The sequence below is a fragment of the Pseudomonas sp. 9AZ genome, assembly GCF_902506525.1.
GTDB classification, from domain to species: domain Bacteria; phylum Pseudomonadota; class Gammaproteobacteria; order Pseudomonadales; family Pseudomonadaceae; genus Aquipseudomonas; species Aquipseudomonas peli.
This window is the reverse complement of sequence record NZ_LR733840.1, coordinates 3,904,146-4,355,807: the sequence shown is the minus strand read 5'-3', so window position 1 is coordinate 4,355,807 and position 451,662 is coordinate 3,904,146. Positions and strand designations below refer to the sequence as shown.

Here is a 451,662-nt window from a genome sequence, read left to right as displayed (position 1 = left end):
TGCCGGAGCGTGAGGCGCTGTTCAAGTGGGTTGGCCCGATTGGTCCGGATGACTGGGTGCTGCTCGGCAAAGCCGATAGCAGCATTACCCTGAACAGCCTGGACGACGCCAAGCAGTACAAAGTTGGCGCTTACAAGGGCGACGCGATTGCCGAGCACTTGGTGGAAAAAGGTCTGGAGCCGATTACCGCTCTGCGCGACACGGAAAACGCCAAGAAGCTGATGGCCGGTCAGATTGATCTGTGGGCTACCGGCGACCCCGCCGGCCGTTATCTCGCCAAGCAGGAGGGCATCTCCGGGCTGAAAACCATTCTGCGTTTCGATAGTGCAGAGTTGTATCTGGCGCTGAATAAAGAAGTGCCGGATGAAGTTGTACAGAAGCTGCAAGCCGAGCTGGACAAGATGCGCAGCGAAGGTTTTGTCGACGATATTCTGAACAACTACCTGTAATACGCAAAACCAGTGGGCCGGTCACAAACCGGCCCGCGGCCATGGATGGTTGACGCCACGTACCATACGTCGCCGGGCACCCGCCCGAGCAAGGATGCCGCTAGCCATAATCACAATTCATGCGAGCGGAATGACCTATGTTGAAAACCCTGAAAGCCAGCCTGTTGTTCGGGCTTGTCCTGAGTGCCTGTGCTGCCCGTGCAGAGCTTCCAGCCGATTACAAAGTGGTGTTGCTGACCGAGAACTTCCCGCCGTTCAACATGGCGGTAGATGACAAGAACTTTGCCCGTGATGACGGTATCGACGGCATCAGTGCCGAGATTGTCCGTGCGATGTTCAAGCGTGCCGGCATCAACTACACGCTGACCCTGCGCTTCCCTTGGGACCGCTTATACCGCCTGACCCTGGACAAACCCAACTACGGCTTGTTCTCCACCACGTTCACTGCTGAACGTCAGCCTCTGTTCAAGTGGGTGGGACCATTGGCTAAAACCGGTTGGGTGCTGCTGGCAGCGCCAGGTAATAACGTCAGTGTCGCTAGCCTCAAAGATGCAGCGCAGTATCAAATTGGTGCCTACAAAAATGACGCGGTTAGCCAGCATCTGGAAAGCCAGGGGCTGAGTCCGGTCAATGCGCTGCGTGATCAGGAGAACATCAAGAAGCTGCTCAGCGGCAAGATCGACCTGTGGGCTACCACTGATCCCGTGGGACGCTATCTGGCTAAGCAGGAAGGCGTCAGTGGTCTGAATACCGCGCTGCGCTTCAACGAGGCTGAGCTGTATCTGGCGCTGAACAAGGACACCCCTGATGAGGTGGTGCAGCGTCTGCAGAAGGCGTTGGACGAACTACGCGCCGAAGGCTTTATTGACGAGATGACCAATAACTACCTGTAGTCTCAGGCGTTATTAAAAAGCCCGACCTTGATTACTCAAGGTCGGGCTTTTTTAGCGTTGTACCTCTACAGCTGAAGGCTAGTCGCCGCGGGTGACGCTCAGCCCCTTGAGCAGATTGAGTGCCTGGCTCAACTGATAGTCGTCATCCTGTGGGCGTGCTGGTGCGCTGGTCTTGCCTTTGCTCGGCTTATCGGCGCCGCCGTTGCCATTGCCCAGGTGACCTTGCAGGTCGGCTTCCTTGATGGTTTCGTCGCCCTGCTCGCGGGTCAGTTTGGCGCGCGCCACTTCGATGTCCGGGACGATGCCTTGAGCCTGAATCGAGCGACCGTTGGGGGTGAAGTACAGCGCGGTGGTGAGCTTCAGGGCGCGGTCATTGTTCAGTGGCAGCACGGTCTGTACCGAGCCTTTGCCAAAGCTGTCGGTACCCATCAGCACGCCACGCTTGTGATCCTGCAGGGCGCCAGCGACGATCTCGGAGGCCGATGCGCTGCCACCATTGATCAGCACCACCAGCGGCACGCCTTCGCTGGCATCAGCCGGATCGGCATTGAAGCGCAGCTCGGAGTTGGCGATACGGCCCTCGGTGTAGACGATCAGGCCTTTCTTGAGGAAGTGGTCGGTGACCTCAACGGCCGCCTGCAGCACGCCGCCGGGGTTGTTGCGTAGATCGAGTACCAGGCCGCGCAGCTTCTTGCCATTTTCCTTGCGCAGTTTGGCCAGGGCCTTGCCGACTTCTTCGCCGCTGTTGACCTGGAACTGGGTGATGCGCACGTAGCCGTAGCCATCGTCGAGCAGCTGGCTCTTCACGCTCTTGACCTTGATCACTGCGCGGGTCAGCTCGACATCGAAGGGTTTTCCGCCTTCACGGACCAGGGTCAGCTCGATGTCACTGCCAGCTTTGCCGCGCATCTTCTCCACGGCTTCCATCAACGACAGGCCCTTGGTTGGCTGGCCGTCGATCTTCACGATCAGGTCGCCCGGCTGGATGCCTGCGGCGGATGCCGGGGTGTCGTCGATCGGCGAGACCACCTTGAGAAAGCCGTCTTCGGTGCCGAGCTCAATGCCCAGGCCGCCGAATTCGCCGCTGGTGCTTTCCTGCAGGTCGCGGAAGGCTTCCGGTTCCAGGTAGGCCGAGTGCGGATCCAGGTTGCTGAGCATGCCCTTGATCGCGTTTTCCAGCAGGGTTTTGTCCGTGACCGGCTCGACATAGGCGGACTTGATGCGATCCATCACCTCGGCAAAGGTGCGCAGGTCGTCCAGCGGCAGTGGCGCGCTGTCGTTGGCGGTGGCCGGTGCTTCGGCTGGCGCGGCAAAGGCGGCAGTGTTACCTAGCAGGGTAACTGCCAGCGCGAGGGCGGTGAGGCGGAACAGATGCGGCATGTCGAACTTACTCCTGTCCTGAATCGGTAATCGCAGCACTTATCCTTGTGCGCGGCACCATTGAGCGGGGTCGATCGGGCGGCCCTGCTGGCGAATTGCGAAATACAGTGCTGAGGTTTCCTGGCCACCGCTGTTGCCAACGGTGGCGATGGCTTCGCCGGCTTTGACCACATCCCCGGCGTCTTTGAGCAGGCTCTGGTTATGCCCGTAGAGGCTCAGGTAGCCGTTGCCATGGTCGAGAATGACCAGAAGCCCGGCGCCACGCAACCAGTCGGCAAACACCACGCGCCCGCCATGTACGGCATGCACCTGGCTGCCAGCGGAAGCGCCGATCAGCACACCGTCCCATTTTGTACGGGCATCGCCGCCACGCGGTGTGCCGTAGCGAGCCACCAGACGACCATCAACTGGCCAGGGCAGTTTGCCGCGGGCTTTGGCAAATGGGCCGCCGAAGCTGGCGCCAGAACTTACCAGTGGACCTGTCGGCGCGGAATTAGTGCTGTTGCGCGATTGTTCACGTTCGGCGAGCAGGGCTTGTTGACGCGCGGCTTCAGCTTCACGGGCCTGGCGGGCAAGGGTTTCTTCAATGGTTTTCAGCACGCGGGCAAGGTTGGCTTGTTCCTGCTGGCGGGCCTTGAGCTTCTGGTCGCGGGCGGAAAACTCCTTGTTTAGCTTGGCTAGGGCCAGCTGACGCTCCTTTCGTACGCTGGCGAGCTGTTCGCGGCGGCCATCCAGAGCACTTTTCTGCTCCAGTAACTGGTTCTGCTGGTTGGCGATATCCTGCTCGACGTTAGCCAGCTGGCGCAGGGTTTCATTGAAGGTCGCAAGTTGTTCCATGCGCGCTTCGCTGAGGTAGTCGTAGTAGGTCAGGGTGCGTGAGAACTTTTCTGGGTTCTGCTGGTTGAGGAGCAGCTTGACGTACTCCTGGCGCCCGCTCTGGTAAGCGGCGCGGGCTTGGATGCCGATCAGGCGTTGCTGTTCAAGGCGCGCGCCCTCAAGTTTTTTTTTCTCGGTACCGAGCCGCTGGATTTCCTCTTCGCTTTTTTTCAGGTCCTGCTGCAGGCCTTTGACCTGCTTCTCCAGTTGGCCCATCTCGCTTTCGGTTTTCTTCAGGTCTTTCTGCACGCCGGATTTTTCCTGCTGCAGCTTTTCCAGCAGTTGCTTCAGCTCGGCGACATCGGCGCGCGCGGCATCCAGTTGCTTCTGCGCATCGCTCTTCTCGTCGGCGATCGCAGGCGTCAGCAGGAGGGTCAGGAAAATAAGGGCAAGGGCACGAAACATGGGGCGGGCGGCACCTGAATTAAGAACGCGCCTAGTATGCCTAAAAAATGGCCGGGAGCCATGGTTAACGTCACGTTGCGACGGCCCGCAGGCCAGGCATTGCACCTGGCTGCGGGCAGTTGCTTAGTTCAGCTCGACGATGCTGGTGCCGGTCATTTCCGCTGGTACTGGCAAACCCATCAGCGTCAGCAGGGTCGGGGCTACGTCGGCCAGTACACCGCCTGAACGGATTGTCGCCGGGCGTTTGCCAACGTAGATGAAGGGCACGGGCTCGCAGGTGTGTGCGGTGTGCGCCTGGCCGGTGCTTTCATCCGCCATCTGCTCGACGTTGCCGTGGTCGGCGGTGATCAGCGCTTCGCCGCCGACTTTATCCAGCGCGGCGACGATACGGCCGACGCAGCTGTCCAGGCATTCCACGGCAGCCACGGCAGCGGAAAACACGCCGGTGTGGCCGACCATGTCGCCGTTGGCGTAGTTGACGACGATCACGTCATAACGCTGGTTTTCGATGGCATCGACGATCTTGTCGGTAACTTCCGGCGCGCTCATCTGCGGCTGCATGTCATAGGTGGCGACGTTCGGTGACGGGATCAGAATGCGCTCTTCACCGGCAAAGGGCTCTTCACGGCCGCCGGAGAAGAAGAAGGTGACGTGGGCATATTTTTCGGTTTCGGCGATGCGCAGTTGGGTCTTGCCGTTATTCGCCAGGTATTCGCCGAGCACGTTGGTCAGGGCTTCCGGCTTGTAGGCGCTGGGCGTCGGGATGCTCGCGGCGTACTGGGTGAGCATGACGAAGCCGGCCAGTTGCGGCACGCGCGTGCGCTCGAATTCCTTGAAGCCCGGCTCGACAAAGGCGCGGGTCAGTTCGCGTGCGCGGTCGGCGCGGAAGTTCATAAAGACTACGGCGTCGCCGTCTTCCATGCGCACGGGCTCGCCAATGGTGGTGGCTTTGACGAATTCATCGCTTTCGCCACGCTCGTAGGCAGCATTCAGGCCTTCCACGGCAGTGGCAGCGTTGAACTGGCCGTGACCGTCGACCAGCAACCCGTAGGCCTGCTCGACGCGGTCCCAGCGGTTGTCGCGGTCCATGGCGAAGTAGCGGCCGCTGAGGCTGGCGATGCGGCCCTTGCCGAGTTTTGCGAAGGTGGCGTCAAGCAGTTCAATGGACGGCTGTGCGCTTTTCGGTGGGGTGTCACGGCCGTCGAGGAAGGCGTGCAGGTAGATTTTTTCGGCACCGCGCTGAGCAGCGAGTTCGGCCATGGCCACCAGATGATCCTGGTGGCTGTGCACGCCACCATCGGAGAGCAGCCCGAGGATATGCACGGCTTTGCCAGCGCTGACGGCTTTATCGACGGCAGTGGTGATGGTTGGGTTGGTGAAGAACTCGCCATCACGAATGGCTTTGGTCACTCGGGTGAAGTCTTGATACACCACGCGGCCGGCGCCGAGGTTCATATGGCCGACCTCGGAATTGCCCATTTGCCCGTCTGGCAGGCCGACGTCCATGCCTGAACCTGAGATCAGGCCGTGGGGCTGGGTGGCGCGCAGGTGGTCATAGACCGGCGTGTTGGCGGCCATGATGGCGTTGGATTCGGGGCTGTCACTGTGGCCGAAGCCATCGAGGATGATCAGTACCAGGGGTTTGGGCGTGGCGCTCATAAAGCTGGTTCGCTCTGGGTCGATGGGCGGGAAACAAGGCTGGGCATTTTACGGCCAAGTGTGGAAAACGTCACCGCCGGGCGGGGTTTGGCCGACCTGTGCGGCTGTGTATACTGGCCGACATTTTACCGCCCCGGAACTGCACAATGCTTGCCAACTTGATTGAATTTGCCACCACCCACTATGTCCTGAGCGGTTTGTTCGCAACTCTGCTCGCGCTGCTGATCTTTACCGAAGCGCGCAAGGGCGGACAGAGCCTGAGCAGCCGCGAGCTGACTGCCCTGGTTAACAGCGAGCAGGGCGTGGTGTTGGATATCCGCGGGCAGAAGGACTTTTCCGCTGGGCATATCGTCGGTGCACTGAATATTCCGTTCGAGAAATTCGCCGCTCGTATGGTTGAGCTGGACAAACACAAGGCCAAAACCATCATCGTGGTTGATGCCATGGGCCAGCACAGCGGCGGTGTTTGCCGTGACCTGAAAAAGGCCGGCTTCACCGCGGCCAAGCTGTCCGGTGGGATTGCCAGCTGGCGTGGCGACAACCTGCCATTGGTGAAGTGAGATGCAGCCTGTCGTCATCTATTCCAGCGATTGGTGCCCGTACTGCATCCGCGCCAAACAACTGCTGACGCACAAAGGCGTGGCCTTTAACGAGATCAAGGTTGATGGCAAGCCAGATGTGCGTGCTGAAATGACCCGCAAGGCGCGCCAGACCTCTGTGCCGCAGATCTGGATCGGCGACACCCATGTGGGTGGTTGCGATGATCTTTACGCCTTGGAGCGCGCGGGCAAGCTCGACGCGCTGCTCAAGGCTTAATTCCCTGTTTACCCGTACCTAACGACAAGAAGGCTTTGCCATGACAGAACAAGCTAGCAACGGCGCCGCTCAGGGCGAACAAAACCCACAGTTTTCCCTGCAGCGTATCTATGTACGTGACCTGTCCTTCGAAGCGCCGAAGAGCCCGGAAATCTTCCGTCAGGAGTGGGCGCCTAGCGTTGCCATGGACCTCAACACCCGTCAGAAGGCGCTGGATGGCGACTTCCATGAAGTGGTGCTGACCCTCTCGGTAACCGTGAAAACTGGCGAAGAAACCGCCTTTATCGCTGAAGTTCAGCAGGCCGGCATCTTCCTGATCAAGGGGCTGGATGCGGCGTCCATGAGCCATACCCTGGGTGCGTTCTGCCCGAACATCCTCTTCCCCTATGCTCGCGAAACTCTGGACAGCCTGGTTGTGCGTGGCTCGTTCCCGGCGCTGATGCTGGCGCCGGTGAATTTCGACGCCCTCTACGCTCAGGAACTGCAGCGTATGCAGCAGGCTGGCGAAGCGGCCACCGCGCACTAAGGTTTGCGGTTGCAACAAAAAACGCCCTACGGGGCGTTTTTTATGGGCGCTGTACAGCACGATCTGCGCTACTGGGCGTCGGCAAACCCCTGTTGGCGCCAGGCCTCATAGACCGCCACAGCGACGGTATTGGACAGGTTCAGGCTGCGGCAGCCTTCGCGCATCGGCAGGCGCAGACGCTGTTCGGGCGGCAGGCTGTCGCGAATTTCCTGAGGCAGGCCGCGGCTTTCCGGGCCAAACAGGAAGGCATCGCCAGGCTGATAGCTAACGTCGTGGAACGCCTGCGAGCCCTTGGTGGTAAAGGCAAACACGCGCGGTCGGCCGATGCTCGCCAGACAGCTGGCCAGGTCGACGTGGCGCTGCAGGGTGGCGTATTCGTGATAATCCAGCCCGGCGCGGCGCAGGCGTTTGTCATCCAATTCGAAGCCCAGCGGCTCGATCAGGTGCAGGTGGCAGCCGCTGTTAGCGCAGAGCCTGATAATGTTGCCGGTATTGGGCGGTATTTCCGGTTGAAAAAGGATGACGTGAAACATGCGCGGCTCCGAGCTTGAAGACGAGCAGCATTCTACAGACCCGCGCCCCCGTCCGTGGGTGCGGGTGATTGCTTCATTGGGTGTGTTTGGATTTTTGATTGGTTTGATGATTGGCCGGATGTTCCAGCCTGACCCATTGTGGCTTGAGCGTGTTGACGTGCTTGAGCAGCGGTTGGAGTTCTGGTTCAACGTTGAGCCGATGCCGCATGAAGAGCATGTAGGCGGTGTGGTGATCCTGCGCTTGCAGAGTTTTGGGCGCGAGCAGCAAGGCCAGTTAGAAGTACAGGGGCGCTTGGCCAACTGGCGTTTGCAGCGTGAGCGAAGGGATTTGGTCTTGAAGGTGGTGGCGGCCCGTCCTTTGCGCAGTGAATGGCGCGCTGAAGAGGTGGACGGGCGCTGGCGGCTGGTGGTCAGCCTGATGGAGCAATAAAAGAGGGGAATCCCCGGCCTGCCTGTACCAAGGTCCCCAAAACTGGGATTGCTTGAGTCTATGCAGGCTGTGTGCCAGTTTTATTACGTTGGCTGCAGGGCTAGTAAATAGGGGCTTAGAGCCTGGCGGCCGTTGTTGCCGATGACAGCTAGGGTTGGCGGGGATGAATCATAGCTGTGCATCGGGGTTGTGGATGTGCATTGCTTTGGCGCATTTCCCGCCTCGTTCGTGGCGAAGGCCTTGGCGGGGATGGGCGCTGCAAGGGGTCGAGGCCTATGCTTTGTGTTATACAGTCTTCAACCAATGTATGGCCTTTTGATGTCGCGTGGCTGTGCAGTGCTGTTTAGCAACTGGCGTTGCTATATGGCTGGCGAAGGTGTTGAGGTCAGGCGGTTGGGTGAGGGGCAGTCGAGGCACGGTTCCAGGCGTTGCAGCAGGGGGCATTGATCAGCATCAGGGGCGCGCCTGACAGCTATTCTAAACTGTGCGGCCGGCAGGATTGCCTGGGTCGCTATGGGTGGTGGGGTTTACAGTTGGCGTGGTTTGCTAAAAGAAAGATAAAAGTCGCCAATGGTTTGCTGGGCATCGAAACCAGTCCTGAAGGTATTGCGCTGGCACGCGTGCTACGTGAGCCCGGCCAGCCGCCGCGCCTGCTGGAATGCCAATTCCATGAGGCCACAAGTGTTGAACAGCCTGCCTTGCTCAAACGCCTGGTCAATGAGCTGGGCTTTGCCGGCATGCCGGTCAACCTGCTGTTGCACCCTGCGACTTACCAGATGTTGCTGCTCGACAGCCCTGATGTACCGGCCACTGAATTGCGTGATGCGATGCGCTGGCGAGTCAAGGAGCTGATCAGCGAGCCGCTCGAGAACGTCGTCGTCGATGCGTTCAATCTGCCAGAAGATGCCTACCGTGGGCGCTCACGTATGGCCTATTGCGCTGTCCTGAATAAGGCGCGGATGCACGCCTTGGGGGCCATGTGCAACGAGGCGGATTTGCGCCTGGGCAGCATTGATGTCACCGAAATGGCGTTCCGCAATCTGGGCGTGCTGGCTGGCAGCGAGGGCATGAGCCTGGCGCTGCTACGTTTACGTTCCAGTGAAGGGCTGATCGCTGTTCAGCATGGCGCCGATTTGTATATGGCGCGGCGAATCGAGCAGGGCCTCGACCAGGCGGACCCGGAGTTCTCGGCGATGACCCTGGAGATTCAGCGTTCGCTCGATTACTACGAAAGTCAGCTCGGTAAGGGGTACATCAACCGGCTGCTGCTGTTGCCCATGAAGCGCAATGGCGCCGCAGCCCTGCAAGCCTTGTCCAACGGCTTGGCGGTTAAGCTGCAGGCACTGGACTTGCGTGAGCTGTTTCCGGGCCAAGCCAGCGCCGAATTATCCGAGCAGGAGCAAGCCTATTGCATGGGCGCCGTAGGTGCGGCGCTGCGGCAGGAGGCTGGCTGATGCAAAACCTCAATCTGTATCAGCTTGAACGTACACAACAGAGTGGACCGCGTCCTGCGCAGATGTTGTTGGGATTAGGCGTCGTGTTGTTGCTGTGCCTGGGCCATGCCAGTTGGCAGGCCTGGCAGCTACATCACGGCGCACAGCGTCTGGCCGAGAAGCAGCTGCAAGCACAGCAGGAAGAGGCCCAATTGGCATCGGCCCTTGGCAGTTTTATCGAGCCCACGCTGGATGAGCGATTACCCGAGGAGCTGGCCGCACGCGAGCAGGGCAACCGTGAGTTGCAGCGACTGGTCGCTTACTTGCAGCTGCTTGGCAGCCAACGCAGTGCCGGATTTGTTGCACCGTTGGCGGCGCTGACCGAGCAACATCCCCAGAGTGGTTTGTGGCTGAACGGCATCAGCCTGCGCGAGGGGGGGCGGCATATTCGTCTGCAGGGGCGCAGCCAGGACCAGGAGTTGCTGCCGGCGTACTTGCAGCGTCTGGGGCAGAGTGCCGTATTCAGCGGGCGTGAGTTCGCGCGTTTCGATGTGCAGCGTGGTGACGATCAACTGCTGCATTTTGACCTCTCGTCCCAGCTGAAGGATAAGGAGGCCGGCGATGAATAAGTGGCTACAGCGCTGGCAGGGTATGGCCACGCGTGAGCGCTGGTTGACGTATGGCGTGGCGCTGGGCCTGCTCGGGGTGCTCTATGTTCTGCTGGTTGGCGACCCCTTGAGCATGCGCCTGGCCAAGCAGCAGAGTGACTGGCAAGTGGCCGAAGGTCGTCGTGCTGAGGCCGAGAGTGCTCGGTTGGAATTGCAGCGTCGCACAGAGGCTGATCCCAATCAGCAATACCTCCGTGCCCTGAGCGCTGCAGCGGCGAATCGTGATGGGCTCATCCAGCAGATTGATCAGCACACCGCAGAGCTGATCACCCCGCAGAAAATGCAAACGGTGCTGCAAGAGCTGCTGCGCAAACAACCGCAGCTGCGTGTGCTGGGCATGAGTAGTTTCAGTGAGCCGGTACAGTTGGCTCCTGCCGAGCCGGCTGCGGCGCCGGTAAGCGCTGACAAAGCGCCGCCGACCCCAGCGGTGACACTCTATAAACATGGCTTGGAGCTGCAGCTGGAAGGTGGTTATTTCGACCTGTTGAACTACCTGCAAGCAGTGCACGCCAGCGGTTGGCAACTCAACTGGGACAGCCTGGATTATCAGGTTGGCGAGGCGGGCCCGAGCAAGGCCAGCATCCGTCTGAAACTCTACACATTGAGTCGGCATGCGGGGTGGGTCGGTGTCTAAAGTCCTGTTACTGAGTCTGCTATTGAGCAGTGCGGCGCTGGCCGACAATGTGGGTATCGACCCAACCCAGCCACCACGCGAGCTGTTGCCTGCCGCCACGGCCAGTGGCGACAGCCCGCTGATATTGCAAGCCATCGTGCGTGGCGCCCAGGGCAGCCGCGCAGTGATTGGTGGACAGAACCTGAGGGTTGGCGAGCGCTATGCCGATGCCCGGGTGCTGGCCATCCATGCGCAGTCCGTATTGATTGAGCGCCAGGGCCAGCAACAGCTGCTGCGCCTGGCTGAACCCGTTATGCAACCGAGCCGATGATGCCCATGATCAGATTTTTGCCCAGTGTCTGTCTGTTGAGCCTGAGCTGTCTGCTTGTGGCCTGCCAGACCTTCAAGGATGGTGACGCGCAACTCTATGAGCAGAGCGGCAAGTTGCTGGATGACAGCCTCAAGCAGGCTCAGGCCGCACCCAAGGTGATGCCGCCGCTGGCCGTGCAGGCCGCATTGATCCCGCCGCTGGGCAGCGGTTTCAGCAGTGGCCCGCGCTTTGATGTGGCGGCCAAGGACATGCCGGCGCGTGAGTTCTTTCTCAGCCTGATGGAGGGTGCTGGGCAGAACCTGGTGGTGCATCCGGACGTGAGCGGCACCATTACCTTCAGCTTGCGTCGTGTCACCCTCGATGAAGTGCTCGCAGCGGTGCGCGACAGTTACGGTTATGACTTCCGCCGTACCAGCTATGGCTACCAGATCCTGCCCAATCAGGTGATTACCCGCAGTTACGACATCAACTACCTCAACCTGCAGCGTATCGGCCAGACCGATACACGGGTCAGCTCCGGGCAGGTGGAAAGCACCAGTAACAACAACGCGGGTAGCGGCCTCAGCAACAGCACCAACACCAGCGGCAACAGCAATACTGTGACCACCCTCAACGCTAGCCAGGTCAGCACTTCCAGCAATGTCGACTTCTGGAATGAAGTGCGCCAGGTGGTGGAAATGATCGTGGCGGGTGACAGCAACAGCAGTGTGATGGTCAATCCGCAGGCCAGTCTGCTGGTGGTGCGGGCGCACAGTGCTGCTCAGGAAAACGTCGTGCGCTTTCTTGAGCAGGCGCAGATCAACCTGCAGCGTCAGGTGATTCTGGAGACCAAAATCCTCGAGGTGCAGCTCTCCGACGGCTTCCAGGCAGGCATCAGCTGGGACCAGATCGGTGGTGATGTCAGCAGTAACCTGGGGGCTGCGGCGCTGAGTGGCCCAACCGGGGTCAATGGCGTATTTGGCATTGCCCTGACCCTGGGGGATTTCACCGGGCTGATCGAGTTGCTGGAGACGCAAGGTGAGGTACGTGTGCTCTCTAGCCCGCGTATCTCCACGTTGAATAACCAGAAAGCGGTGATCAAGGTGGGGACTGACGAATTCTTTGTCACCAATGTCTCCTCCACCGGCTCCACGGCCACGGTGGGCGGCGTTACTGAGCCGACCCAGGACATCACCCTGACACCATTTTTCTCCGGCATCTCCCTCGACGTCACGCCGCAGATCGATCAGAACGACACCGTTACCCTGCATGTGCGGCCGACCGTCAGCCGTGTGCGTGATCAGAACAAGACCATCACCCTGGGCGAAGACAATGTATTCAACCTGCCGCTGGCGTTGTCCACCACGCGCCAATCGGACTCCATCGTGCGTGCCCGCAGTGGCCAGGTGGTGGTGATTGGCGGCCTGCTGCAGAACAACAACGAAAATACCGACGCCAGCATTCCCTGGGCCAGCACCCTGCCGATCGTCGGCAACCTGTTCAAGCAGCAGCGCAAAGCACTGCAGCAGAGTGAGCTGGTGATTCTCATGCGGCCGCAGGTGGTCAGTGATGAGGTCTGGCTGAATGAGCTGCGCAAGAGTGCGCAAACCTTCAAAGAGCTGAGATAGGCCGATGTATGAAGCCTTCTTTGGTCTGCACGAAAAGCCTTTCGCGCTGACCCCGAACACCGGTTTTCTGGTGCAGTTGGCGCCCTATCAGGCGTGCCTCAACCTGCTGCGCGTGGCACTCGGTGAAGGTGAAGGCTTTATCAAAGTCACAGGGGAAGTGGGCACCGGCAAGACGTTACTCTGCCGCACGTTGCTCAATGAGCTCGACGCTGAGCGCTTTCAGCTGGCCTATTTGCCCAATCCGGGCATGAGCCCGACGGGCTTGCGCCAGGCATTGGCGCGTGAGCTGGGCATTGAAGGTGTTGAAGAGCTGGATACCCAGGCGGTACTGGAGGCCTTGCACCGACGGCTGATTGAGCTGGCTGCCGCAGGCAAAAGCACGGTGCTACTGATTGACGAGGCCCAGGCACTGCCTACCGCGACTCTGGAAGCACTGCGTCTGCTGACCAACCTGGAAACCGAGCGGGCCAAACTGCTGCAGGTGGTGTTGTTCGGCCAGCCCGAGCTGGATGCGACCCTGGCGCGTCCGGAGTTTCGTCAGCTGCGCCAGCGCATCACCTTTTCCTATCAACTGCGTGCGTTGGATGTCAAAGACACCAGCCGTTACTTGAACGAACGTCTGGCGGTGGCCGGCTATCGTGGCGAGTCGCTGTTTGAAATGCCCGCAGTGCGGTGCTTGGTACAGGGCAGCGGCGGTATTCCACGATTGCTCAATATCCTGGCGCACAAAGCCTTGATGGTGGCCTTCGGTGAGGGGGTGCGGCAGGTGCGTGTCAGCCATGTCAAACGCGCCCAGCGCGATACTGAAGGTGCGCAACCTTTCCTGCATCGGCGCTCCCCCTGGTTGGGGTGGGGCATGTTGGCCGGTGTGTTGTCGATTGTGTTGGTTGTGGGCGCGTGGCCCTGGCTGGCGCACTGGCGGGAGTGGCTGCCATGAGCCTGGTGAACGACATGCTGCGTGACCTGGAAACCCGGCGCGCCGCACCCAGTGAGCGGCTGCAGTTGGATGGGCTGTACGCGGTGGATGAAACCGCTGTGACCCGCCGCGACCGATATGAGCGTCTGCGCCGTAGCATTGTGGTGCTGGCGGTGGTGGCCGTGCTCGCTGTGCTACTTGGCCTGCTGGTTGATCGGTTGCTCAGCGCAGCGCCTGAGGTGGCCACCGTTACGCCGCCCGTGGCGACCCCTTCGGCGGTACCGTCGCCGGTGCAGATACTCGACGTGCTGCCGCAACATGATGGACGTGGCTTGGTGCTGCAGCTGCTGCTGGATCGCAGCGTGGCCTATCAGCGTAACGAAGAAAGTGGCGCTGTCAGCCTGCGCCTGAAAGATACCCAGCTGGCCGGTGAACTGCAGCAGGGGCGGTTGCAGCGCGATGGCCGGAGCATTTCCTGGCGGGTGGAGAACTCGGGTACGGATGTGCAAGTCCTGCTGGTCGGCCTGGGCAATAGCTTGGCAGTGTCTGACCGCCTAGACGCCGCAGGTGACCGCTGGATGCTCTGGATAGACGTGCCGCTGAATACGCCTGTTGAGGCGATTGATGCCCCTTTGGCACTGGATAACCTGCCCCCGGCCGAAGCCGAAACCGCGCACAGTGAAGCGCCACTGCCGGCGTGGGTCAGTGCGCCATTACCGACGCCTGTTTCCGCCTCGCCACCTCCACCCGCAGTACAACCCATAGCACCCGTTGCTGCGCCGCAGGTGAAGATTGCCGCGTACCAGCCCGACAACCTGACCTTGGCGCGGCAGGCCTTGCAGGCAGGTGACCACGCGCGCGCAATCAGCCTGCTGGAAACCCTGCAAAACACCCGTGGCCATGACCCACAGGTGCTGCGCTGGTTGGCCCGCGCCTATCTGGCGGCCGACGATCAGCAGCGTCTCCTCGACTGGCTGCCCGCGCAACTGGCGCAACTGCCCGATGACAGTGAGCTACGCCTGATACTGGCACGCGCGCAATTGCAGGCCGGTGATACCCGTCGTGCCGTGGCGACGCTGGAGCAGAACCCGCCGCGCCTCGAACAGGAACCGACTTACTTTGCGTTGCTGGCCGCCAGCTATCAACAGACCGACCAATGGCAAAACAGTGCCGACTTGTACCGGCGTCTGCTCGCCCTACGGCCCAGCCAGTCAACCTGGCAACTCGGGCTGGCGATTGCCCTTGAGCAGCTCGATCAACCGGCCGAAGCAGGCCGCCATTATCGTCTGGCCCTCCTGGGCACAGACCTGGACGACAGCACTCGACGCTTCGTCAGTGAACGCGCCAAGGCGCTTGGAGGCCTTTGATGAGTCAGGATGATGTTCGCCAGCGCAAGGTGCGCCTCGGTGACCTGCTGATCCAGGCCGGTTTGCTCAGCGATGCGCAGCTGCAACTGGCCCTGCAGGATCAGAAGCGTACGGGCTCCAAACTGGGCCGTACAGTAGTGGATATGGGCTTTGTCGATGAGGTGCGCCTGCTCACCGCCTTGTCCGAGCAGATGAAGATCCCCTTTATCGATCTCAAACACTTCAAGTTCGATCAGGAGTTGGTGCAAAAACTGCCAGAGGCCATGGCCCGACGGTTCCGCGCGCTGGTGCTGTCGCGCGAAGGCGATGGCCTGCTGGTGGGCATGTCCGACCCGCTCGACCTGTTTGCCCTGGATGAAATGGACCGCATCCTCAAGGTTCGCGTGCGCCCGGCGGTGGTCCGTGAGGCCGAGCTGCTGGCGACGCTGGATACGGTGTACCGGCGCACCAGTGAAATTGCCTCGATTGCCGGTGAGCTGGAAGGTGAACTTAAGGACAGCGACTTCGACCTGTCCAAACTCGGTGCTGACAGCAACACCGAAGCGCCGGTGGTGCGCCTGCTGCAAACGCTGTTTGAAGACGCCGTGCAGATGAAAGCGTCGGACATCCACATCGAGCCCGACGAAGGCGTTGTGCGTATTCGTCAGCGCATCGACGGCGTGCTCAATGAGCAGGTGATGAAGGAGGCGCGGGTCGCTTCGGCCCTGGTGATGCGCCTGAAGATCATGTCCGGGCTGGATATTTCCGAAAAGCGCCTGCCCCAAGACGGCCGTTTCAATATCCGCGTTAAAGGCCACAACATCGATGTGCGGGTCTCGACCATGCCCGTGCAGTACGGCGAGTCAGTGGTCATGCGTTTGCTCGATCAAACCGGCGGGGTGTCCACCCTGGAAGCCAGCGGCATGCCGCCCGATATGCTGGTGCGCTTCCGTCGCCTGCTGCAACGCCCGTTTGGCCTGGTGCTGGTGACCGGGCCGACGGGCTCGGGTAAGACCACCACGCTGTATGCCGGGCTGTCGGAGCTGAACAGTCCGGAGAAAAAGATCATCACCGTGGAAGACCCGGTGGAATACCGCCTGCCACGCATCAACCAGGTGCAGGTCAACGCCAAGATCGACCTGAGCTTTGCCCGCGTGCTGCGCGCCGCGCTGCGTCAGGACCCCGACATCGTGCTGATCGGTGAGATGCGTGACCAGGAAACTGCCGAAATCGGTCTGCGAGCGGCACTCACCGGTCACTTGGTGCTCTCGACCCTGCACACCAACGACGCCCTGACCTCGGCCATGCGCCTGATCGACATGGGCGCTGAGCCGTTTCTCGTCGCCACCTCGCTGAATGCCGTATTGGCCCAGCGCCTGGTACGCCGGGTGTGCGAGAACTGCATGCAGGATCACACCCCGGATGCCCGTCAGCTGGTCTGGCTGGAAAACCTCTACAAAGCGCCGCTGCTCGGGCGCAGCTTCAAGCGTGGCGCAGGGTGTCACCAGTGCCACAACACCGGTTATGCCGGTCGCGTGGGGGTGTATGAATTGTTGGAAATGGATGACGGCATGATCGCCGCCCTGCGCCGCAATGACCCGCAAGGCTTTGCCGAAGCGGCCCAGACCAGTGTCCACTACCGGCCGCTCGCCGCCTGTGCGCTGGACTACGCCCTGGCCGGGGTCACCAGCGTGGACGAAGTGCTAAAAGTCTGTGCCACCTTGACCGATGAAGGGGTGGCCTGATGGCGAGCGCATGGCGCCAGGAGGCCGGGCGGTGAGCCTCTATCGCTTTACCGGCCGTGATGCCCAAGGCGGCAAGATCATCGGCAGCCGTGAGGCCGGTTCGGCGGACAGCCTGGCCAGTGAACTACTGGCCGAACGCATCACCCCGCTGACCATCGAGGAGCAGGCACAGGCGAGTGACAGCGACGTGTTCGCCCAGCTCAAGGAAAGCCTGCGGCGCAAACATGTCGACCTGGAAGAGCTGATTATCTTCTGTCGGCAGATGTACAGCCTGAGCAAGGCTGGCGTGCCGATCATTCGCGCGATTGGTGGTCTGGCCGAATCCAGTCGCAACCTCTACCTGCGTGAAGTGCTGCAGGCGGTGCGCAGTGATCTGGAAGGCGGGCAGGGCATGGCCGTGGCGCTTAACGCCCATCCCAAGGTGTTTAACACCCTGTTTGTCAGCATGATCAGCGTTGGGGAAAACACCGGTCAGCTTGATCAGGCTTTCCGCCAGCTGTCGGTGTATCTGGAGCTGGAGCGCGAAACCCGCAAGCGCATCAAGCAGGCCACGCGCTACCCGCTGTTCGTGCTGTCCGCCATGGCGGTGGCGCTGGTAGTGATCAACCTGTTTGTGATTCCGGCCTTCTCCAAGGTGTTTGCTCAGTTTAAGGCGGACCTGCCCTGGGCCACGCAGATCCTTATCGGCACCTCGCAGTTCTTCCAGGATTTCTGGTGGCTGCTGGCGCTGCTGTTCGGTGGCAGCCTGTTTGGCTTTTTCAAATGGATCGAGACCGATGCCGGCGCCCTGAAGTGGGACCAGATCAAACTGCGTCTGCCGATTGTCGGTGGGATTTTCGAGCGGATCGCCCTGGCGCGCTTCACCCGGACCTTCGCGATGATGTACCGCGCTGGCGTGCCCTTGCTGCAAACCCTGTCGATCAACAGCGCCAGCGTTGGCAATCGCTATATCGGTCAGGCGATTCTGGCCATGCGTGAAGGTATTGAGCGTGGCGAAGCCCTTACCCGAACCGCGTCTGCCAGCGGCCTTTTCACCCCCCTGGTGCTGCAGATGATGGCCGTGGGCGAAGAAACCGGCGCACTGGACGACTTGTTTGTCGAGGTAGCGGATTTCTACGAGCAGGAAGTGGACTACGACCTTAAACAACTGGCCGATGCCATCGAGCCTATTCTGATTGTGGCCATGGGCATCATGGTGCTGGTGTTGGCGTTGGGCGTGTTTTTGCCGATGTGGGAACTGGCTTCGGCGGCCAAGGGTGGCCGTTGAAGGGTGAGTATCAATTGGAAGAGCACGTGCGTCTGGCGCGGCGGCTCGTTTGGACTATTGGCGGTGTACTGCTGGTGGTCGTGCTGCTGGCGCTGGCCTGGCAGATCGCCCAGGTCAGTGAGCGGCGTGCGCAGCAGGCCACCCGTGAGTACCTAGCTAGCAGTCTGATCAGCCTCACGGCTGAGCAGCTGGCACAGGATCGACTGCTGACACGCGGCATGCTGACGGCCAATCCGTTCCAGTTGCTGCGCTGGCAACAGGACAACTACTGCGGCGAGCTGGCGCGCGGTGAAACGCCCGCCAGCGGCTGCTGGTACTGGTTGGCTGAGGCGGGCTGGGTGCTGTACCGCTGGCGCTTCAGTGACGGATGGGCAGAAGAATCGACTGAGTTGCAGGCCTACCGGGTCCAGGCGGTTCCTCAAGCCTCGGCGGCAGGTGCACACTGGCAGGGCAGAGGACTGGCCCTTGAATTTCAGGCAGTACCCCAGGCGCAATTGGCTGCGCAGGGTTTGATTGAGTAGGAGAGCGGCATGAAGCACAACCGGGGGTTCACCCTGATCGAGCTGGTGGTGGTCATCGTCATCCTTGGCGTTCTTGCCGCCGTGGCGTTGCCACGCTTTATCAACGTCACCAAGGATGCCCACGAAGCCGCCGTGCGCGGTGCCGGCGGAGCGTTGGCCTCGGCCGTGCTGCTGGTGCGCGCGCAGTGGGAAGTCAACCGCGGCAATGGCAACGACACCACGCCCAATACCGATGTGGTCGGTTTTGGTGACGGCACTGTGGATGTGAATGCCCAGGGCTGGCCGGTCGGCACCGCCGACGTCCTCAACTGCGTGCAGGTGTGGAATGCCATCCTGCAGGGCTCGGCACCGCGCGTCGGCACCGCCTCGACCCCGGCCAACCCGGTGGACTACATCGCCTCAGCCGCCGGCGCGGTCTGCACCTACACCTACCAGCTGGATGACCTCAACGACAGCATCGTCTATGACTCCAGCAACGGCACCGTGATCACCAACTTTGATCGCACCACCCCTTAATTCCCCTTTACTGCAATGAGGAAGTACCGATGAAGAAGCAACAAAGCGGTTTTACCCTGATCGAGCTGATTATGGTGATTGTGATTCTGGGCATTCTGGCGGCGTTTGCATTGCCGCGGTTTGCGGATTTCAGTGGGCAGGCGCGTGAGTCGACAGTTGACGGTATCGGCGGTGGGCTGCGTTCAGCTATGGCGATTGCGCACGCTTCCCAGATTGCAGCTGGTGACGGGGGGGCTGAACCTGTGACTCTAGAAGGTGTTGAAATCACGATGATTGGCGGCTACCCAACGGCGAATGATGCTGGGATTGTTGCTGCTGCTCAGGTTGATGGTATTGAAAAGACTGCTGGGGGCGCTGGTGCTGGTGCGACTATTACTTTTACCCCTAATGGTGGTAATGCAGTGAATTGCCGTGTGATCTATACCGCTGCCACTCCTGCAGTTGCTGGGCCACCTGCTGTCGCTGCTATACCCGCATCGGTCGATGCCAACAACGACGGCTGTTAATTGCTTCGTGTTTAGCTGCCGTCGCGGCTTTACCCTGGTCGAGCTGCTGATGGTCATTGTGCTGATCGGCATTCTCGCAGCCGTGGTAGGTCCGCGTTTCTTTGATCGGCAGGTGTTCGATGAACGCCTGTTTTTTGAAGAAAGTCTGGCGGCAGTGCGCTATGGACAGAAGCTGGCAGTGGCCAGCGGCTGCCCGATTCGTACCCAGATCAATAACGCGGGCTATGCGCTGACCTATGCACAGACCTGTGGCCCGTTGGCCGGCGGTAGCGCGGTCGCCAACCCATCTGGTGGTGACTATGCCGCCAGCAAGCCAGAGAACGTGAGCATGACGACTGCTCTGGATATCACCTTCAATTCCTTGGGTGGCGCTGCCGGCGCGGCGAATAGCGCCAATCTGGGCAACGGTGCCTTTGTTCTGAACGTCAACCCGGTTACCGGCTTTATCGGGACCACACCGTGAGTGGGCGAGAGTCTGTGCGGGTTGGCCGCTGGTCTCGGCAGCGTGGGATGACGCTGGTCGAGCTGGTGATCACCATTGTGGTGATCGGTATTGCTGCCGCGGCGATGTTTTCAGCCATGGCCAGTATTACCGGGCGCTCGGCCGATCCGATGCTACGTCAGCAGAGCCTTGCCCTGGCCGATGCCTATCTGGAAGCCATCAGTGCTCGTGCTTATGCCGACTTACCGGCTGCTGCGCAGGCCGCGCAAGCGGCACAGGACATCAATGGCAATGCGATTTTGCCGGGTTATCAGGTGGCTGTCGGCGTCGATACCACGGTTACGTTGGATGGAACACCGGCAACCCGCATACGTGTCACGGTCAGTGATCCGAGTGGGCAAACCCTAAGCCTCGACGGCTTCAGGACCAACTACTGATGCGCCGGCCCGCCTACATTCGGTCAGCGGCCCGTGCGCCTGTGCCGGTGGCTTATACCGGCCATGGCTTTACCCTGGTCGAGCTGGTGATGGTGATCGCCCTCTCGGGGTTGGTGGCAGTAATGATTAGTACAGTGATGTCGCGGCCGATGCAGGGCTTTGTTGACCAGAGTCGCCGCGCCGAACTGGTCGATCTGGCCGCCACGGCGGTCAATCGCATGGCCCGCGACGTGCGCCTGGCAGTGCCTAACTCGGTGCGTATCAATGGCGGGGCGCTGGAATTGTTGCGGGCTCCGTCGGGTGGGCGTTATCGCGCCAATCTGGCGGGCGGTGTGCTCCAGGATCCGCCTGTGTGCGTTGCTTCGCCGTGCGCCATTCCCTTTGCCGGGCCGCTGCAACTTAATGAACTGGCCTTGCCGGCCAATCTGTGGATGGTGATCTACAACGTTGGCAGCGCCGGGGCTGGCAATAACGTCTGGACGCCGGCGGCAGGCGCTCCCTCGGTGATCAGCCCACGAGTCAGCATCAGTGTGCAGGGCACTGATCTGTACCTGACGGATGCGGCCATCAGCGGCTTTCGCTTTCGTTATGCCTCACCGCAGCATCGTTTCTTCCTCGCCGATCAGGTGGTGGGCTATCGCTGCAGCAATGGTCGGTTATGGCGTGGCGAGTTCGACTCGCTGGCCGCCAGCTATGACTACAGCACTGCTGCTCCCGTGGTCGATAAGGTGGATTGCGCCAACAGCAGTTTCACCTACACGCCAGGCACCAATATTCGCAGTGGTCTGGTGACGATTCGGCTGACGCTGAGTGCCAACGGCGAATCCATCAGCCTTTTGCAGCAGGTTCATGTCGACAATGCGCCCTGAACGAAATGAGGCCGGCTTTGGCCTGGTAGCGGCAATGTTTCTGATCATCATCGTTGCGTTGGTGATCGCCGCGATGGCGCGCCTGGCGGTGACCCAGAGTGCCACCACCAGCCTGGCCATCCAGCAGGCGCGTGCCTACCAGGCCGCGCGCGCGGGGATTGAGTACGGCATTGTCCGGGTGCTGGCTGGCCAGGGCTGCGCGAGTTTCGCACTCGATGGTTTTCAGGTTGCGGTGACCTGCACACCATCGGCTGCGGTGGATATTCCCGAAGAAGACCGCCTGGCTGTGCAGTTCTTCAGCATTACGGCCCGGGCTGAACATGGCCAGCCGGGTAACCCGGACTATGCCTATCGGGAGATAACCTCGGTGGTGGAGCGACCATGAACATGTACCTGCGTTGCTTAGTTGTCGGGCTGCTGCTGTTGAGTGGCAATGCGCTGGCAGTCAGTTACACCCTGCCAAGCGCGACATTTGCGCCTTGCCAGGGGACCTGGACGGCTGGCAGTAACACCTGTAGTGGCCAGATCAGCTTTGCCAGCGGCGATACCCTGACCAGCAGCAGTGCGCTGATTATGCGTATCGTCAGATGGCAGCCGTCGTGGAACGTTGAGCCGTGAAGGTGCAGGTGTCGGTTGTTGGTGAGTCGTGCGCCAACAAGGTGAGCACACTATTTGGGTTGGAGAATGGGGTATGAAGATGGGCCTTGAGGACGGGCTTCGCGGCTTTAGACGGATGGCGTATGCGCTGTCTCACGTTGGACTGCTGCTCGTACTTTTTGCTCTTCTTCCTTTTCAGGCAATGGCCGCGACTTATGCATTTCAGTCCACGAACTATGCGTGGGAGTCTGCTAATACCAATATTGTCTGGGACCAAACGCAGACTGGTTTTCCTCGTGATGATGACAAACAAGTTATCAATATTGGTTTTACCTTCCGCTTTGCTGGCGTTAATTACACTCAGGTTCGTGTACATGCCAATGGGGCTTTGCAGTTTGGTGCCGATACTCAGTTCCATCGGCAATTTAATAATACAGATCTGCCAGTAACTACTACGCCCCCCGCCTGCTCAGGCTGTTCAGCAGGTTCGCAGGCCGATCGCCTTATGTTGTTGTATTGGGATGATATCAACCCGCGGTTGGGTGGCACCGTGCGATATCAGACAAAAGGCACTGCACCTAATCGCAGGTTGGTGGTGTCTTGGGAAAGCGTTCCACACTTCAACTTTGGTGGGGCCTATAGCTTTCAAGCCATTCTTTATGAATCAGGTGAGTTTGTTTTTCAATATGGTACAGGTAATGCCAGTGGTGTGAGTGCCACTATTGGTGTTGAAGTCGATAACTCCGACTTCACGCTTTACTCCCTTAATAGTGAATATAGCTATTCCGGCACAGCTATTCGCTGGTTTATCCCTTCGGGGGAACCCGCTCGTTTGGCTGAATACCGTTTTGAGGAAGGTGTGCTCAATGGCACAGTCAACGAAGTTATTGATTGGTCCGGTAATGCGTTCCATGGGCAGGCCGTTGGAAGTGCTTCTTCTGAGGCCGATGGCTACATATGCCGGGGGGTTCGCATTGCGGCAAATACCAATGGCACCAGCAATGCGGTAAATACCAATCTTGATATCGATGCAGCCATTGGTAACAGCGGTTCAATTACCTTCTGGTATCGAGGTAATAATGCTTGGAGTGTTCGTGATCATCAGCTGTTGGATGCAACTACTCAAAACAATCGTTGGTTTTTTCTGACTAAGCGCGCTAATCGTACGTTGCGTTTTGTGATGAGTGATAGTGCGGGAGGTCTTGCAACTGTAGACACACTCCCCCAAACGGTGAATGCCAATGCTTGGAAACATATTGCTGTTACTTGGCGATTTGCACCAGGTACAAACCAGACCGTTCTTCGGATTTACGTGGATGGCGTGCTCGCGAGGGTCGCGCAGACAACTACTAATGGCATTCTGCCCAGTAATTTAGGTACGTTATTTGTTGGTGATAATCGCAGTTCCGTGATCGGTCAAAATGGAACGCTAAACTCGGCCGATGGTACTTTCGATAGTGTGCGGGTTTACAATTTTGAAATTAGTAATGCTGCTGTTTTGGCTGACGTGGTTGCGACACATCCCTGTGTGGTGATTGATCATATTCGAATTAACCATGATGGCGCAGGGTTAACCTGTAACCCAGAGACCCTAACGCTGCAGGCCTGCGTCGACAGCCTTTGCACTTCGTTATATACCGGAGGCGTTAGTGCGACTCTCCGTTTAGACGAACAGGCTGTTGGATTCGCCAGTTTCTCAGGTGGTACAGGTACTGTGCAGTTCAATAAGAGAACTGCAGGCACGTTTTTGCTGGATGTTGTAGGTGTAACGCCGGTTGCGAGCAACATTTCCCGATGCCAGTTGGGGGGTGCTTCGAACAGTTGTTCAATTACCTTTGCAGACAGCGGTTTTTTGTTGGATGTCCCCAATTTGCTAGCAGCGCGGCAAGCTGACGCAACCATTCGAGCTGTGCGCAAAGACAATGCCAGTCAGGCCTGTGTTCCAGGCTTTGCAAGTGGTGAGCGCAATGTCCAATTTAGCTCTACGTACACCGACCCCGACAGTGGAACCAAGCCAGTTGTTGTCAATGGAGTGAGTTTGGCGGGAGGTACCGCTGCGCTCAACTTGAGTTTTGATGCGAACGCCAGCGCACCACTTACTGTGCGTTACGACGATGCTGGGCTGGTGACGCTCAGTGCTCGCTATATTGGCAATGACGACTCTGACGATGACGGATTGCTGATGACGGGTGTTGATCAGTTTGTAAGTAAGCCCTATGGATTGTTACTGGAGACTGATGCTGCGGGCAGTTGTGCTGCAAACATATCGTGTCCTGTGTTCCCAGGTGGTGTACGTGCTGGCGATTCGTTCAGCATGCGCATCAAGGCAGTAGCCTGGCAAAGTGATACTGAGCCACTTACGGCAGCAGACCTGAGTAACAATCTCGTTACACCTAACTATCGTCAGAACAACATTGCCTTGAATAGCCAAGTTCAAGCGCCTGCTGGTGGTAGCAACGGTGTGCTTGGGATCAGTAGTTATGCCCATCTCGTGGGCAATGAAACCACCGTGGAAAGCCAATCTATTTCTGAAGTTGGTGTGTTTAGGCTGACAGCCACGCCACCGGCTAACGGTTATTTTGGTGAGACGGTCAGTGGCGGCAGCAGTGACCTGGTTGGGCGTTTTATTCCGGCGTATCTTGGCGCGGCCGGCAGCGCCAGCCTGACGCCGAGTTGTGGCAGTACCTTCAGTTATCAAGGGCAGCCCATGGGTTTTGCTTCAGGTAATGAGCCGACCTTGATGGTTACTGGTTACAACAGAAGCGGCAACGTCACGAGTAACTATGATCGTGGTGACTTTTGGCGTCTGGCAGTACCGAATGCCGGTACGTTTATTTCGACTACCGGAGTAGTTGGACTTGATGCGCGCCTTGCCAGCCAAGGGACGGCCAACCTCACACAAGAGGGTGCGGGGGATGGGGATGGTAAACAGAGTTTTCGCTGGAGCAATCAACAGCTGCTCTATAACCCGGCGGAGTTGCCGAGCAGCGATGACTATCCGTTTACGGCCAGTGTGCAGCAGCGTTTTGTTGCGGCAGCCTTAACTGACAGTGACGGGGTTTGTATCGGTGCTGGGGGCGGCTGCCAAGACTTTAGCTATGACTTTACCAATAGCCCCGGCAGCGAAGTGCGTCTCGGCCGCTTGCGCCTGGGCAACGCGCATGGCTCGGAACTGCAGGGGCTGAGTCTGCCGGTGGTGCTGGAGAGTTGGCAGGCTGGCGTAACCGGCAGCTTTCAGCTTGAAGGGTTGGACACCTGCACCACGGCTGTCAGCCTAGGGGCGGCGCAGCTGGATCAATTCAGTGGCAGTCTGGCCGCGGGGGAAACCACAGCCAGCCTGGCTTGGCCGCTGAATCCAACTCAACGTCAGGTGCTAATGAGTGCGCCAGGTAGCGGCAACGATGGTTCGGTGCAGGTCAGTTATCCGTCCGCGCCCAGCTGGTTGCAGTACCCCTGGGACGGGGCAACCCGTTCGGCAGCACGCGGCCTGGCCAGTTTTGGGATATACAAGGGCTCAGCCCCGGTGATCTACCGCCGCGAGCTGTATCGCTGAAACAACAAGGCCGCCTGTGCGGCGGCCTTGCTTGGATCGAGTTAGCCGCGAGGCCTCAGTCGTCGCTGTCCTCGTCATCCGCGCTTTCAACGTTCATGCCCAGTTCCTTGATCTTGCGCGTCAGGGTGTTGCGGCCCCAGCCCAGCAGCACGGCGGCGTCGCGGCGGCGTCCGGCGGTGTGCTTGAGCGCGGTTTCGATCATGATCCTCTCAAACGCTGGTACGGCGGTATCCAGCAGGCTGGACTGACCACGGCCCAGGGCCTGATCGGCCCACTGGCGCAGTGCCTGTTCCCAGTTGCTGACCGGCGCACTTTCCTGCGGCTGGCTGAGCAGCTCCGGCGGTAGGTCGTCGACATGCACCTCACGGCCCGAGGCCATCACGGTGATCCAGCGGCAGGTGTTCTCCAGCTGGCGCACGTTGCCCGGCCACGGCAGCTGCTGCAGGTAGTCCTCTGTTTCGCTTTTCAGCAGCTTGGGTTCGACTGCCAGCTCCAGCGCGGCGCGGCTCAGGAAGTGCCGGGCCAACGTGGGGATGTCTTCGCGGCGATCCGACAGCCGTGGAATATGGATGCGAATCACATTAAGGCGGTGGAACAGGTCTTCGCGGAACTTGCCGGCCTGCACCAGGCTTTCCAGATTCTGGTGGGTGGCGGCGATGATGCGCACGTCCACTTTTACCGGGGTGTGGCCACCAACCCGGTAAAACTCGCCGTCGGCCAGCACGCGCAGCAGACGGGTCTGGGTGTCGGCCGGCATGTCGCCAATTTCATCGAGAAACAGTGTGCCACCGTCAGCCTGTTCGAAACGCCCACGGCGCTGATTGGCCGCGCCGGTAAAGGCGCCTTTCTCATGGCCGAACAGCTCGGACTCCATCAGGTCTTTCGGAATCGCTGCCATGTTCAACGCTATAAATGGCGAGGCCGCGCGCGGGCTGTGGCGATGCAGGGCGTGGGCGACCAGCTCCTTGCCGGTGCCGGATTCGCCGTTGATCAGCACGGTGATATTGGAATGCGAAAGACGGCCGATTGCGCGGAACACCTCCTGCATGGCCGGCGCTTCACCGATGATCTCCGGCGTACGTGGCTGCTCGACCGGCACGGCCAGGCTCTGCTGCTCCTGCGCATGCATATTGGCGCGCTTGACCAGCGACACGGCCTCATCGACGTCAAACGGCTTGGGCAGGTATTCGAACGCGCCGCCCTGGTAGGACGCCACCGCGCTGTCCAGGTCGGAATGCGCGGTCATGATGATTACCGGCAGGCGCGGGTACAGCTCGCGGATGCGCGCCAGCAGATCAAGGCCGCTGGCCCCTGGCATACGAATATCGGAAATGATCACATCGGGTTGCTGACGGCTTAGGCGGCTGAGCACGCCATCGGCGCTGTCGAAGCTCTGGGTGGTCATGCCTTCCTGTTGCAGGGCCTTTTCCAGGACCCAGCGGATGGAGCGGTCGTCATCGACAATCCAGACGGTTTCACTGCGACTCATGACGGTGATACTCCTTGTTCCAGCGGCAGGAAGATCGAGAACACGGTATGACCCGGATGGCTCTCGCACTCGATCAGGCCTTGGTGCTGACTGATTATGTTCTGGGTAATGGCCAGGCCCAGGCCGGTGCCGTCGGCCCGACCACTGACCATGGGGTAGAAGATGGTTTCTTGCAGCTCTGGCGGAATGCCGGGGCCGTTGTCGATGATTTCGATCTTGGTCACCAGGCGGTGGCGACAATGACCGATGGTGAACTGGCGCAGCGCACGGGTGCGCAGGGTGATGCGGCCCAGGCGTAGATCGCTTTGCCCGGACAGCGCCTGCATGGCGTTGCGCACGATATTCAGCACCGCTTGGATCATCTGCTCGCGGTCGATCAGCACATCAGGAATGCTCGGGTCGTAATCGCGCACCAAAATGATGCTGCCCTGGCTTTCCGCTTCCACCAAGCTGCCGACGCGCTCCAGCACTTCATGCACGTTGGTCATCGCCAAGGACGGCAGCTTGTTCGAACCGAGCATACGGTCGACCAGGTTACGCAGGCGGTCGGCCTCCTCGATGATCACATTGGTGTAATCCTTTAGGCTCTCTTCGGGCAGTTCGCGTGCCAGCAGCTGCGCGGCGCCACGGATGCCGCCGAGTGGATTCTTAATTTCATGGGCCAGGCCGCGCACCAGCATTTTGGTGGTTTCCTGCTTGGACAGCTGCGCTTCTTCTTTGGTGATGCGCAGCAGGCGGTCGCGTGGGTGCACTTCCAGCAGCAGCAGGGTTTCGCCTTTGCTGAGCACCGGTGTCACGGCGTAGTCGACGGTCAGGGTTTGGCCGCTGACCGAAGTCACCACCGCTTCACGCTTGTTGAAGGGGTGTGCGTGCTGAACGGCCTGGCGCAGGGCGCTCAGCGCTTCGCTGGATTCGGTAAACAGCTCGCTGATGAATTGCCCGTGACTGCGCTGACCACTGACGGCCAGGAGCATCTCCGCCGCCGGATTCATGTACTCAAGGCGTAGGTCGTCGTTGAGCAACAGCGTGGCAGTGGTCAGGTTGTCCAGCAGCAGGCGGTGCAGTGCGTCGTTGATGATCATATGGGATGTCAGCAGACCCTTGGGTTCCAGCAATGCAGCTGGAAAATGCAAGAAGCAAACCAAAGCCCCGAAAAGAAGCGTGTTTGGCCGTGGGATGCCGGGAATTAGCTGCTTTTCAGCGCAGCCGGGTCGCGCGCGGCGACCCAAAACAGGGAGAGTATAGAAACGCTGGGCAATATTCGCACTGCTTTGGTGCGCGCTGCGAGATTAGATAAACGGGACGAGGGGAATGTCTTTCTTTTCCGGCGGTTTGTCCTTGAGCGGGCACTCCGGGCGCACGCCGTAATCGGCCTTCTTGCAGGGTGTCACCATGCGTTTCTGCGCCAGGGAGATGCGCAGCATGTGGAACGGCTGAGTGGGGGTGCGTTCGATGATGCGGCCCTGCTGGTCGATGATTTCCACCGCCAACTGGTGCGTGCCGCGGTCGATATTCTCCAGCGGGAAGACCGGGCTGCTGCCTGCTTCGCCGACCTGAGTGCCATTCAGCAGCAGTCGATAGCTGTGCTGCGGGAAGAGTTTCGGTTCGCTGTTGACGCTGACAATCAGGTTGCCCGCGCTGTCGCGGATGGTCGCGTCAGGTTGCGGCACCAGAATGCGCAGCAGGCTATAGCGCTGACTGGGTTCTGGTGGCGCTTCAATAACTGGCGCGGTTTGCGTCTGGGTGGTCGGCATCGAGTTGCTGGGTGCCAGCTCGACGCGCTCGGCATCGCCCGACCGCGGTTTGTCGGTGAAGACGCGATTCCCTTCGCTATCTATATAGGTGTAGACCTGCGCAAGGGCAGGCAATGCGAGCAGCATCAGGCTGCAAAACAGCAGATTGCGCATAGTCAGGTGGCTGGCTTAGGTTTTGGTTTCGGTGGTGGAGGTGGTGGACGCAGGGCAGGGCTGCTGGTATTGACCCGTTGCACGGTAAAGGTGGCGGTGGCACTCTGCTGGATTGATTGTTCGCCACTGAGCACTTCCACAGCCAGGCTATGCTCGCCACGGTCGGCATTGCTGATTTGCAGGCGCGGTACGTTACTCGGTTGACCGTGTGGCTTGCCGTCGAGCAGCAGGCGCAGGCGATGGTTACTGGCCAGGCGTGGCTGGATGTCTACGCCCACGCTGAAGGTGCCATTGTTCGCACGCATGGCCTCGTCATCCGGGATGCCGGTCAGCTGCAGCGTGCTGTAAGGCGCGGCTTTGTCGACAGGGTCTGTGGTGGTTGTGGTGGGCTGGCTTGGGACGGGCATCGACACGCTGTTGGTTTTTGGCAGCTCGACATTCTGCGTCGCCTGGCCTTCGGGCGGCTGGTCGGTGAATACCGTATTGCCACTGGCATCGGTGTATTTGTAGATCTGCGCACTGGCCGGCAATGCCAGGCCCAGTAGCAGGCAGATAAGTAGAGGGCGCATACCGGACTCTCCCTAGTAAGGTGCCCTAAGCCTTGCACTGGTAGCGCGCGCTGGCAAGCATGTTGATGGCTGGGCGTGTACCAGTGCAGCAATCATTAGATTAAACGGTGGTGTGGACGTACCGTTAGATGCAAAAAGGCCACCCTAAGGTGGCCTTTTGTATTGCGTGCGCGCTTAGACGCTGTAGTACAGGTCGTATTCCAGCGGGTGTACGAAGGTGCGTACTTTGATTTCTTCTTCGGACTTCAGCTCGATGTAGGCATCGATGAAGTCGTCGGAGAACACGCCGCCTTTGGTCAGGAACGCACGGCCCTTGTCCAGCTCTTCCAGGGCTTCTTTCAGGCTGCCGCACACTTGTGGGATCAGCTTGCCTTCTTCTGGCGGCAGGTCGTACAGGTTCTTGTCAGCAGCATCGCCAGGGTGGATCTTGTTCTGGATACCGTCGATACCGGCCATCAGCAGTGCAGCGAAGGCCAGGTATGGGTTGGCAGCCGGATCCGGGAAGCGTGCTTCGATACGGCGAGCTTTCGGGCTGGAAACGTATGGAATACGGATCGAAGCCGAACGGTTACGCGCCGAGTAAGCCAGCATTACCGGAGCTTCGAAACCTGGGACCAGACGCTTGTAGGAGTTGGTCGACGGGTTGGTGAAGCCGTTCAGGGCCTTACCGTGCTTGATGATGCCGCCGATGAAGTACAGAGCGGTATCGGACAGGCCGGCATAGCCTTCGCCGGAGAAGGTGTTCTTGCCATCTTTGGAGATGGACATGTGTACGTGCATGCCCGAACCGTTATCACCGTACAGTGGCTTCGGCATGAAGGTCGCGGTTTTGCCATAGGCATCGGCCACGTTGTGTACGCAATATTTCAGGGTCTGAACTTCGTCAGCCTTGGCCACCAAGGTGTTGAACTTCACACCGATTTCGTTCTGGCCGGCAGTTGCCACTTCGTGGTGGTGAACTTCGATGACCAGGCCCATTTCTTCCATGGCATTACACATGGCAGTACGGATTTCGTGGTCGTGGTCGCACGGCGGAACTGGGAAGTAGCCACCTTTAACGGCTGGGCGATGGCCCTTGTTGCCACCTTCGATGTCAGCGTCGGTGTTCCAGGAGCCTTGTTCGGAGTAGATCTTGAACATGGAGCCGGAGATGTCGGACTTGAACTTCACTTCGTCGAAGATGAAGAACTCAGGCTCTGGGCCGACGAATACGGTGTCGCCGATGCCGGTAGTTTTCAGGAACTCTTCAGCGCGCTTGGCGATCGAGCGTGGGTCACGGTCGTAGCCCTGCATGGTGCTTGGCTCGATGATGTCGCACACGATGATCAGGGTTGGTTCTTCGGTGAACGGATCCAGTACGGCGGTTTCGTCAACCGGCAGCAGGATCATGTCGGAGGCTTCGATGCCTTTCCAGCCGTGGATGGAGGAGCCGTCGAACATTTTGCCGACTTCGAAGAATTCGTCGTCCAGCGCATCGCGTGCCGGCATGGTCACGTGGTGCTGTTTGCCCTTGGTGTCGGTGAAGCGCAGGTCAACCCACTTCACGTCGTGTTCTTTAATAAGTTGAATCGACTTCGACATGCTGTCCTCCAGGTGGATAAGGCTCGAATCGTGAGCCCTCAATAGTACGGTACGGCCGCGGCATACTCCGCCAGGGCATCCTGCCTCACAAGGGAGCAAATTGCATGCCAGTGCACAGGAATGGGTGTAAGCCCTGAAACTCAGGGCTGGCGGGGGTTGCGCGGCGCTGCCTGATAAATATTTGCACCGTTATGGGTCGCTATATTTGTTGTGCGCACATTAATGGTGCGCGTTTTGCGCGAGTGAGGATTTTTGATCAAAGCGTGAGCAATTTCCGCTATAATCCGCGCCCCTGTTTTTTCGCGGCCTCGGCACCCCCTGTTTTCATGAAACTGATTGTTAAAGTCTTCCCAGAAATCACCATCAAAAGTCGGCCGGTGCGTAAGCACTTTATCCGGCAGCTGGCGAAGAACATTCGTTCGGTTTTGCGTGAGTTCGATCCCCAGCTGCAGGTCAGCGGTGTGTGGGACAACCTGGAAGTCGAAACCCAGATCAGTGAACCGAAAACCCTGCAGGCGATGATTGAGCGTTTAAGCTGCACGCCGGGCATTACCCATTTTCTGCAGGTCGACGAATACCCGTTGGGTGACTTCGATGACGTGCTGGAAAAGTGCAAGCGGCACTTCGCCGATCAGCTGCCAGGTAAAATTTTCTCCGTGCGCTGCAAGCGTGCGGGTAAGCACAGTTTCAGCTCCATGGATGTCGAGCGCTATGTTGGCAGCCAGTTGCGCCAACAGTGCGGCGCTGCCGGCATCTCGCTCAAAGACCCGGACGTGGTGGTGCGCATGGAGATTCGCGATCAGCGCCTCTTCGTTATCCATCACCAGCACGAAGGTCTGGGCGGTTACCCGCTGGGCTCGCTGGAGCAGACCCTGGTGCTGATGAGCGGTGGCTTCGACTCCACCGTTGCCGCCTACCAGATGATGCGCCGCGGCCTGGTCACCCATTTCTGCTTCTTTAATCTAGGCGGCCGCGCTCACGAGCTGGGCGTGATGGAAGTGGCGCATTACCTGTGGCAGAAGTTCGGCAGCTCGCAGCGCGTCCTGTTTATCAGCGTGCCGTTTGAGGAAGTGCTGGGCGAGATTCTCGGCAAGGTTGATAACAGCCAGATGGGTGTCATCCTCAAGCGCATGATGCTGCGCGCCTCCACGCGCATGGCCGAGCGCCTGCAGATTGATGCGCTGGTCACCGGCGAGGCGATCTCCCAGGTATCGAGCCAGACCCTGCCGAACCTTGCAGTGATCGACTCGGCCACCGACATGCTCGTGCTGCGCCCGCTGCTGGCCAGCCATAAGCAAGACATCATCGACACCGCCACGCGCATTGGCACAGCTGAGTTCGCCAAGCACATGCCGGAATATTGCGGGGTTATCTCGGTCAACCCGACCACCCGGGCAAAGAAGCTGCGCATCGAGCATGAAGAGAGCCAGTTCGACATGGCCATCCTCGAGCGCGCCCTGGAGCGCGCGACCTTGCTGCCGATCGACAAAGTGATCGACGAGTTGGGCAAGGACGTGCAGATCGAGGAGGTCAGCGAAGCGCTGGCCAGCCACGTGATCATTGATATTCGTCACCCCGATGCTGCCGAGGACGAGCCACTCGCCCTGCCTGGCGTCGAGGTCATGGCGCTGCCGTTCTACGCCCTGAACAGTTCGTTCAAGGCGCTGGATGAAGCGCGTCAGTACCTGTTGTATTGCGATAAAGGTGTGATGAGTCGTTTGCACGCCCACCATCTGCTGAGTGAGGGGCATGCCAATGTGCGCGTTTATCGTCCGGCATAAAACGCCCGGGTTGAATGGCGGCAGCATCCGCCATCGCCCTCCCGACCTACAGGCGGCGTGATTAACACGCTCGCGCCGCCTGGCAGAAATCGCAATTAGTTAATACTCGCCGCCTAGACTAAGCGGCACACCGAATCCTCTGATCGAGATACACACGTGATCGAAAATCTACGCAACATCGCCATCATTGCCCACGTTGACCATGGTAAGACCACCCTGGTAGACAAACTCCTGCGCCAGTCCGGCACCCTTGAGCGTAACGAGCTCAACGACGAGCGCGTGATGGACAGCAACGACCAGGAAAAAGAGCGCGGCATTACCATTCTCGCCAAGAACACCGCGATCAACTGGAACGGCTACCACATCAACATCGTGGATACCCCCGGCCACGCCGACTTCGGCGGTGAAGTTGAGCGCGTAATGTCGATGGTTGACTCCGTGCTGCTGCTGGTTGATGCCCAAGACGGCCCGATGCCGCAAACCCGCTTCGTGACCAAGAAGGCCTTCGAAGCCGGCCTGCGTCCAATTGTGGTCATCAACAAGGTTGACCGTCCAGGCGCGCGTCCGGATTGGGTTCTGGACCAGATCTTCGATCTGTTCGACAACCTCGGTGCTACCGAAGAGCAGCTGGACTTCAAAGTCGTCTACGCCTCGGCCCTGAACGGCATTGCCGGTCTGGATCACACCGACATGGCTGAAGACATGACCCCGCTGTACCAGTCCATCGTCGACAACGTGCCGTCCCCGGCTGTTGACGTTGACGGTCCGTTCCAGATGCAAATCTCCGCTCTGGACTACAACAGCTTCCTCGGCATCATCGGCGTTGGCCGTATCGCCCGTGGTCGCGTCAAGCCGAACACCCCGGTGATCGCCATCGACGCCGACGGCAAGAAGCGTAACGGTCGTATCCTCAAGCTGATGGGTCACCACGGCCTGCACCGTATCGACGTTGAAGAAGCCACCGCTGGTGACATCGTCTGCGTCAGCGGCATGGACTCGCTGTTCATCTCCGACACCCTGTGCGACATCAACCATGTTGAAGCGATGACCCCGCTGACCGTCGACGAGCCGACCGTCTCCATGACCTTCCAGGTCAACGATTCGCCGTTCTGCGGTAAAGAAGGCAAGTTCGTTACCAGCCGCAACATCAAAGAGCGTCTGGACAAGGAGCTGCTGTACAACGTGGCCCTGCGTGTTGAAGAAGGCGACAGCGCTGACAAGTTCAAAGTATCCGGCCGTGGTGAGCTGCACCTCTCGGTACTGATCGAAACCATGCGTCGCGAAGGTTTCGAAATGGGTGTAGGTCGTCCAGAAGTAATCATCCGTACGGTCGACGGCGTGAAGCAAGAACCGTTCGAAAACGTCACCATCGACACCCCGGAAGAGTCTCAGGGTAAGGTCATGGAAGAGATGGGCCTGCGTAAGGGCGATCTGACCAACATGGTGCCGGATGGCAAAGGCCGTGTACGTCTGGAATACAACATCCCTGCTCGCGGTCTGATCGGTTTCCGTAACCAGTTCCTGACCCTGACCAACGGTGCTGGTATCCTTACCTCGATCTTCGATCGCTACGACACCATGAAGTCGGGCGACATGTCCGGCCGTCAGAACGGTGTTCTGGTATCGGTAGAAACCGGTAAGGCGCTGACCTACTCCCTGGAAACCCTGCAGGCGCGTGGCAAGCTGTTCGTTGAGCACGGTCAAGAGATCTACAACGGTCAGATCGTTGGTCTGAACAGCCGCGACAACGACATGGGCGTAAACCCAACCAAAGGCAAGAAGCTCGACAACATGCGTGCTTCCGGCAAAGACGAAACCATCGCCCTGGTTCCACCGGTCCGCTTCACTCTGGAGCAGGCGCTGGAATTCATCCAGGACGACGAACTGTGCGAAGTCACGCCGAAGTCGATCCGTCTGCGTAAGAAGATCCTCGACGAAGGCGAGCGCACCCGCGCTGCCAAGAAAGCCAAGAACTGATAACAGTTCTAGCTAACTGAAAAGCCCCCGCCGGCGCGAGCCTGCGGGGGCTTTTTGTTGGCGGATGGTCTACTGGATCAGGGCTGTATTTTCGCGCAAGGTTTGACGAGTTTTTCACAGTCTGTCTGGCATAACAGGCACCACTATTGGGCTGCCATGAGGTTGCTATGTCTGCAGTGTTGACAGGAGCGGCGCGTCAGCGGGTCGATTGGGCCGGGCTGGGTTGGGCGTTTGTGTTTTTCTGGTATTTCTCCGGCGTGACCCAGTTGTTGATCCAGCTGACCGGTACGGCGGGGTTTTCTGGCTTTCGTCAGGCGTTACTGGCCAGTGCCTTGTGGCTGGTGCCGTTGTTGCTGTGGCCGGCGCGCTCGCGTCAGCTGGCTGCGGTGATTGGGGCGGTGCTATGGCTGTGTTCGCTGGGCAGCTTTGGTTACTTTCTGATTTACGGGCAGGAGTTCTCCCAGAGCGTAATTTTCATCATGTTCGAGTCGAACTTGAATGAGAGCCGCGAATACCTGATTCAGTACTTCTCTTGGTGGATGCTATTGGCATTTGCCGCTTACGGTCTGGGCGGGTGGTGGCTCTCGCGCCAGGTGCGGCCGGTGTATTTATCGCGCCCGGGCGCAGTGTTCGCAGCGGCTCTGGCGTTGTTTGTGTCGCTGGGTTACCCGGCGTTGCGTCAGTTCAGTAAGCACGACAGCTGGCAGGCGGGCTTCGACAATTTTGCCCAACGCATTGAAGCGGCGACGCCGTGGCAGTTGGCGGTGGGCTACAAAAATTACCGTGAGCAGCTGGCCAATATGCAGGTCTTGCTAGCGGAGAACGCCAGTATTGCGCCCTTAAGCAACTTACAGGACGCCCATGCTGGGCAGCCGGCCACCTTGGTATTGGTGATTGGCGAGTCAACCAATCGCCAGCGCATGAGCCTATATGGCTACCCGCGTGAGACCACCCCGGAGCTTGATGCGCTGCGTGACCAGTTGCAGGTATTCGATAACGTGGTCACGCCACGCCCTTACACCATCGAGGCCTTGCAGCAGGTGCTGACCTTTGCCGATCAGGAGCACCCGGAGCGCTACCTGACCACGCCCTCGGTGCTCAACCTGATGAAGCAGGCGGGTTACAAAACTTACTGGATCACCAACCAGCAGACCATGACCAAGCGCAACACCATGCTCACGACTTTTTCCAAGCAGGCGGATGAGCAGGTTTACCTGAACAACAACCGTGAGCAGAACGCCCGCCAGTACGACGGGGATGTGCTGGAACCCTTTGCCAAGGTGCTGGCCGACCCGGCCCCGCGCAAGTTTGTGGTGGTGCACCTGCTGGGCACACACATGAGCTACCAGTACCGCTATCCGCCGGAGTTCGCGCGTTTCAACGACCGTACGGGTGTGCCGGCGAATGTCACGGATGATCAACTGCCAACCTATAACAGTTACGACAACGCGGTGTTGTACAACGACCATGTAGTGGCCAGCCTGATCAAGCGCCTGGCTGGGCAGGAACCGAATGGCTTTCTGCTGTACCTGGCGGACCATGGCGAGGCGGTGTTCGATGCGCCCAAGGCCGATGTGCTGGGGCGTAATGAGGCCGCGCCTACCAGCCCGATGTACACCGTGCCGTTTATTCTCTGGAACTCGCCCCAGTGGCGCGCCCAGCAACCCCGGGATTTCACCACGGCGCTGTCACGGCCCTACAGTTCGGCGCACTTTATCCACACATGGGCGGACCTGTCGGGCCTGCGGTTTGATATGTACGAGCCGCACAAAAGCCTGGTGAGTGATGCGTTCAGGCCGTTACCGCTGCTGATTGGCAATCCCGAGCAGCCGAAGAGCCTGATCGATTTCAGCCTGATCAAGCCCAAGGTCGATGTGACTGAACTGGCTCAACGTGAGCGGGAGCAGCCTGCAGCCGAGCTGTAAGACGCATGAAAAAGCCCCCGTCAGCCTGGCTGGCGGGGGCTTTTTATGGGCTTGTTACACTGCCGCTCGGTTAAATCCCGCTTTTCACCTTGCTCCAGATGCGCGTGCGCACCCGGTCAATCTTCAGTGGCATGGCTTCCAGGGCGTAGAGGTTGTTCATCGCCTCTTGCGGCGGGTAAACCGTGGCATCGGCTTTCAGCTTGGGGTCAACCAGGCTGTCGGCAGCGCTGTTACCGTTGGCGTACTGCACGTGATTGGTGATCTGTGCGATGACCTGGGGCTGCAGCAGGTAGTTCATAAAGGCGTAGGCGGCCTGCTCGTTATTACTGTCGGCGGGCATGGTGACCATGTCGAACCAGATCGGCGTGCCTTCCTTGGGGATCACGTAGTTGATACGGATGCCGTTGTTCGCTTCTGCCGCGCGGTTGCCGGCCTGCATGATGTCGCCAGAGAAGCCCACGGCCATGCAGATGTCGCCATTGGCCAGGTCGCCGACGTACTTGGATGAGTGGAAGTAGCGCACGTTCTTGCGCATCTCCAGCAGCAGTGCCTCGGCCTTTTTGTAGTCCTCAAGGTTCTGGCTGTGGTGTGGCAGCCCCAGATAATGCAGGGCGATGGGCAACAGCTCCGGGCCGTTGTCGAGAATCGCCACACCGCACTGGCTGAGCTTGGCCAGGTATTCGGGCTTGAAGATCAGGTCCCAGGAGTCGAGCGGCACGTCCTCGCCGAGCACTTCACGCACCTTGGCCACGTTGTAGCCGATGCCGGTGCTGCCCCACAGGTAGGGAAAGCCGTACTGGTTACCAGGGTCGTTGGTTTCCAGGGCCTTCATCAGGATCGGGTTGAGGTTGTTCCAGCCGGGCAGGCGGCTCTTGTCGAGTTTCTTCAGCGCGCCGCCCTGAATCTGCCGGGCCATGTAGTGGTTGGACGGGAACACCACGTCATAGCCCGAGCGCCCTGCCATCAGTTTGGCGTCGAGGGTTTCATTGCTGTCGTACACATCGTAGTGGCTGCTGATGCCGCTGCTTTGCTCGAATTGCTTGAGGGTGTCGGGGGCGATGTAGTCCGTCCAGTTGTAGATGCGCACGGTTTCCGCGGCCTGGCTGATGCTGCTTAGCAGCAGCAGGGGAAGCAGTTTTTTCAGCATGGGAATACCTCATCGTTTTTATCGGTGTTGTCGAAGCGGCAGTTGAATAGGGTGGAGCAGGGCCTGCGCTGGGCCGGGTTACTTGAGCAGAACGAAGCTCTTGCGCACGGTTTCCGTGATGTCCCACACGCCGAAGGTGTTGGCGGGCAGCAACAGGGCGTCGCCAGCTTGGATCTGCATGGGCTCGCCGCCATCCGGGGTGAAGGTGCAGCGCCCAGCGATAAAGTGGCAAAACTCCTGCTGGGCGATCTGCCGGCGCCAGCGCCCGGGTGTGCATTCCCAAATACCGGCGGCGACGCCGTCCGCATGCTCGATTCCCTGGCTGCTGGTGATCGCCACGGGCTCGCCGAGCGGCACGGCCACCGGCGTGGCATCGCTCAGGGGCAGGTGGGCGGTGTTCTTGAAGTGTTCGATGCTCATGAAACTCTCCGTTAACGCATGAATTTTTCCATGGTGTCGGCCAGGCTGCTGGCCAGCTGGCGCCGCCAGGGCGCGCTGTCTGGATTGGCCAGTACGCGGTCCTCATGCACAAAGCTCTGGATGATCGCGTTGTAGCCGAGCCAGCGCAGCGGTTCCGGCTCCCAGCGCGGCAGGCGGTTGATCGGCTGGTCGCCGAGCACCCAGGGCTGGTGAGTCAGCTCGCTCTGCTGGTCGAGAATCAAGTCGGCCAGGGTGCGCCCGCCGAGGTTGCTGGCGCCCACGCCTTCGCCGCCATAACCGCCGGATAAGGCGATGCCGTTGCTGCGGTCCACCAGCATGTGCGGGCGAAAGCGCCGCGCCATGCCCAGGTTGCCGCCCCAGGCATGGGTGATGCGCACCTGCTTGAGTTGCGGGAAGAGTTCGCCGAACAGGTAGCGGCGTAGGTCGCGCTCGTCCTCGCTGAGGTTGAAATCGGTGCGCAGGCGGCCGCCAAAGCGGTAACCGCCGCGGGCGCCGAATACCAAACGGTCGTCGGCGCTGCGCTGGCCATAGGTCACCTGGCGGCTGTTCTCGCTGAAGGCCTGACCGCGCTCCAGGCCGATATCGGCCCAAACTTCCTTGGGCAGTGGCTCGGTGGCCACCAGCAGGCTCTGTACCGGCAGCTGATGGTTGCCTAGTGGCGGCAGACTGGCGGCGTAACCTTCCACGGCCGGGACGATCCAGTCAGCGCGTACGCTGCCAGTGGCGGTGCGCACCAGGCCGGTTTGCCAGTCGGTCACTCGGCTCTGTTCATACAGCTCGACGCCCATGGCGGTAACGCAGCGCGCCAGGCCGCGCACCAGCTTGGCGGGTTGAATGGTGGCGCAGTGCGGGGTGTAGATGGCGCCAAAGGCGTTGGCCAGCTGTAGCTGTTTGCCCAGGTCGAAGGGCGTCAGCCAGCGGTAGTCGGTTTCGTCCAGGCCCAGGGCACGCAATTCGGCCAGGTGTTGACGCAGGCTGGTCAGCTGCTCGGGGTAGCGCGCGGCACAATACAGTACGCCGGCCTTACGGTAATCGCAGGCGATCTGCTCGTCCTGCAGCACACTGGCGACTTCATCAGGAATGCCATGCAGCAGGGCATAGGCACTTTGGCGCGCGGCGCTGGGTTGGTCGGCGAGCAGGTTGTCCTGGCCGAGCAGGTTGCCCATCAGCCAGCCGCCGTTGCGCCCGGAAGCGCCGAAGCCGGCAATCTCGCCTTCGAGGATGACGATGCGCAGGTGTGGCGCCTGGCGCTTGAGGTAATAGGCGGTCCACAGGCCGGTGTAGCCGGCGCCGATGATGGCCACATCGGCGTGCAGGTCTTCGGTCAGCGCGGGGCGGGCGGTCAGCGGTTCGGTCAGCTGATCCATCCACAGGCTGAGGGAGCGCCATGGGCTCATCGTCGATCTCCGGCAGTTGATAACTCTGCGCAGAGACTAGGAGGTCGATCAGGGCTTGTCTTGTGTGCGTGCCCGCAAGGAAATTTGTTTGAGGTAGGCCTTGGGCGACAAGCCGGTGTGCCGGCGGAAGCAGCTGTAGAACGCCGACAGTGAGTTGAAGCCGGCGGCGAAGGCCAGCTCATCGATACGTTGCAGGTCGTTGCCGGCTTCCAGCCCCGCCAGCAGGTGCTGCAGGCGCTTCTGGTTGATATAGCGGTAGAAGCTCTGGCCGAGCACCTGGTTGAGCAGGTGGGAGATCTGGTTGCGGCTGTAGCCGGTGGCGGTTGCCACCTGCGGCAGGCTCAGTTGCGGGTCGAGGTAGGCCTGGGCGCGCTGCATGTAGTCTTCCAGATCCTGCGCGAGCAGGCTCAGCTGGCGGGCGCTGAGGCCGAGACGGCTGAGGGCCGGGCGGGAATCACTGGCGGCGGATAGCTCGCGCTCTTCGCGCATCAGCGTGGCGTATTCATGGATGCGCCAGATCAGCCCGTCACGCACGGTAATCGCCTCGCCGGTGCGGAACGCCAGCAAGCCACCACTGCCGTGCAGGCTGATGCGGTACTGGATAAACGCGGTATGGCCGTCGATGCGGATGCGGTCGGTGTGCTCCAGTGCTTCACCGGGCTGGCGCGGCAGGTTGTTGCGCACATACTCGCGCAGCTCGGCAAAGCCCATGCAGCGCTGCTGGAAGAAGTCGTGGTACTGGATATCCGGGTGATACAGCGCCATCACCGCGTCGAGGTCGCGGTCTTTCCAGCTGTAGTGATAGCGCATCACCGTGGCGCGGGTGCGCTCGGTCTGTTGGGCGTCATCGGGGAAGTCGGCGTTATGCATGCCTGCCAGCTTGCCCGAGGCGTCGCGGCAGCTCAATGCTGTTGCTTAGCTCTTCGGCTTGTAGGCGCAGTAGCCGGGACGTGGGCCGATCTTTGGGTGGTTGCGGCAGGTGTCCGGACGCTTTTCGTAGATGGTGCACAGGCGGGTTTTACGATCGAGGTAGTAGCAGTCGTTGTTGCTCATGCGGGTCAGGGTGAAGATGCCCGACTTCTGATGGAAGCGTTCGACGATGCCGTCTTTCTGCAGGCGCTTGGCGATGTTCTTCAGCGGCTCGCTGCGTTCGAACTCATCGACCACGCCAATGCGAATCAGGTCATTCAGGCGCGCTTCAACCGGCAGCGTGCAGCAACTGGACATGCAGCTGTGGCACATATCAGCGGTGTATTTGGCCCAGGTTTCCAGGCGGTCGAGTTCGGCGGCGGCAATCAGGTTGTTTTTCATCGGGGCAGGCATGCATCAGTGGTTCGGCGCGCGATGATAGCGGCCTGGCGGCGTTTGTGAATGACTATCTGCCGGCTGGTCATCGTTTGTGCGGCAGCGTCGCTCCGAGTTTCTTGTTGTGCTGTGATGCGTGCGGCATTCGTCTCTCTGGGTATGCACCGGTCGGGCTCCTATACTGCTGCGCAGTGTGCGCCGGGTGCCGGGCAACAGGATGTTCGGGTTTAGCTGAATAGGAAGGCGCTGCATGCAATGGATTTTCATGCTGGTGGGCTTGGTGCTCGGGGCCTTGGCGGATGAGACGCTGACAGCCTCGCTGCTGGGTGCCCTGATTGGCCTGGGCCTTGGTCAGGCGCTTAAGCTGCATGGGCTGGAGCGCGAGAATGCTGCGCTGACGGCGCAGCTCAAGGCCTTTTCCCTGCGCTTCGAGCAGGGCACTGCGGCGCTATATGAGCGTTTGCTCAAGTTGGAGCAGGGCGCCACACCAGCCCCTGAGGCGCCGCCAGCGCCGCAGTCGGTCAACTCTGTTGTTGGGCCTGCACCTGAGCCTATTGTCGCTGCCCAGGCGGCCCAGCCTGAACTGGACTGGACCCTGGATTTTGTCCTGCCCGAGCCTGCTCCTGAGCCTGTCGCGCCTATGCAGGCTGCGGCCGAACCCTCCGCCGCGCCGATCAAGCCGCCTCCCGCTAAGCCCTGGAAACCTGCCGAACCGCGTCAGCCAACGCTGCTTGAGCGGGGCTTCACTGCGGCCAAGGACTGGTTGCTGGGCGGTAATACAGTGCTGCGCGTCGGTGTGGTGCTGTTGTTTCTCGGTCTTGCCTTCCTGCTGCGCTACGCCACAGAAGGTGTGGTGGTGCCGGTGGAATTTCGCTACGCCAGTGTTGCCGCCAGTGCGGTGGCCTTGCTCGGCCTCGGTTGGTGGTTGCGTCTGCGTAACCCAAACTATGCCTTGATGCTGCAAGGCACTGGCATCGCCGTGCTGTATCTGACGGTGTTTGCCGCGATGCGCTTGCACCCGCTGTTGGATCCTGGCGTGGCGCTGGGTCTGCTGGTGCTGGTCACGGTTTTTTCGGCGATTCTTGCGGTCAAGCAGAATGCCCTGGGCCTGGCGGCTGCAGCGGCGTTGGGTGGTTTCGCCGCGCCGATCCTGACCAGCACCGGCAGCGGCAATCATGTAGCGCTGTTCAGTTACTTCGCTCTGCTCAATGCCGGGATCTTTGCCATTGCCTGGTTCAAGGCCTGGCGGCTGCTCAACCTGATCGGTTTTGTCGGCACCTTCGGCATCGGCTTCGCCTGGGGCATTCGCTCCTATAAGCCAGAGCTGCTGTGGAGCACCGAGCCGTTCCTGATTTTGTTCTTCCTGATGTATGTGGCCATCGGTCTGCTGTTTGCACGGCGCAAGCTGCGTGAAGCTCTGGATGCGCCCGAGGATCGCGATGAACTGTTGCGCTGGGCCGCACGCAAAGGCGACTACATCGACGCCACCGTGCTGTTCGGTCCGCCGCTGGTGGGTTTTGGCCTGCAGTTCGCATTGGTGCAGCACATCGAGTTTGCCGCGGCCTTCAGTGCCCTGGCGCTGGGGCTTTTCTATTTAGTGCTGGCGCGGCTGCTGGTCGGTCGCACCGGTGATCGTGCCGTGTTGCTGGTGGAAACCTGCCTCGCGTTGGGCGTGGTATTCGGCAGTTTGGCGATTCCCTTGGGCCTGGATGCGCGCTGGACTTCGGCCGCCTGGGCGGTGGAAGGCGCGGGCATCTTCTGGCTCGGCCTGCGCCAGCAACGCAGCCTGGCACGGGCATTCGCCCTGCTGCTGCAGGTGGGCGCGGCGCTGGCGTTCGTCATTGGCCTGCGTTCGGGTGAGTTGACCCTGCTGGATGGCGCGCCGTTGGGCGCACTGATGCTCGGCGTAGCCTTGCTGTTCAGCTACTGGCAATTGCGCCAGAACACGCAATACGCCAGCAACTGGGAAGTGCGCGGGCTGCCGGTGCTGGCCTGCGCCGGGCTGGCCTTCCTCTATCTGCTTGCGCCGCTGCTGTTTGCCGCCCAGGGCACGGCGATCAGCTGGGCGCTGGCCGGTCTGCTGACGCTGTGGCTGGGCTTGCGTATTCAGGCGCGGAGCTTTCTGTTCAGCGCCTTTGCCGTGCAATTGCTAGGTGGTGTGGTGTTTATGCTGGACATGGCCGGCAATGCGGCCACCGGTATGGGCGGCTTCTCTGCTGGTTGGCAGGGCTTGTTGACCTCGTCCTTGATCGGTTTCGGGCTGATTGCCGGCATGCTGCTGGCCGCGCGTGATCCGCAGGTGGGTAACGACCGTCGTCTGCTGCGCGGGCTGTCCGTGGTGCTGCTGGTTGGTCTGGTGTTCCTCAATCTGGCGGTGCTGTTTGTCCTACCCTGGGCCACGGCGAGCGCGGTGTGGGGCGGTAGCGGGCTGCTGATCATCTGGCTCAGTTTGCATCTGCAGCAGCGCGCCAGCTTTATCTTCGGTCTGCTATTACAGGTGCTGGCGGGACTGGTGTTCCTTGCAGTCAGCCCGCTGCTGTTTGGGCAGCTGTCGGCCGAGGGCATTCGCCCGCTGGCGCATATGGATTTCTGGACGCCGCTGGTGCTTGGTGTGGCCGCTTTGGTCGGTGCTTGGCGTTTGCAGCATCTGGCGCGGTGCGAAGCGCCCAGTGCGCTGGGTAATGTCAGTTTGCTTGGCCTGGCGCAGTTGCTGCTGGTGTGGGGCGCGGCCTGGTGGGCAGTGGCGCTGAGCAGCGAAGTGCTGCGCTTTGTTGCACCTGAATGGCAGGCAAGTGCCTTGCTCGCGATGCTTGCGGCCAGTGTTGCATTGGCGGCATTCCTCGCCCCGCGTACACGCTGGGCCGAACTGGCGCTGCTGTGCTGCCTGCTGACGCCGCTGGCCGGTGTGGTGCTGCTGCACGCCTGGCACCTGCACTATCACCCGGCTGCGCAGTTTGGCTGGCTGGCCTGGGCGCTGCTGTTTGCCGTGCACTTCTGGGCGCTGCGTCGCTTGGCTGCGCAGTTGCCGGCTGGGGCGCTGAGCGCGGCCCATGTACTCGGCTGCTGGTTGCTGCTGGGCGTGCTGGCGCTGGAGTTGCGCTACCTGCTGTTGGCGCTGTCGGAGCATTACAACGCCTGGCGTTGGCTGGGCTGGGCGCTGCTGCCGAGTGCCTACCTCTGGCTGATGGCGCTGCCGCGTCGCTGGCCTTGGCCGGTTGCCGCTTATCCGCGCGAATACCGCGTGTTGGCGGCGGCGCCGCTCGCGCTAATGATGCTTGGCTGGTTCTGGCTGGCCAACGTCGTCAGCGCTGGGGATGCTGAACCGCTCGCCTATCTGCCGCTGCTTAACCCGCTGGAACTGGGTTTGCTGTTTGCCCTTGGTGCGGTATTCGCCTGGGCGCGCCTGGGCCTGGCCGAGCTGGGTGTCGAGAGTCTGCGCAGTCAGTGGCTGACTCAGGGCGTGGCAGGCGCCTCGCTGTTCGCGTTGCTGACTGCCACGGTGATGCGTACCGCCCATCATTGGGGTGGCGTGCCTTATCAACTGGATGCGCTGCTTGATTCGATGCTGGTGCAGGCGGGGCTGTCGATTGTCTGGACGCTGATCGCGCTGCCGTTGATGGTCCTCGGCAATCGTCTTGGGCGTCGCGAGCTGTGGCTGATCGGTGCGGCGCTGATCGCGCTGGTGGTGGCCAAGCTGTTCTTTGTCGAGCTGGGTAATCGCGGTGGCCTGGAGCGCATCGTGTCGTTTATCGGGGTGGGTGTATTGCTGTTGGTGGTGGGCTATTTCGCGCCCTTGCCAGCACGCAAAGCGGATGCGGATCAGCCGCAGGAGCCAGCATGATCAGTCGTTTAATCAGCACTATGTTGCTCAGCCTGTTGTGCAGCGCGTCAGCCTTGGCGCAGGAGCAGCCCGCTGACTATGCGGTGCAATTACCGCTGAGCCTCAGTGGTGAAGGCCCCTGGTATCGCCTGGATGTGCCGATGGCACTGCATTTTGCTGCGCGCTATGGCGATTTGCGTGACCTGCGGGTGTTTAACGCCGAAGGTCAGGCGCTGGCGTACGCCCTGGTGGCAGGGCAGGGCGAGTCGCGCGACAGCCAGCAGGAGCAGGCGGTGAAGTGGTTTCCGCTGTACGCCGAACAGGGCGACAGCGCGGCCTCGCCAAGCTTGCGGGTACAGCGCAGTACCAGCGGTACCTTGATCGAACTGCTTGATGAGCCAGATGCAGCCGCCAAGCCGGCTCTGCTGCGCGGCTGGCTGTTGGATGCCAGCGTAATGGACGAGCCGCTGGTGCGCTTGCAGCTGGATTGGAGCGGCGCCCAGGACGGTTTTCAGCGCTTCAGCATCGAGGCCAGTGATGACCTGCAAGACTGGCAGTCCTGGGGCAGTGGCCAGTTGGCGCGCCTGTCTTTTGATGGTGAGCGTGTCGAGCAGCGCCAGGTCGAGCTGCCAGGGCTTAAGGCGCGCTATGTGCGTCTGCTCTGGCAAAGCCCGCAACAGGCGCCGCAGCTGACGGCCGCGAGTCTGCTCAGTCAGCGCAGTGACAGCGTGCCCGCGCCGCTGGTGTGGTCACAGCCGCTGGCAGCAACGCGCAGCCCGGATGGCGAATACCAGTGGCAGTTGCCCTTGGCCTTGCCCCTGGAGCGTCTGCATGTCGAACTCAGTCAGGCCAATAGCCTGGCGCCGATTCGCGTCAGCGGTCGCCATGAAGCCAAGGGCGCTTGGCAATCACTGGCACAGGGCCTGCTTTACCGGTTGCCGGAAAATGGTGCGGAAATCCGTCAGGACGAATTGCTCTTGCCGGGCTGGCCGGTACAGCAGCTGCGTTTACAGGTGGATGAGCGTGGCGGCGGTTTGGGCGTCGAGCCACCGCAGATCAAGGTGGCTGTGCGCGCCACCCAGCTGGTGTTCCTCCAACGTGGCAGCCCGCCTTATCGGCTGGCGTTGGGGCGAGCGGGAGCGCAGTCGGCGGCTTTGCCGCTGACCACTCTGATTCCGGGTTATGAGCCACAGCGCCTGCAGCAGCTGGGTATAGCTGAGGCGCAGTTGCAGGCTGAGAGTCTGGCGCAGCAAGAGCAGGCCGCAGCGGGTGAGAGTGACTGGAAACGCTGGGGTTTGTGGCTGGTGCTGCTAATTGGGGTGGGCTTATTGGCGCTGATGGCGGTCAGCCTGTTGCGCCGGCCGAGCGCTGAATAGCGACTGTTGGTGAAATAAAGGCCAGCTGGCTAACGATTTTTGCAGTATGGTTGGCACCTTAAATTGATTAGCGTTTGAGGTCAGGAAGGCCCTTGCGTATCTCGACTTTGCCCCGTCTTGTGGGCGCGCCTGCGCGTTTTCGCGGTCGATCTGACCGATTCGCTCAGCTGCTTCTTTCGGCAGAACCTACCCGATGAATGCCTGCGGTAATTCTGGCTGGGCGCTCAGCGCCCCGGTCATTCTCACCGGTCTGGTGTGCATCGGGGTGCTCTTGCTGGCCCGCTGGGTCACGCGGCAGCGCTATTTCCCAGGGCGCGAGAGCTTTATCGTGCTGCACTTGGCGAGCCTCTGGTGGATGATTGCCGCCAGCTTGGAAATGGCCGCGCAAGGCCCACAGTGCAAGGTGTTCTGGGCCACCATGGCCTGGCCGGGCATTCTGGTGGTGCCCACCTTCTGGGCCATTTTCCTCTGGCAATACGTCAACAGCGTGCGTCAACCGCTGCCGCTGCGTAGCACCCTGGGGTTGGCCGTGGTGCCGGTGCTGATCTGGCTGATGGCCCTGAGCAACCCCTGGCACGGCCTGTTCTACGGCGCGGGTACGGCGCCACTGAGCGATGAACCAGGCGCGCCGATTCGCTATCAGCACGGGCCGCTGTTCTACGCTGCCGCTGCTTACGTTTACCTGTTTATGACCTTCTGCATGGGTGTGGTGTTGCGCGCGGCCATCGTCAGTTATGGTGTGCATCGCCGTCATTACCTGGCGTTTGTCTTCGTCACGGCGGTGCCCTGGGTTGCCAATATCAGTTATGTGGTGTTTGGCTGGATGCTCTTTGGCTTCGACCCGACGCCCTTCAGTTTCGCCTTTACCCTGGTGGCGTTTGCCTGGCTGATCGTTGGCGTAAGGTTGTTTGACCTGCTGCCGGTGGCCCGCCACCTCCTGTTGGATGCCTTGCTCGATCCGGTGCTGGTGGTTGATGCGCAATTGCGCGTGATCGAGGCCAATCCAGCCGCCTTGAAGCTCGCCAACCTGCGCAGCGGCTGGCAGGGCCGGCAATTGGAGGATTGGCCGATTCTCGGGGCAGATTTGCAGCAGCTGCTCAGTCAGCAGGAACAAGGTGAGCATGATCGCCTGTTGACCCTGGCCAACTCGGCGCGGTATTTCGAAGTGCGTATTCGCGCCATCGAGCGGGTGACCCATCGCGGCACCGTGGTGCTCGGGCAGATGCTCTACCTGCGTGATGTTACTCAGCGCCACCTCAGTGAGTTAAAACTGGCCGAAGCTCTAGCCCTCAGTGAGGAGCGCCTGCGCACCATCACCAACCTGCATGAGCAACTGCAGGAGCAGGCGCTGTGTGACCCGCTGACCGGGCTTTACAACCGGCGTTATCTGGATGAGTTTTTTACCCGCGAGTTGGCCGTTGCACAGCGCGAGCGCACGCCGATTTCTCTGGCCCTGATCGACCTGGATCATTTCAAACAGCTTAACGACGAGCATGGCCACCTAGAAGGCGACGACGTGCTCAAAGGCGTGGCCCAGCACCTGCTGGAAAATCTGCGCAGCTCGGACGCGGTATTCCGTATCGGTGGCGAAGAGTTCCTGCTGATCCTGCCGCGTGCCGATGCCCACGAAGCCCGCGCGCGTCTAGAAACTATCTGCCGTGATTTGGCCGCACACCCCTTGCCAACGCGCGGGGGCGCACGTTATGTGACCCTCTCGGCCGGCCTGGCGCTGTGGCCGGAGCAAGGCTTGGTGCTCGATGAATTGCTGCACGTAGCCGATGACGCGCTGTATCAAGCCAAGCATGCGGGGCGTAACAGGGTCTGCAGTCTGGCCTGATGGTCCGGCAACTCCTTCCATCCAGTGCTAAAGCGCTTTCCCCGCTAAAAGGGTAAACTGCGCGCGATTTTTCTTCCTTCCCGGAGCCATCCATGTCCCGCGTTACCCTCAGCCGCTACCTGATCGAGCAGACCCGTTGCAACAACACCCCGGCCGATCTGCGTTTCCTTATTGAAGTGGTCGCACGGGCCTGTAAGGAAATCAGCCATCAGGTATCCAAGGGTGCACTGGGCGGCGTGTTGGGCAGCATGGGCACCGAGAACGTGCAGGGCGAAGTGCAGAAGAAACTCGACGTGATTTCCAACGAAATCCTGTTGGAAGCCAACGAGTGGGGCGGTCACCTGGCTGGCATGGCGTCCGAAGAAATGGACAATGCCTACCAGATTCCCGGTAAGTACCCGAAAGGCGCTTACCTGCTGGTTTTCGATCCGCTGGACGGCTCCAGCAACATTGATGTCAACGTTTCGGTCGGCACCATCTTCTCGGTGTTGCGTTGCCCGGATCGTAATGGTGATGAAGGCGACCTCGGTGAGGAAGCCTTCCTGCAGCCGGGTACCGAGCAAGTGGCGGCTGGTTACGCGATCTATGGCCCGCAAACCATGCTGCTGCTGACCCTTGGTGATGGCGTTAAAGGCTTTACCCTGGACCGTGAGCTGGGCAGCTTTGTGCTGACCCACGACAACATCAAGGTGCCGGAGTCGACCAAGGAATTCGCCATCAACATGTCCAACCAGCGCCACTGGGAGGCGCCGGTACAGCGCTATGTGAGCGAGTTGCTGGCGGGCGAAGAAGGCCCGCTGGGCAAGAATTACAACATGCGTTGGATTGCCTCGATGGTGGCGGACGTGCATCGCATCCTTACTCGTGGCGGCGTGTTCATGTACCCGCGCGACAGCCGTGAGCCTGAGAAGCCGGGCAAGTTGCGCCTGATGTACGAAGCCAACCCGATGTCGATGATCATCGAGCAGGCTGGCGGTGTGGCCACCAACGGCACCCAGCGCATTCTCGATATTCAGCCGACTTCCCTGCACCAGCGCGTCGCCGTTTTCCTGGGTTCCAAGGAAGAAGTGCTGCGCATCAGCGCCTATCACCGCGAGTAAGCGATGAGCGCGCCCTGGCAGCCGTTACTCGACTGGTGGTTCGGTGCGGCCGGCTGCGGCGCTGGCGTGACGGCTGCCGAGGTGGCTGCCAGTCGTACTGCGCTGTGGTTCGGCAAGCAGGACAGCCAGGATAACCAGGCGCGCGAGCAGTTTGGTGGGCTGGTTGAGCAGGCTCTGGGTAACCAGCTGCAAGACTGGCAGCGCGAGCCTGAAGGCTGGCTGGCAAACTTGCTGTTGCTCGATCAGCTGCCACGGATGATCTTTCGCGATACCCCGCGCGCTTTTGCTGGGGATCTGCTGGCTCGACCGTTGGCCCTGCTCGGGTTAGCTCAGGGCTGGGATCAGCAACTGCCACCAATCCAGCGGGTATTTACCTACCTGGTGTTGGAACACGCCGAAGAGCTGGCGTTGCAGGATCAGGCCGTGCAGCTGTTTGAGGCTTTACTTGAACAAGCCGTTACGGCCGAACGCGAGCTGTTTGCCGGTTATCTGGATTTTGCCGAGCGCCATCAGCGAGTAATCGCGCGTTTTGGCCGCTTTCCCCACCGCAACCCGATTCTCGGGCGTTCCTCCAGCGCCGAGGAATCTGCCTTCCTGTTGGAACCTGGCTCGCGCTTCTAGCATCCAAACAGGCATGCTCGGTATTGCTATGCCAAGCTGGTCTTGGTTCTTTCCTCAGGAGTTTCCCCATGTCTCTGCGTGTCGTCGCTCTACTCGCCGGTTGCCTGCTGCTGGCCGCCTGCAACAAGATCAATCAGGACAATTACACCCAGCTCAAGGCGGGCATGAGCAAGGATGAGGTTGAGAGCCTGCTGGGCAGTCCAGGTGAATGCGCCGGCGCGCTGGGTATGTCCAGCTGCACCTGGGGTGATGAACAGCGCTTTATCAGCGTCCAGTACGCCGGCGATAAGGTCATGATGTTCTCCGGCAAGGGGCTGAAGTGATGCGCCTGTTGGCGGCGTTGGCCGCAGCGGCGTTGCTGGTGGGTTGCGCCAACTCCGGCACGGGCGTGGTGCCGCCAAAGACGGTAGAGCAGGTCGACCTGCAGCGTTACCAAGGCACTTGGTACGAGCAGGCGCGTTTGCCAATGTTCTTTCAGCGCAACTGCGCGCAGTCTGAAGCGATCTATACGTTGCAGGATGACGGCGCGATTGGCGTGACCAATCGTTGCCGCACGTATGACGGCGATGTGCAGCAGGTGCAAGGTCAGGCCGTGGCGCAGGTGCCGGGCGAAACCAATAAGCTCTGGGTACGTTTCGACAACTGGGCTAGCACCCTGCTGCCAGGGCTGACCAAGGGCGAGTATTGGGTGCTGTACCTGGATGACGATTACCAGACTGCGCTGGTTGGGCACCCCAATCGCGAGTACCTCTGGCTGCTGACGCGCGACCAGGACATCAGTGCGCAACGTCGCGCCACTCTGCTTGAGGAGGCGCGCAGCCGTGGCTACGACACTCGCGCACTCATCTGGCGGCGGACGGATGCCGAGATGGCCTTGCAGCGTTAAGCGCCGCTTATTGTTTGGCTTTCGGGCTCTGCAGGCGGATATGCAACTGAGTGTCCGCCGTGCCGTGCTCAAACACGCTATCAGCCGGGGTCGGTTTGCCATTGAGCAGCGGTGGGTTACTGGATAAACCCACCGGCTCAAGTGGAATGCCCCGCCGGCCTTGGTCGAGCAGGCCGTTGCCATTGCTGTCCTGGAACACCTGGATGGCGTAGCGGCCGGGCGGCACGCTATCCAAACGCAGCTCGCCGTCGTCACTCCGTTGCTGGCGCAGTGGTTGTTCGGGCCAGCGGTTTTGCTCGCCGCTCACCAGTGCTGCGTACACGGGGCCTGTGGCCTGTATGCCGCCGACTGTGACCAAGATGTCGCCAGCCTGGGCCGCTGAGCTGACCAGTAGCAGCAAAAGGCCAGTCTGATAGCCGGCCTTCTTTACGGTTTGAAGAATTCTCTGTGGCATAATCCGGGCATTTCGCAGGAAGTGGCTGGCGATGCGTCAGGTCTTGATCGTTCATTTTTCGCAAACCGGCCAGCTAGACAGGTTGGCACAATCGGTATGCGGACCTTTACAGCAATGCCGCGATATTCAGCTGGATTTTCTCACGCTGCAACCCGCGCAACCTTACCCGTTTCCTTGGCCGTTTCTCGGCTTTTTCCGGATTTTTCCGGAAACCGTGTTGATGCGCCCGCAGCCATTGCTGCCGTTGGCGGTCGATGCGAACAAGCGTTATGACCTAGTAATCCTCGCCTATCAGGTGTGGTTCTTGTCGCCCTCGCAACCGATGACGGCTTTCCTGGCCTCCCCTGAGGCGGCGAAGCTGCTCAAGGACACCCCGGTGGTGACGCTGATCGGCTGCCGCAACATGTGGCTGATGGCCCAAGAGAAGGTCAAGAAGCAGCTCACTGAGCTGGGCGCGCGGCTGGTGGACAATATCGCCCTGACGGACGCTTGCGGAACAGCAGCGAGCTTTCTAGCAACGCCCTTGTGGCTGTTTACCGGACGGCAGAAGCCCTATAGCTGGGTGCCGCGCGCCGGTATCGATGAGGCGGAAATTAGCGCCGCCAGCCGCTTTGGCGTGGCCATGAGGCAACGCTTAACGGCTGACAGCCTGCCGATTGCGCAACCGATGCTCCGCGGCCTCGGTGCCGTGCGAATTGATGAAAAGCTGATCGCCAGCGAGAGGGTCGGCAATCGCAGCTTCCAGTTATGGAGCCGCTTGCTGGCGGCGTTAGGCCCGCAGCAGAGCCGTCGGCGTGGCGCCGGGCTGGTGGTGTATATCGTCTTTCTGTTGTGCCTGATTGTCACAGTCGTGCCGCTCAGTGCCTTGCTTAAAAAACTGTTGGCGCCGCTGTTAAAAGAGCGCACCCAGCGTGAGAAGGCTTACTTTGCCGGCCCGTCTGGCGAGTGAAGTGACCCGAGGAAGTCCCGTGGTACAACCTGTATATATCAACCGCATCAGCGCCTTCCTGCCTCATGAGCCGGTCGACAACGAGCAGATGGAAGCACGCCTGGGCCTGGTCGGCGGCAAACCCTCGCGGGCGCGCAAGCTGATTTTGCGCAGCAATGGCATTGTTCAGCGTCACTATGTGATCGACCCGCAGACCGGCGCACCGAGCATGAACAATGCACAGGTCAGTGCGGCGGCGATTCGGGGACTGCTCGGTGGCGATTTCCAGTTGAATGACCTCGATTGTCTAGTGGCCAGCAGCGCTTCGCCGGATCAGGTCATGCCTGGTCATGCGGTGATGGTGCAAGGCGAGCTGGGCAATCCACCGTGCGAAGTGGTGTCCACCGCCGGTATTTGCCTGTGCGGCATGACCGCGCTGAAATACGCCTGGATGAGCGTGGCCAGTGGTGAAAGCCGCAACGCCGTAGCCTGCGGCTCGGAAGTGGCGTCGACTCTGATGCAGGCGAGCAATTTCAGCGCCGAGTATGAGAGCCGCCTCGACGAGCTGGAAACCCACCCGGAAATTGCCTTCGAGAAGGACTTTCTACGCTGGATGCTCTCCGATGGCGCAGGTGCCGTGCTGCTGCAAGGCCAGCCGAACCGCACAGGCCTGAGCTTGCGCATCGACTGGATCGACATCTTCTCCTTTGCCGACCAGATGCCACCGTGCATGTACGCCGGCGCAGAGATGGTCGACGGCCAGCTACAGGGCTGGAGTCGCTACGAAGGTGCCGAGCGCAACCGCCGCTCGCTGATGGCGATCAAGCAGGATGTCAAACTGCTGAACGACAACATCGTCAAATACACCGTGGAAGAGACGCTGAAGCGCATCATGGCGCGCCGCGAGCTGCAGGCCGAGGCGGTGGATTATTTCCTCCCGCACTACTCCTCCGAATTCTTTCGCGAGCGCCTCTCCGTAGGCCTGGCCAATGCCGGCTTGCCAATCCCGCAGGAACGCTGGTTTACCAACCTGACCCGCAAGGGCAATACCGGCGCCGCGTCGATCTTTATCATGCTTGATGAGTTGTTCAATTCAGGTAGCCTGCGCAGCGGCCAGCGTTTGCTCTGCTATGTGCCGGAAAGTGGGCGCTTCTCCAGCGCCTTTATGCAGTTGACAGTGGTTGGCCAGGACGGTGACAACACATGAAGCTCGATGAGGTTCCTCAGGACCACAGCTCCACTTACGGCGGCCATTGCAAGCTGGTTTATGCCGTGGATGCCAGCGGCCATTACCAGGGCGCGCAGAGCGATGGCTGGGAGCCGGAAGCTTTCGCCACTCAGCTGGCCGTAGCCGAACTGCAGGAGCAGGAAGCCGAGGCCGAGGCGGGCTGGCAGCGCGGCGAGCTGTCGCCGCTGAAGTGCCTGATGTACCGCTACCGCCTGGATGAGCCAGCGTTGGCGCAGATTACTGGGCTGTGGCAGTGGCGTATTCGGCGGCACTTTCGTCCTGCGATTTACAAGACACTGTCGGCAGCCATCCTGGCGCGTTATGCGGACGCCTTCGGCCTGCCTGTTGAGCAGCTGATCATCTATCAAAAGGATTTGGCATGAGCAGTTTTCAGCATCAACAGAGCGCCCACTGCGAAAGCGGGGTGATGGCCAGTCTGTTGACCCATGCCGGTTTGCCGATGAGCGAGCCGATGGCGTTCGGCCTGGCCTCGGGCCTGGCGTTTGCCTACCTGCCGATCGTCAAACTCAGCGGCATGCCGCTGATTGCCTACCGCATGCCGCCCAAGCACCTGATCAAGACCCTGAGCAAACGCCTGGGGGCGAAGCTGCACACGCGCACCTTCGGCGATCCCGAGCAGGGCCGTCGTGAGCTGGATGCAGCGTTGGACAGTGGCCGTCTGGCCGGGCTGCAGAGTTCGGTGTTCTGGCTGCCGTATTTCCCGCCGGAGATGCGTTTTCACTTCAATGCGCACAACCTGCTGGCCTATGGCCGCGAGGGTAATGACTACCTGATCAGCGATCCGGTGTTCGAAGCGCCCGTGCGCTGCGCCGCCGAAGACCTGCAGAAGGCGCGTTTTGCCAAAGGGGCGCTGGCCGCCAAGGGGCTGATGTACTGGCTCAATGATGTGCCGCTGGAGCAGGACTGGAACAAACTGATCCGCCAGAGCGTGCTGTCCACCACACGGATTCTCGATGGCATGCCGCTGCCGTGGATCGGTATTCGCGGTATTCAGCACCTGGCCAAGCAGATCGACAAGCTCGATCCCATGCAGAGCAAGTACAACCGCCTGTACCTGACCCATATCGTGCGCATGCAGGAAGAAATCGGCACTGGTGGTGCGGGTTTTCGCTTTATGTATGCGAGCTTTTTGCAGGAGGCTGGCGAGAAGCTAGGCGACAACAACCTGCAGGAAGCTTCAGCGCAGCTGACCGCCATCGGCGACCAGTGGCGTCAGTTTGCCTCGGCTTGCGTGCGCGCCAGCCGCAACAAGGGCGAGACGCCCAACTTCGCGCCCATCGCCGAGAGTCTGCGTGGCATTGCCCTGCAGGAACGCGGGTTGATGAAAGAGCTGGCGGCCTGGAGCAAGCGCTAGGGTGGATCGCGCTGTATCGATCCACTGTTCAACGCCGCTGGTGGATGAACGCGGCGTCATCCGCCTTACAGCTTGATACGCAGCACTTCGGTATCTGCACTTAACTCGGCAAAACTGTTGGCGTAAGCGCCAGCAGTTGCACCTTCTAGCAGCACCGCCTGCACACAGAAATCCCCGTGCTCATCACAGACCAGCAGCAACGCCTGCTCGATGAGGCCGTCCTGCAAATCCAGATTGGCCAGGGCCTGTAGTTGCATCCAGACCTGTGCGCCAGCACCGATAAACAGGTTTGGCCCCTCTAGGCCCAGCTGTTGGGCGATATGAAAGCCGGCGGCATTGCTCACGCTGTTCACAAACTCGAAAGGCTTGGGCTGCTTGTGTTGTACGCACACGGCCTCCAGCAACGCGCCCATGGTGGCGCGCGCTGGGTGCGCGGAGGCCAGGTACAGGCCGCAGTTGCGGCGCACCTGGCTTTTCAGCGGGGCGGCGGCCAGCAGGCATTGCAGAATCAGTCGGTCGATACGCCGTGGCGGGCTGTCGAGCCACTGCCCGAGGGCGGTCTTCAGCTGTTTGTCATCCATGCTGGCCAGGCCGTGGATCTCACAGGTAGCGATTACCGACATGCTGAATCTCCCTGGGCGCAGCCTTGTAAAACCAGGCTGGCATTATTGCCGCCAAAACCGAAGAAGTTGGTCAGCAGCAGGCTGTCGGCCGCCAAGGCTTGCGGTTCTGCGCTAAAGGGCAACAGGGCTTCGCTGGCGTAGTCCACGGCTGGAAGTGCGCCCAGCTGCAGGGTTTTGAGTAACAGCAGGCTTTCACTCAGGCCGCAGGCCCCCAGGGTGTGGCCGAGCCAGGGTTTAAGCAGGCTCAGGGCCGGCATCTGTTCGCTATACAGCCGGCGCATGCCGTTGCTTTCGGCTTCATCGTTGGCGCTGGTGGCGGTGCCGTGCAGTTTCACCAGATTGATCTGCGCCGCCGAGCAACCGGCACTGTTGAGCGCCTGTTGCATGACCCAGTGGATATGGCTGCCATCTTCGCGGGTGGTGGTCAGGCTGCTGGTGTCGCACGCACTGAAACCGCCGAGCAGGCGCGCCAGCGGTGCGTCACCGGGTTCGCGGCTGAGCAGCGCCGCGGCATAGGCTTCGCCCAGCAAAAGGCCGTCGCGTTCAGGGTGGAAGGGGCGGTATTGACCGCTGGCGCTGGTCAGCATCAGCGCGCCGAATCCCTGCATAGCGATGGCGCTGGGTGTCTCGAAACTCAGCACCAGGGTGCGGGCATACTGGCCTGCGTTGATCAGGCGGGCGCCGTACAACAGGCCATTAGCCGCGCTGGTGCAGGCGGTGTTCAGGGTAAAGGCAGCGGCAAAGCCCCAACGCTGGCGTAGTTGGTGGGCCAGCATGTCGAGGGATGTTGAGTCATCTGGGCAAAAGCCCTGGCGTTCGGTGGTCAGGGCTTCCAGCTCACTGATATCCAGGCTGGTGCTGGCGACAATCAGCAGGCAGTCGTCGAGCGTTTGCGGTGGGACGCCGAGGGTCTCAGCCAGCAGGCGATCCAGGCGCTCACTCAGACTTTCGCCAGTATTAGCCGCGTACAGGTACGTGCGCGGTTCCTGCACTTCATGCAGTACGAAGGACTCGCCCTGAGGCGCCTGGCCGCGTTGCAGGGCCTGGGCGGCATGGTGCAGATCATCACCTAGGGCGCAGTGCAGGGCCGCGCGTTGCAGGTAGATGGGGGTCACGGCTGCTGCCTGATATAGGCGGCAATGCTGGCAATGCTGCCGAGAATGCGCCGTCCATCCTTGGCGCCCTCAATGCGCACACCGTAGTGCTGCTGCAGCGCCAGGGACACCTGCAGAGCATCCAGGCTGTCCATGGCAATACGGCTTTTGCCGCCGAACAGTGGCTCGTCATCGCTGATGCTTTGCCAGTCGATATCGTCTTCCTTGTCGCACTCGCGAATCAGCAGTTGTTTGAGTTGTTGTTCTAGTAGTGAGTGGTCCATTGCGTGCGCTGTACTCGTCGGGTGAACAGAAGCAGCCCAGCCATGCCGCATACGGCTGCAAACAGCAGCAGGCGTGCGCAGTAGGGGGCGATGTCGGCCAGTGAGCCGTGGCCCACCAGCAGGGTGAGGAAGGCGTCCAGCGCCCAGCTCATGGGGGAGATTTCCGCCAGTTGGGCCATGGCGGCCGGCATCACACTTTTCGGCACCATGATCCCGCCAATTGCGGCCAGCAGGATATTGATGCCGCCCCCGAGCAGCAGTGCCTGTTCGCTGCTGCGCGCCAACGAGGCGAGCAACAGGCCCAAGCTGCAGGTGGCAAGCGCCACACTGATGGCCAGCAGCGGATAGGCCACGGCGCTACCGGGCAGGCTAAGCGCCGGCAGACCAAGCAGTGGCAGGCCGTAGGCGCCAATACTCAGCAGCAGAGCGAACTGCAGCAGGTTGATGGCGAAGTACGGCAGCAGTTTGCTCAACACCAGGGTGCCAAGGTTCAGCCCCAGGCAGCGCAGGCGCAGCAGGGTGCCGCTCTGCTGTTCGCGCTGAAAGCCGCCGGCCATGGGGAGCACCACGAAGAACATGCCGAAGATCAGCCAGGCCGGCACGCTCAGTTGAGTGGCATTGGCGCGGCCGCTGAGGTCGCCGCTGGCCAGTTGTTCCTGTTCATTGATCTGGCTCTGAGTGCGCTGCTGCACCAGTTTCAAACGCTCAGCACGGCTGAGTTCGGCATCAACTACGCCGCTGTCTTCCAGATAGGCCAGCAGCCGGGTCTGCGCCAAGGCGATGCTCACCGCGCTGTGCAGGCGCTGGCGCGAGAGTTTGTCGAACTGTGCCGGGTAGCTCAGGCTCGGCCCTTGATGCGGGCTGTCCAACAGCGTGTCGGTGAAGTCTGCGGGCAGGCGCACGCGGGCCAGACGTTCGTCGCTGTTTGTGAGCAGCGTGCTGTCCGCCAGTTGCGCCTGCAGAGCGTCGCGGAAGAACTGGCTGGCATCGTCCTGCGGCGCTTCGATGATCACGCGCAGCGCCGGCGGTTTATCCTGCATATAGCTGGACATGGCCCCGGCCATCAGCAGCAGAAACAGCGTCGGCATGATGAACAGCACGGCCAGCGCATGGGGGTCGCGCAGCAGCAACAACACTTCCTTGCGCACCAGCGCCCAGAGCCTCATAGCCGGCCTCCGTTAAGGCGCAGGTAGAGCTGCTCGAGCGAAGGCCGGCCGAAGCGCAGCAGGTTGGGCAGGCCATCCTGGGCGGCGACAAATTCTGTAATGGCCAGCAGCTGCTGGCCATTCAGTGCTGCGATACGCAGACCCTTGGGCAGCACTTCGGCGCTCAGTTGCAGGTGTGCGAGCAGTTCGCTCAGACCTGTGGGCGCAGCGTCCGGCCATTCCAGCAGCAGGCCGTGGTCGTCGCCGAGCAGCTGGCGTTTGTCCAGATCCAGGCGCACCTGGCCTTCGTGCAGCAGCAGAATGCGCTGGGCGACCCGTTCGACTTCTTCCAGATAATGGCTGGTGTAGATCACCGCCTTGCCGTCGGCCGTCAGCTGCTCGACGGCTGCCAGCAACTGTTGGCGACTCGCGGCGTCGACGCCCACGGTGGCTTCATCGAACAGATAGAGGTCAGCCGGTTGCAGCAAGCCGATGGCAAAATTCAGCCGCCGCTGTTCGCCGCCGGACAGCTGCTCGCTGCGCCGCGTCAGCTTGTCTTCCAGTGCACAAATATCGATGCATTGTTGTAGACGCTGACGGCGTTCAGCACCGCGCAGGCGATACAGGTCGGCAAACAGTTCGAGGTTCTCGCCTACCTTGAGCCCGGCATAGAAGGCCAGTTGCTGCGGCACCAGGCCGAGCCTGGGTTGACCCTCCCAGCGCAGCTCACCCTGCTGCAACGCCAGCACGCCGCTCAGCAGCGACAGTAAGGTGGTTTTGCCGGCGCCATTGCTGCCCAGCAAGCCGAGGCATTCGCCGACCTGCAGCTGCAGGTCGATACCCTGCAGCGCCGCGCGGCTGGTGCCTGGGTAGTTGTGGACGACATTACGCAGCTCAAGCATGAATCAACACCAGCAGCAGTTTGCCGTCGAGCAGCAGATGTTCGTCGCTGTGGATGCTGAAGGCATAGAGCGCACCTGCCGGGCTTAGCGCCTCCTGCTGGGCACTGACCTGCAATGCGCCACTGCGCTGAGCTGGCTCGTGGTGTAGCTGCAGCTGCGAGAGCTTGCCGACCAGGGCCATTTCAATGGCATTGCTGTCGCCGTATAAGGCACCATGCGCGGCACATAACTGGGCCGCCGCCTCGAACAGCAGGCAGGGCGAGGCCGCTGGGCCGAAGGCATCTAGGTAGCGCCAGGCACTCAGGCCCTGAATGCTCAGGCTGTCATACGCCAACAGGCCGTCCAGCCAGAGAGCTGGGCCTTGGTGGGGCAGCAGGCTGTGCAGTTGAGTGCGATCCATTGCAGGCGGCCGAGGCAAAGAGGTCGGCAGTGTAACAGAGGGGCTGCAAGTCACGCAGTGCCTGGGTTTGGCAGGCCAGCGCGCAAAATTGGAGAGGTTCTATGGCGTGGTTGCAAGGGGGCGCTTTTGCGCTGGGGACGCTGGTGTTGATGGCGCTGTCCTGGCGGGCATTGCAGCGGCCCAAGTCCCACGGCTTCTACCGTTTTTTTGCCTGGGAGGCGATCCTGGCGTTACTGGTGCTCAACGGGCCGCAGTGGTTTGTCGACCGTTTTTCCGCTCATCAGCTGGTGTCCTGGGGCCTGTTATTCGCTTCGCTGCTGGTGCTGTTTCCCGGTCTTTATCAATTGCGCCGCATGGGCCGCCCGAACGAGCAACGCACGGATGCCGAGCTGTTTGCCTTCGAACGCACCTCGCAGCTGGTGACCAGCGGCATCTACAGCCACATCCGCCACCCGTTGTACGCCTCGCTGCTATTGCTGGCCTGGGGCGTGGCCTGTAAGCAACCTAATGGCCTGAGCCTGGTTCTGGCACTGCTGGCCAGCCTGACACTCTGGCTGACTGCCAAGCGCGACGAAGCTGAGTGTCTGCAGCAGTTTGGCGAGGCATACCGCGACTATATGCAGCGCAGCAGAATGTTTATTCCCTGGGTGATATAGCGCTATTCAACCGCTGAATAGGCTTTCTATTTACCCGTTTGGGTGAGGGCCGCGTGCGTGGGTTCTCATTAGTCTCCTTCGCTTGCCTGTGTAGGGCATCACAATAAGAAGGGGAACCCCATGAGTCATCCATTGAAAGCCTTGAGCGCTGCTGCGCTGCTGGCGAGTCTGTCTGCAGCGTCACAAGCCATGCCTTATTCGCAGTTGATCATTTTTGGCGATTCCTTGAGCGACAGTGGGCAGTTTCCGGATCTGGGTAGCCCTTTACTGGGGGGGAACCCGACTGGAGGGGTGCGCTTTACCAACCGCACTGGACCGAACTACTTAGGCAATAACAGCGAGTACTTCGATACGGTTGCCACCCAGCGTTTGGCTTCCCTGCTAGGCCTACAGGCGCTGCCCTCGACACCCATTCTGCCGCAGATACTGACTGGTAACGCCGATGGCACCAACTATGCCGTGGGCGGCTATCGCACTGATCAGATCCTGAGTTCGATCACCGCCGCCAATGGTTCTGTGGTGGATGCTGGCGGCGGCACCAGTCGTACTCGTAATGGGTATCTGGTAGATGTGCCACGCGTTGATCCCGATGCGTTGTTCTACATCAATGGTGGTGGCAACGATGTGCTGCAGTTTGTTGTGACTGACCAGGCAAGCGCTGCGGCTGCAGCGGCTGATTTGGTCGCGGGGGTAGCGGCTCTTCAGGCTGCAGGCGCGCGGACCATTATCGTCGCCGATCTACCTGACGTCGGCTTGACGCCAGCGGGTTTCGCCACCGGCTTCCGCGCGGCCTGGTCGAATGCATCAGGGCTGCTCAACGATGAGTTGGGTACTCAGTTGGCTGCATTGGGCGGCAATGTCATTCGCCTCAATTTCCGCGGTTTGCTTACCGAGGTGAAGGCTGATCTGGCCTCTTTCGGCTTCGACCCCTTGGTGGCGCAGACTGATGTCTGCTTCAGCGGCAGTAGTTGCCTGGCCGATCCGACCTGGGGCATCACAGGGCTCACGCCCAACCCTGACCGCTTGATGTTCAATGACGGGGTGCATCCGACTGCAGCCGTGCAACAGATCAGTGCGGATTATATTTTTTCGATACTGGGCGCGCCCTGGGAAGTGTCCCTGCTGCCGGAAATGGCGATGGCCAGCCTGAATGCCCATCAGCAGCAATTGCGCAGTGAGTGGCAAACAGATCGCGGCCTTTGGCAGGCTCAGGGTCAGTGGCGTAGTTTTGTCACGGCCAGCGGCATGCGTCAGCAGTTTCAGCGTGATGCTGCCACGAGTGGTGGTGACAGTGATGGCTTGGGCGTCCACCTGGGCGGTAGTTACCGCTTCGATGAAAACTGGCGCTTCGGCCTCTCGCTGGGCTTACAGCATCAGCAATTGGAGAGCGACAACGATTCCGAGTACGACCTGCGCAGCTATTTGCTCAGCGCCTTTTCCCAGTACCAAAAGGAGCGTCTGTGGGCTGATGCCAGCCTGAGTCTGGGGCAGCTGGACTACAGCGACCTCAATCGTCAGTTTGCTCTGGGGATTGCCGAGCGCCGCGAGAAAGGCGATACCGATGGCAAGCTCTATGCGCTGTCTGCGCGAATTGGTTATGACCTGGCCAATGCCGGCACTGACTGGCGTGTCAGCCCCTTTATCAGTGCCGATCTGGCACGGGTGGATGTGGATGGTTATGCCGAGCAGGGCAACAGTTCCACGGCACTCAACTTTGGCGATCAGCAGCGTGACAGTCGCCGCTTGGGTGTAGGCCTGCAGCTTAATTATCAATTGAGCAACAGCACCCAGCTGTATGCCGAGGTCGCCCGTGAACGCGAGTTCGAGGACGACCGGCGTGACTTGAAAATGGGGCTTAACTCCGTGTCGGGCAATCAATTCGAACTGCAGGGGCATACGCCAGCCAATGGACAGACGTTGGCCAGCTTCGGTGTGCAGCATGTTTTGGGGAATGAGTTAAAGCTGAGTGCAGGCTACAACTTCCGTGGCACTACAGACCGCCAGCACGGCATTAACCTTGGGCTCAGCTTGGACTGGTAACTCTGTTAGCCGCCCGCAGCCTTTCTGTAGGCGGCTTATTGCCAGCTCAGCCGTGCCAGCTTCCACTCATCGCCTTCAAGCCACCACTCCATCTTCACGCTGTAGTGGCGTGCGCTATCGGGGATCAGACCCTCTGCACCGGCCAGGCCGATCTGGGCTTCGGTGTGGCCTTTTTCGCGGTAGGTCGTGTCGAGGTAGCTGTTCTTGCTCAGGGCCAGCACCTTGATGTTTTTGTGGCGCATAAACAGCAGCAACATGGTGCGCTGCGCCCACTCACGGTCAAATTCGTCTTGGGCCGAGAACTGCGGGTGCAACTGGTCGAGTACCGCGTTGTTCTTCTTCGCTTCCAGGTTGTCCTGCAGTTGTTGCACGGCTGCTTCCAGCGCGGCCTGTGGATCATCTTTGGCGCCGCAACCGGCGAGCAGGGTGCAAAACAGTAGGAAAGCTAAGGCAAATATCCGTGTTGGCATGCTGAACTCCTTTTTCATGGTTATGATGCCCGGCAGAGCTTAAAGCGGTTGCGCCCGTGGGTGTTCGGCGCAAGGCCGTCGACGTTACGCCGCGCATTATTCAGGTCAAGTCAGGAGCATGCCATGCAGACCTTGTATCCGGAGATTAAACCCTACGCCCGTCATGAGCTGGCGGTGCAGGCGCCGCACGTGCTGTATGTCGACGAGAGTGGTTCGCCGGATGGTCTACCTGTGGTGTTCATTCATGGCGGCCCGGGCGCCGGCTGCGACGCGGCGAGCCGGCGCTATTTCGACCCCAACCTGTACCGTATTGTCACGTTTGATCAGCGTGGCTGCGGCCGTTCCACACCGCACGCCAGCCTGGAGAACAACACCACTCAGGCACTGATCGCTGACATGGAGCAGATCCGCGAGCACCTCGGCATCGACAAATGGGTGCTGTTCGGCGGCTCATGGGGTTCGACCCTGGCGCTGGCTTATGCTCAGGCTCATCCGCAGCGCGTGCATGGGCTGATTCTGCGCGGCATCTTTCTGTGTCGCCCGCAGGAAATTCAGTGGTTCTATCAGGAAGGGGCGAGCCGCCTGTTCCCCGATTACTGGGAAGATTACCTCGCGCCGATCCCCGCGGATGAGCGCGGTGATCTGGTACAGGCCTTCTACAAACGCCTGACCGGCCCGGATCAGATAGCCCAGATGCATGCCGCCAAAGCCTGGTCGACCTGGGAAGGCCGTACCGCCACCCTGCGCCCCAATCCTCAGGTGGTTGACCGTTTCAGTGACGCCCTCCGCGCGCTGTCGATTGCCCGCATCGAATGCCATTACTTCGTCAATAACGCTTTCCTCGAAACCGATCAGTTGCTGCGCGACATGCCGAAGATCGCCCATCTACCTGGGGTGATAGTGCACGGCCGCTATGACGTGATCTGCCCACTGGACAACGCCTGGGCGCTGCACCAGGCCTGGCCGAACAGCGAACTGCAGATCATCCGTGATGCCGGCCATTCGGCCGCAGAAGTCGGCATTACCGATGCCCTGGTGCGTGCGGCGGACGACCTGGCGCGGCGCCTACTCAACCTGTCTCCGGACGAAGCATGAAGGCACTGATTCAGCGGGTGCGTGGCGCCCGAGTAGAAGTGGCGGGTGAGGTGGTTGGCGCAATTGATCATGGCTTGCTGGCGCTGGTGGGCGTCGAGCCGCAGGACACCCCGGCCAGTGTCGAGAAAATTCTGCACAAGCTGCTCAACTACCGCGTGTTCAGCGATGCGGCTGGCAAGATGAACCTGTCGCTCAGCGATAGTGGCGGTGGCTTGCTGTTGGTGTCGCAATTCACCCTGGCCGCCGACACCAAGAGCGGCCTGCGCCCAAGCTTTTCCAGTGCTGCACCACCGGCGCTGGGCGCGGAGCTATTCGACCTGCTGGTTACCCAGGCCCGCGGCAAACACTCGCAGGTTGCCACTGGCCGGTTCGGGGCCGATATGCAGGTGCATCTGGTCAATGACGGGCCGGTGACCTTTTTGCTGGAGAGCTAGCAGCTCGGCTAGCGCGCGAGGGCTTCGGCGACAAAGTCCAGGCGGTCCTGGCCGAAGTGCATCTCCTGGCCGATGAAGAACGTCGGTGCGCCAAACACGCCGCGCTTGATCGCTTCTTCAGTGGTGGCCTTGAGGCGTTCCTTTACCGCTTCATCGCTGACCAGTTGCTCAAACTCAGTTAGGTCGAAACCCGCGTTGCTCAATACCTCGGCCACGACCTCGGGCTTGCTGAGGTTTTTTTGTTGCACCCACAGCGCCTCGAAGAGGGTTTTCACGTAGTGCTCGAAGCGCTCGCTGCCCTGATAACCGGCTGCGCCGCGCATCAGGGTGAGGGTGTTGATCGGGAAGTGCGGATTGAAGGCCATCGGCACGCCATAGCGGCTGGCAAAGCGTGCGAGGTCCCTGAGCATCCAGGCGCCCTTGCTCGGGATCATGACCGGCGACTGGTTGCCGGTGGCTTTGAATACGCCACCGAGCAACATCGGTCGCCAGATAAGCTGCGCGCCGGCTTCGTGGGCGATTCGCGGCACCTGGGTCCAGGCCAGGTAGCTGGCTGGGCTGCCGAAATCGAAAAAGAATTCCAGGGTTTTGCTCATTGCATGCTCCTTCGGGAGATCTTGTTATTGGGCGAGCGCGCAGTCGTTAGAACGTCTCAGACCATGGTCGCAGATCCAGCTCATGCACCCAGCAATCACGAGGCTGGCAATGGATCTGCCAGTAGGTGTCAGCGATGTGGTCGGGATTGAGAATACCGTCCTGATCCTTGAGCTGGTACAGCTGCGGAAAGGTGTCGCGGATAAACGCGGTGTCGATGGCCCCGTCAATAATCGGGTGGGCGACATGAATGCCCTTGGGGCCGAGTTCGCGGGCCATGCTTTGGGCCAGCGCACGCAAGGCGAACTTGGCGCTGGCGAAGGCAGAGAAATTGGCCCGGCCACGCAAGGAAGCGGTGGCGCCGGTAAAGATGATCGTGCCCTGGCCACGCGGTAGCATCACGTTGGCCGCCTCACGACCGGTAAGAAAACCGGCCAGCGCGGCCATTTCCCAGACCTTGCGGTAGACCCGCTCGGTGGTTTCGGTGATGGAAAACTGCACGTTGGCGCCGATGTTGAACACCACCGCATGCAGAGGGCCGACCTCGCGCTCAATGGTGGCGAACAGCTCGATCACCTGCTCCTCAACGCGTGCATCGCAACCAAAGGCGCGGGCAGTTCCGCCAGCCGCTTCGATCTCCGCCACCAATGGCACGAGTTTCTCGGCGTTGCGTCGTGCCACGCAGGCGACGTAACCCTCGCGGGCGAAGCGTTTGGCGATGGCGCCGCCGGTGGCGTCACCGGCGCCGACGACCAAAATTGTTTTGCGTTCGCTCATTGCTGTCTCCATCAGTTCTATTTTGGAACCTGGTTCGATAGTCGGTTCCATTTTGGAACCTGTCAAGCTATCGTGAGCCATTGCTGTTGGAGGTTGGCTTATGCGTTGGGAAGAACTGGAGCAGCAACCCTGCTCGCTGGCCCGCACCCTGTCGGTGGTGGGTGATCGCTGGACGCTGTTGGTGCTGCGCGAGAGTTTTCTCGGTATTCGTCGTTTCGATGCGTTCGAGAAACGTCTGGGGATTACCCGGCATGTGCTGGCCGATCGCCTGAAAAAACTGGCTGAAGCGGGCGTACTGGACAAGGTGGCGTATCAGCAGCGGCCGTTGCGTGAGGAGTACTGCCTGAGCGCCAAGGGCCGTGATCTGTATCCGGCCATCATGGCGCTGGTGCATTGGGGCGACCGCCATATGAGCGGCGCCGAGGGTGCACCGATCCGGCACATCCACCGCAGCTGCGGCCAGCCGATGCATGGCGTACTGGTGTGTTCGGACTGTGGTGAGCCGCTGCAGCCGCGTGACGTTCAGTTGGTTGAAGCGCCAGCGCTCAAGGGTCAGCTACTGCCGGCGCATTGGCATCAACTGCAGGAGCAGGGTTAGAACAGTCGCGCCAGTAATGCAGTAACCGCTGTTTCCACCCGCAGAATTCGCGCGCCCAGCTGCACCGGCTGCAGGCCGGCTTCGGTGAGCTTTTCCACTTCGTAGGGAATCCAGCCGCCTTCTGGGCCGATGGCCAGCGTCACAGGCTGTTCGACTGCGCGCGGGCAGGCTGGGAAGTCGCCGGGATGGCCGACCAAGCCCACTGTTCCAGCAGCGATGCCAGGCAGCTGATCTTCGACAAAGGGCTTGAAGCGCTTCTCGATAATGACTTCCGGCAGCACGGTATCGCGGGCCTGTTCCAGGCCGAGAATCAGCTGTTCGCGAATCGCTGCGGGTTCGAGGAAAGGCGTCTGCCAGAAGCTTTTTTCCACCCGGTAGCTGTTCAGCAGAATCAGCCGAGGCACGCCCATACTGCTGACGGTTTGTAACACGCGCCGCAGCATCTTCGGCCGGGGCAGGGCGAGCAGCAGGGTCAGGGGTAGTTTCTCAGGCGGCGGCTGATCGAGCTCCACAGACAACTCGGCCTGCTCAGCATCCAGGCGCAGCAATTGGCCGCTGCCCATCAGGCCATTCAGGCGGCCTACGCGCAGGCTGTCGCCCGCTTCGGCGCGGTGCACGTCATGCAGGTGCTTGAGGCGACGGCCGCTGAGCAGCACGCGGTCGGCAGCGATAAAGTCGCCGTCTTCCAGCAGCAGCAGGTTCACGGTTGTGCAGCGGGTGGTTGGTCGTTGGTCGAACTGTCGCTTTCCTCTGTCGCCGCGGTTTCCTCGTCGTCACGGCGCTTGACCAGGCTGCCGCAGAGCAGGCCTGCTTCAAACAGCAACCACATGGGTACGGCCAGCAGGGTTTGCGAGAACACGTCTGGCGGTGTCAGCACCATGCCAACGACGAAGCAGCCAACGATCACATAGGGCCGGCTTTTACGCAGGGTGGCGACATCGACCACGCCAACCCAGATCAGCAAAAAGGTCGCGATGGGGATTTCGAAGGCCACGCCAAAGGCGAAGAACAGGGTCAGAACGAAATCCAGGTACTGACCGATATCGGTCATCATCGCCACGCCTTCCGGGGTCACGCTGGCGAAGAAGCCGAACATGATCGGGAACACCACGAAGTAGGCGAAGGCCATTCCCGCATAGAACAGCAGGATGCTGGAGATCAGCAGCGGGACGGCAATGCGCTTCTCATGCTTGTACAGCCCCGGCGCGATAAAGCCCCAGATCTGATGCAGGATGATCGGGATGGCCAGAAATAGAGCGACCATCAGGGTCAACTTGAACGGCGTAAGGAACGGCGAGGCCACACCGGTGGCGATCATCGTTGCGCCTTCCGGCAAGTAAGCGCGCAGTGGCGCGGCGACCAGTGCGTAGATGTCCTGAGAGAAATAGAACAGCCCGGCAAACAGGGCGAACACCGCTGCGACAATGCGCAGCAGGCGCGTGCGCAGTTCGGTCAGGTGGGAGACCAGGGGCATTTCCTGATCGCTGTCCGGTCGTTGGCTCATGGTTGTGGGCTTTTGTCCTGACGGGTGCTGTCGGTAGCGGCTGCCGGCTCTGCGGCGGGTGCGGCGTTGGTTGTGCTCGGTTCGCTGGTACTGCTAAGCGGCGCGCTGAGGCTTTGTTTCATCGCGTTCATTTCCCGCTCCAGCTCAAGGATCTGCTCGTTATGCAGCTGGCGGCGGATTTCATCCGCGCCGATCTCACGCTCGACCTCAGCCTTGATCGCGCTGAAGCTGCGTTTGATCCGACCGATCCACAAACCTGCCGTGCGCACTGCGCCGGGCAGGCGATCAGGCCCCAGCACCACCAGGGCGACGATGCCGACCAGCAGCAGTTCGGTAAAGCCGATATCAAACATGGCTTAGTCTTTTTTCGCCGGTTCTTCGACCTTGCGCGCCTGAGCGTCGATGGTCTGACCTTTCGGCTCATCCACGGCAGGGGCCGGCTTCTCTGCGTCGCCGTTGTCCATCGACTTACGGAAGCCCTTGATCGCGTCGCCCAGGTCAGAACCCAGGCCCTTGAGGCGCTTGGTGCCGAACAGCATGACCACGATCAGCAGGATGATCAGGAGTTGCCAGATGCTAATGCCACCGAATCCCATAATGCGTACTCCGAAAGTGAAGGTTTAATCAGTCTTGCGAGCGTGCGGCTTTTTCCGCGTGCCCGGAGAGGCCAAAGCGCCGGTCCAACTCGTCCAATACCGCCTGGGGGTGCTGGCCGAGGGCGGCAAGCATAACCAGGCTGTGGAACCACAGGTCGGCGGTTTCATAAATCACATCGCTGCAGTCGCCGCTGACGGCTGCATCTTTGGCGGCGAGGATGGTTTCCACCGACTCCTCACCGACCTTTTCCAGAATCTTGTTCAGGCCCTTGTGGTACAGGCTGGCGACATACGAGCTGTCGGCGGCAGCGCCTTTGCGCGACTCCAGCACCTCGGCCAGGCGGCTCAGGGTATCAGTCATGGCCGAGTTACTCATGGGTATGTCCTGCGCTGTAGATGGCGTGCGGGTCTTTCAGTACCGCTTCGACGATTTTCCAGGTGCCGTTCTCAAACACCCGGTAAAAGCAGCTCTCGCGGCCGGTGTGGCAGGCGATACCGCCCAGCTGTTCAATCATCAGGATGATCACGTCGGCGTCGCAGTCCAGGCGCATTTCATGCAGTTTCTGCACATGCCCGGATTCTTCACCTTTACGCCAGAGTTTGCCGCGCGAGCGTGACCAGTAGATGGCACGTTGTTCGGTGGCCGTCAGGGACAGCGCCTCACGGTTCATCCAGGCCATCATCAGTACACGGCCGGTCTTGTGGTCCTGGGCGATGGCCGGTACCAGGCCGTCGCTGTTCCAATTGATGTCGTCGAGCCAGTCAGTCATTGCAAGTTCCGCCCATCTCGGGCTGTCTGATTCAGAAAGCTAGTGTGCCAGTGCCTACCCGGTGTGGCTATCGGCGCAGCACCAGATAGAGGCCGCCCGCCAGCATTAGCCAGCTCGGCCAGGCGATCAGGCTCAGCGCCAGGCCCTGTGTAGCAGCGCCACCGATCAGCGCTGCGCCGAGCAAGCGTGCAGGCCATTGGCGGCGTGCCACGGGCTGCTCCTGGTGGCTGGCCGGTTGCTGATTGAGGCGCTCAAGGGTTTCACGGGCAATTTGCGACAGATGCGGCACCTGCTCGGCCTGCAGTTGCAGGTTGCGCAGCAGCTGCAGCGGGCTGATGCGCTCACGCATCCAGCGCTCAAGGAAGGGCTGGGCGGTGCTCCACAGATCCAGGTCGGGGTAGAGCTGGCGGCCCAGGCCTTCGATATTCAGCAGGGTTTTTTGCAGCAGCACCAGCTGCGGTTGCACTTCCATATTGAAGCGCCGCGCGGTCTGGAACAGGCGCAGCAGCACCTGGCCGAAGGAGATGTCCTTCAGCGGTTTTTCGAAGATCGGCTCGCAGACGGTGCGGATCGCCGCCTCGAAATCATTGATCTTGGTTTCCGCCGGCACCCAGCCCGAGTCGATATGCAGCTGTGCCACGCGACGGTAATCGCGCTTGAAGAAGGCAATCAGGTTGCGCGCCAAGTAGTCCTGATCTTCAGCGGTGAGGCTGCCGATGATGCCGCAGTCGATCGCGATGTATTGCGGGTTCCATGGCGTGCGCGTGCTGACGAAGATATTGCCGGGGTGCATGTCGGCATGGAAGAAACTGTCGCGGAACACCTGGGTGAAGAAAATCTCCACGCCGCGTTCGGCCAGCAGTTTCATATCGGTGCGCTGATCGGCCAGGGTTTCCAGGTCGGTAACCTGAATGCCGTAGATGCGCTCCATGACCAGCACCTTCGGCCGGCAATAATCCCAGTACACCTGCGGCACATAGAGCAGCGGCGAGCCTTCGAAGTTGCGCCGCAGCTGGCTGGCGTTGGCCGCTTCGCGCAGCAGGTCGAGTTCGTCGTAAATGGTCTTTTCGTAATCGCTGACCACTTCCACCGGGCGCAGGCGACGCGCATCCGCGGAGGCGCGCTCGGCCACTTTGGCCAGTAGGAATAGCCAGGCGATGTCCTGCTCAATGACCGGTTTTAAGCCTGGGCGGATGACTTTGACCACCACCTCTTCGCCGCTTTTCAGCTGCGCGGCATGCACCTGGGCGACCGAGGCCGATGCCAGCGGTTGCGTATCAAAACGGGCAAACACTTCACCGACCTTTGCGCCCAATTGGGATTCGATCAGTGCCAGCGCCTTGGCCGGGTCGAAGGGCGGTACCTGATCCTGCAGCTTGGCCAGCTCGTCAGCGATATCAGTGGGCAACAGGTCGCGGCGGGTGGAAAGCAGTTGGCCGAACTTGATAAAGATCGGCCCCAGTTCTTCCAGCGCCAGACGCAGACGTGCGCCGCGCGACAGCAGCAGGTTGCGGCGTGGCAGCCAGCGCCAGGGCAACGCATAACGCAGCGCGCGTGCCCAGAAGGGCAGCGGCAGGGCGAATAACAGGTCGTCCAGCTGGTAGCGAATGACTACGCGCTGGATACGCAACAGACGACGAACGGCAAGCAGCTTCATGCGATGGGCTTATGGCGTTGGGCGAGGCGCTCGATGCGCGCGTCGAGTCGGTCGAGGGATAGCTTGAGGTGGTCCAGTTCGGCGAAGCGCGCATCGGCTTCGCGCTGGCCGACCAGGCTGCGGGATTCTTCACTGAGGTAATCGGCCAGGTTCAGGCGCAGGCTGTCGAGCGCCTGGCTGCTCCAGTTCACCCGGCTGCGCAGATGGCCACCGAGCAGCTGGCTGCCGACTGGGCCGAGCCAGCGCGACAGCTCGTATTCCCAGTCCAGCTCAAGGTCCTGAAGGATTCCGGCCAGCTCCAGCAGGGCGGCGCTGTCGCCATCCAGCGTGACGTCCGGGCTGTGCAGGATGCTGGTCTTGTCGCGGCTCACGGCCAGGCGCAACAGGCTGGCGGCGGGGGCGCGCAAGTGACAATCAGCATCGCCGGCCCATTGCGCGGCCAGTTGCAGGCCGCTGGCGCTAGGCAGAATAAACAGCTGCAGATTTGGCGCGGCGCACTCCACGGCAATCACCCGGCCGCTCAAGCGCGCCAGGCGCGGCAGCGCGGTGCTGTCCATGGCCAGCACGCGATTGAGGCCGAGCTCGACGCCGGCCAGCAGCCCGGTCAGCAGCATCAGGGCTTGATGCCGCGGTGCAGGGCGACGATGCCGCCGGTCATGTTGTGGAAGGTCACGCGCTCGAAACCAGCTTCAACCATCATCGCCTTGAGGGTGTCCTGATCCGGGTGCATGCGGATCGACTCGGCCAGGTAGCGGTAGCTTTCGGCGTCGTTGGTGATCAGCTTGCCGGCCAGCGGCATGAACTTGAACGAGTAGGCGTCGTAGAACTTCGACAGCAGCGGACTGGACGGTTTGGAGAATTCCAGGATCAGCAGGCGGCCGCCCGGCTTGAGCACGCGCAGCATCGAGCGGATGGCGTCTTCTTTGTGCGTCACGTTGCGCAGGCCGAAGGCGATGGTCACCACGTCGAAATGGTTGTCCGGGAACGGCAGTTTTTCCGCATCGGCCTGAACGAAGCTGACGTTACCGGCCACGCCTTTGTCGAGCAGGCGATCACGGCCGACGCGCAGCATCGATTCGTTGATATCGGCCAGCACCACTTCGCCAGTCGGGCCGACCAGGCTGGAAAACTTGCGGGTCAGGTCGCCGGTGCCGCCGGCGATATCCAGCACCCGGTTGCCGCTGCGCACGCCAGACAGTTCGATGGTGAAACGCTTCCACAAGCGGTGCATACCGCCAGACAGCACGTCGTTCATCAGGTCGTACTTGGCCGCGACCGAGTGAAAGACTTCGGCGACTTTTTCCGCCTTCTGGCTTTCCGGCACGCTCTGGAAGCCAAAGTGCGTGGTGGGTTCGCTGTCGCTGCTCTTGCGCGGATCGTTCATCGTGGCCTTTCCTAAAACACAGAGGCTGCATCTAAAGTGGCGGCCATTCTAAACCCAAAAAGCCCCGCTGGGTTTGGGCCGTGCGGCGGCGAACCACAAAGTTCTGCAACGGACTGAGCGCTGACGTCGTGTGCAGCTTGCGGTCTGCAGCCTTGCTATAGTCGCAGCGACGTAAGGTCGCAGTTAACGGGCGAGGAGAAATGCCATGGCCAAAATCACCGTAGAACGTCCCCACACCCTGGGGCGCGAAGTCGCCCGGGAAAAAGCCGAGCAACTGGCCGAGCGCCTCGCTCGTGAATATGACGTGCGTTACCGCTGGAATGGCGACACGCTGGAATTCAAGCGCAGCGGCGCGGATGGGCGTATTGAGGTGCATGACCACAGTGTGCGCGTACAGCTCAGCCTAGGGCTGTTGCTGTCGGCGATGAGTGGCAGCATCAAACGCGAGATCGAAGAGGTGCTGGACAAGAATCTGCAGGCCTGAGGTTTACGGCCGTTGCTGCTCTCTTTTTGAGCATGGCTCCTGCAATTTTCCGCATGCTTAGTATGCGGTTTCTAATTTTCATCGATACCGTGCACCTAAGCCTGCATTCCGTGGGCGTTTCCTCGAAACACTTAGAGTGAGGTGCACCATGTCGAAAGTTGCCGTTAAAAAGAAAGCCGTCGTTGAAGAAACCAGCACTGTGCTGAGCGACGCGAAAGTTTACGCCCGCAAAATCTGGCTGGCAGGTCTGGGCGCATACGCCAAAGCCGGTCAGGAAGGTTCCGAGTACTTCAAAGAACTCGTGAAGAGCGGCGAAGGCGTTGAAAAACAAGGCAAAAAACTGGTCAACGAACAAGTTGAAGCCGCCAACAGCCAGATCGACAGCGTTAAGACCACTGTCACCAGCAATGTCAGCAGCGTGAAAGGCAAGTTCGAAGTTCAGCTCGACAAAATCGAGAAGGCCTTCGATAACCGTGTTGCCAGCGCCCTGAATCGCATGGGTATCCCGTCCAAGCAGGATGTTGAAGTACTGTCTGCTAAGCTGGATGAGCTGAGCGCGTTGCTCGAGCACGTCGCGCGTACCAAGTAAGGAGAGCAGGATGGCTGTCAAAAAGAAAACCGAAAAGCAAACCACTTCCTGGATCGGCGAAGTAGAAAAATACTCGCGTCAAATCTGGCTGGCTGGTTTGGGTGCCTACTCCAAGGTCAGCAAGGACGGCAACAAGCTGTTCGATACGCTGGTCAAGGATGGCGAAAAAGCTGAGAAGCAAGCCAAGACCGAAGTTGACAAGCAAGTTGGCGCAGTGAAGACCACTGTGGGTTCGAAAGTGGACACTGCCAAATCGAAAGTTGATGAAGTCAAAGACAAGGCTATTGGCAAGTGGGGCGAGCTGGAAGAAGCCTTCGACAAGCGTCTGAACAATGCCATTTCGCGTCTCGGTGTTCCGAGCCGCAATGAAGTGAAAGCGCTCAACGCCAAAGTTGAAAGCCTGACCAAGCAGATCGAGCAACTGACCGGTGTTTCGGTCAAGTCGGTCAAGCCTGCTGTGAAGAAAGTAGCGGCCAAACCAGCTGCTAAGCCAGCAGCCAAGCCGGCTGCTAAAGCAGCCGCCAAGCCTGCAGCGAAACCTGCTGCCAAGCCAGCGGCTAAACCGGCCGTCAAGGCTGCAGCCAAACCAGCGGCTAAACCTGCTGCCAAAGCTGCTGCTAAGCCAGCCGCCAAGCCAGCAGCTAAACCCGCTGCCAAGGCACCAGCCAAGCCGACCGCCGCGAAGCCCGCTGCTGCTCCGGCCGCCGCTGCTGCACCTGCACCGGCCGCTGCACCTGCTGCACCTGTAACACCTGCCGCCCAGTCGTAAGACGCGCAGCAGTCAACGCAAACGCCCGGCCTAGAGCCGGGCGTTTGCGTTTATGCATTCGCGTTAATCTTCGAGGTAGCGCTGCGCCAGGTGTTCGGCGGCGTAGCGTGACTCTTCGGCCAGATGTGGAGCCACCAGCATCATCACCTGATACACCACCAGGCGACTCTCGCCTTCGCGACCGATGATGCGTTGGTAGTCCAGGGAAAACAGCAGGGTCAGGGTTATTTGCTCGACCAGTTGGCCGAGCGAACGTGTGTCGCTTTGCAACTGGCCATCAAGTTGCAGCTGGGCGAGCAATTCGGCCAGCGCGCGTTTCAGGGTGTTGAGCCAATGACGCATGCCGCGTTCCAGTTTTGGCAGACGGCTGGTCAGGTTGGACAGGTCCTGGAACAGGAAACGGTAGTGCGCCAGGCGCTCGACGATCAGGTGCAGAAACAGCCAGTAATCTTCCACATCCAGCTGCACGTCTTCGGGCGGTGAAAGCAACGGCGCGAGTTCCGCTTGAAAGCGCTCGAACAGACCGAGGATCAGCGGCTCTTTGCCATGGAAGTGGTAGTAGAGGTTGCCTGGGCTGATGCCCAGCTCGTTGGCGATTTCCAGGGTGGAGACATTCGGCTCGCCCTTCTGGTTGAACAGCAGCAGGGCACATTCAAGGATTCTGTCGCGGGTTTTCATCCGGTCTTCTTATTCTGGCCGCGGGAAGGCTGACGATACCTGGCCGCATGGGTTTGCGGCCAGTTTGATCAGGCATGTTTGGGTGTTTTAGCGCACGTGCACATAGGTGCCGGGCGCAGCTTCCATGGCTGGGTAGTGCTGGTTACCAAGCGCCATCAGGGTGTCCTTTTGTTCACCCGAACGCTCCTGCATCCAGCTCAGCCACACCGGCCACCAGCTGCCTTGCACGTGCTCGGCATCGTGGTACCAGGCGCGCGGGTCACCAGTGAGCTTGGGGTTCTCCAGGTAATTGGACTTCGGATTACCCGGCGGGTTGAGAATGCTCTGGATATGTCCGCTGTTGGAGAGAATAAAGCGCCGATCACCGCCCAGCAGCAGGGTAGAGCGGTACACCGCATCCCAGGGGGTGATGTGATCGTTGATCCCAGCGACGCTGAAACTGTCGACCGTAACCTTCTGCAGATCGACGGGTGTACCGCAGACTTCCAGGCCGCGTGGGTGGGTCAGCGGGTTGTGCTTGAAGAAATCGATCAGGTCGCCGTGTAAAGCAGCGGGTAGGCGGGTGTTGTCGTTGTTCCAGTAGAGAATGTCGAAAGCCGGCGGCTGCTTGCCGAGCAGGTAGTTATTGATCCAGTAATTCCAGATCAGGTCGTTGGGGCGCATCCAGGCGAACACCCGTGCCATGTCGCGACCGTCTAGCACGCCCTGCTGGTAGGAGCGGCGTTTGGCGGCTTCGAGGGTTAGCTCATCGGCAAACAGCATGGCCGGGCTGTCGATCTGGCTGTCCAGCAGGCTGACCATGTAGGTGGCGCTGGCCACTTTGCGCAGCTGGCGCTTGGCCTGCAGATGACCTTGCAGTGCCGCAATGGTCAGGCCACCGGCGCAGGCGCCGAGCAGGTTAACGTCCTTGCTGCCGGTGATTTCGCGGCAGGCGTCGATGGCGACTTCCAGCGCTTCCACGTAGCTAGAAAGCCCCCACTCGCGGTGTCGCGGGTCAGGGTTGCGCCAGCTGACCACGAAGGTCTGCAGGCCATTCTTCAGTGCGTACTGGACGAAGCTCTTCTCGCTGGAGAGGTCGAAAATATAGAACTTGTTGATTTGCGGCGGCACGATCAGCAACGGCTTGGCGTACTGTTTTTCGCTCATCGGCTTGTACTGGATCAGCTCCAGCAGTTCACTGCGAAACACCACGGCACCGCTGGTGGTGGCCAGGTTGCGGCCGACTTCGAAGGCATGTTTGCTGACCTGGCTGGGCATGCCGTCGTTATTGACCAAGTCATCGAACAGGTGACTCACGCCCTTGAACAGACTGCTGCCGCCACTGTTGAATAGCTCTTTGATGACTTGCGGGTTGAGCAGGGTGTTGCTGGGCGCCAGGGCATCGCCGAGCAGGGTGGCGACAAAGCGCGCACGGGCACGGTCGTCAGCGTCCAGGTTGCTTTCGTCGATCCAGCTGTTCAACTGCTTCTGGCAGGCCAGGTAGGCTTGCAGGCTGCGGCTGTAGATCGGGTTGTCACGCCAGGTCGGGTCGGCGAAGCGCGGGTCCTGCGGGTTGACCTTGAACGGTTTGTCACCCAAGAGTACGCGGCCCAGTTGACCGCCCAGTGCGGCGACATGGCGGGCGCTGTGAATGGGTTGTTTGATCCCTTGCAGCGCCAGGCCGCGCAGGGTGGACAGCAGGTCGCGGCCGCGCAGACCGACCACTGCGTTTTGGGCATTCATCGCGCTGCTGCGTACGGGCAGGGCACGTTTGGCAGGTTGGTCTCGCATTGGGCAACACTCCGTCGTCAAACCATGAGACTTGATAAGCAGCAAGGCTTATACCAATGCGCGCGCATGGGCGTTCCAGACTGCCGCGCGCTAATTCTCAGGTAATACAACGTGCCCGAAAGTGGGTCAAGCACTGTGCTTGGGCACAGCCCCGGTGCGTGTTGTTGACGTGCTCGCCCAGCTTGAGTGCGCTTAGCCGAGCGTGCGGGCTGGCGCGGGTTGTGGGTGCATGATCGCGCGCTGCCTTTCTTCCTCAAGAAACTTCATGATGATCGGCGCTACAGCTTCGGCGCGGGTTACCAGGAACAGGTGGCCGTCGTCGATCACGTGCAATTCCGAGTTGGGGATGCGCCAGGCCAGCAGACGCATGTTCACCAGCGGGATGAGCGGGTCATCATCGCCGGCCATCACCAGCGTCGGTTGGCGAATCTTGTGCAGCCAGTGGATGCTGGTCCAGCCGAGGCCGGCAAACAGCTGCCAGTAGTAGCCCATCTTGCCGCCCGAACGGACTTTACTGGCATGCGCCAGGGCCAGTTTCGGGTCGCGGCGGAATGCGCCACCGTAGATTTCCGGGGCAATCTGCACGCCGTAAGACGGTTGCACATAACGCCGCGGGCTGGCCATGCACCAGAGCACCTTGGGTTTGCCAGGCACCATCACCGCGCCGGCCGAGGTGGCCGCGAGGATCAGCTTCTTGCAGCGCTCGGGGTAATCATGGGCAAACTGCTGCGCCAGGGCTCCGCCCCATGACACGCCAATCGCATTGACCTGACCGTAGTCGAGGTAATCGAGCATCCGTGCGGCCAGTTTGGCCAGGCCAGGAAAGCGGTAGGGCGTGCTGGGCGTGGAGGAGCCGCCGACACCGGGTACGTCGAAGGCGATGACCTCCAGGCCGGGGTCCAGGGCGCGCACGAACGGCATGACCAGCTCCAGGTTGGCGCCGATGCCGTTAAAGATCAGCAACGGAGTCATCTCGCCGTTACCGGGGCGAACCGCGGTGCGGATGGTCTGGCCGTCCAGTTCAATGGTGCGGAATACGAAAGGTAGCGACATGCGCAAAAGCCCTATCAATTAAAACGCTGGATCAGACCCTCCGGGTCTTTTCCAGAAACACCAGGGCTAAGCCTGGTTCGCCTCACCCGCGCCAATGCGCGGGTGGGCGAGCGACACCTCCAGTGCCGCGGGCAGTGTGCGCAGTGCGCAGGTGATCAACGTTCGTGCACGTAGGTGCCGGGAGCCGCTTCGCCGGCCGGGTATTTTTTGTTGCCCAGCTGCGTCGGTGCCTTCTTGTGCGCGCCGGAGCGCTCGCCCAGCCAGACTTGCCAGTGCAGCCACCAGGAGTCGGCATGTTTGGTCGAACTGGCTTGCCAGGTTTTCGGGTCCGCATGCATCTGGGTGTTGGTCATGTAGCGTGCTTTCGGGTTACCCGGCGGGTTGAGAATGCTCTGAATATGCCCGCTGTTGGACAGGACGAACTCGACATTACCGCCGAACAGATTGGCCGATTTGTAGCACGACTCCCACGGCGTAATGTGATCGGTGGTGCCGGCCACGCAGTAGAGGTCGCTGGTAACCTGCTTGAGGTCGATTGGCGTGCCGCAGACTTCCAGTGCGCCCGCGCGGATCAGCGGGTTGGAGGTAAACATGTCGATAAACTCGCCATGCAGGGCCGCGGGCAGGCGCGTGGTGTCGTTGTTCCAGTAGAGGATATCGAACACCGGTGGCTCGTTACCGAGCAGGTAGTTGTTGACCCAGTAGTTCCAGATCAGGTCGTTGGGGCGCATCCAGGCGAACACCTTGGCCATGTCGCTGCCTTCCAGCACACCGGCCTGATAGGAGCGGCGCTTGGCCAGCTCCAGGCTCTTTTCGTCGGCGAACAGCGCCACATCGGTTTCCAGACGGTTATCCAGCACGCTGACCAGCAGGGTCAGCGCATGCACCTTCTTCTCACCCAGCGCGGCGTAATGGCCCAACAGCGAGGTGGTGGTCAGGCCGCCGGAGCAGGCGCCGAGCATGTTGATGTCTTTGCTGCCGGTGACGGCGGTGACCACGTCGATGGCTTCTTTCAGTGCTTCGATATAGGTCGACAGGCCCCACTCGCGATGTGCCTTGGTCGGGTTGCGCCAGCTCACCACGAAGGTTTGCACGCCATTGCGCAGCAGGAAGCGCGCCACGCTCTTTTCCGGCGACAGATCGAACACGTAGAACTTGTTGATCTGTGGTGGTACTACCAGCAGAGGACGTTCGTGTACCTGCTCGGTGATCGGCTTGTACTGGATCAGCTCCAGCAGGTCGTTGCGGAAAATCACTGCGCCATCGGTGGTGGCCAGGCTTTTACCGACCTCGAAGGCGTTCATGTTGACCTGGCTGGGCATGCCGCCGTTGTTGACGATGTCCTGGGCCAGGTGCGACAGGCCGTCGAGCAGGCTCTTGCCGCCGGTTTCGAAGAAGCGCTTAACAGCGGCCGGGTTGGCCATGCTGTTGCTGGGGGCCATGGCTTCGGTCATCAGGTTGATCACGAAGTGACCACGGCTGGCATCCTGTTCGGACAGGTTGCTGTGCTCGACCCAGTCATGCAGCTCCTTGCGCCAGGCCAGGTAGGTCTGCAGGTAGCGGCGGTATAGCGGATTCTGGCTCCAGGCGGGATCGGCAAAGCGCCGGTCGCCATCGGCGGGGGTGAGGTCGGATTGGCCGAGCATCACGTTCTTCAGCTCCATGCTGAAGTGGGCGAGGTGTTTGGCGCTGTGCAGGGGTTGCTTGAGGGCTTGCTTGAGTACGACTCGGGCGGAGCTAAGTAGGTCTTTACCGCGGATGCCGATCACCGGGTTAAGGCCCAGCGTGTTCTCGGAGGCCTGGTGTTTCAGGTCATCATTATTCTTATCTGTCATCTACAACGCTCCATTGTCCTGAGACGAAATACCGGCGTACTGCTGTGCTCGGCGACACAGGGCTAAGGGCCAGGTATTGCCCGGATTACCAAGGGCGGATTGCTCCGCAATCGTCCTCGTCGCAGGGGCTGCCTGGCGCGAGAAACTTCCAACTACTTGGTTACCCGAGTTTGAGAATTTGTGCAAGCCGGCCGCGATCCTGGCCGAATGCGTGATGAGTATGCAGGGAAGGATTAGAAAATGCGCTCTAACCCGCCAGGATCAACGAGCTAGACGGGCTGCTGCGCTGTGGCAGATTGCCGTTTGGTGGTGCGGGAGTGAGGAAATAGCTGAAGCACCTGGGTCAATTCCTGACGGTATATCGCCTGGGCACTTCAGAGCATCAGCTTGACCACGCTCTCGCTGGGATCGCGGGACTTGCCGGCGGCGGCGAGGGTGGCGAGGTAATCGTTCCACAGTTCAGTCTGGCGCAGGGATAGCTGCTCCAGATAATCCCAGGTGAACAGGCCGCTGTCGTGGCCGTCATCGAAGGTCAGTTTGAGGGCGTAATTGCCCGCTGGCTCGATCTTGTTCAGGCCGACGCCGAGCTTGCCGGTCTGCAGGATCGGTTTGCCGTGGCCCTGCACTTCCGCCGACGGCGAATGCACGCGTAGGAACTCGGCGGGCAGGGTATAGCGCTCGTCCGTCCCGTAATGCAGCTCCAGGGTTTTCGAGGCTTTGTGCAGTTTTATTGCGGTTGGGATGCGCATGCTCGCTTCCTGAATGGCGCCCTGGCCCGGAGAGCATCCGGGCCAGGGCGGGGCGCGTTACAGAATATAGCGCGACAGGTCTTCGTCCTGCGCCAACTCGCCGAGGTGGCTGTTGACGTAAGCGGCGTCGATCACGATCGGCGTGCCGTTCTGCTGGCCAGCCAGGTCGCCAGCGCTGAAAGAGACTTCCTCCAACAGGCGCTCGAGCAGGGTGTGCAGGCGGCGCGCGCCGATGTTCTCGGTCTTTTCGTTGACCTGATAGGCAATCTCGGCGATGCGCTTGATGCCTTCGGCAACGAACTGGATGCCCAGGCCTTCGGTGTTGAGCAGTGCAGCGTATTGCTCGGTGAGCGAGGCATGCGGCTCGGTGAGGATGCGCTCGAAATCCTGCGGGGTCAGGGCTTTCAGCTCCACGCGAATCGGCAGGCGGCCTTGCAGCTCGGGCACCAGGTCGCTCGGCTTGCTCAGGTGGAACGCGCCGGAGGCGATAAACAGGATGTGGTCGGTTTTCACCATGCCCAGCTTAGTGTTCACCGTGCAGCCTTCGATCAGCGGCAGCAGGTCGCGCTGCACGCCTTCGCGGGACACGTCGGCACCGCCGGTGTTGCCGCGTTTGGCCACTTTGTCGATCTCGTCGATAAACACGATGCCGTTCTGTTCCACGGCTTCCAGGGCCTGGGCCTTGAGTTCTTCCTCGTTGACCAGGCGCGCGGCTTCTTCATCGCGCACCATCTTCAGGGCTTCCTTGACCTTGAGCTTGCGGCTCTTCTTCTTGCCCTTGCCCATGTTGGAAAACAGGCTTTGCAGCTGGTTGGTCATCTCTTCCATGCCCGGCGGAGTCATGATTTCGATGCCGGCCGGCGCATCGGCCACTTCGATCTCGATGTCCTTGTCATCCAGCTGACCCTCGCGCAGGCGCTTGCGGAACAGCTGGCGGGTGTTGGAGTCGTTGCTCGGCGCCGGGTCTTCGTTGAAGCCGGTGCGTGGCGGCGGCAGCAGGGCGTCGAGGATGCGCTCTTCGGCAGCATCTTCAGCGCGGTGGCGCACTTTGATCATCTCCTGCTCGCGCAGCATCTTGATCGCCGCATCGGCGAGGTCGCGGATGATCGACTCGACATCACGGCCGACATAGCCGACCTCGGTGAACTTGGTCGCTTCCACCTTGATAAACGGCGCATTGGCCAGCTTGGCCAGGCGGCGGGCGATTTCGGTCTTGCCGACGCCGGTCGGGCCGATCATCAGGATGTTCTTTGGCGTGACTTCAGCGCGCAGCTCAACCGGCAGCTGCATGCGCCGCCAGCGGTTGCGCAGGGCAATGGCCACGGCGCGCTTGGCGTCATCCTGACCGATGATATGGCGGTTGAGTTCGTGAACGATCTCGCGGGGCGTCATGGACATGCGGGTTTACTCCAGAAGAAGGCGCGCTTACTCAGCGCAGTCTTCTTCTTCGATAGTCAAGGTTTGGTTAGTGAAGACACAAATGGAGCCGGCAATGTTCAGCGCGGTTTCGGTGATTTCACGGGCACTCAAATCGGTTTTCTGCAGCAGGGCCATGGCTGCGGCTTGGGCGAAACCGCCGCCGGAGCCCATGGCGATCAGGCCATGCTCGGGCTCAACCACGTCGCCGTTGCCGGTGATGATCAGCGAGGCGTCCTTGTTAGCCACTGCCAGCATGGCTTCCAGGCGGCTCAGCGAGCGGTCGGTGCGCCAGTCTTTGGCCAGCTCGACGGCTGCGCGCACCAGATGGCCCTGGTGCTTTTCCAGCTGGCCTTCAAAGCGTTCAAACAGGGTAAAGGCGTCGGCGGTGGCGCCGGCAAAACCGGCCAGCACCTGGCCGTGGTACAGGCGGCGAACTTTCTTCGCGTTGCCTTTCATCACGGTATTGCCGAGGGACACCTGGCCGTCGCCGCCCATGACGACTTTGCCGTTGCGGCGCACTGAAACGATGGTGGTCAAGGGGAGAGTCTCCACGCAGCGGGGCGAAAGTGCCCAATGCCGAATGAAGTGGGGGCAGCGGCAGCCCGCTTCAAGCCCTGTAGCGCATGCTGTCCGACAAATAGTCGGCAGAGCGCGCCGCAGGGCCTGAAATCGTGCGGTTTATTGCGCCTGACGCTGCTGTAACAACAGATTGCTGAAGCCGCTGGCGGAGAGGGTTTTCTGCGCCTGGCCGAGCTGTTCGCGGGTGGCGAAGGGGCCGACCAGCACGCGGTGCCAGGTTTCCTCGCGCACCGTTCCGGATTCCACCTGCACGCTTTGCCCGAGCAGGATGATCTGCGCGCGCAGGCTGTCGGCGTCGTCCTTGCGGCGGAACGAGCCAGCCTGAAGGAAGAACTGCGAGCTGACCGGACCTTTGGCGACCACCGGCGGCGGTGGCGGCACCTGGCCGTTGAGTGCCGCTTCGGCGCGTGCGGCATCGATCTTCGCGGCTTCTTCCGGGGTGACTGGTTTCTGCTCAGGCACGGCCACCGGTTGCTCGATGGCCTGCGGCGGCAGGATCACTTCTGATTCTGGCAGCAGGGTGTAGAAGTCGTACTTGGGCTTGGCAGGCTCGCTGGTAGCGGGCTTGGCGGCTGCAGCTTTGCTGGCCTGAGTGGCGCGCTCCTGTTCGACCTTGGTGCGCTTGATCTCGTCGCGGCCCGGTTCGAGGCTGAACAGAAACACCATAAAGCCGCCGATCACCAGACCGCAGACCAGCCAGAACCAGCCCGGCACCGGTTTTTTCGAGGGTGCCTGGTAACGGCTGGCGCCGCGTTTGGCGGCAGGTTTCTTTTTCGCCGCCACTTACATGCGCTCCAGGGTTTCCAGGCCGAGCAGTTCCAGGCCTTGCTTGAGCGTGCGCGCGGTCAGTGCGGCCAGGCGCAGGCGGCTGTTGCGCAGCGCTTCGTCCTCGGTGGAGAGGATCGGGCAGTTTTCGTAGAAGCTGGAGAACAACCCGGCCAGGTCGTACAGGTAGGCGCAGAGCAGGTGCGGCTCGCCCTTGTCGGCGACGCTGGCGAGCACTTCGGCGAACTGCGCGAGTTTCCCGGCCAGTTCGATTTCGTGAGCGGCCTGCAGGTTGAGGTTGCCGCCGATCTCGTCGAAACCCTTGCCCAGCTTGCGGAATACGCTGGCCACGCGGGTGTAGGCGTACAGCAGATACGGCGCGGTGTTGCCCTCAAAGCTCAGCATCAGCTCGAAGTTGAAGCGGTAGTCGCTGGTGCGATGCTTGGACAGGTCGGCGTATTTCACTGCACCGATGCCCACCGCGCGAGCGATCTGGCGCAGTTCGGTTTCGTCCAGTTCAGGGTTCTTGCCTTTGACCAGGGTGTAGGCGCGTTCTTCGGCTTCATCGAGCAGGTCGACCAGCTTCACCGTGCCGCCGTCGCGGGTCTTGAACGGGCGGCCATCGGCGCCGTTCATGGTGCCGAAGCCCATATGTTCCAGCTGCATGCTGGCCGGGACGAAGCCAGCCAGACGCGCGGCAGTGAAGACCATCTGGAAGTGCAGGGCCTGGCGCTGATCGACGAAGTACAGCGCGCGATCAGCTTTCAATACATTGGCGCGGTAGCGGGTAGCTGCCAGGTCGGTGGTGGCGTACAGGTAGCCGCCGCCGGCTTTCTGCACGATCAGCGGCAGCGGGTTGCCTTCGGCGTTCTTGAACTCGTCCATAAACACGCACTGGGCGCCGTCGCTTTCGCTGAGCAGGCCCTTGGCCTTGAGATCGGCGACCACGTTGGCCAGGTCGTCGTTGTAGGCGCTTTCACCTTTCACGTCGGCCATGCTCAGCTTCACGCCGAGGCGGTCATACAACGCCTGGCAGTGGCTCAGGGAAATATCGTTGAAGCGGTGCCACAGGCGCAGGCATTCGGCGTCGCCGGCTTGCAGCTGCACCACCAGCTCGCGGGCCCGCTCGGCGAACTCAGGGGATTCGTCGAAGCGCTTCTTCGCCGCGCGGTAGAAACCTTCCAGGTCCGCCAGCTCGCTTTCGGCGGCGGCCGGGTTTTCCTGCATAAAGGCCAGCAGCATGCCGAACTGGGTACCCCAGTCGCCCACGTGGTTCTGCCGGATCACCTCGTCGCCGAGGAACTCCAGCACCCGCGCCACGCCGTCACCGATGATGGTCGAGCGCAAATGGCCGACGTGCATCTCTTTGGCCAGGTTGGGCGCCGACAGGTCGACCACCACGCGCTGCGCCGGGCCGGCTTTGCGCACGCCGAGCTTGGCGTCAGCCAGCAGGGCATCCAGGCGCGCGGCCAGGGCTTGGGTGTTCTGATAGAAATTGAGGAAACCCGGGCCGGCGATCTCGACCTTGCTGATCGCAGCATCGCTCGGCAGCGCGGCGATCAGCTTCTCGGCCAGGTCACGCGGCTTCATGCCGGCCGGCTTTGCCAGCATCATGGCGATGTTGCTGGCAAAGTCGCCGTGGGTCTTGTCCTTGGTGTTCTCCACCTGAATGGCCGGGCTCAGGCCTTCCGGCAGCACGCCGTCGGCAGTGAGGCGGGTCAGGGCTTGCTGGATCAAGTGGCGAATGCTGTCTTTCATGGTCTGCTCGGTCGGCCGTGGGGGCGGCGGCGCACAAAGGCGCTGGTTGAAAACTGCGCATTATCGACGCCCTTCGCCCGCAGCTTCAAGCAGCGCGTGGTTTCGCCGGGCTAAAGGCCGCCGCGATGGGCTGCAGATCACGCCGCGCTGGGCATATATAGACAAACGCCGCAGAGGCGAAACCACTGCGGCGTCTGGATGTAGCGTGAAGCGTTACGCGGAGCGCTGCGCCGTGCCGCGCACCGCCGCGTTACCCGCGACGAAATAGGGCGCGCTGCTGCGTGGCAGCGGGGCGCGGCCACGGATTTTGTCGGCGATCTTCTCGGCCATCATGATGGTTGGCGCATTCAGATTGCCGGTGACAATCAGCGGCATGATCGACGCATCCACCACCCGCAGGCCTTGCACGCCGTGCACCCGGCCCTGGCCGTCGACCACTGCCATGTCGTCTTCACCCATCTTGCAGGAACACGACGGATGGTAGGCCGTTTCCGCATGTTCGCGGATAAAGGCGTCCAGTTCGGCGTCGGTTTGCAGCTCGGCGCCGGGGCTGATCTCACGGCCGCGATACGGGTCCAGGGCGGATTGCGCCATGATTTCGCGGGTGATGCGGATGCCGTCGCGGAACTCGCGCCAGTCCTGCTCGTGCGCCATGTAGTTGAAGAGGATGCTCGGGTGCTGGCGCGGGTCTTTGGATTTGACCTGAATGCGCCCACGGCTTGGCGAGCGCATGGAGCCCATGTGCGCCTGGAAGCCGTGTTCCTTCACCGCGTTGCTGCCGTTGTAGTTAATCGCCACCGGCAGGAAGTGGTATTGGATATTCGGCCATTCGAACTCGCTGCTTGAGCGGATAAAGCCGCCGGCCTCGAACTGGTTGCTGGCGCCGATGCCCTTGCCGAGGAATAGCCAGTTGGCGCCGATCATCGGCTGGTTCCACCATTGCAGCGCCGGGTACAGCGACACCGGTTGCTTGCAGGCGTATTGCAGGTACACCTCCAGGTGATCCTGCAGGTTCTGGCCGACGCCAGGCAGGTCGTGCACCAAGGGGATGTCCAGCTCGCGCAGCAGCGCCGCCGGGCCGACGCCGGAGCGTTGCAGCACCTGCGGTGAGGCAATCGCGCCGCCACACAGCAGCACTTCGCGGCGCGCGTTGACGGTGATCGGTGTGTCGTTATCGCCCTGCAGATACGCCACGCCGCTGGCGCGTTTGCCGCTGAACAGAATGCGGTCAGTCTGTGCGTGGGTAACGATGGTCAGATTTGGCCGCTCGCGCGCTTGGTCGAGATAACCACGCGCGGTGCTGGAACGGCGGCCCTTGGGCGTGACGGTACGGTCCATTGGGCCGAAGCCTTCCTGCTGGTAACCATTGAGGTCGTCGGTGCGCGGATAACCGGCCTGCACGCCGGCTTCGATCATGGCGTGGAACAGCGGGTTATTGCCGTTTTTCGGCGTGGTTACCGACACCGGGCCATCGCCGCCGTGGTATGCATTGGCGCCGATGTCACGGGTTTCCGCCTTGCGGAAATACGGCAGGCAATCCAGATAGCTCCAGTCTTCCAGGCCTTTTTCCTCGGCCCAGCCGTCATAATCCATGGCGTTGCCGCGGATGTAGCACATGCCGTTGATCAGGGACGAGCCGCCCAGGCCCTTGCCGCGCCCGCACTCCATACGGCGGTTGTTCATATGCGGTTCGGGTTCGGTCAGGTAGGCCCAGTTATAGCGCCGGCCTTGTAATGGGAAGGCCAGAGCGGCGGGCATCTGGGTGCGAAAATCCAGGCGATAATCCGGGCCGCCGGCTTCCAGCAGCAGCACGCTGACGTCGGCGTCCTCGGTCAGGCGGGTGGCCAGCACGTTACCGGCCGAGCCGGCGCCGATGATGATGTAGTCGAATTCCTGGGGCATAAAAGCTCCTGTAGCCCGGATGCACTCCGGGGAAAACGCGGTGACTGTTCCCGGATTGCATCCGGGCTACGGGGCGGTGATTTTTGTGGGAGGGGGCTTTAGCCGCGATACTTTTCGCGGCTAAAGCCCCTCCCACGGGCGTGATATTCAAAACACCGAGGTGTAACCGCCCAGCTCAACCTGTACCGATTTGATCCGCGTGTAGTGCGCCAGGGTGGTCAGGCCGTTTTCGCGGCCGACGCCGGATTGCTTGTAACCGCCCACTGGCATTTCTGCCGGCGATTCGCCCCAGGTGTTGATCCAGCAGATGCCAGCTTCCAGCTTGTGGATCACCCGGTGCGCGCGGTTCAGGTCGCGGGTTACCACGCCGGCGGCCAGGCCGTACTCGGTGGCGTTGGCGCGGCGGATCACTTCTTCTTCGCTGTCGTAAATCAGAATGCTCATCACCGGGCCGAAGATTTCCTCACGGACGATGGTCATGCCGTCGTTGCAGTCGGTGAATACCGTCGGTGCGACATAGGCGCCTTTGGCGTAGTCGCCCTCGGTCACGCGGTTGCCGCCGATCAGCAGGCGCGCGCCTTCGCTACGGCCCTTTTCGATATAGCCGAGCACGCTGTCCATATGCGCCGCGCTGACCAGCGGGCCGAAGTTGGTGGCGTCATTCAGCGGATCGCCGAGGCGGATGCGTTTGACCCGCTCAACCACCTTGGCCTCGAAGCGGGCCTGCAGCATGCGCGGCACAAACACGCGGGTGCCGTTGGTGCAGACCTGGCCGGAACTATAGAAGTTGGCCATGACCGCGATATCGGCGGCGCGGTCGAGGTCGGCGTCCTCGAAGATGATCAACGGCGACTTGCCGCCCAGCTCCATGGTCACTTCCTTGAGCGACGAGCTGGAGGCGCTGGCCATGACTTTCTTGCCGGTCACGGTGCCGCCGGTAAAGGAAATCTTCTCGATGCCCGGGTGTTCGGTCAGCCACTGGCCGACTTCACGGCCGCTGCCGGTCAGCACGTTGAACACGCCATCCGGCAGGCCAGCGGCGCTGTAGATTTCGGCCAGTTTCAATGCGCTGAGCGAAGTCACTTCGCTGGGTTTGAAGATCATCGCGTTGCCGGCGGCCAGGGCCGGGGCGGATTTCCACAGGGCGATCTGGATCGGGTAGTTCCATGCGCCAATACCGGCGACCACGCCGAGCGGCTCGCGGCGGGTGTAGACGAAACTGGTTTCGCGCAGCGGGATCTGCTCGCCTTCGATGGCCGGAATCAGCCCGGCGTAGTACTCCAATACGTCGGCGCCGGTGACGATATCGACGTAGCGGGTTTCGGAGAGCGGCTTGCCGGTGTCGAGAGTTTCCAGCTCGGCCAGCTCATCGTTGCGCTCGCGCAGAATGTCCACGGCCTTGCGCAGGATGCGCGAACGCTGCATGGCGGTCATCGCCGCCCACACCTTCTGGCCTTCGGTGGCGCTGGCCACGGCCAGTTCCACGTCCGCCTTGCTGGCGCGCTGCACGCTGGCCAGCACTTCACCGTTGGCCGGGTTGATGCTCTCAAACGTCTGGCCACTGCTGGCCGCTACATAACGGCCACCGATATAAAGCTGCTGTTCGTCGAAGCGTGGCATGGTGCGTTCCTCGTGGGCGGTGGGCGACGCGAGCCGCCTGGCGCAGGTCGTTGGTCTAGGCAATATAGACGCAAGGCTAAATTATCTTAATTGAACGATCAATCAATAAAAACGACAGGGCGCAGTCAAACACGACACGCAGGGCCTGTAGGCGTTGGTATTCGGGGTGTTTGAGGTTTTGCGCCAATCAAGTGCTCGCCAGCCGTGCTGGCGGGGTCAGCGGGGTATGTAGGAGCGGTGGGGGCACCTAGTCATTGGCTGCGATGTTATTCGAGTTACCGCGAATCGCGGGCAAGCCCGCTCCTACAAAGCTGAGCATTCCTACGGCAGTCCACTCAGCTAGCGGCTCGGCGGAAGGTGTGCGAGGTTTACTGCGCCTTGGCCAATTGCAGGTCGAGGTATTCGTAGGCGATTGCAATCGCCTGGCGGGTGTCGAAGCCTTCGCCGGACAGCGCCCCGCGCAGCCACAAACCATCGATCAAGGCCGCCAGGCCACGGGCAGCGCTGCGTGCCTGCTCCTGCGGCAACACCCGGCGGAATTGCCCGCACAGGTTGGAATACAGACGGTGATCGTTGACCCGCTGCAAACGCCGCAGCGCTGGTTGGTGCATGCTGGTGGCCCAGAACGCCAGCCAGGTTTTCATCGCCGGGCCGTTGACCTGGCTGTCGTCGAAGTTGCCTTCAATCATCGCCCGCAGGTGTTCGCGCGGCTGGTCTGGCGGCAGGCTGGCGCGGCGTGCGCGCACGGCATCGCTGAGCGCCTGCATCAAGTGGCGCATGGTGGCGTCGAGCAGGCCGTTCTTGTCGCGGAAATAGTGGCTGATGATGCCGTTGGAGACCCCGGCGATCCGCGCAATATAGGCGATGCTGGCATCGCTCATGCCGACCTGATCAACCGCTTCGAGGGTGGCCGCAATCAATTGCGAGCGGCGGATCGGTTGCATTCCGACCTTGGGCATCTGCTTCTCCGTCGATGGGGGCGTCCCCGGAATGCGCGCAGTCTAGGCCGGTTATTGTTGAGCGATCAATCAAACATGACGTTCCAGGGATGACCTGTCGGTCAGGGATATGCCCCGGCGCAAAGCCGTTCGCGACTCGTCAGGCGCGCTATCGGCAGCGCTGTTGCTCGCGCCTTCACGGGCAATCAGCTCGGTGGGCGGTACGCTAAAGCGAAAATCACAATACGCCGCGCCGCCGGCGAGGGTTTGCCTGCGTTGCAGCGTCACGCCCCAGTCGCTGGCCATGCGGTAATCCAGGCTGCATGCGGCAAAGTGGGTCAGCTCCGGCGCACCCTGCTTGCGCAGGTAACTGGCCAGCGGGCATACCTGCACATCAAAGGCCACTCCAGCGACCTCGGGTAGATTGCTGCGTTGGAAAGGGCGGGTAAACACCAGGTTGAACAGCGCATCGAGCAGCCACTGAATGCGCGCCTGCAAGCGGCTGCTGCGCAGGCGCGACAGCTTGAAGGCCAGGGCGCTGGCCGGGGCGAAGATCTGCCAGTTGATCTGCTCGATCCACTCGCCGGCCTGCTGCTGGCCAATGCCGTGCTCCTGCAAGGCGCGGTACAGCGCGTAATCCCACTGCATATAACGCAGCAGCAGATTCACCCCAGGCGAATGGCGCACCCGCGTGCGTTGCAATTCACGTTGTACTTCCAGGGTTCTGGCCCATACCGCTGCCGCCGTGGCCGCAGGCAAACAAGCACCCAGCTGCGCCTGCGCTGCCCGGCGAAAGGCGGTGCGCGGGAGATAAACCAGCAGCAGGGCGAGTGGCTTCATCGGTTGTCTTGGTTCTGGCGGATTGCGGAGCACATTAGCGCGGCTCAATGTCGGCAATCAGCGCCAGTAAATCGGTCACGCCGATATTCTGACCGGCCTGGTGCAGCAGGGTACTGGCCTGGCCGCGATGGTGGGTTTGATGATTGAAGAAATGCAGCATCAGGCTGGCATAGGGTCTCTGCGCCGGCACGCCCTTCATATTGCCGTAGGCCAGCACATGCTCCAGGTCCGCCTCGGTCAGCGCTGCCACCCAGTCGCTGATATGCCCATCCAGCCGGCTACGCAAGGCATGCAACGGCGCGAAGGTGTCGAATAGCAGCTGATCCAGCGCCACTGGCCGCTGCAGATCGCTGATCACTTCACGCAGCTCAGCGCACGCCGGGTGCACTGCAAAGCGCTTGAGCCAGATGATATCGGCCACCGCAATATGGTTGAGCGTGGCGAGGATGGACGGGAAAACCGCCCCGCGATCCTCGCTCAGCGCCTGCGGCGACAGCTGGCCGGCAGCCGCGTAGAGCTTGTCATTCATCCACGCGTTATAGCGGGCCATCAACTTGAAGTGGGCGAGCTGGGACATACGCTTAACTCGGCAATTAAGGTTCAGTCAGGCATCGAATACCGGGCGGAAGAAGGTGCGCTCGTAGCTGATGATGCACTGAGTCTCTTCCGCATAGTTAAAGGCTGCCAGGCACTCGGCGTCGGCAAAGGATTTCAGCCGATACTGTTCGTACTCCGCCAGGCTGGGGAAGCTGAACATTGCCAGGCCGATATTGTTGGCACCTTCCGAGGGCAGAAAGTAACCGTGATGCGTACCGCCAAACTTTGCCACCAGGGCAATCCACAGCTTGCCGTAATGCTCGAATTCCTTGAGTTTGCGCGGGTCGAGCACATAGCGGATATGGCAGGTGATCATGGTGGTCCCTCACATGGAGTAGCGGCTGGGGTATGAAAGCGCACTCAGCTCTCAGGGGTAATTGTGGCTTCCGGGTTGACTTCGGCAGCCAGCTTTAAGCGGTCGGCTTTGCTGATATAGGTGGATTTCTTCTTGGGTGCCAATTTAGCGTTGGCCTTCTTGGCGTGTGCTTCGAGTAGCTGTTTGATTTTCTTGCGGCGGTTCATGGGTTTAGGCCAGGTTGGTTAATTGACGTATACAAAGAAAGTGGTTTGGACGAGAAATCTAGAGGTGTGATGGTTTTGAGTTGATCAAAAATAAATCACTCCGACCCATTTAGCCTTACGTTTTAGTCTTGAGCGCTTGCTTGAAATTCTGCAATATCATTAGAAACCTTCTCGATTTCCTGATTAATTTTTGCGGCTCGTATGGTGTTTTCCTTATCGTCTTCATGGCCGTCTTGTATGTTTTTTAGCTCGGCAAGCAAAAGTTTTTCAATTTCATCTAATAAATGGTGGTGCCCCGAAATTCCATGCGCATCGATATAATCAGACCATGAAGGAAGTACTGCTTTTAGTAAGCTGCTAGAATTTTCAAGTTTCAAAAACTTCTCTGGGTTTTTTATGCCAATTTTTAAAATATTTGTGATTACGGAGGCTTGCGTGATTACGGTAGAGTAAGCGGAGTAATAAGCCCATGCTAATGGAGTAAGAAATGGTCGGGCGAGTTTTGAGCCTGATACATCTAAGTCGATAAGGTTAAAGTTGCCAGAAATTTTATTTATAAAATCTGTAAAGCTTGGATCTCTGCCTGATTGCTTAATGCACTCTTCAATATTTAGAGTGCCAAGTGTTATGGAAATATACTTTCCCTTTTCTAGCTCTTTTACAGAGCTCCAGATCTGATCTATTGCTTGTATCTTTCTTTGATAAAGAGCCCCTTGCCTTGTGATCAGGCCCGACATCGCTCCTGTGCGAAGTGACTCAATTTGAGCTTCTTTAAACTTTAACTCTGATCTAATAAATTCCAGCTTGCCGTCAAACTCATGTTTTACGCTATTTTTAAGGCGGGTAATGATGAGTGACCTTCCGAGCCATAGTAGTCCACCCAATAAGGATGTGGTTGATATTGCAGGTATCCAAAGACCTAATTCTTCCATTTAATTTCCCTGATCTAGTGACTGCGCTTAACATTTGGTTAAGTGGTGGGCTTTAGGCCCTCCCAGTGAGCGCAGCGAACGATTTGAACCACTTGTTAGCCGAGCACCTTAATTTTAAAACGTAGTAACTTTAAGAAAATAATTATGAGCCTGGGTTTAATAGCCCCGTATCCGCCGTAGAATTTCTCGCCGTACAGAGATTTATATTTTATTGCCAAACACGTTTCTTGGTGGATATCAAACTCTCTGTCTTGGGGTTTTTCGTGAGTGGCGCTGAGTAAGTTTATTTCCTCTCCGGGAGATATGAATCTTGACTTTGCCAGTTGCGTTGATTCAAGTTTTACATTCTTTAAGTTGCACAGCTTTGCAAGAAGGTGTCCCCAGGCATCTGGTGTCATTTGGCCTGAAATAATTTCGCCGTTATATTTTCCAAATGCATAGTCTAAGATTTCAGCTGGACCTAACCCTGAGTTCCTAATTGTTACGGTTATGCGCCTTTTTTCTTTGTCAATTTTCTCTGTGTTTGTTGTAAGTATGATCGATGGGCGCACGCTCAATATGTTGTGCTTGCGAGATAGCCAGCCTTGCCAAATTGTTAGTATCAGTGCCAGTAAAGCAATGCTTTCTGTCGGGTTGTTTGTGAATGTGTGCGTAAGGAATTCAAATATTATTTTGATTTGATAAGTTTTTTCGTCGATCAAATTATATTCTCGTGTTGGCTAACTATCGATTGTGCGACACACCAATGTTTCTTTCTCTGCTGCGGCCTGTTTATATCCTGCACCGTATCTTGCATGTCAGCAGTCTTTGGCGAGGTTAGGCGACAGCTGTGCAGCCACAATTCCCCAACCCTATCCACCCCCATCTCCCCCTGTCTAGAACATTCTCCCGCCACCATTTCGCGCCCACAAAAAAGCGGGCCGTAGCCCGCTTTATATATAGAGGTGCAGCCTGGGCTTATTTAAGCCACTCGGCGACGCGCTCTGGGTTTTTGCTGATCCAGTCTTTGGCGGCGTCTTCCGGTTTGGCGCCGTCGCGGATGGCGAGCATAACGGCGCCGACTTCTTCACCGCTCCAGGAGAATTTCTTCAGGAAGGCAGCGGCTTCTGGGGCTTTGCTGTTGATGCTGGGGTTGGCGACGGTGTCGACGTGTTCGTCATCGCCGAAGACTTTTTTCGGGTCTTCGAGGAAGCGCAGGTTCCATTTGGCGAACATCCAGTGTGGGATCCAGCCGGTGACGACAATGGCTTTCTTGTCCTTCTCGGCGCGGGTCAGGGCGGTGGCCATGCCTGGGCCTGAGCTAGGCATCAGTTTGATGTCGGTGAGGGCGTATTCCTTGATCGCGTCTTCGGCGCGGCGCATGACGCCGGCGCCGGCGTCGATGCCGGTGATTTTGCCGTCGAAGTCTTTTGCGTAGGTTTGCAGGTCGGCGATGGTTTTGGCTTGTACATAGTCAGGCACGATCAGGCCGATTTTTGCGCCGGCGTAGTTGGTGCCGAGCACTTCGACCTTGTCTTTGAGTTTTGCAAAGTATTCGCCGTGGGTGGCGGGCAGCCAGGCGGAGAGGGTGGCGTCGAGGTCGCCACGGGCTACGCCTTGCCACATGATGGCGGGTTCTACAGGCTTCAGCTCGACGGTGTAACCGAGTTTGCTCTGGAGGATTTCACCCGCTACATGGGTGGCGGCGACGCTGTCGTCCCAACCGTTTACGTAGCCGATTTTCAGGGTGGCTTTGTCCGCCGCCATGGCGCTGCTCATGCCGATGGCCAGGGCGGCGACGCCGAGGCTTTGCAGGCAGAGGTTCTTCAGGTTTCGCATAGGGTTTGCTCCGTCAGTGAGAGTGGCAGTTCAGTGAGTTACTGGCGCGTTCTTCTTGCGGGCCTAGCTGGGTCGTACGGTATTGCGTGTTAAATCCGGGGTGCAGCAAACCCGGCGATGGCCGTGTGGCCTCGCGGGTGTGGTGCTGATTCAGGTGCTTGAACTAACCGCGCCGCCCGCAGGTATAGGAGGCGGCGCGTTGTGGCTTACAGGCCGAGGTGTTTCTTCACCGCTGCAAGGCCGTCCTGGCCGTCGTAGGTGGTGACGCCGGCCAGCCACTGGTCGAGGATCGCCGGGTTGGCTTTGATCCACTCTTTGGCGACTTCGGTCGGGTTCTGTTTATCCAGGACCTTTTCCATCAGCTGGCTTTCGATTTCCACGGTGAACTGCAGGTTGTTCAGCAGTTTGCCGACGTTGGCGCAGCGTGCTTCGTAATCTGGCGGCACGACGGTGTAGACCTTGGCGGCGCCGAAGTCGGGGCCGAATACGTCATCGCCACCTTCCAGGTAGGTGATGTCGAACTGGGTGTTCATCGGGTGCGGTGCCCAGCCGAGGAACACGGCGGGTTCATTCTTTTTCACTGCGCGTTGCAGCTGAACCAGCATGCCGGCTTCGCTGGACTCGACCATCTTGAATTCGCCGAGGCCGAACTGGTTGCTCTTGATCATGCCGTCAATCAGCAGGTTGCCGTCATTGCCGGGCTCGATGCCGAAGATCTTGCCGCCCAGCTGGTCCTTGAACTTGGCGATGTCGGCAAAGCTTTTCAGCCCGGCTTCAGCGGCGTAGGTCGGGACGGCGAGGGTGTACTTGGCACCTTCAAGGTTGGCTTTGGGCAGTACTTTGACGCCGCCATCCTTGGTGAAGGGTTCGATCACGGCGTCCATCGAGGGCGCCCAGTAACCAAGGAATACGTCGATCTGGCCTTTCTGCACGCCGGTAAAGGCGATGGGTACGGAGGCCATGATTTTGCGCGTCTGGTAGCCCAGGCCTTCGCTGAGGGTCATGGCCACGCCAGTGGTGGCGGCGATGTCGGCCCAGCCGATTTCGGCGAAGCGCACCATTTTGCAACTCTCCGGCTCTTGCGCCCAGGCACTTTGCAGCATGGCCACGGAGAGCAGGCCGACACCTGCGAGCTGTTTAATCGTCTTCATCTGCGATTCCCTGTGATGGTTAAATTTAGATTACTGGCGTTGAAGCTTGCCGCTGAACCAACTGAACAGACTGCTGCGCTTGGCGGTTTGTGGGGTGCCGAAGCTTTCGGTGATGCGGTCGAGAATGATCGCCAGCAACACCACGGCCATGCCGCTTTCGAAACCAAGGCCGATGTCCAGGCGCTGAATACTCGCCAGTACGTCGTTACCCAGGCCGCCGGCGCCGACCATCGAGGCAATGATCACCATCGACAGGGCCATCATGATGGTCTGGTTGACCCCGGCCATGATCGACGGCATGGCGTTCGGCAGCTGGACCTTGAACAGTAGCTGACGCGGCGTGCAGCCGAAGGATTGGCCGGCTTCGATGATCTCTTTATTCACCTGGCGGATGCCGAGGTTGGTCAGGCGTACCGCCGGGGGCATGGCGAAGATCACCGTGGCGATGATCCCCGGCACACGACCGAGGCCGAATAGCATGGCGGCGGGAATCAGGTAAACGAACGCCGGCATGGTCTGCATAAAGTCGAGAATCGGCCGGATGATGGTCGCCACCCGCTCGCTGCGCGCGGCCCAGATGCCGAGGGGAATGCCGAGTAGCAGGCTGATCAGCGTGGCGGAGAAGGTCAGGCCGAGGGTCACCACGGTCTGTTCCCAGAAGCCGGTAAGCACGATCAGCACGAAGGAGATGGCGGTGAAGATGGCGAACTTGTAGCCGATGCGCCACAGGCCGAGGCCGATAAAGATGGCGATCAGCAGCCAGGCCGGTGGCAGCATCAGCAGCCATTCGATGCCTTCGGAGAAGCCATTGACCACGGCGCCGATGCTGTCGAAGCCATCGCTGTAGTTGTCCAGCAGGTGCTGCACCACGTCGTTGACCCAGCTGCCCAGGTCGAGCTGTTTCTCACTCATGGGACTCTCCCTGCAGGCGGGTCAACAGGCGACCTTTACTGATGGCGCCGCTGTAGTGGCCGTGCGCATCAATCACCGGGATAGGCCCTTCGTTGTCCACCAGGCGTTCAATCACCTGATCCAGCGGGGTGCCTTCGGAAACGGGGTTGATATGCTTGAGCACGTTCGCGTCAAGGCTGCAGGTCGCGCCGCCTTCGACGAGTAGGGCGATTTTTTCCAGGCTGATAGAACCCTGGAAGTTGTTCTGCTCGTCGACGACAAAGGCGTAGTGCTTGTCCAGCGCCTGCAGCTCCTGGCAGACCTTCTGCGCATCCGGCGCTTTGCCGTTGTGCACGTAGATCGGCACGCTGTTGGCCATCAGCTGGCCGGCGGTGAGGTAGCGGTTGGTGTCGACAGTGTTGAAGAAGTTACGCACGTAATCGTTGGCCGGGTTGTCGATCAGCTCCTGCGGGGTGCCGACCTGAACCAGTTTGCCGCCTTCCATGATGCCGATGCGGGTGCCGATGCGCATGGCTTCTTCGATGTCGTGGGACACGAAGATGATGGTGCGGCGGTCGGTCTTTTGCAGCTCCAGCAGCACGTCTTGCATCTCACGGCGCTTGAGCGGGTCGAGGGCGGAAAACGCCTCGTCCATGATGATCATTGACGGGTCAACCGCCAGGGCGCGGGCCAGGCCGACGCGCTGTTGCATGCCGCCGGACAGCTCATGCGGCATCTTGTGCGCAAAGGTATCCAGGCCAACCTGCTTGAGTACTTGCATGGCGCGCTCTTCGCGCACCTTCTTGCTCTTGCCGGCCACTTCCAGGCCGAAGGCGGCGTTGTCCAGCACGCTGCGCGAGGGCATCAGGGCGAAGGACTGGAAGACCATGCTCATGTCGCGGCGGCGCAGATCGATCAGCTCCGCCTTGGGCATCTTGGCGACGTTCTGACCGTCGATGTAGACGTTGCCGCCGCTGGGTTCAACCAGGCGGTTGATCAGGCGGATCAGGGTGGATTTGCCGGAGCCGGAGAGGCCCATCAGCACGAAAATTTCACCTTCCTCGACGCTGAAGGACACGTCGCTGACGCCGATTACCGCGCCTTTCTCCGCAAGAATTCGTTCCTTGCTCCAGCCCTGTTTGAGCAGGTCAATGGCTTCTTGTGGCTCTGCGCCGAACACCTTGTAGAGGTTTTCGACGACGATTTTTCCAGACTGCATGGGATGATTCCCCTTCAGTAGACATCCAGATCAGTGCTGCGGAACCGCGCCTACGCCAGCTGGCGTACGTACGGTGATGCCGACTGTTCTTGCCTGTGTGGGTTTACTGGGTTCCGGGGTCGGGGCCGTGCCTTGCCGCGCAACACATTCAGGGTGCTCAGGCACAACCGCTGCAACGCTCCGGTTGCCTTGTGGGCAATGGACGCTATGGGGGCGTACTGTTGAGTCAACCTTGCTGTGCCGTGCTGCAAACCGCGTTCCAAACCCTCTGGCAGTGTTACGAAGTCCCATCCTTGGGTTTTACACACCTCGACCCGAGGCGCGCGTACATCCGAAATTTCTTGTTGGGCTGGCACCCATCACGTGGTGAGCCAGCACTTATATATTCTTCGGTCCGGGGCTGTGGGCGCCCGGTCTGTCGACCCTGCTAAGGCGACAGCGACGAAATCGGCTGACTCAACGATATAGTCTTCGGCCTGTCGCAATTGTCGGTTTGCGACTCTGACGTGTTGCGCGGCGACAGACGCTTTAAAAACCATAACAGACTTTTTTGTTCCGTTGCCAAGGCTGCAAGCCACAGCGGCCGTGGTTTGCAGCGTTTCAAATGGCCACAGGCACTATGCGCTGGGGGCTGCGCGCTGTTCGGAAAAAATGACAAATTAATTTCCACTGGCGAGGTTTTCGGCGGTTTTTATTGATTGACCGTTCAATCGTGTGACGCCTTCCAGCCAGCTCGCCCGCGTCTGCGGATTAGCCTTCAACCAGGCTTTGGCCTCGCGTCGCGGGTTGGTGTTTTTGTTGAGGATGGCGCCCATCAGGTAGCTTTCCATCTCCAGGCTAAAGCGCAGATTTTTCAGCAGTTGGGTGACATTCGGGCACTGTTCGGCCAGACCGGCGCGCACGTTGGTGTACACCGTGGCGCCGCCGTAGTTGGGGCCGAAGAACTCATCACCGCCGTCCAGGTAATGCATCTGCAGCTGGTTGTTCATCGGGTGCGGCGCCCAGCCGAGAAATACCACCCACTGTTTGAGGTGCTCGGCGCGTTTGACCTGGGCCAGCATGCCGTTCTCGCTGGACTCCACCAGGCTGAAACCGGCCAGGCCGAAGGCGTTCTTGTCGATCATTGACTGGATCAGCTTGTTGCCGTCGTTGCCCGGTTCGATTCCGTAGAGTTTGCCGCCCAGTTCTTTACTGAAGCGCGCGAGATCGGCGAAGTTTTTCACGCCGCCGTCATACGCCGCCTGGTTCACCGCCAGGGTGTATTTGGCACCGATGAGGTTGGCGCCGAGGGTCTTTACCGAGCCGTTAGCGGCGTAGGGTTTGATGTCGTTTTCCATGCTCGGCATCCAGTTGCCGAGGAACACGTCGATCTTGCCGTCCTGCATGGCTTTGTAGGTGTCGGGCACGGACAGGCGTTTGACCTGGGTGCGGTAGCCCAGCTCGCTGAATACCTGCCGCGTGACGGCGGTGGTCACGGTGATGTCAGTCCAACCGACATCGGCAAAGCGAATCAGCCCGCATTGCGCCGGCTCTGCGGCCTGGGCCAACAGCGGGGTGGTGCATAAGGTGGCGGCCAGCAGCCAGCGTGTATTGCGTGTCATCAAGCCTCTCCCGGTTGCAGTGACAGGGTGCGCGTGCAAGCGCGCAGTCGGGCCACGGGTGGCAGGCGACTGCAGCTGGCCGGTCCATGGGCGCGGCGATCATGCCGACAGATTTCCTTCGCTGCCTATGCGTGAAGTCGCAAGTAGAACGCTGCTGTCGTGAATTGCTGCAGCGGCGCTTGAAACTGCGCGCTGTCGCACATGTCGCGTTCGTTTGCGGCGCTGACGGATTTAGATATGGGCGGGTCGGTGTGGAGCGGCGGTAGCGTGGGGAAATCCTGATCATGCCTGCATGTAGCAATCGTGCAGGAGAGTGGTGTGGCTATCAGCGTGTTTGACCTGTTCAAGATCGGCATTGGGCCGTCCAGTTCGCATACCGTCGGACCGATGCGTGCGGCGGCGCTGTTCAGCGGCGCATTGGCCGAGCGGCGTTTGCTTGAACGTACAGCTCGGCTGCAGGTGCGTCTGTACGGTTCGTTATCGGCCACCGGTGTTGGTCACGGCAGCGACCGTGCGGTGATCATGGGGCTGATGGGCGAATGGCCGGATCAGGTTGACCCGAGCAGCATCGAACCGCGTATCGCGCAGCTGCTGGCCAGCGGGCAGTTGCCGCTCGGTGGGCGGGTCAGCATCGGCTTCGACTGGTCGCGCGACATGCTGCTGCTGGAAGAAAACCTGCCGTATCACCCCAACGCCATGACCCTCAGTGCGTTTGCCGCTGATGGCAACTTGCTGCACGAAAACACCTATTACTCGGTGGGCGGCGGTTTTGTGGTGGATGCCGAGCAGGCCGCCAGCGGTCAGCTGGATCAGGATCACACGCAGCTGCCGTATGACTTCAATAGCGCGGAGGAGCTGCTGCGCCTGTGCAAGGCCCATGGCCTGCGGGTTTCCGAGCTGATGATGGCCAACGAGAAAGCCTGGCGCAGTGAGGCTGAAATCCGCAGCGGCCTGATGCGCCTGTGGCAGGCCATGCGCGATTGTGTTGAGCAAGGCTTGCAGCACGAGGGCACCTTACCTGGCGGACTGAATGTGAAGCGCCGCGCCGCCAAGCTGCACCGCAGCCTGCAGGAAATGAGCAAGCCCAACGTGATCGGCTCGACCCTCAGTGGCATGGAGTGGGTCAACCTGTTCGCCCTGGCGGTGAATGAGGAAAACGCCGCCGGCGGGCGCATGGTCACCGCGCCGACCAATGGTGCGGCGGGGATCATCCCGGCCGTGCTGCATTACTACGTGCGCTTCAGTCCGTCGGTGACCGAGGCCAATGTAGTGGATTACCTGCTGGCTGCTGCCGCCATCGGCATCCTGTGCAAGAAGAACGCGTCGATCTCCGGCGCCGAGGTCGGTTGTCAGGGCGAGGTCGGTTCGGCCTGTGCCATGGCCGCGGCAGGCCTGGCAGAGATCCTAGGGGCTACCCCTGGGCAGGTGGAAAACGCCGCCGAAATCGGCCTGGAACACAACCTCGGCCTGACCTGTGACCCGGTCGGTGGCCTGGTGCAGGTGCCGTGCATCGAGCGCAACGCGATTGCGGCGGTGAAGGCGATCAACGCGGCGCAGATGGCCCTGCGTGGCGACGGCGAGCACTTTATCTCACTGGACCGGGTGATCCGCACCATGCGCGACACCGGCGCCGATATGCATGACAAGTACAAGGAAACCTCGCGCGGCGGGTTGGCCGTTAGCGCTGTTGAATGCTGAGGCGCACGTTTAGGTCGCTGCGCACATTTGTGGTGCGTGGCTGTTTGGTGCAGCGGAAAAGGGCAGCGCAACGCTGCTGAATACAGCCTGACCGTTGGTCCGTTACCGCGCCGTTTTTACCCTGCGTAGCGGGGTGACAAAGCACCTGCCTGGCAGTGCTACCGAAATGCTCAAGCGCCCGCCGAACGGGCGTTTGCGGTCGTAATCAGAATGCTTCTGTCGCTCCTGCCAACGCCTAGTGTCACTAGCGTTGGGCCGATCCCTCTGTTTTTAATTGAACGCCCAATCAATTTAGGCACGGCCTTTGCGTTGTGCTGGTGGTCGATCTGGCGTTGTGCAGTCCCAGAACCATAAAAAGAGCCACCGCATAGAGGGGCTCACTACCGTGCTTTGCTTCGCGTGAGGGTTTACCTGATGTCACAGTTCACTCAAGGGGCACAACCCCAGAGCCGTGCTCCGCAGTCCATCGGCTTTCTCCTGCTCGACAACTTCACCTTGATTTCCCTGGCGTCTGCCGTCGAGCCGCTGCGGATGGCCAACCAGCTGTCCGGTAAGGAGTTGTACCGCTGGCACACCCTCAGCCAAAGCGGCCTGCCGGTCTGCGCCAGTGATGGCCTGCAGATCACCCCGGATGCCAGCTTGGCTACGGCGCCGCGTTTGGATGCGGTGATCGTTTGCGGCGGTGTGGACATTCAGCACAGCGTCACCCGTGAGCACGTGCAGTGGCTGCAAAGCCAGGCCCGCCACGGCGCGCAACTGGGCGCGGTATGTACTGGCAGCTGGGCGCTGGCCAAGGCCGGGCTGCTCGATGGTTTCGATTGCAGCGTGCACTGGGAGTGCTTGGCCTCGATGCAGGAAGCCTTCCCTCGCGCAGCAGTCAGCACTCGCCTGTTCTCGATAGATCGCAATCGCCACACCAGCTCCGGCGGCACCGCGCCGATGGACATGATGCTGCATGTGATCGGCCGCGAGCATGGCCGCGAACTGGCAGCGGCAATTTCTGAAATGTTTATCTACGAGCGCATCCGTAACGAGCAGGATCACCAGCGCGTGCCGCTCAAGCACATGCTTGGCACCAACCAGCCGAAGCTGCAGGAAATCGTCGCGCTGATGGAAGCCAACTTGGAAGAGCCAATCGACCTCGATCAGCTGGCGCTGTATGTCGATGTCTCGCGCCGCCAGCTGGAGCGCCTGTTCCAGAAGTACCTGCACTGCTCGCCGTCGCGCTACTACCTCAAGCTGCGCCTGATTCGTGCGCGCCAACTGCTCAAGCAGACCAGCATGTCGATTATCGAAGTGGCTTCGGTATGCGGTTTTGTCTCCACGCCGCACTTCTCCAAGTGCTACCGCGAATACTTTGGCATCCCGCCGCGCGACGAACGCGCGGGCCAACAGGGCGGCAATGTGGTGGCGCTGCTGCCAATGCCGGAAGACCTGATGCGCCCATCGCCATCCTCGGCTATGGCCGCGCTGACGCGGGCGCAGGGGGAGTCGACCTTCGCCAGTGTCAGGCTCTAAGCCTCGCTGAATAACCTGTAGGAGCCAGCTTGCTTGCGATGCTTTTGCTTGGCAGGGATCTGGCTCCTACACGCTTTGTGGGAGGCGCTTTAGCGGCGAGCTGTTAATCGCTTGTCGCGGCTGAAGCGGCGTGCCGCCCAGCCCTCCTACAAAACCAAAACGCCGCACTGGCCTTGAAGGCGAGTGCGGCGTTTTGCTGTGTGCGCGACGGTCGATACGCAGTGCTTAGTACTCGATTGCCACATCACCCTGCGGCACGCTGCAGCAGGACAGAATATAGCCCTCGGCCACGTCTTCGTCGGTGATGCCGCCGTTGTGTTCCATGGCCACTTCACCCGAAGTTTTCATGACCTTGCAGGTGCCGCAAATGCCCATGCCACAGGCTTTGGGGATATGCAGACCAAGCTTGGCTGCGGCAGCGTGTACGGTTTCGCCTGGGTCGACGCGGATGCTCTTGCCGGTGCTGGTGAATGCCACCTGATTCTGTTCGGCAGCCGGCACGGCGGGGGCTTCGGCGGCTTCGGCGGCGAGCTCCTTGGCTTCTTCACGGACATCCGCCGGTGTCGCGCCAAAGGACTCCTCGTGGTAGTGCTGCATGTCGAAGCCATTGCTTTCCAGCAGGCGTTTGACCGCATTCATGTACGGCGTCGGGCCGCAGCAGAAGATTTCCCGATCCAGATAATCCGGGGCAATCAGCTCCAGCATCTTCTGGTTGAGGTAGCCGCGATAACCGGCCCAAGCCTCACCCAGCCCATGCTTCTCGCAAATCACATGCAGGCTGAAGTTGTTGATCCGCGCGGCCATGTGCTCCAGCTCGCGGTGGTAGATGATGTCCTTCGGTGAGCGCGCGCTGTGCACAAACACCATGTCGACATTGGCGTTGGTGTCGTAAAACCAGCGCGCCATCGACATCACCGGCGTAATGCCGACCCCGCCACTGAGGTAGAGCACCTTGTCGGCGGGAAAGTCGATGGCATTGAACAGCCCGACCGGGCCGTGAACCGGCAGCTCCTGGCCTTCCTGCAGGTTGTCATGCAACCAGTTGGAGACCTTGCCGCCAGGCACCCGCTTGATGGTGATGGAAAAGCTATAGGGCACGGAAGGCGAGCTGGAGATGGTGTAGGAGCGCATCACCGGCTGGCCGTCGATTTCCAGTTCCAGGGTGACGAATTGTCCTGGTTTGAAGAAGTACAGTACCGGCTGATCGGCCATAAAGCAGAACGTGCGCACGTCCCAGGTTTCCTGGATGACTTTGACGCAGCGCACCAGGTGGCGGCCGTTGCTCCAGGTCTGGGTGGTAATGGGGTTGAGGAAGTCGTTCGTCGTCATGGACGTCTCTCCGCGCGGCCGGGCATCGGCCTTGTATGGGGCGGATTGTGCGCACTGGCGGATGGGCTCATTTATCTGCCAGCGACATTTACATGCTTATCGCGACCTGCCGCGCAGGCCTTGGTTTGCCGCGTCGGAAACGGATGTGACCATGTCGTCCATAGACAAGGTTTGGCCCACGCTCAGCGCCACACTCGCAGCCAGCCGAAGCAAAAAGGTCACGAGCGAATTCCTCTTTCATCCAGTCGCCATCGGCGGGCGTAGAACGGGGCAATGACGCCACCTTGCGTGATACCGACTAGCCACTTTATTGCGGCAACTCGCCGAGCGAGTCGCCATTGAGGAGTTACCGATGGACGTCACTTCCACCCTGAGCCTGGGCGATCCGCTGGAGCCTGCACGCAAGGCCACCGCCGAGATGCTGCAAAGCCGCGAGCGCACCTTTTCGTTGCCGCAGCCGTTCTACAACGACGAGCGCCTGTTCAAGATCGACATGCAGGAGATCTTCCACAAGGAATGGCTGATTGCCGGCATGACCTGTGAGATCCCGGCCAAGGGTAACTACCTCACCCTACAGATCGGCGATAACCCGATCATGGTGATTCGCGGGGCCGATGGTGTGGTGCATGCCTTCCATAACGTCTGCCGTCACCGGGGTTCGCGCCTGTGCACCAGTGACAAAGGCAAGGTGGCCAAGCTGGTGTGCCCTTATCACCAGTGGACCTACGAACTCGACGGTCGCCTGCTGTTTGCTGGCACCGAAATGGGCGCGGATTTCGACCTCAAGGACTACAGCCTTAAGCCGGTCAACTGCAAAGTGGCCGGTGGTTACATCTTTATTTCCCTGGCGGAAAACCCACCGGCCATTGATGAGTTCCTCAGTACGCTGGCTCATTACATGGAGCCGTACGACATGGAAAACACCAAGGTGGCTGTGCAAACCACCTTGATGGAAAAGGCCAACTGGAAGCTGGTGCTGGAGAACAACCGCGAGTGCTACCACTGCAACGGTTCGCACCCCGAGCTGCTCAATACTCTGCTGGAGTGGGATGACGTTACCGACCCGCGCGCCACCCAGGCGTTCAAGGATCAGGTGGCGGAGTGCACGGGTCGCTGGGACAAAGACAATATTCCCTACGCCCATGCCAGTTTTGGTCTGCGCAACCGCATCGTGCGCATGCCGCTGCTCAAGGGCACTGTGTCCATGACTATGGACGGCAAGCAGGGCTGCAAGAAACTCATGGGCCGCATCACCGATCCCGACTTGGGCTCGATGCGCATCCTGCACCTGCCGCACTCGTGGAACCACTGCATGGGCGATCACATGATTGTCTTCACCGTGTGGCCGATCAGTGCCCAGGAAACCATGGTCACCACCAAATGGCTGGTGCACAAGGATGCCGTGGAAGGCATCGACTATGACGTGGCGCGCCTGCGTCAGGTGTGGGACGCCACCAATGATCAGGACCGCCGTCTGGCCGAAGAAAACCAGCGCGGCATCAACTCGACCGCTTATCAGCCCGGCCCGTACTCGAAAACCTACGAGTTTGGCGTGGTCAACTTTATCGACTGGTACAGCGAGCGTCTGCTCAACAACCTCGGCGCCGCACCTGCGCCCTACCTGAAAGGGGTTGCCGCCGAGTAACGGAGCTGGCGGGTTGGTCGCCCGCCGGAACGGCTCCACACTCAGGCCTTCATGGCCGCTTTGCTGCCCGCAGTCTGCTGCGGGCATTTTTTTAGCCCCGCCAATGTGCGCCATTACCTGCGCGCAAGTGTTACCGCTCAGCCAGCAACGGGAACACAAACGAGTAGCAGCACCCCAGAATGGTGACTGCTTGTGTCAGCTTGGCTGCCTTGTATTTTCATATACCATTGATTTGTAAGTGATTTCTAAAGTTGGCACGTTGAATGCTTTATTTCCTGCACAAAAACAATAACAAGCATCAGCAGAACAATCGTATCGACTCAAGGCACAACAAAAACAAGAGTACCCACGAGTCGCAAACAGATTTTTTTGGAAAGGGTATGTGATTCGGGTTTTCCCGCAACCAGGCCGAAAAGAATAAAACTACCTTGAGGTAGCTCGGTGTGCCGGTTGGATCATTGCAGGGGTTTTGGCAATGGCGATTGCTGTATCAGTAACCAAAAAAATACGTTTGCCCTTGGTTCCACTTGGAATCACCGAAAGCGATGACGCAACAGACAGCGATAAAACAACAATAACAGTCGCCAAATAATAAAAATAAAGCACACACCCAATTAGAGGGGAGCCTAGGCTCCCCTTTGTGCTTTCTGCGGTTTCGTTTTTCTTCCCCTCGCGACCTTTCCGCACGCCCGGCAATGCAGCCGGGTGGCCGCTCACTCGGTGGCTTATCCATAGGCGACCCGGCTTTGACGCTTTCGGCAATACCCCAGTCGTTTTTGCACCGGGTCGCCCGAGCCCCCAGGGATATGCTCAGTCCAAAGCGCCAACAACGGGTTTGGCGACACCGCTAAAAGGGGACTGCCTGATGAGCCCAGCCGAATTACACGCCGACAGCATCGTCATTGACGGGCTGATCATCGCCAAGTGGAACCGCGAACTGTTCGAAGACATGCGCAAAGGCGGGCTGACGGCGGCCAACTGCACCGTGTCGGTGTGGGAAGGCTTCCAGGCGACGGTGAACAACATCGCCGCCAGCCAGAAACTGATCCGCGAGAACAGCGACCTGGTGATGCCGGTGCGCACCACCGCCGATATTCGCACCGCCAAGGCGCAGGGCAAGACCGGCATCCTTTTCGGCTTCCAGAACGCCCATGCGTTTGAAGATCAGATCGGCTATGTCGAGGTGTTCAAGCAGCTCGGCGTGGGCATTGTGCAGCTGTGCTACAACACCCAAAACCTGGTCGGTACCGGCTGCTACGAGCGTGACGGCGGGCTGTCCGGCTTCGGCCGCGAGATCGTTGCCGAGATGAACCGCGTCGGCATCATGTGCGACCTCTCCCATGTGGGCTCGAAGACCAGCGAGGAAGTCATCCTCGAATCGAAAAAGCCGGTCACCTATTCCCACTGCCTGCCGTCGGGGCTGAAAGAGCACCCACGCAACAAGTCCGATGCCGAGCTGAAATTTATCGCCGATCACGGCGGCTTTGTCGGCGTGACCATGTTTGCGCCGTTCCTGGCCAAGGGCATCGACTCGACCATCGACGACTACGCCGAAGCCATCGAATACGTGATGAACATCGTTGGCGAAGACGCCATCGGCATCGGCACCGATTTCACCCAGGGCCACGGCCAGGACTTCTTCGAGTACCTGACCCACGACAAGGGCTACGCCCGCCGTCTGACCAGCTTCGGCAAGATCATCAACCCGCTGGGCATCCGCACCGTCGGCGAATTCCCCAACCTCACCGAAACCCTGCTCAAACGCGGCCATTCCGAGCGCGTGGTGCGCAAGATCATGGGTGAGAACTGGGTAAGGGTTCTGGCGGATGTCTGGGGCGAGTGATGAATACCTGCGGAGCCTACTGCGCCCACCGATAGCTGCGTCGCGTCCTCGCGACAAGCTCGCCGTACATGCGTACTGCTCTCGCTTGTCGCTGCGGGTCTCCTTGCTCTCGGCGTGCTCGCTACGGCTTCACAGGCATTCATCGGCACCTTTCAAATACGCAAGACAACGAATTCTGGAGCACTGAACACATGGCCACCCACGCACCCGAAATGCCCATCCAGGTCGACGACGAAACCGGCGTCTGGACCACTGACGCGCTGCCGATGCTCTATGTGCCGCGGCATTTCTTCGTTAACAACCACATCGGTATCGAAGAGGTACTGGGCGCTGAGGCCTATGCCGAGATTCTCTACAAGGCCGGCTACAAGTCCGCCTGGCACTGGTGCGAGAAAGAGGCCGAATGCCACGGCCTGTCCGGCGTGGCGGTGTTCGAGCACTACATGAAGCGCCTGTCGCAACGCGGCTGGGGGCTGTTCGAGATTGAAGCCATCGACCTGGCCGCCGGCACTGCCTCGGTGAAGCTCAAGCACTCGGCCTTCGTCTACGTCTACGGCAAATGCGGGCGCAAGGTCGACTACATGTTCACCGGCTGGTTTGCCGGCGCCATGGATCAGATTCTCCAAGCCCAGGGCAGCGCGCTGCGCACCGTGGCCGAGCAGGTCTATGGCGGTTCCGAAGAGGGCCACGATGATGGCCTGTTTATCGTCAAGCCGCGCTAAGTCGAGGATCGAGTCATGGCTTTCGAAGCAATGTTCCAGCCGATCCAGATCGGCAAGCTGACTATTCGTAATCGCATCGTGTCCACCGCGCACGCCGAGGTCATGGCCACCGACGGCGGCATGACCACCGAGCGTTACGTCAAGTACTACGAAGAGAAGGCCAAGGGTGGCGTCGGTCTGGCCATCTGCGGCGGCTCGTCGGTGGTCTCCATCGACAGCCCGCACGGCTGGTGGAGCTCGGTGAACCTGTCGACTGACCGGATCATTCCGCACTTCCAGAACCTGGCGGATGCCATGCATAAGCATGGTGCCAAGATCATGATCCAGATTACCCACATGGGCCGCCGCTCACGCTGGGATGGTTTCGACTGGCCGACCCTGATGTCGCCGTCCGGCATCCGTGAGCCGGTGCACCGCGCCACCTGCAAGACCATCGAGCCGGAGGAAATGTGGCGCGTCATCGGTGACTTCGCCAAGGCGGCGGCTCGGGCCAAAGCCGGCGGCCTGGATGGCGTCGAGCTGTCGGCCGTGCACCAGCACATGATCGATCAGTTCTGGTCGCCACGGGTCAACAAGCGCACCGACGAATGGGGCGGCACCTTTGAAGGCCGGATGAAGTTCGGCCTGGAAGTGATCAAAGCGGTGCGCGCCGAGGTGGGTCCCGACTTCTGTGTGGGCCTGCGTATCTCCGGTGATGAGTTCCACCCGGACGGCCTCTCTCACGAAGACATGAAGCAGATCGCCGCCTATTACGATGCCACCGGCCTGATCGACTTTATCGGCGTGGTCGGCTCTGGTGCCGACACCCACAACACCCTGGCGAACGTCATCCCGAACATGAGTTACCCGCCGGAGCCGTTCCTGCACCTGGCCGCCGGGATCAAGGAAGTGGTCAAGGTGCCGGTGCTGCACGCGCAGAACATCAAAGACCCGAACCAGGCCACGCGCATTCTCGAAGGCGGCTATGTCGACATGGTCGGCATGACCCGCGCGCACATCGCCGACCCGCACCTGATCGCCAAGATCAAGATGGGCCAGGTCGACCAAATCAAGCAGTGCGTCGGTGCCAACTATTGCATCGACCGCCAGTATCAAGGTCTGGATGTGCTGTGCATCCAGAACGCCGCGACCAGCCGCGAATACATGGGCCTGCCGCATATCATCGAAAAAACCAGCGGACCTAAGCGCAAGGTGGTGATTGTTGGCGGTGGCCCGGCCGGTATGGAAGCAGCGCGCGTCGCCGCCGAGCGTGGCCACGATGTGACCCTGTTCGAGAAGAAAGACAGCCTCGGCGGGCAAATCACTTTAGCCGCCAAGGCACCGCAGCGCGACCAGATGGCCGGCATCACCCGCTGGTTCCAGCTGGAGTTGGCCCGCCTGAATATCGACCTGCGCCTGGGTACTGGTGCTGATGAAGCGAGCATCCTCGACCTGCGCCCAGATATCGTGGTGCTGGCCAACGGCGGTCATCCGTTTATCGAGCAAAACGAACATTGGGGCGCCGCTGAAGGCCTGGTGGTCAGCAGCTGGGACGTTCTCGATGGCACCGTCGCACCCGGCAATAACGTGCTGGTGTACGACACCATTTGCGAATTCGGCGGTATGTCGGTGGCCGACTTTATCGCCGAGAAGGGCGCCAAGGTCGAGATCGTCACCGACGACATCAAGCCGGGTGTTGCCATGGGCGGCACCACGTTCCCGACTTACTACCGCAGCATGTACCCGAAAGAAGTGATCATGACCGGCGACATGATGCTGGAGAAGGTCTACCGCGAAGGCGACAAGCTGGTGGCGGTGCTGGAGAACGAATACACCGGCGCGAAAGAAGAGCGGGTGGTCGATCAGGTGGTGGTGGAAAACGGCGTGCGCCCTGACGAGCGCCTGTACTACGCGCTCAAGGAAGGCTCGCGCAACAAGGGCCAGATCGATGTGGAAGCGCTGTTCGCGATCAAACCGCAGCCTTGTTTAGCTGAGAAGGGTGACGGCTATCTGCTGTTCCGCATCGGCGACTGCGTAGCCCAGCGCAACACCCATGCAGCGATCTACGACGCGCTGCGGTTGTGCAAGGATTTCTGAGCCCAGCACAACATCGATGGTTTGACCCGGTCTAGCCCCCTCTCCCTCTTGGGGAGAGGGGACTGAAATGCATCATCCCCTGACATTGGCGGTGGGAGCCTCACATGTTGAACACCCTACTCCCCATCCTGCTTTTCGCCGCCCTGGCCCTTGCGGTTATTGGCGCGGCGAAGCGCTTTCTGATGTGGCGCCGTGGCCGTCCGGCCCAGGTCGATTGGCTGGGCGGGCTGCTGGCCATGCCGCGCCGTTATATGGTCGACCTGCACCATGTCGTGGCCCGCGATAAATACATCGCCAACACCCACGTGGCCACAGCGGGCGGCTTTGTCCTGGCGGCTCTGCTGGCGATTCTGGTGCATGGCTTCGGCCTGCAGAGTCGCATCCTCGGCTTCGCCCTGTTAGGTGCCACCGCGTTGATGTTTGTCGGCGCGCTGTTTGTCGCCAAACGCCGCCTCGACCCGCCATCGCGCTTGTCGAAAGGCCCGTGGATGCGTCTGCCGAAAAGCCTGCTGATGTTTGCCGGCAGCTTTTTTATCGCCACGCTTCCTGTTGCCGGCATCCTGCCGGAAGGCTTTGGTGGCTGGATTCTCGCGCTGCTGCTCACCGTTGGCGTGGCCTGGGGTGTCTCCGAGCTGTTCTTTGGCATGACATGGGGCGGGCCGATGAAGCACGCCTTCGCCGGTGCCCTGCACCTGGCCTGGCATCGCCGCTCTGAACGCTTTGGCGGTGGTCGCTCGACCGGCCTCAAAGCCCTGAATCTGAATGATCCGAAAGCCCCGCTGGGCGTGGAAAAACCCACGGACTTCACTTGGAACCAGCTGCTTGGCTTTGATGCCTGCGTGCAGTGCGGCAAGTGCGAGGCGGCCTGCCCAGCCTTCGCCGCCGGCCAGCCGCTCAACCCGAAGAAGCTGATTCAGGACATGGTGGTCGGCCTGGCTGGTGGCACCGATGCCAACTTTGCCGGTTCGCCTTACCCAGGAAAACCAGTGGGCGAACACGGCGGTGGCCCACACCTGCCTATCGTCAATCTAAATGGCAAGGCGCTGGTCGATGCCGAAACGCTGTGGTCGTGCACCACCTGCCGCGCCTGCGTTGAGGAGTGCCCGATGATGATCGAGCACGTCGACGCCATCGTCGATATGCGCCGCCATCTCACGCTGGAAAAAGGCGCCACGCCGAACAAGGGCGCTGAGGTGCTGGATAACCTGATCGCCACCGACAACCCCGGCGGTTTCGCACCGGGTGGCCGGTTGAACTGGGCGGCGGATTTGAACCTGCCGTTGATGGGCGATAAGCAGAACGTCGATGTGTTGTTCTGGGTCGGCGACGGCGCCTTCGATATGCGCAACCAGCGCACCCTGCGCGCCTTTGTCAAAGTGCTGAAAGCCGCCAAGGTCGACTTCGCTGTGCTCGGCCTGGAAGAACGCGACAGCGGCGACGTGGCCCGGCGTCTGGGTGATGAAGCGACCTTTCAGCTGCTGGCCAAACGCAATATCGCCACCCTGGCCAAGTACCAATTCAAACGCATCGTCACCTGCGACCCGCACAGTTTCCATGTACTGAAAAACGAATACGGCGAGCTGGGCGGTCGCTATTCGGTGCTGCACCACAGCACCTATATGGATGAACTGATCAGCGGCCAGAAACTCAACCTCGGCCAGCACAAAGGCGGCTCGGTCACCTACCACGACCCTTGCTACCTGGGCCGCTACAACGGTGAGTACGAAGCGCCGCGTAATGTGCTGAATGCCATCGGCATCGAGGTGAAGGAAATGCAGCGCTCGGGCTTCCGCTCCCGCTGCTGCGGAGGTGGCGGTGGTGCACCGATCACCGATATCCCCGGCAAGCAGCGGATTCCCGATATGCGCATGGTCGATATCCAAGAAACCGCCGCCGAGCTGGTCGCCGTGGGTTGCCCGCAGTGCACTGCGATGCTCGAAGGCGTGGTCGGCCCGCGTCCGGAGGTCAAGGATATTGCCGAGCTGGTGGCCGATGTATTGATCGAGGGCGTGGTCGAGCCGAAGCAGCCGGTGCGGGCCCCGCGTGAAGCAGCCGAGGTAAGCCCATGAGCGACCTGATCCGCCGTGATCCACGGGCTGAATGGATCGCCCGTAACCGCCTGCATCCGCTGCATGCCGCCGCGCAACCGGCCGTCGCTAGCTGGCTCAGCGCCGCCGGGGTGCTGCGCAAGAACCCGCATGCAGTGGGCTTTATCGGCCCCAATGGCCTCAAACGTATCGACCGCTCCGGCGCGCAGCAAGCCGGCAGCCAGAAACGCAGCACGGCCAGTACCGTGGTACAGCTGCCGCTGCATGTGGTCGAGCAACCGGCGTTCTATATCGCCGTGGTGCCGGACATGGTCGGCGGCCGCCTGAGCGCCCACGACAAGGACCTGCTCGGCCTGGCGCACAAGCTGGCCGGCAGCGACGGTGCTGTGGTCGCGGTGATCTTTGGCGAGCACAAGGAAAGCGCCTTCGACAGCAATGGCGTCGACCGTCTGCTGCAGTACGCCGGTGACGATTTTGACGGCTACGCCCCGGAAGCGCGGGTGTTGGTACTCGGCGCAGTAGAGCGGCAATTGTCGCCGCGCCACTGGTTACTGCCCGACAGTCGTAGCGGTGGCGGTGAGCTGGGCCGGCGTCTGGCCGCCAAACTGGGTGAGCGCCCGGCCACGCGGGTTTGGCAGGTGGCCGATGGCATGGCCAGTGGGCGTGCCGGTGCCGGACGGGAAGATTTGGTGCAACAAGCGCCACGCCTGATTCTGGCCGCCGTGGAGTGCGCCGAACCGGTCAGTGAAACCCGCCATGAGGTGCGCCCGCTGGCGCTCAGTGAAGCGCTGGTCAGCCACTTGCCGCGTATTCAAGATCTCGGCGCGGTGGCGGTGGACCCGGCGCAGATCCCCATGGCCGAGGCCGAATTTATTCTCTCTGGCGGCAACGGTGTGAAGGATTGGGCGCTGTTCCATCAGGCCGCTGCGGCGCTGGGCGCCACTGAAGGCGCCTCACGAGTAGCAGTGGACGATGGCTTTATGGGCCGCGAACGCCAGGTCGGCGCGTCCGGCATCTGGGTCACGGCGCGGGTTTACGTGGCCGTGGGGATTTCCGGGGCGATCCAGCATCTGCAAGGCATCGGTGCCTGCGACAAAGTGGTGGCGATCAACCTCGACCCGACCTGCGACATGATCAAACGCGCCGATCTGTCGGTGATCGGCGAGTCTGCTGCGATCTTGCAGGCGCTGATTGAGCGCGTCGCCGCCCATCGGCAGGGAGCAGAACGTGATGCAGCCTAAGCAAACTGTAGGGTGGGGGACGCTTCATCCATCCACCAACGCCCACACCGCCATGGTGGAAGAGCACAGCGTCTTCCACCCTACGGAGCTGCGCCATGACTGATTTGCAGGTAGTTACGCTGGTTTCCGTAGGCGCTCACCCCACCTCCGGTCGGCCACGCCGCGCCGAGCAGGACGCCCGCGCGGTCGAGCTGGGGCTGCGTCTGGCCGGTGAGCGGTTGCAGGTGCTGCATGCCGGCGATCCTCAGCAGGAAGCGCTGCGCGCTTATCTGGGAATGGGCCTTGAGCAGATCAAAATTCTCGAACAGCCGGCGCACAGCGATGCGCTGCCGGTGCTGGCCGAGTACCTGGCCGACTCCAGTGCGCAGCTGGTGTTGACCGGCAGCCAGGCGGAAACCGGCGAAGGCTCGGGCATGCTGCCTTACCTGCTGGCGGAACAGCTCGGCTGGCCGCTGGTGGTTGGGCTGGCAGCGGTGGAGCAGGTCAGCAATGGTGTGGCCCAGGTGCTGCAAGCCCTGCCGCGCGGACAGCGCCGGCGCTTGCAGGTGCGTCTGCCGTTTGTCGCCAGCGTCGATAACGCTGCGCCCGTCGCCCGACAGAGCGCCTTCGGCCCGGCGCGGCGTGGCCTGTTGACGGCCGAAGAGGTGGAGTTGGTTACCGATCCGTTGTTTGCCAGCGCCCAGCTGCAGCCGGCCAAGCCCCGGCCCAAGCGGCTCAAGGTGATCAAGGCCAAGACCGGCGCCGAACGTATGAAGGCGGCGACGGCCAAGGCATCCGGCGGCGGGGGACAGGTGCTCAAGGATGTCTCGCCGCAAGCGGGCGCGGAGGCTATCTTCAAATTGTTGTTGGAAGAAGGCGTGCTGCGCTAGCACGCCACCATTGGAGGAATTGAGCATGATGCACGCCGACCTGATCGATCAGGAGGACCTACGCGAACGCCTGGTGGCGCTAGGGTTGTCGATTCCACCCGGGGTCACTGCCGAGCAGGCGTGCGAACATGCCGTCAGCGGCCTGAGCCCGGAGCGCGCGCTGGCCCTGCGGCGTCTGGTGGAGGAGTTGCTCGGTGGCAGCGCGACGCTGTTGCCGAATGTGCGCGAGGCCATTTCACGCACCTTGCTGCCAGCCTTGGTGCCGCGCTAGACGCGCCGCAGATTATCCATGTAGGAGCGGGCCATGCCCGCGAACCTCGCAATCGCGGCCATGGGCCGCTCCTACTGGTTGCAACCGATAACGGGGGCAAGTGTCTCGCAAGAGACGCTGTAACCGTCTGAGTCGAAAAGGTTCTAGTTCGTTGCCGTCATCGCCTGGCGAATATCCCCTGCCAGCTGGCGCACTCGCGCTTCGTCGGTGTCCCAGGAGCACATAAAGCGTGCACCGCCAGCCCCGATAAAGGTGTAGAAGCGCCAGCCCTGGCCCCGCAGGATTTCCAGCGCCGGTTCCGACATCTGCAAAAACACGCCGTTGGCCTGCACCGGGAACATCAGGCTGACCCCCGGAATATCGCTGACCAACTCGGCGAGCAGCTGCGCGCAGCGGTTGGCGTGCTGGGCGTATTTCAGCCAGGCATCGTTCTGCAGGATGCCGACCCAGGGTGCGGACAGGTAGCGCATCTTCGAGGCCAGCTGACCGGCCTGCTTGCAGCGGTAGTCGAAGTCTTCGGCCAAATCTTTATTGAAGAACAGGATGGCCTCACCCACTGCCATGCCGTTCTTGGTGCCGCCAAAACACAGCACGTCTACACCGGCCTTCCAGGTCAGGTCGGCCGGGCTGCAGCCGAGAAAGGCGCAGGCATTGGAGAAGCGCGCGCCGTCCATGTGCAGATGCAGGCCCAGTTCGCGGCACACCGTGCTGATCGCGCGCACTTCGTCGGGGCTGTAAACGGTACCGACTTCCGTGGCCTGGGTCAGGGTCACTACGCGGGGCTTGGGGTAGTGGATGTCCTGGCGTTTGAGGGCGATCTCGCGGATCGCTCCGGGGGTGAGCTTGCCGTTCTCGGTCTTGGCCAGCAGCAATTTGGAGCCGTTGGAGAAGAACTCCGGCGCGCCGCATTCGTCGGTTTCGACGTGGGCGGTCTCCGAGCAGATCACGCTGTGGTAGCTCTGGCACAGCGACGCCAGGGCCAGTGAGTTGGCCGCCGTGCCGTTGAAGGCGAAAAACACTTCGCAGTCGGTTTCAAACAGGCGGCGGAAGTGGTCGGCGGCGCGTGCGGTCCATTCGTCGTCGCCATAGGCGCGCTGGTGGCCCTGATTGGCTTCGGCCATGGCCGCCCAGGCTTCCGGGCAAATGCCGGAGTAGTTGTCGCTGGCGAATTGTTGCGAGAGATCGGGCATGGGAGCTTCCTTGTGGGCGCTAACGCTAAGCCGTTTGGGATGCTTCTACTGTATCCGTGGTCACGCCTGCGTGCAGATACGGTGGCGACATCCTCTGCCATACAGGCGAAGCCGCAGCGCGCTGTCGCCTATAAGGCCTGCGCAATTGCGACGCGTGCATGTCGCAAACGCAATCCCCCGTGGCGTGCCTAGGCATCTGACCGATCAGGGCCAGTCATACCATCGGCTCACAAGGGCTCAGCCCGCTTCCGACACAGATGCGCCACACCCCGGTGCCGCAGGAGATCAGTGATGTTCAGCAAGAACGACCAGATTCAAGGCTACGACGATGAATTGCTCAGCGCCATAAACGCCGAGGAGCGCCGTCAGGAGCACCATATCGAGCTGATCGCCTCGGAAAACTACACCAGCCAGCGGGTTATGGAAGCGCAGGGCAGCGGCCTGACCAACAAGTACGCCGAAGGCTATCCGGGCAAGCGTTATTACGGCGGCTGCGAGCATGTCGATGTGGTCGAGCAGCTGGCCATCGACCGTGCCAAGAAACTGTTCGGCGCCGATTACGCCAACGTGCAGCCGCATTCCGGTTCGTCCGCCAACAGCGCGGTGTACCTGGCGCTGATCAATGCCGGCGACACCATCCTCGGCATGAGCCTGGCCCACGGCGGCCACCTGACCCACGGCGCCAAGGTGTCGTCCTCGGGCAAGCTGTATAACGCCGTGCAGTACGGCATCGACACCGCCACTGGTCTGATCGATTACGACGAAGTCGAGCGCCTGGCCGTTGAGTGCCAGCCGAAGATGATCGTCGCCGGCTTCTCCGCCTATTCCAAGACCCTGGATTTCCCGCGTTTCCGCGCCATCGCCGACAAGGTTGGAGCGCTGCTGTTTGTCGACATGGCCCACGTCGCCGGCCTGGTTGCCGCCGGCCTGTACCCCAACCCGATTCCCTTTGCCGATGTGGTCACCACCACCACCCACAAGACCCTGCGCGGTCCGCGTGGCGGGCTGATCCTGGCCAAGGCCAATGCGGATATCGAGAAGAAGCTTAACGCGGCGGTCTTCCCCGGCGCTCAGGGCGGCCCGCTGATGCACGTGATTGCTGCCAAGGCGGTGTGCTTCAAGGAAGCCATGGAACCAGGCTTCAAGGAATACCAAGCGCAGGTGATCAAAAATGCCCAGGCCATGGCCAAGGTGTTTATCCAGCGCGGCTACGACGTGGTTTCCGGCGGTACCGACAACCACCTGTTCCTGGTCAGCCTGATCCGTCAGGGCCTGACCGGCAAAGACGCCGATGCCGCCCTGGGGCGCGCCGGCATTACGGTCAACAAGAACGCCGTGCCGAATGACCCGCAGTCGCCGTTCGTCACCTCGGGCCTGCGTATCGGCACCCCGGCGATTACCACGCGCGGTTTCAAGGAAGCACAGAGCATCGAGCTGGCCGGTTGGATCTGCAACATCCTCGACCACCTCGGCGATGCCGATGTTGAGGCACAGGTGGCGACTCTGGCGGCAGGTTTGTGCGCCGATTACCCGGTTTATCGCTGAACGCAATGACCCTGTAGGAGCGGGCCATGCCCGCGATTCCACGGGGTTCGCGGGCATGGCCCGCTCCTACGGTTAAGTTTTCGTATCAGGAGTACCCACTGATGCAACGTTATTCCGGCTTCGGCCTTTTCAAGCACGCGTTCAGCCACCACGAAAACTGGCAGCGCATGTGGCGCAACCCAACGCCCAAGCCGGTGTACGACGTGATCATCGTCGGCGGTGGCGGCCACGGTCTGGCCACGGCCTATTACCTGGCCAAAGAGTTCGGCATCAAGAACGTCGCGGTGATCGAGAAGGGCTGGTTGGGCGGCGGCAACACCGCGCGCAATACCACCATCGTGCGTTCCAACTACCTGTGGGATGAGTCGGCGCACCTGTATGAGCACGCGATGAAGCTGTGGGAAGGCCTGTCCCAGGACCTTAACTACAACGTCATGTTCAGCCAGCGCGGCGTCTACAACCTCTGTCACACCCTGCAGGATATGCGCGACTCCGAGCGCCGCGTCAGCGCCAACCGCCTCAACGGCGTGGACGGCGAACTGCTGGATGCCAAGCAGGTGGCTGCAGAGATTCCGTACCTGGATTGCAGCAAGAACACCCGCTATCCGGTGATGGGCTCCACCGTGCAGCGCCGTGGTGGCGTAGCCCGTCACGACGCCGTGGCCTGGGGCTATGCCCGCGCTGCCGATGCCTTGGGCGTGGACCTGATCCAGCAGACCGAAGTCACCGGCTTTCGCAAGGAAAACGGCGTGTGCATCGGCGTGGAAACCAACAAGGGCTTTATCGGTGGCAAGCGCGTTGGCGTGGTCACCGCCGGTAACTCCGGGCACATGGCCGGCCTCGCTGGCTTCCGCCTGCCGCTGGAATCCCATCCGCTGCAGGCGCTGGTATCCGAGCCGATCAAGCCGATTATCGACAGCGTGATCATGTCCAACGCCGTGCACGGTTACATCAGTCAGTCGGACAAGGGCGATCTGGTCATCGGTGCCGGTATCGACGGCTACAACGGCTACGGCCAACGCGGCTCCTACGGCACCATCGAACACACCCTGCAGGCCATCGTTGAGATGTTCCCGGTGCTCTCGCGGGTACGCATGAACCGGCAGTGGGGCGGCATCGTCGACACCTCGCCGGACGCCTGCCCGATCATTTCCAAAACCCCGGTGCCCAACCTGTTCTTCAACTGCGGTTGGGGTACCGGTGGCTTCAAGGCCACGCCGGGTTCGGGCCACGTGTTCGCGGCCAGCCTGGCCAAGGGCGAAATGCACCCGCTGGCCAAACCGTTCGCCATGGACCGTTTCCACACCGGCGCATTGATCGACGAGCACGGCGCTGCTGCCGTGGCTCACTAAGAGGGCTTACCCATGTTGCATATCTTCTGCCCTCACTGCGGCGAACTGCGCTCCGAAGAGGAATTCCACGCCAAGGGCCAGGCGCATATTCCTCGCCCGCTGGACCCATCCGCCTGCACCGATGCCGAGTGGGGCGAGTACCTGTTCTTCCGTGATAACCCGCGCGGCATTCACCACGAGCTGTGGGTGCATTCCGCCGGTTGCCGCAAGTACTTCAACGCCACCCGTCACACGGTGACCTACGAAATTCTCGAAACCTACAAGATCGGCGAGAAGCCCAGCGTCACCGCTGCCGGCACTGCCGAGAAAAAGGCCGTCGACCAAGGAGTAACGGCATGAGCCAGGTCAATCGTCTTGCTACTGGCGGCCGCGTTGATCGCAGCCAGCCTCTGACATTCAGCTTCAACGGGCAGAGCTATCAAGGCTTTGCCGGTGACACCCTGGCAGCCGCCTTGCTAGCCAATGGCGTGGATATCGTCGGGCGCAGCTTCAAGTACTCGCGGCCGCGCGGCATCGTTGCGGCGGGCGCCGAAGAGCCGAACGCTGTACTGCAGATCGGCAGCACTGAAGCGGCGCAGATCCCCAACGTGCGCGCCACCCAGCAGGCGTTGTATGCCGGCTTGGTCGCCAGCAGCACCAACGGCTGGCCGAGCGTCAACACCGACCTGATGGGCATTCTCGGCAAGGTCGGCGGCAAGATGATGCCGCCGGGGTTCTACTACAAGACCTTTATGTACCCGCAGAACCTCTGGCTGACCTACGAAAAATACATCCGTAAGGCCGCCGGTCTTGGCCGCGCACCGACCGCCGTGGACCCGGACAGCTACGACTACATGAACCAGCACTGCGACGTGCTGGTAGTCGGTGCCGGCCCGGCGGGCCTGGCCGCAGCCTTGGCGGCCGCGCGCAGCGGTGCACGGGTAATTCTGGCTGACGAGCAAGAAGAGTTCGGCGGCAGCCTGCTCAGCACCCGCGAAACCCTCGACGGCAAACCGGCCGCCGACTGGGCCGCGCAGGTGATTGCCGAATTGTCCGGCATGCCTGAAGTGACTCTGCTGCCGCGTTCCACGGTCAACGGTTACCACGACCACAACTTCCTCACCATTCACCAGCGCCTGACCGATCACCTGGGTGAAGTCGCGCCAATGGGGATGGTGCGCCAGCGTATGCACCGCGTGCGTGCCACGCGTGTGGTGTTGGCCACAGGCGCCCACGAGCGGCCGCTGGTTTACGCCAACAACGACGTGCCGGGCAATATGCTCGCCGACGCGGTGTCCACCTACGTGCGCCGTTATGGCGTGGCGCCGGGCAAGCAGCTGGTGCTGTCGACCAACAACGATTACGCCTACCGCGTGGTGCTCGACTGGCTCGACGCCGGTCTGCAGGTGGTGGCGGTGGCCGATGCCCGCAGCAACCCACGCGGCAGCTGGGTGGAAGAGGCTCGTAGCCGTGGTGTGCGTATTCTCACCGGCAGCGCCGTGGTGGAAGCCGCTGGCAGCAAGCGGGTTACCGCTGCGCGCATCTGCGCCATCGATGTGCAGAGCCATAAAGTCAGCAGCCCGGGTGAAGTGCTCGACTGCGATTTGATCGTCAGCTCCGGCGGCTACAGCCCGGTGGTGCACTTGGCTTCGCATCTGGGCGGCCGGCCGACCTGGCGTGAAGATATTCTGGCCTTTGTGCCAGGCGAGGGCGGCTTCCAGAAGCGCCTGTGTGCCGGCGCGGTAAATGGTGTGTTCGGCCTGGGTGATGCCCTGGCCGATGGTTTCGAGGCGGGTGTATCGGCGGCTGCCGAAGCCGGCTTCAAGGCGGTTTCCGCCAGCCTGCCGCAGGTCGCTGTCCGTCTGGAAGAACCTTCCCTGGCACTGTTCCAGGTGCCGCATGACAAGCCGACGGCGCGCGCGCCCAAGCAGTTTGTCGACCTGCAGAACGACGTCACCGCAGCAGGTATCGAGCTGGCCACCCGCGAGGGCTTCGAGTCGGTCGAGCACGTCAAGCGCTACACCGCGCTGGGCTTCGGCACCGATCAGGGCAAGCTGGGCAATATCAACGGCCTGGCGATTGCCGCCCGTTCGCTGGGCATCAGCATCCCGCAGATGGGCACCACTATGTTCCGCCCGAACTACACGCCGGTGACCTTCGGTGCGGTGGCCGGCCGTCACTGTGGCGCGTTGTTCGAGCCCAAACGTTACACCGCGATGCAAAGCTGGCACCTGCAAAACGGTGCCGAGTTCGAGGACGTGGGTCAGTGGAAGCGCCCGTGGTACTTCCCCAAAGCCGGTGAAGACCTGCACGCCGCCGTAGCCCGCGAGTGCCTGGCCGTGCGTAACGCAGTCGGCATTTTGGATGCCTCGACGCTGGGCAAGATCGATATTCAAGGCCCGGATGCACGCGAGTTTCTCAACCGCGTGTACACCAACGCCTGGACCAAACTGGATGTGGGCAAGGCGCGCTACGGTCTGATGTGCAAAGAAGACGGCATGGTCTTCGACGACGGTGTGACCGCCTGCCTGGCCGACAATCACTTCCTGATGACCACCACCACCGGCGGTGCTGCACGGGTGATGGAATGGCTGGAAATCTATCACCAGACCGAGTGGCCGGAACTCAAGGTGTACTTCACCTCGGTTACCGACCACTGGGCGACCATGACCCTGTCCGGCCCCAACAGCCGCAAGCTGCTGGCCGAGGTCACCGACATCGACCTGGACAAGGATGCCTTCCCCTTTATGAGCTGGAAGGAAGGCCTGGTCGGCGGTGTGCCGGCGCGGGTGTTCCGCATCTCCTTTACCGGTGAGCTGAGCTATGAAGTCAACGTGCAGGCCGACTACGCACTGGGCGTGTGGGAACAGATCATCGAAGCCGGCAAGAAGCATGGCCTGACGCCTTACGGCACCGAGACCATGCACGTGCTGCGCGCCGAGAAGGGTTTCATCATCGTCGGCCAGGACACCGACGGCTCGGTCACCCCGGACGATCTCAATATGGGCTGGTGCGTCGGTCGCACCAAGCCGTTCTCGTGGATCGGCTGGCGCGGCATGAACCGTGAAGACAGCCTGCGCGAAGACCGCAAGCAGCTGGTCGGGCTCAAACCGGTCGACCCGAACAAGGTGCTGCCGGAAGGCGCGCAACTGGTGTTCGACCCGAAACAGAGCATTCCGATGCAGATGGTCGGCCACGTCACCTCCAGCTACATGAGCGCGGCGCTGGGCTATTCCTTCGCCATGGGCGTGGTCAAGGGCGGCCTCAAACGCATGGGTGAGCGGGTGTTTGCACCGCTGGCCGATGGCAGCCTGATCGAAGCCGAAATCGTCAGCTCCGTGTTCTATGACCCGAAAGGGGATCGCCAGAATGTCTAATTTGATCAACGTTTATCAGCAACGCCCGGCTGCGGCACATGCCGAATCGCCACTGTTCCATGCCGGCCTTGAACAGCTGGCGGGTCAAGGCTCGGCCAGCGCCGGGGTGACGGTGCGCGAGAAGAAGCTGCTCGGTCACCTGACCCTGCGCGGTGACGCCAGGGACTCCGCCTTTGCCGGGGGTGTGCACAAAGCGCTGGGGCTGGAGCTACCGTCGGCGCTGACAGTGGTCAGTGCTGGCGACACCTCGCTGCAATGGCTGGCACCGGATGAATGGCTGCTGATTGTGCCGGGCGGCAGCGAGTTCGCGGTCGAGCAAAAACTGCGCGAAGCGCTGGATGGCCAGCACATCTCGATCGTCAATGTCAGCGGCGGGCAGACCCTGCTGGAGTTGACTGGGCCGAAGGTGCGCGAAGTGCTGATGAAGTCCACCAGCTACGACGTGCACCCAAGCAACTTCCCGGTGGGCAAGGCCGTGGGCACCCACTTCGCCAAGTCGCAGTTGGTGATCCGCCACACTGCCGAAGACACCTGGGAGCTGCTGATCCGCCGCAGCTTCTCCGATTACTTCTGGCTGTGGCTGCAAGACGCCAGCGCCGAGTACGGCTTGGCGATCAAAGCCTGAGGCTGATACGAACGGCTCCCTCTCCCCTATGGGGAGAGGGTTGGGGAGAGGGGAAGGGCTGATAGCGTTGTACCGGCGGCCCTCTCCCCCGGCCCCTCTCCCATAAATGGGAGAGGGGTGCAAAGCAGCGGAGTTTGTTCTGGAGTTTGTTATGAGCCGCACCCCCGATACCTGGATTCTCACCGCCCACTGCCCGAGCGTGCTCGGCACGGTGGATGCGGTGACGCGCTTTCTGTTCGAGCAGCGCTGCTACGTCACCGAGCACCATTCCTTCGATGATCGCCTGTCGTCGCGCTTCTTTATCCGCGTGGAATTCCGCCAGCCGGATGACTTCGACGAGCAGGCCTTTCGCGCCGGGCTGAATGATCGCTTGAGCGTCTTCGGCATGCAGGTCGAACTCACCCCGCCGGGTTACCGGGCCAAGGTGGTGCTGATGGTCAGCAAGGCCGACCATTGCCTGAACGACCTGCTCTACCGCCAGCGTATAGGCCATTTGGCCATGGACGTGGTGGCGGTGGTATCCAACCACCCGGATCTGGAACCGCTGGCACGTTGGCACGACATCCCCTACTGCCACTTCCCGCTCGACCCGAAAGACAAACCGGCGCAGGAGCGCAAGGTGCTGCAGGTGATCGAGGACAGCGGCGCCGAATTGGTGGTGCTTGCCCGCTATATGCAGGTGCTCTCACCTGAGCTGTGCCGCCAGCTGGATGGCTGGGCGATCAATATCCACCACTCGCTGCTGCCCGGTTTCAAGGGCGCCAAGCCCTATCACCAGGCCTATGAGAAGGGCGTCAAGCTGGTCGGCGCCACTGCCCACTACATCAACAACGACCTCGACGAAGGGCCGATCATCGCTCAAGGTGTAGAGTCGGTGGACCATGCCCACTACCCCGAAGACCTGATCGCCAAGGGCCGCGATATCGAGTGCCAGACCCTGGCCAAAGCCATCGGCTATCACCTTGAGCGCCGCGTCTTCCTCAATGATGGCCGCACGGTGGTGCTGCACGCCTAAACCGCAACTGCTGAATCCCCGCTACGGGTGGATCACCGACTGCCAAACCCTCGGTCCCGCCCGGCAACAGACACAAGCTCCAGTACAAGGCCGCGCGACCGTTGGCCGCGCCTTTGTATTCACAACAAGAAAGGAGAAATACGTATGTCTGGTAATCGTGGCGTCGTCTATCTCGGCGCTGGCAAGGTCGAAGTGCAGAAAATCGACTATCCGAAAATGCAGGACCCGCGCGGTCGCAAGATTGAGCACGGGGTCATCCTGCGCGTGGTCTCCACCAATATCTGTGGCTCCGACCAGCACATGGTCCGCGGCCGTACCACGGCGCAAACCGGCCTGGTACTGGGCCACGAAATCACCGGTGAGGTGATTGAAAAGGGCCGCGACGTGGAGAACCTGAAAATTGGTGATCTGGTCTCGGTGCCATTCAACGTCGCCTGCGGCCGCTGCCGTTCCTGCAAAGAGCAGCACACTGGCGTGTGCCTGTCGGTCAATCCGGCGCGTGCCGGCGGTGCCTACGGTTATGTCGACATGGGCGACTGGACCGGCGGTCAAGCTGAGTACGCCATGGTGCCGTACGCCGACTTCAACCTGCTGAAACTGCCGGATCGTGACAGGGCCATGGAGAAGATTCGCGACCTGACCTGCCTGTCCGACATCCTCCCCACCGGCTACCACGGCGCGGTGACGGCCGGTGTTGGCCCTGGCAGCACGGTGTATATCGCCGGTGCTGGTCCGGTCGGCTTGGCGGCAGCCGCCTCTGCGCGTTTGCTCGGTGCAGCGGTGGTAATTGTCGGCGATGTCAATCCGGTGCGCCTGGCCCACGCCAAGGCAGTGGGCTTCGAGATTGCCGATCTGTCGCAAGACACTCCGCTGCACGAGCAGATCGCCGCGCTGCTGGGCGAGCCGGAAGTGGATTGCGCGGTCGATGCGGTGGGCTTCGAGGCCCGTGGCCACGGCCATGCAGGCGTGCAGCATGAAGCGCCGGCTACGGTGCTCAACTCGCTGATGGGGGTGGTGCGGGTGGCCGGTAAGATCGGTATTCCCGGCCTCTACGTCACCGAAGATCCGGGTGCGGTGGACGCAGCGGCGAAGATCGGCAGCCTGAGCATTCGCTTCGGCCTCGGCTGGGCCAAATCCCACAGCTTCCACACCGGCCAGACCCCGGTGATGAAATACAACCGCCAGCTGATGCAGGCGATCATGTGGGATCGCATCAATATCGCCGAAGTGGTCGGTGTACAGGTCATCAGCCTGGACGACGCGCCGCGCGGTTACGGCGAGTTCGATGCCGGTGTGCCGAAGAAATTTGTCATCGATCCGCACAAATTGTTCAGCGCCGCTTGATCAATAGCTGCACCTCGGCGGGTACTCAAGTGCCCGCCTTCTGCGCAGAATTGCGCCCTCGTTAGACCCGTAAAATTGGCTACAGTAAGTGCACGGCACGGCTGCTCAGTGCGCACTTTCCAGGGCCGGAGTTCATGCGGGTAATCGTTTTAACCCTCTGTTTGTTGTGCACGACAGGCCTGGTCTCGGCTGCTGACTGGTTCCCTGTACCCGTGCAGGCGGATGGCCAGGTGCAGCCCTACCAACCCTTGGCGCAAGCGGCCAAGCCTTGGCGCATCTGTGCGCTGTTGCCCCATGGCAAGGATCGCTATTGGTGGGGCGTGGCCTGGGGGCTGGATGAAGAAGCCACCCGACAGGGCGTTCGCCTTGGCATCTATGAAGCCGGTGGCTATGAAAATCCGCAGGTGCAGGCCCAGCAGCTGGAACAATGCCGGCAACAAAATGCCGATGCCTACATCATCGCCGCGATCAACGCCCAGGCCCTCTGCGGGGCTATCGCCACGCTGGTCGAGCAGGGTAAACCGGTGATTGATCTGGTGAACGGCAGTGATTGCCCGGGGTTGAGTGCCAATTCGAGCGTGGACTTTGCCGACATGCTCAAGGCTGCGCTGGGTTACATCGAGCAGCATCGTCCTGCTGGGTCGTTCAGCCTTGGCTGGTTACCCGGGCCGCAGGGCGCGGGTTGGGTCGAGGATCTTGAGCGGTCGCTGCGCGAGGCCGAGCAGGCAGGTCGTATGCGCGTGGAGCATGGTGGCTATGCCCCGGTCGATCGCGCCAGCCAGGCGCAGCTGGTGCGCGGGCTGCTGAAGACGCATCCGCACCTCGATTACCTGCTGGGCAACGCCGAAGCTGCCGGGTTTGCCGCCCAGCTGGTGCAGACCTCCGGGCAAAACTACCGGGCGCAGGTACTGGCGACCTACACCACCGAACGGATTATCGAGCAGATTCGCGACGGCTTTATTGTTGCTGCGCCCACGGATTCACCGGTGATACAGGCGCGGATTGCTGTCGATCTGGCGGTCCGGGTGCTGGAAGATCAGCCGCATGCCCGGCAGGTCAGCCCGATGATCCAGATGCTCGATCAGGCCAGCCTGCCGCAGTTCGACATCAGCCGCCTGATGCCACCGCCGGAACATTGGATGATTCGCCGCGACCTGCCGCAGTAGGCCGACGCTAGCCGTGTGTTGGCGTGCTCAGCTCAGCGCGAATCTGCGCTATTCGCGCATCCTTGTCTTCCCAGAGTGTGTTCACCCAGTTCTGCACAAACTGGCGGAAGTTCGGATCATTTTCGTAGTCGCCCTGCCACAGCGCCGGGTCCAGCTCGCGGGTCTGGATGTCGACAATCACCTTGTCCACCTGCCCGCTGATCAGCGCCCAGAAACCGGGAATGCGCGCACCGGGGTAGACCAGGGTCACGTCCAGCACCGTATCAAGCTGCTCACCCAGCGCCGCCAGCACAAAAGCCACACCGCCGGCTTTGGGCTTGAGCAAGTACTGGAAGGGCGAACCCTGTTGCGCCTGCTTGGCCGGGGTGAAGCGGGTGCCTTCGAGGTAGTTGACCACGGTCACCGGCAGGTCCTTGAACTTTTCGCAGGCCTGCTTGGTGATTTCCAGGTCCTTGCCCTGCATATGCGGGTGCTTGGCGAGAAACGCTTTGGAATAGCGCTTCATAAAGGGGTAGTCCAATGCCCAGAACGCCAGGCCGAGGAAGGGTACCCAAATCAGTTCCTGCTTGAGGAAGAACTTGAAGTACGGGGTCTTGCGGTTGAAGGCCTGCACCAGCGCTGGAATATCCACCCACGACTGATGGTTGCTGATAACCAGGTAGGAGGTGCTTGGGCGCAGGTCAGCGCTGCCCCGAATATCCCAGCGCACGGGCAGTAGGGCGGCAAAGATCAGCTTATTGATTTCCGCCCAGGTTTCCGCCACCCACATCACCCCGCGTGAGCTTGCAGTCTTAAGTGCTTTGCCCGGCAGGACGAACTTGCCGAGGGCGATCAGCAGCAGCGGGCCGATCAGAATCAGCGTGTTTAACAGCAGCAGAAAAATGACGCTCAGACCGGTCAACAAATGGCGCATGGCAGCTCCTTAGGGTGCGCTTGAGCGGCAATGATAAGCAGTCGTGTCAAGGCTTCCAAGCCACTGATCTGCGCCCGATGTCCTATGGCCATTAGTTGTTCCAAGTCCGCATAATGCTGGCTATTGTTCATCTATTCTTGTCTGACAATAACCGAATTATTTTTCTGTTCGAGTGCCACCCATGTTGAAGTGTATTGCTGTGACCGACGTACGAGTCGGTATGTATATTCACGAGTTCTGCGGCGCATGGATGGACCACCCCTTCTGGAAATCCAAGTTTCTTCTCAACTCTGAAAAAGACCTGCAGCGGATCAAGGCCAGCAGTATCGGCGAGCTGTGGATTGACGTCAGCAAGGGGCTGGATGTCGAGGTTGGCACCGTCAGTGTCAGCCCCGAAGAGGTCGCCGCCGAAGCCGAGGCTAGCTTGTTGGCCGCTGTGCAGAGCCCACCGGTGAGCTTGGCGGTGTCGATGGAAGATGAGTTGCAGCGGGCGGCCAAGCTCTGCGAGCGCTCCAAAGCCGCAGTGGTCAGCATGTTTAGTGACGCGCGCATGGGCCAGGCCTTGCAGTTCGAGCAGGCCGGAGAGCTGGTTGAGGAAATTTCCGACTCGATCATGCGTCACCCCAATGCGCTGATCAGCCTGGCGCGGCTGAAAAACGCCGATGAATACACCTACATGCATTCGGTGGCGGTCTGCGCGCTGATGATTGCTTTGGCGCGCAACCTGAGCCTCAACGAAAGTCAGGTGCGCGAAGCTGGGCTGGCCGGGCTGCTGCATGACATCGGTAAGATGGCGATCCCCAATGAGGTACTGAACAAGCCCGGCAAGCTCACTGACAACGAATTCGCCACCGTACGCGACCATCCTGAAGCCGGCTCGCGCATGTTGCTTGAAAGCAAGCAGGTCAGTGCCTTGGTACTTGATGTGTGTCTGCACCACCATGAAAAAATGGACGGTACAGGCTACCCACACCGCCTGGCCGGTGAGCAGATCAGCCTGTATGCGCGCATGGGCGCGGTATGTGATGTGTATGACGCCATCACCTCTGATCGCCCTTACAAGCGTGGCTGGGATCCAGCCGAATCCATCCGCAAGATGGCCGAATGGAAAGGCCATTTTGACCCGGTGGTGTTCCAGGCCTTTGTCAAAACCGTGGGTATTTACCCCGTGGGCTCGTTGGTGCGGCTGGAAAGCGGGCGTATTGGCGTGGTGTTGGAGCAGCAAGCCAAGTCCTTGCTTGCACCGCGGGTGAAGGTGTTCTTTTCGGCCCGCTCGAAAACCCCAATCCCGCAGGAAACCCTCGACCTCAGCAAGCTGGTCGGTCGCGACAAGATTGTTGGCCGTGAGTCTGCTGAGGAGTGGGGCTTTCGCAATGTTGAGGAGCTCTGGAGCGGCATTTCCAGGTAGTTCCTTGGTGCCACGGCTCGCGTGTCGAGCGGATAGCGGGTCGTGGCCCGGTCACTCAACTATGCTCATTACCCATGACTGCCCGCAGGTGCATGGCTTGGGCGTACTTCTTGCTTGAAGTTGTGCTTTGGCTCGCCCCTGCAGTTGGCGTGCTCAACAGGTTGAGGTGTGTATGACTGGAGTACTCAAACCAGGTGTGCGGCTGCTGGAGCGTTTCAGCTTCGCGCGCAAGTTTCAGCTGGTGTTTGTCTTGTTCGCGATGCCACTGGTTTTTGCCTTGTGGGTAATCAGCAGTAACTACCAGGAGCGGCTCACCGCCATTGCCAATGAGGTAGAGGGCATCAATGCACTGCAGGGCATGGCTGGCGTGCAGCAGGCGTTGATTGAGCAGCGCACGTTGCTGTCGCGCTGGAAGGGTACTGAGAAAGCCGCCGAAGCGCTGCTGCGTGAGCATGCCAGCGAGCTTGAGCCCGCCTTGCAGGCGTTGGAGCAGCCGCTTCAGTCAGAGCTGCTGAGTGATCAGTCCCGTCAACATTTACAGAGCCTCAGAGCCGGCCAGGCCGAGCTGAGTATCGATGTGCTGGGTAAACTGGCCCTGCCCGATGCGCTTGAACGTTACCAAAAGAACCTGCTGAGCCTGCTGGCCTTGCGCGAGCAGGTGGCCACCGACAGTGGGTTGATCCTTGACCCGCAGCTCGACACGTACTTGATGATGGAGCAGCTGACCTACACCTTGCCGCGCCTGCTCGAGCAGCTTGGCAGCTTCACCAGTCAAGGTTATGGCGCGGTGGTGTCGCAGCACTTCACGTTACAGAGCCGCGTGCTGATCCGCGACCTACGCCGCAGCCTGGATGAATCACGCAGTCAGCTGCTGAAGGCACAGGCCACGCTCACCCTTGAGGCGCCGCATGCCATGCGCCAGCTGCAGGGGCCTTATGATGAGGCACTGAAGGGCTATGAAGCCTTCCTCGCGGGCATCGATCGCGACATGTTTGAAGCCAGCCCGATGGCCTTGACCCCGGATCAATTTGTACAGCGCGCGGATGCGCTTCAGGGCCAACTGTTGAAGCTGCAAACGGCGTTGTATCAGCAGTTTGTTGCCAGTTTGGGTGATTATCGGAGCAAGGCGCTGAGCGCCATGGCTCAAGCCATTGGTGTGTTCAGCGTTCTGACATTGCTGGCGCTGTATGTGTTGTTCTGCCTTAACGCGTCGATCCGGCGCAGCACTGCTGGGATCATTCAGGCCGCTGAAGGCTTGCGCGATGGTGATCTGCGTGTGCGCATGCAAGTGCATGGCGAGGATGACCTGGCGAATATCGCCCAGGCCCTGAATACCGCCGTTGGCCAGTTGCGCGATTCCATGCTGGGGGTCAATCAACAGAGTCAGCAATTGGGCGGCACCGTGCAACTGCTCAACGGCGAGGCGCGTAATGCCCTGGTGTCAGTGGAGCAACAGCAGGCACAGATGAGCCAGATTGCGGCGGCCGCCACTGAAATGGCTGCCACCGCGCAAAGCGTTGCGCAAAGCTGCGAGCAGGCGGCGGTAGAGGCCAATCAAACCCGCGAGATCGCTAACCAGAGCAACCAGCGCAGCACGCGCACCAGCCAGAGCATGCGCCAGCTAAGCAGCCGCCTCGGCGACAGTGCCACCACGTTGCAACAGCTGCGAGAGCAGACGGCGCAAATCACCCGGGTTGTGGATGTGATCAAGGGTATCGCTGAGCAGACCAACCTGCTCGCGCTCAATGCGGCCATCGAAGCGGCGCGCGCTGGCGATCAGGGCCGCGGCTTTGCCGTAGTCGCCGATGAGGTGCGTAGCCTGTCGCAGCGCACGCAGAACTCCACCGCGGAAATCGCCGACACGGTGGCCAATCTGCACCGCGTGGTCGGCCAGTCGGTCACCCAGATGGAAGACGCCGTGCGCCAGGCCGAAGGCGATGTCGGTAGTGTGCTGGCCATGGGCGAAGACCTGAATGCCATCGTCGAATCGGTGCAACTTGTCACTGACCGCCTGGCGCAGATCGCCACTGCCGCCGAGCAGCAGGCGGCGACTGCCGATGAAGTCAGCGGCAATATCCAGCAGGTCGATCATGCCGCCACTGCTCTGCTCGAAGGTGCGCAGGCGGTGAGCAACGCCGCTGAACAGCTGCGTCAGGGCAGTCAGGCACTGGCGCAGAACACTGCGCGCTTCAAGCTGGATTAAGGCCAGTCGGCGGAGGGCGGACAACGCGCAGCTTGTCCGCCGGCTGCGTCCGATCTTGACGCTATCGGCTGGCTGCCCCAGGCTCCTCGCCGAGTTGCCACGAGCAGGACGCCCATGCCGCATATTCTGATTGTCGAAGACGAAGCTGCGATCGCCGACACCTTGATCTTCGCCCTGCAAAGCGAAGGCTTCACCACCACCTGGCTGAGCCTGGCCGAGCAGGCCCTGGCTGAACAGCAGCGCAGTCCGGCGGACTTGCTGATTCTCGATGTCGGCCTGCCGGATATCAGCGGATTTGAGGCCTGCAAACGCCTGCGGCGGTTTTCCGAGGTGCCGGTGATTTTTCTCACCGCGCGCAGCGAGGAAATCGATCGTGTGGTCGGTCTGGAAATCGGTGCCGACGATTACGTGGTCAAACCCTTTAGCCCCCGGGAAGTCACCGCGCGGGTCAAGGCTATCCTCAAACGCATAGCGCCGCGTGAAGCACCTGCCACTAGCCCGGCCAGCGCTCCGTTCCAGCTGGATATCGAGCGGGTGCAGATCCACTATCACGGCCAGTTGCTGAGCCTGACCCGCCACGAATTCCGTTTGTTGCAAAGCCTGCTGGCGCAACCCGAGCGGGTGTTCTCCCGCGAGCAGTTGCTTGATGGCCTGGGCGTGGCCGCCGATGTCGGCTACGAGCGCACCATCGACAGCCATATCAAAAGCCTGCGCGCCAAGCTGCGCCAGGTGGTCGCTGAAGCTGAGCCGATCCAGACCCATCGCGGCCTGGGCTACAGCTACTCGCCGAGGCACGCCTGATGCCGTTGGGGATACGCATCTTTCTGGTGTACTTCCTGTTTGTCGGGCTGGCGGGCTGGTTTGTGCTGAGCACGGTGATGGACGAAATCCGCCCCGGCGTGCGCCAGAGCACTGAAGAAACCCTGGTCGATACCGCCAACCTGCTGGCCGAGATTTTGCGTGATGAGGTCAAGGCCGGTCGACTGCAACAAAGCCGCCTGCCCGCCTTGTTGCAAGCCTATGGTCAGCGCCAGCCACAGGCGCAAATCTGGGGCGTGGAGAAAACTCAGGTCAACCACCGCATCTATGTCACCGACGCCAAGGGCATTGTGTTGCTCGACTCCACGGGCGCGGCGGTGGGCCAGGATTATTCGCGCTGGAACGATGTACTGCGCACCCTGCGCGGCGAGTACGGCGCGCGCTCGACCAAGGAAGATCCGAACGATCCCGACTCTTCGGTGATGTACGTTGCTGCGCCGATCATGGACGGCGCGCAGATTATCGGCGTGGTCTCGGTGGCCAAGCCCAATCGCACGCTGCAGCCCTATATCGAACGCTCCGAGCAGCGTCTGGCCTGGCTCGGCGGCGGGCTGATCGTGCTCGGTCTGCTGATCGGCGCGCTGCTGTCCTGGTGGCTCAGTGGCGCTTTGCGCAAGCTGACCCGCTACGCCCAGGCGGTAAGCGCCGGGCAACGTGCCGAACTGCCCAGCGTGCGCGGCGGTGAGCTGGCGCAACTGGCCGAAGCCATCGAGCGCATGCGTACCGAGCTGGAAGGCAAGGCCTATGTCGAACGCTACGTGCACACCCTGACCCACGAGCTGAAAAGCCCCCTGGCAGCGATTCGTGGCGCGGCGGAGTTGCTCGATGGTGAGATGCCTGCGCCACAGCGACAGCGCTTTGTCGCCAATATCGAGCAGGAAAGCGCACGCATGCAGCAGCTGATCGAGCGCCTGCTGCATCTGGCTCAGGTCGAACAGCGCCAGGGTCTGGAAGAGCAGGTGGCGGTGCCGCTGCAAGCGCTGGTCGACTCCCTGCTACAGGCGCAGATGGCGCGCATTGAAGCGGCCTGCCTGCAGATTGAAAACCATATCGGCGCTGATTTAAACGCGCGTGGTGAAGCCTTTCTACTGCGTCAGGCGCTGGCTAATTTGCTGGATAACGCGCTGGACTTCACCCCGGCAGGCGGGGTGATCCGCTTTAGCGCAGAGGCCCGTGCCGGGCAGATCGAGCTGCACCTGTTCAACCAGGGCGAGGCAATTCCCGACTATGCTTTGGCGCGCCTCAGTGAGCGGTTCTATTCCCTGCCGCGCCCCGCCAGCGGGCGCAAGAGCACCGGTTTGGGGCTCAACTTTGTCGAGGAAGTGATGCAGCTGCATGGCGGTGCGTTGCACATCGGTAATGTCGAGGGCGGTGTTGAGGTGCGGGTGCGTCTGCCGTTGTTTCCTGGCAACTGAGGCGCGGCTTGGCACCGACCTTGCTGGTTTGCAATGGTTGCGCTGAGCCCACACAGGTGCTCTGATCAGGTCATCGCGTTGGCCAGCAATCACCGGCCAGCGAACTATCCTCAATGCTAATAAGAAACAGAGCAGGAGCCGCTGCATGAAAACAGTTGCCGAGATTCTTCGCGCCAAGCCCCAGGCCGCCGTGTACAGCGTTACGCCCAGTACTTCAGTGCTGGATGCAATCAAGCTGATGGCCGAGAAAGGCATTGGCGCATTGGTGGTGCTGGATGACAAAGGCCGCCTGGCTGGCATCGTCAGTGAACGTGACTATGCGCGCAAAGTAGCGCTGCTGGAACGCTCCGCATTCGGTGCGATGATCAGCGAAATTATGACAGCAGATGTCATAACCGTCGGTCTGCGCGACACCTCACAGCATTGTATGCAGCTGATGACCGACCGCCATTTGCGCCACTTACCTGTGCTGGCGGAAGGTGAATTGATCGGCCTGTTGTCGATCGGCGACCTGGTCAAACACACCATTGCCGAACAGGCGAGCCTTATCCAGCAGCTGGAACAGTACATTCGCGGCGAATAGCACTTGCCGCGTTAGCTCACTGCGCGACGCTGCGGCTGATCCTCATGCAGAAAGCGCGTGTAGATATCCCGCGGCGGCGCCAGTTGCAGCTGCGCCATGATTCGGCCGACCGCGCCACGGTGGTAGCCGCCGTGGGTGACGATATGCGCGAGCATCTCCTCGCGGCTCATGCAGCCGGTATCGCCATCAACAAACGTGAAACTCAGGCGTTCGGCCAACTGTTCGGCGCTCAGTCCCGCGACATAGTCTAAATACCAGCCATCTGTCTCCTGCACTGCCTGCTGCAATGCTGCCAGCGTGGGCGTCTCGGCTGTGTTGGTGGCGCTGTAGCTATGGTGGATGCCTTGCAGGTTGGCGACAAATATTCGCTCGACCACATAGATGTGATTGAGGATGCGCAGGGCGGCGTGCAGCTCGCTTTGCTTGGTGAGCGGGTCAAGTCGCTGCAGCTCAGCAAAGAGTTCCTGGTTGGCCCAGGCCTTGTACTGCAGCAGTGAGGTTAACAAGCTGGCGTTGCTCATAAAGGGCCTTCAATACGCGGTTGTTTAACTGAGTGCTGGGCGGGTCACGGCCCTGTGGGTGGATAGTGCTGTGCGCTTTGGTTGTGGCGCGCATACTGGCCCTTCAATAACCCTCAGGTGACGATTATGACCCTTGCCCTTACTCCACTGATTTCGCTGATTGCCGGCGTTCTGATTCTGGTAATGCCGCGCCTGCTGAACTACATCGTGGCGATTTATCTGATCGTGATTGGCCTGGTTGGCATCTTCGGTACTGGCAATTTCAATCTGAACTTCTAAGCGTTTGGCAGCCCGGTTCTTCGGGCTGCTCCGTCCAGTCAAGCTGTAGTCGAGGCGCTATCCTGTGGCGCTTTGCTCGCTGTATCGAGCGCTTTGAGCACCAGATACAGCAACGGTCCGACTGAGACAAACAGCGCAGTCAGGGCAAAGAATGGCAGTAGGTAGGCCAGCGACTTGCCCCGTTGGTGGCCGTCGCGGTACATCCAGATGCAGGCCAGCGCCGCGAGGATATACAAGTCAATCACCACTTGGGCGGTGTCAGGGCTGGACATCAACTGAATGCCAAATTGCAGCAGCGATTGTTCCGCGTGCAGCATCACGTAGAAGGTGTAGGCGCTGAAGGCCAGCAGGGTGAGCAGCGGCAGTGCGAGCTTTTTCATGGTGCCATCCTTGGGTTGTTATAAATCGAGGGAGTTTGCGCTATCAGCCTGGCGCGTGCGTTGCTGAACTGTTCCGCTGCACCGTCGCCATTGAGGCTTGAGCGTTCTCCAGCAAGCAGCCGTAGTGCGCTTGTTCGGCGCAGCGGATCACCGCATTGGCATTGCGCAGATGCTCCTGCAGGTAAATGGACATGGCAATGGGCGCCCAGTTATCGGCGTCGCCATGCCACAGGTTGACCGTCGCCGTGACGTTATCCAGCTCTGCAGCCCAGGGCTCGACGTAGAGGTTTACGTCACGCTGATAGCTGCTAGTGCCATGTTTGAAACACGCGCGCTGAATATCTGCCAGCCAGGCCTGGGTGTCGGCTTGATGCAGTAATTCGGCGTCTTTGCCGCCAGCGCCGTTGAACAGCAACTTCAGCAGCAGGCGCGGGCTGACTTTCGCCAGCAGCGCCTGATACCAGGCAAAGGCCCGAAAAAGCCTTGGATAGTGCTGCGCCCACAGGAAGGTATAACGGCCTGCGCCCATGCCGACGCTATTGCTGGGAATTTCCAGAGGTGCGGCGGCCGATAGCAGATAGACCTCAGTTACTTGCTCACCCAGCAGTGCGGCGACACGCAACGCCAGGCAGGCACCGATGGAAAAACCGAGCAGGCGAATCGGCTGGCCAGCGGCGCGATCACTGATCTGTTGCGCCAGTTGTTGCAGATAAGCCGCGCTGCCGAGTTCGCCGGGCAGATTGCGCTCCACCACCAGCAGCTTGATGCCGTGCGCCAAGGCAGCCTGATGCAGCATCGCCGCCTCAACCGCTGCGCCCGGCACGCCATGGAAGTAGAACAGTGGCTGTCCATCGGGGCAGCCGTATGCAGTTTGGTTCACGCCCTATCTCCCGCTAGCCGCTGTTACGTTAATCCGCATCGTGTTCAGTCATCGATACGGGCTGTTGGTTGTCACTCAATAAAACATGGCTCGCAGCGCACCTCAGATTTCACCGAGTTGGCAATAAAGCACTCTTCATGGGCTTGGTGGTGCATCTGCTCAATCTGTTCGCGGCTGGGTAGGCGCTCACCAGAGAAGCTGACCGCAGGACGCAGAGTCACCTGGGCGATAAACAGCTTGCCTGCAGCATTCGCCTGCATCAGCCCACTGGCATTATCACGGTAGTCATCGACGCAGAAGCGGCGCTTGGCGGCGATGGAGAGGAACCAGAGCATATGGCAGCTGGCCAGCGAAGCGACGAAGGCTTCCTCGGGATCGACGGCGCTTGCATCCGACATCGGCAGCGGAACTACATGCGGTGAGGACGAACCGGCGACCTCCAAACCGCCATCAAAACGCAGCAGATGCTTGCGGCTGTAGCGGTTACCAAGAAAGTCCTGCTCACCGCGTTGCCAGATCACCTCAGCGACATACTCCGCCACGTTTATTCTCCTTATGCAGTTAGGTAGCAGACCGTTGAAGGCGCAGTCGGTAGCAATGCAGGTGGTTTTCAGCAGGCGCTGGGCACTTACCACCAACCGTTATCGTGCAGCAGCATCTTCTTGTAGTAATCGATATTGGCACGCGTGGCGAATACCGCGCTGATACCGTAGCCCAGCGCGTTGGCGACTTTGCTGTAGCCGAGATAGTCCAGGCCGATGCCGAGGATGATCACTACCGCTGCGCAGACGACGAACAGCGCCAAACCCTTTTTCCACATGCCCTTGATGGCGTAGTAGATCGGCCCGAAGAAGAACGCCAGAAAGTTGAAGCTGAAAGCCTTGCGCCGCTCCTCGGCGGGCAGCTGCTTGAACCTGGGCATCTTGATGCCGCCGGCATGGTGGATCGCGCTAAAGCGCTGCTTCCATTTATCCGAGATGGGTAGGGCTGCAATCTGCTCGTCGGACACCAGGGATTCTGCGTCGGCGACGCTGGTTTGCGGGGTAGCGTAGGGGTTGTGCTGGGTCATGGCCTGTCATCCTTAAGTGGCGTTCAGCGGCACGCTACGCATTTCCCGGATGACTGTCTATTGGCCTGCTGGGTGTCTGCTCCGCATCTCCACACACTCTCCATCTGCCCTCCATAAAGCCACCATTTGCGCCACCCAGACTCTGCCTACCTAAACCGTATCGGAGAGTTGCACCATGAGCCGCATTCTGGGTTTCAAGCTGGGCGCCATTGCCCTACTGATTTTGTTATTGCTGATCCCGCTGTCGATGATTGGCGGGCTGGTGAGCGAGCGGCAGTATCAACGTGCCGAGGTGCTGCAGGACATCGCGCGCAGTTCCAGCTACCGCCAGCAGCTGACTGGGCCGATTCTGGTAATGCCTTACACCAAGGTGTGGAACCAGTGGAAAACCCACGCCAAGACCGGCGAGCGTTACCTGGAAGAGCAGAAGAGCCGTGGCCGGTTGTACTTCCTGCCAGAGCGCTTTGTGCTCAATGGCCAGGTAAGCACCGAGGAGCGTGCACGCGGCATCTATAAAGCGCTGCTGTACCGCAGCGATAACCAGATCAGTGGCGCCTTCAAGCTGCCGGCACGCCTGGGGCTGGGTGATGAGCTGGGTCTGTACCAGTTCGACCGGCCGTTCCTCTCCGTCGGCATCAGCGATGTCCGGGGCATCAGCAATGACTTGCAGCTGCGCTTCAATGGCATGAGCCTGAGCTTTGCCCCTGGCAGCGCTGAAGAGCGCTTCGGTGCAGGTGTGCATGCGCCGCTGCCGCTGCTGGATACCCAGGGCGGGCAAGTGCTGGAGTTCGCCTTCAACCTCAAACTGCAGGGTACCGAGCAACTGAGCATCACCCCTGTGGGGCGTGACAGCCGGGTTGAGCTGACCTCCGGCTGGCCGCACCCGAGCTTTGTCGGGGAATACCTGCCGAGCAGCCGTGAGGTTTCGGCCGCCGGATTCAAAGCGCACTGGCAGACCAGTTTCTTCGCCACCAACCTGGAAGAAGCATTGGCTGATTGTGTGCAAGGCGACAGCTGCAATGCGCTGACTGCGCGCAACTTCGGTGTGAGCTTTGTCGACCCGGTGGACCAGTACCTGAAGACCGAGCGGGCGATCAAATATGCGCTGCTGTTTATCGGCCTGACCTTTGCCGTGTTCTTCCTCTTCGAAGTGCTCAAACGCATGGCCGTACACCCGGTGCAATACGCCTTGGTGGGCATGTCACTGGCGCTGTTTTATCTGCTGCTGCTGTCGCTGTCCGAGCACCTGAGTTTTGCCCTGGCCTACGGCATTGCCGCGACCGCCTGCGTGTTGCTGATTGGTTTTTACGTCAGTTACGTACTGCACAGCGCCCTGCGCGGGGTGGGCTTTGGTGCGTTGCTGGCGCTGCTCTACGGCATGTTGTTTGGCCTGCTTGGGGCTGAGGACTACGCCTTGCTGATGGGCTCCGTGCTGGTGTTCGGTGTGCTCGCCGGGGTGATGGTGCTAACCCGCAAACTCGACTGGTATGGCGTCGGCCGCCTGCCATTGGCCAGCCCTGTCAGCGATCGCTAAACCCTTCGGCGCAGGTTCCGCTTGCGCCGCTTTTTACCTGCGTGGGAGTTGAACATGATGCGTTTATTGATGCAGTTCTCTGCTTGTTTCGCCCTGGGGTTGGCGGTGGCCTTTATAGTGCTGCTGGGCCTGATGTTCTGCGGTCAGTTTGACCTGATCAAAGGCCTGCAGTTGACCGGACAACCCCTGGCGCAATTGAGCCTGGCGCTATTGCCAGAAGCCTTTTGGAAGAGCCTGACTGGCTTGGCCAACGCCCCACAGAACCTTGAAGTGCAGTCCTTTCTCAGCCTGTGCACGGCGCTGGGCCAAGTGGGGCTGCTGCTGGCGTTTGGCTTCTTTCGTCTGTGGTATGTGCGATGAGCGGGCATATCGGGCTGCGCGAAGAGTCGCGCGCCGGGCATTTGCTGGCACAGCGTATTGCCCGGTTGTTTACCTACGCGGTGTGTCAGTCGCCTAAGCGTATGCCGAATGCGCCGGCTACGTTTGGCGCTAAGCCGGCGCGGCCTGAGTAACGGCGAGTGGAAGTTGGCCGGGCAGGGCTTAAACGGAGGCTGTTACAAGGACGCAATCGTGATGATGCTCGGTTCACGGGTTAGCGCCGACTTCGGTGCTTTTTTATGCGTGCTTAACGGCTTGTTATTACTGGATAAAAAACAGCACTCAAGGCGTTGTTAAGCAGCTAATACCAATGTCTATCTGTCGGCCCTAGTGGCCTGCTGCTAGCTTGAAGGTGCATGAGAATAACAATAACCGGAGGAGTTTATGACTTCTGATCAAGCTAACGCTGCAGCGTACTGGAAGGCGAATGTTCGGCTGATTACCTGGAGCCTGATTGTCTGGGCCCTGGTGTCTTACGGCTTCGCCATACTTCTTCGACCTATGCTGGCAGGTATTTCTGTCGGCGGTACCGACCTTGGCTTCTGGTTCGCCCAGCAAGGTTCGATCATCACCTTTATCGGGATCATTTTCTTCTACGCCTGGAAAATGAACAAACTCGATAAACAATTCGGTGTCGAGGAATAATCCATGAGCCAGTTTGTAATCAATATGCTGTTTGTGGGCGCGTCATTCGCGCTCTACTTCGGCATCGCTGTCTGGGCACGTGCCGGCTCGACCAAGGAATTCTACGTCGCCGGCGGTGGTGTTCACCCCGTTACCAACGGTATGGCAACTGCAGCTGACTGGATGTCTGCGGCTTCGTTTATTTCCATGGCCGGTCTGATCGCTGCCGGTGGTTATGCCAACTCAACCTTCCTGATGGGCTGGACCGGTGGCTATGTGCTGTTGGCCATGCTGCTGGCGCCGTACCTGCGCAAATTCGGCAAGTTCACTGTGCCGGACTTTATCGGTGATCGCTTCTACAGCAACGGTGCACGCCTGGCTGCAGTGGTCTGCCTGATCATCATCTGCGTCACCTACGTGATCGGTCAGATGGCCGGTGCGGGCGTGGCGTTCTCGCGCTTCCTCGAAGTGAGCAACTCCACCGGTATCTGGATCGCTGCTGGCGTGGTGTTCTGCTACGCGGTGTTCGGCGGGATGAAGGGCATTACCTACACCCAGGTTGCTCAGTACGTGGTACTGATCATCGCTTACACCATTCCGGCGGTATTCATCTCCCTGCAACTGACGGGCAATCCGATTCCGATGTTCGGCATGTTCAGCGAGCACACTGAGTCAGGCGTGCCGCTGCTGCAGAAGCTCAATGAAGTCGTCGCGGGTCTGGGCTTTACCGACTACACCGCCGATGTCACCAACAAGCTGAACATGGTGCTGTTCACCATGTCGCTGATGATTGGTACGGCCGGTCTGCCGCACGTAATCATTCGCTTCTTCACCGTGCCGAAAGTTGCCGACGCACGTTGGTCGGCTGGCTGGACCCTGATCTTTATCGCTCTGCTGTACCTCACTGCTCCGGCTGTGGCGTCCATGGCACGTTTGAACCTGATGACCACCATCTATCCGCAGGGTGTCGAGGCTCCAGCACTGGCGTACGAAGAGCGTCCTGAGTGGGTGAAGAACTGGGAAAAAACCGGTCTGATCACCTGGGAAGACAAGAACAGCGATGGTCGTGTTCAGCTGTATAACGATGCAGCTCCAGCCTTCACCCCGACCGCTGAAACCCGCGGCTGGAAAGGCAACGAGCTGACCGTGAACAACGACATTCTGGTATTGGCTAACCCGGAAATCGCCAACCTGCCGGGTTGGGTTATTGGTCTGATTGCAGCGGGTGCCATTGCCGCAGCGTTGTCGACGGCTGCCGGTCTGTTGCTGGCCATTTCCTCAGCCGTGAGTCATGACCTGATCAAGACGCTGATAAATCCGAAGATCAGCGAGAAGAACGAAATGCGCGCTGCGCGGATTTCCATGGCTATCGCCATCCTGTTGGCCACCTGGCTGGGGCTCAATCCGCCAGGCTTTGCGGCGCAGGTGGTGGCGCTGGCCTTCGGTATAGCCGCGGCTACGCTGTTCCCGGCGCTGATGATGGGCATCTTCTCCAAGCGGGTAAACGACAAGGGCGCGATTGCCGGCATGCTGGTAGGCCTGGTGTTCACCGTCGTTTATATCTTCCTGTACCTGGGTTGGTTCTTCATCCCTGGCACTGCGACCTTCGCCAACACCCCGGATAACTGGATGTTCGGCATCTCGCCGCTGTCCATCGGTACTGTGGGTGCTCTGATCAACTTCGCTGTCGCCTACGGCGTGTCGCTTGCGACCGTTGCGCCACCGAAGGAGATTCAGGAGCTGGTGGAAAGCGTACGTACTCCCAAAGGTGCTGGTGGCGCGTTGAGCCACTGAGCATAATCACCCCGGATCATGTCTGATCAGGGTCTTACTAGCGGGCCTCCTTAGGAGGCCCGTTTTATTTTCGGGAGTCAGTCAATGCTGTGGACAATACTTGCCATCGTGGTGTCGGGGTTGGGGGCGGCTGGTATTGCCATGCTGCTGCGCAAACTGACGCGCAACCGCTTGCCGAAGTGGATCATTCCGGCGTTTGGCGGTTTGGGCATGCTGAGCTACCAGATTTATTACGAGTACTCCTGGTTCGAGCACCAGCTGCAGCGTCAGCCAGCAGAGTCGGTGCTGGTAGCCAGCGAAAACGGCGAGGTGTTCTGGCGGCCCTGGACGTTTTACTGGCCGATGACCACGGCGTTCACCGTGCTCGACAGCAAAAGCGTGCAGCACCAGGAAACCGAGGGTGGCGTGATCAGCGCCTTTAACCTGTACCGTTTTGAAAAACAGCACATCGACCATGTCAGCCATCAGGCGCATCTGCTCAATTGCAGCACGGCAGAACTGCTGCCCTTGGACGCAGAGAAAAAGCCGCTGCTGGATCAGTTGAAGGTCGTCGCTAAAGAGGATGCGCTCTACCGGCAGGTCTGTCAGTAGCAGGTCGCAGCATCGTCAATTCTCCTCGCTAATCACCGGCTAGCCCTGGCCCCGTTCAGGGCTACGGGCGCCGGATTCCGCTGCGTTGCAGCAATGGCCAGCAACCAATCACGGCCGGCAGACCCAGGCCCAGCCAGGCCACGGCATCCCAGCCGCCATCGCCGAGCAGGGCACTGGTCAGGCCGATGGCGCTAAGCAGGCCGAGCAGCAGCGGCAGCGTGAAGGTCGATTGGCGCCAGTTCATGCTGGGGTCTCCGCACGCTCACGTTGTGTCGCCGGGGTTCGCCGGCGTACCCACCAGAGGTACAGGCCGCTGCCGAGCACGATGATGGTCAGTACATCCAGCACTGCCCAGAGCACTTTCATCGGCATGCCGCCGTAGTCGCCAAAGTGCAGCGGTTGCGACATCGACAGCGCATCCATGTACCAGGGCCGTTGGCCGATGGCGGTGACGTCCAGGCTGCGCGCATCAATCAACACCGGCGTCCACAGGTGGGCGGTGAGGTGCGTATTGCCCTTCATAAATACGCTGTAGTGGTGCTCGCTGGAGAAGCGCGTGCCGGGGAAGGCGATAAAGTCCGGCTGCATACCCGGCGTGGCCTGCGCAGCGATAGTCAGCACCTGATTGACTGGTGCACGCTCGGTTAACGGCGGCGCGTCGCGGTAAGGCGCGACCATCGCGGCAAGGGCTTCGGTACGCCAGGCGCTGATTAGCAGATCGGCGCAGGCGCTGATCACCCCGGTCACGCCCACCACCAGCGCCCAGGTCAGGGTGACGATGCCGATCAGGTTGTGCAGGTCGAGCCAGCGCGTGCGGGTGGATTTCTCATGGCGCACTTCGGCGAATTTCAGCCGGCGCATAAAGGGTGCGTAAAGCACCACGCCGGAGATGATCGCTACCACGAACAGCACGCCCATAAACGCCAGCAACAGCTTGCCCGGCAGGCCAGCGAACATGTCCACGTGCAGGCGCAGAATGACCATCAGGATGCCGCCGTTGGCTGCTGGCATCTCAACCGCCTCGCCGCTGCGCGCATCGAGCATAAAAGTGTGCGAGGAATTCGGCTCGGTGCCGGCTGTGGCGGCGGTAATCGCCACTACGCCGTTGGGTTCGTCGTCCTCGAAACCGAAATACTGCACCACTTCCCCCGGCCGATGACGTTCGGCCGCTTCGACCAGCTGTTGCAAGCTCAGGTGCAGCGCGTCCGCCGGCATCTCGCGTAGCTGCGGCGCTTCGCCGAGCAGGTGCTCCAGCTCGTGGTGAAAGATCAGCGGCAGGCCGGTCAGGGCCAGCATCAGCAGAAACAAGGTGCAGATCAGGCTGGTCCAGGTGTGCACCTGCGACCAGCGGCGGATGGTGGTGGCTTTCATCGGCATATCCAGAAATGCCTACGCCGCCCTATGTGGCGGCGCAGGGTTGCTGTGGGGCGATCAGAATTCCAATTGAGCGGAGAAGGTCAGGGTGCGCGGCGCGCCCAGGTAATGGCTGCTAAGCCAGTATTCCTTGTTCGCTAGGTTGCTGATGTTGGTGCGTAGGGTCAGGGTGTTGTCGCTGCTCAGCTGTGCGCGGTAACGCGCGCCGGCATCGAAGGTGGTGAAGGAGGGCAGGCTGTGCTGGTTGGCTTCGTCGCTGTACTGCTTGCCGGTGTAGTAAGTACCACCGGTCAGCGCCAAGCCCGGTACAGCGTTGATGTCGTACTCGGCATACAGCTTTGCCAGCTGGGAGGCAACGTCGGTGGGTTTCTGCCCTTCGCTGGCGGCGGCACCGGAGTCTTTCACCTGCGGATCAAGCAGGGTCACACCACCGACCAGGGTCAGTTCTGGCAGCACTTTGCCGGTGATACCAAACTCCAGACCGTTGTTCTCCTGGCGACCGTCCTGGACGAACACGCCGGCACCATTGGTGTAGGTGTTGGGCTTGTCGATATTGAACAGGGCCAGGGTCAGCAGGGTTTCGCCGACGGTGGCTTTTACGCCCACTTCATACTGCTCGCTGACCAGTGGGGCCATGGCCTGGCCGGCGTTGAGTGCGGTGCTCGGGGCGATGCCGCCGGCCTGCAGGCCTTCGATATAGCTGGCATAAGTAGTCAGCCACGGCACTGGCTTGTAAATCAGCGAGACATTGGGCGAGGTTTCCGACTCTTTATAGTCGCTGGTGGTTTCGCCATAGCCGAAGGCTTCGGCCCAGATGAAGTCGTTGCTGTAGGTCTTGATCGTGGTGTGAGTCAGGCCAAGGATGCTCGACCACTGCTCGTTGAGGGTGATCACGTCGCCGATCAGGAAATTGTCCGACTGGGTGCGCGAAGACAGGCGCTGGTCGCCGTTGCCGATCGAATAGCCGGGCTTGTCGACCTGTGGGGTCTGGTTGAAGGGTGTCGGGGTGCCGACGACGTCGATGTATTGCGGGCCGGGGTAGGGAATGTGGTCTTCGTAGTTGCGCACGCGCGCGACGTTGCCCTGATAACCGAGGGTGGTCTTGTGCTCGATAGCGCCCGTTGCAAAGGCGGCGTCGAGGAACAGGTAGCCGGAGGTTTCTTCGTTCTCTACCGGGGCAAACGCGTACAGCGGCTGGGTGTAGTTACCGGCGCTGTACACCGTAGGGCCGGTGTAGGTGTATTCCTCGGTGTACTTGCTGTAGGACAAGGCGCCGCGCAGGGTGAAGACATCGTCCAGACGCCAGTTGAAGCGGCTGCCGACACGGTCGTGCTCGCTGTCGGAGAAGGCCCACTTCTGGCTGTACAGCTTGTCGTTGTCGAGGTCCTTGGCGTCCGGGCGCAGGCTCTGATCACCGAAGTACCAGTAGCTGCTCAGTCCGCGTGTCTCGGTCTTCTTGTGCGAGGCATCGAACTGGATCTGCAAATCGTCGCTGACATTCCAGTCCAGTGCGACGCTGATCATTTCGCGGCGGCGCTTCTGCAGGTCGAGGGCGGTTTCGCCATCTTGGGTCAGCATGTTGACGCGGTAGGCAAAGACGCCGGCATCGTCGATCGGGCCGCCGAAGTCGCCGTGCAGGTAGTAGTTCTCGCCGCCGGCATTGCCCAGGGTCACGCTGTTATAGCGCTCATAGGTCGGGCGCTTGAGCACGTAGTTGACCAGGCCACCAGGGCTGGCCGGGCCGTAGAGAAAACCGCTGAGGCCAGTAAGGATTTCCAGCCGCTCCATCTCTTCGATGAAATTGCCGCCGTCATAACTGTTGCTGAAACGCAGGCCATCGTTGGCGATGCTCAAATTACCGGACCCGCTAAAACCGCGCATGCTCACCGCGCTGGCATATCCGGCGCTGACGGGTGAAGTGAACTGGGTGGCCGGACTGAGCTTGAACACGTCATCGCTGGACGTGGCCTGGATGTTCTGCAACAGCTCCTTGGACACCACGCTGACCGAGTAGGGTGCGTCCTGCAAACGCATACCGCCGAGAGCGCCGACATTCTGTGCGGTGTCGCTGCGGTAGCCAGACGCTGCGCTGCCTTCGTTGACGACTTGGCTGGTCACGGTGACATCCGGCAACGCCACGGCCGCTTGCGGCACGGGTGCCAAGTTGTAGCTGCCGGCGCTGTTCTGCTGCAATTGCAAACCACTGCCTTGCAGCGCCTGGTGCAGGGCTTCGAGGGCGTCGTAGTCACCTGCCACCGGGGTCGATTGTTTGCCTGCGGTCAGCGCGGGGTCGATGCTCAGGACGATGCCGGCCTGGCTGGCTATCTGCGTCAGGGTGCTGGCCAACGGTGCGGCCGGCAGTTGGTAGCTATCCGCCAGGGCGGGAGCGCAGACGCTGGCAAGGCTGATGGCAGCGGCCAGCAGGCCGGGGCGAAACAGGGGCATGGCGCGGGTCATTACGAAACTCTCCTAAGCGGGAATGTATCTCAATGACCTGTTGCCGAAGCAGAATGAAAAAGTGACAGGGCTCGTTAAAAATAATTTACCAACGCCCTGGTGTATCAACCGGCTGCGCAGCGCGACACCTACTGCGCAGCGGGTACGACCCGTGTCCACCAGTTGCCAAGGCGCTCAATACGCACGGGCAAACTCGGCGGCAGGGCAGCCAAGGCCTTGTCGCTGTCGTGCAACTGGAAGCTGCCGCTGATACGTAGATCGGCCAGGCTTGGGTCGAGGCCCAGGTAGCCGCTGCGGTATTCGCCCAGGGCGTCGAGCAAGTCGGCCAGGCGCAGGTTGTCGGCCACCAGCATGCCGTGGCTCCAAGCCGCAGCGCTGAGTGGTGCAGGCAGCACGCTGCCCAGGCGCTGGCGTTGCATCAGCACCTGTTCGCCGCTGTGGATAATCCGTTCGCTGCTGCCTTCGGCTGGGTGCGCCGCAACCGCCGACTGCAGCACGGTCAAGCGCGTGCTGGTGCCTTCACGGCGGACCAGAAAGCGCGTGCCGAGGGCGCGCAGGCTGCCGTGTTCAGTGAGCACCACAAAGGGTCGCGAATCACCGTGAGCGGTTTGCACCAGGATCTCACCGCTGTGCAGGCGCACTGCGCGCTGGCTGTCGCTGAATTCGATGTCCACGGCACTGGCGCTGTTCAGGCGCACCAGGCTGTGGTCGCTGAGCAGCAGCTCGCGCTGTTCGCCACGGCCGGTGTGTTCATCGGCCAGGTAATCGCCGAGCGGGCGTTGCTGCGCCAACAGGCCGAGCGCCAGGGCGCTGCTTAGCAGCAGGCCGAGCGCGGTGCCGCCCATACGCCGTAGAACTCTGCTGCGCGCACTGTGCAACAAGGCCTGACGCGCCGGCGCGGCGGCGGCCGAGGCTAGGCGGATATCCAGGCCATTGAGTTGCTGCCAGACCCGCGCATGGTCGGGATGCGCCGCCAACCATGCGGTGAACGCGTGCTGCTGTTCGGCGTTCACCATGCCGGAGTCTAGGCACAGTTGCCATTCGATGGCGGCATCCAGCACCTGCGCCGATACCGCGCTCATTGCGGTGCTCCGTACAGGGCGATGTAGCACTGACGCAGGCCCTGAGCCAGGTACTGGCGCACGCGGGATACGGAAACGCCGAGGCGCTCGGCGATTTCCGCGTGGCCCATGCCATCCAGGCGGTTATGCAGAAAGGCCGCGCGGGCATTGCTTGACAGCTCACCGAGCAAGCGATCTATTTCGCGCAGCGCGTCCAGGGCCAGCGCCTGTTCTTCGGCGCTGGGTTGCACGTCCTGCGGCTGTTGCCCGAGTTCTTCGAGGTAGGCACGTTCCAACGCGCTGCGGCGGAAGTGATCGATCAGCAGCCCTTTAGCGATGGTGGTCAGCAGCGCGCGCGGCTCGCGGGCCTGGTCCAGATCACTGCGGCCGAGCAGGCGGACAAAGGTGTCCTGGCTGAGGTCTTCGGCGCGTTCCGGGCTGTACAGGCTTTTGCGCAGCCAGCCGAGCAGCCAGTCACGGTGATCGCGATAGAACAGGCCGACAACTTGCTGGTGGGTGGAATCGCCGGCCGACACGCGGACCTCGCAATAGGAGATAGGAAACAAATCAAGAATTATTCGCATATGATGACAGCGCCGCCCCCTGCGCTGCAATCAGCCGTTGGGCTGCCGCGATGGGTGGTTGCGCTATGCCATGACACCGCAGTGACATAGATGCAGATCAATAGCCGCTGGCCGCTGCCGCGCTAGAGTGACCGGCCCTGTTGGCTGAGCGCTTTATCCATGGCACCGACTCCGCGTTACCCCGAGCTGCTCTCACCAGCCGGCACCCTGAAAAATATGCGTTACGCCTTTGCCTATGGCGCGGATGCGGTATACGCCGGGCAGCCGCGTTACAGCCTGCGGGTGCGCAATAACGAGTTCGACCACGCCAATCTGGAGGCGGGTATCCGCGAGGCGCATGCCCAGGGCAAGCAGTTCTATGTGGTGGTCAACATCGCGCCGCATAACGCCAAGCTAAAGACCTTCCTGCGCGATTTGCTGCCGGTGGTGCTGATGGGCCCGGATGCGCTGATCATGTCCGATCCCGGTTTGATCATGCTGGTGCGCGAACACTTCCCACAAATGCCGATTCACCTGTCGGTGCAGGCCAATGCGGTGAACTGGGCCAGCGTGAGGTTCTGGCAGCAGCAGGGCTTGAGCCGGGTGATTCTGTCGCGCGAGCTGTCGCTGGAGGAGGTCGCCGAGATCCGCAGTGAGGTGCCGGGCATGGAACTGGAGGTGTTTGTCCACGGTGCGCTGTGCATGGCTTATTCCGGACGCTGCCTGCTGTCGGGTTATATCAACAAGCGCGATCCCAACCAGGGTAGCTGCACCAATGCCTGTCGCTGGCAGTACCAGTCCACTCTGGCCGGCGAGAACGAACTGGGCGAGGTGGTGCAGATTGTCGAACCGACCTTAGGCGTGGGAGCGCCCACAGAGCAGCTTTTTCTGCTGGAAGATGCCAGCCGCCCCGGCGAGCAGATGGCCGCCTTTGAGGATGAGCACGGCACCTACATAATGAACTCCAAGGACCTACGCGCGGTGCAGCATGTCGAGCGCCTGGTGCAGATGGGCGTGCATTCGCTGAAGATCGAGGGCCGTACCAAATCCCACTATTACGTGGCGCGCACCGCTCAGGTGTACCGCAAGGCCATCGATGATGCGGTGGCCGGCAGGCCCTTCGATAAATCCCTGATGACGACCCTGGAGTCCCTGGCCCATCGCGGCTACACCGAGGGTTTTCTGCGCCGTCATGTGCACGATGAATATCAGAACTATGAGCGCGGCAGCTCGGTGTCCGAACAGCAGCAGTTTGTCGGTGAACTGACCGGCGAGCGGCGTGGCGAACTGGCCGAGGTGCGGATAAAAAACCGCTTTGCCGTTGGCGATGGCCTGGAGTTGATGACGCCCCAGGGTAATCTGCGCTTTACCCTTGAGCAGCTGGAAAACAGCAAGGGCCATGCTGTGGCAGTCGCGCCGGGCGACGGCCATGTGCTCTACCTGCCGGTGCCGCCTGAGGTGCAGCTGGAATATGGCCTGCTGATGCGCGATCTGTAGGCGCTGCTCTTACATCGAATGTGCGCGCTGGCGACGACGGCTGTTGAGTTGCTGCAGCAGTGCCGGCAGGTTGTCGAGGTGTTGCTGGCGCGCCTTGCTGAACAGAATCAGCGCCAGCTCTGCAGTCACCAGTGCGTCGGCGCTGGCGTGGTGACGTTGTTGTACCTGCAGGCCGAAATGCTGCGTCCAGTCGTCCAGGCCTGCGTGCGGCAGTTTTGCCTTGGGGCAGACCAGTGGAGCGATTTCCGCTACATCGAAGAAGGCATGCTGCAAGCGGTAGCCCAGGCTCTGCTTGAGCGCACGGGCCAGCATGCGCTGGTCGAACTCTGCATGAAAGGCCAGCAACGGACTGTCGCCGACAAACTCCATAAAGCTCAGCAGGGCTTCGGCGGGCTCCTCGCCATTGGCGATTTCGCTGGGTGCGATGCCATGGATCAGCGTGCTGGCGCTGGCCTGATGGCCTTCGCGGAGCAAGGTGCATTCGAATTGCTGACCAAGGTCGATGGCGCCCTGGTCGATTACCACCGCACCAATGGACAGGACTTGATCACGGCGCATATTCAGTCCGCTGGTTTCCAGGTCCAGCACCACTAGGCGCTGCTCGTTCAGCGGACCATCGTTGAGGTAGCAGGTCTCGGCCAGCGCCTGTCGGCGCGTGAGTTGTGCTTGCGTCAGGGCCGGTCGTTGCCCGGTAAACCAGGTGAACTTGCTCATAACTGATACCTCTGCGCCAGGCTGCTTTGCAGGCGCTGTGCCTGGCGGAACGATTCACGCAGGATGCGCCGGTCGAGGTGGTTTAGGTGATCGGGGTCGACGCGGTTGGAGTAGGGCAGGCCATCGCGTGCCTGCAGCTGATGCTGCTGCATCCGCGCCTGCTGAATGTAGTGGTAGGCCTCTTCATAGGCTGCGCCATCCTGGGCTTCGATCACCCCCTGCTGAATCAGCGCGCGCAGGCGCTCCAGAGTGTTACAGGCGTTCACGCCATGGGCCAGGGCCAACAGGCGTGCGCCATCAACAAAGGGCGTCAGGCCCTGCACTTTAAGGTCCAGGGTGTCCTTCTCAGCACCGCTGCGAGCGACCACAAAGTCACGGAACATGCCCACCGGCGGTCGCTGGCGCAGGGCGTTTTCCGCCAGCATGCGCTGAAACAGGCTATTGCCGGCCACCTGCTGCAGCAGTCCTTCGCGCAGGTGATCGCAACCCTCGGTTGCGCCCCACACGGCACGCAGGTCGAAATAGATACTCGAAGCCAGCAGGTTCTCCGGCGTGGCTTCCTGCACAAAACTGCTGAAGCGCCGTGACCACTCGTGGCGTGACAGGCACAGCTCTGGGTTGCTGGCCATGATGTTGCCCTTGCACAGGGTAAAGCCGCACTGCGCCAGGCGTTGGTTGATCTCCTGGGCCAGCGGCAGCAGGCGGCCGCGTATGGCCGCGGCTTCGGCTGCATCGGCGGCTTCGAAGAGGATGCCGTTGTCCTGATCGGTGTGCAGCGTCTGTTCGCTGCGGCCTTCGCTGCCGAATACCAGCCAGGTGAACGGTATGCCAGGGTCGCCCAGGTCTTCCAACGTCAGCTCGATTACCCGGCAGACAGTATGGTCGTTGAGCAGGGTGATCAGCTGGGTGATCTGCGTCGAGCTGGCGCCGTGGGCGAGCATACTGTCGACCAGTTGCCGCACATCGCTGCGCAGCGCTGCCAGGGTTTCCACCCGCCCGGCGTGGCGAATGGTGCGCGCCAGGTGCACCAGATCGACCCGCTGCAGGCTGAACAGATCCCGCTCGGAAATCACCCCGCACAGCTGGCCATGCTCAACCAGGCAGACGTGGGCGATATGCCGCTCCGTCATGGCCATCGCCGCATCGAAGGCGCTGGCATCAGGTGGCAGATCAAAGGGTGATTGCGTCATCAGGCAGTCGATGGGCTGCGCCAGATCGACACCGTCAGCCACCACGCGACGCAGGTCGCGCAGGGTAAAAATGCCCAGTGGTTTCAGTTTGGGATCAACGATCACAATGCTGCCGACCTGCTGCTCGTGCATCAGCTTGACCGCATCACGCAGCGGCATGTCCGGGCTGCAGCTGATCGGGGTGCGCATGGCCAGCTGGCCGAGGCGGGTGTCCAGCGAATACTGCGCGCCAAGGGTTTCCACCGCGCGCATCTGCACCTGCTGGTTGACCTGATCGAGCAGGCTGCTGACCCCGCGCAAGGCAAAGTCGCGCAACGGGTTGGACAATGAGAACAGCTTGATAAACGCCGGTTTGTTTAGCAGCAGGCAGAAGGTGTCTTCGGCGGCCAGGTGTTCGGTGCGGGTGGCGCGCTCGCCGATCAGCGCAGCCAGAGGGAAGCATTCACCGCTGGTAATCTCGAAGGTGGTTTCCGTGCCGCGCCGTGCCGAATGCGGGCGTTCGCCATGCACGCGGCCCTGTTTGACAATGTAGAAGTGCTCAACCGGGCCGTCGGTCGGCTTGATGATGGTTTCGCCTTCGCCATAGAAGCGCAGCTGACAGTTCTCCACCAGATACGCCAAGTGGGCGGCATCCATCTGATTGAACGGCGGAAATTTCTGCAGAAAGGCCATGGTGCCATGGATGTTCTGCAATACCGCCGTTTTGCCCGCTTGGGCGATTGCATCTGCGCTGCTCATGGGCGGCCTCACGGTTTTCTCTATGAGCATGATCGACTGGTGCTGTGGGGTAGGCCATTGGACGTAAGTCTAGGCGTTGGGCGGCCTGTGCAAGAGGCATAAAAAAGCCCTTGGATTTTTCAATCCAAGGGCTCTGATGACGATGCTGCAATGATTAAGGCAGGGTAAAGAGAACCTTCACACTGTCATTCACTGCGGCGGCATCTACATAGCCAATCGCATCCGCCTCAGCGGCCACCTTGGCGATGACATCAGCGTCGCCGCCAACGCTTGGTAGCGGTTGGCCCTTGCCGGTGAAAACGAGTCCAGACCAGTAAGATTTGAGCTGTGATTCACTCTTGTTGGTCACTGCACTGTAGAACTTGTCCTTGGTTGCAGACCAATCCTTGTGGTCAACGCCTTTCATGGATTTGTCTTTGCCCAGAAAGATGTTGCTGACGTCTGCCTGGCTTGGAGCCTTGGCCGCGCCCGGATTAACGATTACTGCGACTTCGGCCTGAGCCAGCGTGCTAACGCTGAGGCACACGGCGACGCAGAGCGTTTGAATGGAATGCTTCATCAATGCTCTCCTCAGAATACGAAGTCGACGCCGACGCTGATGATGTCACCGTCAAAGTTGCGGGCTGGGCTGCCAGCAACACCTGCAGGCACAGGGCCAACACCGGCAGCATTGATTGCGTTGTCAAAAGCTTCCTGCGGAGTACGGACAAACACGCCGTCATAGCCGCCGGAGGTGTCGACGCGTTTGTATTCGCTTTTCAGCACCATGTTGGGCATCAGGTTGTAGTTCAGGCCCAGAGTCCAGGAGTTCTGCCGACCAGCATCGTCGTCCAGTTGGGCGTAAGTCACGTGAGTGAGGAACTCGCCAAAGCGACGGCCGCCCATCAGGTAGAACGCATCAATGGTGCCGCTGTTGTCAGCTTCGATGCTACGCGAGGTCCACTCGTTGCTGGTCAGCCAGGTGCCGTTGTCGTACTGATAGCCAACGGAGGTGAACTTACCCTTCTGCTTATCAATGGTCTGGAAGCGTTGGTTGATCAGGGTGCCACCCAATGCAGCCGGGAGCCTTACGATGTCTTCGATCTCGGTGCTGATATCCGCTTCTACATACCCTACGCGCAGGGTACCGAAGTCATTGGTGGCCAGGCTGATATTGGCGCCAAAGACTTTCTCGTAGTCGATGTCATGCATCTCATCGAAGGCGAATATGTCACGGTTTTTAGCTTGGCCACCGGCGACTTGGAAGGCCAGTGAACCGAAGGACAGCGGCATGTTGTAGACCGCATCTACACCTTCGTAGTTGGACAGCTGCACCTGGCTGTACACCTCGTCAGGCAAGCGCAGCCACGGGTAGCTGAAGCCTACGTCGATGCTTTCCGAGTACATGTACACCGGGGTGCGCAGGCGGCCGACGCGCAGCATCAGGTTGTCAGTTGTCTGCCAGGACAGGTACAGCCACTCGATATTGGCCTGCCAGTCGTCCTGCGCCGGCTTGGCAGTCACTTGCGCAGTGATGCCCACGGTATCGGTCAGGCCGTACTGGATCTGGGCCCCGAATTTCGACAGCTGGTCGCCGCGCCAGGAGTCAGTGGTTTGGCCGGTGATGCCATAGCTACGGCCATCATCTTCGCCACCGAGGTGGGTGATGCCGACCGTACCAAAGGTATTGAAGCGGTGTTCGCCTTGCTCCAGCGCGAAAGCTGGAGCAGCGGCCAGGCAGATGGCCAAGGGAAGCAGACGAGCTTTAAACATGCAGTGATGCTCCTGTGTTCAGGTTAAACGCGGAATTGGGCAGTCGCCGCGCGCAGATGATCCCCTGTGCTGACCAACTGTTCGCCGAGACGAGCCGTTGCTTCTGCACCTTGAGCGGTTGCTTGTGCGTCCTGCTGCAACACTTGTGTATCTTGCTGGATGGAACTGGAAAGGCCGATTTGTTCCTGGGTGAACTGCGCGATACCAGCATTAAGCTGATTGATATGGCCGACGGCGCCGGCAATCGCTTCGAGTATCTGGGTGGCTTGCACGGAGCGCTCGATGCTCGCCTGAGCTTTTTCGCCATTGGCGGTCATCACGCTGAGTACACCATTGGCGCTGTTCTGCAGACGCAGGATGATGTTCTGGATTTCTGCGGTGGAGGCGGCGGTTTTCGAGGCCAGGTTGCGCACTTCATCGGCCACTACGGCAAAACCCCGGCCTTGCTCGCCCGCCCGCGCGGCCTCGATGGCGGCGTTGAGTGCCAGCAGGTTGGTTTGCTCAGCAATGCTGCGAATCACGGTCAGCACTGAGCCCACCTGCTGGGTTTCCTCTTCCAGCTGCTGCATGGCACTGACGGCACCCATTACGCTGCTGCCGAGGTCGCTGATGCTGCTCGACAGGCTGCCGATGTTTTTGCGCGCCTGGTCGGCCTGCTGCGAGGCCGCACCGGCTTCTTCGGAGGCCTGTTGTGAGCGGTGGGCAACCTCCTGAATGCTGTTAGTCATCGTCAGAATGTCACGGCTGATCGAGTCGGTGTGGCCTTGCTGCGAACGTGAGTTTTCCTTGGAGTCCTGAGTCAGCCGGTACAGTTCCTGGGACATGCCGGCCAGCGGGCTGGCGGCTTCGATGATCTGGCGGATGGTGCCTTGCAGCTTGTCGATAAAGCTGTTGAACAGCTGAATCATTTCACCGATTTCATCATTGGAGTCGACATTCACTCGGCGAGTCAGGTCGCCATCACCCCGGGCGATTGCCTGCAGTGAGGTAATCACGCCACGCACGTTGGCCATGGTGCCGCGAATTACCAGCACTGACGCAATGCTGATTAGCAGTACCAGAATGGCTGACAGAGCAAAGCCTACGCGGGTGGTGGTGGCGTTGTCTGTGCGGGTTTGCGCCAGGGTTTCCTGAAAGTCTTCATATGCATGGGTACGGAACGCATTGCCGAGTTTTTGCGCTTCACCCAAGTCACTGGCCATGCGGCCCAGGTTGGGCGCCAGGTCTTCAAAGCTGGCGCTGCCTTTAATCAGCTGCTCCGAAGCGGGCAGGGCGTTGTCCGCGTAACGCTGTATGGCGCTCCGCCAGGCGTCCAGTTCCTGGCGGCGGTCCGCTTGGGTGACCAGGGTCTGCAGTTCCTGCTGCATGTGCGCAATGTCAGTCAGGACTTTGCGCGCTTCATCGAGGGTTTCCAGCTCTCCGGCGGCGACTGCGCTATTAAGCAGGCCCGGTAAACGTGAGTACTGGAAGATCACCGCATCGGCCTTCTCCAGGGTCGGGAAACTATTGGTTTCCAGGGTGACCAGGCGCACATCGTTGTTTGCCAGTTGTAGCGAGGTGTAGCCCACGAACAGCAGCAGACCCAGCAAGGCAATGGCGGGCAGCAGTAAGAACTTCAGTGTCAGCGAGAGATTTTTCAACATGGCAGATGTACCCAAAGAGGGGCGCGGAGTATACCGAGTTCATATAGTGGCGTAATGCCGCTTTTCGGTCATTTTTTAGTCATATTCCGTTATGGCTATATTATGGTTTCGGCTGGCATGCCTATTCCTATAGCCAATAAAGTGAGTATCTGCTTGAAATTGTCGAACAAAAGCGAGGCCGCCAGCCTGATGCAAGTCACTGTGCCTGTGCTTTGCTGGCAGCCAATAATAAAAAACCGCCCCGAAGGGCGGTTTTTTATGTGGCTTCAGCTGCGGGTTACAGGCCGTTGGCGGCTTTGAACTCGCGGCGGCGGCGGTGCAGGACTGGCTCGGTGTAGCCGTTCGGCTGCTTGGCGCCTTCGACCACCAGTTCCAGGGCAGCCTGGAAGGCGATGTTGCTGTCGAAGTTCGGTGCCAGCGGACGGTACAGCGGGTCAGCTGCGTTCTGGCGGTCAACTACCGGTGCCATGCGCTTGAGGCTGGCAACGATCTGCTCTTCAGTAGCGATGCCATGACGCAGCCAGTTGGCCAGCAGCTGGCTGGAGATACGCAGGGTAGCGCGGTCTTCCATCAGGCCGACGTCATTGATATCCGGCACCTTGGAGCAGCCAACGCCCTGGTCGATCCAGCGCACCACATAACCGAGGATGCCCTGGGAGTTGTTGTCCAGTTCGTTCTGGATCTCGTCAGCCGACCAGTTGGTGTCCTTGGCCAGCGGGATGCTGAGGATATCGTCGATGGACGCGCGCTCACGCTTGGCCAGTTCGGCCTGACGGGCGAACACGTCGACCTTGTGGTAGTGCAGCGCGTGCAGCGCGGCGGCGGTCGGCGATGGAACCCAGGCGGTGTTGGCACCAGCCAGTGGGTGAGCGATCTTCTGCTCAAGCATGCCGGCCATCAGGTCGGGCATGGCCCACATGCCTTTGCCGATCTGCGCGCGACCTTGCAGGCCGGTGGCCAGGCCGATGTCGACGTTCCAGTTCTCGTAAGCGCTGATCCACTTCTCGGCTTTCATGGCCGCTTTACGCACAACGGCGCCAGCTTCCATGGAAGTGTGGATTTCGTCACCGGTACGGTCGAGGAAGCCGGTGTTGATGAATACCACGCGCTCGCTGGCAGCCTTGATACAGGCTTTCAGGTTGACGGTGGTGCGGCGCTCTTCATCCATGATGCCGACTTTCAGTGTGTTGCGCGTCAGGCCCAATACGTCTTCAACGCGACCGAAGATCTCGGTGGTGAAGGCCACTTCTTCCGGACCGTGCATCTTCGGCTTAACGATGTATACCGACCCGGTGCGGGTGTTCTTGCGGCTGGTATTGCCATTCAGGTTGTGGATGGCGATCAGGCTGGTGAACAGCGCATCCTGGATGCCTTCCGGAATCTCGTTGCCCTGGGCATCGAGAATCGCCGGGTTGGTCATCAGGTGGCCAACGTTACGCACGAATAGCAGGCTACGACCGTGCAGGGTCAGCTCGCTACCGTCGGTCTTGGTGTAGACGCGATCCGGGTTCATGGTGCGGGTGAAGGTCTGGCCGCCCTTGACCACTTCTTCCGCCAGATCGCCCTTCATCAGGCCGAGCCAGTTCTTGTAGATCACCACTTTGTCATCGGCATCGACGGCCGCTACGGAGTCTTCGCAGTCCATGATGGTGGTCAGCGCAGCTTCCATCAGCACGTCTTTAACGCCAGCGGCGTCGGTCTGGCCGACAGGGGTGCTGGCGTCGATCTGAATTTCGAAATGCAGGCCGTTGTGCTTGAGCAGGACGGCGACAGGCGCATCGGCAGCGCCCTGGAAACCAACCAGTTGTGCGTCGTCACGCAGGCCGCTGTTGCTGCCGCCTTTGAGGCTGACAACCAGCTTGCCGGCTTCGATGCGGTAACCGGTGGAATCGACATGGGAGCCAGCAGTCAGTGGCGCGGCTTCGTCGAGGAAGGCGCGGGCGAAGGCAATCACCTTGTCGCCGCGAACCTTGTTGTAGCCACGGCCTTTCTCGGCGCCGCCTTCTTCGCTGATCACATCGGTGCCATAAAGCGCGTCGTACAGCGAACCCCAGCGGGCGTTGGAGGCGTTCAGGGCGAAGCGCGCATTCATCACCGGCACGACCAGCTGCGGGCCGGCCAGACGGGCGATTTCTTCGTCGACGTTCTGCGTGGTGGCCTGGAAGTCAGCCGGCTCTGGCAGCAGGTAACCGATTTCCTCAAGGAAGGCTTTGTAGGCAGCGGCGTCATGGGCCTGGCCTGCGCGGGCCTGGTGCCAGCCGTCGATCTGCGCCTGAATCGCATCGCGTTTGGCGAGCAGCGCACGGTTTTTCGGGGCCAGGTCATTGATGACCGCTTCGGCACCCGCCCAGAACTTGTCGGCAGCGATGCCGGTACCGGGGATGGCTTCGTTATTCACGAAGTCGAACAGCACTTTGGCAACCTGCAGGCTGCCTACTTGAACGCGTTCAGTCATCACTTGCCTCACTCTGCTCAGCTCTACTCAATAGCCGCGTCGGACATGGGAAATACGTCATGTAGTCCGAGGCGCGGCATACTACATCAAGATCCGGGGAAAATCAGTGGGTGCGCGTCGCTCTGCGACCAAGAAGTGCTTTGCAGTCACTTTGTGTGGCGTGTTGTCGCGGTTAACTTTTAATATTGTTTCATAAAAGCTAAAAAACAGTACACAGTTTATTGCGCATGTTTCTCGATCTACTGCTATAGGCGCGCCTGCCCATACTGCTGCTCCACCGTTTATGGAATGTGATCACCATGCATATACAGGCAGCCACTGCTGTGGATCTGGATGAACTGGCCGAGCTGTTTGGCGCGTATCTGCGCTTTTATGAGGTGGCCAAACCTCAGTCGCAGGTGCGGGACTTTCTCGCCGCGCGCCTGCGCAACAAGGATTCGACCATCCTGCTGGCGCGAGATAATCAAGGTGTGGCGCAAGGCTTCGTCCAGCTCTATGCCTTTTTCTCTTCGCTGGCACTGCAGCCAGCCTGGCTGCTGAGTGACCTGTACGTCAGCGAGCAGGTGCGCCGCCAGGGTGTTGGCGAGGCGCTGATGAACGCCGCTCGCGCTCATGCCGAGTCCACCGGAGCCTGCGGTTTGCAGTTGGAGACGGCAAAGAGCAATCTGCCAGGACAAGCCCTCTACGAACGCTTGGGTTATGTGCGTGATGAGGTGTTTTTTACCTATTGGCTGGCGCTCAAATAAGCCTCGTATAAGGAGTTGTTTATGGATCATCTGGTATTGACGGTTATTGCCCAGGATCAGCCGGGGCTGGTCGAGCGCATCGCCCAGTGCATCAGCGAGCACGGTGGTAACTGGCTGGAAAGCCGCATGTCACGCATGGCCGGACAGTTCGCCGGGATCCTGCGGGTGGATGTGCCGCTGGACGCGCATTCCGGCCTGGTCACGGCGCTGGAGGAATTGCAGGCCCATGGCATTCGTGTGCAGATCGCCGCAGGCGGCACCGAGCCGGTAACGGTTTGGCAGGCTATTCGCCTGGAGCTGGTGGGCAATGATCGCCCGGGTATCGTGCGCGATATCACCCGCCTGCTCAGCAGTCATGGGGTCAACCTGGAAAGCCTGAACACCGAAGTGGTGCCGGCGCCCATGAGTGGCGAACTGCTGTTTCAGGCCCAGGCTGTGCTGGGCGTGCCGCAGAGCTTGAGCCTGGAGCAGTTGCAGACGCATCTGGAAACCCTGGCGGATGATCTGATGGTGGAACTGAAGCTGCAGGTTGAAGACTAGCAGGCCGTTGAAACTACCTGCGTTGGCAATCCGGCGTTAAAAACAGGCTCGGAATGCTCATTTGCACCAGCAAACTCGCGTGCGAGCTCAGTCCGCTTCCTCGCCGCTTTGACCAGCCGGAGGCTGTTACTGGCGTAGCGCCTTGTCTTGCCTGCCTCGCCTACGTTTCAACAGCCAGCTAGAGCCGCTGTTTATCCACGATCCATGTGGATAACTCTGTGCGTAGCATGAGGAGCCCCGGAGCACTACCTAGTGCCCCGGGGCTTTTTGCTAAGTGCTTATTTTTTAAGCACTTAGCAACTGGTTGTGCACAAAGGCCGGGGATGCTTCTGTGGATAAGCCGGGGGCAACTGGCTGCAGACCAGTGGCCTCGGGCGTTACAGGGTGCTGGTTGTTTTTTAGTCAGTCTGGCGTTTGCGCAGGCTTAGCCATGCATCCACGCTGTAGATCGCCAGCCCCGTCCAGATGCAGATAAACGCCAGCAGTTTGCTCGGGTCGAAATGCTCATCAAACAGAAAGATCGCCTGCAACAGCACCAGAGTTGGCGCCAAGTACTGCAGAAAGCCCAGGGTGGTGTAGGGCAGATGGCGAGCGGCGGCGTTGAAACACACCAGCGGCACCAGGGTGATTGGGCCGGCGGCAATCAGCCACAGGGCTTCCGGGGTGCTCCAGAAGTCAGCTTGGGTGCTCATCGCTACTGGGTGCATAAGCAGCCAGCCGAGCGCCAGTGGCAGCAGCAGCCAGGTTTCCACCACCAGGCCGGGCAGTGCAGCCACCGGCGCCTGTTTGCGGATCAGTCCATAAAAGCCAAAGGTCAGCGCCAGTACCAGGGACACCCAGGGAATGCTGCCCACCTGCCATAGCTGCTGCAGCACACCCAGCGCGGCCAGGACCACGGCTAGCCACTGTAGGCGGCGCAAGCGCTCACCGAGAATCAGCATGCCCAGCAGCACGTTTACCAGCGGGTTGATGTAATAGCCCAGGCTGGCTTCGAGCATGCGCTCGTTATTTACCGCCCACACATACACCAGCCAGTTACTGGCGATCAGCACACCGCTCAAGGCCAGTACGGCAAAGCGTTTGGGATTATTGAGCAGCTCGCGCAGCCAGCCAGGGTGCTTCCACACCAGCAGCAACAGCGCGCCGAACAGCGCGGACCAGAGTGCGCGATGAACGATGATTTCCAGTGCTGGCACGCTCTGGATGGCTTTGAAATAGAGCGGGAACAGGCCCCAGATGATGTAGGCGGTCAGGCCGAGAATATACCCGCGGCGCGGGTTGGCGGTGGCCATGCTGGGTCCTTGCTTAGGCTGCTAACGAGAGGCTTGCGATTCTAGTCGGCGCGGCGCGGGCTTGTCTGGATGGCCAGGATTTTCTTCGGCGCTCTAGGCCACTTGGCTGTAACAAAGACGTTACGGCGACAGGGCTAACTGTAGTGGTCAGCACCGTAGCCCGGACTGCATCCAGGCTATGCGCGTGGCATCAAAACAGCTTTAGCGGCTCTTCATCCAACGCCGACAGCTGCTCACGCAGGATCAGGATCTGATCGCCCCAGTAACGCTCGCTGCCAAACCAGGGGAAGCTCATGGGGAAGGCCGGGTCGTCCCAGCGCCGTGCCAGCCAGGCGCTGTAATGCATCAGGCGCAGGGTGCGCAGGCCTTCGATCAGCGGCAGTTCACGCGGGTTGAAATCGTGAAACTCCTGATAGCCGTCCATCAACTCCGACAGTTGGCCGAGGCGTTCGTGGCGGTCGCCAGCCAACATCATCCACAAATCCTGCACTGCGGGGCCCATACGGCAGTCGTCGAGGTCGACCATATGGAAGGTCTCGTCGCGGCACAGCAGATTGCCCGGGTGGCAGTCGCCATGCAGACGAATCGCCTGCACCGGGTGGGCGGCGAACAGCGTATCCAGACGCTTGAGCAAGTCGCGGGCCACCGACTCGTAGGCCGGCAGCAGGCTGCGTGGAATAAAGTTGCCATCGAGCAGGGTGGCCAGCGATGCATGGCCGAAGTTGCTCACCTGCAAGGCCTCACGGTGGGCAAACGGCTTGAGTGAGCCGACCGCATGCAGGCGTCCAAGCAGTTGGCCGAGACGATACAGTTGGTCGAGGTTGCCAGGTTCCGGCGCCCGGCCGCCACGGCGCGGAAACAGGGCGAAGCGAAAGCCCTGGTAACTGAACAGGGTTTCGCCGTCGCGCACCAGGGGAGCTACAACCGGTACTTCGCATTCGGCCAGCTCGAAGGTAAAGCTGTGCTCTTCGCGAATGGCTTCATCGGTCCAGCGATCCGGACGGTAGAACTTGGCGATCAGCGGTGTCTCGTCCTCGATGCCCACTTGGTAGACGCGATTTTCATAGCTGTTCAGCGCCAGTACGCGGGCGTCGCTGAGGTAGCCGATGCTCTCCACGGCATCCAGCACCAGGTCGGGTGTGAGTGCGGCAAATGGATGGGACATGGGTAACTCCAGCAGGTGGGCCGCAAAGTGTACCGCTTTGAGCCTGTCCAAAGTCTGCTGCGCGTCGGCCCTGCTGCGTTAAAAACAGGCTCGGAATGCTCATTTACACCAGTAAACTCCGCTTCCTCGCCGTTTTGACCAGCCGGAGGCTGTTACTACGTAGCGCCTTGCATGGCTCTAGCTCGCGAGCCTTTGAACAGGCTCTTTCCTGCAACTCATTACTCAGTCGCCTGGCTTCGGTGTGCGCGCCAAGCAGTACACATCAACCCGAGCCGCGCCGGCCTTCTTTAATAGGCGCGCCAGGCTTTCGGCGGTGGCGCCGGTGGTCAGTACATCATCGACCAGCGCCACATGCAGGCCGCTGACTGCACTGTTCGGCGCCAAGGCGAAGGCTTTACGCAGGTTGCGTTTACGGGTGGCCGCATCCAGCTGCTGTTGCGCCGGTGTGTCGATCACCCTCTGCAGCCAGTGTGCCTGTTGCGGCAGTTGTAGGCTGGCGCTCAGCCATTCAGCGAGCAGGCCGGCCTGGTTGAAGCCCCGTTGGCGTTGGCGTTTATTGGCCAGGGGCACAGGCAGCAGCAGGTCAGGCTTAGGCAGTCCTTCATCGAAGGCATGTTGCAGGTGATGTGACAAAAGCTCACCGAGCAGACGTCCCAATGGCCACTTGGCCTGATGCTTGAACCGGGTGATCAGGCTGTCGATGGGGAAGGCGTAGCGCCAGGGCACTTCGACTTTGCTAAAACGCGGCGGCTTGTTCAGGCAGGCCCCGCATACCAGGCCTTGGCTGGGCAGCGGCAGAGCGCAGACCTGGCAATGCCCGCCAAGCCAGGGCAGCTCGGCTTCGCAGCTGGTGCAGATGGCCAGCGCAGCGTCTGCGGCTTCATCGCAGAGCAGACAGGTTTGCTTGTTTTTTAACCAGTTGTAAACCGGGTGTTGTGAGTCGGGTTGACAGCGCATACGCCTTCCATAACTATGCCGAACATCCGTGTCGCGTCCGCTGAATCTAGCAGGACGCCGCCAACAATAAGGAATTACCGATGAGCGCCACTACCGCCGCTAACCTGCGTCACGACTGGACTCTGAATGAGGTCAAGGCGCTCTTCGAGCAACCGTTCAACGACCTGCTGTTCCAGGCGCAGACCGTGCATCGCGCGCATTTCGACCAGAACCGCGTGCAGGTTTCGACCCTGCTGTCGATCAAGACCGGCGCCTGCCCGGAAGACTGCAAGTACTGCCCGCAATCTGGCCACTACAACACCGGCCTGGAAAAGGAAAAGCTGCTGGAAGTGCAGAAAGTGCTGGAGGCGGCCGCCGAGGCCAAGGCCATCGGTTCCACCCGTTTCTGCATGGGCGCGGCGTGGAAGCACCCGTCGGCCAAGGACATGCCTTACGTGCTGAAAATGGTCGAGGGCGTAAAGGCGCTGGGCCTGGAAACCTGCATGACCTTGGGCAAGCTGGATAAAGAGCAGACCCAGGCCCTGGCCGCTGCCGGCCTGGACTACTACAACCATAACCTAGACACCTCGCCGGAGTTCTACGGCAACATCATCACCACCCGCACTTATGCCGATCGCCTGGAAACCCTGGCCTATGTTCGTGATTCGGGAATGAAGATCTGCTCCGGTGGCATCCTCGGCATGGGCGAGTCGCTGGACGACCGCGCTGGCCTGTTGATTCAGCTGGCCAACCTGCCGGAGCACCCGGAGTCGGTGCCGATCAACATGCTGGTGAAAGTCAAAGGCACGCCGCTGGCTGATGAACAGGATGTCGATCCGTTCGACTTTATCCGTATGCTCGCCGTCGCGCGGATCATGATGCCGCAGTCGCATGTGCGCCTGTCCGCCGGCCGCGAGGCGATGAATGAGCAGATGCAGGCCTTGGCATTCTTCGCCGGCGCCAACTCGATCTTCTACGGCGAAAAACTGCTGACCACTGCCAACCCGCAAGCCAACCAGGACATGCAATTGTTCGCCCGCCTCGGCATCAAGCCGGAAGAGCGTGAAGAGCATGCCGATGAAGTGCATCAGGCGGCCATTGAGCAGGCGCTGGTCGAACAGCGTGATTCCAAGCTGTTCTATAACGCCGCTTCGGCCTAAACCGCTGTTTATGCAGAAGCCCGTTTGCGGCGGCTCGGCCTCTCGGTGAACGCCGCAGATCGCTAATGGATCGGGTCTTAGCAAACGAGTTTCTGCCAGGTCTGCCTATGCCTTTCGATCTATCCGCTCGCCTCGCTGAGCGCCGCGCTGCCAACCTCTATCGCCAACGCCCGCTGCTGGAGTCACCGCAGGGGCCGCTGGTGCAGGTCGATGGTCGGCAGCTGCTGGCCTTCTGTTCCAATGACTACCTCGGCCTGGCCAATCATCCGCAGGTCATCGAAGCCTGGCGCGCTGGCGCGGAAAAATGGGGTGTGGGCGGCGGTGCCTCGCATCTGGTGATCGGCCATAGCACCCCACATCACCAGCTTGAAGAAGCGCTGGCCGAGTTCACCGGACGCCCTCGCGCGCTGCTGTTTTCCACCGGCTATATGGCCAACCTCGGTGCGGTCACCGCGCTGGTGGGGCAGGGCGATAGCGTGCTGGAGGATCGCCTTAACCACGCATCCCTGCTGGATGCCGGCTTGCTCAGCGGTGCGCGGTTTTCCCGTTACCTGCATAACGATGGCGTCAGCCTGGCCAATCGCCTGCGTAAGGTCATCGGTAATACCCTGATCGTCACCGACGGCGTGTTCAGCATGGACGGCGATCTGGCTGATCTGCCTTCACTGTGCGCTGAAGCGCGCCGTGCCAATGCCTGGGTGATGGTCGATGATGCCCACGGTTTTGGTCCGCTGGGCGCCACCGGCGGCGGCATTGTCGAGCACTTCGGCCTGGGCCTGGATGATGTGCAGGTGCTGGTCGGCACCCTGGGCAAAGCTTTCGGTACGGCTGGTGCCTTTGTCGCCGGCAGTGACGACCTGATCGAAGCCTTGGTGCAGTTCGCCCGCCCCTATATCTACACCACCAGTCAGCCGCCGGCGCTGGCCTGCGCCACCCTGCAAAGCCTGGAATTGCTGCGCAGCGAGCACTGGCGGCGTGAGCACCTGAACGCCCTGATTAAGCGTTTCCGCGAAGGTGCGCAGGCCATTGGTCTGGAGCTGATGGACAGCGCCACGCCGATTCAGCCGATCCTGATCGGCGACAGTGGTCGCGCTCTGCAGCTGTCGCAGATGCTGCGCGAGCGTGGTTTGCTGGTCACCGCGATTCGTCCGCCCACCGTACCAGCGGGTAGCGCGCGGCTGCGCGTCACCTTGTCCGCAGCGCACAGCCTGGAACAGCTGGAGCTGCTGCTGGAGGCTTTGGCTGAATGCTGGCCGCTGCTGACGAGCGAGGCTGCCGTGCATGCGTGATCGACTGATTCTGCTACCCGGCTGGGGTCTGGGCACGGCGCCCTTGCAGCCGCTGGTCGAGGCCTTGCGTGGTCTTGATCCGCGTCTGCATGTCGACATCGAGCCATTGCCGATGCTGGAGTCCAGCGACCCGGTCGACTGGCTGGACGAACTCGACGCCAACCTGCCAGAGAACGCCTGGCTTGGCGGCTGGTCCCTCGGCGGCATGCTTGCCGCTGAGCTGGCAGCGCGTCGAGGTGAACGTTGCAGCGGTCTGCTGACCCTGGCCAGTAACCTGCGTTTTGTCGCCGAGCCAAGCTGGTCTGCGGCTATGCCCGCCGAGACGTTTAAGGCTTTTCGTCAGGGCTGCGCTGCTGATGCGTCCGCTACACTGAAGCGTTTCTCCCTGCTTTGCGCCCAAGGCGCTGCGGATGACCGTGGCCTGTCGCGGCAGTTGCTCGGCGCGGCTCCACAACCGCAGTCCGCCACTCTGTTGGCCGGGCTCGATATGCTTGCCAATTTGGATGCGCGGACCTCGTTACAGACCTTTGCCGGCCCACAACTGCATCTTTTCGCCGGCGCCGATGCACTGGTTCCTGCAAGCGCTGCGCAAGCCTTGCTGGAGTTGTTGCCAGATGTCGAAGTCGGCCTGATTGATAACGCCAGCCACGCCTTTGCCCTGGAGCGCCCGCATGAAATTGCGGCGGCGATTCAGGCCTTTCTGCACGAGGCCGGTGATGACTGATCTGGCCCATGACCCACTTGGCGGCCTGCCGAATAAACGCCAGGTGGCAGCGTCGTTCTCCCGTGCGGCGCAGAGCTATGACAGCGTTGCGGCTTTGCAGCGCACTGTGGGGCAGCAGTTACTGGCGCAGTTGCCGAAGGCGATCAGACCGGCACGTTGGCTCGATTTGGGTAGCGGTACCGGTTATTTCAGTCGTGCGCTGGGCGAGCGTTTTCCGGCCAGCCAGGGCGTAGCTGTGGATATCGCCGAAGGCATGCTGCAGCACGCGCGGCCGCTGGGCGGCGCGCAGCAGTTTATTGCCGGCGATGCCGAGCGCCTGCCGTTGCGTGATGCGTCTTGCGAGCTGCTGTTTTCCAGCCTGGCCTTGCAGTGGTGTGCGGATTTTTCCGCGGTGCTCAGTGAGGCCGCACGGGTCCTGCGCCCTAGTGGTGTGCTGGCGTTTAGCAGCTTGTGTGTCGGCACCCTGCAGGAGCTGCGCGACAGCTGGCAATCGGTGGATGGCTTTGTCCACGTCAACCGCTTCCGCTGTTTCGAGGATTACCAGCGCCTGTGCGCTGCTAGCGGATTGACCTGTGTAAGCCTGCAAACCTCCCCGGAAACCCTGTACTACCCGGATGTACGCAGCCTGACCCATGAACTGAAAGCCCTGGGCGCGCACAACCTCAACCCCGGTCGGCCCGGCGGTTTGACGGGGCGGGCGCGCATGCTAGCGCTGCTTAACGCCTATGAGCAGTTCCGTCAGCCACAAGGCCTGCCAGCGACCTATCAGGTGGTCTACGGCGTATTGCGCAAGGGTTGAGATAAGCCCCGCTTGCCCAGAGTTACTTCAGAACGTAGCCAATACCCCTCGTCAGAGATCGCTATGAGCCAAGCATTTTTCGTTACAGGCACCGACACCGAAATCGGCAAAACCACCATCGCCGCCGGGCTGCTGCACGCGGCACGAATGGCGGGGCTGTCGACTGCTGCGGCCAAACCGGTGGCATCCGGCTGCGTGCGCACAGTGGATGGCCTGCGCAACGATGACGCCCTGGCATTGCTCGGCGAATGCACTCTGGCGCTGCGCTATGAAGAGGTCAATCCGCTGGCCTTCGAGCCGGCGATTGCCCCGCATCTGGCGGCGCGCGAGGTGAGTGTGTTGCTGGATGTTGCCGCGTTGCAGGGGCCGGTACAGGCAATTCTGGACAAGCAGGCGGACTTTACTTTGGTCGAAGGGGCGGGCGGTTGGCGGGTACCGTTGGCCGGTCAGGAAGCCCTGTCGGACCTGGCGATTGCTTTGCAGTTGCCGGTGATTCTGGTGGTCGGCGTACGCCTGGGCTGCATCAATCAGGCGCTGCTCACTGCCGAGGCCATCCTGCGTGACGGCCTTCTGCTGGCGGGCTGGGTGGCCAATCTGGTCGATCCTCAGACCTCCCGGCTTGAGGACAATCTAGCCACCCTAGCCGAACGGCTACCAGCCCCCTGTCTGGGCTATGTTCCGCGCCTGGCCGAAGCCACGCCGGCTGCGGTTTCTGGCTACCTCAACCTCGATCTATTGCACCGCGCGCTATAAGCAGGCCAAGTGCCATAGCTTTTTGCTTGTACGTTTTTCGAGCAACTTCTGCTTCAATTGAAGCTGTTAGTGGTTTGCCATAGCGGGAGCTTGGACATGGAAATTTCAGGAAGCGCCTTCAACTCGGGCATCAGCACCATTCAGTCTGGCCAGCGCCGGGTCGATCAGGCTGCGGCGGATATCGCCAGCAATGCGCTGGGTCCGCAACCGCAGCCAACTTCTGCGCCGCCAGCTAATCAGGTTAACCCTTCGCCGAGTTCGGCCGAGCAGACGCGCCCAGATCTGGCGGAAAGCCTGGTCGCTTTGCGCCAAGGTCAGAATGAGGCGGAAGCCGGTGCCAAGGTGGTTAAAACCGCTGACGAAGTGCTCGGTACCCTGATCGATACAACGGCCTGAGTCGCCCGCCCCGAGCGTTCTCATGCCTGGTAATGAGGCAGCAACTGCGGGGCGAGGAGTCATTGCATGCAGATTGGCGGCGCATCGTCTTATCCTGCGCCTGCAGCCACGTTACTGCCGGCTCGCCTTCTTGCGTCCAATATTTCCCCTGATGTATCCCCGGACATCACCCGCGCCGCTCAGTCGCCGGTAACCGCTGCCCAGCCACTGGCAGATGAGCAGTCGGCTTCGGCGCGTGAAGAAGCAGATAAACCTGCCGACGCCTCGACCAATCCCGAAAGCGCGAAAAGCCGCGAAAGCGAGCCCAGCCCTCAGCAGCAGCGTCTTGAGCAACTGGAAATCGCCAAGCTGGTCAGCCGTGATCAGGAGGTGCGCACCCACGAGCAGGCGCATGCCGCCGTCGGTGGCCGCTATGCTGGCGCGCCGAGCTACACCTATGAACGCGGCCCGGATGGCAAACGCTACGCGGTGGGTGGTGAGGTCGGCATCGACACCAGCCCCATTCCGAACGACCCGGAAGCCACCTTGCGCAAGATGGAGGTTGTCATCCGTGCTGCACTGGCGCCCGCAGAGCCCTCTGCGCAGGATCGTCAGGTGGCCGCGCAAGCTCAGTTGCAGATGGCCGAGGCCCGTGTCGAGCTGGCACAACAGCAGCGCAGTGAGGTTGAGGCCGCCCGTGAGGCGCGTGCCGAGCAACGCAGCAAAGAGGAAGAGCCGCCGTCGGACGAGGAAGAGAAATCAACCGCGCCCGCCCAGCAGGATTTGCCACCATCCCCTAGTCTTGATCTGTACAAGCAGCTCAGCGGGTTGCAGGCGCCGGCCCCGATTGTCGATCTGGTGGCCTGAACGGCACGTGGGGTGCTTGACATTAAATAGGCATAAACGTATGTTTCAAACGCTTGTTTGATTAGCTCGATTGCCAAGGGGCAGGCGAGCGCCGGGATTGCTCCCGAAACCGACCGAATACCCGGTCACCTACACACTAAGAATCCACCGCAGAGGTTAACCGCTATGCCTGATTACAAGGCCCCCTTGCGTGATATCCGTTTCGTACGCGACGAACTGCTCGGCTACGAAGCGCATTATCAGAGCCTGCCTGGCTGCCAGGACGCTACTCCGGACATGGTTGACGCCATCCTTGAAGAAGGCGCCAAGTTCTGTGAGCAAGTGCTGTCGCCACTGAATCGTGTAGGTGACACCGAAGGTTGCACCTGGTCCCCGGAAGGCGTGAAAACCCCTACCGGCTTTAAAGAAGCCTATCAGCAGTATGTTGAAGGCGGCTGGCCGAGCCTGGCGCACGACGCTGACCATGGCGGCCAAGGCCTGCCTGAGTCGCTGGGTCTGGTGCTGAGCGAAATGGTGGGTTCGTCCAACTGGTCGTGGGGCATGTACCCAGGCCTGTCGCACGGTGCGATGAACACCATTGCCGAACACGGCACCGATGATCAGAAGCACACCTACCTGACCAAGCTGGTTTCCGGCGAGTGGACTGGCACCATGTGCCTGACCGAGCCACATTGCGGTACCGATCTGGGCATGCTGCGCACCAAGGCTGAGCCGCAAGCTGACGGCACCTACAAAGTGTCCGGCACCAAGATCTTCATCTCCGCTGGCGAACACGACATGGCCGATAACATCGTCCACATCGTTTTGGCCCGCCTGCCCGACGCGCCGCAAGGCACCAAAGGTATTTCGCTGTTCATCGTGCCGAAATTCTCGGTCAACGCTGACGGCTCTGTTGGCGCACGCAATGCCGTTTCCTGTGGCTCGATCGAGCACAAGATGGGTATCCACGGTAACGCCACCTGCGTGATGAACTTTGACGGCGCCACCGGTTTCCTGATCGGCCCAGCCAACAAAGGCCTGAACTGCATGTTCACCTTTATGAACACGGCTCGCCTGGGTACTGCTCTGCAAGGTCTGGCTCACGCTGAAATCGGTTTCCAGGGTGGTCTGAAGTACGCTCGCGAGCGTCTGCAGATGCGTTCGTTGACTGGCCCGAAAGCGCCGGACAAAGCCGCTGACCCGATCATCGTCCACCCGGACGTACGTCGCATGCTGCTGACCATGAAAGCCTTCGCTGAAGGTAACCGTGCGATGGTGTACTTCACTGCCAAGCAAGTGGACATCGTCAAATACAGCAAAGACGAAGCCGAGAAGAAAGCCGCAGACGAACTGCTGGCCTTCCTGACGCCAATCGCCAAAGCCTTCATGACCGAAGTCGGCTTCGAAGCCGCCAACCACGGCATGCAGATCTACGGTGGCCACGGCTTTATCGCCGAGTGGGGCATGGAGCAAAACGTTCGCGACTGCCGTATCTCGATGATGTACGAAGGCACCACTGGTATTCAGGCACTCGACCTGCTGGGTCGTAAGATTCTGATGACCCAAGGCGGCGCGCTGAAGAACTTCACCAAGATCGTGCACAAGTTCTGCCAGACCAACGAAGCTAACGACGCCATCAAAGGCCTGGTTGAGCCGTTGGCCAAGCTGAACAAAGAGTGGGGCGACATCACCATGAAAGTGGGCATGGCCGCTATGAAAGACCGTGAAGAAGTCGGTGCCGCTTCGGTGGACTACCTGATGTACTCCGGTTATGCCTGCCTGGCTTACTTCTGGGCCGACATGGCTCGCCTGGCTGCTGAGAAGATTGCTGCCGGTGCTGAAGACGAGGCGTTCTACAAAGCCAAGCTGCAGACCGCCAACTTCTACTTCGCCCGTATTCTGCCGCGTACCCGTATGCACGTAGAGGCGATGCTGTCTGGCGCCAACAACCTGATGGACATGGCCGAAGAGAACTTCGCCCTGGGCTACTAAGCCTTCGTCCTTTAGGTCGAAAAAACCGCTGCCCTTGGGTGGCGGTTTTTTTATGGGGCAAATAAAACGCGCCAGCTCGCTTGTCGATTTGTCGTTAGGTTCCGTGCGCAACGCGCGCGTTACAGGCAAACTGCGCGACGTTATCCACTTTTATCGCGGTGTGGAGCCTGTCTTGTCGCGTCTTGCTGCTGTGCGCTTCAGTCATTTTCTGCCGTCGCTGCTGCTGCTGCTTGGCGGTGTGCTGTTGGCGCGGTTGGCTGTGCTGAGCGAGTTCTTCACCTCGCTGTTCAACGTGCTGCCCACCCTCCTGCTGTTACTCGGTGGCGCGTTTTGCCTGGTGTATGGCCGCCAACGCGAAGTGTTTCTGCTGCTGACGCTGTACCTCGCTTACTTCCTGCTGGATACCCAGGTTGATCATTTTCGTGCCACTGGGCAGGTGCGCAGTGATGCGGCGCTGATCTTTCATCTGTGCAGCCTGTTGTTGCCGCTGCTCTACAGCCTCTACGCGGCCTGGCAGGAACGTACCCATCTGCTGCAGGACCTGATTGCCCGTGCAGCGGTTCTGCTGGCTGTCGGTGCGGTGGCGGTGGGCCTGGCGCAGCGCTTTCCCGATGCGCTGCTGCATTGGTTATCGCGGGTGCGCTGGCCGGCGTTGCAGGTGGAGTGGTTGGCGCTGGTGCAGCTGGCTTATCCGGTGTTTATCCTCGGCCTGATCCTCCTGGCAGTGCAGTACCTGCGGGCGCCACGGCCGTTGCATGCGGCCCAGCTGCTTGGCTTGTGCGGCGTGCTGTGGATGTTGCCGAACACCTTTATCCAGCCCAATGCGCTGAATGTGATGAGCAGTCAGGTCATGCTGATACTGGTGGCAGCCTTGGCTCACGAGGCCTATCAGATGGCCTTCCGTGACGAGCTTACGGGCCTGCCGGGACGCCGCGCCTTGAATGAGCGCTTGCAGCGCTTGGGCCGCAGTTATGTGATCGCCATGGCCGACGTCGATCACTTCAAGAAATTCAACGACACCCATGGTCACGATGTCGGTGATCAGGTGCTTCGCCTGGTTGCCGCTCAGCTGCGCAAGATCGGGGGCGGGGGCAAGGCCTACCGCTATGGCGGCGAGGAATTCACCCTGGTGTTCCCCGGCAAGACGCTTGAAGAGTGCCTGCCCCACCTTGAAGTGGTGCGCCAGGCCATCGAGACCTACCGCATTCAGTTGCGCGACAAACAGCAGCGCCCGCAGGATGACAAGCAAGGTCGGGCGCGGCGGGCTGGCAGTGCGGCCAATCAGGTGTCGGTGACGGTCAGCATGGGCGTTGCCGAACGCGGTGTGGAACAGCGTAATCCGGATGAGGTGCTCAAGGCCGCTGACCAGGCGTTGTATAACGCCAAGGGCGCTGGCCGTAACTGTGTACGCAGTTACGGCCAGCGTCGCGGTGCGGTCAAGCTGGATAACGTGCGGGGTTAAACGCGCCGGCTAATGGCAGTGTATTCAGCATTTGCACGGTGATTGTTGGCGCGCCGCATGAGCCGTAGCGTAGTGCGCTAACCCACGCTCTAGCTGACGGAGAACCCAGCATGCCCGAGTACAAAGCCCCCCAGCGCGATATGCAGTTTCTGATCGACGAAGTTTTCGATTTTCACGCGAGCTATGCCGCGATGGGTGCCAGCGATGCCACCCCGGACATGGTCAGCGCCATTCTGGCCGAGGGCGCCAAATTCTGTGAGCAGGTGCTGGCGCCATTGAATCGCTCAGGCGATGAAGAAGAGTGCCAGATTAACAATGGCGTGGTGACCACGCCTGCGGGCTTCAAGGAAGCCTTTGCCCAGTATGTGGAGGGCGGCTGGAATGGACTCTCCGCTGATACGGCCTATGGTGGCCAAGGGTTACCGTCTTCATTGGGGTTAATCATCAGCGAGATGGTGGGGTCCAGTAACCTGTCCTGGGGCATGTACCCGGGCCTGACTCACGGCGCCATGTCGGCCATTCATGCCCATGGCACCGAAGCACAGAAACAAATTTACCTGAGCAAACTGACCGAAGGCCGTTGGACTGGCACCATGTGCCTGACTGAAGCCCACTGCGGCACCGACCTGGGGCTGATTAAAACCCGCGCCGTGCCTCAAGCCGATGGCAGCTATGCGGTAACCGGCAGCAAGATCTTTATCTCGGCTGGCGAGCACGACATGAGCGAAAACATCGTGCACCTGGTCTTGGCCAAGCTGCCTGACGCGCCTGCGGGCACCAAAGGCATCTCGCTGTTTATCGTGCCCAAGTTCCTGCCAACCGCTGAAGGTCAGGCCGGGGCACGCAATGGCGTCAGCTGCGGCTCGATCGAACACAAGATGGGCATCAAGGCCTCGGCCACCTGCGTGATGAACTTCGACAGCGCCACCGGTTACCTGATCGGCGAGGCCAACAAAGGCCTTAACTGCATGTTCACCATGATGAACCATGCGCGCCTTGGCACCGGTATGCAGGGGCTGTGTCTGGGTGAAACCAGCTTCCAGGGCGCGATCAAGTACGCGACTGATCGCCTGCAGATGCGTGCGCTGACCGGGCCGAAAGCCCCGGATAAGGCCGCCGACCCGATCATCGTGCACCCTGATGTGCGACGCATGCTGCTGACCATGAAGGCGTTCAACGAAGGCAACCGTGCGCTGGCCTATTTCACCGCACAGCTGATCGACCAGGCCCACAGCGGTACCAGTGCCGAACAGCGTGAGGAAGCCGAGAACCTGCTGGCCTTTTTGACTCCGATCTGCAAAGCCTTTATGACCGAAACTGGCCTGGAGGTGACCAACCATGGCATGCAGGTATTCGGTGGCCACGGGTTTATCCGCGAGTGGGGCATGGAGCAGCTGGTGCGCGACTGCCGCATTGCCCTGATCTACGAAGGCACTAACGGTATCCAGGCCCTCGACCTGCTGGGGCGCAAGGTGCTGAGTAGCCAGGGTAAGTTGCTGCGCGGGTTTACCAAAATCGTGCATAAATTCTGCGAAGCGCAGGCCGAGCATCCGCAGCTCAAGGGCTATGTCGCTCAACTGGCCACGCTGAATCAGCAGTGGGGCACACTGACCCAGAAAATTGGCATGGCGGCCATGAAGAACCCGGACGAAGTCGGGGCAGCGTCGATGGACTACCTGATGTACTCCGGCTACGTCATCCTGGCCTACTTCTGGTTGCGCATGGCGCTGGTCGCCGAGCAGCAGTTGGCGGCGGGCGCGAGTGATGCTGCGTTCTATCAGGCCAAGTTAGCCACTTGCGAGTTCTACTTCAAGCGCTTGTTGCCGCGTACCGCGACTCACCTGGCCGGTGCCGAAGCCGGCAGTGAATGCTTGATGCGTTTGCCCGCCGAGCATTTCGCGCTCTGACGGACGGTACGTGCATGTAAAGGCCCGCCAATTGGCGGGTTTTTAATGTGTGTGGCCGAATGAATGAGTTGTGACTGTTCAGTCTGTACGCGACGCTATGTGTCTAAAAAGTTGTTCGGTTAGACTTTCTGTACATCTGTATACCTGTTGCTTCGCTCGAGGACTTACCCCATGGCCGACTACAAAGCTCCCCTGCGCGATATGCGCTTCGTGCTCAATGAAGTGTTTGAAGTTTCCAAGCTGTGGGCCCAGTTGCCGGCCCTGGCTGAAGTTGTTGATGAAGACACGGCTGCGGCCATTCTCGAAGAAGCGGGCAAGGTCACCGGCGGCGTCATTGCTCCGTTGAACCGCAGCGGTGACGAAGAAGGTTGCTCCTGGGCCGATGGTGCGGTGAAAACCCCTGCCGGCTTCCCTGAGGCTTACCAGACCTACGCCGATGGCGGCTGGGTTGGTGTTGGTGGTGATCCGGTATTCGGCGGCATGGGCATGCCCAAGGTGATTTCGGCCCAGGTCGAAGAAATGGTCAACTCGGCCAACCTGTCCTTCGGCCTGTACCCGATGCTGACCGCCGGTGCTTGCCTGTCGATCAACGCGCACGCTAGCGAAGAGCTGAAAGAAAAATACCTGCCAAACATGTACTCCGGTGTTTGGGCGGGCTCCATGTGCCTGACCGAGCCGCATGCCGGCACCGACCTGGGCATCATCCGCACCAAGGCTGAGCCGCAAGCTGACGGCAGCTTCAAGATCAGCGGCACCAAAATTTTCATCACCGGCGGTGAGCACGACCTGACCGAAAACATCATCCACCTGGTGTTGGCCAAGCTGCCGGACGCACCGGCTGGCCCGAAAGGCATCTCGCTGTTCCTGGTGCCGAAAGTCATGGTCAATGACGACGGTTCGCTGGGTGAGAAAAACGCCCTGTCCTGCGGCTCGATCGAACACAAGATGGGCATCAAGGCTTCCGCCACCTGCGTGATGAACTTCGACGGCGCCACCGGCTGGATCGTCGATGCGCCGAACAAAGGCCTCGCCGCGATGTTCACCATGATGAACTACGAGCGTCTGGGCGTTGGTATTCAGGGCCTGTCCCTGGGTGAGCGCAGCTACCAGAACGCTGTGGAATACGCCCGCGACCGTATCCAGAGCCGTGCGCCGACCGGCCCGGTGGCTAAAGACAAAGCCGCTGATCCGATCATCGTGCATCCCGACGTGCGCCGCATGCTGCTGACCATGAAAGCCCTGAACGAAGGCGGCCGTGCCTTCTCCAGCTATGTGGCTATGCAGTTGGACACCGCCAAGTACAGCGAAGACGCCACCACCCGCAAGCGCGCGGAAGAACTGGTCGCCCTACTGACGCCCGTGGCCAAAGCCTTCCTCACCGATATGGCGCTGGAAACCACCGTACACGGCCAGCAGATCTTCGGCGGCCACGGCTTTATCCGCGAGTGGGGCCAAGAGCAGCTGATCCGCGACTGCCGCATCACTCAGATCTACGAAGGCACCAACGGCATTCAGGCGCTCGACCTGGTCGGCCGTAAAGTGGTCGGCAGCGGCGGTGCGTTCTACAAGCACTTCGCTGAAGAGATCAAAGCCTTCACTGACAGCGCCGATGCCTCGCTGGCCGAGTTCGTCAACCCGCTGAAAGACGCCATCGCCAACCTGGAACTGATGACCAGCGACCTGCTGGAGCGCGCCAAGGCCAACCCGAATGAAGTCGGTGCCGCCTCGGTCGAGTACCTGCAAGTGTTCGGTTACACCGCCTACGCCTACATGTGGGCGCTGATGGCCCGTACCGCACTGGCCAAGCAGGATCAGGACGAGTTCTACGTGAGCAAGCTGGGTACCGCGCGTTTCTTCTTCGCCCGCCTGCTGCCGCGTATCCACTCCCTGACCGCGTCGGTCAAAGCCGGTAGCGAGTCGCTGTACCTGCTGGATGCTGCGCAGTTCTAAGGCGTTCGGTATGACAAAAAAACCGGCCTAAGTGCCGGTTTTTTTGTGTCTGGGATCAGCGCTCAGCGGCTGTGTGCGGGGCTCTCAGTTATTGATCAACTGCTCGACCAGTTCCGGATTGTCGATAAAGCGATTACGCGTGCCTTGCAGGCTGGCAATCTTGTCGTTGCGCGCTTCTTCCTCGGCATCGGGTGGATCCATCTGGTGCCACTTCTTGTACACCTGCACCTGACCAACAATCGGCAGGGCATATTCCACGTGCATATAGAAAATCGCCCGGGCCACATTGCCCTTGGCTTCATCGCGCGGCTCCACTAGCTGGAAGCTGGTTTTCATGTCGCAGCCGATGTCGTCGAACTTGCTCGGCACGCTGTCATCCAGCTCACCGAACTGCGCATTGCGCCGAACCAGTTCCACGCGGGTGAGTGCTGGGTAGAGGTTGTGCAGGTCTGAAGCCATGAAGACGTAACGCGGATTCATGATCCCGCACTGACGGTCGGTGATGCAGCGCAGCGAGCTTTTAAGCTGTTTGCTGCTGTATATCGGGCTAGCTTTGAGTTGGCCGCTTTCTTCCGTGAAGGCTTTGCCGCAATACAGTGTGCTGCCACCCTGGCCATACAGCTGACTCCAGAATAACTGCGTCGCGGCCTTGGGATCAGAAAGCTGGTTTTGCCCGTTGGCGGATGCCAGTGAGCTGAGGGTGGCTGTCAGGCAGCCGATGGCGAAAAGCAATGAGCGCATGTGTGGCCCCAGTGACCGCCGTGGACGGGGTCTGTTGTTTTTGTAAGACAAGATCGAGTCTAACAAGACCTGCGTCACAAAATAAAGCCGAGCGTTTGCTCGGTTTTACCCAAGAAGCGGTTGTGTAGGCTATGGCTTACACGGCGTGCTGCAGATCGCCACTATGCCGAGTTCCTCGCGCTGGCTAATCTGCTCCCCGTGGACGTCGCGCAGGAAGCGCACTTTAGCAACAAGGATACGTGGGACAGCTGCCAGGACGGCAAGCAGATCAAGGATGTCAGCAAACAGTCTGCAAAGACCCCGCAATGCGGGGTTTTCTTTTTTATGGCGTTCGCCAAACCGCAGAACCTTTCTCGACCTACCGAAACTATTGCGTGACCACGCTGAATACCGCGCTGGCACGGGCAATCCGCACTGACTCAACCACAACGTAGCAATTGGCAAACGCCAGGCTTTTGCCGACCTTTTGCACATCGGTTTCCAGGGTTATCCAGTCGCCGCGTTTGGCGGTGCCGGCGTAGTCGATGGTCAGGCTGCTGGTGACGATCGGTGTGGGCGGTTCCTGGGCGAAGGCGCTGTTATAGCCCAGTGCTACGTCGGCCAGACTGCTGAGCACGCCGCCATGCACCAGACCGCGAGCGTTGCAGTGTTTCTCTTCGGCCCATAAGCCAATCACCAGGCCCTTATCGGTACGCTGGTTGTATATGGGCCCCAGCAAATCGAGAAAGGGGCTGCTGCGAAACAATCGGGTAAAGCCCTCGGGAACCATGCTCATCAGCGATACCTTCTGTGTTGTGGGTTCGTCAGGCGGCTTGGCGCTGTGCCTGCAACGCAGCGAACCAGTCCAGTGTTTCATCCCACAGCACCTGCGCCGCAGGACGGAAGTAGCCCATATGGCCAATGGAGCCGATGCTGGCGGCTGAATCGATGGTGCGGGCTTTATAGGGCGCGGCGCTGTAAGCCGCCATAAAGGCATCGCGCGAGGCGGGCGGGGCCCACAGGTCATCCAGGGCATTGGCTGCAATGATCGGCGTGCTGACCGTGGCAAAGCGCTCGGCCAGGCCCGGCATCTGCGGGTCCTCGAAGAAGTAGCGCGGGTAGCGGCACCAGCGCTTCCACTGGGTGTAGACCCCCAGCGGCAAATCCTCGCCCATGCCCAGGGTGCTCCAGGCCAGGTAGCCTTTGTAACGGGTCATCAATGGGCCAATCAGGCGCCACATAGTCAGCACGCGCAGCTGCTCGGTCTTGGGCATCCAGCCGTGCCAGCCAGCACCGGTACCGAAGGTGTAGAACCCCTGAACCTGATCATGGTTCGGCAGCAGGCCAAAGGCATGTCCGCCAAAGGAGTGGCCGACCATATACAGCGGTCGTTGTGGGTGGCGGTGTTGGTCGACAGCGGCCGCCAGATCAAGGTGTGCCCAGTCCAGATAATCCATGGCAAAGCCGCGCAGGCTGGCCGGTTTCGATTGACCGATGCCGCGATAATCGAGGGTCAGGGTGCTGTAACCGCGCTGCGCGGCATATTCGGCAAAGCGTCGGTAGAAACCCTGGGGCACGCCGGTGGCGCCGGCAATCACCAGCTGCGCGACCGGTTCCGGGGCGTGATACAGCGTGGCGGTCAGCGGGTAACCGTCGAGTGCTGGCAACTGCACGGTCTCGCTAAGAATGGCTGGGGTATTCATGGACGGACTCCTCCCGGAAGCTGTTCGCGGGTCAGGTTGAACAGGGCAGTGGCGGCGCGTTTGAGCGGCTCGCTGCTGCCGGCCACGCGGGCTTGCAGCAGCCCGCCTTCATACAGCGCGACAAACAGCGCGGCGAGGTTATCGGCCTGTTCGCTGGGGTAACCGTAGGCGTGCAGTTGCTGGCTCAGTGCCTGGCGCACGGCGGTGAAGCTGCGTTGCAGAGCGGCGCGGATTTCTACATCCTCCGGGCCGCTTTCCAGCGCGATGGTGGCCAGCGGGCAGCCACGCTCAAACTGGCTGTTTTCCAGCTGCTGCAGTGCACCTTGTAACCAGTGGTGCATGGCCTTGAGCGGGTCGCTTCGTTGGCTGAAAAGCTGGGCAAACAGGCCGTCGATAGTGCGGCTGATGTGGTCAATCGCGGCCACTGCCAGCTCGCTTTTACCGCCGGGGAAGTGGTGATAGAGGCTGCCCTTGGGCGCGCCGGCAATGTCCAAAAGCTCATTCAGACCAACGCCATGAAGCCCCTTGCGTTGCAAGGCGTCGGCCATGGCGTGAATGAGCTTGTCGCGGGTTGAGATCTTTTTCATGGGCTAAATATATAGACCGGTCGGTCTACTTTGCCAAGGGTTTTCTGCCTCATAACCGGGCGATATGACGAGGCATCACTTGGATTGGTCGCGTGCCTGCCCTGGGTGTGCGACCCGCGTGCAGCGGTGAGCAGTCGCTTCACCGCTTTTCCGCTACCATCGGCGTTCTTTCGCATGCTGATAAGGATTTCCCCATGTCCATTTCCACGCTGATTTTCCTGGCGGTTCTCGCGGCACTGATTTTTTACGTGATTGGTATCTACAACCAGTTGGTGACCCTGCGTAATCGCTTCCAGAACGCCTTTGCGCAGATCGAGGTGCAGCTCAAACGCCGTTATGACCTGATCCCCAATCTGGTGGAAACCGCCAAGGGTTATATGGCGCATGAGCGCGAGACGCTGGAGGCGGTGATTGCTGCGCGCAATAATGCCGTAACCGGGCTCAAGGCAGCGTCCGCGCAGCCGGGCAATGCGCAGAGCATGGCGCAGCTGGGCGGCGCGGAGGGGCTGCTGAACAGTGCGCTGGGGCGCTTGAACGTAACGCTGGAGGCCTACCCGGACCTCAAGGCGTCGGCGAATATGCAGCAGCTCAGTGAAGAGTTGAGCAGCACTGAGAACAAGGTGGCCTTTGCCCGCCAGGCGTTCAACGATGCGGTGATGGCCTACAACACCTACAAGCAGGCATTCCCACCGGTGCTGCTGGCCGCCAGCTTTGGCCACGCCCAGGACGCCAGCCTGTTGGAGTTCGCCGACAGTGCGGCGATTCAGGAAGCGCCGAAGGTGTCGTTCTAAGGATCCCCAGGGATGAACTTCTTCGAGCAACAGGATCGCGCCCGACGTAACAGCGGGCGTTTGCTGGTCCTGATGATACTGGCAGTACTCAGTCTGATCGGCCTGACCAGCTTGGCGTTGGGTGTGGTCTGGCAGGTATTCGGTCCTGACCCACAGTCTCTGGGCATGCTGGATGGTCCGCGCACGTTACTGCCCAGCGGGCCGCAGGTGGCGATGGTCGCCCTGGCCGTAATCGGTGTGGTGCTGCTGGGCAGCCTCTACAAGAGCTTGCAGCTCAGCCGTAGCGGTCAGGCGGTGGCCGAACGGCTGGGTGGGCGTTTGATCAACCTCGCGCCGCAGAGCCTGGAAGAACAGCGCCTGCTGAATGTGGTAGAGGAGATGGCTCTGGCCTCGGGCACCCCGGTGCCGCCGGTGTATGTGCTGGATGATGTGGGGATCAATGCCTTTGCCGCCGGCTTGACGCCGCAGGATGCGGTGATCGGGATTACCCGCGGGGCAATCAGCCTGCTCTCGCGTGAAGAGCTGCAGGGGGTGATTGCCCACGAGTTCAGCCATATTTTCCACGGCGATATGCGCCTCAACACACGCTTGGTCGCAGTGCTGCACGGCATTCTGCTGCTGGGGCTGATCGGTGGGTTTCTGCTGCGCAGCAGCTCCCGTGGCAGTTCGCGTTCCAGCCGCAACAATTCGGCGGCAGCGATCATTGCGGTCGGCGCTACCTTGTGGCTGTTGGGCTATGCCGGGACGTTCTTCGGCAGCTTGATCAAGGCTGCCGTAAGTCGGCAGCGCGAGTTTCTCGCCGATGCTTCGGCCGTGCAGTTCACCCGCAATCCGCAGAGCATTGCCGGAGCGCTGCAGAAGATCGGCGGCAACCAGTATGGCTCGCAATTGCGCGCCGGGCATGCGGCCGAGTTCAGTCATATGTACTTCGCCGCCGGTATCAGCAGGGCGCTGGAGGGCATGCTGGCGACCCATCCGCCACTGGAAGAGCGGATTCGTCGCGTCACGCCGGAGTGGGATGGGCGCTACCCGGATGTCTCGATCCTCAGTCTGCTGCCTACCAATGCCACGGCAGACCAACGTGCTGTGGCCCAGGGCTGGGATCAGGCCCTGACCGGCTTTAGCGCCGCCTCGGCCACGGCGGCCATCGCCAGCATTGGCGAGCCACGTGCGGCCCACCTGCAGCAGGCGCATAAAGTGCTGGATGAGCTGCCCCCAGCGCTGCGTCAGGCGGCGCACCATGGCAGCGGCGCACAGGCCTTACTTTATGGGTTGCTGCTGGCGTCTGCGGCGCCCTTACGTGACCAGCAACTGCAGATGCTCCAGCCACTGCTCAGCGCCGAGCTGATGGAGCATGTGCAGGCGCTGGAACAACCGCTGCGGCAGCTGCCAGGCAACCAGCGGCTGACCCTGCTGGACCTGGCCATGCCGGCGCTCAAGCAGCTGGGCGCCGAGCAGGCTGCTGGGTTGTGTGCGGTGATGGCGCGGCTGATTCGTGCCGATGGCCAGGTTGAGCTGCTGGAATGGACCTTGCTGCGCATCGTCGAGCGCAACTTGGCTCCCAGTCGGCGGCTCAGTGGGCATTTCCACCTGCTGGAAGTGTTGGATGACGCGCAGGTGTTGCTGTCGTTTCTGGCCCATGCCGGCACTGTTCCGACGGATCAGGCGCAAGCAGCGTTGGCAAAGGCGGCGAGCGAATTGCCATACACCGTGCTCAACCTGTTGCCGGCAACGCAGTGCGATCTGAAAGCCCTGGAGGCTGCGCTCAAACGGCTCAACCAGCTGCAGCCCTTGCAGAAGCCGCGTCTGCTCAAGGCCATGGCGCGCTGCATCGAGCATGACGGGCGCATCGAGGTGGCCGAGGCCGAGTTGCTGCGTGCCGTGGCTGACCTGCTGGATTGCCCGATGCCGCCGCTGTTGCACACGACCACCGGGCCGCTGGCGGGTTGACGCCGACGGCTTCACGGTGGAGTCTGAACCGGCAGGCTCCGCGCGGTCATCAACCTGTCACCTCGTGCGCCGATGCTTGAGCCATAGCAACAAGACCTGCCCCTTGGCCGATTGGCCACTTGTTTACTGCCTCCTGACCTCAACCGTCACGCCGGGTTGTCCGGCAAGGAGTCTGTCATGCACCTGCTTCCCCTGACCCACGATCTCTTTGACCCACAGCTGCAACTGGAGGCCGAGCCGCAATCGGCTGATGCATCGCTCTGGCCGTGCCTCGGCGTACCGAGCATCCACCACGACATCAGTCAGACGATTGCTGCGATTGACCGCCTGAGTACGCAGTTGCAACAGGCGTCTGCACGTGAGCACGCGCCTAGGCATTAAGGGCAGGCGGGTGGGCTGACGCCGAATGCCCGCAGCAGGTCCTCGACAAACGCCCGCTGCGCATCGCCGGGGTACTGGCCGCGGTGGCTGGTCAGGTGAAACTGCACATCAAAACCGAGGCTGTCAGCTTCGATTGCCCTCAGGCGCCCACGGACCTGCCAAGGCTCGGCAATATGTTCGGGCAGGTAGCCGATATGCCGCCCGGAGAGGATAAACGCCAGGGCACCATCAACCTGCTCGGTTTGCGCCGAGCTGGTGCTGCTCTGTAACGGCTCGTGCACCTGCACAAAGCGATAAGGGTGCTGGACCCGATCAGCCTGCTGCAGGTCTTCCAGGCGAATCTGCGGGCGATTGAACAGTGTGTGGCCGGCGGCGCAGAACAGCACCTGGCGCTCACGAAACAGCGGCTGATAATCGAGCGCGGTCTGGTTACCAGAGAAATAGCCAATCGCCACGTGTAGCTGGCCCTGCAGCAGGCGGCGTTCCAGCTCGGCCGGCATGGCGGTGAGCAGCTCGATCTGCACCGCCTGGTTGCGCCCGCGAAAGTGGCCAATGGCCTCGGCCACTTGCTCCAGCACACTGGCTGCCAGCCCTTCCGACAGGCCGATGCGCAGCTCGCCCAAGAGCTTGTCGGCCATGCCTTGGGCTTCACCCTTGAAAGTGTCGATGGCGCTGAACAGTTTGCGCGTGGCGCTGAGCACCTGTTCGCCCTTGGGCGTCAGGCGAAAGCCGCCCTTGCCGCGCTCGCACAGGCGAAAACCTAAGCGGGTTTCCAGCTTGGCCATCTGCGTGCTGATAGTCGATTGACCAATCCCCAGTTCGCCTTGGGCGGCACTGAAACCGCCGCACTCCACTACGGTGACGAACAGACGCAGCAGCTGCAGGTCGAGGTCGCGTAACTGGCTGAGCATGACGGCACCTAACATTGATGAATGTCGATGCCAGAGTAGAACACTTCATATTTAAGCTAAGCAAACCGGCAGGCAAGCTGTGCCCAGCTCATCCCTTCACCGAGGTCATTCCCATGCGTCAGGCCCTTGTTCCGCTGCTGCTGTGTTGCGCCTTCGCCGCTCAGGCCGAAGAGAAAGCCCTGAACCTGTACAGCTGGTCCGCCTACCTACCGGAGCAAGCCCTGCAACGCTTCAAGGACGAAACCGGGATCACGGTTAAATACGACATCTTCGACAGTGCCGAAGCCCTGGACAGCAAACTGCTGACTGGCGGCAGCGGTTATGACGTGGTTTTCCCGGCCTCCAGCGGCCTGGCGCGGGCGATTCAGGCCAAAGCTGTGCAACCGCTGGACCGCACGCAACTGCCGCATCTGGAGAACCTCGATCCGGCGCTGCTGAGCAAGCTCGCCAGTGCCGACCCCGGCAACCAGTTCGGCCTGCCGTACACCTGGGGCACGGTTGGTGTGGGCTTTAACCGCCAGGCGTTGGAGCAGCGCTTGCCCGGCGTGCCGCTGAACAGCCTGGATCTGCTGTTCAAGCCCGAGTACGCCAGTAAGCTCAAGGATTGCGGCATCGCGGTGATCGACTCGCCGCAGGAAGTGATCAGCATTGCCCTCAATTACCTCGGCAAAGACCCTTACAGCAGCGAGCGCGCCGATCTCGATGCAGTGGTGCAGCTGCTCACCCAACTGCAACCGAACCTGCGTTACGTCGGCGCCGGCCGGCATATCAATGACCTGGCCAAGGGCGAAATTTGCCTGGCGCTGACCTACAACGGCGACGCCTACATGGCCGCAGCCAACGCCGCTGAGGCCAAGCAGCCGTTCGAGGTGCAGTACCGCATCCCGCGTGAAGGTACGCTGCTGTGGTTCGACACCATGGCCATTCCGGCCGATGCGCCGCACCCCAAGGCCGCCCACGCCTTTATCGATTACATGCTGCGCCCTGAGGCCATCGCCGAGCTGACCAACAACGTGTTTTTCGCCAATGCCAACCAGGCCGCCACGGCGCTGGTCGACCCGGCGATCAGCGGCGATGCCGATATCTACCCCGGTGAAGCGGTGCGTGCGCGGCTGTTTGCCGAGCAATTGATGCCGCTGCGCCAACAGCGTGAGCGCACGCGTATCTGGACCACTTTCCGCAGTCAGTATTGAGGACAAGGCAATGGAAGCATTCAACGGTAATGACCTGGCCTTCACCCGCGACAGCCTCTACGGCACTTTCTCCGAGCCGACCTACGCCGGCGTCACCAGTTTTATGCGCCGGCGTTACAGCCGCGACCTAGCCGGTGTGGATCTGGTGGTCAGCGGCGTGCCCTTCGACACCGCCACCACCAACCGCCCCGGCACCCGCTTCGGTCCGCGGGCGATTCGCGCGGCATCGATCACCAGCGCCTGGGAACGGCATTACCCCTGGGAGTTCGACCCCTTCGACCACCTGGCGGTGATCGACTACGGCGACTGCAATTTCGATCACGCCCTGCCGCACAAAATTCCGGCCGCCATCGAGGCGCACGCTGAGCATATTGTGCAGGCCGGTTGCGCCATGCTCACCCTGGGCGGCGATCACTTCATCAGCTACCCGCTGCTCAAGGCCCATGCGCGTAAACACGGCGCGCTGTCATTGGTGCACTTCGATGCGCACAGCGACACCTGGCCGGATCTCGACGGCAGCGAGCAAGGCGTCAGCCACGGCACCATGTTCTATCACGCCGCTCGCGAAGGGCTGGTCGATCCATCGCGTTCGGTGCAGATCGGCCTGCGTACCACCAATGACGATGTGATGGGCTTTCAGGTGCTGGATGCACGCCAGGTGCACCGCAGCACGCCGGAGCAGATTGCCGCGCAGATCCGCGCGCGGGTCGGTGATAACCCGGTGTACCTGACCTTTGATATCGACTGCCTCGACCCGGCCTTTGCCCCCGGCACCGGCACGCCGGTGTGCGGCGGGCTGAGTACCCATCAGGCGCTGGAAATTCTCCGTGCCCTGCGTGGGATCAATCTGGTTGGCATGGATGTGGTGGAAGTTTCGCCGCCTTACGATCACGCGGAGGTCACCGCTCTGGCCGGGGCCACCGTGGCGATGGAATTGGTGTGTTTGTATGCTGCTCGGCAGAAGTTGGGTGAGCGAGTGTAGGGTGGATAGCGCGGTTTATTTCCACCCTTGGTATTCGTCTCTGTCACCCACGGTGGAACGGTGAGGCGTGATCCACACCTAGGGTGTACAGCAAAATCCGGGCAAAAAAACGGGCCCAGCGGGCCCGTAAACTCACACTCAAATGTTAATCAGCGTTCAGTTGCTCGCTCAGGCCGATCGGCGGCGGCAGAAACAGCCGCGCATCCATCAGTTGCGGCGTGCGCACGATGGGGGTGAAGTCCATGCGGTCGAGGATGTCGCGCTGGATATCCACCCCCGGCGCCACTTCGATCAGCTCCAGGCCGTCCAGGGTCAGGCGGAACACGCAGCGTTCGGTGACATACAGCACCGGCTGGCCGCGCTCGGCAGCCTGGTGGCCGGCGAAGGTGCGGTGCTCGACTTCGGCGACGAACTTGCACAGCTCGCCATCCTTGATGATGCGCAGTTGGCCATCCTCGATGCGGATATCCTGCGGCCCTGCGCTGAAGGTGCCGAGAAACACCACCTGCTTGGCGTTCTGGCTGATATTGATAAATCCACCGGCCCCGGCCAGGCGTGAGCCGAATTTGGACACGTTGAGGTTGCCCGCCGCATCGGCCTGGGCCAGGCCAAGAAAAGCGATATCCAGGCCGCCGCCGTCGTAGAAATCGAACTGATAAGGCTGGTCGAGCAACGCGCTGTGATTGCTCGCCGCGCCAAAATCCAACCCCGATGCGGGGATGCCGCCGATCACGCCGGGCTCGGCGGTCAGGGTCAGGCGCTCGATCACCCCTTCCTCGGCCGCAACACCGGCCACACCTTCCGGCATGCCGATGCCGAGGTTGACTACCGCACCGGCTTTCAGCTCCAGCGCCGCGCGGCGGGCGATCAGCTTGCGCACATCCAGCGGCATGGCCTTCAGGCTGTCCATCGGCACCCGGGTTTCGCCAGCGAAGGCCGGGTTGTAGGCAGTGGCGAAGGTTTGCTGATGATTGGCCGGCTCGGCCAGCACCACGCAGTCGACCAGAATCCCGGGGATCTTCACCTCGCGGGCATTCAACGAACCGCGTTCGACAATGCGCTCGACCTGGGCGATTACCAGCCCGCCCGAGTTGCGTGCGGCCATGGCAATGGCCAGGCTCTCGATGGTCAGCGCCTCGCGCTCGAAGCTCAGGTTGCCATCCGGGTCAGCACTGGTGGCGCGTACCACCGCCACGTGAATGGGAAAGGTCGGGTAGAACAGGTAGTCCTCTCCGTCTATCGGCATCAGCCGCACCAGCTCGGTGGTGGTGCACGCATTGAGCTTGCCGCCGCCGTGCCGTGGGTCGACATAGGTGCCCAAACCAACGCGCGACAGCTGCCCCGGCTTGCCGGCGGCGATATCGCGAAACAGCTGGGAGATCACCCCCTGTGGCAGGTTGTAAGCTTCGATGCGGTTCTCCACCGCCAGCTTCTGCAGCCCCGGCACCAGGCCCCAGTGACCGCCGATCACCCGCCGCACCAGGCCTTCGTGGGCCAAGTGGTTAAGGCCGCGGCCCTTGCCATCGCCTTGGCCGGCGGCATACACCAGGGTCAGGTCGCGCGGTGCCTGTTCAGCGAGAAAGCGCTGCTCCAGCGCGATGGCGATCTGCTCGGCGAAACCGATGCCGACGAAGCCGCCGGTGGCCAGGTTGGCGTTATCCGGGATGCGTGCCACCGCAGCGGCGGCGGTCATGATCTTGCTCATAGCGGGTACTCGAAAGCGATTGAACAACATTGAGTAGAGGCGGCATGGCGCACAGGGGCGCCATGCCAGGCCCGTCAGAAACTACCGAACAGCGTGCCCAGGGTGATGACGACCACCAGCGCCACCATCGGGAACGCCACGGTGTTAACGAAGATAAATTTGTACGACTCACGGTGCGTCAGCTTGCAGATCGCCAGCAGCGATATCACCGCGCCGTTGTGCGGCAGGGTGTCCATGCAGCCAGAGGCCATGGCTGCGACGCGGTGCAGCAGCTCGGGGCTGATGCCGGCGGCATTGGCCATGGTCAGGTACTGCTCGCCGAGGGTTTTCAGCGCAATCGACATGCCGCCGGACGCTGAACCGGTGATGCCGGCGAGGATGTTTACCGCCACGGCTTCGGAGATCAGCGGGTTATCGGAGACGCCCAGCACCAGGTCGCGAATGATCACAAAGCCGGCCAACGAGGCGATCACCGTGCCATAACCCACTTCAGCAGCGGTGTTGAGTATGGGCAGCATGGAGCCGAAGGCGCCGTCGTTGACGCTCTTTTTCAGGTCCATCCAGCGCTGCCAGTGCATGGCGATCAATAGCAGGATGGCCGCGCTCAGGGCGACGATGATCGACCAGATACCGATCAGCGACTTGGCGTCTTGCAGGCCGCCGAACTCCGGCTTGGCCAGGTAGCTGGTGTTGATGCTCGGCAGAATCTGCTTGGCCATCAGGAAGTTCAGGCCGATCACTACAAAGATCGGCAGCAGTGCCAGCCAGAAACCGGGAATCGTGCGCTGGTCCTCGACGACCGATTTGTCGGCCACCGGCTCATCGCGGTGCTCACCGTAGCCTTCGCCCGCCGCCATCAGCTTGCGCGACTGTGCGGTAAGCCACCAGGTGCCGAGGCCGAACATGATCAGCCCGGCGATAACGCCGAGGCCCGGCGCGGCGAAGGCGTCGGTGCCGAAGAACGGGTTGGGGATGGCGTTCTGAATCGCCGGGGTACCGGGCAGCGCGGTCATGGTGAAGGTGAACGAGCCGAGGGCGATGGCACCGGGGATCAGGCGCTTGGGAATGCCCGCTTCACGGAACAGCGCTGCGCCAATCGGGTACACCGCAAACGCCACTACGAACAGCGACACGCCGCCGTAAGTGAGGATGCCGCACGCCAGCACGATGGCCAGGATCGCCCGCTCGCTGCCGACTTTGGAGACGATGCCCTGGGCGATGGCGCGGGCCGATCCCGAGTCATCCATCAACTTGCCGAACAGCGCGCCCAGCAGAAACAGTGGGAAGAACTGAATCACGTAGCCACCCATGGCCTTCATAAACACCTGGGTGTAGGTGGGCAGCAGCAGGCCGATATCGCCCGCAAACAGCAGTGCCAGCAACGCGAGCAGTGGGGCGAGGATCAACACGTTGATGCCGCGGTAGGCGAGGTACATCAACAATGCGAGGGAAATCAGAATACCGAGGGTACCCATGGCTGGTTCCTTTTGTTGTTGTTTTAAGCACCGCTCTATGGCGACGCTGATGAGCTTGCTCGTTAAGTCATGCAGCGAGGCAAAGCGTTGAGCAGACTAGAGCGAAAGCTGTGCCAGGCGGGGCTACGACTTTGGTCTAGGTGGGGAAAGGCTTGTGCTTGATGGGGTGCGTGGTGGTTTAGGCGGTTTGGCGGGTGCGTCGAGGGAGGAGGGCGTGTCTGTTTTTTTGGAATTAGTCCAGATAGCTGGATGATTTAATTGGCTTTAAGTCCAGAATTTTGGACTTGCACACGTGTAGGAGCGGGCCATGCCCGCGATCTCTGGCGGGTTCAAAAGCATCGCGGGCATGGCCCGCTCCTATAGGGAGTTGCGTTCGCGTTAGGCGGGCGCGCGACTGGCTTAGTCGTGTTTACCCAAACCATGCAGCGCCAGCTTGGCATACAGCCCAGCGCGGGAAATACCCAGGCTTTGCGCAGCCTGTTGGCGGTTGCCGGCTGTGGCCTGAAGGGCGTCGATCAGCGCCTGGCGTTCGGCCTGCGCCAGTTGCTCTGCCAGGGTTTGCGCTGCTGTGGTGGCGGGCGGCGGTGCAAGGTTGTGCACTGCGGGCGTCACCGGGTCGACCAACAACGCCCGCACGACTTGCGCATTCAGGTGCCCGTCGACATCCAGTTGCGCGCGCTCCAGCAGGTTGCGCAGCTCGCGCACATTGCCGCGCCAGGGTTGCGCGCTCAGCAGGGCAAGGGCGTCATCGCTGACTTCCAGCGGGGCCTGCGTCGAGCGGTTGGCAATATCGTCGAGCAGATGCTCCAGCAACGCCGGAATATCCTCGCGGCGCTCACGCAGCGGCGGCACGCGCAGGGCCAGCACGTTAAGGCGGTAGTAGAGGTCGTCGCGGAACTGCCCGGCGGCGACCTTGGCTTCCAGATCGATATGTGTCGCTGCTATAACCCGCACATTCAGCGGTTTGACCTGATTGGAGCCGAGCGGCTCGACCTCCTGCTCCTGCAAGACGCGCAGCAGCTTGGCCTGCAACGGCAGCGGTAGGTCGCCGATTTCATCGAGAAACAGTGTGCCGCCGTTGGCCACCTCGAACTTGCCGATACGCGCCTTGCGATCCGCGCCGGTAAAGGCGCCGGGCGCGGTGCCGAACAGTTCGGCCTCGACCAGGGTTTCCGGAATGGCCGCGACGTTGACCGCGACAAATGGCCCGTTGGCCCGTGGCGACAGGTTGTGGATGCCCTGGGCCAGCAGCTCCTTGCCGGTGCCGGTTTCGCCGCGCAGCAGCACCGTGGCGTCCAGTTGTGCGGCGCGGCGGGCTTGGCGTTTGACTTCGCTGGCCGCCGTGCTGGCGCCGATAAACCCAGCAATGGTGTAACGCGCGCGGCGCGCCTTGGCCAATTCGTGCTGGGTGGCGACCAGCTGGCTCTGCAGGGTATTGAATTTGGCCATAAGCGGCTTGAGGTGACGGGCGCGGTCGAACAGCACAAAGCCCAGCGCGCCGACCAGGGTGCCGTCCTCATCGCGCAACGGAATACGGGTGACCACAAAGTGTTCGCTGCCGAAGGCCATCAGGTCGAGCATACTCGGCTGGCCGCTTTCCACCACTTCGCGCAAGCGGCTGGCTGGCAGCACGTCTTCGATCTCTTTGCCGAGCACGCTGCGCGGGTCGCTGATGCCAACCTTTTCGGCGTACTTATCGTTGATCCAGACAATCCGCGCCTGCCGGTTGACCGCGATGGTGCCCTCGCATTGCGCGTTCAGGTGGTCGAACAACAGCGGCATGGCCACGGCGCGGAAGCGCTCGGGCGAAACACCAATGATCAGGCCGTGTTGGTCGAGGTCGTCGCGGGCAATGGCCATGGGCGCAGTACATCCATAATCAGGTGCGGCCGATTATGGGTGGCGCTGCGCGCAGGGGGCAACCGGAGGCGCTATGTGCGTCGCCGGTAAGTGTCGAGCGCCATGTTTGCGATCAGCCGCAGATCTGCGTCACCGCGCCTGCAGCAGGTAATGACGCTTCTTGCCCAGGCTTAGCCGGCGGCCCAGCTGCCAGGCTTGCAACGGCTGGTCCGGGTTGCTCTGGCGTTCGCCATTCAGCAGCAGACCGCCGCCGCTCGCCAGGCGGCGTATTGCACTGCGTGAAGGCTGCAAGTTATGGCGCAGCAGCAGGTCGGTGAGGCTGAGACCGCCGGCCAGATCCTCCGCGCTAACGCTTAGCTGCGGCAGCTCGGCGTCCGTTTCCTGCGCCGTGAACAGCGCCCGGGCAGTGGCTTCGGCGTCGCGTGCGGCCTGCTCGCCATGGGCCAGGGCGGTGGCGGCGTTGGCCAGGATGATTTTCGCCTGGTTCAGCTCGGCGCCTTCGAGAGCGCTCAAGCGCGCTACCTCATCCAGCGGTAGTTCGCTGAACAGGGCGAGAAAGCGCCCCACATCAGCATCGTCGCAATTGCGCCAGAACTGCCAGAAGTCGTACGGCGAGAGCTTGTCGCCATTCAGCCACACCGCGCCGCTGGCGGATTTGCCCATCTTGCGCCCGTCACGGGTGGTGAGCAGCGGCATGGTCAGGCCGAACAGCGGCTGGCAGCCCTGGCGCCGGCCCAGTTCCACGCCATTGATGATATTGGCCCACTGGTCGGCACCACCCAGTTGCAGGGTGCAATTGTACCGGCGCGCCAGCTCGGTGAAGTCGTGGGCCTGCAGCAGGGTGTAGCCGAACTCCTGAAAGCTCAGCGAATGTTCACGCTCCAGGCGGTTGCGCACGGCGTCGAAGGTCAGCAGGCGGTTGATGGAAAAGTGCCGGCCGACCTGGTCGAGAAACTGCAGGTAGCCGATACCGTCCAGCCAGTCGGCGTTGTCCACCACCAGGCCGTCGCTGGGGCCATCGCCCAACTGGATGTAGCGGGCAAAGCAGCCGGTAATCCCGTTGATGTTGTGCTGGATCTGCGCTTCCGTCAGCACTGGCCGGCTGCTGTCGCGAAAGCTCGGGTCGCCGATGCGTGTGGTGGCACCGCCGATCAGCAGGATCGGTTTGTGCCCGGCGTGTTGCAGGTGGCGCATCAGCATCAAGGCTTGCAAATGGCCGACGTGCAGGCTGTCCGCCGTGGCATCGAAACCTAGGTAAAAGGTGATCGGGCCCTGGCTGAGCGCCAGGCGCAGGCCATCGAAGTCGGTGCTCTGGTGGATAAAACCACGGGCAGCGAGCTGGTCGAGCAGATCAAAGGTGTTACTGGGCATAAGTGTCTCCTGGTTAAGGCAAAGGCCTGAGGAGACTGGAGTGAGGGTTTGCTATCCGGGCCGCCTCAGGCGGATCGGACATGCAACAACGCATCTACCGCCTGGTGAGAGGGGGCAGGGCGTAATAAAACGCGGAAATAGGGCAAATGTGCGTGTGCATAGGGCGGCACTTTAAGGGCTTTGGCGGGCAAGTCAACCGCCCGTGATCGGCGGTTCGCACGTTGCCTATCTGGTCAAGTCCCTGGCAGTTGAGGCACAGTGAGCCATCAAACCGCCACCCATGCAGCGCCGGGCCATGTTTTTTCGACCGCGAACCAAACCGGGCAGTGACAGCAACGCCGCCGTCGACGACTTGCAGGACGTCGGTCAGCGTTCGTTGATCCGTATGATCTTTGCCAGTACCGGGTTGACCCTCGGAGTGTTCTGCGCACTGCAATTTATGGCCGGTAACTACCTGTTCGCCAGTTTCGAGTTGGTCGCCACCGCAACGTTACTGTGGGGCGCCTGGCGGATTGTCCGGGTGCGCAACCTATTGCCTTGGATCTACCTTTACCTGGTGCCGACCTTCAGCTTTCTGCTGTACATCATCGTTATCCCCAACGCCTCGAAAACCGCCTTTGTCTGGGTCTACAGCATTCCTGTGCTGTCCTACCTGCTGCTCGGGCTCAAGCGCGGCAGCTTGCTGTCACTGCCTTTTGTGATCGGCGCTTGCCTGCTGTACCTGTACACCTACCCGGTTCAGCGCGATGCCGAAAGCCTCATCGATCTGGGTAACGCCGTGTTTTGCGGTGTGATGATTCTGGTCTTCGTCTACCTCTACGAAGCCCGGCGCGCCACTGCCTACCAAAAGTTGCAGCATATGGCGCGCACCGATGCGCTGACCGGTGTGGCCAGCCGTGGCAGCTTCCAGCAAAGCCTGGAGCAGAGCATCCGCGAGGCGAAACGCAGCCAGGCCAAGCTGGTGCTGGTGGTATTGGATATCGACTATTTCAAGGCGGTGAATGACCAGTACGGCCACGATGCTGGTGATCAAGCGCTGCGGCACATCTGCAACAGCCTCAGCCATCGGCTGCGGTCCACCGATACGCTGGGTCGCCTGGGGGGTGAAGAGTTTGGCCTGCTGCTGCGCAATACCGATGGCCGCGGCGCCGAACCCTTGGTGGAAAACCTGCGTGCGCAACTGTGTAGCCAACCGATGCGTTATGGCAGCCAGGACATTCCCTTGTCCGCCACTTTCGGCCTTGCCGAGTGGCCCGCCGATGGCAGTAGCGCCGAGCAGCTTTACCGCTGCGCCGACCAGCGCCTGTATCGCGGTAAAGAGCAGGGCCGTAACTGCGTGGTTGGTCGGCACAGTGCCGAGCATGCCGGCGAGTAACGTCGTTGCATGGTAATCGGTCATAGCGCCTCTGTTACGCCGTCTACACTCAGATCGGCCCATCGATTAATCGCTGCGTCGGCATGCCCGCCAGCGGCTTCCTTGGCGAAGTAACGGGTCAAACAGGGACTTTTAATGACCGTTTTGTCTGCCTTTCTCAAGCAGGTGATCAAACTCTGGTACTCCCCCGATCTAACCCTGATTGGGCAGCGCCGTGAGCGCCGTATGCGCATGCTTGCCAGCCTGGTTTTGCTGCTGGTGGGCAGCTTCTGGGGCATCTTCTTCAGCCTGCGTGGGCAGTGGGGGGTTGCCTTGATGGACCTGGCGATGATCCTTTGCGGCATGGGTGTGTTTACCCTGACGCTGCGCAACCAGGTGCGCCAGGCCAATATGTTGCTGTTCGGCGTGATCATCTTGGTGATCGTTGGCACCACCCTGTTGATGGACCCGCACACCGCCGCCGCGCCACGCGCCACGCATCTGTACCTGCTGCCGATTGCCGTCGCTGCGCTGATGGCTTTTCGCGATGAGCCGATCTGGTTGCGCTATGGCGTTGCCTTGCTCTGCCTGAGTTTGTTTACCGCCCTGGCCTCTTCATCCTGGAGCCCGACAACGACTTATCACCTCCCGGATGAGGTACGGATAAGCGGCTCCTGGGTGCAGGGCATTGCCGCCATGCTGATGCTGTTTGTGCTGTTGCACATTCTGCAAAGCGATACCGTAGAACGCTCGATGCTCGACAGCGACCTCGACGTAGCACTGCGCGAGCAGCAGTTTGTGCTGCACTACCAACCTCAGCTCGACAGCACTGGCAAGGTCATTGGCGCCGAAGTGTTGATCCGCTGGCAACACCCCGTGCGTGGCTTGCTCGGTCCCGGCGAGTTCATTGATCATGCAGAAAAGACCGGGATGATCATCCCCATCGGCCAATGGGTGCTGGAGCAGGCCGTTCGCCAGCTGCGCTGTTGGAAGGACGACCCACGCTACGCCGACATCGGTTTGGCGGTGAATATCAGCCAGAAGCAGTTTCGACAAAGCAACTTTGTGGCGGACATGCTGCGGCTGATCGACGAGCACGCCATCGACGCCCGCCGCCTCGACTTGGAACTGACCGAAACCCTGATCGTGCAAGACATCGACGACCTGCTGCGGAAGATGAACGCCCTGGTCGAGCGCGGCGTGCGCTTCTCCCTGGACGACTTCGGCACCGGCTTCTCCTCCCTCAGCCACCTCAAACGCTTGCCCCTCAACACCCTGAAAATCGACCGCTCATTCGTCTGCGACCTGCTCACCGACACCAGCAGCCAAACCATCGTGCGCACCGTTATCGCCCTGGCACAAAGCATGGGCATGAACGTGATTGCCGAAGGTGTAGAAACCGACGCGCAGCAGCAGGTTTTGCTAAGTAACGGCTGCATGCAGTTTCAGGGCTATCTGTTCAGCAAGCCGCTGCCCTTAAAAGCGTTTACTGCGTTTGTGGAGAGGCAAAATGGTTGAAGAGTAGATATGAAATCGATACTGGTAGAAACGCAAAAGCCGCGCAATGCGCGGCTTTTTATATGGTGGGCCCACACGGACTCGAACCGTGGACCAAAGGATTATGAGTTGCCTAGAAACGCTGCAAACCCAGTGAAATCGTGCGTAGCTTAGCGCAGGTACGGTGAGCTGAAAGTAGCGTCGTAGAGAGGCTTAAGCGTAATTGAGTGAAATCTGTAAAAGCTGGGCACTGTACCGTCACTGTACTGCTTTCGCATAAGATGGTATTGCATAAGTCGGGAGTTACCTCGGAAATATGCAGGTAATGATTTATGCCGAGCGTGTGCATTGCATGCTATTACTATATTACTAAGTGTTTGGGGTTTTATAGTTGTACCCTGATTTAAAAATCGATCGAGTACGATTTATCAGTATCATGAAGTGCTGGTTTATGCTTCATGATACTGACATGTTTAATATGAGTCTCTATATGTTTGTATCAGGGTTCTGTTTTTTATTGCCTCGGGTTATCAGTCCCTCCAAAAGACTGTCCGTCATGCGCTCAAGGTTAATGTTTCCATCCTCAAGGAACTCTCGCATGGTAGTTTGAGTGCGTGACTTATTTATTATTTCTGATACTTCATTCCAGTCGTCTGGTATAGGGATTAGGATGTTAGATATATGAATTGGCTCAAGATGTTGTTGGACTGCGCCGTATTCATTTTTGAGCATTTGATTTAGCGCTTGCTTGGATTGAAGGAACTGATAGACGTAGAATCTAATATCTTCGTCCGGGATTCTGACTCGAATTAGGTCGTCAGATACGATTGCGCCATCAAGTCTTTTGGTTATATAAGAAACTCGGCCAATAGTACCTGAACGGGTGATTACTATGTCTCCCCGGTGAACTCTAACAGCATTAATTGTTGAAATTTGCTTTGCCGATGCAAAGTTTATGTTGAGTAATTTTGCGCTTTCTGATTTTTCTTGTAAGACAGCCGAGGGTGTATAGTAAGGCTCTATGCCGTCTCCTGTGTGCTCAACAAGGAGATTTTCACTTTTCAGTCTTGGGCCTTTGAATATTTTTACATTGGTGGTTATTTGGCCGAGTGTAGTTACTGACCAGCCATCTATGCCGTCAATGGATTCTATCTGTTTAATGGTTTCATTAAGGTTTGGTAAATAAAACTGAGGGTTTATTCTTAGTTGATTATCGATGTCGGAGCGATTGATTGCAAAGCGATACTCTGATGCGATGAGGTTGTTCTGTTTGAATGCGTTGTAGTCTTTTAAGATCTCATCAAAGTCGTGATCAATCTCCTCTGTCGGAGCGTTATTATGGTCTCGTTTGAATATTGGGAAGCCCTCACTGTCTTGACCAATTTTCTTTGAGATTGCGAGAAATATTTCATAGTCGATTGGCGCCGTCATGTCCTTTTCAAAGCGCTCGATTATTAATAGGCATGTCCGAACGCCTGTATGTGGCTGAAAAGTGTCTTTATGGCAATTGATTACAGCCAGAAGCTTGTAGCCGTCAAACATTAGCTTCCTTGCTGGGAAGTAAGTTTGTGTGTCGAGAAAACTTTTAGGCATCACGATTCCGATGATGCCTCCGGGTGCAATCCAGTTGAGACAGCGTTCGAAGAAAAGCATTTCCGGTGGTACACCTTCTGCGTTTCTTTCGCCCGTCGGTGCGTACTCACCTCCCCGGCTTGTCCATTTGATACCGGTTGAAAAGTTATCAAGAACATGTGGGTCGGATATTCGTCCTTCTGAAGCACCTGCAAATGGTGGGTTTGTCAAAATTACGGTCGGCTTTTCCATACCGCAACGTGCGAGTACATGCTCGTTTAGATTTGACAGATCACCAAGTGAGTCTCCTTGAGTCATGCCCGCGTGGCCATCGCCATTCAAAATCATGGCCGTCTTAGCAATTTTTACTAGCCGTTTGCTAATTTCAACCATAAACAAATTGGTGCGATGTTTGTCCAGCTGGCGCTGTTTGGCGATTGCAGTATCTGTTGACGATAATATTTTTTTTCGCACGTAGCGCATGGCCCCGGTAAGGAACCCACCAGAGCCTCCCGCGGGGTCTAATATTATGTCTTGATAATGTGGGCCTACGCACTCGCACAAAAAATCAACAACTAGTCGATTGGTAAAAAACTGTCCGCGTTTTCTCTTTAAGTAAGTTGCTGTGTATTGTTCGTAAGCGTGTCCCATTATGTCCCAGTCTGTGGAATCATTTAGGTCGCTTAGCAGTCGATACCTCTGTAATTCGATAACAACATCGCAAATTGCGCGTGCTCCAACAGAGATGTTCTCGTGCTCAGAGAATACATCTTGATTGTTTGATACAACTTCTTTGAATAAGCGGTGAACTCGGTTTGCTACTGCTTCTCGTCCGACTTCCGATCTGTATTCCTCGGGCGTGCAATAGAACTCGCAATATTCACCGGATTTTTCCTCGTCCATGGCTTTTGCAAGAATTAGCCTAACCATGTCCATGGTTAAGTCATCTTCATCGCCGTCAACGCCCCTGCCATGAAGTTTGTTGTGGCATTGACGTAGCATTCCTTTTATATCTATTGGGCGTTTTAAGTCCTCTTTTTTTCTCTGGCCTAATGCGTCCCAGGCTTCGGATTTTCTCGGAATGCCTGTCCAGTCAATCAGTTCGTTTGTTGGGGCGCTGAGACGTCTATAGTACTGGGGTGCGTCGCCGTTATACCAGACACCACCCTCGGCGCTTGTATTGTATATGTAGGAAACTAATTGGTTGTAGCCGGTGTTTATGTTTGGTGCTTTACATTCTACTACAAGTAGTATTGAGCCTTGGTCTTTGTTTGCTTTTGCTTTTGCTGTGCGATAAACAACTATGTCGGCCCTGACAGGCTGTCCAAGCTGATCTTTTAGCTCTTTACTTCCGTAGTGTATTGCTACTTCTCTTGCTAGTGTGTTGATAGGGTATTGGTATTCGTAATGCAGGACTCGTAAGTAGTATTGGCGTACAAATTCTTCGGGTGTTGCTTCCAACTCAATGTTGTCTAGAAAGTCTACAATTTTTCCATTTTCGTTTTTTATAACTTCAAAATGATCCATGTTCTTAGTCTTTTCATTCTTTAGCGGAAATGAGAGGTTTTTCTATCTGTGCTGGTATGTGTGCAAAATATTTTGCGCGCGAGAAGTTTCAATTTTTTATTTTAAAAATCATTCATGGTATATGATTGTATGTTTAGTTGGATAGTTTTTCATCTTGACTTAGCTAGTCCTCTTCACTGAAGTAGTCGCTATCTAGCTTCGGAAGCTTGAGTAGGCGTGAGGCAACGCCTACTTCGTGATCCATCATCAGGTTGACCAGTCGGCTGCCATCTACCAGCACCATGCCGTCTACGGAGCGGGAGAAGTCGATTGCCTGTGCCGTAAAGCCTGAGGTGGTAATAAACACGCCCCGCTTGGCTTTCTGTCCGGCGAGTGCGCCATAGAAGGCCTGCAACTCTGGTCTGCCAACTGTTCCCTGCCAGCGTTTAGCCTGGACATAGACCTTTTCCAGTCCGAGCTTGTCGAGTGAAATTACTCCGTCAATACCGCCATCGCCGCTGCCGCCAACACGCTGTAGATCGTTTCGGCTAGCGCCGTAACCAAGGCTGTGCAGTACATCTAACACAATGACTTCAAAGCGGTTAGGGCTGACTTGCAGAAGGTTATCCAGCAGGTCTTCAGCCGTTGCCTCGCGTAGCTCACGTAGAGCCTGCTCCAGGCGATCGTCAGGGCTAACAGTGGCTGAGCTAAGCGCCGGTGCAGGCTGCTCTTGCCCATCGAGGGGGATGGCGTCGGTCGGGCTCTTTAGTTTCACGTCCATAAAGCCGATGGCGAGCTGTTCGACCTTATCCGCAGTCAGAGGGGCAGGGTGCTGGGCGGCATAGGTAATGCCTGCGTCAGTCAGCTTCCAATAGCCACGCTTTGCGCTGCTGGATAGGCCGGCACGCTTGAGGCGGTCGTGGGCCCAGCCTGCGCGGTTCTTGTACGTGGCCTGGCCGCTAGCAATTAGCTCTTGGCGCTGAGCTTCTGACAGGTTCAGCGCATCAGCAGCGGCTTCATGGGCATCACGGGCTGTCGCGCCTTCGGGCGTGGCGGCCAGGTAGCGCAGGATCGGCTCAATAAACTGATCGTAGGTAGGGACGGACATTGCGACTCCATGCGCAAGATTGATGTTAGGGCCTCGTGCTAAAGGCTCTGCATGGTTTTGCATTTGGGGAAGGTTGAGCAGCCCCAGAATTGCTGACCGACATTTGCCCCGGTTTTACGGGTGCGAATAACCAGGGCGCTGCCGCATTTCGGGCATTGTCGCTCGGTTGTCGGATCGCTACGGCGCTTAAGGTTTTGCACGTGCTCGCGGTGGGTGGCGAGGGTCGGCGCGCGGCGGCCGGTTTGCAGGGCATGCAGCATGGCGTCGACTTCAGCCTCGCTGAATAGCGGCTGCTGGAATGACTTGATATAGCGGATAAAGCCGATGCCCTGGGTCACGTTCGCCGGCACCTCGGTTTTGAAGGTGCTGCCGCCGACAAAGGTGATGACCGAGTGTAGGTGCTCGGGGGTAACGCCAAGGGTGGCTTCCAGGGCTTTGAGGTGCTTGTAGTTCTGCCGCAGCGGATTCTGGAATTTGAAGGTGCGTTTGTAGAGCTTCTGCGTCCACTGCGCCTGCTTCTCGCTGCCGAAGATCCAGCCGCTCATGTTCTTCGTTTCCAGCACGAAGATGCCGTAGGGCGAGAGAAACACGTGATCGATCTGCGTGGTGCCGTCTGGCGTGTTCAGGGTGACATTGTGCAGGCGTCGGTAGGTCTGCTTATCCAGCTGCCAATGGGCGAATAGCCGCACCAGGAGTTCGCCAATATGCCCTTTGGCCCAGGGCGACTTGAGCAGGCCGATCAGCAGCATCAGCGGGATAACCCAACCGAGTGTGCTCCAGACCTGAGCAATGATGGGGGTGAAGTCCATTTCCTGTCCTTGGCAATCCTGAGTTAACCGGATAGTACCGAAAGTAGGCGTAAATGGACGAAGGTATTCACTGGCGACATTCAGCTCATTGCGTGAGCCGATTATTCAGGCTATTCGGCTCACAAATCCCGTGGCTCTTCCCAGGCTGAATATCAGCTGCTGCGTTGATTTTTTGCGAGGTCAGGTATACGTTACATTTCTCATGGTTAGTAACGCATTCATAACATGGACTATTCCCTCATCACGCAGCGTCTTGGCGAGCAGCTTCGGCAACGCCGCTGCAATCGTGGGCTGACTCAGGCTGCGCTCGCTGCCCTGGCTGGTATCACCCGGCAAAAGGTTATCGCTATTGAGAAGGGCGACCTATCGGTGGGGATGATGGCCTATGCGCGCGTACTGGCTGCCCTCGACGCTGAGCTCAATGTGGTGTCGGCAGCTATGCCCACGCTGGACGAAATCCAGGGAGTATTCGACTGATGACGGCCTTGCTGCAGGTTGCAACGCCAGAGGGCGAGAGCGGGAAGATTCTTACCAGCGCCGGAGACTATCTGTTCCGCTACCACGAGGATGCCGAGGCGAAGGCCGCAATCAGTTTGCTAATGCCGGTGCGCCTGGACGAATACCGCCATCGGGAACTGCATCCAATTTTCCAGATGAACCTGCCTGAAGGCTATGTTCTGGAGCAGTTGCGAAACCGTCTGGCCAAGGTGGCAAACGTTGACCCGATGCTACTGTTGGCGCTGTCTGGTAGCAGTTCGCCTATAGGGCGGGTGGCGGTCAGCTCGCCTGAGGTTGATGCGCTGTTACGCCGGCAGCAGTTCCCCGGAGAAAAGTTGGAAGAAATCCTAGCCTGGGACGGTGCAGAGGATATTTTCGCTGGCCTTGTGGATCGCTACATCCTGCGTGCCGGTATATCGGGCGTGCAGCCCAAGGTTCTCGTGCCAGAGCATCAGGACTCCGCGCCACAGCGCTTCACCTCGAAAACCTCTGACTTGATCATCAAGAGTGGTCGGGATGAATTTCCAGGGCTGGCCATTAATGAGTTCCTTTGCATGTCTGTGGCCAGGGAGGCGGGCATTGCGGTGCCGGAATTCTATCTGTCCGATAACGCCAAGCTGTTCGTGATGCGCCGCTTTGACCGCGATGAACAGCTGAACCCCATCGGCTTTGAGGACATGGCGGCGTTGATGGGGCTGGCTGCGGAGCAAAAATACAGCAAGAGCTATTCGGCTATCGCCAAGGCCATTCGTCTGTACTGCCCATCCGAGCAGGTGCAGGGTTCACTGGCGCAGCTATTTGCGATGGTTACCTTGAGCTGCATCGTCGGTAACGGCGACGCGCACCTGAAGAACTTCGGGCTGCTGTATTCCGACCCTACCCAACGCGATGCGCGGCTGGCACCGGCCTACGATATTGTTAACACCACGGCCTACATTCCAGAAGACGTTTTGGCGCTGGATCTAGTTGGCAACAAGTCGCTCTTCGCGTCGCGTCAAGGCCTGCTGGACTTCGCTAAGGTCTGCGATGTGGCGCGCCCAGAGGACGTGATCCGCGAGCAGTTGAGCGCGCTGGAACGAGTGCTGGCTCGCTCAACTGAACTGGGCGAACAGGCACCGCATGTGGTTGCCGCAATCAGACAATGTGCCGGCCCTTTTATGAGGACGTTTGGCTAGTGCATTCTTGGCGAAACCAGCCACACACCAGTCAGTCGTTTCGCGCAATATTTTCCCATAGCGTGCCATGGTTTGCCTCCAGCCATCTGTGCTTTGGCTTGTCCTCAATCTGTATGTACTTTGTCTTTAGTCTGTCTGCACTATGTCTGTATTCCGTCTGCATTCTGTCTGTAGTTAGTGCCCAGTCTGTCCCAAGGTGTTTCTCACTGCATTGAATCGGGCAAGCCGATTAGGGAAACGAGACCCTCTGACAGTTATCCCCTTAAATTTGTTGTGTTTTGGCGATGGAAAGCAGTCCTTAAATCGCTGTATCCAGGCCATACACCATACGCACCTATAAGGTGCTGATAAGTTATTGATTAAATTGATATTTAGTCTATTCGTGAAAAGCCGGCTGTAGTCTCATGCGACTACAACATGCCCTGTAGGCCCCATAAATGCTGGGGCGGTTGTAGTCCCATGAGACTACAGCTCACTTTTTAACCGCTGGGCTTCGATTGAAGCTAACGCGCTCTGCTTGTTGGCCTGTTCCTCGTCCTGCGGCTTCTCCCCTGGACGAGGAACAGGCGTTGAGGAGGGCTGCGTGTAACTCTTAGGCCGTGACCGCTTAGGGGGCAGAAACTAAGGATGGCGCAGGATAGCCGCGTTAGGGTGTTGGATCGGTATGATGTGATTCTGGCCAGGGTGCGGTTTCTAGGGGCAACCATGTGGACGGATTTCGCCGCTACCGGCAACACGCCGATGGCGTGCATTAGTGCCCAGAGTGCGTTGAATGAGTATTCGCATTGGTTCCGACATCAATTCGCATGCCTAACCGACACTGATTCGCACCACGCCGACAGTTCGCTTTGCCGACGCCCGGAGATAGCAAGTCACTGACTCGCAGTTCCAAATGGCATCTCGCCGAAGGCCGCTACTAGGCGGTTGCTGCCAGCTGCATCAGGCAGAAACCGGCCAAAAGCAGTCATTCAATGCGTCTTACAAAAGCAGGGTCGATTCACTGCAAAATAGCGTCTGATATCTAGGCTACAATTGAAGTGATAAATGGCGTTACGCCATCATGGTGTCAGTCCGGCTGCTCTTAGGTCTTGGCATATAGGCTTAACTCGAAGAGCCTTGGTTTAAGACACCAGCATGCAAAAAATTGATCTACGCCGACTGATCATGCTGCTAGCAGTCGCTACAGGTGTAGTGACTTTAATCAATGTGCTTTTCGCCAGCTATCTCACGCAGCGCGATTTGCTTATGAGTCAGGCCCTTGAGGCCAACCATGTGTATGCGGCTAAACAGGCTCTAAATACAGACCACCTCATTCGTTCGTCTCAGGCCCACCTGGCATTTAGTGCCCGCCAGCTTATTGGCCGCCTGCAAAAGCCTGAGTACATGCAGCAAGAGACTGATCGCCTCCGATTGCAATCAAATGATTTCAACTCCGTCTTTATTGTGGGAGCTGACGGTCGGGTCTTGTCTACCTCACCGAGTGGGTTGGGGCTAGTAGGCACCCGCCCTCAAACTCAAGGTGCCCTCGCCATTATCGGCAAACGCACCCCCATCATTACCGATCCATACGTCGGTAGCACGAAGCGCCTACTGGTAGTGATGTCACACCCGATCGTTGACTCCGATAACCGGTATCTGGGCTATGTGAGCGCATCAATCTACCTGCAGGAAAAAAACATTTTCAATGCAATCCTGGATGAGCACTACCGCCATGACGGTTCCTATGCGTACGTTGTAGACCGAAACGGACAACTGATCTATCACCCCGAATCTTCCGGTATCGGTGAACCGTCTTCAGCCAACGCTGCCGTCAAGCAGGTAACCGATGGCAAGGACGGCGCCCTACGTCTTACCAACCTGAAGGGCGTTGATATGCTCGCCGGTTTTGCTCCGATCAAATCAACTGGCTGGGGAGTCGTAGCCCAAACTCCGACGACATCAACACTGGCTGTCCTGAACGAATTGATGCTCGATACACTGCTTCAAACGGCACCATTGTCCATACTTACCCTGCTAGGGATCTGGTGGTTATCACAGTGGATTGCATACCCGCTCAAAAGGCTCGCCGATAACGTAAAAGCATGGGAAGAGCCTGAAGCGTTGGAGCGATTTCGTAATATCAAAACCTGGTACTTCGAAGCCGATCAACTCAAGTTCACCATCATCAAGGGGGTGAGCCTGCTTCAAGCGCGCCTTGGCAAGCTGAACCGAGACAGCATCACTGACCCACTCACCGGGTTGAATAATCGCCGTGGCCTGCGCTTCGCGCTGGATAGATTGCTTCTCAAAGATCAAGGGTTATCCGTGATCGCTCTGGACATCGATCACTTCAAGGATGTGAATGATCGGCATGGACACGATGTCGGAGACCAAGTCCTTAAATTCCTTGCAGGGCAGATGCGTGAATGTTTTAGGGCAGACGACATACTGTGTCGCGTAGGCGGGGAAGAGTTCATCGTGTTACTTCCTGAGCTTGGGATTGACTCCGCTCACAAGATCGCTGAACGCCTTCGACTCAGCATGGCCAGTCAGCCAAGCCCGTCTGGAGAGGTTGTAACTATTTCTATCGGAGTGGCATACATGCCTGTGGGAGGCGATAGCATCGAAATCGTGCTCATAGCATCCGATGCGGCGCTTTATAGAGCTAAGGAGCAGGGAAGAAATTGTGTGGTCTCTACGAGCGGGCCTTGAGCGCGAGCGTGAAAGCGATCAGCTAAAAGACGGCGCTTACCGGGGCCGTAGTCGCTCAGTCTCTTGATTGAATATGGCATAGCACTCACAGCTCAGGTGTTCGAGTTTGTTTCGATCAAGCACCGTGATGTGACCACGGTTGTATTCGATCACGCCCAACCTCCGCAGTATGCCGGCAGCTTCAGTAATGCCCTCGCGACGTACCCCGAGCATGTCGGAAATGAGCTTTTGGGTCATCGTTAATTGATCGCCCGGTAAACGATCCAACGATAATAGTAAGCATCGGCACAGCTGTTGGAGGATGGAGTGATATCGATTGCACACTGATGTTTGTGACATCTGGATAATCAGTGCCTGGATGTAGCGCAGTATCAGTATTTTCAGCTCACTGTGGTGGTTGAACTCGTCCTGAAGTAGCTTTCTAGGAATGCGGTAGGCACGACCAGCGCTTTGTACGACTGCACGGCAGAATGTGCTACCGACGCCCAAAAACAGAGAAATATCGGCCAGTCCCTCGTTACCAACCACCGATACCTCAGCTGAATCACCGCTCCCCATTACATGGTGGAGCGAAATGATGGAGTCAACGGGGAAATAGATATGGCTTATTGTCTCGGTGGACTCGTAGAGAATCTCGCCCTGCTGTAATGCAACCCATTCCATGTGACCGAACAGGCGCTTTTTAGCAGCCTCTGAAAGGGCTATCAAAAGGTGGTTTTGACGAAGCATGCTCAACATCTCTGACGGAAGTTGAGAACACTGTAATAGCGATAAAAATGAAGCTCTGTTCGGTACTGCACATAAGGTTTTAGAAATGATCTAAATCACTGCAGTCCAATTAGCAAACTGCTATTTCGGGGTGAGTCGCCCCTGATTTTGTAAACGCTCAATGGCTGCTACTGGCCGGTTGTTGCCTGTCGCGACCGGCACCAGTGGCTGTTCTCTGCCAGCATGCCGGTCAAATCCAATGCAAATGACTGCTCAGGTCGAATGCAAGTGGATGGGCAAGTCTTTGCAATTACCCAGAGTGTGGCGGCGTCGTAGAGCTCGATGGCTTTAGCGTCACTGCGAAAGCCAAGCAAACAGTTGGGCTCGTTGCAGTGTAGTGGGGTAAAGCTGGTTTTGGATTGTCGGATCAGCCGGTCCTTCATGCTGCTTTGATCGGCGTCACTGGGCTCGGATGGCGGGCTGTTTTCGGTAGCTAGGTCTTTCACTTGCGCAGCCCCAGCGCTATGGGTGGGCGGGGCGGCCTATAACTAGGTTGAGTGAAACGGTACCCAAAACGGTACTCAAATTTATTTTTTAAGGCTAGTAAAGAAAAAGGCCAGCTCGAAGGCTGGCCTAAGTCGTTGTTTCATATGGTGGGCCCACACGGACTCGAACCGTGGACCAAAGGATTATGAGTCCTCTGCTCTAACCAACTGAGCTATGGGCCCTCAGAGGCGGGCGGATTATACCGGTGCCTTCTCTGCAGCGCCAACCGAATGGCGCGGGGTGAGGAAGTTTTGTGCGAAGGCGTCCGCATGGATCGCGCGGCTTACAACGAAACCTTGGATTTGCTCGCACCCTTCGGCAGCGAGGAACAGTTCCTGGGCTTTGGTTTCCACCCCTTCGGCGATCACGGTCAGTTGCATGCTACGGCCCAGGGCCATGATGGCGCGCACAATGGCAACGTCATTGCTGTCGTTGGGCAGGCCGCGCACGAAGGATTGGTCGATTTTCAGGGTGTCGACCGGCAGGCGCTTTAGGTAGCTGAGCGAGGAGTAGCCGGTGCCGAAGTCGTCGATGGCCAGCTGGATGCCCAAGCTTTTCAGCTGATGCAGCAGGTTCAGCGCTTCTTCGGCTTGGTTCATGATGAAGCTTTCGGTGATTTCCAGTTGCAGCAGTTCGGGGGCCAGTTTGTGGTCTTCCAGCAGGCTGGAGATGCGTGCCAGCAGGTGTGGTTGGCGCAGTTGAACGCCAGTCAGGTTGACCGACAGCGGACCGAACGGTGCGTGATGTTGTTGCCATTGCTGCATTTGCCAGCAGGCCCGGCGCAGTACCCAGTCACCGAGGGCGATGATCAGGCCGGTTTCTTCGGCCAGGGGTATAAAGCGGTCCGGCGGTATCTCACCAAAGATCGGGTGGTGCCAGCGCAGCAGGGCTTCGGCGCCGATCAGGCGGTTGGTACTCAGGCTACGTTTAGGCTGGTAGTAAAGCTGCAGTTGTTCCAGTTCGATGGCGCGGCGTAATTCGCGCTCAAGGGCCATGCGTTCGGTGGCCTGGAAGGTCAGGTCGCGGGTGTAACGCTCCACGCGGTTGCGGCCGCGCGCCTTGGAGCGGTACATGGCGGCGTCGGCATTTTTCACCAGGGTGGCGACATCTTCTCCGTCGTCGGGGTAGCGGCTGATGCCAATACTGGCGCTGATAAACAGCTCCTGTTCGTCGAACCGGAAGGGCAGGCTGAAGCACTCGAGTAGCTTGTGCGCGACCCGCTCGGCGTCCTCTGCGTGCTGCAGGCCCGGCAGCAGGATGATGAATTCATCACCGCCCAGGCGAGCCACCGTATCGATATCACGCAGGTGGGTTTTCAAGCGTTCGGCAATGCTCCTGAGCAGTTGGTCGCCGACCGGGTGGCCAAGGCTGTCGTTGATGTTTTTGAAGCGGTCGAGGTCAATAAACAGCACTGCGCCCATGCGTTTGTCGACGCGGGCATCTTCAAGGGCGGTGCGCAGGCGCGCTTCGAACAGCATTCGGTTGGGCAGGTCGGTCAGCGGGTCATGGTGGGCCTGGTGGTCGAGGCTGGCCTGGGCATGTTTGAGTGAGCTGATGTCGGCGAAGACGCCGACAAAGTGGGTGATGTGCTCATTGCTGTCGCGTACCGCGCTGATGGTCAGCCACTCGGGGAAGAGCTCACCATTCTTGCGTTTATTCCAGATTTCACCCTGCCAATGCCCAGAGGCGCTGAGGTTGTGCCACATGGCGGCGTAGAAGGCGCTGTCGTGGTTGCCGGAGGCGAGCAGGCGCGGCGACTGGCCGAGGGCTTCGGCCTCGCTGTAGCCGGTAATGGTGGTGAAAGCGCGATTGACCGCAGTAATGCGTTGCTGCAGGTCGGTGATCATCACGCCTTCGGCCGTGCTTTCGAAAACCGTAGCGGCCTGCTTGAGGTTTTCCTGCATTTGCTCGCGCTCGGTGATGTCGCGCGCGATGGTCAGCATGCAGGTATCGCCTTCAATGGGAATCGGCTGCACTGACATCTCGCAAGTGCGCAGCGAGCCGTTGCGGGTGCGAATAAGCGCGCGGAAGTCGCGGACCGAGCCGTGCTGTTGCACGTGCTCGAACATCCGTGTGCGGTCATCCGGGTTGTCCCAAATGCCCAGTTGCAGGGTCGAGCTGTCAGTTGCCTCGTGTACGCTGTAGCCGGTGATGCGGCTGAAGCCTTCGTTGACATCGAGCAACTGGCCATCGCTTAAGCGGGTGATCAGCAGGCCATCTGGAGAGGCATGAAAGGCTTTGGCGAATTTGTCTTCGGAGAGTTTCAGGCGCTGTTGGGTGTCTTTCAGTTCGCTGATGTCGCGCACGGCCACGACCAGCGTAGTGGTGTCATCCACGGTGACCGGTTGCGCGGAGATGAGTGCAGTGAACTGGCTGCCGTTGCGTCGGCGAAAGGCGCTCTCGATGTTGTGCACGTTGCCTTGGCGCAGCATGTCCAGAATGCGCGGGCCGATGCCTTGCTCGCTCCACAGACCGAGCTCCGAACTTGTGTGGCCGACGGCCTCGACGGCGCTGATGCCGAATTGTTGTTCGAAGGTTTTGTTGACGGCGAGCAGGCGGCCGTCGTGCTGATTGAGCAGGGCGATGATGTCCGGGCAGTTGTGGAAGACTGAGGCAAACTTCTGCTCCGAGAGTGCCAGGGCCTGCTCGGTGCGTTTGGTTTCCGTGATGTCGATCAGTAGGCCACGCAGCGTCTGGCTGCCATCTAGGGGTGACAGCGTGACAATGTCGCGTACCCAAACTTCACGGCCGTCCGCAGCGAGCATGCGGTAATCCATGCTGTGATCGCGGCCAGCTTGGGTTTCGCTGCGGCAATAGTCGATGGCGCAGCGTGCATCATCCGGGTGCAAGACGCGCTCGACAAAACCAGGCGTTAGCCAATCGTGCGCGGGGTAGCCGAGGAGTTTTTCCGCCTGGGGGGCAACGTAGGTGTAGCGAAGGTTGCTAGGGTCCATCTGCCAGGCGACTGCGTTGAGGCTTTCCACCAGGCCACGGTAATGCTGCTCGCTGTTGCGTAGTTCGTTTTCCAGCTGTTCGCGGTTGTGCATTTCACTGCGCAACCGATGGTTGATGCGCAGGATGCTGAAGATGATCAGCAGGGCTGCCAGCAGGCCGGGAAGGCCAAATAGCAGTAGGCTGCGCCAGAATGGTCGTGAGTCGAGTGGGTCACTCACCCAGCGCTGCTGAATTTCGGCGATTTCACTGGGCGTGAGTTCGGCCAGCAGTTTGTCGAGTATCCCGGCCAGGATGGCTTGATCCTTGGGCACGGCCATGGCCAGTTGGTAGCGGAGTGGGGTTTGGCCGCTGATGACTATGCCGTCGAGCTTAAGTTGGCGCAGGTGCCAGATGCTGGAGGCAAGGTCACCGACCATGGCATCGGCCTGTCCTGAGGCCAGTGCTTGTAAGGCAGCGGCTACGCTGGGGCGCGGCCAGAGGCGCAGCTCGGGGTGTTTGTCGCGCAGCAGTTCGTGGGTGGCGTAACTGTCGACCACGGCCACACGCAGCCCTCGTAAGTCACGGATTTTGCTGGGTTGCGGACCTTGTTCCTGGCTCAGGATGACAATCGGGAAGTCGAGGTAGGGGCGTGTGAACGTCAGATACTGCTCGCGCTCGGGGGTGGCCATCAGGCTGGGCAGCAGGTGTAGCTTGCCGGTTCGGGCATCGGCCAGCACTTCGCTCCAGTTCTGCGCGGGAGCCGGGCGCAGGGTGACCGGCAGGCGCTGTTCGATCAGCCGAACATAGTCGGCGGCGAGTCCCTGGTACTGTTCGTCACCGTCGATGAGCTCGTACGGTGGCCAGTCACGGTCCACGCCCAAGCTCAGTTGCGGGTTTTCGGCTAGCCAGGTCTGTTCTGTGGGCGTCAGTTCAAGGCTGAGGACGGGCACAGCCCAGCATGCCAAACACAACAGGAGGGTGGCTGCAACACGCGGCATGGATGGGCTCGTTCGCTGGGCAATAAGCAAAAGTGTAGACCTGCCTGGCAAGCCTTGGTAGTTGCCCAGAATGCAAAACCCCCGGCAGGGCCGGGGGTTTTGGTGTTACTCGTCGAGGAAGGAGCGCAGATGCTCGCTTCTCGTCGGGTGGCGCAGCTTGCGTAGTGCCTTGGCTTCGATCTGACGAATCCGCTCGCGGGTTACATCGAACTGCTTACCGACTTCCTCAAGGGTGTGATCGGTATTCATGTCGATGCCAAAGCGCATGCGCAGTACTTTGGCTTCACGCGCGGTGAGGCCGGAGAGTACTTCGCGGGTCGCTTCTTTAAGGCTCTCAACGGTGGCGACATCGATTGGCGACTGCATGGTCGAGTCTTCGATGAAGTCACCCAGATGAGAGTCTTCGTCATCACCGATTGGGGTTTCCATGGAGATCGGCTCTTTAGCGATCTTCAGTACCTTGCGGATCTTGTCCTCGGGCATTTCCATGCGTTCACCCAGCTCTTCCGGCGTCGGTTCGCGACCCATTTCCTGCAACATCTGCCGGGAAATACGGTTGAGCTTGTTGATCGTCTCGATCATGTGCACCGGGATGCGGATGGTCCGCGCCTGATCAGCAATCGAGCGGGTGATCGCCTGGCGAATCCACCAGGTGGCGTAAGTCGAGAACTTGTAACCGCGACGGTATTCGAACTTGTCCACCGCTTTCATCAGGCCGATGTTGCCTTCCTGAATCAGGTCGAGGAACTGCAGGCCGCGGTTGGTGTACTTCTTGGCAATCGAGATCACCAGGCGCAAGTTCGCTTCAACCATCTCTTTCTTCGCGCGACGGGCCTTGGCCTCGCCGATCGACATGCGACGGTTGATGTCCTTGATTTCAGCCAGGGTCAGTTCGCACTCGGCTTCCAGTGCAGTCAGCTTCTGCTGGCAGCGCTGGATGTCAGCTTGCACATTGCCAATGGCTTCGGCGTATTTAGCCTTGCCTTTGGCCAGGCCAACGGACCACTCGGCATCGATTTCATTGCCAGGGAACAGCTTGAGGAAATCGGCGCGTGGCATACGTGCATCACGCACGCAGAGTTGCATGATGGCGCGTTCCTGGGCGCGCAGGCGCTCTAGGGAGCTGCGTACGCGGACAACCAGAGCGTCGTACTGTTTAGGTACCAGCTTGATCGGCATGAACAGCTCGGCCATTTCTTTCAGCGCGGCAGTGCCTTGCTTGCTGTTACGGCCATGCTTTTTCAGGGCTTTCTTGGCGAGTTCCAGGGCGTCACCGATCGCGGTGAAACGGCGCAGAGCCTCTTCAGGGTCCGGGCCGCCATCGCCTTCTTCTTCCTCGTCATCGCTGGCTTCGGCGTCGTCGTCGTCAGTCTCTTCGGCGGCATCGCCGTCTTTAACTGGAACAGGCGCAGCCGCTTCAGCGGGAACAATGCCGTCATCCGGATCGATATAGCCGCTGAGGACTTCAACCAGGCGACCACCATCGGTGGTGACACGGGTGTACTCGGCCAGAATGCTGTCGACAGTGCCGGGGAAATGGGCGATAGCGCCCATCACTTCACGGATGCCTTCCTCGATGCGTTTGGCGATTTCGATCTCGCCTTCGCGGGTCAGCAGTTCCACGGTGCCCATTTCACGCATGTACATGCGCACTGGGTCCGTCGTGCGGCCGATATCGGTCTCCACCGCTGCCAGCGCTGCAGCGGCTTCTTCAGCGGCTGCCTCGTCGGTATCGGCGTCGGCCAACATAAGGGCGTCCGCATCCGGAGCACTCTCGTGTACGGGGATCCCCATGTCGTTAATCATGCGGATGATGTCTTCCACCTGCTCCGGATCAGAAATATCTTCCGGTAGGTGGTCGTTGACCTCTGCGTAAGTCAGATACTTCTGCTCACGACCCAGGGTGATCAACTCTTTGATACGAGACTGCTGTTGCGCTTTTCCGGACATAACACCCTATCCACTGAAGGTCTTGGCGGGCAAAAAACAAGCCGCGGATTATACCCGAGTAACACCCCTAAGCGCCAGTTGAGCTCGGGATTACCGGTGATGCATTACGGCTCAGCAAGCTGCGCAGCTGGTCTTTCTCTTCTGCGCTCAACTCACTTTGACGGGCTTTGCGCAGCAAATGTTCCAGGCTGCGCTCGCGTTGGCGGGCTACTAGACTAGTTATAGTGTCGAAAAACTGTTGTTCAAGGTTGTCGGCTGAAATCAGCCATTCCTTTTCTGCCAAGGCGCGCAATAGGCGGCCCTGTTCGGTGCCGTGCCAGCGTGCGATCAGTTGCAGTGAGCGCAAGTTGGGGCTCTTTTGCAGGGCGCCTAGCAAGGCGACCAGCAGTTGGGCGTAAGTATCGTCTTCGGCGGCGAAGTGGCTGACATCTTCGACTTTCTGCGCCAGTTGCGGGTGATGCAGCAGGGTGCGCAGGGCGCTCAGGTGCGGCGATTCGACGCTGACGGCAGTGCGTGGTGCGCGTGGTGCGAACTCACCCTGGCCCTTCTTGCTCCACTTGCCGCCGTCTTTCTTCCAGTTGCCCTTGCCTTTATTGCGTTCAAATTCCGGGGCGGGGCTGGGGTTTTCGTATTCGTTGCGGCTTGGCTCGACATCGTAATAGGCGCTGTCGGGAATATCGGGGTAATCCGGGTAGTCGCTGAGTGGGGCGCTGTTCTGGCTCGACTGGCTGCTGCGGGCGGTTGGCGCCATTTGCTGCAGGGCTTCGCTGGATAAACCGGTAATTTCGCTCAGGCGCTGGCGCATCAGGGCGCGCAGGTTGTTGCCGGGGATCTTGTCGATCAGTGGCGCGGCCAGGGTCATCAGGTGCGCCTTGCCTTCCAGTGAGCGCGGGTCGGCCTCTTCGCTCAGCTGCTGGAAGAAGTAGTCGGCCAGTGGCTGCGCGTGTTGGTTGATCCGTGCGCGGAAGGCGTCAGTGCCTTCGCTGCGTACCAGGGTGTCCGGGTCTTCGCCGTCAGGCAGAAACAGAAAGCGCGCGCGGCGCCCGTCCTGCAGGCTCGACAGGGTCGCCTCCAGGGCGCGCCAGGCGGCGTTGCGGCCGGCTGCGTCGCCATCGAAGCAGAACAATACGCTCGGCACGACGCGAAACAGGCGCTTGAGGTGTTCTTCGCTGGTGGCGGTGCCGAGGGTGGCGACGGCGTTGCGCAGGCCTTGTTGGGCTAGGGCGATGACGTCCATATAGCCTTCGACCACCATGATCTCGTCGAGATCGCGATTGTGCTTGCGTGCCTCGAACAGGCCGTAAAGCTCCTGGCCTTTGTGGAATACCGGGGTTTCCGGGGAGTTCAGGTATTTCGGTTTTTCGTCACCCAGCACCCGGCCGCCGAAGGCAATCACTCGGCCGCGGCTGTCGCGGATCGGGAACATGATGCGGTCGCGGAAGCGGTCGTAGCGCTTGCCGCTTTCGGCATTCTCCACCAGCAGGCCGGCGTCAATCATCGCCTTCTGCTGCAGGCTGTCGCTGGCCAGGTGCTTCAGCAGGTTGTCCCAGCCTGGCGGGGCGAAGCCCATGCCGAAGTCGCGGGCGATCTCGCCGGATAGGCCGCGGCCTTTCAGGTAGTCAATCGCGGCTTTGCGCTGCGGATGACTTTTCAGTGCCTGTTTGTAGAACTCGGCGGCAGCGGTCAGTAGCGGGTAAAGCGGCGAGTCCGTAGGTTGGCGCGGTTTGTTGTTGCGTCCGCCTTCCTCGCGGGGCACTTCCATGCCTGCGCGCTTGGCCAGGTCCTCGATTGCCTGGGGGAAGTCCAGTTGGTCGTGGTCCATGATAAAACCCAGCGCGTTGCCGCCGGCGCCGCAGCCAAAGCAGTAATAGAACTGTTTGTCCGGGCTGACGCTGAACGAGGGGGTTTTTTCTTTATGGAAGGGGCAGCAGGCGGTGTAGTTCTTGCCGGCCTTTTTCAGCTGGATGCGCGAGGCGACCACGTCGACGATGTCGGTGCGGTTGAGCAGGTCATCGATAAAAGACTGTGGGATCAGGCCGGCCATAGGCGCTCAGAATACTGTCATGCGCTGGGGCAGAACAGGGTGGGGCAAAAACTAAAAGACTCCGATCGTCACCCGAGGGTGGCGCGGAGTCTAAAAGCGAAACCCGGCCAGGCCGGGTGTCAGGCGTTGCTGGTACTGATTAGTACAGGCGAACGCTGCGGCGCTGCTCGCGCTGCACTTTCTTGGCGTGACGCTTAACAGCGGCTGCTGCTTTACGCTTACGCTCGGAAGTTGGCTTTTCGTAGAATTCACGGCTGCGAACTTCAGCCAGAACACCGGCTTTTTCGCAGGAGCGCTTGAAACGACGCAGAGCTACGTCGAAGGGTTCGTTCTCTTTAACTTTGACGGCTGGCATCCAGGGCTTACCTTCTTTATTACCGGGGGTAACGTTACTCCTGGCAGATGGCGCTGGAGAACGTAGGTTTTTAAGGGTTGCGGATGTTACCGCCTCATCGCGAGGAATGCAAAGCCTCTGATCGAAAAGCGCTGGCCGGCTCGCGCCAGCGGCCATTATCATGCGCGCCTTCGAAGTTGCACACACTACTACAAGGCACTGCCCATGCTGGTTCTGGGATTGGAAACCTCCTGCGACGAAACCGGTGTCGCGCTCTACGACAGCGAACGTGGCCTGCTGGCCGATGCGCTCTTCAGCCAGATTGATCTGCACCGTGCGTATGGTGGCGTAGTGCCGGAGCTGGCTTCGCGCGATCACGTCAAGCGCATGCTGCCGTTGATCCGTCAGGTGTTGAGCGAGGCCGGCTGCGTTGCTACTGATATCGACGCTATCGCCTATACCGCCGGCCCCGGCCTGGTAGGTGCACTCCTCGTGGGGGCGTCCTGTGCCCAAGCACTGGCGTTTGCCTGGGATATCCCAGCGCTCGGTGTGCACCATATGGAAGGCCATTTGCTGGCGCCGATGCTGGAAGAACAGCCGCCGGCTTTTCCGTTCGTCGCTTTGTTGGTGTCGGGCGGGCATACCCAGTTGGTTCGGGTCGATGGCATCGGTCAGTACCAGTTGCTCGGCGAGTCTCTGGATGATGCGGCGGGCGAGGCATTCGACAAGACCGCCAAATTGATGGGGCTGCAGTATCCCGGTGGTCCGGAGATTGCCCGTCTGGCGCTGAGCGGTACGCCTGGGCGCTTCAAGTTTCCTCGGCCAATGACTGATCGCCCGGGGCTGGAGTTCAGCTTCAGCGGCCTGAAGACCTTTACCCTGAATACCTGGCAGCAGTGTCAGGCGGCGGGCGACAACTCCGAGCAGACTCGCTGTGACATCGCCCTGGCGTTCCAGCAGGCGGTGGTCGACACCCTCACTATCAAATGCAAGCGGGCCCTCAAGCAAACCGGGTTGAACAACCTGGTGATCGCCGGCGGCGTGAGTGCCAACCAGGCGCTGCGGCAGTCGCTGGAGAAGATGCTCGCTGAGCTGAAGGGCGGCGTGTTCTACGCTCGTCCAGCGTTCTGCACCGATAACGGCGCGATGATCGCTTATGCCGGCTGCCAGCGTTTACTGGCGGGGCAGCATGAGGATTTGAGCATCAAGGTGCAGGCACGCTGGCCGATGGAGCAATTGCCGGCGCTGTAAGCCGGCTGGGTTCGTTCATTCGATTTAGAAATGCCGCTCACGGCCGGCGAACAGATCGCGTAAATTGCTGCGGTGGCGCCAGACGATCAGTCCGGTCAGCGCGCAGACCGGCAATAGGGCGTCGGGTTGTTGCCACGCCAGCAGCGGCAGGGTCAGCGGTGTGGCGATCAGTGCAGCCAGCGAGCTGGTACGAGTCAGAACAAAGGTCAGTAACCAGGCGCCAACGGCCAGTAAAGCGGCTGGCGGGTAAAGCCCCAAGAGCATGCCGGCGGCCGTGGCGACACCTTTGCCGCCACGGAAGTTGAAGTACAGCGGATACAGGTGGCCGATAACGGCAGCCAGGCCGATCCAGGCTTGTTGTTGCAGATTGAAGCCGAGCAGGCCGGCGATCAGCACGGGAAGCAGGCCTTTGAGCAGGTCGCCGATCAGTGTGAGGATGGCCAGGCGTTTGCCGGCAACCCGGAACATGTTGGTAGCACCGGGATTGCCCGAGCCACTGGCGCGCGGGTCTGGTCCGCCGCTTAAGCGGCTGAGCAGAATGGCGAAGGACAACGAGCCGAGCAGGTAGGCGAGGGTCGCCAACAGCCAAAACATGGTATCCATTCCGGGGCAAGGGAGCCCTGATTCTAACTAGGTGCGGCAGCCTTGTCGTGCCACGGAGAGCGTGCTTGGACACAGTTTTTATCGAGGGCCTGGAAGTCGATACGGTGATTGGTGCCTACGACTGGGAGCGTACCATTCGCCAGTGTTTGCGCCTGGACCTGTACCTGGGCTGGGATAATCGTCCCGCTGCTGCCGGTGACGAGCTGGACAAGGCGTTGGATTACGCCAAAGTTTCGCAGCGAATTCAGGCATTTGCCAGCGAGTCGCAGTTTATCCTGGTGGAAACCTTTGCCGAGCGGTTGGTCGAGTTGCTGATGGCTGAGTTTCAAATCCCTTGGGTGCGGCTCAAGCTGACCAAGCCCGGTGCCGTGCCGGCGGCCAGTGGTGGGGTAGGCGTGGAGATCGAGCGCGGATGTCGCTAACTCCCGTACTACTCGGTCTGGGCAGCAATATCGGCCGCGAAGCACACCTGTGTGCCGGCCTTGATGCGCTTGATGGTCTGCTCAGTGAGATGCGCTGCTCGCCGGTATTCGAAAGCCAGGCGGTGGGCATCAAGAGCGGGCCGTTTTTCAATCTGGTGGTGGCCGGCTATAGCGACCTGCCGTTAGGTGAGCTGGACCGTCGGCTGAAATTTATCGAAGCCGATAACGGTCGCTATGCGCCTGAGCGCAAGGGACTGCCGCTGGATATCGATGTTCTGCTGTATGGCGACCGGGTCGGCAACTTCGACGGTTTGATCCTGCCGCGTGCAGAAATCCTCAAGAACGCTTTCGTCCTTTGGCCCCTGGCCCTGTTGGTGCCGGATGTTCTGCATCCGGCGCAGCAGCGCAGCTTTGCCGAGCTCTGGCATGCGGCGCAGATTGACCAGCAGCTGTGGCCGGTGGCATTCAGCTGGCGTGAGCTGCAGCTGACGCCGGCTGCGATGTGCGCCGAGTATCCGGCCAAACCCTGATCAAGGAGTGCTGACGATAATCGCCACGCGGCGGTTCTCACTGCGTCCTTCGGCGGTATTGTTGTCGGCAATCGGCTTACTCTGCCCCATGCCATGCGTGGCAATTAGCTGCGCATCCATTCCTGCACCCTGCATGACGGTCGCCACCGTCTGTGCGCGGCGCAGGGACAGCTGTTGGTTGTAAGCCGCCTGGCCAACATTGTCAGTGTGGCCTTCCAAACGCACCTGCTGAATGCCGACGCCGAGCAAGGCCTGGGTGATTTGTGTCAGTTGCGCGGTGCTGGCGCTGGAGACAACTTCCGAGTCGGTGTCGAACAGTACTTTGCCGGAGAGGCCGAGTTCCCAGCCGTCTTCGGTCCACTGGAAACCATGGCTTTTGAGCAAGGCCACCTGCTCGGCAGTGAGGCCTTTGGGTGTGCTCTGGCAGCCGCTGATGAGCAGTGCTGCGCCGAGCACGCCGATAAAGATCAATCGCATTAAGCTGCGCAAGGTGAAGCTCCTTTTCAGTTGGTAAGTGAGTCCTGGCTTTTGGCCATTATTCGCCCGCGCTGGCTGCGCTTTGCGTGGTACATGGCGACGTCAGCCTCATGCACCAGGGCTTCGGGGTTGTCGGCGTGCTCCGGGTAGAGGGCGATGCCGATGCTCAGGGAGGTTGTGATGCTGCCGCCTTCGGGCAGGGCGATGGGCTTATGCATGCTGTCGATGATCTTGTCGGCGATCAGCACCGCATCATCTTCATGGTGAATAGGTTTGAGCAGCACGGCAAATTCGTCGCCGCCCAGGCGCGCAACGGTGTCGCCCTCACGCAATTGGGCGCGCAGGCGCTGGGCAATGGCGATCAGCACAGCATCGCCTGCGGCGTGGCCGAGCTGATCGTTGATTTCCTTGAAACGGTTGCTGTCGAGAAACAGCACAGCCATCTGCGTCTGGCTGTCGCGGGCTTCGCGCATGCTGCCGAGCAGACGCGATTCGAAGAAGGCACGGTTGGGCAGGCCAGTCAGGGCGTCGTGACTGGCCTGGTGCGCCAGCGAGGCGTTTTCGCGTTCCAGTTGATGCTGCCAGGACTCCAGTTGATCGAGTAGGGCGTTGAAGTCTTCGGCCAGCTCGTTGAGGTCGGCGATATGGGTGGCCGGTACGCGCTGGTTGAAGGTGCGCTCCACGGAAATGTTATGCGCCACCTGCGACAGGTTGCGCAGTGGTTGGGTAATCGCCCGCTGTATGCGCTTGGAGCCATAGGTGGCGCCCAGTGCACTGAGCGCCAGGCTAGCCAGCAGGCCTAGCAGGCCGCCGATCAGGAAGCGCAGCAGGGTGGTGCCTTGACCGCTTATGTGTAGTGCGCCGATCTGTTTGCCCTGGTAGGTGATGGGCTGAATCACCATATCGGGCAGTAATAGACGGGCGATCGCTTGTTCGGCGCTGTTGAGTACGGTGTTATTGGGGGTGTCCAGGCTGGCGAGCAGCTCGCCATCTTTATCGAAGACAGCCACCTGGGCGATTTCTTCGGTCTTGCAGATCTGTTCCAGGGCGTCGCGCACCGCCGCTCGATCGTTGAATACCACAGCGGCTTCCAGGGTGTAGGCCAGGGAGCGGGCGATCAGTTGCAGGTTATGGCCGGCGTAGGTGCTGAGCGCGAGCAGGCTGACCAGGGTCAGCGACAGACTGGTCAGGCCCATGGCCAGCAGGGCGACACGCAGGTGGGCGTTATGCAGCAGGCGGCGCAGGCTTGGGCGCTGCTGGCTGACTTCGGGCTTTCTACGGTTCATGGTTGCGGTCCTGCGCGCTTGCCCAGCTGAAGCACATTCGGGTGAACGCGGATGCCGCTACGCGCGACGGCATCGAGGTTGACCTTGAACCCCACATGTTCATCGCTGATGCTCAGGCAGAACAGGCTGCCTTCGCTGCAGGCCTGGCTGGTTTCGCTGATGGTCAGGATCGGCTTGCCAACCAGGCGGCTAAACAGGGCTATTCGTTGGCTGTCCTCGATCACCCCGAGGTAGACGGCTTCGCAGTCGGTTTCCAGCAATGGGCTGTCAACCAGCAAACGTTTGGCCTGTACTGGCTGCCGGGACTCCAGCTCGTGGTCTTGCCACAGCAAGTCGGCGTATTCGGTTGGTGCAATCACACATAGACGCAATACTTCTGGCTGCTGCGGCCAGCGCGCATAACTGAGGATGCCGTGAACCACATGGGCAGCCTGAGTCGCGCGCAGCGTGGCGCTGTCCGCGTCGCTCGATTCGGCGTGGGCCAGTATCGGCAAGAGTGCCAGTAGGGTGCAGCAGAGAACTTTTCGGTTGGCGCGCATAAACACTGGACGATTCAGGAACAAGGTATAGGTCTCCGGCGTGGCCTGTTCGGCGCTGACGCGACGCGCGTTGACGCGTGGCGAGGCAGGCTCTTTTAAGTAAAGCTCACATGCTTATATTTTGGCGTCAAAATTTATGCGTGATATGGCTGGAGGCCTAGTGCTGCAAGGCCTTCAGCCTATCAGTGTGCTGCGCGTAACGCTACGGTTGAGGGTGGTTCTGGCGAAATTGTTCAAGCGCCTGCAGGCGTTCTTTTTGTAGTGCGCTGCCCAGTTCTGCCCCTTGCAGGCCGCGCTCGAGCAGTGGTTGCACAGCCACGGCGTGTGCGGCATGCATGGCGGCCCGCAGGTAGTCAGCCTGCGGGTAGGCGCGTTGTTCAAGGCCGAGGCGGCCGCGGGCATCCATTTCACAGGCCGCGATAAATTCTTCGAAGCGTTGCGGGCGGCGGAATACGTCGAAGCCTTGCAGCAGTTTGAGCAGGGTCGAAGCCTTCAGCTCCAGAGCGCGGTGGCCGTGGGTGTGGAATTCGCCGACCTGCAAAGCCAGTTCCTGACAATCCTTGGGCGCCTTGCAGCGCTGGTTGATCGCGCGGATCAGCTTCAGTCCGGTGTGTTCATGGGCGATATGCCGGGGCCATTCGGCCTCCGGCGTCAGACCTTTGCCGACATCGTGCAGCAAGCAGGCCCAGCGCACGGTTAGCGGTTGTTGGTGCTCGGCACACTGGCGCAGCACGCTGAGTACATGCTCGCCGGTGTCGATCTCCGGATGATGGGCGGCGGGTTGTGGCACACCGAACAGCGCGTCGACCTCGGGCAGCAGTTCGCGCAGGGCGCCGCAGTCGCGCAGCACCTGGATAAATACATCCGGGCGCGGCTCCATCAGGGCGCGGGAGATTTCTTTCCAGCTGCGTTCCGGCGTCAGTGCGTTTAGCTCGCCGGACTCGCTCAGTTCGCGCATTAGCACCAGGGTTTCAGGCGCTACGCTGAAACCCAGTGGTGCGTAACGGGCGGCAAAGCGGGCGACGCGCAGCACGCGCAGCGGGTCTTCGGCGAAGGCCGGGGATACATGGCGCAGCAGTCGGGCGTCGAGATCGCGCTGACCGCCGTAGGGGTCAATCAACGTGCCGTGATCGTCCTCGGCCATGGCGTTGACGGTCAGGTCGCGGCGGATCAGGTCTTCTTCAAGGGTCACTTCTGGGCTGGCGAAGAAGGTGAAACCGCCGTAGCCGCGCCCACTTTTGCGCTCGGTGCGGGCCAGGGCGTATTCCTCGCCGGTCTGCGGGTGCAGAAATACCGGAAAGTCCGCGCCCACCGGGCGGTAGCCCAACTCAAGCATCTGTTCGGCGCTGGCGCCGACGACGACCCAGTCAATCTCGCTGACTTCACGACCCAACAGGCGATCACGTACCGCGCCGCCGACTTTGTAAATCTGCATCATGGTTCCTCCGCTAAGTGCGGAGGATAGCGGCTGGCCACTGACGAGGGGTAGCCTGGATGCAGTTCTGAGTGGTTCAGCGTATTCCCGGATTGCATCCGGACTACGGGCTGGCTAGGGGGATTTGCTGCAAGAGTGCTTGGGTGGCGCGTTCGAGCAGTTCAGCGCTGTCTTTGGCGGGGCTCAGGCCGGTATTGACCAAGCCTTCCCAGAGGATGTGCTGCGTCGGAGTGGTCAGGCGGACGCGCAAGGTGCCGGTTTCATCGCGCAGGCGGTGGATCGCCTGGTAGGGGCCAAGCGGGGTAGGTGGGGCGGCCTCGACCTTGAAGTCCAGTGGGCTGTCCTGCACTGCCAGCCAGTAATACACCTGAATCTCTGCTTGCGGGTTAGCCCGGTAACCACGGGCACTCAAGCCCTCGCGCAATAACTGTTCAAGCTGTGTATAGCGCTCGGAAAAGGGCACATCGCCGTCTACGGCCTGTTCGGCGGCGATCAGGCTGAAGCTGTGTCTGCCGGTCAGTTCGGCGCTGGCGGGTGTCAGTACCTGGGCGCGCGGCAGCTGGCTGCTGCAGGTGGCCAGTGCCAGGCACAGCAGTAATACGATAAACAGGCGCATCAGCAGATTCCCGGTTGGTCTGCTGCGCATGCTGGTGCTTGGCATCGTGGGCGCGCAACCGATCAAATGGGCGGGATCATAAGGTCGAGGCGCGGGTAGTCGCTGTCATGTTCGGTTTCATGCTTGGGCGGTACATGCTGGGTGCCGATCAGTTGTTCTCCTTGGTACATCTCCAAGTGGATATTGAAACCCCACAGGCGGTGTAGGTGTTTCAGCACTTCCTCGGTGGAGTTGCCCAGCGGTTTGCGATCATGCTGCTGGTGGCGCAGGGTCAGCGAGCGGTCGCCGCGGCGGTCGATACTCCAGATCTGCACATTGGGTTCGCGGTTGCCCAGGTTGTATTGCGCGGCCAGGGTTTCCCGAATCTGTTGGTAGCCAGGCTCGTCATGGATCGCGGGTACAACCAGCTCGTCTTTCTGGTCGTCATCGAGAATGCTGAACAGCTTGAGGTCGCGGATCACTTTGGGTGACAGATACTGCAGGATAAAGCTCTCGTCCTTGAAGCTGTTCATGGCGAATTTCAGGGTTGTGAGCCAGTCGCTGCCGGCAATGTCGGGGAACCAGCGGCGATCTTCCTCAGTAGGCGCTTCGCAGATGCGGCGAATATCGCGGTACATGGCAAAGCCCAGCGCATAGGGGTTGATGCCGCTGTAATAGGGGCTGTCGAATGGCGGCTGATAGACCACGCTGGTGTGCGACTGCAGGAACTCCATCATAAAGCCTTCGGTCACCAAGCCTTCGTCGTACAGATCGTTCATCAGGGTGTAGTGCCAGAAGGTGGCCCAGCCTTCGTTCATCACCTGCGTTTGGCGTTGTGGGTAGAAGTACTGGGCAATCTTGCGCACGATGCGAATGATCTCGCGCTGCCAGGGCTCGAGCAGCGGGGCATGTTTTTCCAAGAAGTAGAGGATGTTTTCCTGTGGCTCTGCAGGGAAGCGTTTGTTGTCTTTGCCGTCGCCTTTGCTGGCGCTTTTCGGGATGGTGCGCCAGAGGTCGTTGATCTGCTTCTGCAGGTGTTCTTCACGGTCCTTCATGCGCCGCCGTTCTTCCTCGGCTGAAATCGGGTAGGGGCGTTTGTAGCGGTCGACGCCGTAGTTCATCAGCGCGTGGCAGGAGTCGAGCAGGTCTTCCACTGCGTCGATGCCGTGGCGCTCCTCGCACTGCATGATGTACTGCTTGGCGAACACCAGGTAGTCGATGATCGAGCTAGCATCGGTCCAGGTGCGGAACAGGTAGTTGCCCTTGAAGAAGCTGTTGTGGCCGTAGCAGGCATGGGCGATCACCAGGGCCTGCATGCAGATGGTGTTTTCTTCCATCAGGTAGGCGATGCACGGGTCGGAGTTGATCACGATCTCGTATGCCAGGCCCATCTGTCCGCGCTTGTAGCCCTTTTCGGTGCTGAGGAAGTGCTTGCCGTAGGACCAGTGGTGATAACCCAGCGGCATGCCGACCGAGGCGTAGGCGTCCATCATCTGCTCGGCGGTGATCACCTCGATCTGGTTGGGGTAGGTGTCCAGCGCATAGCGTTCGGCGATGCGGCCGATTTCGCGGTCGTACTGGCGGATCAGCTCGAAGGTCCACTCCGAACCCGTGGAGATCGGCTGGCGACGCTTGTCTTTGTTCGTGCTCATGTGGCTAGCCTCCGCTGAAACAGGTCGCGGAATACCGGGTAAATGTCACCGGCCGCCACCAGCTGCTGCTGGGCAAAGGTGTCTGCGAATGCCTCACTCACGTGCTCATACTCAAACCACAGCGCCTGATGCTCGCGCGGGGTGATCTCGACGTAAGTGAAGTACTGCACGAACGGCATGATCTGGTTGATCAATATGTCCCTGCAGATCGGCGAGTCATCATTCCAGTTGTCACCATCCGACGCCTGGGCGGCGTAGATATTCCATTCGTTGATCGGGTAGCGCTCGACCATGATCTCCTGCATCAGTTTCAGCGCGCTGGAGACGATGGTGCCGCCGGTTTCCCGTGAATAGAAAAACTCCTCCTCGTCGACCTCTTTGGCACTGGTGTGGTGGCGGATAAACACCACCTCGATCTTGTCGTAGTTCCGCTTGAGGAACAGGTACAGCAGGATAAAGAAGCGCTTGGCAATGTCCTTGGTCGACTGGGTCATGGAACCGGACACGTCCATCAGGCAGAACATCACCGCCTTGGAGCTGGGGTTGGGCTGTTTGACCAGTAGGTTGTACTTGAGGTCGAAGGTGTCGAGGAAGGGAATGCGCTTGATCCGCGCACGCAGCTTGCTGACTTCTTCTTCCAGTGCGTGGATATCGCCAAGGTTATCCGGCTGCTCCAGCTTCAGGCGTTCTAGTTCGGCCTGAGCGCTCTTGAGTTTGTTGCGGCTGCTGCCGGACAGGGCAATGCGCCGCGCGTGGGCCGAGCGCAGGGTGCGGACGATATTGATGCGTGAGGGGTTGCCTTCATTGCTGATGCCGGCGCGTACGCTCTTGAAGGTGTCGGTGCCGGTCAGATGACGCTTGATCAGATTGGGCAGTTCCAGGTCCTCGAACATGAAATCGAGGAATTCTTCCTGGGTGATCTGGAAGACGAACTCATCCATGCCTTCGCCCGAGTTGCTTGCTTTGCCGGCGCCCTGACCGCTGCCTCCACCTTGCGGGCGGGCAATCTTCTCGCCGGTGGTGAATTCACGGTTGCCCGGGTGCACGGTGGTCTGGCGGCCGCCGCGACCATGGTGCAGCACCGGCTCGTCGATATCGCGGCCGGGAATGCTGATTTGCTCACCGTGCTCCATATCAGTGATGGAGCGGCGGCTGACCGCCTCTTCCACGGCCTTCTTGATGTGGTCACGGTAACGCCGCAGGAAGCGCTGGCGGTTCACCGTGCTCTTGTTCTTACCGTTCAGGCGTCGGTCGATCACATGGCTCATAACTGCCCTCCGTGCACTGCAGGCATCAGGCGCAAACGCGGGCAGGGCACTGTGCCGCGCGCTGCGCTGCTGCGTGGTCTGTTGCGTCAGGCCGCTCTATTGCGATTTACGAACCCGCAGATACCACTCGGAGAGCAGGCGTACCTGCTTGTCGGTGTAACCGCGCTCGACCATGCGGGTGACGAAGTCGTTGTGCTTCTGTTGATCCTCCTTGCTTGCTTTGGCGTTGAAGCTGATGACCGGCAGCAGGTCCTCGGTGTTGGAGAACATCTTTTTCTCGATCACCACGCGCAGCTTCTCGTAACTGAGCCATGTCGGGTTTTTGCCATTGTTGTTGGCGCGGGCGCGCAGCACAAAGTTGACGATCTCGTTGCGGAAGTCCTTTGGGTTGCTGATGCCGGCTGGTTTTTCGATCTTTTCCAGCTCTTCATTGAGGGCTACACGGTTGAGAATCTCGCCGGTTTCCGGATCGCGGTATTCCTGATCCTGAATCCAGAAATCGGCGTACAGCACGTAGCGGTCGAAGATGTTTTGCCCGTACTCGCTGTAGGACTCCAGATAGGCCGTTTGGATTTCCTTACCGATAAACTCGATGTAGCGCGGCGCCAGGTACTCCTTGATAAAGCGCAGGTAGCGTTCACGCGTTTCTGCCGGGAACTGTTCCTGCTCGATCTGCTGCTCCAGCACATAGAGCAGGTGCACCGGGTTGGCGGCCACCTCATGGGGGTCGAAGTTGAACACCTTGGACAGGATCTTGAAGGCGAAGCGGGTAGACAGGCCGTTCATCCCCTCATCCACGCCCGCCGTATCGCGGTACTCCTGAATCGACTTGGCCTTAGGGTCGGTGTCCTTGAGGTTTTCGCCGTCGTAGACGCGCATCTTCGAATAGACGTTGGAGTTTTCCGGCTCCTTCAGGCGGCTGAGGGTGGAGAACTGCGCGAGCATCTTCAGCGTGTCCGGTGCGCAATGCGCTTTGGCCAACGAGCTGTTGAACAGGAGCTTGTCGTAGATTTTGATCTCGTCACTCACGCGCAGGCAGTACGGCACCTTGACGATGTAGATACGGTCTATGAAGGCTTCGTTGTTCTTGTTGTTGCGGAAACTGTGCCACTCGGACTCGTTGGAGTGGGCCAGCAGGATGCCGCTGTAGGGAATCGCGCCGAGGCCTTCGGTGCTGTTGTAGTTGCCTTCCTGAGTGGCGGTGAGCAGTGGGTGCAGCACCTTGATCGGTGCCTTGAACATCTCGACGAATTCCATCAGGCCCTGGTTGGCCCGGCACAGTGCGCCTGAATAGCTGTAGGCGTCGGCGTCGTTCTGTGGGTATTCCTCAAGCTTGCGGATGTCCACCTTGCCGACTAGGGCGGAAATGTCCTGATTGTTCTCATCGCCTGGTTCGGTTTTGGCGACGGCGATCTGGTTAAGGATCGAGGGGTAGAGTTTGACCACGCGGAACTGGCTGATGTCGCCGCCGAATTCCTGCAGGCGCTTGGTGGCCCAGGGCGACATGATGCTATTCAGGTAGCGCCGGGGAATGCCGTAGTCCTCTTCGAGGATGGCGCCGTCTTCGGCGTCGCTGAACAGGCCGAGCGGTGACTCGAACACCGGGGAGCCCTTGATCGCATAGAACGGCACTTTCTCGATGAGGTGCTTTAGCTTCTCCGCCAGCGAAGATTTACCGCCGCCCACTGGGCCAAGTAAGTAGAGGATCTGTTTCTTCTCTTCGAGGCCTTGGGCTGCGTGGCGGAAGTAGGACACGATCTGGTCGATGCACTCTTCCATGCCATGGAAGTCGGCAAAGGCAGGATATCGGCGGATCACCTTGTTGGAGAAAATGCGCGACAACCGTGGGTCGGTTGAGGTGTCGAGCAGTTCAGGCTCGCCAATGGCTAGCAACAGGCGTTCGGCTGCCGAGGCATAAGCACTGCGATCCTGTTTACATAGCTCGAGGTACTCCTGGAGGGTGAACTCCTCCTGGCGAGTCGCTTCGAAACGTTGTTGGAAGTGGCTGAAAATGCTCATGACTTCACCTCGCTCGATGCGCAGAGCCGGTGCGGGGTCGGTCAGGTGCTTGGCAGCTCCGGTGCGGATGCAGCCGGGTAAAACCCCCAGAACACCAAATAGTCATACCGATGGCCCGATGCCGTTTGGCCGGCTCTACCTTGTTTTGGATGGCCTGAGCTAAAGGATAGTTCGGAATCAGCGGGGTCAAGTGGCGGGGAACGATAACAGGATATTACCGTTGGTCAGTGGAGGCCGGCAGGCCGCTGCTGGTGCGGCCTGTGCGGTGAAAAAATTATTCTTCGGCGGCTTGTGCGGTGTCGCTGGGGAAAGTTGCACGCCACAGCTCGAAACCACCATCGAGGCTGTAGACATCACTAAAGCCTTGGCCGACCAGATAGGCCGCGGCGCTTTGGCTGGAGTTGCCGTGGTAGCAGGTGACGATCAGCGGCGCATCGAGATCAGCCTGAGTGATAAAGGCATGCAGTGAGTGGTTGTCGAGGTGTTGCGAGCCGCTGATGTGGCCGGCGGCGAAGCTCTGCGGGTCACGGATGTCGACCACTACGGCGCCTTGCTGGCGCAGGGCCTGAGCCTGCTCTGGGGGGATGCGTTTGAATTCGCTCATGCTTGCTCCTTACAGTCGCAGCTGTATTTTTCGCCGCTATCGATATTCATCAGGGTCATGCTCGCGCCCCATACGCAGCCGGTATCCAGCGCGATCACGTCGGGTTCGGTGGATTGCCCTTCGAGCGCTGCCCAGTGGCCGAAGATGATCCGTTGGCCACGGGTCTTGCGCTGTTTGTAGCTGAACCAGGGGGCGTAGCCCGGTGGTGCTGAGCCGACGCCTTCCTTGCTTTTCAGGTCGAGGGTGCCGTCGGCTTTACAGAAGCGCATGCGGGTGAAGTAGTTGGTGATGACCCGCAGGCGCGTAACGCCATGCAGGTCGCCGTCCCACTTGGCCGGTTCGTTGCCGTACATGCCGTCGAGAAACAGCGGCAGGCGCGCGTCATCACGCAGGGCTTCTTCCACTTCGGCAGCGCGGCGCAGAGCTTTGTCCATGTTCCACTGCGGCGGGATGCCAGCATGAACCAGGGCGGTATCGCGGGCTTCATCGTAATGCAGGAGTTTCTGCTGGCGGAGCCAGTCGAGCAGGTCAGTCGCATCCGGCGCGCCGATGATTTCGCGCAGGGTATCGCCTCTCTTCAGTCGCTCGATATTGTGCGCTACGGCCAGCAAGTGCAGGTCGTGGTTACCCAATACGCAGGTCAATGCATCGCGGATGCTGTAGAGGAAACGCAGCGTTGCCAGGGATTCAGGGCCGCGGTTAACCAGATCACCGACCAGCCATAGCTTGTCGCGTTCTGGATCAAAACACACGCGTTCAAGCAGGCATTGCAACGGTTTTAGGCAGCCTTGCAGGTCGCCGACAGCGTAGGTGGCCATCAGTGCAGCGAGCCCGGCACCGCAAGACGGAAGGGCGCGATCAGTGCGTCAAAGCGTTTACCGTCTTCGGCGAGCATCTGATAGCTGCCCTGCATGATTCCGACGCGGGTGGCCATCACCGTGCCGCTGCTGTAGGTGTGGCTGGCGCCTGCCTCGATCAGCGGCTGTTGACCGATGACGCCGGCGCCGCGCACTTCCTGCACACGGCCGTCACCGTCGGTGATCACCCAGTGGCGCGAGAGCAGTTTGGCCGGCAGTTCACCCTTGTTGCTCACCGTGACGGTGTAGGCGAACGCAAAACGGTTCTGCTCCGGCTGGGATTGCTCCGGCAGGTAGCGGGTTACGACGCTGACGTCGATGTTGTAACGCGAATCGCTCATGCGTAATTAACTCGGTGGGCAGAAACCCAGTCTAGCCGCTGTCAGTCGGCGATGGGGTGTTCGGCCAGTTTGTCCGCCAGGCGTACAAACGCAGCCAGGTCCAGTTGTTCAGGGCGCAGGCTGCCATCGACGCCCGCCGCTTCGATGGCATCGGCCGGCAGTAAGTTCTTCAAGGTGTTGCGCAGGGTCTTACGCCGTTGGTTAAAGGCTTCGCGCACCACACGCTCAAGCAGGTGGTGGTCCTTGGCCGGGTGCGGCAGCACCTCGTGTGGCACCAGGCGGACGATCGCCGAATCAACCTTTGGCGGCGGATTGAACGCGCCAGGACCGACATTAAACAGGTGCTCCACACGGCAGTGGTACTGCACCATGATCGACAACCGGCCCCAGTCGCCGCCGCCGGGCACTGCGGCCATGCGCTCAACCACTTCCTTCTGCAGCATAAAGTGCATGTCGCGAATCAATGCGGCATTGCTCAGCAGGTGGAAGATCAGTGGCGTGGAGATGTTGTAGGGCAGGTTGCCGACCACACGCAGGCTGCGTGGTGCAGCCTGCAGCTGGTTGAAATCGAATTTGAGGGCGTCGCCCTGGTTCAGGCGAAAGCGTGGGTTGCTGCCGAACTGGTGTTGCAGGATCGGCACCAAGTCACGGTCGAGTTCAATCACGTCGAGCTGCGCGCCGCTGCTCAGCAACCCTTCGGTCAATGCGCCCTGGCCTGGGCCGATTTCCAGCATGTGTTCACCTTCGCGGGCGAAGATGGCGCGCAGAATGCGGTGAATCACCCCGGCGTCATGCAGGAAGTTCTGGCCGAAACGCTTGCGCGCGCGGTGTTGGTATTCGGACATGCAGCAGCTCCAGGCTTCAAAGCATCGGCTTGAAGCGAATTTAACGCGGGTAGAAAGCCCGGCAGTTTAACAGCATTGGCGGCGTACGCCCCGTGCTGGGCGTTGCAGTCAGGCGCTTTTCACCTGGCTGGCGGCCATTTCATAGGCCGTTTGCAGGGCGACCTGCAGGCTGCCGCTGTCAATTTTGCCGCTGCCGGCGAGGTCCAGCGCCGTGCCGTGATCGACCGAGGTGCGGATAATCGGTAGCCCCAAGGTGATGTTCACCGCAGCGCCAAAGCCTTTGTATTTGAGCACCGGCAAGCCCTGGTCGTGGTACATCGCCAGCACCGCATCGCAGTGCTCAAGGTGTTTGGGAGTGAACAGCGTGTCGGCGGGTAGTGGGCCGATCAGGTTGATACCTTCGCTGCGTAGCTGCTGCAGGGTGGGCTCTATCACCTCGATTTCTTCCATGCCCAAATGGCCGCCTTCACCGGCGTGCGGGTTGAGACCGCAAACCAGAATGCGCGGGACTGTGATGCCGAATTTCGTGCGCAGGTCATGGTCGAGAATACGTGTGACGCGTCTGAGACGCTCTGGGGTGATGGCTGCGGCTACATCCTTGAGTGGCAAGTGTGTGGTCACCAACGCCACACGCAGGCCGTGGGTAGCGAGCATCATCACCACCTGCTCGGTGTGGGTCAGTTCGGCGAGAAACTCGGTGTGCCCGGAGAAGGCAATCCCGCCTTCGTTGATCACGCCCTTGTGCACGGGGGCGGTAATCATGCCTGCGAAGTGGCCGTCGAGGCAGCCCTGGCCGGCGCGGGTCAGTGTTTCCAGTACGTAGGGCGCGTTACGTCCGTTCAGCTGGCCAGCAACCACGGCCGCGGCGAGTGGTGTATCCCAGACGTACAGACTACCTGCCGCCGCAGCCTGGCTTGGCCAGGCACCGGGGCTGACGTTGATCAGCTCAATGCTTAACCCAAGCAGCTTGGCGCGCTCAGCTAACAAGTCGCGACTGGCGATGGCAATCAGCGCGTGCGGCTGTGCGTGACGCGCCAGCAGCAGGCAGAGGTCGGGGCCTATGCCGGCTGGTTCGCCAGGTGTTAGCGCAAAAAGACGGGCGGTGTTCATGGAGGGGCTCTCACGTCTGTGCCATAAGGGTTAGCCCATCAGGTGGCGAGGGCGGTGAGGCATTATGCGTCGCCCTGGCGAGTAGCTGCCAGGTTTGAGCGGCCACAAAAAAGCCTGGCTCTGCAGATGCATCAGCCAGGCTTTTCGGTTGTCTGCGCGAGCGCGATGCGCCTGTCAGAGTTTGGTTTCGACGTAGGCCTCGTCGCGGATCTGGCGTAGCCACGCTTGCAGCTCTTCATCGTACTTGCGGTTACGCAGTACGGTCATGGCCTGCTGCTCGCGGTACTGTGCGCTGCTGTCCGTGGCGCGGCGGCCCATGACTTCGAGAACATGCCAGCCGTAAGGACTCTTGAAGGGTTTGGACAGCTCGCCAGCTGGCGTGTTGTTCATCACTTCGCGGAATTCAGGCACCAGTACATTTGGGTCGATCCAGCTCAGGGTGCCGCCGTTCAGCGCCGAGCCTGGGTCTTCGGAGAAGTTCTTCGCCAGTTCGGCGAAATCTTCACCGGCCAGGATCCGCTGGTACAGGCGTTCAACCAGGCGTTTGGTTTCAGCTTCGCTACGGATTTCGCTAGGTTTGATCAGGATGTGGCGAACGTTCACTTCATCGCGTACCTGGCTGTCACCGCCGCGCTTTTCCAGCAGCTTGATCATGATAAAGCCGCCGGGAGTCCGCATCGGCTCCGTCACCTGGCCCACCGACAGTGCGCTAAGCATGCTGTCGAAAGGCGGTGGCAACTGCCCGGCTTTACGCCAGCCCATTTCGCCACCTTCCAGCGCGGTTTCGCTGGCCGAGCGTGCAATAGCCAGCTGGGCGAAGTCGGCACCCTGTTGCAGCTGCTGGTACAGCTCACGAGCTTGACGCTCGGCTGCCTGAATATCGTCCGGAGATGCGGCTTCGGTGACCGGGATCAGGATGTTAGCCAGGCGGAATTCTTCCGACAGCTGCATCTTGCCCATGTCTGAGGCGAGGAAGTTTTGCACTTCCTGATCGGTTACCTGGATGCGCTCAGCCACGCGGCGTTGGCGCACCCGGCTGATGATCATCTCGCGGCGAACTTGGTCACGGGCATCGGTGTACGAGAGGCCATCTGCCGCCAAGGCGGCGCGGAACTGCTCGATGCTCATGCCGTTACGCTGGGCGATGGTGCCAATGGCCTGGTTCAGCTCTTCATCCGTGATGCGAATGCCAGAACGTTCGCCAATCTGTAGCTGGATGTTCTCGATGATCAGGCGCTCAAGCACTTGCTGGCTGAGCACGTGCTCCGGCGGCAGGGCTGCGCCGCGCTGGGTGATGGTTTGCTGCACTTCACGCAAGCGTGAGTCGAGCTGGCTTTGCATCACCACGTCATTGTCGACAATCGCTACAACGCGGTTGAGTGGTTGAACCGCAGCATTTGCTGCGGTACCCAGAAACAGCGCGCCCAACAGCAGGGGGCGCACGCAATCAGAAAGCTTGATCTTCACGTTCACGATAACCTTGAATGCCTTGGTCGAGGAAAGTCTCAACTTTATTGCCGACTACACCACCCAGACCTTTGAGTACGATCTGCAAGAAGATGCCGCGATCAGCCTGGTCGTTCAGTGACGGGTTCAGGCTGACTTCGTCGTAGTCAATCCAGTAACGGTTGATCAGACGCAGTTTCCAGCAGCAGCTGTCGTACTCGAAGCCTGCGAAGGCCTCCAGCGTACGGTCGCGGCCGTAGTCATACTGCCAGCGAGAGATCACGCTCCACTGCGGCACGATTGGCCAGATGACCGAGAAGTCGTGCTGGCTGATCTTGTAGTAGTCCTTGATATATTCAGGTGACCCTGGGGTGCCGTAGTCGCCACCGCCTACTACCCAGTTACCACTGGCTTCGTCATAGCGCACAGTGTCATTGCGGTAACGGTACCCGGCGTTGATCACCTTGTTCGGATTGTCTTCTGGCTGGTAGTGGAACATGGCGCTGCCCGAGCGGGTGCTGCCACTGTCTGGATCCCAGTTGAAGTCCGACGAGAAGCGCCAGTCGCGGTTAAAGCGATAGAGGTATTCAAGCGCATAGGGCGATACAGCTGCCGTTGCGTCGGCGCGGGTGCGGTAATCAATGCCTGGTAGCTGTACTTGGCGATCTTCGAAGTAGAGGGACTGGCCGATGCTAAAGCGCTGGCGCTCAAAGCCATTCGGTTCGATCCAGCGGTTGGTTACACCCAGAGACAGCTTGTTCTCGTCGCCGATACGATCCTTGCCGGAAAAACGGTTTTCACGCCACAGCGAGGAGTAGCTGAATGTACTTTCGCCAGAGTCAAAGACCGGGATATCAGTCTGGTCTTCTTCGGGTACATAAAGGTAGAACAGACGCGGTTCTAGCGTCTGGCGGTAGTTTTTGCCGAACCACTGGGTGTCGCGGTCGAAGTACAGGCCGCTATCCAGGCTAAACATGCCTATGCCGCGGCTTTGGCTGCTCTTGTATTCCTGCTCTGCCAAGAAGCTGCCTACAGGGGCCTTGGCAATATCGGCCTTGCCTTGAGCGTCAAGGCTCAGATCATAGTTGGTCTGCAGGTACTTAACTTGCGGCGTGACAAAACCCCAGCTCCAATTCAGTGGCAGGCTTGCAGCGGGTTCAACATGCAGTCGCTCACCATTGGCGCGCGCCAGGCCTTGAACGAAGGTGTCGTACCACTGTTGCTCAACTACGCCATCTTCATTAATGAAATTGCCCTTACGCAGGCTGCGGTCGAAGCGCACATATTCCGTGCCATAACTGAAGTTAACGCCTGCGGGTTTAAATGGCAGCACGCCATCCAGAGTCAGTTGTGGCAGGCGGTTGTATGGGGTGACGTCAGTAATGTTTGCCAGCTCATAGGCATGAGCATTTAGGCGCGCCGTATAGCTGTCACCGCGATAGGTCAGGGTGCCGCGTTGATTGACATAGCTGGTTGAGCTGACGCCCAGGTCAGTACCTAGATCTTGAAAGTAGTACGGATCGCTGATATCGGTGTAGTCGACCTCTGCCAGCAGGCGTGAGGTCAGGCCGGTTGTGTGTTGCCAGTTGTACATCCAGCGCTGATCTTCGTAATCCGACTGCAGCTTACGATTATCGTTACTGTCGTCGAGATACGCGCCGCCAACCTGACCTTCGCTGTTCTTGGTGAGGTAGCGGAATTCGCCTTCCATCATCAAGCCGCGATCGCTCATATAGGTCGGGTACAGCGTTGCGTCATAGTTTGGCGCAAGGTTGAAGTAGTACGGCGTTTGCAGGGTCAGGCCATTATCGCTTGAGCTGCCGATGCTCGGCGGCAGGAAGCCGGACTGGCGACGGTCATCAATCGGGAAGTAGATATAAGGTGTGTAGAACACCGGAATATTCTTCACCCGCAGAGTGACGTTGGTCGCCGTGCCGAAACCGGTGGCCGGGTTCAGGGTGATGTTGTTGCCCTTCAGATGCCAGGCGTTACTGCCGGGCTCACAGCTGGTATAGGTGCCGTCTTTCAGACGGATAATCGCGCTTTCTTCGCGCTTGGCGTAGAGCGCGTTGCCGCGGATATGGCTCTTGTGCAGGACGTATTCGGCGTTCTCGACTTTGGCTTCACCGTTGTCCAGCTGCAGCTCGGCGCGGTCACCCACCACCAGCATGCCCTGATCACGCAGGCGCACATTGCCGATCAGCTCGCCGCGGTTTTCCGCTTGGCGCAGGTTGGCTTCATCCGCTTCGACCTGCATGCCTGCTTGGCGCAGAACCACGTCACCGGCGAGGGTGGCGACTTGCTCTTCTTGCTCATAACGCGAGGCTTTGGCCGATACGAACATCGGTGCCTCGTCCATCGGCGTTTTGTCGTCCATGCCTGGGCGCGTCGGCTCTACATACGCGCCTGCGCAGTAAGGACCGGCTTCAGCTAACTGAGCAGCGCTGAGGTTTTCGCGCGGCACCCAGTCCAGGTGGCTGTAGTCAGCGCTGCGCGAAGCAAGGCCTTTGCCACGGCTTTCAGTCACCAGGGTCGCTTGCGCGGCTTTCCCTTCAGGTGCTTCGGTGCTGCTTTCACCAGCTTTGCTGCTGGCGACCGAATCACGTTGTACTGGCCGTGCAGGCAGTGCAGCATTGCTGGCTTTCGGGGCACATGCCCAGCCGCCGGTGGCGGAAACCTGGCAATCATACTGCTCAGCAGCGATAGCAAAAGGAACGGCTAAAGGTTGTAGCGCCAGAAGGCTGCCAGTGACCAGTAGAGGGAATTTTTTACGAAACGCGGGGTATTTTACTGCCATCTTATTTTTTCCGGGCTTCCTGCGCGCCATTGGCCCTGAGGCCGCACGCCTCTCGATGGGCTTGAAAAGATGCTGGATAATAAAGCATGACCCGCGCAACGGCTAGCGCCGTCGGAGACCTTGTAATGCCTGATGAAGATGTACGCTTAAAACTTCTCGAAAACTGGCTGGATCAGCAGCTGCCTGGGCTGTTTGTTAAACAGGGTTGGGGCGCTGTACCCGCCGCCACGCTTACCTCTGCCAGTAGTGACGCCAGTTTTCGTCGCTATTTTCGCTGGCAAGGTGCTGGGCGTAGCTTGATCGTGATGGATGCGCCGCCGCCGCAGGAAGACTGCGCGTCGTTTGTAAAAGTGGCGAATTTGCTCGCTGAGGCACACCTCAATGTGCCGCAGATTCTTGCCGCTGATCTTGAGCGAGGTTTTTTATTGCTCAACGATCTTGGTCGGCAGACCTACCTAGATGTGATCAACGAAGACAATGCTGATGAGTTGTTTGCTGATGCGCTGCAAGCGCTATTGGCGTTTCAGCGACTGCCGATGACCACGCCACTCCCCCATTATGATGACGCTCTGCTGCGCCGTGAACTGCAGCTCTTCCCCGAGTGGTATGTACAACGCCACCTGGGCGTAGAATTCAGCGAGCAGCAGCAGGCTCTCTGGCAACGTGCCAGTCAGTTGTTGATCGACAGCGCGCTGGCCCAGCCCAAGGTGCTGGTACACCGCGACTACATGCCGCGCAACTTGATGTTCAGCGAACCGAATCCGGGTGTGCTGGATTTTCAGGATGCCGTCTATGGCCCGGTGACGTATGACGTCACTTGTCTCTTCAAGGATGCCTTCCTCAGTTGGCCCGAGGCGCGCGTAAGCAGCTGGTTGGAGCAGTACTGGCAGCAGGCGCTTGAGGCAGGTGTGCCGGTTCAGCCGGTGCTGGATGATTTTCTGCGAGCCAGCGACCTGATGGGGGTGCAACGCCACCTCAAGGTAATAGGCATCTTTGCGCGTATTTGCCATCGTGATGGTAAACCCAAGTACTTGGGTGATGTGCCGCGTTTCTTCTCTTATATAGAGGCGGTATTGGCGCGTCGGCCGGAGCTGGCCGAATTGGCTGAGTTGCTCGGCAGCCTGCGGCGGGAGCCCGTATGAAGGCGATGATTCTGGCGGCCGGCAAAGGTGAGCGGCTGCGCCCGCTGACCCTGCATACACCCAAACCATTGGTGCGTGCGGCCGGCGTGCCCTTGATCGAATACCACGTGCGTGCGTTGGCGGCGGCCGGGTTCACCGAGCTGGTGATTAACCATGCCTGGCTGGGACAGCAGATCGAGGATTACCTGGGTGATGGATCGCGCTTCGGCGTCAGCATTACCTATTCCGCTGAGGGTGAGCCGTTGGAAACCGGCGGCGGGATCTTTCAGGCGCTGCCGTTGTTGGGCGATCAGCCGTTTGTGCTGATCAATGGCGATATCTTCACCGACTACCCCTTTGCCGAGTTGCGCCGTCCGTTATCCGGCCTGGCGCACCTGGTGCTGATCGAGAACCCTGGCCATCACGTCAAGGGCGACTTCTGTTTGCAGAAAGGGCAGGTTACGGATGCGCAAGCAGGCCAGGACAGTCTGACCTATAGCGGCATGGCGGTGTTATCCCCCGCGCTGTTCAGTGATTGTCAGCCGGGCGTCTTTTCGCTGGCACCGCTGTTACGTGCCGCGATGGCAACCGGACAGGTAACCGGTGAGCGGTTTGATGGTTGCTGGGTGGATGTGGGAACCCATGAACGTTTGGCCCAGGTCGAGCAGTTGCTAGAGGCGCGGCGCTGAGATGCTGTGGCCTGCGACCCTGCTGGGGGCGGTTGCGGGGCTGGCAGTGGCCAGTATTCCGGGCGCCATGCTCGGCGGTTTGCTCGGGCAGGTGCTGGATCGGCGTCTGCGCCTAGAGTCGTGGGCAGCCTTGCGTGAACGCTTAGGTGGACGCGCCGAGACGCGTGATGAGTGGCTACTTTTCGTCTTGCTGGGGCGTTTGGCCAAGAGTGGCGGCCGTGTTCTACCCGTGCATATCCAGCAAGCGCGGGCAGAAATGACGCGTCTTGGGCTGGACACCGAAGGGCAGCGTCAGGCGATAGCGGCCTTCGCGCAGGGCAAGGTGGGCCGTGACAGCCTGCGAGCGCCGCTGCGGCGCCAGCGTGCACGTCGTGAAACATTACTGCGTGCCTGCTGGCGGATGGCCTGGGTGGATGGCCAGGTCAGCCAGGCCGAGCGTGAACTCATCATGCTCTGGGGCAAATGGTTGCAGGTTTCCTCGGCAACCCAAGCGCAGCTGAGTGACGCTTATGCGCCGCAACAAGGCCCGCTGGTGTCGACGGCCAGCAACGCCTATCAGCGTGCCCTCGCGTTATTGAATGTAACTGCCGATGCCGAGCCTGCGCAGATCAAGCAGGCGTACCGGCGTTTATTGAGCCGCCACCACCCGGACAAGCTGGCGGGCAGCGGCGCCACCCCTGAGCGTGTGCGCGAAGCCACTGAGCGCACCCGTGAATTGCACCAGGCCTATGATTTGATTCGCCAGCGCCACGGTTTTCGCTGAGGCTACTTTGCCTCCAGTTTCAGCGTCAGCCAGCCCCGAATACGACGGTAGAGTTGCTCTTGTTCAGATTCGCGGTTGCCCGGCAACGCTTTCATGGCGATCTGTATGTAGCTGGGGTGTTTCTGGCGTTTGCTGGCTTGCGAGCGTTTGAGTGCGGCTTGTCGGTCGGTGGCGAGGTCCTTGTAGTAGAAGTCGCCAGTGGCCAGTTGCAGTTGTGGGATCAACTCATCAAGCGGCGGAGTGTAGCCAGCAGGCAGCTGTGCGGCGACCAGCAGCAAGTTTTTGATTTGGTCAGGCTTGCGCTCTGCCAGGTAGCGTGCGGCCCAGTAAGCGCCACTGCCATGACCGAGCAACACAACGCGCTTGGCTTGTTGTTGTTCGGCAAAGCCGATGGCCGCCTCGATACGTGCCAAAACCCGCTCGGCATGCGCCTTGCGCTGTTCCTCAATGGCTTTCAGTTTATTTCCCGCTGTTTCGGCGCTGTCGAGAGGGCTGTCGGTGGTTTGCGCAGCGGCTTCATCTGCCGCAGGGCTGTTCTCGGCCGCGTTCTCTGCTGGCGTTGGCGCGGCATCGGCGGCGGGCTCTTCGGTGGGCGCTGGTTCGGCGATGCGCACTGGCGGTGCATCACTGTTGGGGTCGGGCAGGGTCAGGCTTAAGCTGTGCCAGCCGCCATTGGGTAATTTGCTGCGCAGGGGGCCGACGCCTTGTGGCCAGTCGGCACTCTCATCATCGCCCGGGACAATAATCACCGCGCCGCTGGGCTCGGCCACGTTGGCTGGCAGCCAGAGTGCCAGAAAGGGTTCCTCGCCCGCTTTCAGCTGTTGCTGCTCCTTCTGCTCCACCCGTTGCTCCAGCGCCGTTGCGTCCACTTCGCTGCGTTCGGGCAGGGGCGCGCGAGGTGTCTCGGCGGGAGTCTCTGGGCTGGCTTCAGGGGTGGCGCTGTCGCTCTCCTCAGCCTGCAGGGGTTGAACCAGCAGCAGTGCTAAGAGCAGGCTGAACAGGGTGAGCCATGTGGGGCTAAAGCGGCGCATCAGGCATTCCTTATCGAGGCTGGCCACTGAAGCCTAATACCTGGGCGTGCCTTTGTCAGGGCTGAATAGCTCTAAGCCCTTCAGGACTGGAGTAAGGTAAGGGTTGCTGGATCCTGCTCGGTCGTTTCCCCTGTGGAGTGTGGTTGCGTTGAAGCGCCTGTTGATTGTTCTTTTACTGTGGCCGGCACTGCTGTGCGCAGCCGAGAGTAATGTGTTGCCCCTGAGGCCGGCCTTTAGCGCGGAGCAGCGTGCGTGGCTGAGCGATCACCAAACCCTGCGGGTTGGCCTGGTGATGCAGGCGCCCTGGGCGCAATTTGATCGTCGCCAGCAGCGCTTATCGGGGGCCAACGTGGACCTGATGAATCGCCTGCTGCAAGGCATGGGTGTGCAAGGGCAGTGGCTAAGTTTTGCTGATCAGGACGCGCTGGAAGCCGCCCTGCAGCGCGGCGAAGTTGACCTGGCCCCCGGTCTGCAACAAACCCCGCAAGGCCTAAGGCGTTGGCGCTTTTCTGATCCGTACTTGCGCGTGCCGCATCTGGTCGTGGGCGAGCGGCGCGGCAGCAGTGCGGTGGACCTTGACCGAATCGGCCGCGATGAAAAAGTTGCTGTGCGTGCGCCCAGTGCCGTACAGGAATACCTGCGCGTAACGCACAGCAATGTGCAGTTGCAGCCGGTGGGCAATGAACGTGAGGCGCTGGATCTGTTGTTGCGCCAAGAGGTCAGTTACGCGGTGGTAGACGAGGCGCGGCTGAGCTTGTTGCTGCGTGAAACCCAGTTTGCTGGGTTGAGCATCATCGGTGACATTGGCTTGCCGCAGTTGCTGCGCATTGGCAGTCGCCGCGATGCACAGCTGCTCGCCGATATTCTCCAGCGCACCTTGCAAGCGTTGCCCGGTGGTGAGCTTGAGCAGCTGCAAGCGCGCTGGTTTCCCCTGTCAACGCGTCAGCTGGGCAACCCACTGGCGTTCTGGAAAGGCGTCAGTGTGTTTCTCGGTCTCATCCTGCTGACGCTGGCCGCGATTGTCCGCTACCTGTTACTGCAGCGCCGCAGCCTGGAGCGTCAGTTGCTGGACGCCCGCGCAGTGCTGAGCCAGCGCGAGGCTGCCGAGCAGGCGCTGCGGCTGAGCCAGTTCTCGATTGATAACAGCACCGTGGGCATCCTCTGGGTCAATTGGGACAGCCATGTGCGTTATGCCAACCTGGCGGCTGAACGCATGCTGGGCTATGGCCGCGACGCGTTGGTCGACATGCCGCTGGTGCAACTGGAACCTGCGCTGAGCATGGACCGTTGGTTGACTCTCTGGCGTCAGGCCCGTGGCAGCCAGGAGCCTTTGCCTGGCTTTGAGATCGACTGTCAGCGCGCCGATGGCAGCCGCTTGCCGGTGGATGTGTCATTGAGCTTTTTGCGCTTTGACCAATCGGAATACCTCGTGGTTTTTATCACTGATGTCACCGAACGGCGCCGCGCACAGGCCGCCTTGCAGGAGAGCGAAGCGCGCCTCAAAGGCATTGCCGGCAACGTGCCGGGGCTGGTGTTCCGGCTGGAGCGGGCCAGCGCCGAGCAACCGGTGGAGTTTGCCTACATCAGCGAAGCCAGCCTGGAGTTGGTGGGCTATCCAGCGGCCGAGTTGCAGCGCGAAGACCGTGGTATCCGTAGCCTGGTCCATCCTGAGGATCAAGCGCGCTATCACCAGACCCAGGATGCCGCGCTGCTGGGCGACTGCGATTGGCAATGGCAGGGCCGCATTTTGACTCGCGACGGCGAGCTGCGCTGGGCGGACATCAAGGCCACAGCGCGTAGCTTGGGCGAAGGGCGGGTGGTGTGGGACGGCATCGTCTGGGACATCACCGAGAACAAGCAGGTGGAGCTGGCGCTGGCTGAGTCCCGTGCCCACCTGCGCGAACTGGCGGCCCACCTGGAAAGCGTGCGCGAGGAAGAAAAAGCCCGGATTGCCCGTGAGGTGCACGACGAGCTCGGCCAGGTGCTGACCGTGCTCAAGCTGGAAACCGCCATGTGTGAGCTGGCCTTTGCCGGTCAGGTCGCGGGCCTGGATGAGCGTCTGACCAGCATGAAAAAGCTGATCGCTAATCTGTTCCAGTTGGTCCGCGATGTGGCCACGGCGTTGCGCCCGCCGATCCTGGATGCAGGCATTGCCTCGGCCATCGAATGGCAGGTGCGCCGCTTTGAAGCGCGCACCCAGATTCCCTGCCTGGTGGAGGTGCCCGACCACCTGCCGCCACTCAGCGATGCCAAGGCCATTGGCCTGTTCCGCATCTTGCAGGAGGCACTGACCAACGTGATGCGCCACGCCGGTGCGCACAGCGTGCAGGTGTACTTGCGCGTGGAGCAGAGTGAGCTGTGCCTGTGTGTGATTGACGACGGTAAGGGCTTTGCGCAGGCGCCCCGCAAAGCCGGGCAATCGTTCGGCCTGGTCGGCATGCAGGAACGGGTATTAATGCTGGGCGGGCGTTTACAGATTGACAGCCAGCCAGGCGAGGGCACTACGCTGCTGGCGCATGTGGCGCTGGATGAGGAGGCACTGACGTGATTCGGGTATTGGTGGCAGAAGACCACGCCATCGTGCGTGAAGGCATCAAGCAGCTGATTGGTATGGCGCGCGACCTTGAGGTAGTGGGGGAGGCGAGCAATGGCGAGCAGTTGCTGGAGACCTTACGCAAGGTTGAGTGTGATGTGGTGCTGCTGGATATTTCCATGCCCGGCGTCAACGGCCTTGAGGCCATTCCGCGGATCCGGGCGCTGCTGCGTCCGCCGGCAATTCTGGTCCTGTCCATGCACGATGAAGCGCAGATGGCGGCGCGTGCGCTGAAGATCGGCGCGGCCGGTTACGCGACCAAGGACAGCGATCCGGCGCTGCTGATCGCCGCCATCCGCAAGGTGGCCAGTGGCGGCCGTTACATTGATCCGGAACTGGCCGACCGCATGGTCTTTGAGGTGGGCCTGACGGATTCACGCCCACCCCATGTGCAGCTGTCCGAGCGTGAGTTTTCCGTGTTCGAGCGGCTGGTGCGCGGTGAAGGGGTCAATGACATTGCCCTGCACCTGGCCGTCAGCAATAAGACCGTCAGCACCCACAAAGCGCGGCTAATGCAGAAGCTCGGGCTGCACTCGGTGGCAGACCTGGTGCGCTATGCCATGGAGCATAAACTGCTCTAAAACGGTGCTTTAAGGATGCTTTGATGTGTCCTTGCCCGGCTTGCAAGGCCCGGCCGGCGTGGCGTGCGCACGACTTCTGTGCGCGCTGAGTGAGGGCTGGTTTTTGTAGGATAATCCCTACAGAAGGTTCTCCTGCTGCCTGACAGCAGGTTGTCATCCAGCCCGATTATGCCCCCGCTTTAACCCCCCTAGTCTTGTGTCATCAGCGTGCAGACAACAACAAGGGTGTGGCGATGAGCGGGTCTCAGGCAAACGATGTATTGGTGAGCTTTCGTGGTGTGCAAAAAAGCTACGACGGCGAAAACCTGATCGTCAAAGATCTCAATCTGGATATCCGCAAGGGCGAGTTTCTCACCCTGCTGGGGCCGTCCGGTTCGGGTAAAACCACCAGCCTGATGATGCTGGCTGGTTTCGAAACCCCCACGGCTGGCGAGATTCTGCTCGACGGTCGCTCGCTCAATCGCCTACCGCCGCACAAGCGTGACATCGGCATGGTGTTTCAGAACTACGCCTTGTTCCCCCATATGACCGTTTCCGAAAACCTGGCCTTTCCGCTTAGCGTGCGCGGTTTGTCGCGCACCGACAGCGCCGAACGGGTGAAGAAAGCGCTGTCCATGGTGCAGCTCGACAGCTTCCGTAACCGCTACCCCGGCCAGCTGTCCGGTGGTCAGCAGCAGCGTGTGGCGTTGGCCCGCGCCTTGGTCTTCGAGCCGCAACTGGTGCTGATGGACGAACCCCTCGGCGCGCTGGACAAGCAACTGCGCGAGCACATGCAGATGGAGATCAAGCACCTGCACCAACGCTTGGGCGTGACCGTGGTGTATGTCACCCACGACCAGGGCGAAGCGCTGACCATGTCGGACCGCGTGGCGGTGTTCCACCAGGGCGAGATCCAGCAGATCGCTGATCCGCGCACCCTCTATGAGCAGCCGAGCAACACCTTTGTCGCCAACTTTATCGGTGAGAACAACCGCATCAGCGGCCAGCTGATCAGCCGCGACGGTGAGCGCTGCGTGGTTGGCTTGGCCCGTGGTGAGCAGGTTGAGGCGCTGGCGGTCAACGTCGGTGCGCTGGGGGAGTCCGTGACCCTGTCAATTCGTCCTGAGCGCGTGCGCCTCAATGGCCACAGCGATGCCTGCCGCAACCGTTTCTCCGGGCGTGTGGCCGAGTTCATCTACCTGGGCGACCACGTGCGCATCCGCATGGAGGTATGTGGCAAACAGGATTTCTACGTCAAGCAGCCCGTGGCCGAGCTGGATGCCAACCTCGCGGTAGGTGATCTGGTGCCGTTGGGCTGGCATGTCGAGCACGCCCGCGCCCTCGACCCGCTGCAGGCCGACTGACCGAACACTAACCCGTCCCAAGTGACACAGAGGAGCTAACAACAATGATGAAATCCCTGAAACTCGCGGCCCTGGCCGCTGGCGTGGCCTGCGCAATGCCCGCCCTGGCGGTGGACCTGACCGCCATTTCGTTCGGTGGCGCGAGCAAGGATGCGCAAGTCAAAGCCTTTTACGAGCCCTTTGAAAAAGCCACCGGCAACAAGATCCTCGCCGGTGAGTACAACGGAGAAATGGCCCGTGTCAAAGCCATGGTCGACACCAACAGCGTGAGCTGGAACCTGGTGGAAGTGGAGTCGCCGGAGCTGGCCCGAGGCTGCGACGAAGGTCTGTTCGAGACCCTCGATCCAGCCCAGTTCGGCGACCAGAGCAACTTCGTCAAAGGCGCCATTCAGCCGTGCGGCGTAGGCTTCTTTGTCTGGTCCACCGTGCTGGCGTACAACGCCGACAAACTGGCCAAGGCACCAACCGGTTGGGCGGACTTCTGGGACGTTAAGCAGTTCCCCGGCAAGCGTGGCCTGCGTAAGGGCGCGAAATACACCCTGGAATTTGCCCTGATGGCGGACGGCGTTGCCCCGGACGAGGTGTACAAGGTGCTGGCCACCCGTGATGGGGTTGATCGGGCCTTCCGCAAGCTCGATGAGCTCAAACCGCATATCCAATGGTGGGAAGCCGGCGCACAGCCGCCGCAGTACCTGGCCTCGGGTGACGTAGTGATGAGCTCGGCCTACAACGGCCGTATCGCTGCCGTGCAAGCCGAGAGCAACCTGCAAGTGGTGTGGACCGGCGGCATTTATGACTTCGACTCCTGGGCCATCCCGCGTGGGGCGAATAACCAGGAAGTGGCTAAGGAATTTATCGCGTTCTCGGTACAGCCCGAGGCGCAGAAAGTCTTTTCCGAGAACATCGCCTACGGTCCGGCCAACAAACAAGCCATTGATCTGCTGGCCCCTGAGCGCCTGAACGTGATGCCGACTACCCCGGAGAACATCAAGGACCAAGTGGCCATCGATGTGGTGTTCTGGGCCGACTACGGCGAGCAGCTGGAGCAGCGCTTCAATGCTTGGGCCGCGCGTAACTGAGTGTGTGACCTCGCGCCTGGCCGGCCTGTAACCGGCCGGGCGACCTGAATTCTTCGTCGCCTGTGGGCGACACCTGTTTGCGGAGTTGTTCATGGCCAGTGTCCTGTCCGCCACTGATACCGATTTGCAAGGGGCCGGCCCCAGCCTCAAACAGAAGCTGGCGCGCGCCGAACGGTTCAACCGCCTGAAGTCCAAGGCATTGATTCTGCCGCTGGTGATCTTCCTGCTGCTGACCTTTATCGTGCCTATCGTGGCGCTGTTGTGGCGCAGTGTGGATAACCCCGAGGTGGTCAGCAGCCTGCCGCAAACCGTGGCCGCGATTGAGGCGTGGGACGGTCGCGGGTTGCCCGATGAGGCGGTCTACCGCGCCATGGCCCTCGATATTGCTGAGGCGCGTCAGCAGCGGGTATTGGGCGACGTGTCCAAACGCCTGAACATGGAGCTGGCGGGCTACCGCAGCCTGATCAACAGCACCGCGCGCAAGCTGCCGTTTGCGGATGAGCCCGAATCTTACAAAGCGGCACTCGAAGCCCTGGATGAGCGTTGGGGTGACCCCGCGTACTGGCAGGTGGTGCGCCGCAACACCAGCAGCCTGACGCCTTACTACCTGCTGGCCGCGCTGGACCACCGGGTTGATGACCTGGGCGAATTGGCCAGCGCCACGCCGGATCAAGCTATTTACCTGGATATCTTCACTCGTACCTTCTGGATGAGCCTGGTGATTACCGCCATCTGCCTGGTGCTGGCGTATCCGCTGGCCTACTTGCTGGCGATTCTGCCGACCCGGCAAAGCAACCTGTTGATGATCCTGGTGCTGCTGCCGTTCTGGACCTCGATTCTGGTGCGGGTCGCCGCGTGGATCGTGCTGCTGCAGTCAGGTGGGCTGATCAACAGCGCATTGATGTCGGTCGGCATCATTGATGAACCCATGCAGTTGGTGTTCAACCGCAGCGGTGTCTACATCGCCATGGTGCACATCATGCTGCCCTTCATGATTTTGCCGATCTACAGCGTGATGAAGGGTATTTCGCCCACCTACATGCGTGCGGCGGTTTCGCTGGGCTGTCACCCGTTCGCCAGCTTCTGGCGGGTGTACTTTCCGCAGACCCTGGCTGGCGTCGGCGCTGGGTGCCTGTTGGTGTTCATCCTGTCGATTGGCTACTACATCACCCCGGCACTGCTGGGCAGCCCGAACGATCAGATGATCAGCTACTTCGTCGCCTTCTACACCAACAGTTCGATCAACTGGGGCATGGCCACTGCCCTCGGCGGTCTGCTGCTGACTGCCACGCTGGTGCTGTACGTGGTGTACAGCTGGTTGGTCGGTGCCAGCAAGTTGCGCCTGGCCTAAGAACAGCCTGCGCCGCAGGTCTATGAATATCCCTCGCCACTCTGAGTGGGCGAGGGGAGCTGAATGCTCACCTGGAGTAAACCGTCATGCTCAGCCCGTATATGTCCCCCATCGAGCGCATCTGGCACTACAGCCTGCGCACCCTCTGTGCGTTGGTGTTGCTGTTTCTGATTCTGCCCGTGTTGGTGATCATCCCGCTGTCGTTCAACTCCGGCAGCTTTCTGGTGTACCCGCTGCAGGGATTTTCTCTGCGCTGGTATGAGGACTTCTTCACCTCGGCTGAGTGGATGCGCTCGCTGAAAAACAGCTTGATCATTGCCCCGGCCGCCACGCTGCTGGCGATGGTGTTCGGCACGTTGGCCGCGATTGGCCTGACCCGTGGCGAGTTTCGTGGCAAGGCCCTGGTGATGAGTCTGCTGATTTCGCCCATGGTGGTGCCGGTGGTGATCGTCGGGGTGGCCAGCTACCTGTTTTTCGCACCGCTGGGCCTGGGCAACAGCTACCTGTCACTGATCGTGGTGCACGCGGTGCTCGGTGTGCCATTTGTCATCATCACCGTATCGGCCACCCTGCAAGGGTTCAACTACAACCTGGTGCGTGCGGCTGCCAGCCTCGGTGCTTCGCCGCTGACTGCGTTTCGCCGAGTCACCTTGCCATTGATCGCGCCGGGGGTGATCAGCGGGGCGCTGTTTGCCTTTGCCACCTCCTTTGATGAAGTGGTGGTGACCCTGTTCCTCGCCGGCCCCGAGCAAACCACCCTGCCACGGCAGATGTTCAGCGGCATTCGCGAAAACCTCTCGCCCACCATTGCCGCTGCGGCGACCCTGCTGATCGGTTTCTCCATCCTGCTGTTGCTGACCCTGGAGTGGCTGCGTGGCCGTAGCGAGAAACTGCGCACGCAGCAGCCATCCTGAATCCTCCGGAACACGAGAGTCCCATGAGCCTGCAATTAAATAACCCCAGCCTGCTGCGCCAGCAGGCTTGCGTGAACGGCCAGTGGTGTGAGGCCGACAACGGTGCACGAACCGAGATCCGTAACCCGGCGACCGATGAAGTGATCGGCAGCGTGCCGAATATGGGTCGCGCCGAAACCCGTCGCGCCATTGAAGCAGCACAAATCGCGCAACCGGCTTGGCGGGCTCTGACGGCCAAGGAGCGGGCCAATCGTCTGCGCCAGTGGTTCAACCTGATCCTGGCCAACCAAGAAGACCTGGCGCGGATCATGACTGCCGAGCAAGGCAAACCCTTGGCCGAGGCCCGTGGCGAGATTGCCTACGCGGCTTCGTTTATCGAATGGTTTGCCGAAGAAGCCAAGCGCGCCTACGGCGATGTGATTCCCGCCCATGCCGGCGATAAGCGCATCCTGGTGCAAAAAGAACCCGTGGGCGTGACGGCAGCCATCACCCCGTGGAATTTTCCCAGCGCGATGATCACCCGCAAAGCCGCACCGGCGCTGGCCGTGGGCTGCGCGATGGTACTCAAACCTGCGCCGCAAACGCCGTTCTCCGCGCTGGCGCTGGCAGCGCTGGCCGAGCAAGCAGGCATTCCGGCCGGCTTGCTCAGCGTGATTCCGGCGGACGTGGACGCCAGCCGCGACGTCGGCGCTGAGCTGTGCGACAACCCCATCGTGCGCAAGCTGAGCTTCACCGGCTCCACCGGCGTGGGCATCAAACTGATGCAGCAGTGCGCGCCGACGTTGAAAAAACTCTCACTGGAGCTGGGCGGCAACGCGCCGTTTATCGTCTTCGACGACGCCGACCTGGATGCCGCCGTGGAAGGGGCGATCATCTCCAAGTACCGTAACGCCGGGCAGACCTGCGTATGCGCCAACCGCCTGTACATTCAGGACGGTGTGTATGACGCCTTCGCCGCCAAGCTGCAAGCCGCAGTGGCCAAGCTCAAGGTCGGCAACGGCATGGACGAGGGCATAACCACCGGCCCGCTGATCAACGCCGACGCCGTGATCAAGGTGCAGCGCCACCTGCACGACGCCCTGGAAAAAGGCGCGACCCTGCTGGCGGGCGGCAATAGCTTAGGCGGCAATTTCTTTGAACCAACCATCGTTACCGGCGTGACGGCCGAGATGGCCGTGGCCCGTGAAGAAACCTTCGGTCCGCTGGCCCCGCTGTTTCGCTTTAGCAATGAGGCTGAGGTGATTCGCCAAGCCAACGACACCGAGTTTGGTCTGGCCGCCTACTTCTATGCCCGTGATCTGGGCCGTGTATTCCGTGTGGCCGAGGCGCTGGAGTACGGCATGGTCGGCATCAACACCGGGGTGATCTCTACCGAGGTCGCGCCGTTTGGCGGGATGAAGTCCTCCGGCCTGGGCCGTGAAGGCTCCAAGTACGGCCTGGATGAGTACCTGGAGATCAAATACCTGTGCCTCGGAATCTAAGCGTGGCCTGAATCCATAAGGTGGAAGACCGCACGCGTTTTCCACCTCCTGAACAACCTGCACTCCTAACGAGGACCGCATGAGCAAGACCAACGAATCTTTGATGCAACGCCGCACCGCTGCCGTTCCACGCGGCGTGGGCCAGATCCACCCGATCTTTGCCGAGTCGGCAAAGAACGCCACCGTAACCGACGTTGAAGGCCGCGAGTTTATCGATTTCGCCGGCGGCATCGCCGTGCTCAACACCGGCCACCTGCACCCAAAAGTGGTGGCGGCGGTGCAAGAGCAGCTGACCAAACTGACCCACACCTGCTTCCAGGTGCTGGCCTACGAGCCGTACGTTGAACTGTGCGAGAAAGTTAACGCACGCGTGCCAGGCGACTTCGCCAAGAAGACCCTGCTGGTCACCACCGGCTCCGAAGCCGTGGAAAACTCGATCAAAATCGCCCGCGCTGCCACCGGTCGTGCTGGCGTGATCGCCTTCACTGGCGGTTACCACGGCCGCACCATGATGACCCTGGGTCTGACCGGTAAAGTCGTACCGTACTCGGCCGGTATGGGCCTGATGCCGGGCGGTATCTTCCGCGCTCAGTACCCGTGTGAACTGCATGGCGTCAGCAGCGATGACGCGATTGCCAGCATCGAGCGCATCTTCAAGAACGATGCTGAGCCGCGCGACATCGCCGCGATCATCATCGAGCCAGTGCAGGGCGAGGGCGGTTTCTACGTCGCGCCGAAAGATTTCATGCTGCGCCTGCGCGCGCTGTGTGATCAGCACGGCATTCTGCTGATCGCTGACGAAGTGCAGACCGGTGCCGGCCGTACCGGCACCTTCTTCGCCATGGAACAGATGGGCGTTGCCGCCGACCTGACCACCTTTGCCAAATCCATCGCCGGCGGTTTCCCGGTGGCCGGTGTGTGCGGCAAGGCTGAATACATGGACGCCATCGCCCCAGGCGGTTTGGGCGGCACCTACGCCGGCAGCCCGATTGCCTGCGCCGCAGCCCTCGCAGTGATGGAAGTGTTTGAGGAAGAGCAACTGCTGGATCGCTGTAAAGCAGTGGGCGAGCGTCTCGTCACTGGCCTCAAAGCCATTCAGGCCAAGCACAACAGCATCGGCGAAGTGCGCGCCCTCGGCGCCATGATTGCCATGGAGCTGTGCGAAGGTGGCGACGTGCACAAACCCAATGCCGCGCTGACCGGGCAGATTGTTGCCAAGGCGCGCGAGAAGGGTTTGATCCTGCTGTCGTGCGGTACTTACGGCAACGTCTTGCGCGTGCTGGTGCCGTTGACCGCGGAAGATGTCCTGCTCGACCGTGGTCTGGCGATCATCGCCGAGTGCTTCGACGAACTGGCGTAAGCCCGCAGCGCTCAGACAAAAGACCCGCTTCGGCGGGTTTTTCCTTATCTGCGTTATAGGGTGGATCAAAAGGCGCCATCCACCCTCCGCGCCACCTGCCGACCATCGTCCCAGCGACGCCTGAGAATCCGCTCGGGTACAATGCGCGCCTTTCGTGAATGCCACCGAGGTGCGTTATGCAACCCTTCGCCATTGCCCCGTCGATTCTCTCCGCTGATTTCGCCCGCCTGGGGGAAGAAGTCGACAAGGTGCTCGCCGCCGGTGCCGACATCGTGCACTTCGATGTGATGGACAACCACTACGTGCCCAACCTCACCATCGGCCCGATGGTCTGTGCTGCGCTGCGTAAATACGGCATCACCGCGCCGATCGACGCGCACCTGATGGTCAAGCCGGTGGATCGCATCATCGGCGACTTTATCGAGGCCGGTGCCACGTACATCACCTTCCACCCGGAAGCGTCTGAGCATATCGACCGCTCGCTGCAGCTGATTCGCGACGGCGGCTGCAAGGCCGGTCTGGTGTTCAACCCGGCCACTCCGCTGGATGTGCTCAAGCACGTGATGGACAAGGTCGACATGATCCTGCTGATGAGCGTCAACCCAGGCTTCGGTGGGCAGAAATTTATTCCCCATACCCTGGAAAAGCTTAAGCAAGCCCGCGCGCTGATCGATGCCTCTGGCCGTGAAATCCGCCTGGAGATCGACGGCGGTGTGAATGTGCAGAACATCCGCGAAATCGCCGCTGCCGGTGCCGACACCTTTGTCGCCGGCTCGGCGATCTTCAATCAGCCGGACTACAAAGCAGTGATCGACGCCATGCGCGCTGAATTGGCTCAGGCTCGCGGATGAGTCTGCTGCGCGAACTGTTCCTGGGCGAGTTGCCGCGCCTGGTGATGTTTGATCTGGACGGCACCCTGGTGGATTCGGTGCCGGATCTGGCCGCAGCCATCGACAAGACTTTGCGCGATTTGGGGCGGCCGGCAGCGGGTGTGGCACAGGTGCGTAATTGGGTCGGCAATGGCGCGCGGGTGCTGGTACGCCGCGCCCTGGCGGGCGGGCTGCAACATGAGCATGTAGATGAGGCCCTCTCCGAGCAGGCGCTGGAGCTGTTTATGCAGCATTACGCCGAAAACCACGCGTTGACTCAGGTTTATACCGGTGTACAGCCGACCCTGGACTGGCTGCGTGAGCAGCAGGTGGAGCTGGCGATTGTCACCAACAAGCCCGAGCGTTTTGTTGCGCCCTTGTTGGATGAAAAGGGCTTGGGCGGCTATTTTCGCTGGATTGTTGGCGGCGACACCCTCCCTCAGCAGAAACCCGATCCGGCCGCGCTGCTGCATGTGCTGCAACTGGCCCGAGTGGACGCTGCGCACGCGCTGTTTGTCGGTGACTCGCGCAATGACGTGTTGGCGGCCAGAGCAGCCGGCGTGCGCTGTGTGGCGCTGAGTTACGGCTATAACCACGGCCGACCGATTGCCGAGGAGAATCCTGCGCATGTGCTGGATTGTCTGAGTGGCTTGCTGCGCCCGGTTGAGCCCTGATTTTGCTGGGTTTTGCGGGTTGATTCGGGTCCTGCCCTGCGCTAGTGTGGCCGAACTTACATCCCGCCTGAAATAAGAGAGCTTCGTGGTGGTTACCTGCACGCGCTGGTCGGCAAGCACCGACATGAAAATCATCAAGGCCCTGGCCCGTTGGCGCTGGCGCCCCTGATCTGATCTTGGCCGCCTAAGCGGCGCGTTTGCACTCGACCGAATTACCTCAAGCCACGAGGCTGATCATGACCCGCGAAGAATTCCTGCGTTTAGCCGCTGCCGGCTATAACCGCATTCCTGTTGCCTGCGAAACCCTGGTGGATTTCGACACCCCGCTGTCCATTTATCTGAAGCTGGCCGATGAGGCCAACACCTACCTGCTGGAGTCCGTGCAGGGCGGTGAGAAGTGGGGGCGTTACTCCATCATTGGCCTGCCGGCACGCACCGTGTTACGTGCGTACGAGCATGACGTGACCGTCAGCGTCGACGGTGTCGAAGTGGAGCATCATCACTGCGAAGACCCACTGGCCTTTGTCGAGCAGTTCAAAGATCGCTACAAGGTGCCGACGCTGGCAGGCTTGCCGCGCTTCAACGGCGGGCTGGTCGGTTATTTTGGCTATGACAGCGTGCGCTACGTCGAGCCCAAACTGGCCAAGGGTGTTAACCCCGATGCCTTGGGTACACCGGATATCCTGCTGATGGTGTCCGATGCGGTGGTGGTGTTCGACAACCTGGCCGGCAAGATGCACGCCATCGTGCTGGTTGATCCGAGCGATGCCGATGCGTTGGAGCAGGGCCAAGCGCGGCTGCAGGAAATTCTGCACAAGTTGCGTCAGCCGATTACCCCGCGCCTGGGTGTGGACCTGGCGGCGCCGGCCGGTGCCGAGCCGGATTTTATCTCCAGCTTCAAGCGCGATGACTACGAAAATGCAGTCAAGGCGATCAAGGAGTACATCCTCGCGGGCGACTGCATGCAGGTGGTGATCTCGCAGCGCATGTCGATTCCGTTCAAGGCTGCGCCGATTGATCTGTACCGGGCGCTGCGTTGCATCAACCCGACGCCCTACATGTACTTCTTCAACTTTGGCGACTTCCATGTGGTCGGCAGCTCGCCGGAAGTGCTGGTGCGCCTGGAAGATGGCTTGGTCACTGTGCGCCCGATTGCCGGCACCCGCCCGCGTGGAGCCAACGAGGAGGCTGACCTGGCTCTGGAAGAAGACCTGCTGTCTGATGCCAAGGAAGTGGCCGAGCACCTGATGCTGATCGACTTGGGCCGTAACGATGTCGGCCGGGTAGCCAGCACCGGTAGCGTCAAACTGACCGAGAAGATGGTGATCGAGCGTTATTCCAACGTTATGCACATCGTCTCTAACGTCACCGGCCACCTTAAAGAAGGCCTGACGGCGATGGATGCGCTGCGCGCCATTCTGCCGGCGGGTACCTTGTCCGGCGCGCCGAAGATTCGTGCGATGGAAATCATCGATGAGCTGGAGCCGGTCAAGCGCGGTGTCTACGGCGGCGCCGTGGGCTACCTGGCGTGGAACGGCAATATGGACACCGCCATCGCCATCCGTACCGCGGTGATCAAAGACGGCGAGCTGCACGTGCAGGCCGGTGCCGGCATTGTCGCCGACTCGGTGCCCGCGCTGGAGTGGGAGGAGACGCTGAACAAGCGCCGCGCCATGTTCCGGGCTGTGGCGCTCGCCGAGCAAACCGTCACTGACCCGTCCACGCGCTGAGGAGTCCCGCCATGCTTTTGATGATCGATAACTACGACTCCTTCACCTACAACGTGGTGCAGTACCTGGGTGAACTGGGCGCAGACGTGCATGTGATCCGCAATGATGAACTGTCGATTGCCGAGATCGAGGCGCTTAAACCTGAGCGCATCGTGGTCTCGCCGGGGCCGTGCACGCCGACCGAAGCCGGGGTGTCCATTGAGGCAATTATGCATTTCGCCGGCAAGCTGCCGATTCTCGGTGTGTGCCTGGGCCACCAGAGCATCGGCCAGGCGTTCGGCGGCGATGTCGTGCGTGCGCGCCAGGTGATGCATGGCAAGACCAGCCCGGTGTTCCACCGCGATCTGGGCGTCTTTGCCGGCCTGAACAACCCGTTGACGGTGACCCGCTATCATTCCCTGGTGGTCAAGCGCGAAACCTTGCCGGACTGCCTGGAAATCACCGCCTGGACACAGCATGAAGATGGTTCGGTGGATGAGATCATGGGCCTGCGCCACAAGACCTTGCATATTGAGGGCGTGCAGTTCCACCCGGAGTCGATTCTCACCGAACAGGGCCACGAGCTGTTTGCCAACTTCCTCAAACAACAAGGAGGCCAGCGCTGATGAACATCAAGGAAGCCCTCAATCGAGTGGTCAACCAGCTCGACCTGAGCACCGAAGAAATGCAGGACGTCATGCGCGAGATCATGACGGGCCAGTGTACGGATGCGCAGATCGGCGCCTTTCTGATGGGCATGCGCATGAAAAGCGAGACCATCGACGAGATCGTCGGTGCCGTTTCGGTCATGCGTGAGCTGGCCAGCCATGTGCACTTGCAGACCCTCGATCATGTGGTGGATGTGGTCGGCACCGGTGGCGATGGCGCGAACATCTTCAACGTCTCCACGGCGGCAAGCTTTGTGGTTGCGGCTGCAGGCGGTAAGGTGGCCAAACACGGCAATCGTGCCGTTTCTGGCAAGAGCGGCAGTGCTGATCTGCTGGAGACTGCAGGGATCTACCTGAGTCTGACGCCCGTGCAGGTGGCCCGCTGTATCGAGAGCGTCGGGGTCGGCTTTATGTTTGCCCAGGTGCATCACTCGGCGATGAAATATGCCGCCGTGCCACGTCGTGAGCTGGGCCTGCGTACCCTCTTCAATATGCTTGGCCCACTGACCAATCCGGCCGGGGTCAAACACCAGGTGGTGGGCGTGTTCAGTCAGGCGCTGTGCCGGCCGCTGGCCGAAGTACTCAAGCGCCTCGGCAGCCAACACATCCTGGTGGTGCATTCGCGCGATGGCTTGGATGAATTCAGCCTGGCGTCGGCGACTCATGTCGCCGAATTGAAGGATGGGCTCATCACCGAATACGAAGTGCTGCCAGAAGACCTCGGGCTAAAGAGCCAGAGTTTGGTCGGCCTGGCGGTGGAAAGCCCGGAGGCCTCGCTGGCGCTGATTCGTGATGCCCTGACGAAGCGTAAGAGCGAAGCCGGGCAGAAAGCGGCCGACATGATTGCCCTGAATGCCGGTGCGGCGCTGTATGCGGCGGACCTGGCGAGCAGCCTCAAGCAAGGTGTGCAGCTGGCCCATGACGCCTTGCACACTGGCCTGGCCTGGGAAAAATTGCAGGAGTTGGTGTCCTTTACCGCTGTATTCAAAGAGGAGAATGCCGGGTGAGTATTCCAACCGTTCTGGAGAAGATTCTCGCGCGTAAGGCTGAAGAAGTCGCCGCACGCCGCGCCGTTGTTTCGCTGGCCGAGCTTGAGCAGCAAGCCCGTGCTGCCGATCCGGTACGCGGTTTTGCCGAGGCGCTGATCAGCCAGGCCAAGCGTAAGCAGCCGGCGGTAATCGCTGAAATCAAAAAGGCCTCACCGAGCAAGGGCGTGCTGCGCGAGCAATTCGTGCCAGCCGAGATTGCCGAGAGTTATCAGGCCGGTGGCGCCACCTGCCTATCAGTGCTGACCGATATCGATTTCTTTGAGGGCGCGGATCGCTACCTGCAGGAAGCCCGTGGAGCGTGTTCACTGCCGGTGATTCGCAAGGATTTCATGATCGATCCGTATCAGATCGTTGAAGCCCGTGCCTTGGGTGCCGACTGTGTGCTGTTGATCGTCTCGGCCCTGGAAGACGCGCAGATGGCCGAGCTGGCCGCGACGGCTAAAGCCTTCGATCTTGATGTGCTGGTGGAAGTGCACGACGGCGATGAGCTGGAGCGGGCGCTGAAAACCCTGGATACGCCGCTGGTGGGGATCAACAACCGCAACCTGCATACCTTCGAGTTGAGTCTGGAAACCACCCTCGACCTGCTGCCCCGCATTCCGCGTGACCGCCTGGTGGTCACCGAGAGCGGCATCCTCAACCGTGCCGATGTCGAGTTGATGGAAATCAGTGAGGTGTTTGCCTTCCTGGTCGGCGAGGCGTTTATGCGTGCCGACAATCCGGGGGCTGAGCTAGAACGTCTGTTTTTTCCGGAGCGCAAGCGAGTGATCGCGGCTCCTGACGTGGACTGAAACCATCAAGCCATAAAAAAGCCGACGCATGCGTCGGCTTTTTTATGGCTGCAGCTTTGGTACTCAGCGCGTGCCGAACACCACCATGGTCTTGCCTTTGACGTTGACCAGGCCCTGTTCTTCCAGAGCCTTGAGCACGCGGCCGACCATCTCGCGCGAGCAGCCGACGATTCGGCCGATTTCCTGACGGGTAATTTTGATCTGCATGCCGTCCGGGTGAGTCATTGCATCGGGTTGCTTGCACAGGTCGAGCAGGGTGCGCGCAACGCGACCGGTGACGTCCAGAAAGGCCAGGTCGCCCACTTTGCGCGTGGTGTTGCGCAGGCGTTCAGCCATCTGGCTGCCCAGGGCGTAGAGAATGTCCGGGTCTTGTTGGGTGAGCTCGCGGAATTTGGCGTAGCTCAGCTCCGCCACCTCGCACTCAGTCTTGGCGCGCACCCAAGCGCTGCGTTCTTTCTCGGCTCCGTCCTTCTCGAACAGGCCCATTTCTCCGAAAAAGTCGCCGGAGTTGAGGTAAGCAATGATCATTTCACGACCATCATCGTCTTCGATCAGGATAGTGACCGACCCTTTGACGATGAAGAACAGCGTTTCGCAGCGATCGCCCGCGTAGATAATGGTGCTTTTGGCGGTATAACGACGGCGGTGGCAATGTGCGAGAAGCTTGTCGAGATTTTTTATTTTAGGTGTAAGGGTAATAGCTACCATGCCCGAATCCCGAATGTATAAAGGTGAGCCGTTGTGCGGCTAGTTCTAATAATAGTTATCCGTACAAGTGTGCCAGTAATCAGGCGCCAGCTTAACAAACCCTCTGTAGCGAGGTCCTGTTTTGCGACCTGGCTAACATTCAGCCCGGAACTTTTTTACACGCTGACTGCTGGGTGGCGAGTAAAAGCGCTGTGCTAAGCTGCCTCCCTTTTTAACAGCGGAGCCTGGGTAATGAAAGCGCGTATTCAGTGGGCCGGTGAAGCCCTGTTCATCGGAGAGTCAGGCAGCGGCCATGCGGTGGTGATGGATGGCCCGCCGGAGAGCGGTGGACGCAACCTGGGCGTGCGCCCTATGGAAATGGTGTTGATCGGCCTGGGCGGCTGCAGCAACTTCGATGTGGTCAGCATCCTGAAAAAATCCCGCCAGGCGGTCGAGAGCTGCGAAGCCTTTCTAGAAGCCGAACGCGCCACGGAAGAACCCAAGGTTTTTACCAAGATTCACCTGCATTTCGTGGTCAAGGGCCGCGGTTTGAAGGAGGCTCAGGTGAAACGTGCGGTGGAGCTGTCCGCCGAGAAGTACTGCTCCGCTTCAATCATGCTGGGCCGCGGCGGGGTTGAAATCACCCATGACTACGAAATTATCGAGTTGGGCGAGTAGCCTGCTGCGATAACGCCGTTAATGCAAAAGGGCACGTCAGTGCCCTTTTTTGTGCCGCCGATTCAGCCTTATACGCGGTAGGTGGTGCTGGTCATCACCTTGGCCAACAGACTCATGCCGAACTTCACCGGCGCCGGGAAGCGCAGGCCGCCGGCATCCAGAGCGTTGCAGGCATGTTGTTCTTCATCCGCGCGCATCTGTTCGAGTATCGCGCGGGATTTCTGGTCTTCCTGAGGCAGCTGCTGCAGGTGGTCGTCGAGGTGCTTGACCACCTGATCTTCGGTGGCGGCGACAAAACCCAGGCTGACCCGGTCGCTGATCAGGCCAGCCGCAGCGCCGACGCCGAAGGACAGACCGTAGAACAGCGGATTTAGGATGCTCGGTTGGCTGCCCAGCTGACGGATGCGCTGTTCGCACCAGGCCAGGTGGTCGATTTCTTCATCGGCCGCATGCTCCATGGCCTGGCGCACCTGCGGCAGTTTGGCAGTCAGCGCCTGGCCCTGATAGAGCGCCTGAGCGCAGACTTCGCCCGTGTGGTTGATGCGCATCAAACCCGCGATGTGTTGTGCTTGCTGCTCATCCAGCTCGCTTTCCGGTTGCACGATGGCCGGCGATGGCCGCGTCGGTTGACCGCTAAAGGGCAGCAACGTGCGCAGGGCGGCATCGGCTTGCAGCAGCAGGCGATCAACGGGTGAGAAGTGACGTTCGCTGGCCATAAGGACCTCCGGCGATGATGACGGCGTTCAGTTTACTCCACGCGCGGGAGAAGGTCTGTTGACGTTTCGTCGCAGCCTTGCCGCACGTCGGCGCCATTAGAGTTCGCGCAACACGCGGAAACCCAGAGCGTAGTCCTTGTGTTGCGGCTGCTTCATGTCGCGTTGGCTGCTGCGCAGGTAGGTTGGGCCACTGTTCCAGGCGCCGCCACGAACTGCTCGCGGGCTCTGATCCATTAAACCGGCGCTGCGTTGCTCACTGCCATCGAACGGGCTGGCGAAGCGTGAAGCGGTCCACTCCCAGACATTGCCAGCGGTGTCATGCAGGCCGAAGGCATTGGCGGCGAACTGGCCGACACGTTCGGTTTTGCTTTGGATTAGGCGCGAGGTGGCGCAGCCACGGCAATGCGCACGCGGCCGAGTTTCTGGGCTGTCGAGCTGCTCGCCCCACCAGTAATAGCTGGTGCTGCCGGCGCGGGCGGCATATTCCCATTCGGCTTCGGTGGGCAAACGGTAGCGCTGGCCGGTGACCTTTGAGAGCCATTGGCTGTAGGCCGCGGCCTGATGCCAGGACACATGGATTACCGGCCGCTGCGCTGACAGGCCCCAGCCTTCGTTATCTGGCATTGGCGTCGCGGTGGCCTCGGCATACTGCTGCCAGTCGCTGAACGTCACCTCATAACGACCGATGGCAAATGGCTGAGAAATTTCGATCGGAGTCAGCGGGCGTTCGTTATGGTTGCCGCGGCCACTGTGATCACCGAGCAGATAGCGCCCGGCAGGCACCACCACCAACTGTGGCCCTTGCTTGCCCTTGGGTAAGGCGTCGCTGAATACGCTGCCAACCATATGTGCCTGCGCAGTGTTGATGACCAGCAGGGCGAGCACGGTCAGTGCGCCGAGTAAGGAACGACTCAACCCGGTGGCCATGTCATCTGCCGCTTACCCAACACGTGCATATGGATGTGGTGCACCGTCTGGCCACCCAGGTCATTGCAGTTCATCACCACGCGAAAGCCTTCCTCGCAGCCTTGCTCCTTGGCCAGGCGCTGCGCGGTAAAGAGGATATGCCCAGCCAGCGGCTTGTCTGCCTCGCTCAGGTCATTGAGGGTGCTGATGTGTTTTTTCGGGATAACCAGAAAGTGCACGGGTGCCTGTGGGCCGATATCGTGAAAGGCAATCACCTGATCATCTTCATAAAGCTTGCGCGCCGGTATTTCACCAGCGACGATCTTGCAAAACAGACAGTCCATGGACAGTCTCCCGGCCGGTATTTAAAGAGGCCCGAGTTTAGTGGACAAGGAGCGTGGGTGAAAAACGATATTCATGATTTGGGCTTGGTACTGGACTCCAAGACCAAACTGGTGCTGATCGAATCCTGGGATGAGCCGCGGGTGCTGGAAACCCTGACCAGCTTGGCCGTGCGCCGCAGCCTTGGTTTGCAGGTGTGGTCGGTGACCGAGGGTTTGCAGCGTGTGGGCTATTCCATTCAGGAACCGGTCGACAGCGCCACCCTGGAGCCGGAAACCGCACTGCGTCTGATCAAGGCTGACACCCAGCCGACGTTGTATGTGATGTGCGATCTGCATCCGTTTCTTGAGGACAACCCCAAGCTGGTGCGCCTGCTCAAGGAAATCGCCATGAACGAGCAGCCCAGCAAGCCGACGCTGGTGCTGGTTTCCCACGCCTGCAAGTTGCCGCCGGAGGTGCAGCGTTATGCCTCGCGCTTCAGTCTGTCGCTGCCTTCCGAGGAGGAGTTGCTGGCCATCGTGCGCGAGGAAGCCACCGGCTGGAGTGCACGTAACCGCAATGCCCGGGTGCGCACCGATAACCGCACCTTGCAGCAAGTGGTGAAAAACCTCCGTGGTCTCAGCCATGCCGAAGCCCGTGCGCTGGCGCGCAATGTGATCTGTGATGACGGTGCGATTACTCAGGAAGACCTGCCGGAGCTGAACAAGACCAAATTCAAGCTGCTCGATCTCGATGGTGTGTTGAGTTTCGAGTACGACACCGCGCGTTTCGCCGAGGTCGGCGGGTTGAACAATCTCAAGCGCTGGTTGGGCGATCGGCAAAGCATCTTTCTTGAAGGCAAAGGCGTTGATCTGCCCAAAGGCGTGCTGCTGGTGGGTGTACAGGGCGGCGGTAAGAGCCTGGCCGCCAAGGCCATTGCCGGTCTGTGGGGCCTGCCCCTACTGCGTCTGGACTTTGCCTGCCTGTACAACAAATTCTTCGGCGAGACCGAGCGCAACCTGCGTGAAGCCTTGAAGCTCGCCGAGCAGATGGCGCCCTGTGTGCTGTGGATAGACGAGATCGAGAAAGGCCTGGCCAGTGGTGATCACGATGGTGGCGTCAGCCAGCGCGTACTCGGCACCCTGTTGACCTGGATGGCCGAGCGCAAGGCGCCGGTGTTTATGGTGGCGACCGCTAACGTCATCTCGCGGCTACCACCGGAGCTGGTGCGCAAGGGCCGTTTCGATGAGCTGTTCTTTGTCGATTTACCGGACGCGGAGGTGCGGGCCGACATCTTCCGTATTCACCTGGCGCGGCGTGAGCTGGATGTGGCGGGGTTTGATCTGGGCCAGCTGGCCGCCGCTTGTGATGGCTTTTCCGGTGCGGAGATCGAGCAGGCGGTGGTCAGTGCCCTGTATGCCGCGCAAGCCCAGCAACACACGGTCAATCAGGCGTTGCTGCTGCAGAGCATTCAAAGCACCGCGCCGCTGTCGGTGGTGATGGCTGAAGACCTGGCGGCCCTGCGTGCCTGGGCGGACGGACGCACGGTCAACGCTGGCTAGCTACCTAACCGGCTTGCCGAACTGGCGATTGAGTTGTGCGCTGATTCGCCGTACCAGCCACCGCGGTCCTAATCTAGGGCTGAGCGCAATCAGACGATTGCGCCAGCCCGGGATGATGATCGCGCGGTTCTTCTCCAGCGCCTTGACGGTGATCAGGGCCACTTCCTCGGCACTCATCATCAGCTTGCTGCCTTGCAGGGCCTGCACATCCATCTGTGCGGTGCGGAAAAACGCACTGCGGGTCGGTCCTGGGCAGAGTACGGAGACTTTGACGCCATACGCTTTAAGCTCTTCGCGCAGGCCTTCGGAGAAGTGCAGCACATAGGCCTTGCTCGCGTAGTAGTTGCTCATGCCTGGTCCTGGCTGAAAGCCGGCGACCGATGCGACGTTGAGAATCTGTCCGCTGCCCTGGCCGGCCATGATAGTGCCGATGGCGTGGCACAGGCGGGCGAGTGCCAGGATATTCAGTTCGATCAGTTGCTGTTCGCGAGCCCAGTCCTGGGCTACATAGGGACCCGAGGTGCCGATGCCAGCGTTGTTTACCAGCAGGTCGATGGTGCGTTCGCCTTGCTCCAGCTCATGCAGCAGACCGCTGACCTGCAGTGGCTGGCTAAGGTCGCAGACGCGAAACAGCACCTCCACGGAAAAGCGCTGAGTCAGTTCGCAGGCAATGCTTTCCAGCGCGTCGCGCTGGCGCGCCACCAGAATCAGATTGCGGCCACGTCGAGCCAGTGCTTCAGCCAGGGCCAAGCCAATACCGCTGGAGGCTCCGGTAATAAGCGCGTAACGGGTCATAGGGTTCTCCGTGATGGGGCCTTTCGACCCCATGTACCGCGCAAGGTTGCGAGTGGGTTACAGGCCAGCGTCGGCGTAGCCCATATAAGCAGGCAGGGCGATGGCCGCAACAATACCGATGACGATGATGGCCACCCAGAGCAGGGCGAGGATTTTCACCGCGCGGCTATTCGGTGGTGGTGGCGGACCAAAGCGGTTAGCGGCGGTGCTGCCGGGGATGATAAACATCAGCAGGGAGAATACCCCGCCGACAATCGGCACCAGGGTGACCAGCAGCAGCCAGCCCGACCAGCCGATGTCATGCAGCCGTTGCACACCGATCATGATGCCGACTACCGCCACGGCGATACCCACGACCACCATCAGCAGACCTCCGAGAATCTCCGATGCGACGAAGAACCCAGCGGCGATGCCGAACAACGGCAAGCAGGCCAGCATCAGCACCATCGACCAGGCCAGGTAGCGCAAACGACCGATGCGCCCGTCGGTGGTAAAAGCTTTCAGCTCGCCGAACTCCGGCAGGGCTTCTGCTACTGCTGCTTTCGGTGTGGCGTAGGGGGTGGCTGCCGCACTGACCACTTCAGGCGAGTTTTCTGCGAGCATGGCCTGGCGGGCGATAAATTTCTCGATAACGATGCCGCAGGCTGAACACTCGATGGCTTTGGCTTGCTGGTGGCCGCACTTGGGGCAGATCATTTCGCTGGTGCTAGCGGCACTTGGCGCTGAATTCTGAGTCTGCGGAGCGTGATCGTCGGTTTCCACCAGGCTCAGGCTGGCGGCCAGGTCCTGTTCCTTGCGCACTTTGGCCCCGGCGCTCTGCAGTGCCTTGAGGTACTGGTCGGCCTCGTTTTCGCTGAGGTCGCGCTTGATATCGACATTGCCGCCGCTAAACAGCGAGTTGATCCGGGTCAGGTCGCTCTTGAACAGGCGCGCGAGGTTTTCTTTGGCTGTTTCCAGGCTGACGTCAGGCATCAACTCGCCGTTAAACACAATCTTGAAGCGGGCTTGGGTCATGTCGGCGTCCTTGTCGGTGCCAGGGTAGAGTTGCGCTACAGACTAGCCGGCCTGCAGGCCAGTAAACAAGCCGCCTGCGCGCAAATCTGCAGGGTTCTTGAGGTGCTTCACGCGCTGTTGGCGGACCAGCTACCGACCAGGCGGCCGTTGCGTAATAAGTAGAGCTGGTTGAACAGTTCGAACAGACCTTCCGAACGTTGCGGGCGGAGAAACACCCAGTCGTCGACCTGTAAACCTGTGCCGGTTGAGCCGATCAGGCGTTCCTGGTTGGCGCTGCGTCCATACAGTGAGTCATAACTGAGCCCCGCCGGGGATGCCGGAGTTGCTGGCCATTGCCCGCCATACAGGTAGTAAGCCTGCTGGCGATTGGGATTCCAGCGCTGCAGCAGTTGCTGTGAGCCGTCGAGAAACGGTAGCTGCCCGGGTAACGCTTTGAGCACCGGGCTAGCAATCCACAGGGCAGCTTGTTGGGCGGCTAGCAGGTCGCTGTCGAAATCACTGGGTTTGAGCAGTGCGGAGCCGACCGCGACTTCATTCAGCAGCGTATCGAGCTGGGTGTGCAGGGCATAGGTCAGGCTGCCAGCGCCATTGAGCAGCGGTTGTTGCGGCCACAGTTCGCTGAATGCGGCGACGCTGGTGATAAATGCGCGGTAGCGTGCGGCGCTCTGGGTAAAGGCGCTGGTTGGGTCTGTCCAGAACGGCGTATGGGCGAGGTGGGCGTCATAACCCATCAGGCCGCGTACGCGTAGCCGGTTGGGCGTATTACGCAGCCAGGTGAGGGCGGCGCCGAGCTCTGCTGGAGTGGCAAAGCCGCCGCGGGCCAGGCCGATATCGATTTCAAAGGCAATCTGCAGCGGCTGGTTGAGAGCATTGGCCAGGGCGGCGTATTCCTGCAGGCGGGTTTGGCTATCGATCAGCCAGGTCAGCTGCTCGGCGGGGACAAAGCCGCTGCCTTGTGGCAGTTGCTGGTAGAAACTCAGGGCCGCAGCACTGGGCAAGGGTTTGCCGAGCAACAGGTCGGACTGGGGGAAGTTGACTGCCAGCTGATTGATCTGTGGCTGGTGAAACACCATAAAACGCTGCGTACCGAGTTTCTTCGCCAGGTAGTCGAGCAAGCCGGTGGAGGCCAGCGATTTGGTCACCAAGCGCAGCGGGAGTTGTTTACCGAGCTGGCTAGCCAGCAGCTCGGCGTTCTGATCAAGGCGTTCCAGGTCAACGACCAGCAAAGGCAGCCCGGCCCCTGCACGTCGCAGCAGTTGGTTGAGTGCCGCAAAGTAAGGTGTGTGTGGCTGACCGAGGTCATCCGGGCGCAGTGCCCAGCCGGCCAGCAGCCCGAACGCCCCAATGCCGATCAGGCTGCGTCGCTTCATCGCGCCCAGCGTTGTTGCAACTGCAGGCTTTGCTTGAGGGCGGCCCGGTATTCGCTGTCGAGGCGGGCGATCAGCTGCTCGACGCTGGGCAGGTCGTTGATATTGCCAACACCCTGGCCGGCCGACCACACGGTTTTCCAGGCCTTGGCCTCTTCGTCCATTGGCTTGAGCTTCTCGCCGTAGTTGACCTCGCCTTTGTTCTGCAGCTGCTTGAGGTCGTAGCCGGCCAGTTCCAGGCTCTGGCGCATAAAGCTTGCGGGCACCCCGGAGACCGCCGGGGTGTGGATGATGTCGGCGGCTTTGGCGTCGAGGATCATCTGCTTGTAAGCAGCGGAAGCGGCGTTTTCCTGGGTGGCAATCAGGCGGGTGCCAAGGTAAGCGAGGTCGGCGCCGAGCAGCTGGGCGGCCAGCACTTCATGGCCCTGATTGAGGCAACCAGCCAGCAGCAGGGTCTTGTCGAAGAACTGGCGGATCTCGGCGATCAGCGCAAACGGGCTCCAGGTGCCAGCATGTCCGCCTGCGCCAGCGGCTACCGCGATCAGGCCGTCGACGCCGGCTTCGGCGGCTTTCTCAGCATGCCGTCGGGTGGTTACGTCGTGAAACACCAGACCGCCATAGCTGTGCACCGCATCGACCACGTCCTTCACCGCGCCGAGGCTGGTAATCACGATGGGCACGCACTGTTCAACGCAGATGGCGAGGTCCGCCTGCAGGCGCGGGTTGCTGCCGTGCACGATCAGGTTAACCGCATAGGGTGCAGCGGCGCTGTCCAGGCCTGCTTCGATCTCCTGCAGCCAGTCCTTGAAGCCGCTGCTGTCACGCTGGTTGAGCGCCGGAAAGCTGCCGACTATGCCGCTGTTGCAGCAGGCCAGAACCAGTTGTGGGTTGGACACCAGAAACATCGGCGCCGCGACGACGGGCAGGCGCAGGCGTTGTTCGAGCAGGGCCGGAAGCGACATGCGGTAATCCTCTTGGAGTATTTAGAAAGGGCGAACCACGACCAGAATGACAATGCCGAGCAAGGCCAGCACGGGCGCTTCATTGAACCAGCGGTAGAACACATGGCCGCGTTGGTTCTCGCCACGGGCAAAGGCCTTGAGCTGGGCGCCGCACATGAACTGGTAGACCACCAGCAGCGCCACCAGGCTCAGCTTGGCGTGCATCCAGCCTTGGCTGAAGTAGTAGCTCGGGTTAAGGCTGAGCAGCCACAGACCTAGGCCGACGGTAAAAATCAGTGATGGCCACATGATCCCGCGGTAGAGCTTGCGCTCCATGATGCAGAAGCGTTCGCGGCTGACTTCGTCGGTGCTCATGGCGTGGTAGACGAACAGGCGCGGCAGGTAAAACAGGCCGGCGAACCAGCAGACCATGGCGATGATGTGAAAAGCCTTGAGCCATAGATAGAGCATCGTGCGCACTCGTTACAGGAAAGTGCCCAGATAGTAGTGGGCATGACCGCCTCCGTCATCACATGCGGCGCTCAAGTGTTGGCCCCTGGCCGAAGCGGCCGTATCATCGGCAGCTTTCCACTGCTGGTATTGCAAAGGGGCAAGTGATGATCAAGGTCGGAATCGTCGGCGGCACGGGGTATACCGGTGTCGAGCTGTTGCGTTTGTTGGCGCAACACCCGCAAGCGCAGGTCGAGGTGATTACCTCGCGCTCCGAGGCCGGCATGCGTGTCGATGAGATGTACCCGAACCTGCGCGGTCATTACGACAACCTGGCGTTCAGCGTGCCGGACGTCGCTACCCTGGGCGCCTGCGATGTGGTGTTCTTCGCCACCCCGCATGGTGTTGCGCATGCCCTGGCCGGTGAGCTGCTGGCCGCTGGAACCAAGGTGATCGACCTGTCCGCCGACTTCCGCCTGCAGGACGCCGATGAATGGGCCAAGTGGTACGGTCAGCCGCACGGCGCGCCGGACCTGCTTCCGGAAGCGGTGTATGGCTTGCCGGAAGTTAACCGTGACGCGATCAAGCAGGCGCGTCTAATCGCCGTGCCGGGCTGCTACCCCACTGCCGCGCAGCTGGCGCTGATTCCGCTGCTTGAGGCCGGTCTGGCTGATACCACGCAGGTGATTGCTGACTGCAAATCCGGGGTTAGCGGTGCCGGGCGCGGTGCCAGCGTGGGTTCGCTGTTCAGCGAGGCCGGTGAGAGCATGAAGGCTTATGGGGTGAAAGGTCATCGGCATCTGCCGGAAATCCGCCAGGGCCTGCGCCGGGCTGCGGGTAAGGATGTCGGCCTGACCTTTGTGCCGCACCTGACGCCGATGATCCGCGGTATTCACGCCACGCTTTACGCCACCGTTGTCGACCGCTCGGTGGATCTGCAGGCGTTGTTCGAGCAGCGTTATGCCAACGAGCCTTTCGTTGATGTTATGCCCGCTGGTAGCCACCCGGAAACGCGCAGTGTGCGCGGTGCCAACGTCTGTCGGATCGCCGTGCACCGTCCACAGGATGGCGACCTGGTGGTGGTGCTCTCGGTGATCGACAACTTGGTCAAAGGTGCGTCGGGCCAGGCAGTGCAGAACATGAACATCCTCTTCGGCCTCGATGAGCGCCTGGGCTTATCTCACGCGGCCATGTTGCCCTGATGGCGGGCTGGGAGGTCCGCCTCAGCGACCCCGGGCGCGCCAGGCGCCGGCGAGTATTCGGCCTACTGCTGGTGCTGTGTATTCCGCTGGCGTTTTATGCGGGCATCTGGTGGCAGCATTACACGCAACCTGCCGTGACAGTGGGGCCGCCAGTCGAATCAGCGCGCGATGAGCAACTGCTGCGTGATCTCGAAGAGCTCCGGCAGCGTGTGGCGGTATTGAGCAGTGCAGAAAAACTCAGCCAGCAGGCCAACGAGCAGAGCCGGCTGAGTATCAAGCTGCTGGAAGAGCAGATCTATAAACAGCAGCAGGATCTGGCCTTCTACAAAGGTGTATTGGCCCCTGCTAGTCGTCGTGAAGGTTTGCGCATCCGGGCCTTTGAGCTGCAGGCCACGGACAGCCCCGAGCTTTTCCGCTACAAGATACTCCTCAGTCGCGTGGGCAAAGGTGAGGCGCCGCTGGAAGGGCAGTTGCATGTGTCGATCGTCGGCAAGCAAGGCGAGCAGGACGTTACGCTCGAACTGGCTGCGCTGTCTGCGGACCTGCCCGATGCGTTGCCTGAGCAGCCGATTACCTTCGTGTTCAAGCACTTTCAGGCTATTCCTGAAGCTGGGCGGTTTGCCGAGCTAAAGTTGCCAGAAGGGTTTGTCCCGCGCGAGATCAAGGTGCGTGCCGAGGTGCAGGGCGAGAAGCCTTTGCTGCGCACGTTCAAGTGGAACAAAGAGGAGTAACTGTTCCTTATGTGGAATAAAGACAAGGCACGTACCGACGTGCAGCGTTTCGCGGGCAAGACCAGCCTGATTGCGGTAGGTGCCGAGCTGCATGGCGATTTGCGCTTTCAAGGCGCGGTGCAGGTCGATGGCAAAGTCATCGGTAACCTGGTGGCCAGCGAAGGCATGGTGCGCGTCAGTGTGCAGGGACGGGTTGAAGGTGAGCTTCGCGCCCCCCATATCGTGATTGACGGTGAGGTGATTGGCGATGTGCACGCCAGTGGTCACCTTGAGTTGGGCGCGCGAGCGCGAGTGCGCGGCAATCTGTATTACGCGTTGATGGAAATGGCCATGGGTGCGCAGATCGAAGGCCGCCTCTGCCGCTTGCAGGACGAACCGCGGCCGTTGGAATTACCAGAAACGCTGGATGCTGCACAATAGTTGACCGCTTTTCTCGGGTAAGCGGATAATGCCGATCAGAATGCAGTATGGCGCGTAGCGCCGGGAGTTAATCAGCATGAGCGTCGAAACCTTCACCCCCAGCGCTATGCAATTTACGCAGGGCGCAGCGAACAAGGTGAAGAGCCTGGTCGATGAGGAAGGCAACCCGCGTCTGAAATTGCGCGTGTTTGTAACGGGAGGCGGTTGTTCCGGCTTCCAGTACGGCTTCACCTTCGATGAAGAAGTGGCCGAGGATGACACCATCATCGAGCGCGAAGGCGTGAGTCTGGTGGTCGATCCGATGAGCTTTCAGTACCTGGCAGGTGCCGAGGTGGATTATCAGGAAGGTCTGGAAGGTTCGCGATTTGTCATCAACAACCCGAACGCCACCACTACCTGCGGTTGCGGCTCTTCGTTCTCGATCTGAGTAGCAGGCTGTTCAAGCTAACGCCGTGCCTTATGCACGGCGTTGTCGTTTCTGCGCGCAGCAGATTGGAAAAAGTGATTAGGCGGGGTAGATCGCGCCAAGCACCCGCAGGCCGCGAGCGCCGGTGACGCTAGGCCGGTTGGCGGGAATGCCTTCCAGGCAGCAGTGCGCCAGCCAGGCAAAGGCCATGGCTTCGACCCAGTCTGCGGGCACGCCATATGCGTCGGTACTGCCCACCTGGCTATTAGGCAGCAGCTGCGCCAGGCGGCGCATCAGTGTGTGGTTATGCGCACCACCACCACACACCAGCAGCATCTCGGTGTGCTGCTGAGCAGCCTTGAGCGCCTCGGTAATGCTGATAGCGGTCAGTTCCAGAAGGGTTGCCTGCACGTCAGCCTTAGCAAACGTCGGCAGGTTCTGCAGGTGCTGATCCAGCCAGGCCAGGTTGAACAGCTCGCGCCCCGTGCTTTTAGGGCCTTGAGTCTGGAAGTAGGGATCCCTGAGTAGGGCGTGCAGAAGTGCCATCTGCACCTGACCGTTGGCCGCCCACTGACCGTCTTGGTCGTACGTCAGGCCCTGGTGACGTTGAATCCAGGCGTCCAGCAGTACATTGCCCGGGCCACAATCGAAACCATGCACCGGACGTTCGGGTTCAAGCAGGCTGAGGTTGCTGAAACCGCCAATGTTCAGGATGGCGCGAGTGCTGTTCTCGCTGGCGAACAATGCCTGGTGAAACGCCGGAACCAGCGGCGCCCCCTGGCCTCCCGCAGCGACATCGCGGCGGCGAAAGTCGCTGACCACGCTGATGCCAGTTAGCTCCGCGAGTAAGGCAGGGTTGCCGATCTGTACTGTGAAGCCGCGGGCAGGTTCATGGCGCACGGTCTGGCCGTGGCTACCGATGGCGCGAACGCTGTGTGTGGGCGTGTCGTGCTGTGCAAGTAAGTCATTGATGCCCTGTGCGGCTAGAGTGGCCCAGTGCTGTTCGGCAATCGCGGCGCGGGCTAACTCATCTGGTCCGGGCGCACACAAGTTAAGTAAGCTGCTGCGCAGCTCTTCAGGCATCGGCAGGTAGCGGGTGCCGAGTAAGCGAGTGCTATGTGTCTGTTCAATCAGTGCAATGTCCAAGCCGTCCAGGCTGGTACCGGACATCACTCCGAGATAGAGGGGCATGATTTAGCGCTGATTGTTGAGGGCAAGCATCGTGGACTTCTCTTTGTCCATTTGCGCCATCAACGGTTTGCTCAGCTGCATGAAGCGGGCTTTCTCACTGCTGGCAATCGGGTCGGCCATTGGCAGCTTCTGGCTCAATGGGTCAACGTGAACGCCATTGACCTGGAACTCATAGTGCAGATGCGGTCCGGTCGATAGGCCGGTGGTACCGATATAGCCGATGATCTGGCCTTGCTTGACGTTGGTACCGCTGCGGATGCCTTTGGCAAAGCCGTTCATGTGCGCATACAAGGTACGGTAGCGTTGACCGTGCTGGATAATGACCGCATTACCGTAGCCACCATGACGGCCTGCCAGGGTGATGCGACCATCGCCGGCAGCTTTGATAGGGGTTCCGCGAGGGGCTGCGTAATCCACACCCTTGTGCGCGCGAATCTTGTTCAGCACTGGGTGGCGACGACCTGTGGAAAAGCGTGAGCTAATACGGGCGAAATCCACCGGGGTGCGGATAAAGGCTTTGCGCATGCTCTCGCCATTGGCGTTGTAATAGCTGCTATTGCCCTGTTTGTTGGTGTAACGCACGGCTGTGTAGGTCTTGCCGCGGTTGGTGAAGCGTGCGGAGAGGATGTTGCCAGTCCCAACCTGCTTGCCGTTGACTACTTTCTTCTCGTAGATCAGCTCGAACTCGTCACCTTCGCGAATATCCATGGCGAAGTCGATGTCGTAGCCAAATACATTGGCCAGATCCATGGTCAGGCTGTGCGACAGACCGGCCCGCTTGGCTGAGAGAAACAGCGAGCTGTTGATCACGCCGTGGCTGTAGGTAGTCTGGACTTCGGGTTTGACCAGCTCACGCTTGAAGCTGAAGCCGTTGTCATTTTTGGCCAGGGCGATACTTTCGAGGTCGCTGAGTTTGCTGTGCAGGCTTTCGAGTTGGCCGTCCTCACTCAGTTTGAACTCAAGTGCCTGACCTACTTTGAGGCGTGTCAGCTGCTTGGCTTCTTTACTGCTGTTGAGCACGGCGTGCAGCGTGGTCGCACTCAGGCCTACTTTGGCGAACACGGTAGACAGCGTGTCACCGTTCTCCACGCGAACAATATGGTGTAGCGGGTCAGTTTGTTCGGGTTCTGCAGCCTGTGCGGATGGCTGTTCGTCCGGTGTCTCGGTGGCTGCTGTATTGGCGAATGGTGACTGACGGGCCTGGGTGTTGGCGGATTCTGCATCTTCTTGCAGCTCCGCATATTCAGCGCCGCTGTCCAGCTCAAGATTCAGGTAGGTTTTCTTTGCTTCAACTTCGCGAGAGGGGAATACCAGTAGGGCTAGGCTCAGTAGGGCGGCGACGCCACTGGCCGCCAAGATATGGCTTTTCGGGTACAGGGGCGGCGCTTTAGTTGGAGAGGTCATAGGCGGCTTTTTGACTTTAAAAATGAAAAGAAATAGATAAACGAAATGATGAATATGCAGTAATTGTATAAAATATAACCAAATCGCTAGCTAGGCAACCCCGGTTGTCGCTAGGCGGTCTTAGCGTAGGTGGGGTGGCCGGCAGAACTTGTGATTTGTCTGCGATCTTGTATGGTTGGTTCCCTTTTGTTTTGAGTGGTCGTGAGTCCTGTCATGAAGTCGGTTGAAGAGCAGTTGGCGCTGATCAAGCGTGGCGCGGAAGAGGTTCTGGTTGAAGCTGAGCTGATTGAAAAGCTCAAGCGTGGTCAGCCGCTGCGTATTAAGGCCGGTTTTGATCCGACGGCGCCTGATTTGCACCTCGGGCACACCGTGCTTATTAATAAGCTCCGTCAGTTCCAGGAACTGGGGCATCAGGTGATTTTCCTGATTGGCGATTTCACAGGAATGATTGGTGACCCCAGTGGTAAGAGCGCCACACGCCCACCGCTGACCCGCGAGCAGGTGCTGGAGAACGCGGAGACCTATAAAACCCAGGTGTTCAAGATTCTCGATCCGGCGAAAACCGAGGTCGCCTTCAACTCCACCTGGATGGACAAGATGGGGCCCGCTGATTTCATTCGGCTGACCTCGCAGTACACCGTGGCGCGGATGTTGGAGCGCGATGACTTCAGTAAGCGGTATTCGACCAATCAGCCTATCGCCATTCACGAGTTTCTCTACCCTCTGGTTCAGGGTTATGACTCGGTAGCGTTGCAGGCGGATGTCGAGCTTGGCGGCACTGATCAGAAGTTCAACCTGCTGATGGGGCGCGAGTTGCAGCGCTCCTATGGCCAGTCGTCACAGTGCATCGTCACCATGCCGTTGCTTGAAGGCCTGGATGGCGTGAAGAAGATGTCTAAGTCACTGGGCAACTACATTGGTATCCAGGAGGCGCCGGGTGTCATGTACAACAAGTTGGTATCCATGCCGGATGCGCTGATGTGGCGCTACTTCGAGCTGCTCAGCTTCCGTTCGATGGATGAGATCGAGCAGTTCAAGCGTGATGTTGAGCAGGGCGCTAACCCGCGTGACATCAAGATCAAGCTGGCCGAAGAGATTGTTGCCCGCTTCCATGGCGAAGAGGCGGCGCTCAATGCCCATCGCTCGGCGGGCAATCGTATGAAGGAAGGCGAGCTGCCTGAAGATCTGCCAGAGATCGAGGTTCTGTCGGCTGAGGATATGCCGATTGCCGCGCTGCTTAATAAAGCAGGCTTAGTGAAGAACGCCGCGATGGCGCGTGATCTGTTGGGCTCCGGCAGTGTGCGCGTTGATGGTGAGGTGGTGGATCGCGCCTTCATATATAAGGTGGGTGCTGTGCACGTCTGCCAGGCCGGCAAGAAAGCGTTCGCGCGTATTACGCTTAAGACTGGATAACTGGTTGCACGCTTGCGTGATGGTTACGACAAAGCCGTTGAAGCGTAAGCTTCAGCGGCTTTGTCGTTTCTGCAGGCGGCGCGCAGTTGGTTTGCGTGGCTGCAGCCTTTGATTTCATGGGTATAGAAACAAAAGCGCAATAATCATTGACCTTCGTTTGCCAGTCCCTATAATGCGCACCTCTTCAGGCGTAAGTAGCTCCTTAAACTTCTTATAAAACAAGAAGTTAGATTTAAAAAGGGCTTGCAAAGCTCCCGAACTCAGTAGTGAAACGATGCATCGCCGATGGTAGTGTGGGGTTTCCCCATGTGAGAGTAGGTCATCGTCAAGCACCTATACCAAAACCCCCGATCGTGAAAACGGTCGGGGGTTTTACTTTGTGGCGCGAAAACAAACCATGCCCAGCACAGCCTTTGATAGGCAACTAAACAGGGCATCGTTATTATGCGTGCCTTATTGCTTGGCGGGACTCACATGCTTGCATTGTTAAGGCTTCTTCAAGACGGGCGCTTCCACTCTGGTGAGGCGCTTGGCGCAGCTTTGGGCGTAAGTCGCTCTGCTGTATGGAAGCAGCTGCAGGCTTTGCAGGCTGAGTTGTCGTTACCCTTGCACAAGGTGCGCGGGCGCGGCTATCAGCTCGCGACGCCGCTGCAGTTGTTGGATGCGGATTTGCTAAATGCTCAAGTGGGTGCGCCGCAGTGGCATGCGTGCGTTATGCCAAGCGTGGATTCGACCAATGCGGAGGCATTGCGGCTGTTGCCTGCGGCGCAGACTCTGCCGTTCTATGTGATCGCTGAGCGTCAAACCAGTGGGCGAGGGCGGCGGGGGCGTAGTTGGGTAAGTCCCTTCGGCGAGAATCTGTATTACAGCTTGGTTGTTCGTGTTGAAGGTGGCATGCGCCAGCTTGAAGGCATGAGCCTCGCAGTTGGCTTGGCGCTCCTGCAGGTTATTCGCGGATTTGGCGTGGCAGAGGCCGGGTTGAAGTGGCCCAATGATGTGTTGGTGGGTGAGCGCAAGCTGGCTGGCATCTTATTAGAGCTGTCTGGCGATCCGGCGGATGTGTGTCATGTGGTCATCGGGATTGGCTTGAATGTGAATATGCTTGCCGCCGATCAGGGGGCTATTGGTCAGCCCTGGACTTCGATGCGTGCTGAGTTGGGGCGTCTGTTAAATCGCAATGAACTAGTTAGTGAGTTGAATCGACAGCTATCGCGGTATCTGGATATTCAGTTGCGTGGTGGTTTCGCAGCTTTGCAGGATGAGTGGCAGGCTTGTCACCTTTGGCAGGGGCGGCCGGTTGCGTTAACGGCTGGCGGTGAGCCTATAGAAGGTGAGGTTTTAGGGGTGGATCGTTCTGGGGCCATTCGTCTTCGTGTTGATGGGGCTGAGCGAAGCTTTAGCGGCGGTGAGCTTAGCCTGAGGTTGCGTGATGATTCTTGAGCTCGACTGCGGTAATACCTTTATTAAGTGGCGCTTGCTGGGTGGTGGCAAGCCTACGGCAGACGTAGGCGGTGTCGTTGACTCGGATCAGGCACTTATAGAGGTTGTCCGCGAGCAAGCTGTGCAGCTGCGCGCCTGTCGTCTGGTGAGTGTGCGCAGCGACGAAGAGACTGTGCAGTTGATCTCGCTGCTTGAGCAGGCTTTTACTGTCGAGTGTCGTGCGGCTCGCTCTGCTGTTTCCTTGTCGGGTGTGCGCAATGGCTATGAGCAGTACGAGCGCCTTGGGCTTGATCGCTGGCTTGCGGTGGTAGGGGCTTATCAGTTATCGGGCAAGGCTGCGCTGGTTATTGACCTGGGCACTGCGGTTACTTCGGATTTTGTGGGTGCAGATGGTGGGCACCAGGGCGGCTTTATTTGCCCGGGTATGCCGCTGATGCGCACGCAGTTGCGAACCCATACCCGCAGAACGCGCTATGACGGCGATGAGGCGGCCAAGGCGCTTGACGATTTGGCCCCGGGTCGGGCGACTGCTGAAGCTGTTGAACGTGGATGCTTGTTGATGCTGCGCGGTTTTGTCAGTGGTCAGGTAGCGATGGCGGCAGAGCTTCTGGGCAGTGATTTTGATGTTTTCCTCACCGGTGGGGATGCCCCGCTGGTGATGGATGTTATTCCGGGTGCGAGGGTTGTGCCGGATCTGGTGTTTATCGGCTTGGCGATCGCTTGCCCCATAGATTGAGGTCATGCATGCGCTGGATGTTCTTGTGGTTGGTTGTACTGAATCTGTTCTATTACGTGTGGCATCAGCAGCAGGCCCCTTTGCGGGTTACTGAGATTGCACCGCTGAATATGGCGCAAGACAGTAAGCGCGATATTCGCCTGCTCAGTGAGTCGAGTGCGCCGCCGCGGCGAGAGGTTGCTGTGGCGCAACCTGCTGAGGCGGTTTGTTTGTTTCTCGGTAGTTTTGAGGAGATGGTGGATGCTTCTGCCGTCGAGCAGCGTTTGCTGAGCCTGGATATTCAGTCGCGCGTGCAAAGCATGGATGCAGCGGCTGGCGTCGATTACTGGGTGTATCTACCACCGTTGGCTTCGCGGCAGGCTTCATTGCGCCAATTGCGTGAGCTGCAGGCACGCAAGATCGATAGCTACATCATTACTCAGGGCGACTTGGCCAACGGTATCTCCCTGGGCATCTTTCCGCGTAGCGATTCGGCGCAGAGTGTCATGCAGCGGTTGCGTGATGCCGGGTACGAGCCGTCCCTGCGTGAGCTGACGCGTGCGCATCGTAGTTTCTGGGTGCGTATCTCTCCACAAAGTAGGCGTCTGGCGGATGATTCTTTGCTGCAGCGTTTGGCTTTTGACTTCAAAGGCTTAGAGCAGCAATTAATGCCTTGCGAAGGGGTTGCAAGCCCTCAATAGAATGCATAGAATGGCGCCCGCTTCGCAGGGTGGCGCTAACAAGTGTTCTGCGAAGTTGCTGTCAATGTAGCTAACCTCAGGTTTTTTAATGAGAAATTGCTTGACAGTAGGTCGGCATCGAATGAGAATGCCGCCCCGTTTGGAGGGATTCCCGAGTGGCCAAAGGGATCAGACTGTAAATCTGACGTCATCGACTTCGAAGGTTCGAATCCTTCTCCCTCCACCAGATTTAGCGAGAGCTGCAGGCTCCGCGGGTATAGTTCAGTGGTAGAACCTCAGCCTTCCAAGCTGATGATGCGGGTTCGATTCCCGCTACCCGCTCCAGCATTGTTGTTTTCGCAATGTGTTTTGCTCATGTAGCTCAGTTGGTAGAGCACACCCTTGGTAAGGGTGAGGTCAGCGGTTCGAGTCCGCTCATGAGCTCCATCTAATAAAGGCAGATATGCAAGTATCTGCCTTTGTTTTATGGCGGTGATGCTGAGTCAATTCTTCTCTGGGAGGCAGTCAAAATGGCTAAAGAAAAGTTTGAGCGTAACAAGCCGCACGTCAACGTTGGCACTATCGGTCACGTTGACCACGGTAAAACCACTCTGACCGCTGCTCTGACCCGCGTCTGCTCCGAAGTATTCGGTTCGGCCAAGGTTGACTTCGACAAGATCGACAGCGCCCCAGAAGAAAAAGCTCGCGGTATCACCATCAACACCGCTCACGTTGAATACGATTCGTCCGTGCGTCACTACGCACACGTTGACTGCCCAGGTCACGCCGACTACGTAAAAAACATGATCACCGGTGCTGCGCAGATGGACGGCGCTATCCTGGTTTGCTCGGCCGCTGATGGTCCGATGCCGCAAACTCGTGAGCACATCCTGCTGTCCCGTCAGGTAGGCGTTCCGTACATCGTTGTCTTCCTGAACAAGGCTGACATGGTTGACGACGCTGAGCTGCTGGAGCTGGTTGAAATGGAAGTGCGTGACCTGCTCAGCACTTACGATTTCCCGGGCGACGACACCCCGATCATCATCGGTTCCGCTCTGATGGCTCTGAACGGTCAAGACGACAACGAGATGGGCACCACTGCCGTCAAGAAGTTGGTTGAGACTCTGGATAGCTACATCCCAGAGCCAGTTCGTGCTATCGACAAGCCGTTCCTGATGCCAATCGAAGACGTGTTCTCGATCTCCGGTCGTGGCACCGTGGTAACTGGCCGTATTGAGCGCGGTATCGTCAAGATTCAGGAAGAAATCGAGATCGTTGGTCTGCGTGATACCACCAAGACCACCTGTACCGGTGTTGAGATGTTCCGCAAGCTGCTCGACGAAGGTCGTGCTGGTGAGAACTGCGGCGTTCTGCTACGTGGCACCAAGCGTGACGACGTAGAGCGTGGCCAGGTTCTGGTCAAGCCAGGTTCGGTTAAGCCGCACACCACCTTCACTGCAGAAGTGTATGTGTTGAGCAAAGAAGAAGGCGGTCGTCACACTCCGTTCTTCAAAGGCTACCGTCCTCAGTTCTACTTCCGTACTACTGACGTAACTGGTAACTGCGAACTGCCGGAAGGCGTTGAGATGGTAATGCCAGGTGACAACATCCAGATGACTGTCACTCTGATCAAGACCATCGCAATGGAAGAAGGTCTGCGTTTCGCTATTCGTGAAGGCGGTCGTACCGTCGGCGCTGGCGTCGTAGCCAAGATCATCGCGTAATCGATTGATCTGTTTTGATCGGGCCGGCATAATGGCCGGCCTGATTCAGTTTTTAGGTCAGTAGCTCAATTGGCAGAGCGACGGTCTCCAAAACCGTAGGTTGGGGGTTCGATTCCCTCCTGACCTGCCATTTTCCCTAGAATTTGGCGCGTCTTTTTACAGGATATTAGTAGATGAATGTTAAGGCTGAAGCCAAAGACTCTCGCTTCGATCTGCTTAAGTGGCTCGTAGTTGCTGCTCTGGTAATCGCAGGCGTGGTCGGTAATCAGTATTTCTCTGCTGAGCCTATTCTGTATCGCGTTCTGGCCTTGCTGGTCGTTGCTGCATTGGCTGGTGTGATTGCCCTGCAAACATCAAAAGGTCAGGCCTTTTGGGTGTTGGCAAAAGAAGCTCGCGTTGAAATTCGCAAGGTCGTTTGGCCAACTCGCCAGGAAACCACGCAGACAACTTTGATCGTTGTGGCTGTTGTTTTGGTTATGGCGCTGTTGTTGTGGGGTTTAGATTCCCTGCTTGGTTGGCTTGTTTCGTTGATTGTCGGCTAAGGGTGTCCCGTGGCTAAGCGTTGGTACGTTGTGCATGCTTACTCGGGTTACGAGAAGCATGTTATGCGCTCGTTAGTCGAGCGTGTGAAGCTCGCTGGTATGGAAGACGTTTTTGGCGAGATTCTGGTCCCCACTGAAGAAGTAGTGGAGATGCGGAACGGTCAGAAGCGCAAGAGTGAGCGTAAGTTCTTCCCAGGTTATGTCCTGGTGCAGATGGAGATGAGCGAGGCTACTTGGCATTTGATCAAGAACACCCCGCGCGTCATGGGCTTCATCGGTGGTACTGCAGATAAGCCTGCGCCGATCACAGAAAAAGAAGCTGATGCCATTCTGCGTCGTGTAGCCGACAGTGGCGACAAGCCGAAGCCGAAAACATTGTTCGAGCCGGGTGAAATGGTGCGCGTGACCGATGGTCCGTTTGCCGATTTCAGCGGTGTTGTTGAAGAAGTTAATTACGAGAAGAGCCGCATCCAGGTGGCAGTGACTATTTTTGGTCGCTCAACACCGGTCGAGCTGGAGTTCAGTCAGGTCGAAAAGGCATAACTGACATAAGCATCCCTTACCCCGCAGCCATAGGCTGCGGGGTTTTGTCGTCACTGGGATAAATAGGCAATAACTGGGGAGCCGAAAGGCGCTAGAACCCAAAACTGGAGTAGCTCATGGCTAAGAAAATTACGGCTTATATCAAGCTGCAAGTAAAGGCTGCACAAGCCAACCCGTCGCCACCTGTCGGCCCAGCTCTGGGTCAGCACGGCGTGAACATCATGGAATTCTGCAAGGCGTTCAACGCCCGTACCCAGGGCATGGAACCTGGTCTGCCGACTCCAGTGATCATCACTGTTTATAGCGACCGTAGCTTCACCTTTGAAACCAAAAGCACCCCTGCTTCGGTTCTGCTGAAGAAGGCTGCTGGCCTGACCAGCGGTTCGGCTCGTCCGAACACCGTTAAGGTTGGCACCGTTACTCGTGCTCAGCTGGAAGAGATCGCCAAAACCAAACAGGCCGATCTGACTGCCGCTGATATGGATGCAGCTGTGCGTACTATCGCCGGCTCCGCTCGTAGCATGGGCCTCAACGTGGAGGGTGTGTAATGGCTAAGTTGACCAAGCGTCAAAAGGCAATCGCTGAGAAAGTTGAAGCTGGTAAGGCTTACAACTTTGTTGAAGCCGCCGCTCTGCTGGCTGAGCTGTCTGCAGTTAAGTTCTCTGAGTCGGTAGATATCGCCGTCAATCTCGGTGTTGATCCGCGTAAATCCGACCAGGTTGTACGTGGCGCCACCGTTCTGCCGAACGGCTCGGGCAAAAGCGTTCGCGTTGCTGTGTTCACCCAGGGTCCAGCTGCTGAAGCTGCTCTGGCTGCCGGCGCTGATCGCGTAGGTATGGACGATCTGGCTGCTGAAATGAAAGGCGGCGACCTGAACTATGACGTAGTAATTGCTTCCCCGGATGCAATGCGCGTTGTGGGTCAGCTGGGCCAAGTGCTCGGCCCACGTGGTCTGATGCCTAACCCGAAAGTCGGCACCGTTACCCCTGACGTGGCTACCGCTGTGAAGAATGCCAAAGCTGGTCAAGTGCGTTTCCGTACTGACAAGAACGGCATCATCCACGGTTCCGTCGGCAAGGTTGGTTTTGACGCCGAGAAGCTGAAGCAGAACGTTGAAGCGCTGATTTCCGACCTCAAGCGTCTGAAGCCATCGACTTCGAAAGGTGTTTACGTCAAGCGCGTAACCCTGAGCACTACCATGGGTCCTGGTTTGGTCATCGACCAAGGCTCGCTCGACGCGTAATACATAGAGGCAGTGCGAGTAATTGCGCTGTCTCGAATCTTTGGGGTCCCTGCTTTGCGGGGGCTATCCAAGACCGTAGGTGGCGTAAGCCTTAAATTAACAGCCTACGCAGATGGTGCTCCCGGTTCTTTACCGAATCAGACACCAAAACGACATCCGGCTTCGGCCAGATGAAACGGTAACAAGCAGGAGTTTTACCCGTGGCAATTAAACTCGAAGACAAGAAGGCCATCGTCGCTGAAGTCAACGAGGCTGCCAAAGTAGCCCTGTCCGCTGTCGTGGCTGATGCCCGTGGTGTGACTGTAGGCGCTATGACCGGACTCCGTAAAGAGGCCCGCGAAGCTGGCGTATACGTACGTGTTGTACGTAATACCCTGCTCAAGCGCGCTGTTGAAGGCACCGAGTATTCGGTCCTCAACGACGTGTTCAAAGGCCCGACCCTGATTGCATTCTCCAAGGAACATCCGGGCGCTGCCGCTCGTATTTTCAAAGAGTTCGCCAAGGGTCAGGATAAGTTCGAGATCAAGGCAGCTGCGTTCGAGGGCAAGTTCCTCGCAGCAAACGAGATCGACGTGTTGGCTTCGCTGCCAACTCGCGACGAAGCTATTGCGAAGCTGATGAGCGTGATCCAAGGCGCTACCAGCAAGCTGGCTCGTACTCTGGCGGCCATTCGCGACCAGAAAGAAGCCACCGCTGCCTAAGGCATCGCAAGCTCTTTCAAAATCATATGTTTAATTTGATGGCTGCGTAGGCTGTCACCCCAATACAGGATTTAAGTCATGTCTCTGACTAACGAACAAATCATCGAAGCAATTGGCCAGAAAACTGTTCTGGAAGTTGTTGAACTGATCAAAGCAATGGAAGAAACCTTCGGCGTTACCGCTGCTGTTGCTGCTGCTGGTCCAGCTGCTGCTGCCGCTGTTGTTGAAGAGCAAACCGAATTCAACGTGATGTTGGTTGAAGCCGGCGAGAAGAAAGTAAACGTGATCAAGGCAGTTCGTGAACTGACCGGTCTGGGCCTGAAAGAAGCCAAGGCTGTAGTTGACGGCGCTCCTGCCATGGTTCTGGAAGCTGTTGCGAAAGACGCAGCCGACAAAGCCAAAGCTGCTTTGGAAGAAGCTGGCGCCAAAGTCGAGCTCAAGTAAGCGACGACCTTGCGTCTACAGCCCAAGCGTTAAGCGAAAGGCTGATGGCTGGTGGCTTTTGCCACCGGCCTTTTTCCGTTCTAGGTCGGCGAATCGTTCGCTGCTCTAGAGCGTGAAATACCCACCCGATGAGGTGGCGCAAACCTCGGGTTTGCAAGAGTTTCTGGCAACTCCCGTCGGAGGGGCCAAATAAGCAGGTGACCAAGCTGGGGAACGCTGATGGCTTACTCATATACTGAGAAAAAACGTATCCGCAAGGACTTTAGCAAGTTGCCGGATGTCATGGATGTGCCTTATCTCCTGGCCATCCAGCTGGATTCGTATCGCGAATTCCTGCAGGCAGGGGCGACCAAGGACCAGTTCCGCGACATTGGCCTGCATGCGGCCTTCAAGTCTGTTTTCCCGATTATCAGCTACTCCGGCAATGCTGCTCTGGAGTACGTCGGTTATCGCTTGGGCGAGCCGGCTTTTGATGTCAAGGAATGTACGCTGCGTGGCGTAACCTATGCCGTACCGCTGCGGGTAAAAGTCCGTCTGATCATTTTCGACAAAGAATCGTCGAACAAAGCGATCAAGGACATCAAAGAGCAAGAAGTGTACATGGGCGAAATTCCGCTCATGACCGAGAACGGTACCTTCGTTATCAATGGTACCGAGCGTGTTATCGTTTCCCAGCTGCACCGCTCCCCAGGCGTGTTCTTTGACCACGACCGTGGCAAGACGCACAGCTCGGGCAAGCTGCTGTACTCGGCGCGCATCATTCCTTACCGCGGCTCCTGGCTGGACTTCGAGTTCGATCCGAAGGACGCCGTGTTCGTGCGTATCGACCGTCGTCGCAAGTTGCCGGCTTCCGTGCTCCTGCGCGCGCTGGGCTATAGCACTGAAGAAGTGCTGGACGCTTTCTATGCGACCAACGTTTTCCACGTTAAGGGCGAATCCCTCAACCTGGAGCTGGTACCGCAGCGTCTGCGTGGTGAAATTGCCGTCCTCGATATCCTCGATGACAAGGGCAAGGTCATCGTTGAGCAAGGCCGTCGGATTACCGCGCGCCATATCAACCAGCTGGACAAAGCCGGTATCAAAGAGCTTGAAGTGCCGATCGACTACCTGATCGGTCGCACCTCGGCCAAGGCCATCGTGCACCCGGCTACCGGCGAAATCATCGCTGAGTGCAACACCGAACTGAACGTTGAGATCCTGGCCAAAGTGGTCAAGGCTCAGGTCGTACGCATCGAAACGCTGTACACCAACGACATCGATTGCGGTCCGTTCATCTCCGATACCCTGAAGATCGACAGCACCACCAATCAGTTGGAAGCGCTGGTCGAGATCTACCGCATGATGCGTCCTGGCGAGCCGCCAACCAAGGATGCTGCCGAGACCCTGTTCAACAACCTTTTCTTCAGCGCCGAGCGTTACGACCTGTCGGCCGTGGGCCGGATGAAGTTCAACCGTCGTATCGGTCGCACCGAAATCGAAGGTTCGGGCGTGCTGAGCAAGGAAGATATCGTTGCGGTCCTCAAGACCCTGGTCGATATCCGTAACGGCAAAGGCATCGTCGACGACATCGACCACCTGGGTAACCGTCGTGTTCGCTGCGTAGGCGAAATGGCCGAGAACCAGTTCCGCGTTGGCCTGGTACGTGTTGAGCGTGCGGTCAAAGAGCGTCTGTCGATGGCCGAAAGCGAAGGCCTGATGCCGCAAGACCTGATTAACGCCAAGCCGGTTGCGGCAGCGGTGAAAGAGTTCTTCGGTTCCAGCCAGCTCTCGCAGTTTATGGACCAGAACAACCCGCTCTCCGAGATCACCCACAAGCGCCGTGTTTCGGCTCTTGGCCCTGGCGGTCTGACCCGTGAGCGTGCTGGCTTCGAAGTCCGTGACGTACACCCGACCCACTACGGCCGTGTGTGCCCGATCGAGACCCCTGAAGGTCCGAACATTGGTCTGATCAACTCCCTGGCAGCCTATGCGCGCACCAACCAGTACGGTTTCCTCGAGAGTCCGTACCGTGTGGTGAAAGACACCCTGGTTACCGACGAAATCGTGTTCCTGTCCGCCATCGAAGAGGCCGATCACGTGATCGCCCAGGCTTCGGCGACCATGAACAACAAAGGTCAGCTGGTTGACGAGTTGGTGGCTGTACGTCACCTCAACGAATTCACCGTTAAAGCGCCTGAAGACGTCACATTGATGGACGTATCCCCTAAGCAGGTAGTTTCGGTTGCCGCTTCGCTGATCCCGTTCCTCGAGCACGACGACGCCAACCGTGCGTTGATGGGTTCGAACATGCAGCGTCAGGCTGTACCAACCCTGCGCGCTGACAAGCCGCTGGTAGGTACTGGCATGGAGCGCAACGTAGCGCGCGACTCCGGCGTTTGCGTCGTGGCTCGCCGTGGCGGTGTGATCGACTCCGTCGATGCCAGCCGTGTTGTAGTTCGCGTCAATGACGACGAAGTTGAAACTGGCGAAGCCGGTGTCGACATCTACAACCTGACCAAATACACCCGATCCAACCAGAACACCTGCATCAACCAGCGTCCGCTGGTGAGCAAAGGTGACAAGGTTGAGCGCAGCGACATCCTGGCCGACGGTCCGTCCACCGATATGGGTGAGCTGGCTCTGGGTCAGAACATGCGCGTCGCGTTCATGCCGTGGAATGGTTACAACTTCGAAGACTCCATCTGCCTCTCCGAGCGCGTGGTGCAAGAAGATCGTTTCACCACCATCCACATTCAGGAACTGACCTGTGTGGCGCGTGACACCAAGCTCGGCTCGGAAGAAATCACTTCCGACATCCCGAACGTCGGTGAATCGGCGCTGAACAAGCTGGACGAAGCAGGCATCGTGTATGTCGGCGCTGAAGTGGGTCCAGGTGACATTCTGGTCGGCAAGGTCACGCCAAAAGGCGAAACCCAACTGACTCCGGAAGAGAAACTGCTGCGTGCGATCTTCGGTGAGAAGGCGTCTGACGTTAAAGACACCTCCCTGCGTGTGCCAACTGGCACCAAAGGTACCGTTATCGACGTGCAGGTCTTCACACGCGACGGCGTTGAGCGTGATGCTCGTGCTCTGTCGATCGAGAAGAGCCAGCTCGACGAGATCCGTAAGGATCTGAACGAAGAGTTCCGCATCGTTGAAGGTGCAACCTTCGAGCGTCTGCGTTCCGCTCTGGTTGGCAAGAAAGTTGAAGGCGGCGCTGGCCTGAAGAAAGGCGCAGAGGTCACCGACGAGTTCCTCGACGGCCTCGAGCGCGGCCAGTGGTTCAAGCTGCGCATGGCTGACGATGCCCTGAACGAGCAGTTGGAAAAGGCTCAGGCCTACATCTCCGATCGCCGTCAGCTGCTCGACGACAAGTTCGAAGACAAGAAGCGCAAGCTGCAGCAAGGTGATGACCTGGCTCCAGGCGTGCTGAAGATCGTCAAGGTCTACCTGGCAATCCGTCGCCGCATCCAGCCGGGCGACAAGATGGCCGGTCGTCACGGTAACAAGGGTGTGGTCTCTGTGATCATGCCGGTTGAAGACATGCCGCACGACATCCACGGTACGCCGGTGGACATCGTACTGAACCCGCTGGGCGTACCGTCGCGTATGAACGTCGGTCAGATCCTTGAAACCCACCTGGGCCTCGCGGCCAAAGGTCTGGGCGAGAAGATCAACCGCATGCTCGAAGAGCAGCGCAAGGTCGCTGAACTGCGTAAGTTCATGCAGCAGATCTACAACGAGATCGGCGGTCGTCAGGAAAGCCTGGATGAGTTGAGCGATCAGGAAATCCTTCGTTTGGCGCACAACCTCAAAGGCGGTGTGCCAATGGCCACCCCGGTGTTCGACGGTGCCAAGGAAAGCGAAATCAAGGCCATGCTGAAACTGGCTGATCTGCCAGAAAGCGGCCAGATGCGCCTGATCGACGGTCGTACGGGTAACCAGTTCGAGCGTCCGACCACCGTTGGCTACATGTACATGCTGAAACTGAACCACCTGGTGGACGACAAGATGCACGCGCGTTCCACGGGTTCCTACAGCCTGGTTACTCAGCAGCCGCTGGGTGGTAAGGCGCAGTTCGGTGGTCAGCGCTTCGGTGAGATGGAGGTCTGGGCACTGGAAGCCTACGGCGCCGCCTACACCCTGCAGGAAATGCTGACCGTGAAGTCGGACGACGTGAACGGCCGTACCAAGATGTACAAAAACATCGTGGACGGTGATCACCGTATGGAGCCGGGCATGCCCGAGTCCTTCAACGTACTGATCAAAGAGATCCGTTCGCTGGGTATCGACATCGATCTGGAAACCGAATAACACGTGACGCGAATCGAGAGCGGGGCACCACAGCCCGCTCTCTGCTCCGCCAGGAGGAAAGGCCTTGAAAGACCTACTGAATTTGCTGAAAAACCAGGGTCAAGTCGAAGAGTTCGATGCTATTCGCATCGGCCTTGCTTCGCCTGAGATGATCCGTTCGTGGTCGTTCGGTGAAGTTAAAAAGCCGGAAACCATCAACTACCGTACGTTCAAGCCTGAGCGTGACGGCCTGTTCTGCGCCAAGATCTTTGGCCCGGTAAAGGATTACGAGTGCCTGTGCGGTAAGTACAAGCGCTTGAAGCATCGCGGCGTGATCTGCGAGAAGTGCGGCGTTGAAGTTGCACTGGCCAAGGTTCGTCGTGAGCGCATGGCGCACATCGAACTGGCTTCGCCGGTTGCCCACATCTGGTTCTTGAAATCGCTGCCAAGCCGTATCGGTTTGCTGATGGACATGACCCTGCGTGATATCGAACGCGTTCTCTACTTCGAGAGCTATGTCGTTATCGACCCAGGCATGACCACCCTTGAAAAAGGCCAGCTGCTGAACGACGAGCAGTACTTCGAAGCCCTCGAAGAGTTCGGTGATGACTTCGACGCCCGCATGGGTGCTGAAGCCGTTCGCGAACTGCTGCACGCGATCGACTTGGAGCACGAGATTGGCCGTCTGCGCGAAGAAATTCCGCAAACCAACTCGGAAACCAAGATCAAGAAGCTGTCCAAGCGTCTGAAGCTGATGGAAGCTTTCCTCGGTTCGGGCAACCTGCCTGAGTGGATGGTGTTGACCGTTCTGCCGGTTCTGCCGCCAGATCTGCGTCCGCTGGTTCCGCTCGACGGTGGCCGTTTCGCGACTTCGGATCTCAACGATCTGTATCGCCGCGTGATCAACCGTAACAACCGCCTCAAGCGCCTGCTCGATCTGTCCGCACCGGACATCATCGTGCGCAACGAAAAGCGCATGCTGCAGGAAGCGGTCGACGCCCTGCTTGACAACGGCCGTCGCGGTCGCGCCATCACTGGCTCGAACAAGCGTCCGCTGAAGTCCTTGGCTGACATGATCAAGGGTAAGCAAGGTCGTTTCCGTCAGAACTTGCTCGGTAAGCGCGTGGACTACTCCGGTCGTTCCGTTATTACCGTGGGCCCGACTCTGCGTCTGCACCAGTGCGGTCTGCCGAAGAAGATGGCGCTCGAGCTGTTCAAGCCGTTCATTTTCGGCAAGCTGGAAATGCGTGGTCTGGCGACCACCATCAAGGCTGCCAAGAAGATGGTCGAGCGCGAGCTGCCAGAGGTTTGGGACGTTCTCGCCGAAGTGATTCGCGAACACCCAGTGCTGCTCAACCGTGCACCAACCCTTCACCGTCTGGGCATCCAGGCGTTTGAACCGGTTCTGATCGAAGGTAAAGCGATTCAGCTGCACCCGCTGGTCTGCGCCGCGTACAACGCCGACTTCGACGGTGACCAGATGGCCGTGCACGTACCGCTGACGCTGGAAGCCCAGCTGGAAGCGCGCGCACTGATGATGTCGACCAACAACATCCTGTCGCCTGCCAACGGTGAGCCAATCATCGTTCCTTCGCAGGACGTGGTACTGGGTCTGTATTACATGACCCGCGAAGCGATCAACGCCAAGGGCGAAGGCCGCGTATTCGCTGACCTGCAGGAAGTTGACCGGGTTTTCCGTGGTGGCGAAGCCTCGCTGCATGCTCGCGTAAAAGTGCGCATCAACGAAGTGATCAAAGACCGCGACGGCACCATCACCAAGAACACCCGTATCGTCGACACCACTGTCGGCCGTGCGTTGCTGTTCCAGATCGTGCCGGATGGCCTGTCGTATGACGTGGTCAACCAGTCGATGAAGAAGAAGGCGATCTCCAAGCTGATCAACCAGTGCTACCGCACCGTTGGCTTGAAAGACACCGTTATCTTCGCTGACCAGCTGATGTACACCGGTTTCGCTTACTCGACCATCTCTGGTGTGTCGATCGGCGTGAACGACTTCGTTATCCCGGATGAGAAGGCGCGCATCATTGACGCCGCCACCGAAGAAGTTAAAGAGATCGAATCGCAGTACGCCTCCGGCCTGGTAACCCAGGGCGAGAAGTACAACAAGGTGATCGACCTCTGGTCCAAGGCTAACGACGAAGTGTCCAAAGCGATGATGGCCAACCTCTCGAAAGAGAAAGTGGTTGATCGCGAAGGCAAAACCGTTGAGCAAGAGTCGTTCAACTCGATGTACATGATGGCCGACTCCGGCGCGCGGGGTTCTGCTGCGCAGATCCGTCAGCTCGCTGGTATGCGTGGTCTGATGGCCAAGCCAGACGGTTCGATCATCGAAACGCCGATCACCGCGAACTTCCGCGAAGGTCTGTCGGTTCTGCAGTACTTCATCTCGACGCACGGTGCTCGTAAGGGTCTTGCGGATACCGCGTTGAAAACTGCTAACTCCGGTTACCTGACTCGTCGTCTGGTAGACGTGGCACAGGATCTGGTGGTTACCGCAATCGATTGCGGCACCGAGCATGGCCTGCTGATGACGCCGCACATTGAAGGCGGTGACGTAGTTGAGCCGCTGGGTGAGCGTGTACTGGGTCGTGTCATCGCCCGTGACGTGTTCAAGCCTGGCACCGAGGAGCTTCTGGTTCCGGCTGGTACCTTGGTTGATGAGCAGTGGGTTGAATTCATCGAGCTGAACAGCATCGACGAAGTGATCGTACGTTCGCCGATTAGCTGTGAAACCCGCTACGGGATCTGCGCCAAGTGCTACGGTCGCGACCTGGCCCGTGGTCACCAGATCAATATCGGTGAAGCAGTCGGCGTTATCGCTGCTCAGTCGATCGGTGAGCCGGGTACCCAGCTGACCATGCGTACGTTCCACATTGGTGGTGCGGCTAGCCGGACCTCGGCTGCTGACAGCGTACAAGTGAAGAATGGCGGTGCGATTCGTCTGCACAACCTGAAGCACGTTGAGCGTCTTGACGGTAACCTGGTAGCGGTTTCCCGTTCCGGTGAGCTGGCGATTGCTGACGAGTTCGGTCGTGAGCGCGAGCGTTACAAGCTGCCATACGGTGCTGTGATTTCCGTGAAGGAAGGCGACAAGGTTGATGCTGGCGCCATCGTCGCCAAGTGGGACCCGCACACCCACCCGATCGTTACCGAAATGAAAGGTACCGTGACCTACGTGGGCATGGAAGAAGGCATCACCATCAAGCGTCAGACGGACGAATTGACTGGTTTGACCAACATCGAAGTCCTCGATCCGAAAGATCGTCCGGCTGCCGGCAAGGACATTCGTCCTGCGGTGAAGATGGTTGGCGAAGATGGTAAGGATCTGCTGCTGCCAGGTACCGACGTACTGGCTCAGTATTTCCTGCCGGCCAACGCCCTGGTGGGTGTGGCGAACGGTGCGCAGATCGCGATCGGTGATGTTATCGCTCGTATTCCGCAAGAAACTTCGAAGACCCGTGACATCACCGGTGGTCTGCCGCGCGTTGCCGACTTGTTCGAAGCGCGTCGTCCGAAAGAAGCTTCGATTCTGGCGGAAATCAGCGGCACCATCGCGTTCGGTAAAGAGACCAAAGGCAAACGCCGTCTGGTTATTACCCCGAACGACGGTAGCGATCCGTATGAGGAGCTGATTCCGAAGTGGCGTCACCTGAACGTGTTCGAGGGTGAGCAGGTCAACAAGGGTGAAGTCATCTCCGACGGTCCTAGCGACCCGCACGATATCCTGCGTTTGCTGGGTGTCAGTGCGTTGGCCAAGTACATCGTTAACGAGATTCAGGACGTTTACCGCCTGCAGGGCGTGAAGATCAACGACAAGCACATCGAAACCATCCTGCGTCAGATGTTGCGCAAGGTTGAAGTGGCTGAGTCGGGCGATTCCTCCTTCATCAAGGGCGACCAGATGGAGTTGACCGCGGTACTGGGTGAAAACGAGCGTCTGGCTGCAGAAGACAAGTTCGTTGCCAAGTACACCCGCGTTCTGCTGGGTATCACCAAGGCGTCGTTGTCCACCGAGTCGTTTATCTCGGCGGCATCTTTCCAGGAAACCACTCGCGTTCTTACCGAGGCGGCGGTTACTGGCAAGCGCGACTACCTACGTGGTCTGAAAGAAAACGTGGTTGTGGGTCGTCTGATCCCAGCCGGTACCGGTCTGGCGTATCACAGCGAGCGTAAGCGTAAGCGTGATGCGGCTCAGCCGGTACGTGTCAGCGCCAGTGAAGTGGAAGCCGCACTGACCGAAGCGCTGAACTCCAGCAGCAATTAAGTTCAAAGCCCCGCTAGTTCGCTAGCGGGGCTTTGTCTTGACTGGGGCGGTGAGTCTCTTTAGACTCATGCACCCCTAAATTTGGCAGGGCACGTGCTCTGCCATTTTGTTTGTAGGGCAATAGCGTCGCAAGACAACAGTGGAGCTTAAGATGGCAACTATCAACCAGCTGGTACGTCAGCCGCGTAAGCGTATCGTCGAGAAATCCGACGTGCCTGCGCTGCAGAACTGCCCGCAGCGTCGTGGTGTGTGCACTCGCGTGTATACCACTACGCCGAAAAAACCTAACTCGGCACTGCGTAAAGTATGCCGTGTACGCCTGACCAACGGTTTCGAGGTTTCCTCGTACATCGGCGGTGAAGGCCACAACCTGCAAGAACACAGCGTCGTACTGATTCGCGGCGGCCGTGTAAAAGACTTGCCAGGTGTGCGTTATCACACCGTGCGCGGTTCGCTGGATACCTCCGGCGTTAAAGACCGTAAGCAGGGTCGTTCGAAGTACGGTACCAAGCGTCCGAAGTAATCGGCGGTTGTACTGAATTGCGAATTTCTAATTTTCTGAGTCGATAAGAGTAAGGTCGGGCGCAATGCGGTCCCGAGCTAACCTGAAGACCGTTTGAGGGCTTATCACATGCCAAGACGTCGTGTAGCAGCCAAGCGCGAAGTGCTTGATGATCCAAAATACGGAAGCCAAATCCTGGCCAAGTTCATGAACCACGTGATGGAAAGCGGCAAGAAAGCCGTTGCCGAGCGTATTGTTTATGGCGCCCTGGACAAGGTTAAAGAGCGTAAGAACAGCGATCCCCTGGAAATCTTCGAGAAAGCTCTCGACGCCATCGCTCCGCTGGTCGAAGTGAAGTCGCGCCGTGTAGGTGGTGCTACTTACCAGGTTCCGGTCGAAGTTCGTCCGTCCCGTCGTAATGCTCTTGCCATGCGCTGGCTGGTAGATTTCGCCCGTAAGCGTGGCGAGAAGTCTATGGCTCTGCGTTTGGCTGGTGAGTTGCTGGATGCCGCTGAAGGCAAAGGTGCTGCAGTTAAGAAGCGTGAAGACGTGCACCGTATGGCTGAAGCCAACAAGGCTTTCTCGCACTACCGCTTCTAATTATCGCGCTTCTAAATTTGCGAGGGCTTTATGGCTCGTACTACACCGATTAACCGTTACCGTAACATCGGTATCGTGGCTCACGTGGACGCGGGTAAAACCACGACCACTGAGCGTGTGCTTTTCTATACAGGCAAAAGCCACAAGATGGGCGAGGTGCATGACGGCGCCGCGACCACAGACTGGATGGTGCAGGAGCAGGAGCGTGGTATTACCATCACTTCGGCTGCTATTACCGCCTTCTGGAAAGGTTCCGAGAAGCAGTACAAAGATGAGCATCGCTTCAACGTAATTGATACCCCCGGCCACGTTGACTTCACCATTGAAGTTGAGCGTTCGCTGCGTGTACTCGATGGCGCGGTCGTTGTGTTCTGCGGTACTTCGGGCGTTGAGCCTCAGTCGGAAACCGTATGGCGTCAGGCCAACAAGTACGGTGTTCCACGTCTTGTTTACGTCAACAAGATGGACCGTGCTGGTGCTGACTTCCTGCGCGTTATCGGCCAGATCAAGCAGCGTCTGGGTCACACCCCGGTGCCGATCCAGCTGGCCATCGGTGCAGAAGACAACTTCCAGGGTCAGATCGATCTGATCAACATGCAAGCTGTCTACTGGAACGATGCCGACAAAGGTATGGTCCCTGTTCGCAAGGACATTCCAGCTGAATTGCTGGAAGAAGCCGAGAAGTGGCGCGGCAACATGGTTGAGGCTGCGGCCGAAGCCAACGAAGAGCTGATGAACAAATACCTCGAAGGTGAAGAACTCACCATCGAAGAAATTAAGGGCGCTCTGCGTCAGCGTACTATCGCTGGCGAAATCGTTCTGGCTGTTTGCGGTTCTTCCTTCAAGAACAAGGGTGTTCCCCTGGTTCTCGACGCCGTTATCGACTTCCTGCCTGCTCCTACCGACATTCCTGCTATCAAGGGTTCCAACCCAGATAACGAGGAAGAGGAAATGGAGCGTCATGCAAGTGATGACGAGCCGTTCGCGGCGCTGGCGTTCAAGATCGCTACCGACCCATTCGTGGGTACCTTGACCTTCGTCCGCGTTTACTCGGGCGTGTTGGCATCCGGCGACGGCGTGATCAACTCGGTTAAAGGTAAGAAAGAGCGCGTGGGTCGTATGGTGCAAATGCACGCAAACGCTCGCGAAGAGATCAAGGAAGTGCGCGCTGGTGACATCGCGGCCTTGATCGGCATGAAGGACGTCACCACTGGTGAGACTCTGTGCAACGCTGACAAGCCAATCATCCTGGTTCGCATGGACTTCCCGGAGCCGGTTATCTCGGTTGCCGTAGAGCCTAAGACTAAGGACGACCAGGAGAAAATGGGTATCGCACTGGGCAAGCTTGCTCAGGAAGACCCGTCTTTCCGCGTCAAAACTGATGAAGAGACTGGTCAGACGATCATCTCCGGTATGGGTGAGTTGCACCTGGACATCCTGGTCGACCGCATGCGCCGCGAGTTCAACGTCGAAGCCAACATCGGTAAGCCTCAGGTTTCTTATCGTGAGCGCATCACGAAGAGCTGTGAAATCGAAGGCAAGTTCGTTCGTCAGTCCGGTGGTCGTGGTCAGTTCGGTCACTGCTGGGTCCGCTTTGCACCTGCTGACGAAGGTCAGGAAGGTCTGCAGTTCCTGAACGAAGTCGTAGGTGGTGTGATTCCGAAGGAATACATCCCGGCGATCCAGAAGGGTATCGAAGAGCAGATGAAGAACGGCGTTGTTGCCGGTTATCCGCTGATCGGCCTGAAGGCTACCGTGTTCGATGGTTCCTACCACGACGTCGACTCCAACGAGATGGCGTTCAAGGTGGCTGCTTCCATGGCGACCAAGCAACTGGCCCAGAAGGGTGGTGGTGAGTTGCTCGAGCCGATCATGGCGGTAGAAGTTGTTACCCCAGAAGACTACATGGGTGATGTGATGGGCGACCTTAACCGTCGTCGTGGCATGATCCTGGGTATGGAAGACACGATCTCCGGCAAGGTGATTCGTGCTGAAGTTCCGCTGGGTGAGATGTTCGGTTATGCGACCGACGTCCGTTCCATGTCTCAGGGTCGCGCAAGCTACTCCATGGAATTCAAAAAATACAATACGGCTCCGTCGCACATCGTCGAGTCGGTAACCAAAAAACAAGGCTGATTCAGCCCCTTTAAGCTAGGAGTTAATTGTCGTGGCTAAAGAAAAATTTGAACGTAACAAACCGCACGTCAACGTTGGCACTATCGGTCACGTTGACCACGGTAAAACCACTCTGACCGCTGCTCTGACCCGCGTCTGCTCCGAAGTATTCGGTTCGGCCAAGGTTGACTTCGACAAGATCGACAGCGCCCCAGAAGAAAAAGCTCGCGGTATCACCATCAACACCGCTCACGTTGAATACGATTCGTCCGTGCGTCACTACGCACACGTTGACTGCCCAGGTCACGCCGACTACGTAAAAAACATGATCACCGGTGCTGCGCAGATGGACGGCGCTATCCTGGTTTGCTCGGCCGCTGATGGTCCGATGCCGCAAACTCGTGAGCACATCCTGCTGTCCCGTCAGGTAGGCGTTCCGTACATCGTTGTCTTCCTGAACAAGGCTGACATGGTTGACGACGCTGAGCTGCTGGAACTGGTTGAAATGGAAGTGCGCGACCTGCTCAGCACTTACGATTTCCCAGGCGACGACACTCCAATCATCATCGGTTCTGCTCTGATGGCTCTGAACGGCCAAGACGACAACGAAATGGGCACCAGCGCTGTTAAGAAGCTGGTTGAAACTCTGGATAGCTACATCCCAGAGCCAGTTCGTGCAATCGACAAGCCGTTCCTGATGCCAATCGAAGACGTATTCTCGATCTCCGGCCGTGGCACCGTGGTAACTGGTCGTATCGAGCGCGGTATCGTCAAGATCCAGGAAGAAATCGAGATCGTTGGTCTGCGTGACACCACCAAGACCACCTGTACCGGTGTTGAAATGTTCCGCAAGCTGCTCGACGAAGGTCGTGCTGGCGAGAACTGCGGCGTTCTGCTGCGCGGCACCAAGCGTGACGACGTAGAGCGTGGCCAGGTTCTGGTCAAGCCAGGTTCGGTTAAGCCGCACACCACCTTCACTGCAGAAGTGTATGTGTTGAGCAAAGAAGAAGGCGGTCGTCACACTCCGTTCTTCAAAGGCTACCGTCCTCAGTTCTACTTCCGTACTACTGACGTAACTGGTAACTGCGAACTGCCGGAAGGCGTTGAGATGGTAATGCCAGGTGACAACATCCAGATGACTGTCACTCTGATCAAGACCATCGCAATGGAAGAAGGTCTGCGTTTCGCTATTCGTGAAGGCGGTCGTACCGTCGGCGCTGGCGTCGTAGCCAAGATCATCGCGTAAGTGATGGTTTGAGAAAAAGCCCCCGCTTGCGGGGGCTTTTTTATTGGGTTGACACCTGCTAGGGGCGTCTATAGAATCACGCCTCCTTTTAACGGGCGTATTGCGTCCGTTGGGAATAGCAGCTTGGAATCTGAGGTCAAAATGCAAAACCAACAAATCCGTATTCGGTTGAAGGCTTTTGACCATCGCCTGATCGATCAATCAACCCAGGAAATCGTGGAAACCGCGAAACGTACTGGTGCTCAGGTGCGTGGTCCTATTCCTCTGCCTACCCGCAAAGAGCGGTTCACCGTTCTGACCTCGCCACACGTCAACAAAGACGCGCGTGATCAGTTCGAGATCCGTACTCATAAGCGTGTTCTGGACATCGTCCAGCCAACGGATAAAACCGTTGATGCGCTGATGAAGCTTGATCTTGCGGCTGGTGTGGAAGTGCAGATCAGCCTCGGCTAAGACCGCTTTAGGTTTTAGTCGTGTAACGCTCTGAAATGGGCGGCCATAGCGGGTGAAAGCCCCGTACACTCATGAGGTTACAACATGACTATTGGTGTAGTCGGTCGAAAGGCGGGTATGACCCGTATTTTCACCGAAGAAGGTGTCTCCATTCCGGTTACGGTCATTGAGATCGAGCCGAATCGCGTCACTCAGTTCAAAACTGAAGAGTCCGATGGCTATCGTGCAGTGCAAGTCACTGTCGGCGAGCGTCGTGCTTCACGTGTCAGCAAGGCGCAAGCCGGTCACTTCGCTAAGGCGAATGTCGCGGCAGGTCGTACTGTTATGGAATTCCGTCTTGAAGAAGGCGAGTACCAGGCAGGTGATCTGATCAACGCTGAAATATTCCAAGCTGGTCAACTGGTGGATGTCACCGGTCAGTCCAAAGGTAAAGGCTTTGCCGGTACCATCAAGCGTTGGAACTTCCGCGGCCAAGACAACACTCACGGTAACTCCGTGTCCCACCGTGTTCCGGGTTCCATTGGCCAGTGCCAGACTCCGGGTCGCGTATTCAAGGGCAAAAAAATGTCCGGTCATATGGGCGCTGAGCGCGTGACCGTGCAGTCCCTGGAAGTAGTGCGGGTTGACGCTGAACGCAATCTGTTGCTGGTCAAGGGTGCTGTTCCTGGCGCTACTGGCGGCAACCTGGTTGTACGTCCAGCGGCCAAGGCTCGCGGTTAAGGGGAAGCTGACATGCAATTAAATGTAAATGGCGCTCAAGCAATCGAAGTATCCGAAGCCACTTTTGGCGGCGCATACAACGAGACCCTGGTTCACCAAGCAGTTGTGGCCTACATGGCTGGCGGCCGTCAGGGCAGCAAGCAACAGAAGACTCGTTCCGACGTATCCGGTGGCGGTAAGCGCCCATGGCGTCAGAAGGGTACCGGTCGTGCTCGTGCAGGTACCACTCGTGGTCCGATCTGGCGTGGCGGTGGTGTGACCTTCGCGGCTCGTCCGCAGAATCACGATCAAAAGCTGAACAAGAAGATGTATCGCGCTGCATTGCGTTCGATTCTTGCCGAGCTGGTTCGTACTGATCGTTTGATCGTCGTCGAAGACTTCAGCGTTGAAGCTCCGAAGACCAAAGAACTATTGGGCAAGTTGAATGGCATGGGTCTGACCGATGTGCTGATCGTGTCCGATGCTATTGATGAGAATCTGTACCTGGCTGCTCGCAACCTGCCACACGTTGATGTTCGTGACGTGCAAGGTTCCGATCCAGTTAGTCTGATCGCGTATGAAAAGGTGCTGGTCACCGTTTCTGCCGTGAAGAAATTCGAGGAGCTGCTGGGATGAACCAGGAACGCGTATTTAAAGTGCTGCTTGGCCCGCACATCTCCGAGAAGGCCACGGTTCTCGCTGACAAGAAAAGTCAGTTCGTTTTCAAGGTTGCAACCGATGCAACCAAGCTGGAAATCAAGAAGGCCGTCGAAAGCCTGTTCAGCGTGAATGTTGCTGCTGTTAATACCGTGAATGTTCTCGGTAAGACCAAGCGCAATGCTCGCGGTTTGGGCAAGCGTAACGACTGGAAGAAAGCGATCATTTCGCTTCAGCCAGGCCAAGATCTCGATTTCGCCAGCAGTGCTGAGTAAGGAAGGGGTGCATCATGGCAATCGTTAAATGCAAACCGACTTCCCCTGGCCGCCGTTTTGTGGTCAAGGTGGTCAATCAGGAGCTGCATAAAGGCGCTCCTTACGCTCCGCTGCTTGAGAAGAAGTCGAAGACTGGCGGTCGTAACAACAATGGTCGTATCACCACCCGTCATATCGGTGGTGGCCACAAGCAGCATTACCGTCTGGTCGATTTCCGTCGCAACGACAAAGATGGCATTCCAGCCACTGTCGAGCGTATTGAATACGATCCGAACCGTACCGCACACATCGCTCTGCTGATGTATGCAGACGGCGAGCGTCGCTACATCATCGCCCCTAAAGGCGTGAGTGCTGGCGATCAGCTGGTAGCTGGCATCATGGCTCCGATCAAGCCGGGCAACAGTCTGCAACTGCGCAACATTCCAGTTGGTAGCACTGTTCACGGTATCGAACTGAAACCGGGTAAAGGTGCTCAGATCGCTCGTTCCGCTGGTGCTTCGGCTCAGCTGATTGCGCGTGAAGGTGTCTACGTGACCCTGCGTCTGCGTTCCGGTGAGATGCGTAAAGTACTGGCTGAGTGCCGTGCGACCCTGGGCGAAGTCTCGAACTCCGAGCACAGCCTGCGTTCGCTGGGTAAAGCTGGTGCCAAACGCTGGCGTGGCGTTCGCCCAACCGTTCGTGGTGTTGCCATGAACCCGGTTGACCACCCACATGGTGGTGGTGAAGGTCGTACCTCTGGTGGTCGTCATCCGGTGTCTCCATGGGGCTTCCCGACGAAGGGCGCGAAGACTCGTGGTAACAAACGCACCGACAACATGATCGTCCGTCGTCGCAAGTAAATAGAGGGATACGACAGTGCCACGTTCTCTGAAAAAAGGTCCTTTTATTGATCTTCACCTACTGAAGAAGATCGAAGTGGCGGTGGAAAAGAATGATCGCAAGCCGGTGAAAACCTGGTCGCGCCGTTCGATGATCCTGCCACAAATGGTCGGTCTGACCATCGCTGTACATAACGGTCGTCAACATGTCCCAGTTCTCGTGAACGAAGACATGGTCGGTCACAAACTGGGCGAATTTGCCGGCACTCGTACCTATCGTGGGCACGTGGCTGACAAGAAAGCCAAGCGTTAAGGGGTTAGGAAATGGAAGTAGCCGCTAAGTTGTCGGGCGCTCGCATCTCCGCCCAAAAAGCCCGCTTGGTCGCTGACCAGATTCGTGGGAAGAAGGTGGGCGAAGCGCTCAACCTCCTGGCTTTCAGCAGTAAGAAAGCCGCCGAGATCATCAAGAAAGTGCTGGAGTCGGCTGTAGCCAACGCCGAGCACAACGAAGGCGCAGACGTTGATGACTTGAAGGTCAGCACCGTTTTCGTCAACGAAGGGCGTTCGCTGAAGCGCATCATGCCGCGTGCCAAAGGCCGCGCTGATCGCATCGTCAAGCGGTCTTGCCATATCACTGTCAAGGTTGCGGACAAGTAACGGAGTCGATCAGATGGGTCAGAAAGTACATCCCATTGGCATTCGCCTGGGAATCGTCAAGGAGCACACCTCCGTCTGGTACGCCAGCGGTCGGACTTATGCGGACTATTTGTTCGCTGATCTGAAGGTGCGTGAGTATCTCCAAGACAAACTAAAAAGCGCGTCCGTAAGCCGTATCGACATTGCTCGCCCGGCTCAAACCGCACGTATCACCATCCACACTGCTCGTCCCGGTATCGTTATCGGTAAGAAAGGTGAAGATGTTGAGAAGCTGCGTCAGGACCTGACCAAGCAAATGGGTGTGCCTGTGCACATCAATATCGAAGAGATCCGCAAGCCGGAGCTCGACGGTATGCTGGTTGCGCAGAGCGTAGCTCAGCAGCTGGAGCGTCGTGTGATGTTCCGTCGCGCTATGAAACGCGCTGTACAGAACGCCATGCGCATTGGTGCCAAGGGCATCAAAATCCAAGTGAGCGGTCGTCTCGGCGGTGCTGAAATTGCACGTACCGAATGGTATCGCGAAGGTCGTGTGCCGTTGCACACCCTGCGTGCCGATATCGACTATGCCACGTACGAAGCGCACACCACTTACGGTGTGATCGGTGTCAAGGTTTGGATCTTCAAAGGCGAAGTGATTGGTGGCCTTAAAGAAGAACTGAAACCCCAAGCGCCTGCGCCTCGTAAAAAAGCTGCTAAGTAAGGAGTACGCAAAATGTTGCAACCAAAGCGTACGAAGTTCCGTAAGCAGATGACCGGCCACAACCGTGGTCTGGCTCAGCGCGGTAGCAAAGTCAGCTTCGGCGAATTTGCTCTGAAGTCTGTTGCCCGTGGTCGTCTCACCGCCCGTCAGATTGAGTCCGCTCGTCGTGCTCTGACTCGTCACGTTAAGCGTGGCGGGAAAATCTGGATTCGCGTCTTCCCGGACAAGCCGATCTCCAAGAAGCCTCTTGAAGTGCGGATGGGTAAAGGGAAGGGTAGCGTTGAATATTGGGTAGCCCAGATCCAGCCAGGCAAGGTCCTGTATGAGATCGAAGGCGTTTCCGAAGAGTTGGCGCGTGAGGCTTTCGCCCTGGCTGCTGCAAAGCTGCCACTCGCCACCACTTTTGTTAAGCGGACGGTGATGTGATGAAGGCGAATGAACTTCGTGAAAAATCAGCACAGCAGCTGAACGAGCAACTGCTCGGCCTGCTGCGCGACCAGTTCAATCTGCGTATGCAGAAAGCAACTGGCCAGTTGGGGCAGTCTCACCTGCTCTCGCAAGTTAAACGCGACATCGCTCGTGTGAAAACTGTGCTCAACCAGCAGGCAGGTAAGTGATCATGGCTGAAGCCGAAAAAACAGTCCGTACGCTGACCGGCCGTGTCGTCAGCGACAAGATGGACAAGACCATCACCGTATTGATCGAGCGTCGCGTTAAGCACCCGATCTACGGCAAATATGTCAAGCGTTCGACCAAGCTGCACGCACACGACGAAACCAACCAGAGCAAGATCGGCGACAAAGTTTCCATTCGCGAAACTCGTCCCGTTGCCAAGACTAAGTCTTGGGCGCTGGTTGAGATCCTCGAACGCGCAGTGGACGTCTAAGGGCTAAGGGTCGGAGAAATTATATGATTCAGACTCAATCCATGCTCGACGTCGCTGACAACAGCGGTGCTCGTCGCGTTATGTGTATCAAGGTGCTGGGCGGTTCGCACCGCCGTTATGCTGGCATCGGCGACATCATCAAAGTCACCGTTAAGGAAGCAATTCCGCGCGGTAAAGTGAAAAAAGGCCAAGTGATGACTGCTGTTGTAGTCCGCACTCGCCACGGCGTTCGTCGCCCTGATGGCTCGATCATTCGCTTTGATGGCAACGCTGCTGTTCTGCTGAACAACAAGCAAGAGCCAATTGGCACTCGTATTTTTGGGCCAGTGACTCGTGAGCTTCGTACTGAGAAGTTCATGAAGATCGTCTCGCTCGCCCCTGAAGTGCTCTAAGGAGATCCGACATGCAAAAGATTCGTCGTGACGACGAGATCATCGTGATCGCCGGTAAAGACAAAGGTAAGCGTGGCAAGGTGCTCAAGGTTCTCGCTGACGACCGTTTGGTCGTCGGTGGGATCAACCTGGTGAAGCGCCATACCAAGCCGAACCCGATGTCGGGCGTTCAGGGCGGTATCGTCGAGAAAGAAGCGCCATTGCACGCTTCTAACGTGGCCATCTTCAATGGCGAAACCAACAAGGCTGACCGCGTTGGTTTCAAAGTAGAAGAAGGTAAAAAAATTCGTGTCTTCAAGTCGACCCAAAAAGCGGTTGATGCTTGAACACTGCTAGGTAGAAGACCATGGCACGACTAAAAGAGATTTATCGGAAAGAAATCGCTCCCAAGCTTAAGGAAGAACTTAAGCTTGCCAACGTGATGGAAGTTCCGCGTATCACCAAGATCACCCTTAACATGGGCCTGGGCGAAGCAATCGGTGACAAGAAAATCATCGAGCACGCTGTTGCCGACCTGGAAAAGATTACCGGTCAGAAAGTCGTTGTGACTCATGCCCGTAAGTCGATTGCAGGCTTCAAGGTTCGTGAGGGCTGGCCGATCGGCGTTAAAGTAACTCTGCGCCGTGAGCGTATGTACGAGTTCCTGGATCGTCTGCTGTCCATCTCCCTGCCGCGCGTGCGTGACTTCCGCGGCCTGAATGCCAAGTCCTTCGATGGTCGTGGCAACTACAGCATGGGCGTGAAAGAGCAGATCATCTTCCCGGAAATCGACTACGACAAGATCGATGCTCTGCGTGGTCTGGACATTACCCTGACCACCACTGCCCGTACGGATGATGAAGGTCGCGCCTTGCTGCGTGCTTTCAAATTCCCGTTCCGCAACTGATTGGAGTTGGATCATGGCCAAAACCAGCATGAAAAACCGCGAGCTGAAGCGTCAGCAAACGGTAGCCAAGTACGCTAAGAAGCGTGCCGAGCTGAAAGCTACCATCGCCGATCTGAACGCCAGTCCAGAAGCGCGTTGGGAAGCTCAAGTTGCACTGCAGAAGCAGCCGCGTGACGCCAGCGCTTCGCGCCTGCGTAATCGCTGCCGCATTACCGGTCGTCCGCACGGCGTTTATCGCAAGTTCGGTCTGTCGCGTATCAAGCTGCGTGAAGCTGCAATGCGTGGTGATGTACCAGGTCTGGTTAAAGCCAGCTGGTAAAAAACAAAGCCGGCCTAGTGCCGGCTTTGTCTTATCTGTGAATCAGGCCCCTTTGGGGCTTGATTCATTTTTGATCAGTCTCTAGAATGCTCGGCTCGCCTGAGCCTGGGTTCAATTTTTCTCAGAATTCTCAGCGACTGTAGCCGCAAGGCTAATTCTTTTTGTATCAGGAGCGTCTAGCCCATGAGTATGCAGGACCCGTTAGCGGACATGCTAACTCGTATCCGTAATGCCCAGATGGCTGAAAAGTCCGTCGTAAGCATGCCGTCTTCCACGTTGAAGGTGGCTGTAGCCAAAGTTTTGAAAGACGAAGGTTATATTGCGGGTTATCAGATCAGCGGTGAAGTTAAGCCGCAGCTGTCCATCGAGCTGAAATACTTCGAAGGCCGTCCGGTTATCGAAGAAGTTAAGCGCGTTAGCCGTCCAGGCCTTCGCCAATACAAATCCGTCGATGATCTGCCGAAAGTTCGTGGCGGTCTCGGTGTATCCATCGTCTCCACCAACAAGGGTGTGATGACGGACCGCGCTGCGCGCGCTGCCGGTGTCGGCGGCGAAGTGCTTTGCACAGTGTTCTAAGGGGGGATAAGCATGTCTCGCGTTGCTAAGAACCCCGTAAAGCTGCCCGCTGGTGTTGAGATCAAACTCGCCGGCCAACAGCTTTCGGTAAAGGGTGCCAAGGGCACTCTCGAACTGAACGTTCACTCGTCCGTTGAAGTTCTGCAAGAAGCCGGTGAGCTGCGTTTCGCTGCTCGCAATGGCGATCAGCAGACTCGTGCAATGGCCGGTACCACTCGCGCCCTGGTCAACAATATGGTGATCGGTGTTAGCACTGGCTTCGAGCGTAAGCTGCAGCTGGTTGGTGTTGGTTACAAAGCGCAAGCCAAAGGTCAGGTGCTGAACCTCGCTCTCGGCTTCTCCCATCCGATCGACTATGAGTTGCCGGACGGTGTAGTTGCTGAAACCCCGAACCAGACCGAGATCCTGATCAAGGGTGTCGACAAACAACTGGTTGGTCAGGTCGCTGCGGAGATTCGTGACTTCCGTCGTCCTGAACCTTATAAGGGCAAAGGTGTTCGTTACGCTGACGAAGTCGTCCGCCGTAAAGAAGCCAAGAAGAAGTAGGGCATAGCAAATGACCGACAAAAAAGTTACTCGACTGCGTCGCGCTCGCAAAGCACGCCTGAAAATGCACGAGCTCGAAGCCGTGCGTCTCTGCGTGTATCGCTCTTCGCAGCACATCTATGCCCAGGTCATTTCGGCCGACGGCAGCAAGGTTCTGGCCAGCGCCTCTACCTTGGACAAAGCACTGCGTGACGGCGCCACTGGCAACGTCGACGCGGCCAAGAAAGTTGGCGAACTGGTTGCCGAGCGTGCGAAAGCCGCTGGTGTAACTCAGGTTGCATTCGACCGTTCTGGCTTCAAGTACCACGGCCGCGTCAAGGCGCTGGCTGATGCTGCTCGTGAAGGCGGGCTGGAGTTCTAAGTTATGGCAAATAACGACCAAAAGCGCGACGAAGGCTATATCGAGAAGCTGGTACAGGTTAACCGCGTTGCCAAGACCGTTAAGGGTGGCCGTATCTTCACTTTCACCGCGTTGACCGTGGTTGGTGATGGTAAGGGTCGCGTCGGTTTCGGCCGTGGCAAATCCCGTGAAGTGCCTGCTGCCATCCAGAAAGCGATGGAAGCTGCTCGTCGCAACATGATCCAGGTTGATCTGAACGGCACTACTCTGCAGTACGCAATGAAGTCTGCTCATGGCGCCTCCAAGGTGTACATGCAGCCTGCTTCTGAAGGTACCGGCATCATCGCCGGCGGCGCTATGCGTGCCGTTCTGGAAGTGGCTGGCGTGCAGAACGTTCTGGCTAAGTGCTACGGCTCGACTAACCCAGTGAACGTGGTGTACGCCACTTTCAAAGGTTTGAAAGCTATGCAGTCGCCAGGTTCTGTTGCGGCTAAGCGTGGCAAGAGCGTCGAGGAGATTCTCTAATCATGGCTAATACCGTAAAAGTCACGCTGATCAAAAGCATGACCGGCCGCATCCCTAACCATAAGCTCTGCGTTAAGGGTCTGGGTCTGCGTCGCATCGGTCACACCGTAGAAGTGCTGGATACTCCCGAGAATCGCGGGATGATCAACAAGGCTTACTACATGCTGCGAGTCGAGGGTTAATACATGTACCTGAACGATTTGAGTCCTGCGCCGGGTTCCCGTCGCGAGAAGCACCGTCCGGGCCGTGGTATCGGTAGCGGTTTGGGTAAGACTGGTGGCCGCGGCCACAAAGGTCAAACCTCCCGCTCCGGTGGCACCATTGCTCCGGGTTTCGAAGGCGGCCAGCAGCCTCTGCACCGCCGTCTGCCTAAGTTCGGTTTCGTTTCTTTGAAGGCTATGGATCGCGCACAAGTGCGTACTTCCGAGCTGAATAAAATCGAAGGCGGCATTGTTACTCTGCAGTCGCTGAAGGATGCCAACCTGATCAACCAAAACGTACAGCGTGTGAAAGTCATGCTGTCCGGTGAAGTTACTCAGGCAGTCACCCTTAAAGGTATCGCCGTCACCAAAGGTGCGCGCGCGGCTATCGAAGCAGCTGGCGGTAAGTTCGAGGAATAAATGGCTAAGCAAGGTGCTCTCTCAGCGCTCAGCAATGGCGGGTTGTCCGAACTCTGGGCTCGTTTGCGCTTTCTGTTCATGGCGATCATCGTCTATCGGATAGGTGCACACATCCCAGTTCCAGGTATCAACCCGGACCGGCTGGCGGACCTGTTTCGACAGAATGAGGGGACCATTCTTAGCTTGTTCAACATGTTTTCCGGCGGCGCGCTGGAGCGCATGAGCATTTTTGCACTGGGGATCATGCCGTACATTTCGGCGTCGATCATCATGCAGCTCATGACCGCTGTCAGCCCGCAGCTGGAGCAGTTGAAGAAGGAAGGTGAAGCTGGCCGTCGCAAGATTAGCCAGTACACCCGCTACGGCACCCTCGTCCTGGCTATTGTCCAAGCAGTCGGCATGTCCGTCGGCCTGGCCAGTCAGGGCGTAGCGTTTACAGTCGATTTCGGCTTCCACTTCGTTGCGGTCACCACTTTTGTGGCGGGTGCAATGTTCATGATGTGGCTGGGCGAGCAAATCACTGAGCGTGGTGTTGGCAACGGTATTTCGATGCTGATTTTTGCAGGCATCGTGGCCGGTCTGCCGTCGGCGATTGGGCAGTCTTTCGAGTCTGCTCGTCAGGGTGATATCAATATCTTTGCTCTGATTGCCATCGGTTTGCTGGCAGTAGCGATTATCGGTTTCGTGGTGTTCATTGAGCGTGGTCAGCGTCGCATTGCGGTGCACTACGCCAAGCGTCAGCAGGGCCGCAAGGTCTTCGCTGCGCAGACTAGCCACTTGCCGTTGAAGGTGAACATGGCGGGGGTTATCCCAGCTATTTTCGCCAGCAGCCTTCTGTTATTCCCGGCTTCGCTGGGTGCCTGGTTTGGTCAGTCTGAAGGTATGGGCTGGCTGCAGGATATTTCACAGGCTATCGCTCCTGGTCAGCCGTTGAACATTTTGCTGTTTAGTGCAGGGATCGTTTTCTTCTGCTTCTTCTATACAGCGTTGATGTTCAACCCGAAAGACGTAGCGGAGAACCTGAAGAAGTCCGGTGCCTTTATTCCGGGTATCCGTCCCGGTGAGCAATCGGCACGCTATATCGATGGCGTGTTGACTCGCTTGACCATGTTCGGTGCTCTGTACATGACGGCCGTATGCTTGTTGCCCCAGTTCCTGGTGGTGGCTGCCAACGTACCGTTCTATCTTGGCGGGACCTCGTTGCTGATCGTGGTCGTGGTTGTTATGGACTTTATGTCGCAAGTACAATCGCACCTCGTTTCGCACCAGTACGAATCCCTGATGAAGAAAGCCAACCTGAAGGGCTACGGCAGCGGCATGCTGCGCTGAAGTCCATAAGGTTCGAGGAGTTGGTGATGAAAGTTCGTGCATCGGTGAAAAAGCTGTGCCGTAACTGCAAGATTATCCGTCGCGAAGGTGTTGTTCGCGTCATTTGCAGCGCGGAGCCGCGTCACAAACAGCGCCAAGGCTGAGTGTGAGTGAAGTTACAAGCCCGGCAGCTAGTGCGCTGCCGGGTTGATTATTTGTTTCTACAGCGCTAATATCTCGCGCCCTATTTCTTGGCTTCCGGGGCGTAGGTAGCTGTCAATTGGAGTTCCACTGAATGGCCCGTATTGCAGGCGTTAACATTCCGGATAACAAGCACACTGTTATCTCGTTGACCTACATCTATGGTGTTGGTCGTACTACTGCACAGAAAGTCTGTGCTGCCGCCGGCGTTAATCCGGCTGCAAAGATCAAAGATCTCTCTGACGAGCAGATCGAGCAGCTGCGTGGCGAAGTAGCCAAGGTGAATACCGAAGGCGACCTGCGTCGTGAAGTGAACATGAAAATCAAGCGCTTGATGGACCTGGGTTGCTACCGCGGCCTGCGTCATCGTCGTGGTCTGCCGGCTCGCGGTCAGCGTACCAAGACCAACGCGCGTACCCGTAAGGGCCCGCGTAAGCCGATCCGCAAGTAATCGCATTCGCGCATCGACAGGAATCTAGTCATGGCAAAACCTGCTGCTCGTACTCGTAAGAAAGTCAAAAAGACGGTGGTTGATGGCATCGCCCACATCCACGCTTCTTTCAACAACACAATCGTGACCATTACTGACCGTCAGGGCAACGCTCTGTCTTGGGCTACCTCTGGTGGTTCGGGTTTCCGCGGTTCGCGTAAAAGCACCCCGTTCGCTGCCCAGGTGGCTGCTGAGCGTGCTGGTCAAGCTGCGCTGGAATACGGTCTGAAGAACCTCGACGTTAACGTCAAGGGCCCAGGTCCGGGTCGTGAGTCCGCTGTCCGTGCTTTGAACGGCTGCGGCTATAAGATCGCCAGCATCACCGATGTGACGCCAATCCCGCATAACGGGTGCCGTCCTTCGAAGAAGCGTCGCGTGTAATCAGGAGACAGTGAGAAATGGCTCGTTACATTGGTCCCAAATGCAAACTGTCTCGTCGTGAAGGCACAGATCTTTTCCTGAAAAGCGGTGTACGCGCTCTGGAATCGAAGTGCAACATCGAAGCAGCCCCAGGTATTCACGGTCAGCGCCGTGGCCGTCAGTCCGACTACGGCACCCAGCTGCGTGAGAAGCAAAAAGTTCGTCGTATCTACGGTGTGCTTGAGCGTCAATTCAGCGGTTATTACAAAGAAGCTGCCGGCAAGAAAGGCGCTACTGGTGAGAACCTGCTGCAACTGCTCGAGTGCCGCCTGGATAACGTGGTTTACCGCATGGGCTACGGCGCAACTCGCGCTGAATCCCGTCAGCTGGTATCGCACAAGGCGATCAGCGTAAACGGTAAAACTGTCAACGTACCGTCCTACCAGGTTAAAGCTGGTGACGTTGTTGCAGTTCGCGAGAAATCGAAGAATCAGCTGCGCATTGTTCAAGCTCTTGAGCTGTGTGCCCAGCGTGGCCGCGTTGAATGGGTAGAAGTAGACACTGAGAAGAAGTCTGGCGTGTTCAAAAACGTCCCGGCGCGCAGTGATCTCTCCGCTGACATCAACGAAAGCCTGATTGTCGAGCTCTACTCCAAGTAAGGGCTAGAAAATAGGTGCATCCATGCAGATTTCGGTAAATGAGTTCCTGACCCCCCGTCACATTGATGTGCAGGTGGTCAGTTCGACCCGCGCCAAGATCACTCTCGAGCCTCTCGAGCGTGGTTTTGGCCATACGCTGGGCAACGCGCTGCGTCGCATCCTGTTGTCCTCCATGCCTGGCTGTGCAGTAGTCGAGGCCGAGATTGACGGTGTACTCCATGAGTACAGCGCCATCGAAGGTGTTCAGGAAGACGTCATTGAAATCCTGCTCAACCTGAAAGGTCTGGCTGTCAAACTGCACGGTCGTGACGAAGTGACGTTGACTCTGGCGAAGAAGGGCTCGGGCGTAGTTACCGCTGCCGATATTCAGCTGGATCACGATGTCGAAATCGTCAATGGCGACCACGTAATCGCCAACCTGGCTTCCACTGGCGCGCTGAACATGAAGCTCACCATAGCTCGTGGTCGCGGCTATGAGCCGGCTGATGCTCGTCAGAGCGATGAAGATGAAAGCCGCAGCATTGGTCGCTTGCAGCTGGATGCTTCGTTCAGCCCGGTACGCCGTGTGTCGTACGTGGTGGAAAACGCTCGTGTTGAGCAGCGTACTAACCTGGACAAACTGGTTATTGACCTGGAGACCAACGGTACTCTGGACCCTGAAGAGGCTATCCGCCGCGCTGCAACCATTCTGCAACAGCAGTTGGCTGCGTTCGTCGACCTCAAAGGTGACAGTGAGCCTGTTGTTATCGAGCAGGAAGATGAGATCGATCCGATCCTCCTCCGTCCGGTTGATGACCTGGAACTGACTGTACGTTCGGCTAACTGCCTCAAAGCAGAGAACATTTACTACATCGGCGATCTGATTCAGCGCACCGAAGTAGAACTGTTGAAAACGCCGAACCTGGGCAAGAAATCCTTGACTGAAATCAAGGATGTTCTGGCTTCTCGCGGTCTGTCCCTCGGTATGCGCCTCGACAATTGGCCGCCGGCAAGTCTGAAGAAAGACGATAAGGCGACTGCCTGATCGTCATCATCACCGAACGTGAGTTTGGTAAGGAATTGAACCATGCGTCATCGTAAAAGTGGCCGTCACCTCAGCCGCACCAGCGCACACCGCAAGGCCATGTTCCAGAACATGGCGGTATCGCTGTTCGAGCATGAGCTGATCAAAACTACTCTGCCGAAAGCCAAAGAGCTGCGTCGCGTTGCCGAGCCGCTGATTACTCTGGCTAAAGAAGACAGCGTTGCCAATCGTCGTCTGGCTTTCGATCGTACTCGTTCGAAAGCCATCGTCGGCAAGCTGTTCAACGACCTGGGCAAGCGCTACGCCACCCGTCAGGGCGGTTACCTGCGTATCCTCAAGTGCGGTTTCCGCACTGGCGACAATGCTCCAATGGCTTATGTTGAACTGGTTGACCGTCCGGTCGCTGGTGCAGCTGTAGACGCTGAGTAAGTCGTAGGTTGTTCGAAAAACCGGGCCTTGGCCCGGTTTTTTTATGGCTGGAAAATGCCCCGCAGTAGCATGTTCATCTGGGTCGCATGCGCTGTGCTTGACCCGTTAGCGTTCGGCGGCCAGCATTAGCCTATGTTTGTGGCGTCCTAAGGAAAATATCCATGAAAGGCCATATTGAAGTTATCGATTACCTGAAGATGCTGCTCAAGGGTGAGCTGGCGGCCCGGGATCAGTACTTCGTGCATTCGCGCCTCTATGAGGATTGGGGGTTCAGCAAGTTGTATGAGCGGATCAACCATGAAATGGAAGAGGAGACTCAGCACGCCGATGCCATCCTCAAACGCATTCTGTTTCTCGAGGGCACGCCGGACATGGTTCCGGACAGCTTCCGCTTCGGGCAGAGCGTTCCGGAGATGCTCAAGCTGGACCTCGCCCTTGAGTACCATGTGCGTGCGGCGCTGAGCAAAGGCATCGCCCTGTGCGAGCAGCATCAGGATTACCAAACCCGCGATATTCTTTTGGTTCAGCTCAAAGATACCGAAGAGGATCACGCCTATTGGCTGGAGGTTCAGCTAGGGTTGATCGACCGAGTTGGCCTGGAGAATTACCTGCAGGCGCAGATGTAAAATTTCTGCAGCCAATAAAAAGCCCCGCATGTGCGGGGCTTTTTGTGTGCGCGGGCTTAGTCGCGATCACGCTCCAGCAGCGGTTTGAGGAAGTAGCCAGTGTGCGACTGCGGCATCTCAGCGACTTCTTCGGGCGTGCCGACGGCGATGATCTGGCCGCCTTTTGAGCCACCCTCCGGGCCGAGATCTACCAGCCAGTCGGCGGTCTTGATCACGTCCAGGTTGTGCTCAATCACCACCACGGTATTGCCGTGGTCGCGCAGGCGGTGCAGCACGTCAAGCAGTTGTTGGATATCGGCAAAGTGCAGGCCAGTGGTCGGCTCATCAAGGATGTACAGGGTCTTGCCGGTGTCGCGCTTGCTCAGCTCACGGCTTAGCTTGACCCGCTGCGCCTCGCCGCCGGACAGCGTCGTCGCGCTCTGCCCAAGCTTGATGTACGACAGGCCAACATCCATCAGTGTCTGTAGCTTGCGCGCCAGGGCCGGTACGGCATCGAAGAACGCCCGCGCTTCCTCGATGGTCATCTCCAGCACCTCATGAATGCTCTTGCCCTTGTACTTCACTTCCAGAGTTTCGCGGTTGTAGCGTTTGCTCTTGCACACGTCGCACGGCACGTAGATGTCCGGGAGGAAGTGCATTTCGACCTTGATCAGACCATCGCCCTGGCAGGCTTCGCAGCGCCCGCCCTTGACGTTGAAGCTGAAGCGCCCCGGGCCGTAGCCGCGCGAGCGTGATTCCGGCACGCCGGCGAACAGCTCGCGAATCGGGGTGAACAGGCCGGTGTAGGTCGCAGGATTCGAGCGCGGTGTGCGGCCAATCGGGCTCTGGTCGATGTCGACCACCTTGTCCAGGTGCTGCAGGCCGTCGATGCTGTCGTGGGCCGCCGCTTCCAGAGTCGTGGCGCCATTCAGGGCGGTGGCACTGAGGGGGAACAGGGTATTGTTGATCAGCGTCGATTTGCCCGAGCCGGACACGCCGGTGACGCAGGTCAGCAGGCCGAGCGGGATCTCCAGGTCTACATTGCGCAGGTTGTTGCCGCGGGCGCCTTTGATTTTTAGGGCGAGTTTCTTGTCGCGCGGGTGGCGCTTGGCGGGCACGGCGATCTTGACCCGGCCAGACAGGTATTTGCCGGTCAGCGAGTCCGGGTGCGCCATGACTTCGGCCGCGGTGCCCTGGGCAACGATTTGCCCGCCGTGCACGCCTGCACCGGGGCCGATGTCGACCACGTAGTCGGCCATGCGGATGGCGTCTTCGTCGTGCTCGACCACGATCACCGTATTACCGATGTCGCGCAGGTGGCGCAGGGTGCCGAGCAGGCGCTCGTTGTCGCGTTGATGCAGGCCGATGCTTGGCTCGTCGAGGATGTACATCACCCCAACCAGGCCGGCACCGATCTGGCTGGCCAGGCGAATACGCTGCGCCTCGCCGCCCGATAGGGTATCGGCGCTGCGGTCGAGGGTCAGGTAATCGAGGCCGACGTTGACCAGGAACTGCAGGCGCTCACGGATTTCCTTGAGGATCTTTTCGGCAATCTCGCCGCGTCGCCCGGTCAGTGCCAGGGTGGCGAAGTAGTCGGTGGCATCGCCGATCGGCATGGCGGTAACTGCCGGCAAGGTCTTTTCCCCTACCCACACGTGCCGCGCTTCACGGCGCAGGCGCGTGCCGCGGCAATCCTGGCAGGCCTGGGTGCTAAGGAACTTGGCCAGTTCCTCGCGTACGCTGGTGGATTCGGTTTCCCGGTAGCGCCGCTCAAGATTCGGCACGATGCCCTCAAACGGATGTGAGCGTTTGACGATATCGCCGCGGTCGTTGAGGTACTTGAAGTCAACGTTTTGTGTGCCACTGCCGAACATTATGCACTTCTGGTGTTCGGCATTGAGCTCGTCGAAGGGCACTTCCAGGCTGAAGCCGTAATGTGCGGCGAGGGAGCCGAGCATCTGGAAGTAATAGACGTTGCGTCTGTCCCATCCGCGGATCGCGCCCTCGGCCAGGGTCAGTTCGCCATTGACCAGGCGTTTGGTGTCGAAGAACTGTTTAACACCCAAACCATCGCAGGTAGGGCAGGCGCCAGCGGGGTTGTTGAAAGAGAACAGCTTGGGTTCCAACTCACTGATCGAGTGGCCGCAAACCGGGCAGGCGAAGCGCGCGGAGAAGATGATCTCCTCGCCGCTTTCACCTTCCATGGGGGTGATCAGGGCCAGGCCGTCGGCCAGCTTGAGCGCCGTCTCAAAGGATTCGGCCAGGCGTTGCTGCAGATCGCTGCGCGCCTTGAAGCGGTCGACCACGGCATCAATGCTGTGCTTCTTCTGTTTGTCGAGTTTGGGAAGTTCGTCCAGCTCGTAAATCTTGCCGTTAACGCGTACACGCACGAAGCCCTGGGCGCGCAATTCGTCGAACACCGCCAGGTGCTCGCCTTTGCGTTCGCGGATCACCGGGGCCAGCAGCATCAGCTTGCTGCCTTCGGGCAGGGCCAGCACCTGGTCGACCATCTGGCTGACGGTTTGCGCTTCCAGTGGCAGATCATGGTCCGGGCAGCGTGGAATACCGGCGCGGGCGTAGAGCAGGCGCAGGTAGTCGTAGATTTCGGTGATGGTGCCGACGGTCGAGCGCGGGTTGTGCGAGGTGGATTTCTGCTCGATGGAGATGGCAGGCGACAGCCCTTCGATGGTGTCGACATCGGGCTTTTCCATCATCGACAGAAACTGCCGGGCATAGGCCGACAGGGACTCGACATAGCGACGCTGACCCTCGGCGTAGAGGGTGTCGAAGGCCAGGGACGACTTACCAGAGCCGGACAGGCCGGTGATCACGATCAGCTTGTCGCGCGGCAGGGTCAGGTCGATGTTTTTCAGGTTGTGGGTGCGCGCACCCCGAATCAGAATCTTGTCCACAAACAACGGCCTCGCATGGCGGGCGGAAAACCACCGAGTATACGGGCCTGAAGGCGGGCGCGGCAAAGCGTCACTGCTGTGCCGCACTCATTCAGTGCTGCTAGAATCGCCGCCTATTTGGATAGGGCGTTTTCCATGCATGATCCGCACAGCGAGCGCATGAGCGGCAGTGAAACCCGCGCGGCCGGTGGCCTGGCGTTGGTGTTCGCGTTCCGTATGCTCGGCATGTTTATGGTGCTCCCAGTGCTGGCGACCTATGGCATGGAGTTGCAGGGCAGCACACCGGCACTGATCGGCCTGGCGATAGGCGCCTACGGCCTTACCCAGGCTTTTCTGCAAATCCCCTTTGGCATGCTCAGTGACCGCATCGGTCGGCGGCCGGTGATCTATGTTGGCCTGCTGATTTTCGCCGCCGGCAGCCTGTTAGCGGCCAATGCCGACTCGATTTACGGGGTGATTGCCGGGCGAATTCTGCAGGGTGCTGGGGCGATTTCTGCTGCGGTGATGGCGCTGCTCTCCGACCTGACCCGTGAACAGCACCGCACCAAAGCCATGGCGATGATCGGTATGAGCATCGGCTTGTCATTTGCCGTGGCCATGGTGGTCGGCCCGCTGCTGACGCGTGCGTTCGGGCTGTCCGGACTGTTTCTCGCCACCGCCGCCATGGCGCTGCTCGGTATTCTGATTGTCGCCGGGCTGGTGCCGCGTTCCGCAGGGCCGTTGCAGCACCGTGAGTCGGGTGTAAGCACGCAGGCGTTGCTGCCTACGCTCAAGCACGCCGACTTGTTGCGTTTGGATTTCGGCATTCTGGTGCTGCACGCGATTCTAATGGCCAGCTTTATCGCCTTGCCGTTGGCGCTGGTAGAGCAGGGCGGCCTGGCCAAGGAAGAGCACTGGTGGGTCTACCTGACCGCGCTGCTGGTGGGTTTCTTCGGCATGGTGCCATTCATTATTTACGGTGAGAAGAAACGCCGGATGAAGCATGTGCTGCTTGGTGCTGTGACGGTGCTGCTGCTATGTGAACTGTTCTTCTGGTGGTTTGGTACCAATCTACGCGCCCTTGTGCTCGGCACGGTGGTGTTCTTCACCGCGTTCAACCTGCTGGAAGCTTCGTTGCCGTCGCTGATTAGCAAAGTGGCCCCTGCGGGCGGCAAAGGCACTGCAATGGGGGTGTATTCCACCAGTCAGTTCCTCGGCGCGGCCCTCGGCGGCATCTTGGGTGGCTGGTTGTATCAGCACTACAGCCTGTCGGGTGTGTTTGCGGGCTGTGCCCTGCTGGCTCTTTTTTGGCTGGCCTTTGCTGTTACTATGCGCGAACCGCCGTATGTCACCAGCCTGCGTCTGCCGCTTTCAGCTGCGGCTTTGCAAGAGGCGGGGTTGGTCGAGCGTTTACAGGCTGTGCCCGGAGTGGCGGATGCCGTAGTGGTGCGCGACGAAGCGGCCATCTATATCAAAGTGGATACCCAACAATTGGACCGCACGTCCCTTGAGCGCCTCATAGAGCCGGCGCCGGTGGCGTGCTGAAAGCCTAGGAGAACGTTATGGCCCGTGGGGTTAACAAAGTCATTCTGGTCGGTACCTGCGGACAGGACCCGGAAACCCGCTACCTGCCGAGCGGCAACGCGGTCACCAACCTGAGCCTGGCAACCAGCGAGCAGTGGACCGATAAGCAGACCGGTCAGAAAGTCGAAAAAACCGAATGGCACCGTGTGTCGCTGTTCGGCAAAGTTGCCGAGATCGCCGGTGAATACCTGCGCAAAGGTTCGCAGGTGTACATCGAAGGCAAGTTGCAGACCCGCGAGTGGGAAAAAGACGGCGTTAAGCGCTACACCACTGAAATCATTGTCGACATGCAGGGCACCATGCAGCTGCTGGGCGGCCGTCCGGATAACGCCGGTGGTGGTGACTCGGCTCCACGTCAGCAGCGCCCTGCACCGCAGCGCGAGCAGCAGTCGGCCCCGCGCCCAGCGCCACAGCAGGCACCTCAGCCCGCAGCGGATTTTGACAGTTTCGATGACGACATCCCGTTCTGATCTGCTGAGTTAACGCCGATCATGCGTATGCGGCTGATGCTGCTAGGTGGCGGTAATGCGCTGGGGCAGGCGTTGATTCGCCTTGGCGCCGAGGAAGACATTGGCTTTCTCGCCCCCAAACCGCCGGAGTCAGGCTGGGACCCCGCCAGCCTCACTCAGTTGCTGGATGACACCCGCCCCGATGCCCTGATCAACCTTGCTTACTACTTCGACTGGTTCCAGGCGGAAGTGGTCAGCGAGGCGCAGTTTGCTGCCCAGGAGCGTTCCGTTGAGCGTCTGGCCGAGCTCTGTCAGCATCATCAGATCCGTCTGCTGCAACCTTCCAGTTATCGCGTCTTCGATGGCTCGCGGGCGACTGCCTACAGCGAGCGGGAAGAGCCGGCACCGCTGGGTATCCGTGGCCAGGCGCTGTGGCGCTTCGAGCAGCGCGTGCGTGCCACCTGTCCGCGGCATGTGCTATTGCGCTTTGGCTGGCTGCTGGATGACAGTGCCAATGGCCTGCTCGGGCGCTTTCTGACCCGTGCTGCGCATGATGAACCTTTGCTACTGGCCGATGATCGACGCGGTAATCCGACGCCAATCGATGACGCAGCCCGGGTGATTCTCGCGGTGCTCAAGCAGCTGGATTGCCAGACACCGCTGTGGGGCACATACCACTACGGTGGGCATGAGGCGACCACCTCGCTGGCGCTGGGCCAGGCGGTGCTCAGTGAGGCGCGCCACTTCCGCAGCAATCTGGTTGAGGACGTGGGGCCGCAGGCGCACAGCGCGCGGCCGGATGCCGCCGAAGAGCCGCAACATGCGGTGCTGTCCTGCAAGAAAATCCTTCACACCTTCGGCATCAAACCGCGAGCCTGGCGCTCGGGGCTGCCGAGCCTACTGGATCGTTATTATCGCCATGTCTGACTCACGTTCTGTTTTGGTTACTGGTGGTGCTGGCTTTATCGGTTCGCACCTGGTCGATGCGTTGCTGGCTCGGGGCTACAGCGTCCGGGTGCTGGACAACCTGTCGATGGGCAAGCTGACCAATCTGCCGTTGGATAATCCGCAGTTGCAGTTTATCGAGGGCGATGTGGCCGATGCTGCAGTGGTCGCGCAGGCGGTGGCCGGATGTGAGGCAGTGGCGCACCTGGCTGCAGTGGCCTCGGTGCAGGCCTCAGTGGATGATCCGGTGGCGACGCACCAGAGCAATTTTGTCGGCACGCTGAATGTCTGTGAGGCGATGCGCCTGCATGGCGTCAAGCGTGTGCTGTTTGCTTCCAGTGCAGCGGTGTATGGCAACAATGGTGAAGGCCAGGCTATTGATGAAGCCACGGCGAAGGCTCCGCTGACGCCTTATGCCGCTGACAAGCTGGCCAGTGAGCATTACTTGGATTTCTATCGTCGCCAGCATGGCCTCGAACCAGCGATTTTTCGTTTCTTTAATATCTTCGGGCCGCGTCAGGATCCGTCTTCGCCGTACTCCGGGGTGATCAGCATCTTCACCCAGCGCGTCCAGCAGGGCTTGCCGATCAGCGTATTCGGCGATGGTGAGCAGACCCGCGACTTTTTCTATGTCGAGGACCTGGTTGTGCTGCTGACTCAAGCGCTGACTGCGTCGCAGGCGGTGGAGGGGGCGGTGAACGTTGGCTGGAATCAGGCGGTCAGTCTGAATCAGCTGCTGGCGCAGATCGGTGGGCTGTGTGGTGGTTTGCCTGATGTGCAGTATCAGGCGCCGCGCGCGGGTGATATTCGCCACTCGCGTGCGGATAACCGGCGCTTGCAGGCGCAGTACCAGCTGCCCGCAGCCACGCCTATCGGTGAAGGCCTGCGGCGTTTGCTGGCTCAAGGATGAATGCACTTTTCCATAAAAAACCGGCCTTGATGGCCGGTTTTTTATGGCTGATGGCTTAGAACTTATAGCCCAGGCCGACCATGTAAACGAACGGGTCTACGTCTACATCGACTTTAACCTTGCTGCCGCCAAAGTTGGTGGTGCCAGTGGTTTCGATGTCGATATAACGCACTTGGGCGTTGAGCATGATGTTGTCAGTCAGCATGTAGTCCATGCCCACCTGCGCGGCCAGGCCCCAGGAATCTTTCATGTCCAGGCCGCTGAAGCCCTTACCTTCTGCTTCGCTGCTCAGTTTGGTGTCGAAGAACCACGTGTAGTTGATGCCTGCGCCTACATAGGGCTGGAATGCCGAACTGGAATCCAGTGGGTAATACACCACGCTCAGGGTCGGCGGCAGGTGCTTCAGTTCACCGAGATTGCCGTTCAAGCCGGCGAAGCCGCCGGGCATGCCTTTTACGCCGACGTTATGGCTGAACGGGGTGGCCGCCAGCAGCTCGATGCCGATGTTGTTGGTCAGCATATAAGCGAAGTTCAGGCCCAGCTGGGTGTCGCTGTCCAGGGTCGCTTTGGTGCCGGCTACGTCAGTGCCGAGTGCGCCGACCCAGATGTCACTGCTGCTTTCCTGTGGGTCAACCGTGATGGCGCCGGCCCGCACGATGATGTCGCCAGCTTGGTGCGCGTGCGCCAGTGGGGCGGCGATAGCAAGGGCCAGCAGTGAAGCGGTAAACAGTGAGGTACGCATGGTGTGCTCCCATAAAGCATCGGTTCGTATTGGCTGAGTACGATGTTAGGGGCGCGAAAAAAACGACTGTTGATCCAGCTCAATAAAAGTAGCTGGCTATCTAATTATGTAGGGTTTCGTTTGCGAGTGTGTCGCAAATAATATGTTATATTATTTCTTTTCTTGCGTGTCCAAGCGAATAAGTATTGCTGCTGGTTGCTCAAAAGGCGGGATGCAGTTGATAATAGTTCTCTTTATTGCGCCACTCAGTTCAAGGAATATTTCATGATCCCTCTGCCGAAGCGCCTGTTGGCAGTCGCTCTGGTTCTGGCCAGTGCGCCTTTAGCGGCGACCCCTCTGGATGTCGCGCTGGATGAAAGTCAGCAATTGGCTGCCGATGCCAAGGCCTCGCAGGCGCGTATCGAGCAGCTCGACGACGCCAGCCGGGAGATGCTCACCGAGTACCGTAACGCATTGCAGCAGGCTGAAGCGTTGCAGGGTTATAACGCTCAATTACGCGAGCTGGTAGCGGCGCAACGCAAAGAGCTTGCTGGCTATCAGCAGCAGCTCGATGGCATCGAGCGCACTCAGGAGGCGGTGACGCCACAGATGCGCCGCATGGTTGAGGTGCTGGGTGAGTTTATTGCCGCTGACTTGCCGTTCCTGCCGGATGAGCGCAGTGATCGTCTGGCTCAGTTGCAGGACTTGCTGCCGCGTGCGGATGTCAGCCTGGCCGAAAAATACCGACGCATCCTCGAGGCGTATCAGGTGGAGAGCGATTACGGCCGCACCCTGGAAGCCTGGCGCGGAGAGCTGCCGAGTGAAGGCACGTCGCGCAGCGTCGAATTCCTCCGTCTGGGGCGCGTGATGCTGTATTTCCAGACCCTTGATGGCCATGAAAGTGGCTGGTGGAACCCGCAAACCCGCAGCTGGCAGATCCTCGACGGCAGCGCTCGACGTCCATTGCGCCAAGCCATTGCGATTGCTCGCCAGGAGCAGGCCCCAGCCGTGCTTGACCTGCCCGTGAAGACCCTGGCGCTGGAGGCCAAGCCATGAATCGTCGTGTTCTCGCGTTTACCCTGGCCCTGCTGCCCGCCCTGGCTGGCGCTGCCGAACCGCTGAGCCCGGATCAACTGCTGCAACGTATTCGTAGCGAGCGCGCGGCTGAAGTCAGCGCCATGCAAAGCCGCGAGCAGGCCTTTATTGCCGAGCGTGGCGAGCGTGCCCAACTGTTGGCCACTGCGCGCAGCGCCCTGGCCACACAGAAGGCCGAAGCCGAACGACTGAAGGCTGAGTTTGACCGCCAGGAAGCCGAATTGGCCGAGCAGGAAAAACTCCTTAGCCAGCGTGCCGGCCACCTCGGCGAGTTGTTTGGCGTGGTCCGCCAGAGTGCCGGTGATGTTGCCGGCCAGTGGCAGGACAGCCTGCTCAATGCTCAGTACCCCGAGCGCCTAGCGCGTCTCAAGGCGCTAGCCGAAAGCCGTACGCTGCCCTCGGCAGCCGACCTCGATGGCTACTGGATGCTGCTGCTCGAAGACCTCACCGCCAGTGGTCGGGTTGAACAGCTGCAACTGCCGGTAGTGGCTGCCGACGGCACGCGTAATCCGCAGGATGTGCTGCGGGTCGGCGCGTTCTCCGCCTACGCTGCCGATGCCTTCCTGCGTTATGACGCCGATGCCGGCGAGCTGCTGGCGCCGCCGCGTCAGCCGTCTGGTTTGGGTCAGGTTGTGGATTATCTGGACAGCAGCGCCGCAGTCGCCAGTCTGCCGGTTGATCCAAGCCGCGGCACCTTGCTGGCGCAGTTGCAGCGTGAGCCCGGTCTGTGGGATCGCGTGCAGCAGGGCGGCCTGGTCGGCTGGGTGATTCTGGTCCTCGGTGCGTTCGGTCTGCTGCTGGCGATCTGGCGCATGGTCTACCTGACCCGCGTAGGCCGTGGCGTCAGCGCGCAGATGCATGACTTGAGCGCACCGCGTGCCGACAACCCGCTGGGGCGGATCATCGGTGTGCTGGGTCCCAAACCGCAGCTGGCTGATCTGGAAACCCTGGAGCTGAAGCTCGACGAGGCAATCCTGCAGGAAACCCCACCGCTGGAAAAAGGCCAGGGCCTGCTCAAACTGCTCAGCGCCGTGGCGCCGCTGCTCGGTCTGCTTGGCACCGTGACCGGCATGATCGTCACCTTCCAGGCGATTACCCAGGGCGGTGGTGGCGATTCGCGACTGATGGCCGATGGCATCTCGCAAGCGCTGGTGACCACGGTGTTGGGCCTGGTGGTGGCGATTCCGCTGCTGTTCCTGCACACCCTGCTGGCCAGTCGCAGCAAGGGCCTGATTCAGCTGCTGGAGCAGCAAAGCGCTGGGCTGATTGCCCTGCACCTGTCCGGGGCGCCGCGCCGTGACTGATTGGCTGGCGCTATGGTTGCGCCTAGTGGACAGCGGCCATGCCCTGCTCGACTTCATGAGCGCCGGTGGCGTGGTGATGTGGGCGTTGGCGGGCCTGTGCGTGGTGTTCTGGACCCTGGTGTTCGAGCGCTTCTGGTACATGCGCCGGGTATTTCCGGAGTGGGTCAGCGAGCGCCGTCAGGCCTGGCAGCAGGTACTGAGTGACGACACCGGTAACTGGCAGCGCGCAGTGCGCAGTGCCTGGTTGGCCCAGGCGCAACAGCACCTGCTCGGCCCGCTGCGCCTGAGCAAGACCCTGGTGGCGATGTACCCGCTGCTGGGCTTGCTTGGCACGGTCAGTGGCATGGTCGCGGTGTTCGACGTGCTGGCCATCAACGGCACCGGTAACCCGCGCGGCATGGCGGCCGGGGTCTGGCAGGCGACTCTGCCGACCATGGCCGGCATGGTCTTGGCGATTAGTGGATTGTTCAGCCTGGCGCGCCTCGAACGCGATGCACGCCGGGCTCTAGAGCGGCTGGCTGACCAGCTGCGTCACGACTGAGATTCGACACATGAGAATGCGCCGTCACCACCAGCAAGACGAAGACACTGGCATCGACCTGACGCCGATGCTCGACGTGGTTTTCATCATGCTGATCTTCTTTATCGTCACCAGCTCCTTTATCAAGGAAGCCGGCGTCGAAGTGCAGCGGCCCCAGGCAGAAACCGCCAGCCCGCAGGACAAAGGCAATATCCTTATCGCCATCACCGCCGATGGGCAGGTGTGGATGGACAAGAAAGTCGTCGATGTACGCAGCGTGCGTGCGCACGTAGAGCGCATGCGCGTCGACCAGCCGGACGGCGCCGTGGTGGTGCAAGCCGATCAGGACGCGCGTACCGGCCTGGTGGTGCAGGTGATGGATCAGGCGCGCCTGGCCGGAGTACATGACGTGGCTCTGGCCGCTACGGCGGGAGCGCTTTGATGCGTTTGCCACTGTCCTTTGTCGCGGCCTGTGTGATGGCGCTGGCGCTGTTCGGCCTGATGCTTTACATGGTCGCGCCGCCCAGCAGCAAGCCGAGTGAGGAACCGCTGACGGTGGCCAATTTCGTCCGTCTTGACGGCGACTCCAGCGACACCGCGACGCGTACCCGCCAGCAGGCACCGCAGCCGCCGCAAGCACAAACGCCGCAAACCCCGACACCGCCAACGCCGATGGCTGCTACCCCAAGCGCCAACCTACCGGCCCTGGACTTGCCGGTGCCGAGCCTGAGCAGCGGCATCGCCGTCAACAGCGCGCCGACGCCGAGTTTGACTGGTCTGGCAGCGGGTGCCTCGGCGCCAAGCGCGCCGGCCCCGAGCGATGCCGGTGGTCAGCCGGGCGGCCCGGAAAGTGAAGTGATGCCGCTCAACGATGTCAGCCCGGAATACCCGCGCTACGCTCTGCAGCGAGGCATTGAAGGGCATGTGAAGCTGGCGTTCACCATCAACCGCGCAGGTGCGGTAGAAAACGTGCGCGTCATCGAAGCCAGCCCGCAGAACGTGTTTGAGCGCGAAGCCCGCCGCGCCGCCGTGCGCTGGAGGTTTGCGCCGCGCACCGAAGGCGGTCTGGCGGTGGCCCGTGAAGCGGTGAAAACCCTGTACTTCCGCCTGGAAGGAGCTCGCTGATATGTATCGTCTACTGCTGCTGATCGCGCTGTACGGCGCTGGTGCTGCGCAGGCGGCTGGGCAGAGTGTTGATCCGGGCGTGTTTCGCGCGCTGGATACGGCGCAGACCGCACAGAAGAAGGGGGACTACGCGGCCGCGCGCCGCGCTCTGGATGCTGCCAAGGGCACGCCGGGTAGCCTGGAAGAAGCGTTGCTGTGGCGCAGCCGCGGTTATCTGGCCTGGGCCGAAGGGCAGAATGCTCAGGCCATCGAGCTGCTGGAAAAGGTACTGAAGAGCGGCAAGCTGGACGCCGAGCTGCAGGCCGCTGAAGAGCTGAACCTGGCCCGTCTAAACCTGGTCGAGCGCCGCTACGCCCAGGTGGTGACCCTGCTGGCCCCGGGGCAGACTAACGCCAATGAAGAGGTGCTGCAGATGCTGGTGCAGGCCTACCAGGGCCTCGGTCAGCCGGCCAAGGCGCTGCCGTTGGCCGAGCGTTATGTGCAGGCTAATCCGCAGGCTGCCGACAGCTGGTTGCAGTTTCTCGTCGCAATGAACGCTGATCTGAAGAAGTACGCTGCCGCTGAGCGCTGGCAGCGCCAGTTGCTCGCGCGCCAGCCGAATAACGCCCAGGGCTGGCGTCAGCTGGCAGCCTTGCAGCAGCTGAGCGGCAGTCACGACAAATCGCTGGCTACCTTGCGCGCGGCGTATCAGAAGGGCCTGCGCTTCAATGAAAGTGAACTGGACAACCTGGTGCTGCTGGCGGGCGCTGCCGATCAACCCTGGCAGGGCGCCAAGCTGCTTGCCGGGATGCTCGACCAAGGCCTGTTGCCGCGCACCAGTGCCCGCGAGGAGCGGCTGGGGCTGCTCTGGTGGCAGGCGCGTGAGCGCAGCAAATCGGCGCAGGTATTCCGCGAGCTGGCGCAGCGCTCGGGCAGTGCCAAGCACTGGCTGCACCTGGCCCAGCTGGAGCTGGAGCAGGCGCGCTGGCAGGCCGGGCTCGACGCCCTGGCAAAGGCCGAACGAGCCGGCGCCGAACGCAGCAAAGTGCGCGCCTGGCGCCAGTGGGCGGAAAGCGAGCTGAGTTATCAGCGTGACAAGCGGATCGCCAGCGCCGGCTGATCGACTGCCGGCTGGTTACGTCCAATAAAAAAGCCAGACTCGAAGTCTGGCTTTTTTCTGGCTGGTCGCCGCGTAGTGTCTCAGCTGTCCGGCAGCTCATAGGCGTAGATCTTTTCCGCCTCCATCTGATAACCGGCTTCGGCCAGCTCGCTGCTGGTCTGCTCGACCTTAAGTGGGCCCTCGATCCAGAACGGCTGATACAACGCATCGAGCAGCACACCCAGCTCGCTGGTGACATGTACGATTTGGTTCGACGGCGGTGGCGGCACGTGGATGCACGCACCGAAGTACGGCACCAAGAGGAACTCGGTCACCCGGCCTTCATCGGTGACATCCAGCGGTACGATATATCCCGGCAGTTTTACCGATTGGCCATCCAGCGCCTGCACCACCGGCGCTGCGGGCGATTGCTGCATGGACGCCGGGCCTGCTTCATTCTGTGAGCCGGCGAGTGCGTCGGCCAGCTGCGAGAGGTCATGAATCGGTGCCGGCTCAACGACTTGCGGCGGCGCATCGGCTGGGACCATTTCCGACCAGGTCAGCTCGCGCACCTCGGCAGCCGCCAGGGGCATGGCCAGGGTGAGCAGCAGGGTGGCGAGCAGGGAGCGGTGCATGCAAGAGCCTCATAAACGGATCGATAAGCCATCGGCCAGGGATTGGCGGTACGCGCGCCAGGCCGGTACACATCCCATCAACAGGGCGGCGCTCAGAATAGCGCCGAGCAGCGTCCACTCATAGCGGGTTGGCAGATTCAGTGGCAGGTACAGGCCGTAATTCGCCTGCACATAACCCTGCGCTCCGGCGATGCCCAGGTACAGCAACAGCAAACCGAGCAGCACGCCGGCCAGGGCCAGGGCAAAGGCTTCGACGATCAGCAGGCTGGCGATATGCCAGGGCCGCGCGCCGACCGAGCGCAGAATCGCCATCTCGCGGCGGCGCTCGTTAAGGCTGGTTAGAATCGCCGTAAGCATGCCGATCAGCCCGGTCAGCACCACGAACAGTGAAACCACGAACAGCGCCTTCTCGGCGGTGCCCATCAGGCTCCACAGCTCCTGCAGCGCGACTCCGGGGAGGATTGCCAGCAGCGGCTCGCCGCGAAATTCGTTGATCTCGCGTTGCAAGCTGAAGGTGGCGATCTTGCTGTTCAGGCCGAGCATGGCGGCGGTGATCTGCTTGGGTTGCAGGTCCATCGCCCGCGCCTGCTCAGCACTGACCTTGGCCGCGCCGCGTGCGGGCATGCCGTTTTGCCAGTCGACATGCAGGGCCTCCATACCGGCCAGGGAAATATGCAGGGTGCGGTCCACCGGTGTGCCGGTGCGTTTGAGGATGCCGACCACCTTGAACGGTTTGTCGTCATGCTTGACCAAGCTGATGGTGGCCACGCCATGGGCCAGTACCAGCTCCTGATCGAGCTGGTAGTTGAGCGCTTGCGCGACTTCCGCGCCGAGCACCACTTCGAACGGGTCATCGGCAAAGGTACGACCACTGCTCAGCTGCAGCGGTTGGCTGCGGGCATAACGGTAGTGTTCGAAATACGCCGGGCTGGTGCCCATCACCCGGTAGCCACGGTGCGAATCGCCGAGTGAGATCGGGATGGCCCATTTGACCTGACGGTGCTGGGCTAACTGCTCGAAGCTGTCCCAGCGAATATTGTTGGTGGCGTTGCCGATGCGGAATACCGAATACAGCAGCAGGTTCACGCTGCCCGAGCGCGCGCCGACGATCAGGTCGGTGCCGCTGATGGTATTGGCAAAGCTGGCGCGGGCTTCGGTGCGCACCCGCTCGACCGCGAGCAACAAGCACACAGACAGCGCGATGGCGAACACCGTCAGCCACGCAGTAAAGCGGCGGTTGCCCAGGCTGGCCAGGGCGAGACGCAGTAGATACATCGTTAAATCTCCGCCAGACGGGTGGCTTTGTTCAGCTCGGCCAACGACAGGCTGCGGTCGAATAAGCGCGCCAGGCTCTGGTCGTGGCTGACAAACAGCAGGCTGGAGCCGGCCTCGCGGCATTCGGCGAACAGCAGTTCGAGAAAGGCTTCGCGGGCATCGGCATCCAGCGCCGAGGTGGGTTCGTCGGCGATCACCAGCTCTGGCTGACCGATCAGCGCACGCGCAGCCGCCACACGCTGCTGCTGGCCAATCGATAGGTCACCGGCGCGGCGTTGCAGCAATTCCGGCTGGTGCAAACCCAGGTGGGCGAGCAGGGCGTTGGTGGCCTTGGCCACGCTGCCATGGCGCTGCACAGCACGGCTGGCGCGCAGTTTGGAAAAATGACACGGCAACTCGACGTTCTCGCGCACCGAGAGAAACGGCAGCAGGTTGAACTGCTGGAAGATGTAGCCGGTGTGATCGACCCGGAAGCGGTCGCGGGCGCTGGCGGACAGCGTGCTCAGGTCCTGGTCGAGTAGCTGGATGCTGCCACGGTTGGGCTTCTGTACACCGCCGAGCAGGCCGAGCAGGGTGGTCTTGCCGCTGCCGCTGGGGCCTTTGAGAAACAGGCTTTCGCCGCGTTGCAGGGTGAACGCGTCGATGTCCAGCAACTCGGGCTGGCCGGGCCAGGCAAAGCCGAGGTTGGACAGGTGGATCAGGGCTGAACTCATAAAGTAAGCGGCCGGGTTACCCCGGCCGTTCTGCTGCAAAAAGGTGGTTAGAAACTCAGGGTCGGCTGCGCGGGCGTCAGCTCCAGGCCCTGCTGGCCATTCGGGCCGATCAGTTGTACCTGAATTTTCTCGGTGGCGGGGAAGCGCTTGAACAGTTCGCCGAGGTTAAGTTGTTTCAATTCTTCAGGCTTCTGGCAGTCGAGTGTGTAGTGCGCGTGGATATCACTGTGCTCGCTGTCATGGTCGTGGTGTTCTTCGTGCTTATGCTCAGCAAACAGCGGGCTTTCCAGCTCCTGCTTGCTGATCTGGCAATCGCCCGCGTTCAGGCCGAACAGCGGCTGCGGTTGTTCCAGCTGGCTGCGTGCGGCGGCAACCTTGGCTTTGTCAGCGTCGCTCTTGGCAGCATGCTCGAAGCCCACCAGGTTCATCGCCGGGCTTTCCAGTTGCAGCTCCAGCACCTTGCCGTCGAGTACCACGTTGAGTTGCGCGGCGCCGTGCTCGTGAGCGTCCAGGCTGCCGTGCTCGGCGTGATCATGCGCGTGGTCATGTTCATGGCTGTGTTCGGCCGCGAGGGCGGCCAGGGGCAGTAAGGCAAACGGCAGGGCAAGTAGCAGGCGGCGCATGGTGATCTCCGATCAGAAGTTAATGCTTGTTACGTTATAACAATTTTTTAGCGTCTATGACCAGCCTTGCTTGGCGGCCTGCAGTGGACGTGGGAGCATGGCGGCTGATTAGCTGAGGGCAGAGTGATGGTGCGAATTCGTGGGCAGATCGGTGCCTGGCCGGTGGACCTAACGGTTGAGCTGGATGCGCAGGACTGGGCGCAGCTGGCTCAGCACGTAAGCCTTGAAACGCCTGCAGCCCCCGCAGCCGCTGTCGCGCCTGTGGCCAATGATGCGCTGTGGCAAACCACGCTGGAGTTGCTGCGCCAGGCGGGGCAGATCGACGGGCCGCAGCTGCTCGGGCAATTGGCTGGGCTGGCGGGTGGTGAGGCAGCGGGCAAACGCCTGCTGGTGCGGCTGCGCCATTGCGCACAGGCGCGCGTTGAAACCGGCGTCGATGCGCCGATTTACCACTGGGTGGGCTAGTTCACGTCGATGGGGTTACCCATCGACGCGGGTAGAAATTAGTAAATTGCTTGGTACAGCTTGCGCCGGTAAGCGGTGACCAGAGGATGGTCATTGCCCAGCAGGTCGAAGACCTGCAATAGGGTCTTGTGCGGCAGGCCGTCGGCGTAGCTGCGGTTGCGAATAAACAGCGTCAGCAGGGCGTCCAGCGCTGATTCGTAGTGCTGGCGCGCCAGTTGTTGAATCGCCAACTGGTAGCTGGCTTCATCGTCGTCGGCATGTTGCGCTAAACGGGTTTTCAGGCTGGCCACATCTGGCAGCTCACTGGCCTGGCGCAGGAAAGTCAGCTGCGCGCGGGCACCGGCCAGCGCCTGTTTGTGTTCATCGCCTTTTACCGCGCCCAGCACGGCTTCAGCCTCACCCAGCTCGCCGCGCTCAGCCAGGCAGCGTGCATAGAGAATCAGCGCGGCCGCGTGTTCATTGTTTTCCGTCAGCAGCACTTTGAGCAGCGCTTCGGCATCGGCAAAGCGGCCTTCGCTGAATAGTGCCTGCGCGGCTTCCATTGGGTCAGCGGCGGCTGGTGCCGGCTCGGCCACATGAGGCTTGAGCATTTCGCGAATCGCCGACTCTGGTTGCGCGCCCGCAAAGCCATCCACCGGCTGGCCATTCTTGAACAGCACCACGGTCGGTAGGCTGCGGATGCCGAAGCGGGCAACGATGTCCTGCTCGATATCGCAGTTGACCTTGGCCAGCAGCAACTCGCCGTTATATTCCTCGGTGATCTTCGCCAGCAGCGGCATCAGTGCCTTGCAGGGCGCGCACCATTCCGCCCAGAAATCCACCAGCACCGGCTTCTGGAAGGAGTTCTCGATCACCAGCTGTTCGAAGCTGGCGCTGCCTGCGATATCAACGATGTAAGGGGACGTGCTCATGATCGGTCTCGGCGATGCGAAAAATGGGATGGACTATAAATGCGGGCTAGGGCTGGCGGATACAAGGGCTGCTAGCTGCGTTCGGTGTGGTACAGGCTGACATGACGAAACTCAGCCGGCTCCGCCAGGTCCGGCCAGGTGCAGGCTTCGAGTATGCCGAGGCGCTGGTATAGCGGGTGCTGAAAGTCGCGCACGCGTGAATCTGCCACCAGCGCCTCACGCCCGCGACTGAGGAACTGGTCGAGCAGCGGCAGGTTGGCACGGTCGTAGAGCACGTCGGCGACGATAATCAGGTCGAAGCGGTCAGCCTCGGCAAAGAAGTCTGCGGAGTAGCTCAGCTGCACATTGTTGAGTGCGGCATTCGCCTGACAGGATGCAAGCGCTAATGGGTCAAGGTCACAGGCCACTACTTCCAGCGCGCCGGCTTTGGCTGCAGCAACCGCCGCCACACCTGAGCCCGCACCGAAATCCAGCACGCGCTTGCCGCGCACCCACTCAGGGTGCTCGGCCAGCCAGCGCGCCAGGACCAGTCCGCTGGCCCAGCAGAAGCACCAGTAGGGCGGTTCTTCAAGGATCAGGCGGGTTTCTTCCGGGCTGAAGCAGCGGTCCATGTTCGCCGGGTCGATCAGCCACAGCTTGATCTCCGTGCCGGGCAGGGTTTGCGCGCTGAGCTGGGCGTCACCCAGCAGTTCGCTGAGCGCAGCCTGCAGGGCGGCCGGTGCTGTCATGGCGCAGGTACCAGGCGCAACGCCCCGAGGTTCTGGGTTTCGCCGCGGGCAATCGGTTGCTCGGGCAGGCGCAGAATCAGCTGGCCAGCCTGATTGGCGCGGCCATGCAGCTCGATACGGCTGTGTTTATTGAAGGTTTCCGGGTTGAACGGCAAGCGAAACGCCAGCGGGTTGCCGGTACCGCGCAGTTGGATATTGCCCAGCAGCGTTTGCGGCCGGCCGCGTTGATCGACTGCCAGCAGGGCCAGCTCGACATCCGCTTCATTGGGCACATTCAACAGACTGCCGCTCAGCTCGCGTTGATAAGCAGGCAGAGGCTTGGCTTCGGCCGGTGTAGGCGTCGGCGTCTGCACGGTGGGTTTTGCGGGTGGCGGGCTGTCGCTGGCACAGGCCGTCAGCAAAGCGATCAGGCTTACGAGAATCAGCGGTTGTAACGGCGTGGGGGCTTTCATGGAAGGTCTCAACTGCGCTGGTTTACATGGGCGCCTGTATACCGCAAACCCCTCGGCTTGTCTTGCCTGCGGGATGCGCTACCATGGCTACCTTCGTTCTAAGGCTGGCCTTATTTATGCACTGTCCCTTCTGCGGTGCCAATGACACCAAAGTGATCGACTCGCGCCTGGTTGCCGAGGGCGAGCAGGTGCGTCGTCGGCGTGAATGCCTGGCCTGTGAAGAGCGTTTCACCACCTTTGAAACCGCTGAGCTGGTGATGCCGCGCCTGATCAAGCAGGACGGCAGCCGCCAGCCTTTCGATGAAGACAAGCTGCGTGCCGGCATGCAGCGTGCGCTGGAGAAGCGCCCGGTGAGTATCGAGCGCCTCGAAGCCGCAATTGCCCACATCAAGCACAAGCTGCGCGCCACTGGCGAACGCGAGATCAAGTCGCTGGTGCTCGGTGAGCTGGTGATGGGCGAGCTGCAGAAGCTCGACGAAGTGGCCTATATCCGCTTTGCCTCGGTGTACAAGCGCTTTCAGGACCTCAACGAATTCCGCGAGGAAATCGACCGACTGTCCCGCGAACCCATCAAAGGTTGATGATGACTTCAGATCACGCCTGTATGGCGCGCGCGCTGGAACTGGCCCGTAAAGGCTTGTACTCCACTCACCCTAATCCGCGCGTGGGCTGCGTGATCGTGCGTGGCGGGCGTATCGTCGGCGAAGGCTGGCATGCCCGAGCCGGTGAACCGCATGCGGAAGTGCACGCGCTGCGTCAGGCAGGCGACAAGGCTCGTGGCGCAACGGCCTACGTCACGCTGGAACCCTGCAGCCACCATGGGCGCACACCGCCGTGTGCCGATGCCTTGATCAATGCCGGCGTTGCCCGTGTGGTGGCGGCTATGCAGGATCCCAATCCACAAGTCGGTGGTGATGGCCTGCTGCGCTTGATGCATGCCGGTATCGCGGTGCAGAGCGGCGTGCTGGAAGCCGAGGCGCGGGCGCTGAATGCCGGCTTTATCAAACGGATGGAGAAGGGCTTGCCGTTTGTGCGGGTCAAGCTGGCCATGAGTCTGGACGGGCGCACCGCCATGGCCAGTGGCGAAAGCCAGTGGATCACCGGGCCCGCCGCCCGAGCGGCGGTTCAGCGGCTGCGCGCGCGCGCCAGCGTGGTGTTGACCGGCGCCGACACGGTGCTGGCCGATGATGCCCGGCTGACGGTACGCCCTGACGAGCTGGGCCTTGGGGCAGAACTGAGTGCGCTGGCGCAGGCGCGACCACCCCTGCGGGTGCTGGTTGATGGACGCCTGCGGGTACCGCTCAGCGTGCCGTTCTTTCAGGCTGGCGCTGCGCTCGTGGCGACGTGCGCAGCGGCTTCGGCGCGTGATCGCTATCTGGACGATGGACACGAACTATTGGCTGTGCCCGGCAGTAACGGGCATGTTGACCTGCGTCGTCTGCTGGTCGAGCTGGCCAATCGTGGTGCCAACGAAGTACTGGTGGAAGCCGGGCCGCGGTTGGCCGGGGCGTTTGCCCGTCTGGGCCTGGTGGATGAGTACCAGCTGTTTGTCGCGCCCAAGCTGCTGGGGTCCAGCGCGCGGCCGCTGCTTGACCTGCCGTTGGCGCGAATGGCCGATGCGCCAGCGTTGAAAATTGTTGAGATGCGCGCAGTCGGTGATGATTGGCGGATTATCGCGGTGCCACAGCCGGTTGTTTAACCAGCCGTTATCCGCAATGGCCCGCCATTCAGGCGGTCGTTTGCCGGTGCAGGGCGCGTGCAATATGTGGTAAAACGCGTCTCGGCTGCGCAAGCGGCCGTAACGTTCTCAGGGCGGGGTGTAATTCCCCACCGGCGGTAATGGCTGCACAGCCTAGCCCGCGAGCGCTTGCCCGGTGGCGTAAACCGCTTGGCAAGGTCAGCAGACCCGGTGTGATTCCGGGGCCGACGGTTAAAGTCCGGATAAAGAGAGAGCGGGATTGCCTCAAGAAGGCGCGTTCAGGCGTGCCTCGAAATCCCTATCGATCAATCACGCCCTGTTTTTTATAAAACAGGAGTTGGTCTAGATGTCTGATTTTTATTCCAAGCCTCAGGCTACTGGCGTTGTGCGCCAGTGCTTTGCTGTGGCTGCGATACAGGGGGTGGCATGTTTACCGGCATAATCGAAGCTATTGGCAGTATCCGTGCCCTGACACCTAAGGGTGGCGATGTGCGGGTGTATGTGGAAACCGGCAAGCTTGACCTTGCAGACGTCAAGCTGGGCGACAGCATTGCGGTCAACGGCGTGTGCCTGACTGCAGTTGAGTTGCCCGGCGATGGTTTTTGGGCTGATGTCAGCCGCGAAACCTTGGCTCGTACCGCGTTTATCGACTTCAAGGCCGGTAGTAAGGTCAACCTGGAAAAGGCCCTGACACCCACCAGCCGCTTGGGTGGTCACTTGGTCAGTGGGCATATTGACGGTGTTGGTGAGATCGTCTCGATGGCGGAGAATGCCCGGGCGTGGCAATTCACCATTCGTGCACCACGCGAACTGGCCAAGTACATTGCCCACAAAGGCTCGATCACCGTCGACGGCACGAGCCTGACCGTCAATGCGGTCAACGGCGCCGAATTTGAGCTGACCATCGTGCCGCACACCCTGGCCGAAACCATCATGCTCGACTACCGCCCTGGCCGTCAGGTCAACCTCGAAGTGGATCTGCTCGCGCGTTACCTGGAGCGCCTGTTGCTCGGTGACAAAGCCGCTGAACCTGCCGCCTCGGGCCTGACCGCCAGTTTTCTTGCCGAACACGGCTACCTGAATAAGTGAGATCGCCCGCATGGCCTTGAATACTGCAGCAGAACTGATCGAAGACATCCGCGCCGGCAAGATGGTCATCCTGATGGATGACGAGGATCGTGAGAACGAAGGCGACATCATCATTGCCTCGGAATGCGTCACCGCCGAGCACATCAACTTCATGGCCCGCTTCGCTCGCGGCCTGATCTGCATGCCCATGACCCGTGAGCGCTGTGAGCTGCTTAAGCTGCCGCTGATGGCGCCGCGCAACGGCTCTGGTTTCGGCACCAAATTCACGGTGTCGATTGAGGCCGCCGAAGGCGTGACGACCGGTATTTCCGCCGCTGACCGTGCGCGAACTGTGCAGGCTGCGGTGGCGCGGAATGTGACCGCCGACGATATCGTCAGCCCTGGCCACATCTTTCCCTTGATGGCTCAGCCTGGTGGCGTGCTGGCTCGTGCCGGGCACACTGAAGCGGCCTGTGACCTGGCGCGCATGGCCGGGTTCGAGCCGAGCGGAGTGATCTGCGAGATCATGAACGACGACGGCACCATGGCTCGTCGCCCGGAGCTGGAAGTGTTTGCTGAGCAGCACGGCCTGAAGATTGGCACCATCGCTGACCTGATCCACTACCGGCTGATCCACGAGCGCACTGTGCAGCGTGTCAGCGAACAGACGATCGACAGCGAGCTGGGCCAGTTCAACCTGGTCAGCTACCGCGATGACCTGGATGACAGCGTGCACATGGCCCTGACCCTGGGCGCCATCTGCGCCGAGACCCCGACCCTGGTGCGCGTGCACAACGCCGATCCGCTGCGTGACTTGCTGATGGTCAAGCAGGCTGGACGGTGGAGCTTGCGTGCGGCCATGGCCGAAGTGGCCAAGTCCGGCAGCGGTGTGGTGCTGTTGCTGGGTAATCCGATCAATGGTCCGGAGCTGCTGGCTCAACTGGAGCGCAGCCAGGGGGCGGAAAGCAAGTCAGCCAGCCCGGCGACCTACAGTACGGTGGGTGCCGGCTCACAGATTCTGCGTGACCTTGGCGTGCGTAAGATGCGCTTGCTCAGCTCGCCGATGAAGTTCAACGCGATATCCGGTTTCGACCTGGAAGTTGTAGAATACCTGCCCGCTGAATAACGACCGCCGCGCTACTGCGCATGGATACACGGCGTTGCAAACAGGTTTGGTTTGTCCTTTACCTCGGTAAATGTCGCGGCCTTACCTGTTCCGCCTCACCTGTCCTGCGCTCGCTACGCGCTGTTCCGTTGGGCTATAACTTTTTTGCCCCCTGGCTCTTTAACGCTATATGAGAATTGTTTTATGACCCTGAAGACCATCGAAGGTACTTTTATCGCCCCCAAGGGCCGTTTTGCTCTGGTTGTCGGCCGTTTCAACAGCTTCGTTGTTGAAAGCCTGGTCAGCGGTGCGGTGGATGCACTGGTGCGCCATGGTGTGAGCGAAAGCGACATCACCCTCATTCGCGCGCCGGGTGCCTTCGAGATTCCGCTGGTCGCGCAGAAGGTCGCCCAGCGCGGTGACTTCGACGCCATCATCGCCCTCGGTGCGGTCATCCGTGGCGGCACTCCGCACTTCGAGTACGTGGCAGGCGAGTGCACCAAGGGTCTGGCTCAGGTGTCCATGGAATTCGGCGTGCCGGTTGCATTCGGTGTTCTGACTGTCGACTCCATCGAGCAAGCCATTGAGCGCTCCGGCACCAAGGCCGGCAACAAGGGTGCGGAAGCAGCACTGTCCGCCCTGGAAATGGTCAGCCTGCTGGCGCAGTTGGAGGCCAAGTGAGCCAGCACGACGGTAACGGGCAGCAGCCTCAAGCACCCAAAAAAGGCCCCAGCACCAAGACGCTGGCGCGCCGTCAGGCACGTACGTTGGCCATGCAGGCGCTGTATTCCTGGCATATGGCAGGCCAGTCGCTGAACGAGATCGAAGCACAGTTCCGTGTCGACAATGATTTCACGGCGGTGGACGGTGCCTACTTCCATGAAATCCTGCACGGCGTGCCGCGGCAGAAAACCGAGATTGATGGCGCGTTCGAGTCGCTGCTTGATCGTCCGCTGGATGAGATCGATCCGGTTGAACTGTCGATCCTGCGCTTGTCGACCTTCGAGCTGAAAAACCGCATCGATATTCCTTATCGCGTGGTGATCAACGAAGGCATCGAGCTGGCCAAGGTGTTTGGTGCAACCGACGGACACAAGTTCGTCAATGGTGTGCTGGACAAGCTGGCACCGCGCCTGCGCGCGGATGAAGTTCGCGCTAACAAGCGTTAAGCCTGTTTTGGGTGAGTTCGAGCTGATCCGTCATTACTTCGCCGCTGCGTCTTGTGCGCAGGCCGGCGAAGGCGTGGCATTGGGGATCGGCGACGATTGTGCCTTGTTGCAGGTGCCGGTCGGCGAGCAGCTGGCCATTTCTACTGACACCCTGGTTGCTGGGGTGCATTTCCCTGAATCGGCTGACCCGTTTCTGCTGGCGCAACGTGCGCTGGGCGTATCGATCAGCGATCTGGCCGCGATGGGCGCGACGCCTGTTGGCTTTACCCTGGCCTTGACCCTGCCCAGTGCTGATGCCGACTGGCTGCAGGCGTTCGCCTCCGGTCTGGACCGGATGGCCCAGCAGTGCGCCATCCGCCTGATCGGTGGTGATACCACCCGGGGGCCTTTGAGCCTCACGCTGACCGTGTTTGGCCGCGTGCCGGCTGGCATGGCGCTGACCCGCAAAGGTGCGCAGGTCGGTGATCTGCTCTGCGTTGGTGGTGAGTTGGGTGATGCTGCGGGGGCCTTGCCACTGGTGCTGGGGCAACGGGAAGCCGAGCCCGCAGTGGCCGAGCCGTTGCTGGCGCGCTACTGGTCACCTATGCCGCAGCTCGACTTGGGCCAGGCACTGCGCGGCAAAGCGACGGCTGCATTGGATATCTCCGATGGCTTGCTGGCCGATTGTGGTCATATCGCCGCCGCCTCTGGCGTAGCGTTAATCATCGAGCAGGCGCGGGTGCCGATGTCTGCCGCCCTGTTGGCCTTTGCGGGTGAGTCAGCGTCGCGCCAGTGCGCATTGAGCGGTGGCGATGATTACCTCCTGGCATTTACCCTGCCGACGGCCCATCTGGCTGATTTACAGCAAGCCGGTTGGCCGGTACGTGTTATTGGTCGTGTTGTGGCCGGTGAGGGCGTTACCCTGCTGGACGCGCAAGGTCAGCCCGTAAAGCTGCCGTTTAGCGGCTATCAACATTTTGGACGTGTCAGTGACTGATCATCCCAAGCAAGTTCCCGCCGAGTTCGTACCACCTTCGGTATGGCGCAACCCCTGGCATTTCCTGGCCTTTGGCTTTGGCTCTGGTACTTTGCCGAAAGCTCCGGGCACCTGGGGGTCGCTGGTGGCGCTGCCCTTCATGCCGTTGTTTCAGATGCTGCCCGACTGGGGTTACTGGCTGATGCTTGGCATCACCATGTTGTTTGGCTTCTGGCTATGCGGCAAAGTGGCAGATGACCTGCGGGTGCATGACCATGAAGGTATCGTCTGGGACGAAATGGTCGGCATGTGGATTACGCTTTGGTTAGTCCCCGACGGCTGGGGCTGGCTGCTGCTAGGCTTTTTATTGTTCCGTGTGTTCGACATCCTCAAACCGTGGCCGATTCGTTGGATTGATCGGCATGTGCATGGCGGTGTCGGCATCATGCTTGATGACGTACTTGCCGGTGTGTTTGCCTGGGTGGCTCTGCAACTGATTGTCTGGGGTTGGGGCAATGGGCTGGCCGCTGCGCTGGGCTGGTAATCAGAAGGGATTGAAAATGGGCCGCTGCTGTCGGTGGTTGCTGTGGCTGGTGATAAGCGCTGTCAGCGGGCCGCTGTGCGCCGTTGAGCTTACGCAGATCCGTATAGCCAGTGACACCTGGGAAGGCCGCACTCATCCTGATGGCAGCGGTATGGTGTGGGAGATTTTCCGCACGGTGTTCGAGCCTGCTGGCGTGAGGCTGGATATCCAGACGGTCCCTTACACCCGCTCCATTGGTCTCGTGCAGCGCGGCGCTGCCGATGCCTGGGTGGGTTCTTACCTTAACGAAGTCGAGCAAGGCGTGTTCTATCCGCGCTGGAACTACGACTTCGATCAGATTTCTGCACTGGGCTTGCTGGACAAACCCATCCCGACCCAGCAGTCCCTAGGCGAATTCCGCCTGGCCTGGATGCGCGGTTATGAATACCAGCGCTATCTGCCAAATTTGCACCAGTACCGCGAAGTGCTGCGTCGCGGCGGTATCCTACGTATGTTGGACATGGGCCATGTGGATTTCTATATCGATGCCCTGGCCGAAGTTGACGATGTATTGCGCACGACCAGCCAGCCTGAGCGCTACCGTGTTACTCAGCTGACCGACCTGCCGACTTACCTGGGTTTTGCCGATACGCCGCGTGGCCGGGCGCTGGCTGAGCTGTTCGATAAACGCATGGACAGCCTGGTGGCGGACGGCAGCCTACGGCCTATTTTTCAGCGCTGGCAGCAACCATATCCATTTGACTAACTTGTGCGAGACGCTCCATGTACGCCTTGAAAGTACTGTTGTTGAGCCTGCCGTTGCTGCTGAGCAGTGGTGTCATGGCGGCCACCCAGGTACGGGTTGTCGGCCTGTTCCCTGGCGCTGCGGTGTTGAATGTCGATGGCCAGCGCAAGCTGGTCAAGGTCGGTCAGGTTGGCCCAGGTGGAGTCATGGTGGTCAGTGCTGATAGCCGTGGCGCGGTGTTGCGTGTTGATGGCGTGGAGCGCAGCTACAGCTTGAGTCGTGAGTACAGCGATGGCTTTGCCGAAGCCCAGAAGAAACAGCTCAGTGTGGCCAAGGGCATCGGTGGGCATTACTGGATTGCAGGTTCGGTCAATGGTCAGTCTATCCAGTTCCTGGTGGACACCGGCGCCACTTCGGTGGCCCTGAATGATGAGCATGCGCGCCGTCTGGGGATCGATTACCGGGTGATGGGTTCGCCTTTGCAAGTCAACACTGCCAGCGGTACTGCGCGCGGTTGGCGCGTGACGCTGGATCGGGTGAAGGTTGGTGAGCTGGAAGTGCTGGGCGTTGATGCGGTGGTGTTGGAAGGCGGCTCGCCGACCGAGGCGCTGCTTGGCATGAGCTTTCTCGGTCGCGTTGGCTGGAAGGTTGAACAGGATGTGCTGGTGCTGGAGTCCAAATACTAGCTCTTGCGTAGGTTCGATTCTTATCATCAGTAATTCAAGCTAAGCGGCTGCCAGGGCCTGCTGTTACAATGCCGGCCTGATTATTCCTGCCCATTTTCTTTAGGAGCATCCGGTGTCCGTCGTGTTTGTCGCCGCCTCCCAGTTGCCTACGCCTTTTGGCGTGTTCACCATGCATGGCTTCCTCGAAGAGGCCACAGGCAAGGAACATGTAGCCCTGACCTTTGGTGATGTGGCCGATGGCGCGCCCGTACTGGGCCGTTTGCACTCCGAATGCCTGACGGGCGATGCGCTGTTCAGTTTGCGTTGCGACTGCGGTTTCCAGCTCGAAGCGGCGCTGCGTGCGATTGCCCATGAAGGCCGCGGTGTCCTGCTCTACCTTCGTCAGGAAGGCCGTGGCATCGGCCTGCTGAACAAGATCCGCGCCTATGAGCTGCAGGATGGCGGCGCGGATACCGTAGAAGCCAATGAGCGCTTGGGCTTTGGCGCGGATCAGCGTGACTACGCCATCTGCTTGCCGATGCTCGATCACTTGGGTATCAGCCAGCTCAAGCTGATGACTAACAACCCGCGCAAGGTCAAGGCGCTGGGCGATATGGGCATCAATGTGGCGACCCGTGTGCCGTTGCAGATCGACCACAACCCGCACAACCAAAAGTATCTCGCGACCAAGGCCGGCAAACTCGGGCATATGCTCGGCAGCCTGCACCAGGGCGAGGTTGAGGAAAGCCTGTGACGCGCGGCCAGGTGCGCCGTCGACTGGCGCTGGAGTGGTGGCGGCAACTGGCCGTGACCCTGGCGCCATTGTTCGTGCTCAATCTGCTGTTTGGCGCCGAACAGAAAACCGGTCTATTGACCATGCCACTGTTTATCGCCGGCCTGGCCTCAATGTTTGTCAGCCTGCCGCTGTTCAGTGGCTACAAGCGCGCGCTGGTGGCCACGGAACAAGCGCTCGACACTGCCGCTGAACACGATGCCTGGCTGGAACTGGCGCGTGTTCGCCGCCTGGCCTTTCTCGGCGCAGCGTTGCCAGCCTGGGTTGCCGCTATCGCAGTCTTCGCCGGTCTGGAAGCGATCCCGCTGATCCTTCTCGCGATTTCCAGCATCGTTCTGCTGTACCTCTATCGTATTCCACGCCAACTAGGCTGATGCGCGCTGCCACTCTCTGTGTGCTGCTGTTGCTGGCGTTACCCGCAGCAGCCGTCGAGCGGGTGGTCACCCTGGCACCTTCCCTAACTGAAATCATGCTGGAGCTGGATGCGGGCGAACTCTTGGTTGGCCTGCTGGATGGCGGTGAGCGCCCGGCAGCGGTGGCGCAACTGCCTTCGGTGGGCCGCTATGGCCAGCTTGAGCTGGAAAGCGTGCTCAAATTGCAGCCTGACCTGGTGCTGCTCTGGCCTGACAGCATTAGCCGTGCGCAACGTCAGCAGCTAGAGCGCATCGGGATTCCCCTGCTGATTGTGGAACCGCGCAAACTGGCTGATCTGGCGGAGAACTTCGTCGAAGTCGGCGCGCGTATCGGTCGCCTCGACAAGGGCCGGGCGCTGCAACAGCAATTCAATAACGGCCTATCCTCACTGCGTCAGCGCTATCAGCGTGAACAGCCTTTGCGGCTGTTCTATCAGATCTGGGATACGCCGCTGTACACCATCGGCGGCGAGCAGATTATCAGTGATGCTCTGCGTATCTGTGGCGCCGAGAATGTCTTTGCCGAACTCACCTTGCCGGCGCCGCAGGTCAGTGTGGAAGCGGTGCTGCAAGCAAACCCCGAGGTGATTCTGGCCAGTGTGCAAGAGCAGCTGGACGCCTGGCGCATCTGGCCAGGCGTGGCGGCGGTTGAGCGTAAGCAGCTGTGGCTGGTGCCGGATGCGGGACTGGAGCGGCCAAGCTTTCAGATGCTGGGGGCGGTGGGGCGGTTGTGTGAGGTGTTGAGCGAGGCTCGCTAAGAAAAACCCCGCACTCAGGCGGGGTCTCTAGGGCGCTATTGAGCGGATAGTGGCTAACTCAAAGCTCAGGTGTCCAGGTCACAGCAAACAGCGCAGTGCGGCCCTCGCTGTTGTAACCGAAGCGCCCGTTAGATGTCTTGTAAGTCGCCTCGGCATAGTCCTTGTCGAAAAGATTGTTCAGTTTCAGGTCAAAGGCCACTTCCTCGGTCGCTTGCCATTTGCCGCGCAGGCTAATCAGGCCGTAACCACTCAGTTCACGTGTGTTGGCGGCGTCGTCATAGCGACCGCTGAGCGCGCGCCAGCTGACGCCCAGTGCAAACTCGCCAAACGGGCGGTCCAGGTCCAGGCTTAGGGTCCGTTTGGCGCGGCGGGCGAGGGTGTGGCCAGTGTCGCGATCCCGTGGGTCGATCAGCGCGAGAGCCAGATTGCCCTGCCAGCCGAACAGCTCCTGCTGAAGCGCCGCTTCGAAACCGTTGATGCGAGCGGTTTGGACGTTTTGAGGAATGTCATTCTGATCTAGAACAATCGCGTCTTGCAGGTCGATACGGTACAGCGAAAGTTCCAGCGCGCTAGTTTCACTGAAGCGACTGCGCCATTGAGCCTCATAGCTTTTAGATGTTTCCGGGCTAAGTTCCGGGTTGGCGCTGGTAAAACATCCGAAGCCTGGATAGCACAGGTCTGGGTAGTATAGGTCGTTGAAGGTAGGCGCGCGGAAGCCTTCGCTGTAGGACAGGATCACATTATTGTCGTCATTGAGCGGCACGGTCAGTGCGGTGTTCCAGGTGTTTTTACTGCCGAACTGCTGGTTCTTGTCATGGCGCAGACCCAGCTCGGTTGAGAAATATTCAGCGTTGTAGCGGTGCTGAATGAATGCGGCCTGATTCCAGCGCGAGTCTTCGACGAAGTCCGTGTCACTGCGCAGGCGATCCTCGTACCAATCGGCACCCAGCAGCACTTGGTGGTGATCGTTAAGGGCAAGGGTATTCACCCAATTGACCGAGTCACGGTAGGTACTGAAACTGTAGAACGCGTCGGCACTGGCGTCTGGCTGGTCGTTACCGGTGTCGCGTTTGTCTTCGCTGTGGCCGATTTCCAGGCGACTGTTCCAGGCATCGCTGACATTGGCATCGATGAAGCTGGACAGGCTGCTGAGCTGGAAGTCCGTAGTGGGCAGTGATGTGCCGAAGATGTCCTCAAACTCGCTCTGGCCGCGTTGGTCGAGGGCACTGAAACCGATCTTCAGATCGTCATTGAAACGGTGTGAAAGATTCAGGCTCAGTGATTTATTGCGGTAGGCATCGTCATCGCCGTTGGCGCCGAAGTTATCACGCGTGGCGTCGATCCCTTGGGTTTCATCGAGTGCAGCACCCAGGTTGAAGCGAGTCTGCGCGTCGCCGCCGGACACGCCAAGGCTACGCTCGAAGGTCTGGTTGCTGCCGACGCCAAGGCGAACGTAGGGCTTGAGTCCGTCGCCGCTGCCTTGACGGGTGAAAATCTGCACAACCCCGGCGATGGCATCGGAGCCATAAAGCGCCGAACGCGCGCCGCGCACGACTTCAACGCGTTCGATCTGCTCAGGACTGAGGAACTCCAGGCTGCTGGTGCCGCTGGACGCGGCAGAAATACGTTGCCCGTCTACCAGAACCAGGGTTTGCGCGGTTGAGGTGCCGCGCACAAACAGGCCGGTCTGGCTGCCTGCGCCGCCGGTGCGGCTGATGCTGACGCCGGGTACGCGCTCAAGTAACTCTGCCACGCTGCGCACTTGCAGGCGTTCGATGTCCTTGCGGGTGAATACCGTGGTTGCAGCTGTAGTTTGCTGTACCGGTTCGGCATGACGCCCGGAGGTCACAACCAATGGCTGCAACTCAAGTGGATCTGCATGAGCAGCCAGCGGCATCAGCGCCACAACCAGGGCAAGACGGGACATTTTCACGTAGAGAATCCTCAAAAGATCAAACGACTTTTGAGGAGGGCAGGGGCAAGAACGGGCGCGCTGGCGCAGCCTGAGCTTGACGGTGATGCCCTCCGCAACACCAGTCACATCCAGCAAGGCCGGTCTCCGGGCTCTCGACGTACGCCGCCTCGCCTTCCCGGGATAACCCAGTGGCGTTGAGGTGCCGTGCAGAACGACTCTGCGGTCGATTACCGTTGCGGGGGCAGCGCCGGGATAGTTCGTAAAAGAACGCACCGGCTTCCCGTTTAACGCCGCTTCACTGTGGAAGGGGCGCACCTTGGCGGAAGTAAAACGCCGCGCACCTTAATGCGCGGGTGAATGAATTACAAGCAAGCCTGGCTCAGCTCTGGATGAGCGGTGCTCATGCAGAAAGCATGGCAAGGCGTGCGCGGATGGCGGCCTCGATGCCGGCGGCATCCAGGCCGCATTCGGCGAGCATCTGCGCCGGCTTGGCGTGCTCGACGTAGTAGTCCGGCAGGCCCAGGTGAAGCACAGGTTTGAGGAGGCCAGCGTGGGCGAGGAACTCGCTGACTGCACTGCCGGCACCGCCCATCACGCTGTTTTCTTCGATAGTGACCATCAGCTCGTGGCTGGCGGCCAGCTGGCGTACTAAAGCTTCGTCCAGCGGTTTGACAAAGCGCATGTCGACCACCGTTGCATCCAGCACTTCGCCGACCTTGAGGGCTTCGGCCAGTTGTACGCCAAAGACCAGCAGGGCGGTTTGTTTGCCCTGGCGGCGAACGATGCCCTTGCCGATTTCCAGCGGTTCCAGGCCCGGTTCAATGGCGGCATTCGGACCGCTGCCACGCGGATAGCGCACGGCGGCGGGGCCATTGAACAGGTGACCGGTGGTGAGCATACGGCGCAGTTCGTTTTCATCGCTGGGCGTCATCACCAGCATGCCGGGGATGCAGCGCAGGTAGGAGATATCGAAGCTGCCGGCGTGGGTCGGGCCGTCTTCGCCGACCAGGCCGGCGCGGTCGATGGCGAACAGCACATCGAGGTGTTGCACGGCCACATCGTGGATCAGCTGGTCATAGGCGCGCTGCAGGAAGGTCGAGTAGATCGCCACCACCGGCTTGGCGCCGTCGCAGGCCATGCCGGCCGCCAGGGTCACGGCATGCTGTTCGGCGATGGCCACGTCGAAATAGCGCTCGGGATAACGTTCGCTGAACGCCACCAGGTCCGAGCCTTCCTTCATCGCAGGCGTGATACCGACCAGGCGCGGATCTGTCGCGGCCATGTCGCACAGCCATTGGCCGAAAACGCTGGAGTATTTCGGGCCGCTGGTTTGTTTGGGAGCGGCCGGCGCGTTGATCGGCTCCAGCTTGGTAATGGCGTGGTAGCCAATCGGGTCGGCTTCGGCCGGGGCAAAACCTTTGCCTTTCTTGGTCACCACATGCAGGAACTGCGGGCCGTCGAGGTCGCGCATATTACGCAGGGTGGCGAGCAGGGTGGGTAGGTCGTGGCCGTCGATGGGGCCGACATAGTTCCAGCCCAGCTCTTCGAACAGGGTGCCGGGCACCAGCATGCCTTTGGCGTGTTCTTCGACCTTGCGCGCGATTTCCCAGGCACCCGGCAGGTGCGAGAGGATCTTTTTGCTGCCTTCGCGCATGTTCGAGTAGGTGCGGCTGGAGATGATCTTGGCCAGGTAGTTGGACAGGCCGCCGACGTTCTTGGAAATCGACATGTCGTTGTCGTTGAGGATCACCAGCATGTTGGCACCCACGTCGCTGGCGTGGTTCAGGGCCTCGAAGGCCATGCCGGCGGTCATGGCACCGTCACCGATTACGGCGACGGCCTTGCGTTTGCTGTTCTGCAGGCGCGCGGCGATGGCCATGCCCAGTGCGGCGCTGATGCTGGTGCTGGAGTGGCCGACGCCAAAGGTGTCGTACTCACTTTCCGAGCGGCGCGGGAACGCGGCGATGCCGTCCTTCTGACGCAGGCTGCCCATCTGTTCGCGGCGGCCGGTGAGAATCTTGTGTGGGTAGGCCTGATGGCCCACGTCCCACACCAGGCGATCATCCGGGGTGTCGAAGACGTAATGCAGGGCCACGGTCAGCTCGATCACGCCCAGGCCGGCACCGAAATGTCCGCCCGTCTGCCCAACGGTATACAGCAGGTACTGGCGCAGCTCGTCGGCCAGAATTTCCAGCTCGGCTTCACCCAGACGGCGCAGCTCGTCCGGCGTGTTGGCGCGGTCTAGAAGGGGCGTCAGCGGGCGCTCACGGGGAATCTCGTGGAAGGTCGTCGGCATCAGGCAGATCGTTATCGGTGCAAAAGATGCGGCAGTTTACCCGAAGCGCCGGAAACTGCCCAAACAAGGTTCGGGCAGACGGTTGTTACCAGGTGTCGACTGAGCGTTTCTTGCCTTCGCGCGGAGCGGGTTTAGGCGTGGCGTTGAGGCCGCGCAGCAGCCAGGCGCGGGTTTCCACGGGGTCGATCACCGCATCGATCTCCAAAAAACTGGCCATATTGATGCCCTTGCCATTGTCGTAGGCCTTGGCCACCAGCTTGTCGAACAGCTGTTGGCGTGCCGCCGGCTCTTCGACGGCGGCCAGTTCCTTGGCAAACCCCAGGCGCACCGCGCCTTCCAGGCCCATGGCGCCAAATTCGGCGCTGGGCCAGGCGATAGTGAACAGCGGCGAATGGAAACTGCCGGCCGCCATGGCCTGAGCTCCGAGGCCGTAGCCTTTGCGCAGCACTACGGTGAAAAACGGCACGGTCAGACTGGCGGCGGCAACAAACATGCGCGAAACATGGCGCACCGTGGCCTGTTTCTCCGCCTCTGGGCCGACCATAAAGCCGGGGGTGTCGCACAGCGACAGCAACGGAATATCGAAGGCGTCGCACAGCTGCATAAAGCGCGCAGCCTTGTCGCCGGCAACTGCGTCGATGGCGCCGCCGAGGTGCGCGGGGTTGTTGGCCAGCAGGCCGAATGGCTGGCCTTCGATGCGGATAAATGCGGTGATCAGCCCAGGCGCAAACTCGCGGCGCAGTTCCAGCACGGAATCCGTGTCCGCGAGTGTGCGAATGACCTGGCGGATGTCATACACGCGCAAACGGTTTTCCGGGATCAGCTGGCGTAGCTCGCGCTGATCGGCGCAGTCCCATGAGCTGAGCGCACCCTGGAAGTAGCTCAGGTACTGCTTGGCCACCTGCACCGCTGCGGCTTCATCGGCCACCCGTACGTCGATGACGCCATTGGGGCCCTGCACGCTGACCGGGCCGACCTGCTCAGGCTTGAAGCTGCCAAGGCCGCCGCCTTCGATCATCGCCGGGCCGGCCATGCCGATGGTGGCGTTGTCGGTGGCGATAATCACATCGCAGCAGCCGAGTAATGCGGCGTTACCGGCAAAGCAGCGCCCGGAAACCACGCCTACCAGCGGCACCAGACCCGAGAGCTTGGCCATGCCAACAAAGGTGTGGCAGTCCAGCCCGGCCACGCCGACGAAATCGGTATCGCCCGGCCGGCCGCCGCCACCCTCGGCAAACAGCACCACCGGCAAGCGCCACTGCGCTGCGAGGCCGAGCATGCGGTCGGTCTTCTTGTGGTTCATCACACCCTGGGTGCCGGCGAAGACCGTGTAGTCGTAGGCGATGGCCATGCAGCGCGCTGCCTGGTTGCCGAATGCTTCGGCGTTGACCGTGCCGGTGCCGGCCACCAGGCCATCGGCCGGGCTCTGCTCAATCAGCTCGGCCAGCGAGCGGCGCCGCCGTTGGGCGGCAATCGCCAGGGCGCCGTATTCGCTGAAACTGCCATCGTCCAGCAGGTCCGTCAGGTTCTCGCGCACGGTGCGCTGGCCGGTCTTGCGTCGTTTGGCCACGGCTTGCGGTCGGCGCTCGTCGCGGGTCACGGCATGGCGCTCGAGCACTTCGGCCAGGTCCGCACGGATATGATCCAGGTCCAGGCTCTGTTCGCTCTGGCTGGCGGCGGCGTCGACCTCGGCGGGTTCGATAAACAGCAGCGGCTGGCCTTCATTGAGCGCGCTGCCGATCTGCACGGCCAACTGGCGGACGATGCCGCTGTGGCTGGCGGTGACGACAAACTCCATTTTCATTGCTTCCAGCACGGCAATGCTCTGGCCGACAGCCACCGCATCGCCTTCGGCCACCTCCAGGCTGACTACCACGCCGGTGCTATGAGTCAGCAGCGGCAGGCAACCTGCTGGCGCATCAGCAACCTCTTCAGGGCTATGGCTGGTTGCCTGTGCAGCCGCAAAGAAGCGATGCGGATGGGCATCAGTTTCCGCCGCCAGCAGCTCGCTCAGGTGGTTTTCGACAAAGCGCGTGGTCAGCTGATAGCTCGCCACTTGCGGCAGGCGCAGCAGGTTCTGCAGCAGGTGCAGATTGTTCGCCACGCCCTCCAGGCGGAATTCGCACAGGCCGCGGTAGGCGCGGCGCAGGGCGCTGGAGTAGTCCGGTGCATGGGCGATCAGCTTGGCCAGCAGTGAGTCGTAACTGGGGCTGACCGGGTAGCCGGCGTAACCGTAGCCATCCACGCGCAGGCCGGGGCCGCTGGGCGGCTGGTAGGCCGTCAGGGTGCCGGCGGCTGGGCGGGTGCTGCCATCGTTGCTCATGCTTTCCAGGTTAATGCGCAGCTGTACGGCGCAGCCATTAAGCGGCGGTGACTGCAGCAGGCCGAGTTGTTCCAGCGACTGGCCGGCCGCCAGCTTGAGCTGGGTGTGCAGCAGGTCTATGCCGGTGACCTGCTCGGTGACGGTGTGTTCGACCTGAATGCGCGGGTTGGCTTCCATAAAGTAAAAGCGCTCAGGCTGCTCGGCATCCAGCAGGAATTCGAACGTACCCAGGCCCTGGTACTGCGCCGCGCCGGCTAGTTTCAGCGCGGCCGCGATCATCCGTTCGCGGGTGGCTGCGGGCAGGTCCGGGCTGGGGGCGATTTCCACCAGCTTCTGCTGGCGACGTTGCAGGCTGCAGTCGCGCTCCCACAGATGGCTCACCGCGCCCGTGCTGTCGCCCAGTACCTGAATTTCGATATGCCGGGCCTGGCTGACCAGCTGTTCGATATACAGCGCATCACTGCCGAAGGCGGCGCGGGCTTCGGACTGGCAGCGTGCAAAGGCCTCGTCCAGCTCACTGGCTGCGAATACCGGGCGCATGCCGCGACCACCGCCACCGGCCAGCGCCTTGAGCATGACGGCGCCATGTTCAGCGAGAAAGCCATGGGCTTCCTCCAGGCTGATCGGCCGATTGATCCCCGCCACCAGCGGCACGGCGCAGCGTTCGGCTAACGCCCGCGCCGCTGCCTTGTCGCCAAACAATTGCAGCACTTCGCTGCTGGGGCCGACAAAACACAGCCCAGCAACCAGGCAGCGACGGGCGAATTCGGCATTCTCTGCGAGAAAACCATAGCCGGGGTGAACGGCATCGCAGCCCTGCGCCTGGGCAATCGCGATCAGCTGGTCCATATCCAGGTAAGCCGGTACGCCACGGCCCTTGAGCGCCACGGCACTGTCGGCCTGGCGCACATGTAGGGAGGCAACATCGTCTTCGGCGTAGATGGCGACCGAGCGGATGCCCAGTTCACTGGCGGCGCGGGCGATACGGATGGCAATTTCGCCGCGGTTGGCGATCAGCAGGGCGGCGAAGGGCGCAGTTGTAGAGGGCATGGAGGCTCCAGATTTTTATTCTGCAGCCATCTTAGGCACTCTGTGCGCGAGGTAAACCAAGCCTTAGCGGGTGAGGGTTGGGCTATTGATGCGGGTGATAAGGTGCCGCTGGGTTAGCTGCGCCGCTCGACGATATAGCGCGCCAGATCGCGCAGCGGCTCTGCAGCCTGATCGAACGGGCGCAGTGCATGCAGGGCTTGGTCACGCAGTTCCAGGGCATAGGCCTTGGCCGCGTCAAGGCCTAGCAGGGCCGGGTAGGTCGGCTTGTCGTGGGCTTGATCTTTGCCCTGCGTCTTGCCCAGGGTGGCGGTGTCGCTTTCCACGTCGAGGATGTCGTCCTGCACCTGGAAGGCCAGGCCGATGGCGCGGGCGTAGATGTGCAGGGCTTTTAATGCGTGTTCATCAGCCCGGCCACTGGCCAGTGCGCCGAGCTGTACGCTGGCTTCGATCAGCGCGCCGGTTTTGTGCCGGTGCATGATTTCCAGGGCGTTCTGGTCGAGGGTCTGGCCCACTGAGCCGAGGTCGATGGCTTGCCCACCTACCATGCCGGCCGGGCCAGCGGCGCGCGCCAGGGCGCTGAGCATGGCCAGACGCAGGTCGGCGTCATGCGGGTTGTGTGCGGCATCGCTGAGCACTTCAAACGCCAGGCTCTGCAGGCCATCACCGGCGAGAATCGCGCAGGCTTCATCGAAGGCGATGTGGGTAGTCGGCTGGCCGCGGCGCAGGTCGTCATCGTCCATTGCCGGCAGGTCATCGTGCACCAGGGAATAGGCGTGAATCAGCTCCACTGCGCAGGCGGCCGCATTGGCGCGCTCCGGCGCGCCGCCGAGGGCTTCACAGGCGGCGTAGGCCAGCAGCGGGCGTACGCGCTTACCGCCATTGAACAGGCTGTAGCGCATGGCGGCGTAGAGGCGTTGCAGTTCCGGGCGTGGGCTGCTCAGGAGATTTTCCAGGGCCGCATCGACGCGGCTTTGGCAGCTGCTCTGGTAGGCCGCAATCATGCCTGTTGGTCCGCGTCGAAGGGGGCTTCCTCCAGCTCGCCGTCGCGCTCCATGAGGATTTGCACTTTCTGTTCGGCCTGGGCCAGGGCCGCCTGGCAATCACGGGTCAGGCGCACGCCTTGCTCGAAGGCGGTCAACGAGTCTTCCAGCGACAGCTCGCCGTTTTCCAGACGCTCGACCAGGTTCTGCAGATCGGTCAGGGATTGCTCGAAGTCGAGCGCGGCTTTTTTGCGGGCGGCCATGGCGGATATCTCGGGGTAGATCGGGGAGTCGGAACCGGCGCGACACTAGCAGAGCCATGCCGCGCGGGCAAATCAGCGCGGCAGGTGGCTGGCGGCTAGCTGTCAGCCGATTACGCCGTGGCCGCGTGCCATCAGCACTGCTAGTAATGGGATGATCAGTAGCAGCAACAGTTCCAAGCGAATCACCATGATCACCAGGCGCGCCTTGGCTGGACTGACCTGCGGCACTTCGCCGGCCTTGAGGCTGTTGCGCCAGTTGAGGAAGACAAAGGTCGGCACCACGGAAATCAGCCCGACCAGGATAAACAGGCCGACTTTGGCGTGAAACAGGCTGTTGCCCAGGTAGTAGTCCAGGCCCTTACCGTACCAGAGCACCCGCGCCAGACCGGTAAACAGCACCACGCCGGCGCAGATGCCGTAGGCGATGTCGGTGATGATCAGGCTGCGCGCGCGGCGCACGTCCAGCGGTAGTTTGAATTGCACATGCTCGATGCTGAGCAGGGTGAACAGCAGAAATATCGATAGGTAGTGCAGGTAGGCGGCAATGGCTTGGCCCATGGTTGCGTCCTTTCTTTGGGGTGTGTGATCAGCTGGCCAGCTCGACCCGGTTACGGCCATTGCCTTTGGCCTGATACAGCGCCTGGTCAGCGCGGTTCATGGCTTCGTTTGGCGTCTCACTAAGCGTGCGCAGGGCTGCGCCGATGCTGATGGTCAGGCTGAGCTGCTGCTCATCCAGCTCAATGGGCTCTTTGCTCAGGGTGTTGCGAATCCGCTCGGCAATGTGCAGCAGTTCCTGTTCATCGTGTACCTGCAGCAGCACCACGAACTCCTCACCGCCGCTGCGGGTGACGATATCTTGCGGACGCACGGCCGCATTGATGCGCCGGGCAGTTTCCCACAGCACCTGATCACCTGCGGCATGTCCGTACTGGTCGTTAATCCGTTTGAAATGATCAAGGTCGCAGAACAGTACACCCAGGTGTAGGCCGAGTTCGTCTGCCTGCTGTTCCTGCTTGAGCAGGAAGTGGTTCAGGCCGGCACGGTTCCAAAGTTGTGTCAGCGGATCGAGCATGGTTTTGCGTTGCTCGCGGCTCAGGGCCTCGCGCAGTTTTGCCGTCTGGGCACTGACATGGCGCAGCTTCAGGTAACCCTCCACCAGCACAGCCATGTCGACAAACAAGCGCAATTGTTTGGCGGTGAGCTGCCGGGGCTCCGGGTCGATCATGCACAGCGTACCCAGTGGCTGGCCTTCTTCGGAGAGCAACGGCTGTCCGGCATAGAAGCGAATCTGCGGGTTGTTGATCACTACCGGGTTATCGTGAAATCGCAGATCGTTGTGCGTGTCTTCGACGATAAAAGGTTGAGTGCCAAGAATGGCGTGAGCACAAAAGGAGATGGTTCGTGGGGTTTCGGTGATCTCCAGGCCGATGCGCGACTTGAACCACTGGCGGTCATGGTCGATCAGGCTGATCAGCACGGTCTTCACCCCGAAAATTTCACGTACTACCCGCACCAGCGTGTCCAGGTACGCGTCGGCCGGGGTGTCGACCAGCTCGTTATCATCGAGAATCTGCTGGCGCAGCACTTCATCGCAGGGCATTTCAGGACTGAGCATGGGGTGTTCCTGATTGACTGGGGGCGAACCATTGATTGGCACGTGTCAGACGATAAGCATAGCCACCTAGGCACAGACCGCGAAGGGCCATAAAAGCCAGCAGGGCCAGCCACAACCCGTGGTTACCCAGCGTTTGCAGCCACCATGCCAATGGCAGGCTTAGCAGCAGGGCAAGGAGCATGGCGTTGCGCATTTCGCGGGCGCGGGTCGCGCCGATAAACAGGCCGTCGAGCAAGTAGCTCCAGACGCCAATGAGTGGCAACAGGGCTAGGTAGGGTAAATAGGTCAGGGCCATGCTGCGCACGGCGGCAATATCGGTCTGCAGGCCGATAAACCAGTGTCCACCCAGCCAGAAAAGTAAGGCAAATCCTACGCTTGCCAGCAAGGACCAGGCTCCCGCCACCAGTAGGCTGCGCCGCAGTGCCTGGCGATCCCCCGCTCCCAGCGCATGTCCGCCGAGCGCCTCGACCGCATGCGCGAGGCCATCTAGGGCGAAGGCGCTTAGCATCAGTCCATTGATCAGCAGAGCGTTGGCCGCCACTGTGGCATCACCTAGGCGGGTGCCTTGTACGGTGATGAGAAAAAAAGCCGCTTGCAGCGCCATGGTGCGGATAAAAATATCGCGATTGACCGCCAGCAAAGGTCGCCAGTTCCTCCATAGACGCAGCGCAGGCCAATTGATGCGCCCTGCCTGGCGCTTGATTGTCTGGCGTGCCAGATAAAGGCCGAGCAGTGCGCCACTCCATTCAGCCAGTACGGAGCCCCAGGCCGCACCCGCCACTTCCCAGTCCAGCCCGATGACGAACAGCAGGGTCAGGGCAACATTGAGCAGGTTGGTGCCGAGCATGATCAATAACGGCCCACGGGCGTTTTGTGTGCCCAGTAGCCAGCCGACCAGGGCATAACTGGCCAGCGCGCCCGGCAGGCCGAATAGCCGAATATGCAGATAACTGCGCGCTAGGGCGTCGAGCTGCGCTGAAGGCTGCATCAGTTCCAATATCGGTGCGCTGAGCAGGCGCATCAGCAGGCTGAGCGCCAAGGCAAGTACGCCGCCCAACAACAAGGCTTGTAGCAACACCTGGCGCAGCGCGCTGCCGTCCATGCGGCCAGCTGCTTGGGCGGTAAATCCCGTGGTGCCCATTCGCAGAAAGCCCACGCTGCCGACCAATAAGCCGTACAAGCTTGCTCCCACCGCCACTGCAGCCAATTGATGGGCGTGCGGTAAATGGCCGATCACCGCACTGTCGACCAGCGCCACCAGCGGCACCGAGAGGTTGCAGAGGATCATCGGCGCAGCGAGTGCCCAGACCCGTTTATGGGTAGGCGAGTGCTGCCAGGCATCGCGTAAGGCGTTTATCAAATGTGCTCTCAAACTTGATTGGCGGTAGCTGCAACGAAATGCGCGGGCGCGTGTCACAGGCGGGTCATTAAACACTGATCGACAGGCGTGCGCTGCCAAGCAATTTTGCATGTGTACGCGTAGAACCTGTTTATGGTCTTGCGAGCTAGAGCCCTGCAAGGCAAAGGCAGGCGAGAAACGCAGCGTAGCGGAGTAACAGCCAACGGCTGGCCCGTAGGGTGAGCGAAGCGAATCACGCGGAGTGTACGAGTTGTACATGAGCATCCGAGCCTGACTTTAACGCCGCAGGGCCGACGCGCAGCAGATCGTTAACAGGTTCTTAGTTGTCGGTGAGCGCCTCGACTATAGTGTCAGGCCTCTGCACCTACCCTTGTTGGAGCCCCGCAATGCCGAAGAATGGACTGCTTCTGGCACTTGTCCTGAGCCTGCTCAGCGCCTGTGATTCATCCACCCCTGGGCCAGCCGAAGTGACGGCGACTCAGGCCACGCCTGCCAGCACGCAGGCGGCCAAACCCGCCGTTGACCGTCAGGCGCTGGCCGAGCGCTACGCGGGCCGCGAGCTGACTGTGGTCGATGTGTCGGAGGTGCAGCTGGATGGCGTGAGCACGCTGTCGATCAGCTTCTCCGTGCCGCTCGACCCGGAGCAAAAACTCGCCGAGCGCCTGCACTTGGTCGACAGCAAAGACGGCAAGGTCGATGGCGCCTGGGAGCTGAGCGACAACCTGATGGAGGTACGCCTGCGCCACCTGGAACCACAGCGCAAGCTGGTGCTGACCGTGGATGCCGGGCTGCCCGGGCTGAATGGCAAAAGCCTTGCCGCCGAGCAGGTCACCCGCCTGGAAACCCGCGACCTGCAAGCCAGCGTTGGTTTCGCCAGCCGAGGCTCCTTGCTGCCCACACGGCTTGCCGAAGGCCTGCCGGTGATTGCATTGAACGTCGACAAAGTGAATGTCGAATTCTTCCGCATCAAACCCGAATCGCTACCGACTTTCCTCAACCGCTGGGGCCGTTCAAGCAATCTGGATAACTGGGAGGCGCGCAGCCTGTTGCCGATGGCTGAGCTGGTTTACGGCGGCCGTTTTGACCTGAACCCGGCGCGCAACACCCGCGAAACCCTGCTGCTGCCGATTGCCGGTCTGGAACCGTTCAAACAGCCTGGCGTGTACCTAGCCGTGATGCGTGAGGCGGGCAGTTACAACTACTCGCAACCGGCCACGCTGTTCACCCTCAGCGATATCGGCTTGTCTGTTCGCCGCTACCAGAACCGTCTGGATGTCTTTACCCAGGCGCTGGCCGGCGGCGATGCTCTGGGCGATGTACGCCTGGAAATCCTCAATGGCGAAGGCCAGGTGCTGGCCGAAGGCAAGACCGACAGCCGTGGGCATGCCGATCTGCCACTACCCGCCAAAGCTGAGGTGTTGCTGGCCCATCAGGCGGAGCAAACCAGCCTACTGCGCCTGAACAGCGCGGCGCTGGATCTGGCCGAGTTCGATATCGCCGGTCCCGTGGCTCATCCGCTGCAGTTCTTTGTGTTCGGCCCGCGTGATCTGTATCGCCCCGGCGAAACCGTGCTGCTCAATGGCCTGCTGCGCGATGCCGATGGCCGCGCGGTAAAGGCCCAGCCGGTGAACGTGGAAGTGCGACGCCCGGATGAGCAGGTCAGCCGCAAGTTCGTTTGGCAGGCCGATGACAGCGGCCTGTACCAATACCAACTGCAACTGGCCGACGAAGCCCCGACTGGGCGTTGGCAGCTGCTGTTCGACCTCGGCGATGGCCGTCAGCAGCTGTATGAGTTCTCTGTAGAGGACTTCCTGCCGGAACGCATGGCGCTGGAACTCAAGGGCAGCGACGTACCCTACACCCCATCTGAGAACGCCCAGTTCGACGTGACAGGGCGCTACCTGTATGGCGCGCCGGCAGCGGGCAATCGCCTCAGCGGCCAGCTCTATGTCCGCCCGCTGCGTGAGGCGGTGGCGAGTTTGCCCGGTTACCAGTTCGGTTCGGTTACCGAAGAAGAGTTGAGCGAGGACATCGAGCTGGATGAAGCCAGCCTCGACGAGCAGGGCAAGGCCAGTCTGGATATCGAAAGCCGTTGGAGCGATGCCAAATCGCCGCTGCGTTTGATCCTGCAAGCCAGTCTGCAGGAGTCCGGCGGCCGGGCGATTACCCGGCGGATTATCCAGCCGGTCTGGCCAGCCGAGCGTCTGCCGGGTGTGCGCGGGCTGTTCGATGGCGAGGAAGTCGACGCCGACAGCCTGGCCGAGTTCGAAGTTTTGGTGGCCGATGCCGAGGGCAACAAGCTGGCGGCCGATCAGCTCAGCGTGCGCCTGATCCGTGAGCGCCGTGACTACTTCTGGAACTTCTCCGAAAGCGATGGCTGGAGCCATAACTACACCGAGAAATTCCTTACCCTTAACGAAGAAACCCTCAAGGTCAGCGCTGGCGGCACCGCCAAGATCAGCTTCCCGGTGGAGTGGGGCCCGTACCGCGTCGAAGTGATTGATGCGCAGACCGGCATGCTTAGCAGCATGCGCTTCTGGGCCGGCTACCGCTGGCAGGACAACGCCGACGGCGGCGCGGTGCGCCCGGATCAGGTCAAGCTGGCGCTGGATAAACCGGCGTACGTCGATGGCGACACCGCTCAGGTCACCGTAACCCCGCCTTCTGCGGGCAAGGGTTACCTGATGGTGGAGTCCAGCGAAGGGCCGCTGTGGTGGGAAGAGATCGACGTGCCGGCCGAGGGCAAGACCTTCGACATCCCGATTGCCAAGGACTGGGCGCGGCATGATCTGTATGTCAGCGCCCTGGTGATTCGTCCGGGCGAGCGCAAGAGCAATGCCACGCCTAAACGTGCGGTTGGCCTGCTGCATCTGCCGCTGGAACGTGCGCCGCGCAAACTGGCGCTGACCCTCACCGCTGCGGAGAAGATGCGCCCCAATCAGCCACTGAAGGTCAAGGTGCAGGCGCGCAACGCCGACGGCAGTATCCCGAAACAGGCTCAGGTGCTGGTGGCCGCGGTGGATGTCGGCATCCTCAATATCACCGAGTACGCCACGCCCGATCCATTCGCCAACTTCTTCGGCCGCAAGGCCTATGGCGCGGACCATCTGGATATCTACGGGCAACTGATCGAAGCCGGCCAGGGCCGGGTGGCCAAACTGGCCTTCGGCGGTGACGCGGCGCTGGCCGGTGGCGGCAAGCGTCCGGACACCAGCGTGTTGATCGTCGCGTTGCAGAGTGAGCCGCTGAAATTGAACGAGCAGGGTGAAGGCGAAGTCAGCCTGAATATCCCCGACTTCAACGGCGAGCTGCGGCTGATGGCACAAGCCTGGACCGACGAGCATTACGGCATGGGCGAAGGCAAGACGGTGGTCGCTGCGCCGCTGATTGCCGAGCTGTCCGCGCCGCGCTTCCTCGCTGGCGGTGATGAAACCACCCTGGCCCTGGACCTGAGCAACCTGTCCGGGCGCGAGCAGAAACTCGATGTGCAACTGAGCGCTGCAGGCCAGCTGCGTCTGGCGCAGAATCCGGGGGCTGCGGTGGCACCGATCACCCTGGCAGATGGTCAGCGCACCATTTTGCGCATTCCGGTGACCGCGCTGGGCGGCTACGGGCAAGGGCGCTTCAAGGTCAGCGTCAATGGCCTGGCCCTGCCGGGTGAAGAGCTGCCGCCGTTTAGCCGTGAGTGGACCCTGGGCATTCGCCCGGCCTACCCGGCGCAACTGCAGCACTTCCGCGCGGTGCTCAAAGACGAAGCCTGGCTGCTGCCTGCCGATGCCTTGAGTGCCTTTGAAACGGCGGGTCTGGAAGCGCGGTTGGCGATTTCCAGCCGGCCGCCGCTCAACCTGGGTGAGCAGATTCGTGCGCTCAAGGCGTATCCGTATGGCTGCCTGGAGCAGACCACCAGCGGCCTGTACCCGTCGCTGTATGCCGATGCCGCCACGCTGAAACGTCTGGGCGTGGAAGCCGAGCCGGATGAGCAGCGCAAGCGCTCCATCGAGCTGGGCATCGAGCGCCTGCTGAGCATGCAGCGCTACAACGGCAGCTTCGGCCTGTGGGGTGCGGACAGCGACGAGGAATACTGGCTGACCGCCTATGTCAGCGACTTCCTCCTGCGTGCCCGAGAGCAGGGCTTCGGCGTACCGGAAGAGGCGCTGAAAAAGGCCAATGAACGCCTGCTGCGCTACTTGCAGGAGCGTCACCTGATCGAGGTCAACTACAGCGACAACGCCGAACACAGCCGTTTTGCCGTGCAGGCCTACGCCGGTTATGTGCTGGCGCGCAGTCAACAGGCACCATTGGGTGCGCTGCGCAGCCTATATGAGCGGCGCAGTGATGCGCTGTCCGGTTTGCCGTTGGTGCACCTGGCCGTGGCCCTGCAGAAAATGGGCGACCAGCCGCGTGCCGATGAGCTGCTGACCGCCGGCCTGGCCCGTGGTCGTGACAGCAATAACTGGCTGGCCGACTACGGCAGCCCGCTGCGCGATCAGGCGCTGATTCTGGCGCTGCTGGAAGAGCACGACCTGGCCGGCAATCGCCGCGAAGAGCGACTGTTCAACCTAGCCGATGAAGTGGCCGGGCAGCAGTGGCTGTCGACCCAGGAACGCAACTCGCTGTACCTGGCCGGGCGCAACCTGCTGAGCAAACCGGAGCCGAGCTGGAGCGCCGCGCTGCAAAGCGGCAGCCTGGCTTTCGAGCTGAGCAATGCGCAGCCGGGGCTCAAACTCGATGGCAGCGACCTTACTGCGCCGTTGAGCATCCGTAATTCGGCAAGCAAGCCGGGTGATACCCCGCTGTATCAGCAGCTGACCCTGTCCGGTTATCCCAGTCAGGCCCCAGCTGCCGGTGGTGAAAACCTCAGTATCTACCGTGAATACCTAGGTATGGACGGTGAGAAACTGGACCTGAGCAACCTGGAAAGCGGCGAGCTGGTGCTGGTGCATCTGGCTGTATCCGCCCAGCAGCGCGTACCGGATGCTCTGGTGGTCGACCTGCTGCCGGCGGGCCTGGAGTTGGAAAACCAGAACCTGGCGCAAAGCTCGGCCAGCCTGGATGACGCCAGTAGTGCGGTGAAAGAGTGGCGTGAGTCGATGCAGAACGCGGCGATCAAACACCAGGAGTTCCGTGGTGATCGCTATGTCGCAGCGCTGGATGTAAACGGCTACGACACCACCCACCTGCTGTACCTGGCCCGCGCCGTCACCCCCGGCAGCTACCGCGTGCCGCCACCGCAAGTGGAGTCGATGTACCGGCCGAACTGGCAGGCCCTGGGCACCACGCCGGGGCGTTTAGTGGTCAAGGAGCGCTAGAACGCACAAGGCCCGCCAAATTGGCGGGCCTTGTTGTTTAGCCGGTGTGATTTAGCTGATCAGACCGCTCAGCAACCACAACCCCAGCACCAGCCAGATCACCCCAGCAATAATCGAGCGGCGGATAAAGGCGCGTACCGCCAGGTACAGCAACCAGAGACCGGCCAGCAGAACCACGATGCTGAGCAATGATGGCGTTACCCCCAAGGCCTTGGACATGCCCGTGATAAAGCTGCTGACCGCGCCGCCGAGCATGCCGAAAAAGCCGCTCAAGCCTTCGACGATAAAGCGGATCACCGAGCCGACTGCCTCGCCAAGGGATTCAAAAAAACCTTCTACACCCATAGTTCTTGTTCCACTCGACCCTGCGTTGATTGCTACTGCGCGCCAGTGTGCCAGCCATTTGGCAGAATGGCAGCGCTGTTGGCCGGTTGGGCCGTTAATTGTGGTTACAGACCCGCGATGCAAGGAATGGATCAGCGCATGACCCGCGTTAAACAGTTGTATTGGTTGGCTCTGTGCGTGTGGCGTAACCGTCTGTGGTCGCTGCTACGGCGTCCTTGGTTGGGGCTTCCGCTGTGCCTGCTGCTGGTTCTGGCAGCCGCTGACCGGCTGTTTCCGCTGCCCTTGCCAGGCGATGACCTGGCCCGCGTGGTGCTGGCCGAGGACGGTGCGCCGCTGTGGCGTTTTGCCGACCGTGATGGCGTTTGGCGTTATCCGATCAGCCCCGTTGAAGTGTCGCCCTATTACCTGGAAGCGCTGCTGACCTACGAGGATCGCTGGTTCTATCAGCACCCCGGGGTCAACCCGCTGGCGCTGGGCCGCGCGGCCTGGCAGAACCTCAGTGGCGGGCGCGTGCTGTCGGGTGGCAGCACGCTGTCGATGCAGGTGGCGCGGCTGCTCGATCCGCATGCGCGCAGCTACAGCGGCAAGCTCAAGCAGCTGTGGCGCACGCTACAGCTGGAGTGGCACCTGTCCAAGGATGAAATCCTCACCCTTTACCTCAATCGCGCGCCGTTTGGCGGCACGCTGCAGGGGGTGGCGGCGGCCAGTTGGGCTTATCTGGGTAAGTCGCCGAGCCAGCTGACCCGCGCCGAAGCCGCTCTGCTCGCTGTGCTGCCGCAAGCGCCCAGTCGTTTGCGCCCCGATCGCCACCCCGAGCGAGCGCAGGCGGCGCGCGACAAAGTGCTCAAGCGCCTGGCCAGTTTTCAGATTTGGCCGCAGTTGGCAATCAACGATGCGCTGGAAGAACCGGTGCTGCTGGCGCCGCGTCAGGAACCGCGCCTGGCCCCGTTGCTGGCGCGGCGGCTGAATACGGCGGGCAGTCCACCGCTGATTCGTACGACGATCGATGCCGCCTTGCAGCGCCGTCTGGAAGACCTGCTGCTGGGCTGGCGGGCGCGGCTGCCAGAGCGCACCTCGGCGGCGATTCTGGTGGTCGAGCAGCCGAGCATGGCGGTGCGCGCTTACCTGGGCTCAGTGGATATCGGCGATGCCAAACGCTTTGGCCATGTCGACATGATCAACGCCGTACGCTCGCCAGGTTCGACCCTGAAACCCTTTCTTTACGGCATGGCGCTGGACGAGGGGCTGATCCATTCCGAATCACTGCTGCAGGATGTACCACGCCGTTATGGCGACTATCGACCGGGCAACTTCGCCGCCGGCTTCAGCGGCGCGGTGTCCGCCAGTGAGGCGCTGGCTACCTCGCTCAATCTACCCGCCGTGCAACTGTTGGAAGCCTACGGGCCGAAGCGCTTTGCCGGTGAATTGCGCAGCGCCGGGGTGCCCTTGCTGTTGCCGCCGCTGGCCGAACCCAATCTGGCGCTGATTCTCGGCGGTGCCGGCAGCCGCCTGGAGGAATTGGTCAGCGGTTACAGCGCCTTTGCCCGTGGCGGCATGGCCGCACGTCTGCGTTTGCAGCCACAGAATGGGCTGCATGAGCGGCGTCTGCTGTCGCCTGGCTCGGCCTGGATCGTGCGGCGCATTCTCAGCGGCCAGGCCCGACCGGACCGTGACCCGCGCGCGCAGCTGGTGCAGCGCCCGAGCCTCGCCTGGAAGACCGGCACCAGTTACGGTTTTCGCGATGCCTGGGCGATTGGCGTGGCGCCGCGCTACCTGATCGGCATTTGGATCGGTCGACCGGACGGCACTCCGGTGTCCGGGCAGTTCGGCCTGGCTTCGGCTGCACCGCTGCTGCTCCAGGTGCATGATCTATTGGTCAACCGCGACAGCCAGCGCGGTATTGCCCTGCCGATTGACCCGCAACCGAGCTCTGTCGGTGTAGCCGCCATCTGTTGGCCGCTGGGCCAGCCGCTCGACAGTGACGACCCCAACTGCCGGCGCCAGCGCTTTGCCTGGACGCTGGATGGCACCACACCTCCGACCTTGCTGGCGCAGGATCAACCGCTGGGCTTGGGGTTGCAGGAAAGCCTCTGGGTCAATGCTGCCGGGCTGCGCGTTGATGCCAGTTGCCCGGGGGCCACGGCACAGAGCCTGGCGTTGTGGCCGGCGCCGCTGGAGCCCTGGCTGCCGCGCCGTGAGCGGCGCAGTGCGCGCCTGCCAGCTGTGGACCGGCAATGCCCGCCGCAACAGGTCGCCGCCAGTGCGCCGTTGTCGATTGTCGGGGTGCGCGAAGGCGACCGCTTGCGTCGCCCGGCCGGCAGCGTCGAACCGTTGCGTTTGCGTCTTTCGGCCCTGGGTGGCAGTGGCCGACGCTGGTGGTTTGTCGACGGCCAGCCGGTCGCAGAAACCACGGCCGAAACGGCGCTGAACCAGAGTTTTTCGCGCGCCGGTCGCTACCAGCTCAGTGTGCTCGACGAGAGTGGTCAGACCGCCAAGCTGAGTTTCAGCGTATTGCCGTGAGTGTTGCCCAGAAGGCCTACGTTGAAAAATAAACACCCTGTTGTGCCAAGGTGCTCAAGACGCGGGGTTGCGGGTCGATAGGGTTATACATCGGCGAGCGTTTGAGTTTGTATACAAAATTGTATTCAATTGGCTCTTCGAATAATAACGAGAGGGTATCCCCATGGGCTTGTGGAAGCGCAGCATTCAGTGGCAGCTGATTCTCAGCATGGGCGCCGCCCTGCTCACCAGTATTTTGATCGTCGTGGGCGTTTACTCGGCAGTGGTTAACCGCCTGACTGAACGCTTTCTGGTGGAAGAGGCCTTGCCGGCGAGGGTGCTGGCGATCCGCAACGACCTGGAGCGGGTACTGACGGCACCGATCACCGCCAACGCCGGGATTGCCGCCAATACCTTTATTCAGGACTGGCTGGCCGCTGGCGAAGATGAAGGCCAGCGCGACGCCGTGGCGCGTTACCTGGAGGGCGTGCGTACGCAGCAGAACGCCATGACCACCTCGATTGCTGTGTTGGAAAGCGGCAACTACTTCACCGGCGAGGGCCTGGCCCGGGTTATCAGCCGTGATCAGCCGGAAAACCAGTGGTTCTACAAGCTGGTCGACAGCAGCCGTGATCAGGTGCTGGAAATCGATATCGACAAGGGCACACGACTGCCGACCCTGTTTATCAACCAGCGGATCAAGCAGGGCGGCAAAACCCTCGGTGTTTCTGGCTTGGGGTTCAGCCTCAAGGCCATGTCGGAAATGATTCGCGACTTTCGTTTTGGTGAGCGCGGTCAGGTGTTTCTGATTGATGCCCAGGGCGAGGTCAAGGTGCACCCACAGGCCGACCTGAGTGGCAGTGGCCGCCTCGCCGAGTTGTTTGGCAAGGCGCCGGCGGCTGAACTGTTGAGCGGCGGTGGTAAGGCAGTACGTTTCGAGCGTGATGGTGAAACTTACCTGGCGGTGGCACAGAAGCTGTCCAGCCTGGATTGGCTGCTGGTCAGTGAGGTGCCGGAAGCGGAAGTCTATGCCGAAGCGCGTCAGGCGCTGCTGATGACCAGTGCCATTGGGGTGGGTGTAGCCTTGCTGTTCCTCGGCCTAGTGGTGCTGTTGGCGCGTGGCCTGGTGCGGCCGATCCGTCAGGTGACCGCTGCACTGGTGGAAATTGGCGGCGGCGGTGGTGACCTGACCCGTCGTCTGGATGAGTCCCGCGAGGATGAGCTGGGCGATCTGGCCCGTGGCTTCAACCGCTTTATCGGTGGTCAGCGCAGCCTGATCAGCGATGTGTTGGCGACCAGCGAGCGTTTGCGTGCCTCGGTCAGCCAGGTCGCGCAGGTGGTCGACAACACTGCTGGGCGTTCCGGCCAGCAGCAAGAAATGACCGATATGGTCGCCACAGCGGTGCACGAGATGGGCCTGACCGTGCAGGAGATTGCCCGTAACGCCAGCAGTGCGGCGCAGTCATCGCAACGCGCACGGGACGAGGCGCAAGGCGCGCGTAATGAGGTGCGCCAATCCATCGGGCATATCGAGAGCATGTCCACTGATATTGGTAATGCCGCCGCCGCAGTCAGTGAGCTGGCCGAGCAGGTGGCCTCAATTGATCAGGTGCTGGCGGTGATTCGCGGGATTTCCGAGCAGACCAACCTGCTGGCGCTGAACGCCGCCATCGAAGCGGCGCGCGCGGGCGAGATGGGGCGTGGTTTTGCTGTGGTGGCCGACGAGGTACGCACCCTTGCCAGCCGCACGCAGAGTTCGACTGATGAAATTCAGCAGATGATCCAGCGCCTCAAGCAGGGCGCGGAAACCGCCGTGAGTTCCATGCATGCCGGTCAACGTGCGACCGGTACTGGTGTGCAAGCCAGTCAGCGGACGGGTCAGTCGCTTAGCGCGATTACCGAACAGATTGAACGCATCAGCGATATGAACACCCAGGTGGCCACCGCGACCGAGGAACAGTCATCGGTGACCGAGGAGATCAACCGCAACGTGCAGGGCATTGCCGACCTGGCGCATGCCACCGCCGGCGAGGTGCAGGTGTGTAAAGAGGACTGCAAGACCCTGCGCGGTCTGGCGGATGACCTGGCCAAGCAGATGAGCAGTTTTCGCTTGTAAGCCTAAACAGGCGGCACGCCGGTGCCGCCGCACTCAGGCCTGCTCCAGGCGGTTACGCCCGGCAGCCTTGGCCTGATAGAGCGCATCGTCGACGCGCTTGAAGAACCCCTCGGCGCTGCTGTCGCGGCGCGCATCGAAACAGCCCACCCCCAGGCTTGCAGTCAGGGGCAGGATGGCTCCAGGCGCGTTGAAGCCTTCCCGCTCCAGTTCCTGACGAAACTGCTCAGCCAGTTGGCAGGCTTCCTCTAGCGGGGTATTGGGCATCAGGATGCCGAACTCTTCACCACCCAGGCGCAACAACGCGTCACTGTCGCGGCGAAAGTTCTGCCGCATCCGTTCGGCAAAGTCGTTTAGGCAGTTATCGCCGCAGGTATGCCCGTATTCGTCATTGATCCGCTTGAAAAAATCGATGTCCAGCAGCACCAGTGACAGCGGCTGACTTTGCCGCTGGGCGTTGGCCACCATCACCGGGAACAGGCTGTTGAACTGATAGCGGTTGCCCAGCTGGGTCAGGCTATCGGTGCGGCTGAGGTGTTCGAGGCGCTCCTGCTGATCGAGCAGCTGCAACTCCAGCTTGAGCGTGTTGTGGTATTCGCGGTGGCTGCGGTTCAACGCCAATAGTAGGTAGCTGAGGTAAAAGCTCAGGGTAATCAGGAGCGCGTACTGCTCGCGCCATGCCAGTGCCAGCGTGAGCAGCCCCGGCAGGTAAATCAGCAGCAATGCCAGGAGCGCGCGCTTTTTGCGCATGGCAAAGTTGAAGGCCAGGGCGGTGCTAAAGGCGATGGTGCTGAGGGTGGCGATAATCGCTGAGCTGCTGAACAGCGGATGGTGCTGCGCCAGGGCATGGGCAGCGCCCCAGCTCAGCGCGGTGATCAGAATCAGGCTCCAATGCAGGTTGAGCCAGCGGCTGAGTGAATCGTTGCTCTGCTCCTGAGGCAGGCGGTGTAGCAGGCGTAGAGCCAGCAGCAGGGCAAATAGGGCGATGCCGACGACACCCGGCAGCACCAGAGCGCCCGGGTCATTGCTGAACGCCCACGTGAGCAGCCAGGCCAGCAGGTAATAGATGCCACCCAGTGGCGAGCGAATGCGTGTGTCTTGCGCTTCGCGCCAGAGGGCGAAGGCATGTGGTTGGCGAGGTACTTGGGCTTCAGCCATGGCTTGTGATCACAAATAGCAGCGTTATAGCAGCATAACTCTTTGCTTTTGAAAAAGCTGTCACATTGCTATCGCGCCTTGGGCGACACCCAATGCCGAGCTGGCATGCGCCAGCACGGGCTTACAGCATGATCGCCGCGTCGAACTCAGTGGCCGAGTACCCGCTCAATCGCTTCAGGATTTTCGTGGGTGCCGAAACGATCAACGATGGTGGCGCTGGCCTCGTTCAGGCCCAGAACGTGGACCTCAATACCTTCGCGGCGCAGTTTGATCACCACTTTGTCCAAGGCGGCGACGGCGGTGATGTCCCAGAAGTGTGCGCGGGACAGGTCGATGGTGACCTGGCGGACGGTGTCTTTGAAATCAAAGGCGGCGATGAATTTGTCGGCAGAGCTGAAGAACACCTGCCCAACCACCTTGTAGATACGCTGGCGGCCCTCGCTGTCGAGTTCAGCGTTGATATAGAGGAAGTGGCCAATCTTGTTGGCGAAGAACATGGCCGCCAGCAGTACCCCGACAAACACGCCGTAGGCCAGGTTGTGGGTGTATACGGTCACGGCCACGGTGGCGAGCATCACGATATTGGTGGAGAGCGGGTAGTGCTTCAGGTTGCGCAACGAGTCCCAGCTGAAGGTGCCGATCGACACCATGATCATCACCGCCACCAGCGCGGCCATGGGGATCTGGCTGACCCAGTCGCTGAGGAATACCACCATCAGCAACAACACCACGCCGGCCACCAGGCACGACAGCCGACCACGGCCGCCGGATTTCACGTTGATGACTGATTGGCCGATCATCGCGCAGCCCGCCATACCGCCCAGCAAGCCGGAGGCGATATTGGCCACGCCCTGGCCTTTGCATTCGCGGTTCTTGTCGCTGTTGGTGTCGGTCAGGTCATCAATGATGGTCGCGGTCATCATCGACTCCAGCAGGCCCACCACAGCCAGCGCAGCGGCGTAGGGAAAGATGATGGCCAGGGTTTCAAACGTCAGCGGTACATCTGGCCAGAGGAAAATCGGCAAGGTGTCCGGTAGCTCGCCCATGTCGCCGACGGTGCGGATATCCAGGCCGAAATACATGGCCACGGCAGTCATCGACAGGATGCACACCAGCGGTGAGGGGATCACCTTGCCTAGCTTAGGCACATAAGGGAACAGGTAAATGATGGCCAGGCCCGCCGCGCACATGGCGTAGACCTGCCAGGTGACGTTGGTCAGCTCCGGCAGCTGCGCCATGAAAATCAGGATGGCCAGGGCGTTGACGAAACCGGTTACCACCGAGCGCGAGACAAAGCGCATCAGCGAGCCGAGCTTGAGGTACCCGGCGCCGATCTGCAGCACGCCAGTCAGTAGGGTGGCCGCCAGCAGGTATTCCAGGCCGTGGTTTTTCACCAGAGTGACCATGACCAGAGCCATGGCCCCGGTGGCGGCGCTGATCATGCCTGGGCGGCCACCGACAAAGGCGATCACTACGGCGATACAGAAGGAGGCATACAGGCCGACCTTGGGGTCGACGCCGGCGATGATCGAGAAGGCGATGGCTTCCGGGATCAGCGCCAGTGCCACCACCAGACCGGCGAGCACATCGCCGCGGATGTTAAAGAACCAGGTGTTTTTCAGGCTTTGCAGCATGGTCAATTCCAAAAACTGGGGTCCGCAGATGCACGCAAGGGCAGGGCGGATGGGCTAATAAAAAGCGCGGTACAACGATAGCAACGCAGCCTTGCGGCCAGCGCGCAGGGGCAGAGCTACAGCAGCGGGTAAGCCGGCCGGGCTATGCAGGGAGGGGGCGAAGCGCTATGGCGGCGTAGGCAGCCAGCGGGATGGTTGGGCCAGTGTCATATCGACCTGTCTCTATCCATTCGGGCGAAAAGGGCGCTCACCTTAACACATGCCTCCCGGCCGTCGCAGCCCGCGGGCTGTAGGCCCTGCGAGTTGAACTCATTAGTAGGCGTGCACTCCTACACCCGCAGCCCAGCGTCTGGCCCGACCATTCGGCACCCGCACAGCCGTGCTGTCATGTTCACGCAGCACACTGCTGTTTCCCGTAAGCACGCGAGTATGACTATTCATGATGTCCGCTGCGAAAGGCGTGCTAGGACGGCTACCTGATGTAAGCCCATGGAAATGGGCGCTGTTACTGCTGGCGTTGACACTGGTTTACCAGATAGGCGTGCAGCACCTGGATAACCGTCTGTATTTCTGGATCAAGACCTCCTGGCATGAAACCGAATGGGAAAGCCGCAGCCTGTGGCTGCCCGAGTACCAGGTGCGCATCGATGCGCTGCCGGTTGCCGGAGTGAGCAACAACCTGTCCGGCCTGACCTACGACGAAGGCCGCGACCAGCTCTGGGCGGTGGTCAATAACCCTGAGGAACTGCTGGCGCTGAGCAAGGAGGGTGAGCTGTTGGCGCGTTATCCGCTCAGCGGCTTCAGCGATGTCGAAGGCATCACGTACCTGGGCGATAACCTCTTGTTACTGGCTGAAGAGCGCGATCAGGCGCTGGTGGTGGTCGAACTGCCGGAAAAACCCGGTGCTCTGTTTCGCGAGGATTACCGGGCGCTGACCCTGGGCATTGATCTGGGCGGCAACCAAGGCTTTGAAGGGGTCGGCTACGACCGTGCGGGTGACCGGCTGTATGTGGTCAAGGAGCATTCACCGCGCAAACTGTATGAAGTGCGTGGCCTGAAATCCAGCTTCCAGGGTGACTTCAACCTGCAGGTAATCGATCGCCAGGCCTGGATCGATCACAAGGTGTTTGCCACGGACTTGTCGTCGGTGCATTACGACGAGCAGACCGGGCATCTGGCCCTGCTCAGCGATGAGTCCAAGGTGCTGATCGAACTGGATGCCGAGGACGGCAAGCTGATCAGCTTCCGCTCGCTGCTCAGTGGCTTCGCCGGGCTGCAAGACAGCGTGCCGCAGGGCGAGGGTCTGACCCTGGATGATCAGGGCAATCTCTATCTGGTCAGCGAACCTAACCTGTTCTACCGCTTTGAACGCGAGAGTCGGCCTGGCGCTTAACCGCGCCTGATCAGCCAGATGCCGGCGACGATCAGCAGCAGGCCGCCGACTTTGCCTGCGGTGATCGGAGCTTCACGAAAGCCGGCCCAGCCGAAGTGGTCCAAGGTCAGGGCCATGCTCAGTTGTCCGGCGATCACCAGGGCCATAAACAGCACGGCGCCAACCTTGGGGCCGGCAAAGGCGGCGGTGGCGATAAACATCACCCCCAGCAGGCCGCCACTCCAGTGCCACCAGGTCAGGCCTTTCAGCGCGCCGAGGCTGGGGAACTCGCGCTGGGCCAGCACCAGAATCAGCAGCGCAAGGGTACCCACGGCAAAGGACACCAGCGCGGCGGCCATCACGCTCGACACCTGTTTGGCCAATTGACCGTTGATGCCCGCTTGCAACGGCAGGCAGGCGCCGGCTACGAAGGGCAAGGCCATCAACCACCAGATCGGGGCAGGCATGGGCATATCTCCAGGTGGGCAAGGAGCGATTATGCCGCAAATGCGCCCCGCGCCGTCAGCCTCACCAGGGCAGCGCCTGGCCTTGGTAATCGAGAAATGTGCAGCGTCGGCGACCCAATTCTGCGGTGATCACCTGACACAGGCCACTTGCGCTGTCCGCCACACTCAAGGGGGCATCGGCGCCGCCCATGGCGGTGCGCACCCAGCCTGGATGCAGGGCCAGCAAGCTCCAGGGCAGCTCGGCATAGTGGCTGCTCCAGCTCAGCAGCAAGCTGTTCAGCGCCGCTTTGCTGGCACCGTAGAGCGGCATGTCGAGGGCACGGTTGAGCTGCAGGCTGGCCATCTGCGAGCTGATAAAGGCCATCACCCCGCCGGTTTCGATTCGACCGGCAAGCTGTTGCGCCAGGCTGATCGGCGCGACCGCATTGGCGAGAAACAGCTGGCCGATCTCCGCGCTGTTGGCCTGGCGCGGGTCCTGATGCGCTGGGCCATAGACGCCGGCATTGAACAGCGCACAGGTTAGTGGTTGGTCGCCCAGGGCGCGGTCAATCAACTGGCCCGCTTCGCGTTGCTCCAGGTCGCACTCGATCAGCCGCAGGCACTGACCATGTTGCGTGGCCAGTTCCTGCAATTCATGGCTACCCGCCAGATTGCGGATCACGGCGTGCACCTGCCAGCCCGCCTGCACAAAGGCCTGGGTCAAACCCAGGCCAATGCCGCGTGAGGCGCCGGTGATCAGGATATGGCGGCTTACGGCCACTGCATTTCACCTTTGAGCACCTTGGCGCTCAGTTCGAGGCTGCTGGCGTCGAGCAGCTGCGGGTACTTGGCTTTCATGGTCTCGATCAGCGCCTGGCTGTTCTGGGCCTTGGGCAGTGCTACTTCCAGGTCATTCAGGTAATTGCGGGTAAAGCGCAGGTCATCCAGGCTCAGCGTCGGTTGGCCCATAAAGTGCCCAGGCACCAGGGTCTTTGGCTGCAGCGCTTGCAGTTCATCCAGGGATTTCAGCCAGGATTTACGCGCCTCTGCGGTTTGTGCATCGGCAATCCAGGGGTGAATGTTGGCGTAGGTCAGCACGCCGCCGACCACCGCCTTGATGCTCGGAATCCACAGGCTGGTGTGCTTGGGGTCATGGCCGATCAGTTCGATGCGCTGGCCTTCCAGGCTCAGGTGGTCGCCTTGCAGGGCGTGCGGCACCACTGTGCGGGCCGGTGCGCTGTCTTTGAGGATCGGGCCCCAGTAGGCCAGCTTCGGTTTACGGCTTTTCTCGATATAGGCGATGGTCTGCGGCGTGGCCAGGACCTTGGCCTTGGGGAAGGCACGGGTCAGGGTGTCCAGGCCGAAGTAGAAATCCGGGTCACCGTGGCTGATAAAAATGGTGGTGAGGGTTTTGCCGCTGGCCTGGATGCGCTCGACCAGTTCCTGCGCTTCACGGTTGGAGAACTGCGCATCGACGAGGATGGCCTCGCGTTCGCCGCTGATCAGCGTCGAGGTTACCGGGAAGATGGCCTTGTCGCCTGGGTTGTAGACGTCCAGGGTCAGCGGTTGGGCGAGAGCGGTTGTGGCCAGGGTCAGCAGGCTGGCGCTGGCGAGCAGACCGCGCAGGTGAGTGATGAGCGACATGGGGAACTCCTGTTGAGTGAATGAGCTCATCTTAGTTGCTTTAAATCGATCAAAAAGCCCCGTAATCTGCGCATGTTTGTTGCGTTAAATGGGCTAATTATGGATCGCCTGACGGCTACGCGGGTTTTTGTCGAAGTGGTGGAGCGTGGCAGCCAGACCGCCGCTGCCGATGCGCTGGAGATGTCGCGGGCGATGGTGTCGCGTTACCTCGGCGAGCTGGAAACCTGGGTCGGCGCGCGCCTGCTGCACCGCACCACGCGCAAGCTGAGCCTGACCGGTGCCGGTGAGCAACTGCTGGGGCAATGCCGCGAGATGCTGGCCATGGCCGACGCCATGCAGAGCGTCAGCCGTACGGACGAGGCTGCGCCGCGCGGCACCTTGCGCATCGCTTGTAGCCAGTCGCTGGCTCAGGCCTGGCTGGTGCACGCACTGGATGACTTCACCCGCCTGTATCCGCAGGTCAGCGTCGATCTGCTGGTGGGCAGCCAGGCGGTCAATCTGGTGGAAGCGCGTATCGACCTGGCCCTGCGCATCACCAATCAGCTCGACCCCAACCTGATCGCCCGCCAGTTGGCGGTGTGCCGTTCGGTGGTGTGCGCAACACCCACGTACCTGGCCAGGCATGGCACGCCGCAGCGGCCCGAGGACCTGGCGCAACACAATTGCCTGAGTTATGCCTATTTTGGCCGCAGCATCTGGGAGTTCAGTCGTGCTGGTGAGCCGCATGCTGTGGCGGTCAGCGGCAACCTCAGCGCCAATGAATCCATGGTGCTGCTGGAGGCCGTGCTGGCCGATATCGGCATCAGTTTGCAGCCGCGCTATTCGGTCGGCGCGCATTTGCGTTCCGGGGCGCTGGTGCAGTTGCTGCCTGACTACGAGCCACAGCAATTAGGTATTCACGCCCTGTATGGCACGCGCCGGCAGATGCCGCCGGCGCTGCGCGCGCTGCTGGATTTTCTGATCCAGCGCTTGGCGGATCGGCCGGATTGGGACTTGTAAACGGTCTACAGGGGTTTGCTGAACTGGATCAGCGCGACGCGCTGGCCCTTGGGGTCGCGACGTTCGACCACGCCGCTGAGGGCATAACCGAGCTTGGGGTAGAGCAGCAGCCCGGCGCTGTTGGCATTGAAGCACGAAACCTGCATGCGTTTGGCGTGGTAATGCTCGCGCGCCAGCTGCTCCATCACCGCCACCAGATAGTGCGCCACGCCATGGCTACGGGCCCAGGGTGCGACCATCAGGTTGCCGAGGGCGCAGTGGTCGTCGTAGTGCCATTGGTAGAAGTTGGCAAAGCCGGCTACCCGGCCATCCAGCAGCACCACCGTGCTGTCGCGGCGCTCAGCCATGGCGGCGGCCAGCTGACCGATGCTCAGCGGCCAGTCGGCCTTGGGATAACAGAAAAACAGTTCATCAGCGTTCTGCGGGAAACCGACAATCTCGGCCAGATCAGCCGCCGCCGCGGGGCGATGGCTGAGGTGTGGGGTTGGGTTCATGCAACATCCTTGTAGGTCAGCGGGGTGGGCACGCGGCTGCTCATTGAGGCGGGTACTGACTCAATACGTCCTCCACGCTGCGGCGAATCGCGGCCTCGCGCTCGCTCGGGCTGGGATGTGGATTGCGTAGCACCTGTTCAGTGCTGCCGCGCCAGACCAGTTTGCCATCCTTGCCGTCGAGCAGGTCGATCTGCAGGGTGCCGACCTGATAGTCCAGGGTGCGGGTTTCCACGTAACTCGGGCCGCCCCAGAAGCCGCCGCTCCAGGGATCACCCCAGGCGCCGCCGAGCTGGGTACTGACCTGCTGCTGGCGATTGTCGACGATCATCCACGCCTGCACCTTGAGATCGCCTGGCGTGTTTGCCGCTGCCGGGCGCAGGCCGCGTTGGTCGAGCTGTTGGCTGACCGCCGTGCGGATGCGCTGGTCTGTCAGGTCGCTTTTCAGGCGCGGGTCATCAGGTTTGTATTGCACCGCCGGTTCCTGCCAGCTCCAGCTGCGGTAGGCGGCAAAATCCCGGTTAGGGTCGAAGTCGCGCTGCAGCTGCGCGGTTTGGCAGGCGCTGAGGATCAACAGCAGGGGCAGTAACAGCAGTGATGCACGCACGGGTGCTCTCCTTTAATACAGCGATCAGTTTGGCGGGTATGCCGCCAGGGCCTGTTGTACCGCATTGCGCAGCGCGGCGGCGCGTTCACTCTGGCTGCCGCTGCTAAGGGTTTCGGCGCTGGCACTCCAGACGGGTTGGCCATCCTGGCCGTCGAACAGTTCGATGCGCACCACCATGACTTCTTCGGTATAGCTGCGCACCAGCGGCGCACTGCCCCACATGCCGTAGTCGTTGCCATACCGACTATGACCGTACTGGCTGCCGTAGTGTTCGGTGACCTGGCGTAGGCGTTGCTCCAAACGCAGCTCGGCGCTGACCTTGAGGTCGCTGGTTTTACCGGCGCGATGTGGGCGCAGGCCGCGCTGGTCGAGGGCATTGCTGAGGGCTTCCTGCACCTGCTCGGAGCTGGCCCAGGCCGTACCGGCAGGCAGGCGTTGCCAGCTCCAGGTGCGGTAGCGGCCGAAGTCGCGTGGTTTTGCCGGATAGGCGCTGAGATCCAGTTGCTGGGCCGCCTGTGCGGGTGCAGGCGGCAGGGGGTTACTTTCGGCGGTATACGGGTTGTCGCTCTGGCAGGCTGCGAGGCTCGCCAGTAGCAGTAATGCGCCCAGTCTTTTCATTGAGTGTTCAGCCTCCAGTGAGAGGGCAATCAGCGTGGCCGGCAGATCCAGTGCAGGTAGCGCCCCAGCCCGGAAAAGCTCGGGTGGCGGCGGTAGGCCAGCTCCATTTCCAGCAGGTCGAGCAGCTCGGCCTTGGCCTGGAAGGGTTGCGGCATATAGTCGTGAAACACCCGCACGCCACTCTGGCTTTCGACCTGCCAATTAGCCTCAAGTTGCGCCGCCAGCTCGCGCGGATCAAGCGGCATCTGCGGGGTCAGGCTCTGTTTTTCCCCTGCGAACTCGGCCTTGCGCAGTTTGCGGAAGTGGCCCTTGAGCAGGTTACGGTAGATCAGCGCGTCCTTGTTGTAGAACGCCAACGACAGCCAGCCGCCGGGCGCGCACAACTGGTGCAATACCGGCAGGATGCTGTGCGGCTCGGCTAACCATTCCAGCACCGCATGGCAGATCACCAGGTCATAAGCTTGCTCAAGCTGGCCGAGCAGGTCCTGCCAGGGCGCTTGGATAAAGGTGGCGTCTTGTCCTGCGGCGGCAAAGCGCTCGCGTGCGCCATTGAGCATCGGTTCGGCGGGTTCCGTCAGCGTCACCTGATGGCCGCGCTCGGCCAGCCACAGCGACATATGGCCGAGGCCCGCGCCGATATCCAGCACCCGCAGTGGGCGTTCGGGTAGCGCTTCGGCCAGGTCAGCCTGGAGTACGGCCAGGCGAATCGCGCCCTTGGCGCCGCCATAGATCTTCTCGGCAAAGCGTGTGGCCAGTTCGTCGAAGTGACGATCACTCATTGGATGCGCTCCCGAGGAAGCGCCGTTCGTTGTCGGCCAGCTTGGCGCGCACCACCTGTTCCATATCCAGGCCCAGCTCGCCGCACAGCAGCACCAAGTAGAGAATCACGTCGCCGATTTCCTGGCCGGCATGGGCCAGGTGTTCAGCTGGTAGTTCGCGGGACTGCGCTTCGCTCAGCCACTGGAAGATTTCCACCAGCTCGGCCATTTCCACGCTGGCCGCCATGGCCAGGTTCTTCGGGCTGTGGAATGGCCGCCAGTCGTTGTGGTCACGAATGGCGTGCATGCGGGTGGTCAGTTCGGCGAGGTTCATCAGGCGCTCCAGCAAAGAGGAGCATAGCTTCGGGGTTTGCCGGCCGGTCTTCAAGCCGGCAAACCGATACCGCAGGTTATGGGTAGCCGCTTTCGTTCGGGTTGTTAGTCACTTCCAGCACGCGCCAGACGTTGGCATAGACACTTTCCTGGGAAAACGTAATGCGCCCCTTGCCTTTGTACAGCGACACCACGCGGGCGACGTCCTTGCCTTTGAAGTTGAACGGGATCCAGGCCTTGCCTGTCTGGTGCGAGAAGGTGGCGGTCGGCGCGCCGAGCAGCGCATTGACTTCATCCATGCTCATACCGGTGCGTATATCGCTGAACGAACCGCTGCCCTGGGCGGCGGTCGCTGGTGCAGCAGCGGGCGTCAGCGTTTGCGTGCTAGTAGCCGCTTGGCCTTGGCCGGCGCGGTAGGCGTCCAGGTTGACGCTGCCTGCGGTGTAAGGCGCGCCACCGGCGCTGAGGCTGTCAGCGGCTTTCTCGCAATGACGGTCGAGCTTGCGGTTGTCGGAGTTGGCCACCACTTCGCTCAGTACCGGCTTGTAGCGGCCGTTACCCGAGCTGGCCAAGGCCTTGCAGACCCAGGCGAGGGCGTCTGAGGTGGTGTTATCGGAGGCGCTACGGTACTTCTGCAGCAGCACTTCGGCTGCCACGTCGAGGGTTTCCTGGTCACGGTAGCCGCTGTGGTAGATGCTCTGCGCGGCCTCGCGAATCGACACCGGGCCGCCCTGCACCAGCTGATTGACATAGCGCTGCCCGGACGCGTCCAGGGCATGGGCCTGCAGTGCGCTGCAGGCGAGGACGAAGGACGTGGCAAGTACTGCGGTGTTTTTCATGCTGAGGCTCTCTGATCCATTGGAGTTGCCGTGCGGGTCAACCATGACCGCGTGGGCGCAGGAGTCGACACGATAATCGGCCCCCGCAAAAACGCCAAGCCTTGCGGTGCGCCTAGTCCAGCGGCTGCCAACTGCCGCTCATATGGCTCAGATCATTCTGGCCGAGGAGGCTGAACTGGCCATGGCTGCCGGGCTCGCTGGCCAGCAGACGCACCTCGGCCGGCAACAGCACCGGTTTCTGGAAGCGTACGCTCACGCTGTAACCGGCATCCGGTAGGCGTGCGCCCAGTTCGGCCAGGGCGCGGCCTTTGTTCCACAGGCCATGGGCAATGGCGCGGGGAAAACCGAACAACTTGGCGGTGGCGGCAAACATATGGATCGGGTTGTAGTCGCCGGCGATGCGCGCATAACGCCGGCCGATATCTGCGGGCGCGCGCCAGTGGGCCAGGGTGGTTTGCGCAAGTACAGGTTCGGTTTCGCGTTCGGCCGGTTTGCCGTCCAGGCGCAGGGCACGGCAGAGGATGCGGCTATCGCCTTCCCAAAGCAGGCCGAGCTGGTCGTGCAGCTGGGTGATCAGGCTGAAGGTCACGCCCTTGTCATGGGGCTGCAGGTCTTGCACCTGCACGCTGACGGTAAAGGGCCCGAGACCGCCGAGGGGGCGCAGCACGCGAATATGGTTTTCCAGATGCACCAGGCCGAGCAGCGGAAAGGGAAAGCGCGTATCGGTGAGCAACTGCATTTGCAGGGCAAACGCCAGAATATGCGGGTAGGGTGCGGGCAGCCGATGCTCATCGCTAAAGCCGCAGATCTGCCGGTAGCGCGCCAGGTGTTTGGGATCAACCGTGACCTGGCAGCGCACGCCCAGCTCGGGCAGGCTGCGGCCAGTCACACGGCGGCGCAGGGCGGCGCGCAGAAAAAGACCGGGTAGCGCGGGCGGGGCGGGCAGGTCGAGCCAGTCGATGGCCATGGGGTCACTCCTCAGAACGGTGGCAGCAGCTTAGATGGCGCGCCTGTATCTGCATTGGCCGTGCTGCCTGGTTATGTGGCGGGGCAGTCAATTGCCTGCATTCACGCCTTGAGCGCATGGCCTAAAGCTGCCTAAGATGGCCGCGCCTCGCACACAATAAGAACTCTTCAATATGCGTGACCTGACTGACGACGTGGCGCTGATGCGCCCCGTGATCGACGCCCTGCGTGCCAGCGGTACCGACCCTGATCGGGTGCTGGCGCGCGTTGGCCTGCCGCCGGGTGGTTTACCTGCCGGGCGCTTCCCCCATGCCGCCCAAGCGTTGTTCTGGAAGGCGGCCATCGACGAGTGCGGCGAAGAGCATGTCGGCCTCTACCTGGCTCAGCACCTGCCGGCCTTCCACGGCCTGCTGCTGGAGTACCTGTTTCTTTCCAGTGAAACCTTCGGTGAAGGCCTGCGCCATGCCCTGCGCTATGTGCGTCTGCTCTCTGACACCCTGAATGCCAAGTTGGAGGTGCAGGACGACCGTGCGGTGCTGCTACTTGGGCTGGTTCCCGGCACGCCGCGACACTTCCCGGAAATGCTCGCCGGCGCGGTGATCCGCCTGTTTGATGCGCTGACCGAAGGTGATTTCACCCCTTATGAAGTGCAGTTCATGCATACCGAAGGTGCGCCGGCCGAGCGCTATCAGCAGGTCTACGGCTGCCCGGCGCAACTGGGCGGCGAGCGTTACGCGCTGGTGTTCAATGCCTCGGTGCTGGACAAGACCTCACGGCACGCTGCGCCAGAATTACTGCGCATGCACGAGTCGCTGGCGCGCCGGCAGCTGGCTGAAGTCGAGCGTCTGGACCTGGTGCGCAAGGTGCGTGAGTTGATCGGCGAATTGCTGGTCGACAGCGGCGCGACCCTGGAGCAGGTCGCCGCGCGATTGAACATGCCGGCGCGGCGGCTGCGTGAGCGCCTGGCGATGGCCGGGGTGCGCTTTAACGACCTGGTCACCGACTACCGTTGCCGTTTGGCCAAGGACCTGCTGCTCAACACCGACGAGCGTATCGAAGTGATCGTCGAGCGCACCGGCTTCTCTGAGCCGAGCACCTTCTATCGTGCCTTCAAGCGCTGGGTCGGCGAAACGCCAGTGGAGTTTCGCAAGCGCGGCAAAAATTGAGTGCTACTGGGCGAAATAGGTCGCCCAGAAGTAATAGAGCGTCATCCCGCTGCCCACGCTGATCACCAGCAGGCGCAGGAACTTGGCCGGCAAACGCTGGCCCAGTGCGCCGCCGACATAACCGCCGACGGTGGCGCCCACCAGCAGAATCACCAGCTCATACCAACTGACTCGGCCGGCGATGATAAAAGTCGCGGTGGCGACGCTGTAGATCACCGCGGAAATCAGGTTCTTCAGGGCATTGGCGCGGGCCAGCGGGTGGCCTTCGATAGAAAACGCCGCCAGTTGCAGAATGCCCATGCCGGCACCGAAGTAACCGCCATAGATCGATACGCCGATATGCGCGGCCAGTGACAGTGGGCCGTGCGGCGGTTGTGCAGCCTCGGCACGGCGAGCAGCCAACCAGCGGCTCAGCCAGGGACTGGCTGCAAACAGCGCGGTGGCGGCCAGCAGCAGCCAGGGAATCAGCTTGGCAAACACCGCATCGCCGCCAACAAGCAGCAACAGCCCACCCAGCAAGCCGCCCGCCAGCCCGGCCGCCAACAACGGCAGCAGATAACGCCCCAACGGCCGCAGCGAATCCCGCGCCGCCCAGGCCCCAGCCAGGCTGGCCGGCCACAGCGCCACGGCATTGGTGGCGTTGGCCGTCACCGGCGGCAGACCCGCCGCGAGCAACGCCGGAAAGGAGAAAAACGTGCCGCCACCGGCCAGGGCATTCATCCCTCCGGCGGCAAAACCGGCGAGCAGTAACAACAGCATTTCGTTGAGAGGCATAGGGCTTCATCGGGTTAACGGCAGGTGACGGGGTCAATGCCTGCTGTGGTTGTCTTGTTTACTGCCCGCCGTTATTGCCTGGCACTGCATTGGCGTTCCTATAATCGGCTTTTTGGCACAGGGCTGGCGATGATGGCAAACGGACGAGCGTTGTACAGGCTGCGATTCTATGTACTTTTAGCCTTGGTCCTGTTGTTTTTTACCGCCCATAGCCAGGCCGCGGCCGTTAATGACCTGCGCCATTGGGAGCCCGATCAGCAGCCCTATCAGGTGCTAGCGGGACAGTGGCAATTGCAATGGCTTGAACCACAGCGTGAAGCAGGCCTGATCCAACTGCCGTTCACCTGGTCGGAGGGCACAGCCAAGCCCTGGGGACAGGTGGGTTTTGGTCATATCGAACTGCGTACGGTCGTGCTGCTGCCTGAGCATTCGCGACCCTTAGCGCTGTATTTCGACGATCTCAAATCAGCGGCGCGGGTCTGGGTCGATGATGTGCTGGTGTTGGAGCGCGGTCGCCCCGGTAATGCCGAACATGAGGTGGCCCGCTTGCAATCTGCCATCGTGCCTTTGCCCATGGGGCACGTCCGCGTGGCGCTGCGCGTGGAGTTGTCCAACCACTTTCACCATGAAGGCGGTATCGACATGGTCGTGCGTGCAGGCACGCTGGATAACGTGCGCTTGGATGTCAGCCGTCAACAAGCCTTGTACCTGGTGAGTGTCGGCGCCACGTTGATGATGGCGTTGTTCATGGTGTTGCTGGATCGCAGCGCGGCCCGTTCTCTGGGTGGTGTGCCGTTTGCTGCCATTTTGGTGCTGGCTGGTATGCGTGCAGCTTCCAGTGGCGAGTTGCTGGACTACTACCTCGAACTGCCTGCCCTGTGGATCTATCGCATTGAATACCTCTCGGGGCATTTGTTCGCGCCTGCTTACGGGGTATTGCTGTTGCGGCTGTTCCCGAGCGAGCTGTCCTTACGCGTGCTGCGCGTGATGATCGGCGTCGGAGTACTGGGGGCCGCGCTCACGTTGTTTATGCCGGCGTCTTTTTTCACCCTGCTGCGTGATCCGTGCGCCCTCTGGTTGCTGCTTTGCGAGCTGTATTTTCTCGGGTGCCTGTGCCTGGCTACTTATCGCAAACGTGCCGGAGCGGCGGTGGTTTTGTTGGGCATGGTGGCGCTGGATGTGACCATTGTTAACGACCTGATGATGTACTCGTTGAACGTGCCAACGCTGAACCTGATTCCTGTGGGCGTTTTGCTCTTCTTGCTCTCCCATGGGCTAGTGGTCGGCAGCCGGGTGACGGCTGCGCTGCGTCGCAGTGATGAACTGCGCGAAGACCTGCAGCGCTTGAACGCCTCACTTGAAGCGCGTGTGGATGAACGCACCCAGGCGCTGGCCGTGGCGCGCGATCAGGCCCTGCACGAGGCTCGTCAGTCACTGGAACGGCAGGCCATGCTCAGCCATGAGCTGCGGACCCCCTTGGTGGCCATTCAAGGCCACTTGCAACTGCTGGCCCGCGATGGCCTGCAGGCCGAGCAACAGCGCCGGCTGGATACGGTGCAGGTGGCCGCGCAGAGCCTGACCGATGTGCTGGACGGATTGATGCTGCTGTCGCGCGCGGAAAAGCTGGAGCCGCCGCCGCGCGAAGTGTTTTCCCCTGTGCAATTGATCGAGGACTGCGCTGCGATCTTCCGGCCACAAGCCGAAGCGCGCGGCTTGAGTCTGCTCACGCGCTGTGATCCTCAGCTGCCGGCGTATGTGCTGGGTAATCCGCAACCGCTACGGCAGGTCTTGTACAACCTGCTGGGCAACGCCCTTAAATTCACCGAAGAAGGCTATGTTGAAATTACTCTCACGCGACGGGGTGCAGGACTGGCGCTAAGGGTCAAGGACACTGGCGCCGGTATTCGCACCGAATTGCAGCCGCATATCTTTGATGCCTTTGTCAGGGATGCGCAGCGGGCTGAGCCCGGTATTGGTCTGGGGCTGTACATCACCGCCCGGCTGGTCGATCTGATGGACGCTGTGATTGCGCTGGACAGCGCACCTGGGCGTGGAACCTGTATCGACATCGCCTTACCGTTCCCGGATGCGCAAGCGCCTGGGCTGGTCCTGGAAGACTCTGCGCTGCTGCAGGGTTTGCGCGTGTTATTGGTCGAAGATGTCGAAATCAACCGGTTAGTCACCGCCGAATTGCTGGAGCGCTGGGGTTGCCTGGTGTGCACCGCCAGCACCGGTCAGGACGCCGTGCAGGCCTGTGCCGTGAACACCTTCGACTTGGTTTTGATGGATATGCGCCTGCCCGATATTGACGGTTTGACTGCCAGTCGGCTGATTCGCCAACAGCATCCCCAAAGCGCCGCCAAATTGGTGGCATTGACCGCCAATGCCAACGATCTTGATCCCGCACAGTGGCGTCAGGCCGGGCTGAGTGCCGTGCTGGCCAAACCCCTGCGCCGCGATGACCTGCTCCGCGTGCTTGAGGATTGGGACGCTCTGCCGGCATCGCCCAGCGGCGAGCACGACGATATCTCCGAAGCGCGACTGGAGGTGTTGCGCGGTTGGTTGGGGCCGGCGCTGTTCGATCGTTTGCTGCCCACGCTGGTGGACTCCCTGCAGCAAACCTACGACGCCCTGGCCCAGTTGCCACAAGGCCCTCAGGCGCGCGATCAACTGCGCGTGCTGTGCCATCGTTTGCGCGGCAGTACCCTGAACTTCGGCCTGGATAATCTCGCCCGGATTGCTGATGCCACGCATGAAACCGATCAGATCGAAGGCCTGCTGGATGCGATTGAACGGCACCTGCAGCTGTTGCGTGCGCGTGTCCTGCAAGAACAACAGCCGCCAGGTGGTCATCGCGAATAGCTGGCGCACTGTTTGATCTTTGCGTCAGAATCCGCGCCAGATTTTGGGGAGTGCACGGTCAATGATTGACAGGCTTGTTGTGGTCGAAGATGCACCAGAGATTCGCGAGATGATGGTGCTGTATCTGCAGAACGCAGGGTTTGAAGTCTATTCCACCGACTCCGGCCGGCAATGCCTGCTCATGGTGGAACGCCTCAAGCCCGCTCTGGTGCTGCTCGACATTGGCCTGCCGGATTTGGACGGACTGACCGTGACGGCACAGTTACGGCGCAACCAGCCCAACCTGGGTGTGATTCTGGTGACGGTGCGCGACGAGGATTACGACCGTGTCGTGGGGCTGGAGGCCGGAGCCGATTGTTACCTGACAAAGCCACTTAACCTGGGCATTCTGCTGGCCCAGGTGCGCAGCCTTCTGCGCCGATGCGGTGGCGGTGACCGGGAGTCTGACTACAGCCTGAGCCTGGGGCGTTTTCGTATCGACTTGTTGCGGCGTCATATCGTCAATCAGGACGGCGTGGATGTCAGCCTGACACCGGGTGAGTTTGCTGTTTTGATCGGGCTGATTGAGCGCCGGGGGCATGCGGTCAATCGTCATGAGTTGCTGACATTTCTGCGCCGGGGCCAGGAAGATGCCGAGGACATTGACGTGCGCACGGTGGATGCCCTGATCGTGCGCTTGCGGCGCAAGCTGGAAGTCTCGCCCAACCGCCCCCAGTTGATCATGACCGTCTACGGCAAGGGTTACCGCCTGGCCAATGAGGCCGAAATCAGTCAGTAAGTCGTTTGCTGGTTAATTGTGAACAAGGGTTCACAAGCGTGAATGGCCTTTCCTAGCACTCACATATAGCGAAACCAGAGAATTCACTACTCGTGATATCTCTAATCGTGACAGTGAGGTCCGCCATGTTGGTCAAACGCCCCGCCCCTCGTTCGACCTTTCGTGAACAGCCCAAGCAGGTGTTTCAGCCTACCCGACTGGCGGCGGCCATTCTGGTCGGCATGGGCGTGCCCTCGGTCTGGGCGGATACGAACACTATTGTTGCCTCCGGCGGCACGTACCTGGTGGGCGATACTCTGGTGCAGCTTCCAGGCACGGCGACCACTATTGCGGTCAATAGCAATGTCACGGATATCACCACCGGCACGGTGCGTGGGCAGACCGGCTTTAACTCCTTCAGTCATTTCCAGGTCGGCAACGGCAATACCGTAAACCTCTATGTGCCGAGCGGGGCCAGCAATCTGGTCAACCTGGTGCATGACTCACGGGTGGTGATCAATGGCACGCTCAATGGCGTGCTGACCGATGGCAACCGGATTGGTGGCAACATCATATTTGCCGACCCCCATGGCATGGTGGTGGGTAGCAGCGGTGTCATCAACGTCGGCAGTTTGACCATCACCACGCCCTCGGCGCAGCAGATGCAGCAGCTGTCTTCGGCGGTGGGGGTGGTCACGCCCGAAGGCGCAAGCCAATTGGTCGACGACTTAAAGAACGGCCAGTACAACGACGCGGGTGTGCTGACCGACCTGCCGGGTTCAGAGCGCGGCAAGGTTGAGATCAAGGGCAAGATCAATGCCGTTGGCTCGGTGAATATCTTTGGCGCCGCAGCGGTGGTGGCCCAAGGGGCGCGTGTTGAGGGCGGCAAGGACATTGCTGATGCCGTGTTCAAAGGCACGGTCAACACCGCTGGTTTGTCCGTGGGGCAGGCCGCGCAGCGAGCCGATGGTGCGGTGCGCATCGTCGGCCGTGACTCGGCGGTAATCTCTGGGGAACTGGCTGCGCTGATGGCCGATGGCAGTGGGGCCAGTGTTTCGGTGTCGGGTGGGCAAAGCCTGGAGCTGACGGCATCCGCTCGCTTGCGCAGCCAGGGCGAGGCCGGCAAAAACAGCGGCAAAGTGACGCTTGAAGGCAGCACAATCAATGTGCGCAGCGGAGCGCTGGTCGATACGCGGGCCAACGGCAGTGGGCGCTCCGGGGATATTCAGGTCAGCGCCATCAGTGATGGTGCCTGCACCTTCTGCAAAGGCGACGATGCCAAGACCGTCGATGAAATTACCCAGACGCTAAAAACCAAGCCGAACTCGCTGCTGGCACCTGACCGCGGCGTTGCCAGCGTCAACATCGAGAAAAATGCCGTACTGGATGCCAGCCACGCCGATGACTTCCGCGAGGGTGACATCAAGGTCAGCGCCACCGCCATCAGCAAGCAACTGGGCGGCTATTCGGCAGCCGATGCCAGCATCAAGGTAGCTGGTACGCTCAAGGGCGGCAATATCGCCCTGAACAGCAATGCCGTGGCGGTTGTTGACCCAGGCTTGCTGAGCTCGCTGTTCGACAGTGCCGCGATCAAAGCCGACATTCTGAAGATGAAGAATGAAAACGGCTGGAGCGATGAAGAAGCCTGGAAAAAGATCATCGGCGACATCATGGGGCCGATCACCGGGATTGGTTCGCTGAGCAATCCTGATCAGCTCAAGGCGTTGGGTGCAGACCCCGCCGACCTGAGTGAGCTGTCGGCGCTGATTCCCTTCCTGGCGGTGTCGATCGGTCATGCCGACTCCAAGATTGAGGTGCTTGACGGCGCGGACCTGCATGCCAGCCAGAAACTGCTGGTCAAGGCCGACAGCACGCGCACGGTGACGACGGAAAGCTTCTCCATTCCGCTGGTGCAATCGTTGATTCCTTTCAACGCTGGTATGGCCTTTGGCCGCATCAGCGGCACTACCAGCGTGGAGGTCAAGTCGGGAGCCACGCTCAAGGGCGAGCAAGGCATCGCACTGCAAGCGCACAGTCAGAACACCTTGACGGTTGAGTCGGAAGCCACCAATGGGCACGACGCCGAAGGCAAGCAGGCCACCACCACCGGCTTTGCTTTTGCCATGGCCAACACGGGCCTGACCACCTCGGCCAAGGTCAACAGCGGTGCGCTACTGAACACACGGGGCGATGTCAGCCTGCTGGCGCTGACCGAGCAAGCGATCCGGAACAAGGCGGTGTTCAAGTCGTTGGGTAACGGTGCTGCCGGCGGTGCCGTGCTGGCCCTGAGTGTGCTCAACAGCAATACCCAGGCGGCTTTTAATGCCAATCTGAGCGGCGCGCGTCATCTGGACGTCAGCGCCACCAACCTGATTTCCCGTCAGCAAAATGAAGCGACCTCGCAGGCCGGTAAAGGCCTGGCGGACTTCCTTAAGTTTCGTGCGATTGGCACGGTTGATCCGATCAAGAATTATGTGCTGAGCAAGTTCAAGGACGTGAATCCGACTCAGCCGACGGACAGCAAATTCCGTTTGGCCGCCTCGCTGGGATTGGTGGTCAGTGATCAGCAAGCCGAGGCCAGCATTGGCCAGAGCACGCAGCTCAATTTGAGCGGTAATCTTGGGCTCACGGCGCTGCAGGAGATTCGTGAGCTGCACAATCTGGTCAACAGCACCGTAAACGGCTCCAAGAGGGGCGAGGACCAGAATGACTATTCCCTGAGCATGGCCGTGGCGATTGCCACCCTGAATCAGGGCACCCGCACGCTGGTTGGCGATGGTGCGCAGATCACTGCCCAGCGCATCGGTCTGGGCGCTCAATACATCCAACCGTTGAGCCTCGGCGGCTTTGACCGCTGGAGTTCGCTGAGTGATATCGGCAAGAACATGATGAGCCTGGGGGGCTGGCCGAGTGATCTGGCCGGTAAGTTTTCCACCCAATACGCCAACTCCCAGGGCACCTCCGACGAACTGGCAATCACCGGTTCCATCTCGGTGCTGACCAATTTGATTGATACCCGTGCTTGGGTCGGTGATCGGGTTCGCCTGGAAGCCTTGGTCAATGATGAACTCGCCTGGCAGAGCAGGCCGCTGGATGCTCTGGTCGGTTTGCGTGATGCTCAGGGTTTGCTGATTCCGCCCAGCGCCATGGTGGCCAACCGCCGCTGGGATTGGGCGCAACCCATCACGGTGACAGCGGGTAACCAGCTCGGCCAATTGGCCATTGCCGGCAATATCGGCATGTTCCTGTTCGGCACTGCTGTGGGGGGCGAGTCGGCCCCGGGTGAAAATGCCAAGCCCTCGGCTCTTGGCGGTGCGCTCAATATTCAGACTGTTTCCAGCAAGGCCGTTGCCGGCATCGGCGCGCAGGCGGTGGTCAAGGCGGGCGGGGTGCAGGTCCAGGCTTTGCAGGATGATTTGATCCTGGCCCTGAGTCCGTCTGCGGGTAAAGGGGTAAGTGCGGCGGCCAATGGCGCCGCCGTGGCCAATACCCTCACCTCGACGGTCAATGCTTCCATCCACAACACCGCGAGCATGGACGCCAAGCGTATTGGTGTGCATGCAGAACACCGCCTGGGCTTGTGGACGGCGGCCGGTGCCGTGGCGTTGGGTGGCACCGCCGGGGTGGGCGGTGGGCTGGCGCTGAATGTGCTGACCACGGATGTCAATGCGCTGGTGGGCAACAACCTGAACTGGCGACCGGAGGCACTGGGCCAAGGTCTGGAGGCCAGCGGTAAAGGTGTATGGAAGGCCAACGTTCTGGATGTTCAGGCGCTCAGTTCAGGGCAGAGCGGGGCTTTTGCCATCGCTGGGGCCATTGCCAAGGGTAAGGATGAGCAGAAAGAACAGGACGAAGGCACGAAAAAGGCCGGTGATATCGGCAAGCCCACGGTAGAGCTAGCCGACAGCTTTGGTCAGGCGTTGCTGCAGTCGATTACCGTCGGCGTGATCAACGTCACCCCGGCGCTGAGTTCGTTGGCCAGTGCGCCCGGCAAGATCAAGGATGCGGTGACCGAAGCGCCGCAGAAGATTTCGAGTGGCTGGAACAGCATGAAAAAGCTGTTCAGCAAAAGCGACGCCGGTGGTGGTCCGGATGGCGGTGGTGACGACTCGGGCGGCTCAGGCAAGGGCTTCGCCTTGGCTGCTGCTGGCTCGGCCACCATCAATGTGTCGCGTCAGCGCAGCAAAGCGGATCTGGGCAATATCGTGCTCGATCCGCGTGACCCTGCCGAGGGCGGCAGCAAGGTCAACGTGCTGGCCCTCAATCAGACGCACCAGTTCAGTGGTTCCGGTGCCGGCGCGCTGACCCTGGCGGGCAAGCAGAAGAGTGAGTCCAGTGCCGCTCTATCGGGAGCGCTGGCCTACAACCACCTGATGAATGAGACCGATGCGCGGGTGGGCAACGTGCTGTTGCGTGGCAATGACCTGCTGCAGGTGCAGGCCCTCAGCGCAGGTGATCAGATCGCGCTTGGTCTTGGTCTGTCCGTGGCCACCGCCGGTACCGATAAAAATGTCGCGGTTTCGCTGTCCGGCTCGGCCGCGTACATGGGCAACCGCACCCGCGCATTGGTGGAGAACAGCCAGGTGCAACAGCGCCAGGCGGCACCCGGCCAGATCGCAGTCAATGCCTACGACCGCGCACGGGTGATGCTCGGCGGCGGCGCCTTTGCCGGCAGCAAGGGTAACGGCGGCAGTGCCGGCGGTTCACTGGTGGTGGGGGTGCTGGCCAATACCCTGGCGGCGGAATGGCTCGGGAGTGAGGCGAGCAACTTCGCCCGCATGGATGTCACCGCAGCGAGCGCCTCACGGGTGCTGGCCGGTGCGCTGGGCGGTGCCGTCAGCACGGGCAGCGACAGTGGCGCGGGTGCCGGTTCGCTGCTGACACTGGTCTTGGCCAACAAGATCCAGTCGCGTGTCGACGCGTATAAGCCGAACACCACGTCCCCGACGCTGTTGTCTTCGCTGCAAGGCGGGGCGCTGAACCTGTCGGCGCAAAGCCTATCCGGCGCTTCGCCGTTGGACAGCCTGTTCGCCACGGCTGCTGATGGCACCTTGCTTGAGAGCGGTCTTGATCTGGGCGGTGGTAACACCGTATCGGCGATCAAGGTCAGTGGTGAAGTGGACAAGGATTTGCTCAACGGCAAGAACGGCCCCGGTAACCTGTTCGAGGGCCAGATTGCCGGTGAAGCGGTGTTGGCGGTGGCCGGCAGCCTGGGGGCCTCCGGCGGCAAGGCCGGGGTGGGCGGTTCAATGGCGCTGGTGTATTCAGGCAGCGAATACTCCGCCCAACTGGCCAACAGTCACGTCGACCTGAGCGGCGATTTGACGATTGCCGCGCGGCACAGTGCCGACGTGCTGGCGGCTGCGGTTTCCGGTGCGGGCAGCACCGAGGTGGGGGTTTCCGGTTCGGCCACGGCGCTGATTGGTCGCGGCAATGTGCTGGCGGGTCTGGACATGGGCGATCGCACGCTCAAAGCCAATAACCTGCGCATCAGCGCCGAGCGCAGCGGTGGGCACTATTCGCTGGCGGGAAATATCACCGGCAGCAGCGGCTCCACGGCGGTGGGCGGCGCAGTGGGCATCAGCGACATGCAGCAGCGCGTCGAAGCCGTGCTGGAGAAAGGCCGCTATGAACTGGGCGGCGACCTGACCCTGGATGCAGCCCAGCAGAGCCGCATCATCAGTGCGGCCCTTTCAGCGGCCGTGACCTCCGGCAATGTCGCCGTGGGCGGGGCCATGACCTTCAACCGGATTGCCGACACCACCCTGGCAAACCTGCGCAATGCCAAGGTGCTGGCGGATGACCTAAGCATTCGCACCACGCAGGCCGGTCTGGGCGCGAGCATCTGGTCGCTGGCCTTCAACCTGGCCGCCAGTGGCAGCAACACCGGCGTGGGTTCGGCGGTGGCGATCAACCTGGTCGAAGCCACGCGCAAGGCCGAGGTCAATGACAGTGAAGTGGACCTGCGCGGTTCGGCCAGCGTGTTGTCGGGGCTGGATGGCGAAATCTGGGGCGTTGGGGTCAATGCGGTCGGTGGCAGTACGGCTGGGGTTGGCGGCTCGGTGGTGGTCAACAACATCGACGGCAGCGACAGCGCCGGCGTCAGTGGCGGTTACCTGCGCACCAGCGGCAGTGGCAAGAGCCTCACGCTGGACGCGGCGCAAGGGCAGGGCATGCTGATTGCCTCGCTGTCCGGGCAAGTGACCGGTTCGGGTAATACCGGTGTCGGTGGCGCGTTCTCAGTCAACCGCATTGGCGCCCAGCGCAGTGCCTCGATTGCGCAGAGTGATATCCGTGGTTTTGCCAGCGGTGCGCTGTCTGCCAGCCTGGATCAGTCTATCTACGCCGCCGCTGTCTCCGGTGCCGGTGCTAGCACGGCGGCTATTTCCGGTTCGACCACCAGCAACGTGATTGAAGGCAGCGAAACGGCCAGCATCACGGGTAGCCGCATTGAACTGGGCCGTCTTGAGCTCAATTCCAGCCGTGGCAGCCGGGAAATCTGGAGCCTGGCCGGTACCGTGGGCGGGGCCGGCAACGTCTCGGTGGGCGTGGCCAACGCCAATAACATCATTCTGGCTAAGCGCATTGCGGAAGTCAGCGGCAGTCAGTTGCTGCTCAATGGCGCGCTGAGTCTGCGCAGTGGTGGCGCTTCGGGTATCCGTTCGCTGGCGGTTGGGGCCGGCGGTGCGGGCTCGGCGGCCGTCGGTGCGTCGCTGGCGATCAATGTGATCAAGGGCGAAGAGCGCGCCAGCCTGGACAGCAGCAGCGTCAGCGGTGCTCAGGGCGTCGAGGTCAAGGTGACCGATGGGGCGGCGGACATCTACACCGCCGCCGGTAACGTACAGGTGGGCGGCAGCGGTTCCGGCACCGGCGCGGTCGCCATCAGCACCATCGAGCAGCAGCGGATTGCGCGGATTCTCGACAGCACCGTCGCGGCCGGCACTTCGGCTATCGATGTCCTGGCCACCAGCGCCGGCAGCATTCGCACCCTGGCGGTCAGCGGCAGCATTGGCGGCAGTGGCGGCGTGGCCCTATCCAATGCCAGCAACAACATCGGCGCAGTGACCCGCGCGCAGATCGACGGCAGTGCGGGAACGGCCGGCGTGGTCACCGTCAAGGCGTTGGACACCTCAAGCATCGCGGCGCTGTCCGGCGGTGCGGCCGCTGGTGGCTCGGCGGCTGTCGGTGCGGCGACATCGGTCAATCGCGTGGCCAGCCAACTGGAAGCCCGTGTGCAAGGGCGCAAGGCGGCACAGAGCTGGCTGCTCAGCGACCTCATTGTCGCCGCACATTCGAATTCGACCATCCGTTCGGCGTCGATCAGTGGCGCGGCTTCGGGTACGGCTTCGGTGGGCGGGTCGGCCGCCACCAACGTGATCCAGAGTTCTGCTCGGGCATTTATCGAACAAGGGGCCTGGGTCGTCGCGCAGAACAACGTCACGGTGTCGGCGCGGACGCAGGACCAGATCAGCGGGGCTGCGGGTGCCTTTATGGCCAGCGGCACGGCGTCGGTCGGTGGTTCGGCCACGGTCAACGTGATTGAAAACAGCACCACTGCGGGGATCACGGGCGCTCAGACGCAGGTCAGCGCACTGGCGCTGGGTGAAGCGGCGGGCATTGATAACGGCGTGTTGCTCAATGGCCCGAACGCCACAGAACGCCTGTGGAGTGATGCAGAGCAGTTCAATCCGATTCCCAATCTGGGCTTGGGTACACGGCAGTTCCGTGGGCTGGCGGTTCAGGCCAGTTCGGTGCAGCAGATTGGTCAACTGGCCGCGGCCGGTTCGATTTCGTTTGTTCCCCTCTACAGCGCATCGGTTTCGGGCCTGGGCAATAGCAACGTCATCGGTGGCCTCACGCATGCCAGCATCGAGTCGGCGCAAATCAATCAGGCGCAGGGGGCTGCAGCCGCGCAACAGGTACTGGTAGGCGCTGCCAGCCATGCGCTGAGCGCCAGTTATCTGGCCAGTGCGTCGTTCAGCCTCGGTGTGGCGGCGGTAGCGGCAGCCTTGGACACCACGGTGATTCAGCGTGACACCCGCGCCTTTATCAGCGGTGCCTTGCTGGCCAGCCGAGCCTCCACCGAGGTGCTGGCGGCGTCCACTCAGTTCGCCAGCAGCCTGTTGGCCAGTGCCGGCGGTGGCATTGTCGGGACGGCTGGCAACGCCACCCTGGTGATTGCCAAAGGCACCACCGAAGCCCGGGTGGATAAAGGCAGTGAGTTGCAGGTCGGCAGTCTGTTGGTCAGCGCGGATGCGCTGCAACAGTTCAGTGCCAATGCGCTGGCCCTGGCCGGTGGTTTGGTGGGTGTGGGGGCCAACTTCGGTCTTGTGCTGAATCAGGCGGTGACCCGCGCGTGGGTCGGTGAGGCGTTGAATGCCTCCAATTCACTGGCTGACAGCCGTGTGCAGGCCGGCTCCGTCGCGATTCACGCGCGTGGCAACACGGAACTGCACAGCAATCTGGTGGGCGCCGCGGCCGGTGGTGGTGCAGTAGCCGGTTCGGCGCTGGTGCAGGTTGTGGAAACCACCACTGAAGCCGGTGCCAGCCAAGCCCTGTTCGGCACTCCGGCCGCTCCATTGAGCAGCCTCGACATCAATGCCCACGACAACCTGCGCGTGACCGGCAATGTCGGCTCCGGAGTGGTGGGCGCTGCAGCGCTGGGCGCGTCGGCCAACGTGGTGGTGGCCAACAGTGCAACCCGCGCGCTGCTGGACCGCAGCACCGTGCACGCGGGCAGTCTGAGCGTGAATGCCTTGCGCGAAGGCTATGCCGAACTGCTCACCACTTCGGGTGGTCTGGGCTTTGCCAGCCTCAGCGGCAGTCTGGGTTTGTTATTGCTGGGCAGCGGCGCGACTCAGGTCAGCGCCGGTGACAGCACGGTTGATCCACTGAGTTACCTGAACAAAGACGGGCAGGGCACGCTGGCCACACTCGATAAGCTGAGCAGCACCGGCCCGGTGACCGAGTTGAATCACGATGAGGTGGTCTGGGATGACGCTAGCCAGCGCTACACGCGTGTCACGGTCAGCGACAAGGCGGATGCCGAGCGGATCAACACCAGCTCCAAGGTCACCGTCAGTGACCGCCTGCAGAGCAACAGCAGCCGTAAGCATGAAACCGTCGCCCGGGTCAGCGACAGCCAGATCAGCCTCAGTGGGGCGGCTTCGGTACAGGCTCAGGATCGTCTGGCCAGCCGTAACCAAGCCGGCAGTCTGAATGCGGGCGGCGGTGCCTATGGCGCGGCCATGGCATTCAGCCTGTCCAATGCGCGGGTCAGCGCCGAGATTTTGCGCGGCACGCTGAATGCCGCCAGCTTGCTCATCAAGGCCTCGGCCGTGGACAAGAGCACCCCCGAACTGAGCGGTGATCACACTCAGGCCATGCTGGTTAATGCGATCAGTGGGCAGGCGGCGGTTGTCGGTGCCGTGGGCGGTGCCGTCGCGGCGGCTGTGTTGAACAATGGCGTGAGCACTGTCCTCGGCGGGCCGGTGCAGCTGACAGGCAGCCTCAATGGGCAGGCCAGCGACAACCAGAACCTGCAGGTGAAAGCCTCGGGGCTGGCGGTCGGTGGGTTGGCCGGGGCCGGGCTGGTGTTGGGCGTTGCCGCCCATGACAGCCAGGTTAGTCTGGATGTGGCACCGGGTGCCGCATTGCAGGCGAGTGACATCCTGTTGTCTGCATTATCTGCAGGGTCAGCCCAGCTGAATGGCTGGGGCAGCAGTGGTGGTGTGTTAGGCGGGGTTAATGCTCTGCTGTTGTTGGCCCGTGATACGGCGCATGCCCGGTTGAGCATCGGTGATGGTGCCCGCCTGCAGGCCACACAGGCGTTGGATCTGGATGCGCAGGTACGCACGCGCTTGCAGGCCCGCAGCGAAGGCTATGCGTTGGGCGGTCTGCTCGCGGTGGGCGGCAGTGTGGTCGACACCTTGAACAGTGCCCAGGCCGAGTTGACGGTTGGCAGCAACGTGCTGCTGTCAGCCACCACCGGTCAGCTGCGCAGCCGCGTGCTGCGTGAGGGCGAGCAGGACAGTGCGACCGTGCATGCGCAGAGCCTGGCCGGTGGTGTGGGCATCTCTGCCAACGCCGCCGTGGCCACCGCGCGCTCGAACAGCAAGGCGCTGTTGCGCACCAGTACCAGCAGCCGTTTTGCCGGTGCTGACGGGGGCAGCTGGACCTTCCTGGCGGAAACCGATGTGCGTCAGCGCGCCACCGCCGATGGCCGGCTGGTCGGCATGCTGGCGCTGGGTGCCACCGTGGCGCAGGCACTGTCGCAGTCGCAGACACTGGCCGAAGTGGCTGGTCTGTTTGAGAGCAACCTGAGCACGGTGAAGATCAACGCACTTGGCAGTCAGGACAACCAGGCCGTTGCCAGCGCGGGTCAGGGAGGCTTGGTCAGTGGTGCGGCAGCCGTTGGCAAAACCGCCGACAGTAGTTCGACCCTGGCCAGCTTCTGGGCACGTGGTGTGCTCGGTAATGCCATGCAGGTGGGCAGCCTGGCCCTCAGTGCGTTGCAGCAGTCGCGCTTCAACAGCTTTGTCGACAGCAGCAGTGCGGCACTCCTTGGCATGAGCGGTGCCCATGCGCAGAACGACATCAACCTGACCACCAGTGCCCGGTTGTTGGACGGCGCGCGCATCAACAGCCGCGGCTACAGCCAGAGCGCCCGTGCCAACGTCAGCAAACCCCAGGCAAGCGCCTATAACGTGCAATCCGGCTCCGGTGGTGTGGTCGATGCGGCGGCTGCGCGCAGCCTCAGTGCGATCTCCCTGGATACCAGCAGCCTGGTCGGCAACGACGTATTGCTGCGTGTCGACGGCGATTGGCGCAACCCGAAAAAACTGGAAATTCAGGCCTTCAACCGTATTGATGGCTATGACCGGGTCAAACTCGACAGTGGCGGTGTGATCAGCATTGCCCGTGCCGAATCCCGCATCGATGTGCTCAAGAGCAACGCCGAGGTGCGCGTGGGTGAGCGCGCCGACCTCTACAGCATCGGCGATCTGGTGCTGGCTGCCAGCGGTGCTTATGTCATCGACAGTCAGGCTAACGCCAAGACGTTCGGCGCAGCCGGTGCGGCCAGCGCCAGCAGTCTGGCGCGGGTCAAGGCCGACTATGTGGCGCGCGTAAACGCCAATGCGGCGCTGTTCGCCTATGGCGATCTACGTTTGCAGGCCGGTTATGGCCTTGATGGCGCGATGAACCGTGCAGAGCTCACGGCGCGTACTGACCTGTGGAACAACACCGCCTTCCCGGTGGTGACAGACCCGGATGCCGCCGCAGAGTACCTGCGTACCAGCAACCTGCACGTGAACGCCGGTAGCCGGCTGCGCAGCGTGGGTGACATTCATGCCTATGCCGGGCAAGGGCATGGCGTACTGACTGGCAAGGGCATTGGCCGTGACCTCTACCGTCAGGCCGCCGCCGACCTGCTGGGTGCCATCGTTGGGCAGGTGTCGCTGGACATCAACGGCGGTAGCACCCTGAACAGTGGTCAAGGCCTGGTGCGTATCGATGGTCAGTTGGATGCAGGCGTTTACAGCCAGCGCAAGTTGGTGATCAGTGGCTTGAAGTACCTGCTCAATGGCCAGGAGGTCAACCCGGCCAGCCTCAATGCCTCGACCCAAGGCACGCTCACCGTCGTTCCGGTGATGCAGGAAGTCAGTGATGGCATCACTTGGAGCCTCAAGCAAAGCGAATACTCACAGTTGCTGACGCAGCGCCTGCAGGAACTCAATAACCGCTTAGCCAGCTACGGTATTTCGGCGGTTGAACGGGCGGCTTTTGAAGCTGAGCGTACCCTGCTGAACAAAACCCTGAGCAAGCTGTATGAGCAGATGGGCGGTACGGTCGCCAATAACCCCGGTGCTGTTTCCGGCGAGGGGACCCTGCCGGAAGGCTTGAAAATCTGGCTGTTGGAGATTGATCCGATATTGGCCAAGCCCGGCAATATTCTTGTGCAAGGCGATGCCCTGATCGGCAGCGGCAAGCTCAATGCACCGGGCGATGCGAAGATCGAAATCATCAACCACAGCGAGGCATTCCTTAGCCTCAAAGGGCTGGAAATCCCGGATCACCTGGGCGGCCAGTTGCTCTTCAATGGCGCCAAGATGTCTGGCAATGCCAGCATTCAGGCCGCTAACAAACCGGGCAGTGGCAACGCGGCCTTCAGCAGCGTGACCGTGGCGGAAAACTCGGCAGCACCACGCATAGTGGTGCAGAACCTGCGCAACCCGGCTGACAACATCAAGGATGCTTCTGGCTTGAGCATGCCCGCGGCCGATATCTACGTCGCGGGCAGCCTGCTTAACAAACGCGGCGAGATCGAACTGACTGCCAAATACGGCAGCATCTACGCCAATGCCGATATCCGCGCGCAGAAACTGAGCCTCAGCGCCGGTCAGGACTTTGTCCTGAACAACCCCAAGTCCTTTGTACACATCGGCGGCGACCCGGCATTCAACAACAACGGCAGCACGCTTCACGGCAATGGTTCGGCCACGGTGGCCGGGCAGAACGTGGTGATCAATGCGCTGTACCTGAACATCAATGGCCTGGTCCAGAGCGGTGTCGCGGATTGGCGGGCGACCATTGATGAATCGCGCTTTGCCAATCTAGACGGGCGCCGTGCACAGGCCGTTGGCAACCGCTTGCAACTGGTGCAGACCGATGCCCGTACCGGCACTCTGGGGTATGCCTGGGATTACGACAGCAACAGCATCGTGCTCGATCAGGTGCAGGTGGGTGGCGGTTACATGGAGCTGACCGGGCACATCCTCAGCACTGGCAATGGCCAACTCAAGGTGCTCGACGGTTTCAGCCAGGTGCACGTCACCAACAACACCACGCGCCATCTGGAACTGGCCGGGCTGGACCTGGGCCGCGGCGTGGAAGGCACCCTGCGCATCAACGATCTGGGGCGTGGCGAACAGGGGCAGCAGACCGGCGGTGATCGGCTCTGGTCGACGGTGTACACCCGTGTGGGCGATCAGGTGCAGCGTTATGAAGGTTGGAGCAATGGCCCGCTGACCCTCAAAGGCAGCAGCAATGGCCGCGATACCAGCTACACCACCACGGCCGGGCGTTCCTACGTCTGGCTGACCGGGCGCGACGACAGCATCACCACCACCCGGCAAGAGTACTGGGACGCCTTCTGGGGCTTTATCCCGACCGGTGATGGCACCCTGGCCTGGGAAAAAGTGGTCAAGGGCCAGAGCACGGCCATTCCCGGGGCCGAGTACATGGGCAGCACTCAGGGCCTGTACCGGATCGACAAAGACCGTATCCGTAACCACCGCTTTGCCGAGGACGCAGCGCTCAACGCGATCTATCAGAATGCCGCCTTGCAACTGGCGGACGAGGATCCGGATAACGCGCTGTTGCAACTGTTCCGTGTCGGCCTTGGGGCCGGTGAAATTTCCCGGGTCAACGAGACTTACACCACCGCTGATCCGGTCAAGATCAACCAATTCGCCGGTGGTTACTGCAAGACCCATTTCATTTGGTGCCAGGTTTACCGCACCACCCTGACCAAGGTGTTCAGCTCGGGCGAAAAAGAAATCAACCGCTATGCGGTGCAGGCTGATCGCCCCATCAACATCAGCTTTATCGGCAGCGAGAGTGGGCTGATCGACCTGATGGCCAAGGGGGATGTGACGCTGCGTGGTTCGTTGTACAACCTCAGCGGCAGCACATCGCTGAAGGTCGACGGGGCGCTGCGGCAGAACAATGACAGCCTGGTGATTGCCGCGCGTGACCTCGACCTGCAGGCCGGGCAGTCAATCGGCAGCGCCGAACAGGCCTTGCGGGTCGAGGCCACCCGCAGCCTGGGCGCTTCCAGCCAGTTCGGCTCGATCGACCTCAAGGCCCTCAATGGCGGCGTCAACCTGACACGCCTGAGTGCCGGCGGTAATCACCTTTCGCTCAGTGCCCAGGGGGACATTCTCGGCCAGGCCGGGATGGTGGTGACGGGCAAGACCCTTAACCTGACCTCCAGCCACGGCAGCATTGGTGCCGCTGGCAATGCACTGCGCATTGATTCGGGCAACAGCGCCCAGAGCTTGCTGCGGGCGAACGCCGTGAGTGATATCCACCTGGAGGAAGTGGGTGGCAACCTCTGGCTGGATCAGGTCAAAGCGGGTGGCGATGTCTGGCTCAAGGTCAGTGCCGGTGACCTGTATGACGGCAACAGCGAACTGAACTACGACAATCGCGCCCTGAGTGAGCTGCAGCGCCTCTGGGCCAGCATGGGCCTGACCGGCAGTGCTGCCGATGAAGCGCTGGCACAACAGCGTGATGCCTTGGTCAAGGCCGGGCAGCAGCGGTATGCGCAGTACTGGCGCATGCGTCAGGGCGGGGCGCTGAGTTTCGATGCCCAGCAGGCCGCCTTCACGGACGGGCAGCGCAACCAGCTCACCAGCCTGGGCTGGAGCGTGCAGCAGATCGTCACCGAGGAGGCGCGGCGAATCGCTGACTACCAAGCCCTGCATACGCTGTATGGCGCGGGCAGTTTTGATGCGAACTTCACCTACCAACTGCAAGGCAGCGAGCTGGCCAGTCTGGAGCAGACGGCTAAATGGACGGATGAGCAACTGCGCTACTCGATTTCCGCCAACCTGTTGCGCCGCGACGATGGCGGTTCGGTGGTCAAGGAGGCCAACAACATCGAGGGTCGCAACGTCACCCTGGAGGCCTCGCGCATTGGCCGCCTGAAAGCCGATTCGATTGTCATCGACCTGAGCCAGGCCGCTACGCTGAGCAACGAACAGCGCGCGGCGCTGGCGTCTGCTGAGCGTGATGACATCGTCTTTGATGCCAATAACCCGCTGCTGATCCGGGTGATTCAGCGCGATGACGTCAACGTCAAGGCCGGCGGAACCCTGACCGCTACGGCGCAAACGGACCTGTTCCTCGGTGGCGAGCAGGACTTCAACGTGCATGCGCTCAACGGGCGTAGCATCAGCCTGAAAACCGATGGCAGCATCGTCAGCAGCAATGGCGACAAGGTGGTCATTCGTGGTCATGACGTCACCCTGGAGGCGGCCGGCGGCAGTATCGGCAACGCACAGGCGTTGAATATGGAGGTCACTGGCGACCTCACCGCACGGGCACGGCTGCTCAACCTGGTGCAACACGGCGATCTGGCCGTGGAGCGTCTGACGGGCGTGGACAGTCTGTCGCTGCAGGTGCTGGGTAACCTGCGCGCCGCCAGTCAGCTGGGTGAAAACCTGCTGGGCGGGCAGATCAACCTCAAGGTCAGCGGCCTGACCGGGGCCGGCGGGCAGCGCTTGCAACTGGGCACAGGGCTGGTGTCTCAACAGATCAATCTCGACCTGGGTGCTGATGCCTGGCTCGGCGGCCTGCAAGGCGCGTCCAGTCAGCCGGGCGTGCTGCATCTGGGCACGGTTGCCGTGAACGGTACGTTGGATCTGGGTCAAGTCAGCGAGGTGCAGCAGCGCGGTGCGTGGCAGCTTGGCGGCTTAGTGGCGGACGTCAGCGGCGACTGGCTGGCCAGTGCCGGCAGCAGCCTGAATGCCGACAAGGGCGTCCTGCTCAACAGCGGTGGCGACGTGCGCCTGGGCAATGTCAGCGTCGCCAACGGTGATCTGGATATTCAGGCCGCACGCCTCAGTGCAGGGGCACCGTCGACGCGCTGGCACGCCAGTGGTCTGCTGCGTCTTTCCAGCCTGGGTGATATTGGCAGTCTGGTGCAACCGCTGGAGCTGTCGGCCCGGCAGCTGCAGGTCAACAGTGTCACCGGTGGGTTATTCCTCAGCCTGGCTGCTGGCATTCAGAGCGGGACATTGGACAGTGCCGGTCATCAGTGGCTGCGCAGCCTGGGTAATCTGCGCCTGGATCGGGTCAGCAGTGGCGGGGACATTCAACTGCAGGGCAGCGGTCTGCTCGAACTGACTGCACTGAATGCCGAGCGTGATCTGGATCTGAGCGGTGAAGCCCTGACCGTCGGCACCTTGCACAGTCGTAACGGCAATCTGACGGTCAATCTGAGTGATGCCCTGCGTGTCGACACGCTCAGCGTGGCGGGCTTCGGCAAGCTGAGCAGTGCATCCGCGGTACTGGGGGAGGCGAGTTTTGCCGGCGCGCTGGAGCAGGTGCACAGCGGTGCAGTGCAAATCGACCGGCTGACCCGTGCCGGTAACTGGACCCTGCAGGCCGACTCGGCACGCATTGGCAACGCCACGGTCAACGGCCAAGTCCGGCACACCCTAAATGGCGCGCTGAATCTGGGCCAACTGGACGCCACCGGCGGCTGGAATCTGACTGCCGGTCGCAGCGAGATCACCGAGGCCAACCTGGGTGGCGCGGTGAGCATGCAGTTGCATGACACGCTGCAATTGGGCGCATTGACTGCCGGCCAGGGCTGGACTCTGCGCGGCACCTCGGCCACGGTCACCAGCGCTGATATCCAAGGCGTCATTGACCAGCACCTGAGTGATGCACTGGCGCAAGACAGCCTGAAGGCTGGCGGGAACTGGACCCTGCAGGCCGATTCGGCGCGCATCGATAACGCCACGGTCAACGGTCAGGTGCAGCACACCCTCAATGGCGCGCTGAATCTGGGGCAACTGGACGCCACCGGCGGCTGGAACTTGAAAGCAGGTCGCAGCGAGATCACCGAGGCCAACCTGGGTGGCGCGGTGAGCATGCAACTGCATGACGCGCTACAACTGGGCCGTCTGACCACCTCAGGCCGTTTTACCTTGCAAGGCACTGCCGCGCAGATTGATCACCTGGTCGTGGGTGCAGAGGCTGACCTTGAGCTGGCGGGTGATCTGACGCTGCAGCGCTTGCAGGCGAAGACCTCGCAGCTGCGGGCAGGCAGCGCATCGCAACTGGCCGATCTGGCCATTGACGGTGACCTGCTGGTGCGCGTGGCTCAGGACATGTGGCTGCAGCGTGCGGCGGTGAGCGGTCATGCCGACCTGCAGCACACTGGAGCTCAAGGCACGCTGCGCGTTGGCTCACTGGATGTTGGGCGAACGCTGAACATCCAGGGCGCGGGTCACTGGCTGGGTGACAGTGCGCTGGTGCAGGGTGATGTCAGTGCCGACATCGGCAGCGGGACCTTTGGCCGGTTGGAAAGTACCAGCGGTGCCTTGCGTCTGAATGCTGGCGGGCATTTGGCGGTCGATGAGTTGCACAGCCGTCTGCAACGGATTGACCTGTCGGCGGGCAGTGCCCAGCTCGGCCGGGTGAGCGCGGCGGGTGAATTCAAGGCGCATACCCAGGACGATCTGAGTGTGCTGGAGGGGCGCAGCGGCGGCGACATGAGCCTCACCACGGCCGCAGGTCATCTGGGCCACATCCGCTTCGGCACCGCGATGGACCCGAATGATCCAGCCGGCTTGCTGGCGGCTCATTTGCAAACCACTGGTAACCTGTTGGTGCATGCTGACGGGGATGTGCTGGGTGGCAATGCCGAAGCAGATTTGGAACTGCGCATGATTGGCCGCAACCTGCGCTTTGGTCGGGCGCAGAGTCTCAAGGAGGATATCTTCTTGCAGGCCAACGGTAACTTCCTGCAAGTCCATGGAAATATCACCGGGCAGGTGGTGGAGGCCAAGCGGGACGTTGGCATCATTGCCAACGGTGATCTGAGCATGCCCAAGGTGCTGTTCGGGGGCACCTACTCGCTCAAAGCCGGACGTGATCTGGTGGTGGGCCTGGGCGGCGACCTGAATATCACCGGTATTGCCGAAGCCGGCCGTGATCTGCGTTTTGAAATTGCCGGCAAGGTTGACCTGGAGGGAGTGAGGGCCGGGCGTAACCTGAGCATCGTTTCCGGTGCCGCGATCAACATTGAGCAGTTTATCGATGCCGGTGGCCACATCACGCTCAAGGCCAACCAAGGCGATATCCGCATCGGTCAGCGCATCCGCTCCAGCGGTCAGTATGAGGGGCAGGCGGTCGCAGGCAATATTCTGCTGAGCGCCTCCGGCCGTATCGAGACGCCGCTGGTGGAAAGCCTCAATGGGCGTATTGAGGTCGAAGGTGCACGCCTGCAACTGGGTGATTTGGCATCCAGTCAGCGTATCGATCTGCAGGCCGGTGAGCAGATCACTGTTGCTAACAGCCGCAGCGGCGAAGAGCAGCGTTGGTTGGCAGATGCCATTCAGGTTGGACAAGCCGTAGATGCGGGCGGCCACATCACCTTCAATGCACGCAAGGGCGATATCCGCGTCGGTCAGCGCATCCGCTCCAGCGGTCAGTATGAAGGCCGCACGATTGCCGGTGACATTCTGCTGAGCGCCGCCGGCAGCATCGAGGCACCGCTGGTGGACAGCCGCAATGGGCGTATCGAAATGACCGGCGCGCGCCTGCAACTGGGCGATCTGGCTGCCAGCCAACGTATCGATCTGCTCTCGCGTGGGTTGATTCGGGTGGCCACCAGCCGCAGTGCAGGTGATCAGCGTTGGACCGCCGATGAAGGCATCTTCTTCGAACGTTTGCTGGCCAGTGGTCAGGCATTGCTTGATGGCCTGCTTGATGTGCGGGGTACACAGCTGCGCGCCGAACAGGGTGTGCAGGTGCGTGCGGGCATTCGCCAGGGTGGCTCAGACGCTGCCAGTATTCATCTGCAGCAGGCCGAGGCGCCGACTCTGAGCCTGTGGGCGGGGAATCTGGTGCGGGTTGCCGATGCGGCCATTGGTCAGCGCCTGGATCTGCATGGTCGTGACATACAGCTCTACGGACGACACACCGGTAGCGGTCAACTGGATCTCTGGGTGCAAGGGAGCGCCGAGCAGCAGATTGCGGACACCCTGTTGTTGCGCCTGGATGCCGCCAGCATCGCCGCTCCGCGTCTTTATGTGGCCGACGCGCTGATTGACACCACGGCGGCACAGGTTGATTTGCGTGATGCACGCGGAGTCAATCGGCTTGAATTGCGCACCCCGCAAGCGCGGGTGCGCATGGACAATGCCAGCCCGGTTTACATGGCCGATGCCGATGTGCAGCTGTACGAACTGGACAAAGCATTCAGTCTCAAGCAGAGCAGCCTGTTGTCTGACACCAGTGCCTATGTCCTGCACCGCAAACTGACCCATCAGGTGGTGGTGCCGAACTTCAGCATCAACCGCGAAGCCAGCACAGGTGTCCCGTATCAGGGGATTTCTGCGGCCCGCTTTGCCGAACAGCACCTGTCGAGCGGCCTAACGCTGGTACGTCTGTCGTCATTGCTCAATAGCCTGGCTGCAGCGGTTGTGCCGAGCAGTGTCTGGGTGCCCGCCTGGAGTCAGGCACCTGTGGAAACCCGTATCAATATTGATGTAGCCGATGAGCGGCTGGAAGGAGATGAGGTGGCTTCTTGGTCCCTATGATGATCACCCCGCGTGCTGCCTGGCTGATGTTGGTCATGTTGGTCAGCATCAGCGTACAGGCTGCGCAGCCTATCGGTCCGCAGGTCCCCGGGTTGGTTAACCCGAACCTGCAACGTGAGCAGGTGGAGCAGATTCAGCAACAGCAGCGTATCGAAGAGCGGGCCCGGCGTACGCAGGTGCCGGCGTTACGCGGTGATGCGCCTGCTGATCAGGTTTTGCCGGATCAGGGCGAGCGATTCGTACTGACGGGTATCGCCTTCAATGCCTCGGTCTATCTGCCTCGCGAGCAGTTGGAGTCCTTGGCCCAGGGGTATGTCGGCCGTGAAATCGGCTTTGCCGAATTGAATCAGCTGCTGCGCGAAATCAATGCGCTCTACGAAGCGCGTGGCCAGCTGACGGCGCGAGCATTGATCCCGGCGCAAAGCCTGGAGGACGGTCAGTTGCGCATTGTACTGGTCGAGGCGAAGGTCGATCAGGTCACCTGGAAGGGAGAGACGCGTAAGGTCGGTGAGCGTTTCTATGCTCAACGCCTGAATGTGCAGCCGGGCAGCACCCTGGACAGTCCTGCGCTGATGAGTGCGATTCAGCGTTTCAATGCCACCACGCCTGGCCCTCAAGTAACGGCCAGCCTGGCCCCCGGCGCTCGCTTTGGTACTACATCGGTTGAGCTGGAGGCGTTCGAGCCTGAAACGCTGCAATGGAGCCTGTTTGCCAACAACTATGGCAATGAAAGCACTGGCCGTGAGCAGTATGGCGGCAGCCTCACCTGGTTTTCGCCGACCGCCGTGGCCGATGCCCTCAACCTGCTGCTGGTAACAACCGCAGGTTCGCAATATGCCAGTCTGCGCTACAGCCGGCCGCTGAACCGCTGGAACGGGGTGGCCTATGCCGAGGTGGGCGGGAACAGCATGACCGTGGAGGAGGGGCCGCTGGCTGCACTGAATATCGAAGGGGAGTCGCGCACCTACACCCTGGGGTTTGACCAGCCCTGGTGGCTGGATGACAACTGGCTGCTGCAAGGTGGCCTGGGGTACAACCAGCAGCACTCAGAGAATACCGTCGAAAGCTTCACCCTCAGTGAAGTAGATACCCGGGAAGCCTTTCTACGCGGCCAGCTCGAGTACCGGGCAGCACCTTGGTACCTGCGTTATGAGCAACGCGTGCGTCAGGCCAGTGTGGACAACGCGGTGAGTGGTGATAGCGGCAGCTACGCCCTGCTCAATGGGCAGGGTTACCTATCGCGAGCTCTGGGCGAGCAGTATGAGTTGGTCGGACGGTTCGGCTGGCAATTCGCCAATAACACCGAAGAGCTGCCAGCGTCACTCTTCTACCAGTTTGGCGGTATCAGCAGCGTACGCGGGTATGACCCTGGCGTCATTTCATCGCCTCAAGGGGCAACGCTCAACCTGGAAGCCTGGTGGCGTCACAGTCCGCGTTGGCAGCCTTTTGTGTTCTTCGACTATGGCCGTGCCATGGAGCTGGGCATCACCGACATCGACCTGCAGAGCGTCGGCGTCGGACTCAATTTCAACTGGGGCCGGCACCTGAGCCTGAGCCTGACAGCCGCCAACACCCTCAAGGATGTGGTGCCTGATCAGGACGGCGGCCAAGTGCTGGCCCAGATCATTCTGCGCTGATGCTTTATTACTTTTGATGGAGACTCAACATGACCACGCTTCTACTCTACAAAGACATCAAGGCCCTCAACCGCGAGGAACATCAAACTCTCAAGTTGCAGCCTTCGGAAAACTGCGGGTTTGCGGCGGATACTCATCTGGTGCCTGTGGCCGGGCTGGAGTTCTTCCAGGCCGCACGTCATTACCCGCTGGTCTTTATCGGTGAAGGCGCACAGGCCACGCCGATCGCCTTGCTTGGTCTGGCGCAGGGGCACAATGGCTACCTGGATGATGAGTTGCGCTGGCAGGCCAATACCTACATCCCGGCCTTTATCCGCCGCTATCCCTTCGTGCTGGCGCAGGATGAGGCGAGCAACTTTACCGTTTGCTTCGATGCGGCGTTCAGTGGCTGGAATCAGCAGGATGGTCGTGACCTGTTCGACGCTGAAGGGCAGAACAGTGTATACCTGGATGAAATGATTCAGTTCCTGCAGAACTTCACTGCCGAGATGGAGCGTACCCGTGCGTTTGTGGAAAAGCTCAATGCCTTTGAGTTGCTCGCTCCGCGTACGATCAAACTGACCCACAGCAGCGGCGAAAGCTTTGTGCTCAGCGACTTCCTGGCCATTGATGAAGAGAAGTTTCTGGCACTCTCCGATGAACAGGTGCTGGAGCTGAACCGTGCCGGTTTCCTGGGTTGGATCTATGCCCACCTGATGTCGCTGGGCAACGCCAATCAGCTGTTCGATAACTTTTTATCGAAAAAACAACAGGCGCAACGGGTGACACATTAACTGTGTAAGTGCCTTTTTGAGTCCCGCTGGCTGATCTCAGGTGAGGCGTGTTAGTCACGCTTCATTTGGGGCCGCCTCATACGGGCGAATTCATTATTGAGCGCTTTTGATGTTTGACGAAGTCAAGTTGCGTCTGTGTTAGGCAATAAAAAAGCCGGCTTGTGGCCGGCTTTTAGGGGGTGGTAGCTACTTATTTTTGGTAAGCAGCGACCGCCTTGTTAATCAGGTTGCGGGCCTCGTCGGCGCCAGCCCAGCCTTCAACCTTGACCCACTTGCCCTTCTCCAGATCTTTGTAGTTCTCGAAGAAGTGCTTGATCTGCTCGATCAGCAGTGGGGGCAGGTCGGTGTATTCCTGTACGTCTTTGTACAGCACGGTCAGTTTGTCGTGCGGTACGGCAACCAACTTGGCGTCGCCGCCGGCTTCGTCGCTCATCAGCAGCACGCCAACTGGACGGGCGCGGATAACCGAACCTGGTGCCACTGGATATGGAGTGACAACCAGTACGTCGAGGGGATCACCGTCGTCAGCCAGGGTGTGCGGGATAAAACCGTAGTTGGCCGGGTAGAACATCGGGGTGGCCATGAAGCGGTCGACCATCAGGCAATCGGTGTCGTGGTCGATTTCGTATTTGATCGGCGCGTGGTTGGCCGGGATCTCGATGGCGACGTAGATGTCGTTTGGCAGGTCTTTACCAGCTGGGATCTTGCTGTAGCTCATGGGGCGACTCCCGAAGGGTGGGCCAAAAAAGTGGCGCGATTATAGGCATATTCACCAGGGGTTGCTACGCCGGGATGCCTAGCCATTGGTCGCGAACCCACTGTCTTCAGTTCTGACCTGGTAGTCGGGGTTGCTGGCTTGCAACTGCTGCAGGCGTGCCAGTGGATCCTGCCGGTAGAACAGCGCCAGCTGCGCGTACACCGCCGGGAAGGCGCCGGCGAGCAGGTCTGGGGCGCTGAAGAAGTATTCGCTGGTGACGGCGAAGAATTCTGCCGGGTTTTCCGCTGCATAAGGGTCGATGGCGGTGTCGGCCTCGGGATTGGCATCCAGCTCTGCATTCATCTGATCAAAGGCGCTTTGCATGGCTTGGGCCCACGCCTGCACGGCCATAGTGCTGTGCAACGGCGGCAGGCCGTTGGCGTCGCCGTTAAGCATGTCCAGCTTGTGCGCCAGTTCGTGGATCACCAGGTTGTAGCCATCCCATTGGCCGCTGGCCTGCACGCCTGGCCAGGCGAGGATCACCGGGCCTTGCTGCCAGGCTTCGCCGCTGTGCTCGGCGTCCCATTCGTGGACCACGCCGCTGGCGTCGCGGTGGCGCTGCGGGCTGACGAAGTCATCTGGGTAGAGGACGATCTCATGGAAGCCCTGATACCAGTTGAGATCGGCCAGGTGCAGCAGCGGCAGTTCGGCCTGCACCGCCAGCAGCAGGCGCGCCTGGGCGTCGAGGTCTACGCCGGGCAGGGCGCTGAGGTGTTTGTGATGCAGAAACAGCACAGCGCGTTCGCGCAGGCGCTGCTGTTCGGCGTCATCCAGGCCATCGAGGATCGGCAAGTGCTGCAATACGGCCTGCCACTGCGCACTGCTGACAGGATGACGGGCAAGGATGCGCTGGCGACGCCAGGCGCGGAGCGACCACATGGACTCTGCTCGGACGGTGGAAAGCGCCCACCATAAGCCGGGTGTCAGTGCTGGGCAAGTCGGCACAAAGGCTGCAACGGCATGCTTATCTGCGACCTGGGAGGGCTGCCAATGTCGATCGAGCGTCTGCATCATCCCACCATCAAGCTGCTCTGCGGCAACGGTCTTGACCTGCCCAACCAGGCCGCACGGGCCCGCGCGACCTGGCTGCCGCGGCGCGAAGGACAGCCGGCGGTGCTCCTGGTGGCGCTGCTCTGGGCGCGCGAATGCACTGATGTGGTGCGTAGCCTGGAGTCCTACCTGGATGGCCTGCTGGCCGACTGCTGTTGCACGCCGGGTGGCTGGAGCGAAGCTCAGGCGGCGCGGCAGGTGCTGGCAGCATTCAATCAGCAGCTGTTTCGTCAACGCCAGGCTGGACGCAGCATCGCGCAACTGAATGCCGGGTTGCTGTTGCTGCAGAACGGCGAGGCGCAGTTTCTCCAGGCCGGGGCCATCGGTTTACGGCGCTATCAAGGCGGCACCACGCAGAGCTTGATCGGCCGCGATGGCCTGCAGCTGGGCGCTCAGGCCGAACTGGCGCTGGTGCAGCACAGCCTGACCCTTAATCCTGGCGAGCTGTTACTGCTGGCACCGCAGCCGCTGCTGGATCTGGCGGACTTGCAAGGCTTTTGCGGCGCGGGCGATACCCTGCAAGGCGATCCATTGCCGGAGCTGCTTGCACCATTGCTGCAAGCCCCCGGCGCAGCTGTTTTATTGCTGCCGGGCGAAGCCGATAGCGCGCCTGAGCAGGTCCCGCGCAAGCCCTGGCGCGCGGTGGTCGATGCGCAACCTGGTTTGCAGCTGGATGGCTGGGTGCTGCTCTCGGCCTGCCCCTACGGTCCGCCGGGGCGGGTGTTTCGCGCCACCGATCCGCATGGGCGTGAGGCCATGCTGTGGCTGGCCGAGCGGGATGCGGATGAAGCATTTTGGCAGCGCGAGTGGGCGCTACGGCGCAGTCCGATGGCCAGCCTGGCGCAGGTGATGTCCTCGCATCAGCCGCGTGAGCATGCCTTCTGGCTGTTCGAGCCTGCGGGCAAGGGTATGCGTAACCTGAACGACTGGGTGGCGGCCCACGGTCCGGTCGATGGTTTGACGATACTGGCTGTGCTCGAACAGTTGATCGCCGCCGTACGCGGTTTGCAACGACGCGGCATGCAGGGGCTGTGGCTGGCCCCGCGCAATATTCTGCTGGATGACGGCGGCCGCCTGCTGTTGCTGCCCGAACATGCCGCGCTATTGCCTGGGGTGGCGCCGCAGGCAATACCCGCGCAGGCGGTGCCGCTGGCGCCCGAGGTGCGCGCCGGGCAGACCGTGGATGGCCGCGCCGATCAGTTCGCCCTGGCAGCGCTGGCCTATTGGCTGTTCAGTGGGCGTTGGCCCGAGGCAGCGCAGGCGGATGCGGGCTGTCATAGCCGTTATATGCCATTGGCGCAGTTCAGCATGCGGGTGCCAATCGGCTGGGATGGTGTGCTGGCGCGGGCGCTGGCGCCCAGGCCTGAAGCGCGCTTCGAGGCGCTGTCGGAGTTTGAGCAGGCGTTGCGTCAGCCGTTACTGCATCAACCGGCACCTTTGCGTCGCACACGGCGCTATCGGCAGGGCTGGCACCTGGCGGCGTTGGTTCTGTTGGTGCTGCAACTGGGCGTGGGTTTGTGGCTTAGCCTGGAAGGCTGAGGGGCTGAGCCAGCGGCGCACTGTGCGTCGCTGGCTGGGCAGGTTACGGCGCGGTGAAGTCTTCGGTAATCGGCAGGACAAAACTCTTGAACTCGGTGTCTTCCTTGAAGCCGATGGATTCGTAGAGCTTGTGGGCGACCTCGTTGTCGACGCTGGAGGCCACGCGCAGACGCACAGCGTTGGTTTCCTTGGCCATCTGCTTGGCGGTCTGGATCAGACGGTCGGCCACCAGCTGGCGGCGTGCATCCTGGCAAACGTAGATGTCGTTGAGAATCCACACGCGCTTGAGCGACAGCGAGGAGAAGCTCGAATAGAGCTGGCAGAAGCCAAGAATCTTCTCTTCATCATCGGCCATGGCCAGGTAGATCACCGATTCCTTGCGGCTGATGCGCTTTTCCAGAAATTTGCGCGAGGAGTCGGGGTAGGGCAGCTGGCCAAAGTGTTCGCGGTAATTGACGAACAATGGCGTGAGTTGATCCAGATGCTCCAGGGTCGCTTGGACGATGCGCATGGTGAGCCTCTACTTAAAGTCATGTGGATGGCTTCGGCAACACGGCAGCGCTGCCTGCGAACGACCCCGATGCTGCCTAAAGCTTTTGGAAAGTGCAATCCAAACAAGCGTTTGGTTGTAGTTTGCGGAAATTCCCCATCATCCAAGCAGAAAGTTCTCGCGCGGCACCCCGCCGGCCAGCAGCGGCACTTCGGCCTCATCCTTGAGGTTGACCCCCGACAGTTGGCGGCGGCAGGCCTCGCGCATCAGGTACAGCAGGCGGTGGCTGGCCATGGCGTAGCTCAGTCCTTCCTGGCGCACGTTGGAGATGCAGTTGCGGTAGGCGTCGGTCAGGCCGACCTTGGGTGCGTAGGTGAAGTACAGCCCCAGGCTGTCCGGTGAACTCAGGCCGGGGCGTTCGCCGATCAGGATCACCACCATGCGTGCGCCGAGCAGTTCGGCCACTTCATCGGCTACCGCCACGCGGCCCTGGCTGACCAAGGAGACGGGCGCCACGCTCCAGCCTTCGGCAGCGGCCTGCTCCTCGATATGCGCCACCATGGGCAGGGCGTTGCGGTGCACGGCCAGGGCGGACAGGCCGTCGGCGATGACAATGGCCAGGTCGTAGCCGTCCGGATTGTTTTCGCGGTGCTGACCCAGCAGCTCGGCGGATTCGTGACTTAAGCGCCGACCGAGATCCGGGCGTTGCAGGTAGGTGTCGCGGTCCTTGGCGGCGCTGTGCAGCAGCAGGCTTTGCCGATGCTGGTGAGCCAGGCCGGCGGCCAATGCGCCGTGATCAAACGGCAAGTGCACGGCATCGCGGGCCTGGGCGTGGGCGAACTGGAAGTCCAGCTGCGCACGGGTCGGCATGCTGGTGCCGGCGCGGCCGAGGGCGATACGTGCCGGGGTGAGGTTACGCAGTTGCTGCCAGGGATTCTCGCTGGCGCCGCTGAGTGGGCTGTCATCGTACATAAGCGGCTCCTTAGTTAACCAAGCTGCGCCAACGCCTGACGAAACGCCGGCGGCAGGCTGTTGCCCATGCGCGGGCGGCCATCGGCCTGGGTGAAGATGCCCATGCGTTGCAGCCAGGCTTCGAACTCGGGGGCCGGTTTCAGCCCCAGGCTCTGCCGGGCATACAGCGCGTCATGAAAGGAGGTGGTCTGGTAATTGAGCATCACGTCGTCGGAGCCGGGGATGCCCATGATGAAGTTGATCCCGGCCACGCCAAGCAGGGTCAACAGCACGTCCATGTCGTCCTGATCGGCTTCGGCGTGGTTGGTGTAGCAGATGTCGCAGCCCATTGGCAGGCCCAAGAGCTTGCCGCAGAAGTGGTCTTCCAGGCCGGCGCGGATGATCTGCTTGCCATTGTACAGGTACTCCGGACCGATAAAGCCGACCACGGTATTCACCAAAAACGGCTTGAAGTGCCGCGCCACCGCATAGGCGCGGGTCTCGCAGGTTTGCTGGTCGAGGCCATGGTGGGCGCCGGCAGACAGCGCGCTGCCCTGGCCGGTTTCGAAATACATCAGGTTGTCGCCGAGGGTGCCGCGTTTGAGGCTCAGGCCGGCGTCATAGCCTTCCTGGAGAATTTTCAGGCTGACGCCAAAGCTGGCGTTGGCCGCTTCGGTGCCGGCAATCGACTGGAACACCAGGTCCAGCGGCACGCCACGGTTGATCGCCTCGATCGAGGTGGTGACGTGGGTCAGCACGCAGGCCTGGGTGGGGATTTCATAACGCTGGATGATGCCGTCGAGCATCTTCAGCATCTCGCAGATCGAACTGATGCTGTCGGTGGCCGGGTTGATGCCGATCATGGCGTCGCCGTTGCCGTACAGCAGGCCGTCGAGAATGCTCGCGGCGATGCCGGCCGGTTCATCGGTCGGGTGATTCGGTTGCAGACGGGTGGACATGCGCCCGCGCAGGCCGACGGTGTTGCGAAATCGGCTGACCACACGGATTTTCTGCGCTACCAGTACCAGATCCTGCACGCGCATGATCTTCGATACCGCAGCGGCCATTTCTGGCGTCAGGCCGGGGGCGAGCGCGCGCAGGCTGGCTTCATCGGCGCTGTCGCCGAGCAGCCAGTCGCGAAAGCCGCCGACCGTCAGGTGGCTGACCGGGGCGAAGGCCGCCAGGTCATGGCTGTCGATGATCAGCCGGGTGACCTCATCCGCTTCGTAGGGAATCAGCGCTTCGCTAAGGAAATGCTTGAGCGGAATATCGGCCAGGGCCATCTGCGCCGCGACCCGTTCGCCGGCATTGCTCGCCGCTACACCGGCGAGAAAGTCGCCGGAGCGCGCCGGGCTGGCCTTGGCCATGACCTCGGCGAGGCTGTCAAAACGGTAGGTTTCACCGCCTACCGTATGCTGAAAACTGGACATCGCGTGTCTCCCAAACGCCACGTTGGCGCAGCACGATCATGCTGCGCCAACGTGACGGGTATTACTTGAGCGCGGCCTCGGCTTTACCGATGGCGACGAATTCTTCTTCCGGCGTACCGGCCACCAGATGATGGCGACTGTACAGGGCGAAGTAGGCGATCAGCACGGCGTAGATAATCGCGGCACCAATCACCACCCGTGGGTCGACCAGGAAGCCGGCAACCACGGCCACGCAGGCCAGCACCAGGGCGATGCCTGAGGTTACGATGCCGCCTGGGGTGCGATACGGGCGATGCATCTCCGGACGACGCACACGCAGGGTGATGTGTGCGGCCATCATCAGCACGTAGGAGATGGTGGCGCCGAACACCGCCACCAGAATCAGCAGGTCACCCTGGCCAGTCAGCGACAGAGCAAAGCCGATCAGGCCAGGCACGATCAGCGCCAGTACCGGGGCCTTGTTCTTGTTGGTCAGCGACAGCGAACGCGGCAGGTAGCCGGCGCGCGACAGGGCGAAGATCTGCCGGGAGTAGGCGTAGATGATCGAGAAGAAGCTGGCAATCAAACCGGCCAGGCCAATTAGGTTGACGAAGCTGCTCATCCAGGTGGACTCGCCGTAAGCAATGGTCAGGGCTTCCACCAGCGGGTTGCCGGAGGCCATCAACGCGTTGGCGCCGGCGCCGCCTGGGCCCACCACCAGAATCAGCAGGGCAAAGGCCAGCAGCACAAGCATGGCGCCGATCAGCCCGCGCGGCATGTCGCGCTGCGGGTTGCGGGTTTCTTCAGCGGCCAGTGGCACGCCTTCGACCGCGAGGAAGAACCAGATCGCATAGGGGATCGCCGCCCACACGCCGACATAGCCGAACGGCAGGAAGCTGCTGGCGCCGGTGGCTTCAGTCACCGGAATATCGAGCAGGTTGGCCACCGAGAAGTGCGGCACCATCGCGACGATAAACACGCCGAGGGCAATCGCCGCCACGGCGGTGATGATAAACATCAGCTTTAGCGCCTCACCGACGCCGAAGATATGGATGCCGATAAACAGCACATAGAAGGCCAGGTAGATCGCCCAGCCGCCAATGCCGAACAGCGACTCGCAGTAGGCGCCGATAAACACCGCAATCGCCGCTGGAGCAATGGCGTATTCGATCAGGATCGCTGTACCGGTGAGAAAACCGCCCAAGGGTCCGAAGGCGCTGCGGGCAAAGCCGTAGCCGCCACCGGCGGTGGGGATCATCGAGGACAGTTCAGCCAGGGAGAAGCACATGCACAGGTACATCAGCGCCATCAGCAGGGTGGCGAGAAACATGCCGCCCCAGCCGCCCTGGGCTAGACCGAAGTTCCAGCCGGCGTAATCGCCGGAAATCACGTAGGCAACGCCCAGGCCGACCAGCAATACCCAGCCTGCTGCGCCCTTCTTCAACTGCCTGCTTTGAAAGTAATCGGCATCGACCTGCTCTAAATCGGTGCCTTGCGGTAGACCTACCGCACTGATTTGTTCTGCTGCCATGGGAATTCCTTATCAACAAGCTGGCCGCAGCGCACGCCCGGTCAGGCTTGTAGGTATTTGAGGGAAAAGTGTTACCCAGTGGATCAGCAACCGCTGTGCCAACTACGCCTCTGGTCTAGACCTGGGCGCGGGCTGGCAGGCCGATGTCGTTTCCGAGCATCGGCTGCGGTTGCGCAGGGGGTCAGAAAAAGCCGAGTGGGTTGATGTCGTAACTGACCAGCAGGTTCTTGGTCTGCTGGTAGTGATCGAGCATCATCTTGTGGGTTTCACGGCCGACACCGGACTTCTTGTAGCCGCCGAAGGCAGCATGGGCGGGGTATAGGTGGTAGCAGTTGGTCCATACGCGACCGGCTTTGATCGCTCGGCCCATGCGGTAGGCGCGGTTGATGTCGCGGGTCCACAGGCCGGCACCAAGGCCGAACTCGGTGTCGTTGGCAATCGCCAGGGCTTCGGCTTCGTCCTTGAAGGTGGTGACGCTGACCACCGGGCCGAAGATTTCTTCCTGGAACACGCGCATCTTATTGTGGCCCTTGAGCAGGGTCGGCTGGATGTAATAACCGCCGTCCAGGGTGCCGCTGAGTTTTTCCACCGCACCGCCGGTGAGCAGCTCGGCACCTTCCTGCTTGGCGATTTCCAAGTAGCTCAAGATCTTGTCGAACTGCTGCTCGGAGGCTTGCGCGCCGACCATGGTGTCGGTGTCCAGCGGGTCGCCACGTTTGATCTGCTCGACCTTCTTCATCACTTCTTTCATAAAGGCCGGGTAGATCGATTCCTGCACCAGCGCGCGGGATGGGCAGGTGCACACCTCACCCTGGTTGAAGAAGGCCAGCACCAGGCCTTCGGCGGCCTTTTCGATAAAGCTTGGCTCGGCCTGCATGATGTCTTCGAAGAAGATATTTGGCGATTTGCCGCCCAGCTCCACGGTGCTCGGAATGATGTTTTCGGCGGCGCATTTCATGATATGCGCGCCCACCGGTGTCGAGCCGGTAAAGGCGATCTTGGCGATGCGTTTGCTAGTGGCCAGGGCCTCGCCCGCTTCTTTACCGTAACCCTGCACCACGTTGAGCACGCCCGGCGGCAGCAGGTCGCCGATCAGCTCCATCAGCACACTGATGCCCAGCGGGGTTTGCTCGGCCGGTTTCAATACCACGCAGTTACCGGCGGCCAGGGCCGGGGCGAGTTTCCAGGCGGCCATCAGCAGGGGGAAGTTCCACGGGATGATCTGCCCGACCACGCCCAGCGGTTCATGGATGTGATAGGCCACGGTGTTGCCGTCTATCTCGGCGGCAGAACCTTCCTGGGCGCGCAGGCAGCCAGCGAAGTAGCGGAAGTGGTCGGCGGCCAGCGGAATATCGGCATTCAGGGTTTCCCGTACGGCCTTGCCGTTGTCCCAGGTTTCGGTGATGGCCAGCACTTCCAGGTTGGCTTCGATGCGGTCGGCGATCTTCAGCAGGGTCAGCGAGCGCTCTTGCACCGAAGTGCTGCCCCAGGCATCGGCGGCGGCGTGGGCGGCGTCGAGGGCCTTGTCGATATCCTCGGCAGTGGAGCGCGGGAACTCGGCAATCGGCAGGCCGTTCACCGGCGAGGTATTGGTGAAGTACTGGCCTTTGACCGGCGCGACAAACTCGCCGCCGATGTAGTTGCCATAACGGGATTTAAAGGAAACGAGGGCACCTTCGGTACCGGGATGGGCGTAACGCATGCTGAATATCTCCTGGTTCTTATGCTTGTTCTGGTGATGCAGCGAACGGCGCGCTGTGGCGCTTGTGCAGAGACAGAGCAAGGGCTGGGCCAGGTGCGCGTGATTCCCAATCTAGAGCGGTTGCGTGGGTTGCGGTTGAAGGTTGTGGCGCGCGGGCTGTATCGGCCCTGATACAGCCCGCGTGACACTCTGTACCAGAGGCGATACAGCGTGGTGACTCATCGGTCAGCGTGTCTTGCAATAGCCGGAAAGCTGGTGGATGCTCGGCCATCACGTGCACCTCCAACGCGGAGAACAATAACAATGCACAACCCTGCAAGCCGCCACGCCCAGCAGGTGCTGACCGTGGCCCAAGGGCGCGGGCAACTCGCCGGCCCGGCTGCCGATTCTTCGGTGGCGCGCTCCTGGCTGCGTTGTCTGCAGCAGCATCACCTCGACCCTGCGCAAAGCATGCCACCGGCAGTGATCGAGCACGCGCACATGCTGGAACGGCGCGAGCAGCTGCAACAGGTGCTAGAGATTTCCAGCAATGAGATGAACAGCCTGCACCGCCAGTTGGCCGGCAGCGGCCACGCGGTGCTGCTGACTGATGCCCGTGGGGTGATCCTCAACTGCGTCACCGAACAGGCGGAAAAACGCACTTTCGAGCAGGCCGGCTTGTGGCTGGGTGCCGATTGGAGCGAAGCCTGCGAAGGCACCAATGGCATTGGCACCTGCCTGGTAGAGCGCCAGCCGCTGACCATCCACCAGAATGAACATTTCCGCAGCCGGCATACCGGTCTGACTTGCTCGGCCAGCCCGGTTTTCGATCCGCATGGGGAGCTGCTGGCGGTGCTGGATGTGTCCTCGGCGCGGCATGACGTATCGCGGCAGAGCCAGTTCCACACCATGGCCTTGGTCAACCTGTCGGCCAAGGCCATCGAAGGCTGTCATTTCCTGCGCAGCTATGAAGGTGAGTGGCTGCTGCGCTTCCACGCCCAGGCCGAATATATCGGCCAGTTCAGCGAAGGGCTGCTGGCTTTTGATGGTGATGGCCGGGTCAGTGCGGTGAATCAGAGTGCGATCAATCTGCTCGGCCTTTCGCGTCGACAGTTGCTCGGGCGCACATTGATCGAGGTATTTGATTGCCGCCTGGATGACCTGCTCGGCCGTGCTTCGGCGCAGCCCAGCGCCAGTTGGCCGCTGTATACCCAGCGTGGCCAGCTGCTGTTCGCCATGCTGCGCGGCCAGCCGCGGCGCAGTGCTCAGGCACTGTCTGCTGCGAGCTTGGCAACGCCCGGGCTGTGTCTGGCTGACCCTGGTTTGCAGAGTGATTTCCGCCGTGCGCTGCGGGTGTATGAGCGTGATGTGCCGCTGCTGATCGGCGGCGAAACCGGCACCGGTAAAGAAGCCTTTGCCAAGGCCCTGCATCAGGTCAGCTCGCGTGGCGGTAAGCCCTTTGTCGCGCTGAACTGCGCGGCAATTCCCGAGAGCCTGATCGAGAGCGAACTGTTCGGTTATCGCGGCGGCAGCTTTACCGGCGCGCGCAAGGAAGGCATGCGCGGCAAGCTGCAGCAGGCCGATGGCGGCACCCTGTTCCTCGATGAAATCGGCGATATGCCGCTGGCGCTGCAGACCCGCCTGCTGCGGGTGCTGGAAGAGCGCCGGGTTGAACCAATTGGCGGTGAAGCACAGGCCATTGATGTGCGAGTGATCAGCGCCAGCCACCGCGACCTCACCCAGCGAGTAGCCAGCGGCGAGTTTCGTCAGGACCTGTTCTATCGCCTCAATGGCCTGGTGATCGAGTTGCCGCCGCTGCGTGACCGCAGCGACAAGCTGGCGCTGCTGGATTTCCTGCTTGCCGAAGAGGCGCGTGGACAATCTGCACGGCTTGATGATGCGGCTCGCGAGGCGTTGCTCGCCTATTCCTGGCCGGGTAATGTGCGCCAGCTGCGCAATGTGCTGCGCACCCTGTGTGCGTTATGTGAAAACGGCGTGATAAGTCACGCCGATTTACCGGCTGAAATGCGCCATGCCCGGCCTGCACTGCCCGCATTGCCCGTCAGCAAACCCGACCAGTTGGGCGATGCTGAACGCCAGGCGCTGCTGGCGGTGCTCGATGCCCAGCACTGGCACATTAGTCATGCCGCCGAACAGTTGGGTATCAGCCGCAACACCCTGTACCGCAAACTGCGCAAACACGGGATAGCCAAGCAGGGTTGTTGACGCGGTAGGTCGGCGTTTTTGATAGGGCATGTAGGTTGGCGTTGAGCGTAGCGAAGCCCAACAGGCGGAGTGCATTGTTGGGCTTCGGCGCTGCGCGCCTCAACGCCAACCTACGGTTTTTATGCCAGCATGCGGTGGTATTTTCTAGCATCTGTAGGTTGTGGTTGAGCGCAGCGAAGCCCAACGAGTTTGTGTGGGTCGTTGGGCGCTGCCGCTTTGTACTGCAACGGATCACCGCCCGACCCAACCTACGGAAAAGCTCAAAGGCGCTGTGCTAATCTGCGGCCAGTTTTTATCCCGCCTTATTCACCGGCTCTGACGACGCCTTCAAGGTAAATCATGCATATCCATATTCTCGGCATCTGCGGCACTTTTATGGGCTCGCTGGCCGTGCTGGCCAAGGAACTCGGTCACCGCGTGACCGGCTCCGACGCCAATGTCTACCCGCCTATGAGCACCCAGTTGGAGGCTCAGGGCATCGAACTGACCCAGGGCTATGACGCCGCCCAACTCGACCCCGCGCCGGACTTGGTGGTGGTCGGTAACGCGCTGTCGCGCGGCAACCCGGCGGTGGAGTATGTGCTGAACAAGGGCCTGCCTTATGTCAGCGGCCCGCAGTGGTTGGCCGACCATGTGCTGCAGGGCCGGTGGGTCATGGCGGTGGCTGGCACCCATGGTAAAACCAGCAGTTCGAGTATGCTGGCCTGGGTGCTGGAACATGCCGGTATGAGCCCGGGCTTTTTGATTGGCGGCGTGCCGCAGAACTTTGGTATTTCCGCGCGCCTGGGTGGCACGCCGTTCTTTGTGGTGGAAGCCGACGAGTACGACAGCGCCTTCTTCGACAAGCGCAGCAAGTTCGTCCACTACCGCCCGCGCACCGCGATTCTGAATAACCTGGAATTCGATCACGCGGACATCTTCCCGGATCTGGCGGCCATCGAGCGGCAATTCCACCATCTGGTGCGTACCATTCCGGGCGACGGTCTGATCATTCATCCGACCACCGAGCCTGCGCTTAAGCGGGTAATCGAGATGGGTTGCTGGACGCCGGTGCAGACCACAGGTGAAGGCGGTCAGTGGCAAGCGCGCCTGCTTAGCGCCGACGGCTCGCGTTTCGAGGTGAGTTTCGAAGGTAAAACCGCAGGCACCGTGGACTGGCAGCTGACCGGCCAGCACAACGTGGCCAACGCCCTGGCGGTGCTCGCGGCGGCGCGGCATGTCGGCGTGGTGCCGGAGCTGGGCATCGCCGCGCTGTGCAGCTTTATCAACGCCAAGCGGCGAATGGAGAAGGTCGCCGAAGTGAAGGGCGTGACCATCTTCGACGACTTCGCCCATCACCCGACGGCGATTGCCACCACCCTGGATGGTCTGCGCAAACGCATCGGCGACGCCAAATTGATCGCCATCGTCGAGCCGCGTTCCAACTCGATGAAGCTCGGCGCGCACCGTGATGGTCTGCCGGAATCCGTGGTGCAGGCAGACTCGGTGTACTGGTACGCGCCGCCGAATCTCGGTTGGGATCTGGCCGGCACAGTAGCTACGTCGACCGTGCCGACTCAGGTCTGCGATTCCTTGGAAGCGATCATTGCAGGGGTCAAGGCAGAAGCGGCACCGGGCACCCAAGTAGTGGTGATGAGCAACGGCGGCTTTGGCGGCTTGCATGGCAAGTTGGCTGCGGCCTTGGAGGCATAAATGTCCGGTCCTGAACGTATTACCTTGGCTATGACGGGCGCGTCCGGCGCTCAATACGGCCTACGCCTGCTCGACTGCCTGGTGCAGGAAGAGCGCGAGGTGCACTTTCTGATTTCCAAGGCCGCGCAGTTGGTCATGGCCACCGAAACGGATGTCAGCCTGCCGAGCAAACCGCAGGCCATGCAGGCATTCTTGAGCGAGTACACCGGCGCCGCGCCGGGGCAGATTCGCGTCTTTGGCAAAGAAGACTGGATGGCGCCGGCGGCCTCTGGCTCGGGTGCGCCCACTGCTATGGTGGTGGTGCCATGCAGCACCGGCTCACTCTCGGCGATTGCCAATGGCGCCTGCAACAATCTTATTGAGCGCGCCGCCGACGTGGCCCTCAAGGAGCGTCGTCAATTGATTCTGGTGCCGCGTGAGGCACCGTTCTCCAGTATTCATCTGGAGAACATGCTCAAACTGTCTAACATGGGCGCGATTATTCTGCCGGCTGCTCCGGGCTTTTATCACCAGCCGCAGACCATTGATGACCTGGTGGATTTCGTCGTGGCGCGGATCCTCAACTGCCTGAATATTCCCCAGGACTTGCTGCCGCGTTGGGGAGAACATCATCAGATCAGCCCTGATGAATAAGCGGCTGAGTTGCCTCGCTCTGGGCCTGGGCCTGAGCCTGGCCCTGTCGCTCAGCGGTTGTGCCACCGTACGCACCCTGGATGCCGCCAAGCCCGATGCGCCGGTGGTGTACGCCGGCACACGGCTTAACCTGTATGCGCTGCAAGGCGGCTGCTGCGCCACGGACCGCTTCGGCGCCGAAGCCCCTGCGTATCCGGCGGCTGATCTGCCGGTCAGCGCATTGCTCGACACCTTGCTGCTGCCGCTGTCCCTGGCGATGGCCATTGGCTTGAATCTGGGAATCAGCGGCGGCCTTTAGGCGTCAATCTGTCAGTTGGCAAACCTGCTCAGTGGCCTGCTGCACCGAATAGCGTCCTTTTTCATCACGGCTAATGCGGCCCATGGCGGTAGCGGGGTCGTGGGTGAATACCAGTCGGCCGTTGCGGGTGAACAGGTCGGCCAGCAGGGCTTCTTTTTCTTCGATCAGGCCTTCAGGGAAACGGTCGTAGCCCATGGTGATGGGCAGATGCACCCACGGCGCGCCAGGGATCAGGTCGCCCGGGAATACCACCGGGCCGTCCGGCATGGCCACTTCCGGCAGCAGTTGGCCGGGCGTGTGACCATCGCTCCAATGCAAACGCCAGTCCGCGCCAAGCAGCTCGCAGTGTTCGGTTTCCTCGATCAGCTGCAGGCGGCCGCTGCCTTCCAGTAACGCCATCAGCTCAGGGATATAGGAAGCGCGGTCGCGGGCGTGCGGCTGGCAGGCGCGCTGCCACTGACGGCGGCCTGTGATGAATTGCGCATTGGGGAACAACAGGCGTGCCGGTTGGCCTTCTTCCCAGGCGGCGAGCAGGCCGCCGGCGTGATCAAAGTGCAGGTGGGTGAGCACCACAATGTCGATGTCGGCATCACTCAGGCCGACAGCGGCCAGGCTGTCGAGCAGCACGTGTCGGTCTTCTTGAACCCCGAAGCGTTCTTTCAGGTCAGGGCTGAAGAATGCGCCGATTCCGGTTTCAATCAGGATATTGCGCTCATCCTCTTGTACCAGCAGGGCGCGGCAACCGAGGTCGATGCGGTTCAGTTCGTCCGGCTTCATCCAGCGTTGCCACAGGGCTTTGGGCGCGTTGCCAAACATCGCGCCGCCATCAAGTTTTTGGCTGTTGCCGGTGAGGGTGGTGAGGGTTCGCATGGAGGCTCTTGTCATGTGGATATCCATGCAGATTGCCGTGTTAAGCGGGCTCAGGCTATTGAAGTTTTGTTGCGGGGACAGTGGTGAGTCCCATTAGTTTTTATCGATTGCTACCTCAGAGCAGTTCGCCAGGGTTTCCTGGGCAAACTGCGCAAACGCTGGCTCATGTTGACGCCATTGCCAGTCGGCAAGGCGATCATTGAGATCGTGATGAAACCCGCACAGGTCTGTTTGCAGGCTGCGCTGCCAGCCTGGGTCAGCGCTGTATGTTTCGTAGATTTGTTCGGCGCTAAATAAGTAAAAGCTGAAGAAGTTTTCTTGGGCCACTTTCCGCGCCGCTGGGTCCATGGCGCTGGACAGTTGCAGGTCGGTGAGTTCAGGTTTTTCGATGGCCAGCTTGAGGTATTCCTTGTAGGCATCGCGGGCTGAGGCTTCGCGCTGGCTTGATTCAGCTGCACGAATTTGCCAGACCGCAATCACCAGACCAAAAGCCGCAAGGGCGGCCGTGAGGACAGTGCTGAGATTGGCAATGTGACGCAGTGACGGCCTTGGCATGAGCCTCTCCCAATAAGGTGTGCTGCAAGTTTAGGCGAGTCTTTACGTCGTTAACGGCCTGTAATCACGTTGAGATGGCCGGCCGGTCTTTGTTCAGGCTTGCGCCTGCGTGGCGGCCCGGCGGCCGGAGAGCAAGGCACCGTGTACGGTGGCAAACATGTTTTTGTGTGTGGCTTCGCCGGCAAAGAACAGCCGGTTCCCGATGGGGGCTGCCAGGTCATCACGCATCGCCGGCTTAGCCCCCAGCTTGTTGAACGAGTAGGCACCATAGCTGAATGGGTCCTGACTCCAGCGGGTGATCTGGACGCTGACCGGATCTGGAATCTGCTGACCAAAGATCAGCCTGAGGCGTGCCATGGCGCTGGCAACGATCTGGGCATCGCTCCAGGCTTCGATCTGCCGGCCAAAGTCGCCCGCGTTAAAGCCGAGCAGCACCGGTTGGCCGGTCAGGCGGCCGAGGTTCAGCCATTGGCTCCACTGGCCGTGCTGAGACTGCGGCGGGATGTATTCCAGCCAGTCTTGCTGCGGCCAGAACTGGGTGGGGAAGCGCAGGTAGCACTTGTTGAAATGGCCCATGCCCAGTTTGTTAATGGCGGTGGTCTTTTTGCTGGGCAGGGCGGGCGTGAAGCGGATCGTGCCTTTCTTCAACACGCCCAATGGAACGCTGACGATGACCCGGTCGGCGCTGAAGGTGCCGCTGTTGGTTGTAACCTTAACTGTCGAGGTGCTGGAGTCAATGGCGCTGACTGTCTGCCCGAGTTGGATATTCAGCCCGCGTGCCAGGAAGTTGATCAGCGTCTGGTAGCCCTCGGCGAACACGGCATCGTCGCCATCGTAGCCGCCCAGGCTGTCAAACCAGTAGGTCGACAAGTCGTTGCGACTGCCGGCGTATTCCTGCTCGGCCGTGCTGTTGGTGATAAACGCCAGCAACTCCTGGTCGGCGTTGCTGAGGGAGGCCCAGTCCAGTTCGCTCTCAATCGTGTTGCGCAGCGAGCGGTCGATGCTGTGACGTTGACCCTGGTCGATGGCCCATTGGTATTCATCCTTGAGGGTGGCCAGGCGCGCGGCCCGTGCGGCGCTCAGCGGACGACCGTTAACGTCGTAGTCGATGACACTGTCATAGGAAGTGGTGATCAACCGCGCGCCGGCTTCCTCGGCGAGCGCAGTCAGAGGGTTGCCGTCCATTTCGTGAATCCACGAGGCGCCCAGATCCACGGGCGCATCAGCCCAGGCCTGGCTGGTCCACAAGCGGCCACCCAGGCGCGTACGGGCTTCCAGCACCGTGACCTGATGCCCGCGTCCCGCCAATTGACTGGCCGCTGCCAGGCCGGCGATGCCCGCGCCGATGACGATGATTCTCTTTGGGCTGCGCGTCGCGCCCAGACTCGTTTGGCTGGTGCTGACAGCGGCCATGGCGGCCGCCAGGGTGGCGCTTTTTAACAGGGTGCGACGATTCATCGGCTTGAGCTCCTGTGTGAACCTGCAAGGGCGGTTATTGCTGGGTGGCCGGGAAGGCCTCGTCATCGGGGTAGGGGAACCATTCCGGGTCGTCGATGGCCTGCGGGGCGATCATCACCATCTTCGAACGACGGAATTGCTCCAGCCCCTCGATGCCCAGTTCACGGCCCTGGCCGGTCATCTTGCGGCCGCCGAAGGGCACGCAATCGTTGTCGTTGAGCGGGGTGTTGACCCAGACGATGCCGGATTCGATCTCGTTCACCGCGCGCATGGCTTCGGCGAGGTTCTCGGTGTAGATGTTGGCGCCCAGACCGAATTCGGAGTCGTTGGCCAGGGCGATGGCTTCGTCCAGGCTGCGCACCTTGCACACTGGCGCCAGCGGGCCGAAGAACTCGCCGTGCATGATGTCCATTGCGTGGCTGACCTCCAGCACCGTGGGTTCGAAGAACCAGCCCTGCTCGCGGTCTGCCGGGCGCTTGCCGCCGCAGACGATGCGCGCGCCCTGTTCCACGGCGCGGGCGATGATGTTCTCTACCCGCGCCCGCTCACGAGCCGATGCCATCGGGCCGATGTCGACACACTCCAGGCCGTTGCCGATGCGCAGCGCGCGAGCCTCGGCCGCCAGGGCGCTGACGAAACGGTCGTAAACATCTTCATGCACGTAGAAGCGTTCCGCTGAGGTGCACACCTGACCGCAATTGAGAAAGGCGGCGAAGGCGGCGCCACGGGCGACGATCTCCACCGGCGACGAGGGCATGACGATAAACGGGTCATTGCCCGAGGCTTCGATCAGCACTGGTTTGAAGCGCAGCGCAGCACTTTGCGCCACCGCCTGACCGGCCGGCACACTGCCGGTGAAGGCCACCGCATGGGTATGCGGGTGCGCCACCAGATGGCGACCAACGTTGGCGCCGCCGGTCAGGCATTGCACCAGTCCGGCCGGCAGATGATCGAAAGCCTGCATGACCAGTAGCAGGGTCAGCGAGGTCAGCTCCGACGGTTTGACGATGATGGCATTGCCGGCAGCCAGCGAGGCTGCGGCCTGCCAGCCGAACAGCAGCACCGGGAAGTTGTAGGGCACGATGGAAACCACGGTGCCCAGCGGCTCCTTGAGGGTCATGTGCAGCTGACCGGCGATGGCCGGGCCGGCCACGCGGCCGTGTTCCTGGCGGGCCAGTTCGGCGTAGTAGCGGAAGGCTGAAGCCGAGGCGCCGGCTTCCCACTCCGCTTCGCGGTAGGGTTTGCCCATCTCGCGGGTCAGGCATTCGCCCACCTGGGCACTGAGTTCGCCGAGGCGGTCGGCGACCCGGTGCAGGGCGTCGGCACGTTCCAATGCGCTGAGCGCCCACCAACCTTTTTGGGCCTGATTGGCCAGGGCGATGGCTTGTTCCATTTCAGCCTCGGTGGCTTCGGCATAGCAGCCGATTTCCGCCTCGGTGGCCGGGTCGATGATGGCCACGCGGGCGCCGTGGCCGGGCAGGTACTGACCATCGACAAAGTGCTGGGCGGAGCGTTCAAGCATGAGGGTGGCGGTTGCGGTCATGGGACTCTCTCGATGTGATGGTTCAGGCCAGGCGGTCTTGCAAGCCATAGTGCAGATAAGCCAGTTGCAGGCCGCTGCGTTGCAGCCAGGGGCTGCGCGGCAGTCGCCCGGGTAATTCACGGTAGACCGCACAGTCTTCGCGTGCATTCAGCGGATAGCCGGCCAGTGCGCGGGCCAGCGTGCGCCCCAGCCAGGGCATGCTGTTGACCCCCGAGCCGAAGCAGCCCAGGTTGAACAGCACGCTGGGGTCATCCGGCACCCGGCCCCAACTCGGCACCCGCTTGCGGGTCAGTGACACCAAGCCGCGCCAGAAGTAGTCAATCGGTATGGCGCCGGCCTCGGGGAACTTCTTCGCCAGCAGATGCAGCAGCAGTTGCTGCAGGCGCGCGTCGAGCCGTGGATCACCCCAGGTGTCGCTGCGTGCGCCCAGCAGTAAGCGGTTGTCCGGCAGGCGGCGGTAATAGGTCACCAACATGCGGGTGTCGGACATGGGGCTTAGGGTGCTTAGGCCTATGGCCTGCCACTGCGCCTCACTCAGCGGTGCGCTGACAAGGATGTTGGAGATGGCCGGCAGTACGCGTTGTGCCAGTGAGGGCGGCTCCTGGCTGTCGCGGTAACCATTGGTGGCGAGTACCACCTGTCGCGCCCGCACGCGGCCATGCGGGGTGTGCAGCACATGCCAACCGGCCTGCTTGTGCCAGTGTTGCATGGGGCTGTGGCTGTACAACTGGGCACCATGGCGGCGGGCTGCTTGGGCGAGTCCCGCCGTCAGCGCCAGCGGATTGATCCCACCCCCCTCATGCATGTACAGCGCGCCGAACTGATCCGGGCCTGCGTGCCCGACCTCTGCAAAGGCTTCGCGGCTCAACCGTTCGCAGGGGATGCCCGCTTTGCGCAGCCAATGGCCTTCCTCCTCCAGGTCAGCCAGTGCGCCGCGCGAATGCGCCACCTGGTAGATGCCAGCGCCGCAGGCGTGTAGGTCAAATCCCTCTTGTTCCGCCAATTCATAGACCAGCGCCTGGCCCTCGCGTTGCGAGGCAAAAAAAGCCCGGGCTTCGGACTCAGGCCAGCGCTGAAAAACCTCAAGAGCACTCAGCTTGCAGGCCGGCAGGGTATTGAAGCCGGCATTGCGGCCGCTGGCCCCCCAACCAATGGCGCCGGCCTCCAGCACCAGGCTGGCGATGCCGTGATCACGCTGCAGGTGCAGGGCGCAGGACAGCCCGGTATAGCCGCCGCCGATGATGGCCACTTCCACCTCGGTGTCCCCGGGCAGTGGGCCAACTGATGGCAAATCGGTGTGTGCCGCCCAGTAGCTGGGGTGATAGGTGTTGCGGTCGTACAAGCTGGGATGAAAGATGGCTTGGCTCATGGCGTTCTTCGCTGCTGCGCGGTTGCATGGGGCCAGCATGCGTAAGCGCGGCGGGGCGAACAACCTGCGTTTTCTGTGCTAGGTTGTTAAAAAAACTAATAGCAGGTTGGGGGTTTGATGAACGCCAATCGATTGCCGCCACTCAACGCGGTTCGGGCCTTTGAAGCAGCCGCTCGGTTGGGCAGTTATGTGGCCGCGGCCAAAGAGTTGCACGTCACCCAGCCGGCCATCGGGCGGCATGTGAAGACCTTGGAGGATCGCCTGCAAACAGCGTTGTTTCAGCGCACGCCGCGTGGTGTGTTGTTGACCGAAGACGGCTGGCGTTACTTTGAACAAATCAGCGCCGCCCTGACGCAAATTGCCGATGCCACCTATGAGCTCACCAGCCGTGCACAGCAGCGTTGGCTGAGGCTGCTGGTGGTGCCGGGGTTTGCCGGGCGCTGGTTACGTCATCATCTGGGTGAGTTTCGTGCATTGCATCCCGGCATTTGTATCGCGCTGGAGCCTAATCCGTCTTTTCGCGAGGTCAGCAGCGAGCGCGCGGATCTAGGCATCGCCTTTGGCGAGGGTGAGGAGTTCAGCGGCCCACGCGAGGTGTTGCTGCAACCGCCGATCTTTCCGGTGTGTTCGCCGGCTTTTCTGGCCGCACACGGGCCGCTGAACATGCCCGGCGACCTCCTGCGCATGCCCTTGTTGCACGAGGACGATGGTTACTGGTGGGGGCTGTGGTTGCAGCGGCAGGGCGTCAAGGTGCGCCTGACCAGTGAGATGTCCTATGTCAGTGCTGATCAGGTGATTGACCTGGCATTGGCCGGCGCCGGTGTGGCGCTGACCAACCCTTTGCTGGTCAGCGAGGAACTGGCCAGTGGTCGCCTGATTCGGCCGTTGCCCCATGAGGTGCCACTGGAAGGGTATCTGCTGCTCAGCCCTGCTGGTGGCCTTAAACCCGAGGCCAAAGCATTCCGGCTCTGGCTGCTGAGTAAACTCAACCCGGCGCCGGTATAAGTTTTATTAATAGCCAGGTACCCTAATCGCATGTTGTTGCGTGCGGGCTCGCGCTCTATGGTCGGGGTGCCACTGACGTGGCGCCTAACGACTGTTTGCGAGAGCTCCCATGAAAACAACAATTCGCCGTTTAAAAGGCCTTGCCCTCATCGCGATCTGTGGCCTGCATGCTGTGTCAGCCCAGGCCACCGAGCAGGCGCTGAATGTGCTCAACTGGTCTGAGTTGATCCCCAGCGAGCTGCAGCGCAACTTTACCCAGCAGTTCAACACTCGCCTGACGTACGACATTCTCGACAGTGATGACGCCCTGGAGGGCAAATTACTCACCGGCAATTCGGGTTATGACGTGGTCTACCCGTCATCGTCGTACATGACCAAGCAGATCAAGGCTGGCGCTTACCTGCCGCTGGACTGGTCGAAGATTCCCAACCGCGTGCACCTTGACCCGCAGTTGCTGGAAAAACTGAAGATGCACGATCCCGATAACCGTCATGGCGTGCCGTTTATCTGGGGCACCAACGGCATCTTGATCAATGTGGAAAAGGTGCAGGCCATACTGGGTAAAGACGCCGACCTCAGCAGCCACGCCTTGTTGTTCGACCCGCAGGTGGTGAGCAAGCTCGCCAAGTGCGGGGTGTCGTTTCTCGATTCGCCGCAAGACGTCTTCACCATGGTGCTGGCCTACCTGGGGCGTGATCCGAACAGCAACAAGGTTGAGGATTACCAGGCCGCTTTTGCTCAGCTGCAACAGGTCTGGCCGCATATCAAACAGATCAACTCGACCTACCGTGATCAGATTACCCGTGGCGATATCTGCGTGGCCATGGCCTGGAGTGGTGACGCCGGCGTGATCAATCGCATCGTCCGGGAAAACCAGTTGGACATGCAGATCCGCTACATCACACCGCGGGGGCAGACACCGATCTGGTTCACCATGATGGGCATTCCGGCAGATGCCCAAAATACCGAAGCCGCCTACCAGTGGATCAACTACCTGCTTGAGCCCACGGTGGCAACGCAGGTGTCCGAATACAACAGCTACCCCAGTGCGGTGAGCGAGGCACAGGCCGTTGGGCGCGCGATAAAAGATGGTCGCTATGCGCCTGAAGATGAGGAAATCGCGAGCTTTTACATATCCGGCACCATTGAGCCGAAAACGGTACGGGTCATGACCCAATACTGGCGTCGCCTCTACAGCGACTAAGCTGATGTTCCAAGCGTGATGAAAGGCAGTTTGCCCCGTCGTGCACGGGGCTTTTTTGTGAGGCGGCTATGAGCATTAAACGACGCGACTTTCTCAACGGAGCGGCGCTGACGATTGCCGCCGGTCTGGTGCCGTGGCGCTTTCTGCGCGCCGAATCGCGCGTGTATCCGCCGGCGTTGACGGGCTTGCGCGGCAGCCATGTGGGCAGCTTTGAGGTGGCGCATCAACTGGGCTGGGAGCGCAAGTTGTTCGCCACCGATCAGCTGCCCCAGCATGAAGACTATGACCTGGTCGTGGTGGGTGCCGGCATCAGCGGCTTGGCGGCTGCCTGGTTTTACCGTGAACGCCACCCGCAGGCGCGCATTCTGCTGCTGGATAATCACGACGACTTCGGTGGCCATGCCAAACGCAACGAGTTTCGTGTGGGCGGTCGTTTACTGCTGGGCTATGGCGGCAGCGAATCACTGGACTCGCCTAAGGCCAATTTCAGCGCCGAGGTGCAGCGCTTGCTGACGGCGCTGGGGATCAAGCTGGAGCGCTTTCATCAGGCCTTTCAGCATCGCCTGTATGACGAGTTGGACAGTGCGGTGTTCTTCGATCAGCAGACCTTTGGCGAAGACCGGTTGGTCGTCGGCGAGCCGGATGCAGACAGTGATGAAGAACCCGACTGGGCCGGTTTCATTGGCCAGTTCCCGCTACCTGAAAGCGACCGCGCCGCCCTGCTGGCGCTGTATGCGGGTGAACAGAATTACCTGCAGGCGCTGCCGCTCGATGAGCGTGAGGCCTACCTCGACAGCTTGAGTTACCACGCCTATCTCAAGCGCCATGTCGGCCTTTCGGACAAGGCTATCGCTTACTTTCAGCAGCGTTCCGGCGACGAATACGGCTACCGCATCGACTTTCTACCGGCCAGTTACGCGCGTTATGCCGGCTATCCGGGCTTTGCCGGCCTGGGCCTAGAGGAGGATGACAGCGAAGAAGAGCCGTACATCTACCACTTTCCCGACGGCAATGCCGGTGTCGCCCGGCTGTTGGTGCGTGACCTGATCCCGGCGGTGGCCGCCGGGCAGGGCATGGACGATGTGGTGCTGGCCGCCTTCGATTACAGCCGTTTGGATCACCCCGAGCAGGCCGTGCGCCTGCGCCTGTCGAGCACCGTCGTCAGTGTGCGCAACCGTGAGGGCGGTGTGGACATCGGCTACAGCCAGGCGGGGCAGCTTTACCGGGTGCGCGCCCGGCATTCGGTGCTGGCCTGCTACAACATGCTCATTCCTTACATTTTGCGCGACCTGCCGGCCCCTCAGGCGCAGGCGTTGGCGCAAAACGTCAAACTGCCCATGGTCTACGCCAACGTGGTGATTCGTAATTGGCAGAGTTGGGTTGAGTTGGGCATGCAGGAGGTGTACGCGCCGGGCATGCCCTTCAGCCTGATGAAGCTGGATTACCCGGTGGATCTGGGCGGGTATCAGGCGCCGAATGATCCTGAACAGCCCATGTGCCTGCATCTGGTGCATGTGCCGCATGCGGCTGGCGTTGGCCCGGACCTGCGCACGCAGGCGCGGGCCGCGCGCATGCAGATATACACCCGCACCTTTGCAGACTACGAAGCGCAAATCCGTGATCAGTTGCAGCGCGTGCTCGGTGGTGGTGGTTTTGATCATCAGCGCGACGTGCTGGCCATCACGGTCAACCGCTGGCCGCATGGCTATTCCTACTACAGCAATCCCCTGTTCGATGGCCCGGACGGTGGCGCGGCGGTGATGCAGCGGGCGCGTCAGCCTTTGGGCGCGGTGACCATCGCCAATTCCGATGCTGGTTGGGACGCTTACCTGCATGCGGCCGTGGATCAGGCCTGGCGTGCGGTCAATGAACTTACCTAGTCCGTCTTTGGGTGCAAGCTAGCTTTAAATAGTGGTCAATCGTGACTGAAATAGTCTTAGGCACGTGAAAACGCACTAGCCGGCCCCGGTTTGGCGAACAGGTAGCCTTGAAAGCGCCTGCAGCCCATGCCTTGCAGGGCCTCGTACTGCGCCTGAGTTTCTACGCCTTCGGCGGTTACGCTGAGATTGAGGTTGGCTCCCAGCGCCAGGATGGTGCGCACGATGGCGGCATCGCTGGGGTGTTCGAGCAGGTCGCGGACGAAGGATTGGTCGATCTTCAGCTTATCCAGTGGCAGGCGTTTGAGGTAGTTGAGTGAGGAGTAGCCGGTGCCAAAATCATCCAGCGCCAGGTGCACGCCACGTGCTTTTAGCTGACTCATCTTGTCGATCAGCGTTTCCACATCCTCCACCAGTTGGCTTTCGGTCAGTTCCAGCTCCAGGCGTTCAGGTTTGGCGCCGCTTTCCGCGAGTGCAGCAAACACGTCTTCAATAAAGTCGGGGTGGTGGAACTGCCGGGCGCTGACGTTGACCGCCAGTGTCAGGTGCGCCAGCTGTGGATCATGGGCCCATACCACCAGTTGTTGGCACGCCGCACGCAAGATCAAGCGACCCAGCGGCAGAATAAGCCCCGTGCTTTCTGCCAGGGGAATGAAGTCGCCCGGCGGCACCAGCCCGCGTATAGGGTGCAGCCAGCGGACCAGGGCCTCGGCGCCGACCAGTTGTCCGTGAGCATCCACCTGGGGTTGGTAGTGCAGGATAAAGTCGTGCTGGTCGAGGCTCTGGCGCAGGTCGCTTTCCAGGCTGGCGCGGGCGCTGACTTCGGTCTGCATCGCCGGGTCGAAAAAGCGCAACGCGTTGCGGCCGGCAGCTTTGGCCTGGTACATGGCCATGTCGGCACGCTTGAGTACCTCGTCGACCGTACTGTCCTCCTTGGGGAACAGGGCGACGCCGATGCTGGCCGTGCTGATATAGCTGCGGCCTTGCAGGGTGTAGGGCACGGCGAGCGCCTTAATGATCTTGTTGCCGACGTGTTCAACCTGTTGGCCGGCCTGTTCAGGCTTCAGGCTCAGGCCTTCGAGCATCAACACAAACTCATCGCCGCCGAGACGAGCCAGGGTGTCCTGGGCGCGCACATGGCTACTCAGGCGTTCGGCGACCTGCTGCAGCAACTGGTCGCCCATGTCGTGGCCAAGGGTGTCGTTGAGGTCTTTGAAATTGTCCAAGTCGATAAACAGCAGTGCGCCCTGTTGCAGGCCGCGGGCATGCTTGGCCAGGGCCTGTTGCAGGCGGTCGAGCAGTAGACGGCGGTTGGGCAGGCCGGTGAGTGGGTCGTAGAAGGCCAGCTGGTTGATTTTTTCGAGGTTCTTCTTGTGTTCGGTGATGTCAGTGGAGATGCCGCATAGCGCGTAAATCTTGCCGTGATCGTCGCGCAGCGGCAGCTTGACCGAGAGAAAGGCGTGCTGCGTGTTCCCGTCCAGGCTGCGATTGATTTCCTCGGTCTGCACCCGTTCGCCGAGTGTGAGTACGCGACTGTCGTTGTCATACAGGTTGGTTGCAGTGTCGATGTCGAAGAACTGTTCATCGGTCTTGCCAATCACCTGCTCAAGGTTCTGGCCGAACAGCTCGCAGACCTTGCGGTTGGCATATTGATAACGCAGCTGCACATCCTTGATGTAGATGTACGCCTCGACGCTGTCGAGGATGGTGTTCAGGCGTGCTTCGCCGGCCTGCAGGTGGCGGGTTTTCTCGTGCACCTGGCGGCGTAACAGCCATGCGCCGCCCAAGGCAGCAATCAGCAGCAGTGCCAGGGTCGTCAGTCCCCACCAGACACCCGTGGGGATCAGCAGGCGTGGCCGCTCACCGCCCCAGCGCAGCAGGGTTTGGTAGTACACAGAGGACGGCGAGTTCTGCCAGTTCGCCAGGTGCTGATCGATGGCGGCCAGTAAATCGGCGTTTTGCCCTTTGCGGGTTGCGTAGAACAGCTGCGCAGGCTGAAACATGATTGAGGAGCTTTGCAGCCGGTAGCTCGGCGCATGGAAATCACCAAAGCGCTGGTTGGCGACTACGGCGTCGGCATGCTCGTCCGCTACCAGGGCAAACCCTTGCTGCAAGCTGGGTACGCCGATCAATTGCGCTTTCAAGTCGAAGCTGTCCAGCAGCCCACGCAGGTAGTCCTCCTGCACCGAGCCTTGCAGGACGGCAATGCGCAGGTCTTTGAGGTCGAGTACTGATTTCAGCTGCAGGTTCTCGTTGCTGTACACCTGCGACCAGCTGACCAGCGAAGGCACTGTGTGAAAGTCGAGTACCTCTGCGCGGCTGTCGTTATAGGCCACGTCCGGCATCAGGTCGATCTCGCCGCTTTGTGCCATCTCCAGGCATTGTTGCCACTCGCAGGGCCTTGGTTGCAGTTGCCACTTTTCCTGGCGGGCGATCTCGTTCAGCAGCTCGCCGAGAATGCCGGAAAGTTTGCCCTCTTGATCCAGGATGATTTTCGGCTCGTTGGCGTAGACCCCCACGCTGACCGCACGAGACTGCGCGCCGCTATAAGGCGTGACCGTGAAACCCACGGTGAAGAGCAGCAGGGCGATGAGATGGCGAGTGAGCAGGCGCATCATGCGTGGGGCTACTTCTATGCAAAGTCCGTAGCCTAACGATAGCCAGAATATGGCCTGGGGTGTGGCGGGATGATGGCGACGAGCGATTTGCCGCGTGATGGATCGTCAGGCGTGGCTCAGTAGGCCCAGCCTTGGTAGATATAGGTCATGGGTTTTGGCCCTTTGAGGTAGCGATTGCTCAGCTCGCCAATCTGAAACCCGCCGGCTGTGATCAACGCCGGGATATCGCGATTGAGGTGGCAACCACCGGCTAACGGCTTCCAAATCGGGGTCAGGCGGTTCTGCCAGCTCAGCACGGGCAGCTCGGGAGCCATGCCGTGTTCGCAGAACAACAGGCGACCGCCAGGTTTGAGCACGCGGCGCATTTCTTTCAGTGCGGCTACAGCATCAGGAATGGTGCACAGGGTGAAGGTGCAGACAATGCTGTCGAAGCTGGCGTCGTCGGCCTGAATCTGCCCCAGTTCGAGGGCAATCATCTCCACTGGAATGCTGATCGCGGCGGCCCGTTGCCTGGCCAGTTTCTGCATATCGGCGCTGGGGTCGACGCCAATGATCACACTGACCTTTGCGGCATCGTAGAAGGCCAGGTTAAGGCCGCTGCCGATGCCGATTTCCAGTACCCGGCCGTGGGCCAGTGGCACCAGTTGCGAGCGGGCTTTCATCACCGCGCCCATGCCGCAGGCGAAGTCGATCAGGTGTGGCAGCAGGTAGCGGTCATACAGGCCCACGGGTTGCCCTCGGCAGGGTTATTCGGCGTCGTCTGGCAGATCACTGTTGTCGCCGCTGACAGCGGCAAAACACTTGATCAGGTGCACGCCGGCCGTGCCGCTGATGCGCCAGGCGTCGGCCTCACCATCAAAACGTGCGGCGATTACCTGGGCCAGGTTGAAATGCCATTTGCGCAGGGCTCGACCGTCCATGCATTCGATGCTCAGCAGCGGCGCATCGTCAGTGGGCGTGGTGCCGGCATGATGTTGAGCCAGTTGATCGTCGTTGAGGCTGAACTGCCAGGCATGCAGCTCGTCGATTTCCAGCATATCGGCGCCGCTCAGGGCGCTGATCAGGTCGTGCGGGGTGGTGCTCATAGGTCGATGGCTTCTTGTCGTTAGCGGCCGAGACGGCGCAGTTGGTCTGATTCGATCACGCGGGTGCCGGCATCCTCTTCCAGCGCCAAGCGCCACAGCGCGCGGGCCAGTACGGTGGCTTCAATGCCACGGTACTTGCCCGGTAACCAGCGCATAAAGGGCGCGGCCAGTCGCTCGCCAAGGCGAAACTCTTGGCGGGCGCCCAGCAGTAACGAAGGGCGGACGATGGTCAACTGCGGCCAGCCTTGCGCGCGCAGGGCTTGCTCCATTTGGCCTTTGACCTTGTTGTAGAACACGGTGGAGTTGGCATCTGCACCGAGGGCGCTGATCACCAGCAGGTGACGTGCGCCGAGGGCGCGTGCGCGTTCGGCGAAGGCGAGCACCAGGTCATGGTCGACCGCACGAAAAGCCTCTTGCGAGCCAGCCTGTTTAATCGTGGTGCCCAGGCAGCAGAAGGCGGTATCGACCTTGCCGCTCAGTTCCGGCAGCAAGGTCAGCAGTTCGCCTTGCGGGTTTTCCAGGTGTGCATGGGCTGCCAACGGGCGGCGGCTGGGGGCCAGTACGCGGGCGACGGTGGGCTCGTTCAGCAGGCGATCCAGCAGGTGTTCGCCGGTCAGTCCGGTGGCACCTGCGAGGAGGATGTGCTGGGGTGTTAAATACATAGTGTGAGGTTCTCCGCTGATATCAATCAGCTTATCAGGCCGTTGGTGGCGCGCATGGCTGTTAGCGGTTGACCGCAGATTGCGCCTCAAGTGCATTGTTCAGGGAGCGCTCGGCCTGTTGTTCGCGCAGCGTACGCCATTGTGCGAGCACCGCTTTGGCAGGCCAGATCTGTGGTTCGGAGGGTTCGAAACCGTCGGCTTTTTCGCGTTCGGCAACGCTGGCCTGGGCCAGCTTGAAGGCACGCTGCAGGTCGTCGGTTTGCTGCAGGGCTTCGGCGAACAACGCGCGGCCGAAGTAGGTGAAGTCGTTTTCTTCCGAGCAGCCGAAGGACACCCGGTCGGCCCGGGCTGCGGTGATCACCAGGGTCTTGTCATCCTGCAACTTTGGGATAAAACCACCGGAGTAGCAGGCCGAGATCACCAGCACCTTGTGCCGATCCTTAAGCGGTTCGAGCAGGGCTGCCAGCTCACTGGCCGGCAGGTCATCGAGCTGCATGCGTGGCTGGTCGAGGTTCAGCTCGTGTTGCGCTGAACCGTGACTGGTCAGGTAAATAAAGATCAGGTCTTCTTTGCCGCTGCGCTCTGCCAGGGCTTGAATGCTGCGGCTCAAGCTGGCGCTAGTGGCCAGGGGGCGATCGGTCAGGTGGTCACGGTGGTTGACCAAGGTGATCAGACCGTGGGCGGCGAAGCGTTCCTGCAGCAGGTTGCCGACATAATCGGCTTCGCGCATGAATACACTTTGCTTGCCGTCACCCGCCAGGGTCAGGGCATACAGCTCGATAGCCGGTGTTGAGGCAGGCAGCTTGGCGATGGCGGCATCAAGCAGGCGGCCTTGCTCCAGCACGCCGGTGGCCAGGGCGTCCGGTATGGCTTTGCCCTGGGCATCACGAATCAGTCGGCCGTTCTGCCAGGTGCCGCTTTGCTGGGTACCATCGGCCAGGGTCAGGCTGCCATTGCCCTGGTAGCTGCCGTAGGCGAAGTTGCCTTGATAGGCACTGCCGTCGGCCAGGTTTAGGTGACCTTCACCGTGGTAGCTCCAATCGTCGAACTGGCCTGCGTAATGGCTGCCGTCGCTGCCCTTGAATTCGCCTTTGCCGGTGAGGCTGCCGTTCACAAAGCGGCCACTCCAGACGTCGCCAGCGGCGCTTTGGTAGCGCCCCTTGCCGTGGAACTGGTTATGACGGAACTGGCCGCTGTACAGGTCGCCATCCGAATTCTTGAAGCTGCCCTGGCCGTTAAGTTGGCTGTTATCGAAGGTGCCGGTGTACACATTGCCTTCGGCGTCGGTGAGCACACCCTGGCCGTCGGGTTCGCCTTGTTGGAACTGGCCTTGGAAGCTGGCACCGTTACTCCATTGCAGTTTGCCCAGCCCGCTGTATTGGCCCTTGCTGAACTCACCGCGGTATTCCAATTGGCTGCTTTTTAGGTGACCTTCGCCACTGGGCCTGCCGTTGATAAAACCGCCCTCGTAACGGCTGCCATCGCTGTAGGTGAGGCTGCCTTGTCCGTGGAAGTCTCCGTTCTGAAACTCGCCACTGTAGAACTCGCCGTGCTTGCTGCGCCATTCGCCCGGGCCGTTGAACTGACCGTCCTTGAACAGCCCGTCGTAGTAACTGCCATCGCTGTAATCCAGGCGGCCAGGACCTTGCAACAGACCGTCGACAACTTCGCCACGGTAGCGGCCACCATCAGGCAGCACGGCATTGGGGGGCAGTAAGGGTTCGCCATCACCGCAAGCGGCCAACAACAGGGCGAGACTCAGAGGGGCCAGGCGGGCGAGCGTGCGCATGCAGAAAATCCAGGCTAGAAGGTCGATGCCGAGTATGCCTTAACACGCCCGGAGTGCCGTGATTGAGCGCACCGTCGGGCATTTAAAAATACAAAAGGCGCACCGCAGATGCAGGTGCGCCTTGATCCGGCGGTGGTAATCAGACGAAGCAGAGGGTCAGTGGCTCGGCGATGTAGGCGGGTTTTTCCGAGCCTTCAATCTCCAGTACCACTTTGGCCTTGAGCAGCCATTGGCCTGGGTTCTTCTCGGTGGCATCCGTCAGCGTCACCACCAGGCGGACTTTGGAGTTGACCTTCACCGGCTGGATAAAGCGCACGCTGTCCAGGCCATAGTTGACGGCCATCTTCAGCCCTTTAGGCATAATCATGATGCCTTCCATCAACTTGGGCACCAGTGACAGCGAGAGAAAACCGTGGGCGATGGTGGTGCCAAAGGGGGTGAGTTTGGCCTTTTCCGGGTCGACGTGGATGAACTGGTGATCACCCGTGCATTCGGCAAACTGGTTGATGCGTTCCTGGTCGATGGTCAGCCATTCGGAACGGCCGAGCTCTTTACCGATATAGCTGGGCAATTCAGCGGCGGGTACTGATGTCATGGTTTCTCCTTGAAGACGCAAGTGTTGTTTTTTTTGGGGCGTAAAATCCTTCTGCCCTAAGATCATCATGGGTTCGACGCAGGGTCAAGTGCCTATTGCGATGGGACAAGGTATGCCGTTGGCTCGTGCGCAACCGCTGTAAACCGGCCCTTGCCGGGTGCTTCTGCTTATAATGCGCGGCACTGCGTCTGGGATCATACGATTCGGAGATTACCCATCATGCTGCTACGCGGCCTTTCCTGGCTGGTGCTGTGCCAGTTGCTCGGCACTGCGCTGAATGTCCTGTTGATCCCGATTTTGCCGGGGCCAATCATCGGTATGTTGCTGTTGTTCGTCTTCCTGCTGCTGCGCGGAGAAGTCGGCGAGCCGCTGCACCTGGCCTCCACCAGCCTGCTGAAATACCTGCCGCTGCTGTTGGTACCACCAGCGGTGGGCGTAATGGCCTATGCCGAGGATATCTTTGCCGACTTCTGGGCGATTGCCGGTGCGCTGTTGCTGTCATTGCTGATCTCGATCGTGTTTGCCGGCTGGCTGATGCAGAAACTGATTGACCGCCAACAACGCCGGGAGGACGCATGAGTCTGGACTGGCACGCCGCCTGGCAGGCGTTGATCCATCACCCGCTATTTGGTGTAGGCATCACCCTTGGGGCCTATCAACTGGCGATTGCTGCCTATGAGAAAACCCGCTGGGTGTTTCTGCAGCCGGTGCTGCTGTCGATGCTTGCGGTAATCGGCATTCTTTTGGCCTGCGGCCTGACCTTTGCCGAATACAAAGACAGCGCCGCCGCGCTAACGCTGTTCCTCGGGCCAACCACGGTGGCGCTGGCGGTGCCGCTGTTCCTTAATCTGCGGCGTATTCGCCAGCTGTTCTGGCCGACCCTGATCACCTTGCTGGTGGCCGGCGTGGTCGCGACTGTATTGGGGATTACCCTGGCCTGGGTCTTCGGCGCCGAGCAGATCATGCTGATGAGCATGGCGCCCAAGTCGGTGACCTCACCGATTGCCATGCTGGTGGCCAATCAGATTGGCGGGATTGCTGCCCTGGCCGCGGTGTTTGTGATGATCACCGGGATCATCGGCGCCATCATCGGCCCGGCGCTACTTAAGCGCTGTGGCGTGCATCACCCGGCTGCACTGGGCATGGCCCTGGGCCTGACCGCGCATGCGGTTGGCACCGCCCGTGCGCTGCAGGAAGGTGAGGAGTGCGGCGCGTTTTCAGCCCTGGCGATGAGCCTGATGGGCGTATTCACGGCCGTGTTGCTGCCGCTGGCGATTCTGTTGTGGCTATAAGGAGGTGTGTGTGACCCTGCCGCTGTTTCCACTGAACACTGTGTTATTTCCCGGTTGCATGCTCGACTTGCAGATATTCGAAGCACGCTACCTGGACATGGTCAGCCGCTGCATGAAGCAAGGGCAGGGCTTTGGTGTGGTGTGCATCATTGATGGCGCCGAAGTGGGCGAGGCCGCAGGGCAATTCTCGGCGATCGGTTGCGAGGCGTTGATTCGCGATTTCGAGCAGCGGCCCAATGGCCTATTGGGGATTCGCGTCGAGGGTGGTCGGCGTTTTCGCGTGCAGCGCGCGCAGGTGCTGCCGGATCAGTTGACCCTGGGCGACGTCGAGTGGCTGGACGAGCAGCCGGAGCAGCCGCTGGAGGCTGAGCATGCGGATTTGGCAGCATTGCTCGGTGCGCTGAGCGCTCACCCGTTGGTGGCCTCACTGGGCATGGCGAGTGCGCCAGCGGGCCAGGAGGCCCTGGCCAATCAGCTGGCCTACCTGTTGCCGCTGGACGCCGAACAGAAGCTGCAACTGCTCGAAATGCCGGACGTGCAGCTGCGGCTAGAGCGGTTGCAGGCGTTGCTGGAGCTGCTGCAGGGCGGTCATCAGTAGCGATACAGCAGCAGGCCGGTGGACAGCTGCCAGGTGGCGATGCCGCCGAGCAGCGCCAGAATCGCCGGCAGCAATAGCCACCAGATTCTTGCCGTCAGAGCAGGCAGTGGTGCGCGCCATTGCACCAGCGCCAGGCTCAGGGCGCAGAAACAGCCCGCCAACATGGCCCCGGCGATGATGTCGCTGGGCCAATGCACCCCGAGGTAGACCCGAGAGAGGGCGATTGCCGCCGCCGGCAGGCTGGCCAGCAGCAGCCACGTCAGACGCATGCGTGGCGGTTGGCCGCGACCCGCGAGTATGCCGAGCAGCAGAAAGAAGGCAAAGGCCGCTGAGCTGTGGCCGCTGGGGAAGCTGAAACTGCCCAGTGGTTCCAGCAGTACATCTGGACGGCTTCGCGCAAACAGTGCTTTTAGCGCGCCATTCGCCAGGGCGGTGCCAAGCGTGGCGCCGATGGCCAGGCACAGGCTGCGCCACTGTCGGGTAGCCAGCAGAATCAGGCACAGCAGCACTGCCGCCGCCACTTGAGTGTGCAGGTCGCCGAGGTGGGTAATCAGCACCATAAGTGTATCGAGGTTGCTGCTGCGTTGTTCCTGCACCAGGGCCAGCAGGCCTTGATCAAAGTGGCTGAGCAGCGGCCAGCTGAACATCATGCTGACCAGCAGCACCAGGCAGGCGCCGGCCGCCAGCAGGCTAGCGTGGCGTTGCCCGCGCATGCTGCCTTGAATGCTCAGGCCGACCACGATGGCCACGCCTGCCGCTACGGCGCCGGCCTGTGGCCAGAACCCTTCTGGCAGCGGCAGGCGCAAGGCGGCACCCGTGGCCCAGCCCGGCAGCATGTAGGCTATGGCCCAGCCGGCGGCGGCCAGTAGGCTGACGGCGATAAAACGCGGGAGCGGCATGTTCAGCATGCCGGCGACCATCGGTAGCATCGGCCGCAGCGGGCCGATATAACGGCCGACCAACAGGCTGGCGACGCCGTAGCGCTGAAAATAAACCTCGGCCGCGCTCAGCCATTGGGGGTGGCTGCGCAACAACGGCAGGCGGCGAATATCCTGATGAAAATAGCGGCCGATACCATAGGACAGCGCGTCACCGAGCAAGCCGCCGAAGTAGGCCAATAGCAGGGTTTCCCACAGTGACAGCGCGCCGTTACCGGCCAGGACTGCCACGGTAAACAGCAGAATAGTGCCCGGCACGATGATGCCGGCAATGGCCAGGCATTCGACGCAGGCAATGACAAAGATCGCCAGGCCCAGCCATTCGGGGTTGGCGCTCAGCCACAGGGTTAGGGTGTCGAACCATTGGCTCATCGGTGGTCATCCGTGGGGGTTAGCAAGTAGTAGTCTTGGCCTGCCTGTTGGCCGCGCCGTATTGGGTTGCGCGTGCAGTAACGGGCAAAGGCAGCATCGACAAACCGGTACGGCAGCAGTTCATCCCGGCCGTGGGGAATGCCCAGGCGCGCGCATTGCACAACGTGTTGCGGGCGCTCGCCGAGGTCTTCGACAAACAGGCGCTGCTCATCGAAGGGCTGAGCATCCCAGTCCGGCACTTTCAGGCCCAGGGCCTTGCACAGCAGTGTCTGCCCTGCGCAAAGGGTTGCAGTGCTGCGTGGCTGGCCTTGGGCGTTGGGATTGTTTTCCTGCATTTGCATCAGTGCGTCTGCGCCGCTGTGGGCATCCTGCCAGGGGTAGGCAGATTTGATCAGTACCGCATTACCTGGGCCTTGGGCGCTGAAGTTCAGCGAGTCGCCGCCACGGGCGTAATACATATAGATATGTCCGCCTTCCATAAACAGTGCGCGGCGCTTGTGGGTATAGCCGAGCGAGGCATGGCTGCCTTTTTCGCTCAGGTAATAGGCCTCGGTTTCGATGATGCGCGCGCTTAGCCATTGCTCGCCGTGGCGATGGCGAATCACTTTACCGAGCAGCTCGCGGGCCAGTAGGCGCGCATCGCGGTCGAAGAAGCTCGCGGGCAATGCCCGGCCCCGGGGCCAGGGCAAACTAAGGTTGGGATCGGCTGACATGCGGTGTTGTGCTTAATCGGCAGGGCATAGGCTGGGATTGTTGCCGTATCAGGTGCTCAACAGCGCACCGTTTAAAGGCCTGCGATCATAACAATAAGAGTCTTAACCATGTCTGAACGTGCTCGCGTCAGCAGTGCCCATATCAGCCCCAGCGCCCACTACACCGGCTATATCTGGTATCGCCATCAGTTGGCCGATGCCGCCTTCGTGACGGGTTTCGGGCGGTTTGTGCATGGCTTACTCAGCCCGATTACCTGGGGCGCGCGGGTGGGGTTTGGGCTGGATATTGAGCAGTTTCTGCTGCAGCGGCACTTGCAGATCGACGCGCAGCTGACGGCGGCGATTGAGCAGGGCGGCGTGTGCCAGGTAGTGGAGATTGCCTGCGGCCTGTCGCCGCGCGGCCGGCGCTTTACCGCGCGTTACCCGCAGCTGCGCTATGTTGAGGCGGACCTACCGGTAATGGCTGCGCGCAAGCGCCTGCTGCTGAATGCGGAAGGCTGGCTGGGCAGTCAGCATCAGGTGCGTGCGGTAGATATCCTCGCCGAGGAGGGGGGTAAAAGTCTGGCGGCGCTGTTCGCCGAGCTGGATCACAGCAAGCCGGTGGTGGTCATCACCGAAGGCTTGGTGAACTACTTCGAGCTGGCGCTGATCGAGTCATTCTGGACGCGCCTGGCCGACCAGCTGCGGCAGTTCCCGCAGGCCACCTACCTGACCGAGCTGTACCCTGACCTACGCGAACACCCGCGTTACCGCCAGTTACGCTGGGGCGTCGACCTGATCGGGCGGCTGACCCGTGGCAATTACCCGCTGCATTACCGCAATGATCAGGCGATTGTGCAGGGCTTTCAGCGCTGCGGTTTCGGCACGGTCGAAGTCTTCGACCCGAGCCGCACGGCCCAGGCGCTTGGTCTGGCGCCATCGCGTAATGCCGGGCTGGTGCGGGTGATTGAGGCGCGGGTCTAAGAGTCTGTTTTGAGAACGGTATTGCCGGTGCTAAACAGCTCCGGAGCAGGCGCTAGGCACAGGCTGCTGCCGGCAGGGGCTGCCGTTGAAAGTGCGTGGCCAGCGCCTGGCTGGCGTGCTGATCGCTGTGCGGGAAGACAAAGGCCAGGCCGTTTTGATCATGGCGCAGTGCGAGTATGGGCTGTGCGGGCAGGTCTTTGCAGAGGAGCAGCCAACCGCGGCCGCTTACAACAGTCGGCAGGTTGCCCTGCAGTAAACCGCCGAAGAAGCCCAATTCACTGATGTCCACCCGCCATTCACCAATCTCGGTATGTTGCAGGCGCGCTTGGCGCTGGCTGGGCGGCAGGCGCGGCTCGTGGCGTTTTTCCAGCTGCAGCAGCTGCGGGTTGCTCAGTAGGCTGCTGCCCGGGCTGCGGCTCGGTAGGGCGTCGCCGCGCAGGAACGGGTTGTACAGGCTGGCGCAGGCGTCGCGCTGTTCAAACTGGGCCAGGTGGTCGGCATTGTGGATCAGTGCGCAACTCGCCTGGGCGCAGGCGGCGGCAAAGTGCGCGTGCTCCCAGGGTTGGGTGAAGTGGTCATATTCGCCGGCCAGCACCAGGGTCGGGCAGCTGGGGTGCGCGTGAAAGCCCTGGAAATCCAGCAGGCGCTGGCTGTTCTGCCGGTAGCGCTCGATATCGGCGGCTGGCAAGCGCTGGATCTGCCGCAGCAGTGCCTTACGAAATACCGGGGCAACGCCGGTCTGTTCCAGGCGCAAAGGGTTGAGCAGGCCGGTCAGCGCACCATGGGCAAAGGCCTCGCAGCGCCCTTCGGCCAGCAGCGCCAAGCCTTCTTGTAGCAACAGGCGCGCACCGGGGCGGCCGAACGCGGTGATCCCGGCCAGAAGCACGCGGGCGCAGCGCTCGGGGTGGCGGGCGGCGAACAGCGCGGCCAGGGCTGAGCCGTAGGACAGACCGATGGGCATCAGCAGCGGCAGGTCGAGTTCTTCGGCGAAGGCGGCGATCAGGTCAGCCAGCTGTTCCAGGCTCAGGTCGGGCACCAGTTGCAGGTTGCCGCCCTGGCTGGGCAGGTCGAGCAGGATCACCGGGTGCTCGCCGAGCAGCTCGCTGACTTCGGCTGCAAACGAGCGAAAGCTCTGGAATGCACCGCCCAACAGCAATACGGGCGGGCGAGTGTCGTGGCTGCGGCAGGCATAGGCCTGGTAGTGCAGGCGCAGGTCGCCGATATGCAGCACCTGTGGGGCTTCGTTAAGTTGTGCGGCGCAGTAGTCGGTACGGTAATGCATGCTGATCCCACCCCGGCGGTCGGCCGCCTGTCTTGCTTGTGATGGCAAGGTAAACATTCGGACGGTTTTTGTTTACCTAACCTTCGGGCGGCTGATGGTCCGTGATGTCACTGTTTCTTCCGGTGGCTTGCTGTGTGGGGCTTGGCGGCGTTACCGCGGGTTGTGGCGAACGCAGTGTCTACCGTCCGCCGCGCAGCGCTGGGCGTGGAGCGGCGCGACCGTTATACTCAGCGACTTTTTTCAACCGCCAGACCTGCCAAGACAATGACTGAGTCCGTGCTCGACTATATGACCCGCCTGGGACAGGCCGCCCGCAGCGCCTCGCGTGTGCTGGCGCGCGCCAGTACCGCGCAAAAGAATCGTGCCCTGCAGGCCGCCGCCGCCGCGCTGGATGCCGCGCGCAGCGATTTGACTGCCGCCAACGAGCTGGACCTGGCCGCCGCGCGCGCCAATGGCCTGGAGCCGGCCATGGTTGACCGTCTGGCGCTGACGCCGGCGGTGATCGACTCGATGATCGAAGGCCTGCGTCAGGTCGCCACGCTGCCCGATCCGATTGGCGAGATCCGCGATATGCGCTACCTGCCGTCGGGTATTCAGGTCGGCAAGATGCGCGTGCCGCTCGGCGTAATCGGCATCATCTATGAGTCGCGGCCGAACGTGACCATCGACGCCGCCAGCCTGTGCCTGAAGTCCGGTAACGCGACCATCCTGCGCGGTGGTTCCGAGGCCATTCATTCCAACCAGGCGATTGCTCGTTGCATTCAGCTCGGTCTGGCTGAAGCCGGTTTGCCCGCCAGCGCCGTGCAGGTGGTGGAAACCACGGATCGTGCTGCCGTTGGTGCGCTGATCACCATGCCGGAATTTGTTGACGTGATTGTGCCGCGTGGCGGCAAGGGCCTGATCGAGCGCATCAGCCGTGACGCCAAGGTGCCGGTGATCAAACATCTGGATGGCGTATGCCACGTCTATATCGACGTCGCCGCCGACCTCGACAAGGCGATTCGCGTTGCCGACAACGCCAAGACCCATCGCTACTCGCCGTGCAACGCCATGGAAACCCTGCTGGTGCATGCCGCCGTGGCTGACAAGGTGCTGCCGCCGCTGGCGGCGATCTACCGCGACAAAGGTGTTGAGCTGCGTGGCGACGCCGCGACCCGCGCGCTGCTAGGCAGTGACGTGCTGGAAGCGAGCGAAGACGACTGGTTTGCCGAATACAACGCGCCGATTCTGGCGATTCGCATCGTCGACTCGCTGGATGCGGCCATCGAACACATCAACCATTACGGCTCGCAGCACACCGACGCGATCATCACCGAGAACTTCAGTGATGCGCGGCGCTTCCTCACCGAAGTGGATTCCGCCTCGGTGATGGTCAACGCGTCGACCCGTTTCGCCGATGGTTTTGAATACGGCCTGGGCGCGGAGATCGGTATTTCCACCGACAAACTGCACGCCCGTGGCCCGGTCGGCCTGGATGGGCTGACCAGCGAGAAGTACGTGGTGTTTGGCGACGGACACATTCGTACCTGATGGCCAAGCGCAGCGGCGCCCGACGTACCGACGCCCGACGCATCGGTCTGCTAGGCGGCACCTTTAATCCGGTGCATATCGGCCATCTGCGCAGCGCTGTGGAAGTGGCCGATGCGCTGCAGCTCGATGAGTTGCGTCTGATCCCGAGCGCGCGGCCGCCGCACCGCAGCGCACCGGAGGTCAGTGCCGAGGATCGCCTGGCCATGGTCAGGTTGGCGGTAGCCGATGCCGGGGTGCTGCAGGTGGATGATCGCGAGCTGCAACGCGACAAACCGTCCTACAGCATTGACACCCTGGAGTCGTTGCGCAGTGAGTTGGCGGCTGATGATCAGCTGTTTCTGCTGCTGGGCTGGGATGCCTTCTGCGGTTTACCCAGTTGGCAGCGTTGGGATGAGTTGCTGCAGCACTGCCATATTCTGGTGCTGCAACGGCCGGATGCCGACAGTGAAGCGCCCGAGGCGCTGCGCAATCTGTTGGCGGCGCGCAGTGTGAGTGACCCTTCGGCCCTGAGTGGGCCGAGTGGGCAGATTGCTTTTATCTGGCAGACACCTCTGGCGGTGTCGGCTACCCAGATCCGTTCGCTACTGGCGAGCGGAAAGTCGGCACGTTTTCTGGTGCCTGACGCGGTACTGGCCTATATCCATGCCCACGGACTGTACCGTGGCGCGAATTGAACACGAGGCAAACGAGTTAGTTATGACAAACGCAAAAATGCAGAGCGAAGAGCTGGTCAAATTGGCCATCAGCGCTCTGGAAGAAATCAAGGCGCAGGACATCACCACCATCGACGTGCGCGGCAAGACCAGCATCACCGATTTCATGCTGATTGCCAGCGGCACCTCTAGCCGTCACGTTAAGTCGCTGGTCGACAACGTGCTGGAGAAAGTCAAGGAGCAGGGCGTACGCCCAATCGGCACTGAAGGCATGGATACCGGTGAGTGGGCACTGCTCGACCTCGGCGACATCGTGGTTCACGTGATGCTGCCGACAGCTCGCCAGTTCTATGACCTTGAGCGTCTGTGGCAAGGTGCTGAGCAGAGCCGTGCGCAGTTCAGCGCCGAGCCGGGCCCAGAGCAGGAATAAGGACGCGCAGCGGTGCGGATCAAACTGATCGCCGTCGGCTCGCGGATGCCACGCTGGGTGGAAGAGGGCTGGCAGGAATATGCCAAGCGCATGCCCAGCGAGCTGTCCCTGGAGCTGGTGGAAATTCCGCTGACCACGCGCGGCAAGAATGCCGATGTGGCGCGGATGATCCGCCAGGAAGGCGAGGCCATGCTGGCCAAGGTGCAGCCTGGGGAACGCATTGTCACCCTGGAAGTCGAAGGGCGACCCTGGAGCACCGAGCAGCTGGCGGTCGAACTCGACAAGTGGCGCCTTGATGCGCGCACCGTCAACCTGATGGTCGGCGGCCCGGAAGGGCTGGCACCTGAGGTGCAGGCGCGCAGTGAGCAGCGCTGGTCGTTGTCGCCGCTGACCCTGCCGCACCCCTTGGTGCGGATTCTGATCGGCGAACAGATGTATCGTGCCTGGACCGTGTTGTCCGGCCACCCTTACCACAAATAACTAGCAGCCATCGATGCCGCAACCAATCCGCCTCAAAGACCACGAGAAAGACGGCCGCCTAATCCGCAAACGCGCGGTGGTTGGTGCTGTGGTGGTTTTGTTGCTGACCTCGGTACTCGTGGCGCGCATGTATTACCTGCAGGTGGTGCAGTTTGAGCACCACACCACCCTGGCGGAAAACAACCGCATCCACGTGCAGCCGATCCCGCCGAACCGTGGGCTGATCTACGACCGCAACGGGGTGATCATCGCCGATAACCGGCCCAGCTTCAGCCTGACCCTGACCCGCGAGCGCGCCGGTGACTGGCCGCAGGTGCTCGATGTGATTGTCGAGGTGCTGGAACTGGGCCCGGATGAGCGCGCGCTGTTTGAGCGACGTGTGCGTCAGGGGCGGCGACCGTTTGAGCCGGTGCCGGTGCTGTTCGAGCTGAGCGAGGAGCAGATTGCCCGTATCGCGATCAATCAGTTCCGTCTGCCTGGCGTTGAGGTCTCCGCGCAGCTGGTGCGGCATTACCCGCTAGGCGAGCATTTTGCCCATTCGGTGGGGTATGTCGGGCGGATCAACGAGAAAGAGCTGAAAGAACTCGATCCGGTGGCCTACAGCGGTACGCACCATATCGGCAAAACCGGTATCGAGCGTTTCTATGAAGACGAGCTGCACGGTGAAGTGGGTTACGAGGAAGTCGAAACCAACGCCCGTGGCCGCGTGCTGCGCGTGCTCAAACGTACTGACCCGCTTCCCGGCAAGGACATCGTGCTGAGCCTCGATATCCGCTTGCAGGAGGCCGCTGAAAAGGCCCTGGCTGGTCGCCGTGGTGCGATTGTGGCCATCCAGCCACAGACCGGTGAGGTGCTGGCGATGGTCAGTCAGCCAAGTTTCGATCCCAACCCCTTCGTTACCGGGATTGGCTTCAAGGCTTACGCCGACCTGCGCGATTCCATCGACCGTCCGCTTTACAACCGCGTATTGCGCGGCCTCTATCCGCCCGGCTCGACTATTAAGCCGATGGTCGCGGTGGCCGGTCTGGATGCTGGCGTAGTCACGCCGCAGACCCGGGTGTTCGACCCCGGCTTCTATCAGTTGCCCGGCCACAGCCACAAATATCGCAACTGGAACCGCACGGGCGACGGCTCGGTGGATATGGATTACGCGATCATGCGCTCCAATGACACCTACTTTTACTCACTTGCGCACAAGATGGGCATCGACCGCATGCATGACTACATGACCCGTTTCGGGCTGGGTCAGCGCGTGTCGCTGGACATGTTCGAAGAAACCGCCGGGCTGATGCCTTCGCGGGACTGGAAGCGCGCGCGTTACCGGCAGGCCTGGTACCCGGGCGAGACGCTGATTCTCGGTATCGGTCAGGGCTATATGCAGACCACGCCGCTGCAACTGGCACAGGCCACGGCACTGATGGCCACGCGCGGCAAGTGGATTCGCCCGCACCTGGCCAAGACTATCCAGGGGCGCATCCCCACAGACCCCAATCCACTACCGGATATCGTGCTCCGTGATCCGAAGTTCTGGGACGCCGGTATCAAGGGCATGGTGTCGGTCATGCACGGCCCGCGTGGCACCGCGCGCAAGGTCGGCGATGCCGCGCTGTACCGGATTGCCGGCAAGAGCGGTACCGCTCAGGTGGTGGCGATCAAGCAAGGGGAGAAATACGACCGCAGCAAGGTTGCCGAGCGTCACCGTGACCATGCGCTGTTTGTGGCATTTGCTCCGGCAGATAACCCGCAGATTGCCGTGTCGGTGATGGTGGAAAACGGCGAGTCTGGCTCCGGGGTGGCCGCACCGGTGGTCAAGCAGGTCATCGATGCGTGGTTGCTGGATGAAAACGGTCAGTTGAAAGCCGAATACGCTCCGCCAGTGGCGGCTGAGGTCGCTGCGCCATGAACAGTAATTTTGACCGCAACCTGTCCTCCGAAGACCTGCTGCGTCGCCGGGCGACCATCCTGCAGCGCCTGCATATCGACGGCATTCTGCTGTTGCTGCTGCTGATTCTCGCCACCGGCAGCTTGTTTATTCTGTATTCGGCCAGTGGTAAGAACGTTGATCTGCTGATGAAGCAGGCCAGTTCCTTCGGCATCGGCTTGGTCGGCATGTTTATCATTGCCCAGTTTGAGCCGCGTTTTATGGCGCGCTGGGTGCCGTTGGCCTATGTCGGTGGTGTGGGGCTGCTGGTGGTGGTAGACGTCATGGGGCACAACGCCATGGGGGCCACACGCTGGATCAACATTCCCGGGGTGATTCGCTTTCAGCCCTCGGAGTTTATGAAGATCATCATGCCGGCAACCATTGCCTGGTACCTGTCCAACCGCAGTCTGCCGCCGCGCCTCAAACATATCTGTATCAGCCTGGCGATGATCATCGTGCCCTTTGTGCTGATTCTGCTGCAGCCTGATCTGGGCACGTCTTTGCTGATCATCGCTTCGGGTGGCTTCGTGCTGTTTATCGCCGGCTTGCAGTGGCGCTGGGTGATTGGCGCTGTGGCCGCGGTGGTGCCGATTGCCATTGGCATGTGGTTCTTCGTCATGCACCAGTACCAGAAGCAGCGCGTGCTTACCTTCCTCAACCCGGAAAGCGATCCGCTGGGCAGTGGATGGAACATCATCCAGTCCAAGGCGGCGATTGGTTCGGGCGGTGTGCTCGGTAAGGGCTGGCTGCAAGGCACCCAGTCGCACTTGGACTTCCTGCCGGAGAGCCACACCGACTTCATCATCGCGGTACTGGCCGAGGAATTCGGCCTGGTCGGTGTGTGTTTGTTACTGCTGGTGTACATGCTGTTGATCGCGCGCGGTCTGGTGATTACCGTGCAAGCGCAGACGCTGTTCGGTAAGCTTCTCGCCGGCGCGCTCACCATGACTTTCTTCGTTTATGTCTTCGTCAATATCGGTATGGTCAGCGGCCTGCTTCCGGTGGTGGGGGTTCCGCTGCCCTTTATCAGCTATGGCGGCACCTCGCTGATCACCTTGTTGGCAGGGTTTGGGATTTTGATGTCGATCCACACTCATCGTAAGTGGATGACACAGGCTTGATTGGGATTATGAATTCAATGCAAAACGCGCGTGGTTGGATGGTTCGTACTGCACCTTGGCTGGCGTTGGCCGGGGTGTGCGCAGTGGCTCAGCCCGCGCTGGCTGGGGATTATCAGCAGTCACCGCAGGTGGCTGAGTTTGTCGGCGAAATGACCCGTGACTACGGCTTTGCCGGTGAGCAGCTGGTCGAGCTGTTCGCCCAGGTCGAGCGCAAACAGGCGATCCTTGATGCCATCTCGCGTCCGGCAGAAAAGGCCAAGCCGTGGAAGGATTATCGGCCGATCTTTATCACCGACAAACGTATCAGCAAGGGTGTTGAGTTCTGGAAGCAGCACGAAGAAACCCTGGCTCGTGCTGAGGCTGAGTATGGTGTGCCGGCGCAAGTGATTGTGGCCATTATCGGGGTGGAAACCTTCTATGGCGGTAACACCGGTAGCTGGCGGGTGATGGATGCTCTGTCGACCCTGGCCTTCGATTATCCGCCGCGTGCGCCGTTCTTCCGCAAGGAGCTGCGCGAGTTTCTTCTGCTGACCCGTGAAGAGCAGGTCGAGCCACTGAGCATGACCGGCTCTTACGCCGGCGCCATGGGGCTGCCGCAGTTTATGCCGAGCAGCTTCCGCGCCTACGCTGTGGATTTCGATGGCGATGGCCATATCAATATCTGGAACAACCCGGCGGATGCCATCGGCAGCGTCGCCAGCTACTTCAAACGTCACCATTGGCAGCCGGGACAGCCGGTGGTGAGTGCCGCGACTGTCAAAGGCGTGCGGGCCGAAGAGGGGCTGACGGTTGGGCTCGATCCGGTGAAAACTGTTGGTGAGCTGCGTGCGTTGGGCTGGACCAGCGCCGACCCGCTGGCTGACGATTTGCCGGTAACGGCCTTCCGTCTGGAAGGTGCTGATGGCGCTGAGCACTGGCTAGGCCTGCCGAACTTCTTTGTGATCACCCGCTACAATCGCAGTGTGATGTATGCCATGGCGGTCAATCAGCTGGCCGAGTTGCTGGTTGATGCACGGGGTAAGAATTGATGTCGCGTTTGCCTTTTAAATGGGCTGCATTCGGCAGCCTGGCGCTGCTGCTGGCCAGTTGCTCGTCCACCCGTGCGCCGCAGCCGGTTGCACCGGTGCAGCAGCCGGGTGGTGCGATTTCCGGGCCGGGTGATTTCAACCGTCCGCATAAGGATGGCGCACCCTGGTGGGATGTCGACGTATCGCGGATTCCTGATGCGATACCGATGCCGCACTACGGCCCTGTCAAGGCCAGTCCTTACACTGTATTCGGCAAACAGTACTACCCGATTCCCGATGCCCGTCGCTATCAGGCGGTCGGTCCGGCGTCCTGGTATGGCACCAAGTTTCACGGTCAGGCCACCGCTAACGGTGAAACCTACGACCTGTACGGCATGACCGCTGCACACAAAACCCTGCCGTTGCCGAGCTATGTGCGCGTCACCAACCTGGAAAACGGCAAGAGCGCGATTCTGCGGGTTAACGACCGCGGGCCGTTCTATTCAGATCGGATTATCGATTTGTCCTTCGCCGCAGCGAAGAAGCTCGGTTATGCCGAAAGTGGCACCGCGCGGGTCAAGGTTGAAGGTATTGACCCGCACGAGTGGTGGGCTCAGCAAGGCCGTCCGGTACCCATGGTCTTGGCCGCCCCACAGCAAGTGGCGCAGGCTCAGCCAATCGCGCAACCGATCGCGCAGCCGGTTGAGCAGTATTCACCGCCCCCGCAGCAGCATGCCGCCGCGGTGCTCCCCGTGCAGATTGACGCAAAAAAAAACGCTTCAGTCGGAGCCTCTGGCCTGTATCTCCAAGTGGCCGCTTTCGCCAATCCGGACGCTGCGGAGCTCCTCAAAGCCAAGCTGAGCGAGACGGTAGCTGCACCAGTGTTCGTCAGCTCAGTGGTGCGCAACCAGCAGATATTGCACCGCGTGCGTCTGGGGCCGGTGAGCAGCCAAAGCGAGGCTGAGCAGCTGCAGAGCAGCGTACGCCTGGCCAATCTTGGCGAGCCAACCCTGGTCAAGCCTGACTAATACGGCACTTCTGCAGCATCTGCGGGACTAAACACTCAACTCCGGCCATTCACGGGTGGTCGGAGAATTAGCAAATTAGGCCCACTAGGCCTGTTCAACCATCAGCAATCTAGAGAGACGGATGAATATCACCAGCTTTGCGCAACGCGTTTTCCTATCACTTTTCCTGCTCAGCGCTCCGGCCGTATGGGCCAATCAGCAAGTGATTCCTTCTGCGCCGCAGTTGGCTGCCAAATCCTATGTGCTGCTGGACGCCGCCAGCGGCAAGGTGCTGGTCGAAAACAACGGTGATCAGCGCCTGCCGCCGGCCAGCCTGACTAAATTGATGACCGCCTACATTGCCACGCTGGAAATCCGCAAGGGCAAGATCGGTGAGCAGGACCTGGTGCCTATCAGCGAGCATGCCTGGCGTACCGGTGGCGCTGCATCCGGTGGTTCAACCATGTTCCTGCCACTGAACAGCCAGGCGAAGGTTGATGACCTGCTGCACGGCGTCATCATTCAGTCCGGCAACGACGCCAGTATCGCCCTGGCCGAGTACATCGCCGGCAGCGAAGATGCCTTCGCCGACATGATGAACGAGACCGCTGCGCGCCTGGGGATGACCAACAGCCACTTTATGAACGCCACCGGTCTGCCGCATCCGGAGCATTACTCCAGCGCCCATGACATGGCTATTCTGGCTCGCGCCATCATTAACGAAGACCAGGAACACTATGCGATCTATGCGCAGAAGGAGTTCCTCTGGAACAACATCAAGCAGGGCAACCGTAACCTGCTGCTGTGGCGTGACAAGACCGTTGATGGGCTGAAAACCGGCCATACCGAAGAAGCCGGCTACTGCTTGGTGGCGTCGGCTGTACGTGATGGCGCGCGCATGATCACTTCGGTATTCGGCACTGTCAGCGAGTCGGCCCGTGCCGCAGAAACTCAGAAACTGCTGACCTATGGTTTCCGCTTCTTCGAAACCCGCACCTTCTACAAGCAAGGCCAGGAACTGGCTCAGGCCCAAGTGTGGAAAGGCGCTGTGCGTCAGGTCAAAGCCGGTCTTGGTGCTGATCTGAGCCTGACGCTGCCGAAAGGTCAGCTGGAAAAATTGCAGGCCGGCATGATCCTCAATCCGCAGCTCACCGCCCCGATTGCCCAGGGTGATGTGATCGGCAAGGTTGAAGTGAAACTGGGTGAAGAAGTGGTGCACAGTGCCGATCTGATTGCTCTTGAGGCCGTTGAGGAAGGCAGTTTCTTCCGTCGCCTGTGGGATAGCATCAGCCTGTTCTTCTTCGGATTGTTCAACTGATAGCGTGACCAGCGCGCCCTTGCCGACCCGCAGGGGCGTTGTTGTTGCCACGGCTTACGAGGCCGTTACTGCCATGAATCAACCAGACGTCAAATCGCACAAAATCGAATTCCCCTGCGCGGACTACCCGATCAAGGTGGTCGGTGACAGTGGCGAAAACTACAAGAGTACGGTGATAGAGATCCTTAGCCAGCATGCCAAGGTCGATCTCAGCACCCTGGCCGAACGCCAGAGCAGCAACGGCAAGTACACCACCGTACAGCTGCATATCGAAGCCACAAGCGAAGATCAGCTACGCGATATCAACAGTGCCCTGCGCGCGACCGGTATCGTGCACATGGTGCTGTGATGGACCTGCCGCTCGGCTTTCGTGAGCTGGGCCAGGTCGACTATCAGCCTACCTGGCATGCGATGCAGCGCTTTACCGACAGCCGTGGCGCAGATACGCCTGACGAAATCTGGCTGCTCGAACACTCCCCGGTATTTACCCAGGGCCAGGCCGGCAAGGCCGAGCATGTGTTGTTTCCGGGGGATATTCCGGTGGTGCAGGTCGATCGCGGTGGTCAGGTGACTTACCACGGTCCGGGCCAGCTGGTGGCTTACCTGCTGCTGGATGTGCGCCGCAGCGGCATTGGTGTGCGTGAACTGGTCAGCCGTATCGAGCGCAGCCTGATTGATCTGTTGGCCAGCTATGGCGTCAACGCCAATGCCAAGCTGGATGCGCCGGGTGTGTATGTTGATGGTGCAAAGATCGCTTCGCTCGGCCTACGGATTCGTAACGGTCGTTCCTTTCATGGTCTGGCGCTGAATGTGGATATGGACCTGCAGCCGTTCCAGCGCATCAATCCTTGCGGCTATGCCGGTATGGCCATGACCCAGTTGGCTGATCAGGTGGCGGGGCCTATCACTATGTCCGAGGTCAGTGCGCGGCTGCGTGAGCAACTGGTCAAACATCTCGACTATGCCCAGCAGCAGAGCCTGGCGGGCTCAATAGACTGCTAGAGCGGGCAGGGCAGATAGGCAGAGCAGATACGCAAACGCCTCACCCCAGGCAAAGCCCAAGGTCAGGCGTTGGGTCACTCAATCAGTTCAGATTGAGGGCAGGAATCAGGCTGTTATCGAGCTGTTGGCCCGGCACTGGCACCGGAGCGGCCAGCCCTAGGTTGTTCTTCTCGAACACCTTGTCGGCGCGGTAGCTGGAACGTACCAGCGGGCCGGCGGCGACTTCCATAAAGCCTTTCTGCAGACCGATTTCGCGGAAACGGTTGAACTCTTCCGGGCTGACCCAGCGCTGCACCTTCAGGTGATTGCGCGTTGGTTGCAGGTACTGGCCGAGGGTGAGGATGTCAACGTTGATGGCACGCAGATCATCCATGGTTTGGATAATCTCTTCATCCGTCTCGCCAAGGCCCAACATCAGGCTGGTCTTGGTCAGCACGTCCGGGCGGTGACGCTTGGCGTGTGCCAGTACATTCAGGGTCTTTTCATAGCCCGCGCGTGGATCGCGTACCACGTGAGTGAGGCGTTTGACCGTCTCAACGTTCTGCGCAAACACCTCAAGACCAGAATCCACCACACGCTCAATCGCCAGCAGGTCGCCGTCGAAGTCCGGGGTCAGGGCTTCTACCACCACCTGCGGGGTGTTTTCCTTGATCGCCCTTACGCAGGCCGCGTAGTGGCTGGCGCCGCCGTCATCCAGGTCGTCGCGATCCACCGAGGTCAGTACGATATAACGCAGGGCCATCAGCTCCACCGACTTGGCGGTGTTCTGCGGCTCTTCCAGATCCAGCCAGCCGTTGGGGTTACCGGTGTCGACGGCGCAGAAGCGGCAGGCTCGGGTGCACACCGAGCCCATCAGCATGATGGTGGCGGTACCGTTGGACCAGCATTCGCCCATATTCGGGCAGTGGGATTCCTGGCAAACGGTGCTCAGGCGGTGTTCGCTGACATTGCGCTTGACCGCCTCGAAGCGGCTGCCGCCAGGCGCCTTGACTCGCAGCCACTTGGGTTTGGGCTCGAACACCTGAGGCTCGCTGGAGGCGCGGCGCTTTTGCCCGTCCTTGATCGCGGTGATGCCTTGGGTGGTACGGAATTTTTCGCCACTGGCGACGGTTTTAGGCGGGGAGGTATCGGACATCGGCAATCTGGGCTCCGCTAGAGGCTCCGTGAACGAGGCGGCTTGTGGCCGCCGCGCAGCTTATCACAGAAGCTGACCGTTCAGTCCGGCGGGCGCCGTGTGGTGCTAGCGCTCTGCCAGGTGGTGCTGAGTGCCGCTCAGCCGTCTACCGGAGTTGCTGCAACAACTCATAGCTGGGGTAGCCATCGGCAGGTTGTCCCTGGGATTGCTGAAAAGCACGCACGGCCTTGCGTGTGTTCGCCCCGATGATGCCGTCCGCAGGGCCGGGCTCGTAGCCTTTACTGGTCAGCAACTCTTGCAGCTCGATCCGCTCGCTGCGCCCCAGTTGGCGATCGTTACGCGGCCATGCGGCTTGTACGCCCGGATTGCCATCCAATGCATCACTCAGCAGGCCAATGGCCAGGGCGTAGGCGGTGGAGTTGTTGTACTTGAGGATGCTGCGGAAGTTATTCAACAGCAGAAAAGCCGGGCCACGATGACCGGCAGGCAAAAACAGCGTGGCCTGGCTCTGCTCGTTGGCATCAATGGCTCGGGCCGGGTTGATCCCCAGGATGCGCCACTGCGCCACGGTGCGGCGTATTTCGGGATCTGCCAAGGCGTAATCGAAGCCCTGTGGCAGGTTTACCTCAAAGCCCCAGGGTTGACCATTTTCCCAGCCAGACGCCTGCAAATAATGTGCGGCCGAGGCCAGTGCGTCGGGGGCTGACGTCCACAGGTCGCGACGCCCATCACCATCGAAGTCCACGGCATGCTGATTGAAGGTGGTCGGCATAAATTGGGTCTGTCCCATGGCGCCCGCCCAAGAACCGATCAGGCCCTGCGTAGGTGCATCACCCGCTTGCAGAATCTGCAGCGCGGCCAGCAACTGGCTGCGCCAGAACACTTGGCGGCGGCCATCGTAGGCCAGGGTGGCGAGGGAGCGGATGACGTTATGGCTGCCGATATTGCTGCCGTAATTGCTTTCCATGCCCCAGATCGCAATCAGCACTTCATGGTCGACGGCGTAGGTGCTGCGAATGGCTTTCAGGGTCGGCCGGTGCTGCGCCTTGAGCAGGCGGCCCTGGGCGATGCGCGAGACGGAAACGGCACCGTCGATGTACTCCCACACCGGGCGTGTGAACTCCGGCTGGCTGTTGTCGGAGCTGACCACTCTGGGGTCCAGGGTGATGTCGGCGAATGTACGGTCGAATAAGGCTGCGTCGATACCGGCAGCAATGGCATCGCTGCGCAGCAACATGCGCCATTCATCGAAGCTGAGTAACGGGGTTGGACTGCTGGCCTCACTGGCGGCTGGGCTGGCAGGGGTAGTGCTGGCTGTGACGGGCGCAGCGGCAAGTGGCTGCGCCGGCGCTTCGGCGCAGGCAGTCAGAAGCAGCAGGAGGCAGGCGATGGCGCTATGGGACAGGCCCCGAAGAAGCAGGTAAGGCATGGTGATCTCGGCACATTTTGCAGGCCGTAACCTTAGCATGATTGAGGCGGTATGCGGGCTGTGGCGGGCTTTTCAGGCAGCCAGAACGTATGAAGCCTCCCAGTTTTGCTGGGAGGCTTCGCGGCGGTAGCTGCCTTTGCCTTTGCTGGGTGTTTCCTGGCGGGAGCGAAACAGTGGCTGGGCGATTAGGGATTTGGCCTTATTTGGGGCGCGTTTGGCTTTCTTCGCCATGACGTTTCCTCGGCAAATGACCTGCACGTCGCAGGTGGGCGAAGCATGATCCGCACCCCGCTAAAAGTCCAGGGTTTGGCCGCTAGCGAGATAGGCCCAGGCGTTGACCGCAGATGTTTAGCGTCAACAGGCTCAGGCCGCTCCAGGGATCGCCGGCCGCCTGGCCTTTGATCTGCGCATCGATCTGCTGGGCATCCTGCAGCAGCGCAGCCCAACGTGCGGCCGACAGGCGTTGCAGGGCTTTGCTGACCAGCGGGCGGCGCTTTTCCCAGACTGGCGGGCGCGCGGAGCTGAAGGCCTTCTCCAGCGGCATGCCCTGGCTGTACTGCTGGGCGATGGTGGCCAGTAGACGGATTTCCCGGGCCAGAGCCCAGAGAATCACCGGTGGCTCGACGCCTTCACCGCGCAGGCCTTCGAGCATGCGCAGGGCGTGGGCGGCCTCGCCATTGAGGGCCGCATCGATCAGGCCGAATACATCGAAGCGCGCGCTATCGGCAACCGAAGCGTGCACGGTGTCGACGTCGATCTGCGTACCTTCGGCGAGCAGCTTGAGCTTTTCGATTTCCTGGGCAGCGGCGAGCAGGTTGCCTTCGACTCGCACGGCAATCATGTCTACGGCTTCGGCGCTGGCGCTGAGGCCCGATTGCGCCAGGCGCTGGCGAATCCATTGCGGCAATTGGTTGGCATCGACCGGCCAGATCTGCACGAACTGCGCCTGCGCGCCGTCAATCAGCGCTTTGCCCCACTTGGTCTTCTGCGCGCTGCCATCGAGTTTCGGCAGGCTGATCAGCAGCACGGTGTCTTCGGCGGGGCGGGCGAGGTATTCGAGCAGCGCGGCGGCGCCCTTGTCGCCGGGCTTGCCGTTGGGCAGGCGCAACTCCAACAGGCGCTTGTCGGCAAACAGCGACAGGCTGGCACCGGCTTGCAGCAGGTTGCCCCAGTCGAAGTTGTTGTCGGCGTTGAACACCTGGCGCTCGCTGAAACCCTGCTGGCGGGTCGCGGCGCGAATGGCGTCGGTGGCTTCCTGGCAGAGCAGCGGCTCATCGCCACTTACCACATACACCGGGCTCAGGTTGCCCTGCAGGTGTTTGCCGAGTTGTGCAGAGTTAAGCTTCATGCGGGCGCAGAGCAGGGCCGCTTGCGCGGCCCGGCGAGCTTACTGGGCGGGAATCGGCAGCTGGATTGGCGACTGCTGCGGTTGCGCGGCCTGTTGCTGGCGAGCGGCTTCCAGCGCATCGGCTTCGGCTTGAGCCTTGGCTTCTGCGGTTTGCTGCAGTTGGTCCAGTTGCGCTGGGCTGATCTGCTGCAGGCGCTGGACCAGTTGCTGGACCAGCTCACGGTTCATTTCCTGTTGCAGCTGAGCGGCCTCTTGGTCGCCACCAATCAGGTTGTTGCCGTCCTGGGTATAGAAGCTTTGGGCTTCCAGCTTGTCGCTCATCAGCAGCAGGTCTTTGCTGCCACGGATCTCGTATTCCAGCGTTTTGCTCAGCTCGTACTCAGCAGTTCGGGCCGAACTGGTGAAGCTGGCGGCGCGGCGATTTTCCTGCTCGTTGCTCAATACCAAGCGGTACTGTGCGCCTGGATAGACCTTGACGCCGTTGTTCTGCAGCACGTCGCGCACTTGGTTGACGGTTTTGCCATAGGCGTTGCGCGCGCTGACATCCAGTTCCTTGAGGGCGAATTGCACGTCACCGGTGCCACGCAGCTGGAAGCCGCAAGCGCTGAGCAGGGTGGCCAGGCCAATTACCAACAGATTCCGTTTGATCATCTTTTATCCCCTTGGCGTGTCTTGCGGCGCGCCGTTGTGCGGTCGCGCCGAGCTTAATCAGTTGGCGGCTAGTCAGTTAGCAACAATGTTGACCAGTTTGCCTGGCACCACGATGACCTTACGAATGCTCAGGCCTTCGGTAAAGCGCAGTACGTTCTCGTTGCTGCGGGCGCTGGCCTCAACCTCTTCGCGGCTGGCGCTGGCTGGCACTTCAATCTGTCCGCGCAGCTTGCCGTTGACCTGGATCACCAACGTCAGGCTGTCCTGTACCAGGGCAGACTCATCCACCTGTGGCCAGGCGGCATCAATGATGGCCTCGTCGTGGCCCAGTTCCTGCCACAGCTGATGGCTGATATGCGGCGTGATTGGCGCCAGCAGCAGCGCCACCGCTTCCAGACCTTCCTGCAACAGGGCGCGGTCCTGAGCTGTGGTTTGTGCGGCTTTCTCCAGCACGTTCATCAGCGTCATCACCTGGGCGATGGCGGTGTTGAATTTGTGGTGCTGGCCAATATCGAAGCTCGACTGCTTGATTGCCAGATGAATCGCGCGGCGCACGGCCTTCTGCTCGTCATCCAGACTAGCCAGGTCGAGTGCGCCGGCGATGCCCTGATTGACGTGGTTTTGCGCCAGGCGCCAGACGCGGCGCAGGAAGCGGTTGGCGCCTTCAACACCAGCGTCAGACCATTCGCAGCTCATGTCCGGCGGCGAAGCGAACATCATGAACAGGCGACAGGTGTCGGCACCGAACTGATCGATCATCGATTGTGGGTCGACGCCGTTGTTCTTCGACTTGGACATCTTCTCGGTACCGCCAATTTCCACCGGCAGGCCGTCGCTTTTCAGTTTGGCGCTGATGACCTTGGCTTTGCTGTCACGCTCCAGCTCGACATCGGCTGGGTTGAACCAGTCCTTGCCGCCGTTTTCCAGGGTGCGGTAATAGGTCTCGGCGACCACCATACCCTGGGTCAGCAGGTTCTTGAACGGCTCGTTCGATGACACCAGGCCTTCGTCGCGCATCAGCTTGTGGAAGAAGCGCGCGTACAACAGGTGCAGGATCGCGTGTTCGATACCGCCGATGTACTGATCCACCGGCAGCCAGTGGTTGGCCGCTTCAGGGTCGACCATGCCGCCGGTGTAGTGCGGCGAGGCGTAACGCGCGTAATACCAGGACGACTCAACGAAGGTGTCCATGGTGTCGGTTTCACGCTTGGCCGGCTTGCCGCATTTCGGGCAGCTGCATTCATAGAATTCAGGCATGCGCGCCAGCGGGCTGCCTACACCGTCCGGCACTACGTCTTCGGGCAGTACGACGGGCAGCTGGTCTTCCGGCACAGGCACATCGCCACAGCTGTCGCAGTGGATGATTGGGATCGGGCAGCCCCAGTATCGCTGGCGGCTTATGCCCCAGTCGCGCAGGCGGAACTGGGTTTTGCGTGCGCCGTGGACGTTGGCTTCCAGGTCCGCGACGATGGCGTCGAAGGCAGCGCTGAAGTCCAAGCTGTCGTATTTGCCGGAGTTGATGCTGGTCAGGCCAGCTTTGTCGCCGTACCAGTCCTGCCATTGAGTGGCGTCGTATTCTTTGCCTTCGCCGGCGTAGACCTGCTTGATCGGCAGGTCGTACTTGTTGGCGAATTCGAAGTCGCGCTCATCATGTGCGGGCACGGCCATAACCGCGCCTTCGCCGTAGCCCCACAGTACGTAGTTGGCGACGAACACCGGCAGCTTGTCGCCGGAGAGCGGATGAATAACGAATTGGCCGGTGGCAACGCCCTTCTTCTCCATGGTGGCCATGTCGGCTTCGGCTACGGAGCCGGCTTTACATTCGGCGATAAACGCTGCGATAGCCGGATTGCTCTCGGCGGCGCGTTGCGCCAGAGGGTGCTCGGCGGCCACGGCGACGTAGGTCGCGCCCATCAAGGTGTCGGGGCGGGTGGTGTAGACCTTGAGCTGGCCGTCGATACCGACGCTGGCCTGGTCATAGTCGAATACCACATCAGCGCCGAAGCTCTTGCCGATCCAGTTACGCTGCATGGTCTTGACCTGTTCCGGCCAGCCATCCAGTTCGTCCAGGCTACTCAGCAGCTCTTCCGCGTAAGCGGTGATCTTGAAGTAGTACATCGGGATTTCGCGCTTTTCGATCACCGCGCCCGAGCGCCAGCCGCGGCCGTCGATGACCTGCTCGTTAGCCAGTACGGTCTGGTCCACCGGGTCCCAGTTGACGCTGCCGTTCTTGCGGTAGATCACGCCTTTTTCGAACAGGCGGGTGAACAGCCACTGTTCCCAGCGGTAGTAATCCGGCTTGCAGGTGGTGACTTCGCGTGTCCAGTCCACAGCCAAACCCAGCGACTTTAGCTGGCTCTTCATGTACTCGATGTTTTCGTAGGTCCACTTGGCCGGCGCGACCTTGTTTTTCATCGCAGCGTTTTCCGCCGGCATGCCGAACGCATCCCAGCCCATAGGCTGCAGCACGTTTTTACCCTGCATACGCTGGTAGCGGCTGATTACGTCACCGATGGTGTAGTTACGCACATGGCCCATGTGCAGCTTGCCGCTCGGGTAGGGGAACATCGACAGGCAGTAGAAGGTCTCCTTGCCCGGCTGTTCGCTCACTACAAAGGATTTCTGCGCGTCCCAATGGGACTGCGCGGCGGCTTCGATTTCACGGGGCGAGTACTGTTCTTGCATGGCTACCGGCGCTGGGAATAAGGGCTTGCGGGAAACGCGGTAGCATACATGAGCCCCGCTTATTCAGGGAAACCCTGATTGCGCTGCGCTCCAGCTATGGCGGCCTGGCCATGCTCGTCTGTTGCGCCTGACCGGCCGCGCCGTTTGTCGCGAGGTACTGCCGGTTAAAGCGCGAACGCTAAGCTTGCTATAGGGAGCAGCAGCCTGCTCTGGGCGAGGTGAAAGATGGCGGAGTTTCGGCGTGGTGCAGCGGGTGGCGGGCTCTATGAGCGGCTGCTGCAACGCCTTGCCATGGCATTGGATGAGGCGGATAGCCTGAGTGCGCTGTCTGCACAACCGCCGCTGGAGCTTGAACTGCGCGGGCTTACGGCGGCGGAAATGGAGCTGATTCGCGCTTATCTGAATCGCGACCTGGACTGGCTGCGCGGCTGGCATGCCGCAGCGCAGGAAATGGCGCAGATTGAGCAACTACCAAGCTCACGCAAGATTGGCCGGTCCGGCCACAAACCCACCGCCGCGCTGCCCGGCAAGATCAAGCCTCTGCTTAAACGCCGTCTACAGCTGTGCTGCGCCCTGTGCGGCACCCTGGCGGGCTGGCAGTCCGGCAATGGCGTACAGGCCTGCAAGGCCTGCGGCTCGCAGTTGTTTCGGGCGAGCAATCATCGGTAGGCTGCGCGCACCCATGGAGGTGCCCAATGCCGATTCGCTACATCCTCAAACAGTTCTTCCTTCCTCCAGGCCTGTTCCTGCTTTTGCTGCTGGCCGCCTGGTGGCTGCGTCGGCGTTTTCCGCGCTTGGCGGCGGGCTGCTTGGTTGTCGGGCTGGGCGGTATGTGGCTGTTTAGCCTGCCGGTGGTGGTCGAGTATTCGGCGCGGGTACTGGAAACCGAGCCGGCATTAAATGAGCGGCAATGGGCTGATTTAGCTCGGCAGGCCGATGTGATTGTGGTTCTGGGTGGCGGGCGTGAGCTGGCTGATCCCGGCTGGGGTTCGGATCAGCCCAGTCTGTTGGCATTGGAACGGGTGCGTTTCGCGGCTCGTCTGGCCAATGCCTCGGGTTTGCCGTTGCTGACCAGTGGCGGGTTGCACTTTGGCGCACCGCCTAGTGAAGCGGCCTTGATGGCTGACGTATTGGCCCGTGATTACGACGTGCCGGTGCGGTGGCAGGAAGGCGTGAGCCGCACGACCTGGGAGAATGCGACCCACAGCGCTGAACTGCTGAAGCAGGCGGGGATTACCCGCGTGGTGCTGGTGACTCAGGCCTGGCATATGCCCAGGTCACGCTGGAGTTTTGAGCAGGCGGGTTTGCAGGTGATCAGCGCGCCGATGGGCTTTCTCGGTACGCCCAATGGCCGGCCTGCTAGTGGCTGGTTGCCGGAAAGCAAGGCGGTTTGGCAGAACGGTTTGCTGCTAAATGAAGTAGTCGGACTGCTGGGTTATCGGTTGTTCTACCGGGGCTCGGCGCAGGAATAAGCCCCTGCTGGCCGGGGCTCACATCCTTTAGCTATTGATCTGTTCGGCATGGTGGCAAGCCACCTGCCGTGCATCCAGCAGGCGCAGTGCCGGCTGTTCAACCTGGCAGCGTTCGCTGGCATGCGGGCAGCGTTGATGGAAGGCGCAGCCGCTGGGGGGCGACAGCGGGTTGGGCAGCTCGCCGCTGATCTTGATCTTCGGTTTGCTCGGGTCAGGATGAATAGTCGGCGTCGCCGACAGCAGCGCCTGGGTGTAAGGGTGCAGCGGACGGTTGTAGATCAGCTCGCTGGGGCCCATTTCCACCGGGCGGCCGAGGTACATCACCAGCACATCGTCGGCCACGTGGCGCACCACCGAGAGGTTGTGCGAGATAAATACGTGGCCGGTGTTGAACTGCTCCTGCAGGTCCATAAACAGGTTGAGCACCTGAGCCTGGATGGATACGTCCAGCGCCGAGGTCGGCTCATCCGCTACCAGCACCTTGGGTTGCAGCATCATCGCCCGGGCCAGGGCGATGCGCTGGCGCTGGCCGCCGGAGAACATATGCGGGTAGCGCTGGTAATGCTCGGGGCGCAGGCCTACCTGCTGCATCATCGCCTGCACCCGCTCGCGCCGTTCCAGCCGCGACAGCTGAGTGTTGATCAATAGTGGTTCGCCGAGCTGGTCGCCGACCTTTTGCCTTGGATTGAGCGAGGCGTAGGGGTTCTGAAAGACCATCTGCACGTCACGGCGCAGCTGTTTGCGCTGCGCCTTGTTGGCCCCTGTCACTTCCTGCCCGGCGATCTGCAGTGAGCCGGAGCTGGGTTCCTCGATCAGGGTCAGGGCGCGGGCCAGGGTGGATTTGCCGCAGCCGGACTCGCCGACCACCGCCAGGGTCTTGCCCGCCTGTAATTCAAAGGACACGCCATTCAGCGCCTGCACCTGGGCATTGGGCTGAAATAGGCCGCGGGAGATTTCGTAGTGACGGGTGAGGTCGCGAGCAGTCAGGACGGCGCTCATCAGGCCACCTCCGCAGTCAGGTTGAGCGGGTAGAAGCAGCGCGCCGCGCCACGTTCATGGGCATCCAGAGTCGGCCGTTGTTCACGGCAATGGGCCTGGGCGTACGGGCAGCGCGGCGATAGCAGGCAGCCCACCGGCCGGTCGTAGCGGCCCGGGACGATGCCGGGCAGGGTGGTCAGGCGGCGCTGGCCCTGGCTGTGTTCGGGAATCGCCTTGAGCAGCGCCTCGGTGTAGGGGTGGCTGGGCGCGGTGAACAGCTGCGGCACGCTGCCGATCTCCACTGCTTGCCCGGCATACATCACGCAGACCCGTTGCGCGGTTTCGGCGACCACGGCCAGGTCATGGGTGATCAGCACCAGGCCCATGTTCTGTTCGCGTTGCAGGCCGACCAGCAGGTCCATGATCTGCGCCTGAATGGTCACATCCAGCGCCGTGGTCGGTTCGTCGGCGATCAGCAGTTTTGGCTCGGCGGCAATTGCCATGGCAATCGCCACCCGCTGGCTCATGCCGCCGGACAGCTGGTGCGGGTAGGCATTCAGGCGGCTGGCGGCTGCGGGGATTTCCACCCGGTCGAGCAGTTGCAGCGCGCGTTGGCGGGCGGTCTGGCCTTTGAGATTCATGTGCTGGCGCAGCACTTCCTCAATCTGGAAACCCACGGTAAAGCTGGGGTTGAGTGCGGTCATCGGGTCCTGAAAGACCATCGACAGGTCTTTGCCGACGATATGCCGACGCTGGCGGCCCTTGAGGCGCAGCATGTCGGTGCCGTCGAACTGCAGGCTGTCGGCGGTGACGACGCCGGGGGCGTCGATCAGGCCCATCAGCGCCATCATGGTCACCGATTTGCCTGAGCCGGATTCGCCAACAATCGCCAGCACTTCGCCCTTTTCTACACACAGGTCCAGGCCGTCGACCACCGGGATGGCCGTAGCGTCGCCGAAGCGCACGCTGAGGTTTTTGATATCCAACAGGCTCATGCAGGGTTCCTCACTGCGCATTCTTGAGTTTCGGGTCGAGTGCATCGCGCAGCCCGTCGCCCATCAGATTGATCGCCAGCACGCTGAGCAGAATGGTCAGGCCCGGCAGGCTGACCACCCACCAGGCGCGCTCGATATAGTCGCGCGCTGAGGCCAGCATGGTGCCCCACTCAGGCGTCGGCGGTTGTACGCCGAGGCCGAGAAAACCCAGGGCAGCGGCATCGAGAATCGCCGAGGAAAAACTCAGGGTGGCCTGTACGATCAGCGGTGCCATGCAGTTGGGCAGCACGGTGATAAACATCAGTCGCGGCAGGCTGGCACCGGCCAGGCGTGCGGCGGTGACGTAATCGCGGTTCAGCTCGCCCATCACCGCTGCGCGGGTCAGGCGCACATAGGACGGCAACGAGACGATGGCGATGGCGAAGATGGTGTTGATCAGGCCTGGGCCGAGGATGGCGACGATGGCTACCGCCAGCAGCAGCGAGGGCAGGGCCAGCATGATGTCCATCAGGCGCATGATCGACGGGCCGAGCAGGCGCGGAAAGAAGCCTGCGACCAGGCCCAGGAGGATGCCGGGAATCAACGACATCAGCACCGAGGCCAGACCGATCAGCAGCGACAGCCGCGCGCCATGAATCAACCGCGACAGCAGGTCGCGGCCCACTTCATCGGTGCCGAGCAGAAATTGCAGCTGGCCACCTTCCAGCCAGGCCGGCGGGGTGAGTAGAAATTCGCGGTATTGCTCGCTGGGGTCATGCGGGGCGATCCACGGCGCAAACAGCGCGCAGATCACCAGCAGGATCATAAACGCCAGCCCGGCGACTGCGCCCTTGTTGTGGGCAAAGGCCTGCCAGAATTCCTTGAGCGGCGAAGGGTAGAGCAGCGATTGATCGAGTGTGGTGCTTAGGGTTTCAGTTGTCATAGTGGGCTCCGTAGAACCTGTGCATGGCCTCGCGAGCTAGCGCGAGACAAGGAAAAAGCGGCTGAGGAAGCGGAGTGTGCTGCTGCACATGAGCATTCCGAAGCTGGTTTTGACGCCGTATCGCCGACGCGCAGCAGGCCATGGGTAGGTTCTTAGCGCTGATGGCGAATGCGTGGGTTAGCCAATCCGT

The 451,662-nt window shown here is 60.6% G+C and carries 418 protein-coding genes, 5 tRNA genes, 3 pseudogenes and 2 riboswitches (2 of these 428 running past the window's edge); of the genes and pseudogenes, 238 read left to right on the top strand and 188 right to left on the bottom strand.

Annotated features, from left to right (window positions below):
* Positions 1–449, top strand: the 3' portion of a protein-coding gene (locus ALTER154_RS20255; RefSeq protein WP_090254752.1) for an ABC transporter substrate-binding protein. 307 nt of this gene lie to the left of the window's left edge; only the last 449 of its 756 coding nucleotides appear in the window; its start codon lies off the left edge, out of view; its stop codon occupies positions 447–449.
* Positions 450–586: 137 nt separating this feature from the next.
* Positions 587–1,342, top strand: coding sequence for an ABC transporter substrate-binding protein (locus tag ALTER154_RS20250; protein ID WP_160089766.1), 756 nt, complete (start codon positions 587–589; stop codon positions 1,340–1,342).
* Between the two features lie 78 nt (positions 1,343–1,420).
* Here ALTER154_RS20250 and ALTER154_RS20245 read toward each other — a convergent pair whose 3' ends face one another.
* From ALTER154_RS20245 to gpmI, 3 genes are all read right to left on the bottom strand, one after another.
* Complete coding sequence (locus ALTER154_RS20245) at positions 1,421–2,722, bottom strand: S41 family peptidase (RefSeq protein WP_160089764.1); 1,302 nt, start codon at positions 2,720–2,722, stop codon at positions 1,421–1,423.
* A gap of 39 nt (positions 2,723–2,761) precedes the next feature.
* Positions 2,762–4,003 carry a murein hydrolase activator EnvC gene (locus ALTER154_RS20240; RefSeq protein ID WP_160089762.1) on the bottom strand — a complete coding sequence of 414 codons (1,242 nt, stop codon included), beginning with the start codon at positions 4,001–4,003 and terminating at the stop codon, positions 2,762–2,764.
* Positions 4,004–4,126: 123 nt separating this feature from the next.
* Positions 4,127–5,662, bottom strand: a complete 1,536-nt coding sequence (gpmI, locus tag ALTER154_RS20235) for a 2,3-bisphosphoglycerate-independent phosphoglycerate mutase (protein ID WP_160089760.1) — start codon at positions 5,660–5,662, stop codon at positions 4,127–4,129.
* A gap of 146 nt (positions 5,663–5,808) precedes the next feature.
* Between gpmI and ALTER154_RS20230 the strand changes: the two genes are divergently transcribed.
* From ALTER154_RS20230 to secB, 3 genes are read left to right on the top strand one after another with little or no spacing between them, the layout of a single operon-like run.
* A complete protein-coding gene (locus ALTER154_RS20230; protein ID WP_090254763.1) occupies positions 5,809–6,222 on the top strand; it encodes a rhodanese-like domain-containing protein in 414 nt (137 codons plus the stop codon).
* A gap of 1 nt (position 6,223) precedes the next feature.
* The gene (grxC, locus tag ALTER154_RS20225; RefSeq protein WP_090254765.1) at positions 6,224–6,478 is read left to right on the top strand and encodes a glutaredoxin 3; all 255 of its coding nucleotides are present in this window, start codon (positions 6,224–6,226) and stop codon (positions 6,476–6,478) included.
* 40 nt (positions 6,479–6,518) lie between these two features.
* Complete coding sequence (gene secB / locus ALTER154_RS20220) at positions 6,519–7,004, top strand: protein-export chaperone SecB (RefSeq protein ID WP_090254767.1); 486 nt, start codon at positions 6,519–6,521, stop codon at positions 7,002–7,004.
* 68 nt (positions 7,005–7,072) lie between these two features.
* On the opposite strand, the gene trmL is transcribed toward secB, so the two are convergent.
* Positions 7,073–7,537, bottom strand: coding sequence for a tRNA (uridine(34)/cytosine(34)/5-carboxymethylaminomethyluridine(34)-2'-O)-methyltransferase TrmL (gene trmL, locus ALTER154_RS20215; RefSeq protein WP_160089758.1), 465 nt, complete (start codon positions 7,535–7,537; stop codon positions 7,073–7,075).
* Here trmL and ALTER154_RS20210 point away from each other — a divergent pair.
* From ALTER154_RS20210 to ALTER154_RS20120, 19 genes are all read left to right on the top strand, one after another.
* Positions 7,536–7,967: a hypothetical protein gene (locus ALTER154_RS20210; RefSeq protein WP_160089756.1), complete on the top strand. Its 432-nt coding sequence runs from the start codon at positions 7,536–7,538 to the stop codon at positions 7,965–7,967. The genes trmL and ALTER154_RS20210 overlap by 2 nt on opposite strands.
* Positions 7,968–8,500: 533 nt before the next feature.
* Positions 8,501–9,421 carry an MSHA biogenesis protein MshI gene (locus tag ALTER154_RS20205; protein WP_160089754.1) on the top strand — a complete coding sequence of 307 codons (921 nt, stop codon included), beginning with the start codon at positions 8,501–8,503 and terminating at the stop codon, positions 9,419–9,421.
* A complete protein-coding gene (locus tag ALTER154_RS20200; RefSeq protein WP_160089752.1) occupies positions 9,421–10,029 on the top strand; it encodes a PilN domain-containing protein in 609 nt (202 codons plus the stop codon). The genes ALTER154_RS20205 and ALTER154_RS20200 overlap by 1 nt, the downstream gene beginning before the upstream one ends.
* Positions 10,022–10,702 carry a type II secretion system protein GspM gene (locus tag ALTER154_RS20195; RefSeq protein WP_160089750.1) on the top strand — a complete coding sequence of 227 codons (681 nt, stop codon included), beginning with the start codon at positions 10,022–10,024 and terminating at the stop codon, positions 10,700–10,702. Before ALTER154_RS20200 ends, ALTER154_RS20195 begins: the two co-directional genes overlap by 8 nt.
* Positions 10,695–11,012, top strand: coding sequence for a Type II secretory pathway component (locus ALTER154_RS20190; protein ID WP_256665671.1), 318 nt, complete (start codon positions 10,695–10,697; stop codon positions 11,010–11,012). Before ALTER154_RS20195 ends, ALTER154_RS20190 begins: the two co-directional genes overlap by 8 nt.
* A 5-nt stretch (positions 11,013–11,017) precedes the next feature.
* On the top strand, positions 11,018–12,619 hold the full coding sequence (locus ALTER154_RS20185) for a pilus (MSHA type) biogenesis protein MshL (RefSeq protein ID WP_256665670.1): 1,602 nt from the start codon (positions 11,018–11,020) through the stop codon (positions 12,617–12,619).
* Positions 12,620–12,623: 4 nt separating this feature from the next.
* The gene (locus ALTER154_RS20180; RefSeq protein ID WP_160089744.1) at positions 12,624–13,556 is read left to right on the top strand and encodes an ExeA family protein; all 933 of its coding nucleotides are present in this window, start codon (positions 12,624–12,626) and stop codon (positions 13,554–13,556) included.
* Positions 13,553–14,902, top strand: a complete 1,350-nt coding sequence (locus ALTER154_RS20175) for a lipopolysaccharide assembly protein LapB (RefSeq protein ID WP_160089742.1) — start codon at positions 13,553–13,555, stop codon at positions 14,900–14,902. The genes ALTER154_RS20180 and ALTER154_RS20175 overlap by 4 nt, the downstream gene beginning before the upstream one ends.
* The gene (locus ALTER154_RS20170) at positions 14,902–16,626 is read left to right on the top strand and encodes a GspE/PulE family protein (RefSeq protein ID WP_160089741.1); all 1,725 of its coding nucleotides are present in this window, start codon (positions 14,902–14,904) and stop codon (positions 16,624–16,626) included. Before ALTER154_RS20175 ends, ALTER154_RS20170 begins: the two co-directional genes overlap by 1 nt.
* A gap of 10 nt (positions 16,627–16,636) precedes the next feature.
* Positions 16,637–17,893 carry a type II secretion system F family protein gene (locus ALTER154_RS20165; protein WP_167146513.1) on the top strand — a complete coding sequence of 419 codons (1,257 nt, stop codon included), beginning with the start codon at positions 16,637–16,639 and terminating at the stop codon, positions 17,891–17,893.
* 14 nt (positions 17,894–17,907) lie between these two features.
* Positions 17,908–18,414 carry a hypothetical protein gene (locus tag ALTER154_RS20160; RefSeq protein ID WP_160089740.1) on the top strand — a complete coding sequence of 169 codons (507 nt, stop codon included), beginning with the start codon at positions 17,908–17,910 and terminating at the stop codon, positions 18,412–18,414.
* 9 nt (positions 18,415–18,423) lie between these two features.
* Positions 18,424–18,930, top strand: a complete 507-nt coding sequence (locus tag ALTER154_RS21140; protein ID WP_160089739.1) for a type II secretion system protein — start codon at positions 18,424–18,426, stop codon at positions 18,928–18,930.
* A 29-nt stretch (positions 18,931–18,959) separates the two neighbouring features.
* Positions 18,960–19,436 (top strand): prepilin-type N-terminal cleavage/methylation domain-containing protein, encoded by a 477-nt coding sequence (locus ALTER154_RS20150; RefSeq protein ID WP_160089738.1) that lies wholly within the window; start codon positions 18,960–18,962, stop codon positions 19,434–19,436.
* 7 nt (positions 19,437–19,443) lie between these two features.
* Positions 19,444–19,899, top strand: coding sequence for a type II secretion system protein (locus tag ALTER154_RS20145; RefSeq protein WP_256665668.1), 456 nt, complete (start codon positions 19,444–19,446; stop codon positions 19,897–19,899).
* A 47-nt stretch (positions 19,900–19,946) separates the two neighbouring features.
* Positions 19,947–20,315: a prepilin-type cleavage/methylation domain-containing protein gene (locus ALTER154_RS20140; RefSeq protein WP_160089736.1), complete on the top strand. Its 369-nt coding sequence runs from the start codon at positions 19,947–19,949 to the stop codon at positions 20,313–20,315.
* The gene (locus ALTER154_RS20135) at positions 20,315–21,184 is read left to right on the top strand and encodes a type II secretion system protein J (RefSeq protein ID WP_160089735.1); all 870 of its coding nucleotides are present in this window, start codon (positions 20,315–20,317) and stop codon (positions 21,182–21,184) included. The genes ALTER154_RS20140 and ALTER154_RS20135 overlap by 1 nt, the downstream gene beginning before the upstream one ends.
* Positions 21,174–21,569, top strand: coding sequence for a pilus assembly protein MshP (locus tag ALTER154_RS20130; RefSeq protein ID WP_256665667.1), 396 nt, complete (start codon positions 21,174–21,176; stop codon positions 21,567–21,569). The genes ALTER154_RS20135 and ALTER154_RS20130 overlap by 11 nt, the downstream gene beginning before the upstream one ends.
* Complete coding sequence (locus ALTER154_RS20125) at positions 21,566–21,802, top strand: hypothetical protein (RefSeq protein ID WP_160089733.1); 237 nt, start codon at positions 21,566–21,568, stop codon at positions 21,800–21,802. The genes ALTER154_RS20130 and ALTER154_RS20125 overlap by 4 nt, the downstream gene beginning before the upstream one ends.
* A 73-nt stretch (positions 21,803–21,875) precedes the next feature.
* Positions 21,876–25,334 carry a LamG domain-containing protein gene (locus ALTER154_RS20120; RefSeq protein WP_160089732.1) on the top strand — a complete coding sequence of 1,153 codons (3,459 nt, stop codon included), beginning with the start codon at positions 21,876–21,878 and terminating at the stop codon, positions 25,332–25,334.
* 55 nt (positions 25,335–25,389) lie between these two features.
* Here the strand turns inward: ALTER154_RS20120 and ntrC are convergent, their stop codons facing one another.
* The 5 genes from ntrC to glnA all read right to left on the bottom strand — a co-directional run bounded on the left by ntrC (position 25,390) and on the right by glnA (position 30,880).
* Positions 25,390–26,823: a nitrogen regulation protein NR(I) gene (ntrC, locus tag ALTER154_RS20115; protein WP_090254813.1), complete on the bottom strand. Its 1,434-nt coding sequence runs from the start codon at positions 26,821–26,823 to the stop codon at positions 25,390–25,392.
* Positions 26,820–27,902, bottom strand: coding sequence for a nitrogen regulation protein NR(II) (gene glnL, locus ALTER154_RS20110; RefSeq protein WP_176600653.1), 1,083 nt, complete (start codon positions 27,900–27,902; stop codon positions 26,820–26,822). Before glnL ends, ntrC begins: the two co-directional genes overlap by 4 nt.
* Positions 27,903–28,112: 210 nt before the next feature.
* Positions 28,113–28,730, bottom strand: a complete 618-nt coding sequence (locus ALTER154_RS20105; RefSeq protein ID WP_160089730.1) for a DUF4124 domain-containing protein — start codon at positions 28,728–28,730, stop codon at positions 28,113–28,115.
* Between the two features lie 2 nt (positions 28,731–28,732).
* Positions 28,733–29,299, bottom strand: coding sequence for a DUF4124 domain-containing protein (locus ALTER154_RS20100; protein ID WP_090254818.1), 567 nt, complete (start codon positions 29,297–29,299; stop codon positions 28,733–28,735).
* Positions 29,300–29,473: 174 nt separating this feature from the next.
* Positions 29,474–30,880 carry a glutamate--ammonia ligase gene (gene glnA, locus ALTER154_RS20095; RefSeq protein WP_090254820.1) on the bottom strand — a complete coding sequence of 469 codons (1,407 nt, stop codon included), beginning with the start codon at positions 30,878–30,880 and terminating at the stop codon, positions 29,474–29,476.
* A gap of 326 nt (positions 30,881–31,206) precedes the next feature.
* Between glnA and thiI the strand changes: the two genes are divergently transcribed.
* From thiI to cptA, 3 genes are all read left to right on the top strand, one after another.
* On the top strand, positions 31,207–32,661 hold the full coding sequence (gene thiI / locus ALTER154_RS20090) for a tRNA uracil 4-sulfurtransferase ThiI (RefSeq protein ID WP_160089729.1): 1,455 nt from the start codon (positions 31,207–31,209) through the stop codon (positions 32,659–32,661).
* Positions 32,662–32,817: 156 nt separating this feature from the next.
* On the top strand, positions 32,818–34,638 hold the full coding sequence (typA, locus tag ALTER154_RS20085) for a translational GTPase TypA (protein WP_160089728.1): 1,821 nt from the start codon (positions 32,818–32,820) through the stop codon (positions 34,636–34,638).
* A 167-nt stretch (positions 34,639–34,805) separates the two neighbouring features.
* Positions 34,806–36,563, top strand: coding sequence for a phosphoethanolamine transferase CptA (gene cptA / locus ALTER154_RS20080; protein WP_160089727.1), 1,758 nt, complete (start codon positions 34,806–34,808; stop codon positions 36,561–36,563).
* Between the two features lie 70 nt (positions 36,564–36,633).
* On the opposite strand, the gene ALTER154_RS20075 is transcribed toward cptA, so the two are convergent.
* The 5 genes from ALTER154_RS20075 to ALTER154_RS20055 form a co-directional block, all read right to left on the bottom strand.
* A complete protein-coding gene (locus ALTER154_RS20075) occupies positions 36,634–37,710 on the bottom strand; it encodes a polyamine ABC transporter substrate-binding protein (RefSeq protein WP_160089726.1) in 1,077 nt (358 codons plus the stop codon).
* A 78-nt stretch (positions 37,711–37,788) separates the two neighbouring features.
* Positions 37,789–38,130, bottom strand: coding sequence for a cupin domain-containing protein (locus ALTER154_RS20070; RefSeq protein WP_160089725.1), 342 nt, complete (start codon positions 38,128–38,130; stop codon positions 37,789–37,791).
* 11 nt (positions 38,131–38,141) lie between these two features.
* Positions 38,142–39,548, bottom strand: coding sequence for an FAD-binding oxidoreductase (locus tag ALTER154_RS20065; RefSeq protein WP_160089724.1), 1,407 nt, complete (start codon positions 39,546–39,548; stop codon positions 38,142–38,144).
* A 48-nt stretch (positions 39,549–39,596) separates the two neighbouring features.
* The gene (locus ALTER154_RS20060; protein WP_160089723.1) at positions 39,597–40,418 is read right to left on the bottom strand and encodes an AraC family transcriptional regulator; all 822 of its coding nucleotides are present in this window, start codon (positions 40,416–40,418) and stop codon (positions 39,597–39,599) included.
* Positions 40,419–40,463: 45 nt separating this feature from the next.
* Positions 40,464–40,859, bottom strand: coding sequence for a YkgJ family cysteine cluster protein (locus tag ALTER154_RS20055; protein ID WP_090254835.1), 396 nt, complete (start codon positions 40,857–40,859; stop codon positions 40,464–40,466).
* 244 nt (positions 40,860–41,103) lie between these two features.
* On the opposite strand from ALTER154_RS20055, the gene ALTER154_RS20050 reads away from it, so the two are divergent.
* The 7 genes from ALTER154_RS20050 to ALTER154_RS20020 all read left to right on the top strand — a co-directional run bounded on the left by ALTER154_RS20050 (position 41,104) and on the right by ALTER154_RS20020 (position 50,493).
* On the top strand, positions 41,104–44,694 hold the full coding sequence (locus ALTER154_RS20050; protein ID WP_160089722.1) for a DUF2339 domain-containing protein: 3,591 nt from the start codon (positions 41,104–41,106) through the stop codon (positions 44,692–44,694).
* On the top strand, positions 44,691–46,049 hold the full coding sequence (locus tag ALTER154_RS20045; RefSeq protein WP_160089721.1) for a DUF3999 domain-containing protein: 1,359 nt from the start codon (positions 44,691–44,693) through the stop codon (positions 46,047–46,049). The genes ALTER154_RS20050 and ALTER154_RS20045 overlap by 4 nt, the downstream gene beginning before the upstream one ends.
* A 193-nt stretch (positions 46,050–46,242) precedes the next feature.
* A complete protein-coding gene (locus ALTER154_RS20040) occupies positions 46,243–47,886 on the top strand; it encodes a histidine kinase N-terminal 7TM domain-containing protein (protein WP_160089720.1) in 1,644 nt (547 codons plus the stop codon).
* Positions 47,887–47,978: 92 nt separating this feature from the next.
* Positions 47,979–48,986, top strand: a complete 1,008-nt coding sequence (locus tag ALTER154_RS20035) for a class 1 fructose-bisphosphatase (protein ID WP_160089719.1) — start codon at positions 47,979–47,981, stop codon at positions 48,984–48,986.
* A 3-nt stretch (positions 48,987–48,989) separates the two neighbouring features.
* Entirely contained in the window at positions 48,990–49,607 is a 618-nt protein-coding gene (locus ALTER154_RS20030; RefSeq protein WP_160089718.1) for a DUF924 family protein, read from the top strand.
* 68 nt (positions 49,608–49,675) lie between these two features.
* The gene (gene bamE / locus ALTER154_RS20025) at positions 49,676–49,930 is read left to right on the top strand and encodes an outer membrane protein assembly factor BamE (RefSeq protein WP_090254847.1); all 255 of its coding nucleotides are present in this window, start codon (positions 49,676–49,678) and stop codon (positions 49,928–49,930) included.
* A complete protein-coding gene (locus ALTER154_RS20020) occupies positions 49,930–50,493 on the top strand; it encodes a lipocalin family protein (RefSeq protein ID WP_176600652.1) in 564 nt (187 codons plus the stop codon). The genes bamE and ALTER154_RS20020 overlap by 1 nt, the downstream gene beginning before the upstream one ends.
* 7 nt (positions 50,494–50,500) lie before the next feature.
* Here ALTER154_RS20020 and ALTER154_RS20015 read toward each other — a convergent pair whose 3' ends face one another.
* Complete coding sequence (locus ALTER154_RS20015; RefSeq protein WP_160089714.1) at positions 50,501–50,947, bottom strand: DUF2141 domain-containing protein; 447 nt, start codon at positions 50,945–50,947, stop codon at positions 50,501–50,503.
* Between the two features lie 31 nt (positions 50,948–50,978).
* On the opposite strand from ALTER154_RS20015, the gene ALTER154_RS20010 reads away from it, so the two are divergent.
* From ALTER154_RS20010 to ALTER154_RS19995, 4 genes are read left to right on the top strand one after another with little or no spacing between them, the layout of a single operon-like run.
* Complete coding sequence (locus tag ALTER154_RS20010; RefSeq protein ID WP_160089712.1) at positions 50,979–51,896, top strand: dialkylrecorsinol condensing enzyme; 918 nt, start codon at positions 50,979–50,981, stop codon at positions 51,894–51,896.
* 19 nt (positions 51,897–51,915) lie between these two features.
* Positions 51,916–53,082 (top strand): beta-ketoacyl-ACP synthase III, encoded by a 1,167-nt coding sequence (locus tag ALTER154_RS20005; protein WP_160089710.1) that lies wholly within the window; start codon positions 51,916–51,918, stop codon positions 53,080–53,082.
* Positions 53,079–53,486 (top strand): hypothetical protein, encoded by a 408-nt coding sequence (locus ALTER154_RS20000; protein ID WP_160089708.1) that lies wholly within the window; start codon positions 53,079–53,081, stop codon positions 53,484–53,486. Before ALTER154_RS20005 ends, ALTER154_RS20000 begins: the two co-directional genes overlap by 4 nt.
* Positions 53,483–54,478: a BtrH N-terminal domain-containing protein gene (locus ALTER154_RS19995; protein WP_160089706.1), complete on the top strand. Its 996-nt coding sequence runs from the start codon at positions 53,483–53,485 to the stop codon at positions 54,476–54,478. The genes ALTER154_RS20000 and ALTER154_RS19995 overlap by 4 nt, the downstream gene beginning before the upstream one ends.
* Before the next feature lie 65 nt (positions 54,479–54,543).
* Here ALTER154_RS19995 and ALTER154_RS19990 read toward each other — a convergent pair whose 3' ends face one another.
* The 6 genes from ALTER154_RS19990 to ALTER154_RS19965 are packed head-to-tail and all read right to left on the bottom strand — an operon-like array spanning position 54,544 to position 58,926.
* Positions 54,544–55,101, bottom strand: coding sequence for a hypothetical protein (locus tag ALTER154_RS19990; RefSeq protein ID WP_160089704.1), 558 nt, complete (start codon positions 55,099–55,101; stop codon positions 54,544–54,546).
* Positions 55,092–56,216 carry a beta-ketoacyl synthase N-terminal-like domain-containing protein gene (locus tag ALTER154_RS19985; protein WP_160089702.1) on the bottom strand — a complete coding sequence of 375 codons (1,125 nt, stop codon included), beginning with the start codon at positions 56,214–56,216 and terminating at the stop codon, positions 55,092–55,094. The genes ALTER154_RS19990 and ALTER154_RS19985 overlap by 10 nt, the downstream gene beginning before the upstream one ends.
* Positions 56,213–56,479, bottom strand: a complete 267-nt coding sequence (locus tag ALTER154_RS19980; RefSeq protein WP_160089700.1) for an acyl carrier protein — start codon at positions 56,477–56,479, stop codon at positions 56,213–56,215. Before ALTER154_RS19980 ends, ALTER154_RS19985 begins: the two co-directional genes overlap by 4 nt.
* Positions 56,461–57,645 carry an ABC transporter permease gene (locus tag ALTER154_RS19975; protein WP_160089698.1) on the bottom strand — a complete coding sequence of 395 codons (1,185 nt, stop codon included), beginning with the start codon at positions 57,643–57,645 and terminating at the stop codon, positions 56,461–56,463. The genes ALTER154_RS19980 and ALTER154_RS19975 overlap by 19 nt, the downstream gene beginning before the upstream one ends.
* A complete protein-coding gene (locus ALTER154_RS19970) occupies positions 57,642–58,526 on the bottom strand; it encodes an ABC transporter ATP-binding protein (RefSeq protein WP_160089696.1) in 885 nt (294 codons plus the stop codon). The genes ALTER154_RS19975 and ALTER154_RS19970 overlap by 4 nt, the downstream gene beginning before the upstream one ends.
* Positions 58,519–58,926, bottom strand: a complete 408-nt coding sequence (locus ALTER154_RS19965) for a beta-hydroxyacyl-ACP dehydratase (protein WP_160089694.1) — start codon at positions 58,924–58,926, stop codon at positions 58,519–58,521. The genes ALTER154_RS19970 and ALTER154_RS19965 overlap by 8 nt, the downstream gene beginning before the upstream one ends.
* A 101-nt stretch (positions 58,927–59,027) precedes the next feature.
* Between ALTER154_RS19965 and ALTER154_RS19960 the strand changes: the two genes are divergently transcribed.
* The gene (locus tag ALTER154_RS19960; RefSeq protein WP_160089692.1) at positions 59,028–59,582 is read left to right on the top strand and encodes an isoprenylcysteine carboxylmethyltransferase family protein; all 555 of its coding nucleotides are present in this window, start codon (positions 59,028–59,030) and stop codon (positions 59,580–59,582) included.
* Between the two features lie 120 nt (positions 59,583–59,702).
* Positions 59,703–61,622: an autotransporter domain-containing SGNH/GDSL hydrolase family protein gene (locus ALTER154_RS19955; RefSeq protein ID WP_160089690.1), complete on the top strand. Its 1,920-nt coding sequence runs from the start codon at positions 59,703–59,705 to the stop codon at positions 61,620–61,622.
* 35 nt (positions 61,623–61,657) lie between these two features.
* Here ALTER154_RS19955 and ALTER154_RS19950 read toward each other — a convergent pair whose 3' ends face one another.
* Positions 61,658–62,092, bottom strand: coding sequence for a hypothetical protein (locus tag ALTER154_RS19950; protein ID WP_160089688.1), 435 nt, complete (start codon positions 62,090–62,092; stop codon positions 61,658–61,660).
* Between the two features lie 123 nt (positions 62,093–62,215).
* Between ALTER154_RS19950 and pip the strand changes: the two genes are divergently transcribed.
* Both pip and dtd read left to right on the top strand, forming a co-directional pair.
* Positions 62,216–63,187, top strand: a complete 972-nt coding sequence (gene pip / locus ALTER154_RS19945) for a prolyl aminopeptidase (RefSeq protein WP_160089686.1) — start codon at positions 62,216–62,218, stop codon at positions 63,185–63,187.
* On the top strand, positions 63,184–63,621 hold the full coding sequence (gene dtd, locus ALTER154_RS19940) for a D-aminoacyl-tRNA deacylase (RefSeq protein ID WP_160089684.1): 438 nt from the start codon (positions 63,184–63,186) through the stop codon (positions 63,619–63,621). The genes pip and dtd overlap by 4 nt, the downstream gene beginning before the upstream one ends.
* Before the next feature lie 8 nt (positions 63,622–63,629).
* On the opposite strand, the gene ALTER154_RS19935 is transcribed toward dtd, so the two are convergent.
* Both ALTER154_RS19935 and ALTER154_RS19930 read right to left on the bottom strand, forming a co-directional pair.
* Positions 63,630–64,217: a 2-hydroxychromene-2-carboxylate isomerase gene (locus tag ALTER154_RS19935; protein ID WP_160089682.1), complete on the bottom strand. Its 588-nt coding sequence runs from the start codon at positions 64,215–64,217 to the stop codon at positions 63,630–63,632.
* 46 nt (positions 64,218–64,263) lie between these two features.
* On the bottom strand, positions 64,264–64,992 hold the full coding sequence (locus ALTER154_RS19930; RefSeq protein ID WP_160089680.1) for an SDR family oxidoreductase: 729 nt from the start codon (positions 64,990–64,992) through the stop codon (positions 64,264–64,266).
* A 100-nt stretch (positions 64,993–65,092) separates the two neighbouring features.
* Here ALTER154_RS19930 and ALTER154_RS19925 point away from each other — a divergent pair, with 100 nt between their 5' ends.
* Positions 65,093–65,590 (top strand): helix-turn-helix domain-containing protein, encoded by a 498-nt coding sequence (locus tag ALTER154_RS19925; RefSeq protein WP_160089678.1) that lies wholly within the window; start codon positions 65,093–65,095, stop codon positions 65,588–65,590.
* Here the strand turns inward: ALTER154_RS19925 and ALTER154_RS19920 are convergent.
* The 9 genes from ALTER154_RS19920 to ubiE all read right to left on the bottom strand — a co-directional run bounded on the left by ALTER154_RS19920 (position 65,587) and on the right by ubiE (position 71,501).
* Entirely contained in the window at positions 65,587–66,294 is a 708-nt protein-coding gene (locus ALTER154_RS19920; RefSeq protein ID WP_160089676.1) for a 16S rRNA (uracil(1498)-N(3))-methyltransferase, read from the bottom strand. The two genes, ALTER154_RS19925 and ALTER154_RS19920, sit on opposite strands and share 4 nt — an antisense overlap.
* Positions 66,291–67,094 carry a twin-arginine translocase subunit TatC gene (tatC, locus tag ALTER154_RS19915; RefSeq protein WP_160089674.1) on the bottom strand — a complete coding sequence of 268 codons (804 nt, stop codon included), beginning with the start codon at positions 67,092–67,094 and terminating at the stop codon, positions 66,291–66,293. The genes ALTER154_RS19920 and tatC overlap by 4 nt, the downstream gene beginning before the upstream one ends.
* Positions 67,091–67,447, bottom strand: a complete 357-nt coding sequence (gene tatB / locus ALTER154_RS19910) for a Sec-independent protein translocase protein TatB (protein WP_160089672.1) — start codon at positions 67,445–67,447, stop codon at positions 67,091–67,093. Before tatB ends, tatC begins: the two co-directional genes overlap by 4 nt.
* 3 nt (positions 67,448–67,450) lie before the next feature.
* Entirely contained in the window at positions 67,451–67,690 is a 240-nt protein-coding gene (gene tatA, locus ALTER154_RS19905) for a twin-arginine translocase TatA/TatE family subunit (protein ID WP_090254894.1), read from the bottom strand.
* A 28-nt stretch (positions 67,691–67,718) separates the two neighbouring features.
* A complete protein-coding gene (locus ALTER154_RS19900; RefSeq protein ID WP_090255176.1) occupies positions 67,719–68,051 on the bottom strand; it encodes a phosphoribosyl-ATP diphosphatase in 333 nt (110 codons plus the stop codon).
* Between the two features lie 7 nt (positions 68,052–68,058).
* Complete coding sequence (gene hisI, locus ALTER154_RS19895) at positions 68,059–68,460, bottom strand: phosphoribosyl-AMP cyclohydrolase (RefSeq protein WP_160089670.1); 402 nt, start codon at positions 68,458–68,460, stop codon at positions 68,059–68,061.
* A 67-nt stretch (positions 68,461–68,527) separates the two neighbouring features.
* Positions 68,528–70,117, bottom strand: a complete 1,590-nt coding sequence (ubiB, locus tag ALTER154_RS19890) for a ubiquinone biosynthesis regulatory protein kinase UbiB (protein WP_160089668.1) — start codon at positions 70,115–70,117, stop codon at positions 68,528–68,530.
* Positions 70,114–70,731 carry an SCP2 domain-containing protein gene (locus tag ALTER154_RS19885; RefSeq protein ID WP_160089666.1) on the bottom strand — a complete coding sequence of 206 codons (618 nt, stop codon included), beginning with the start codon at positions 70,729–70,731 and terminating at the stop codon, positions 70,114–70,116. Before ALTER154_RS19885 ends, ubiB begins: the two co-directional genes overlap by 4 nt.
* The gene (gene ubiE, locus ALTER154_RS19880; RefSeq protein ID WP_090254901.1) at positions 70,731–71,501 is read right to left on the bottom strand and encodes a bifunctional demethylmenaquinone methyltransferase/2-methoxy-6-polyprenyl-1,4-benzoquinol methylase UbiE; all 771 of its coding nucleotides are present in this window, start codon (positions 71,499–71,501) and stop codon (positions 70,731–70,733) included. Before ubiE ends, ALTER154_RS19885 begins: the two co-directional genes overlap by 1 nt.
* Before the next feature lie 205 nt (positions 71,502–71,706).
* Between ubiE and ALTER154_RS19875 the strand changes: the two genes are divergently transcribed.
* The 3 genes from ALTER154_RS19875 to ALTER154_RS19865 all read left to right on the top strand — a co-directional run bounded on the left by ALTER154_RS19875 (position 71,707) and on the right by ALTER154_RS19865 (position 73,343).
* Positions 71,707–71,985 carry a polyhydroxyalkanoic acid system family protein gene (locus ALTER154_RS19875; protein ID WP_090254902.1) on the top strand — a complete coding sequence of 93 codons (279 nt, stop codon included), beginning with the start codon at positions 71,707–71,709 and terminating at the stop codon, positions 71,983–71,985.
* Between the two features lie 148 nt (positions 71,986–72,133).
* Positions 72,134–72,574 carry a phasin family protein gene (locus ALTER154_RS19870; protein WP_090254904.1) on the top strand — a complete coding sequence of 147 codons (441 nt, stop codon included), beginning with the start codon at positions 72,134–72,136 and terminating at the stop codon, positions 72,572–72,574.
* Positions 72,575–72,584: 10 nt separating this feature from the next.
* Positions 72,585–73,343, top strand: coding sequence for a phasin family protein (locus ALTER154_RS19865; protein ID WP_160089664.1), 759 nt, complete (start codon positions 72,585–72,587; stop codon positions 73,341–73,343).
* A gap of 63 nt (positions 73,344–73,406) precedes the next feature.
* Here ALTER154_RS19865 and ALTER154_RS19860 read toward each other — a convergent pair whose 3' ends face one another.
* From ALTER154_RS19860 to choX, 23 genes are all read right to left on the bottom strand, one after another.
* Positions 73,407–74,021, bottom strand: a complete 615-nt coding sequence (locus tag ALTER154_RS19860; protein ID WP_160089662.1) for a TetR/AcrR family transcriptional regulator — start codon at positions 74,019–74,021, stop codon at positions 73,407–73,409.
* An 87-nt stretch (positions 74,022–74,108) separates the two neighbouring features.
* Positions 74,109–75,791 (bottom strand): class II poly(R)-hydroxyalkanoic acid synthase, encoded by a 1,683-nt coding sequence (gene phaC, locus ALTER154_RS19855; RefSeq protein WP_160089660.1) that lies wholly within the window; start codon positions 75,789–75,791, stop codon positions 74,109–74,111.
* 192 nt (positions 75,792–75,983) lie between these two features.
* Positions 75,984–76,844 carry a poly(3-hydroxyalkanoate) depolymerase gene (gene phaZ / locus ALTER154_RS19850; protein WP_090254912.1) on the bottom strand — a complete coding sequence of 287 codons (861 nt, stop codon included), beginning with the start codon at positions 76,842–76,844 and terminating at the stop codon, positions 75,984–75,986.
* 155 nt (positions 76,845–76,999) lie between these two features.
* On the bottom strand, positions 77,000–78,679 hold the full coding sequence (gene phaC / locus ALTER154_RS19845) for a class II poly(R)-hydroxyalkanoic acid synthase (RefSeq protein WP_090254914.1): 1,680 nt from the start codon (positions 78,677–78,679) through the stop codon (positions 77,000–77,002).
* A 374-nt stretch (positions 78,680–79,053) separates the two neighbouring features.
* A complete protein-coding gene (locus tag ALTER154_RS19840; protein WP_160089658.1) occupies positions 79,054–79,428 on the bottom strand; it encodes a gamma-butyrobetaine hydroxylase-like domain-containing protein in 375 nt (124 codons plus the stop codon).
* Positions 79,429–79,485: 57 nt separating this feature from the next.
* Entirely contained in the window at positions 79,486–80,826 is a 1,341-nt protein-coding gene (hslU, locus tag ALTER154_RS19835) for an ATP-dependent protease ATPase subunit HslU (protein WP_160089656.1), read from the bottom strand.
* A 27-nt stretch (positions 80,827–80,853) separates the two neighbouring features.
* Positions 80,854–81,384, bottom strand: a complete 531-nt coding sequence (gene hslV, locus ALTER154_RS19830) for an ATP-dependent protease subunit HslV (RefSeq protein ID WP_090254921.1) — start codon at positions 81,382–81,384, stop codon at positions 80,854–80,856.
* Between the two features lie 141 nt (positions 81,385–81,525).
* Positions 81,526–82,209 carry an SPOR domain-containing protein gene (locus ALTER154_RS19825; protein ID WP_160089654.1) on the bottom strand — a complete coding sequence of 228 codons (684 nt, stop codon included), beginning with the start codon at positions 82,207–82,209 and terminating at the stop codon, positions 81,526–81,528.
* A complete protein-coding gene (gene argS / locus ALTER154_RS19820; protein WP_160089652.1) occupies positions 82,210–83,949 on the bottom strand; it encodes an arginine--tRNA ligase in 1,740 nt (579 codons plus the stop codon).
* Positions 83,950–84,162: 213 nt separating this feature from the next.
* Positions 84,163–85,851 carry a choline dehydrogenase gene (gene betA / locus ALTER154_RS19815; protein ID WP_160089650.1) on the bottom strand — a complete coding sequence of 563 codons (1,689 nt, stop codon included), beginning with the start codon at positions 85,849–85,851 and terminating at the stop codon, positions 84,163–84,165.
* A gap of 147 nt (positions 85,852–85,998) precedes the next feature.
* On the bottom strand, positions 85,999–87,471 hold the full coding sequence (betB, locus tag ALTER154_RS19810; protein ID WP_160089648.1) for a betaine-aldehyde dehydrogenase: 1,473 nt from the start codon (positions 87,469–87,471) through the stop codon (positions 85,999–86,001).
* Positions 87,472–87,839: 368 nt separating this feature from the next.
* Entirely contained in the window at positions 87,840–88,430 is a 591-nt protein-coding gene (betI, locus tag ALTER154_RS19805) for a transcriptional regulator BetI (protein ID WP_160089646.1), read from the bottom strand.
* A gap of 69 nt (positions 88,431–88,499) precedes the next feature.
* Positions 88,500–89,249, bottom strand: a complete 750-nt coding sequence (locus ALTER154_RS19800) for an L-2-amino-thiazoline-4-carboxylic acid hydrolase (RefSeq protein ID WP_160089644.1) — start codon at positions 89,247–89,249, stop codon at positions 88,500–88,502.
* Positions 89,250–89,283: 34 nt separating this feature from the next.
* Complete coding sequence (locus ALTER154_RS19795) at positions 89,284–89,826, bottom strand: DinB family protein (protein ID WP_160089642.1); 543 nt, start codon at positions 89,824–89,826, stop codon at positions 89,284–89,286.
* A 27-nt stretch (positions 89,827–89,853) separates the two neighbouring features.
* On the bottom strand, positions 89,854–90,162 hold the full coding sequence (locus ALTER154_RS19790; RefSeq protein WP_090254938.1) for an NIPSNAP family protein: 309 nt from the start codon (positions 90,160–90,162) through the stop codon (positions 89,854–89,856).
* A gap of 44 nt (positions 90,163–90,206) precedes the next feature.
* Entirely contained in the window at positions 90,207–90,368 is a 162-nt protein-coding gene (locus tag ALTER154_RS19785; protein ID WP_160089640.1) for a DUF2986 domain-containing protein, read from the bottom strand.
* A gap of 122 nt (positions 90,369–90,490) precedes the next feature.
* A complete protein-coding gene (locus ALTER154_RS19780) occupies positions 90,491–91,300 on the bottom strand; it encodes a hypothetical protein (protein ID WP_160089638.1) in 810 nt (269 codons plus the stop codon).
* A 95-nt stretch (positions 91,301–91,395) separates the two neighbouring features.
* Positions 91,396–92,001 (bottom strand): hypothetical protein, encoded by a 606-nt coding sequence (locus tag ALTER154_RS19775; RefSeq protein WP_160089636.1) that lies wholly within the window; start codon positions 91,999–92,001, stop codon positions 91,396–91,398.
* A gap of 256 nt (positions 92,002–92,257) precedes the next feature.
* Positions 92,258–93,118: a glycine betaine ABC transporter substrate-binding protein gene (locus ALTER154_RS19770; RefSeq protein ID WP_160089634.1), complete on the bottom strand. Its 861-nt coding sequence runs from the start codon at positions 93,116–93,118 to the stop codon at positions 92,258–92,260.
* Between the two features lie 206 nt (positions 93,119–93,324).
* Positions 93,325–94,269, bottom strand: coding sequence for a choline ABC transporter substrate-binding protein (locus ALTER154_RS19765; protein ID WP_160089632.1), 945 nt, complete (start codon positions 94,267–94,269; stop codon positions 93,325–93,327).
* A gap of 30 nt (positions 94,270–94,299) precedes the next feature.
* Positions 94,300–95,181, bottom strand: a complete 882-nt coding sequence (locus ALTER154_RS19760; protein WP_090254950.1) for a proline/glycine betaine ABC transporter permease — start codon at positions 95,179–95,181, stop codon at positions 94,300–94,302.
* Entirely contained in the window at positions 95,174–96,379 is a 1,206-nt protein-coding gene (locus tag ALTER154_RS19755; RefSeq protein WP_090254952.1) for a glycine betaine/L-proline ABC transporter ATP-binding protein, read from the bottom strand. Before ALTER154_RS19755 ends, ALTER154_RS19760 begins: the two co-directional genes overlap by 8 nt.
* Before the next feature lie 659 nt (positions 96,380–97,038).
* Positions 97,039–97,980 (bottom strand): choline ABC transporter substrate-binding protein, encoded by a 942-nt coding sequence (gene choX, locus ALTER154_RS19750; protein ID WP_160089630.1) that lies wholly within the window; start codon positions 97,978–97,980, stop codon positions 97,039–97,041.
* Between the two features lie 318 nt (positions 97,981–98,298).
* On the opposite strand from choX, the gene ALTER154_RS19745 reads away from it, so the two are divergent.
* Both ALTER154_RS19745 and ALTER154_RS19740 read left to right on the top strand, forming a co-directional pair.
* Entirely contained in the window at positions 98,299–99,678 is a 1,380-nt protein-coding gene (locus ALTER154_RS19745) for an L-serine ammonia-lyase (RefSeq protein WP_160089628.1), read from the top strand.
* 414 nt (positions 99,679–100,092) lie between these two features.
* Entirely contained in the window at positions 100,093–101,196 is a 1,104-nt protein-coding gene (locus tag ALTER154_RS19740; protein WP_090254958.1) for a GlxA family transcriptional regulator, read from the top strand.
* A 225-nt stretch (positions 101,197–101,421) separates the two neighbouring features.
* Here ALTER154_RS19740 and gbcB read toward each other — a convergent pair whose 3' ends face one another.
* The gene (gene gbcB / locus ALTER154_RS19735; RefSeq protein ID WP_160089626.1) at positions 101,422–102,525 is read right to left on the bottom strand and encodes a glycine-betaine demethylase subunit GbcB; all 1,104 of its coding nucleotides are present in this window, start codon (positions 102,523–102,525) and stop codon (positions 101,422–101,424) included.
* Positions 102,526–102,877: 352 nt separating this feature from the next.
* On the opposite strand from gbcB, the gene gbcA reads away from it, so the two are divergent.
* From gbcA to ALTER154_RS19695, 8 genes are all read left to right on the top strand, one after another.
* Positions 102,878–104,170: a glycine-betaine demethylase subunit GbcA gene (gene gbcA, locus ALTER154_RS19730; protein ID WP_160089624.1), complete on the top strand. Its 1,293-nt coding sequence runs from the start codon at positions 102,878–102,880 to the stop codon at positions 104,168–104,170.
* 865 nt (positions 104,171–105,035) lie between these two features.
* A complete protein-coding gene (locus ALTER154_RS19725) occupies positions 105,036–106,013 on the top strand; it encodes a dipeptidase (RefSeq protein ID WP_160089622.1) in 978 nt (325 codons plus the stop codon).
* A gap of 191 nt (positions 106,014–106,204) precedes the next feature.
* A complete protein-coding gene (locus ALTER154_RS19720) occupies positions 106,205–106,735 on the top strand; it encodes a DUF5943 domain-containing protein (RefSeq protein WP_160089620.1) in 531 nt (176 codons plus the stop codon).
* A 15-nt stretch (positions 106,736–106,750) separates the two neighbouring features.
* Positions 106,751–108,811 (top strand): dimethylglycine demethylation protein DgcA, encoded by a 2,061-nt coding sequence (gene dgcA, locus ALTER154_RS19715; protein WP_160089618.1) that lies wholly within the window; start codon positions 106,751–106,753, stop codon positions 108,809–108,811.
* Positions 108,812–108,915: 104 nt separating this feature from the next.
* Positions 108,916–110,880 (top strand): dimethylglycine demethylation protein DgcB, encoded by a 1,965-nt coding sequence (gene dgcB, locus ALTER154_RS19710; protein ID WP_160089616.1) that lies wholly within the window; start codon positions 108,916–108,918, stop codon positions 110,878–110,880.
* On the top strand, positions 110,877–112,100 hold the full coding sequence (locus ALTER154_RS19705) for an electron transfer flavoprotein subunit alpha/FixB family protein (RefSeq protein WP_160089614.1): 1,224 nt from the start codon (positions 110,877–110,879) through the stop codon (positions 112,098–112,100). The genes dgcB and ALTER154_RS19705 overlap by 4 nt, the downstream gene beginning before the upstream one ends.
* 95 nt (positions 112,101–112,195) lie before the next feature.
* Positions 112,196–112,969 carry an electron transfer flavoprotein subunit beta gene (locus tag ALTER154_RS19700; protein WP_160089612.1) on the top strand — a complete coding sequence of 258 codons (774 nt, stop codon included), beginning with the start codon at positions 112,196–112,198 and terminating at the stop codon, positions 112,967–112,969.
* 25 nt (positions 112,970–112,994) lie between these two features.
* A complete protein-coding gene (locus ALTER154_RS19695) occupies positions 112,995–113,240 on the top strand; it encodes a hypothetical protein (protein WP_160089610.1) in 246 nt (81 codons plus the stop codon).
* Between the two features lie 143 nt (positions 113,241–113,383).
* On the opposite strand, the gene ALTER154_RS19690 is transcribed toward ALTER154_RS19695, so the two are convergent.
* Positions 113,384–114,430 carry a low specificity L-threonine aldolase gene (locus tag ALTER154_RS19690; RefSeq protein WP_160089608.1) on the bottom strand — a complete coding sequence of 349 codons (1,047 nt, stop codon included), beginning with the start codon at positions 114,428–114,430 and terminating at the stop codon, positions 113,384–113,386.
* 291 nt (positions 114,431–114,721) lie between these two features.
* Between ALTER154_RS19690 and glyA the strand changes: the two genes are divergently transcribed.
* From glyA to torT, 8 genes are all read left to right on the top strand, one after another.
* Positions 114,722–115,975 (top strand): serine hydroxymethyltransferase, encoded by a 1,254-nt coding sequence (gene glyA, locus ALTER154_RS19685; RefSeq protein ID WP_160089606.1) that lies wholly within the window; start codon positions 114,722–114,724, stop codon positions 115,973–115,975.
* 101 nt (positions 115,976–116,076) lie between these two features.
* Positions 116,077–117,327 carry a sarcosine oxidase subunit beta family protein gene (locus ALTER154_RS19680; protein ID WP_160089604.1) on the top strand — a complete coding sequence of 417 codons (1,251 nt, stop codon included), beginning with the start codon at positions 116,077–116,079 and terminating at the stop codon, positions 117,325–117,327.
* 12 nt (positions 117,328–117,339) lie between these two features.
* Positions 117,340–117,666 carry a sarcosine oxidase subunit delta gene (locus ALTER154_RS19675; protein ID WP_160089602.1) on the top strand — a complete coding sequence of 109 codons (327 nt, stop codon included), beginning with the start codon at positions 117,340–117,342 and terminating at the stop codon, positions 117,664–117,666.
* Positions 117,663–120,683, top strand: a complete 3,021-nt coding sequence (locus ALTER154_RS19670; protein WP_160089600.1) for a sarcosine oxidase subunit alpha — start codon at positions 117,663–117,665, stop codon at positions 120,681–120,683. The genes ALTER154_RS19675 and ALTER154_RS19670 overlap by 4 nt, the downstream gene beginning before the upstream one ends.
* On the top strand, positions 120,676–121,308 hold the full coding sequence (locus tag ALTER154_RS19665; protein ID WP_160089598.1) for a sarcosine oxidase subunit gamma: 633 nt from the start codon (positions 120,676–120,678) through the stop codon (positions 121,306–121,308). The genes ALTER154_RS19670 and ALTER154_RS19665 overlap by 8 nt, the downstream gene beginning before the upstream one ends.
* A 151-nt stretch (positions 121,309–121,459) precedes the next feature.
* Entirely contained in the window at positions 121,460–122,323 is an 864-nt protein-coding gene (gene purU, locus ALTER154_RS19660) for a formyltetrahydrofolate deformylase (protein WP_160089596.1), read from the top strand.
* A 144-nt stretch (positions 122,324–122,467) separates the two neighbouring features.
* On the top strand, positions 122,468–123,667 hold the full coding sequence (gene fdhA, locus ALTER154_RS19655; protein ID WP_160089594.1) for a formaldehyde dehydrogenase, glutathione-independent: 1,200 nt from the start codon (positions 122,468–122,470) through the stop codon (positions 123,665–123,667).
* A gap of 134 nt (positions 123,668–123,801) precedes the next feature.
* Positions 123,802–124,833 (top strand): TMAO reductase system periplasmic protein TorT, encoded by a 1,032-nt coding sequence (gene torT, locus ALTER154_RS19650; protein ID WP_160089592.1) that lies wholly within the window; start codon positions 123,802–123,804, stop codon positions 124,831–124,833.
* A gap of 7 nt (positions 124,834–124,840) precedes the next feature.
* Here the strand turns inward: torT and ALTER154_RS19645 are convergent, their stop codons facing one another.
* On the bottom strand, positions 124,841–125,746 hold the full coding sequence (locus ALTER154_RS19645) for an acyltransferase (protein WP_160089590.1): 906 nt from the start codon (positions 125,744–125,746) through the stop codon (positions 124,841–124,843).
* 181 nt (positions 125,747–125,927) lie between these two features.
* Here ALTER154_RS19645 and ALTER154_RS19640 point away from each other — a divergent pair, with 181 nt between their 5' ends.
* The 5 genes from ALTER154_RS19640 (at position 125,928) to ALTER154_RS19620 (ending at position 132,174) form a co-directional block, all read left to right on the top strand.
* Positions 125,928–127,154 carry an HD-GYP domain-containing protein gene (locus ALTER154_RS19640; protein ID WP_160089588.1) on the top strand — a complete coding sequence of 409 codons (1,227 nt, stop codon included), beginning with the start codon at positions 125,928–125,930 and terminating at the stop codon, positions 127,152–127,154.
* Between the two features lie 172 nt (positions 127,155–127,326).
* Positions 127,327–129,357 carry a methyl-accepting chemotaxis protein gene (locus ALTER154_RS19635; RefSeq protein WP_160089586.1) on the top strand — a complete coding sequence of 677 codons (2,031 nt, stop codon included), beginning with the start codon at positions 127,327–127,329 and terminating at the stop codon, positions 129,355–129,357.
* 114 nt (positions 129,358–129,471) lie between these two features.
* Positions 129,472–130,158, top strand: a complete 687-nt coding sequence (creB, locus tag ALTER154_RS19630) for a two-component system response regulator CreB (RefSeq protein WP_160089584.1) — start codon at positions 129,472–129,474, stop codon at positions 130,156–130,158.
* A complete protein-coding gene (creC, locus tag ALTER154_RS19625; protein ID WP_160089582.1) occupies positions 130,158–131,591 on the top strand; it encodes a two-component system sensor histidine kinase CreC in 1,434 nt (477 codons plus the stop codon). The genes creB and creC overlap by 1 nt, the downstream gene beginning before the upstream one ends.
* A 145-nt stretch (positions 131,592–131,736) precedes the next feature.
* Entirely contained in the window at positions 131,737–132,174 is a 438-nt protein-coding gene (locus ALTER154_RS19620) for a CBS domain-containing protein (protein WP_160089580.1), read from the top strand.
* Positions 132,175–132,185: 11 nt separating this feature from the next.
* On the opposite strand, the gene ALTER154_RS19615 is transcribed toward ALTER154_RS19620, so the two are convergent.
* Positions 132,186–132,695 carry a DinB family protein gene (locus ALTER154_RS19615; protein WP_160089578.1) on the bottom strand — a complete coding sequence of 170 codons (510 nt, stop codon included), beginning with the start codon at positions 132,693–132,695 and terminating at the stop codon, positions 132,186–132,188.
* Between the two features lie 126 nt (positions 132,696–132,821).
* Between ALTER154_RS19615 and ALTER154_RS19610 the strand changes: the two genes are divergently transcribed.
* Complete coding sequence (locus ALTER154_RS19610; RefSeq protein ID WP_178126351.1) at positions 132,822–132,974, top strand: DUF3096 domain-containing protein; 153 nt, start codon at positions 132,822–132,824, stop codon at positions 132,972–132,974.
* A 38-nt stretch (positions 132,975–133,012) separates the two neighbouring features.
* Here ALTER154_RS19610 and ALTER154_RS19605 read toward each other — a convergent pair whose 3' ends face one another.
* From ALTER154_RS19605 to ALTER154_RS19590, 4 genes are all read right to left on the bottom strand, one after another.
* Positions 133,013–133,354, bottom strand: coding sequence for a DUF2834 domain-containing protein (locus tag ALTER154_RS19605; protein WP_160089574.1), 342 nt, complete (start codon positions 133,352–133,354; stop codon positions 133,013–133,015).
* Between the two features lie 43 nt (positions 133,355–133,397).
* Positions 133,398–134,234, bottom strand: coding sequence for an alpha/beta fold hydrolase (locus tag ALTER154_RS19600; RefSeq protein WP_160089572.1), 837 nt, complete (start codon positions 134,232–134,234; stop codon positions 133,398–133,400).
* Positions 134,235–134,305: 71 nt separating this feature from the next.
* Entirely contained in the window at positions 134,306–134,776 is a 471-nt protein-coding gene (locus ALTER154_RS19595; RefSeq protein WP_160089570.1) for an OsmC family protein, read from the bottom strand.
* Positions 134,777–134,862: 86 nt separating this feature from the next.
* Complete coding sequence (locus tag ALTER154_RS19590; RefSeq protein ID WP_160089568.1) at positions 134,863–135,303, bottom strand: DUF2628 domain-containing protein; 441 nt, start codon at positions 135,301–135,303, stop codon at positions 134,863–134,865.
* Between the two features lie 175 nt (positions 135,304–135,478).
* Between ALTER154_RS19590 and creD the strand changes: the two genes are divergently transcribed.
* From creD to ALTER154_RS19560, 6 genes are all read left to right on the top strand, one after another.
* Positions 135,479–136,837 (top strand): cell envelope integrity protein CreD, encoded by a 1,359-nt coding sequence (gene creD, locus ALTER154_RS19585; RefSeq protein WP_160089566.1) that lies wholly within the window; start codon positions 135,479–135,481, stop codon positions 136,835–136,837.
* Between the two features lie 54 nt (positions 136,838–136,891).
* Positions 136,892–137,197, top strand: a complete 306-nt coding sequence (locus tag ALTER154_RS19580) for a hypothetical protein (protein WP_256665665.1) — start codon at positions 136,892–136,894, stop codon at positions 137,195–137,197.
* Entirely contained in the window at positions 137,194–137,349 is a 156-nt protein-coding gene (locus ALTER154_RS19575; protein WP_160089564.1) for a hypothetical protein, read from the top strand. The genes ALTER154_RS19580 and ALTER154_RS19575 overlap by 4 nt, the downstream gene beginning before the upstream one ends.
* Before the next feature lie 250 nt (positions 137,350–137,599).
* Entirely contained in the window at positions 137,600–137,860 is a 261-nt protein-coding gene (locus ALTER154_RS19570) for a DUF4212 domain-containing protein (protein ID WP_160089562.1), read from the top strand.
* 3 nt (positions 137,861–137,863) lie between these two features.
* Positions 137,864–139,633, top strand: coding sequence for a sodium:solute symporter family protein (locus ALTER154_RS19565; protein WP_160089560.1), 1,770 nt, complete (start codon positions 137,864–137,866; stop codon positions 139,631–139,633).
* A gap of 84 nt (positions 139,634–139,717) precedes the next feature.
* On the top strand, positions 139,718–140,224 hold the full coding sequence (locus ALTER154_RS19560; protein WP_160089558.1) for a hypothetical protein: 507 nt from the start codon (positions 139,718–139,720) through the stop codon (positions 140,222–140,224).
* Positions 140,225–140,285: 61 nt separating this feature from the next.
* On the opposite strand, the gene ALTER154_RS19555 is transcribed toward ALTER154_RS19560, so the two are convergent.
* From ALTER154_RS19555 to ALTER154_RS19535, 5 genes are all read right to left on the bottom strand, one after another.
* Positions 140,286–140,468 carry a hypothetical protein gene (locus ALTER154_RS19555; protein WP_160089556.1) on the bottom strand — a complete coding sequence of 61 codons (183 nt, stop codon included), beginning with the start codon at positions 140,466–140,468 and terminating at the stop codon, positions 140,286–140,288.
* Positions 140,465–141,595, bottom strand: coding sequence for a PepSY domain-containing protein (locus ALTER154_RS19550; RefSeq protein ID WP_160089554.1), 1,131 nt, complete (start codon positions 141,593–141,595; stop codon positions 140,465–140,467). Before ALTER154_RS19550 ends, ALTER154_RS19555 begins: the two co-directional genes overlap by 4 nt.
* A 60-nt stretch (positions 141,596–141,655) precedes the next feature.
* Positions 141,656–144,055, bottom strand: coding sequence for a TonB-dependent receptor (locus ALTER154_RS19545; protein WP_160089552.1), 2,400 nt, complete (start codon positions 144,053–144,055; stop codon positions 141,656–141,658).
* A 128-nt stretch (positions 144,056–144,183) separates the two neighbouring features.
* Positions 144,184–145,137 (bottom strand): FecR domain-containing protein, encoded by a 954-nt coding sequence (locus tag ALTER154_RS19540; protein ID WP_160089550.1) that lies wholly within the window; start codon positions 145,135–145,137, stop codon positions 144,184–144,186.
* A complete protein-coding gene (locus tag ALTER154_RS19535) occupies positions 145,134–145,652 on the bottom strand; it encodes an RNA polymerase sigma factor (RefSeq protein ID WP_178126350.1) in 519 nt (172 codons plus the stop codon). Before ALTER154_RS19535 ends, ALTER154_RS19540 begins: the two co-directional genes overlap by 4 nt.
* 207 nt (positions 145,653–145,859) lie before the next feature.
* Here ALTER154_RS19535 and yegQ point away from each other — a divergent pair, with 207 nt between their 5' ends.
* Positions 145,860–147,176, top strand: coding sequence for a tRNA 5-hydroxyuridine modification protein YegQ (gene yegQ / locus ALTER154_RS19530; RefSeq protein WP_160089546.1), 1,317 nt, complete (start codon positions 145,860–145,862; stop codon positions 147,174–147,176).
* A 9-nt stretch (positions 147,177–147,185) separates the two neighbouring features.
* Here yegQ and ALTER154_RS19525 read toward each other — a convergent pair whose 3' ends face one another.
* The 7 genes and pseudogenes from ALTER154_RS19525 to ALTER154_RS19500 all read right to left on the bottom strand — a co-directional run bounded on the left by ALTER154_RS19525 (position 147,186) and on the right by ALTER154_RS19500 (position 155,668).
* On the bottom strand, positions 147,186–147,890 hold the full coding sequence (locus ALTER154_RS19525; protein WP_160089544.1) for a PolC-type DNA polymerase III: 705 nt from the start codon (positions 147,888–147,890) through the stop codon (positions 147,186–147,188).
* Positions 147,887–149,818 (bottom strand): putative nucleotidyltransferase substrate binding domain-containing protein, encoded by a 1,932-nt coding sequence (locus ALTER154_RS19520; RefSeq protein WP_160089542.1) that lies wholly within the window; start codon positions 149,816–149,818, stop codon positions 147,887–147,889. Before ALTER154_RS19520 ends, ALTER154_RS19525 begins: the two co-directional genes overlap by 4 nt.
* Positions 149,819–149,972: 154 nt before the next feature.
* Positions 149,973–150,377: a phosphate ABC transporter substrate-binding protein gene (locus ALTER154_RS19515; RefSeq protein ID WP_160089540.1), complete on the bottom strand. Its 405-nt coding sequence runs from the start codon at positions 150,375–150,377 to the stop codon at positions 149,973–149,975.
* An 11-nt stretch (positions 150,378–150,388) separates the two neighbouring features.
* Positions 150,389–151,570: a porin gene (locus tag ALTER154_RS19510; RefSeq protein WP_160089538.1), complete on the bottom strand. Its 1,182-nt coding sequence runs from the start codon at positions 151,568–151,570 to the stop codon at positions 150,389–150,391.
* A gap of 23 nt (positions 151,571–151,593) precedes the next feature.
* Positions 151,594–152,394, bottom strand: coding sequence for a methyl-accepting chemotaxis protein (locus tag ALTER154_RS21410; RefSeq protein WP_372239968.1), 801 nt, complete (start codon positions 152,392–152,394; stop codon positions 151,594–151,596).
* Positions 152,395–152,451: 57 nt separating this feature from the next.
* A pseudogene (locus tag ALTER154_RS21405) lies at positions 152,452–152,772 on the bottom strand (HAMP domain-containing protein); the annotation flags it as partial.
* Positions 152,773–153,490: 718 nt separating this feature from the next.
* Entirely contained in the window at positions 153,491–155,668 is a 2,178-nt protein-coding gene (locus ALTER154_RS19500; RefSeq protein WP_160089534.1) for a malate synthase G, read from the bottom strand.
* Between the two features lie 299 nt (positions 155,669–155,967).
* On the opposite strand from ALTER154_RS19500, the gene ALTER154_RS19495 reads away from it, so the two are divergent.
* Both ALTER154_RS19495 and ALTER154_RS19490 read left to right on the top strand, forming a co-directional pair.
* Positions 155,968–156,414, top strand: coding sequence for a GNAT family N-acetyltransferase (locus ALTER154_RS19495; RefSeq protein ID WP_160089532.1), 447 nt, complete (start codon positions 155,968–155,970; stop codon positions 156,412–156,414).
* A gap of 21 nt (positions 156,415–156,435) precedes the next feature.
* A complete protein-coding gene (locus tag ALTER154_RS19490; RefSeq protein ID WP_090255057.1) occupies positions 156,436–156,954 on the top strand; it encodes a glycine cleavage system protein R in 519 nt (172 codons plus the stop codon).
* A 398-nt stretch (positions 156,955–157,352) separates the two neighbouring features.
* On the opposite strand, the gene rarD is transcribed toward ALTER154_RS19490, so the two are convergent.
* From rarD to ALTER154_RS19475, 3 genes are all read right to left on the bottom strand, one after another.
* Entirely contained in the window at positions 157,353–158,246 is an 894-nt protein-coding gene (rarD, locus tag ALTER154_RS19485; RefSeq protein ID WP_160089530.1) for an EamA family transporter RarD, read from the bottom strand.
* A gap of 190 nt (positions 158,247–158,436) precedes the next feature.
* Positions 158,437–159,411 carry a serine/threonine protein kinase gene (locus tag ALTER154_RS19480; RefSeq protein WP_160089528.1) on the bottom strand — a complete coding sequence of 325 codons (975 nt, stop codon included), beginning with the start codon at positions 159,409–159,411 and terminating at the stop codon, positions 158,437–158,439.
* A 222-nt stretch (positions 159,412–159,633) separates the two neighbouring features.
* A complete protein-coding gene (locus ALTER154_RS19475; protein WP_160089526.1) occupies positions 159,634–160,368 on the bottom strand; it encodes a ComF family protein in 735 nt (244 codons plus the stop codon).
* An 80-nt stretch (positions 160,369–160,448) separates the two neighbouring features.
* Here ALTER154_RS19475 and bioB point away from each other — a divergent pair, with 80 nt between their 5' ends.
* The 11 genes from bioB (at position 160,449) to ALTER154_RS19420 (ending at position 173,604) form a co-directional block, all read left to right on the top strand.
* Positions 160,449–161,507, top strand: a complete 1,059-nt coding sequence (bioB, locus tag ALTER154_RS19470; protein ID WP_160089524.1) for a biotin synthase BioB — start codon at positions 160,449–160,451, stop codon at positions 161,505–161,507.
* 107 nt (positions 161,508–161,614) lie between these two features.
* The gene (gene bioF / locus ALTER154_RS19465; RefSeq protein ID WP_160089522.1) at positions 161,615–162,796 is read left to right on the top strand and encodes an 8-amino-7-oxononanoate synthase; all 1,182 of its coding nucleotides are present in this window, start codon (positions 161,615–161,617) and stop codon (positions 162,794–162,796) included.
* Complete coding sequence (locus ALTER154_RS19460; RefSeq protein WP_160089520.1) at positions 162,789–163,520, top strand: alpha/beta fold hydrolase; 732 nt, start codon at positions 162,789–162,791, stop codon at positions 163,518–163,520. The genes bioF and ALTER154_RS19460 overlap by 8 nt, the downstream gene beginning before the upstream one ends.
* Entirely contained in the window at positions 163,513–164,319 is an 807-nt protein-coding gene (gene bioC, locus ALTER154_RS19455) for a malonyl-ACP O-methyltransferase BioC (protein ID WP_160089518.1), read from the top strand. The genes ALTER154_RS19460 and bioC overlap by 8 nt, the downstream gene beginning before the upstream one ends.
* 63 nt (positions 164,320–164,382) lie before the next feature.
* The gene (gene bioD / locus ALTER154_RS19450) at positions 164,383–165,072 is read left to right on the top strand and encodes a dethiobiotin synthase (protein ID WP_160089516.1); all 690 of its coding nucleotides are present in this window, start codon (positions 164,383–164,385) and stop codon (positions 165,070–165,072) included.
* Positions 165,073–165,168: 96 nt separating this feature from the next.
* Complete coding sequence (locus ALTER154_RS19445) at positions 165,169–165,468, top strand: hypothetical protein (protein WP_160089514.1); 300 nt, start codon at positions 165,169–165,171, stop codon at positions 165,466–165,468.
* 66 nt (positions 165,469–165,534) lie between these two features.
* Complete coding sequence (locus ALTER154_RS19440) at positions 165,535–166,314, top strand: putative metalloprotease CJM1_0395 family protein (protein WP_160089512.1); 780 nt, start codon at positions 165,535–165,537, stop codon at positions 166,312–166,314.
* Positions 166,315–166,479: 165 nt separating this feature from the next.
* Positions 166,480–168,285 (top strand): phenylacyl-CoA dehydrogenase, encoded by a 1,806-nt coding sequence (locus ALTER154_RS19435; RefSeq protein ID WP_090255079.1) that lies wholly within the window; start codon positions 166,480–166,482, stop codon positions 168,283–168,285.
* Between the two features lie 172 nt (positions 168,286–168,457).
* Positions 168,458–169,747: a GGDEF domain-containing protein gene (locus ALTER154_RS19430; protein ID WP_160089510.1), complete on the top strand. Its 1,290-nt coding sequence runs from the start codon at positions 168,458–168,460 to the stop codon at positions 169,745–169,747.
* A gap of 110 nt (positions 169,748–169,857) precedes the next feature.
* Entirely contained in the window at positions 169,858–171,654 is a 1,797-nt protein-coding gene (locus ALTER154_RS19425; RefSeq protein WP_160089508.1) for an acyl-CoA dehydrogenase C-terminal domain-containing protein, read from the top strand.
* Between the two features lie 171 nt (positions 171,655–171,825).
* Entirely contained in the window at positions 171,826–173,604 is a 1,779-nt protein-coding gene (locus ALTER154_RS19420) for an acyl-CoA dehydrogenase C-terminal domain-containing protein (RefSeq protein ID WP_090255083.1), read from the top strand.
* An 84-nt stretch (positions 173,605–173,688) separates the two neighbouring features.
* Here ALTER154_RS19420 and ALTER154_RS19415 read toward each other — a convergent pair whose 3' ends face one another.
* From ALTER154_RS19415 to ALTER154_RS19400, 4 genes are all read right to left on the bottom strand, one after another.
* Complete coding sequence (locus ALTER154_RS19415) at positions 173,689–174,345, bottom strand: endonuclease I family protein (RefSeq protein ID WP_160089506.1); 657 nt, start codon at positions 174,343–174,345, stop codon at positions 173,689–173,691.
* Positions 174,346–174,712: 367 nt separating this feature from the next.
* On the bottom strand, positions 174,713–175,120 hold the full coding sequence (locus ALTER154_RS19410; RefSeq protein WP_160089504.1) for a PaaI family thioesterase: 408 nt from the start codon (positions 175,118–175,120) through the stop codon (positions 174,713–174,715).
* A gap of 28 nt (positions 175,121–175,148) precedes the next feature.
* On the bottom strand, positions 175,149–176,027 hold the full coding sequence (locus tag ALTER154_RS19405) for an alpha/beta fold hydrolase (RefSeq protein WP_160089502.1): 879 nt from the start codon (positions 176,025–176,027) through the stop codon (positions 175,149–175,151).
* Positions 176,024–176,614 (bottom strand): TetR/AcrR family transcriptional regulator, encoded by a 591-nt coding sequence (locus tag ALTER154_RS19400; RefSeq protein ID WP_160089500.1) that lies wholly within the window; start codon positions 176,612–176,614, stop codon positions 176,024–176,026. The genes ALTER154_RS19405 and ALTER154_RS19400 overlap by 4 nt, the downstream gene beginning before the upstream one ends.
* A 194-nt stretch (positions 176,615–176,808) precedes the next feature.
* On the opposite strand from ALTER154_RS19400, the gene ALTER154_RS19395 reads away from it, so the two are divergent.
* From ALTER154_RS19395 to ALTER154_RS19385, 3 genes are all read left to right on the top strand, one after another.
* Positions 176,809–177,405 (top strand): LemA family protein, encoded by a 597-nt coding sequence (locus tag ALTER154_RS19395; protein WP_090255095.1) that lies wholly within the window; start codon positions 176,809–176,811, stop codon positions 177,403–177,405.
* 12 nt (positions 177,406–177,417) lie between these two features.
* The gene (locus tag ALTER154_RS19390) at positions 177,418–179,355 is read left to right on the top strand and encodes a M48 family metallopeptidase (protein ID WP_160089498.1); all 1,938 of its coding nucleotides are present in this window, start codon (positions 177,418–177,420) and stop codon (positions 179,353–179,355) included.
* Positions 179,356–179,532: 177 nt separating this feature from the next.
* The gene (locus ALTER154_RS19385; RefSeq protein WP_160089496.1) at positions 179,533–179,736 is read left to right on the top strand and encodes a hypothetical protein; all 204 of its coding nucleotides are present in this window, start codon (positions 179,533–179,535) and stop codon (positions 179,734–179,736) included.
* Here the strand turns inward: ALTER154_RS19385 and ALTER154_RS19380 are convergent.
* Entirely contained in the window at positions 179,733–180,647 is a 915-nt protein-coding gene (locus ALTER154_RS19380; RefSeq protein ID WP_160089494.1) for a LysR family transcriptional regulator, read from the bottom strand. The two genes, ALTER154_RS19385 and ALTER154_RS19380, sit on opposite strands and share 4 nt — an antisense overlap.
* Before the next feature lie 113 nt (positions 180,648–180,760).
* Between ALTER154_RS19380 and ALTER154_RS19375 the strand changes: the two genes are divergently transcribed.
* Entirely contained in the window at positions 180,761–181,840 is a 1,080-nt protein-coding gene (locus tag ALTER154_RS19375) for a polyamine ABC transporter substrate-binding protein (protein WP_090255103.1), read from the top strand.
* Positions 181,841–181,850: 10 nt separating this feature from the next.
* On the top strand, positions 181,851–182,822 hold the full coding sequence (speB, locus tag ALTER154_RS19370; RefSeq protein ID WP_160089492.1) for an agmatinase: 972 nt from the start codon (positions 181,851–181,853) through the stop codon (positions 182,820–182,822).
* Between the two features lie 145 nt (positions 182,823–182,967).
* Here speB and ALTER154_RS19365 read toward each other — a convergent pair whose 3' ends face one another.
* The 4 genes from ALTER154_RS19365 to tyrS (ALTER154_RS19350) all read right to left on the bottom strand — a co-directional run bounded on the left by ALTER154_RS19365 (position 182,968) and on the right by tyrS (ALTER154_RS19350) (position 189,233).
* On the bottom strand, positions 182,968–184,527 hold the full coding sequence (locus tag ALTER154_RS19365) for an acyl CoA:acetate/3-ketoacid CoA transferase (protein WP_160089490.1): 1,560 nt from the start codon (positions 184,525–184,527) through the stop codon (positions 182,968–182,970).
* 74 nt (positions 184,528–184,601) lie between these two features.
* Positions 184,602–186,002: a GntP family permease gene (locus ALTER154_RS19360; RefSeq protein ID WP_160089488.1), complete on the bottom strand. Its 1,401-nt coding sequence runs from the start codon at positions 186,000–186,002 to the stop codon at positions 184,602–184,604.
* A 399-nt stretch (positions 186,003–186,401) separates the two neighbouring features.
* Entirely contained in the window at positions 186,402–187,862 is a 1,461-nt protein-coding gene (locus ALTER154_RS19355; protein WP_160089486.1) for a sigma-54-dependent Fis family transcriptional regulator, read from the bottom strand.
* Positions 187,863–187,991: 129 nt separating this feature from the next.
* Complete coding sequence (tyrS, locus tag ALTER154_RS19350) at positions 187,992–189,233, bottom strand: tyrosine--tRNA ligase (protein ID WP_160089484.1); 1,242 nt, start codon at positions 189,231–189,233, stop codon at positions 187,992–187,994.
* A 295-nt stretch (positions 189,234–189,528) separates the two neighbouring features.
* Here tyrS (ALTER154_RS19350) and ALTER154_RS19345 point away from each other — a divergent pair, with 295 nt between their 5' ends.
* Positions 189,529–190,608 (top strand): GGDEF domain-containing protein, encoded by a 1,080-nt coding sequence (locus tag ALTER154_RS19345; protein WP_160089482.1) that lies wholly within the window; start codon positions 189,529–189,531, stop codon positions 190,606–190,608.
* Between the two features lie 135 nt (positions 190,609–190,743).
* On the top strand, positions 190,744–192,105 hold the full coding sequence (locus ALTER154_RS19340; RefSeq protein ID WP_160089480.1) for a bifunctional diguanylate cyclase/phosphodiesterase: 1,362 nt from the start codon (positions 190,744–190,746) through the stop codon (positions 192,103–192,105).
* A 465-nt stretch (positions 192,106–192,570) separates the two neighbouring features.
* Here the strand turns inward: ALTER154_RS19340 and ALTER154_RS19335 are convergent, their stop codons facing one another.
* The 3 genes from ALTER154_RS19335 to ALTER154_RS19325 all read right to left on the bottom strand — a co-directional run bounded on the left by ALTER154_RS19335 (position 192,571) and on the right by ALTER154_RS19325 (position 197,079).
* Positions 192,571–195,183 (bottom strand): N-6 DNA methylase, encoded by a 2,613-nt coding sequence (locus ALTER154_RS19335; RefSeq protein WP_160089478.1) that lies wholly within the window; start codon positions 195,181–195,183, stop codon positions 192,571–192,573.
* A gap of 163 nt (positions 195,184–195,346) precedes the next feature.
* Positions 195,347–196,270, bottom strand: a complete 924-nt coding sequence (locus ALTER154_RS19330) for a restriction endonuclease (RefSeq protein ID WP_160089476.1) — start codon at positions 196,268–196,270, stop codon at positions 195,347–195,349.
* Between the two features lie 38 nt (positions 196,271–196,308).
* The gene (locus ALTER154_RS19325) at positions 196,309–197,079 is read right to left on the bottom strand and encodes a nuclease-related domain-containing protein (protein WP_160089474.1); all 771 of its coding nucleotides are present in this window, start codon (positions 197,077–197,079) and stop codon (positions 196,309–196,311) included.
* A gap of 225 nt (positions 197,080–197,304) precedes the next feature.
* Here ALTER154_RS19325 and ALTER154_RS19320 point away from each other — a divergent pair, with 225 nt between their 5' ends.
* From ALTER154_RS19320 to ALTER154_RS19310, 3 genes are all read left to right on the top strand, one after another.
* Complete coding sequence (locus ALTER154_RS19320; RefSeq protein WP_160089472.1) at positions 197,305–197,556, top strand: helix-turn-helix domain-containing protein; 252 nt, start codon at positions 197,305–197,307, stop codon at positions 197,554–197,556.
* Complete coding sequence (locus ALTER154_RS19315) at positions 197,556–198,752, top strand: type II toxin-antitoxin system HipA family toxin (RefSeq protein ID WP_160089470.1); 1,197 nt, start codon at positions 197,556–197,558, stop codon at positions 198,750–198,752. The genes ALTER154_RS19320 and ALTER154_RS19315 overlap by 1 nt, the downstream gene beginning before the upstream one ends.
* Before the next feature lie 1,134 nt (positions 198,753–199,886).
* Positions 199,887–201,443, top strand: coding sequence for a sensor domain-containing diguanylate cyclase (locus ALTER154_RS19310; RefSeq protein WP_160089468.1), 1,557 nt, complete (start codon positions 199,887–199,889; stop codon positions 201,441–201,443).
* Positions 201,444–201,479: 36 nt separating this feature from the next.
* Here the strand turns inward: ALTER154_RS19310 and ALTER154_RS19305 are convergent, their stop codons facing one another.
* The 6 genes from ALTER154_RS19305 to rpsU form a co-directional block, all read right to left on the bottom strand.
* A complete protein-coding gene (locus ALTER154_RS19305; protein ID WP_372239935.1) occupies positions 201,480–202,172 on the bottom strand; it encodes a Crp/Fnr family transcriptional regulator in 693 nt (230 codons plus the stop codon).
* A gap of 630 nt (positions 202,173–202,802) precedes the next feature.
* Positions 202,803–202,879, bottom strand: a tRNA-Ile gene (locus tag ALTER154_RS19300).
* A 15-nt stretch (positions 202,880–202,894) separates the two neighbouring features.
* The gene (locus tag ALTER154_RS19295) at positions 202,895–206,629 is read right to left on the bottom strand and encodes a bifunctional diguanylate cyclase/phosphodiesterase (RefSeq protein WP_160089464.1); all 3,735 of its coding nucleotides are present in this window, start codon (positions 206,627–206,629) and stop codon (positions 202,895–202,897) included.
* 105 nt (positions 206,630–206,734) lie between these two features.
* A complete protein-coding gene (rpoD, locus tag ALTER154_RS19290) occupies positions 206,735–208,579 on the bottom strand; it encodes an RNA polymerase sigma factor RpoD (RefSeq protein ID WP_090256058.1) in 1,845 nt (614 codons plus the stop codon).
* 67 nt (positions 208,580–208,646) lie between these two features.
* The gene (dnaG, locus tag ALTER154_RS19285; RefSeq protein ID WP_160089462.1) at positions 208,647–210,623 is read right to left on the bottom strand and encodes a DNA primase; all 1,977 of its coding nucleotides are present in this window, start codon (positions 210,621–210,623) and stop codon (positions 208,647–208,649) included.
* A gap of 139 nt (positions 210,624–210,762) precedes the next feature.
* On the bottom strand, positions 210,763–210,978 hold the full coding sequence (rpsU, locus tag ALTER154_RS19280) for a 30S ribosomal protein S21 (protein WP_003296736.1): 216 nt from the start codon (positions 210,976–210,978) through the stop codon (positions 210,763–210,765).
* Positions 210,979–211,182: 204 nt separating this feature from the next.
* Between rpsU and tsaD the strand changes: the two genes are divergently transcribed.
* Entirely contained in the window at positions 211,183–212,208 is a 1,026-nt protein-coding gene (tsaD, locus tag ALTER154_RS19275; protein WP_160089460.1) for a tRNA (adenosine(37)-N6)-threonylcarbamoyltransferase complex transferase subunit TsaD, read from the top strand.
* 24 nt (positions 212,209–212,232) lie between these two features.
* Here the strand turns inward: tsaD and plsY are convergent, their stop codons facing one another.
* Entirely contained in the window at positions 212,233–212,802 is a 570-nt protein-coding gene (gene plsY, locus ALTER154_RS19270) for a glycerol-3-phosphate 1-O-acyltransferase PlsY (RefSeq protein ID WP_160089458.1), read from the bottom strand.
* 74 nt (positions 212,803–212,876) lie between these two features.
* Here plsY and folB point away from each other — a divergent pair, with 74 nt between their 5' ends.
* Together folB and folK are read left to right on the top strand one after the other, a co-directional pair.
* A complete protein-coding gene (gene folB / locus ALTER154_RS19265; RefSeq protein WP_090256062.1) occupies positions 212,877–213,233 on the top strand; it encodes a dihydroneopterin aldolase in 357 nt (118 codons plus the stop codon).
* The gene (gene folK / locus ALTER154_RS19260; protein ID WP_160089456.1) at positions 213,224–213,763 is read left to right on the top strand and encodes a 2-amino-4-hydroxy-6-hydroxymethyldihydropteridine diphosphokinase; all 540 of its coding nucleotides are present in this window, start codon (positions 213,224–213,226) and stop codon (positions 213,761–213,763) included. Before folB ends, folK begins: the two co-directional genes overlap by 10 nt.
* On the opposite strand, the gene ALTER154_RS19255 is transcribed toward folK, so the two are convergent.
* The 15 genes from ALTER154_RS19255 to lptD form a co-directional block, all read right to left on the bottom strand.
* Complete coding sequence (locus ALTER154_RS19255) at positions 213,764–214,240, bottom strand: OmpA family protein (protein WP_372239967.1); 477 nt, start codon at positions 214,238–214,240, stop codon at positions 213,764–213,766.
* Between the two features lie 26 nt (positions 214,241–214,266).
* Complete coding sequence (locus ALTER154_RS19250) at positions 214,267–215,526, bottom strand: diguanylate cyclase domain-containing protein (RefSeq protein ID WP_160089452.1); 1,260 nt, start codon at positions 215,524–215,526, stop codon at positions 214,267–214,269.
* Positions 215,523–216,089 (bottom strand): YfiR family protein, encoded by a 567-nt coding sequence (locus ALTER154_RS19245; protein ID WP_256665664.1) that lies wholly within the window; start codon positions 216,087–216,089, stop codon positions 215,523–215,525. The genes ALTER154_RS19250 and ALTER154_RS19245 overlap by 4 nt, the downstream gene beginning before the upstream one ends.
* A gap of 178 nt (positions 216,090–216,267) precedes the next feature.
* A complete protein-coding gene (locus tag ALTER154_RS19240) occupies positions 216,268–217,500 on the bottom strand; it encodes a multifunctional CCA addition/repair protein (protein ID WP_160090225.1) in 1,233 nt (410 codons plus the stop codon).
* 103 nt (positions 217,501–217,603) lie between these two features.
* Positions 217,604–218,116: a DUF4136 domain-containing protein gene (locus ALTER154_RS19235; protein WP_160089450.1), complete on the bottom strand. Its 513-nt coding sequence runs from the start codon at positions 218,114–218,116 to the stop codon at positions 217,604–217,606.
* 62 nt (positions 218,117–218,178) lie between these two features.
* Positions 218,179–219,747 carry a SpoVR family protein gene (locus ALTER154_RS19230; RefSeq protein WP_160089448.1) on the bottom strand — a complete coding sequence of 523 codons (1,569 nt, stop codon included), beginning with the start codon at positions 219,745–219,747 and terminating at the stop codon, positions 218,179–218,181.
* Positions 219,744–221,015, bottom strand: coding sequence for a YeaH/YhbH family protein (locus ALTER154_RS19225; protein ID WP_160089446.1), 1,272 nt, complete (start codon positions 221,013–221,015; stop codon positions 219,744–219,746). The genes ALTER154_RS19230 and ALTER154_RS19225 overlap by 4 nt, the downstream gene beginning before the upstream one ends.
* 96 nt (positions 221,016–221,111) lie before the next feature.
* The gene (locus ALTER154_RS19220; RefSeq protein ID WP_160089444.1) at positions 221,112–223,034 is read right to left on the bottom strand and encodes a PrkA family serine protein kinase; all 1,923 of its coding nucleotides are present in this window, start codon (positions 223,032–223,034) and stop codon (positions 221,112–221,114) included.
* Positions 223,035–223,308: 274 nt separating this feature from the next.
* On the bottom strand, positions 223,309–223,638 hold the full coding sequence (gene glpE / locus ALTER154_RS19215; protein ID WP_090256069.1) for a thiosulfate sulfurtransferase GlpE: 330 nt from the start codon (positions 223,636–223,638) through the stop codon (positions 223,309–223,311).
* A complete protein-coding gene (locus tag ALTER154_RS19210) occupies positions 223,635–224,456 on the bottom strand; it encodes a symmetrical bis(5'-nucleosyl)-tetraphosphatase (RefSeq protein ID WP_160089442.1) in 822 nt (273 codons plus the stop codon). Before ALTER154_RS19210 ends, glpE begins: the two co-directional genes overlap by 4 nt.
* Positions 224,456–224,836, bottom strand: a complete 381-nt coding sequence (gene apaG / locus ALTER154_RS19205) for a Co2+/Mg2+ efflux protein ApaG (RefSeq protein ID WP_090256071.1) — start codon at positions 224,834–224,836, stop codon at positions 224,456–224,458. Before apaG ends, ALTER154_RS19210 begins: the two co-directional genes overlap by 1 nt.
* A gap of 41 nt (positions 224,837–224,877) precedes the next feature.
* The gene (rsmA, locus tag ALTER154_RS19200; protein ID WP_160089440.1) at positions 224,878–225,681 is read right to left on the bottom strand and encodes a 16S rRNA (adenine(1518)-N(6)/adenine(1519)-N(6))-dimethyltransferase RsmA; all 804 of its coding nucleotides are present in this window, start codon (positions 225,679–225,681) and stop codon (positions 224,878–224,880) included.
* A gap of 108 nt (positions 225,682–225,789) precedes the next feature.
* Positions 225,790–226,791 (bottom strand): 4-hydroxythreonine-4-phosphate dehydrogenase PdxA, encoded by a 1,002-nt coding sequence (gene pdxA, locus ALTER154_RS19195; RefSeq protein WP_160089438.1) that lies wholly within the window; start codon positions 226,789–226,791, stop codon positions 225,790–225,792.
* Positions 226,792–226,965: 174 nt separating this feature from the next.
* Complete coding sequence (locus ALTER154_RS19190) at positions 226,966–228,258, bottom strand: peptidylprolyl isomerase (RefSeq protein WP_178126349.1); 1,293 nt, start codon at positions 228,256–228,258, stop codon at positions 226,966–226,968.
* On the bottom strand, positions 228,239–231,034 hold the full coding sequence (gene lptD, locus ALTER154_RS19185; protein ID WP_160089434.1) for an LPS-assembly protein LptD: 2,796 nt from the start codon (positions 231,032–231,034) through the stop codon (positions 228,239–228,241). The genes ALTER154_RS19190 and lptD overlap by 20 nt, the downstream gene beginning before the upstream one ends.
* Positions 231,035–231,159: 125 nt before the next feature.
* Between lptD and ALTER154_RS19180 the strand changes: the two genes are divergently transcribed.
* From ALTER154_RS19180 to ALTER154_RS19170, 3 genes are read left to right on the top strand one after another with little or no spacing between them, the layout of a single operon-like run.
* Positions 231,160–232,176 carry an aminoglycoside phosphotransferase family protein gene (locus tag ALTER154_RS19180; RefSeq protein ID WP_160089432.1) on the top strand — a complete coding sequence of 339 codons (1,017 nt, stop codon included), beginning with the start codon at positions 231,160–231,162 and terminating at the stop codon, positions 232,174–232,176.
* Positions 232,173–232,844, top strand: coding sequence for an N-acetylmuramate alpha-1-phosphate uridylyltransferase MurU (gene murU, locus ALTER154_RS19175; RefSeq protein WP_160089430.1), 672 nt, complete (start codon positions 232,173–232,175; stop codon positions 232,842–232,844). The genes ALTER154_RS19180 and murU overlap by 4 nt, the downstream gene beginning before the upstream one ends.
* Position 232,845: 1 nt before the next feature.
* On the top strand, positions 232,846–233,607 hold the full coding sequence (locus ALTER154_RS19170; RefSeq protein ID WP_160089428.1) for a DnaJ domain-containing protein: 762 nt from the start codon (positions 232,846–232,848) through the stop codon (positions 233,605–233,607).
* A gap of 2 nt (positions 233,608–233,609) precedes the next feature.
* On the opposite strand, the gene ALTER154_RS19165 is transcribed toward ALTER154_RS19170, so the two are convergent.
* Positions 233,610–234,638, bottom strand: coding sequence for an alpha/beta hydrolase family protein (locus tag ALTER154_RS19165; protein ID WP_160089426.1), 1,029 nt, complete (start codon positions 234,636–234,638; stop codon positions 233,610–233,612).
* Between the two features lie 175 nt (positions 234,639–234,813).
* Here ALTER154_RS19165 and ALTER154_RS19160 point away from each other — a divergent pair, with 175 nt between their 5' ends.
* From ALTER154_RS19160 to trpC, 14 genes are all read left to right on the top strand, one after another.
* Positions 234,814–237,186, top strand: a complete 2,373-nt coding sequence (locus ALTER154_RS19160; protein WP_372239966.1) for a PAS domain S-box protein — start codon at positions 234,814–234,816, stop codon at positions 237,184–237,186.
* Positions 237,183–237,812: a response regulator transcription factor gene (locus ALTER154_RS19155; RefSeq protein WP_160089422.1), complete on the top strand. Its 630-nt coding sequence runs from the start codon at positions 237,183–237,185 to the stop codon at positions 237,810–237,812. The genes ALTER154_RS19160 and ALTER154_RS19155 overlap by 4 nt, the downstream gene beginning before the upstream one ends.
* 233 nt (positions 237,813–238,045) lie before the next feature.
* Entirely contained in the window at positions 238,046–239,155 is a 1,110-nt protein-coding gene (locus ALTER154_RS19150; protein ID WP_160089420.1) for an ABC transporter ATP-binding protein, read from the top strand.
* Positions 239,156–239,199: 44 nt separating this feature from the next.
* Complete coding sequence (locus tag ALTER154_RS19145) at positions 239,200–240,234, top strand: ABC transporter substrate-binding protein (protein WP_160089418.1); 1,035 nt, start codon at positions 239,200–239,202, stop codon at positions 240,232–240,234.
* 91 nt (positions 240,235–240,325) lie between these two features.
* Positions 240,326–241,585: an ABC transporter permease gene (locus ALTER154_RS19140; protein ID WP_160089416.1), complete on the top strand. Its 1,260-nt coding sequence runs from the start codon at positions 240,326–240,328 to the stop codon at positions 241,583–241,585.
* Between the two features lie 86 nt (positions 241,586–241,671).
* A complete protein-coding gene (locus tag ALTER154_RS19135; RefSeq protein WP_160089414.1) occupies positions 241,672–242,499 on the top strand; it encodes an ABC transporter permease in 828 nt (275 codons plus the stop codon).
* Between the two features lie 23 nt (positions 242,500–242,522).
* Positions 242,523–243,980 (top strand): NADP-dependent succinate-semialdehyde dehydrogenase, encoded by a 1,458-nt coding sequence (gene gabD / locus ALTER154_RS19130; protein WP_160089412.1) that lies wholly within the window; start codon positions 242,523–242,525, stop codon positions 243,978–243,980.
* Between the two features lie 79 nt (positions 243,981–244,059).
* Positions 244,060–245,340, top strand: a complete 1,281-nt coding sequence (gene gabT / locus ALTER154_RS19125) for a 4-aminobutyrate--2-oxoglutarate transaminase (protein ID WP_160089410.1) — start codon at positions 244,060–244,062, stop codon at positions 245,338–245,340.
* 176 nt (positions 245,341–245,516) lie between these two features.
* Positions 245,517–246,191 (top strand): ribulose-phosphate 3-epimerase, encoded by a 675-nt coding sequence (rpe, locus tag ALTER154_RS19120; protein WP_090256087.1) that lies wholly within the window; start codon positions 245,517–245,519, stop codon positions 246,189–246,191.
* Complete coding sequence (locus tag ALTER154_RS19115; protein ID WP_160089408.1) at positions 246,188–246,883, top strand: phosphoglycolate phosphatase; 696 nt, start codon at positions 246,188–246,190, stop codon at positions 246,881–246,883. Before rpe ends, ALTER154_RS19115 begins: the two co-directional genes overlap by 4 nt.
* A 236-nt stretch (positions 246,884–247,119) precedes the next feature.
* Entirely contained in the window at positions 247,120–248,613 is a 1,494-nt protein-coding gene (trpE, locus tag ALTER154_RS19110; protein WP_160089406.1) for an anthranilate synthase component I, read from the top strand.
* 11 nt (positions 248,614–248,624) lie between these two features.
* Positions 248,625–249,218 carry an aminodeoxychorismate/anthranilate synthase component II gene (locus tag ALTER154_RS19105; protein WP_090256090.1) on the top strand — a complete coding sequence of 198 codons (594 nt, stop codon included), beginning with the start codon at positions 248,625–248,627 and terminating at the stop codon, positions 249,216–249,218.
* Entirely contained in the window at positions 249,218–250,267 is a 1,050-nt protein-coding gene (gene trpD, locus ALTER154_RS19100; protein WP_160089404.1) for an anthranilate phosphoribosyltransferase, read from the top strand. The genes ALTER154_RS19105 and trpD overlap by 1 nt, the downstream gene beginning before the upstream one ends.
* The gene (gene trpC / locus ALTER154_RS19095) at positions 250,264–251,100 is read left to right on the top strand and encodes an indole-3-glycerol phosphate synthase TrpC (protein ID WP_160089402.1); all 837 of its coding nucleotides are present in this window, start codon (positions 250,264–250,266) and stop codon (positions 251,098–251,100) included. Before trpD ends, trpC begins: the two co-directional genes overlap by 4 nt.
* Positions 251,101–251,163: 63 nt before the next feature.
* On the opposite strand, the gene crp is transcribed toward trpC, so the two are convergent.
* Complete coding sequence (crp, locus tag ALTER154_RS19090) at positions 251,164–251,808, bottom strand: cAMP-activated global transcriptional regulator CRP (RefSeq protein ID WP_090256093.1); 645 nt, start codon at positions 251,806–251,808, stop codon at positions 251,164–251,166.
* A gap of 231 nt (positions 251,809–252,039) precedes the next feature.
* On the opposite strand from crp, the gene ALTER154_RS19085 reads away from it, so the two are divergent.
* Positions 252,040–252,465, top strand: coding sequence for an OsmC family protein (locus ALTER154_RS19085; RefSeq protein WP_160089400.1), 426 nt, complete (start codon positions 252,040–252,042; stop codon positions 252,463–252,465).
* A 68-nt stretch (positions 252,466–252,533) separates the two neighbouring features.
* On the opposite strand, the gene coq7 is transcribed toward ALTER154_RS19085, so the two are convergent.
* The 3 genes from coq7 to ALTER154_RS19070 form a co-directional block, all read right to left on the bottom strand.
* Positions 252,534–253,181 carry a 2-polyprenyl-3-methyl-6-methoxy-1,4-benzoquinone monooxygenase gene (gene coq7, locus ALTER154_RS19080; protein ID WP_160089398.1) on the bottom strand — a complete coding sequence of 216 codons (648 nt, stop codon included), beginning with the start codon at positions 253,179–253,181 and terminating at the stop codon, positions 252,534–252,536.
* 96 nt (positions 253,182–253,277) lie between these two features.
* Entirely contained in the window at positions 253,278–254,108 is an 831-nt protein-coding gene (locus ALTER154_RS19075; protein WP_160089396.1) for a formylglycine-generating enzyme family protein, read from the bottom strand.
* Complete coding sequence (locus ALTER154_RS19070) at positions 254,093–254,431, bottom strand: histidine triad nucleotide-binding protein (RefSeq protein WP_160089394.1); 339 nt, start codon at positions 254,429–254,431, stop codon at positions 254,093–254,095. Before ALTER154_RS19070 ends, ALTER154_RS19075 begins: the two co-directional genes overlap by 16 nt.
* 57 nt (positions 254,432–254,488) lie before the next feature.
* Here ALTER154_RS19070 and ALTER154_RS19065 point away from each other — a divergent pair, with 57 nt between their 5' ends.
* On the top strand, positions 254,489–255,970 hold the full coding sequence (locus ALTER154_RS19065; RefSeq protein ID WP_160089392.1) for an AAA family ATPase: 1,482 nt from the start codon (positions 254,489–254,491) through the stop codon (positions 255,968–255,970).
* Here ALTER154_RS19065 and ALTER154_RS19060 read toward each other — a convergent pair whose 3' ends face one another.
* The 5 genes from ALTER154_RS19060 to hemJ form a co-directional block, all read right to left on the bottom strand.
* Complete coding sequence (locus ALTER154_RS19060; protein WP_160089390.1) at positions 255,971–256,765, bottom strand: SDR family oxidoreductase; 795 nt, start codon at positions 256,763–256,765, stop codon at positions 255,971–255,973.
* Positions 256,766–256,822: 57 nt separating this feature from the next.
* Entirely contained in the window at positions 256,823–257,779 is a 957-nt protein-coding gene (locus ALTER154_RS19055) for a DUF805 domain-containing protein (RefSeq protein WP_160089388.1), read from the bottom strand.
* A 107-nt stretch (positions 257,780–257,886) separates the two neighbouring features.
* The gene (locus ALTER154_RS19050; RefSeq protein WP_160089386.1) at positions 257,887–259,149 is read right to left on the bottom strand and encodes an alanine racemase; all 1,263 of its coding nucleotides are present in this window, start codon (positions 259,147–259,149) and stop codon (positions 257,887–257,889) included.
* Positions 259,146–260,108, bottom strand: a complete 963-nt coding sequence (locus ALTER154_RS19045) for a nitronate monooxygenase family protein (RefSeq protein WP_160089384.1) — start codon at positions 260,106–260,108, stop codon at positions 259,146–259,148. Before ALTER154_RS19045 ends, ALTER154_RS19050 begins: the two co-directional genes overlap by 4 nt.
* A gap of 21 nt (positions 260,109–260,129) precedes the next feature.
* Positions 260,130–260,558 carry a protoporphyrinogen oxidase HemJ gene (gene hemJ / locus ALTER154_RS19040; RefSeq protein WP_160089382.1) on the bottom strand — a complete coding sequence of 143 codons (429 nt, stop codon included), beginning with the start codon at positions 260,556–260,558 and terminating at the stop codon, positions 260,130–260,132.
* Between the two features lie 146 nt (positions 260,559–260,704).
* On the opposite strand from hemJ, the gene argC reads away from it, so the two are divergent.
* The 4 genes from argC (at position 260,705) to erpA (ending at position 263,317) form a co-directional block, all read left to right on the top strand.
* Complete coding sequence (argC, locus tag ALTER154_RS19035) at positions 260,705–261,739, top strand: N-acetyl-gamma-glutamyl-phosphate reductase (protein WP_090256104.1); 1,035 nt, start codon at positions 260,705–260,707, stop codon at positions 261,737–261,739.
* Positions 261,739–262,470: a DUF6776 family protein gene (locus ALTER154_RS19030; RefSeq protein ID WP_256665662.1), complete on the top strand. Its 732-nt coding sequence runs from the start codon at positions 261,739–261,741 to the stop codon at positions 262,468–262,470. Before argC ends, ALTER154_RS19030 begins: the two co-directional genes overlap by 1 nt.
* A gap of 9 nt (positions 262,471–262,479) precedes the next feature.
* On the top strand, positions 262,480–262,890 hold the full coding sequence (locus ALTER154_RS19025; RefSeq protein ID WP_160089380.1) for a polymer-forming cytoskeletal protein: 411 nt from the start codon (positions 262,480–262,482) through the stop codon (positions 262,888–262,890).
* Between the two features lie 76 nt (positions 262,891–262,966).
* Positions 262,967–263,317: an iron-sulfur cluster insertion protein ErpA gene (erpA, locus tag ALTER154_RS19020; protein WP_090256106.1), complete on the top strand. Its 351-nt coding sequence runs from the start codon at positions 262,967–262,969 to the stop codon at positions 263,315–263,317.
* 78 nt (positions 263,318–263,395) lie between these two features.
* Here the strand turns inward: erpA and ALTER154_RS19015 are convergent, their stop codons facing one another.
* Complete coding sequence (locus ALTER154_RS19015; protein WP_160089378.1) at positions 263,396–264,487, bottom strand: anhydro-N-acetylmuramic acid kinase; 1,092 nt, start codon at positions 264,485–264,487, stop codon at positions 263,396–263,398.
* A 3-nt stretch (positions 264,488–264,490) separates the two neighbouring features.
* Positions 264,491–265,891 carry a peptidoglycan DD-metalloendopeptidase family protein gene (locus tag ALTER154_RS19010; RefSeq protein WP_160089376.1) on the bottom strand — a complete coding sequence of 467 codons (1,401 nt, stop codon included), beginning with the start codon at positions 265,889–265,891 and terminating at the stop codon, positions 264,491–264,493.
* A 213-nt stretch (positions 265,892–266,104) separates the two neighbouring features.
* Between ALTER154_RS19010 and tyrS (ALTER154_RS19005) the strand changes: the two genes are divergently transcribed.
* The 50 genes from tyrS (ALTER154_RS19005) (at position 266,105) to bfr (ending at position 302,802) form a co-directional block, all read left to right on the top strand.
* The gene (tyrS, locus tag ALTER154_RS19005; protein ID WP_160089374.1) at positions 266,105–267,304 is read left to right on the top strand and encodes a tyrosine--tRNA ligase; all 1,200 of its coding nucleotides are present in this window, start codon (positions 266,105–266,107) and stop codon (positions 267,302–267,304) included.
* 474 nt (positions 267,305–267,778) lie between these two features.
* Entirely contained in the window at positions 267,779–268,744 is a 966-nt protein-coding gene (gene birA, locus ALTER154_RS19000; protein ID WP_160089372.1) for a bifunctional biotin--[acetyl-CoA-carboxylase] ligase/biotin operon repressor BirA, read from the top strand.
* The gene (locus ALTER154_RS18995; RefSeq protein ID WP_160090223.1) at positions 268,734–269,480 is read left to right on the top strand and encodes a pantothenate kinase; all 747 of its coding nucleotides are present in this window, start codon (positions 268,734–268,736) and stop codon (positions 269,478–269,480) included. Before birA ends, ALTER154_RS18995 begins: the two co-directional genes overlap by 11 nt.
* A gap of 8 nt (positions 269,481–269,488) precedes the next feature.
* Positions 269,489–270,160 (top strand): SPOR domain-containing protein, encoded by a 672-nt coding sequence (locus tag ALTER154_RS18990; protein ID WP_160089370.1) that lies wholly within the window; start codon positions 269,489–269,491, stop codon positions 270,158–270,160.
* A 141-nt stretch (positions 270,161–270,301) separates the two neighbouring features.
* Positions 270,302–270,386, top strand: a tRNA-Tyr gene (locus ALTER154_RS18985).
* Positions 270,387–270,410: 24 nt separating this feature from the next.
* Positions 270,411–270,484: transfer RNA gene (locus tag ALTER154_RS18980), tRNA-Gly, on the top strand.
* Between the two features lie 26 nt (positions 270,485–270,510).
* Positions 270,511–270,586 (top strand) — tRNA-Thr (locus ALTER154_RS18975).
* Between the two features lie 83 nt (positions 270,587–270,669).
* Complete coding sequence (gene tuf, locus ALTER154_RS18970; RefSeq protein WP_160089368.1) at positions 270,670–271,863, top strand: elongation factor Tu; 1,194 nt, start codon at positions 270,670–270,672, stop codon at positions 271,861–271,863.
* Between the two features lie 54 nt (positions 271,864–271,917).
* Positions 271,918–271,993, top strand: a tRNA-Trp gene (locus tag ALTER154_RS18965).
* 43 nt (positions 271,994–272,036) lie between these two features.
* A complete protein-coding gene (gene secE / locus ALTER154_RS18960; protein WP_090256277.1) occupies positions 272,037–272,405 on the top strand; it encodes a preprotein translocase subunit SecE in 369 nt (122 codons plus the stop codon).
* Between the two features lie 9 nt (positions 272,406–272,414).
* On the top strand, positions 272,415–272,948 hold the full coding sequence (nusG, locus tag ALTER154_RS18955; RefSeq protein WP_090256278.1) for a transcription termination/antitermination protein NusG: 534 nt from the start codon (positions 272,415–272,417) through the stop codon (positions 272,946–272,948).
* 116 nt (positions 272,949–273,064) lie between these two features.
* Positions 273,065–273,496, top strand: a complete 432-nt coding sequence (gene rplK / locus ALTER154_RS18950) for a 50S ribosomal protein L11 (protein WP_069522401.1) — start codon at positions 273,065–273,067, stop codon at positions 273,494–273,496.
* Positions 273,496–274,191, top strand: coding sequence for a 50S ribosomal protein L1 (gene rplA, locus ALTER154_RS18945; protein ID WP_090256279.1), 696 nt, complete (start codon positions 273,496–273,498; stop codon positions 274,189–274,191). The genes rplK and rplA overlap by 1 nt, the downstream gene beginning before the upstream one ends.
* Positions 274,192–274,391: 200 nt before the next feature.
* Complete coding sequence (rplJ, locus tag ALTER154_RS18940; protein ID WP_069522397.1) at positions 274,392–274,892, top strand: 50S ribosomal protein L10; 501 nt, start codon at positions 274,392–274,394, stop codon at positions 274,890–274,892.
* A gap of 78 nt (positions 274,893–274,970) precedes the next feature.
* On the top strand, positions 274,971–275,336 hold the full coding sequence (gene rplL, locus ALTER154_RS18935) for a 50S ribosomal protein L7/L12 (RefSeq protein ID WP_090256280.1): 366 nt from the start codon (positions 274,971–274,973) through the stop codon (positions 275,334–275,336).
* Between the two features lie 219 nt (positions 275,337–275,555).
* Positions 275,556–279,629 (top strand): DNA-directed RNA polymerase subunit beta, encoded by a 4,074-nt coding sequence (gene rpoB, locus ALTER154_RS18930; protein ID WP_160089366.1) that lies wholly within the window; start codon positions 275,556–275,558, stop codon positions 279,627–279,629.
* A 64-nt stretch (positions 279,630–279,693) separates the two neighbouring features.
* Positions 279,694–283,893, top strand: a complete 4,200-nt coding sequence (rpoC, locus tag ALTER154_RS18925) for a DNA-directed RNA polymerase subunit beta' (protein WP_090256282.1) — start codon at positions 279,694–279,696, stop codon at positions 283,891–283,893.
* Between the two features lie 151 nt (positions 283,894–284,044).
* The gene (gene rpsL, locus ALTER154_RS18920) at positions 284,045–284,416 is read left to right on the top strand and encodes a 30S ribosomal protein S12 (protein WP_003463319.1); all 372 of its coding nucleotides are present in this window, start codon (positions 284,045–284,047) and stop codon (positions 284,414–284,416) included.
* 108 nt (positions 284,417–284,524) lie between these two features.
* The gene (gene rpsG / locus ALTER154_RS18915) at positions 284,525–284,995 is read left to right on the top strand and encodes a 30S ribosomal protein S7 (RefSeq protein WP_010490886.1); all 471 of its coding nucleotides are present in this window, start codon (positions 284,525–284,527) and stop codon (positions 284,993–284,995) included.
* Between the two features lie 30 nt (positions 284,996–285,025).
* Positions 285,026–287,131: an elongation factor G gene (gene fusA, locus ALTER154_RS18910; RefSeq protein WP_090256283.1), complete on the top strand. Its 2,106-nt coding sequence runs from the start codon at positions 285,026–285,028 to the stop codon at positions 287,129–287,131.
* A gap of 31 nt (positions 287,132–287,162) precedes the next feature.
* The gene (tuf, locus tag ALTER154_RS18905; protein ID WP_090377379.1) at positions 287,163–288,356 is read left to right on the top strand and encodes an elongation factor Tu; all 1,194 of its coding nucleotides are present in this window, start codon (positions 287,163–287,165) and stop codon (positions 288,354–288,356) included.
* Positions 288,357–288,497: 141 nt separating this feature from the next.
* Positions 288,498–288,809, top strand: a complete 312-nt coding sequence (gene rpsJ / locus ALTER154_RS18900) for a 30S ribosomal protein S10 (RefSeq protein WP_010486970.1) — start codon at positions 288,498–288,500, stop codon at positions 288,807–288,809.
* Between the two features lie 84 nt (positions 288,810–288,893).
* A complete protein-coding gene (rplC, locus tag ALTER154_RS18895) occupies positions 288,894–289,529 on the top strand; it encodes a 50S ribosomal protein L3 (protein ID WP_090255807.1) in 636 nt (211 codons plus the stop codon).
* 12 nt (positions 289,530–289,541) lie between these two features.
* Positions 289,542–290,144, top strand: coding sequence for a 50S ribosomal protein L4 (rplD, locus tag ALTER154_RS18890; protein WP_090255805.1), 603 nt, complete (start codon positions 289,542–289,544; stop codon positions 290,142–290,144).
* Positions 290,141–290,440 carry a 50S ribosomal protein L23 gene (rplW, locus tag ALTER154_RS18885; protein ID WP_160089364.1) on the top strand — a complete coding sequence of 100 codons (300 nt, stop codon included), beginning with the start codon at positions 290,141–290,143 and terminating at the stop codon, positions 290,438–290,440. Before rplD ends, rplW begins: the two co-directional genes overlap by 4 nt.
* A 14-nt stretch (positions 290,441–290,454) precedes the next feature.
* Positions 290,455–291,279 (top strand): 50S ribosomal protein L2, encoded by an 825-nt coding sequence (gene rplB / locus ALTER154_RS18880; protein ID WP_090255801.1) that lies wholly within the window; start codon positions 290,455–290,457, stop codon positions 291,277–291,279.
* A gap of 16 nt (positions 291,280–291,295) precedes the next feature.
* Positions 291,296–291,571 carry a 30S ribosomal protein S19 gene (rpsS, locus tag ALTER154_RS18875; protein WP_010486981.1) on the top strand — a complete coding sequence of 92 codons (276 nt, stop codon included), beginning with the start codon at positions 291,296–291,298 and terminating at the stop codon, positions 291,569–291,571.
* Positions 291,572–291,582: 11 nt separating this feature from the next.
* Complete coding sequence (gene rplV / locus ALTER154_RS18870) at positions 291,583–291,915, top strand: 50S ribosomal protein L22 (RefSeq protein ID WP_003210077.1); 333 nt, start codon at positions 291,583–291,585, stop codon at positions 291,913–291,915.
* A gap of 13 nt (positions 291,916–291,928) precedes the next feature.
* On the top strand, positions 291,929–292,615 hold the full coding sequence (gene rpsC, locus ALTER154_RS18865) for a 30S ribosomal protein S3 (RefSeq protein WP_069519907.1): 687 nt from the start codon (positions 291,929–291,931) through the stop codon (positions 292,613–292,615).
* A gap of 12 nt (positions 292,616–292,627) precedes the next feature.
* Positions 292,628–293,041 carry a 50S ribosomal protein L16 gene (gene rplP / locus ALTER154_RS18860; RefSeq protein WP_090255798.1) on the top strand — a complete coding sequence of 138 codons (414 nt, stop codon included), beginning with the start codon at positions 292,628–292,630 and terminating at the stop codon, positions 293,039–293,041.
* Complete coding sequence (rpmC, locus tag ALTER154_RS18855) at positions 293,041–293,232, top strand: 50S ribosomal protein L29 (protein WP_002555481.1); 192 nt, start codon at positions 293,041–293,043, stop codon at positions 293,230–293,232. Before rplP ends, rpmC begins: the two co-directional genes overlap by 1 nt.
* Positions 293,233–293,234: 2 nt before the next feature.
* Positions 293,235–293,501 (top strand): 30S ribosomal protein S17, encoded by a 267-nt coding sequence (gene rpsQ / locus ALTER154_RS18850; RefSeq protein WP_090255823.1) that lies wholly within the window; start codon positions 293,235–293,237, stop codon positions 293,499–293,501.
* Between the two features lie 23 nt (positions 293,502–293,524).
* Complete coding sequence (rplN, locus tag ALTER154_RS18845; RefSeq protein WP_003281831.1) at positions 293,525–293,893, top strand: 50S ribosomal protein L14; 369 nt, start codon at positions 293,525–293,527, stop codon at positions 293,891–293,893.
* 11 nt (positions 293,894–293,904) lie between these two features.
* Positions 293,905–294,219 (top strand): 50S ribosomal protein L24, encoded by a 315-nt coding sequence (gene rplX / locus ALTER154_RS18840; protein ID WP_008374158.1) that lies wholly within the window; start codon positions 293,905–293,907, stop codon positions 294,217–294,219.
* Between the two features lie 20 nt (positions 294,220–294,239).
* Entirely contained in the window at positions 294,240–294,779 is a 540-nt protein-coding gene (gene rplE, locus ALTER154_RS18835) for a 50S ribosomal protein L5 (RefSeq protein WP_090255796.1), read from the top strand.
* A 13-nt stretch (positions 294,780–294,792) separates the two neighbouring features.
* Complete coding sequence (gene rpsN, locus ALTER154_RS18830; RefSeq protein WP_090243102.1) at positions 294,793–295,098, top strand: 30S ribosomal protein S14; 306 nt, start codon at positions 294,793–294,795, stop codon at positions 295,096–295,098.
* Between the two features lie 183 nt (positions 295,099–295,281).
* Positions 295,282–295,674 carry a 30S ribosomal protein S8 gene (gene rpsH / locus ALTER154_RS18825; protein WP_069519903.1) on the top strand — a complete coding sequence of 131 codons (393 nt, stop codon included), beginning with the start codon at positions 295,282–295,284 and terminating at the stop codon, positions 295,672–295,674.
* Positions 295,675–295,686: 12 nt separating this feature from the next.
* Positions 295,687–296,220: a 50S ribosomal protein L6 gene (gene rplF / locus ALTER154_RS18820; RefSeq protein WP_160089362.1), complete on the top strand. Its 534-nt coding sequence runs from the start codon at positions 295,687–295,689 to the stop codon at positions 296,218–296,220.
* A gap of 10 nt (positions 296,221–296,230) precedes the next feature.
* Positions 296,231–296,581, top strand: a complete 351-nt coding sequence (gene rplR / locus ALTER154_RS18815; protein ID WP_003293038.1) for a 50S ribosomal protein L18 — start codon at positions 296,231–296,233, stop codon at positions 296,579–296,581.
* Positions 296,582–296,584: 3 nt separating this feature from the next.
* The gene (gene rpsE, locus ALTER154_RS18810; protein ID WP_090255789.1) at positions 296,585–297,085 is read left to right on the top strand and encodes a 30S ribosomal protein S5; all 501 of its coding nucleotides are present in this window, start codon (positions 296,585–296,587) and stop codon (positions 297,083–297,085) included.
* A 2-nt stretch (positions 297,086–297,087) separates the two neighbouring features.
* The gene (gene rpmD, locus ALTER154_RS18805) at positions 297,088–297,267 is read left to right on the top strand and encodes a 50S ribosomal protein L30 (RefSeq protein ID WP_079204534.1); all 180 of its coding nucleotides are present in this window, start codon (positions 297,088–297,090) and stop codon (positions 297,265–297,267) included.
* 3 nt (positions 297,268–297,270) lie between these two features.
* On the top strand, positions 297,271–297,705 hold the full coding sequence (gene rplO / locus ALTER154_RS18800) for a 50S ribosomal protein L15 (RefSeq protein WP_090243121.1): 435 nt from the start codon (positions 297,271–297,273) through the stop codon (positions 297,703–297,705).
* Positions 297,706–299,034: a preprotein translocase subunit SecY gene (gene secY, locus ALTER154_RS18795; RefSeq protein WP_090255788.1), complete on the top strand. Its 1,329-nt coding sequence runs from the start codon at positions 297,706–297,708 to the stop codon at positions 299,032–299,034. It abuts the gene before it with no gap.
* A 26-nt stretch (positions 299,035–299,060) separates the two neighbouring features.
* Positions 299,061–299,177, top strand: a complete 117-nt coding sequence (gene rpmJ / locus ALTER154_RS18790; RefSeq protein WP_002555468.1) for a 50S ribosomal protein L36 — start codon at positions 299,061–299,063, stop codon at positions 299,175–299,177.
* A gap of 131 nt (positions 299,178–299,308) precedes the next feature.
* Positions 299,309–299,665 carry a 30S ribosomal protein S13 gene (gene rpsM, locus ALTER154_RS18785; protein ID WP_090255786.1) on the top strand — a complete coding sequence of 119 codons (357 nt, stop codon included), beginning with the start codon at positions 299,309–299,311 and terminating at the stop codon, positions 299,663–299,665.
* A 30-nt stretch (positions 299,666–299,695) separates the two neighbouring features.
* A complete protein-coding gene (gene rpsK, locus ALTER154_RS18780) occupies positions 299,696–300,085 on the top strand; it encodes a 30S ribosomal protein S11 (RefSeq protein WP_013789773.1) in 390 nt (129 codons plus the stop codon).
* Between the two features lie 17 nt (positions 300,086–300,102).
* On the top strand, positions 300,103–300,723 hold the full coding sequence (rpsD, locus tag ALTER154_RS18775) for a 30S ribosomal protein S4 (protein WP_090255783.1): 621 nt from the start codon (positions 300,103–300,105) through the stop codon (positions 300,721–300,723).
* Positions 300,724–300,745: 22 nt separating this feature from the next.
* Positions 300,746–301,747: a DNA-directed RNA polymerase subunit alpha gene (gene rpoA / locus ALTER154_RS18770; RefSeq protein WP_090255780.1), complete on the top strand. Its 1,002-nt coding sequence runs from the start codon at positions 300,746–300,748 to the stop codon at positions 301,745–301,747.
* A gap of 42 nt (positions 301,748–301,789) precedes the next feature.
* A complete protein-coding gene (gene rplQ / locus ALTER154_RS18765; protein WP_069519894.1) occupies positions 301,790–302,176 on the top strand; it encodes a 50S ribosomal protein L17 in 387 nt (128 codons plus the stop codon).
* 161 nt (positions 302,177–302,337) lie between these two features.
* Complete coding sequence (bfr, locus tag ALTER154_RS18760) at positions 302,338–302,802, top strand: bacterioferritin (RefSeq protein ID WP_160089360.1); 465 nt, start codon at positions 302,338–302,340, stop codon at positions 302,800–302,802.
* A gap of 56 nt (positions 302,803–302,858) precedes the next feature.
* On the opposite strand, the gene uvrA is transcribed toward bfr, so the two are convergent.
* Entirely contained in the window at positions 302,859–305,693 is a 2,835-nt protein-coding gene (gene uvrA / locus ALTER154_RS18755) for an excinuclease ABC subunit UvrA (RefSeq protein WP_160089358.1), read from the bottom strand.
* A 135-nt stretch (positions 305,694–305,828) separates the two neighbouring features.
* Here uvrA and ALTER154_RS18750 point away from each other — a divergent pair, with 135 nt between their 5' ends.
* The 4 genes from ALTER154_RS18750 to ALTER154_RS18735 are packed head-to-tail and all read left to right on the top strand — an operon-like array spanning position 305,829 to position 309,560.
* Positions 305,829–307,217, top strand: coding sequence for an MFS transporter (locus tag ALTER154_RS18750; protein ID WP_160089356.1), 1,389 nt, complete (start codon positions 305,829–305,831; stop codon positions 307,215–307,217).
* A gap of 17 nt (positions 307,218–307,234) precedes the next feature.
* Positions 307,235–307,726 carry a single-stranded DNA-binding protein gene (locus ALTER154_RS18745; RefSeq protein ID WP_160089354.1) on the top strand — a complete coding sequence of 164 codons (492 nt, stop codon included), beginning with the start codon at positions 307,235–307,237 and terminating at the stop codon, positions 307,724–307,726.
* A gap of 21 nt (positions 307,727–307,747) precedes the next feature.
* On the top strand, positions 307,748–308,632 hold the full coding sequence (locus tag ALTER154_RS18740) for a sugar nucleotide-binding protein (RefSeq protein WP_160089352.1): 885 nt from the start codon (positions 307,748–307,750) through the stop codon (positions 308,630–308,632).
* A complete protein-coding gene (locus tag ALTER154_RS18735) occupies positions 308,625–309,560 on the top strand; it encodes an NAD-dependent epimerase/dehydratase family protein (protein WP_160089350.1) in 936 nt (311 codons plus the stop codon). Before ALTER154_RS18740 ends, ALTER154_RS18735 begins: the two co-directional genes overlap by 8 nt.
* A 55-nt stretch (positions 309,561–309,615) precedes the next feature.
* On the opposite strand, the gene ALTER154_RS18730 is transcribed toward ALTER154_RS18735, so the two are convergent.
* Positions 309,616–310,302 carry an OmpW family protein gene (locus ALTER154_RS18730; protein WP_160089348.1) on the bottom strand — a complete coding sequence of 229 codons (687 nt, stop codon included), beginning with the start codon at positions 310,300–310,302 and terminating at the stop codon, positions 309,616–309,618.
* A gap of 264 nt (positions 310,303–310,566) precedes the next feature.
* Here ALTER154_RS18730 and ALTER154_RS18725 point away from each other — a divergent pair, with 264 nt between their 5' ends.
* The 6 genes from ALTER154_RS18725 to ALTER154_RS18700 are packed head-to-tail and all read left to right on the top strand — an operon-like array spanning position 310,567 to position 315,424.
* Complete coding sequence (locus tag ALTER154_RS18725) at positions 310,567–311,337, top strand: DUF3450 domain-containing protein (protein ID WP_160089346.1); 771 nt, start codon at positions 310,567–310,569, stop codon at positions 311,335–311,337.
* A complete protein-coding gene (locus ALTER154_RS18720) occupies positions 311,334–312,680 on the top strand; it encodes a MotA/TolQ/ExbB proton channel family protein (RefSeq protein ID WP_160089344.1) in 1,347 nt (448 codons plus the stop codon). Before ALTER154_RS18725 ends, ALTER154_RS18720 begins: the two co-directional genes overlap by 4 nt.
* On the top strand, positions 312,673–313,221 hold the full coding sequence (locus tag ALTER154_RS18715) for a MotA/TolQ/ExbB proton channel family protein (RefSeq protein ID WP_090377279.1): 549 nt from the start codon (positions 312,673–312,675) through the stop codon (positions 313,219–313,221). The genes ALTER154_RS18720 and ALTER154_RS18715 overlap by 8 nt, the downstream gene beginning before the upstream one ends.
* A 10-nt stretch (positions 313,222–313,231) precedes the next feature.
* Entirely contained in the window at positions 313,232–313,642 is a 411-nt protein-coding gene (locus ALTER154_RS18710) for a biopolymer transporter ExbD (RefSeq protein WP_090255761.1), read from the top strand.
* On the top strand, positions 313,642–314,325 hold the full coding sequence (locus ALTER154_RS18705) for an energy transducer TonB (RefSeq protein WP_160089342.1): 684 nt from the start codon (positions 313,642–313,644) through the stop codon (positions 314,323–314,325). The genes ALTER154_RS18710 and ALTER154_RS18705 overlap by 1 nt, the downstream gene beginning before the upstream one ends.
* A gap of 1 nt (position 314,326) precedes the next feature.
* Positions 314,327–315,424: a hypothetical protein gene (locus tag ALTER154_RS18700; RefSeq protein WP_160089340.1), complete on the top strand. Its 1,098-nt coding sequence runs from the start codon at positions 314,327–314,329 to the stop codon at positions 315,422–315,424.
* An 80-nt stretch (positions 315,425–315,504) separates the two neighbouring features.
* On the opposite strand, the gene ALTER154_RS18695 is transcribed toward ALTER154_RS18700, so the two are convergent.
* Genes ALTER154_RS18695 through ALTER154_RS18680 form a run of 4 tightly spaced genes read right to left on the bottom strand, consistent with a single transcriptional unit; the run spans position 315,505 to position 318,649 of the window.
* Positions 315,505–316,038, bottom strand: coding sequence for a DUF3299 domain-containing protein (locus ALTER154_RS18695; protein ID WP_160089338.1), 534 nt, complete (start codon positions 316,036–316,038; stop codon positions 315,505–315,507).
* 9 nt (positions 316,039–316,047) lie between these two features.
* Positions 316,048–317,313, bottom strand: a complete 1,266-nt coding sequence (locus tag ALTER154_RS18690; RefSeq protein ID WP_160089336.1) for an ABC transporter permease — start codon at positions 317,311–317,313, stop codon at positions 316,048–316,050.
* Positions 317,314–317,315: 2 nt separating this feature from the next.
* Positions 317,316–318,026, bottom strand: coding sequence for an ABC transporter ATP-binding protein (locus tag ALTER154_RS18685; protein WP_160089334.1), 711 nt, complete (start codon positions 318,024–318,026; stop codon positions 317,316–317,318).
* Between the two features lie 47 nt (positions 318,027–318,073).
* Entirely contained in the window at positions 318,074–318,649 is a 576-nt protein-coding gene (locus tag ALTER154_RS18680) for a DUF2796 domain-containing protein (protein ID WP_160089332.1), read from the bottom strand.
* 126 nt (positions 318,650–318,775) lie between these two features.
* Here ALTER154_RS18680 and ALTER154_RS18675 point away from each other — a divergent pair, with 126 nt between their 5' ends.
* Positions 318,776–319,114: a hypothetical protein gene (locus ALTER154_RS18675; protein WP_160089330.1), complete on the top strand. Its 339-nt coding sequence runs from the start codon at positions 318,776–318,778 to the stop codon at positions 319,112–319,114.
* 38 nt (positions 319,115–319,152) lie between these two features.
* Here ALTER154_RS18675 and trxA read toward each other — a convergent pair whose 3' ends face one another.
* From trxA to ALTER154_RS18660, 3 genes are all read right to left on the bottom strand, one after another.
* On the bottom strand, positions 319,153–320,025 hold the full coding sequence (gene trxA / locus ALTER154_RS18670) for a thioredoxin (RefSeq protein WP_160089328.1): 873 nt from the start codon (positions 320,023–320,025) through the stop codon (positions 319,153–319,155).
* Positions 320,026–320,096: 71 nt separating this feature from the next.
* On the bottom strand, positions 320,097–320,753 hold the full coding sequence (locus ALTER154_RS18665; protein ID WP_160089326.1) for a methyltransferase: 657 nt from the start codon (positions 320,751–320,753) through the stop codon (positions 320,097–320,099).
* Entirely contained in the window at positions 320,750–321,205 is a 456-nt protein-coding gene (locus ALTER154_RS18660) for a YbaY family lipoprotein (RefSeq protein ID WP_160089324.1), read from the bottom strand. Before ALTER154_RS18660 ends, ALTER154_RS18665 begins: the two co-directional genes overlap by 4 nt.
* Positions 321,206–321,321: 116 nt before the next feature.
* Between ALTER154_RS18660 and nrdR the strand changes: the two genes are divergently transcribed.
* The 13 genes from nrdR (at position 321,322) to ALTER154_RS18595 (ending at position 331,098) form a co-directional block, all read left to right on the top strand.
* The gene (gene nrdR / locus ALTER154_RS18655; protein WP_090255738.1) at positions 321,322–321,786 is read left to right on the top strand and encodes a transcriptional regulator NrdR; all 465 of its coding nucleotides are present in this window, start codon (positions 321,322–321,324) and stop codon (positions 321,784–321,786) included.
* Positions 321,786–322,904 carry a bifunctional diaminohydroxyphosphoribosylaminopyrimidine deaminase/5-amino-6-(5-phosphoribosylamino)uracil reductase RibD gene (gene ribD / locus ALTER154_RS18650; protein ID WP_160089322.1) on the top strand — a complete coding sequence of 373 codons (1,119 nt, stop codon included), beginning with the start codon at positions 321,786–321,788 and terminating at the stop codon, positions 322,902–322,904. The genes nrdR and ribD overlap by 1 nt, the downstream gene beginning before the upstream one ends.
* A gap of 100 nt (positions 322,905–323,004) precedes the next feature.
* Positions 323,005–323,163, top strand: a riboswitch (FMN riboswitch).
* A 167-nt stretch (positions 323,164–323,330) separates the two neighbouring features.
* Positions 323,331–323,993, top strand: a complete 663-nt coding sequence (locus ALTER154_RS18645; protein WP_090255733.1) for a riboflavin synthase — start codon at positions 323,331–323,333, stop codon at positions 323,991–323,993.
* A 10-nt stretch (positions 323,994–324,003) separates the two neighbouring features.
* Positions 324,004–325,098 carry a bifunctional 3,4-dihydroxy-2-butanone-4-phosphate synthase/GTP cyclohydrolase II gene (gene ribBA / locus ALTER154_RS18640; RefSeq protein ID WP_160089320.1) on the top strand — a complete coding sequence of 365 codons (1,095 nt, stop codon included), beginning with the start codon at positions 324,004–324,006 and terminating at the stop codon, positions 325,096–325,098.
* A 183-nt stretch (positions 325,099–325,281) separates the two neighbouring features.
* Positions 325,282–325,758 (top strand): 6,7-dimethyl-8-ribityllumazine synthase, encoded by a 477-nt coding sequence (gene ribE / locus ALTER154_RS18635; protein ID WP_090255729.1) that lies wholly within the window; start codon positions 325,282–325,284, stop codon positions 325,756–325,758.
* The gene (nusB, locus tag ALTER154_RS18630) at positions 325,755–326,246 is read left to right on the top strand and encodes a transcription antitermination factor NusB (RefSeq protein ID WP_169852851.1); all 492 of its coding nucleotides are present in this window, start codon (positions 325,755–325,757) and stop codon (positions 326,244–326,246) included. The genes ribE and nusB overlap by 4 nt, the downstream gene beginning before the upstream one ends.
* Positions 326,247–326,253: 7 nt before the next feature.
* Complete coding sequence (thiL, locus tag ALTER154_RS18625) at positions 326,254–327,222, top strand: thiamine-phosphate kinase (protein ID WP_160090221.1); 969 nt, start codon at positions 326,254–326,256, stop codon at positions 327,220–327,222.
* Positions 327,215–327,745: a phosphatidylglycerophosphatase A gene (locus ALTER154_RS18620; protein ID WP_160089318.1), complete on the top strand. Its 531-nt coding sequence runs from the start codon at positions 327,215–327,217 to the stop codon at positions 327,743–327,745. The genes thiL and ALTER154_RS18620 overlap by 8 nt, the downstream gene beginning before the upstream one ends.
* Positions 327,746–327,761: 16 nt before the next feature.
* Entirely contained in the window at positions 327,762–328,490 is a 729-nt protein-coding gene (locus tag ALTER154_RS18615; RefSeq protein WP_160089316.1) for an ABC transporter substrate-binding protein, read from the top strand.
* A gap of 17 nt (positions 328,491–328,507) precedes the next feature.
* Positions 328,508–329,155 (top strand): TIGR02281 family clan AA aspartic protease, encoded by a 648-nt coding sequence (locus ALTER154_RS18610; RefSeq protein WP_160089314.1) that lies wholly within the window; start codon positions 328,508–328,510, stop codon positions 329,153–329,155.
* Between the two features lie 112 nt (positions 329,156–329,267).
* Positions 329,268–329,888, top strand: a complete 621-nt coding sequence (ribA, locus tag ALTER154_RS18605; RefSeq protein ID WP_090255721.1) for a GTP cyclohydrolase II — start codon at positions 329,268–329,270, stop codon at positions 329,886–329,888.
* Entirely contained in the window at positions 329,885–330,301 is a 417-nt protein-coding gene (locus ALTER154_RS18600) for an MFS transporter (protein WP_090255718.1), read from the top strand. The genes ribA and ALTER154_RS18600 overlap by 4 nt, the downstream gene beginning before the upstream one ends.
* Entirely contained in the window at positions 330,301–331,098 is a 798-nt protein-coding gene (locus ALTER154_RS18595) for a cobalamin-binding protein (protein WP_160089312.1), read from the top strand. Before ALTER154_RS18600 ends, ALTER154_RS18595 begins: the two co-directional genes overlap by 1 nt.
* A 58-nt stretch (positions 331,099–331,156) precedes the next feature.
* Here the strand turns inward: ALTER154_RS18595 and ALTER154_RS18590 are convergent, their stop codons facing one another.
* From ALTER154_RS18590 to ALTER154_RS18555, 8 genes are all read right to left on the bottom strand, one after another.
* On the bottom strand, positions 331,157–333,031 hold the full coding sequence (locus ALTER154_RS18590) for a TonB-dependent receptor domain-containing protein (protein ID WP_160089310.1): 1,875 nt from the start codon (positions 333,029–333,031) through the stop codon (positions 331,157–331,159).
* A gap of 99 nt (positions 333,032–333,130) precedes the next feature.
* Positions 333,131–333,347, bottom strand: a riboswitch (cobalamin riboswitch).
* Positions 333,348–333,413: 66 nt separating this feature from the next.
* Positions 333,414–335,309: a 1-deoxy-D-xylulose-5-phosphate synthase gene (gene dxs / locus ALTER154_RS18585; protein WP_160089308.1), complete on the bottom strand. Its 1,896-nt coding sequence runs from the start codon at positions 335,307–335,309 to the stop codon at positions 333,414–333,416.
* 85 nt (positions 335,310–335,394) lie between these two features.
* A complete protein-coding gene (locus ALTER154_RS18580) occupies positions 335,395–338,682 on the bottom strand; it encodes a carboxyl transferase domain-containing protein (RefSeq protein WP_160089306.1) in 3,288 nt (1,095 codons plus the stop codon).
* Positions 338,683–338,795: 113 nt separating this feature from the next.
* Positions 338,796–339,683 (bottom strand): (2E,6E)-farnesyl diphosphate synthase, encoded by an 888-nt coding sequence (ispA, locus tag ALTER154_RS18575; RefSeq protein WP_160089304.1) that lies wholly within the window; start codon positions 339,681–339,683, stop codon positions 338,796–338,798.
* Complete coding sequence (locus ALTER154_RS18570; protein WP_090255704.1) at positions 339,680–339,925, bottom strand: exodeoxyribonuclease VII small subunit; 246 nt, start codon at positions 339,923–339,925, stop codon at positions 339,680–339,682. The genes ispA and ALTER154_RS18570 overlap by 4 nt, the downstream gene beginning before the upstream one ends.
* A gap of 102 nt (positions 339,926–340,027) precedes the next feature.
* Positions 340,028–340,483, bottom strand: a complete 456-nt coding sequence (locus tag ALTER154_RS18565) for a DUF2214 family protein (protein WP_160089302.1) — start codon at positions 340,481–340,483, stop codon at positions 340,028–340,030.
* A 28-nt stretch (positions 340,484–340,511) separates the two neighbouring features.
* Positions 340,512–341,540, bottom strand: coding sequence for a diguanylate cyclase (locus tag ALTER154_RS18560; RefSeq protein WP_160089300.1), 1,029 nt, complete (start codon positions 341,538–341,540; stop codon positions 340,512–340,514).
* Positions 341,527–342,897, bottom strand: coding sequence for an MATE family efflux transporter (locus tag ALTER154_RS18555; protein WP_160090219.1), 1,371 nt, complete (start codon positions 342,895–342,897; stop codon positions 341,527–341,529). The genes ALTER154_RS18560 and ALTER154_RS18555 overlap by 14 nt, the downstream gene beginning before the upstream one ends.
* A 389-nt stretch (positions 342,898–343,286) precedes the next feature.
* On the opposite strand from ALTER154_RS18555, the gene ALTER154_RS18550 reads away from it, so the two are divergent.
* Positions 343,287–348,209 (top strand): alpha-2-macroglobulin, encoded by a 4,923-nt coding sequence (locus ALTER154_RS18550; protein WP_160089298.1) that lies wholly within the window; start codon positions 343,287–343,289, stop codon positions 348,207–348,209.
* A 51-nt stretch (positions 348,210–348,260) separates the two neighbouring features.
* On the opposite strand, the gene ALTER154_RS18545 is transcribed toward ALTER154_RS18550, so the two are convergent.
* Positions 348,261–348,554 carry a hypothetical protein gene (locus ALTER154_RS18545; protein ID WP_090377189.1) on the bottom strand — a complete coding sequence of 98 codons (294 nt, stop codon included), beginning with the start codon at positions 348,552–348,554 and terminating at the stop codon, positions 348,261–348,263.
* Between the two features lie 138 nt (positions 348,555–348,692).
* Here ALTER154_RS18545 and pbpC point away from each other — a divergent pair, with 138 nt between their 5' ends.
* The 3 genes and pseudogenes from pbpC (at position 348,693) to ALTER154_RS21395 (ending at position 353,169) form a co-directional block, all read left to right on the top strand.
* Positions 348,693–351,074, top strand: coding sequence for a peptidoglycan glycosyltransferase PbpC (gene pbpC / locus ALTER154_RS18540; protein WP_160089296.1), 2,382 nt, complete (start codon positions 348,693–348,695; stop codon positions 351,072–351,074).
* A gap of 163 nt (positions 351,075–351,237) precedes the next feature.
* Positions 351,238–352,299: pseudogene (locus ALTER154_RS21400) on the top strand (cache domain-containing protein); the annotation flags it as partial.
* Between the two features lie 132 nt (positions 352,300–352,431).
* Positions 352,432–353,169 carry a methyl-accepting chemotaxis protein gene (locus ALTER154_RS21395; protein WP_372239965.1) on the top strand — a complete coding sequence of 246 codons (738 nt, stop codon included), beginning with the start codon at positions 352,432–352,434 and terminating at the stop codon, positions 353,167–353,169.
* A gap of 33 nt (positions 353,170–353,202) precedes the next feature.
* On the opposite strand, the gene ALTER154_RS18530 is transcribed toward ALTER154_RS21395, so the two are convergent.
* Both ALTER154_RS18530 and ALTER154_RS18525 read right to left on the bottom strand, forming a co-directional pair.
* Entirely contained in the window at positions 353,203–354,324 is a 1,122-nt protein-coding gene (locus ALTER154_RS18530) for a GGDEF domain-containing protein (RefSeq protein WP_160089292.1), read from the bottom strand.
* A gap of 146 nt (positions 354,325–354,470) precedes the next feature.
* Positions 354,471–355,958 carry a SulP family inorganic anion transporter gene (locus tag ALTER154_RS18525; RefSeq protein ID WP_160089290.1) on the bottom strand — a complete coding sequence of 496 codons (1,488 nt, stop codon included), beginning with the start codon at positions 355,956–355,958 and terminating at the stop codon, positions 354,471–354,473.
* Positions 355,959–356,397: 439 nt separating this feature from the next.
* Between ALTER154_RS18525 and ALTER154_RS18520 the strand changes: the two genes are divergently transcribed.
* The gene (locus tag ALTER154_RS18520) at positions 356,398–357,351 is read left to right on the top strand and encodes an SdiA-regulated domain-containing protein (protein ID WP_160089288.1); all 954 of its coding nucleotides are present in this window, start codon (positions 356,398–356,400) and stop codon (positions 357,349–357,351) included.
* Here the strand turns inward: ALTER154_RS18520 and ALTER154_RS18515 are convergent.
* From ALTER154_RS18515 to ALTER154_RS18505, 3 genes are all read right to left on the bottom strand, one after another.
* On the bottom strand, positions 357,348–357,797 hold the full coding sequence (locus ALTER154_RS18515) for a DMT family transporter (protein ID WP_160089286.1): 450 nt from the start codon (positions 357,795–357,797) through the stop codon (positions 357,348–357,350). The two genes, ALTER154_RS18520 and ALTER154_RS18515, sit on opposite strands and share 4 nt — an antisense overlap.
* 61 nt (positions 357,798–357,858) lie before the next feature.
* Positions 357,859–358,557 (bottom strand): SDR family oxidoreductase, encoded by a 699-nt coding sequence (locus ALTER154_RS18510; RefSeq protein ID WP_160089284.1) that lies wholly within the window; start codon positions 358,555–358,557, stop codon positions 357,859–357,861.
* Positions 358,548–359,420, bottom strand: coding sequence for an MBL fold metallo-hydrolase (locus tag ALTER154_RS18505; protein ID WP_160089282.1), 873 nt, complete (start codon positions 359,418–359,420; stop codon positions 358,548–358,550). Before ALTER154_RS18505 ends, ALTER154_RS18510 begins: the two co-directional genes overlap by 10 nt.
* A 99-nt stretch (positions 359,421–359,519) precedes the next feature.
* On the opposite strand from ALTER154_RS18505, the gene ALTER154_RS18500 reads away from it, so the two are divergent.
* Positions 359,520–360,419, top strand: a complete 900-nt coding sequence (locus ALTER154_RS18500) for a LysR family transcriptional regulator (RefSeq protein WP_160089280.1) — start codon at positions 359,520–359,522, stop codon at positions 360,417–360,419.
* 5 nt (positions 360,420–360,424) lie between these two features.
* On the opposite strand, the gene ALTER154_RS18495 is transcribed toward ALTER154_RS18500, so the two are convergent.
* The 7 genes from ALTER154_RS18495 to ALTER154_RS18465 all read right to left on the bottom strand — a co-directional run bounded on the left by ALTER154_RS18495 (position 360,425) and on the right by ALTER154_RS18465 (position 365,032).
* The gene (locus tag ALTER154_RS18495) at positions 360,425–360,913 is read right to left on the bottom strand and encodes a GNAT family N-acetyltransferase (protein WP_090255673.1); all 489 of its coding nucleotides are present in this window, start codon (positions 360,911–360,913) and stop codon (positions 360,425–360,427) included.
* 40 nt (positions 360,914–360,953) lie between these two features.
* Entirely contained in the window at positions 360,954–361,517 is a 564-nt protein-coding gene (locus ALTER154_RS18490) for a DUF4136 domain-containing protein (protein WP_160089278.1), read from the bottom strand.
* Positions 361,518–361,541: 24 nt separating this feature from the next.
* Complete coding sequence (locus ALTER154_RS18485) at positions 361,542–362,135, bottom strand: DUF4136 domain-containing protein (RefSeq protein ID WP_160089276.1); 594 nt, start codon at positions 362,133–362,135, stop codon at positions 361,542–361,544.
* Positions 362,136–362,164: 29 nt separating this feature from the next.
* The gene (locus tag ALTER154_RS18480) at positions 362,165–362,914 is read right to left on the bottom strand and encodes a methyltransferase (RefSeq protein WP_160089274.1); all 750 of its coding nucleotides are present in this window, start codon (positions 362,912–362,914) and stop codon (positions 362,165–362,167) included.
* The gene (locus tag ALTER154_RS18475; RefSeq protein WP_160089272.1) at positions 362,907–363,227 is read right to left on the bottom strand and encodes a nucleotide pyrophosphohydrolase; all 321 of its coding nucleotides are present in this window, start codon (positions 363,225–363,227) and stop codon (positions 362,907–362,909) included. Before ALTER154_RS18475 ends, ALTER154_RS18480 begins: the two co-directional genes overlap by 8 nt.
* A 76-nt stretch (positions 363,228–363,303) precedes the next feature.
* On the bottom strand, positions 363,304–364,065 hold the full coding sequence (locus tag ALTER154_RS18470) for a hypothetical protein (protein WP_160089270.1): 762 nt from the start codon (positions 364,063–364,065) through the stop codon (positions 363,304–363,306).
* A 112-nt stretch (positions 364,066–364,177) separates the two neighbouring features.
* Positions 364,178–365,032 (bottom strand): MaoC/PaaZ C-terminal domain-containing protein, encoded by an 855-nt coding sequence (locus ALTER154_RS18465; protein ID WP_160089268.1) that lies wholly within the window; start codon positions 365,030–365,032, stop codon positions 364,178–364,180.
* 172 nt (positions 365,033–365,204) lie between these two features.
* Here ALTER154_RS18465 and ALTER154_RS18460 point away from each other — a divergent pair, with 172 nt between their 5' ends.
* Positions 365,205–366,197 (top strand): AraC family transcriptional regulator, encoded by a 993-nt coding sequence (locus ALTER154_RS18460; protein WP_160089266.1) that lies wholly within the window; start codon positions 365,205–365,207, stop codon positions 366,195–366,197.
* A 3-nt stretch (positions 366,198–366,200) separates the two neighbouring features.
* On the opposite strand, the gene ALTER154_RS18455 is transcribed toward ALTER154_RS18460, so the two are convergent.
* Positions 366,201–366,971, bottom strand: coding sequence for a sulfite exporter TauE/SafE family protein (locus ALTER154_RS18455; protein WP_160089264.1), 771 nt, complete (start codon positions 366,969–366,971; stop codon positions 366,201–366,203).
* A 183-nt stretch (positions 366,972–367,154) separates the two neighbouring features.
* On the opposite strand from ALTER154_RS18455, the gene ALTER154_RS18450 reads away from it, so the two are divergent.
* The 3 genes and pseudogenes from ALTER154_RS18450 to ALTER154_RS21390 form a co-directional block, all read left to right on the top strand.
* On the top strand, positions 367,155–369,833 hold the full coding sequence (locus ALTER154_RS18450; protein WP_160089262.1) for an ATP-binding protein: 2,679 nt from the start codon (positions 367,155–367,157) through the stop codon (positions 369,831–369,833).
* A gap of 61 nt (positions 369,834–369,894) precedes the next feature.
* Positions 369,895–370,611, top strand: a complete 717-nt coding sequence (locus tag ALTER154_RS18445; RefSeq protein ID WP_160089260.1) for a response regulator transcription factor — start codon at positions 369,895–369,897, stop codon at positions 370,609–370,611.
* 125 nt (positions 370,612–370,736) lie between these two features.
* Positions 370,737–375,068: pseudogene (locus ALTER154_RS21390) on the top strand (leukotoxin LktA family filamentous adhesin); the annotation flags it as partial.
* Positions 375,069–375,210: 142 nt separating this feature from the next.
* On the opposite strand, the gene ALTER154_RS21385 reads toward ALTER154_RS21390, so the two are convergent.
* Positions 375,211–375,336: a hypothetical protein gene (locus ALTER154_RS21385; RefSeq protein ID WP_372239964.1), complete on the bottom strand. Its 126-nt coding sequence runs from the start codon at positions 375,334–375,336 to the stop codon at positions 375,211–375,213.
* 32 nt (positions 375,337–375,368) lie between these two features.
* On the opposite strand from ALTER154_RS21385, the gene ALTER154_RS18440 reads away from it, so the two are divergent.
* Genes ALTER154_RS18440 through ALTER154_RS18430 form a run of 3 tightly spaced genes read left to right on the top strand, consistent with a single transcriptional unit; the run spans position 375,369 to position 392,340 of the window.
* Entirely contained in the window at positions 375,369–389,930 is a 14,562-nt protein-coding gene (locus ALTER154_RS18440; protein ID WP_372239963.1) for a hypothetical protein, read from the top strand.
* The gene (locus tag ALTER154_RS18435) at positions 389,927–391,567 is read left to right on the top strand and encodes a ShlB/FhaC/HecB family hemolysin secretion/activation protein (RefSeq protein WP_160089256.1); all 1,641 of its coding nucleotides are present in this window, start codon (positions 389,927–389,929) and stop codon (positions 391,565–391,567) included. Before ALTER154_RS18440 ends, ALTER154_RS18435 begins: the two co-directional genes overlap by 4 nt.
* 29 nt (positions 391,568–391,596) lie before the next feature.
* Positions 391,597–392,340, top strand: a complete 744-nt coding sequence (locus tag ALTER154_RS18430) for a SapC family protein (RefSeq protein WP_160089254.1) — start codon at positions 391,597–391,599, stop codon at positions 392,338–392,340.
* Positions 392,341–392,530: 190 nt separating this feature from the next.
* Here the strand turns inward: ALTER154_RS18430 and ppa are convergent, their stop codons facing one another.
* Together ppa and ALTER154_RS18420 are read right to left on the bottom strand one after the other, a co-directional pair.
* The gene (ppa, locus tag ALTER154_RS18425; RefSeq protein ID WP_090255657.1) at positions 392,531–393,058 is read right to left on the bottom strand and encodes an inorganic diphosphatase; all 528 of its coding nucleotides are present in this window, start codon (positions 393,056–393,058) and stop codon (positions 392,531–392,533) included.
* Between the two features lie 78 nt (positions 393,059–393,136).
* Positions 393,137–393,976, bottom strand: coding sequence for a zinc-dependent peptidase (locus ALTER154_RS18420; RefSeq protein ID WP_160089252.1), 840 nt, complete (start codon positions 393,974–393,976; stop codon positions 393,137–393,139).
* A 111-nt stretch (positions 393,977–394,087) separates the two neighbouring features.
* Between ALTER154_RS18420 and ALTER154_RS18415 the strand changes: the two genes are divergently transcribed.
* Positions 394,088–395,686: a SpoIIE family protein phosphatase gene (locus ALTER154_RS18415; protein WP_160089250.1), complete on the top strand. Its 1,599-nt coding sequence runs from the start codon at positions 394,088–394,090 to the stop codon at positions 395,684–395,686.
* 43 nt (positions 395,687–395,729) lie between these two features.
* Here ALTER154_RS18415 and ALTER154_RS18410 read toward each other — a convergent pair whose 3' ends face one another.
* From ALTER154_RS18410 to ALTER154_RS18390, 5 genes are all read right to left on the bottom strand, one after another.
* The gene (locus ALTER154_RS18410) at positions 395,730–396,197 is read right to left on the bottom strand and encodes a GNAT family N-acetyltransferase (protein ID WP_090255651.1); all 468 of its coding nucleotides are present in this window, start codon (positions 396,195–396,197) and stop codon (positions 395,730–395,732) included.
* A 138-nt stretch (positions 396,198–396,335) separates the two neighbouring features.
* Entirely contained in the window at positions 396,336–397,148 is an 813-nt protein-coding gene (eutC, locus tag ALTER154_RS18405) for an ethanolamine ammonia-lyase subunit EutC (RefSeq protein ID WP_160089248.1), read from the bottom strand.
* Between the two features lie 14 nt (positions 397,149–397,162).
* Entirely contained in the window at positions 397,163–398,557 is a 1,395-nt protein-coding gene (locus ALTER154_RS18400) for an ethanolamine ammonia-lyase subunit EutB (protein ID WP_160089246.1), read from the bottom strand.
* 61 nt (positions 398,558–398,618) lie between these two features.
* Positions 398,619–400,067 carry an ethanolamine permease gene (eat, locus tag ALTER154_RS18395; protein ID WP_090255645.1) on the bottom strand — a complete coding sequence of 483 codons (1,449 nt, stop codon included), beginning with the start codon at positions 400,065–400,067 and terminating at the stop codon, positions 398,619–398,621.
* Between the two features lie 181 nt (positions 400,068–400,248).
* Positions 400,249–401,769 carry an aldehyde dehydrogenase family protein gene (locus ALTER154_RS18390; RefSeq protein WP_160089244.1) on the bottom strand — a complete coding sequence of 507 codons (1,521 nt, stop codon included), beginning with the start codon at positions 401,767–401,769 and terminating at the stop codon, positions 400,249–400,251.
* 303 nt (positions 401,770–402,072) lie between these two features.
* Between ALTER154_RS18390 and ALTER154_RS18385 the strand changes: the two genes are divergently transcribed.
* The 4 genes from ALTER154_RS18385 to ALTER154_RS18370 all read left to right on the top strand — a co-directional run bounded on the left by ALTER154_RS18385 (position 402,073) and on the right by ALTER154_RS18370 (position 406,597).
* Complete coding sequence (locus tag ALTER154_RS18385) at positions 402,073–403,974, top strand: sigma-54-dependent Fis family transcriptional regulator (protein WP_160089242.1); 1,902 nt, start codon at positions 402,073–402,075, stop codon at positions 403,972–403,974.
* A gap of 339 nt (positions 403,975–404,313) precedes the next feature.
* On the top strand, positions 404,314–405,666 hold the full coding sequence (gene mpl / locus ALTER154_RS18380; RefSeq protein WP_160089240.1) for a UDP-N-acetylmuramate:L-alanyl-gamma-D-glutamyl-meso-diaminopimelate ligase: 1,353 nt from the start codon (positions 404,314–404,316) through the stop codon (positions 405,664–405,666).
* Positions 405,667–406,299, top strand: coding sequence for a flavin prenyltransferase UbiX (gene ubiX, locus ALTER154_RS18375; protein WP_160089238.1), 633 nt, complete (start codon positions 405,667–405,669; stop codon positions 406,297–406,299). It begins immediately after the preceding gene.
* Complete coding sequence (locus ALTER154_RS18370) at positions 406,292–406,597, top strand: YceK/YidQ family lipoprotein (RefSeq protein ID WP_160089236.1); 306 nt, start codon at positions 406,292–406,294, stop codon at positions 406,595–406,597. The genes ubiX and ALTER154_RS18370 overlap by 8 nt, the downstream gene beginning before the upstream one ends.
* Before the next feature lie 3 nt (positions 406,598–406,600).
* Here the strand turns inward: ALTER154_RS18370 and ALTER154_RS18365 are convergent, their stop codons facing one another.
* The 5 genes from ALTER154_RS18365 to ALTER154_RS18345 all read right to left on the bottom strand — a co-directional run bounded on the left by ALTER154_RS18365 (position 406,601) and on the right by ALTER154_RS18345 (position 412,392).
* Positions 406,601–407,467, bottom strand: coding sequence for an MBL fold metallo-hydrolase (locus ALTER154_RS18365; RefSeq protein ID WP_160089234.1), 867 nt, complete (start codon positions 407,465–407,467; stop codon positions 406,601–406,603).
* A gap of 93 nt (positions 407,468–407,560) precedes the next feature.
* A complete protein-coding gene (locus tag ALTER154_RS18360) occupies positions 407,561–408,022 on the bottom strand; it encodes a hypothetical protein (protein WP_160089232.1) in 462 nt (153 codons plus the stop codon).
* 93 nt (positions 408,023–408,115) lie between these two features.
* Entirely contained in the window at positions 408,116–409,480 is a 1,365-nt protein-coding gene (locus ALTER154_RS18355; RefSeq protein ID WP_160089230.1) for an NAD(P)/FAD-dependent oxidoreductase, read from the bottom strand.
* Positions 409,481–409,514: 34 nt separating this feature from the next.
* On the bottom strand, positions 409,515–411,023 hold the full coding sequence (locus tag ALTER154_RS18350) for an aldehyde dehydrogenase (protein WP_160089228.1): 1,509 nt from the start codon (positions 411,021–411,023) through the stop codon (positions 409,515–409,517).
* Positions 411,024–411,045: 22 nt separating this feature from the next.
* Positions 411,046–412,392, bottom strand: a complete 1,347-nt coding sequence (locus ALTER154_RS18345; RefSeq protein WP_160089226.1) for an FAD-binding oxidoreductase — start codon at positions 412,390–412,392, stop codon at positions 411,046–411,048.
* Positions 412,393–412,509: 117 nt separating this feature from the next.
* Between ALTER154_RS18345 and ALTER154_RS18340 the strand changes: the two genes are divergently transcribed.
* The 3 genes from ALTER154_RS18340 to ALTER154_RS18330 all read left to right on the top strand — a co-directional run bounded on the left by ALTER154_RS18340 (position 412,510) and on the right by ALTER154_RS18330 (position 416,481).
* Positions 412,510–413,397 (top strand): LysR substrate-binding domain-containing protein, encoded by an 888-nt coding sequence (locus ALTER154_RS18340; protein ID WP_160089224.1) that lies wholly within the window; start codon positions 412,510–412,512, stop codon positions 413,395–413,397.
* A gap of 109 nt (positions 413,398–413,506) precedes the next feature.
* On the top strand, positions 413,507–414,601 hold the full coding sequence (locus ALTER154_RS18335) for an extracellular solute-binding protein (protein ID WP_160089222.1): 1,095 nt from the start codon (positions 413,507–413,509) through the stop codon (positions 414,599–414,601).
* A 68-nt stretch (positions 414,602–414,669) separates the two neighbouring features.
* Complete coding sequence (locus ALTER154_RS18330) at positions 414,670–416,481, top strand: FAD/NAD(P)-binding protein (RefSeq protein WP_160089220.1); 1,812 nt, start codon at positions 414,670–414,672, stop codon at positions 416,479–416,481.
* Positions 416,482–416,537: 56 nt separating this feature from the next.
* On the opposite strand, the gene ALTER154_RS18325 is transcribed toward ALTER154_RS18330, so the two are convergent.
* From ALTER154_RS18325 to ALTER154_RS18300, 6 genes are all read right to left on the bottom strand, one after another.
* Entirely contained in the window at positions 416,538–419,096 is a 2,559-nt protein-coding gene (locus ALTER154_RS18325; RefSeq protein WP_256665659.1) for an EAL domain-containing protein, read from the bottom strand.
* Positions 419,097–419,212: 116 nt separating this feature from the next.
* Positions 419,213–419,824: a class I SAM-dependent methyltransferase gene (locus ALTER154_RS18320; protein WP_160089218.1), complete on the bottom strand. Its 612-nt coding sequence runs from the start codon at positions 419,822–419,824 to the stop codon at positions 419,213–419,215.
* Positions 419,825–419,842: 18 nt separating this feature from the next.
* Positions 419,843–420,181: a DUF5629 family protein gene (locus ALTER154_RS18315; RefSeq protein ID WP_160089216.1), complete on the bottom strand. Its 339-nt coding sequence runs from the start codon at positions 420,179–420,181 to the stop codon at positions 419,843–419,845.
* A 20-nt stretch (positions 420,182–420,201) separates the two neighbouring features.
* Entirely contained in the window at positions 420,202–420,843 is a 642-nt protein-coding gene (locus ALTER154_RS18310; RefSeq protein ID WP_090255629.1) for an oxidoreductase, read from the bottom strand.
* A 61-nt stretch (positions 420,844–420,904) separates the two neighbouring features.
* Positions 420,905–422,632: a C13 family peptidase gene (locus ALTER154_RS18305; RefSeq protein WP_160089214.1), complete on the bottom strand. Its 1,728-nt coding sequence runs from the start codon at positions 422,630–422,632 to the stop codon at positions 420,905–420,907.
* A 139-nt stretch (positions 422,633–422,771) separates the two neighbouring features.
* The gene (locus ALTER154_RS18300; RefSeq protein WP_160089212.1) at positions 422,772–423,227 is read right to left on the bottom strand and encodes a MaoC family dehydratase; all 456 of its coding nucleotides are present in this window, start codon (positions 423,225–423,227) and stop codon (positions 422,772–422,774) included.
* Between the two features lie 219 nt (positions 423,228–423,446).
* Between ALTER154_RS18300 and ALTER154_RS18295 the strand changes: the two genes are divergently transcribed.
* Genes ALTER154_RS18295 through ALTER154_RS18285 form a run of 3 tightly spaced genes read left to right on the top strand, consistent with a single transcriptional unit; the run spans position 423,447 to position 425,117 of the window.
* Positions 423,447–423,806 (top strand): CidA/LrgA family protein, encoded by a 360-nt coding sequence (locus ALTER154_RS18295; protein WP_160089210.1) that lies wholly within the window; start codon positions 423,447–423,449, stop codon positions 423,804–423,806.
* A complete protein-coding gene (locus ALTER154_RS18290) occupies positions 423,803–424,519 on the top strand; it encodes an LrgB family protein (protein ID WP_372239934.1) in 717 nt (238 codons plus the stop codon). Before ALTER154_RS18295 ends, ALTER154_RS18290 begins: the two co-directional genes overlap by 4 nt.
* A 10-nt stretch (positions 424,520–424,529) precedes the next feature.
* Complete coding sequence (locus tag ALTER154_RS18285; protein WP_160089208.1) at positions 424,530–425,117, top strand: LON peptidase substrate-binding domain-containing protein; 588 nt, start codon at positions 424,530–424,532, stop codon at positions 425,115–425,117.
* On the opposite strand, the gene ALTER154_RS18280 is transcribed toward ALTER154_RS18285, so the two are convergent.
* Both ALTER154_RS18280 and ALTER154_RS18275 read right to left on the bottom strand, forming a co-directional pair.
* Positions 425,111–426,427 (bottom strand): bifunctional DedA family/phosphatase PAP2 family protein, encoded by a 1,317-nt coding sequence (locus ALTER154_RS18280; RefSeq protein ID WP_160089206.1) that lies wholly within the window; start codon positions 426,425–426,427, stop codon positions 425,111–425,113. The two genes, ALTER154_RS18285 and ALTER154_RS18280, sit on opposite strands and share 7 nt — an antisense overlap.
* A complete protein-coding gene (locus tag ALTER154_RS18275) occupies positions 426,424–427,140 on the bottom strand; it encodes a DNA-3-methyladenine glycosylase (protein ID WP_160089204.1) in 717 nt (238 codons plus the stop codon). Before ALTER154_RS18275 ends, ALTER154_RS18280 begins: the two co-directional genes overlap by 4 nt.
* Before the next feature lie 108 nt (positions 427,141–427,248).
* Here ALTER154_RS18275 and ALTER154_RS18270 point away from each other — a divergent pair, with 108 nt between their 5' ends.
* Positions 427,249–428,103, top strand: coding sequence for a class I SAM-dependent methyltransferase (locus tag ALTER154_RS18270; RefSeq protein WP_160089202.1), 855 nt, complete (start codon positions 427,249–427,251; stop codon positions 428,101–428,103).
* 52 nt (positions 428,104–428,155) lie between these two features.
* Here the strand turns inward: ALTER154_RS18270 and ALTER154_RS18265 are convergent, their stop codons facing one another.
* The gene (locus ALTER154_RS18265; protein WP_160089200.1) at positions 428,156–429,385 is read right to left on the bottom strand and encodes an alpha/beta fold hydrolase; all 1,230 of its coding nucleotides are present in this window, start codon (positions 429,383–429,385) and stop codon (positions 428,156–428,158) included.
* Positions 429,386–429,649: 264 nt separating this feature from the next.
* Between ALTER154_RS18265 and ALTER154_RS18260 the strand changes: the two genes are divergently transcribed.
* The 11 genes from ALTER154_RS18260 (at position 429,650) to lipB (ending at position 439,857) form a co-directional block, all read left to right on the top strand.
* On the top strand, positions 429,650–430,915 hold the full coding sequence (locus ALTER154_RS18260; protein ID WP_160089198.1) for a glutamate-5-semialdehyde dehydrogenase: 1,266 nt from the start codon (positions 429,650–429,652) through the stop codon (positions 430,913–430,915).
* On the top strand, positions 430,915–431,589 hold the full coding sequence (gene nadD / locus ALTER154_RS18255; RefSeq protein ID WP_160089196.1) for a nicotinate-nucleotide adenylyltransferase: 675 nt from the start codon (positions 430,915–430,917) through the stop codon (positions 431,587–431,589). The genes ALTER154_RS18260 and nadD overlap by 1 nt, the downstream gene beginning before the upstream one ends.
* 37 nt (positions 431,590–431,626) lie before the next feature.
* Positions 431,627–431,998 (top strand): ribosome silencing factor, encoded by a 372-nt coding sequence (rsfS, locus tag ALTER154_RS18250; protein WP_160090215.1) that lies wholly within the window; start codon positions 431,627–431,629, stop codon positions 431,996–431,998.
* A 12-nt stretch (positions 431,999–432,010) separates the two neighbouring features.
* The gene (gene rlmH, locus ALTER154_RS18245; RefSeq protein ID WP_160089194.1) at positions 432,011–432,478 is read left to right on the top strand and encodes a 23S rRNA (pseudouridine(1915)-N(3))-methyltransferase RlmH; all 468 of its coding nucleotides are present in this window, start codon (positions 432,011–432,013) and stop codon (positions 432,476–432,478) included.
* Positions 432,479–432,491: 13 nt separating this feature from the next.
* On the top strand, positions 432,492–434,381 hold the full coding sequence (mrdA, locus tag ALTER154_RS18240) for a penicillin-binding protein 2 (protein ID WP_160089192.1): 1,890 nt from the start codon (positions 432,492–432,494) through the stop codon (positions 434,379–434,381).
* A 38-nt stretch (positions 434,382–434,419) separates the two neighbouring features.
* Entirely contained in the window at positions 434,420–435,523 is a 1,104-nt protein-coding gene (gene rodA, locus ALTER154_RS18235; RefSeq protein WP_170049225.1) for a rod shape-determining protein RodA, read from the top strand.
* Positions 435,524–435,540: 17 nt separating this feature from the next.
* Entirely contained in the window at positions 435,541–436,551 is a 1,011-nt protein-coding gene (gene mltB / locus ALTER154_RS18230) for a lytic murein transglycosylase B (RefSeq protein ID WP_160090213.1), read from the top strand.
* Positions 436,551–437,558: a septal ring lytic transglycosylase RlpA family protein gene (locus tag ALTER154_RS18225; RefSeq protein WP_160089188.1), complete on the top strand. Its 1,008-nt coding sequence runs from the start codon at positions 436,551–436,553 to the stop codon at positions 437,556–437,558. The genes mltB and ALTER154_RS18225 overlap by 1 nt, the downstream gene beginning before the upstream one ends.
* A gap of 121 nt (positions 437,559–437,679) precedes the next feature.
* The gene (locus tag ALTER154_RS18220) at positions 437,680–438,855 is read left to right on the top strand and encodes a D-alanyl-D-alanine carboxypeptidase family protein (protein WP_090255588.1); all 1,176 of its coding nucleotides are present in this window, start codon (positions 437,680–437,682) and stop codon (positions 438,853–438,855) included.
* Between the two features lie 73 nt (positions 438,856–438,928).
* Positions 438,929–439,204, top strand: a complete 276-nt coding sequence (locus ALTER154_RS18215) for a DUF493 domain-containing protein (protein WP_160089186.1) — start codon at positions 438,929–438,931, stop codon at positions 439,202–439,204.
* Positions 439,204–439,857 carry a lipoyl(octanoyl) transferase LipB gene (lipB, locus tag ALTER154_RS18210; protein ID WP_160089184.1) on the top strand — a complete coding sequence of 218 codons (654 nt, stop codon included), beginning with the start codon at positions 439,204–439,206 and terminating at the stop codon, positions 439,855–439,857. Before ALTER154_RS18215 ends, lipB begins: the two co-directional genes overlap by 1 nt.
* A gap of 82 nt (positions 439,858–439,939) precedes the next feature.
* Here lipB and lipA read toward each other — a convergent pair whose 3' ends face one another.
* The 6 genes from lipA to leuS form a co-directional block, all read right to left on the bottom strand.
* The gene (gene lipA / locus ALTER154_RS18205) at positions 439,940–440,992 is read right to left on the bottom strand and encodes a lipoyl synthase (RefSeq protein WP_090255584.1); all 1,053 of its coding nucleotides are present in this window, start codon (positions 440,990–440,992) and stop codon (positions 439,940–439,942) included.
* A 145-nt stretch (positions 440,993–441,137) separates the two neighbouring features.
* Positions 441,138–442,421 (bottom strand): lytic murein transglycosylase, encoded by a 1,284-nt coding sequence (locus tag ALTER154_RS18200; protein WP_160089182.1) that lies wholly within the window; start codon positions 442,419–442,421, stop codon positions 441,138–441,140.
* A gap of 72 nt (positions 442,422–442,493) precedes the next feature.
* Positions 442,494–442,652, bottom strand: a complete 159-nt coding sequence (gene arfA / locus ALTER154_RS18195) for an alternative ribosome rescue factor ArfA (RefSeq protein ID WP_160089180.1) — start codon at positions 442,650–442,652, stop codon at positions 442,494–442,496.
* An 82-nt stretch (positions 442,653–442,734) separates the two neighbouring features.
* Complete coding sequence (gene holA, locus ALTER154_RS18190) at positions 442,735–443,769, bottom strand: DNA polymerase III subunit delta (protein ID WP_160089178.1); 1,035 nt, start codon at positions 443,767–443,769, stop codon at positions 442,735–442,737.
* Between the two features lie 39 nt (positions 443,770–443,808).
* The gene (gene lptE, locus ALTER154_RS18185) at positions 443,809–444,420 is read right to left on the bottom strand and encodes an LPS assembly lipoprotein LptE (protein ID WP_160089176.1); all 612 of its coding nucleotides are present in this window, start codon (positions 444,418–444,420) and stop codon (positions 443,809–443,811) included.
* A gap of 72 nt (positions 444,421–444,492) precedes the next feature.
* A complete protein-coding gene (leuS, locus tag ALTER154_RS18180; protein WP_160089174.1) occupies positions 444,493–447,105 on the bottom strand; it encodes a leucine--tRNA ligase in 2,613 nt (870 codons plus the stop codon).
* A 225-nt stretch (positions 447,106–447,330) separates the two neighbouring features.
* On the opposite strand from leuS, the gene ALTER154_RS18175 reads away from it, so the two are divergent.
* Together ALTER154_RS18175 and ALTER154_RS18170 are read left to right on the top strand one after the other, a co-directional pair.
* On the top strand, positions 447,331–447,774 hold the full coding sequence (locus ALTER154_RS18175) for a hypothetical protein (protein ID WP_160089172.1): 444 nt from the start codon (positions 447,331–447,333) through the stop codon (positions 447,772–447,774).
* Positions 447,775–447,800: 26 nt separating this feature from the next.
* The gene (locus ALTER154_RS18170; protein ID WP_160089170.1) at positions 447,801–448,577 is read left to right on the top strand and encodes a YdcF family protein; all 777 of its coding nucleotides are present in this window, start codon (positions 447,801–447,803) and stop codon (positions 448,575–448,577) included.
* 27 nt (positions 448,578–448,604) lie between these two features.
* On the opposite strand, the gene ALTER154_RS18165 is transcribed toward ALTER154_RS18170, so the two are convergent.
* From ALTER154_RS18165 to ALTER154_RS18150, 4 genes are all read right to left on the bottom strand, one after another.
* Positions 448,605–449,576: a peptide ABC transporter ATP-binding protein gene (locus ALTER154_RS18165; RefSeq protein ID WP_160089168.1), complete on the bottom strand. Its 972-nt coding sequence runs from the start codon at positions 449,574–449,576 to the stop codon at positions 448,605–448,607.
* A complete protein-coding gene (locus tag ALTER154_RS18160) occupies positions 449,576–450,550 on the bottom strand; it encodes an ABC transporter ATP-binding protein (RefSeq protein ID WP_160089166.1) in 975 nt (324 codons plus the stop codon). The genes ALTER154_RS18165 and ALTER154_RS18160 overlap by 1 nt, the downstream gene beginning before the upstream one ends.
* Before the next feature lie 10 nt (positions 450,551–450,560).
* Positions 450,561–451,472: an ABC transporter permease subunit gene (locus ALTER154_RS18155; RefSeq protein ID WP_160089164.1), complete on the bottom strand. Its 912-nt coding sequence runs from the start codon at positions 451,470–451,472 to the stop codon at positions 450,561–450,563.
* A gap of 152 nt (positions 451,473–451,624) precedes the next feature.
* Positions 451,625–451,662, bottom strand: the final stretch of a protein-coding gene (locus ALTER154_RS18150; RefSeq protein WP_160089162.1) for an ABC transporter permease subunit. The gene runs 973 nt beyond the window's last position; only the last 38 of its 1,011 coding nucleotides appear in the window; its start codon lies off the right edge, out of view — the gene reads right to left on this strand; the stop codon is at positions 451,625–451,627.

Coding starts and splice junctions, on each gene's coding strand:
- ALTER154_RS20250 (WP_160089766.1), top strand. CDS start 587: ATGTTGAAAACCCTGAAAGCCAGCCTGTTGTTCGGGCTTGTCCTGAGT.
- ALTER154_RS20245 (WP_160089764.1), bottom strand. CDS start 2,722: ATGCCGCATCTGTTCCGCCTCACCGCCCTCGCGCTGGCAGTTACCCTG.
- ALTER154_RS20240 (WP_160089762.1), bottom strand. CDS start 4,003: ATGTTTCGTGCCCTTGCCCTTATTTTCCTGACCCTCCTGCTGACGCCT.
- gpmI (WP_160089760.1), bottom strand. CDS start 5,662: ATGAGCGCCACGCCCAAACCCCTGGTACTGATCATCCTCGATGGCTTC.
- ALTER154_RS20230 (WP_090254763.1), top strand. CDS start 5,809: ATGCTTGCCAACTTGATTGAATTTGCCACCACCCACTATGTCCTGAGC.
- grxC (WP_090254765.1), top strand. CDS start 6,224: ATGCAGCCTGTCGTCATCTATTCCAGCGATTGGTGCCCGTACTGCATC.
- secB (WP_090254767.1), top strand. CDS start 6,519: ATGACAGAACAAGCTAGCAACGGCGCCGCTCAGGGCGAACAAAACCCA.
- ALTER154_RS20210 (WP_160089756.1), top strand. CDS start 7,536: ATGCGCGGCTCCGAGCTTGAAGACGAGCAGCATTCTACAGACCCGCGC.
- trmL (WP_160089758.1), bottom strand. CDS start 7,537: ATGTTTCACGTCATCCTTTTTCAACCGGAAATACCGCCCAATACCGGC.
- ALTER154_RS20200 (WP_160089752.1), top strand. CDS start 9,421: ATGCAAAACCTCAATCTGTATCAGCTTGAACGTACACAACAGAGTGGA.
- ALTER154_RS20195 (WP_160089750.1), top strand. CDS start 10,022: ATGAATAAGTGGCTACAGCGCTGGCAGGGTATGGCCACGCGTGAGCGC.
- ALTER154_RS20185 (WP_256665670.1), top strand. CDS start 11,018: ATGATCAGATTTTTGCCCAGTGTCTGTCTGTTGAGCCTGAGCTGTCTG.
- ALTER154_RS20180 (WP_160089744.1), top strand. CDS start 12,624: ATGTATGAAGCCTTCTTTGGTCTGCACGAAAAGCCTTTCGCGCTGACC.
- ALTER154_RS20175 (WP_160089742.1), top strand. CDS start 13,553: ATGAGCCTGGTGAACGACATGCTGCGTGACCTGGAAACCCGGCGCGCC.
- ALTER154_RS20170 (WP_160089741.1), top strand. CDS start 14,902: ATGAGTCAGGATGATGTTCGCCAGCGCAAGGTGCGCCTCGGTGACCTG.
- ALTER154_RS20165 (WP_167146513.1), top strand. CDS start 16,637: ATGGCGCCAGGAGGCCGGGCGGTGAGCCTCTATCGCTTTACCGGCCGT.
- ALTER154_RS21140 (WP_160089739.1), top strand. CDS start 18,424: ATGAAGCACAACCGGGGGTTCACCCTGATCGAGCTGGTGGTGGTCATC.
- ALTER154_RS20150 (WP_160089738.1), top strand. CDS start 18,960: ATGAAGAAGCAACAAAGCGGTTTTACCCTGATCGAGCTGATTATGGTG.
- ALTER154_RS20140 (WP_160089736.1), top strand. CDS start 19,947: ATGACGCTGGTCGAGCTGGTGATCACCATTGTGGTGATCGGTATTGCT.
- ALTER154_RS20135 (WP_160089735.1), top strand. CDS start 20,315: ATGCGCCGGCCCGCCTACATTCGGTCAGCGGCCCGTGCGCCTGTGCCG.
- ALTER154_RS20130 (WP_256665667.1), top strand. CDS start 21,174: ATGCGCCCTGAACGAAATGAGGCCGGCTTTGGCCTGGTAGCGGCAATG.
- ALTER154_RS20125 (WP_160089733.1), top strand. CDS start 21,566: ATGAACATGTACCTGCGTTGCTTAGTTGTCGGGCTGCTGCTGTTGAGT.
- ALTER154_RS20120 (WP_160089732.1), top strand. CDS start 21,876: ATGAAGATGGGCCTTGAGGACGGGCTTCGCGGCTTTAGACGGATGGCG.
- ntrC (WP_090254813.1), bottom strand. CDS start 26,823: ATGAGTCGCAGTGAAACCGTCTGGATTGTCGATGACGACCGCTCCATC.
- ALTER154_RS20105 (WP_160089730.1), bottom strand. CDS start 28,730: ATGCGCAATCTGCTGTTTTGCAGCCTGATGCTGCTCGCATTGCCTGCC.
- ALTER154_RS20100 (WP_090254818.1), bottom strand. CDS start 29,299: ATGCGCCCTCTACTTATCTGCCTGCTACTGGGCCTGGCATTGCCGGCC.
- glnA (WP_090254820.1), bottom strand. CDS start 30,880: ATGTCGAAGTCGATTCAACTTATTAAAGAACACGACGTGAAGTGGGTT.
- thiI (WP_160089729.1), top strand. CDS start 31,207: ATGAAACTGATTGTTAAAGTCTTCCCAGAAATCACCATCAAAAGTCGG.
- cptA (WP_160089727.1), top strand. CDS start 34,806: ATGTCTGCAGTGTTGACAGGAGCGGCGCGTCAGCGGGTCGATTGGGCC.
- ALTER154_RS20075 (WP_160089726.1), bottom strand. CDS start 37,710: ATGCTGAAAAAACTGCTTCCCCTGCTGCTGCTAAGCAGCATCAGCCAG.
- ALTER154_RS20070 (WP_160089725.1), bottom strand. CDS start 38,130: ATGAGCATCGAACACTTCAAGAACACCGCCCACCTGCCCCTGAGCGAT.
- ALTER154_RS20065 (WP_160089724.1), bottom strand. CDS start 39,548: ATGAGCCCATGGCGCTCCCTCAGCCTGTGGATGGATCAGCTGACCGAA.
- ALTER154_RS20060 (WP_160089723.1), bottom strand. CDS start 40,418: ATGCATAACGCCGACTTCCCCGATGACGCCCAACAGACCGAGCGCACC.
- ALTER154_RS20055 (WP_090254835.1), bottom strand. CDS start 40,859: ATGAAAAACAACCTGATTGCCGCCGCCGAACTCGACCGCCTGGAAACC.
- ALTER154_RS20050 (WP_160089722.1), top strand. CDS start 41,104: ATGCAATGGATTTTCATGCTGGTGGGCTTGGTGCTCGGGGCCTTGGCG.
- ALTER154_RS20045 (WP_160089721.1), top strand. CDS start 44,691: ATGATCAGTCGTTTAATCAGCACTATGTTGCTCAGCCTGTTGTGCAGC.
- ALTER154_RS20040 (WP_160089720.1), top strand. CDS start 46,243: ATGAATGCCTGCGGTAATTCTGGCTGGGCGCTCAGCGCCCCGGTCATT.
- ALTER154_RS20035 (WP_160089719.1), top strand. CDS start 47,979: ATGTCCCGCGTTACCCTCAGCCGCTACCTGATCGAGCAGACCCGTTGC.
- ALTER154_RS20030 (WP_160089718.1), top strand. CDS start 48,990: ATGAGCGCGCCCTGGCAGCCGTTACTCGACTGGTGGTTCGGTGCGGCC.
- bamE (WP_090254847.1), top strand. CDS start 49,676: ATGTCTCTGCGTGTCGTCGCTCTACTCGCCGGTTGCCTGCTGCTGGCC.
- ALTER154_RS20020 (WP_176600652.1), top strand. CDS start 49,930: ATGCGCCTGTTGGCGGCGTTGGCCGCAGCGGCGTTGCTGGTGGGTTGC.
- ALTER154_RS20015 (WP_160089714.1), bottom strand. CDS start 50,947: ATGCCACAGAGAATTCTTCAAACCGTAAAGAAGGCCGGCTATCAGACT.
- ALTER154_RS20010 (WP_160089712.1), top strand. CDS start 50,979: ATGCGTCAGGTCTTGATCGTTCATTTTTCGCAAACCGGCCAGCTAGAC.
- ALTER154_RS20000 (WP_160089708.1), top strand. CDS start 53,079: ATGAAGCTCGATGAGGTTCCTCAGGACCACAGCTCCACTTACGGCGGC.
- ALTER154_RS19995 (WP_160089706.1), top strand. CDS start 53,483: ATGAGCAGTTTTCAGCATCAACAGAGCGCCCACTGCGAAAGCGGGGTG.
- ALTER154_RS19990 (WP_160089704.1), bottom strand. CDS start 55,101: ATGTCGGTAATCGCTACCTGTGAGATCCACGGCCTGGCCAGCATGGAT.
- ALTER154_RS19980 (WP_160089700.1), bottom strand. CDS start 56,479: ATGGACCACTCACTACTAGAACAACAACTCAAACAACTGCTGATTCGC.
- ALTER154_RS19975 (WP_160089698.1), bottom strand. CDS start 57,645: ATGAGGCTCTGGGCGCTGGTGCGCAAGGAAGTGTTGTTGCTGCTGCGC.
- ALTER154_RS19970 (WP_160089696.1), bottom strand. CDS start 58,526: ATGCTTGAGCTGCGTAATGTCGTCCACAACTACCCAGGCACCAGCCGC.
- ALTER154_RS19965 (WP_160089694.1), bottom strand. CDS start 58,926: ATGGATCGCACTCAACTGCACAGCCTGCTGCCCCACCAAGGCCCAGCT.
- ALTER154_RS19960 (WP_160089692.1), top strand. CDS start 59,028: ATGGCGTGGTTGCAAGGGGGCGCTTTTGCGCTGGGGACGCTGGTGTTG.
- ALTER154_RS19955 (WP_160089690.1), top strand. CDS start 59,703: ATGAGTCATCCATTGAAAGCCTTGAGCGCTGCTGCGCTGCTGGCGAGT.
- ALTER154_RS19950 (WP_160089688.1), bottom strand. CDS start 62,092: ATGCCAACACGGATATTTGCCTTAGCTTTCCTACTGTTTTGCACCCTG.
- pip (WP_160089686.1), top strand. CDS start 62,216: ATGCAGACCTTGTATCCGGAGATTAAACCCTACGCCCGTCATGAGCTG.
- dtd (WP_160089684.1), top strand. CDS start 63,184: ATGAAGGCACTGATTCAGCGGGTGCGTGGCGCCCGAGTAGAAGTGGCG.
- ALTER154_RS19935 (WP_160089682.1), bottom strand. CDS start 64,217: ATGAGCAAAACCCTGGAATTCTTTTTCGATTTCGGCAGCCCAGCCAGC.
- ALTER154_RS19930 (WP_160089680.1), bottom strand. CDS start 64,992: ATGAGCGAACGCAAAACAATTTTGGTCGTCGGCGCCGGTGACGCCACC.
- ALTER154_RS19925 (WP_160089678.1), top strand. CDS start 65,093: ATGCGTTGGGAAGAACTGGAGCAGCAACCCTGCTCGCTGGCCCGCACC.
- tatC (WP_160089674.1), bottom strand. CDS start 67,094: ATGAGCCAACGACCGGACAGCGATCAGGAAATGCCCCTGGTCTCCCAC.
- tatB (WP_160089672.1), bottom strand. CDS start 67,447: ATGTTTGATATCGGCTTTACCGAACTGCTGCTGGTCGGCATCGTCGCC.
- tatA (WP_090254894.1), bottom strand. CDS start 67,690: ATGGGATTCGGTGGCATTAGCATCTGGCAACTCCTGATCATCCTGCTG.
- ALTER154_RS19900 (WP_090255176.1), bottom strand. CDS start 68,051: ATGACTGATACCCTGAGCCGCCTGGCCGAGGTGCTGGAGTCGCGCAAA.
- hisI (WP_160089670.1), bottom strand. CDS start 68,460: ATGACTGACTGGCTCGACGACATCAATTGGAACAGCGACGGCCTGGTA.
- ubiB (WP_160089668.1), bottom strand. CDS start 70,117: ATGAAGCTGCTTGCCGTTCGTCGTCTGTTGCGTATCCAGCGCGTAGTC.
- ALTER154_RS19885 (WP_160089666.1), bottom strand. CDS start 70,731: ATGCTGCTGACCGGGCTGCTGGCCGGCGTCGAGCTCGGCCTCAATCGC.
- ubiE (WP_090254901.1), bottom strand. CDS start 71,501: ATGAACGATCCGCGCAAGAGCAGCGACAGCGAACCCACCACGCACTTT.
- ALTER154_RS19875 (WP_090254902.1), top strand. CDS start 71,707: ATGGCCAAAATCACCGTAGAACGTCCCCACACCCTGGGGCGCGAAGTC.
- ALTER154_RS19870 (WP_090254904.1), top strand. CDS start 72,134: ATGTCGAAAGTTGCCGTTAAAAAGAAAGCCGTCGTTGAAGAAACCAGC.
- ALTER154_RS19865 (WP_160089664.1), top strand. CDS start 72,585: ATGGCTGTCAAAAAGAAAACCGAAAAGCAAACCACTTCCTGGATCGGC.
- ALTER154_RS19860 (WP_160089662.1), bottom strand. CDS start 74,021: ATGAAAACCCGCGACAGAATCCTTGAATGTGCCCTGCTGCTGTTCAAC.
- phaC (WP_160089660.1), bottom strand. CDS start 75,791: ATGCGAGACCAACCTGCCAAACGTGCCCTGCCCGTACGCAGCAGCGCG.
- phaZ (WP_090254912.1), bottom strand. CDS start 76,844: ATGTCGCTACCTTTCGTATTCCGCACCATTGAACTGGACGGCCAGACC.
- phaC (WP_090254914.1), bottom strand. CDS start 78,679: ATGACAGATAAGAATAATGATGACCTGAAACACCAGGCCTCCGAGAAC.
- ALTER154_RS19840 (WP_160089658.1), bottom strand. CDS start 79,428: ATGCGCATCCCAACCGCAATAAAACTGCACAAAGCCTCGAAAACCCTG.
- hslU (WP_160089656.1), bottom strand. CDS start 80,826: ATGTCCATGACGCCCCGCGAGATCGTTCACGAACTCAACCGCCATATC.
- argS (WP_160089652.1), bottom strand. CDS start 83,949: ATGAAAGACAGCATTCGCCACTTGATCCAGCAAGCCCTGACCCGCCTC.
- betA (WP_160089650.1), bottom strand. CDS start 85,851: ATGCCCCAGGAATTCGACTACATCATCATCGGCGCCGGCTCGGCCGGT.
- betB (WP_160089648.1), bottom strand. CDS start 87,471: ATGCCACGCTTCGACGAACAGCAGCTTTATATCGGTGGCCGTTATGTA.
- betI (WP_160089646.1), bottom strand. CDS start 88,430: ATGCCCAAGGTCGGAATGCAACCGATCCGCCGCTCGCAATTGATTGCG.
- ALTER154_RS19800 (WP_160089644.1), bottom strand. CDS start 89,249: ATGAAGCCACTCGCCCTGCTGCTGGTTTATCTCCCGCGCACCGCCTTT.
- ALTER154_RS19795 (WP_160089642.1), bottom strand. CDS start 89,826: ATGTCCCAGCTCGCCCACTTCAAGTTGATGGCCCGCTATAACGCGTGG.
- ALTER154_RS19790 (WP_090254938.1), bottom strand. CDS start 90,162: ATGATCACCTGCCATATCCGCTATGTGCTCGACCCGCGCAAACTCAAG.
- ALTER154_RS19785 (WP_160089640.1), bottom strand. CDS start 90,368: ATGAACCGCCGCAAGAAAATCAAACAGCTACTCGAAGCACACGCCAAG.
- ALTER154_RS19780 (WP_160089638.1), bottom strand. CDS start 91,300: ATGGAAGAATTAGGTCTTTGGATACCTGCAATATCAACCACATCCTTA.
- ALTER154_RS19770 (WP_160089634.1), bottom strand. CDS start 93,118: ATGCGAAACCTGAAGAACCTCTGCCTGCAAAGCCTCGGCGTCGCCGCC.
- ALTER154_RS19765 (WP_160089632.1), bottom strand. CDS start 94,269: ATGAAGACGATTAAACAGCTCGCAGGTGTCGGCCTGCTCTCCGTGGCC.
- ALTER154_RS19760 (WP_090254950.1), bottom strand. CDS start 95,181: ATGAGTGAGAAACAGCTCGACCTGGGCAGCTGGGTCAACGACGTGGTG.
- ALTER154_RS19755 (WP_090254952.1), bottom strand. CDS start 96,379: ATGCAGTCTGGAAAAATCGTCGTCGAAAACCTCTACAAGGTGTTCGGC.
- choX (WP_160089630.1), bottom strand. CDS start 97,980: ATGACACGCAATACACGCTGGCTGCTGGCCGCCACCTTATGCACCACC.
- ALTER154_RS19740 (WP_090254958.1), top strand. CDS start 100,093: ATGTCACAGTTCACTCAAGGGGCACAACCCCAGAGCCGTGCTCCGCAG.
- gbcB (WP_160089626.1), bottom strand. CDS start 102,525: ATGACGACGAACGACTTCCTCAACCCCATTACCACCCAGACCTGGAGC.
- gbcA (WP_160089624.1), top strand. CDS start 102,878: ATGGACGTCACTTCCACCCTGAGCCTGGGCGATCCGCTGGAGCCTGCA.
- ALTER154_RS19725 (WP_160089622.1), top strand. CDS start 105,036: ATGAGCCCAGCCGAATTACACGCCGACAGCATCGTCATTGACGGGCTG.
- ALTER154_RS19720 (WP_160089620.1), top strand. CDS start 106,205: ATGGCCACCCACGCACCCGAAATGCCCATCCAGGTCGACGACGAAACC.
- dgcA (WP_160089618.1), top strand. CDS start 106,751: ATGGCTTTCGAAGCAATGTTCCAGCCGATCCAGATCGGCAAGCTGACT.
- dgcB (WP_160089616.1), top strand. CDS start 108,916: ATGTTGAACACCCTACTCCCCATCCTGCTTTTCGCCGCCCTGGCCCTT.
- ALTER154_RS19705 (WP_160089614.1), top strand. CDS start 110,877: ATGAGCGACCTGATCCGCCGTGATCCACGGGCTGAATGGATCGCCCGT.
- ALTER154_RS19700 (WP_160089612.1), top strand. CDS start 112,196: ATGACTGATTTGCAGGTAGTTACGCTGGTTTCCGTAGGCGCTCACCCC.
- ALTER154_RS19695 (WP_160089610.1), top strand. CDS start 112,995: ATGATGCACGCCGACCTGATCGATCAGGAGGACCTACGCGAACGCCTG.
- ALTER154_RS19690 (WP_160089608.1), bottom strand. CDS start 114,430: ATGCCCGATCTCTCGCAACAATTCGCCAGCGACAACTACTCCGGCATT.
- glyA (WP_160089606.1), top strand. CDS start 114,722: ATGTTCAGCAAGAACGACCAGATTCAAGGCTACGACGATGAATTGCTC.
- ALTER154_RS19680 (WP_160089604.1), top strand. CDS start 116,077: ATGCAACGTTATTCCGGCTTCGGCCTTTTCAAGCACGCGTTCAGCCAC.
- ALTER154_RS19675 (WP_160089602.1), top strand. CDS start 117,340: ATGTTGCATATCTTCTGCCCTCACTGCGGCGAACTGCGCTCCGAAGAG.
- ALTER154_RS19670 (WP_160089600.1), top strand. CDS start 117,663: ATGAGCCAGGTCAATCGTCTTGCTACTGGCGGCCGCGTTGATCGCAGC.
- ALTER154_RS19665 (WP_160089598.1), top strand. CDS start 120,676: ATGTCTAATTTGATCAACGTTTATCAGCAACGCCCGGCTGCGGCACAT.
- purU (WP_160089596.1), top strand. CDS start 121,460: ATGAGCCGCACCCCCGATACCTGGATTCTCACCGCCCACTGCCCGAGC.
- fdhA (WP_160089594.1), top strand. CDS start 122,468: ATGTCTGGTAATCGTGGCGTCGTCTATCTCGGCGCTGGCAAGGTCGAA.
- torT (WP_160089592.1), top strand. CDS start 123,802: ATGCGGGTAATCGTTTTAACCCTCTGTTTGTTGTGCACGACAGGCCTG.
- ALTER154_RS19645 (WP_160089590.1), bottom strand. CDS start 125,746: ATGCGCCATTTGTTGACCGGTCTGAGCGTCATTTTTCTGCTGCTGTTA.
- ALTER154_RS19640 (WP_160089588.1), top strand. CDS start 125,928: ATGTTGAAGTGTATTGCTGTGACCGACGTACGAGTCGGTATGTATATT.
- ALTER154_RS19635 (WP_160089586.1), top strand. CDS start 127,327: ATGACTGGAGTACTCAAACCAGGTGTGCGGCTGCTGGAGCGTTTCAGC.
- creB (WP_160089584.1), top strand. CDS start 129,472: ATGCCGCATATTCTGATTGTCGAAGACGAAGCTGCGATCGCCGACACC.
- creC (WP_160089582.1), top strand. CDS start 130,158: ATGCCGTTGGGGATACGCATCTTTCTGGTGTACTTCCTGTTTGTCGGG.
- ALTER154_RS19620 (WP_160089580.1), top strand. CDS start 131,737: ATGAAAACAGTTGCCGAGATTCTTCGCGCCAAGCCCCAGGCCGCCGTG.
- ALTER154_RS19615 (WP_160089578.1), bottom strand. CDS start 132,695: ATGAGCAACGCCAGCTTGTTAACCTCACTGCTGCAGTACAAGGCCTGG.
- ALTER154_RS19610 (WP_178126351.1), top strand. CDS start 132,822: ATGACCCTTGCCCTTACTCCACTGATTTCGCTGATTGCCGGCGTTCTG.
- ALTER154_RS19605 (WP_160089574.1), bottom strand. CDS start 133,354: ATGAAAAAGCTCGCACTGCCGCTGCTCACCCTGCTGGCCTTCAGCGCC.
- ALTER154_RS19590 (WP_160089568.1), bottom strand. CDS start 135,303: ATGACCCAGCACAACCCCTACGCTACCCCGCAAACCAGCGTCGCCGAC.
- creD (WP_160089566.1), top strand. CDS start 135,479: ATGAGCCGCATTCTGGGTTTCAAGCTGGGCGCCATTGCCCTACTGATT.
- ALTER154_RS19580 (WP_256665665.1), top strand. CDS start 136,892: ATGATGCGTTTATTGATGCAGTTCTCTGCTTGTTTCGCCCTGGGGTTG.
- ALTER154_RS19575 (WP_160089564.1), top strand. CDS start 137,194: ATGAGCGGGCATATCGGGCTGCGCGAAGAGTCGCGCGCCGGGCATTTG.
- ALTER154_RS19570 (WP_160089562.1), top strand. CDS start 137,600: ATGACTTCTGATCAAGCTAACGCTGCAGCGTACTGGAAGGCGAATGTT.
- ALTER154_RS19565 (WP_160089560.1), top strand. CDS start 137,864: ATGAGCCAGTTTGTAATCAATATGCTGTTTGTGGGCGCGTCATTCGCG.
- ALTER154_RS19560 (WP_160089558.1), top strand. CDS start 139,718: ATGCTGTGGACAATACTTGCCATCGTGGTGTCGGGGTTGGGGGCGGCT.
- ALTER154_RS19555 (WP_160089556.1), bottom strand. CDS start 140,468: ATGAACTGGCGCCAATCGACCTTCACGCTGCCGCTGCTGCTCGGCCTG.
- ALTER154_RS19550 (WP_160089554.1), bottom strand. CDS start 141,595: ATGAAAGCCACCACCATCCGCCGCTGGTCGCAGGTGCACACCTGGACC.
- ALTER154_RS19545 (WP_160089552.1), bottom strand. CDS start 144,055: ATGACCCGCGCCATGCCCCTGTTTCGCCCCGGCCTGCTGGCCGCTGCC.
- ALTER154_RS19540 (WP_160089550.1), bottom strand. CDS start 145,137: ATGAGCGCGGTATCGGCGCAGGTGCTGGATGCCGCCATCGAATGGCAA.
- yegQ (WP_160089546.1), top strand. CDS start 145,860: ATGGCACCGACTCCGCGTTACCCCGAGCTGCTCTCACCAGCCGGCACC.
- ALTER154_RS19525 (WP_160089544.1), bottom strand. CDS start 147,890: ATGAGCAAGTTCACCTGGTTTACCGGGCAACGACCGGCCCTGACGCAA.
- ALTER154_RS19520 (WP_160089542.1), bottom strand. CDS start 149,818: ATGAGCAGCGCAGATGCAATCGCCCAAGCGGGCAAAACGGCGGTATTG.
- ALTER154_RS19515 (WP_160089540.1), bottom strand. CDS start 150,377: ATGAAGCATTCCATTCAAACGCTCTGCGTCGCCGTGTGCCTCAGCGTT.
- ALTER154_RS19510 (WP_160089538.1), bottom strand. CDS start 151,570: ATGTTTAAAGCTCGTCTGCTTCCCTTGGCCATCTGCCTGGCCGCTGCT.
- ALTER154_RS21410 (WP_372239968.1), bottom strand. CDS start 152,394: ATGTCCCAGGAACTGTACCGGCTGACTCAGGACTCCAAGGAAAACTCA.
- ALTER154_RS19500 (WP_160089534.1), bottom strand. CDS start 155,668: ATGACTGAACGCGTTCAAGTAGGCAGCCTGCAGGTTGCCAAAGTGCTG.
- ALTER154_RS19495 (WP_160089532.1), top strand. CDS start 155,968: ATGCATATACAGGCAGCCACTGCTGTGGATCTGGATGAACTGGCCGAG.
- ALTER154_RS19490 (WP_090255057.1), top strand. CDS start 156,436: ATGGATCATCTGGTATTGACGGTTATTGCCCAGGATCAGCCGGGGCTG.
- rarD (WP_160089530.1), bottom strand. CDS start 158,246: ATGGCCACCGCCAACCCGCGCCGCGGGTATATTCTCGGCCTGACCGCC.
- ALTER154_RS19480 (WP_160089528.1), bottom strand. CDS start 159,411: ATGTCCCATCCATTTGCCGCACTCACACCCGACCTGGTGCTGGATGCC.
- ALTER154_RS19475 (WP_160089526.1), bottom strand. CDS start 160,368: ATGCGCTGTCAACCCGACTCACAACACCCGGTTTACAACTGGTTAAAA.
- bioB (WP_160089524.1), top strand. CDS start 160,449: ATGAGCGCCACTACCGCCGCTAACCTGCGTCACGACTGGACTCTGAAT.
- bioF (WP_160089522.1), top strand. CDS start 161,615: ATGCCTTTCGATCTATCCGCTCGCCTCGCTGAGCGCCGCGCTGCCAAC.
- ALTER154_RS19460 (WP_160089520.1), top strand. CDS start 162,789: ATGCGTGATCGACTGATTCTGCTACCCGGCTGGGGTCTGGGCACGGCG.
- bioC (WP_160089518.1), top strand. CDS start 163,513: ATGACTGATCTGGCCCATGACCCACTTGGCGGCCTGCCGAATAAACGC.
- bioD (WP_160089516.1), top strand. CDS start 164,383: ATGAGCCAAGCATTTTTCGTTACAGGCACCGACACCGAAATCGGCAAA.
- ALTER154_RS19445 (WP_160089514.1), top strand. CDS start 165,169: ATGGAAATTTCAGGAAGCGCCTTCAACTCGGGCATCAGCACCATTCAG.
- ALTER154_RS19440 (WP_160089512.1), top strand. CDS start 165,535: ATGCAGATTGGCGGCGCATCGTCTTATCCTGCGCCTGCAGCCACGTTA.
- ALTER154_RS19435 (WP_090255079.1), top strand. CDS start 166,480: ATGCCTGATTACAAGGCCCCCTTGCGTGATATCCGTTTCGTACGCGAC.
- ALTER154_RS19425 (WP_160089508.1), top strand. CDS start 169,858: ATGCCCGAGTACAAAGCCCCCCAGCGCGATATGCAGTTTCTGATCGAC.
- ALTER154_RS19420 (WP_090255083.1), top strand. CDS start 171,826: ATGGCCGACTACAAAGCTCCCCTGCGCGATATGCGCTTCGTGCTCAAT.
- ALTER154_RS19415 (WP_160089506.1), bottom strand. CDS start 174,345: ATGCGCTCATTGCTTTTCGCCATCGGCTGCCTGACAGCCACCCTCAGC.
- ALTER154_RS19410 (WP_160089504.1), bottom strand. CDS start 175,120: ATGAGCATGGTTCCCGAGGGCTTTACCCGATTGTTTCGCAGCAGCCCC.
- ALTER154_RS19405 (WP_160089502.1), bottom strand. CDS start 176,027: ATGAATACCCCAGCCATTCTTAGCGAGACCGTGCAGTTGCCAGCACTC.
- ALTER154_RS19400 (WP_160089500.1), bottom strand. CDS start 176,614: ATGAAAAAGATCTCAACCCGCGACAAGCTCATTCACGCCATGGCCGAC.
- ALTER154_RS19395 (WP_090255095.1), top strand. CDS start 176,809: ATGTCCATTTCCACGCTGATTTTCCTGGCGGTTCTCGCGGCACTGATT.
- ALTER154_RS19390 (WP_160089498.1), top strand. CDS start 177,418: ATGAACTTCTTCGAGCAACAGGATCGCGCCCGACGTAACAGCGGGCGT.
- ALTER154_RS19385 (WP_160089496.1), top strand. CDS start 179,533: ATGCACCTGCTTCCCCTGACCCACGATCTCTTTGACCCACAGCTGCAA.
- ALTER154_RS19380 (WP_160089494.1), bottom strand. CDS start 180,647: ATGCTCAGCCAGTTACGCGACCTCGACCTGCAGCTGCTGCGTCTGTTC.
- ALTER154_RS19375 (WP_090255103.1), top strand. CDS start 180,761: ATGCGTCAGGCCCTTGTTCCGCTGCTGCTGTGTTGCGCCTTCGCCGCT.
- speB (WP_160089492.1), top strand. CDS start 181,851: ATGGAAGCATTCAACGGTAATGACCTGGCCTTCACCCGCGACAGCCTC.
- ALTER154_RS19365 (WP_160089490.1), bottom strand. CDS start 184,527: ATGAGCAAGATCATGACCGCCGCCGCTGCGGTGGCACGCATCCCGGAT.
- ALTER154_RS19360 (WP_160089488.1), bottom strand. CDS start 186,002: ATGGGTACCCTCGGTATTCTGATTTCCCTCGCATTGTTGATGTACCTC.
- ALTER154_RS19355 (WP_160089486.1), bottom strand. CDS start 187,862: ATGGCCATTGCCCGCGACGACCTCGACCAACACGGCCTGATCATTGGT.
- tyrS (WP_160089484.1), bottom strand. CDS start 189,233: ATGCCCAGTAACACCTTTGATCTGCTCGACCAGCTCGCTGCCCGTGGT.
- ALTER154_RS19345 (WP_160089482.1), top strand. CDS start 189,529: ATGTTTTTTCGACCGCGAACCAAACCGGGCAGTGACAGCAACGCCGCC.
- ALTER154_RS19340 (WP_160089480.1), top strand. CDS start 190,744: ATGACCGTTTTGTCTGCCTTTCTCAAGCAGGTGATCAAACTCTGGTAC.
- ALTER154_RS19335 (WP_160089478.1), bottom strand. CDS start 195,183: ATGGATCATTTTGAAGTTATAAAAAACGAAAATGGAAAAATTGTAGAC.
- ALTER154_RS19330 (WP_160089476.1), bottom strand. CDS start 196,270: ATGTCCGTCCCTACCTACGATCAGTTTATTGAGCCGATCCTGCGCTAC.
- ALTER154_RS19325 (WP_160089474.1), bottom strand. CDS start 197,079: ATGGACTTCACCCCCATCATTGCTCAGGTCTGGAGCACACTCGGTTGG.
- ALTER154_RS19320 (WP_160089472.1), top strand. CDS start 197,305: ATGGACTATTCCCTCATCACGCAGCGTCTTGGCGAGCAGCTTCGGCAA.
- ALTER154_RS19315 (WP_160089470.1), top strand. CDS start 197,556: ATGACGGCCTTGCTGCAGGTTGCAACGCCAGAGGGCGAGAGCGGGAAG.
- ALTER154_RS19310 (WP_160089468.1), top strand. CDS start 199,887: ATGCAAAAAATTGATCTACGCCGACTGATCATGCTGCTAGCAGTCGCT.
- ALTER154_RS19305 (WP_372239935.1), bottom strand. CDS start 202,172: ATGCTTCGTCAAAACCACCTTTTGATAGCCCTTTCAGAGGCTGCTAAA.
- ALTER154_RS19295 (WP_160089464.1), bottom strand. CDS start 206,629: ATGCCGCGTGTTGCAGCCACCCTCCTGTTGTGTTTGGCATGCTGGGCT.
- rpoD (WP_090256058.1), bottom strand. CDS start 208,579: ATGTCCGGAAAAGCGCAACAGCAGTCTCGTATCAAAGAGTTGATCACC.
- dnaG (WP_160089462.1), bottom strand. CDS start 210,623: ATGGCCGGCCTGATCCCACAGTCTTTTATCGATGACCTGCTCAACCGC.
- rpsU (WP_003296736.1), bottom strand. CDS start 210,978: ATGCCAGCCGTCAAAGTTAAAGAGAACGAACCCTTCGACGTAGCTCTG.
- tsaD (WP_160089460.1), top strand. CDS start 211,183: ATGCTGGTTCTGGGATTGGAAACCTCCTGCGACGAAACCGGTGTCGCG.
- plsY (WP_160089458.1), bottom strand. CDS start 212,802: ATGTTTTGGCTGTTGGCGACCCTCGCCTACCTGCTCGGCTCGTTGTCC.
- folK (WP_160089456.1), top strand. CDS start 213,224: ATGTCGCTAACTCCCGTACTACTCGGTCTGGGCAGCAATATCGGCCGC.
- ALTER154_RS19255 (WP_372239967.1), bottom strand. CDS start 214,240: ATGCGATTGATCTTTATCGGCGTGCTCGGCGCAGCACTGCTCATCAGC.
- ALTER154_RS19250 (WP_160089452.1), bottom strand. CDS start 215,526: ATGAACCGTAGAAAGCCCGAAGTCAGCCAGCAGCGCCCAAGCCTGCGC.
- ALTER154_RS19240 (WP_160090225.1), bottom strand. CDS start 217,500: ATGCAGATTTACAAAGTCGGCGGCGCGGTACGTGATCGCCTGTTGGGT.
- ALTER154_RS19235 (WP_160089450.1), bottom strand. CDS start 218,116: ATGCGCCTGTTTATCGTATTACTGCTGTGCCTGGCACTGGCCACCTGC.
- ALTER154_RS19230 (WP_160089448.1), bottom strand. CDS start 219,747: ATGAGCACGAACAAAGACAAGCGTCGCCAGCCGATCTCCACGGGTTCG.
- ALTER154_RS19225 (WP_160089446.1), bottom strand. CDS start 221,015: ATGAGCCATGTGATCGACCGACGCCTGAACGGTAAGAACAAGAGCACG.
- ALTER154_RS19220 (WP_160089444.1), bottom strand. CDS start 223,034: ATGAGCATTTTCAGCCACTTCCAACAACGTTTCGAAGCGACTCGCCAG.
- glpE (WP_090256069.1), bottom strand. CDS start 223,638: ATGAGCGAATTCAAACGCATCCCCCCAGAGCAGGCTCAGGCCCTGCGC.
- ALTER154_RS19210 (WP_160089442.1), bottom strand. CDS start 224,456: ATGGCCACCTACGCTGTCGGCGACCTGCAAGGCTGCCTAAAACCGTTG.
- apaG (WP_090256071.1), bottom strand. CDS start 224,836: ATGAGCGATTCGCGTTACAACATCGACGTCAGCGTCGTAACCCGCTAC.
- rsmA (WP_160089440.1), bottom strand. CDS start 225,681: ATGTCCGAATACCAACACCGCGCGCGCAAGCGTTTCGGCCAGAACTTC.
- pdxA (WP_160089438.1), bottom strand. CDS start 226,791: ATGAACACCGCCCGTCTTTTTGCGCTAACACCTGGCGAACCAGCCGGC.
- lptD (WP_160089434.1), bottom strand. CDS start 231,034: ATGGCAGTAAAATACCCCGCGTTTCGTAAAAAATTCCCTCTACTGGTC.
- ALTER154_RS19180 (WP_160089432.1), top strand. CDS start 231,160: ATGCCTGATGAAGATGTACGCTTAAAACTTCTCGAAAACTGGCTGGAT.
- murU (WP_160089430.1), top strand. CDS start 232,173: ATGAAGGCGATGATTCTGGCGGCCGGCAAAGGTGAGCGGCTGCGCCCG.
- ALTER154_RS19170 (WP_160089428.1), top strand. CDS start 232,846: ATGCTGTGGCCTGCGACCCTGCTGGGGGCGGTTGCGGGGCTGGCAGTG.
- ALTER154_RS19165 (WP_160089426.1), bottom strand. CDS start 234,638: ATGCGCCGCTTTAGCCCCACATGGCTCACCCTGTTCAGCCTGCTCTTA.
- ALTER154_RS19150 (WP_160089420.1), top strand. CDS start 238,046: ATGAGCGGGTCTCAGGCAAACGATGTATTGGTGAGCTTTCGTGGTGTG.
- ALTER154_RS19145 (WP_160089418.1), top strand. CDS start 239,200: ATGATGAAATCCCTGAAACTCGCGGCCCTGGCCGCTGGCGTGGCCTGC.
- ALTER154_RS19140 (WP_160089416.1), top strand. CDS start 240,326: ATGGCCAGTGTCCTGTCCGCCACTGATACCGATTTGCAAGGGGCCGGC.
- ALTER154_RS19135 (WP_160089414.1), top strand. CDS start 241,672: ATGCTCAGCCCGTATATGTCCCCCATCGAGCGCATCTGGCACTACAGC.
- gabD (WP_160089412.1), top strand. CDS start 242,523: ATGAGCCTGCAATTAAATAACCCCAGCCTGCTGCGCCAGCAGGCTTGC.
- gabT (WP_160089410.1), top strand. CDS start 244,060: ATGAGCAAGACCAACGAATCTTTGATGCAACGCCGCACCGCTGCCGTT.
- rpe (WP_090256087.1), top strand. CDS start 245,517: ATGCAACCCTTCGCCATTGCCCCGTCGATTCTCTCCGCTGATTTCGCC.
- ALTER154_RS19115 (WP_160089408.1), top strand. CDS start 246,188: ATGAGTCTGCTGCGCGAACTGTTCCTGGGCGAGTTGCCGCGCCTGGTG.
- trpE (WP_160089406.1), top strand. CDS start 247,120: ATGACCCGCGAAGAATTCCTGCGTTTAGCCGCTGCCGGCTATAACCGC.
- ALTER154_RS19105 (WP_090256090.1), top strand. CDS start 248,625: ATGCTTTTGATGATCGATAACTACGACTCCTTCACCTACAACGTGGTG.
- trpD (WP_160089404.1), top strand. CDS start 249,218: ATGAACATCAAGGAAGCCCTCAATCGAGTGGTCAACCAGCTCGACCTG.
- crp (WP_090256093.1), bottom strand. CDS start 251,808: ATGGTAGCTATTACCCTTACACCTAAAATAAAAAATCTCGACAAGCTT.
- ALTER154_RS19085 (WP_160089400.1), top strand. CDS start 252,040: ATGAAAGCGCGTATTCAGTGGGCCGGTGAAGCCCTGTTCATCGGAGAG.
- coq7 (WP_160089398.1), bottom strand. CDS start 253,181: ATGGCCAGCGAACGTCACTTCTCACCCGTTGATCGCCTGCTGCTGCAA.
- ALTER154_RS19075 (WP_160089396.1), bottom strand. CDS start 254,108: ATGGCCACCGGGTTGAGTCGTTCCTTACTCGGCGCACTGACCGTGCTC.
- ALTER154_RS19070 (WP_160089394.1), bottom strand. CDS start 254,431: ATGGACTGTCTGTTTTGCAAGATCGTCGCTGGTGAAATACCGGCGCGC.
- ALTER154_RS19060 (WP_160089390.1), bottom strand. CDS start 256,765: ATGACCCGTTACGCGCTTATTACCGGAGCCTCCAGCGGTATTGGCTTG.
- ALTER154_RS19055 (WP_160089388.1), bottom strand. CDS start 257,779: ATGACCCAAGCCCGCTTCAAGATTGTGTTTAACGGCGAGTTGATGCCT.
- ALTER154_RS19050 (WP_160089386.1), bottom strand. CDS start 259,149: ATGAAGCGACGCAGCCTGATCGGCATTGGGGCGTTCGGGCTGCTGGCC.
- ALTER154_RS19045 (WP_160089384.1), bottom strand. CDS start 260,108: ATGTCGCTTCCGGCCCTGCTCGAACAACGCCTGCGCCTGCCCGTCGTC.
- hemJ (WP_160089382.1), bottom strand. CDS start 260,558: ATGCTCTATCTATGGCTCAAGGCTTTTCACATCATCGCCATGGTCTGC.
- argC (WP_090256104.1), top strand. CDS start 260,705: ATGATCAAGGTCGGAATCGTCGGCGGCACGGGGTATACCGGTGTCGAG.
- ALTER154_RS19030 (WP_256665662.1), top strand. CDS start 261,739: ATGGCGGGCTGGGAGGTCCGCCTCAGCGACCCCGGGCGCGCCAGGCGC.
- ALTER154_RS19025 (WP_160089380.1), top strand. CDS start 262,480: ATGTGGAATAAAGACAAGGCACGTACCGACGTGCAGCGTTTCGCGGGC.
- erpA (WP_090256106.1), top strand. CDS start 262,967: ATGAGCGTCGAAACCTTCACCCCCAGCGCTATGCAATTTACGCAGGGC.
- ALTER154_RS19015 (WP_160089378.1), bottom strand. CDS start 264,487: ATGCCCCTCTATCTCGGAGTGATGTCCGGTACCAGCCTGGACGGCTTG.
- ALTER154_RS19010 (WP_160089376.1), bottom strand. CDS start 265,891: ATGACCTCTCCAACTAAAGCGCCGCCCCTGTACCCGAAAAGCCATATC.
- tyrS (WP_160089374.1), top strand. CDS start 266,105: ATGAAGTCGGTTGAAGAGCAGTTGGCGCTGATCAAGCGTGGCGCGGAA.
- birA (WP_160089372.1), top strand. CDS start 267,779: ATGCTTGCATTGTTAAGGCTTCTTCAAGACGGGCGCTTCCACTCTGGT.
- ALTER154_RS18995 (WP_160090223.1), top strand. CDS start 268,734: ATGATTCTTGAGCTCGACTGCGGTAATACCTTTATTAAGTGGCGCTTG.
- ALTER154_RS18990 (WP_160089370.1), top strand. CDS start 269,489: ATGCGCTGGATGTTCTTGTGGTTGGTTGTACTGAATCTGTTCTATTAC.
- tuf (WP_160089368.1), top strand. CDS start 270,670: ATGGCTAAAGAAAAGTTTGAGCGTAACAAGCCGCACGTCAACGTTGGC.
- secE (WP_090256277.1), top strand. CDS start 272,037: ATGAATGTTAAGGCTGAAGCCAAAGACTCTCGCTTCGATCTGCTTAAG.
- rplK (WP_069522401.1), top strand. CDS start 273,065: ATGGCTAAGAAAATTACGGCTTATATCAAGCTGCAAGTAAAGGCTGCA.
- rplA (WP_090256279.1), top strand. CDS start 273,496: ATGGCTAAGTTGACCAAGCGTCAAAAGGCAATCGCTGAGAAAGTTGAA.
- rplL (WP_090256280.1), top strand. CDS start 274,971: ATGTCTCTGACTAACGAACAAATCATCGAAGCAATTGGCCAGAAAACT.
- rpoB (WP_160089366.1), top strand. CDS start 275,556: ATGGCTTACTCATATACTGAGAAAAAACGTATCCGCAAGGACTTTAGC.
- rpsL (WP_003463319.1), top strand. CDS start 284,045: ATGGCAACTATCAACCAGCTGGTACGTCAGCCGCGTAAGCGTATCGTC.
- rpsG (WP_010490886.1), top strand. CDS start 284,525: ATGCCAAGACGTCGTGTAGCAGCCAAGCGCGAAGTGCTTGATGATCCA.
- fusA (WP_090256283.1), top strand. CDS start 285,026: ATGGCTCGTACTACACCGATTAACCGTTACCGTAACATCGGTATCGTG.
- rpsJ (WP_010486970.1), top strand. CDS start 288,498: ATGCAAAACCAACAAATCCGTATTCGGTTGAAGGCTTTTGACCATCGC.
- rplC (WP_090255807.1), top strand. CDS start 288,894: ATGACTATTGGTGTAGTCGGTCGAAAGGCGGGTATGACCCGTATTTTC.
- rplD (WP_090255805.1), top strand. CDS start 289,542: ATGCAATTAAATGTAAATGGCGCTCAAGCAATCGAAGTATCCGAAGCC.
- rplW (WP_160089364.1), top strand. CDS start 290,141: ATGAACCAGGAACGCGTATTTAAAGTGCTGCTTGGCCCGCACATCTCC.
- rplB (WP_090255801.1), top strand. CDS start 290,455: ATGGCAATCGTTAAATGCAAACCGACTTCCCCTGGCCGCCGTTTTGTG.
- rplV (WP_003210077.1), top strand. CDS start 291,583: ATGGAAGTAGCCGCTAAGTTGTCGGGCGCTCGCATCTCCGCCCAAAAA.
- rpsC (WP_069519907.1), top strand. CDS start 291,929: ATGGGTCAGAAAGTACATCCCATTGGCATTCGCCTGGGAATCGTCAAG.
- rplP (WP_090255798.1), top strand. CDS start 292,628: ATGTTGCAACCAAAGCGTACGAAGTTCCGTAAGCAGATGACCGGCCAC.
- rpmC (WP_002555481.1), top strand. CDS start 293,041: ATGAAGGCGAATGAACTTCGTGAAAAATCAGCACAGCAGCTGAACGAG.
- rpsQ (WP_090255823.1), top strand. CDS start 293,235: ATGGCTGAAGCCGAAAAAACAGTCCGTACGCTGACCGGCCGTGTCGTC.
- rplN (WP_003281831.1), top strand. CDS start 293,525: ATGATTCAGACTCAATCCATGCTCGACGTCGCTGACAACAGCGGTGCT.
- rplX (WP_008374158.1), top strand. CDS start 293,905: ATGCAAAAGATTCGTCGTGACGACGAGATCATCGTGATCGCCGGTAAA.
- rplE (WP_090255796.1), top strand. CDS start 294,240: ATGGCACGACTAAAAGAGATTTATCGGAAAGAAATCGCTCCCAAGCTT.
- rpsN (WP_090243102.1), top strand. CDS start 294,793: ATGGCCAAAACCAGCATGAAAAACCGCGAGCTGAAGCGTCAGCAAACG.
- rpsH (WP_069519903.1), top strand. CDS start 295,282: ATGAGTATGCAGGACCCGTTAGCGGACATGCTAACTCGTATCCGTAAT.
- rplF (WP_160089362.1), top strand. CDS start 295,687: ATGTCTCGCGTTGCTAAGAACCCCGTAAAGCTGCCCGCTGGTGTTGAG.
- rplR (WP_003293038.1), top strand. CDS start 296,231: ATGACCGACAAAAAAGTTACTCGACTGCGTCGCGCTCGCAAAGCACGC.
- rpsE (WP_090255789.1), top strand. CDS start 296,585: ATGGCAAATAACGACCAAAAGCGCGACGAAGGCTATATCGAGAAGCTG.
- rpmD (WP_079204534.1), top strand. CDS start 297,088: ATGGCTAATACCGTAAAAGTCACGCTGATCAAAAGCATGACCGGCCGC.
- rplO (WP_090243121.1), top strand. CDS start 297,271: ATGTACCTGAACGATTTGAGTCCTGCGCCGGGTTCCCGTCGCGAGAAG.
- secY (WP_090255788.1), top strand. CDS start 297,706: ATGGCTAAGCAAGGTGCTCTCTCAGCGCTCAGCAATGGCGGGTTGTCC.
- rpmJ (WP_002555468.1), top strand. CDS start 299,061: ATGAAAGTTCGTGCATCGGTGAAAAAGCTGTGCCGTAACTGCAAGATT.
- rpsM (WP_090255786.1), top strand. CDS start 299,309: ATGGCCCGTATTGCAGGCGTTAACATTCCGGATAACAAGCACACTGTT.
- rpsK (WP_013789773.1), top strand. CDS start 299,696: ATGGCAAAACCTGCTGCTCGTACTCGTAAGAAAGTCAAAAAGACGGTG.
- rpsD (WP_090255783.1), top strand. CDS start 300,103: ATGGCTCGTTACATTGGTCCCAAATGCAAACTGTCTCGTCGTGAAGGC.
- rpoA (WP_090255780.1), top strand. CDS start 300,746: ATGCAGATTTCGGTAAATGAGTTCCTGACCCCCCGTCACATTGATGTG.
- rplQ (WP_069519894.1), top strand. CDS start 301,790: ATGCGTCATCGTAAAAGTGGCCGTCACCTCAGCCGCACCAGCGCACAC.
- bfr (WP_160089360.1), top strand. CDS start 302,338: ATGAAAGGCCATATTGAAGTTATCGATTACCTGAAGATGCTGCTCAAG.
- ALTER154_RS18750 (WP_160089356.1), top strand. CDS start 305,829: ATGCATGATCCGCACAGCGAGCGCATGAGCGGCAGTGAAACCCGCGCG.
- ALTER154_RS18745 (WP_160089354.1), top strand. CDS start 307,235: ATGGCCCGTGGGGTTAACAAAGTCATTCTGGTCGGTACCTGCGGACAG.
- ALTER154_RS18740 (WP_160089352.1), top strand. CDS start 307,748: ATGCGTATGCGGCTGATGCTGCTAGGTGGCGGTAATGCGCTGGGGCAG.
- ALTER154_RS18735 (WP_160089350.1), top strand. CDS start 308,625: ATGTCTGACTCACGTTCTGTTTTGGTTACTGGTGGTGCTGGCTTTATC.
- ALTER154_RS18730 (WP_160089348.1), bottom strand. CDS start 310,302: ATGCGTACCTCACTGTTTACCGCTTCACTGCTGGCCCTTGCTATCGCC.
- ALTER154_RS18725 (WP_160089346.1), top strand. CDS start 310,567: ATGATCCCTCTGCCGAAGCGCCTGTTGGCAGTCGCTCTGGTTCTGGCC.
- ALTER154_RS18720 (WP_160089344.1), top strand. CDS start 311,334: ATGAATCGTCGTGTTCTCGCGTTTACCCTGGCCCTGCTGCCCGCCCTG.
- ALTER154_RS18710 (WP_090255761.1), top strand. CDS start 313,232: ATGAGAATGCGCCGTCACCACCAGCAAGACGAAGACACTGGCATCGAC.
- ALTER154_RS18705 (WP_160089342.1), top strand. CDS start 313,642: ATGCGTTTGCCACTGTCCTTTGTCGCGGCCTGTGTGATGGCGCTGGCG.
- ALTER154_RS18700 (WP_160089340.1), top strand. CDS start 314,327: ATGTATCGTCTACTGCTGCTGATCGCGCTGTACGGCGCTGGTGCTGCG.
- ALTER154_RS18695 (WP_160089338.1), bottom strand. CDS start 316,038: ATGCACCGCTCCCTGCTCGCCACCCTGCTGCTCACCCTGGCCATGCCC.
- ALTER154_RS18690 (WP_160089336.1), bottom strand. CDS start 317,313: ATGTATCTACTGCGTCTCGCCCTGGCCAGCCTGGGCAACCGCCGCTTT.
- ALTER154_RS18685 (WP_160089334.1), bottom strand. CDS start 318,026: ATGAGTTCAGCCCTGATCCACCTGTCCAACCTCGGCTTTGCCTGGCCC.
- ALTER154_RS18680 (WP_160089332.1), bottom strand. CDS start 318,649: ATGCGCCGCCTGCTACTTGCCCTGCCGTTTGCCTTACTGCCCCTGGCC.
- ALTER154_RS18675 (WP_160089330.1), top strand. CDS start 318,776: ATGGTGCGAATTCGTGGGCAGATCGGTGCCTGGCCGGTGGACCTAACG.
- trxA (WP_160089328.1), bottom strand. CDS start 320,025: ATGAGCACGTCCCCTTACATCGTTGATATCGCAGGCAGCGCCAGCTTC.
- ALTER154_RS18665 (WP_160089326.1), bottom strand. CDS start 320,753: ATGACAGCACCGGCCGCCCTGCAGGCTGCGCTCAGCGAACTGCTGGGT.
- ALTER154_RS18660 (WP_160089324.1), bottom strand. CDS start 321,205: ATGAAAGCCCCCACGCCGTTACAACCGCTGATTCTCGTAAGCCTGATC.
- nrdR (WP_090255738.1), top strand. CDS start 321,322: ATGCACTGTCCCTTCTGCGGTGCCAATGACACCAAAGTGATCGACTCG.
- ribD (WP_160089322.1), top strand. CDS start 321,786: ATGATGACTTCAGATCACGCCTGTATGGCGCGCGCGCTGGAACTGGCC.
- ALTER154_RS18645 (WP_090255733.1), top strand. CDS start 323,331: ATGTTTACCGGCATAATCGAAGCTATTGGCAGTATCCGTGCCCTGACA.
- ribBA (WP_160089320.1), top strand. CDS start 324,004: ATGGCCTTGAATACTGCAGCAGAACTGATCGAAGACATCCGCGCCGGC.
- ribE (WP_090255729.1), top strand. CDS start 325,282: ATGACCCTGAAGACCATCGAAGGTACTTTTATCGCCCCCAAGGGCCGT.
- ALTER154_RS18615 (WP_160089316.1), top strand. CDS start 327,762: ATGGGCCGCTGCTGTCGGTGGTTGCTGTGGCTGGTGATAAGCGCTGTC.
- ALTER154_RS18610 (WP_160089314.1), top strand. CDS start 328,508: ATGTACGCCTTGAAAGTACTGTTGTTGAGCCTGCCGTTGCTGCTGAGC.
- ALTER154_RS18595 (WP_160089312.1), top strand. CDS start 330,301: ATGCGCGCTGCCACTCTCTGTGTGCTGCTGTTGCTGGCGTTACCCGCA.
- dxs (WP_160089308.1), bottom strand. CDS start 335,309: ATGCCGACGACCTTCCACGAGATTCCCCGTGAGCGCCCGCTGACGCCC.
- ALTER154_RS18580 (WP_160089306.1), bottom strand. CDS start 338,682: ATGCCCTCTACAACTGCGCCCTTCGCCGCCCTGCTGATCGCCAACCGC.
- ispA (WP_160089304.1), bottom strand. CDS start 339,683: ATGATTGCGGCCTACCAGAGCAGCTGCCAAAGCCGCGTCGATGCGGCC.
- ALTER154_RS18570 (WP_090255704.1), bottom strand. CDS start 339,925: ATGGCCGCCCGCAAAAAAGCCGCGCTCGACTTCGAGCAATCCCTGACC.
- ALTER154_RS18565 (WP_160089302.1), bottom strand. CDS start 340,483: ATGGGCCAAGCCATTGCCGCCTACCTGCACTACCTATCGATATTTCTG.
- ALTER154_RS18560 (WP_160089300.1), bottom strand. CDS start 341,540: ATGCTCAGTCCTGAAATGCCCTGCGATGAAGTGCTGCGCCAGCAGATT.
- ALTER154_RS18550 (WP_160089298.1), top strand. CDS start 343,287: ATGCCGAAGAATGGACTGCTTCTGGCACTTGTCCTGAGCCTGCTCAGC.
- ALTER154_RS18545 (WP_090377189.1), bottom strand. CDS start 348,554: ATGGGTGTAGAAGGTTTTTTTGAATCCCTTGGCGAGGCAGTCGGCTCG.
- pbpC (WP_160089296.1), top strand. CDS start 348,693: ATGACCCGCGTTAAACAGTTGTATTGGTTGGCTCTGTGCGTGTGGCGT.
- ALTER154_RS21395 (WP_372239965.1), top strand. CDS start 352,432: ATGACCGATATGGTCGCCACAGCGGTGCACGAGATGGGCCTGACCGTG.
- ALTER154_RS18530 (WP_160089292.1), bottom strand. CDS start 354,324: ATGGCTGAAGCCCAAGTACCTCGCCAACCACATGCCTTCGCCCTCTGG.
- ALTER154_RS18525 (WP_160089290.1), bottom strand. CDS start 355,958: ATGCTGCAAAGCCTGAAAAACACCTGGTTCTTTAACATCCGCGGCGAT.
- ALTER154_RS18520 (WP_160089288.1), top strand. CDS start 356,398: ATGATGTCCGCTGCGAAAGGCGTGCTAGGACGGCTACCTGATGTAAGC.
- ALTER154_RS18515 (WP_160089286.1), bottom strand. CDS start 357,797: ATGCCTGCCCCGATCTGGTGGTTGATGGCCTTGCCCTTCGTAGCCGGC.
- ALTER154_RS18505 (WP_160089282.1), bottom strand. CDS start 359,420: ATGTCGCTCATCACTCACCTGCGCGGTCTGCTCGCCAGCGCCAGCCTG.
- ALTER154_RS18500 (WP_160089280.1), top strand. CDS start 359,520: ATGGATCGCCTGACGGCTACGCGGGTTTTTGTCGAAGTGGTGGAGCGT.
- ALTER154_RS18495 (WP_090255673.1), bottom strand. CDS start 360,913: ATGAACCCAACCCCACACCTCAGCCATCGCCCCGCGGCGGCGGCTGAT.
- ALTER154_RS18485 (WP_160089276.1), bottom strand. CDS start 362,135: ATGAAAAGACTGGGCGCATTACTGCTACTGGCGAGCCTCGCAGCCTGC.
- ALTER154_RS18480 (WP_160089274.1), bottom strand. CDS start 362,914: ATGAGTGATCGTCACTTCGACGAACTGGCCACACGCTTTGCCGAGAAG.
- ALTER154_RS18475 (WP_160089272.1), bottom strand. CDS start 363,227: ATGAACCTCGCCGAACTGACCACCCGCATGCACGCCATTCGTGACCAC.
- ALTER154_RS18470 (WP_160089270.1), bottom strand. CDS start 364,065: ATGAAAAACACCGCAGTACTTGCCACGTCCTTCGTCCTCGCCTGCAGC.
- ALTER154_RS18465 (WP_160089268.1), bottom strand. CDS start 365,032: ATGGCCATCGACTGGCTCGACCTGCCCGCCCCGCCCGCGCTACCCGGT.
- ALTER154_RS18460 (WP_160089266.1), top strand. CDS start 365,205: ATGCGTGACCTGACTGACGACGTGGCGCTGATGCGCCCCGTGATCGAC.
- ALTER154_RS18455 (WP_160089264.1), bottom strand. CDS start 366,971: ATGCCTCTCAACGAAATGCTGTTGTTACTGCTCGCCGGTTTTGCCGCC.
- ALTER154_RS18445 (WP_160089260.1), top strand. CDS start 369,895: ATGATTGACAGGCTTGTTGTGGTCGAAGATGCACCAGAGATTCGCGAG.
- ALTER154_RS18440 (WP_372239963.1), top strand. CDS start 375,369: ATGGATGTCACCGCAGCGAGCGCCTCACGGGTGCTGGCCGGTGCGCTG.
- ALTER154_RS18435 (WP_160089256.1), top strand. CDS start 389,927: ATGATGATCACCCCGCGTGCTGCCTGGCTGATGTTGGTCATGTTGGTC.
- ALTER154_RS18430 (WP_160089254.1), top strand. CDS start 391,597: ATGACCACGCTTCTACTCTACAAAGACATCAAGGCCCTCAACCGCGAG.
- ppa (WP_090255657.1), bottom strand. CDS start 393,058: ATGAGCTACAGCAAGATCCCAGCTGGTAAAGACCTGCCAAACGACATC.
- ALTER154_RS18420 (WP_160089252.1), bottom strand. CDS start 393,976: ATGTGGTCGCTCCGCGCCTGGCGTCGCCAGCGCATCCTTGCCCGTCAT.
- ALTER154_RS18415 (WP_160089250.1), top strand. CDS start 394,088: ATGTCGATCGAGCGTCTGCATCATCCCACCATCAAGCTGCTCTGCGGC.
- ALTER154_RS18410 (WP_090255651.1), bottom strand. CDS start 396,197: ATGCGCATCGTCCAAGCGACCCTGGAGCATCTGGATCAACTCACGCCA.
- eutC (WP_160089248.1), bottom strand. CDS start 397,148: ATGTACGATGACAGCCCACTCAGCGGCGCCAGCGAGAATCCCTGGCAG.
- ALTER154_RS18400 (WP_160089246.1), bottom strand. CDS start 398,557: ATGTCCAGTTTTCAGCATACGGTAGGCGGTGAAACCTACCGTTTTGAC.
- eat (WP_090255645.1), bottom strand. CDS start 400,067: ATGGCAGCAGAACAAATCAGTGCGGTAGGTCTACCGCAAGGCACCGAT.
- ALTER154_RS18390 (WP_160089244.1), bottom strand. CDS start 401,769: ATGCGTTACGCCCATCCCGGTACCGAAGGTGCCCTCGTTTCCTTTAAA.
- ALTER154_RS18385 (WP_160089242.1), top strand. CDS start 402,073: ATGCACAACCCTGCAAGCCGCCACGCCCAGCAGGTGCTGACCGTGGCC.
- mpl (WP_160089240.1), top strand. CDS start 404,314: ATGCATATCCATATTCTCGGCATCTGCGGCACTTTTATGGGCTCGCTG.
- ubiX (WP_160089238.1), top strand. CDS start 405,667: ATGTCCGGTCCTGAACGTATTACCTTGGCTATGACGGGCGCGTCCGGC.
- ALTER154_RS18370 (WP_160089236.1), top strand. CDS start 406,292: ATGAATAAGCGGCTGAGTTGCCTCGCTCTGGGCCTGGGCCTGAGCCTG.
- ALTER154_RS18365 (WP_160089234.1), bottom strand. CDS start 407,467: ATGCGAACCCTCACCACCCTCACCGGCAACAGCCAAAAACTTGATGGC.
- ALTER154_RS18360 (WP_160089232.1), bottom strand. CDS start 408,022: ATGCCAAGGCCGTCACTGCGTCACATTGCCAATCTCAGCACTGTCCTC.
- ALTER154_RS18355 (WP_160089230.1), bottom strand. CDS start 409,480: ATGAATCGTCGCACCCTGTTAAAAAGCGCCACCCTGGCGGCCGCCATG.
- ALTER154_RS18350 (WP_160089228.1), bottom strand. CDS start 411,023: ATGACCGCAACCGCCACCCTCATGCTTGAACGCTCCGCCCAGCACTTT.
- ALTER154_RS18345 (WP_160089226.1), bottom strand. CDS start 412,392: ATGAGCCAAGCCATCTTTCATCCCAGCTTGTACGACCGCAACACCTAT.
- ALTER154_RS18340 (WP_160089224.1), top strand. CDS start 412,510: ATGAACGCCAATCGATTGCCGCCACTCAACGCGGTTCGGGCCTTTGAA.
- ALTER154_RS18335 (WP_160089222.1), top strand. CDS start 413,507: ATGAAAACAACAATTCGCCGTTTAAAAGGCCTTGCCCTCATCGCGATC.
- ALTER154_RS18330 (WP_160089220.1), top strand. CDS start 414,670: ATGAGCATTAAACGACGCGACTTTCTCAACGGAGCGGCGCTGACGATT.
- ALTER154_RS18325 (WP_256665659.1), bottom strand. CDS start 419,096: ATGATGCGCCTGCTCACTCGCCATCTCATCGCCCTGCTGCTCTTCACC.
- ALTER154_RS18315 (WP_160089216.1), bottom strand. CDS start 420,181: ATGAGCACCACCCCGCACGACCTGATCAGCGCCCTGAGCGGCGCCGAT.
- ALTER154_RS18310 (WP_090255629.1), bottom strand. CDS start 420,843: ATGTATTTAACACCCCAGCACATCCTCCTCGCAGGTGCCACCGGACTG.
- ALTER154_RS18305 (WP_160089214.1), bottom strand. CDS start 422,632: ATGCGCACGCTCGCCCGCCTGGCCCCTCTGAGTCTCGCCCTGTTGTTG.
- ALTER154_RS18300 (WP_160089212.1), bottom strand. CDS start 423,227: ATGACATCAGTACCCGCCGCTGAATTGCCCAGCTATATCGGTAAAGAG.
- ALTER154_RS18295 (WP_160089210.1), top strand. CDS start 423,447: ATGCTGCTACGCGGCCTTTCCTGGCTGGTGCTGTGCCAGTTGCTCGGC.
- ALTER154_RS18290 (WP_372239934.1), top strand. CDS start 423,803: ATGAGTCTGGACTGGCACGCCGCCTGGCAGGCGTTGATCCATCACCCG.
- ALTER154_RS18280 (WP_160089206.1), bottom strand. CDS start 426,427: ATGAGCCAATGGTTCGACACCCTAACCCTGTGGCTGAGCGCCAACCCC.
- ALTER154_RS18275 (WP_160089204.1), bottom strand. CDS start 427,140: ATGTCAGCCGATCCCAACCTTAGTTTGCCCTGGCCCCGGGGCCGGGCA.
- ALTER154_RS18270 (WP_160089202.1), top strand. CDS start 427,249: ATGTCTGAACGTGCTCGCGTCAGCAGTGCCCATATCAGCCCCAGCGCC.
- ALTER154_RS18265 (WP_160089200.1), bottom strand. CDS start 429,385: ATGCATTACCGTACCGACTACTGCGCCGCACAACTTAACGAAGCCCCA.
- ALTER154_RS18260 (WP_160089198.1), top strand. CDS start 429,650: ATGACTGAGTCCGTGCTCGACTATATGACCCGCCTGGGACAGGCCGCC.
- nadD (WP_160089196.1), top strand. CDS start 430,915: ATGGCCAAGCGCAGCGGCGCCCGACGTACCGACGCCCGACGCATCGGT.
- rsfS (WP_160090215.1), top strand. CDS start 431,627: ATGCAGAGCGAAGAGCTGGTCAAATTGGCCATCAGCGCTCTGGAAGAA.
- mrdA (WP_160089192.1), top strand. CDS start 432,492: ATGCCGCAACCAATCCGCCTCAAAGACCACGAGAAAGACGGCCGCCTA.
- mltB (WP_160090213.1), top strand. CDS start 435,541: ATGCAAAACGCGCGTGGTTGGATGGTTCGTACTGCACCTTGGCTGGCG.
- ALTER154_RS18225 (WP_160089188.1), top strand. CDS start 436,551: ATGTCGCGTTTGCCTTTTAAATGGGCTGCATTCGGCAGCCTGGCGCTG.
- ALTER154_RS18220 (WP_090255588.1), top strand. CDS start 437,680: ATGAATATCACCAGCTTTGCGCAACGCGTTTTCCTATCACTTTTCCTG.
- ALTER154_RS18215 (WP_160089186.1), top strand. CDS start 438,929: ATGAATCAACCAGACGTCAAATCGCACAAAATCGAATTCCCCTGCGCG.
- lipB (WP_160089184.1), top strand. CDS start 439,204: ATGGACCTGCCGCTCGGCTTTCGTGAGCTGGGCCAGGTCGACTATCAG.
- lipA (WP_090255584.1), bottom strand. CDS start 440,992: ATGTCCGATACCTCCCCGCCTAAAACCGTCGCCAGTGGCGAAAAATTC.
- ALTER154_RS18200 (WP_160089182.1), bottom strand. CDS start 442,421: ATGCCTTACCTGCTTCTTCGGGGCCTGTCCCATAGCGCCATCGCCTGC.
- arfA (WP_160089180.1), bottom strand. CDS start 442,652: ATGGCGAAGAAAGCCAAACGCGCCCCAAATAAGGCCAAATCCCTAATC.
- holA (WP_160089178.1), bottom strand. CDS start 443,769: ATGAAGCTTAACTCTGCACAACTCGGCAAACACCTGCAGGGCAACCTG.
- lptE (WP_160089176.1), bottom strand. CDS start 444,420: ATGATCAAACGGAATCTGTTGGTAATTGGCCTGGCCACCCTGCTCAGC.
- leuS (WP_160089174.1), bottom strand. CDS start 447,105: ATGCAAGAACAGTACTCGCCCCGTGAAATCGAAGCCGCCGCGCAGTCC.
- ALTER154_RS18175 (WP_160089172.1), top strand. CDS start 447,331: ATGGCGGAGTTTCGGCGTGGTGCAGCGGGTGGCGGGCTCTATGAGCGG.
- ALTER154_RS18170 (WP_160089170.1), top strand. CDS start 447,801: ATGCCGATTCGCTACATCCTCAAACAGTTCTTCCTTCCTCCAGGCCTG.
- ALTER154_RS18165 (WP_160089168.1), bottom strand. CDS start 449,576: ATGAGCGCCGTCCTGACTGCTCGCGACCTCACCCGTCACTACGAAATC.
- ALTER154_RS18160 (WP_160089166.1), bottom strand. CDS start 450,550: ATGAGCCTGTTGGATATCAAAAACCTCAGCGTGCGCTTCGGCGACGCT.
- ALTER154_RS18155 (WP_160089164.1), bottom strand. CDS start 451,472: ATGACAACTGAAACCCTAAGCACCACACTCGATCAATCGCTGCTCTAC.